The organism is Flavobacterium sp. 25HG05S-40 (genome assembly GCF_052654735.1).
In genome coordinates, this window is record NZ_CP199750.1 from 57,672 (window position 1) to 519,044 (window position 461,373).

At 36.8% G+C, this 461,373-nt stretch carries 372 protein-coding genes, 7 tRNA genes and 2 pseudogenes (1 of these 381 cut by a window edge); 191 read left to right on the forward strand and 190 right to left on the reverse strand.

The features are described 5' to 3' along the window. From ACULEU_RS00280 to nadD, 3 genes are all read left to right on the forward strand, one after another. On the forward strand, positions 1–396 hold the final stretch of the coding sequence (locus ACULEU_RS00280; protein ID WP_445453464.1) for a YicC/YloC family endoribonuclease. Its footprint begins 465 nt before the window's first position; the window shows 396 of its 861 coding nt (coding positions 466–861); its start codon lies beyond the left edge, outside the window; it ends in the stop codon at positions 394–396. An 88-nt stretch (positions 397–484) separates the two neighbouring features. Next, positions 485–1,051: a guanylate kinase gene (gene gmk / locus ACULEU_RS00285; protein WP_445453465.1), complete on the forward strand. Its 567-nt coding sequence runs from the start codon at positions 485–487 to the stop codon at positions 1,049–1,051. Positions 1,052–1,128: 77 nt separating this feature from the next. After that, positions 1,129–1,710 carry a nicotinate (nicotinamide) nucleotide adenylyltransferase gene (gene nadD, locus ACULEU_RS00290; protein ID WP_445453466.1) on the forward strand — a complete coding sequence of 194 codons (582 nt, stop codon included), beginning with the start codon at positions 1,129–1,131 and terminating at the stop codon, positions 1,708–1,710. Position 1,711: 1 nt separating this feature from the next. Here the strand turns inward: nadD and ACULEU_RS00295 are convergent, their stop codons facing one another. Then, complete coding sequence (locus tag ACULEU_RS00295; RefSeq protein ID WP_445453467.1) at positions 1,712–3,256, reverse strand: T9SS type A sorting domain-containing protein; 1,545 nt, start codon at positions 3,254–3,256, stop codon at positions 1,712–1,714. Between the two features lie 143 nt (positions 3,257–3,399). Here ACULEU_RS00295 and ACULEU_RS00300 point away from each other — a divergent pair, with 143 nt between their 5' ends. Both ACULEU_RS00300 and ACULEU_RS00305 read left to right on the forward strand, forming a co-directional pair. After that, positions 3,400–4,395 carry an NAD(P)H-dependent glycerol-3-phosphate dehydrogenase gene (locus ACULEU_RS00300; protein ID WP_445453468.1) on the forward strand — a complete coding sequence of 332 codons (996 nt, stop codon included), beginning with the start codon at positions 3,400–3,402 and terminating at the stop codon, positions 4,393–4,395. A 1-nt stretch (position 4,396) separates the two neighbouring features. Further along, complete coding sequence (locus tag ACULEU_RS00305) at positions 4,397–4,624, forward strand: hypothetical protein (protein ID WP_445453469.1); 228 nt, start codon at positions 4,397–4,399, stop codon at positions 4,622–4,624. Between the two features lie 4 nt (positions 4,625–4,628). Here the strand turns inward: ACULEU_RS00305 and ACULEU_RS00310 are convergent, their stop codons facing one another. The 11 genes from ACULEU_RS00310 to ACULEU_RS00360 all read right to left on the reverse strand — a co-directional run bounded on the left by ACULEU_RS00310 (position 4,629) and on the right by ACULEU_RS00360 (position 15,818). Continuing rightward, complete coding sequence (locus ACULEU_RS00310) at positions 4,629–5,036, reverse strand: hypothetical protein (RefSeq protein WP_445453470.1); 408 nt, start codon at positions 5,034–5,036, stop codon at positions 4,629–4,631. Between the two features lie 75 nt (positions 5,037–5,111). Further along, positions 5,112–6,131 (reverse strand): phenylalanine--tRNA ligase subunit alpha, encoded by a 1,020-nt coding sequence (gene pheS / locus ACULEU_RS00315; RefSeq protein WP_445453471.1) that lies wholly within the window; start codon positions 6,129–6,131, stop codon positions 5,112–5,114. 110 nt (positions 6,132–6,241) lie between these two features. Beyond that, on the reverse strand, positions 6,242–6,598 hold the full coding sequence (locus tag ACULEU_RS00320) for a hypothetical protein (RefSeq protein ID WP_445453472.1): 357 nt from the start codon (positions 6,596–6,598) through the stop codon (positions 6,242–6,244). 140 nt (positions 6,599–6,738) lie between these two features. Continuing rightward, positions 6,739–7,485 (reverse strand): tetratricopeptide repeat protein, encoded by a 747-nt coding sequence (locus ACULEU_RS00325; RefSeq protein ID WP_445453473.1) that lies wholly within the window; start codon positions 7,483–7,485, stop codon positions 6,739–6,741. A gap of 7 nt (positions 7,486–7,492) precedes the next feature. Then, entirely contained in the window at positions 7,493–9,259 is a 1,767-nt protein-coding gene (locus tag ACULEU_RS00330; protein ID WP_445453474.1) for a BatD family protein, read from the reverse strand. A 29-nt stretch (positions 9,260–9,288) separates the two neighbouring features. Continuing rightward, on the reverse strand, positions 9,289–10,050 hold the full coding sequence (locus tag ACULEU_RS00335) for a tetratricopeptide repeat protein (protein ID WP_445453475.1): 762 nt from the start codon (positions 10,048–10,050) through the stop codon (positions 9,289–9,291). After that, positions 10,051–11,088: a vWA domain-containing protein gene (locus ACULEU_RS00340; protein WP_445453476.1), complete on the reverse strand. Its 1,038-nt coding sequence runs from the start codon at positions 11,086–11,088 to the stop codon at positions 10,051–10,053. It abuts the gene before it with no gap. Between the two features lie 118 nt (positions 11,089–11,206). Next, positions 11,207–12,208: a vWA domain-containing protein gene (locus tag ACULEU_RS00345; RefSeq protein WP_445453477.1), complete on the reverse strand. Its 1,002-nt coding sequence runs from the start codon at positions 12,206–12,208 to the stop codon at positions 11,207–11,209. Further along, on the reverse strand, positions 12,205–13,839 hold the full coding sequence (locus tag ACULEU_RS00350) for a BatD family protein (protein ID WP_445453478.1): 1,635 nt from the start codon (positions 13,837–13,839) through the stop codon (positions 12,205–12,207). The genes ACULEU_RS00345 and ACULEU_RS00350 overlap by 4 nt, the downstream gene beginning before the upstream one ends. Before the next feature lie 28 nt (positions 13,840–13,867). Beyond that, positions 13,868–14,734 (reverse strand): DUF58 domain-containing protein, encoded by an 867-nt coding sequence (locus ACULEU_RS00355; protein WP_445453479.1) that lies wholly within the window; start codon positions 14,732–14,734, stop codon positions 13,868–13,870. Positions 14,735–14,813: 79 nt separating this feature from the next. Continuing rightward, positions 14,814–15,818: an AAA family ATPase gene (locus ACULEU_RS00360; RefSeq protein ID WP_445453480.1), complete on the reverse strand. Its 1,005-nt coding sequence runs from the start codon at positions 15,816–15,818 to the stop codon at positions 14,814–14,816. A 234-nt stretch (positions 15,819–16,052) separates the two neighbouring features. On the opposite strand from ACULEU_RS00360, the gene ACULEU_RS00365 reads away from it, so the two are divergent. The 5 genes from ACULEU_RS00365 to ACULEU_RS00385 all read left to right on the forward strand — a co-directional run bounded on the left by ACULEU_RS00365 (position 16,053) and on the right by ACULEU_RS00385 (position 20,013). After that, a complete protein-coding gene (locus ACULEU_RS00365; protein ID WP_445453481.1) occupies positions 16,053–16,919 on the forward strand; it encodes an aldo/keto reductase in 867 nt (288 codons plus the stop codon). Positions 16,920–16,973: 54 nt separating this feature from the next. After that, entirely contained in the window at positions 16,974–18,125 is a 1,152-nt protein-coding gene (locus tag ACULEU_RS00370; RefSeq protein ID WP_445453482.1) for an ATP-binding protein, read from the forward strand. Continuing rightward, positions 18,118–18,855 (forward strand): metallophosphoesterase family protein, encoded by a 738-nt coding sequence (locus ACULEU_RS00375; protein WP_445453483.1) that lies wholly within the window; start codon positions 18,118–18,120, stop codon positions 18,853–18,855. The genes ACULEU_RS00370 and ACULEU_RS00375 overlap by 8 nt, the downstream gene beginning before the upstream one ends. A gap of 80 nt (positions 18,856–18,935) precedes the next feature. Further along, positions 18,936–19,430 carry a DUF6646 family protein gene (locus tag ACULEU_RS00380; RefSeq protein WP_445453484.1) on the forward strand — a complete coding sequence of 165 codons (495 nt, stop codon included), beginning with the start codon at positions 18,936–18,938 and terminating at the stop codon, positions 19,428–19,430. A 1-nt stretch (position 19,431) separates the two neighbouring features. Beyond that, entirely contained in the window at positions 19,432–20,013 is a 582-nt protein-coding gene (locus tag ACULEU_RS00385; RefSeq protein WP_445453485.1) for a PhnA domain-containing protein, read from the forward strand. A gap of 76 nt (positions 20,014–20,089) precedes the next feature. Here the strand turns inward: ACULEU_RS00385 and ACULEU_RS00390 are convergent, their stop codons facing one another. From ACULEU_RS00390 to ACULEU_RS00405, 4 genes and pseudogenes are all read right to left on the reverse strand, one after another. Then, entirely contained in the window at positions 20,090–22,498 is a 2,409-nt protein-coding gene (locus ACULEU_RS00390; RefSeq protein WP_445453486.1) for a delta-60 repeat domain-containing protein, read from the reverse strand. 3 nt (positions 22,499–22,501) lie between these two features. Then, positions 22,502–24,007 carry a T9SS type A sorting domain-containing protein gene (locus tag ACULEU_RS00395; protein ID WP_445453487.1) on the reverse strand — a complete coding sequence of 502 codons (1,506 nt, stop codon included), beginning with the start codon at positions 24,005–24,007 and terminating at the stop codon, positions 22,502–22,504. 121 nt (positions 24,008–24,128) lie between these two features. Then, positions 24,129–24,554, reverse strand: coding sequence for a carboxypeptidase-like regulatory domain-containing protein (locus ACULEU_RS00400; protein WP_445453488.1), 426 nt, complete (start codon positions 24,552–24,554; stop codon positions 24,129–24,131). Positions 24,555–24,748: 194 nt separating this feature from the next. Then, a pseudogene (locus ACULEU_RS00405) lies at positions 24,749–24,913 on the reverse strand (aldehyde dehydrogenase family protein); the annotation flags it as partial. A 112-nt stretch (positions 24,914–25,025) separates the two neighbouring features. Here ACULEU_RS00405 and ACULEU_RS00410 point away from each other — a divergent pair. Then, positions 25,026–25,847: a hypothetical protein gene (locus tag ACULEU_RS00410; RefSeq protein ID WP_445453489.1), complete on the forward strand. Its 822-nt coding sequence runs from the start codon at positions 25,026–25,028 to the stop codon at positions 25,845–25,847. An 83-nt stretch (positions 25,848–25,930) separates the two neighbouring features. Here the strand turns inward: ACULEU_RS00410 and amaB are convergent, their stop codons facing one another. The 3 genes from amaB to ACULEU_RS00425 form a co-directional block, all read right to left on the reverse strand. After that, the gene (gene amaB, locus ACULEU_RS00415; protein WP_445453490.1) at positions 25,931–27,484 is read right to left on the reverse strand and encodes an L-piperidine-6-carboxylate dehydrogenase; all 1,554 of its coding nucleotides are present in this window, start codon (positions 27,482–27,484) and stop codon (positions 25,931–25,933) included. 225 nt (positions 27,485–27,709) lie between these two features. Further along, positions 27,710–28,246 (reverse strand): 3-hydroxyanthranilate 3,4-dioxygenase, encoded by a 537-nt coding sequence (locus ACULEU_RS00420; RefSeq protein ID WP_445453491.1) that lies wholly within the window; start codon positions 28,244–28,246, stop codon positions 27,710–27,712. Between the two features lie 111 nt (positions 28,247–28,357). Next, positions 28,358–29,467 (reverse strand): endonuclease/exonuclease/phosphatase family protein, encoded by a 1,110-nt coding sequence (locus ACULEU_RS00425; protein ID WP_445453492.1) that lies wholly within the window; start codon positions 29,465–29,467, stop codon positions 28,358–28,360. A gap of 140 nt (positions 29,468–29,607) precedes the next feature. On the opposite strand from ACULEU_RS00425, the gene ACULEU_RS00430 reads away from it, so the two are divergent. The 3 genes from ACULEU_RS00430 to ACULEU_RS00440 are packed head-to-tail and all read left to right on the forward strand — an operon-like array spanning position 29,608 to position 34,429. Continuing rightward, positions 29,608–32,418 carry a carboxypeptidase-like regulatory domain-containing protein gene (locus ACULEU_RS00430; protein WP_445453493.1) on the forward strand — a complete coding sequence of 937 codons (2,811 nt, stop codon included), beginning with the start codon at positions 29,608–29,610 and terminating at the stop codon, positions 32,416–32,418. An 11-nt stretch (positions 32,419–32,429) separates the two neighbouring features. Beyond that, complete coding sequence (locus ACULEU_RS00435) at positions 32,430–33,050, forward strand: choice-of-anchor J domain-containing protein (RefSeq protein ID WP_445453494.1); 621 nt, start codon at positions 32,430–32,432, stop codon at positions 33,048–33,050. 5 nt (positions 33,051–33,055) lie between these two features. Further along, positions 33,056–34,429: a DUF5689 domain-containing protein gene (locus tag ACULEU_RS00440; protein ID WP_445453495.1), complete on the forward strand. Its 1,374-nt coding sequence runs from the start codon at positions 33,056–33,058 to the stop codon at positions 34,427–34,429. A gap of 76 nt (positions 34,430–34,505) precedes the next feature. On the opposite strand, the gene hppD is transcribed toward ACULEU_RS00440, so the two are convergent. The 5 genes from hppD to uvrC all read right to left on the reverse strand — a co-directional run bounded on the left by hppD (position 34,506) and on the right by uvrC (position 42,894). Further along, positions 34,506–35,666 (reverse strand): 4-hydroxyphenylpyruvate dioxygenase, encoded by a 1,161-nt coding sequence (gene hppD / locus ACULEU_RS00445; protein ID WP_445453496.1) that lies wholly within the window; start codon positions 35,664–35,666, stop codon positions 34,506–34,508. 127 nt (positions 35,667–35,793) lie between these two features. Beyond that, positions 35,794–36,951 carry a homogentisate 1,2-dioxygenase gene (locus ACULEU_RS00450; protein WP_445453497.1) on the reverse strand — a complete coding sequence of 386 codons (1,158 nt, stop codon included), beginning with the start codon at positions 36,949–36,951 and terminating at the stop codon, positions 35,794–35,796. A 299-nt stretch (positions 36,952–37,250) separates the two neighbouring features. Beyond that, the gene (locus ACULEU_RS00455) at positions 37,251–38,723 is read right to left on the reverse strand and encodes an amino acid permease (RefSeq protein ID WP_445453498.1); all 1,473 of its coding nucleotides are present in this window, start codon (positions 38,721–38,723) and stop codon (positions 37,251–37,253) included. A gap of 71 nt (positions 38,724–38,794) precedes the next feature. Next, a complete protein-coding gene (locus ACULEU_RS00460) occupies positions 38,795–40,969 on the reverse strand; it encodes a patatin-like phospholipase family protein (protein WP_445454867.1) in 2,175 nt (724 codons plus the stop codon). 131 nt (positions 40,970–41,100) lie between these two features. Then, complete coding sequence (gene uvrC, locus ACULEU_RS00465) at positions 41,101–42,894, reverse strand: excinuclease ABC subunit UvrC (protein WP_445453499.1); 1,794 nt, start codon at positions 42,892–42,894, stop codon at positions 41,101–41,103. 105 nt (positions 42,895–42,999) lie between these two features. Here uvrC and ACULEU_RS00470 point away from each other — a divergent pair, with 105 nt between their 5' ends. Beyond that, positions 43,000–44,238 (forward strand): pyridoxal-dependent decarboxylase, encoded by a 1,239-nt coding sequence (locus tag ACULEU_RS00470; protein ID WP_445453500.1) that lies wholly within the window; start codon positions 43,000–43,002, stop codon positions 44,236–44,238. Beyond that, on the forward strand, positions 44,231–44,809 hold the full coding sequence (locus ACULEU_RS00475; RefSeq protein ID WP_445453501.1) for a 5-formyltetrahydrofolate cyclo-ligase: 579 nt from the start codon (positions 44,231–44,233) through the stop codon (positions 44,807–44,809). Before ACULEU_RS00470 ends, ACULEU_RS00475 begins: the two co-directional genes overlap by 8 nt. Here ACULEU_RS00475 and ACULEU_RS00480 read toward each other — a convergent pair. After that, positions 44,778–45,395, reverse strand: a complete 618-nt coding sequence (locus ACULEU_RS00480) for a lipoprotein signal peptidase (protein ID WP_445453502.1) — start codon at positions 45,393–45,395, stop codon at positions 44,778–44,780. The genes ACULEU_RS00475 and ACULEU_RS00480 overlap by 32 nt on opposite strands. A gap of 184 nt (positions 45,396–45,579) precedes the next feature. On the opposite strand from ACULEU_RS00480, the gene ACULEU_RS00485 reads away from it, so the two are divergent. After that, entirely contained in the window at positions 45,580–46,827 is a 1,248-nt protein-coding gene (locus ACULEU_RS00485) for an LVIVD repeat-containing protein (protein ID WP_445453503.1), read from the forward strand. A gap of 52 nt (positions 46,828–46,879) precedes the next feature. Here the strand turns inward: ACULEU_RS00485 and ACULEU_RS00490 are convergent, their stop codons facing one another. The 5 genes from ACULEU_RS00490 to gdhA all read right to left on the reverse strand — a co-directional run bounded on the left by ACULEU_RS00490 (position 46,880) and on the right by gdhA (position 55,387). Beyond that, positions 46,880–47,260: a TraR/DksA family transcriptional regulator gene (locus tag ACULEU_RS00490; protein ID WP_445453504.1), complete on the reverse strand. Its 381-nt coding sequence runs from the start codon at positions 47,258–47,260 to the stop codon at positions 46,880–46,882. 6 nt (positions 47,261–47,266) lie between these two features. Next, a complete protein-coding gene (ileS, locus tag ACULEU_RS00495) occupies positions 47,267–50,668 on the reverse strand; it encodes an isoleucine--tRNA ligase (RefSeq protein WP_445453505.1) in 3,402 nt (1,133 codons plus the stop codon). A 122-nt stretch (positions 50,669–50,790) separates the two neighbouring features. Continuing rightward, positions 50,791–51,504: a DNA repair protein RecO gene (gene recO, locus ACULEU_RS00500; protein ID WP_445453506.1), complete on the reverse strand. Its 714-nt coding sequence runs from the start codon at positions 51,502–51,504 to the stop codon at positions 50,791–50,793. 89 nt (positions 51,505–51,593) lie between these two features. Beyond that, positions 51,594–53,879: a type IX secretion system anionic LPS delivery protein PorZ gene (porZ, locus tag ACULEU_RS00505; RefSeq protein ID WP_445453507.1), complete on the reverse strand. Its 2,286-nt coding sequence runs from the start codon at positions 53,877–53,879 to the stop codon at positions 51,594–51,596. Between the two features lie 164 nt (positions 53,880–54,043). After that, positions 54,044–55,387, reverse strand: coding sequence for an NADP-specific glutamate dehydrogenase (gdhA, locus tag ACULEU_RS00510; protein ID WP_445453508.1), 1,344 nt, complete (start codon positions 55,385–55,387; stop codon positions 54,044–54,046). Positions 55,388–55,845: 458 nt separating this feature from the next. Here gdhA and ACULEU_RS00515 point away from each other — a divergent pair, with 458 nt between their 5' ends. Further along, positions 55,846–56,634, forward strand: a complete 789-nt coding sequence (locus tag ACULEU_RS00515; RefSeq protein WP_445453509.1) for a THC0290_0291 family protein — start codon at positions 55,846–55,848, stop codon at positions 56,632–56,634. 14 nt (positions 56,635–56,648) lie between these two features. Here ACULEU_RS00515 and hflX read toward each other — a convergent pair whose 3' ends face one another. After that, on the reverse strand, positions 56,649–57,878 hold the full coding sequence (gene hflX, locus ACULEU_RS00520; RefSeq protein WP_445453510.1) for a GTPase HflX: 1,230 nt from the start codon (positions 57,876–57,878) through the stop codon (positions 56,649–56,651). A 190-nt stretch (positions 57,879–58,068) separates the two neighbouring features. On the opposite strand from hflX, the gene ACULEU_RS00525 reads away from it, so the two are divergent. The 9 genes from ACULEU_RS00525 (at position 58,069) to ACULEU_RS00565 (ending at position 76,092) form a co-directional block, all read left to right on the forward strand. Next, positions 58,069–67,029 carry a fibronectin type III domain-containing protein gene (locus tag ACULEU_RS00525; RefSeq protein WP_445453511.1) on the forward strand — a complete coding sequence of 2,987 codons (8,961 nt, stop codon included), beginning with the start codon at positions 58,069–58,071 and terminating at the stop codon, positions 67,027–67,029. A 38-nt stretch (positions 67,030–67,067) separates the two neighbouring features. Further along, the gene (locus ACULEU_RS00530; RefSeq protein WP_445453512.1) at positions 67,068–67,988 is read left to right on the forward strand and encodes a PorP/SprF family type IX secretion system membrane protein; all 921 of its coding nucleotides are present in this window, start codon (positions 67,068–67,070) and stop codon (positions 67,986–67,988) included. 20 nt (positions 67,989–68,008) lie between these two features. After that, positions 68,009–69,877 (forward strand): OmpA family protein, encoded by a 1,869-nt coding sequence (locus ACULEU_RS00535; RefSeq protein ID WP_445453513.1) that lies wholly within the window; start codon positions 68,009–68,011, stop codon positions 69,875–69,877. Positions 69,878–70,277: 400 nt separating this feature from the next. Then, positions 70,278–71,051, forward strand: a complete 774-nt coding sequence (locus ACULEU_RS00540) for a DUF3108 domain-containing protein (RefSeq protein ID WP_445453514.1) — start codon at positions 70,278–70,280, stop codon at positions 71,049–71,051. A gap of 3 nt (positions 71,052–71,054) precedes the next feature. Next, complete coding sequence (locus ACULEU_RS00545; protein WP_445453515.1) at positions 71,055–71,987, forward strand: tryptophan 2,3-dioxygenase family protein; 933 nt, start codon at positions 71,055–71,057, stop codon at positions 71,985–71,987. 7 nt (positions 71,988–71,994) lie between these two features. Beyond that, positions 71,995–73,236, forward strand: a complete 1,242-nt coding sequence (locus ACULEU_RS00550; protein WP_445453516.1) for a peptidoglycan DD-metalloendopeptidase family protein — start codon at positions 71,995–71,997, stop codon at positions 73,234–73,236. Positions 73,237–73,327: 91 nt separating this feature from the next. Then, positions 73,328–74,971: a glucose-6-phosphate isomerase gene (pgi, locus tag ACULEU_RS00555; RefSeq protein WP_445453517.1), complete on the forward strand. Its 1,644-nt coding sequence runs from the start codon at positions 73,328–73,330 to the stop codon at positions 74,969–74,971. A 75-nt stretch (positions 74,972–75,046) separates the two neighbouring features. After that, positions 75,047–75,469, forward strand: a complete 423-nt coding sequence (locus ACULEU_RS00560) for a hypothetical protein (protein ID WP_445453518.1) — start codon at positions 75,047–75,049, stop codon at positions 75,467–75,469. 83 nt (positions 75,470–75,552) lie between these two features. Then, complete coding sequence (locus ACULEU_RS00565; RefSeq protein WP_445453519.1) at positions 75,553–76,092, forward strand: septal ring lytic transglycosylase RlpA family protein; 540 nt, start codon at positions 75,553–75,555, stop codon at positions 76,090–76,092. Here the strand turns inward: ACULEU_RS00565 and ACULEU_RS00570 are convergent, their stop codons facing one another. Next, on the reverse strand, positions 76,093–76,560 hold the full coding sequence (locus tag ACULEU_RS00570) for a CYTH domain-containing protein (protein ID WP_445453520.1): 468 nt from the start codon (positions 76,558–76,560) through the stop codon (positions 76,093–76,095). It lies immediately after the preceding gene. A gap of 185 nt (positions 76,561–76,745) precedes the next feature. Between ACULEU_RS00570 and dinB the strand changes: the two genes are divergently transcribed. Continuing rightward, positions 76,746–77,828, forward strand: coding sequence for a DNA polymerase IV (gene dinB / locus ACULEU_RS00575; protein WP_445453521.1), 1,083 nt, complete (start codon positions 76,746–76,748; stop codon positions 77,826–77,828). 54 nt (positions 77,829–77,882) lie between these two features. On the opposite strand, the gene ACULEU_RS00580 is transcribed toward dinB, so the two are convergent. The 6 genes from ACULEU_RS00580 to ACULEU_RS00605 form a co-directional block, all read right to left on the reverse strand. Then, positions 77,883–78,644 (reverse strand): Bax inhibitor-1/YccA family protein, encoded by a 762-nt coding sequence (locus tag ACULEU_RS00580; RefSeq protein WP_445454868.1) that lies wholly within the window; start codon positions 78,642–78,644, stop codon positions 77,883–77,885. 24 nt (positions 78,645–78,668) lie between these two features. After that, positions 78,669–80,099, reverse strand: coding sequence for a pyruvate kinase (pyk, locus tag ACULEU_RS00585; RefSeq protein ID WP_445453522.1), 1,431 nt, complete (start codon positions 80,097–80,099; stop codon positions 78,669–78,671). A 5-nt stretch (positions 80,100–80,104) separates the two neighbouring features. Further along, on the reverse strand, positions 80,105–80,590 hold the full coding sequence (locus ACULEU_RS00590; protein ID WP_445453523.1) for an IPExxxVDY family protein: 486 nt from the start codon (positions 80,588–80,590) through the stop codon (positions 80,105–80,107). A gap of 112 nt (positions 80,591–80,702) precedes the next feature. Next, positions 80,703–81,443 carry a ribonuclease III gene (rnc, locus tag ACULEU_RS00595; protein WP_445453524.1) on the reverse strand — a complete coding sequence of 247 codons (741 nt, stop codon included), beginning with the start codon at positions 81,441–81,443 and terminating at the stop codon, positions 80,703–80,705. A 7-nt stretch (positions 81,444–81,450) separates the two neighbouring features. Next, positions 81,451–82,704 carry a beta-ketoacyl-ACP synthase II gene (gene fabF, locus ACULEU_RS00600; RefSeq protein WP_445453525.1) on the reverse strand — a complete coding sequence of 418 codons (1,254 nt, stop codon included), beginning with the start codon at positions 82,702–82,704 and terminating at the stop codon, positions 81,451–81,453. Between the two features lie 177 nt (positions 82,705–82,881). After that, positions 82,882–83,118 carry an acyl carrier protein gene (locus ACULEU_RS00605; RefSeq protein ID WP_007137004.1) on the reverse strand — a complete coding sequence of 79 codons (237 nt, stop codon included), beginning with the start codon at positions 83,116–83,118 and terminating at the stop codon, positions 82,882–82,884. Between the two features lie 250 nt (positions 83,119–83,368). On the opposite strand from ACULEU_RS00605, the gene purN reads away from it, so the two are divergent. The 8 genes from purN to ACULEU_RS00645 all read left to right on the forward strand — a co-directional run bounded on the left by purN (position 83,369) and on the right by ACULEU_RS00645 (position 94,464). Continuing rightward, positions 83,369–83,932, forward strand: coding sequence for a phosphoribosylglycinamide formyltransferase (purN, locus tag ACULEU_RS00610; RefSeq protein WP_445453526.1), 564 nt, complete (start codon positions 83,369–83,371; stop codon positions 83,930–83,932). A gap of 194 nt (positions 83,933–84,126) precedes the next feature. Beyond that, positions 84,127–84,606, forward strand: coding sequence for a ribonuclease HI (gene rnhA / locus ACULEU_RS00615; protein WP_445453527.1), 480 nt, complete (start codon positions 84,127–84,129; stop codon positions 84,604–84,606). Positions 84,607–85,273: 667 nt separating this feature from the next. After that, the gene (locus ACULEU_RS00620) at positions 85,274–86,287 is read left to right on the forward strand and encodes a nucleoid-associated protein (protein ID WP_445453528.1); all 1,014 of its coding nucleotides are present in this window, start codon (positions 85,274–85,276) and stop codon (positions 86,285–86,287) included. Then, positions 86,287–87,564 (forward strand): hypothetical protein, encoded by a 1,278-nt coding sequence (locus ACULEU_RS00625; RefSeq protein ID WP_445453529.1) that lies wholly within the window; start codon positions 86,287–86,289, stop codon positions 87,562–87,564. Before ACULEU_RS00620 ends, ACULEU_RS00625 begins: the two co-directional genes overlap by 1 nt. A 52-nt stretch (positions 87,565–87,616) precedes the next feature. Further along, positions 87,617–90,862 carry an NACHT domain-containing protein gene (locus tag ACULEU_RS00630; protein WP_445453530.1) on the forward strand — a complete coding sequence of 1,082 codons (3,246 nt, stop codon included), beginning with the start codon at positions 87,617–87,619 and terminating at the stop codon, positions 90,860–90,862. Between the two features lie 127 nt (positions 90,863–90,989). Then, positions 90,990–91,367 (forward strand): hypothetical protein, encoded by a 378-nt coding sequence (locus ACULEU_RS00635; protein WP_445453531.1) that lies wholly within the window; start codon positions 90,990–90,992, stop codon positions 91,365–91,367. 93 nt (positions 91,368–91,460) lie between these two features. Further along, complete coding sequence (locus tag ACULEU_RS00640; protein ID WP_445453532.1) at positions 91,461–92,387, forward strand: PfkB family carbohydrate kinase; 927 nt, start codon at positions 91,461–91,463, stop codon at positions 92,385–92,387. Positions 92,388–92,565: 178 nt separating this feature from the next. Then, on the forward strand, positions 92,566–94,464 hold the full coding sequence (locus tag ACULEU_RS00645; RefSeq protein WP_445453533.1) for an amidophosphoribosyltransferase: 1,899 nt from the start codon (positions 92,566–92,568) through the stop codon (positions 94,462–94,464). Positions 94,465–95,113: 649 nt separating this feature from the next. On the opposite strand, the gene ACULEU_RS00650 is transcribed toward ACULEU_RS00645, so the two are convergent. Both ACULEU_RS00650 and ACULEU_RS00655 read right to left on the reverse strand, forming a co-directional pair. Then, a complete protein-coding gene (locus tag ACULEU_RS00650) occupies positions 95,114–95,719 on the reverse strand; it encodes a superoxide dismutase (protein ID WP_445453534.1) in 606 nt (201 codons plus the stop codon). 83 nt (positions 95,720–95,802) lie between these two features. Further along, positions 95,803–97,008, reverse strand: a complete 1,206-nt coding sequence (locus ACULEU_RS00655) for an MFS transporter (protein ID WP_445453535.1) — start codon at positions 97,006–97,008, stop codon at positions 95,803–95,805. A 104-nt stretch (positions 97,009–97,112) separates the two neighbouring features. Between ACULEU_RS00655 and ACULEU_RS00660 the strand changes: the two genes are divergently transcribed. From ACULEU_RS00660 to ACULEU_RS00685, 6 genes are all read left to right on the forward strand, one after another. Continuing rightward, on the forward strand, positions 97,113–97,637 hold the full coding sequence (locus ACULEU_RS00660; protein WP_445453536.1) for a GNAT family N-acetyltransferase: 525 nt from the start codon (positions 97,113–97,115) through the stop codon (positions 97,635–97,637). 67 nt (positions 97,638–97,704) lie between these two features. Next, positions 97,705–98,301: a hypothetical protein gene (locus ACULEU_RS00665; protein WP_445453537.1), complete on the forward strand. Its 597-nt coding sequence runs from the start codon at positions 97,705–97,707 to the stop codon at positions 98,299–98,301. Next, positions 98,302–101,484 carry a UvrD-helicase domain-containing protein gene (locus ACULEU_RS00670; RefSeq protein ID WP_445453538.1) on the forward strand — a complete coding sequence of 1,061 codons (3,183 nt, stop codon included), beginning with the start codon at positions 98,302–98,304 and terminating at the stop codon, positions 101,482–101,484. A gap of 102 nt (positions 101,485–101,586) precedes the next feature. Continuing rightward, entirely contained in the window at positions 101,587–102,786 is a 1,200-nt protein-coding gene (gene kbl / locus ACULEU_RS00675; RefSeq protein WP_445453539.1) for a glycine C-acetyltransferase, read from the forward strand. A gap of 123 nt (positions 102,787–102,909) precedes the next feature. Continuing rightward, positions 102,910–104,301, forward strand: a complete 1,392-nt coding sequence (locus ACULEU_RS00680; protein WP_445453540.1) for an OmpA family protein — start codon at positions 102,910–102,912, stop codon at positions 104,299–104,301. 63 nt (positions 104,302–104,364) lie between these two features. Next, a complete protein-coding gene (locus ACULEU_RS00685) occupies positions 104,365–107,127 on the forward strand; it encodes a PD-(D/E)XK nuclease family protein (RefSeq protein WP_445453541.1) in 2,763 nt (920 codons plus the stop codon). A gap of 44 nt (positions 107,128–107,171) precedes the next feature. Here ACULEU_RS00685 and ACULEU_RS00690 read toward each other — a convergent pair whose 3' ends face one another. The 3 genes from ACULEU_RS00690 to ACULEU_RS00700 form a co-directional block, all read right to left on the reverse strand. Next, the gene (locus tag ACULEU_RS00690) at positions 107,172–107,954 is read right to left on the reverse strand and encodes an alpha/beta fold hydrolase (RefSeq protein ID WP_445453542.1); all 783 of its coding nucleotides are present in this window, start codon (positions 107,952–107,954) and stop codon (positions 107,172–107,174) included. Positions 107,955–108,291: 337 nt separating this feature from the next. After that, on the reverse strand, positions 108,292–109,584 hold the full coding sequence (locus tag ACULEU_RS00695) for an aminopeptidase P family protein (RefSeq protein WP_445453543.1): 1,293 nt from the start codon (positions 109,582–109,584) through the stop codon (positions 108,292–108,294). Positions 109,585–109,680: 96 nt separating this feature from the next. Continuing rightward, on the reverse strand, positions 109,681–110,277 hold the full coding sequence (locus ACULEU_RS00700; RefSeq protein ID WP_445453544.1) for a Crp/Fnr family transcriptional regulator: 597 nt from the start codon (positions 110,275–110,277) through the stop codon (positions 109,681–109,683). A gap of 84 nt (positions 110,278–110,361) precedes the next feature. Between ACULEU_RS00700 and ACULEU_RS00705 the strand changes: the two genes are divergently transcribed. From ACULEU_RS00705 to ACULEU_RS00750, 10 genes are all read left to right on the forward strand, one after another. Then, a complete protein-coding gene (locus tag ACULEU_RS00705) occupies positions 110,362–111,213 on the forward strand; it encodes a ChaN family lipoprotein (RefSeq protein WP_445453545.1) in 852 nt (283 codons plus the stop codon). A gap of 30 nt (positions 111,214–111,243) precedes the next feature. Further along, on the forward strand, positions 111,244–112,116 hold the full coding sequence (locus tag ACULEU_RS00710) for a hypothetical protein (RefSeq protein WP_445453546.1): 873 nt from the start codon (positions 111,244–111,246) through the stop codon (positions 112,114–112,116). 158 nt (positions 112,117–112,274) lie between these two features. Continuing rightward, the gene (locus ACULEU_RS00715; protein ID WP_445453547.1) at positions 112,275–112,940 is read left to right on the forward strand and encodes a succinate dehydrogenase cytochrome b subunit; all 666 of its coding nucleotides are present in this window, start codon (positions 112,275–112,277) and stop codon (positions 112,938–112,940) included. A gap of 13 nt (positions 112,941–112,953) precedes the next feature. Further along, positions 112,954–114,963, forward strand: a complete 2,010-nt coding sequence (locus ACULEU_RS00720) for a fumarate reductase/succinate dehydrogenase flavoprotein subunit (RefSeq protein ID WP_445453548.1) — start codon at positions 112,954–112,956, stop codon at positions 114,961–114,963. 28 nt (positions 114,964–114,991) lie between these two features. Then, positions 114,992–115,105, forward strand: a complete 114-nt coding sequence (locus ACULEU_RS00725) for a four helix bundle protein (protein ID WP_445453549.1) — start codon at positions 114,992–114,994, stop codon at positions 115,103–115,105. A 42-nt stretch (positions 115,106–115,147) separates the two neighbouring features. Continuing rightward, entirely contained in the window at positions 115,148–115,366 is a 219-nt protein-coding gene (locus ACULEU_RS00730; RefSeq protein WP_445454869.1) for a four helix bundle protein, read from the forward strand. Positions 115,367–115,412: 46 nt separating this feature from the next. Then, a complete protein-coding gene (locus ACULEU_RS00735) occupies positions 115,413–116,174 on the forward strand; it encodes a succinate dehydrogenase/fumarate reductase iron-sulfur subunit (protein WP_445453550.1) in 762 nt (253 codons plus the stop codon). Between the two features lie 199 nt (positions 116,175–116,373). Further along, on the forward strand, positions 116,374–117,210 hold the full coding sequence (locus ACULEU_RS00740) for an endonuclease/exonuclease/phosphatase family protein (protein ID WP_445453551.1): 837 nt from the start codon (positions 116,374–116,376) through the stop codon (positions 117,208–117,210). Between the two features lie 29 nt (positions 117,211–117,239). Next, entirely contained in the window at positions 117,240–120,059 is a 2,820-nt protein-coding gene (locus tag ACULEU_RS00745; protein WP_445453552.1) for a GH92 family glycosyl hydrolase, read from the forward strand. Between the two features lie 12 nt (positions 120,060–120,071). Then, on the forward strand, positions 120,072–120,839 hold the full coding sequence (locus ACULEU_RS00750) for an amidohydrolase (RefSeq protein WP_445453553.1): 768 nt from the start codon (positions 120,072–120,074) through the stop codon (positions 120,837–120,839). Between the two features lie 10 nt (positions 120,840–120,849). Here ACULEU_RS00750 and ACULEU_RS00755 read toward each other — a convergent pair whose 3' ends face one another. Then, positions 120,850–122,451: an Ig-like domain-containing protein gene (locus ACULEU_RS00755; protein ID WP_445453554.1), complete on the reverse strand. Its 1,602-nt coding sequence runs from the start codon at positions 122,449–122,451 to the stop codon at positions 120,850–120,852. 75 nt (positions 122,452–122,526) lie between these two features. After that, positions 122,527–123,210: a ComF family protein gene (locus tag ACULEU_RS00760; RefSeq protein ID WP_445453555.1), complete on the reverse strand. Its 684-nt coding sequence runs from the start codon at positions 123,208–123,210 to the stop codon at positions 122,527–122,529. A gap of 98 nt (positions 123,211–123,308) precedes the next feature. On the opposite strand from ACULEU_RS00760, the gene ACULEU_RS00765 reads away from it, so the two are divergent. From ACULEU_RS00765 to ACULEU_RS00800, 8 genes are all read left to right on the forward strand, one after another. Continuing rightward, entirely contained in the window at positions 123,309–124,850 is a 1,542-nt protein-coding gene (locus tag ACULEU_RS00765) for a glycine--tRNA ligase (RefSeq protein ID WP_445453556.1), read from the forward strand. Positions 124,851–125,160: 310 nt separating this feature from the next. Then, positions 125,161–126,063, forward strand: coding sequence for a LytR/AlgR family response regulator transcription factor (locus ACULEU_RS00770; RefSeq protein ID WP_445453557.1), 903 nt, complete (start codon positions 125,161–125,163; stop codon positions 126,061–126,063). 38 nt (positions 126,064–126,101) lie between these two features. Next, the gene (locus tag ACULEU_RS00775) at positions 126,102–126,758 is read left to right on the forward strand and encodes a response regulator (protein WP_445453558.1); all 657 of its coding nucleotides are present in this window, start codon (positions 126,102–126,104) and stop codon (positions 126,756–126,758) included. Positions 126,759–126,890: 132 nt separating this feature from the next. Continuing rightward, positions 126,891–127,274 carry a hypothetical protein gene (locus ACULEU_RS00780; protein WP_445453559.1) on the forward strand — a complete coding sequence of 128 codons (384 nt, stop codon included), beginning with the start codon at positions 126,891–126,893 and terminating at the stop codon, positions 127,272–127,274. 110 nt (positions 127,275–127,384) lie between these two features. After that, positions 127,385–129,385 carry an ATP-binding protein gene (locus ACULEU_RS00785; protein WP_445453560.1) on the forward strand — a complete coding sequence of 667 codons (2,001 nt, stop codon included), beginning with the start codon at positions 127,385–127,387 and terminating at the stop codon, positions 129,383–129,385. 364 nt (positions 129,386–129,749) lie between these two features. Further along, positions 129,750–130,016 (forward strand): hypothetical protein, encoded by a 267-nt coding sequence (locus ACULEU_RS00790; RefSeq protein WP_445453561.1) that lies wholly within the window; start codon positions 129,750–129,752, stop codon positions 130,014–130,016. 161 nt (positions 130,017–130,177) lie between these two features. Further along, positions 130,178–132,160 (forward strand): tetratricopeptide repeat-containing sensor histidine kinase, encoded by a 1,983-nt coding sequence (locus tag ACULEU_RS00795; protein ID WP_445453562.1) that lies wholly within the window; start codon positions 130,178–130,180, stop codon positions 132,158–132,160. Beyond that, positions 132,157–132,822 carry a response regulator gene (locus ACULEU_RS00800; RefSeq protein ID WP_445453563.1) on the forward strand — a complete coding sequence of 222 codons (666 nt, stop codon included), beginning with the start codon at positions 132,157–132,159 and terminating at the stop codon, positions 132,820–132,822. The genes ACULEU_RS00795 and ACULEU_RS00800 overlap by 4 nt, the downstream gene beginning before the upstream one ends. 164 nt (positions 132,823–132,986) lie before the next feature. Here ACULEU_RS00800 and thiL read toward each other — a convergent pair whose 3' ends face one another. Then, a complete protein-coding gene (gene thiL, locus ACULEU_RS00805; protein WP_445453564.1) occupies positions 132,987–134,033 on the reverse strand; it encodes a thiamine-phosphate kinase in 1,047 nt (348 codons plus the stop codon). Between the two features lie 99 nt (positions 134,034–134,132). Between thiL and ACULEU_RS00810 the strand changes: the two genes are divergently transcribed. Further along, positions 134,133–135,062: a 1-phosphofructokinase family hexose kinase gene (locus ACULEU_RS00810; protein ID WP_445453565.1), complete on the forward strand. Its 930-nt coding sequence runs from the start codon at positions 134,133–134,135 to the stop codon at positions 135,060–135,062. Between the two features lie 72 nt (positions 135,063–135,134). Here the strand turns inward: ACULEU_RS00810 and lepA are convergent, their stop codons facing one another. Both lepA and ACULEU_RS00820 read right to left on the reverse strand, forming a co-directional pair. Continuing rightward, on the reverse strand, positions 135,135–136,931 hold the full coding sequence (gene lepA, locus ACULEU_RS00815; protein ID WP_445453566.1) for a translation elongation factor 4: 1,797 nt from the start codon (positions 136,929–136,931) through the stop codon (positions 135,135–135,137). 225 nt (positions 136,932–137,156) lie between these two features. Beyond that, complete coding sequence (locus ACULEU_RS00820) at positions 137,157–138,152, reverse strand: YihY/virulence factor BrkB family protein (RefSeq protein WP_445453567.1); 996 nt, start codon at positions 138,150–138,152, stop codon at positions 137,157–137,159. 139 nt (positions 138,153–138,291) lie between these two features. Between ACULEU_RS00820 and dusB the strand changes: the two genes are divergently transcribed. After that, positions 138,292–139,284: a tRNA dihydrouridine synthase DusB gene (dusB, locus tag ACULEU_RS00825; RefSeq protein WP_445453568.1), complete on the forward strand. Its 993-nt coding sequence runs from the start codon at positions 138,292–138,294 to the stop codon at positions 139,282–139,284. Here the strand turns inward: dusB and ACULEU_RS00830 are convergent. Next, a complete protein-coding gene (locus ACULEU_RS00830; RefSeq protein WP_445453569.1) occupies positions 139,281–140,480 on the reverse strand; it encodes an ABC transporter permease in 1,200 nt (399 codons plus the stop codon). The genes dusB and ACULEU_RS00830 overlap by 4 nt on opposite strands. 9 nt (positions 140,481–140,489) lie before the next feature. After that, positions 140,490–140,882, reverse strand: coding sequence for a 30S ribosome-binding factor RbfA (gene rbfA / locus ACULEU_RS00835; protein WP_445453570.1), 393 nt, complete (start codon positions 140,880–140,882; stop codon positions 140,490–140,492). 235 nt (positions 140,883–141,117) lie between these two features. Between rbfA and mce the strand changes: the two genes are divergently transcribed. From mce to ACULEU_RS00850, 3 genes are all read left to right on the forward strand, one after another. Beyond that, complete coding sequence (gene mce / locus ACULEU_RS00840; RefSeq protein ID WP_445453571.1) at positions 141,118–141,519, forward strand: methylmalonyl-CoA epimerase; 402 nt, start codon at positions 141,118–141,120, stop codon at positions 141,517–141,519. A 54-nt stretch (positions 141,520–141,573) separates the two neighbouring features. Next, a tRNA-Ile gene (locus ACULEU_RS00845) sits at positions 141,574–141,647 on the forward strand. Between the two features lie 228 nt (positions 141,648–141,875). Further along, complete coding sequence (locus ACULEU_RS00850) at positions 141,876–142,061, forward strand: PID-CTERM protein-sorting domain-containing protein (RefSeq protein WP_445454870.1); 186 nt, start codon at positions 141,876–141,878, stop codon at positions 142,059–142,061. 32 nt (positions 142,062–142,093) lie between these two features. On the opposite strand, the gene ACULEU_RS00855 is transcribed toward ACULEU_RS00850, so the two are convergent. Then, the gene (locus tag ACULEU_RS00855; RefSeq protein ID WP_445453572.1) at positions 142,094–142,684 is read right to left on the reverse strand and encodes a riboflavin synthase; all 591 of its coding nucleotides are present in this window, start codon (positions 142,682–142,684) and stop codon (positions 142,094–142,096) included. A gap of 60 nt (positions 142,685–142,744) precedes the next feature. On the opposite strand from ACULEU_RS00855, the gene pdxA reads away from it, so the two are divergent. From pdxA to ACULEU_RS00890, 7 genes are all read left to right on the forward strand, one after another. After that, positions 142,745–143,791, forward strand: coding sequence for a 4-hydroxythreonine-4-phosphate dehydrogenase PdxA (pdxA, locus tag ACULEU_RS00860; RefSeq protein ID WP_445453573.1), 1,047 nt, complete (start codon positions 142,745–142,747; stop codon positions 143,789–143,791). 84 nt (positions 143,792–143,875) lie between these two features. Beyond that, positions 143,876–144,442, forward strand: a complete 567-nt coding sequence (locus ACULEU_RS00865) for a YceD family protein (RefSeq protein WP_445453574.1) — start codon at positions 143,876–143,878, stop codon at positions 144,440–144,442. A gap of 9 nt (positions 144,443–144,451) precedes the next feature. Beyond that, the gene (gene rpmF / locus ACULEU_RS00870; protein WP_007137315.1) at positions 144,452–144,646 is read left to right on the forward strand and encodes a 50S ribosomal protein L32; all 195 of its coding nucleotides are present in this window, start codon (positions 144,452–144,454) and stop codon (positions 144,644–144,646) included. A gap of 159 nt (positions 144,647–144,805) precedes the next feature. Then, the gene (locus tag ACULEU_RS00875; protein WP_445453575.1) at positions 144,806–145,804 is read left to right on the forward strand and encodes a beta-ketoacyl-ACP synthase III; all 999 of its coding nucleotides are present in this window, start codon (positions 144,806–144,808) and stop codon (positions 145,802–145,804) included. Between the two features lie 22 nt (positions 145,805–145,826). Next, entirely contained in the window at positions 145,827–146,306 is a 480-nt protein-coding gene (gene accB / locus ACULEU_RS00880; RefSeq protein ID WP_445453576.1) for an acetyl-CoA carboxylase biotin carboxyl carrier protein, read from the forward strand. 95 nt (positions 146,307–146,401) lie between these two features. Further along, entirely contained in the window at positions 146,402–147,748 is a 1,347-nt protein-coding gene (gene accC / locus ACULEU_RS00885; protein WP_445454871.1) for an acetyl-CoA carboxylase biotin carboxylase subunit, read from the forward strand. 210 nt (positions 147,749–147,958) lie between these two features. Continuing rightward, positions 147,959–148,531, forward strand: coding sequence for a porin family protein (locus ACULEU_RS00890; protein ID WP_445453577.1), 573 nt, complete (start codon positions 147,959–147,961; stop codon positions 148,529–148,531). Between the two features lie 109 nt (positions 148,532–148,640). Here ACULEU_RS00890 and ACULEU_RS00895 read toward each other — a convergent pair whose 3' ends face one another. Together ACULEU_RS00895 and ACULEU_RS00900 are read right to left on the reverse strand one after the other, a co-directional pair. After that, positions 148,641–150,551 carry a S9 family peptidase gene (locus ACULEU_RS00895; protein ID WP_445453578.1) on the reverse strand — a complete coding sequence of 637 codons (1,911 nt, stop codon included), beginning with the start codon at positions 150,549–150,551 and terminating at the stop codon, positions 148,641–148,643. A gap of 95 nt (positions 150,552–150,646) precedes the next feature. Then, positions 150,647–154,096, reverse strand: coding sequence for a reprolysin-like metallopeptidase (locus ACULEU_RS00900; RefSeq protein ID WP_445453579.1), 3,450 nt, complete (start codon positions 154,094–154,096; stop codon positions 150,647–150,649). A gap of 213 nt (positions 154,097–154,309) precedes the next feature. Here ACULEU_RS00900 and ACULEU_RS00905 point away from each other — a divergent pair, with 213 nt between their 5' ends. The 3 genes from ACULEU_RS00905 to ACULEU_RS00915 are packed head-to-tail and all read left to right on the forward strand — an operon-like array spanning position 154,310 to position 157,030. After that, complete coding sequence (locus tag ACULEU_RS00905; protein ID WP_445453580.1) at positions 154,310–155,425, forward strand: NAD(P)/FAD-dependent oxidoreductase; 1,116 nt, start codon at positions 154,310–154,312, stop codon at positions 155,423–155,425. A 1-nt stretch (position 155,426) separates the two neighbouring features. Beyond that, positions 155,427–156,107 carry a monofunctional biosynthetic peptidoglycan transglycosylase gene (gene mtgA / locus ACULEU_RS00910; RefSeq protein WP_445453581.1) on the forward strand — a complete coding sequence of 227 codons (681 nt, stop codon included), beginning with the start codon at positions 155,427–155,429 and terminating at the stop codon, positions 156,105–156,107. Then, positions 156,107–157,030, forward strand: coding sequence for a lipid A-modifier LpxR family protein (locus tag ACULEU_RS00915; RefSeq protein ID WP_445453582.1), 924 nt, complete (start codon positions 156,107–156,109; stop codon positions 157,028–157,030). Before mtgA ends, ACULEU_RS00915 begins: the two co-directional genes overlap by 1 nt. 38 nt (positions 157,031–157,068) lie before the next feature. Here ACULEU_RS00915 and ACULEU_RS00920 read toward each other — a convergent pair whose 3' ends face one another. The 8 genes from ACULEU_RS00920 to ACULEU_RS00955 all read right to left on the reverse strand — a co-directional run bounded on the left by ACULEU_RS00920 (position 157,069) and on the right by ACULEU_RS00955 (position 165,972). Continuing rightward, on the reverse strand, positions 157,069–157,443 hold the full coding sequence (locus ACULEU_RS00920) for a DoxX protein (protein ID WP_445453583.1): 375 nt from the start codon (positions 157,441–157,443) through the stop codon (positions 157,069–157,071). A 147-nt stretch (positions 157,444–157,590) separates the two neighbouring features. Continuing rightward, a complete protein-coding gene (locus ACULEU_RS00925) occupies positions 157,591–158,157 on the reverse strand; it encodes a type 1 periplasmic binding fold superfamily protein (RefSeq protein WP_445453584.1) in 567 nt (188 codons plus the stop codon). Positions 158,158–158,168: 11 nt separating this feature from the next. Continuing rightward, positions 158,169–160,547, reverse strand: coding sequence for a TonB-dependent receptor (locus ACULEU_RS00930; RefSeq protein ID WP_445453585.1), 2,379 nt, complete (start codon positions 160,545–160,547; stop codon positions 158,169–158,171). A 40-nt stretch (positions 160,548–160,587) separates the two neighbouring features. Then, the gene (locus ACULEU_RS00935; RefSeq protein ID WP_445453586.1) at positions 160,588–160,935 is read right to left on the reverse strand and encodes a hypothetical protein; all 348 of its coding nucleotides are present in this window, start codon (positions 160,933–160,935) and stop codon (positions 160,588–160,590) included. Between the two features lie 109 nt (positions 160,936–161,044). Next, on the reverse strand, positions 161,045–162,034 hold the full coding sequence (locus tag ACULEU_RS00940) for an aspartate-semialdehyde dehydrogenase (protein ID WP_445453587.1): 990 nt from the start codon (positions 162,032–162,034) through the stop codon (positions 161,045–161,047). A 384-nt stretch (positions 162,035–162,418) separates the two neighbouring features. Continuing rightward, positions 162,419–162,796 (reverse strand): large conductance mechanosensitive channel protein MscL, encoded by a 378-nt coding sequence (gene mscL, locus ACULEU_RS00945; protein WP_445453588.1) that lies wholly within the window; start codon positions 162,794–162,796, stop codon positions 162,419–162,421. A 71-nt stretch (positions 162,797–162,867) separates the two neighbouring features. Continuing rightward, a complete protein-coding gene (locus ACULEU_RS00950; RefSeq protein ID WP_445453589.1) occupies positions 162,868–165,312 on the reverse strand; it encodes a bifunctional UDP-N-acetylmuramoyl-tripeptide:D-alanyl-D-alanine ligase/alanine racemase in 2,445 nt (814 codons plus the stop codon). A gap of 24 nt (positions 165,313–165,336) precedes the next feature. Then, positions 165,337–165,972, reverse strand: coding sequence for a thymidine kinase (locus tag ACULEU_RS00955; protein WP_445453590.1), 636 nt, complete (start codon positions 165,970–165,972; stop codon positions 165,337–165,339). Between the two features lie 188 nt (positions 165,973–166,160). Here ACULEU_RS00955 and ACULEU_RS00960 point away from each other — a divergent pair, with 188 nt between their 5' ends. After that, entirely contained in the window at positions 166,161–167,102 is a 942-nt protein-coding gene (locus ACULEU_RS00960) for a hypothetical protein (protein ID WP_445453591.1), read from the forward strand. After that, a complete protein-coding gene (gene rsmI / locus ACULEU_RS00965; protein ID WP_445453592.1) occupies positions 167,103–167,813 on the forward strand; it encodes a 16S rRNA (cytidine(1402)-2'-O)-methyltransferase in 711 nt (236 codons plus the stop codon). Positions 167,814–167,870: 57 nt separating this feature from the next. Here the strand turns inward: rsmI and ade are convergent, their stop codons facing one another. Beyond that, on the reverse strand, positions 167,871–169,493 hold the full coding sequence (ade, locus tag ACULEU_RS00970) for an adenine deaminase (protein ID WP_445454872.1): 1,623 nt from the start codon (positions 169,491–169,493) through the stop codon (positions 167,871–167,873). Positions 169,494–169,645: 152 nt separating this feature from the next. Here ade and recJ point away from each other — a divergent pair, with 152 nt between their 5' ends. Continuing rightward, positions 169,646–171,334: a single-stranded-DNA-specific exonuclease RecJ gene (recJ, locus tag ACULEU_RS00975; protein ID WP_445453593.1), complete on the forward strand. Its 1,689-nt coding sequence runs from the start codon at positions 169,646–169,648 to the stop codon at positions 171,332–171,334. A gap of 2 nt (positions 171,335–171,336) precedes the next feature. On the opposite strand, the gene ACULEU_RS00980 is transcribed toward recJ, so the two are convergent. From ACULEU_RS00980 to ACULEU_RS01000, 5 genes are all read right to left on the reverse strand, one after another. Next, on the reverse strand, positions 171,337–172,089 hold the full coding sequence (locus tag ACULEU_RS00980; RefSeq protein WP_445453594.1) for a UDP-2,3-diacylglucosamine diphosphatase: 753 nt from the start codon (positions 172,087–172,089) through the stop codon (positions 171,337–171,339). Between the two features lie 12 nt (positions 172,090–172,101). Then, on the reverse strand, positions 172,102–172,554 hold the full coding sequence (locus ACULEU_RS00985) for a 6-pyruvoyl trahydropterin synthase family protein (protein WP_445453595.1): 453 nt from the start codon (positions 172,552–172,554) through the stop codon (positions 172,102–172,104). A gap of 39 nt (positions 172,555–172,593) precedes the next feature. After that, the gene (locus tag ACULEU_RS00990) at positions 172,594–172,767 is read right to left on the reverse strand and encodes a hypothetical protein (RefSeq protein WP_445453596.1); all 174 of its coding nucleotides are present in this window, start codon (positions 172,765–172,767) and stop codon (positions 172,594–172,596) included. Between the two features lie 3 nt (positions 172,768–172,770). Further along, the gene (locus tag ACULEU_RS00995; RefSeq protein ID WP_445453597.1) at positions 172,771–173,532 is read right to left on the reverse strand and encodes an enoyl-CoA hydratase/isomerase family protein; all 762 of its coding nucleotides are present in this window, start codon (positions 173,530–173,532) and stop codon (positions 172,771–172,773) included. Between the two features lie 86 nt (positions 173,533–173,618). Then, positions 173,619–174,449 (reverse strand): Omp28-related outer membrane protein, encoded by an 831-nt coding sequence (locus ACULEU_RS01000; protein ID WP_445453598.1) that lies wholly within the window; start codon positions 174,447–174,449, stop codon positions 173,619–173,621. 100 nt (positions 174,450–174,549) lie between these two features. Here ACULEU_RS01000 and ACULEU_RS01005 point away from each other — a divergent pair, with 100 nt between their 5' ends. Genes ACULEU_RS01005 through ACULEU_RS01015 form a run of 3 tightly spaced genes read left to right on the forward strand, consistent with a single transcriptional unit; the run spans position 174,550 to position 177,795 of the window. Then, a complete protein-coding gene (locus tag ACULEU_RS01005) occupies positions 174,550–175,029 on the forward strand; it encodes a TlpA family protein disulfide reductase (RefSeq protein WP_445453599.1) in 480 nt (159 codons plus the stop codon). Further along, on the forward strand, positions 175,029–176,708 hold the full coding sequence (locus tag ACULEU_RS01010; protein ID WP_445453600.1) for a DUF6029 family protein: 1,680 nt from the start codon (positions 175,029–175,031) through the stop codon (positions 176,706–176,708). The genes ACULEU_RS01005 and ACULEU_RS01010 overlap by 1 nt, the downstream gene beginning before the upstream one ends. A 10-nt stretch (positions 176,709–176,718) precedes the next feature. Then, a complete protein-coding gene (locus ACULEU_RS01015; protein ID WP_445453601.1) occupies positions 176,719–177,795 on the forward strand; it encodes a hypothetical protein in 1,077 nt (358 codons plus the stop codon). A 49-nt stretch (positions 177,796–177,844) separates the two neighbouring features. Here ACULEU_RS01015 and ACULEU_RS01020 read toward each other — a convergent pair whose 3' ends face one another. Both ACULEU_RS01020 and ACULEU_RS01025 read right to left on the reverse strand, forming a co-directional pair. Then, the gene (locus tag ACULEU_RS01020) at positions 177,845–178,573 is read right to left on the reverse strand and encodes a T9SS type A sorting domain-containing protein (RefSeq protein WP_445453602.1); all 729 of its coding nucleotides are present in this window, start codon (positions 178,571–178,573) and stop codon (positions 177,845–177,847) included. Between the two features lie 52 nt (positions 178,574–178,625). After that, on the reverse strand, positions 178,626–180,431 hold the full coding sequence (locus tag ACULEU_RS01025) for a T9SS type A sorting domain-containing protein (protein WP_445453603.1): 1,806 nt from the start codon (positions 180,429–180,431) through the stop codon (positions 178,626–178,628). A 144-nt stretch (positions 180,432–180,575) separates the two neighbouring features. Between ACULEU_RS01025 and ACULEU_RS01030 the strand changes: the two genes are divergently transcribed. Then, a tRNA-Ala gene (locus ACULEU_RS01030) sits at positions 180,576–180,649 on the forward strand. Positions 180,650–180,766: 117 nt separating this feature from the next. Here ACULEU_RS01030 and ACULEU_RS01035 read toward each other — a convergent pair. Further along, on the reverse strand, positions 180,767–181,339 hold the full coding sequence (locus tag ACULEU_RS01035) for a DUF3109 family protein (RefSeq protein WP_445453604.1): 573 nt from the start codon (positions 181,337–181,339) through the stop codon (positions 180,767–180,769). Between the two features lie 98 nt (positions 181,340–181,437). Here ACULEU_RS01035 and ACULEU_RS01040 point away from each other — a divergent pair, with 98 nt between their 5' ends. From ACULEU_RS01040 to ACULEU_RS01080, 9 genes are all read left to right on the forward strand, one after another. Further along, a complete protein-coding gene (locus ACULEU_RS01040; protein ID WP_445453605.1) occupies positions 181,438–182,013 on the forward strand; it encodes a MarC family protein in 576 nt (191 codons plus the stop codon). Between the two features lie 38 nt (positions 182,014–182,051). Then, positions 182,052–182,249, forward strand: coding sequence for a hypothetical protein (locus ACULEU_RS01045; protein ID WP_445453606.1), 198 nt, complete (start codon positions 182,052–182,054; stop codon positions 182,247–182,249). 4 nt (positions 182,250–182,253) lie between these two features. After that, on the forward strand, positions 182,254–182,862 hold the full coding sequence (locus tag ACULEU_RS01050; protein ID WP_445453607.1) for an FAD-dependent oxidoreductase: 609 nt from the start codon (positions 182,254–182,256) through the stop codon (positions 182,860–182,862). Between the two features lie 96 nt (positions 182,863–182,958). Then, the gene (locus tag ACULEU_RS01055; RefSeq protein ID WP_445453608.1) at positions 182,959–184,245 is read left to right on the forward strand and encodes an alpha/beta hydrolase-fold protein; all 1,287 of its coding nucleotides are present in this window, start codon (positions 182,959–182,961) and stop codon (positions 184,243–184,245) included. A 22-nt stretch (positions 184,246–184,267) separates the two neighbouring features. Next, entirely contained in the window at positions 184,268–185,629 is a 1,362-nt protein-coding gene (gene radA, locus ACULEU_RS01060) for a DNA repair protein RadA (protein WP_445453609.1), read from the forward strand. Positions 185,630–185,762: 133 nt separating this feature from the next. After that, positions 185,763–186,224, forward strand: a complete 462-nt coding sequence (locus ACULEU_RS01065) for a hypothetical protein (RefSeq protein WP_445453610.1) — start codon at positions 185,763–185,765, stop codon at positions 186,222–186,224. After that, a complete protein-coding gene (locus ACULEU_RS01070; RefSeq protein WP_445453611.1) occupies positions 186,225–188,174 on the forward strand; it encodes a transglycosylase domain-containing protein in 1,950 nt (649 codons plus the stop codon). Continuing rightward, positions 188,175–188,699 (forward strand): hypothetical protein, encoded by a 525-nt coding sequence (locus tag ACULEU_RS01075; protein ID WP_445453612.1) that lies wholly within the window; start codon positions 188,175–188,177, stop codon positions 188,697–188,699. Between the two features lie 74 nt (positions 188,700–188,773). Further along, positions 188,774–190,144 (forward strand): PQQ-dependent sugar dehydrogenase, encoded by a 1,371-nt coding sequence (locus ACULEU_RS01080; protein ID WP_445453613.1) that lies wholly within the window; start codon positions 188,774–188,776, stop codon positions 190,142–190,144. A gap of 62 nt (positions 190,145–190,206) precedes the next feature. Here the strand turns inward: ACULEU_RS01080 and ACULEU_RS01085 are convergent, their stop codons facing one another. The 17 genes from ACULEU_RS01085 to aspS form a co-directional block, all read right to left on the reverse strand. Beyond that, on the reverse strand, positions 190,207–191,241 hold the full coding sequence (locus ACULEU_RS01085) for an aldo/keto reductase (RefSeq protein WP_445453614.1): 1,035 nt from the start codon (positions 191,239–191,241) through the stop codon (positions 190,207–190,209). A 41-nt stretch (positions 191,242–191,282) separates the two neighbouring features. Then, entirely contained in the window at positions 191,283–192,650 is a 1,368-nt protein-coding gene (locus ACULEU_RS01090) for an NADH-quinone oxidoreductase subunit N (RefSeq protein ID WP_445453615.1), read from the reverse strand. A 10-nt stretch (positions 192,651–192,660) separates the two neighbouring features. Beyond that, positions 192,661–194,097, reverse strand: a complete 1,437-nt coding sequence (locus tag ACULEU_RS01095; protein ID WP_445453616.1) for a complex I subunit 4 family protein — start codon at positions 194,095–194,097, stop codon at positions 192,661–192,663. Positions 194,098–194,107: 10 nt separating this feature from the next. Beyond that, on the reverse strand, positions 194,108–195,997 hold the full coding sequence (gene nuoL, locus ACULEU_RS01100; RefSeq protein WP_445453617.1) for an NADH-quinone oxidoreductase subunit L: 1,890 nt from the start codon (positions 195,995–195,997) through the stop codon (positions 194,108–194,110). 6 nt (positions 195,998–196,003) lie between these two features. After that, positions 196,004–196,324, reverse strand: coding sequence for an NADH-quinone oxidoreductase subunit NuoK (gene nuoK, locus ACULEU_RS01105; protein ID WP_445453618.1), 321 nt, complete (start codon positions 196,322–196,324; stop codon positions 196,004–196,006). Next, on the reverse strand, positions 196,324–196,839 hold the full coding sequence (locus ACULEU_RS01110; protein ID WP_445453619.1) for an NADH-quinone oxidoreductase subunit J family protein: 516 nt from the start codon (positions 196,837–196,839) through the stop codon (positions 196,324–196,326). The genes nuoK and ACULEU_RS01110 overlap by 1 nt, the downstream gene beginning before the upstream one ends. Further along, the gene (locus tag ACULEU_RS01115) at positions 196,839–197,390 is read right to left on the reverse strand and encodes a NuoI/complex I 23 kDa subunit family protein (protein ID WP_445453620.1); all 552 of its coding nucleotides are present in this window, start codon (positions 197,388–197,390) and stop codon (positions 196,839–196,841) included. Before ACULEU_RS01115 ends, ACULEU_RS01110 begins: the two co-directional genes overlap by 1 nt. Before the next feature lie 11 nt (positions 197,391–197,401). Further along, the gene (gene nuoH / locus ACULEU_RS01120) at positions 197,402–198,433 is read right to left on the reverse strand and encodes an NADH-quinone oxidoreductase subunit NuoH (protein ID WP_445453621.1); all 1,032 of its coding nucleotides are present in this window, start codon (positions 198,431–198,433) and stop codon (positions 197,402–197,404) included. After that, entirely contained in the window at positions 198,426–199,481 is a 1,056-nt protein-coding gene (locus tag ACULEU_RS01125) for a 2Fe-2S iron-sulfur cluster-binding protein (protein ID WP_445453622.1), read from the reverse strand. Before ACULEU_RS01125 ends, nuoH begins: the two co-directional genes overlap by 8 nt. An 84-nt stretch (positions 199,482–199,565) precedes the next feature. Beyond that, positions 199,566–200,933 (reverse strand): NADH-quinone oxidoreductase subunit NuoF, encoded by a 1,368-nt coding sequence (gene nuoF / locus ACULEU_RS01130; protein ID WP_445453623.1) that lies wholly within the window; start codon positions 200,931–200,933, stop codon positions 199,566–199,568. Between the two features lie 4 nt (positions 200,934–200,937). Continuing rightward, entirely contained in the window at positions 200,938–201,468 is a 531-nt protein-coding gene (locus ACULEU_RS01135) for a complex I 24 kDa subunit family protein (RefSeq protein ID WP_445453624.1), read from the reverse strand. 73 nt (positions 201,469–201,541) lie between these two features. Further along, complete coding sequence (locus ACULEU_RS01140) at positions 201,542–202,777, reverse strand: NADH-quinone oxidoreductase subunit D (protein ID WP_445453625.1); 1,236 nt, start codon at positions 202,775–202,777, stop codon at positions 201,542–201,544. 2 nt (positions 202,778–202,779) lie between these two features. Then, complete coding sequence (locus ACULEU_RS01145; RefSeq protein ID WP_445453626.1) at positions 202,780–203,307, reverse strand: NADH-quinone oxidoreductase subunit C; 528 nt, start codon at positions 203,305–203,307, stop codon at positions 202,780–202,782. A 1-nt stretch (position 203,308) separates the two neighbouring features. Further along, complete coding sequence (locus tag ACULEU_RS01150; protein ID WP_445453627.1) at positions 203,309–203,851, reverse strand: NADH-quinone oxidoreductase subunit B; 543 nt, start codon at positions 203,849–203,851, stop codon at positions 203,309–203,311. Between the two features lie 72 nt (positions 203,852–203,923). Then, positions 203,924–204,289, reverse strand: a complete 366-nt coding sequence (locus tag ACULEU_RS01155) for an NADH-quinone oxidoreductase subunit A (protein WP_445453628.1) — start codon at positions 204,287–204,289, stop codon at positions 203,924–203,926. 198 nt (positions 204,290–204,487) lie between these two features. After that, positions 204,488–204,688: a cold-shock protein gene (locus ACULEU_RS01160; protein ID WP_445453629.1), complete on the reverse strand. Its 201-nt coding sequence runs from the start codon at positions 204,686–204,688 to the stop codon at positions 204,488–204,490. 220 nt (positions 204,689–204,908) lie between these two features. Then, on the reverse strand, positions 204,909–206,660 hold the full coding sequence (gene aspS, locus ACULEU_RS01165) for an aspartate--tRNA ligase (RefSeq protein WP_445453630.1): 1,752 nt from the start codon (positions 206,658–206,660) through the stop codon (positions 204,909–204,911). 135 nt (positions 206,661–206,795) lie between these two features. On the opposite strand from aspS, the gene ACULEU_RS01170 reads away from it, so the two are divergent. After that, positions 206,796–207,788 (forward strand): TlpA family protein disulfide reductase, encoded by a 993-nt coding sequence (locus ACULEU_RS01170; protein WP_445453631.1) that lies wholly within the window; start codon positions 206,796–206,798, stop codon positions 207,786–207,788. Positions 207,789–207,952: 164 nt separating this feature from the next. After that, positions 207,953–208,297: a toxin-antitoxin system YwqK family antitoxin gene (locus ACULEU_RS01175; RefSeq protein WP_445453632.1), complete on the forward strand. Its 345-nt coding sequence runs from the start codon at positions 207,953–207,955 to the stop codon at positions 208,295–208,297. 309 nt (positions 208,298–208,606) lie between these two features. Here the strand turns inward: ACULEU_RS01175 and ACULEU_RS01180 are convergent, their stop codons facing one another. The 4 genes from ACULEU_RS01180 to ACULEU_RS01195 form a co-directional block, all read right to left on the reverse strand. Then, complete coding sequence (locus tag ACULEU_RS01180) at positions 208,607–212,056, reverse strand: efflux RND transporter permease subunit (RefSeq protein WP_445453633.1); 3,450 nt, start codon at positions 212,054–212,056, stop codon at positions 208,607–208,609. A gap of 61 nt (positions 212,057–212,117) precedes the next feature. After that, a complete protein-coding gene (locus ACULEU_RS01185) occupies positions 212,118–213,257 on the reverse strand; it encodes an efflux RND transporter periplasmic adaptor subunit (protein ID WP_445453634.1) in 1,140 nt (379 codons plus the stop codon). A gap of 10 nt (positions 213,258–213,267) precedes the next feature. Continuing rightward, positions 213,268–214,578 carry a TolC family protein gene (locus tag ACULEU_RS01190; protein WP_445453635.1) on the reverse strand — a complete coding sequence of 437 codons (1,311 nt, stop codon included), beginning with the start codon at positions 214,576–214,578 and terminating at the stop codon, positions 213,268–213,270. A 10-nt stretch (positions 214,579–214,588) separates the two neighbouring features. Continuing rightward, positions 214,589–215,185, reverse strand: coding sequence for a TetR/AcrR family transcriptional regulator (locus ACULEU_RS01195; RefSeq protein WP_445453636.1), 597 nt, complete (start codon positions 215,183–215,185; stop codon positions 214,589–214,591). 147 nt (positions 215,186–215,332) lie between these two features. Between ACULEU_RS01195 and ACULEU_RS01200 the strand changes: the two genes are divergently transcribed. From ACULEU_RS01200 to ACULEU_RS01210, 3 genes are read left to right on the forward strand one after another with little or no spacing between them, the layout of a single operon-like run. Beyond that, on the forward strand, positions 215,333–216,307 hold the full coding sequence (locus tag ACULEU_RS01200) for a polyprenyl synthetase family protein (RefSeq protein WP_445453637.1): 975 nt from the start codon (positions 215,333–215,335) through the stop codon (positions 216,305–216,307). Between the two features lie 14 nt (positions 216,308–216,321). Next, positions 216,322–217,056 carry a hypothetical protein gene (locus ACULEU_RS01205; RefSeq protein ID WP_445453638.1) on the forward strand — a complete coding sequence of 245 codons (735 nt, stop codon included), beginning with the start codon at positions 216,322–216,324 and terminating at the stop codon, positions 217,054–217,056. Beyond that, positions 217,053–217,406: a hypothetical protein gene (locus ACULEU_RS01210; protein WP_445453639.1), complete on the forward strand. Its 354-nt coding sequence runs from the start codon at positions 217,053–217,055 to the stop codon at positions 217,404–217,406. The genes ACULEU_RS01205 and ACULEU_RS01210 overlap by 4 nt, the downstream gene beginning before the upstream one ends. Here ACULEU_RS01210 and ACULEU_RS01215 read toward each other — a convergent pair. Beyond that, the gene (locus tag ACULEU_RS01215; protein ID WP_445453640.1) at positions 217,403–217,945 is read right to left on the reverse strand and encodes a hypothetical protein; all 543 of its coding nucleotides are present in this window, start codon (positions 217,943–217,945) and stop codon (positions 217,403–217,405) included. The genes ACULEU_RS01210 and ACULEU_RS01215 overlap by 4 nt on opposite strands. Positions 217,946–218,067: 122 nt before the next feature. Between ACULEU_RS01215 and ACULEU_RS01220 the strand changes: the two genes are divergently transcribed. Next, positions 218,068–220,851 carry a 2-oxoglutarate dehydrogenase E1 component gene (locus ACULEU_RS01220; protein WP_445453641.1) on the forward strand — a complete coding sequence of 928 codons (2,784 nt, stop codon included), beginning with the start codon at positions 218,068–218,070 and terminating at the stop codon, positions 220,849–220,851. Between the two features lie 107 nt (positions 220,852–220,958). Then, a complete protein-coding gene (gene odhB / locus ACULEU_RS01225) occupies positions 220,959–222,188 on the forward strand; it encodes a 2-oxoglutarate dehydrogenase complex dihydrolipoyllysine-residue succinyltransferase (RefSeq protein ID WP_445453642.1) in 1,230 nt (409 codons plus the stop codon). Positions 222,189–222,276: 88 nt separating this feature from the next. Here the strand turns inward: odhB and ACULEU_RS01230 are convergent, their stop codons facing one another. Then, positions 222,277–222,708, reverse strand: coding sequence for a hypothetical protein (locus tag ACULEU_RS01230; protein WP_445453643.1), 432 nt, complete (start codon positions 222,706–222,708; stop codon positions 222,277–222,279). A gap of 275 nt (positions 222,709–222,983) precedes the next feature. Between ACULEU_RS01230 and ACULEU_RS01235 the strand changes: the two genes are divergently transcribed. After that, on the forward strand, positions 222,984–224,219 hold the full coding sequence (locus ACULEU_RS01235) for a TCR/Tet family MFS transporter (protein ID WP_445453644.1): 1,236 nt from the start codon (positions 222,984–222,986) through the stop codon (positions 224,217–224,219). Positions 224,220–224,280: 61 nt separating this feature from the next. Here ACULEU_RS01235 and ACULEU_RS01240 read toward each other — a convergent pair whose 3' ends face one another. After that, positions 224,281–226,647 (reverse strand): DUF7619 domain-containing protein, encoded by a 2,367-nt coding sequence (locus ACULEU_RS01240; protein ID WP_445453645.1) that lies wholly within the window; start codon positions 226,645–226,647, stop codon positions 224,281–224,283. Positions 226,648–226,720: 73 nt separating this feature from the next. Continuing rightward, the gene (locus ACULEU_RS01245) at positions 226,721–227,158 is read right to left on the reverse strand and encodes a retropepsin-like aspartic protease (protein WP_445453646.1); all 438 of its coding nucleotides are present in this window, start codon (positions 227,156–227,158) and stop codon (positions 226,721–226,723) included. A gap of 104 nt (positions 227,159–227,262) precedes the next feature. Here ACULEU_RS01245 and ACULEU_RS01250 point away from each other — a divergent pair, with 104 nt between their 5' ends. The 5 genes from ACULEU_RS01250 to ACULEU_RS01270 all read left to right on the forward strand — a co-directional run bounded on the left by ACULEU_RS01250 (position 227,263) and on the right by ACULEU_RS01270 (position 231,325). Then, positions 227,263–228,033: a TatD family hydrolase gene (locus ACULEU_RS01250; protein ID WP_445453647.1), complete on the forward strand. Its 771-nt coding sequence runs from the start codon at positions 227,263–227,265 to the stop codon at positions 228,031–228,033. Between the two features lie 63 nt (positions 228,034–228,096). Then, on the forward strand, positions 228,097–229,233 hold the full coding sequence (locus ACULEU_RS01255) for a 1-acyl-sn-glycerol-3-phosphate acyltransferase (RefSeq protein WP_445453648.1): 1,137 nt from the start codon (positions 228,097–228,099) through the stop codon (positions 229,231–229,233). Continuing rightward, entirely contained in the window at positions 229,223–230,251 is a 1,029-nt protein-coding gene (locus tag ACULEU_RS01260; protein WP_445453649.1) for an asparaginase, read from the forward strand. Before ACULEU_RS01255 ends, ACULEU_RS01260 begins: the two co-directional genes overlap by 11 nt. 58 nt (positions 230,252–230,309) lie before the next feature. Continuing rightward, positions 230,310–230,396, forward strand: a tRNA-Ser gene (locus ACULEU_RS01265). Between the two features lie 86 nt (positions 230,397–230,482). Further along, on the forward strand, positions 230,483–231,325 hold the full coding sequence (locus tag ACULEU_RS01270; RefSeq protein ID WP_445453650.1) for a porin family protein: 843 nt from the start codon (positions 230,483–230,485) through the stop codon (positions 231,323–231,325). Here ACULEU_RS01270 and ACULEU_RS01275 read toward each other — a convergent pair. From ACULEU_RS01275 to ACULEU_RS01290, 4 genes are all read right to left on the reverse strand, one after another. Then, a complete protein-coding gene (locus ACULEU_RS01275) occupies positions 231,320–231,925 on the reverse strand; it encodes a hypothetical protein (protein WP_445453651.1) in 606 nt (201 codons plus the stop codon). The two genes, ACULEU_RS01270 and ACULEU_RS01275, sit on opposite strands and share 6 nt — an antisense overlap. Before the next feature lie 60 nt (positions 231,926–231,985). After that, a complete protein-coding gene (rpoN, locus tag ACULEU_RS01280; protein ID WP_445453652.1) occupies positions 231,986–233,452 on the reverse strand; it encodes an RNA polymerase factor sigma-54 in 1,467 nt (488 codons plus the stop codon). 79 nt (positions 233,453–233,531) lie between these two features. Then, entirely contained in the window at positions 233,532–234,965 is a 1,434-nt protein-coding gene (asnS, locus tag ACULEU_RS01285) for an asparagine--tRNA ligase (RefSeq protein ID WP_445453653.1), read from the reverse strand. 83 nt (positions 234,966–235,048) lie between these two features. After that, positions 235,049–237,469 (reverse strand): efflux RND transporter permease subunit, encoded by a 2,421-nt coding sequence (locus ACULEU_RS01290; RefSeq protein ID WP_445453654.1) that lies wholly within the window; start codon positions 237,467–237,469, stop codon positions 235,049–235,051. Between the two features lie 183 nt (positions 237,470–237,652). On the opposite strand from ACULEU_RS01290, the gene ACULEU_RS01295 reads away from it, so the two are divergent. Next, a complete protein-coding gene (locus ACULEU_RS01295; RefSeq protein WP_445453655.1) occupies positions 237,653–239,923 on the forward strand; it encodes a cation:proton antiporter domain-containing protein in 2,271 nt (756 codons plus the stop codon). A gap of 1 nt (position 239,924) precedes the next feature. Here ACULEU_RS01295 and ACULEU_RS01300 read toward each other — a convergent pair whose 3' ends face one another. From ACULEU_RS01300 to pyrH, 3 genes are all read right to left on the reverse strand, one after another. Continuing rightward, entirely contained in the window at positions 239,925–242,399 is a 2,475-nt protein-coding gene (locus ACULEU_RS01300; protein WP_445453656.1) for a DUF5686 family protein, read from the reverse strand. A 95-nt stretch (positions 242,400–242,494) separates the two neighbouring features. Beyond that, positions 242,495–243,055, reverse strand: coding sequence for a ribosome recycling factor (frr, locus tag ACULEU_RS01305; protein ID WP_445453657.1), 561 nt, complete (start codon positions 243,053–243,055; stop codon positions 242,495–242,497). 83 nt (positions 243,056–243,138) lie between these two features. After that, positions 243,139–243,846, reverse strand: coding sequence for a UMP kinase (gene pyrH / locus ACULEU_RS01310; RefSeq protein WP_445453658.1), 708 nt, complete (start codon positions 243,844–243,846; stop codon positions 243,139–243,141). A 260-nt stretch (positions 243,847–244,106) separates the two neighbouring features. Here pyrH and ACULEU_RS01315 point away from each other — a divergent pair, with 260 nt between their 5' ends. After that, positions 244,107–244,739, forward strand: coding sequence for a thioredoxin family protein (locus tag ACULEU_RS01315; protein WP_445453659.1), 633 nt, complete (start codon positions 244,107–244,109; stop codon positions 244,737–244,739). On the opposite strand, the gene truB is transcribed toward ACULEU_RS01315, so the two are convergent. The 4 genes from truB to ACULEU_RS01335 are packed head-to-tail and all read right to left on the reverse strand — an operon-like array spanning position 244,681 to position 247,381. Then, a complete protein-coding gene (gene truB, locus ACULEU_RS01320; protein WP_445453660.1) occupies positions 244,681–245,394 on the reverse strand; it encodes a tRNA pseudouridine(55) synthase TruB in 714 nt (237 codons plus the stop codon). The genes ACULEU_RS01315 and truB overlap by 59 nt on opposite strands. 2 nt (positions 245,395–245,396) lie before the next feature. Next, positions 245,397–246,206: an undecaprenyl-diphosphate phosphatase gene (locus ACULEU_RS01325; RefSeq protein WP_445453661.1), complete on the reverse strand. Its 810-nt coding sequence runs from the start codon at positions 246,204–246,206 to the stop codon at positions 245,397–245,399. After that, positions 246,206–246,448, reverse strand: coding sequence for a DUF3098 domain-containing protein (locus ACULEU_RS01330; protein WP_445453662.1), 243 nt, complete (start codon positions 246,446–246,448; stop codon positions 246,206–246,208). Before ACULEU_RS01330 ends, ACULEU_RS01325 begins: the two co-directional genes overlap by 1 nt. A gap of 57 nt (positions 246,449–246,505) precedes the next feature. Then, entirely contained in the window at positions 246,506–247,381 is an 876-nt protein-coding gene (locus ACULEU_RS01335) for a cell division protein FtsX (RefSeq protein WP_445453663.1), read from the reverse strand. Positions 247,382–247,772: 391 nt separating this feature from the next. Here ACULEU_RS01335 and ACULEU_RS01340 point away from each other — a divergent pair, with 391 nt between their 5' ends. The 3 genes from ACULEU_RS01340 (at position 247,773) to ACULEU_RS01350 (ending at position 252,066) form a co-directional block, all read left to right on the forward strand. Next, a complete protein-coding gene (locus ACULEU_RS01340) occupies positions 247,773–250,823 on the forward strand; it encodes a leucine--tRNA ligase (RefSeq protein WP_445453664.1) in 3,051 nt (1,016 codons plus the stop codon). A gap of 274 nt (positions 250,824–251,097) precedes the next feature. Next, complete coding sequence (locus tag ACULEU_RS01345) at positions 251,098–251,283, forward strand: hypothetical protein (protein ID WP_445453665.1); 186 nt, start codon at positions 251,098–251,100, stop codon at positions 251,281–251,283. An 81-nt stretch (positions 251,284–251,364) separates the two neighbouring features. Then, on the forward strand, positions 251,365–252,066 hold the full coding sequence (locus tag ACULEU_RS01350) for a zinc metallopeptidase (RefSeq protein ID WP_445453666.1): 702 nt from the start codon (positions 251,365–251,367) through the stop codon (positions 252,064–252,066). A 33-nt stretch (positions 252,067–252,099) separates the two neighbouring features. On the opposite strand, the gene ACULEU_RS01355 is transcribed toward ACULEU_RS01350, so the two are convergent. Beyond that, entirely contained in the window at positions 252,100–252,453 is a 354-nt protein-coding gene (locus tag ACULEU_RS01355) for a winged helix-turn-helix transcriptional regulator (protein ID WP_445453667.1), read from the reverse strand. Between the two features lie 75 nt (positions 252,454–252,528). Between ACULEU_RS01355 and ACULEU_RS01360 the strand changes: the two genes are divergently transcribed. Further along, positions 252,529–253,419 carry an NAD(P)H-binding protein gene (locus tag ACULEU_RS01360; protein ID WP_445453668.1) on the forward strand — a complete coding sequence of 297 codons (891 nt, stop codon included), beginning with the start codon at positions 252,529–252,531 and terminating at the stop codon, positions 253,417–253,419. Positions 253,420–253,585: 166 nt separating this feature from the next. Continuing rightward, positions 253,586–254,164, forward strand: coding sequence for an NUMOD4 domain-containing protein (locus ACULEU_RS01365; protein WP_445453669.1), 579 nt, complete (start codon positions 253,586–253,588; stop codon positions 254,162–254,164). Between the two features lies 1 nt (position 254,165). On the opposite strand, the gene ACULEU_RS01370 is transcribed toward ACULEU_RS01365, so the two are convergent. The 4 genes from ACULEU_RS01370 to ACULEU_RS01385 all read right to left on the reverse strand — a co-directional run bounded on the left by ACULEU_RS01370 (position 254,166) and on the right by ACULEU_RS01385 (position 257,285). Further along, complete coding sequence (locus ACULEU_RS01370; protein WP_445453670.1) at positions 254,166–254,636, reverse strand: Lrp/AsnC family transcriptional regulator; 471 nt, start codon at positions 254,634–254,636, stop codon at positions 254,166–254,168. Positions 254,637–254,807: 171 nt separating this feature from the next. Beyond that, on the reverse strand, positions 254,808–256,181 hold the full coding sequence (locus tag ACULEU_RS01375) for a saccharopine dehydrogenase family protein (RefSeq protein ID WP_445453671.1): 1,374 nt from the start codon (positions 256,179–256,181) through the stop codon (positions 254,808–254,810). Positions 256,182–256,193: 12 nt separating this feature from the next. After that, entirely contained in the window at positions 256,194–256,520 is a 327-nt protein-coding gene (locus ACULEU_RS01380) for a hypothetical protein (protein WP_445453672.1), read from the reverse strand. 12 nt (positions 256,521–256,532) lie between these two features. Beyond that, entirely contained in the window at positions 256,533–257,285 is a 753-nt protein-coding gene (locus ACULEU_RS01385; protein WP_445453673.1) for a DUF3108 domain-containing protein, read from the reverse strand. Positions 257,286–257,421: 136 nt separating this feature from the next. On the opposite strand from ACULEU_RS01385, the gene ACULEU_RS01390 reads away from it, so the two are divergent. Together ACULEU_RS01390 and pckA are read left to right on the forward strand one after the other, a co-directional pair. Then, complete coding sequence (locus ACULEU_RS01390; RefSeq protein ID WP_445453674.1) at positions 257,422–257,808, forward strand: DUF423 domain-containing protein; 387 nt, start codon at positions 257,422–257,424, stop codon at positions 257,806–257,808. 81 nt (positions 257,809–257,889) lie between these two features. Beyond that, a complete protein-coding gene (gene pckA / locus ACULEU_RS01395) occupies positions 257,890–259,515 on the forward strand; it encodes a phosphoenolpyruvate carboxykinase (ATP) (protein WP_445454873.1) in 1,626 nt (541 codons plus the stop codon). Between the two features lie 59 nt (positions 259,516–259,574). Here the strand turns inward: pckA and ACULEU_RS01400 are convergent, their stop codons facing one another. From ACULEU_RS01400 to ACULEU_RS01410, 3 genes are all read right to left on the reverse strand, one after another. Continuing rightward, a complete protein-coding gene (locus ACULEU_RS01400) occupies positions 259,575–261,560 on the reverse strand; it encodes an O-antigen ligase family protein (RefSeq protein ID WP_445453675.1) in 1,986 nt (661 codons plus the stop codon). Between the two features lie 98 nt (positions 261,561–261,658). Then, complete coding sequence (locus tag ACULEU_RS01405; protein ID WP_445453676.1) at positions 261,659–262,408, reverse strand: uroporphyrinogen-III synthase; 750 nt, start codon at positions 262,406–262,408, stop codon at positions 261,659–261,661. Positions 262,409–262,418: 10 nt separating this feature from the next. Continuing rightward, positions 262,419–263,093: a DUF4271 domain-containing protein gene (locus ACULEU_RS01410; RefSeq protein ID WP_445453677.1), complete on the reverse strand. Its 675-nt coding sequence runs from the start codon at positions 263,091–263,093 to the stop codon at positions 262,419–262,421. A gap of 106 nt (positions 263,094–263,199) precedes the next feature. Between ACULEU_RS01410 and ACULEU_RS01415 the strand changes: the two genes are divergently transcribed. The 3 genes from ACULEU_RS01415 to ACULEU_RS01425 are packed head-to-tail and all read left to right on the forward strand — an operon-like array spanning position 263,200 to position 265,693. After that, a complete protein-coding gene (locus ACULEU_RS01415) occupies positions 263,200–263,925 on the forward strand; it encodes a polyprenol monophosphomannose synthase (protein WP_445454874.1) in 726 nt (241 codons plus the stop codon). 8 nt (positions 263,926–263,933) lie between these two features. Further along, positions 263,934–265,274, forward strand: coding sequence for a dihydroorotase (locus ACULEU_RS01420; RefSeq protein WP_445453678.1), 1,341 nt, complete (start codon positions 263,934–263,936; stop codon positions 265,272–265,274). An 11-nt stretch (positions 265,275–265,285) separates the two neighbouring features. Then, positions 265,286–265,693 carry a DUF4296 domain-containing protein gene (locus tag ACULEU_RS01425; protein WP_445453679.1) on the forward strand — a complete coding sequence of 136 codons (408 nt, stop codon included), beginning with the start codon at positions 265,286–265,288 and terminating at the stop codon, positions 265,691–265,693. On the opposite strand, the gene ACULEU_RS01430 is transcribed toward ACULEU_RS01425, so the two are convergent. Next, the gene (locus ACULEU_RS01430; protein WP_445453680.1) at positions 265,694–266,716 is read right to left on the reverse strand and encodes an NAD-dependent epimerase/dehydratase family protein; all 1,023 of its coding nucleotides are present in this window, start codon (positions 266,714–266,716) and stop codon (positions 265,694–265,696) included. Positions 266,717–266,907: 191 nt separating this feature from the next. On the opposite strand from ACULEU_RS01430, the gene tyrS reads away from it, so the two are divergent. Further along, positions 266,908–268,209 carry a tyrosine--tRNA ligase gene (tyrS, locus tag ACULEU_RS01435; RefSeq protein ID WP_445453681.1) on the forward strand — a complete coding sequence of 434 codons (1,302 nt, stop codon included), beginning with the start codon at positions 266,908–266,910 and terminating at the stop codon, positions 268,207–268,209. A 25-nt stretch (positions 268,210–268,234) separates the two neighbouring features. Here the strand turns inward: tyrS and ACULEU_RS01440 are convergent, their stop codons facing one another. The 6 genes from ACULEU_RS01440 to ACULEU_RS01465 all read right to left on the reverse strand — a co-directional run bounded on the left by ACULEU_RS01440 (position 268,235) and on the right by ACULEU_RS01465 (position 276,501). Continuing rightward, the gene (locus tag ACULEU_RS01440; RefSeq protein ID WP_445453682.1) at positions 268,235–268,903 is read right to left on the reverse strand and encodes a hypothetical protein; all 669 of its coding nucleotides are present in this window, start codon (positions 268,901–268,903) and stop codon (positions 268,235–268,237) included. 40 nt (positions 268,904–268,943) lie between these two features. Continuing rightward, positions 268,944–269,924 (reverse strand): LuxE/PaaK family acyltransferase, encoded by a 981-nt coding sequence (locus tag ACULEU_RS01445; RefSeq protein ID WP_445454875.1) that lies wholly within the window; start codon positions 269,922–269,924, stop codon positions 268,944–268,946. Positions 269,925–270,010: 86 nt separating this feature from the next. Further along, on the reverse strand, positions 270,011–271,873 hold the full coding sequence (locus ACULEU_RS01450) for a T9SS type A sorting domain-containing protein (RefSeq protein ID WP_445453683.1): 1,863 nt from the start codon (positions 271,871–271,873) through the stop codon (positions 270,011–270,013). Positions 271,874–271,977: 104 nt separating this feature from the next. Next, positions 271,978–272,289: a T9SS type A sorting domain-containing protein gene (locus ACULEU_RS01455; RefSeq protein ID WP_445453684.1), complete on the reverse strand. Its 312-nt coding sequence runs from the start codon at positions 272,287–272,289 to the stop codon at positions 271,978–271,980. Between the two features lie 107 nt (positions 272,290–272,396). Next, on the reverse strand, positions 272,397–273,575 hold the full coding sequence (locus tag ACULEU_RS01460; protein WP_445453685.1) for a hypothetical protein: 1,179 nt from the start codon (positions 273,573–273,575) through the stop codon (positions 272,397–272,399). Between the two features lie 184 nt (positions 273,576–273,759). Continuing rightward, positions 273,760–276,501 carry a TonB-dependent receptor domain-containing protein gene (locus tag ACULEU_RS01465; RefSeq protein WP_445453686.1) on the reverse strand — a complete coding sequence of 914 codons (2,742 nt, stop codon included), beginning with the start codon at positions 276,499–276,501 and terminating at the stop codon, positions 273,760–273,762. A gap of 193 nt (positions 276,502–276,694) precedes the next feature. Between ACULEU_RS01465 and ACULEU_RS01470 the strand changes: the two genes are divergently transcribed. After that, on the forward strand, positions 276,695–277,378 hold the full coding sequence (locus ACULEU_RS01470) for a response regulator transcription factor (protein ID WP_445453687.1): 684 nt from the start codon (positions 276,695–276,697) through the stop codon (positions 277,376–277,378). Next, positions 277,379–278,422 (forward strand): sensor histidine kinase, encoded by a 1,044-nt coding sequence (locus tag ACULEU_RS01475; RefSeq protein ID WP_445453688.1) that lies wholly within the window; start codon positions 277,379–277,381, stop codon positions 278,420–278,422. It begins immediately after the preceding gene. On the opposite strand, the gene ACULEU_RS01480 is transcribed toward ACULEU_RS01475, so the two are convergent. Further along, on the reverse strand, positions 278,396–279,460 hold the full coding sequence (locus tag ACULEU_RS01480; RefSeq protein ID WP_445453689.1) for a glycosyltransferase: 1,065 nt from the start codon (positions 279,458–279,460) through the stop codon (positions 278,396–278,398). The genes ACULEU_RS01475 and ACULEU_RS01480 overlap by 27 nt on opposite strands. Before the next feature lie 86 nt (positions 279,461–279,546). Between ACULEU_RS01480 and trmB the strand changes: the two genes are divergently transcribed. From trmB to ACULEU_RS01495, 3 genes are all read left to right on the forward strand, one after another. Next, a complete protein-coding gene (gene trmB, locus ACULEU_RS01485) occupies positions 279,547–280,221 on the forward strand; it encodes a tRNA (guanosine(46)-N7)-methyltransferase TrmB (protein WP_445453690.1) in 675 nt (224 codons plus the stop codon). Positions 280,222–280,296: 75 nt separating this feature from the next. Next, complete coding sequence (locus tag ACULEU_RS01490; RefSeq protein ID WP_445453691.1) at positions 280,297–280,848, forward strand: lysine transporter LysE; 552 nt, start codon at positions 280,297–280,299, stop codon at positions 280,846–280,848. Next, complete coding sequence (locus tag ACULEU_RS01495; RefSeq protein ID WP_445453692.1) at positions 280,848–281,186, forward strand: MGMT family protein; 339 nt, start codon at positions 280,848–280,850, stop codon at positions 281,184–281,186. The genes ACULEU_RS01490 and ACULEU_RS01495 overlap by 1 nt, the downstream gene beginning before the upstream one ends. On the opposite strand, the gene ACULEU_RS01500 is transcribed toward ACULEU_RS01495, so the two are convergent. Both ACULEU_RS01500 and ACULEU_RS01505 read right to left on the reverse strand, forming a co-directional pair. Next, positions 281,164–282,318, reverse strand: coding sequence for a sensor histidine kinase (locus tag ACULEU_RS01500; RefSeq protein ID WP_445453693.1), 1,155 nt, complete (start codon positions 282,316–282,318; stop codon positions 281,164–281,166). The two genes, ACULEU_RS01495 and ACULEU_RS01500, sit on opposite strands and share 23 nt — an antisense overlap. A 177-nt stretch (positions 282,319–282,495) precedes the next feature. Then, on the reverse strand, positions 282,496–283,842 hold the full coding sequence (locus tag ACULEU_RS01505; protein ID WP_445453694.1) for a sigma-54-dependent transcriptional regulator: 1,347 nt from the start codon (positions 283,840–283,842) through the stop codon (positions 282,496–282,498). Positions 283,843–283,983: 141 nt separating this feature from the next. Between ACULEU_RS01505 and ACULEU_RS01510 the strand changes: the two genes are divergently transcribed. The 11 genes from ACULEU_RS01510 to ACULEU_RS01560 all read left to right on the forward strand — a co-directional run bounded on the left by ACULEU_RS01510 (position 283,984) and on the right by ACULEU_RS01560 (position 296,247). Further along, positions 283,984–285,222 (forward strand): efflux RND transporter periplasmic adaptor subunit, encoded by a 1,239-nt coding sequence (locus ACULEU_RS01510; protein WP_445453695.1) that lies wholly within the window; start codon positions 283,984–283,986, stop codon positions 285,220–285,222. Between the two features lie 21 nt (positions 285,223–285,243). After that, positions 285,244–285,945: an ABC transporter ATP-binding protein gene (locus ACULEU_RS01515; RefSeq protein WP_445453696.1), complete on the forward strand. Its 702-nt coding sequence runs from the start codon at positions 285,244–285,246 to the stop codon at positions 285,943–285,945. Positions 285,946–285,966: 21 nt separating this feature from the next. After that, the gene (locus ACULEU_RS01520) at positions 285,967–286,752 is read left to right on the forward strand and encodes a head GIN domain-containing protein (protein ID WP_445453697.1); all 786 of its coding nucleotides are present in this window, start codon (positions 285,967–285,969) and stop codon (positions 286,750–286,752) included. A gap of 8 nt (positions 286,753–286,760) precedes the next feature. Further along, the gene (locus ACULEU_RS01525) at positions 286,761–288,161 is read left to right on the forward strand and encodes a hypothetical protein (protein WP_445453698.1); all 1,401 of its coding nucleotides are present in this window, start codon (positions 286,761–286,763) and stop codon (positions 288,159–288,161) included. 38 nt (positions 288,162–288,199) lie between these two features. Next, positions 288,200–290,635: an ABC transporter permease gene (locus ACULEU_RS01530; protein ID WP_445453699.1), complete on the forward strand. Its 2,436-nt coding sequence runs from the start codon at positions 288,200–288,202 to the stop codon at positions 290,633–290,635. Continuing rightward, positions 290,628–291,929 (forward strand): TolC family protein, encoded by a 1,302-nt coding sequence (locus tag ACULEU_RS01535; RefSeq protein WP_445453700.1) that lies wholly within the window; start codon positions 290,628–290,630, stop codon positions 291,927–291,929. The genes ACULEU_RS01530 and ACULEU_RS01535 overlap by 8 nt, the downstream gene beginning before the upstream one ends. A gap of 133 nt (positions 291,930–292,062) precedes the next feature. Further along, positions 292,063–293,199, forward strand: a complete 1,137-nt coding sequence (locus ACULEU_RS01540; protein WP_445453701.1) for an Mrp/NBP35 family ATP-binding protein — start codon at positions 292,063–292,065, stop codon at positions 293,197–293,199. Positions 293,200–293,317: 118 nt separating this feature from the next. Further along, positions 293,318–293,557 carry a NifU family protein gene (locus tag ACULEU_RS01545; protein ID WP_445453702.1) on the forward strand — a complete coding sequence of 80 codons (240 nt, stop codon included), beginning with the start codon at positions 293,318–293,320 and terminating at the stop codon, positions 293,555–293,557. Between the two features lie 20 nt (positions 293,558–293,577). Beyond that, the gene (locus tag ACULEU_RS01550; protein ID WP_445453703.1) at positions 293,578–294,759 is read left to right on the forward strand and encodes a hypothetical protein; all 1,182 of its coding nucleotides are present in this window, start codon (positions 293,578–293,580) and stop codon (positions 294,757–294,759) included. A gap of 95 nt (positions 294,760–294,854) precedes the next feature. After that, positions 294,855–295,913: an NAD(P)/FAD-dependent oxidoreductase gene (locus tag ACULEU_RS01555; RefSeq protein WP_445453704.1), complete on the forward strand. Its 1,059-nt coding sequence runs from the start codon at positions 294,855–294,857 to the stop codon at positions 295,911–295,913. Between the two features lies 1 nt (position 295,914). Beyond that, on the forward strand, positions 295,915–296,247 hold the full coding sequence (locus tag ACULEU_RS01560; RefSeq protein ID WP_445453705.1) for a ferredoxin: 333 nt from the start codon (positions 295,915–295,917) through the stop codon (positions 296,245–296,247). A 66-nt stretch (positions 296,248–296,313) separates the two neighbouring features. Here the strand turns inward: ACULEU_RS01560 and ACULEU_RS01565 are convergent, their stop codons facing one another. The 7 genes from ACULEU_RS01565 to ACULEU_RS01595 form a co-directional block, all read right to left on the reverse strand. Further along, positions 296,314–298,086, reverse strand: a complete 1,773-nt coding sequence (locus ACULEU_RS01565) for an ELWxxDGT repeat protein (protein WP_445453706.1) — start codon at positions 298,084–298,086, stop codon at positions 296,314–296,316. 12 nt (positions 298,087–298,098) lie between these two features. Next, positions 298,099–298,482 carry a hypothetical protein gene (locus tag ACULEU_RS01570; RefSeq protein ID WP_445453707.1) on the reverse strand — a complete coding sequence of 128 codons (384 nt, stop codon included), beginning with the start codon at positions 298,480–298,482 and terminating at the stop codon, positions 298,099–298,101. Between the two features lie 134 nt (positions 298,483–298,616). Beyond that, positions 298,617–299,744, reverse strand: a complete 1,128-nt coding sequence (locus tag ACULEU_RS01575; protein ID WP_445453708.1) for a helix-turn-helix domain-containing protein — start codon at positions 299,742–299,744, stop codon at positions 298,617–298,619. Between the two features lie 83 nt (positions 299,745–299,827). Beyond that, the gene (locus ACULEU_RS01580; protein ID WP_445453709.1) at positions 299,828–300,520 is read right to left on the reverse strand and encodes an SGNH/GDSL hydrolase family protein; all 693 of its coding nucleotides are present in this window, start codon (positions 300,518–300,520) and stop codon (positions 299,828–299,830) included. A 50-nt stretch (positions 300,521–300,570) separates the two neighbouring features. Further along, positions 300,571–301,353: a DUF3050 domain-containing protein gene (locus tag ACULEU_RS01585; RefSeq protein ID WP_445453710.1), complete on the reverse strand. Its 783-nt coding sequence runs from the start codon at positions 301,351–301,353 to the stop codon at positions 300,571–300,573. A gap of 114 nt (positions 301,354–301,467) precedes the next feature. Beyond that, positions 301,468–302,646 (reverse strand): acyl-CoA dehydrogenase family protein, encoded by a 1,179-nt coding sequence (locus ACULEU_RS01590; protein ID WP_445453711.1) that lies wholly within the window; start codon positions 302,644–302,646, stop codon positions 301,468–301,470. A 240-nt stretch (positions 302,647–302,886) separates the two neighbouring features. Next, a complete protein-coding gene (locus ACULEU_RS01595; RefSeq protein ID WP_445453712.1) occupies positions 302,887–303,606 on the reverse strand; it encodes a hypothetical protein in 720 nt (239 codons plus the stop codon). A 151-nt stretch (positions 303,607–303,757) separates the two neighbouring features. On the opposite strand from ACULEU_RS01595, the gene ACULEU_RS01600 reads away from it, so the two are divergent. The 3 genes from ACULEU_RS01600 to ACULEU_RS01610 all read left to right on the forward strand — a co-directional run bounded on the left by ACULEU_RS01600 (position 303,758) and on the right by ACULEU_RS01610 (position 309,885). Next, entirely contained in the window at positions 303,758–304,384 is a 627-nt protein-coding gene (locus ACULEU_RS01600; RefSeq protein WP_445453713.1) for a response regulator transcription factor, read from the forward strand. Further along, the gene (locus tag ACULEU_RS01605) at positions 304,381–306,144 is read left to right on the forward strand and encodes an ATP-binding protein (RefSeq protein ID WP_445453714.1); all 1,764 of its coding nucleotides are present in this window, start codon (positions 304,381–304,383) and stop codon (positions 306,142–306,144) included. The genes ACULEU_RS01600 and ACULEU_RS01605 overlap by 4 nt, the downstream gene beginning before the upstream one ends. Positions 306,145–306,303: 159 nt before the next feature. After that, positions 306,304–309,885 (forward strand): tail fiber domain-containing protein, encoded by a 3,582-nt coding sequence (locus tag ACULEU_RS01610; RefSeq protein ID WP_445453715.1) that lies wholly within the window; start codon positions 306,304–306,306, stop codon positions 309,883–309,885. Between the two features lies 1 nt (position 309,886). On the opposite strand, the gene ACULEU_RS01615 is transcribed toward ACULEU_RS01610, so the two are convergent. The 3 genes from ACULEU_RS01615 to ACULEU_RS01625 form a co-directional block, all read right to left on the reverse strand. Continuing rightward, positions 309,887–310,594: a tRNA1(Val) (adenine(37)-N6)-methyltransferase gene (locus ACULEU_RS01615; RefSeq protein WP_445454876.1), complete on the reverse strand. Its 708-nt coding sequence runs from the start codon at positions 310,592–310,594 to the stop codon at positions 309,887–309,889. 119 nt (positions 310,595–310,713) lie between these two features. Next, positions 310,714–311,238, reverse strand: coding sequence for a ribosome maturation factor RimM (gene rimM / locus ACULEU_RS01620; RefSeq protein ID WP_445453716.1), 525 nt, complete (start codon positions 311,236–311,238; stop codon positions 310,714–310,716). Positions 311,239–311,252: 14 nt separating this feature from the next. Continuing rightward, positions 311,253–311,933, reverse strand: coding sequence for a 30S ribosomal protein S16 (locus ACULEU_RS01625; protein ID WP_445453717.1), 681 nt, complete (start codon positions 311,931–311,933; stop codon positions 311,253–311,255). Positions 311,934–312,133: 200 nt separating this feature from the next. Between ACULEU_RS01625 and ACULEU_RS01630 the strand changes: the two genes are divergently transcribed. The 3 genes from ACULEU_RS01630 (at position 312,134) to dnaE (ending at position 318,032) form a co-directional block, all read left to right on the forward strand. Beyond that, positions 312,134–312,853 (forward strand): DUF6252 family protein, encoded by a 720-nt coding sequence (locus tag ACULEU_RS01630; RefSeq protein WP_445453718.1) that lies wholly within the window; start codon positions 312,134–312,136, stop codon positions 312,851–312,853. A 132-nt stretch (positions 312,854–312,985) separates the two neighbouring features. Next, positions 312,986–313,327 (forward strand): RNA recognition motif domain-containing protein, encoded by a 342-nt coding sequence (locus ACULEU_RS01635; RefSeq protein WP_445453719.1) that lies wholly within the window; start codon positions 312,986–312,988, stop codon positions 313,325–313,327. A 190-nt stretch (positions 313,328–313,517) separates the two neighbouring features. Next, positions 313,518–318,032, forward strand: a complete 4,515-nt coding sequence (gene dnaE, locus ACULEU_RS01640) for a DNA polymerase III subunit alpha (protein WP_445453720.1) — start codon at positions 313,518–313,520, stop codon at positions 318,030–318,032. Here the strand turns inward: dnaE and ACULEU_RS01645 are convergent. Continuing rightward, on the reverse strand, positions 318,019–319,341 hold the full coding sequence (locus ACULEU_RS01645) for an O-antigen ligase family protein (protein WP_445453721.1): 1,323 nt from the start codon (positions 319,339–319,341) through the stop codon (positions 318,019–318,021). The genes dnaE and ACULEU_RS01645 overlap by 14 nt on opposite strands. A gap of 185 nt (positions 319,342–319,526) precedes the next feature. On the opposite strand from ACULEU_RS01645, the gene trxA reads away from it, so the two are divergent. Further along, a complete protein-coding gene (gene trxA, locus ACULEU_RS01650; RefSeq protein ID WP_445453722.1) occupies positions 319,527–319,844 on the forward strand; it encodes a thioredoxin in 318 nt (105 codons plus the stop codon). A gap of 151 nt (positions 319,845–319,995) precedes the next feature. Here the strand turns inward: trxA and ACULEU_RS01655 are convergent, their stop codons facing one another. Further along, positions 319,996–321,987, reverse strand: a complete 1,992-nt coding sequence (locus ACULEU_RS01655) for a tetratricopeptide repeat-containing sensor histidine kinase (protein ID WP_445453723.1) — start codon at positions 321,985–321,987, stop codon at positions 319,996–319,998. 6 nt (positions 321,988–321,993) lie between these two features. Beyond that, positions 321,994–322,692 (reverse strand): LytR/AlgR family response regulator transcription factor, encoded by a 699-nt coding sequence (locus ACULEU_RS01660; protein WP_445453724.1) that lies wholly within the window; start codon positions 322,690–322,692, stop codon positions 321,994–321,996. Between the two features lie 137 nt (positions 322,693–322,829). Here ACULEU_RS01660 and ACULEU_RS01665 point away from each other — a divergent pair, with 137 nt between their 5' ends. The 3 genes from ACULEU_RS01665 (at position 322,830) to ACULEU_RS01675 (ending at position 326,576) form a co-directional block, all read left to right on the forward strand. Beyond that, positions 322,830–324,437 carry an ELWxxDGT repeat protein gene (locus ACULEU_RS01665; protein WP_445453725.1) on the forward strand — a complete coding sequence of 536 codons (1,608 nt, stop codon included), beginning with the start codon at positions 322,830–322,832 and terminating at the stop codon, positions 324,435–324,437. Positions 324,438–324,644: 207 nt separating this feature from the next. Continuing rightward, positions 324,645–325,868: a DUF4215 domain-containing protein gene (locus ACULEU_RS01670; protein ID WP_445453726.1), complete on the forward strand. Its 1,224-nt coding sequence runs from the start codon at positions 324,645–324,647 to the stop codon at positions 325,866–325,868. A 9-nt stretch (positions 325,869–325,877) separates the two neighbouring features. Further along, positions 325,878–326,576 (forward strand): hypothetical protein, encoded by a 699-nt coding sequence (locus ACULEU_RS01675; protein ID WP_445453727.1) that lies wholly within the window; start codon positions 325,878–325,880, stop codon positions 326,574–326,576. Positions 326,577–326,653: 77 nt separating this feature from the next. On the opposite strand, the gene ACULEU_RS01680 is transcribed toward ACULEU_RS01675, so the two are convergent. Then, positions 326,654–328,651 (reverse strand): sensor histidine kinase, encoded by a 1,998-nt coding sequence (locus ACULEU_RS01680; RefSeq protein ID WP_445453728.1) that lies wholly within the window; start codon positions 328,649–328,651, stop codon positions 326,654–326,656. Further along, the gene (locus ACULEU_RS01685) at positions 328,648–329,352 is read right to left on the reverse strand and encodes a LytR/AlgR family response regulator transcription factor (protein WP_445453729.1); all 705 of its coding nucleotides are present in this window, start codon (positions 329,350–329,352) and stop codon (positions 328,648–328,650) included. The genes ACULEU_RS01680 and ACULEU_RS01685 overlap by 4 nt, the downstream gene beginning before the upstream one ends. A gap of 144 nt (positions 329,353–329,496) precedes the next feature. Between ACULEU_RS01685 and ACULEU_RS01690 the strand changes: the two genes are divergently transcribed. The 8 genes from ACULEU_RS01690 (at position 329,497) to ACULEU_RS01725 (ending at position 339,484) form a co-directional block, all read left to right on the forward strand. Beyond that, positions 329,497–332,910 carry a tail fiber domain-containing protein gene (locus ACULEU_RS01690; RefSeq protein ID WP_445453730.1) on the forward strand — a complete coding sequence of 1,138 codons (3,414 nt, stop codon included), beginning with the start codon at positions 329,497–329,499 and terminating at the stop codon, positions 332,908–332,910. Positions 332,911–332,914: 4 nt separating this feature from the next. Next, the gene (locus ACULEU_RS01695) at positions 332,915–333,385 is read left to right on the forward strand and encodes a T9SS type A sorting domain-containing protein (RefSeq protein WP_445453731.1); all 471 of its coding nucleotides are present in this window, start codon (positions 332,915–332,917) and stop codon (positions 333,383–333,385) included. Between the two features lie 5 nt (positions 333,386–333,390). Beyond that, positions 333,391–336,078 carry a tail fiber domain-containing protein gene (locus tag ACULEU_RS01700; protein WP_445453732.1) on the forward strand — a complete coding sequence of 896 codons (2,688 nt, stop codon included), beginning with the start codon at positions 333,391–333,393 and terminating at the stop codon, positions 336,076–336,078. A 226-nt stretch (positions 336,079–336,304) separates the two neighbouring features. After that, positions 336,305–337,231 carry a DUF58 domain-containing protein gene (locus ACULEU_RS01705; protein ID WP_445453733.1) on the forward strand — a complete coding sequence of 309 codons (927 nt, stop codon included), beginning with the start codon at positions 336,305–336,307 and terminating at the stop codon, positions 337,229–337,231. A gap of 85 nt (positions 337,232–337,316) precedes the next feature. After that, a tRNA-Asp gene (locus ACULEU_RS01710) sits at positions 337,317–337,390 on the forward strand. Positions 337,391–337,993: 603 nt separating this feature from the next. Further along, complete coding sequence (locus ACULEU_RS01715; RefSeq protein ID WP_445453734.1) at positions 337,994–338,509, forward strand: hypothetical protein; 516 nt, start codon at positions 337,994–337,996, stop codon at positions 338,507–338,509. A 133-nt stretch (positions 338,510–338,642) separates the two neighbouring features. Then, positions 338,643–339,002: a hypothetical protein gene (locus ACULEU_RS01720; protein WP_445453735.1), complete on the forward strand. Its 360-nt coding sequence runs from the start codon at positions 338,643–338,645 to the stop codon at positions 339,000–339,002. Between the two features lie 5 nt (positions 339,003–339,007). Beyond that, positions 339,008–339,484: a hypothetical protein gene (locus tag ACULEU_RS01725; protein ID WP_445453736.1), complete on the forward strand. Its 477-nt coding sequence runs from the start codon at positions 339,008–339,010 to the stop codon at positions 339,482–339,484. Positions 339,485–339,576: 92 nt separating this feature from the next. On the opposite strand, the gene ACULEU_RS01730 is transcribed toward ACULEU_RS01725, so the two are convergent. Together ACULEU_RS01730 and ACULEU_RS01735 are read right to left on the reverse strand one after the other, a co-directional pair. After that, on the reverse strand, positions 339,577–340,710 hold the full coding sequence (locus tag ACULEU_RS01730; RefSeq protein ID WP_445453737.1) for a glycosyltransferase family 2 protein: 1,134 nt from the start codon (positions 340,708–340,710) through the stop codon (positions 339,577–339,579). After that, positions 340,701–341,624, reverse strand: a complete 924-nt coding sequence (locus ACULEU_RS01735; RefSeq protein WP_445453738.1) for a hypothetical protein — start codon at positions 341,622–341,624, stop codon at positions 340,701–340,703. The genes ACULEU_RS01730 and ACULEU_RS01735 overlap by 10 nt, the downstream gene beginning before the upstream one ends. 83 nt (positions 341,625–341,707) lie before the next feature. Here ACULEU_RS01735 and ruvC point away from each other — a divergent pair, with 83 nt between their 5' ends. The 7 genes and pseudogenes from ruvC (at position 341,708) to ACULEU_RS01770 (ending at position 346,308) form a co-directional block, all read left to right on the forward strand. After that, on the forward strand, positions 341,708–342,262 hold the full coding sequence (ruvC, locus tag ACULEU_RS01740) for a crossover junction endodeoxyribonuclease RuvC (protein WP_445453739.1): 555 nt from the start codon (positions 341,708–341,710) through the stop codon (positions 342,260–342,262). Between the two features lie 60 nt (positions 342,263–342,322). After that, positions 342,323–343,489: a radical SAM family heme chaperone HemW gene (gene hemW, locus ACULEU_RS01745; RefSeq protein ID WP_445453740.1), complete on the forward strand. Its 1,167-nt coding sequence runs from the start codon at positions 342,323–342,325 to the stop codon at positions 343,487–343,489. Positions 343,490–343,534: 45 nt separating this feature from the next. Continuing rightward, positions 343,535–343,912 (forward strand): annotated as a pseudogene (locus ACULEU_RS01750) (GxxExxY protein). A 48-nt stretch (positions 343,913–343,960) separates the two neighbouring features. Beyond that, positions 343,961–344,731, forward strand: a complete 771-nt coding sequence (locus ACULEU_RS01755; protein WP_445453741.1) for a cyclase family protein — start codon at positions 343,961–343,963, stop codon at positions 344,729–344,731. A 29-nt stretch (positions 344,732–344,760) separates the two neighbouring features. Continuing rightward, positions 344,761–345,162 (forward strand): GNAT family N-acetyltransferase, encoded by a 402-nt coding sequence (locus ACULEU_RS01760; protein ID WP_445453742.1) that lies wholly within the window; start codon positions 344,761–344,763, stop codon positions 345,160–345,162. A 4-nt stretch (positions 345,163–345,166) separates the two neighbouring features. Further along, the gene (locus tag ACULEU_RS01765; RefSeq protein WP_445453743.1) at positions 345,167–345,538 is read left to right on the forward strand and encodes an MmcQ/YjbR family DNA-binding protein; all 372 of its coding nucleotides are present in this window, start codon (positions 345,167–345,169) and stop codon (positions 345,536–345,538) included. Between the two features lie 44 nt (positions 345,539–345,582). Continuing rightward, entirely contained in the window at positions 345,583–346,308 is a 726-nt protein-coding gene (locus ACULEU_RS01770) for a PH domain-containing protein (RefSeq protein ID WP_445453744.1), read from the forward strand. A gap of 79 nt (positions 346,309–346,387) precedes the next feature. Here the strand turns inward: ACULEU_RS01770 and ACULEU_RS01775 are convergent, their stop codons facing one another. Then, positions 346,388–347,488: a DUF4407 domain-containing protein gene (locus ACULEU_RS01775; RefSeq protein WP_445453745.1), complete on the reverse strand. Its 1,101-nt coding sequence runs from the start codon at positions 347,486–347,488 to the stop codon at positions 346,388–346,390. A 131-nt stretch (positions 347,489–347,619) separates the two neighbouring features. Between ACULEU_RS01775 and ACULEU_RS01780 the strand changes: the two genes are divergently transcribed. Further along, positions 347,620–349,182, forward strand: coding sequence for a T9SS type A sorting domain-containing protein (locus ACULEU_RS01780; protein ID WP_445453746.1), 1,563 nt, complete (start codon positions 347,620–347,622; stop codon positions 349,180–349,182). Positions 349,183–349,323: 141 nt separating this feature from the next. Next, positions 349,324–350,625 (forward strand): T9SS type A sorting domain-containing protein, encoded by a 1,302-nt coding sequence (locus ACULEU_RS01785; RefSeq protein ID WP_445453747.1) that lies wholly within the window; start codon positions 349,324–349,326, stop codon positions 350,623–350,625. A 2-nt stretch (positions 350,626–350,627) separates the two neighbouring features. On the opposite strand, the gene ACULEU_RS01790 is transcribed toward ACULEU_RS01785, so the two are convergent. The 4 genes from ACULEU_RS01790 to ACULEU_RS01805 form a co-directional block, all read right to left on the reverse strand. Further along, positions 350,628–351,038: a hypothetical protein gene (locus ACULEU_RS01790; RefSeq protein WP_445453748.1), complete on the reverse strand. Its 411-nt coding sequence runs from the start codon at positions 351,036–351,038 to the stop codon at positions 350,628–350,630. Next, positions 351,038–352,855 (reverse strand): M56 family metallopeptidase, encoded by a 1,818-nt coding sequence (locus ACULEU_RS01795; protein WP_445453749.1) that lies wholly within the window; start codon positions 352,853–352,855, stop codon positions 351,038–351,040. Before ACULEU_RS01795 ends, ACULEU_RS01790 begins: the two co-directional genes overlap by 1 nt. Further along, positions 352,852–353,223 (reverse strand): BlaI/MecI/CopY family transcriptional regulator, encoded by a 372-nt coding sequence (locus ACULEU_RS01800; protein ID WP_445453750.1) that lies wholly within the window; start codon positions 353,221–353,223, stop codon positions 352,852–352,854. Before ACULEU_RS01800 ends, ACULEU_RS01795 begins: the two co-directional genes overlap by 4 nt. Before the next feature lie 321 nt (positions 353,224–353,544). Next, positions 353,545–354,933, reverse strand: coding sequence for a dipeptidase (locus tag ACULEU_RS01805; RefSeq protein ID WP_445453751.1), 1,389 nt, complete (start codon positions 354,931–354,933; stop codon positions 353,545–353,547). Between the two features lie 108 nt (positions 354,934–355,041). Here ACULEU_RS01805 and ACULEU_RS01810 point away from each other — a divergent pair. The 9 genes from ACULEU_RS01810 to ACULEU_RS01850 all read left to right on the forward strand — a co-directional run bounded on the left by ACULEU_RS01810 (position 355,042) and on the right by ACULEU_RS01850 (position 364,939). Continuing rightward, positions 355,042–355,123: transfer RNA gene (locus tag ACULEU_RS01810), tRNA-Leu, on the forward strand. A 468-nt stretch (positions 355,124–355,591) separates the two neighbouring features. Beyond that, positions 355,592–356,005 carry a response regulator gene (locus ACULEU_RS01815; RefSeq protein WP_445453752.1) on the forward strand — a complete coding sequence of 138 codons (414 nt, stop codon included), beginning with the start codon at positions 355,592–355,594 and terminating at the stop codon, positions 356,003–356,005. Positions 356,006–356,011: 6 nt separating this feature from the next. Continuing rightward, the gene (locus ACULEU_RS01820; RefSeq protein WP_445453753.1) at positions 356,012–356,554 is read left to right on the forward strand and encodes a heme NO-binding domain-containing protein; all 543 of its coding nucleotides are present in this window, start codon (positions 356,012–356,014) and stop codon (positions 356,552–356,554) included. Between the two features lie 2 nt (positions 356,555–356,556). After that, positions 356,557–359,166, forward strand: coding sequence for a PAS domain S-box protein (locus tag ACULEU_RS01825; RefSeq protein WP_445453754.1), 2,610 nt, complete (start codon positions 356,557–356,559; stop codon positions 359,164–359,166). An 11-nt stretch (positions 359,167–359,177) separates the two neighbouring features. Next, positions 359,178–360,311 (forward strand): FIST signal transduction protein, encoded by a 1,134-nt coding sequence (locus tag ACULEU_RS01830; RefSeq protein WP_445453755.1) that lies wholly within the window; start codon positions 359,178–359,180, stop codon positions 360,309–360,311. Beyond that, positions 360,311–361,336: a sensor histidine kinase gene (locus ACULEU_RS01835; RefSeq protein WP_445453756.1), complete on the forward strand. Its 1,026-nt coding sequence runs from the start codon at positions 360,311–360,313 to the stop codon at positions 361,334–361,336. Before ACULEU_RS01830 ends, ACULEU_RS01835 begins: the two co-directional genes overlap by 1 nt. Further along, positions 361,336–361,653: an Hpt domain-containing protein gene (locus tag ACULEU_RS01840; protein ID WP_445453757.1), complete on the forward strand. Its 318-nt coding sequence runs from the start codon at positions 361,336–361,338 to the stop codon at positions 361,651–361,653. Before ACULEU_RS01835 ends, ACULEU_RS01840 begins: the two co-directional genes overlap by 1 nt. Before the next feature lie 14 nt (positions 361,654–361,667). After that, positions 361,668–362,384 carry a LytR/AlgR family response regulator transcription factor gene (locus ACULEU_RS01845; protein WP_445453758.1) on the forward strand — a complete coding sequence of 239 codons (717 nt, stop codon included), beginning with the start codon at positions 361,668–361,670 and terminating at the stop codon, positions 362,382–362,384. A 116-nt stretch (positions 362,385–362,500) separates the two neighbouring features. Next, positions 362,501–364,939 carry a DUF4114 domain-containing protein gene (locus ACULEU_RS01850; RefSeq protein ID WP_445453759.1) on the forward strand — a complete coding sequence of 813 codons (2,439 nt, stop codon included), beginning with the start codon at positions 362,501–362,503 and terminating at the stop codon, positions 364,937–364,939. Positions 364,940–365,596: 657 nt separating this feature from the next. On the opposite strand, the gene ACULEU_RS01855 is transcribed toward ACULEU_RS01850, so the two are convergent. Then, positions 365,597–367,663 carry a tetratricopeptide repeat protein gene (locus tag ACULEU_RS01855; RefSeq protein ID WP_445453760.1) on the reverse strand — a complete coding sequence of 689 codons (2,067 nt, stop codon included), beginning with the start codon at positions 367,661–367,663 and terminating at the stop codon, positions 365,597–365,599. Positions 367,664–367,824: 161 nt separating this feature from the next. On the opposite strand from ACULEU_RS01855, the gene ACULEU_RS01860 reads away from it, so the two are divergent. From ACULEU_RS01860 to ACULEU_RS01870, 3 genes are all read left to right on the forward strand, one after another. Beyond that, positions 367,825–368,127, forward strand: a complete 303-nt coding sequence (locus ACULEU_RS01860; RefSeq protein WP_445453761.1) for an STAS domain-containing protein — start codon at positions 367,825–367,827, stop codon at positions 368,125–368,127. Between the two features lie 47 nt (positions 368,128–368,174). Beyond that, positions 368,175–369,398: a sugar isomerase gene (locus tag ACULEU_RS01865; RefSeq protein WP_445453762.1), complete on the forward strand. Its 1,224-nt coding sequence runs from the start codon at positions 368,175–368,177 to the stop codon at positions 369,396–369,398. Between the two features lie 102 nt (positions 369,399–369,500). After that, positions 369,501–370,703: a glycosyltransferase gene (locus ACULEU_RS01870; RefSeq protein ID WP_445453763.1), complete on the forward strand. Its 1,203-nt coding sequence runs from the start codon at positions 369,501–369,503 to the stop codon at positions 370,701–370,703. Here the strand turns inward: ACULEU_RS01870 and ACULEU_RS01875 are convergent. From ACULEU_RS01875 to ACULEU_RS01885, 3 genes are read right to left on the reverse strand one after another with little or no spacing between them, the layout of a single operon-like run. Next, the gene (locus ACULEU_RS01875) at positions 370,686–372,236 is read right to left on the reverse strand and encodes a glycoside hydrolase family 2 TIM barrel-domain containing protein (RefSeq protein ID WP_445453764.1); all 1,551 of its coding nucleotides are present in this window, start codon (positions 372,234–372,236) and stop codon (positions 370,686–370,688) included. The two genes, ACULEU_RS01870 and ACULEU_RS01875, sit on opposite strands and share 18 nt — an antisense overlap. Further along, positions 372,226–373,458, reverse strand: coding sequence for a hypothetical protein (locus ACULEU_RS01880; protein ID WP_445453765.1), 1,233 nt, complete (start codon positions 373,456–373,458; stop codon positions 372,226–372,228). The genes ACULEU_RS01875 and ACULEU_RS01880 overlap by 11 nt, the downstream gene beginning before the upstream one ends. Then, the gene (locus tag ACULEU_RS01885; RefSeq protein ID WP_445453766.1) at positions 373,458–376,547 is read right to left on the reverse strand and encodes a hypothetical protein; all 3,090 of its coding nucleotides are present in this window, start codon (positions 376,545–376,547) and stop codon (positions 373,458–373,460) included. The genes ACULEU_RS01880 and ACULEU_RS01885 overlap by 1 nt, the downstream gene beginning before the upstream one ends. A 183-nt stretch (positions 376,548–376,730) precedes the next feature. Between ACULEU_RS01885 and ACULEU_RS01890 the strand changes: the two genes are divergently transcribed. After that, positions 376,731–377,915: a glycosyltransferase gene (locus ACULEU_RS01890; RefSeq protein WP_445453767.1), complete on the forward strand. Its 1,185-nt coding sequence runs from the start codon at positions 376,731–376,733 to the stop codon at positions 377,913–377,915. Positions 377,916–378,261: 346 nt separating this feature from the next. Next, a complete protein-coding gene (locus tag ACULEU_RS01895; protein WP_445453768.1) occupies positions 378,262–379,029 on the forward strand; it encodes a hypothetical protein in 768 nt (255 codons plus the stop codon). A gap of 37 nt (positions 379,030–379,066) precedes the next feature. On the opposite strand, the gene ACULEU_RS01900 is transcribed toward ACULEU_RS01895, so the two are convergent. The 6 genes from ACULEU_RS01900 to ACULEU_RS01925 all read right to left on the reverse strand — a co-directional run bounded on the left by ACULEU_RS01900 (position 379,067) and on the right by ACULEU_RS01925 (position 385,609). Beyond that, entirely contained in the window at positions 379,067–380,833 is a 1,767-nt protein-coding gene (locus ACULEU_RS01900) for a DUF885 domain-containing protein (protein WP_445453769.1), read from the reverse strand. A gap of 67 nt (positions 380,834–380,900) precedes the next feature. Then, entirely contained in the window at positions 380,901–381,263 is a 363-nt protein-coding gene (locus ACULEU_RS01905; RefSeq protein ID WP_445453770.1) for a nuclear transport factor 2 family protein, read from the reverse strand. A 113-nt stretch (positions 381,264–381,376) separates the two neighbouring features. After that, positions 381,377–382,291: a pseudouridine synthase gene (locus tag ACULEU_RS01910; protein WP_445453771.1), complete on the reverse strand. Its 915-nt coding sequence runs from the start codon at positions 382,289–382,291 to the stop codon at positions 381,377–381,379. A gap of 331 nt (positions 382,292–382,622) precedes the next feature. Further along, entirely contained in the window at positions 382,623–383,540 is a 918-nt protein-coding gene (locus ACULEU_RS01915; protein ID WP_445453772.1) for a geranylgeranylglycerol-phosphate geranylgeranyltransferase, read from the reverse strand. Positions 383,541–383,594: 54 nt separating this feature from the next. After that, complete coding sequence (locus ACULEU_RS01920) at positions 383,595–384,533, reverse strand: mevalonate kinase family protein (protein ID WP_445453773.1); 939 nt, start codon at positions 384,531–384,533, stop codon at positions 383,595–383,597. Further along, positions 384,530–385,609 (reverse strand): diphosphomevalonate/mevalonate 3,5-bisphosphate decarboxylase family protein, encoded by a 1,080-nt coding sequence (locus ACULEU_RS01925; protein ID WP_445453774.1) that lies wholly within the window; start codon positions 385,607–385,609, stop codon positions 384,530–384,532. Before ACULEU_RS01925 ends, ACULEU_RS01920 begins: the two co-directional genes overlap by 4 nt. Positions 385,610–385,744: 135 nt before the next feature. Here ACULEU_RS01925 and ACULEU_RS01930 point away from each other — a divergent pair, with 135 nt between their 5' ends. Then, complete coding sequence (locus tag ACULEU_RS01930) at positions 385,745–386,218, forward strand: TspO/MBR family protein (protein ID WP_445453775.1); 474 nt, start codon at positions 385,745–385,747, stop codon at positions 386,216–386,218. 31 nt (positions 386,219–386,249) lie between these two features. On the opposite strand, the gene ACULEU_RS01935 is transcribed toward ACULEU_RS01930, so the two are convergent. The 11 genes from ACULEU_RS01935 to ACULEU_RS01985 form a co-directional block, all read right to left on the reverse strand. Then, positions 386,250–389,882: a DUF7619 domain-containing protein gene (locus ACULEU_RS01935; protein WP_445453776.1), complete on the reverse strand. Its 3,633-nt coding sequence runs from the start codon at positions 389,880–389,882 to the stop codon at positions 386,250–386,252. Between the two features lie 26 nt (positions 389,883–389,908). Continuing rightward, positions 389,909–393,619 carry a DUF7619 domain-containing protein gene (locus ACULEU_RS01940; protein ID WP_445453777.1) on the reverse strand — a complete coding sequence of 1,237 codons (3,711 nt, stop codon included), beginning with the start codon at positions 393,617–393,619 and terminating at the stop codon, positions 389,909–389,911. A 58-nt stretch (positions 393,620–393,677) separates the two neighbouring features. Then, positions 393,678–394,901 carry an NAD(P)/FAD-dependent oxidoreductase gene (locus ACULEU_RS01945; protein WP_445453778.1) on the reverse strand — a complete coding sequence of 408 codons (1,224 nt, stop codon included), beginning with the start codon at positions 394,899–394,901 and terminating at the stop codon, positions 393,678–393,680. Then, positions 394,898–395,557, reverse strand: a complete 660-nt coding sequence (locus ACULEU_RS01950) for a glycerophosphodiester phosphodiesterase (RefSeq protein ID WP_445453779.1) — start codon at positions 395,555–395,557, stop codon at positions 394,898–394,900. Before ACULEU_RS01950 ends, ACULEU_RS01945 begins: the two co-directional genes overlap by 4 nt. Position 395,558: 1 nt before the next feature. Next, positions 395,559–397,208, reverse strand: coding sequence for an alpha-amylase family glycosyl hydrolase (locus tag ACULEU_RS01955; RefSeq protein WP_445453780.1), 1,650 nt, complete (start codon positions 397,206–397,208; stop codon positions 395,559–395,561). A 4-nt stretch (positions 397,209–397,212) separates the two neighbouring features. Further along, a complete protein-coding gene (locus ACULEU_RS01960; RefSeq protein ID WP_445453781.1) occupies positions 397,213–399,585 on the reverse strand; it encodes a TIM-barrel domain-containing protein in 2,373 nt (790 codons plus the stop codon). Between the two features lie 7 nt (positions 399,586–399,592). Further along, positions 399,593–401,425: a glycoside hydrolase family 13 protein gene (locus tag ACULEU_RS01965; RefSeq protein ID WP_445453782.1), complete on the reverse strand. Its 1,833-nt coding sequence runs from the start codon at positions 401,423–401,425 to the stop codon at positions 399,593–399,595. A 59-nt stretch (positions 401,426–401,484) separates the two neighbouring features. Continuing rightward, positions 401,485–403,791 (reverse strand): glycoside hydrolase family 65 protein, encoded by a 2,307-nt coding sequence (locus ACULEU_RS01970; protein WP_445453783.1) that lies wholly within the window; start codon positions 403,789–403,791, stop codon positions 401,485–401,487. Positions 403,792–403,816: 25 nt separating this feature from the next. Further along, complete coding sequence (gene pgmB, locus ACULEU_RS01975) at positions 403,817–404,470, reverse strand: beta-phosphoglucomutase (RefSeq protein WP_445453784.1); 654 nt, start codon at positions 404,468–404,470, stop codon at positions 403,817–403,819. After that, entirely contained in the window at positions 404,463–405,992 is a 1,530-nt protein-coding gene (locus ACULEU_RS01980) for an MFS transporter (RefSeq protein WP_445453785.1), read from the reverse strand. Before ACULEU_RS01980 ends, pgmB begins: the two co-directional genes overlap by 8 nt. A gap of 313 nt (positions 405,993–406,305) precedes the next feature. Beyond that, positions 406,306–407,325, reverse strand: a complete 1,020-nt coding sequence (locus ACULEU_RS01985; protein WP_445454877.1) for a LacI family DNA-binding transcriptional regulator — start codon at positions 407,323–407,325, stop codon at positions 406,306–406,308. A gap of 227 nt (positions 407,326–407,552) precedes the next feature. Between ACULEU_RS01985 and ACULEU_RS01990 the strand changes: the two genes are divergently transcribed. The 9 genes from ACULEU_RS01990 to ACULEU_RS02030 all read left to right on the forward strand — a co-directional run bounded on the left by ACULEU_RS01990 (position 407,553) and on the right by ACULEU_RS02030 (position 424,914). Continuing rightward, positions 407,553–410,504 (forward strand): SusC/RagA family TonB-linked outer membrane protein, encoded by a 2,952-nt coding sequence (locus ACULEU_RS01990; RefSeq protein ID WP_445453786.1) that lies wholly within the window; start codon positions 407,553–407,555, stop codon positions 410,502–410,504. Positions 410,505–410,513: 9 nt separating this feature from the next. Further along, positions 410,514–412,136, forward strand: a complete 1,623-nt coding sequence (locus ACULEU_RS01995; protein WP_445453787.1) for a RagB/SusD family nutrient uptake outer membrane protein — start codon at positions 410,514–410,516, stop codon at positions 412,134–412,136. 17 nt (positions 412,137–412,153) lie between these two features. After that, positions 412,154–413,239, forward strand: a complete 1,086-nt coding sequence (locus ACULEU_RS02000) for a SusE domain-containing protein (protein ID WP_445453788.1) — start codon at positions 412,154–412,156, stop codon at positions 413,237–413,239. Positions 413,240–413,257: 18 nt separating this feature from the next. Further along, the gene (locus ACULEU_RS02005; protein ID WP_445453789.1) at positions 413,258–414,724 is read left to right on the forward strand and encodes a SusE domain-containing protein; all 1,467 of its coding nucleotides are present in this window, start codon (positions 413,258–413,260) and stop codon (positions 414,722–414,724) included. 71 nt (positions 414,725–414,795) lie between these two features. Further along, entirely contained in the window at positions 414,796–417,690 is a 2,895-nt protein-coding gene (locus ACULEU_RS02010; protein WP_445453790.1) for an alpha-amylase family glycosyl hydrolase, read from the forward strand. A 122-nt stretch (positions 417,691–417,812) separates the two neighbouring features. Then, positions 417,813–420,590, forward strand: a complete 2,778-nt coding sequence (locus ACULEU_RS02015; protein WP_445453791.1) for a hypothetical protein — start codon at positions 417,813–417,815, stop codon at positions 420,588–420,590. Positions 420,591–420,831: 241 nt separating this feature from the next. Then, the gene (locus ACULEU_RS02020; RefSeq protein ID WP_445453792.1) at positions 420,832–422,523 is read left to right on the forward strand and encodes a DUF4397 domain-containing protein; all 1,692 of its coding nucleotides are present in this window, start codon (positions 420,832–420,834) and stop codon (positions 422,521–422,523) included. Between the two features lie 100 nt (positions 422,524–422,623). After that, positions 422,624–423,940 (forward strand): hydroxymethylglutaryl-CoA reductase, degradative, encoded by a 1,317-nt coding sequence (locus ACULEU_RS02025; protein ID WP_445453793.1) that lies wholly within the window; start codon positions 422,624–422,626, stop codon positions 423,938–423,940. A gap of 47 nt (positions 423,941–423,987) precedes the next feature. Further along, a complete protein-coding gene (locus tag ACULEU_RS02030; protein ID WP_445453794.1) occupies positions 423,988–424,914 on the forward strand; it encodes a GYDIA family GHMP kinase in 927 nt (308 codons plus the stop codon). A 206-nt stretch (positions 424,915–425,120) separates the two neighbouring features. Here the strand turns inward: ACULEU_RS02030 and ACULEU_RS02035 are convergent, their stop codons facing one another. From ACULEU_RS02035 to ACULEU_RS02065, 7 genes are all read right to left on the reverse strand, one after another. Beyond that, positions 425,121–427,238 carry a gliding motility protein RemB gene (locus ACULEU_RS02035; RefSeq protein WP_445453795.1) on the reverse strand — a complete coding sequence of 706 codons (2,118 nt, stop codon included), beginning with the start codon at positions 427,236–427,238 and terminating at the stop codon, positions 425,121–425,123. A 101-nt stretch (positions 427,239–427,339) separates the two neighbouring features. Next, on the reverse strand, positions 427,340–427,717 hold the full coding sequence (locus ACULEU_RS02040; protein WP_445453796.1) for a VanZ family protein: 378 nt from the start codon (positions 427,715–427,717) through the stop codon (positions 427,340–427,342). Beyond that, the gene (gene gcvH, locus ACULEU_RS02045; protein WP_445453797.1) at positions 427,710–428,090 is read right to left on the reverse strand and encodes a glycine cleavage system protein GcvH; all 381 of its coding nucleotides are present in this window, start codon (positions 428,088–428,090) and stop codon (positions 427,710–427,712) included. Before gcvH ends, ACULEU_RS02040 begins: the two co-directional genes overlap by 8 nt. Before the next feature lie 63 nt (positions 428,091–428,153). Further along, positions 428,154–435,461 (reverse strand): T9SS outer membrane translocon Sov/SprA, encoded by a 7,308-nt coding sequence (sov, locus tag ACULEU_RS02050; protein WP_445454878.1) that lies wholly within the window; start codon positions 435,459–435,461, stop codon positions 428,154–428,156. 39 nt (positions 435,462–435,500) lie between these two features. Then, positions 435,501–436,082 carry a Holliday junction branch migration protein RuvA gene (ruvA, locus tag ACULEU_RS02055; protein WP_445453798.1) on the reverse strand — a complete coding sequence of 194 codons (582 nt, stop codon included), beginning with the start codon at positions 436,080–436,082 and terminating at the stop codon, positions 435,501–435,503. 85 nt (positions 436,083–436,167) lie between these two features. Then, positions 436,168–438,462 (reverse strand): NADP-dependent malic enzyme, encoded by a 2,295-nt coding sequence (locus ACULEU_RS02060; protein WP_445453799.1) that lies wholly within the window; start codon positions 438,460–438,462, stop codon positions 436,168–436,170. A gap of 747 nt (positions 438,463–439,209) precedes the next feature. Further along, positions 439,210–441,828: an AsmA family protein gene (locus ACULEU_RS02065; protein ID WP_445453800.1), complete on the reverse strand. Its 2,619-nt coding sequence runs from the start codon at positions 441,826–441,828 to the stop codon at positions 439,210–439,212. 167 nt (positions 441,829–441,995) lie between these two features. Here ACULEU_RS02065 and folK point away from each other — a divergent pair, with 167 nt between their 5' ends. Further along, on the forward strand, positions 441,996–443,132 hold the full coding sequence (gene folK, locus ACULEU_RS02070) for a 2-amino-4-hydroxy-6-hydroxymethyldihydropteridine diphosphokinase (protein WP_445453801.1): 1,137 nt from the start codon (positions 441,996–441,998) through the stop codon (positions 443,130–443,132). Position 443,133: 1 nt separating this feature from the next. Here the strand turns inward: folK and ACULEU_RS02075 are convergent, their stop codons facing one another. The 3 genes from ACULEU_RS02075 to ACULEU_RS02085 all read right to left on the reverse strand — a co-directional run bounded on the left by ACULEU_RS02075 (position 443,134) and on the right by ACULEU_RS02085 (position 446,377). Continuing rightward, on the reverse strand, positions 443,134–445,212 hold the full coding sequence (locus ACULEU_RS02075) for an Ig-like domain-containing protein (protein ID WP_445453802.1): 2,079 nt from the start codon (positions 445,210–445,212) through the stop codon (positions 443,134–443,136). A gap of 62 nt (positions 445,213–445,274) precedes the next feature. Beyond that, positions 445,275–445,805, reverse strand: coding sequence for an RNA methyltransferase (locus ACULEU_RS02080; protein ID WP_445453803.1), 531 nt, complete (start codon positions 445,803–445,805; stop codon positions 445,275–445,277). Positions 445,806–445,906: 101 nt separating this feature from the next. Beyond that, the gene (locus ACULEU_RS02085; RefSeq protein ID WP_445453804.1) at positions 445,907–446,377 is read right to left on the reverse strand and encodes a DUF1573 domain-containing protein; all 471 of its coding nucleotides are present in this window, start codon (positions 446,375–446,377) and stop codon (positions 445,907–445,909) included. Positions 446,378–446,530: 153 nt separating this feature from the next. Here ACULEU_RS02085 and mutS point away from each other — a divergent pair, with 153 nt between their 5' ends. From mutS to ACULEU_RS02105, 4 genes are all read left to right on the forward strand, one after another. Then, positions 446,531–449,137, forward strand: coding sequence for a DNA mismatch repair protein MutS (mutS, locus tag ACULEU_RS02090; RefSeq protein WP_445453805.1), 2,607 nt, complete (start codon positions 446,531–446,533; stop codon positions 449,135–449,137). Between the two features lie 144 nt (positions 449,138–449,281). Further along, a tRNA-Gly gene (locus ACULEU_RS02095) sits at positions 449,282–449,354 on the forward strand. 12 nt (positions 449,355–449,366) lie between these two features. Beyond that, positions 449,367–449,452, forward strand: a tRNA-Leu gene (locus tag ACULEU_RS02100). A gap of 57 nt (positions 449,453–449,509) precedes the next feature. Continuing rightward, on the forward strand, positions 449,510–449,860 hold the full coding sequence (locus ACULEU_RS02105; RefSeq protein WP_445454879.1) for a DUF1508 domain-containing protein: 351 nt from the start codon (positions 449,510–449,512) through the stop codon (positions 449,858–449,860). A gap of 68 nt (positions 449,861–449,928) precedes the next feature. Here the strand turns inward: ACULEU_RS02105 and ACULEU_RS02110 are convergent, their stop codons facing one another. The 3 genes from ACULEU_RS02110 to ACULEU_RS02120 all read right to left on the reverse strand — a co-directional run bounded on the left by ACULEU_RS02110 (position 449,929) and on the right by ACULEU_RS02120 (position 453,729). Next, positions 449,929–450,156, reverse strand: coding sequence for a PG1828 family lipoprotein (locus ACULEU_RS02110; protein WP_445453806.1), 228 nt, complete (start codon positions 450,154–450,156; stop codon positions 449,929–449,931). Positions 450,157–450,314: 158 nt separating this feature from the next. Continuing rightward, a complete protein-coding gene (locus ACULEU_RS02115) occupies positions 450,315–452,456 on the reverse strand; it encodes a S46 family peptidase (RefSeq protein ID WP_445453807.1) in 2,142 nt (713 codons plus the stop codon). Between the two features lie 37 nt (positions 452,457–452,493). After that, complete coding sequence (locus ACULEU_RS02120; protein ID WP_445453808.1) at positions 452,494–453,729, reverse strand: 3-deoxy-D-manno-octulosonic acid transferase; 1,236 nt, start codon at positions 453,727–453,729, stop codon at positions 452,494–452,496. A 94-nt stretch (positions 453,730–453,823) separates the two neighbouring features. Between ACULEU_RS02120 and ACULEU_RS02125 the strand changes: the two genes are divergently transcribed. Both ACULEU_RS02125 and galE read left to right on the forward strand, forming a co-directional pair. After that, entirely contained in the window at positions 453,824–454,954 is a 1,131-nt protein-coding gene (locus tag ACULEU_RS02125) for a DegT/DnrJ/EryC1/StrS family aminotransferase (protein ID WP_445453809.1), read from the forward strand. Between the two features lie 90 nt (positions 454,955–455,044). After that, entirely contained in the window at positions 455,045–456,058 is a 1,014-nt protein-coding gene (gene galE / locus ACULEU_RS02130) for a UDP-glucose 4-epimerase GalE (RefSeq protein WP_445453810.1), read from the forward strand. A gap of 49 nt (positions 456,059–456,107) precedes the next feature. Here the strand turns inward: galE and ACULEU_RS02135 are convergent, their stop codons facing one another. The 10 genes from ACULEU_RS02135 to ACULEU_RS02180 all read right to left on the reverse strand — a co-directional run bounded on the left by ACULEU_RS02135 (position 456,108) and on the right by ACULEU_RS02180 (position 461,350). Continuing rightward, entirely contained in the window at positions 456,108–456,368 is a 261-nt protein-coding gene (locus tag ACULEU_RS02135) for a hypothetical protein (protein WP_445453811.1), read from the reverse strand. Between the two features lie 5 nt (positions 456,369–456,373). Beyond that, a complete protein-coding gene (locus ACULEU_RS02140; RefSeq protein WP_445453812.1) occupies positions 456,374–457,054 on the reverse strand; it encodes a peptidoglycan DD-metalloendopeptidase family protein in 681 nt (226 codons plus the stop codon). Further along, positions 457,054–457,923, reverse strand: a complete 870-nt coding sequence (gene fabD, locus ACULEU_RS02145) for an ACP S-malonyltransferase (RefSeq protein ID WP_445453813.1) — start codon at positions 457,921–457,923, stop codon at positions 457,054–457,056. The genes ACULEU_RS02140 and fabD overlap by 1 nt, the downstream gene beginning before the upstream one ends. 47 nt (positions 457,924–457,970) lie before the next feature. Further along, positions 457,971–458,366 (reverse strand): hypothetical protein, encoded by a 396-nt coding sequence (locus tag ACULEU_RS02150; protein WP_445453814.1) that lies wholly within the window; start codon positions 458,364–458,366, stop codon positions 457,971–457,973. Positions 458,367–458,466: 100 nt separating this feature from the next. Next, positions 458,467–458,997, reverse strand: a complete 531-nt coding sequence (locus ACULEU_RS02155; RefSeq protein ID WP_445453815.1) for an NADPH-dependent FMN reductase — start codon at positions 458,995–458,997, stop codon at positions 458,467–458,469. Further along, a complete protein-coding gene (locus ACULEU_RS02160) occupies positions 458,997–459,224 on the reverse strand; it encodes a (4Fe-4S)-binding protein (protein ID WP_445453816.1) in 228 nt (75 codons plus the stop codon). The genes ACULEU_RS02155 and ACULEU_RS02160 overlap by 1 nt, the downstream gene beginning before the upstream one ends. A gap of 1 nt (position 459,225) precedes the next feature. After that, positions 459,226–459,633, reverse strand: a complete 408-nt coding sequence (locus ACULEU_RS02165; protein WP_445453817.1) for an OsmC family protein — start codon at positions 459,631–459,633, stop codon at positions 459,226–459,228. A gap of 53 nt (positions 459,634–459,686) precedes the next feature. Beyond that, positions 459,687–459,968 (reverse strand): GNAT family N-acetyltransferase, encoded by a 282-nt coding sequence (locus ACULEU_RS02170; protein WP_445453818.1) that lies wholly within the window; start codon positions 459,966–459,968, stop codon positions 459,687–459,689. A gap of 11 nt (positions 459,969–459,979) precedes the next feature. Continuing rightward, positions 459,980–460,696, reverse strand: coding sequence for a pirin family protein (locus tag ACULEU_RS02175; protein ID WP_445453819.1), 717 nt, complete (start codon positions 460,694–460,696; stop codon positions 459,980–459,982). 78 nt (positions 460,697–460,774) lie between these two features. Then, positions 460,775–461,350: a Crp/Fnr family transcriptional regulator gene (locus ACULEU_RS02180; RefSeq protein ID WP_445453820.1), complete on the reverse strand. Its 576-nt coding sequence runs from the start codon at positions 461,348–461,350 to the stop codon at positions 460,775–460,777. Positions 461,351–461,373: the final 23 nt, after the last annotated feature.

Below are 461,373 nucleotides of genomic sequence, written 5' to 3' on the forward strand. Positions count from 1 at the left end.
CTGCACCGCATTGCCAACATCATGACATTGATGAACAATGCCGTTGCCTATGATGCCGAAAGAGTAGAAACTGTAAAAACCCGTCTAAGAACCGCTCTTGATGAGTTAAAAGAAAATGTTGACGAGACTCGTTTTGAGCAAGAATTGATTTTTTATCTAGAAAAATACGACATCACTGAAGAAAAAGTGCGTTTGGAAAATCATCTGAATTATTTCATCGAAACGCTTGCCGGAACAGAAGCTAATGGCAGAAAATTAGGATTCATCACACAAGAAATGGGAAGAGAGATCAATACGATGGGCTCTAAATCGAACCATACCGAAATGCAAAAATTAGTCGTGATGATGAAAGATGAATTGGAGAAAATCAAGGAGCAGGTTTTAAATGTTTTATAAAGGCAATAGGCTTTAAGCAATAAGCTTTAGGCAAAATAATAGTAAACAAAGCTTACAGCATAATGGCTTATAGCTTAAAGCATCAAAAATGAAAGGAAAATTATTAGTATTCTCAGCGCCATCTGGTTCCGGAAAAACCACCATAGTAAGGCATTTATTGGCGCAACCCGATTTGAACCTCGAGTTTTCGATTTCGGCAGCAACACGCGAACTTCGTGGCGAAGAAGTCGATGGAAAGGATTATTACTTTATGTCGATAGCCGAGTTCAAAAAACATATCAAAGCGGATGATTTTATTGAATGGGAAGAAGTGTACCGTGATAACTTTTACGGAACACTGAAGAGTGAAGTCGAGAGAATCTGGGCGAAAGGGAAAAACGTGATTTTTGATATTGATGTTTCCGGTGGCTTGCGCATCAAATCTAAGTTTCCCCAGGAAACCTTAGCGGTTTTTGTAAAACCACCTAGCGTAGATGAGCTCAAACGACGTTTAAAAGAACGTTCTACCGAAAGCGAAGAAAAAATCAATATGCGTATCGCTAAAGCACATGTTGAATTGGCAACAGCACCGCAGTTTGATACTATTATCAAAAATTATGATTTGGATGTGGCCAAGCAGGAAGCGTATGAGTTAGTGAAAGAGTTTGTAAAATGAGCCATTAGCCACTAGTAAAAAGGCAATAGAAAATATGATTGCCTAATGCCTAATGCCTAATGCTTAATTCCTAATTTATGAAAATCGGACTATACTTCGGAACCTTTAACCCTATTCATATTGGGCATATGATTATAGCCAATCACATGGCCGAACATTCCGATTTGGACCAGATTTGGTTGGTTGTAACGCCACACAATCCGCATAAGCAAAAAAGCACCTTGCTTGACGATTATCAGCGTTTGCACATGGTTACTTTGGCAACTGAAGATTATACCAAAATCAAGCCTTCAGATATCGAGTTTAAACTACCGCAACCCAATTATACCGTAAATACATTAGCGCATTTGGAAGAGAAATATCCCCATCATAAGTTTGCCTTAATTATGGGAGAAGACAACCTCAATTCGCTGCATAAATGGAAAAACTACGAAATAATTCTACAAAACCATGATATTTATGTGTATCCCAGACTCCATTCAGGTGAAATGGATCATCAGTTTGCCAATCATCCTAAAATTCATAGAGTTGGTGCACCAGTCATAGAACTCTCTTCGACATTCATCCGCGAAAGCATCAAAAATAAAAAAAATGTGGCCCCAATGCTCCCACAGAAAGTTTGGGATTATATAGATAGTGGGTCTTTTTACAGAAAGTAATTTATTGCTTCAAAAACCTAGTTGTTTTTACTAAGTCGCCAACAGTGATTTGAATCAAATACCATCCTTTTTCTAGGCCGGAAACATGGAGCTTTTCTTCTGAAGAAGTACTCGTTTTTGATAGTATTTTTTGCCCTAAAAGATTGAATACTTTAATTTCAGAAATACTATTTGAAGCCGAAACCGTCAAAATATCCGCTACCGGATTGGGATAAACCCTGAAGTCGACAATAGGATTATTGGTTATGTCTAGTGCAGTATCAACTTTTACACTGATTACAAAAGAACTCTCTCCATCCAGATTTGAAGCCGTAACGGTATAATCTGTGGCTGGAGAAATTAGGGTAGGAGTTCCGCTGATGGTTCCTGTAGCAGTATCAAAACTTAGTCCTGCTGGTAAGTTTGGATGTATAGTATAGCCATAGGTTTTTATTTTTCGGATTTTATTATTGCCATAATCACATACAAAAACGGTATTATTTTGATCAACAGCAACACCTGTTGAAGCATTAAATTGTGCTACTGTAGAAACGCCGTCAGTAGCGCCAACCACGCCCGTTCCTGCATACGTTGAAACCATTCCGTCGGGTGTAATTTTTCGAATTTTGTGGTTTCCTCCATCCGTTATGTATAAGTTATCATTGGAGTCAATCGCTACAATGGCAGGATAAAAAAAAGTGGCCGCAGTTCCAAGTCCATCTGCAGCTCCAATAGTGCCACTACCGGCAATCGTAGAAACATCACCCGAAGTATTGATTTTTCGAATTTTATTGCTGTAATAATCGGCTACAAAAATATTTCCGAGACGATCTACACATACTCCAGTTGCTCCGTTAAACTGAGCTGTTAAAACAGATCCATCGGTTGAGCCCGCAAGCCCGGTTCCGGCTAATGTTGAAACTGCCCCATCAGGAGTAATTTTTCGAATTTTATTATTGCCAAAATCAGCCACCAAAATAGTATCATCAGCATCAACTGCCATTCCGGCCGGGTAATAAAAACGAGCGGTATTTCCGGGGCCATCTGTTGCTCCGATTACTCCGGTTCCGGCAAAGGTTGAAACAGTGCCATCGGGCGTAATTTTCCTAATTTTATGATTGCTTTGGTCGGATATGTAAAGATTGTTGTGTGAGTCAAAAACAGCACCATCAGGATATCTAAAAGTAGCAACCGTTGCAACTCCATCATCAGCGCCTATAGCTCCAGAACCAGCAAAAGTCGTCACATCTCCAGTTACCGTAATTTTCCGGATCTTGTGATTGTTACGATCAACTACAAAAATATTCCCAAAATTGTCAATAGTAACAACGGTGGGAAGATTAAAGCTTGCGGCAATTCCGTTACCGTCAGCCGAACCAATACTTCCTGAACCTGCAAAAGTTGAAACTAAAGTCTGAGCAAGGATATTTCCGCCTGTATTTATCGGTTCTAAGTTGGTTATAGTTTGATTAACAGTAAAAGTATTGGGTGTAGTATAACTGATATTTGGAGCCTGCGAATGAATAAGATTGAACGTAAACAACAAACCTATAGTAATTTTTTTCATGTTTGGGAAGGGTTTATTCTGATACAAATGTAATTTAAAAATTGGAACTGATTGATTTATAACGGCTAATAGATTTTGTGCTTTAAAAAGATATTGAGTTGTTTAAAAAACAGTATTTTTGATAGATATAAAGGTTTATCTACATGAATAAATATCCAAAATTTGCCGTTATTGGCGGCGGAAGCTGGGCAACAGCCATTGCAAAAATGCTTTGCGTCAATCTGGACGAAATTGCCTGGTATATGCGAAATGAATCGGCCATAGATCATATAAAAACTCAAAAACACAATCCCAATTATTTAAGTTCGGTGGAGTTTGACATCAGTAAATTAAAGCTGACTTCAGACATCAACGAAGCAGTGGCCTATGCCGATTATATCATTTTTGCAATTCCTTCGGCTTTTTTGAGCGCTGAATTGGCAAAGTTGACGGTAAGTTTAAAAGACAAAGTTATCTTTTCTGCTATTAAGGGTATTGTTCCCGAAACGTCTTTGATTGTTGGCGAACATTTCAATAAAGAATTCGACATTCCGTTTGAAAATATTGGCGTTATTACCGGTCCATGTCATGCCGAAGAAGTAGCGCTGGAACGACTTTCCTATCTGACCATTGCCTGTGGTGATGCAAGTAAAGCGAAAGTAGTTGCTAAAGTATTAGCAGGGAATTACATCAAAACCAAAATTTCGGACGACATCATCGGAACTGAATATGCGGCCATGCTCAAAAATATTTATGCCATTGCAGCCGGAATTGCCCATGGTTTAGGTTATGGCGATAACTTTCAGTCGGTCATTATGAGTAATGCGATTCGTGAGATGAAAAAGTTCATCCGCAAAGTGCATAAAATGAAGCGAAACATCAATAATTCCGCCTATTTGGGTGATTTGTTGGTTACGGGATATTCCGTTTTTTCCCGAAACCGAATGTTCGGAAACATGATTGGAAAAGGCTATACCGTAAAATCCGCCATGATGGAAATGTCTATGGTGGCCGAAGGCTATTATGCCGTCAAAAGTGCCTACAAACTCAATCAGGAATACAAAGCCAAAACGCCTATTATTGATGCGGTTTATGAAATTTTGTACGAAGGGAAAGATGCCAAGAAAGTCTTTAAAAAACTAACGGAAAAATTGGATTAGCATGAGCGATAGGTGGAAATATCAACTAAAGACAGGTTTGCCTTTCGGACTTTTATTACCTGTTTTTATCACAGCTATGGATTGGTACGGCACTTCTTTCGAAGAAGCCTTTTTAACGAAAAAATTTCTGATTAATCTTATAGTGTACCTCTTTGGAGGCGTATTTGTAATAGGGTATTTCAACTGGAGAGAAAAGAAAAAGAACGAAGAATACAATAAACAGAAGTAAATGACTATCGCACAATTACGCCATCTACAAACAAAATAGGAACTTCTTCTACATAGTCCGGAGTGATGGATTGCGCCTTGAAGATAAATTTCTTGTCGTATAAAGTGCTTCCGATAAAGTAAGTCACCATAAACTCATTGTTCAGTCGAAGTACACTTTTCTCAACCATTTCGATCTTGACAACCGAAACCGCTGGAACCTGCATAAAAGCATGACGCAGTAACGACGTTTTTTTCATTTCCCCATCAAGAGTGCCAAAAGCTTTAGAAACGACCATTACGGAGTCTAAATCGAAGTCAGAATCATTGACCAGATACACATACCAAACTTTTTCCATAAAGTCATCGCTCCATTCTTGAACAGCCGCCAGAAACACGTTTTCAACTTTTGGGATGGTAATGTCTTTTTTCAATGATAAAAAATTAGGAGCCATTTCCCGCTTTCCGCGCTACATGGTAGCTTGCTGCAATCGGGGCTAGGGTTTCGTTTATATACTCGACTTAAATTGCTCTAAGAAACGCACATCGTTTTCATAAAACATTCGGATATCGCCAATTTGGTACAGCAACATCGCAATACGCTCAATACCCATTCCAAAGGCAAAACCATTATATTCCTCAGGATTGATGCCACAGTTTTTCAAAACATTAGGATCTACCATACCACAGCCCATAATTTCCAACCAACCGGTTCCTTTGGTAATGCGGTAATCGGTTTCGGTTTTCAATCCCCAGTAAATATCCACTTCGGCACTAGGCTCAGTAAACGGAAAATAACTAGGTCTCAAACGTATTTTCGACTTCCCAAACATTTCCTTGGTGAAATATAAAAGCGTCTGCTTTAAGTCGGCAAATGAAACCTCTTTATCAATATACAAACCTTCCACTTGATGGAAAATACAATGTGAACGCGAAGAAACAGCTTCGTTTCTGAAAACTCTACCTGGAGAAATAGTTCTAATCGGCGGTTTGTTGTTTTCCATATAACGCACCTGTACCGATGAGGTATGCGTTCTCAGCAATACATCAGGGTTAGTCTGAATGAAAAAAGTATCCTGCATGTCTCTTGCCGGATGGTATTCGGGTAAATTTAAAGCGGTAAAATTATGCCAATCGTCTTCAATTTCAGGCCCATCAGAAACATTAAATCCTATTGTAGAAAAAATATCGATAATCTGATTTTTTACCAGAGAAATAGGATGACGAGAGCCAATGATAGCCGGTTCTGCAGGACGGGTTAAATCGCCATAAAAACCTTTAACTTCTTCCTTACTTTCCAATTCTTCTTGAATGGCTTTTACTTTTTCTTCAGCAACTGCCTTTAGGGTATTGATCACTTGACCAAAATCTTTTTTCTGATCGTTTGGTATATTCTTGAATTCGGTAAAAAGCTCTTTCAACAAGCCTTTGCTTCCTAAATATTTGATACGGAAATGTTCTAAAGCTTCCTTGTTTTTGGTGTTGAATGCTTTAGCTTCTTCAATGTGTTCTTTAATCTTGTCTATCATCGGTCATTTTGGTAAAGGTGCAAATTTAGGTTTTTTAGTTGAAAGTAAGCAGTCACAGTCGCAGTTTTCAGTTATCAAAATACTGTTTACTGCGACTGCGACTTTAAACGTTACTCAATAACCTCTTTTTCTAGAAAATAATTCACAATCGCTTCTTTCATCAAAACCGATTGTTCTCCGGCTTTTAGCGCAGGCAATTCTTCCTTTATTTTGTAATGAGGCCAACCGTCTTTGTCTACAAAATCAAATTCGTAGTATCCATAAGGCTCGAGTAAGCGACAAATGGCGATATGCATCAGGTTAAGCTTTTCGTCTTTTTTAAACGTTTGGTGTACTTTTCCGAGTTCTTGTACTCCGATTAGATATATAATGGCGTCTAAGTCGAGTACGTCTCCTTCCGCAAATTGATTGGAAAGGATTTGCACGACATTGTCCCAGCGGTTTTTTAATTGTTCGTCTCTTGACATTTTTTAAATTTAGAGAATAGAGAATAGATGATAGATAATAGACTTTTTGCCTCAATATCAATTTCTAAATTCTAAGTTTGGATTGCAAAGATAACTATTGAAAACTAATAAAACTGCCAACTGTTACTGTGAACTGAACACTAATTCTTGATTTCTTTAATCGCAGCCTCATCAATCCAACCGGTAGTTTCGTCGGTGAGTTCGACTTTTTTCCAATTGGCGATGCTTTCGAGGATGTATACTTTTGTGCCTTCGTGAAGCAATGTTGCGTCTGGACTGCTAAGTTTAGGTTCGGTTTTTAGTGGCGTGCTTTCGGCAAAAATGATGGCCGGTCTTTCGTTGTCGTTACGGTTTTTTTCATAAAATCCGGAGGCGGCACTGAGTACAATACCTAGTAACCAAAAGAACATTCCCATAAAGAAAATGCGTTTTAAAATCGTTTTCTCTGAAAAATAATATCCCACAAAAAACAATAAAAACAGGAACGCAAAACTCACAGCAATCCAAGCCCAAGTGTCATAATAGTATTTCGAAGTAAAATCGGAAAGCAATTTGTGGAATCCTACTTTTGGAATTACTTTGACGTCATCAATGGCCATTTTTCGGGCAAATTCTAAGTTGGTTTTGATTTCAGAATCACTTGGTTTCAGCAATAAAGCCTTTTCGTAATTGTATATTGCCGGAGCCACTTTATGCAGTTTGTAATAAGCGTTTCCGAGATTAAAATACAATTCCGCTGATTGTTTGCCGGAATTCACAACGCTTTCGTAACTTGAAATAGCAGCTTCATACTGCTCTTTTTCGTAGTGTTTGTTTCCTGTTTCAAAAGTATTTTGAGCCCAAAATGTTTGGGAAAGGAGTAGCAATAAAAAAAGTAATCTCTTCATTATCATTTTATTTTAATTGCTTTTCTAGTTCAGATATAATGACCACAGCCTTATCATAATCCTGTTGAATGGCCGATTCTGAAGAAAAGGCATAACGCGCCAATTCACAGTTTTCGGTTAACTGAATGAAATCACCAACGGTCTCCGGATTGGCTTTTCGAGAGAGCAGTAATTCCGTTATCTTCTCCTTACTCATTTCCGAAGTTTCGATGTGTAATTTGGCTTTCAGGAAGTTGTGCATGGCTTTTTCCAATGCGATGTAGAACGGTTCTTTGTTGCCCAGATGTTTTTTGGCTTCGCCCAAATATTTCTTCGCCAATGCATTCGATTTCTTGATTTTATTCCCAACCACATCGTTGTCTGACGCGTCTTTTCTTCGTTTGCCCACAATCAAAAACGGAATCGCCAAAAACGGTAAAAAGACCAAAGAATAGAACAATCCTGAACCCAAGAAATCTTCTTTTTGCGTCGGCTGCAAAGCGGTTTTTTGTTTGATGTAAGCGAAGGACTTAGCCACTTCTAATTTGGTTTTAGCCACATCATTCGGATTCGTTTTTTCGGAACTGGCTGCGCTTGGACCATCCAAAACAGAAATAGTAATGGGTTGAGAGGTAATGGTTTTGTAGCTTGACGAACCCAAATCGAAATACGTAAAACGCAGCGGCTTGATTTGGTAGCTTCCTTTGTATTGAGGAATGATGGTGTATTTGTCGGAAATTTTACCAGACATTCCAGTTAATGGTGTGTTGACGTTTTCATCGTGTACCGGATCGTACATTTCCAATGCCGAAGGGACAATTGGTTTGGGCAATGTAAACAATTTGAGATTTCCGACTCCAACGACACTGACATCCAAATCCATAGATTCGCCGTTTTTCAATAGTGTTTTGGAAGGTTTTACTTTGAAATCAAAGCGACCAACAGCACCTGAAAAATCTTCCGGTTTTCCCTTCTCTGGTAACGGACGCACATTGATTATTTTGCTTCCGGCGGAAACCCGTTTGCTGTCATCGGTCATCATTGCTTGTCCCCAAAAATTTCTTCGGTTCGTAGGTACTTGGCAATCGATATCTAATGATAAGGGTTCGATTTCAAGTTTCCCGGATTTTTGCGGATACAAGACTGTTTTTCTCAAAACCACATAACGATAACGCTCTCCTTTAAAAGTTCCGTCTTCGGCCACCAATTGTTTGATATCGATATTCTGACTCCAGAAATCATTGTATTTTGGTTTGTTGAGCTCGCGCCAATTGGTTATCCCGATGTTGTAGCTGAAATACAATTTGTAAACCACTGTTATCGGTTCGTTGAGATAAGGATTGGCTTTAGAAATGTCGGCCACTAAATAAATATTATCGTCAGCACTTATAGTTGGAGCTTCGTTAGGATCTTTCGGAATCTGAACGGCATTTGTCACGTTGATTTTTACAGGCGATGTTTTATAAATCTGACCGTTGATTTCGATGGAAGCCTGTTTGAGCGTCAAGGAACCTTTTTGCGTAGGCAATAATATGTAGATATACGATTTGTTAAAGGAACTTCTTCCGTTGATCCAAGATTGGCTTACCGACTGACTTGGACCAGCAACCACCTTAAATCCAGAAGCTTCGAAGTTGGGCGGGACAAAATTGTCGCCATCAGCATTCATCGTAAAATCAACGCGAACGCGTTCGTTTAAACCTAGAGAATTCTTGCTCACTTTTGCCTCAAACTGAACTTGGGCGAAAAGCGAGTAACTTATTAGTAAAACCGTTAAAATTAATATCTTTTTCATTTTCAAATTGACTAATTTCCAAATCTATTTTACCAGTCTTTTTCTGCTTTTTTAGGGTTGAGCTGTACTTTTTGTTTATTTACCTTATCCTGAACTTTTTTCTCTTCGTTGTTTACCGCATCCAATAAATTCTCAACACGTTGTTTTCCCATGCCACCAGGCTGTGGTTTTGGTTTGCCGTCATTTTGATTTTTATCGTCTTTCTTATCTTTATCCTTGTCGCCTTCTTTTTTATCTTTATCCTCGTCTTTTCCGTCTTTCTTATCGTCTTTTTTGTCTTTGTCTTTGTCTTTATCCTTATCCTGATTTTTATCTTTCTTATCGTCTTTTTTGTCCTGATTTTTGTCGCCGTCTTTTTTAGGAGGATTGTTTTTCAGATATTCTTTTGCCAAGGCATAATTATAGCGGGTTTCTTCATCAGCCGGATTGTTTCGCAAGGCGTTTTTATAGGCCTCCACTGCGTTGGCATAATCTTTAGCTTTCATAAAAGTATTGCCTAAATTATGAGAAGCCTGATGTTTTTCTGCTCTAGTTTTGGCCGTTTTTAAGGCTTTAGCATAATGATATTTGGCTTCAGCCGCTTGGTTTTGTTTGTAAATAGCATTTCCCAAATTATAGGATGCAATTGCTTTTTTTGGATTTTTAGATTCGGAAACTCTGTAATCTGCTTCGGCATCAGCGTATTTTTTTTCGACGAATGAGTCGTTTCCTTTAGGCAAATCGGTATCCTTCTCTTGAGCTTGAAAAGCTAAAGAAATCAGTAGGAAGCTATATAAAAATATCTTTTTCATTTAATCCTTTTCGTTAAAGAGATTCATTTTTTCAACCCATTTAGTCTTTTTCTCCAACAGAAACACATCCAAAAGCAGTAGGAAAAACCCAAAACCTAAAAACCATTGGAACTGCGATTTAAAATCGGCCATTTGTGTACTTTCAAATTCGGTTTTCTGAATGTTATCTAGAGCATTTTTCACATAATCCAAAACCGCTTTGGTAGAATTTCCGTCGACATATCCGCCACCAGAACTTTTGGCTATGGTTTTCAATACATCGGCATTTCGTTTGGTAATGACTACTTCACCTTGTTGGTCTCGTTGAAAACTTTCGACAACACCATTGCGCTTTAACGGAATCGTACCACCTTTTTCAGTTCCGACACCAATGGTCAATATTTTCAACCCTAATTTTTTGGCTTCCTCGGCGGCATCTTGAGCGCTATCAGAATGATCTTCACCATCGGTAATAATGATTAAAAGCTTATTGGTTTTATCTTTTTTATCGATGTAGGTTGTGGCCAGATTAATTGCTTGGTCAATGGACGTTCCCTGAGCTGAAATCATTCCGGGATTCATGCTTTGCAGAAACATTTTGGCGACACTGTAGTCACTTGTAATAGGCAACATTGGAAAGGCACTTCCCGAATAAGCAATAATACCGATGCGGTCGCTTCCCAGATTATTGATGATTTGGGAAACCAACTGCTTGCTTTTTTCCAATCGGCTTGGTGCAACATCTTCGGCTAACATACTTTTTGAGACATCCACAGCAAAAATAACATCAATACCTTCGCGTTTTACGGTTTCTAATTTGGTGCCAATTTTTGGGTTCACTAAACCAAGAATCAGACAGGTTAATCCCAATAAGATCACAACTAATTTCAAAACAGGTTTGAAAGCCGATTTTTCAGGGCTCAGTTTTTTAATCAATTCCAAATCGCCAAATTCGCGTTGTTTTTTTCTTTTCCAGAATTGAATGTACAAGAAAAGCACCGCCATTATGGGGATGACTATCAGGAAATACAAATACCATTTTTCTTCTAACTCGTACATAATTAATTATGAATTATGAATTTTAAATTATGAATTAAATTCGTTCTCACTTTGTTCATTCGTCTTTCGTAGTTTCTAATCAACTTCGTTCAGTTCTGCTTTTAGTCTCAATTCGTAATTATATAAAACTTCTATAAACGGTGTTACGCAAACCAAATTCGATTAAAACCAAAATACAGGCAATCCATACAAAAGGTCTGTATTTTTCATCGTAATCGTAGAATTTCAGTTCCTGAATCTCGGTGGTTTCCAATTTATTAATTTCGTTATAAATCGATTCCAATTTGCTATTGCTGCTGGCTCTGAAATACTTTCCACCAGTATTTTTGGCAATGGTCTGTAACAAACTCACGTCAATTTCAACAGGCATCATTCGGAATAAAAAGCCGCCATTTGGAGCATACGCATAAGGGAACATCGCATTTCCATTGGTTCCAATTCCGATGGTATAGACTTTAATTCCGTATTCTTTGGCAATTTGGGATGCGGTTTCGGGCTCTATAAATCCTGCATTGTTGACACCATCCGTCAAAAGAATAATTACTTTGCTTTTCGCTTTACTATCTTTCAAACGATTAACAGCAGTGGTCAATCCCATTCCGATTCCGGTTCCGTCTTGCAAAACATTATTGTATTCGATACTTTTAATGGCTTCTTGTACGATGGGTTTATCGCTTGTTACCGGTGTTTTTGTATAGGCTTCTGCAGCATACACTACAATTCCGATGCGGTCATTGGGTCTTCCTTGAACAAAATTTTCGGCCACTTTTTTTAAGGCTTCCATTCGGTTAGGCTTTAAATCCTTGGCAAGCATACTTCCAGAAACGTCAATGGCCATTACAATATCGATACCTTTTGTCGATTTGGTTTGACTGCTGATGTCTACTTTTCGTGGACGCGCCATGGCAATAATCAACGAGCTTAATGCCACTACTCGCAATACTATTAAGAACGGCTTCAATTGTGCCAACAATGATTTCTGAGCTTTGAACCCTTTAACCGAACTTATTTTCAAGGTTACCGATTGCTGTTTTCTTTTCCAAAAGTGCCACACAATAGCTGCCGGAAGCAATAAAAACAACCAGAAAAATTCAGGATTTAAAAAACTTATCTCTTTCATTCTTGCGTAGTTGTTTGTAATTCTACCGAGTTCAACATTCTTTCGGCAATCTGTTGTCCGTATTTATCTTCTTCACGATGCATCACTAATAGGGTCTGTAAGCCACCGTTTTGACTGAACAGCAATAACTCGTAATACATTTTAGTGGATTTACCCTTTACTTTATCTAAAACACTCATTGTGCCATAAGCTTTCTTGCCGGCAATCCCTTTTTGAGTATCAAAATCTTCTGTTTTTACAATGATGTTTTGAGCGCCTTGCGCTTCCATTATTTTCAGATAACCTTCGGCTGTTTTATCTAAATCTATTTGAGTTTCTTGTTTGTAAGTTACTGTAGACACTGTGATGTAGAAGTCCTCCAATAAACTTCCGTAACCAAAAGTCTGCATTTCCTTAATCATTGCCATGGCGTCTTTTGGAAGTGAAGTAGCAACATCAATACGCTTTAGAACTTTTGGAGTTTCCACGCGTACGCCTGGATTTCCGTATTCGCTGTAAATCCATTTTCCTTCCACTAAATCTTTAGTGGGATGACCTAAGAAATTATCTTTTACATAGTCAAAGCCTTTGAAATAAATTAAACCTAAAACAGAAAGCATCAGCATGCCTAATACAATTCCAATGGTCGAAATAATGCGAACACGTTTTTGTTTTTTGAGTTTTTGCAAACGCGCCAACTCTTTCTGTTGTTCGTTCCATTGTAGTAATTCGTCATCTTCCTCTACTACTTCAGGAATCGATTTGTGTATGGTTACTATCGAATTAGAAATACGTTTTTTATCTTCTTCAATTTCAAAATCAAGCGGTTTTACTTTCGCAAATTTTACCAAGTCGGCTTGTTTTAAAACTTTTTCCAGATTTTCAACGGTTTCGTTGGACAGTTTTAATTTCTTTTGTTTGGATGCTTTTCGAAGCCCTTCAATCAATTCAGATGTGGTGCTTTCCATAGCCGGAATGTGAATTTCTTCTTCGATATAGTTACGTGCAATATCTGTTAACTCAGAATAGTAATGTTTGATTTCACCTTTTTGCCAAAGCTCTTTTTTCTCTAATTGTTGCAATAAGGTTGTGGCTTTTTCTATAGGTGATTTGTAAACCACTTCTTCCACTTTAGGTTCGCTTTGTCTTTTTTTGATGTATTTGTAAATGAAGAACCCTAAAACGGCAATAGCTAACAGTATCAAAAGATAAATCCACCAGTTGCCTAACGGACTTTCCACTAGCGCAATATCTTTGATGTCGTACATTTTTTGTTTTAAGGTGTCGACTTTCACAGCGTTCACTTCAACCTTAATGCTGTCTGAAAAAATAGGTTTTCCATTGATTACAACCGGAATTCTTGGAATAACATATTGGCCAGAATCAAATTGGGTTAAGCCATATTTCTTGATTAATTGGTAGCGGCCTCCGTTTTTTACCGTATCCATTTTATAGGATTGAATCACTTCTAAGGCTCCAAAATTCTTCGCTTCGGGGAATTTTACTTTTGATAAAGTATCGACATCAGTTTTCAGTGTCAGTTTAAATTCGGCTCCGATTTTGTTTTTGGTTACGTCAATAGCAGTTGTCACTTTTTGGGCAAAAAGCGAAGTTGATATCAGAAAAAATAATATATATAATTTAATTTTCATTTGTTTAAATCTTAAACCTTACAGGTTTCTAACGGGATTTAAAATACCCTAATAATTTCGTCACATAACTTTCGTCAACACGCGTGTTTACAGTTCCGGAACCACATTTCGAGAAAATATCTTTAAAATAATTCACTTTATCTCGGTATTGTTGTTCGTAACTCAAACGCGCTTTCTTTGAACCTGTATTCACTACTAAAATCTCTCCGGTTTCGGCATCTTCCATCGTTACCATTCCGATGTTGGGCATTTTTTCCTCACGGATGTCGTACACACGAACTCCGGTAATATCGTGTTTCTTCCCGGCAATCTTGAGCGTTTTTTCGTAATCATCCTCTACCATAAAATCCGAAATCACGAAAACAATCGCTTTCTTTTTTTGCGTGCCGGATAAAAATTTCAACGCTTGTGATAAATCGGTTTTTTTGCTCTTAGGCTTGAATTCGATGAGTTCGCGGATGATTCGTAAGACGTGAGATTTTCCTTTTTTGGGCGGAATGTATAATTCGATTTGATCCGAAAATAAAATCAGACCAATCTTGTCGTTGTTTTGTGTAGCCGAAAAGGCCATGGTTGCTGCAATTTCGGTGACGATTTCGCTTTTCAGTTGGTTTTTGGTACCAAAACTTTCCGAACCGGAAATGTCTACCATCAGCATCATGGTCAGTTCGCGTTCTTCTTCAAAGACTTTTACGTAAGGTTCGTTGTAACGCGCCGTAACATTCCAATCAATCGCACGAATATCATCGCCATATTGGTATTGACGCACTTCCGAAAACGTCATACCTCGACCTTTGAAAGACGTGTGGTATTCTCCCGAAAAGATATGATCGCTCAATCTTCGGGTTTTGATTTCGATTTTACGAACTTTTTTGAGTAGGTCTTTTGTTTCCATTTTTAAGGCAATAGGCAATAGGCAATAGGCAATAGGCAGAAGTTTTACTAATGGCTAATGGCTTTTGACTAACTACTTTTTAAGGGACTTCAATTTCGTTAACAATTTTGTTGATGATGTCAACAGAAGTGATGTTTTCAGCTTCAGCTTCATACGTAACGCCAATTCTGTGACGCAATACATCATGTACAACAGCACGAACATCTTCTGGAATTACATAGCCACGACGTTTGATAAACGCATAACATTTGGCTGCATTTGCCAGATTAATACTTCCACGAGGTGAAGCTCCAAAACCGATAAGTGGTTTTAGACTTTCTAATTTATATTTCTCCGGATAACGTGTCGCGAAGATGATATCCAAAATGTATTTTTCGATTTTTTCATCCATATACACCTCACGAACCGCTTCTTGCGCTTTTAGGATTTGCTCGATGGAAACCACAGGATTCACTTTTTCATAAGCTCCTTTTAAATTCTGACGAATCACCAAACGTTCTTCATCTATTTTTGGATAATCGATAACGGTTTTTAGCATAAAACGGTCGACTTGAGCTTCGGGTAAAGGATACGTTCCTTCCTGTTCAATAGGATTTTGAGTAGCTAAAACTAAGAATGGTCTGTCCAATTTAAAAGTGGTATCGCCAATGGTCACTTGTTTTTCCTGCATCGCTTCCAGCAAAGCAGACTGCACTTTTGCAGGTGCACGATTAATCTCATCCGCCAAAACGAAATTGGCAAAAATGGGTCCTTTTTTTATAGAAAATTCATTGGCTTTAATGTTGTAAATCATGGTTCCAACAACGTCTGCCGGTAATAAATCCGGCGTGAACTGAATTCGGCTGAAACTTCCTTGAACTGCTTGTGACAACGTGTTTATTGCTAAGGTTTTTGCCAGCCCTGGAACACCTTCTAAAAGAATATGACCTTGACCTAAAAGTCCGATTAACAATCGTTCCACCATGTGCTTTTGACCTACGATAACTTTATTCATTTCCATAGTCAGCAAATCAATAAAAGCACTTTCTCTTTCTATTTTTTCATTAATCGCTCTAATGTCTAAAGCAGTACCAGTTTCTTCCATAGTTAGTCTATTTGTTCTAAAATGTGACGGTTATAATTTTAACATTTCAAAAGTGAAAATTTAATCCCTTACCAGATGTTAACGATGCGTTAAAACTTTAGAAAACATCCCTATTTTAAGGATGATTTATGATTTTCTTTTTATAATTTTAAGACCGAATCTATTTTTCGAAATTTTCGACAGCAAAATAATAAAATTTTCGAAATTCAAAAACAAACATCAATTTTACACAACATGAAAACAAAACTATCGCCTATCGTTGCCGGAACCATGAATTGGGGCATTTGGGATAAAAATTTAACTACTTCAGAAATGGAACATTTGATGCACGTTTGTATCGAAAACCAGATCACCAGTTTTGACCATGCGGACATTTATGGAAATTATACTACTGAAGCTGATTTTGGAAAAGCGTTTGCGCAAAGCAAGATCGACAGAAACAGAATGCAATTGATTTCAAAATGCGGTATTCAACATATCAATGGAAGAAATAATACCATTAAACACTATGATTACTCCAAGGAATACATCGTTTGGTCGGTCGAAAATTCACTGAAAAATTTGCAAACTGATTATTTGGACGTATTGTTGTTGCATCGGCCAAGTCCGTTAATGGTGGCTGATGAAATTGCGGAGGCGGTTTCCAAATTGAAGAGCGAAGGTAAAATCATTGATTTTGGTCTCTCCAATTTCACAGCATCGCAATCCGAATTAATCAGACAAAAAACAGCAATCAATTACAATCAGATACAATTTTCGACCACACATCATGAAGCCATGTTGGACGGAAGCCTAGATTATATGCAGTTGCACAACATTCGTCCAATGTCATGGAATCCGTTGGGAACTGTTTTTCGCGAAGATATTGAACAAACCCGACGTCTTAAAAAACTTTTGGTACAATTAGTAGAAAAGTATCATTTGGGTTCCGATTCGATATTGTTAGCATGGGTTTTAAAACATCCGGCCCATGTTATTCCGGTAGCCGGAACCGTAAATATTGCCCGAATTCAAGCCTTGATGAAAGCCGTAGCTTTGGATTTAGACAAGCTCGATTGGTTTGCCATTTGGTCAGAAAGTATGGGAAATAAGGTTCCGTAAAAAGTTTACAGTCTCAGTTTTCAGAAACTGCGACTGCGACTGAAAACTACTGTAATGATTAATAAACGTTTACTTATCAAGAATCTCTTAGCTCACAATGATGAGAGTAGTTTTTATGATAAAAAACGTCAGTTGAATTTGCATACCAAAGAGGGAAAAGCCAAGTTTCTAAAGCATATCTGCGCGCTTTCTAATTCCAATCCATCCAATAATTCTTATATAGTTGTGGGTGTTGAAGACCACGATAACGAAATAGTAGGCGATGATTTTTTTGATGACAGCCGAATCCAGAATCTGGTCAATGCGTATTTGGAAAATCCGCCTAAGATTCAGTATGAAAATGTACCGTTTCCCAACTTGCCTAAAGACCGCGTGGTTGGTCTGGTAACCATAAAACCCAAACATAAAACGTCGTTTTTTAAGAAAAACATTCACACTATTTTGGCCAATACGGTGTTTGTAAGGGTTGGAAGCAATTCGATGCCTACAGAAGAAAAAATCCCGCATTCTAAGCAAAACATCGAAACCGTTATCAGTATTGAAAATAGTTCTCGAAACAGTATTGCACATACGCTTGATGGCGTTATTGATTTTATGAATTTCAGACATGGCGATATGCTTTCCCAATACAAGGTTTTCAAGGAATTGTTCGTTATTTGCTGGGCAGGAAATCCCAAAAAAATTAGAGATACTACCTATCTTTCAAGGGTGGACATCGAATTAATCAACGAGCAGGTGAAACTTTTTTATTCGGCACTCGATGTCGTTTCTATTCAATACGATGAACAAAGCTTTACCATTATTGAACACGTTCCGCTTGGGTTAAATGATAAAACCAGTTTTTATCCGTTGGAGCAGCAAAAAATCTCTTTTTTTGATAATGGTTATTACAAAATAGAAAATCAGATGCTTTTTGAACCGCCCGAATTCAATAAAAAAATGCTGCATCATATATACAATTCGAATGTAGCTTTGCTGAACAAAATGCAAAAAGGAATAGCCATCTCGGCACGGGAAGAAAAGGATTTAGAAAACCTCTCATCAACGTTGATGCTCTGCTATCTGAATGGTTTTGATGATGCTAAGCAGCGACTTATCGATGCGAAACCACTATTTAAAGCACAAAAAAACCCGACGGTTTATCTTAGTTTTAAGGAAGCGATGCGCATTTTAAGAAAAATGAAATATAACTATAAAAATGAGTAGAACACTAGTAATTGGCGACATTCACGGCGGATTAAAAGCCTTGATTCAGGTAATGGAAAGAGCCAATGTAACACCAAATGATACCTTAATTTTTCTTGGTGATTATGTTGATGGTTGGAGTGAATCGCCACAAGTTTTAGATTTTTTAATCCAACTCAAAACTTCCAATACCTGTGTTTTTCTTCGTGGAAATCACGATGAATTGTTATTGGATTGGTTTATCAACCACAGCGAAAACATCGACGAAGGAATGTGGTTTATGCATGGCGGTGAAGCTACAGTTTTGGCCTATCGAAATGTTTCCGAAAGTCAAAAACAACTTCACATAGCTTTTTTAAAATCGCTTCAAGATTTTTATTTAGATGAAAAAAATAGGCTGTTCATACATGCTGGATTTACGAATATGAATGGCATTCAGCACGAATATTTTCCGAAATTATTTTATTGGGACAGAACACTATGGGAAACGGCCTTGTCTCTAGATGAATCGATTACAAAAGACAATCCTAAATACCCAAAACGACTTACCTTATATGACGAAATATATATTGGTCATACGCCGGTGACCCGAATCGGAAAAACAGTTCCAATACAAAAAGCTTGTGTTTGGAATATAGATACTGGAGCCGCATTTAAAGGACCATTAACTATCATGGATATTGATACCAAGGAGTTTTGGCAGAGCGATTTTTTGAATGATTTGTATTTGAATGAAAAAGGAAGAAACTAGATTTTTGACGCTTGAGGTAAGATTTTTGCTTCCAGCCATTTGGAATTTCTATATTTGCAGCAAAATAAACCGAAATTAATATGAAAAAAATAATCACAATAGCTGCCATTCTTTTGGTGAGCTTTGCAAATGCTCAAGCCTACAAAGGCAAAGGAGATATTAAGGCGCAAGTGGGAATGAACATCCAAGATCATGGAACTGGTATCAATGTTTCTGCCGATTTCGGAATTGGTGAAAACATGTCCTACGGATTTGTAGCCTCCTACCTGCTTTCTGTTGAAAAACCGGGTGGTATTAAACCGGATTTCAGTGACAGAGCAGATGCAAAAGTTCGTTTTAACGCCAACCTTGGAAATGTATTCAAACTTGATAAGTCTATGGATGTTTATCCTGGATTGAATTTAGGTACACGAAACTTTGGAGCACATTTGGGCTTTAGATATTTCTTTACCGAAGGATTTGGTATTTATACAGAAGCCGGAGTTCCGCTAGCACGGTACGATTCAGATGTTCAAGGATTTGACGAATACAACAATCAATTTGTGTTTCAGATTGGAGCATCATTTAATTTATAATATGAGTGCTGTAGATAAAAAATTAAACGACAGAAGTGGTTCCAAATGTGAAATGTGCGGTTCAGCCGAAGATTTAAGAATACATTTAACCAAAGAAGAAGCGATATCTTTAGACAATTCTGTTTTAGTTTGTTCGACATGTAAAAACCAAATAGAGCATATCACAACAACCGATCCTAATCATTGGAGATGTCTTAGCGACAGTATGTGGAATGAAAACAAACCAGTACAGGTAGTTGCATGGCGTATGCTGAACAGATTACGCGGGGAAGGTTGGCCACAAGATTTACTAGACATGATGTATCTTGATGAAGAAACCTTAGTTTGGGCAGGAGCTACTGGAGAAGGAGAAGATGAAGACGGCAAAATTGTCCATAAGGATGGTAATGGAAACATTCTAAAAGATGGCGATTCTGTGGTTTTAATCAAAGATTTGGATGTAAAAGGAGCTAATTTCACAGCAAAAAGAGGTGCTGCGGTTCACAATATCAAATTGGTTTGGGACAATGTCGATCAAATTGAAGGAAGAGTCGAAGGGCAGCATATTGTAATTTTGACGCAATACGTTAAGAAGACCAAATAGCAGCTCTAGAGCCAGTTTAAAATAAATAAAAAATCCCTGTAATGCTTTATTACAGGGATTTTTTATTTAAGATGGATTAGTTTATTTTCTTGATACCATTCAGATAAAAATAAATTGAATTAGCATCGAGGAACATGTCTTTTGCCTGCACATAGCTTGGATTGTTTAGAGGTGTTTCCTGATAGTAGCCGGCATTAGTGCCAAAGGAAGTATCCAAAATCCCTGAACTGTTTATTTTAATGATATTCGAATTGCCATTGGAAACACCATTGCCACCAATAAAATAATCAGATCCTTTAACCAAAACCCTGCTAATTCCAAAATCGGTCAACAATAAGTTTGTGTTATAAATACCATTGACTCCAAAACCAGCATCTGTGGTGCCATTTAAATTCAACTGCATTAGGATGTTTTTGTTGTAAACAAGAAGTTTTCCATTGGTATTATTAATGGCAATGTTTATTCTATAACTTGAGTTTAAGGGGATAGCAGTGACATCGATAAATCCGCTTGTTCCATAGTTAGCATCAATAGTTCCATTCGGAAGGATTTTAAGGACTTTGATGAAACTGGGGCCGTTACCACCAGCATTATGGTAAATCAATGCGTAATAATTTCCTGCAGTATCTTTTACTATATCTTCAGCAGCAAAAAGCTGGGAGTAACTACTAGAAATAATTGGAATAGTATACAAATCTAGCACTCCATTCGTGCCAAAACCTGTATCTGGCTGACCCGAGTTCGTCAATTTAGAAAGGGATAATTTTGTGTTTCCAGACTCGGCATAGGTTTTGGCAACAAGATATTCATTTTGCGATGTAACCGTAATACCATTAATCCACAATAAAGGTGTGGTTGGAACAGTACCATAAAAGCCAAATGTATTATCTGGTTTACCATCGGTTTTATATCTCGTTATTAAAAATTTGGTACTTCCGCTATTACCTTCACCTAAATTACAGATGATTTTATCATGTGAATCCACATTAAAATTCATTACATCTGAAATATAGCCATTGTTTGCAAATGATGTATCTAAGATAAAATTACTGTCCATTTTGAACAAATTTTTAGTGCTGTCTAAGCCATAAAATCCGGTACTTGTTTTTACTATTTTTTTGAATAATATGGAATTTTCTGAACTGGAAAGACAGGTTGTGGGAAAATTGTTTGAGGGCATTTTTACAAATGGAGTTTTACCCACTGTACAATTATCATACTGGTTAACCGAATAAAAAGTATTATCACTTGGTCTTATTTCAAGCGAAATTGGATTCACATTAAAGCTATTCGAGTTGGGGAACGTCCAGCCAAAGGAACGGCTGGTATATGGAGACTCAACATTCAACTGAAACTGTATTCCGCGCACGTAAGGAGAATTAAAGGTTTCTTGATAGCCAACGCCATAAATATAACCCTCTTTATAGATAATGCTATTGTATTCGCTTTCCAAAGCAATTCTGTCGGTACCCCAAACATAGCACCCTGGTGCAATATAGGCTCCAGGGATATTGCCATTGCCAAAAGAAGTTACAGACTGTCCGTTAGTATCATACTTAAAAACACTCGCATTATAACCATATAATCCAGGGCAAAGAAAGGTATCCGTGATTGTGAAAGCCTTCCCTGCTAAATAAAGCGAACCATCGGCACCAATAACCATACTATTTACGTTGTTGTCCTGATTGTTGACGTCTTTAACGACTACGCCATTGGTTCCAAAACCAGTATCTAAAGTACCGTCGTTATTGACACGGGTGAGGAACAAATCGGTATCAGCCCCATTGAAACTATTTCCCGCCACGACTACTTTCCCATCCGATTGAACCACCATGGCAGTTGGCTTGCTTCTGGCACCTATTTGAAAAGTATAAAAACCGCATTGGTTGAATGTTTTGTCTAAAAACCCTTCCGAAGTGTATCTCGCGATAATCCCTTTATCACCCGAATAGCCTGTTATAACGCATTTGCCGTTAGCAGCGAGTTTAATTGCTGTAGCTTCTTCATCGGTTTCTTGCGTATCAAAAACCAACTTACCATCGATGTTAAAACCTGTGTCCATCGCCCATCTTGAGCTATTTGAACCTGTTCCTCGTTTTAGCCTTGCTGCAAAAAAAGCTTTATTGTTATCTTCTTTTACCGTATGACCCGTAATATAAATTAACTGATTGGTATCAAATACGGCGTCGTTAAAACGTGTCAAATCCCATCCTGAAACATAGTCCGGAAATGTAAAGGATCCATTAGCACTACCAGAGAGTCTAATTGCTCTGGTCTTTCTATCATTAGTCAGGTAAACGATTTCAGTGGTGCTACCAAAAATTACTTTATCTGCAGAAGGCGGATTGGGCGTTGAGGAATATCCATATAAATTGGTGATGACCTTTTTCATGCCATTCGTCCCAAAACTAGAGTCTACCTGCCCATTTTGTGCAAAAAAGGACTGACCCATTAAAAACAATAAAAAAGTATAAATAGTTCTCATGGTTTAGCTTTTTATGACCTTTATTGTTTTAGTTCTTGTTCCGCTTGTTATTTTAAAAAAATAAATTCCTGCTGTAAAGCGACTTATGTTTTCATAAAAGACCTGATTGCTGTTTTCGAATCTTTTTTTGTTATAAACGGTAATTAATGAACCGGTTAAACTATATACTTCAATTGTAGTATCCTCATCTGTAATCGATTCAAGTGAAATGGTAACAAAATCCTTTACAGGGTTTGGAGATAGTGAAAGACTTAACTCGTCTGCGGGATTATTCGATAAAGTATTATCAATGATATATCCATTGATGCGGTAATCTCCGTCACTATATCCAATATATTGATAGTTGTTAAAGACCAGAGAGGTAAAACTACTAACTTGATTTACCGGAGCACTTTGTGAAACTAAACCGCCATTGGGAGTAAGAATGGTATTTCTGACACCACTGGTATTTGTATCACTGGTTATAAGAATGTTTTGGTTGCTAAGTATAGTAATAAACCCGTCATACATCTCATAAAAAGGGACATTGGTAAACGAGGGAACAGTAACACCGTTTAAATCAATTTTATAAAGTCGGGAATTGTAAAAGTTGGTAAAATTAGCATTGTAATAGGCGCCATTAGTTAAAACCAACATGCTTGAGTCGGGAAGGACTTCAAACTGAACCATGTCATAGTCGTTTTCATACTGACCATTGACAATTCTCTTAATGCCGAAGCCGGAGTCGTAAGTACCTGTTGCTGAAAATTTAAAAAAGACCACAGTATCAGCAAAACTGTTGTTGGATGAATCCCCAAAACAAAGTATGGAACCATCGCTTAAAGCCTTTCCTTTTCTTATGATAAGCCTTGAGCCATTATCATCAAGCAATGTAGCACCTAAGATTCCAAAAGTAGGATCAAAAAAACCGTTTGTATTCAGCCGTTCGATACAGCCATCCTGATTTTTTTCGCCTACGGCAATAATTTTATTGTTGGCATCAATAAAGAGGTCATATATGTTTTCCGACTCTAAAGCAATGGAGCCGTTTACACCAAAACCAGAGTCTAATTTACCATCAGGAAGAAAACGCAAAAGAACAGTACGTTCGCTTAAAAGGCCATTAGATCTGCCTCCCACTATTACTTTTCCGTCGTTTTGAGCAACGCTGCAGGAAGGCGTAAAATTTTGGTAGGTATCTACACTGTAATAGACTTTACCATTCAACCCAAAAGAGGTGTCCAGACTACCATCGGTATTGTACTTCACCATCGCCAGCACTAATGATACGTTTGTGCCCGAGGCATTACTGTTACCAAACTGGACAATTCCAGAAATTTTGCTAGAGCCAAACAAAATAATCTTGCCGTCCGGCAATGTCGCCATGGTGCCAAAACTATCTGCATCATTTGCAAAATCTGTAGTTACAAAGCCATTGCTGCCAAAGTTTGTGTCTATCGTTTGGGCAGAAAGGATGCTTTTTGATACCACACAAAAACAATAGGTTAATAGTCTGATTTTAAATTTCATAGTCTATTTTTTGTTAAAAGTAGCATTTATATTCAATTAATCAAACTATCTTAAAAAAGCTTCCCAACTTTCAAAAAAACGATATAAAAAAGCGCCCTAATTTTAGGACGCTTTTTAGTTTCTAATTCGATTGTAAATTGACCGTCAGCGATTGTGTAATCACATGGCAAACATTACGATTCACAACAATTGGTGGAGAAGTATAGGTTTGATAGCCGGGTTTGGTAATAGTTAGGGTATATATACCAGCTCTTTCATCTGCTCCGGAGAATGAATATTCTAATCCCGGAAGTAACTCCAAAGTTTCCTGATACGATTCATCCACAGCTCTAACTTCAACATTATCTACCAAAGGTTGTCCGTTAGCAGCATCAAGGACAGCAACCCTTAGTCCGGGCACCACTTCCTGAGTACAAAAAATAGGGTTGTCACTACTATCACAAGAAGAAGTTATTAGTAATGATGTAAACAATACCAATAAGAATAATTTTTTGCTTACAAGTGAACGATTTGTTTTTAATAAGACTGCGGTAATTTTTGATTTCATAGCTTTTGATTTTTTGGTTTTTGAAATAGATAGCAATTTGGTAAAACAGTTGCGTTGCTTGATAAAATAAAAAGGGATATGTAAGTTTATATAAAAAGAAAAAGCGTCCAAAATATCAGGACGCTTTTTTTTATTCTTGCAGCGAAGCGATCTTGCTTCTTGCTTCTTTTCTCTTAAAGATCAAACTTAATTCCCTACGCCAATGGTAAACTGTTAGTATAATTGATGCTATTGGTTTATCTTCTCATGTACACTTTTCAGGCATCAGAACCTGATTCACGACCACCAACGGTTTCTTTTTCGCCACCAAAAACACCCCCAATTTCAGCTACTAAAGTACCTCGGTTTACTTTGCTAATAGAAATTAATGCCCTAAAATCCATTTTTTAATCAAATTTCTATATACTTGTATTAATTTGGTGTTAAGACATACCAATAAATGCAAATTAATTAAACTTATAATTAAATATTATGATACAAAGACTAAGCCTTATGTTGTTGCTACTATCTTCCTATTGCTACAGCCAGGAAGTAAATACCGATATTAGAGAGTATGCAACTTTCAAAGAAGGGACGACTTATTTTATAATGTCGAGTGATAAAAAATACAATAAGATTGTCAATGATATTTTAGTGAAATATTGGAAAGTCAATAAATTTGAAATGATTCCTTCCAAGCAAATTGAAAAGTTAAAGGGAGAGGGTTCCTTTTTTGTGGATCAGGTTGAGTACAGTTTTTCGAGAACCGCAGGTACAACTGGAGCACTGAATATGAATTACGGAGTGACTAAGTTAGCCATGTTTAAAGACTTTAAAAAGAATACCCCGAAAGATATTCTGTCCTTAGTACAGCTCGATAAAATATCTCCTGTGGAAATGCTTTTTTCAATACAGATGATGCAGAGCGAAATTAATTTTGTTTTTGATTTAAATAAAAAAAAGGATCTTGACCTAAAAGACTATCTGGAAGAGGTAAATGAAAAAAATAAGAAAAGGATACAAAGCAAAACACTTTATGTAACCCGTAATGGCATGAAAGATGATATTGACCACGAAGAGGGTTTAAAAAAAGTATATGATCATAAATTTATTTTCACCACTCGTGAAAACATAGAAAAAGCCATCGAAGATCAAAATGAGGACGCCGTATTCCTTAAAGTGATTAATTATAAAAATTTAAAGTTTGTACTTTTTATCGCTGCAAAAAACAGTGAACTGCTCTATGGAAGGGTAATGACTGGATTCAATCAGGCAGAAATAGGGCCTAAATTTTTCAAGGATGTTAATGAATAACCAATAGTATTAAACATAAAAAAGTCCCGAGTTATCGGGACTTTTTCGTCTATTTTCTTTTCTCTTTGTTCTATTTTCTTCGGCTACAAGTCAAATTTAATTCCTTGTGCTAATGGTAAACTGGTAGTATAATTGATGGTATTGGTTTGTCTTCTCATGTACACTTTCCAGGCATCTGAACCTGATTCACGTCCGCCTCCTGTTTCTTTTTCGCCACCAAAAGCACCTCCAATTTCAGCTCCAGAAGTTCCGATGTTTACATTAGCAATTCCACAATCGGAACCCGCTACTGATAAAAAGGCTTCTGCTTCGCGAAGATTGTTGGTCATTATTGCAGATGATAATCCTTGAGCCACGCCATTTTGAATAGCAATAGCATCATGTACATCGCCTGAATATTTTAATAAATATAAAACGGGAGCAAAGGTTTCGTGTTGAACGATTTCGAACGAGTTGTTGGCTTCAGCGATAGCAGGTTTAACGTAGCAGCCACTTTCATAACCTTCACCAGTTAAAACACCACCTTCAACAAGGATCTTTCCGCCTTCTTCCACTACTTTGGACAAGGCTTTGTTATACATTTCAACAGCATGTTTATCAATAAGTGGACCAACGTGATTGTTTTGGTCTAATGGATTTCCTATTCTTAATTGACCGTAAGCACCAACGATAGCGTCTCTTACTTTGTCATAAATACTTTCATGGATGATTAATCTTCGGGTTGAGGTACAACGTTGACCAGCAGTTCCCACAGCACCAAATACCGCTCCGATAACCGTCATTTTAATATCGGCATCCGGAGTAACGATGATGGCGTTATTGCCACCTAATTCTAATAAGGAGTTTCCTAAACGAGCCGCACAAGCTTGCGCTACGATTTTACCCATTCGTGTTGAACCAGTGGCCGAAACCAAAGGAACACGTTTGTCATGCGTCATCAATTCGCCAACTTTATAGTCACCATTGATTAGGCAGGAGATTCCTTCAGGAAGATTATTTTCTTTTAAAACTTCTGCAATAATATTTTGACAAGCTATTCCGCATAAAGGTGTTTTTTCGGATGGTTTCCAAACGCAAACGTCGCCACAAATCCAGGCTAATGCTGTGTTCCAAGCCCAAACGGCTACCGGGAAGTTAAATGCCGAAATGATTCCGACTACGCCAAGTGGATGGTATTGCTCGTACATACGGTGTCCTGGGCGTTCTGAGTGCATGGTTAAACCGTGAAGCTGACGCGATAACCCTACAGCAAAATCGCAGATATCAATCATTTCTTGAACTTCGCCGTAACCTTCTTGTAATGATTTCCCCATTTCATAGGAAACCAATTTTCCAAGAGGCTCTTTATAGTGTCTTAGTTTTTCACCAAATTGACGCACGATTTCACCACGTTTTGGTGCTGGCATCAGGCGGAAAGTTTTGAAGGCTTCGGTGGCTGATTGCATTACTTTTTCGTAATCGGCAGCAGTTGATGCTTTTACTTTTGCGATAAGTTGGCCGTCTACAGGCGAATGTGATTCGAAAGTGTCTCCGTTAGAAAACCATATGTTTCCTGTTGAGGTTCCTTCGTTTATAGCTTTTACTCCGAGAATTTCCAGAGCTTCGGTCATGCCGAATTGTTGTGCAATTGTTGACATTGTATGTTCTTTAAATAGTTTGTTTGTATAATTTATGACTGCAAAAGTATGTAGAAAAAATATTTTAAATTTTAAATTTTGAATTTTAAATGATACGCTTGATTCAAAATATATACTTCAGAATTCAAAATAGGCTTATTAGCCCCGATAGGAGCGAGCTACCATGTAGCGCGGATAGCGGGAGGATTCGTCTTAAATGGCAGACGAGTGCCGCTTCTAATACATTTATTTGGCCGTAAAACGAGAATCCGTTTCCATAACAGTGCCGCATTTTTCGCAGGTTCTCAATGCTTCCGAATTGTAATACTGTTTGAAATGATGTAGAAAATCGGTTTCGATATCAGTAAGTGGGAAATAGACTTCGTAGAGTTTGTGATTGCAATTGTCACAGAACCAAAGTAGGCCATCTTTAGCATCGGAACCAAAACGTTTTCTTTCGATTACCAAACCAATGGAACCTTCTGTTCTGCTTGGAGAATGCGGCGTTTTAGCAGGATGGAGGTACATGTCGCCAGCAGAAAGTTTCATAGCTTTTTTTTCTCCGTTATCCTGAACATAGACGGTGATTTCGCCTTCAAGCTGATAGAAAAGTTCTTCGGTTTCGTTGTAATGGTAGTCTTTTCGGGCATTTGGGCCGGCTACAACCATTACGATGTAATCTTCGGAATCGATGTATAGATTTTTGTTGCCAACAGGGGGTTTGAGTAAATGGCGGTTTTCTTTGAGCCAAGTAGTGAGGTTGAAGGGTTTTGCAATAGCCATGGGAAAATATTTTTACGAAATTACAAAATAAAAAAGGTTAGTGTTACCTAACCTTTAAATTGTTTTTTTTGGGAAGTTAGTGCTAACTAACTTAGTTTGAGCTCAACGAAATTATTTAATTTCTTTAATCAAATAGATGAAAGACGGAAAGTGATCACTATAACCAATCTCGGTGTTTCCGTGTCGGAGCGGATAGCCTTTGTACTGACCGGCTGTTGTAATCATGTATGGTTTATTGTAGATTCCGGCTTTCCAGTAACGGAAAGAAGAATAGTCTTTTTTGATTAAGGTTTCTGATACCATGATTTGGTCAAAAATATCTCCAGCGTCTCTATAGAAAAGGGTAGCGTTTCCTTTGTAGAACATTTCCTCGAAAGGATTGTATATGCCAAATTCTTTTACCTCTTCTTTTTTACGTTTGGCACCAATGCCTTCTTTTACACTTTTATTGTAAGTTCCATCATTCAAATCGCCCATGGTTATGATTTTGGCATTTGGGTTTATTTTGTAGATAGAGTCCATTATTTTTCGGTTTAGTCTTCCAGCAGCTTCACGAAAAGGAGAACTTTTTTTCTCACCTCCGGAACGCGATGGCCAGTGATTTACCATAATGTTGATTTCTTCACCATCAAGGAAACCTGTAACTAACAAGATATCTCTAGTATAAACGCGATCCAAATTTTTATCTATTTCTGATTTGTCATCTGAAACATCATCTGATTCGTGTTTTCTTTTGGCACTTTCGTTCAATTGATTTTTGTAAATCAACAAAGGAATGTTTTTGTAACTGGTAGGTTTGAAGTGTTTTTTTTGATATAAAAAACCTACATCAATACCTCTTTTATCGGGAGACTCAAAATGGACAACGCCATAGTCTTTATTAATTAACAAAGGTTCCTTGACTAAATCTTCCAAAACACCTCTATTTTCAATTTCGCAGCAGCCAATTAGTGTAGGAGAATTGCTGGTGTTTTCGCCAGTTCCGATTTCAGAAAGCACTCGAGCTAAATTTTGTAGTTTTTGCTTGTATTTGGCTTTAGTCCAACTTTGTGCGCCATTTGGCAACCATTCTTCATCATTGTTTGGACCATTGATGGTGTCAAATAGATTCTCCAAATTGTAGAAAGCTACAGTATGAATATTATACTTTTTTGCCTGTGCATTAGCTCCTGAAATTGCGAATAAAACAACAAAAACAGCGATTAGCTTTTTAATTCTCATAAATATCAATATTAATTTAATGTCAAGTTTTTTACAAACTTCGGGCCAAAAGTAGATAATATTATTAAAAGATGTACATTTGTCGGCTGTTAAGTTTATATTAAGCTTACAGTTACAGAAAAATTAACTTTATTTTATTTATGAAAAAACTTGTTATTAGTACATTGTTTGTAATGCAAGTGTTTTTTGTTTTTGCACAAACTACAACAGGAATTACTGGAAAAGTAGTAGACTCTAAAGCACAAAAACCATTACAAAATGTCGTAGCTTCTATTCAAAACACAGTCTTAACAACTTTAACAGACGGGACAGGAGCTTTTGTTTTTAAGGACGTTCCAAAGGGAAGTCAATTGGTACAGATTAAAAGCAATGGTTACAAAGATCAACTATTGGTTGTTGAAGTTGAAACTGGAAAAATGCTAGATTTAGGGATTATTGTTTTTGAAGAAGACATTACTTCCGAGCAACAGTTGAGTTTGGTTACCATCACAGAAAATGATTTGGGTGATGATAACAGTGGTTCTGAAAGTACTTCTGGACTTTTACAAGCTACCAGAGATGTTTATCAACAGGCGGCAGCGTTTAACTGGGGACAATCTCGATTTAGAATCAGAGGTTTAGATAACGAGTATGGTGTTACCATGATTAATGGTATTTCCATGAATAAATTATATGACGGAAGACCACAGTGGAGTAACTGGGGAGGTTTAAATGATGCCACACGTAACCAAGAGTTTACTATGGGTTCTGCACCTTCTGACTACACTTTTGGTAATGCGTTAGGGACACAAGAGATTAATGCCAGAGCCTCTATTTACCGTCCAGGTTCCAGAATTTCGATGTCGGGAACTAATACCAACTATAGCTGGAGAATGATGGGTACTGTGGCTTCAGGGTTAAGCAAAGATGGTTGGGCTTATGTTATTTCTGCTTCAAGAAGATGGGCACAAGAAGGTTACTTTGAAGGAACAGATTACAGTGCTAATTCATTATTTGCTAGTGTTGAGAAAAAATTCAACGAAAAACACAGCTTAAACTTTACTTCTATATACGCTGAAAACAGCAGAGGGAAATCGTCACCAAACACTAAAGAAGTTACGGATTTAATGGGTATTAAATACAATTCGTATTGGGGATGGCAAGATGGTAAAAAGCGTAATTCCAGAGATAAAGATGTTGAAGAGCCGATGGTAATCTTATCTCACTATTGGAAATTAACAAAAAATACCAACTTAAATACCAATATTTCCTATCAAACTGGGCGTATTTCAAATTCAAGATTAGAGAATCCATTAGGAAATAATCCAGATCCTACTTATTACAGAAAACTACCAAGTTACTATTTAAATGATCCGGATAGTTATGTTACTATAACTAACCCTGACGGTACAACAACTGAGACAAATCCGAATGCTGTAAGAGCAAGAGAAGAATTTCTTAGCAATAGCCAAATCAATTGGAATGCTATGTACGCTGCCAACCAAAATACTGCAGAGCAAGGACGAGCAGCCTATGCGTTGACCGAACAACGTAATGATGACACTACTGTAGCAGCTAATATGTTGTTGAATAGTACCTTGTCTAATAACATTAGTTTTAATGCTGGAGTAAACTTTAAAAATTTAAGATCTCATAATTATGCCGTTATTACGGATTTACTAGGGGCAGAATATTTCTTGAATGCAGACCCCTTCTTTTTAGGTGATAACGCTCAATTTGATTTGAACAATCCTAACCAAAGAATAGGAGACAATGGTACCGTTGGATACAATTATAACTTGTTTGCTAATGTTGTTGATGGTTTTACACAATTCAAATTTAACTACAGCAAATTTGACTTCTATTTAGCACAAACATTTTCTAGAACAGAATACAAAAGAGAAGGTTTGTACAGAAGTGGTAATTATGCTGAGAATTCTTTTGGTAAATCAGAATCTAAAGTGTTTGAAAACTTCGGATTTAAAGGAGGCTTAACATACAAAGCATCGGGTCAGCACTACTTCGATTTCAATGGGATGTATATGACCAAAGCACCTAATTTGAGAAACAGTTTTTATAACGCAAGAAGAAGTAATGAGTATACCGAAAACTTAACAAGTGAAAATATTGTTAGTGCTGATGCAAGTTACATCTTAAGAATGCCAAAATTCAAAGCTAGATTGACAGGTTTCTTCTCTAGAGTTAAAGACGCTACAGAAATTGCCTTTTTCTATGCCGAGAATGTGAGTGATAATGAAGGTGATGAAGATTCATTCATTACTGAAATCGCAACAGGAATTCAAAAACAAAATTTGGGAGCGGAACTTGGTTTAGAATATCAAATCACTTCTACAATTAAAGCAACAGCAGCGGCTTCATATGGCCAATACATTTACTCCGGTAACGCTAACTTGCAAACAAGTGATGATGCCTTAGCAGCACAAGGATTGAGTCCGTTGACTGATTTTGGAACCATTTATATGAAAAACTACCACCAACCAGGAATGCCACAACAAGCGTATTCTTTCGGATTGGAATATAGAGATCCAAACTTCTGGTGGATTGGTGCTAACGTGAATTATTTATCAGACAGTTACATAAGCATCTCTAAAATCATGCGTACTGATAATTTCAGTATTGATGGTGCAACTGGAGATAATTACGCTGGAGCAACTCCAGAAACTGTTAGAGACATTTTGCGTCAAGAAAAATTCGATAGCTTTACCTTAGTAAATCTAACTGGAGGAAAATCATGGAGAATCAGCAAGAAAACAAGAGACACTTTTGGTGTATTTGCATCGGTGAATAACGTTTTTGATATCGATTATAAAACAGGCGGATTTGAGCAATCTAGAAAAGCAACATTCCCTGATTTAACTGCAGATAATGCTAATGGAACACCATCATTTGGCCCTAAGTATTTCTATGGTTACGGAAGAACATATTTTGTTAATTTCTACATTAACTTCTAAAAAAATACACTATGAAAATTAAATTTTTAAAAACAATGTTCTTGTTGGTGCTTGCTTCTAGTATGCTAACAAGTTGTGTAGGCGAGGATGATTATGCTATTCCTACCGTGTACGATTATTATTTTAGCGAAGGGTTTTCGGAATCGCCTCTTGGAAGTGGTTCCAATGAAGTGCCTATTGCCTTAGAAGGATGGGTAAATTATAATGCTACAGCGACACGTTTATGGCATGCAAGAGCCTTTTCAAACAACAGTTATGCTGAGTTCTCTTCATTCTATTCCGCTACAGGAACTAATGACGTGGCTTGGTTAATTACACCTGCAATCGATTTGACTACAACGACAGGTGAAATTTTATCGTTTGTTACTAAAACAAGATTTGAAAACGGATATCCGTTAACGGCGTTCATCTCCACAGATTATGATGGAACCACAGCAGGGATAGCTACAGCAAATTGGACACCAATCACATTTACCGCTCCTACTGCAGATGACGTATTTGTAAACAGTGGTAATATTGATTTAAGTACGGTTAACAGTACGAATGTTAGAATTGCTTTCAAATATACTGGAAGTAAATCAGGAGTAACGACTACGCTACAATTGGATAATATTAAGATTTCTAAAAACTAATAGCTATGAAAAATTTAAAATTACTAGTAACAGCAGCTCTTTTCGCTACTTTAGCGGGTTGCGTTAATGATGATGAATACGGTATTCCGGATTTATCAGGAGAATGTGTAAGCATCGCAAAAACAAAAGAAGTATCTGATATAACTAATGTAGCTACTTCGGGAGCCGTTCAGTATACTACAAGTGATACGGTAATTGAATATATCGAAGCTTATGTTACTTCAAGTGACGAAGGTGGTAACTTCTACAAATCCATCTCCATGATGTCCTTAGATGGATTAAAAGGATTTAGTATGCCTGTGGACAATTACAACTTGTTTAATGAGTTTGAACCAGGAAGAAAAGTTACTATCAAACTTGACAAAAACAGATATTTCAACAAGCAAAACGGCTCAACTGTTATTGGATCTTCGTATAATGGAGGTGTAGGAAGAGTGTCTGGAGTAGAATACAAAGATGTAATTTTTAGATCTTGTGATGATGTTAATGAAGATGACATTGTTAAAAATTTGACTATTACTCAAGCAAGAAACGATCAGTATTTGAATATGTTGATTGAGTTTGATGCGGTACAGTTCACCGATCCATCCTTAGGGAAAACATATTACGATGCTTCATTAAACAGTATTGGCGGGGCTACTAATCATCAAATTTCGGATCAATTTGGAAATAAAGTAATTGTTAGAGTTAGTGAGTTTGCCAAATTCGCAGGGGAAAAAATTCCTAGTGGTAACGGTAAACTTCGTGGCGTAATGACGAAATTCGGTAGTGATTACCAATTCATGATTCGAACACTAGTGGATGTTAAAGTTCCGGAGGATGGAAGATTGGACATTGATTTAGCGCCGCCAATTGTTGGTACGGCTCTAGTTTATGGTGCAACGATGAATGAAAATTTCACTTCGTATGCTACTAATCTTCAAATATTCCCTAAATATGTTAATGATGCTGCTACTGGAAACAGATATTGGCAGGTTAAAACATTTGGTGGTAACAAGTACATCCAAATGAGTTCTTTTGGAGGAACACCGGAAGCTAACAGATCGTTATTCTTTGTTCCTGTTGATATGACTGCAGCAAGTACTTTTACCTTCAAAACGTTATCAGGATTTGATAATGGTTCTGTTTTGAAAGTATATTACACGACTAATTATACTCCAGGAGCACAAATATCTACAGCTACGTTAACGAATATTACTTCTAGCTTTACAATACCATCAGGACCTTCAGGAGCTTATGCTACTGCTTTTACACCAAGCGGAGTATATAATATTCCAGCTGGAGTTACCGGAAATGGATTTTTTGTATTTGAATATGTTGGCAATGGAAGCGGTGGACCATCAACCACTATCCAAGTTGACGATATTATCATAAACTAATATCTTAGCGTTATAGTACAAAAAAGAGTCCCGAATATTCGGGACTCTTTTTTGTTTAAATGTATTTAGTTAAGAATTATAAAGTACCTCTTAACATCTGCTCTCTTTCGATAGATTCGAATAAAGCTTTGAAGTTACCGGCACCAAATCCTTTAGCACCCATTCTTTGAATGATTTCGAAGAACAAAGTTGGTCGGTCTTCTACGGGTCTGGTGAAAATTTGAAGTAAATAGCCTTCCTCATCAGCATCAATCATAATACCCAGTTTCTGAAGCTCATTAATATCTTCCTTAAACTTATTCATGTGATCTTTCAATCGTTCGGGAATCGCGTCGTAATAGGCTTGTGGTGGTGTTGTTAAGAACTCGATTCCTCTGGCACGCATTTCAGCAACGGTTTTGATAATATCATCGGTGGCCACAGCAATGTGTTGTACCCCTGAACCTTCATAGAAATCTAAATATTCTTCAATTTGCGATTTTTTCTTTCCTTCTGCTGGTTCGTTGATTGGGAATTTGATTCTTCCGTTACCATTACTCATTACTTTTGACATCAATGCCGAATATTCGGTAGTGATTTGTTTGTCATCGAACGAAAGGAAATTCACAAATCCCATAACATCTTCGTACCATTTTACCCAAGTGTTCATTTCGTTCCAGCCAACATTTCCGACCATATGATCCACATATTTCAGACCTACAGAAGTCGGATTGTAATCGGATTTCCATTCTTTATAGCCTGGTAAAAAGTCACCGGTGTAGTTTTTACGTTCTACAAACATGTGAACGGTTTCGCCATACGTGTAAATTCCGGCGCGCACTACTTCTCCGTGTTCGTCTTTTTCGACAGTGGGTTCCATGTACACTTTGGCACCACGTTTCGTAGTTTCTTCAAAGGCAGCACGGGCATCTTCCACCCATAAAGCAATGATTTTTACACCATCTCCGTGTTTTTTAACGTGTTCTCCAATAGGAGAATTGCTGTTTAATGCCGTAGTTAATACCAAACGGATTTTATCTTGTTTTAAAACATAAGAGGCTCTGTCTCTCATTCCGGTTTCTAATCCGGCATAGGCATGCGATTGAAATCCAAATGCGGTTTTATAAAAATGGGCTGCTTGTTTGGCATTCCCAACGTAAAATTCTACGTAATCTGTTCCTAATAGCGGAAGGAAATCTTGTGCTCCTTCGAATATTTTTTCTAAGCCGTATTCAACGGATTTTATTTCTTTACTCATGATATTTATTTTTTCGCCACGAATACATCAATGATTTTTTAATCGTGAAGTTGTTGTTTGTTATGTTTTTTTAGCCCCGATTGCAGCTAGCTACCGTGTAGCGCGGAAAGCGGGAAATAGCTCCTGATTACTCTAACCAAGATTGGAAATATTTGTCGTCAGCAATTTTCATGGCTTCTTCGGTGACCATCAGAGGTTTGAAAGTATCGACCATAACGGCTAATTCTTGCGTATCTTTTTTGCCAATACTTCTTTCTGCTGCTCCTGGGTGCGGACCGTGTGGAATTCCGGCAGGATGCAACGAAATGTGTCCGGCTTCGATATCGTTTCTACTCATAAAATCCCCATCGACGTAATACAATACTTCATCAGAATCGATGTTGCTGTGGTTGTATGGCGCTGGAATCGCATTCGGATGGTAATCGTATAAACGCGGTACAAATGAGCACACTACGAAAGCGTCTGTTTCAAAGGTTTGGTGCACCGGTGGCGGTTGATGCACTCTTCCTGTTATGGGTTCAAAGTCATGGATTGAAAAGGCATACGGGAAATTGTATCCGTCATATCCCACTACATCAAAAGGATGTGTAGCGTAAACCATATCAAATATTTCGTCTTTCTTTTTTACCTTGATTATAAATTCTCCTTTTTCGTCATGGGTTTCTAATTCATAAGGGCGACGAATATCGCGTTCACAGAAAGGCGAATGTTCTAAAAGTTGGCCAAACCAATTTCGATAGCGTTTTGGAGTATAAATTGGGCGGTGTGACTCTACGATAAACAATCGATTGTCTTCGGTGTCAAAATCGATTTTATAAATGATTCCACGAGGGATAATCAAGTAATCGCCGTATTTGAAATCGATGTTGCCCAACATGGTTCTCAATTTTCCCGAACCTTTATGGATGAAAATCATTTCATCAGAATCGGTGTTTTTATAGAAATAGTCGGTGGTTGACTTTTTAGGTGCTGCCAAAACAATATGGCAATCGGAATTGGTCAATACAATTTTTCGGCTTTCCAGAAAATCATCTTCAGGATTTACCTGAAATCCTCGTAGTCTGTAGGATTGGATGTTATTGCTTTTTGCAATTTTTGGAGCAACACTGTATTGGTTTCGTATTTCTTTAACCTGCGTTGGTCTGTGTTCGTGGTACGAGTTGGTCGACATTCCGTCGAAACCTACGGTACCGAACAATTGTTCGTAATACAAATCGCCGTTAGGTTTGCGAAAGATGGTATGTCTTTTGGGTGGAATATTTCCTAATTTGTGATATAATGGCATAGTCTTTAATTTAGCTTCGCTCAGTTCGGGTATTGCCCTCGAGTGAAAATTTGAAAATGTGACAATTTGAAAATTAATTCAAATCACTAATTATTCAGATACAAAGAATCAAACTCATTCAGGATTTCTCTTGATGAGGAATTTTAGGTGTGCTAATAAATTATCCCATTTTTTCATCTAACAAATATCGGGAAAATATAAATTCTAAAAATGATAATTATCAATTTTTTATAAAAAGGAAAAGGATTAAAAAGTTCGAAAACCGTTTAATCCTTTTCTGTTATACTTGAATAATTAAATTATTTTTTATTGTTTAAGGTGCTGTTTTTCTTGCTGTATACAAAATAGAACACCAATCCTAATGCCAACCAGCCAATAAGTCTTGCCCAATTGGTCCAGCCTAAACCATAGATCATGGCAAGACAAACAATTATTCCTAATATGGGTACAAAAGGCACAAAAGGGGTTTTGAATTGACGCGGCATATCAGGCTCTGTTTTGCGTAATACAATTACTGAAATACAAACCAAGATGAAGGCAAACAAGGTTCCGATACTGGTCATATCACCTACAATATCTCCCGGAACAAATGCGGCAAAAAGGCCAACAATTACCAAGATTGCTAAATTAGCTTTATAAGGCGTTTTGAATTTTGGGTGTACTTCGCTAAACGCTTTTGGTAACAAACCGTCTTTCCCCATGGAATAAAATACTCTGGATTGCCCCAATAACATCACCAAAATAACAGAAGAGAATCCAGCTAAAATAGCTACGGTTACAAATTGTGCTAACCATTCATATCCAGGCATTCCTGAAGTAATGGCGTTAGCAACAGAGGCTTCTTTTCCGCCAGTTCTGAAAAACTCAACAGACTCTAAGCCTGTTAAAACGTGCGCAAAAAGAATATATAAAACGGTACAAACAGCTAACGAACCCAAAATTCCAATCGGCATATTGCGTTTAGGATTAATGGTTTCTTGAGCAGCGGTACTTACAGCATCAAATCCGATGAAAGCAAAGAAAACGGTTCCTGCCGCACCCAATATTCCCATAATGCCACCAAAGTTATGGCCAACGCCGTGCTCATCTGTAAAAATGGAACTTGGCGGAATGTATGGTGTATGATTTTCTGGTCGGATAAAACTCCATCCAAAAATGATAATCATTACAACGATAGCTACTTTAGCTACAACGATAATTCCGTTTACAAAAGCAGATTCCTGTGTTCCTTTTATCAATAATAAACTAATAACAGCCACAATAAAGAAAGCAGGTAAATTTATCATACCACTAACACCATCAGCAGAGGTCTGAAAAGGGGAATGGCACCATTCATAAGGGATTGGATTTAAATGAAGCACATTGACCAGCAGATTATTGAGATATTCACTCCACGCAATTCCCACTGTTGCTGCTCCTACAGCATATTCTAAGATTAAATCCCAACCAATAATCCAGGCTAATAACTCGCCCATAGTGGCATAAGTATACGTATAAGCACTTCCAGATATTGGAATGGATGAAGATAATTCAGCGTAACACAAACCTGCTAATGCGCAACCAATAGCGGCTACAATAAATCCAATTGTAACAGATGGTCCAGCATTTTGAGCTGCTGCGGTTGCTGTTCTTACAAAAAGTCCGGCACCAATAATTGCTCCAATTCCTAAGGCGACAAGTGACCAAGCAGTCAATGTTCTTTTTAATCCTTTTTCAGATTCTGAGGCTTCTTCCAATAAGATCGCCATTGGTTTTCTTTTCCAAATAGACATAGGATGGTTTTTTAGTTAAATTAATAGCTTCAAATATAGTTTTTTATTTTAATAATGATAAATAGTACGGTTTAAAACGAGAAACCAACGGTGAAATAAGCATAGCCTTTTCGGAGTTCTGGCGACCAAGAATATTTGATTTCTACAGGACCAACAATCGACTCCAAGGCATATCCAATGGCGTATCCGTTAAAAGTGGGTTTGGAAAGCCAGTTTCCGTTTTCAAATAATTTGTTTTCAGCGTTGGCGTAGTTGGCCGCAAAATTGACATGATTTTTTTTGTAGAATTCGTAATCCAAAGTAAAGCACGATTTGATGTAACTATCGGCAGCAATGCTCAAGAAATCATAGCCGTAAAAATGTTTGAAGTTATTGATGGTATTAAAGCCATAACCTCCCAAAACAAAATCAAAAAAATGCACACTGTCTTCTCCAATGGTAAATCCGGCTTCGGACTGAATCTTTAAAGTGAGTTTTTTGCTGAACGATTTTACTACGGATACTTCTCCTTTGGCTATCGAAAAACGGCTAAATTGATTGGTGTAATCTGTAGAGTGTAGATAAGACTGAATATCACCCGAAATGAGCCATCCTTTTTTTGGGAATAATTTATTGTCAAAGGAATCATAATTCAGATATCCAAAAACACTCAGATAACTGCTTTTTTCGAAAGTGGGATTTATACCGACTAAGTTTTCTGATTTTATCTTTAAATATTTATGTTCAATTCCGGCACCAATTTGGAACTTCTGAATAAAAACGGTCTGAACATAGGCCTGATTGGTCAAATCTTCAAAGTCAATATTGATGCTGTTCAACCCAAGTAAGGCTAACAATTGGCCGTTCCTAAAATCGGTCGTTACATTTCTGTTGAAGGTGTTGAAGCGCGATTTAATGCCGAAACTCCAATAAAAACCATTATCGATGTAGTAATCCAAATTGTAACGAATATTGTCGCCAAGTCCTAAATCAAAAGACACAACGTCGTTTTTAAACAAGGATTTCTTTTGAGTGATGTTGGCCAAAACAGCACTTTTGTACAAGCCATCATAATGCAACCCGAATTTCAAAAAGGTAGTTGTTGGATTTTCAGTCAAGCTCAATCGCAACTCATCTCCGTTCGGATTACCTTCGATGGTATAGCTTATTCTGCTAAAGTTTTGTGTAGCATTGATGTTATTGATACCTGTTTTCAGGTCGTCATAACTTATTTTCGCCCCATTTTTAAAACGTAGTTTTCCCAACACATAGGCACGGGTATAATTGTCTAATTTGTTTAAGGTGATGCTTTTTATTTGCAAAGTATCTTTGCTGATTTTTAAGTTGTTTTGCTGATAGGTTACCGTTGAATCTGCCAACTTTTTAATTTGTTCATAAACGGCAAACGAAGCTTCTTCTCCCTTTTTTATAATCTCTTTTCCAGCATCAAAGGAAATGACGCCATACTCGGAAACATCAGGTTTGATATAAATATCGGTTTGTTTTTGCTTTTCTTTCATCACCTTAATCATATCCAAATTGGTAATCTGAACCAAAATACGGGTAGCATCTTTAAGCGATTTTCGGTCTTTTAAATCATCCTGAACATCCACACCAATGACGATATCAGCACCCATTTTTCGAATTTCCTCGATGGGATAATTATTTACAACACCACCATCAATCAATACTTTACCGTCAATTTCTACGGGTGAAAATAAAGATGGAAAAGCCGAACTGGCCAACATGGCTTGAGCCAAATAACCTTCATCCAGAATGACTTGTTCTCCTTTTTCAATATCTGTGGCAATGCATAAAAAAGGAATAGGAAGCTTGTTGAAATCACGAACGTGTCTTACTTTGTGGGTTAGTTTTGACAGTAGGTTGTAGTTGTACATTCCTTTTGAATAAGCAATCGGAATTCCAAATTTAAAATTATTGAAGGGCAGTGTTAAGGCATACATCTGGTCGTTGCGTTTTTCATAAAAACTCTTAGAAGAACGCGGAATATAATCCTGAAGCAACTCGTCAAAATTAGTATTGTAAAAAATAGAATCAATTTGAGTCGCACTGTAACCGCTAGCATACAAACCGCCAACCACCGCACCCATGCTGGTTCCCGTAATATAATCGATTTTTACTCCGGCTTGTTCCAATACTTTCAAAACCCCAATATGTGCAAATCCTTTGGCACCACCACCACTGAGTACTAATCCTACTTTTGGACCTTTGGGTTTTTCCTGAGCTGTTGCAGGAATTGAAAACATCAAAAAGGCAATTGGCAAGAGGCAATAGGCAAAAGGGAAGTATTTTTTAAAGACAGTGTTTTTTTTAGCAAATGGCTTTTGGCTTTTGGCTAATGGCTTTGGACAAATGGCGATTGGCTTTCTTAGCATTACTATTCTTTTTGGTAAAAGTCGGAAATTTTTTTTGCTTTTGATACTCCGACAACCTCTGAAATTTCTTTTTCGGTGGCTAATTTTAATCTTTTAACACTTTTGAAATGTTTTAATAACGTAAGCATTGTTTTTTCTCCAATACCTGGAATGAGTTCTATGGTCGAATTTAAGGCCGATTTGCTTCGTTTGTCCCTATGATGTGTAATGCCGAAGCGATGCGCCTCGTTCCGTAAATGCTGTATGATTTTGAGTGTTTCCGATTTTTTATCGAGATACAACGGCACAGAATCACCCGGATAAAACAATTCTTCCAATCGTTTGGCAATTCCGATAATGGCTATTTTGCCTCGTAAACCTAAATCATCAATGCTTTTCAATGCCGATGATAATTGTCCTTTTCCACCATCAATGATAATCAATTGAGGCAACGGTTGATGCTCCTCCAAAAGGCGTTTGTATCTTCTATAAACCACTTCTTCCATCGAGGCAAAATCGTTTGGTCCTTCGACGGTTTTGATATTGAAATGACGGTAGTCTTTTTTGCTCGGCTTTCCATCCTTAAATACGACACAAGCGGAAACGGGATTGGTTCCCTGAATATTCGAATTATCAAAGCATTCAATATGTCTTGGCTCTACAGAAAGGCGTAAGTCTTTTTGCATTTGCGCCATAATTCGGTTAGTGTGCCGTTCTGGATCTACAATCTGAATTTGTTTTAGCTGTTCTAATCGCTGGTATTTGGCGTTTCTTTGGGAAAGCTGCAGGATTTCCTTTTTGTCGCCCAATTGTGGTACGGTCACTTTTAGGGTATCTCCAAAATCTAATAAAAAAGGCAAAATAATTTCTTTGGAAGTCAAATGAAAACGTTCCCGAAGCTCCACTACAGCAAGTTCCAAAAGTTCTTCATCGGTTTCATCCAGTTTCTTTTTGAGTTCCAACGTAAACGAACGGATGATGGCTCCGTGTGCTATCTGTAAAAAGTTGACATACGCCATAGCTTCATCAGAAACAATCGAGAACACATCAATATTGGAAATTTTAGGATTCAAAATCGTAGAACGCGATTGGTAATGCTCCAAAACATCCATCTTTTCTTTGATTTTCTGAGCTTCTTCAAATTTCATTTCGAGGGCAAAATCGGTCATCATTTTTTTGAAATCGCGCAAACTTTCTTTAAAATTTCCTTTAAGTATTTGACGGATGGCCTCTACTTGTTTCTGATAATCTTCAGAAGTTTCCAGCCCTTCACACGGCCCTTTGCAATTCCCGATATGGTATTCCAGACACACTTTGAATTTATGCGATTGAATATTGCTTTGACTCAAATCATAATTACAAGTTCGCAGTGGGTACAATTCTTTTATCAAATCCATGATAGTATGCACGGTCTTGAAATTAGTATAGGGGCCAAAATATTCCGAGCCATCTTTAATCATTCTTCGGGTTGGAAAGATTCTGGGAAAAGGTTCTTTTTTGATGCAAATCCACGGATACGTCTTGTCATCCCGAAGCAACACATTGTAGCGAGGTTGCAGTTTTTTAATAAGATTGTTCTCGAGCAACAGCGCATCTTGTTCCGAAGAAACGACGATGTGTTTGATGGTTACAATTTTCCGAACCAGCACATTGGTTTTGGCATTGTCATGTTGCTTGTTGAAATAGGAAGAGACTCTTTTTTTTAAGTTTTTCGCCTTGCCTACGTACAGAATTTTATCTTCTTTATCGTAATACTGATACACTCCGGGATTGTCCGGTAGCGTTTGTATCTGAAGTTCGAGAGAAGGACTATTCATAAAACAAAGTTACTCTAAAACTCTGTAAATGCAAGATGATGCTTAACTAACATTTATCATGTTTTTTTGGTTTAACAAGGGTTAGTTTTGGCAAAAATTTCACGTATGAACTATTGGAAAAAGCTCTCACAAGAAGAACGAGGCAACCGAATTCAACAAGCATTGACGGAAAATGTAAATTTTTCAACAGATATTTCATTGGGTTATCCTGCTTCTCATTTGGATGGAAAAGTATTCAATGATGATGCGCCCTTTTTGAAAGATGCGCCAATTTTACAAACCTATGTGGCCAATCCGAACAACATTGGTTGTCATACTTTTGGTACTTCTGAAAAAGCGTTTAGCGGAACACATCAGATTGAACGGGAAGTATTGCAAGTTATTGCAGTAGATATTTTTAAGGCTGAGCCAAAGTCAATTGATGGATACATTTCACCAGGCGGAACAGAGGCTAACATTCAGGCTATTTGGATGTTTCGAAATTATTTCATAAATAATTTTGATGCTTTAGTTGATGAAATTGCTATCGTCGCTTCAGAAGACACTCATTATTCTATTCCCAAAGCAGCTAATTTACTGCAATTGGATTGGTTGAGGGTTGCAGTTGATTTTGATACTCGAGCTATCGATAAAAGGAAGCTGGAAGAGTCTGTTGTAAAAGCTCAGGCAAATGGGAAAAGGTATTTTATAGTTGTTTCTAATTTGGGCACAACAATGTTTGGTTCGGTAGACAATCCGGAGGATTATATTTCGGTTTTTGAAAAATACCATCTGCCTTATAAAATGCATATTGACGGAGCTTATGGCGGATTTGTATATCCGTTCAGCAATCAGCTTTCGACAATCAACTTTAGCAATCCTAAGATCAGTTCTATTACTATTGATGCGCACAAAATGCTACAGGCTCCTTATGGAACCGGAGTTTTTATTTGTCGAAAAGGGTATATTGAAAATGTATTGACCAAGGAAGCCGAGTATGTAGAAGGAATGGATTTAACACTCTGTGGAAGCCGCAGTGGCGCGAATGCTGTCGCTGTTTGGATGATTTTGTTTACGTATGGTCCGAATGGTTGGTTTGAAAAAGTAAGTGTTTTACAGATGCGGACACAGTTTTTGTGTAACGAGCTAGATGCTTTAAATATTCCATATTTTAGAGAGTCCTTTATGAATATAGTTACTATTAGAGCAGCCAATGTACCGCTCGCTGTTGCTGCAAAATATGATTTAGTACCACAGAAACACAGTTCGGATAATCAATGGTACAAAATTGTCTTGATGGATCACGTAGAAGTGGAACATTTGACTACTTTTATACAAGATTTGAAAGAGAAAGTCTATGCTTAAAAAAGACCTTAGAGCCAAATACAAAGCGCTCCGACAACAATTGTCATCAGACGAAATTGACAATCTTAGTTTGGCTATTGCTAATAGAATACTACAACTTAACATTTGGGACAAAACCTATTTTCATTTGTTTCTGACCATCGAAGAGCACAAGGAAGTAGCAACCGAATTCATTCTTCAGATACTTGCAGGAAAAGACAAAGAAATTGTAGTGTCTAAAAGCAATTTTGAAACCCTAGAAATGACGCATTATCTTATGACAGATAATACGAAATTTCAAAAAAATAAGCATCATATTTATGAACCAGTAGACGGAATTGAAGTACCTAATACTAAAATAGAGGTTGTTTTTGTACCGCTTTTGGCTTTTGATAAACAAGGTAACAGAGTAGGGTATGGCAAAGGATTTTACGATCTCTTTTTATCTAAATGTTCTGAAGATGTGATCAAGGTAGGACTATCGTTCTTTGAAGCTGAAGACTCTATAGAGGATGTTTTTGAAAACGATATTCGATTGGATTTTTGTAGTACGCCAACAACTAACTATGCGTTCCCAAAGAAGTCTTCTTAGCAAAAGCTTTTTTGTTGAATACAATCAGAATACCAACTCCGGTTGAAATGGCCATATCTGCCACGTTGAAAATAGCATTGAAGAATTTAAACGGCTCACCACCATATACAGGTAACCATTTTGGAAAAGTACCTTCGCAAATTGGGAAATACAGCATATCGACTACTTTTCCATGAAACCAGGTTCCATAAGGAGTATCCGTAAATATTGTCGCTACTTGGTTATAGCTGTGGTCAAAATATACGCCGTAAAAAACAGAATCAATAATGTTTCCGGCGGCACCAGCAAATATTAAGGCAATAGCAACCATTAAATAATTAGAACTGTGCTTTGTGCTGGCGTCATACAACCAATATCCAATACCAAAAATGGCTAAGATTCGGAAAATCGTCAAAATTAATTTACCATGCATTCCGGGAATCTTAGCTCCCCAAGCCATTCCTTCGTTTTCAATCAGCATAATCTTAAACCAACCAGTCACATCAACGGTTTCATTGTACATGAAATTAGTTTTAATGTATATCTTAGTAAATTGATCAATCAATAAAATGATGGCGATGATTAGAATAGAATTTCTTAAAGACATTTTCTGAATTTTGTTGGCGCAAAAATAACAATATTATGATACAAAAAACAGATTATTTTTTAAGTTATAAATCTCATTACATACTATTTAGGAAACTTGTTAAAAGAATTAGTAATTTTAACATCAAAAGCAACCAATTCTCTTTTTTTACATCCAAAGAAAACTAACCCATTAAAAAATTGATATGAAAAGAATTTATTTATGCACCGTTTTAGTTTTATCGCTTTTTGTTTTGTCTTGTGATTCCGATGATACTTCGCAAGAGCAGGCCAAATTTGCAGTACCAACGTATAAATCTTTGGCAGAAATTAGAGGGAATGTGGCTGTTAGTTCCGCCAGAGAAACCCATTCCGATGGTAAAATTTATGTGGCAGAACACTACCTTTTTTATATTGCTAAAGAGCGAGGCGTACATGTGTATGACAACTCCAATCCTTCAGCACCAGTTAATATTGCCTTCATCACTATTGAAGGAGTGCACGATATCGCGGTAAAAGGGAATTATCTGTATGCTGATAATTTTGTTGATTTATTGGTTTTCGATATTTCAAATATCCAAACAATCTCTTTAGTAAGAATCGTGCAAAACACTATTGGTTTTAGTCCGGTTTTTCCAGATGATGCCGAGTTTTATGATTACACGGTAACACAAACAGAAGGTCAAATACTTACCGGATTTACTGTTGAAACCAGAGACCGACCTGAAGGGCAGGAAGTGGTTTGGTCAGATAATGCGCTAGCATCATTTGAGAGCGCTGCCGGAAATGCTATCGGAACGGGAGGTTCTTATGCTCGTTTTCAAATAAGAAACAATGCATTATATACGATTGACTCTTATAAATTGAATGTCTTTAATATCACAAATCCTAACGACACTTTCTTTGATAAAGAAATTTATATGACACAATGGTTTGGTGGTGGTGAATTTGAAACCTTGTTTATTCAGAAAGATGTCTTGTTTGTGGGCTCTACAACCGGAATGTACACTGTAAATGCTAGCGATGAGTTCAACCCTTATTTTGTCTCCGGATTTTCGCATGCAACGGCTTGTGATCCTGTGGTGGTTTTTGGCAATACCGCTTATATTACTGTTCGAGGAGGTTCTAGCTGTGGCGCTATAGAAGACCAGATTAATGTTATTGATGTAACCGATATTTCCAATCCAACGTTACTATCAACGTATTTTGTTGGTCAACCCTATGGTTTGGGAATCAAGGATGACGTTTTGTATGTTGCCTGTGGCAGCAATGGATTAAAAGTATTCAATGCGGTAAATAGCGCCAACATTACTTTAGAAAACACTTACACAGGTCATGTAAAGGATATCATTCCGTTAGAGGATCATTTAATTGTTGTAGGTGATAATACGATTACCCAATACAGTTACGGGTCAAATTTCACCCTGACACAACTTAGTCAAATCGAATTATAAATAAAAAAAGCCTCTCGTTTAACGAGAGGCTTTTTTTATGTTTGATAGTTTATTATCGTTGCAAATTTTTAGCTTCGATACTCATCGTCGCGTGAGGAACGATTTTTAGTCTTTCTCTACCAATAAGTTTTCCAGTAACTTTACAAACGCCGTACGTTTTGTTTTCAACACGGAAAAGGGCGTTTTTCAAATCGCGGATAAATTTTTCCTGACGAATGGCCAATTGCGAGTTTGCCTCTTTAGACATTGTTTCGCTGCCTTCTTCAAACGCTTTAAACGTAGGTGATGTGTCATCAGTACCATTGTTTAAGTCATTCATGTAAGCACTTTTTATCAATTCTAAGTCGGCTTTTGCCTTCTCCATTTTTTGTAAAATAATTTCTTTGAACTCTGCTAAATCTGCATCTGAGTATCTCATTTTTTCTTCTACCATCTTTATCTATTTTGAGATTAATATTTTTGTTTTTATTGTGTCAAATTCTATTTCTATTCCGTTGTTCAACGTAGTAACAAAGTCTAATGTTTCTGTCAATGTTTCCGATTTGATATAAGCTTCATTCGCACTTACTGCTTTTTCTAAATCGTCATTGTGTTGTAACTGAACTTTAATCTTATCGGTTACTTCAAAACCACTATCTTTTCTGATGTTCTGAATTCGGTTTACCAATTCCCTTGCAATTCCTTCGTTTATCAATTCGTCTGTTAGCGTAATGTCTAGAGCAACAGTTATGCCATTTGCATTGGCCACCAACCAACCCGGAATATCCTGTGAAGAAATTTCAACGTCATCGGTTGTTAAAATTATGGTATTTCCTGAAATAACAAGCATCAGCTCACCCTTTCTTTCTAATTCAGATATTTGTTCCGGCGAAAAATTTTGTATCTCTTTGGCAATCAATCCCATGTCTTTTCCGAAACGCGGACCAAGCGCCTTAAAATTAGGCTTAATTTGTTTCACCAATACACCCGAAGCATCGTCTAAAAGTTCGATTTCTTTTACGTTAACTTCGGCTTTTATTAGGTCAGAAACGGCATTGATTTCCGCTTTGAAATTAGCGTCAAATGCAGGAATGATAACCTTTTGCAGCGGTTGACGTACCTTAATCATTTCCTTTTTTCGAAGCGATAAAACTAAGGACGAAACCGTCTGTGCTTTCATCATTTTGCTCTCCAATGATTTATCAACAAAGTTTTCAACCGAAATCGGGAATTGTGCCAAGTGAACACTGGTAAACCCCTCAGAATTAGTAGTGTTCACTAAATCGCGGTAAAGCTTGTCCATAAAGAACGGAGCGATTGGTGCTGAGAGCTTGGCTACATTTAGTAAACAAGTATACAACGTTTGGTAAGCTGCAATTTTATCTTTTTCGTATTCGCCTTTCCAAAATCTTCTTCGGCATAAGCGAACGTACCAGTTGCTAAGGTTTTCCTGAACGAAATCAGATATCGCGCGAGCCGCTTTTGTGGGTTCGTAATCGGCGTAAGCTTCATCCACTACTTTTATTAAGGTATGCAATTCGGATAAAATCCAACGGTCAATTTCGGGTCTTTCGTTTAACGGAATTTCCGCTTCCGCGTATTGAAATCCGTCAATATTAGCATATAACGCAAAAAACGAATAGGTATTGTAAAGTGTTCCGAAGAATTTACGACGTACTTCGGCAACGCCTTCGATATCAAACTTTAAGTTGTCCCAAGGATTGGCATTGGCAATCATGTACCAACGTGTTGCATCCGGACCGTATTCTGCCAAAGTAGTAAAAGGGTCAACAGCATTACCTAAACGTTTGGACATTTTTTGTCCATTCTTATCTAAAACCAAACCGTTAGAGACTACATTTTTATAGGCAATTTTATCAAAAACCAAAGTTCCGATAGCATGTAGTGTGTAGAACCAACCTCGAGTCTGATCGACACCTTCGGCAATAAAGTCGGCTGGGAAATCTTTATTTTGGTCGATTTTATCTTTATTTTCAAATGGGTAATGCCACTGTGCATAAGGCATTGCACCACTATCGAACCAAACATCAATCAAATCAGTTTCCCGTGTCATTGGTTTTCCAGATGGAGAAACTAAAGTAATAGCATCTACAACATTTTTGTGCAAATCCACCAAATCATAGTTGGTTTCGTTCATGTTTCCAATTTCGAAGCCTTGAAACGGATTTGAAGTTGTTACTCCGGCTTGTATTGCTTTTACGATTTCAATGTACAGTTCTTCTACCGAACCTATGCATATTTCTTCCTGTTTGTCTTCTGTTCTCCAGATGGGCAATGGAATTCCCCAATAACGAGAACGCGATAAATTCCAGTCGTTGGCATTTTTAAGCCAGTTTCCGAAACGGCCTTCACCGGTTGCTTTGGGTTTCCAGTTGATGGTGTCATTAAGGTCAAACATTCGGTCTTTGACGTCAGTTACCTTGATAAACCAAGAATCTAATGGATAATATAATAAGGGCTCATCGGTTCTCCAACTGTGCGGGTAACTGTGAACGTATTTTTCTACTTTGAAGGCTTTGTTTTCTTCTTTTAATTGAATGGCAATTTCAACATCGGCAGAACGCTCTGGTGCTGTTCCTGCATCATAGTATTCGTTCTTCACATACTTTCCGGACAAATCGCCTAGACCTTGAATAAATTTACCTTGTAAATCGACCAAAGGGACAGGCGTTCCAAAAGCATCTAAAACCAACATGGGTGGAACTTCCGGTTTCGCTTCTTTGGCTACTTTAGCATCATCGGCACCAAAAGTCGGCGCCGTATGTACAATTCCGGTTCCATCTTCCGTAGTCACAAAATCTCCCGAAATCACTCTAAAAGCATTTTCCGGATTTTGATAAGGCAATGCCAATGGCATCAATTGTTCGTAACGGATTCCGACTAAGTCTTTTCCTTTAAACTCGGCTAAAACTTTGAATGGAATTGTTTTGTCTCCGCCTTTATAATGGTTAAAATCTTCCTCACTTTCACTAGCAGCAAACCCTTTCCCGAATTGTTTTCCGACTAAGTTTTTCGCCAAAACCACATTAACCGCTTCGAAAGTATATTGATTGAAGGTCTTCACCAAAACATAGTCAATCTTTGGTCCAACAGTCAATGCGGTGTTACTTGGCAATGTCCATGGCGTTGTGGTCCAAGCTAAAATGTGAACTGTTCCGAAGCCTTGTAAAAAGCTTGGTAAGGTTTCGGGTTTTGTTTTGAATTGTGCTACAACCGTGGTATCCGTCACATCTCGGTAACTTCCGGGTTGGTTGACTTCGTGGGAAGATAATCCTGTTCCGGCTTTGGGAGAATAGGGCTGAATGGTGTAGCCTTTGTATAGTAAATCCTTGTTATAAATCTGTTTTAATAACCACCAAACCGACTCCATGTATTTGGATTTGTAAGTTACATACGGATCTTCCATATCGACCCAATACCCCATTTTTTCGGTCAAATCATTCCAGACGTCTGTGTAACGCATCACAGTTCGTTTACACGCTTCGTTGTATTCTTCAATAGATATGGTTTTCCCGATATCTTCTTTGGTGATGCCTAATTCTTTTTCGGTGCCTAATTCAACAGGCAAACCATGAGTGTCCCAACCTGCTTTGCGCTTAACTTGAAAACCTTTTTGGGTTTTGTAACGACAAAAAATATCTTTAATCGCACGAGCCATGACGTGATGAATTCCAGGCAAACCATTCGCTGATGGTGGTCCTTCAAAAAACACATACGGTGTGGCGCCTTCACGAGACGAAACGCTTTGTTCAAAGACATTATTTTTTTTCCAGAAATCAAGAACTTCTGATGCCACCGTTGGCAGGTCAAGTCCTTTGTATTCAGTAAACTTAGTACTCATTTTTGTCGGTTTCTTAAATCAGTTTGCGAAAGTAAGGAATTTTGAGAAAAGAGAATAGAAAATAGACAAAAGAGAATAGACTTTTGCTTAAAATTAAAAAACAAGAATACTTTTTTGAATAATTAAGCAAAAACCTCTTTTAAAACGTCGAGAGATTTTGGTTTTTTGAAGCCATCGAGATGAATAGTGTAATAGTGTAATAAGATTTTGAGCAATATTTGGCGTTCTGTGCCTGCGAATACTTTTTGGTCGGAGTCGAATTTTAAGTCGATTAGTTTTTTGAATAGAAAAGTTTCATGTTCTGAAAGACACTCTGTGCCCTGATACTGAGAAAAAGTACCTTCTTTACAGTCAAAATAATGAAATTCTATTTCCGAAGTGTCTGGGTAGAATCCGAGGAATTTTGTCATTTCGAGCATCAGTATTAAATGAAAATTAGCCATGTCATTGTGTGCATCAAGCCAAAGCAATGCCGATTCGAGAAAGTCAAATAAGGTTTCATTTTTTTCTTCTTCGTGGATGCTGTGATGGATGACTTCTGAAAGGAACATTACAATCGTACTTTTGACGATATCGATCGAAATGGTCTGATAGGCGTGGGCTAACTTGATTTCTTTGAAATGTTCGAGCGTACCTTTGTTTTTATGATTAGCTTCAATTTCAAGCAGTGACAAAGGTTGGAAATAGGCTATTTTTTGGTTGGATTTTTTAGCCGCAAAAGCATTAGGCACAAAGTATGTTTTCAAACCATCGGAATGCGTAAGACATTTAACTATCAAGCTTTTTTCCTGATATTTTAAAGACGAAATTACAATGGCTTTGGTTTTGACCAACATTTGAATTGTGAATTGTGAATTGTGAATTGTGAATTATGAATTAGGAATTATAAAATTTTCATTTACGATTCACCATTTACGATTCACAATTATCTTATAATCATTACTTTTTTAACAGCAGTTTCGGTGGCGTCTTCTGCGGCAATGAAAATCATGTAAACACCGGAAGCCACTTTGTGTTTTCCAAAAGCAGTGGTGTCCCATTCTATAGTTCCACCTTCAGAAGTGGTTTCATGCACAAGATTTCCTTCTATGTCGGTGATTTTGATATTGGCTTTAGAAACTAAACCGGCTACTTTTACGGTACCATCAAAGTTAGGGCGCACCGGATTTGGATACACATAGACATTGTCCAAACTATCGGCGGGTCTTGTGGAGACACCTTGGAAAGACACTAAACCTTTGTTAGTAGCAAAGAAAACTTCTCCTGTAGCAGCATTAATTTCTATGTCGGTAACCGTATCGCTTGGCAATGGAGAATTATCTTTAGTAAAATGATAAATGGTTTCTTGACCGTTTGCAGAAAAGAAAAACACACCAGAATCAGCGGTTGAAATCCATTTTTGGTTAGAACCATTTACAGCAATATCGGTTATCGATTGTTCTTGTAGTAATTCTTTTGCGACACCATCTTCAATAAATATAATTGCATTGGCTTTCATTTGATCATCGCTATTATAACTTCCTGTACTCGATAAGACTCTTAAGCCACGCGATGTGCCAATCCAAACTTGACTGCGGTTGTCAATTGCAAGAGCGCGGACATCAGTCGAAGGGAGATTTCCAAGGTCTACACCTTCTGATAACTTTTTGAATACATTAGTATTCTCGTTGAAAGCAATTACACCATTTTTAAAAGAGGCTATCCATTTTGTACCGCTACGGTCAATGGCTATTCTACAGAAATCATTGCTGGCAAAGTTGTCTAAAATGCCTTCCATATTATAAGACTGCCATTGTCCGTCGGACTTCAGTACGTTTAAAGCTTTTTTCACACGACTGTCGGTCATCCATAAATTCCCTGATCTGTCAAATGTTGTGCTGTTCACCCAAATTTCACTACCGACACTTATTTCCAAAGAACTATTAGTATTGTCAAATAGTGTTGTAGGAATGTCATTTTCGACTTTTAATAATCCGTTGTGATAAGAGCCAATGTAAACTAGATTTTCATCATTAGGGTCTACGGCAATTCTAACTAAAGCTTTGGCATCGAGAACATCGCTATAAGGAATATTAAGCCAACCGTCGGTTTCATTATATTTACTAATACCATACTGACCTAGGCCAAAACCAATGAATGTGTATGGATTATAGTCATTACTATATCCCCCATATACAGCCCATAGATTGGAAGAGGTGTAGTTTATGGAAAACATATTATTTCGTTGTGGACCTACGGGCATGATGAATTCGAAAGTAGAAGGAGCAGTGAGCGTGGAGTTGAGGATGCCATTTTCATTGGTTCCGATATAGATTCCGCCATTGATTACGGTGGCACAAGTAAATGTTACTGGGATAGTAGTTACTTGTGAGTTGAGAATTACAGCAGATTGATTCAGCGATTGGTTGAAAATCAAAACTTTATTGGCCGAGGTTACAATCAGATTATTAGCGGAAACTCTGATGTCGAGACAATTTTGGCCCAAGTTAGCCACTTGTGAAAAGAAAGTCCCATTGTGTCTATAGATATTGGTATCGAGATTGGCACAAATCAGTTGATTGTTAAACGTTACTATTCCGTTCCAATTACCAGCATCAAAAACTTGCCATTGCGCAAAGTCAATTAAATTAGGGTTGTTTACAGCAGCTTTTCGAATGCCAAAAAATTGGGTAACAGCGTAGATTTCGTTATTGAAGACTGTGGTTTGAAATACTTTTATTTCTTGACCTCCAGGACCAATAAAATAAGTGTCGCCAAACTCTAAAGTGTTTAGTCGATATTGCACAATTCCAAAGTCGCATGAAACATAAAGTATACCATTATATTCCATAAAATGATTCACTTTTTTGATATTGGCTGGAATATTTTTATTAATAATGTCTACAACATTAAGCATGGTGCCATCAGCATCATTTATTACTATCATCAAGCCATTTTCATATCCAACAACTGTTTTGTTGAAGGTTTCACTGTGATATAATGCGGATATTGTTTGACCTGATAAGCCATCTATTGTATTGATGGTTTTAAGTTCATTACTGGCCAAGTTTTTAGTAAACAAGGCATTTTCAGCAGCAGCATAGAGTCGAGTACTTGATTCAGAAACATCTTTAATAGTGTTGTAGGAGTAATACCCTTTCCAGTTTAGATTTTGTTGGCTAAAACCTATTTGGAAAAGGAGTACTATAAACCATGAAAGGTGCTTTGTCATCTGAAAGGGAATTAGTTTACAAATATAGTATAAACGCAAAAACAATCCATTTGTTATATTGTAAACAAAAAATGCTGTCAGTACTGACAGCATTTTGAGGGTTTTTATTCCGCTGTCGCTCCATACAGTTCGGCAGCGGCATCGGGTGGTTGGTTTAATTTTTATTATACGATTCCTTGAGCTAACATAGCATCGGCAACTTTAACGAAACCAGCAATGTTGGCGCCTTTTACGTAATCTGTATAACCATTGGCGTCAGTGCCATATTTTACACAAGCTTCGTGAATGTTAGCCATAATGTTTTTCAATCTTTGGTCAACTTCTTCAGAAGTCCAACTCAAGCGTAAAGAATTTTGAGACATCTCAAGACCTGAAGTTGCTACACCACCGGCATTAGAAGCTTTTCCTGGTGCGAAAAGGATTTTAGCCTTTAAGAACTCAGTAACGGCTTCAGGAGTGGAAGGCATATTCGCACCTTCGGCAACACAAATACATCCGTTAGCAATTAATGTTTTAGCTTCGTCACCGTTTAATTCGTTTTGGGTTGCACATGGTAAAGCGACATCACATTTCACTTCCCAAGGACGTTTTCCAGCTACGAATTTAGCAGATGGGTATTTTTTTATGTAATCAGAAATCCTGCTGTAGTTTACGTTTTTGATTTCCATTACGTGCGCTAGTTTCTCCGCGTCAATTCCATCAGCATCATGAATGTATCCTGAAGAATCAGATAAAGTCACTACTTTTCCTCCTAATTGAGTTGCTTTTTCACAAGCGTATTGTGCTACATTTCCGGAACCAGAAATTACCACTGTTTTACCTTCAAAACTTTGTCCTTTGGTTGCCAACATACTTTGTGCAAAGTATACATCGCCATAACCTGTAGCTTCCGGACGAATTAATGATCCACCAAAGGTGATTCCTTTTCCGGTTAATACTCCGGTAAACTCGTTTCTTATTCTTTTGTATTGTCCGAACATATAACCTACTTCTCTTCCTCCAACACCAATGTCACCAGCAGGAACGTCAGTGTCAGCACCGATGTGTTTTGCTAATTCGGTCATAAATGCTTGACAGAACTTCATGATTTCGATGTCTGATTTTCCTTTAGGATCAAAATCGGCTCCACCTTTTCCACCACCCATTGGCAATGTAGTTAAGCTGTTTTTGAACGTTTGTTCGAAAGCTAGGAATTTCAAAATGCTTAAATTTACAGAAGGATGGAAACGAATTCCTCCTTTGTAAGGTCCAATAGCAGAGTTCATCTGAATTCTGTAACCACGATTTACCTGAGTAGCACCTGCATCGTCAATCCAAGTAACTCGGAACATGATGACTCTTTCCGGTTCTACCATTCTTTCCAAAAGCATTTTGTTTTGGTATTTTTTATTTTGTTCGATAAACGGAATTACTGTTTCAGCAACTTCCATAACAGCTTGCATAAATTCTGGTTCATGACCATTTCTTTGTGCAACCACATCCATAAATGCGTTAATACTTTGTGACATAAAATTATCTATTTACTATTTTTAAGAAATCGATTTCGTAAAATCGGACAAATATACATTTTATTCAAAAATAGAGGAAGATATTTTCTTTAATTCTCAAGAACTTTAAAGATTTAAAATATTGGGCATACCAATTGGAATTACTTATGGTTTTACTCTTGTTTTATTTAGTATTTGTGCTATGATAACAATAGTTTTATCAAATAAAAACAAAATATGATTTGCTTTAACGAGAATTACCCAGGCTTAAAAGTTTAAATTTTTCTAAATTACTTGTTGATGAACTGTTAAACTTAAAATGAAAGCAATATTAATAAAGCAATGAAAGCTTATTTATGGGATTATTATTGAAACCAAATATTAATTTTTTCGTATATGAAGCAACTATTTTTTATTTTATTTTATAACTGATTGATGTTTTTATATATTTGTCGAGATTTGAACTAATTAGTATGCAAATGCCCAAGAAATTTATTCTATCCCTGATATTGTTATTTGCGTTGTCAAATAGCACTAATGCTCAATTTGGTTTTTCTCATGAAATTGGAGCAATCCTTGGTCCTGTTGCTTTTCAGTCGGATTATGGACAGCGTCACGATTTCTCAACGAATGTTGGTAATACTGGTTACGGAATTGGAATTATTCATTACTTGAATTTTTCATACCGAGCTGAGTGTAACTGTTATACTCCGGAAACGTATTTCAACGACCACTTCAAATTAAGAAGTGAGTTGTCTTACAACAAAACAGAGTTACAGCATTTTGGCAAATGGGTTGATCCAGACAGAACCTCACAAATTGCTAATCAATTAAGAGCGATGAGAGGAAGCACAGCGGTTACCAATGTAGGTATGCAGCTTGAGTTTTTCCCGCTTAGTATTAGAGAGTTTACAGCAACTAAAGGGTCTTTAGCGCCATTTATCAGTTTAGGTGGACAGTTTAGTTTTTTCGATCCAGAGGCATATTCTTTACTGGGAGATGGAAGTTTAGATAATCCAACTACAACACCTATTAAATATTTAGGAGCAACTACAAATAGCGGTGGTACAGTATGGTCCATTGTATCAAGTTTGGGGTGTAGATATAGACTTAATGATGTAGGCGATTTAATGGTAGACATGAGATTGCAATATTATTTCTCAAATTGGGTCGACGGGTTAAATCCTGATGAGACTATTTACAAAGAGAACAAAGCAAACGATTGGAATGTTTGGTTTAACTTCGGGTATATCTACTATCTAAACTAGAAGTTAGTTTAGTTTTATTCATTTTCTTTTTCAACAGCATCTTTATAATCCGGATACAAAAATTTATTGTACGGAAATCTTGTGATGTGGATGCTTCTTACCAATTCGTATACTTTTTCCCTAAATTCTTCAAAGTTTTCTTTATTTGTTGCTGAAATAAATAAGGCATTTTTAGCTCCAACATTACTCATCCACGTTGCTTTCCATTCATTCAGAGTATAATGCTTCGTGGTTCTCTCGGTTATCAAATCATCCTCTTCAATCACTTCATTTTTATAGGCATCAATTTTATTGAAAACCATTATGGTTGGTTTGTCTTGACTTTTAATATCTTGTAGAATTTGATTTACTGACGCAATGTGCTCTTCAAAATCAGGATGAGAAATATCCACCACATGCAACAATAAATCGGCTTCACGAACTTCATCTAGGGTGCTTTTAAAAGATTCGATTAGCTGCGTTGGCAGTTTTCGGATGAACCCAACGGTGTCCGATAATAAGAAAGGCAAATTCTTGATAACTACTTTGCGGACTGTTGTGTCAAGCGTTGCAAATAATTTATTTTCAACAAAAACCTCACTTTTACTGATGACATTCATCAGAGTGGACTTGCCAACGTTGGTATATCCTACCAAAGCAACCCTCACCATTGCACCACGATTCCCGCGTTGTACCGACATCTGTTTGTCTATAGTTTTTATTTTTTCTTTTAGTAATGCAATACGATCTCGAACAATCCTTCTATCAGTTTCTATTTCGGTTTCCCCAGGTCCACGAAGACCAATACCTCCCTTTTGACGCTCTAAGTGAGTCCACATTCCGGAAAGTCTTGGTAACAAATACTGACATTGAGCTAATTCAACTTGAGTTCGAGCATATGAGGTTTCTGCTCTTTGCGCAAAAATATCAAGAATCAGATTCGTTCTATCCAACACTTTGCAATCGAGTATTTTTGAGATGTTTTTTTGCTGGGAAGGGGATAACTCGTCATCAAAAATTACTGTTGAAATGTTCTTCTCTTTGATGAATATGCTGATTTCATCCATCTTACCCGTTCCTAAAAAGGTTTTTGGATTTGGACGTTCCAATTTCTGTGAAAAGCGCTTAATGACTTCACCGCCAGCAGTAAAGGTTAAAAATTCTAGCTCATCGAGATATTCCGCTAGTTTTTCTTCATTTTGTTGTTGTGTAACTATTCCAACAATAACAGTGCGCTCAAAATTTATAACTTCTTTTTCTAACATTTTTGTTTTTATTCAGGTACAAAAATACTCATTTGAAAATTAAAAAAACGCATAAATACTTGAGGAATACTGAATAATAATGCACTTTGTTTAGTTAAAAAATTAATAATCTTAATTATTTCATAATTTTTACTAAATTTGGACTTCAAAATTCTAAAACTTTTATCCAACAACTCAAAATTTTCATTTCATGAAAAAAATTACATTACTACTATTACTTCTTTTCGTTTCTGTAAGTGGTTATTCCCAGTTGTATAACCAAACAGAAGGTTTTGAAGGTTCTCCAAGTCCGGCAGGACCACTTCCTGCTATTTGGACACTGAACACAGGTAACTGGGCTATTTTTGAAAGAAATATACCAAACACAGTCGGGTCCGGAGAAAGCTGGGGAATCAATCCCTTTGCGGCAAGTCTTCAATATGAGGGCTTAGAATGTGCTTCAGTAAGCCGCGAACAAATAGGTTTAGGAGGCGTTTCCGAAGACTATTTGGCCACCTCACAAGTTGACGTTCCTGCTACAGGAATTACAGAATTACATTTCTGGACTAGAAACTTCGTAAGTGGTAATCAGGGAACAATCTTTAAAGTCATGATTGCGCCTGCGATAGACCCTTCTTTTCAGACAGATCCTGATGCCTATACCGATTTGGCACAATGGTCAGAATTGGATTTAATTGTTCCCACAAGCAATTTCAATGTTTGGACCGAAAAAACGGTTACTCTTCCTGATTTTACACAAGGGCAAAGTATCTATATAGCTTTTGTAAAAGTATACACACAGCCAACCGCAGACCTTGATGGTGATTTTTGGTTGATTGACAAGGTAGGAGTTAATACACAATGTATACCTCCAGTACCCGGAACTACAACGCTTATTACTTCATCAAATGCAGCATTGAATTGGGCTAACCCAGGTGGGGCTACAACATGGGAAATAGAAGTTGTTCTTACTACTGCTTCATTTACCGGCGCAGTGACCTACACACACTCTGGACCACCACCATTTACAATTCCATCAGGAGATTTACAGTCAAATACAACTTATAAATACCGAATCAGGGGAGTTTGTTCTTCCGGATTTACCAGTGACTGGTCTGTAGCTTCCGCCAACTTTACCACTCTAGTGGCACCACCAGTCTGTGGGGGTAACTTGATCGATTCAGGTGGAATTGCCGGAAACTATGCCAATAACGAAAATGTTACAACAACAGTAACTCCAGCTGCCGGACAAGTTGTTACAGTAACATTTACAGCGTTCAATACACAGGCTAATACAGACATTTTAAGAATATACGATGGTCCAAATGCTACTTTTCCATTGATAGCTAGTCTTTCAGGAACAGCATTACCGCCATCTTTTACTTCAACCGCCCCTAATGGGGAATTAACATTTGTGTTCACTTCAAATGGCACAACTGTAGCAGCAGGTTATGCAGCTAATATTACATGTGGTCCAGCACCAGCGTGTAGAATCCCAAACACTTTAACGGCTAGTGGTATTACTACAACCACAGTCACTTTAGACTGGTTGCAACCAATTAATCCTGATACAAGTGTTGCCACTGTTTGGGATATTATTGCTTTACCATGTGGTTCGGCTGCACCAACAGCATCATCGATACCAAATTTTAACGGTAACGATACTACAGCACCACCTTTTACACTAACTGGTTTAACTCCAGCTACTTGTTACGATATTTATGTAAGAGCTGTCTGCGGTACTGCTAACAGTGGTTGGAACACAGTACCAGTAACAGTCAATATGCTGGTTGCACCACCAATATGTGGAGGTAATTTCGTAGATACTGGAGGTACAACTGGTAACTATGGTAATAATGAAAATCTTACCACTGTTATTTGTCCAGATACCGTTGGCGATGCTGTAACAATTACATTCACGGCATTTAATATAGCCGCTGGTGATACTTTAACGGTATATGACGGTAATAACACTAGTGCTACATTGTTAGCTACTTTAACCGGAACCACATTACCACCATCATTTGTTTCTTCTGCACCATCCGGATGTTTGACGTTCGTATTTACATCAAACGGGACAGGCGCAGCTGCAGGTTGGTTGGCAAATGTAACATGTGCTCCACAACCAGGTTGTGCGGCACCAACAGTATTTACAACTGGAGCTGTATTGCATAACACTGTTTCGCTTGATTGGGTGCAACCTGCAAATCCAGATACAAGTGTTTCTACAACATGGAATGTATATGCTTTACCTTGCGGTTCAGCGGCACCTACGGCTTCCTCTACACCAACTCAAACATTTAATGCGCCACCAAATCCACCATACATCTTAACCGGATTAACACCACTTACGTGTTATGATATCTATGTGAGAGCAGTATGTGGCAGTGAAGGTAGTATTATAGTTGGACCAAGAACAATAACAACTTTAGCAGCTCCGCCAGAGTGTGGAGGAAACTTTGTTGATGCAGGAGGAACAACGGGTCCTTATGCTGCTACTTCAGATGTTACTACAGTAATTTGTCCACAAATTCTAGGTGATGTTGTTACAGTAACTTTTACAGCCTTCAATACAGAAGCAACTTTTGATGCTCTATATGTTTTTGACGGAAATTCAATAGCTGCTACACAAATTTCTAGTGCCAATGGTGCTGGAACTGTACCTGGAGGTTTAGCCGGAGGGTATTGGGGTGCAGTTATTCCTGGGCCATTTACATCTACAGCTGCAAACGGATGTTTGACTTTCCGTTTCAGAAGTGATGGCTCGGTTCAAAACCCAGGTTGGTTAGCCAATGTAACTTGTGGGCCACCACCAACTTGTAGAAGACCAACTGCTATAACCACTAGCGTTGTAACGAGTAATTCAGTTACACTAAACTGGACACAACCTGCAAACCCAGACACTACAGTTGCTTCAGCATGGGAAGTTCTAGCTTTACCTTGTGGTTCACCTATTCCAACTGCAACTTCAACAGGATTTGTTCCAGCTACTACCAACGTCAACTTTGTACTTAATACAGGATTATCATCAGCAACTTGTTATGATATCTATGTAAGAGCAGTATGTAGTGCCACGGATAGTAGTTCATGGGCTGGACCAGCGACAATAACTACACAAGTAGCTCCACCAGTTTGTGGAGGAAATTTTGTAGATAATGGCGGAGCAACTGCCAATTATACAGCAAATGCTAACGTTACAACAACTATTTGTCCAACAACTGCTGGTGATGTAGTTACAGTAACCTTTACTTCTTTCAATACCGAAGCTACATTTGATGCTTTGTATGTTTATGATGGTAACTCCATAACTGCAACACAAATTGCTAGTGCGAATGGTGGTGGAAACGTACCGGGAGGTGTTCCTGGAGGATATTGGGGAGCAGTTATTCCTGGCCCTTTTACCTCATCAAGTGTTGATGGGTGTTTGACTTTTGTTTTTAGAAGTGATGGTTCTGTCCAGAATCCTGGTTTTATAGCCAATGTAACTTGTGCACCACCACCAACTTGTAGAAGACCAACTGCTATAACAACAAGCTTAATAACGCATAATTCCGTTACTCTAAACTGGAATCAACCAGTAAATCCTGATAACAGTACAGCTTCTTCATGGCAGGTTTTAGCATTACCATGCGGATCACCTCTTCCGGGAGCGAATCCAACTACAGGTATCTTAGTTACAGCTAATACCAATACGAATTTCTTGTTAACAGGTTTATCACCAACGACTTGTTACGATATTTATATCAGAGCCGTTTGTAGTGATACAGATAGCAGTGCATGGGGTGGTCCTGCAAGCATTACAACTTTAGTAGCTCCCCCAGTTTGTGGAGGTCAGTTTGTTGATGCCGGAGGTGCAGGAGCAAATTATGCTAATGGTTCAAATATTACCACTATTATATGTCCAACAAACCCAGGAGAAATTGTTACAGTAACTTTTACATCTTTCAATACCGAGGCAACATGGGATGGACTTTATGTTTACGATGGAAATGCGGTGGTACCGGCAAACCAAATTGCTAGTACTAACCCTGCAGGAAACGTTCCAGGAGGATTAGCAGGTTCATGGTGGGGTAATTTAGCAGGAGCTAACCTTCCTGGCCCATTTACATCAACTACACCAGACGGATGTTTGACTTTTGTGTTTAGAAGTGATGGAACTGCAAATAATCCAGGATGGGTTGCTGATGTAACTTGTGCTGCTGCACCAACATGTGCTAGACCAGTTTTATTAAATGCTAACCCAATTACGCAAACAACGGCTACGTTGAACTGGACTCAGTTGAATAATCCAGACGGTTCTACAGCAACGAATTGGGAAGTATTAGTTTTACCTTTTGGATCGCCAATTCCTATTGGTGGTGGTATTCCTGTTGCAGGAGCTTCTACTTATTTTGCTGCTGGTTTAACACCAGGGACTGCTTATGTATTTTATGTAAGAGCTATTTGTGATGGAACCAATGGTCAGAGTACATGGTCTGCTTTAAATTTTGCTACTAAACCAGTTAATGATGAGTGTGACGCAGCAACTTTTGCCATTGTAAATCAAAACTTAAACTGTGTTCAGACTACTCCGGGAACCTTAGCAGGTGCTACAGGTTCAGCTCCTCCTACAACTTGTGGTGGAGCAGGTGCCGCAAATGATGATGTTTGGTTTACTTTTACAGCTACAACAATAACACATGTAATTTCATTTAACAATGTTGTTCCAGCTAATGCCGATTTGAGCTATGCTATTTACCAAGGAACTTGTAATGGCTTAACCGAGGTTGGCTGTAATACAGGAGCTGGTTTAACAGCGGGGACTACTTATTATATAAGAGTATTCTCGGATTCATTACAACCTCAATTTACAGACTTCGATTTGTGTATTGGAACATTACCTTGTACTGAGGCACCAGCATTCTGTACTGGTCAAACCGTTACTTATGCTAACTCGACCAACGTTCCAAGTTTAGGACAAATTGGATGTTTATTTACATCACCTAACCCAGCATTCTTCTTCTTACAAGTAAATCAGGCAGGACCTTTGAGTTACTTAATTTCTCAGGTTGATAATGGTGGAATCGGAAGAGACGTTGATTACGTTGCTTGGGGACCATTTACAGATTTAAATTCTGCTTGTACTGGTGTTCCAGCAAACCCACTTGGACAAACAGTTCCAATTCCGACTCCAACTACTGGATGTCCTGGAACTTTACACGCTTGTAGTTATTCTACAGCACCACAAGAGATTATGTGTATTCCTAATGCTCAGTTGTGTGAGGTTTATGTAATTATGATTACTAACTTCTCTAACCAAGCAGGAACAGTAACGTTTACTCAAACCAACTCTGGTGGAGGAACAACAGCTTGTTTCCCAATTAATACTTTTAATTATGCGCAAACATACTACTGCCAGAATCAACCGAATCCAACTCCGGTCTTATCACCTGGAGCGTCAGCAGGAGTTTATTCTTCTACGCCTGGATTAGTTATAGATCCTGTAACTGGAACTATTGACTTATTAGCTAGTATTCCTGGTAATTATATTGTAACAAGTACTTCTGCTACTACAATTGGTGGAACTTGTAACACTATTCCATTTATAACAACAACTAGGACAGTCATTATTACTGCTCCAGCAAGTGCAACAATTGCATACGCTGAAGCAACTTACTGTAATAGCATTACTGCAACAGAGCCAGTTATTCTTACAGGTACTGTTGGAGGAACCTATTCTGCTACACCAGCTGGTTTATTGCTTAATGTTAACACTGGAGAAATTATTCCTGTTGCAAGTACACCTGGACTATATACAGTAACTTACACAATTCCAGCGACAGGAGGTTGTGCACCTTTTACGACCACAACTCAAGTAGAGATATTGGCATCACCGGTACTTACTCAAAATTCGGTGACAGTATGTGATTCGTTTACACTACCAACTTTAACAGAAGGTGGTTACTTTACTAGCACAGGTGGAGTTGGACCAATTGATGCAAGTGTTCCAATTATAGCTACCCAGACAATATTTATTTATGCTGAAGGCGCTAATGGTTGTATTACAGAAAGACAATTTACTGTAACAATAAACAGAGTTCCTACTCCAATTGAGACTCAGGTTACACAATCTTCTTGTACAGCTTCTACAGGATCTATATTAGTTACAAACCCATTTTCTGCTGGTGGAGCACTTCCTAATGATTTATTTATTTCTGAAGTTACTGATGCAGACACAGGTTCTTTAACTTATGTTGAGTTATACAACGCTACAGGAGCACCGGTTAATCTCGCCAATTATAAATTGAAATTCTATACTTGGGGAGCACCTCCAACATCTGAAAACTTACAATGTGATTTACAGTTGGCAGGAACTATTCCTAATAATGCTACAAATGTTATCAAAGTGAGCAACAATGCTAATATAGCCGGTGTTACTCCAAATCAAACTTTTGCATCATGTGCTGGAGTGAACAATAATGATAATATTAGATTGACTACAGTTTCAGGAACTGAAATCGATGTTTTTGGAACAATAGATGGATCCATTTATTCACCTGCGGGTCAAACAGGTTTTACATATAGAAGACTAAATACTTCTACTATTCCAAGTCCAACATGGGTTTCTGCAGATTGGACTGCGATTGATCCAGAGGATTATACTAATATTGGTATATATGCTATGACAGTATCTACCTATCAATATGCCCTTGACGGAGGAACTTTTACATCTGATCCACTATTTAGCAATCTTGCTCCAGGACCACATACAGTGGTAGTGAGAGATACCACAACAGGCTGTTTATCTGCGCCAGTTACGGTAGTTGTTGGTGCACAAAATGCGATACCTTCGGTTACTACATTTACTTACACTACTCCTGTTTGTCAAAATGCTACAGTTAATCCATTGCCAGATACTTCTGCTGCCGGATTTACAACTGGAGGTGTATTCACATCAAGTCCTTCAACTGGAATTGATTTGAACCCAGCTACGGGAGAAATTAATTTAGCAGCTACAACAGGTGGTTCTTATGATATTACGTATACTATTGCTTTTGATCCTGTTACGTGTCAATCATTCAGTACTACTACATTTACTGTAGTTATTACAGATGTTGTCGTACCGGTGGTTGGATTCAGTTATACCACTCCAATTTGTCAGAATGCACAAGCCACCTTGAGCCCAACTTTAAATGCAGGATTCACTACTGGTGGTGTATTTAGTTCGACAACAGGTTTAGTTATTGATGCTGCAACTGGGGTTATTGATTTAGCTGCTAGTACTGCTGGTCCGTATACTATAACATATACAGTGGCGGGTGATAGTTGTCAAAATGCTAGTGTTGCTACTTTTGATATCGTTATCAATCCTGTAATTACTCCTGTAACAACCTTTACATATACAACTCCTATTTGTCAAACGGCAACGGTCAATCCTTTACCAGATACTTCTGCTACAGGATTTACATCTGGAGGTGTATTCACATCAAATCCTGCAACCGGAATAGATATTAATCCTTCAACAGGAGAAATTAATTTAGCTGGTTCAACAGGCGGAACTTATGATATTACCTACACAGTAGCCGCGGATCTAAGCACTTGTCAAGTGTTCAGTTCAACAACATTCACTGTTGTTATTACTAATGTTATTGTCCCAGTAACAGGATTTAGTTATACAACTCCAATATGTCAAGATGCTCAAGCCATATTAACGCCAACTTTGGACGCAGGATTTACTACTGGTGGGACATTTAGCTCAACTACTGGTTTAGTTATTGATGCTTCAACTGGAGTGATAGACGTGACTTCAAGTACAGCAGGGCCTTATACAATTTCATATACATTGGCAGGTACTAGTTGTCTTGCCGCAACAGTTGCCACTTTTAATATTGTTATTAATCCTGTAATTACGCCGGTAACTTCATTTACCTATACTACTCCAGTGTGTTTGAATGCTTCAGCTAATCCAACACCAACTTTTGGAACTGGATTTACTAATGGAGGTGTCTTTACATCAAATCCAGCTACTGGAATTGACTTAAATTCTAGTACGGGTCAGATTAATTTAGCAGGTTCGGCGGACGGAACTTATGTAATAACTTATGCTGTGGCAGCTGATCCAGCATCATGTCAAGTTGCAAGCTCAACAGACTTTACAATAGTTTTAAGTCCTGTAGTGACACCAATTGTTGGATTTAACTACACTACACCGATTTGTAAAAATGCACAAGCAACTTTGACTCCAACTTTAGATGCAGGCTTTACTTTAGGAGGGATATTTAGCTCAACCACAGGTTTATCAATAAATGCTTCTACGGGAGTAATTGATTTAGCTAATAGTACGGCAGGTTCTTATACAATTACTTATGATGTAGCGGCAAACACAACAACATGTCAAGTTGCCAATAGTGCTACATTTAATATTGTGATTGATCCAATTGTAACACCAGTGACAAACTTTAGTTATGCTACTCCGTTCTGTTACTCTGTTACTTCGAGTACAGAATTGCCAACCTTAGGTGCTGGATTTACTTCAGGAGGAACTTTTAGTTCAACATCAGGATTGATTATTAATGCAACAACTGGTGCAATTGATTTAATCAGTACACCTGGTACTTATACAATTACCTACACAGTCAATGCTGATCCATCTATTTGTCAGGTTGCTTCAACTGGAACAGCTCAGATTACTATAGTGCCACCAGTACTTGTCGATATAAGTGGAGGATGTCAAAACGTATATGTTTTAAATGTTAGTCCAGTTAATGGGTCATTTAATCCTGAAACTGCTACTTTCCTTTGGGAGAATGAATTAGGTGTTGATGTGGGAAGCACACAAAGTATAAATTTAACGGCTCCAGGAACTTATACTGTGACTGTTACTTTTAATGGTTGCTCAACTACATCTGATCCTTTTGTTGTAGCATCAGTGGCTTGTCAGATACAAAAAGGTATTTCTGTAAATAATGATGGTTTCAACGACACATTTGATTTAACAGGATTCGATGTTAAAAAACTAACTATTTTTAACAGATACGGAACGCAGGTTTATTCCCGTGCAAATTATGTTAATGAATGGGGTGGAAAATCTGATGATGGGGACGAACTTCCAGACGGAACATATTTTTATGTTCTGGATAAAAATACTGGAGATTCAGTTACAGGATGGATTTACATCAATAGAGCACAATAACAACTTAATAATTTGCATTCAAAATAAAACAAAACAAAATGAAGAAAATATATTTCATTGCGATATTGGCTTTAGCGATTAACGAGTTAAAAGCGCAACAAGATCCACATTACACTCAATATATGTATAATATGAGTGTAATGAATCCGGCGTATGCCGGTTCAAAAGAAAGTTTGTCCGGAGGATTACTTTATAGAGCACAATGGGTTGGTTTAGACGGAGCTCCTACAACGGGAACGTTCTTTTTACACAGTCCTGTGGGGAGAAATGTTGGTTTAGGACTTTCTGTAGTATCCGATAAAATCGGACCAGTGGAAGAAAACAACATTTATGGTGATTTCTCGTACACATTAAGTTTAGGTGGTGAACACAAATTGGCTTTTGGTTTAAAAGCAGGATTGACTTTACACAAAGTTGATTTCGAGCAAATTTTCCCAACGTTGCCCAGTCCCATCCCTAGTGATCCATTTTCTGGATCTAATCCAAACAATACCTTCTTGAATATTGGATCTGGGGTTTTCTATTATACCGATAAATATTATGTTGCTTTTTCGGTTCCGAATATGCTTAAATCAAAATATTTGGATTTTAATGGTACAGAATATGGAACAGATGTTATTCATTACTTCTTAACTGGAGGTTATGTATTTGATATCAATCCTAATTTGAAATTTAAACCGTTTGCGATGATAAAATCGTCGGTAAATGCACCTACATCAGTTGATCTTTCTACCAATTTCCTAATACAGGACAGATTGGAGTTAGGAGCAACATATAGATTGGAAGATTCATTTGGAGCGATGGTAAACTTTGCCATCACTCCAAATCTAAGAATTGGATATGCTTACGACCATATAGTTTCAGATTTAAAGGTAGATACACCAGCATCGCATGAGGTAATGGTGTTATTTGATTTGAACTTCCCGAAAAAAGTATCACGTTCGCCTAGATATTTCTAACCTATAAAGCAATCCTAAAAATGAAAAATCTATATATTATATTAAGTTTTGTAGCATTCAGTTATACTGTTACAGCACAAAACAAAGACACCAAGGCAGCTGATAAATTGTTCAGCAGATTTGAATATGTTGATGCTGCAAAAGAGTATCTTAAGTTGGTTGAAAATGGTAAGGCAGATGGCTATGTTTACAAACAATTAGCAGATGCGAATTACAATATGTTTAATACCAAAGAATCTGCGAAATGGTATGCTAAAGCTACAGAAACCAATCAGGATGCAGAAACCTACTACCGTTATGCACAAATGCTAAAAGCAGAAGGTAAATATGAAGACGCTAATAAGCAGATGAAAAAGTTTGCGTCGGCATCTCCAAGCGACATGCGTGCTAAAGCGTTTAATGAAAATCCAAATTATATTCCGAGATTGTTGGATAAGACCAGATTGTTTAATGTCAATCCTTCGGATGCATCTAGTGATAAGTCTGATTTTGGTGCGGTTCTTTATGACAATGCTGTTTATTTTGCCAGCGCTAGAAATGGAGCTCGTAAAACCTACGGATGGACTGATGAACCTTATTTAGATATCTACAAAGCGGATTACAATACTGATGGTACTGTTACAAATGCAGTTCCTTTAAGAGACTTAAATTCAAAATGGCATGATGGTCCGATTACTATAACTGCAGATGGCAATACAGCTTATTTTGCAAGTGAAAGTTATAAGGAAAAAGAATCTGAAAAAGATAAAAAAGCCAATGCAAGATTTAGTCAGGTTTATTTATTTAAAGCTACTAAAACAGGAGATAAATGGGGTAATATTAACGAAGTGTCTTTTAATGACAAAACGTTTTCAAATAGTAATCCTAGTTTAAGTCGTGATGGTAAAACTCTTTATTTTTCTTCTAATAGACCAGGAAGTATGGGAGGTACAGATATCTGGAAAGTAGCTATCAATGATGATGGAACTTACGGAGAACCACAAAACTTAGGTAATAAAGTGAATACCGAAGGTAATGAAAGTTTTCCTTTTATTGCAGATGATAATAAAACACTATACTTCGCCTCAAGTGGAAAACAAGGCTTAGGTGGTTTAGATGTTTATCAAATCGATTTGTCTAATGGCTCAGAAGCAAGTAACTTAGGAAAACCAGTAAATACCGAAAAAGATGATTTTGCATTTACTTTTAACGGAGTAAAAGGTGCTGGGTTTTTATCTAGTAATAGAAATGGAAACGATGACATCTTTGCGGTAAGTCCAATTTGTGGCGTTGATGTGATGATTGTTGTTACCAATGCTAAAACGGGAGAAATTCTATCTAATGCAAGCGTGTCAATACTTGACGACAAGAAAAATGTTATTGCTACTGAAATGTCAAATGCTAAAGGTGAAGTAAAATATCGTGTAGAATGCGACAAACCTTATGTGGTTCAAGCCTCAAAAGATGGATATGAAGGAAATACTTTTGCTGTAAACAAGAGTAAAGGACCAACAGCTAAAATTGATGCTGCGTTACAGCCAATAGATGTTATTGTAACGGAAACGGAAATCGTTCTGAAACCCATTTATTTTGAGTTTAATAAAAGCAACATCACACAAGAAGGTGCTTTTGAGCTAGACAAACTGGTTCAGGTTATGAAAAATAATGATAAAATGGTTATCATGGCTAAATCTCATACAGATAATCGCGGAACCGATAACTACAATTTATCACTGTCAGACAGAAGAGCAAAATCAACAGTGCAATACGTAATTTCAAGAGGAATTGCTGCCAGCAGAATTTCTGGAAAAGGAATGGGTGAGTTAGAACCTAAAGTAGATTGCGGTAAAGATTGTACAGAAGAACAACACGCGCTTAACCGTCGTTCTGAATTCCTAATAGTAAAATAATTTAAAATATTTATTATAGTAAAAACCGAGCTGAAAGCTCGGTTTTTTTTGTTTTATACAACTAACCCATTGAATTCACCTAAAGATGACAATAATTATAGCAAGGAAGCTCTTTTGTTAAACATAATGTAAAAAAAGCATCTAAAACGAAACATATTTTATTAATTAACTGTTAAAGTTGATATTTTACTTGCAATTACGCAACGTTTTGAAGTACATTTGTAGCATCAAAAAAAACAAGGAGTGGTTTCCTTAGATTTTTTGGATAAATTTTCATAATTTATAGTTTTTTTGGTTGGTTAATAGCGTAAAAACTCAGTCATTAATTTGATTGGGTTTTTTTGTTTTGGTACATTTGGAACAGATATTGTACATACAGTATAAAAAGCACATGAAAAACATGAAAAAATATTTTTTAGTACTGTTGGTTTTTATCACTGTAAGTTTCGATACTCAAAAGCCCGATGCCTATGATGCAGGAGAGTGGTTTAAGTTCAGGATCCATTATGGATTCGTTAATGCGGGTTATGCAACTCTCGAAATAAAGGAAGCCATCCGAGATAATAAAAAAGTATATCATGCTATTGGTAAGGGGTATACTGTCGGGATGTCACGTTTCTTTTTCAAGGTTAACGACAATTATGAGAGTTATTTTGACAAAGTAACGAATAAGCCGTATCAATTTGTTAGAAAGATTGATGAAGGTGGATATACCAAAAATCAAGAAGGTTTTTTTAACCAAGACATTAATAAGGTCTTGATTAAAGATTATAAGAAGAACACCGAGAAAACATTTTCTGTCACTGAGAACGTTCAGGACATCATCTCCACGTTTTATTTTTTAAGAAATCATCCTAATATTGATAAATTAAAGGTAGGCGAATCCATAATAGTGGATATGTTTTTTGACGATGAGATTTTTAAGTTTAAGTTAAAATTCATAGGAAGGGAAGATTTAAAAACTAAATTTGGAACCGCTCCAACAATGATTTTTAGACCCATCGTTCAATCTGGAAGAGTTTTCAAAGAGGAAGAAAGCCTAACCGTTTGGATTTCTGATGATGAAAATAAAATTCCGTTAAGAATAAAAGCCAGTCTCGCAGTGGGCTCTATAAAAGCCGATATCGATGGTTTCAAAGGATTGAAGAACCCTTTTATGGTTAAAATGAAATAAATAATGACAACTAAGACAAATTCAGACACATTATTAGAAGCTTTAGAACAAAAGTTTGATGCCATCAATCAAAAAACGGAAACACATCTTGAAGGATTGCTTTGGTCAAAACCGATTACTTATTGGGATTATATTCAAACTGATGCTTTGCTGAATTTGCAGACTCAAAGAACCTTATTGCCCGATGAGATGGTATTTATTATGTACCATCAAGTAAATGAGTTGTTGTTTAAAATGATATTATGGGAAATCAATCAGCTTTGTCATAACGAAAAACCAACAACGGACTTTTTTACTGAGAAATTGAGAAGAATTAGCCGCTATTTTGATATGCTAACGACTTCTTTTGATATCATGGGTGACGGAATGGAAGTCGATCAATACATGAAATTCAGAAATACATTAACACCAGCAAGTGGTTTTCAAAGCGCTCAATACCGTTTAATTGAGTTCTCCTCAACAGATTTAATAAATCTTATAGATTATCGCTTCAGAGCGACCATCGATAGAAATACGCCTTATTCTCATGCTTTTGAACATTTGTATTGGCAAGCCGCAGGAAAAGATTATCATACAGGCGAAAAATCCTATCTGATTTTAGAATTCGAAAGAAAGTACCGAGAGGAATTTCTTCGCTATATGGAAGAATACAACACTATTAATATCTGGCAAAAATTTAAACAGTTACCAAAAGATGACCAAAAGAATACTGAACTTATAAAAGCAATGCGTCACTATGACCACACAGTCAATATAACTTGGGTTATGGGGCACTTAAATGCCGCTAAAAAATATATTGAAAGTGGCAAAGGCTCCGGTGAAGCAACTGGAGGAAGTGATTGGAAGAAATACATGCATCCAAAATACCAACGCAGAATATTTTTCCCGGAACTTTGGTCGGAAGAAGAATTAAAAAATTGGGGAGAAGGATATTAAGAATAGCATGATGTCAAAAATCTTTCAAAAAATAATTTTAATCCTCTTTTTAGCTGCGTTCACTTTATCTTGTAATAAAACTAAAGAAGAAGAAATCATTGTCACTAAGACCAAACCTAAATTGGTCGAATTTGGTTTCAATCTGCACGATTTCAACATTGTACATGATACTATTCAATCAGGAGACACCTTTGGAAGTATTTTAGAAAGTCAAAATCTTAACGGAAATCAGGTCTACGACATTGTTGCCAAAGTCAAAGACACCTTTGACGTCAGAAGTATCAGAAAAGGGAAACCCTTTACCATTCTTCGCAGTAAAGACAAAACCAATAAAATACAGATTTTCATCTATCAGCCGGACCGATTGAATTATTATGTAGTAGACTTCAGAGATTCAATTACTGCACACAAAAAAGCAAGACCGCTAACTTTTAAAACCAGAACGATAGCAGGAGCATTAAATGGTTCTTTGTCTGAAACTCTTCAGAATATGAAAGTGGACCCATCTTTAGCGCCAAAGATTGCTAAAATATATGCGTGGTCCATCGACTTCTTCAAACTAAAGAAAGGCGATAAATTTGGATTGAAATTTACCGAAAGATATATTAATGATACTATTTACGACGGTGTTGACAGTCTTAAAGCAGCATTTTTTGAATACAAAGGTAAAAACATCTACGCTTTTTCATTTGCTCCTGATGAAAACACCAAAAAGCAACAATATTTTGATGAAGAAGGTAAAACACTCAAGAGTTTTTTCTTAAAAGCGCCTTTAAAGTTCATCAACATTACTTCACGCTACGCCAAAAACAGATTTCATCCAGTACAACTTATTTGGAAAGCGCACAAAGGAACCGATTATGCCGCGCCAACGGGTACCCCAATTATGTCTACTGCCGCCGGAATAGTAGAACAAGCCGGATTTACGACCGGAAATGGCAACTTTGTCAAAGTAAAACACGACAAGACGTATGCTACACAGTACTTACACATGTCCAAAATATTGGTTAAACGTGGGCAAAGGGTTACTCAAGGTCAAGTAATCGGGAAAGTAGGAAGCACTGGATTAGCGACAGGACCTCACGTTTGTTACCGATTTTGGAAAAATGGCGTTCAAGTTGATGCGCTGAAGTTGAAATTACCAACCGCAACACCTATGGATTCTAGGTATAAACAAAAATATTTGGAATACATCACGCCAATCAAAAGAGAGCTAGACAGTGTTGCTGCTATCAGCATAAAAAAATAACTACTATTTTTTTCAACTACAACGTTAGCGTAAAATTTTACCTGATTTTATACCAATCATATTTGTAGATTTGTCTTTCAAAATATAAAAAATGGCTTTACCAACGATAAACCCAACAACTACAGTTGCTTGGAAAAAACTAAACGATCACTTTCTTCAAATGCAACATGTTTCCATGAAGGAAATGTTTGCTAATGACTCCAATAGAGCCCAAAAGTTTAACATTCAATGGAAGGAATTTTTAATCGATTATTCTAAAAATAGAATCAACGAACAAACCTTCTTATTGCTTCAGGATTTAGCGAAAGAAGTCAATTTAAAGTCTGCCATCCAAAGTTATTTCTCGGGAGAAAACATCAATCAAACAGAAGATAGAGCTGTACTTCATACTGCTTTACGCGCTCCAGAAAATACAACGGTTATTGTTGATGGAGAAAACATTATTCCAGCAGTTTTTGAAGTAAAGAATAAAATGAAAGTCTTTTGTCATGAAGTCATTTCCGGACAAAGAAAAGGCTTCACCGGAAAGTCGTTTACAGATGTTGTTAATATCGGAATTGGTGGTTCAGACCTCGGCCCAGCGATGGTTGTGGAAGCATTGCAATTCTATAAAAATCACCTGAATGTCCATTTTGTTTCCAATGTAGATGGCGATCACGTAAACGAAATCATCAAAAAACTCAATCCGGAAACGACCCTTTTTGTAGTGGCTTCAAAAACATTTACCACACAAGAAACCTTGTCAAATGCCGAAACTATTCGAGCTTGGTTTTTACAATCGGCACAACAGGAAGATGTTGCTAAGCATTTCGTTGCGGTTTCCACAAATATTCAAAAAGTTACTGAATTCGGAATCAATCCTGATAATATTTTCCCCATGTGGGATTGGGTTGGTGGACGGTTTTCACTTTGGAGTGCCGTTGGTTTAACCATTAGTCTTGCGGTCGGATTTGATAATTTTGACGATTTACTAAATGGAGCAAACGAAATGGACGAGCATTTCAAAACCGCCGAGTTTGATAAAAATATTCCGGTTGTGCTAGCCTTATTAAGTGTTTGGTACAATAATTTCTTTGGTGCCGAAAGCGAAGCTTTGATTCCGTATACGCAATATCTTCAAAAATTAGCGCCTTACTTGCAACAGGGAATCATGGAAAGCAACGGAAAAAGTATCGGACGCGATGGGAATTCGGTAAATTATCAAACGGGAACTATTATTTGGGGTGAACCCGGAACCAATTCACAACACGCCTTTTTTCAATTGATTCATCAAGGTACCAAAGTAATCCCAACTGATTTTATTGGATTTGTAAAACCTTTGTACGGAAACCAAGACCATCACGATAAACTGATGTCAAATTTCTTTGCGCAAACAGAAGCGCTGCTAAACGGAAAAACAGAAGCTCAAGTCCAATCCGAATTCGAAAAGCAAAACCTCACTTCAGAAAAAGCAGATTTTCTCCTGCCATTTAAGGTTTTCACGGGCAACAAACCAACAAACACCTTTTTAATAGACAAACTTACTCCAAAAAATTTAGGCTCCTTAATTGCGCTCTACGAGCATAAAATATTTGTTCAGGGAATTATCTGGAATATTTTCAGCTATGACCAATGGGGCGTAGAACTCGGAAAACAGTTAGCCAACTCTATTTTGGACGAAATTAATTCAGGTGAAGTTAAACAACACGATAGTTCAACAGACTTCCTACTCAGACACTTTTTAAAACAGAAATAAATAACAGAAACCTCAACTTAGTTTGAGGTTTTTTTATGCCTTTTTCGTTATATTTGTTATTCTAAAAAAATAAACATGTACACTTTTATACAAAAATTCCATTCAGGCTGGGCATACTTAGCGTTATTGTTATTGGTTTTCGCAGTGGTTAATGCATTATTGGGAATGTCGTCTAAAAAAGAATTTACCGCCAAAGACCGAAAAATTGCTTTGTTCGGATTAATAGCCACGCATATCCAACTCGTAGTAGGTTTCATCCTTTACTTTATTTCTCCTCTCGGATCTGCCTCTTTTGGTCAAATGAAAGATGCCGCCTTGCGTTTAACGTCACTAGAACATCCACTTACCAATATTATCGCTATTGCTTTAATCACCATAGGTTGGTCCAAGCATAAAAAAGCAGCAACTAGTGAGGCAAAATTTAAAGCTTTGACAATTTTTTATGGCTTAGGTTTGGTTTTGATATTAATCAGAATCCCATGGAAGCTATGGTTCTAGCAAACAATAACTAAAGTCCTGACAAGGGCTTTTTTTATCAGGCACATTTTTTGTTATGTAGCCATCATCTAAAAACAAGCATCATGAATAACAAGATTCTTATACTTTTTTTGACTATAGCAACTACCTTCTTTGGTAGTTTCTTGGTTACTAACAAACCGCAACAAAAGGAAAAAAATAAAGACAAGGCCACCAAGATTTCCGAAACAAAAGAAAAGGAAAAAACCATCGCCATTACCAAAGTTGATACGGTTCAAAACAAACCTAAAACAGGTTTAGAGGTTGATACTTTTGACTTGGCCAATGTAAAATTAAAGTTCCTTAAAAAAAATGCGCACGCTTCGTACTACCACAACAAATTCAACGGAAGAAGGACAGCTAGCGGGAAAAAATTCGACAATAACGCTTACACGGCTGCCCATAAAAAATTACCCTTCGGAAGTATGGTTAAAGTAACCAATGAAGCGAACGGAAAATTCGTAATCGTAGAAATTACAGACCGCGGACCATTCTCAAAAGTACGTGAAATTGATTTGAGCCGAAGAGCCTTTATGGATATCGCTTCTAATAAGAATTCCGGTGTGGTCATTGTAACCTTGGAAGTCCTCGAAACTAAAAAGTAGCTACCAACTTTTAAAAGGTTTTTTGCTCAAATACGCATTGTAAAACCGCTTGTCATTAGTCACTTCCTGACCCAACCAAAAGGGTTTTTCAAAGGATTCAGATTCATCTTCTAATTCGATTTCCGCCATGATTAATCCTTCGTTTGCTCCGGTAAAAACATCAACTTCATAAACGTGTTGCCCTACTTTGATTTCGTGCCTTATTTTATCAATAACGCCTTCTTCACAAATGAGTAATAGTTTTTCTGCATCAGCAACCGGAATTTCGGTTTCCCATTCCATTCGCGTCGTTCCGGACGAATTCCCCTTTCCTTTAATGGTCAAATAAGCCTTGTCTTCTTTTATTCTGACGCGCACTGCACGCTCCGGATTGGAGTTTAAATAGGCTTGTACAATCCTTTTCGACGAAAAGGATTCTTTTATAAAATCATTCGAAAGCACTAAAAATTTACGTTCTATTTCTATCATTTTTGAGGGTTTATGCTGAGTTAATTTTTAGAAGCTTTTTCCAGCTTTCCACTGTATCTTTTTTGGTTTAAAAACCAAAAAAGGATGCCGTTGCAATCTGGGCTAGTGGTTTACATCTGACGTATTCATCAAACACCAACAACAAATAAACACTTGGAAAAGTAAATATATTATAAATTTGTGAAATGACGGATTCCATGACATACAGAAAGATTATCCATATCGATATGGACGCCTTTTATGCTTCTGTAGAGCAAATGGACAATCCTGAACTAAAAGGAAAACCTTTGGCCGTCGGAGGAAGCGAAATTCGTGGCGTAGTTTCGGCAGCAAGTTATGAAGCCCGAAAATTTGGTGTGCGTTCCGCCATGAGCGGTATTCAAGCCAAAAGGAATTGCCCCGATTTGATTTTTGTCCGACCTCGATTTGATCGCTACAAAGAAATCTCCAAAAAAATCAGAGCCATATTTCACGACTATACCGACTTAGTAGAACCTTTATCACTCGACGAAGCCTATCTCGATGTTACGCAGAATAAAAAAGGAAATCCAAGTGCCACCTTATTAGCGCGGGAAATCCGTCAACGAATTTTTGATGAAGTAGGCTTAACAGCATCAGCCGGAATATCCGTCAATAAATTTGTGGCCAAAGTCGCCAGCGATTACAACAAACCCAACGGCCAAAAAACGGTCAACCCGGAAGAAGTCGAAGATTTTTTAGAAAAATTGGACATTCGCAAATTCTACGGAATCGGGAAAGTTACTGCGGATAAGATGTACCATTTAGGCATTTTTACCGGCAAAGACTTAAAGTCCAAAACCAGTGAATTCCTAGAGGAGCATTTCAGCAAAAGTGGCCTCTATTTTTATAACATCGTTCGAGGCATCCATAACAGTCAGGTTAAACCCAACAGAACAGCAAAATCGGTTGCCGCAGAACACACCTTCAATGAAAATTTGACCTCTGAAATTTTTATGATAGCCAAACTGGAACGCATTGCATCCGAATTGGAAAATCGTTTAAAGAAATACAACATTTCAGGAAAAACGGTAACGCTCAAAATCAAATACAGCGATTTTACGACGCAAACACGGAGCAAGACATTGCCATACTTCATATCCGACAAAGGATTGCTTCTGGAGACCGCAAAAGAGCTTCTTTTTCAAGAACGGATGAAAGATTCTGTCAGGCTGCTCGGCATCTCTTTAAATAATTTAAATACCGAAATCAAGAAAACGGTGGTCGTGCAGCTGAAGTTTGAGTTTTAGACATAAAAAAACCTGCAAATTTTGCAGGTTTTATATTTTTAGTAGCATCAGTAATTAATCTCTACTAGATAATTTCGATAACAATCTTAGGAATTCGATATACAACCACACTAACGTAATCATTAATCCCATCGCACCGTACCATTCCATGTATTTTGGCATTTTTTGTTGTACGCCTTTTTCAATCTGATCAAAGTCTAGGAATAAATTCAAGGCAGCAATTACAATTACAAAAACGCTGATACCAATACTCATCAAGGAATTACCATGATGCACCGGTTGGAAGCTGGTAAACATCGACAACAACCAAGAAATTAAATAATACGTAGCAATAGCCAATGTTGCCGCAACAACAACCGATTTAAAGCGCTCCGTAACTTTTACAATTTGGTATTTATACAATCCGAAGCACACCATAAACGTTACAAAAGTGCAACTTACAGCCTGAATCACAATGCCAGGATACATCACTTCAAAAATAGCCGAAATCCCACCAATGAATAGTCCTTCAAAAATAGCGTAACCTGGAGCTAAAAACCCCGAATATTGTGGTTTGAATGTCGCAATCAAAACCAAGATTAGCGCTACAATGGCACCACCAATAGTGAATATCATTGGATTCTGTCCGCTATAGGCCATAGTCCACGTTACTGCCGCACTGGCAACTAACAAGATTAACATCAGGAAACTTTTATTGATAGTTCCTGAAACCGTCATGGTTTGATTGTAATCAATGACAACCGCATCATGCGTTACTTCGTTGTTTTCCTTAAACGATTTTGTTTTAAAAAACGGATTGTTTGAGTTCATAATAATGTATTTTTAAAAAAGTAAAAGTAATTATTCTATTTCAGATACACGCAATGTGTTTACCATTCCTTTATCGGCAACCGGCATAGCGGCAAGATTGATAAGCATATCTCCTTTTTTAACGTATTCTTTTTCTTTAGCAATATCGTTTACATCGCCAACGGTATCATCGGTACTTACAAACTTGTCATAAAAGAACGCATTAACACCCCAAAGTAAGCTCAGTTGTGTAAGGATTCTTCTGTTAGAAGTATAGACTAAAATATGTGCTTTTGGTCGCCAAGCTGAAATTTGGAAAGCCGTATACCCACTATTGGTCAAGGTAGAAATCGCTTTTGCTTTGATTTCATTCGCCATAATGGCTGCGTGATAACAAATCGATTTTGTAATGAAACGTTTGGTTCTAACGTGAGGTGGATTTTGAGGCACCATGATCAGTGGTGAATCTTCCACAGCTTCAATAATTTGAGTCATTTTTTCGATTACTTCTACAGGATAATTTCCAACAGAAGTTTCACCTGATAGCATAACAGCATCTGCACCGTCCATAACCGAATTCGCAACGTCATTTACTTCGGCACGAGTTGGTGTTAAGCTGGTAATCATCGTTTCCATCATTTGTGTGGCAACGATTACCGGAATACGTGCTGTTTTTGCTCGGTGAATTAATTTCTTTTGAATAAGCGGTACTTCGTGAGCCGGAATTTCAACACCCAAATCGCCTCGAGCTACCATCAATCCATCACAGAAAGCAACAATTTTATCGATATTTTCTACCGCTTCAGGCTTTTCTATTTTGGCTACAATCGGGATTTTATACGCCGAATGTTTTGCAATCAAATCTTGTAATTCTTCTAAATCGGCCGGAGTTCTTACAAAGGAAAGTGCTATCCAATCTACTTCTTGCTCAATAGCAAACAAAGCATCTTTAATGTCTTTTTTAGTCAGCGCCGGAAGCGAAACTTTGGTATTAGGAAGGTTCACTCCTTTTTTAGATTTTAAAGGACCACCTTGAATTACTTTACAAACCACTTCGGTAGTTCCGTTGGTTTCCAAAGCTTCAAACATCAGTTTACCATCATCTAAAAGAATTTTTTCTCCAGGATTGACATCTCTTGGGAATTCAATATAGTTCATGTAAACACGATCTTTGGTTCCGGGAACGTCTTCTGCCGTTTGAAAGGTGATAATGTCTCCTGGATTTACCACGACATCTTCTTTCATAACACCTACTCGAAGTTTTGGTCCTTGTAGGTCGGCTAAAATGGCGGTATTGTATCCAAACTCATCATTCAAACCTCGGATGATATCTATTCTTTCTTTTACGTCGGTATAATCGGCATGGGAAAAATTGATTCGGAATACGTTTACTCCAGCGTCAATCATTTTCTTAATGACTTCTTTCGAACTACACGCAGGACCAAGTGTCGCTACAATTTTAGTCTTTTTTCTTGTTGGCATTATCTTTAAAAAATTAAATTATTTTTTGATTTTATCTTTTCTACTTCAACCGAATACACGGCGCTAATTCGTTCTATTTTTTTTAGTTGATTAGTGATTTGAGTCATATCAATAGCTACTTCATCATTTTCTATTTTTAAAAAGTAATCTACTTTTTTAAATTCCGGAATCAGATATATTTTCGTTGACATGGTATCTTCGCTATTACTAAATAAGCCCTGACTAACGGTCATATTAGAAACCACTGCTTTATTCTGATTTTGAACCAAGCTCCACAAAATATCCTTCTCATCTTCAAAAACAAATCGGGTAAACTGGGTTTCTCCCTCTTTATTGCTGACCTGAAGATCACACTTGCTTTTTTTGAGATTGATGGGTAAATTCTGGTTGATGTAATAGGCTAGTCGAAAATCCTCTAAGGTGCAATGAATAGCTATTAGTTGATAATCTATCTCATCATATTCTTCTATATGCAATTTGTGAACTGTCATATACAGCAAAATTAGTGGTAAATATAGTTTATCTGTTACAGACTTTTACAAACTAGGTTTTAGGTTAACGTTATTTTATGAACGAAAACGATGTAGTTTTTGAGAAATTGTATTATTTACTGTTAATTTTTTCCTGAAGTGCAAAAAATGCGCGTTGAGATGCTTTTTCTTCTGCCTTTTTTTTGGAGGTTGCTCGAGCTTTGCCAATCACTTTTCCGTCGATGCTGAGTTTTACGCCAAAGTATTTTTGACCGTCAATGCCATTGTCATCAAAAACATCAAAATGGAAGTTTTTTTTCTCTTTTTGGCACCATTCAATCAGTAAACTCTTGTAGCTGATTACTTTTCCCTCAAGCTTTGCGATGTCCACATACGGAATCACCACACTTTTCTGGATGAACTTTTCGCAAAACGTATAACCTTTATCAAGAAAAATAGCGCCAACGAGTGCTTCAAAGATGTTCCCGTGAATGTTTTCACCAAAATGCTGTGTAGGGACTTTGCTGTCTACAAACCGAATTAAATCTAAATCGCGACCCAGTTCGTTTAAGTGTTCGCGACTAACAATTTTTGACCGCATTTTGGTCAGATATCCTTCGTCGCCTGTGGGGACTTCGTTGTATAAATGAGCTGCGATGACAGCGCTTAGCATAGCATCTCCTAAAAATTCCAAACGCTCATAATTCATAGCATTTCCTTGCGCATCCGTTCGGTTGGTCGAACGATGGGTAAAGGCCTTTTGGTAATAAAAAAGGGTATGGGGCGGAAAACCTATGATGGTCTGAATTTCTTTAAAAAAAATCCCGTCCTCAGTTGAACGGGAATTTTTAAATATATTTTTTAAAATTTTCATTCTAAAATTACTCAACTACTTTTTTGAATAAAACACAAGCGTTGTGTCCACCAAACCCAAAAGTATTGCTCATAGCCACATTGATGTCTCTTTTCTGAGCTTTATTCAACGTTAAATTCAAGCTTGGATCAATATTTTCATCCACCACAGTATGATTTATCGTTGGAGGAACAATACCATGTTTCATAGCTAAAATAGAAGCAATAGCTTCGATAGCACCGGCAGCGCCCAATAAATGGCCTGTCATCGATTTGGTCGAATTGATGTTGATGTTCTTAGCATGTGCTCCAAAAACAGCGCTAATCGCTTTCAATTCGGCTACATCGCCAAGCGGCGTTGAGGTTCCGTGCGTATTGATATGGTCTACTTGTTCAGGAGTCATACCCGCATCACGCAACGTATTTTCCATTACTGCAATGACCCCAATTCCTTCCGGATGTGGCGCGGTTAAATGATACGCGTCTGAAGACATACCACCACCGCCAATTTCACAGTAAATCTTGGCGCCACGGGCTTTCGCATGTTCGTATTCTTCTAATACTAAAGCACCAGCGCCTTCACCAAGAACAAAGCCATCACGGGTAGCGTCAAAGGGTCTTGAAGCTGTTTCCGGACTTTCATTTCTGGTGGATAAGGCCTGCATCGAATTGAATCCGCCCATTCCGGCAATCGTTACGGCTGCTTCAGATCCGCCTGAAATAATGACATCACACATTCCTAAACGAATGTAGTTAAAGGCATCAATCAAGGCGTTGGCTGAAGAAGCACAAGCAGAAACCGTGGTATAATTAGGCCCCATAAATCCGTTACGCATCGAAATGTGTGCAGGAGCAATATCGGCAATCATTTTCGGGATAAAGAACGGGTTGAATCGTGGCGTTCCATCGCCTTGCGCGTAGCTGATTACTTCTTCTTGAAAAGTTTCTAATCCGCCAATTCCGGCACCCCAAATCACACCCACTCGGTGTTTGTTTACATTAGACTCCGTGATTCCGGCATCTTTAATAGCTTCTTCACTAGCTGCAATGGCGTACTGAGCAAATTTATCCATACGGCGCGCTTCCTTGCGGTCCATGTAATTTTCGATGTTGAAGCCTTTCACTTCACAAGCAAATTTTGTTTTATGCTTTTCGGTATCGTAATAGGTTATTGGAGCAGCACCGCTTTTGCCATTTACCAGGGCATCCCAATATTCTTCAATGGAATTCCCAATAGGTGTCAATGCACCCAAACCTGTTACCACTACTCGCTTTAACGCCATAATTTATTTTTTACAATTGTATTTAAACAAATAATACCCATGTTTTCTTCAAATATAATCATTAAAGAGACAAGGGTATTTCAATATTTTGAGATTGAATATCAATCAGTGTTTTCTTTTAATAAAAATAATAAAAAAATCCGTGAAACTAGTTCAAGTCTCACGGATTTATACTTATTATTTTTTTGCTTCTTCGATGTAAGAAATAGCTTGACCTACAGTAGCGATGTTTTCTGCTTGGTCGTCTGGAATCTGAATATCAAATTCTTTTTCGAATTCCATAATCAACTCAACAGTGTCTAATGAATCAGCGCCTAAATCATTTGTGAAGCTTGCTTCTGTTACAACTTCGTTTTCATCAACGCCTAATTTGTCTACAATAATCGCTTTAACTCTTGATGCAATGTCTGACATAATTTCTAATTTTTAATTTTAATTTGTTGGCAAAAATAAAAAACTTTATTTTAAAACAACCTTTTTGTTAGTAAATGTGACCACGAAAATAAAAAATTTATTTGAGAATCTCCTATAATCATGGTTTTAATTCGGGTATTTATTCTTTTTTTTGTGCTGTAATTTTTTTACATATGAAATCGCCATAGCCAGTGGACAATAATTAAGGCGACGATTCCATATTCCATTGAAAAATCAATAGTATCATCGTATGAAAAAGATTTTGTTTTTTGCTTCGGGCACGGGTTCCAATGTGGAAAATAGTATCCAATACTTCAAAAATCACCATGATATTGTCGTAGTTGGTGTCTTCACTAACAATCCACACGCCAAAGTTTTAGAAAAAGCCCAAAAGCATCATGTACCTACACTCGTCTTCGACAGAACAGTACTTACCGAAGGTTTTGTATTGGATAAAATAAACGAACTGCAACCTGATTTAATTGTATTGGCAGGCTTTCTTTGGAAAATGCCCGAAGCCATTGTGGCAGCTTATCCTAATAAAATCATCAACATTCATCCGGCCTTATTACCCAAATATGGCGGAAAAGGTATGTACGGCATGAAAGTCCATCAAACGGTCTTAGACAATAAGGAAAAAGAAACCGGCATTACCATTCATTATGTCAACGAGCACTATGACGAAGGTGAATTCATTTTGCAGCAGAAAGTGGCCATTGAAGATTGCGCTTCCGCAGAGGAAATCGCGAGTAAAGTACAGCAATTAGAACATGAATTTTTTCCAAGAGCAATTGAGAGATTACTAGATTATTAGACTTCTTAGACTTCTTAGACTAACTTAGACTTCTTAGACTATCTTAGACTTCTTAGAAGAACTTTTATCTTTACAAAATCTAACAATCTAACAAACTAATAATCTAAGCAGTCTAACAATCTAAGTAGTCTAACAATCCAACAATCTAAGCAGTCTAAAAATCTAAGTAGTCTAAAAATCTAAGTAGTCTAACAATGTCTCACCAAATCCACATATACACTGACGGCGCTGCCAAAGGAAATCCCGGAAACGGCGGTTATGGCATTGTAATGGAATTGGTCGGAACAACCTATAAAAAGGAATTCTACGAAGGGTTCAGACATACCACGAACAACCGCATGGAGCTGTTGGCTGTAATTGTAGGTTTGGAAAAGATAAAAAATCCAAATGCCAAAGTTTTAGTGGTTTCTGATTCTAAATATGTAGTAGATGCTGTTGAAAAGAAATGGGTTTTCGGCTGGGAGAAGAAAGGCTTTAAAGACAAGAAAAACCCAGACCTCTGGATGCGCTTCCTTAAAATTTACCGCCAACATCAAGTCGACTTCAAATGGATCAAAGGCCATAACAACCACCCTCAAAACGAGCGCTGCGACGAACTAGCCGTATACGCTTCGGGTTTACCCAATTTATCCATTGATGCCTTTTATGAAAGGGAAGAAGCGAAATTGTTGTAATGACACTTGTAATGAGTCTCAGTCTCAGTCTCAGTTTTCAGTTGGTTCCCTATTGACGGATAGGTAAGGCAAGAAGTAGTACTCCATAAAGTGAACGTCAGTTCGAGTGATTCTCACAAAGTGAGAATTATATCGAGAACCCTCGCATAACGAAAGCTTCTCGATAAATCCGCTAAGGCGGACACTAGAAGAGACGGTCAAAAAGCGCTAAAAAAAGTAAAAACCAACGCTCGTTTCCTCAAAATCAATTCCACCACTATGATGGTTGCGAAACAGCTTCCTTATCAATCCACAATGCTATCATACTGCTTCCATAGTCAGTCCATAATTTTTAACAGTTTTTATGGACTCATCATGGACTCATTATGGACTCATCATGGACTCATTGCCCATCTACTATAGCATTACTACCAATTAATCCCCGCGAAAAGTAAAAGTTTTCAGCAATACCACCCCACCTAAAAGATATTTTCTTACTTTAGCACTATTCTATAACAAATACCACACAATTTTATCGGAAGGAATACCTATGCTTTTTCTTGAGTTCAGGGAGGAGAATTAGGTTTATGCTGTTTTTGGGAAACCGGATAGTGGGGGGATTGCTTTTGGTAATTGCAACGTTATTCAATACTTTTCGAGAAAGAAAAGATAAACAACAATTAAAATTATGATACTAAACAAAATTATTATCCATGAATTAAAGAAGGAAAGCGAAAGCAATCAAGTAGATTTAATATTTTCCGAAGAATTAATACCAAATAATCTAGAATCAACAGCATTAATCACTGCTCTTTCAGATAGTTATAAAAGTGATAGAATTTTATATGCAGTATTTGATAATTCAGAAGGAAAATATTTTCCTGAAAAATTTTATGAATATCGAGAAACGGATAGAAATAATTCTGACTTTATTACGTTTACAAGATTAGTTATGGGTAATTTAGTTGGATTAATACAGCCTATAACTTTTGCAACTGGTGGTTATTTTGTTTTTGCAGAATATGTGGATAATGGTTATAATTTTGTTTCTGTTTATCTAATTCGTGATGTTGAAGGAAAGATTTTAAGAAAAACTGCTAACTCTTTTTCTATACAAACCGTTGAATATGTTGACACCAAAAATTTGGCAATGGCTTGTCGTATAAATGAAAACAGAATTGATTTAGAGGAAATAAATTATTTATCATTTACACAATTACGACAACAAGAAGTTTCCGAATATTTTAAAAATTGGATTTCTATTCAGCAACTTGAATCAAGCAGTGACTATACAAAATCTCTTTACGAAATTATTACGCAAATTGAACCCCCAATAAATACTGACACAAATACACCTTATGAAATAGAAACTTTTAGAAATTTAGTTTATAATTATACATCGAGCAGCCCAACTGATACAGTAAATATAAGGGATTTAAGTATGCATTTTTATCAAAATGAAGATATAATTTCAGACTTTGCAAACAACAATAATATTTCTATCGACACAGAATTTAGATTTAACAAAAGACAATTAAAAAAGTTTATTAAACTTGAAGTAAATAGAGATGGTATCAATTTAAAATTTTCTCGTGGAGTTTTGAATGAAAAAATAAGATTATCGGCCGATAACCCAAATGTAGTAATAATTGAATCACAAAGTTTTGCGACTGCTTTAAGAAATGAAATTGGAAACAACTAATGTTAGAAACTCAAAAAAAAATATTTGAACTTTTTAATAATCCTGGCTTTGAAATTAAGGCAGATAAGATTGATTTTCTATTTTCGGAGAATGTTGAAAATCAGCTAAAAGCTTTAAATATAGTTTATGAAAAAATTAGAAACCAAATATTAAGTGTTGAAAAAGAGGATCTGCAATTAAAAATTTATAATGATTTTGCATCATATTTAAAACTCACGGAAGTAAATAATAACTTGAATGTTTTGATTTTAAATCAGACAGGTAAGCCTTATTCTCTTATTGCCGGGACAACCTACATTGATTTTAAAGAAAAGCCAGAAAATTACTTTTTTAAAAATGCCATTTCATTTTACAACTTTATAGATTTCTTAAAAACTCAAGAAATTGACAGTGAAGAAGCTTTTCATTTTGTAGACTATTTAAATGATGTGGCTAGAAAAATTGTTTTTACAAGTTTAACTGATAAGGGAAGATTAATAATTAAGTATCATAATGAAATATATCATTTCAACGAAAACTTTAATCTTAACAATTCTCTAGAAAATTTTATCACTTGTTTTGCTGAGCAAAACAACCATTTGCCTAAATTTTTAAAAAGCTCTATTATAGAATATGCATCAAGATATGATATTGAGAATAGAATTTTTAAAGTTTTTGAAGAATTAAATGATATTACAAACAGTGCAAGAATAAACTTTGAAATTTATTTAAATAACTTATCAATTGATCAGATAAGAAAAGAATATGATGAGTACAAATCAAAATACTTCAAAGAAGTCTCTGAAATTCTTAGTAATATAACCCAAAAAATTATTGGATTTCCAATACTTATAGCGAGTACTCTATTTGCAATTGAGAAAGTTAAAGAAAATCCATTATTTCTTATACTTTTAATTATTGTTATTTTAATTACTAATATATATATGATTTTATTACTTAAAATTAATTTTAATGATTTAACATATATTGATACAATATCAAATCAAGATTTTAAAACATTAAAGGAGAATAATTTCTTTACAAAGTATCCAGCTGAATTAGAAATTTTTACAAAAATAAAATCACGAATAATATCAAGAATTAAATATTTAACGATAATTACTGAATCATATTTCTGGATCTTAGGAGTAACAAATGTTGCGACAATTGGATTCGTGTTATTGTACCTTAATTTAAACTACACACAAATTTTTTTGATATCAATAATATTACTTTTCATTTTAGCAATGTCTAGAAATTATATTTTAAACGATATAGAAAACAAAAGCCTTGCATAACTTTAATCTGACAGAAACTTTTATATCTAATTTAATTTTTAATTAAAAAACTGTGGACAAAAAAAATACTATTGAAAATAAAATAAAAGGGGATCTTTTTGAAAAACAAGTTGGAGAAATATATGAAGGACTTGGATATAAGATTGAATCAAATAGAATTGTCGAGGGACAACAAGTTGATTTAATTGCAACCAAAACAGTCAAAGGTGCAGGTCAAGTCATTCTCATGATTGAATGCAAATATCTTACTAAAGGATCTGTTTCAAATCAAAACGTAATGGATTTCAAAAATTTTATAGAATCAAACAGATCTATACAACGAATTTCATCTGGTGTTTTAATTACTAATACATCTTTTAGCTCTACCTCACATTTGGCAAAAGGTCCTTATCTTAATCTTCTAACCATAAATGAACTAGAAACAACTTTATTTGATATTAAAGATTCTTTACGCACTATAGTATCTGACTATGAAAGAGATCCAATGTTTTATGATTTTATAACTTTAAGTGGATCAAAAGAAAGTGATAAAATTCTTGATGTTAAAGAGCATTTGTTAAAATCCATTGAATATGAAGCAAATACAACAAGCTTTGTCTCTGTTTTAGCTGACTATGGATCTGGAAAAACGACATTAATGCAAAGGATAAGATATGAACTAGCTAATAAATATTTATTAGAAAAAACCACAATAAAACCATTTTACTTAGAACTCAAGAATTTTCATAAATATTCAGATTTACAAACATTTATATCAATTACATTTTGTAAACAATTTAATCTCGATATATCTCAAGAAAAAATTTGGAAAGAAATTGACCGAGGTGGTTTCGTTTTTTTGTTAGATGGATTTGATGAAATGTCTCTACAAGTGAATAATAAAGTTAAACTTGATAATTTTATGATTCTGTATAGAATATTACTTAGCAATTCTTTTTCAATTATCACTTGCAGACCATCATATTTTGTTTCAAATAAAGAATACAATGATCTTATAAAAGCTATTCAGCATAAAGTAAACCCAACAAAAATAATACTTCCAAGCAATACTAGCGATTATATAAGAAGAAAATCAGATTTTAAAATATTAGAAACACAGTTGTCAACTAAATATATTAGTTCAAAAAATAGTCATAATGAAACAAATTCTAATAAATCATATATGACAATAACTCTCGATAGCTTTTCAGAGGAAAAAATTGATTTATTTCTCAAGAATTTTGAAGGTAAATTTCAAGAAGTTTGTAATTCTTCATGGCAAGAAGTGAAAGATTTTCTTTTATCAGTATATGATTTAAAAGATTTAATGAAAAAGCCCATTTTGCTGTCTATGATAAAGGACACAATTTTACTAGAAAAAGGGAATTACAAAAAAAGTAATATTAATTATGGTTCCTCAGCCTTATATGAATTATATACTAATTTAAATCTTGAATTAGAATGGAGTAAAGGAACAACAAGACAATTAATTGACAAAGAACAAAGAAGAGAGTTTGCACAAGCAATTGCAATTTTGATATACAAAAGTGATAAACCAGATATCGCCTATAACGACATTATTGATATAATTAAACAATATAAAAACAACCTTGAAAATATAAATAAATCGATTAGCAATTATGCAATAAAGGATATAGCTTCAGATATTCAAATATGCACATTTATTACAAGAGTGGGAGAAGATAAATTTAAATTTATCCACAGATCGTTTATGGAGTTTTTTGTTGCGAGATTTATCAAAGATAATCTTGATGATGAAAATATTTTAGACCTTATCAGCAGTAATAAAGTTCCAAAAGAAATATTATATTTCTTGGGTGGGTTTGGTGTTATCGAAAAGAAAACCAAATCAATGTTACTTAATTTAAGTAAAAGAAAATTAATGAATGATTCAAACTTTAAGAGAAATATATGTGTAGCAATAATTTTTTCCTCTCTTAAACATGATGAATTAAAAATTAATGAAACATTTATTGACAAAATAGATATAAAAAAAATTAATTTTTTAAATACAACATTTCAAAACCTAACAATAAAAGAGGTTAATTGGGGTTTTCAAACAATTAATTTATCAAAATTTATAAATGTTAAGATTGACAATTCCAATTTTGAGGATACAACTTTTGAGGATACAACTTTTGAAAATTGCGAATTAGAAAAATCGGAATTAATTAATCCAAATGGATACATATCATTAGTAAATTCAAGTTTTAATAATTTTCAACTTACTTCTACAAAAAAAACAAGTTTAGCTATAAATGGAAAAAAAATAGAATCTGAACTTAAAAATGGAAAAATTGAAATAGATAATTTAATACTAAAAGGTTTGTTAGAAATTAGACATGTAAAGTTCAAAAATTGTAAAATTTTAATAAATGAGAAAACTGAACTTAATGAAGAATTTATAAAATTCTCAAACTGTCAATTTGAAGACTGCCAATTAGAAATTTTATTAAACGACATTAACAAACTTAATTTCGAGTTATGTGAGTTTAGTGATTGTCAATTTTTAGGCTATTCGCTTCCTATAAATTTTAAACAAGTTAATTCCATTTATAATTCATATGGTTTCTTTTTCTCAGAAAATTTATTCTTTAATATAAAAAAGAATCAATATGCCTATGTCGCGAATGATGCAATTTTAAAATATGATGATGGTATTTTTGTTGTAAATCAAAACAATATTAGCAAAATAAAAATAAACAAAAACATTTTAGAACCGTTTTCAGATCTTAAAAGAGAAAATGATATAATTAAATTTAAAAGAGTTACATCCCATTTCATAAAAAAACACTTTCCTAAAGATCAAATAATTAATGAATTATTTTCAAACCTTATATTCAACTATTCATTAATAAATTTAATCAATAATTATCAATCATTTTGTGAAAAGAAATTGATGCCATTAGAAAATGTAAAAGAAATTGATCTTATTATTTCAAAAAACAAACTAAGTCAAAATTTGAAATTTGAAAATTTATTTAATGTTGAAATAGAGTCAACAGAAGTGATATATTTAATAAATGTAGCAGTTATAAAAAACAAACACTTATTCTTATGGATTTTAATGTTTTATTCTTCAAATAAAAATAAATACACTTTCCCCAGAAAAATATTTGAATTAGCCGAAAAAATTGTGGAGGATGCAATAATAAATTTAGATAAAATTGATAAAGAAAAAATTCTGACTAGTAAAGAAATGAAAATAATTGATAGACCGTTTACTAAATTATTAATTGATATTGAAACTAAACTAACTCAAGTAATAGTTAAACATTTAAAAGATTACTTAGACTAAAAATCACCCCCTCTCCCGCCCGAATCTTTCGTGTGGTACCTATCCCAATAGCACTAATTTTACCCAGAAATTGCTAAATTAGCAGTAGCAGTAATGCGATGACCAACACTGTAAAACATAGATAAAAATGGAAACACTAGTAGTTATTTGTGGGCTTTATAATTTGGCGTTTGCCCTTTTCCACTTTGGGTTTTGGAAAATGTTTCGGTGGGACAGCCAATTGAAAAAATTGAGTTTTGCCAATAGAGGAATCATGCAAATTTTAAATATTCAAATCAGCTACTATTTTATTTGGAGTGCCATTATTTGTTTCGTTTTTCCAACAGAACTTTTGACCACTGCATTAGGGAATTGGTTTTTACTTGGGAATTCCTTGTTTTGGTTACTTCGGACACTACAACAGTTCATTTTCTTACGAGCGAATCATTATAAAATACATTTGTTGACTTTTATTTTTTTGATAGGCACTGTTTTATTTTTAGTACCAACATTATCGAGAAGTTAAATATTCCGCGCGTTCCATTTTTCTTTATGCCTTTTGACTTTGCCACTTTCTGACTAATGATTATCTTTGCGCCTTTAATTTGAAACTCAGATAATGAACAAACTTTTAATAGTAGGAACGGTTGCTTTTGACGCTATCGAAACCCCTTTCGGAAAAACAGACAAAATTTTAGGAGGCGCAGGAACCTTTATCGGACTTTCGGCTTCGCATTTTAACCTGCAGTCAGCGATTGTTTCGGTCGTAGGTGATGATTTTCCACAAGAATATCTAGATTTATTAACTTCGAGAAACATCGATATTTCAGGACTTGAAGTAGTGAAAGGCGGCAAAACCTTCTTTTGGAGCGGTCGTTACCACAACGATATGAACTCAAGAGATACTTTGGCTACAGAACTTAATGTCTTGGCTGATTTCAATCCGGTGGTTCCCGAAAACTTTAAAGATGCCGATGTCGTGATGTTAGGAAACTTACATCCAATTGTACAAACCGGTGTGTTGAATCAAATGGCACAAAAACCAAAATTGGTAGTATTAGATACGATGAACTTTTGGATGGATTGTGCGTTGCCGGAATTATTAGACGTCATCAAACGTGTTGACGTGATTACTATTAATGATGAAGAAGCCCGTCAGTTGTCCGGAGAATATTCGTTGGTAAAAGCAGCCGCTAAGATTCACACTATGGGTCCAAAATATGTAGTGATTAAAAAAGGAGAACACGGTGCGTTGATTTTCCATGACGAACATATTTTCTTTGCGCCGGCTTTACCTTTAGCCGATGTATTTGATCCGACTGGAGCAGGAGATACTTTTGCAGGCGGATTTGCCGGATTCATTACCCAACAAGGAGACATTTCTTTTGAAACAATGAAAACCGCGATTATTCAGGGTTCCAACTTGGCTTCGTTCTGCGTGGAGAAATTCGGAACCGAAAGAATGGTGGAACTGAAAAAAGAAGAAGTGAACCAACGCCTAAAACAATTCAAAGCGTTAACACAATTTGAAATAGAATTAGCTTAATTTTATGCCTCGAATTTTCGGGGCATTTTTTTTTCAGTCAAAAGTCGAAAGTCATAAAGACAGCAGACTGAAAAATTAAATAGTAAACAACAACACAATGAAAAATCAAAACGGAAATACGATTGCTAAGCGTCTTTCGACTTTCTAACTTTTGACATTCGACTAAATAACTACTACAATGAGCGACGCGATAAAACACGAATGTGGAATTGCACTTTTACGATTAAAAAAACCATTAGAATTCTACAAAGAAAAATACGGTTCGGCTTTCTACGGCATACAAAAAATGTACTTGCTAATGGAAAAGCAGCACAATCGCGGACAAGACGGTGCCGGATTTGCCTCTATAAAGTTGGATGTCGATCCGGGAGAACGTTATATCAGCAGGGTTCGTTCCAATAAAGCACAAGCCATTCAGGATATTTTTGCTCAGATTAATGAGCGTATTAATGAAGAGCTGACGTTGCATCCGGAATACCAAGATAATGTCGCGCTGCAAAAAGAGAACATTCCCTATATCGGCGAATTGTTTTTGGGCCATGTCCGTTACGGTACTTATGGCAAAAACAGCATCGAAAGCGTACACCCTTTTTTACGTCAGAACAACTGGATGCACCGGAACCTGATTTTGGCCGGAAATTTCAATATGACGAATGTTACCGAGCTCTTTAATAGTTTGGTGGAGTTGGGTCAGCACCCGAAAGAAATGACAGATACGGTAACAGTGATGGAGAAAATAGGTCACTTCTTGGATGATGCGGTAACCGATTTGTATCAGGAATGTAAAAACAACGGCTTGTCCAAACGTGAAGCGTCTCCGGTAATAGCTGAAAAATTAGACATTACCAAAATATTAAAACGCGCTTCCAAAGGATGGGACGGAGGTTTTGCTATGGCTGGACTGCTGGGGCATGGCGATGCTTTTGTGTTGCGTGATCCGGCCGGAATTCGTCCAGCGTATTTTTATCAGGATGATGAAATTGCCGTAGTCGCTTCAGAAAGACCTGTGATACAGACGGTTTTTAATGTTCCTTTTGAAAAAGTACAGGAATTGCAACCGGGACATGCATTAATCATCAAGAAAAACGGCACGATCACCGAAGAAGAAATTATTGAGCCTACCGTTAAAAAGGCGTGTTCGTTTGAACGTATTTATTTTTCCAGAGGCAGTGATGCCGAAATTTATCAGGAACGAAAAGAATTGGGTAAGTTAATTCTTCCGGCAGTGCTGGAGGCTATAGAGGACGATACCGACAATACGGTGTTCTCGTATATCCCGAATACCGCAGAAACCTCTTTTTACGGTATGGTGGAAGCGGCCAATGATTTCTTAAACCAAAGGAAGAACCATTTTATTCTGAACAACCGAAAAACCTTGACCAAAGAAAAATTGGAAGAAATCCTTTCGGTAAAAATCAGAACCGAGAAAATAGCCATTAAAGATGCTAAATTGCGAACCTTTATTACGGAAGATAGCAGTCGGGATGACTTGGTTGCCCATGTATACGACGTTACGTACGGCGTCATTAAAACCGAGGATAATTTGGTAATCATTGACGATAGTATCGTGCGAGGAACGACCTTAAAAATGTCGATTCTCAAAATGATGGACCGACTGCATCCTAAACGCATTGTCATTGTTTCCTCGGCGCCGCAAATCCGTTTTCCGGACTGTTATGGCATCGATATGGCCAAGTTAGAAGGATTGGTGGCTTTTCAAGCTACTATGGAATTGCTCAAAGAGCGCAATTTATACCATATTGTAGATGAGGTCTATGCCAAATGTAAAGCACAGGCTAATTTTAAAGACAGTGAGGTGGTCAATTACGTAACCGAAATCTACAAACCGTTTACGGATCAAGAAATTTCAGATAAGATAGCGCAATTGTTAACCTCTGAAGAGATCAAAGCCGAAGTAAAAATCATTTTTCAAACGGTAGACGATTTGCATAAGGCCTGCCCGAAAAATTTAGGCGATTGGTACTTCACAGGAGACTATCCTACTCCAGGTGGAAATCGTGTCGCCAACAAAGCCTTTATGAACTTTTATGAAGGAAAAAATGCCCGTGCGTATTAAAATTTTAACATTTTTTGTCTTTTAACGATTATTGCGGTAGTTCATCTAAATTATTTGTACTAAGCATTCTATCGCCTATATATTTGTTGAACCATAGCATTAGTAGGTTAAGTTTATGGTAGATTTGGGGCAAAAAGGGTGAAAAGAAATTTTCACCTTTTTTATTTTCTAACCCCGTCATTTTTCCTCCAATTTCAGTATTTAACAACGCGATTTTCCTTTCTCAAAGCAACTTTGTTAATTTTAACGATTATTGATGCTTTTCATCTAAAATATTTGTTGCAACCTAACATCACCTATACATTTGTTGAACCATAGCATTAGTAGGTTAAGTTTATGGTAGATTTGGGGCAAAAAGGGTGAAAAGAAATTTTCACCTTTTTTATTTTATAAAACCCTGAAAATCATTAAGAAATAGGGTATTTCACTCGCATTTGCCTATCATCCCAATATATTTTTAACAAAAAACCTTGTTTTTTAACAAGTTATCTCTAGTTTTGTCGTACCATAGTATTTAGTAGGTTAAGTTTATGGTAGATTTGGGGCAAACAGGTGGAAGAAATTCCGCCTGTTTATTTTTTATCCTAATCCCAAATAAAAAAACCGACTGCTTTCACAATCGGTTTCTCAAAGATAACAAGATTCTTTCTTATTTTTCTATAGCGTATAGTCGCGCCACTTCGGTCCAGTTCACCACATTGAAAAATGCCTCAATATAATCAGGACGACGGTTTTGATAATTCAAATAATACGCGTGTTCCCAAACGTCCATACCTAGGATAGGCGTTCCGCCACAACCAACACCAGGCATTAGGGGATTATCCTGATTTGGAGTTCCGCATACTTCTAGTTTTCCTTCTTTTACACAAAGCCAAGCCCAACCAGAGCCAAACTGTGTAGCACCTGCTTTGGAGAAGCGCGCTTTAAATTCATCAAAATTTCCAAAAGAAGCATCGATAGCATCTGCTAAATCGCCTGTTGGTAATCCGCCTCCTGTAGGTGACAGCACTCGCCAAAACAAGTTGTGATTGTAAAAACCGCCACCATTATTTCTAACGGCTGCGTTTTTCATATCCAGATTGATTAAAATGTTTTCAATGGTCAATCCTTCCAAATCGGTTCCTGCTACAGCAGCGTTTAAATTTGTAGTGTAAGCATTATGATGTTTCGTATGGTGGATTTCCATAGTTCGGGCATCAATATGAGGCTCTAATGCGTCGTAAGCATACGGTAATGATGGTAGTTCAAAAGCCATGATTCAATTTTTTAAAGATTAGTATATGATTGTCAAATTTAAGAATTATTAATCGTTTTAAGTTATAAAATTATGAAAGTGTTTTATAGTTCTACTTGCTGCAATTTTCGTTCTAATTGAAACGAAATAAATACGCACAATAGAATTAGAGTTACACTGATATAGCCCAAATAATTGTAATTGTGTATCGCAAACTTCGCATCACTATAGGTAATCCAGCCACTTAATAAGGATGCAAAACCGGTTCCAAGCGATTGCACGCAAGAGTTTAAACTCATAAAACTGCCGCGGGTTTTAGCATTTACAGCTTGTGTAATCATGGCTTGTCCAGGAACGGTTCTTCCGGTGGAGGAGCTAAACCAAAATCCGAAAATCCCTAAAACCACAAACAGCTGCCAATGGGGCATATTGGTAATCAAAACCACAAAAATGATAGAGATCAAGGCAGCCCATACAAAGACGTTTCGTTTGCCATAACTATCCGCCAATTTACCTATAATTTGCGCAGAAATCAAAGAACAAATGCCACCCACCAAATAAATCAAAGGCGTATATTCTTGCGGCACACCAACATTATACACTAAATAAGGATTAATTAACGGGACAATGATAAAATGTCCGGTTATCAGTAAAAAGCTAAACACTAACGCGGTAACTTGGGCTTTATTACTAAAAATGTCATAGAAATTGGAAATGCGTTCTTTCAATTTTATGGGATTTTCCAAATGCGCATTCACTTTAGGAACAAATTTGAAAAGAAACGGCAACAATAAAACTCCGAAAATAGCAACTACCAAAAACGGATAGTACCAATCATAGGTGTTGGCTAAATACAATCCAAACGGCACCCCAATAACCGATGCTAAAGCAAATCCACCCATCAACATTCCCATCGCTCGACCACGGCGCTCATACGGAATAACATCGGCAATAATACTTAAAATCTGAGCACTGATTAAGCCGCCGAAAACTCCGGTTAACGTACGAGCAATGATCATCGAATACGTTCCTAAAGCAAACGCACAAGCAAACGTTCCTAGCAAAAATCCGGAATAAGCAAACAATAAAAGTTTTTTTCGGTCAAATTTATCCGCAAAGAAAATAGCACAAAAACTACTAGCAAAAGCAGCCAAAGAATAACTCGAAACAATAATGGCAAATTCGGATGTAGTTAAATTCCATTTCGGCATCAAGATGTTTCCCAAGGGCATCAAGATCATAAAATCGAGAATATGCGTAAAGTTGAGTAGCGCCATCAGCGCTACCAGTATAATTTCATTTCTTTTCAAGGCGCTTTTTTTATATGGTGTAAAATTACACATTGCATAATTCCTTTTTCTTAATAAAGAATTAATTAATTACATTAGTACCATCAATAAAACCTATCGCTAGCATGTTTGATATACAGCCCAATCATTTGAAAAACAGTTTACTGGTACTTTCGCCTTTGCAGGAAAATGATTTTGAGGAATTGTATGCCGTTGCTAATGACGAACTCCTTTGGGAACAGCATCCCAACAAACTTCGGTATCAGCGTGATGTTTTTAAGAATTTTTTTGAAGGGGCGATGCTATCTGGCGGAGCGTTTCTCATTAGGGATAAGGTAACTAACGAAGTTGTGGGCAGCAGTCGTTTTTATGATTACAAGGAAACAGAACAATCCATTTTAATTGGTTACACGTTCATCGGACGTAAATTTTGGGGCAAGAACTACAACCAATCGTTGAAGAAACTAATGTTAGACTATGCTTTTGAACATGTGGACAATGTCTATTTTCATATTGGTGCTTTCAACATCCGTTCCCAAAAAGCTATCGAAAAAATTGGCGCCCTCAAAGTGGATGAATTTGAAGTAGAATATTATGGTGAAGATAGTAAGTTGAATTTTGTTTATGTGATCAACAAAAGCAATTTTTAAATGATTACAAAAAAACCTATAAAACAAATGCGTGGAGGATATCATGTCTACTAAATTTAAATAACAGATGACAACTATCTTTGATTTTTGCTTGGATGTAATTCGGGTTGATCTGATTATAGGATTTGGATGGTATTCTATTTTCTTCTTTATTTTTAGATTATTCAAATATCAAAAAGAACGTCTTGTTGAGTTTGATTCGTATGCTTGTAAAACAGTGGTCTTTTTAGGAATCACATTTGGTATTGTTTGGTGTTTAGCTTCAGGCTTTAATTATCTTTATGTACTGAATGACGACCAAAAAACCCGCTTATTTCAAAGGGCTACAGGGCCTTATTGGTTCGGCTACTGGTTGCAGCCATTATTTTTCATTGCTTGGACACAATTAGTAAGAATTCGGTTTGTTAGAAGGTTTTTGCTTTTCAGGATAATCATCTGCTTCCTGTTTGTTCTTTCTTTTGAACAATTCGTTATTATAGTTACCATGATCCATAGGGATTACCTTCCGGTTAGCTGGGGTTTCTATAATGTAGACTTAGGATTTGAATGGGGGGTATTTTTACTATCCATCTTGGGAAAGATGACCGAATTTATAATTGTCGTTTTCACTTGTAAATTTTTACAACAATCAATAGGGAAACCTAAAACAATTAAAGCAAACTAAATGCAAAAACCAGCTTTCTCCATATATGATGCTTCTGCAGGCTCTGGGAAAACCTATACTTTGGTCAAAGAATACCTAAAAATCATACTGCTTTCCAAAAAACCCGATGCTTATCGCAACATACTTGCCATTACCTTCACCAACAAAGCGGTTCATGAAATGAAAAGTCGAGTGGTAGACAGCTTGTCCGAATTCGCTAAAGAAAACCCATCGGATAAAGCCTTACAGTTGATGCAGGATATTCATCAGGAAACGGGATTGAGTCTGAATGCGATTACTGAAAAAGCCAAAAGCATTATCAAAAACCTCATTCACAATTACGCCGCGTTTGATATCTCCACTATTGATAAGTTTACCCATAAGGTAATCCGCGCCTTTGCACACGATTTGAATTTGCCCATCACTTTTGAAGTTTCACTGGATACCGAAAATTTATTGACAGAAGCCGTAGATGCCATCATTGCAGAGGCTGGCAACAATCCCGAATTGACAAAATTATTGGTTGATTTTACTATGGAAAAAACTGACGACGACAAATCGTGGGATGTTTCACGTGATATCATGGAAACTGGGAAGTTGATTCTGAATGAAAACAACCGAGAGGAAATCACCCATTTTCAAAACAAAAACATAGAAGATTTTATTCTGATTAAAAATAAATTAGTCACGCTTTGTGAAGGTTTAAAGGCACAGAGTGTCGATTTGGCACAGAGTGCTTTAGCTTTAATGCAGCATAACGGCATTGATGAAAAATCATTTTCGGCAGGCCACTTTCCGAATCATTTGAGAAGTATTGCTTCGGGTAAATTCAATCCGAAAAACAAAACCTATCACGAATTTGAGGATATCAAAATCAATAAAACAGCCGCGGACAAAGCCGTTATTGAGGGTATTATTCCTGAGTTGCTGTCAATTTTAGCGTCGATTTATAAGATACACCAGCAGCTCGATTTTTACGAAGCGTTTTTAAAGAATATTACGCCGCTTTCCTTACTGAACACGGTGAGCAACGAATTGATTAAAATTCAGAAAGAACAAGGCATTCTCTCCATATCCGAATTCAATAAATTGATATATAACGAAATTCAGAATCAGCCTGCACCTTTTATTTATGAGCGATTGGGCGAGAAATACAAGCACTTTTTTATTGATGAATTTCAGGATACATCAGAAATGCAGTGGCACAATCTGATTCCGTTAATTGACAACGCCCTTTCTAGTGAAGACTTATTGGGCGAAAGAGGCTCATTGATGTTGGTGGGCGATCCCAAACAGTCTATTTACCGATGGCGAGGCGGAAAAGCAGAGCAGTTTATCGCTCTTAGTAAAGACAAAAACCCATTTGTGAATCCGGATAAAAAACTGTTTTCGTTGGGAACCAACTGGAGAAGTTATTCTGAAATAATTGATTTTAATAACGATTTCTTCGGCTTTATGGCATCAGAATTTGACCATGAAGATTATAAAGATTTGTACAAAAACCATAGTCACCAGCAGCAAAATGATAAAAAAGGTGGTTATGTGAACCTCTCTTTTATACCCAAAGCGGAAAAGATGGACTCGAGCACAAGCGAACTGGGAATTCCATTTGGCGAAGCCGAAAGTCCGGACAAAACCGAATTGTACCTAGAAGCCACTTTACAAACGATTGCAAAAGCAAAATCAAAAGGTTTCCGCAATAAAGATATTGTCATTTTGACCCGAAAAAAAGCACACGGAACCCAAGTGGCCAACTATCTTACAGAGCACGGAATTCCAATAGTATCAACCGAAAGTTTGTTGCTGGGCGCCTCTTCAGAAGTGCAAAGTATACTTTCAGTATTGTCCTATTTGAATAATAATAACGATTTGTTGTCCAAAGCAGCTTTTCTGTATTATTTGGCTTTACAACAAGCCAGCATGGGCATACACGATTTTATCGCAGCCGGAATGATGCCGTCAAGTGAAACCGATTTTCAGCAATGGTTAACCAAATTTGAGATTGATTTTTCTTTTGCCAATATTCGTAAAAAGTCCTTGTATGAGGCAACGGAAGTGATTATTGCTACAATGATTCCCGAAGAAAAACGGAATGCCTACGTGCAGTTCTTTTTGGATTTAGTTTTGGAACATGATTTGAAGAAACAGTCCGGAATTGCTGATTTTTTGCAGTATTGGAATACCAATTCGGAAAAATTGAGCATTCCTTCGCCCGAAGGGAATGACGCCGTAAGGATTATGACCATTCATAAATCTAAAGGATTGGAGTTTCCTGTTGTGATTTTTCCTTTTGCCGATGAAGACTACAGTAAAGGGCCTAAAGAAAAAATATGGTTGAACGCTGAGGAAGAAACTTTTGGCTTACAAAAGGTTTTAGTAGACAAAAGCAGCAGTGTTTCGGGTTACGGAGAAGCTGCGGCTCTAGTTTACAACCAAAAAAAACAAGAAGAATTGCTCGATGATGTGAATGTATTGTACGTGGCCTTGACTCGAGCAGAAGAGCAATTGTATATTGTTTCGGCAATGCAAAGCACTAATAGTAAAGGCGTTTATCCGAATACTATGGCCGCTTTTTTTATTAAGTTTTTGACTTCAAAAGGACTTTTTACAGAGGAGCAATACGAATATTCTTTTGGAAGCTCTGAGAAACTTTCGCCAACCAAAGAAGTCACAACGGAAACGCTCACTATACCCCAATTATCTACTACTTTACATCCTAAAAACATCAAAATAGCCCAGCGCGAAAGTCTGATGTGGAATACCAAACAGCAAAAGGCTATTGAATATGGAAATGTCATCCACGAAATTTTATCTTTTATCAAAACGAAAGAGGATATTGATGTGGCACTGACCAAAGCCATCGAAAATGGACTGATTGTTTCGGGTCAAAAAGATGTAGTTCAGAAAACCATTCAAAGTATTGTTTTGCATCAAGACTTGACAATGTACTTCTCTAGTCAGCATAAAATAATCAATGAAAAAAGTATCATTCAAAAAGAAGGTAATATAGTTAAGCCCGATAGAATGGTGCTTACAAAGCAAAACGAAATTTATCTGCTGGATTATAAAACAGGTTCGCATCAATCCAAATACACGTTGCAACTTGAAAATTATCAAAGTGCTATTGAAAAAATGGGATTTAAAGTCACTAAAAAAGCCTTGGTTTATATTGGAGAAACCTTGGAAGTGGTAAATTTGCATTAGATTTGATAGTAAGAGGAGGACTGCCACTGGCAGTCAGGTAAAAAACTTTTGGTGTCTTACTATAAATACAAACTAAAAACGATAAATCTACAAACGCTAATCATGTACGGAAAAATTCAACAACACTTACAAAACGAGTTAAATACTATTGAAAACAATGGGCTTTTCAAAAAGGAGCGCATTATTACATCGCCACAAGGAGCAGAGATCACAGTTAATGGGGAAACGGTTTTAAACTTTTGTGCCAATAATTATTTGGGATTATCATCTCATCCCGAAGTGGTTCAGGCTGCGAAAGACACCTTAGACTCTCATGGTTTCGGAATGTCATCCGTGCGTTTTATCTGCGGTACTCAGGATATTCACAAAACACTAGAGCAAAAAATAGCGGCTTTTTATGGTACAGAAGATACTATTTTATATGCTGCTGCTTTTGATGCCAATGGTGGCGTTTTTGAACCCTTATTGGGAGAGGAAGATTGTATTATTTCGGATAGTTTAAATCATGCTTCTATAATTGATGGGGTTCGTTTGTGTAAAGCTGCGCGATATCGTTATGAAAATTCCAATATGGAAGATCTGGAAGCGCAGTTGAAAAAAGCGGTCGAAGCCGGTCATCGTTTTAAACTTATTGTAACTGATGGTGTTTTTTCGATGGACGGTTTGGTGGCGCCTTTGGATAAAATTTGTGATTTAGCAGATCAATACGATGCGCTGGTGATGGTTGACGAGTGTCACGCCGCTGGATTTATCGGCGCCACAGGTAAAGGTACGCTCGAAGCCAAAGGCGTGATGGGAAGAGTGGATATTATCACTGGAACACTCGGAAAAGCGCTTGGAGGTGCGATGGGAGGTTATACAACGGCAAAGAAAGAGATCATCGAAATATTGCGTCAGCGCTCGAGACCTTATCTGTTTTCCAATTCACTTGCTCCGGCCATAGTAGGCGCTTCTATTAAGGTTTTTGAACTCTTAGAGAAAGACACAACACTGCGAGATAAAGTGGAATGGAATACAAACTATTTCAAAGCAGGGTTGCGAAAAGCAGGGATTGATTTTATTGATGGTGATTCAGCCATCGTCCCTGTCATGTTGTATGATGCCAAACTCTCTCAAGTCATGGCCGATGAGTTACTCAAAAAAGGCATTTATGTGATTGGTTTCTTCTTTCCTGTAGTGCCAAAAGATAAGGCGCGTATTCGTGTTCAGCTCTCGGCTGCGCACACCCAATCACATTTAGATCAGGCAATTAATGCATTTGCGGAAGTTCACGAAAGACTAAACGTTGTCAAAAAACAATGATTTTTTCATAATTGATGTCAAATCCTTATATAATTCACATATTTTAACATTTTGATTTTGATATTAGAATTATAGGTATTACTTTTGTCCCATTATAATTATTATAATCTAATCAAATTAAGTATGAAACATCTTAACAAATTATTCGTTGCTTTGGTAATGTTAGCTGGACTCAGCTCGCAAGCTCAAGACAGTAACAATCCTTGGGCGATATCGTTTGGGGTTAATGCAGTAGATACAAGAGTTAGTGCTGCTTCTAAATTAGAAGACCAACTTTCTCAGTATTTTAATGCAAGAGACAACTGGAATATTCTTCCTGCGGTGTCTTATGTAAACGTATCTAAATACGTTGGAAGTAATTTCTCTTTTGGAGTTACAGGATCTGTTAACAAAATCAAAAGGTATGTATTGCCTAGAGTTGGTGAAGGTCCATATACAGTTGTTAACCCAGGAGATCTAAACTATTATGCGGCTGATGCAGTTATTAACTACAGCTTAATGAGTTTGATTAAATCTAAAAAAATTGACCCTTCTATTCATCTTGGTGGAGGTTATACGTGGTTAGGAGATAGCTCTGCAGGTACTTTAAACGGAGGTTTAGGATTAACGTATTGGTTCTCTGAAATGGTAGGTTTGTCAGTTCGTTCAACTTACAAACAATCTTTCGAAGATGTACGTGAAGATATGCCATCTCACATGCAACATTTTGCAGGTCTTACTTTCAAATTTGGAGGTAAAGATACAGACGGAGACGGAATCTATGATAAAGACGATGCTTGTCCAGAAGTTGCTGGTTTAAAACAATTTAATGGTTGTCCTGATACAGATGCTGACGGAATTGCTGATAAAGATGACGCTTGTCCAGAAGTTGCTGGTCCAGCTGAATTCCAAGGTTGTCCTGATACTGACGGAGACGGAATTGCTGATAAAGATGACGCTTGTCCAGATGTTGCTGGTTTAAAATCTTTAGGCGGTTGTCCTGATACTGACGGTGACGGTGTTACTGATAAATCAGACAAATGTCCAGATGTTAAAGGTCCAAAAGAAAACGCAGGTTGTCCTTGGCCAGATAGAGATGGAGATAAAGTATTTGATAAAGATGACAGATGTCCAGATGTAGCTGGTACAGTTGCTAACAATGGTTGTCCAGAAGTATCTGATGAAGTTATCAAAAGATTGAATGATTATGCTAAAACTATCTTATTTGATTCTGCAAAAGCAACATTCAAACAACAAACTTACCCAGTATTACAAGCTATGGTTGCTATCTTAAAAGAATATCCAAATTCTAACTTCTCTTTAGAAGGACACACGGATAGCGATGGTAAAGATGCAGCTAACCAAAAATTATCTGAAGACAGAGCTGGTGCAGTTAAAAATTATTTAATTGAAAACGGTATTGCTTCTGACAGATTATCTTCAGTTGGTTTCGGTGAATCTAAACCAATCGATTCTAACAAAACTAAAGCTGGTAAAGCTAACAACAGAAGAGTAGAAGTGAAATTAGTAAAATAATTTCCTCTAAAATATTTTCAAGAAAACGCTCCGAATTTCGGGGCGTTTTTCTATTTTTATAGAATGTCAAAACCAACCTTTCTTCATCAACTGGCTCAGGAAATACTAAAATCATATTCTGATACTTTATCAGAGCTAACCATAGTTTTACCCAACAAGAGAGCTAAAGTCTTTTTACTGGAGGAATTAAAGACACTGGTTACTACAACAATCTTTGCTCCTGAAATCATTAGCATTGAGGACTTCGTTCAGGATGTTGCCGGTATTCGTTCTATTGATAGTATTGAGCTTCTTTTTGAGTTCTATGAAGTATATCTTTCCACTACAACTAATGAAAAGGCAGAACCTTTCGACAGCTTTGCCAATTGGGCTAAAACCTTACTTCAGGATTTTAATGAAATTGACCGCTATCTTCTGGATCCTAACGCCATTCTGAATTATCTTGAAAACATAAAGGAAATCGAACATTGGTCCGTTGATCTTGACAAGCGAACCGAATTGATTGAAAAACACCTATTGTTCTGGAAAAAATTACCACTTTATTATCATTCCTTATATCAATATCTCTTGGATAAAGGAGTAGGTTATCAAGGATTAATTTATCGCGAAGCCGTATCAAATCTAAACCACTTTTCTGAAAACAATCAACAGAAGTTTTTTGTTTTTGCCGGATTTAATGCGCTCAATCAAGCCGAAGAAAAAATTATACAGCATCTTTTGGCACTTGATGCGGCCAAAATATATTGGGATATCGACGAAACCTTGCTGCACGATTCGTTTCATGATGCCGGACTTTTTCAACGTCGCTTCAAATCAGAATGGATTTATTATAAAACACATCCGTATGAGTGGATTTTCAACGATTTTAAGGAAGAAAAGAACATTCAGCTTATTGCTACATCAAAATTGATTGGACAAGCTAAAATAGCGGGAAATATTATCAAAAACCATATTGATCAGAGCGCCTCAGGGTTGCACCATGTGGCTTTAGTTTTGGGTGAAGAGAATTTGTTGCTTCCCATTTTGCATTCACTGCCCGCAAGCGTTGATGCACTGAACATCACGATGGGGTTTTCGAGCAAAAATAATCCTGCTCAGTTACTGATAGCTAAATTGTTCAAATTACACAGCAACGCTTTGACCCGAAATGCCTCGAGTTATGTAATGTATTATAAAGACCTGCTCGATATTTTGACGCATCCACTTATCGAACCTTTTGTTATGGCTCATGAATTGGTTGGTAAAATCAACAAAAATAATTTTACGTTCATTCCCCATAAGAAACTAGAGGAATTACATCCGCAAGGCAATATTCTTTTTGGGCTTTTATTTCAAAAATGGGATAAAAGTAGTGTTGCTATTTTAGAAAACATGTCTCAGATTTTACTTCAAATCAAAGCGAATCTGAGCTACGAAAACGAGGAGGAAAAGGTGGTGAATGCCTTTGTCTATTCTGTTTTTAAGGTCATCAACAAAATGATTTCCTATTTTTCAGAACATCCTCAAGTAGACGATATCAAAACCTTACAGGCTATTTATAAACAAGTAATTGATGTTGCTGAGGTTTCTTTTGAAGGCGAACCTTTAAACGGTTTGCAGATTATGGGCGTATTGGAAAGCCGTGTGCTCGATTTTGAGACGGTTATCATCACCTCAGTAAACGAAGGCAAATTTCCCGCAGGAAAAAGCACCAATTCTTTTATTCCGTATGATGTGAAAAGAGAATATGGTTTGCCCACTTTTAAAGAAAAAGACGCTATTTATACCTATCATTTTTACCATTTACTACAAAGAGCTAAAAACATTTATTTGATATACAATTCGGATAGTGAAGGATTTGATGCCGGCGAGAAAAGTCGCTTTATCACGCAGTTGGAAGTGGAAAAAAAACCCAAACACCAATTGACTTTTCAGCATTACAATCCGAATGTGCCGAGTATTGCTCATCAGCCGGTAGTTGTGCCTAAAACAGAAAGTGTCTTGACTCGTTTACGCGAAATCGCAGAAAATGGGTTTTCTCCTTCCTCTTTAACAACCTATATCCGCAATCCAATACAATTTTACTTTCAAAGGGTTTTGCGCATTTCGGAAACGGATGAGGTGGAAGAAAACATTGCTGTGAATACACTGGGAACCATTATTCATGGCGCTTTAGAAGAATTATATAAGCCTTTTGTGGGACGTATTCTACTGATAGAAGACCTCAAAAGTTGTTTGAGTAAGATAGATTCTGAAGTGTTGCTTCAGTTTAAAAAAGTCTACAAAGAAGGCGAAATCAATAAAGGAAGAAACCTTTTAGCGTTTGAAGTCGCGAAGCGTAATGTACTCAATTTCTTGAAATTAGAAATCGAATCGATAGAAAAGGAAGGAGATGAAATTCAGATTTTAGCCTTAGAAACTACTTTAGATAGGACGCTTACAGATTCTCGTTTGCCCTTTCCGGTCTTGATAAAAGGGAATGTAGACCGAATTGAACTTCGCAACGGAAAAATCAGAATTGTGGATTATAAAACCGGAAAAGTAGAGCAGCGTAATGTAACCTTAAAAGACTGGAATGGTCTGACAAATGATATCAAAAACGAGAAGATTATTCAGGTTTTAGTTTATGCTTTTATGTATGAACCTCATTCCAATGGAAGAGCAATGGAAGCCGGAATCCTATCATTCAAGAACTTAAAATCTGGATTTTTACCCTTTGAATTCAAACCCGAAAAAGAACCGTTTTCAGTAATTTCACCCGAAATCATGGAAAGCTATTTGGATCAGATAGTCCTATTACTTTTGGAAATATTGGACGTTACCATTCCTTTTGAAGAGAAGCTTTAAGAGGGTTAACCACAAAAGACACAAAGGCTCTTGGGGTTGAAAAACTAAATCTTCTTTAAAAATTCAACCAATACTGTTTTTAATTCCTTTTCGTTTTCGATAGAAGACATGTGTCCGTCGTTAAATGTAGTAAGGGCTACTTTAGTGCCTTCAATTTGATCTATAGTTTCATCATAAGGCAAGACGGGATCTTTTTTCCCCAACACTAAATGAATAGGATAAGGCGCAAAATGCAGCAGTACTTCGCGGTCTTTTCGTATTTTCATGCCTTCGAGAGCCGCTACGATTCCTTGTAAAGGCGTTTTCAAGGCTTCTTTTTTTACTTTTTCAATTTCTTTAGCCAGTTTTTCTCGATTATCTTCGCTAAACAGATTGGCGATAGACATTCGGACAAAGTTGGTATAATCTTGTTTCACGCATACAATCGCGCGTTCCCGGTTGGTTTTTCGTTCGGCGCTGTCAGCACGCGTAGTCGAATTTAAAAGGAAGATACCCTTGACATAATCGGGATATAATTCGGCGAAAGCCAAAGCCACATAACCTCCCATAGAATGTCCTACTAAAATCACTTTGCGCAGTCGGAGATAGATTAAAACCGCATACAGCATATCGGCTTGGTCCTCCATTGCATGCACATATCCCAGACATTCTGTTGCACCATGGCCAAGTAAATCAATAGTAATTACCCGATGGTTTTTAGACAAGAGACTGTTATACTTGTCCCACATCGTTTTGTTTTCCAAAAAACCATGTAGTAAAACCACAGCCGTGCCTTTACCTTCATCGGTATAAGAGATTTTAGTGTTTTTGTAGACAAGCGTTTTCATAGTTCAAAAATAGGGTTTTCAGAAGCAAGAGGCAAGAGAAAAGAAGCAAGAAACAATTGATGAGATAAAGAATTGTCAACAAAACCTTTTGTCAGCCTTTGCCACAAATACAATTGCCTAAAAAAGAAGCATAAGCCATAACTTGTCATTTCGAACGCAGAGAGAAATCTCATCATGTGATTCCTCCTTTGTTGGAATGACAATTTTTTAGAAGAAAAACAACCAAGCATCGTAATCCGTCTATCATCTATTCTCTATTTTCTATCATCTAAAAAAAACAAAAACGACCCACTTCCGTGAGCCGTCTATTATCTATTCTCTATATTCTTTTCTCTAATCAAGAATTCATTATCGATTCAATTTCCTCCACTTCAATCGGAATATTGCGCATAAGGTTGAACGGTTCGCCTTGTTCCTGGATTACGACATCATCTTCAATTCGGATTCCGAAACCTTCAGCCGGAATATAAATCCCTGGTTCCACCGTAAAAACCATATTGGCTTTCATAGGTTCGTATAACAAGCCATAATCGTGCGTGTCTAATCCCATATGGTGTGAGGTTCCGTGCATGAAGTATTTTTTATAAGCTGGCCAATCCGGATTTTCGTTTTGCACATCAGCTTTGTCGATTAGACCCAAAGCAAGGAGTTCCGAAGTCATGATTTTCCCGACTTCAACATGGTATTGTTTCCATAAATTACCCACCGTCAGCATTTGGGTTGCTTCATTTTTTACTCTTAAAACGGCATTGTACACTTCTTTCTGTCTGTCGCTAAAACGACCCGAAACCGGAACCATACGCGTCATATCGCTCGAATAATTGGCATATTCAGCACCAACATCTAACAAAATCAAATCGCCTGCCTTACATTGCTGGTTGTTTTCGATGTAATGGAGAACGTTGGCATTGTTTCCCGAGGCAATGATTGGCGTGTAGGCGAATCCTTTAGAACGATTTCTTAGAAATTCATGCGCAAATTCGGCTTCAATTTCATACTCGGTAACGTTTGGTTTTACAAATTGTAACACTCTGCGATAGCCTTTTTCGGTAATGTCGCAGGCTTTTTGGATTAAATCCAATTCTTCGCTTTCTTTTACAGAGCGCAATCTTTGCAAAATCGGATTCGATTTTTCTACTTTATGCGCCGGATAATTTTCTTTCCACCATTTTACAAAACGCGCTTCACGAGTTTCGGTTTCAATCACTGCACGATAATGCTCGTTGGTATTGATATACATTGTTTCGGCATATGCCATCACTTCTTTCAAAGTCTTATGAAAATCTTGCAACCATATCACCGATTTGATTCCGGCCACTTCAAAAGCACGGTCTTTGGTTAGTTTTTCACCTTCCCAAATGGCAATATGTTCGTTGGTTTCTTTTAAGAATAAAATCTCCTTCAAATGTTCGTATGGAGCATCTGGAAACAACAGTAAAATGCTTTCTTCCTGATCAACTCCGGACAAGTAAAAGATATCGCGGTGTTGCGCAAACGGCAAAGTGCTATCGGCAGAAACCGGATAAATATCGTTAGAATTGAAAACAGCTACACTGTTGGGCTTCATTTGTGCCGTAAATTTTGCTCTATTTTTGATGAACAACTGACGGTCTATTTGATGGTATTTCATGATTAGAATTTTAGACTTCTTAGAAAGTTAGATTATTAGATATAATGTTTTACCAAAATTACGCATTACTTCAAACTAGCTTGTAGCCATTTGGCTTTATTTTATGTTTTTTCGGATGCGACTCATATGTCGGGTAGAAATTCCGAGGAAGGATGCGAGGTAATGCAGCGGTACTTCCTGTAATAATTTTGGTTCGGTTTGAAGCAGCTTTGTATAGCGTTCTTCCGGAGTAAGGGTCAGTAAGTCGATGCGGTACTCGTCAATGAGGATAATTTGTTTTTCAATAAGATTATAATAAAATTGGCGGAAAGCTTCGTTATTGGCAAGTAAATCTTTAAACCCCTTTAGATTGATTACCCAGAGTTGGCAATCGACCAGTGCTTTGATGCTTTTTCGTGACGGAACCTTATTCAAAAAACTATTCAATGAGGAAGTAACCGAGTTGCGCAAAGCCAAATAGGTTGTTTTCTCATCATCATCTACCAAAATAGCATGCTGTAAAACACCACTTTCAATAAATCCAAAGTAAGGGCACACTTGGTTTTCATCTACAAGAAGCTGGTTCTTTTTTAAGGTCAAAACGCTGAATTTAGCAATGATTTCTAAAAACTCTTGTTCCAAATATGTAGCATTGCCTTCGACATACTGATGCAGATACTTTAAAAAAATGGTGCTGTTGTTTTGATTTTTCATGATACTAACCACAAAAATATTCTTTTTCAGTGATATTTTTTTATTCAGCGATTAATGAATAATTTTAAGCAAAATTATCTGAATATGAAAAAGATCCTAGTACTTCTCGCTTTTATAATTGGTTTTGGGGTTGAAGCTCAGGACAAAAAAGCATACCAACTTTTTGATAAAAAGGGCAAAAAGGCGGATTACGGTCAATTGCTCAAAGCTGCTCGAACTGCTCAAGTAGTTTTGTTTGGCGAATACCATAACAATCCAATTTCGCATTGGCTGCAACTAGAACTGACTAAAGATTTGGCTGAAAAGAAAGCAGTAATTCTTGGGGCAGAAATGATAGAAGCCGACAACCAGAAGCAACTCAATCAGTATCTAAAGGATGAAATCAATCAGAAACAAATGGATACAACAGCGCGACTTTGGCCCAATTATAAAACAGATTACAAGCCTTTAGTGGATTTTGCCAAAGAAAATAAACTGCCTTTTATCGCCACCAATATTCCCAGAAGGTATGCGTCTTTGGTTTCCAAAAAAGGATTTGAAGCATTGGAAAGTCTGACTTCAGAAGAAAAATCATGGATAGCGCCGTTACCGATTCTTTATGACGCCAATTTGCCGGGCTATGTTAATATGATGAAGATGATGGGCGAACATGCGAGTCCGAATATGCCGAAAGCGCAGGCGATAAAAGATGCGACTATGGCCTATTTTATCCAAAAGAATTTAAAAGAGGATTCGATTTTCATCCACTATAACGGAACCTATCATTCTGATAACTTTGAAGGTATTTATTGGTATTTAAAAAAAGGGAATCCTACCCTACAAATAATTACCATTGCGACATTAGAACAAGCCGATTTAAAAAAAATAAATGAGGAAGATTATACTAAAGCAGACTATATTCTCGTTATAGATGAAGACGTTACCAAAACGCATTGATGTCGTTTGATTTTAATTTAAAACCACCCAATGAAAAAGAGATATATAACCTTGTTGTTTTTAGTAGTAACTATTCCATTTCTTTCTTGCTCAGAGGACAAGGAACAGGAACCGATGCTTATAGTAAAGTTTAAATTTGACCCAACTCAGGAACGCTTGAATAATTTGGGACAACCGTCATCGGTTGCTGCCGGAAATGCAGCTCAGTCTCCCATTTTTAATACTATTTCATCCCATTATGTTGAGTTAGCTCCGAATGCGACTACGCAGTTGGGCTTTGGGGAAATTCTCTATCATGCTCCCGAGACGACAAGTGGTGGGGCGACGGCAATTGATTTTAGCCAAGCTAAAACTGTAGCTCAAGGTGAAACCTTTTTAAAAATTCCGCTACGTGAAGTTGCAGCAGGAAGCTATCAATGGATGCGGGTTTCATTATCGTATCAAAATTATCAAATCAATGTTCGCAACGCCGGAATGGATTATGCCGGAACTTTAGCAAGCTTTGTGGGATTCAACACCTACATTTCATCGTTTAACATTGGCAATAATATTTTTAATGTGAATGGGAACAGAGCACAAGGATATTGGGCTTTTGGACTAAACGATCATCCATATTCTACTTCGGGGCAAGCACCAGCCGGAGCGACCACAGTTCCCAACCCAATAGAAGCGACTTCTCCAATCCCACGCGCTAACAATACCTGTGTAGTAACGGGGAAATTTGCCACGAACTTGGTCATAGATGGAACAGAAACAAATGATGTAGTAATCACGCTGTCACTCTCAACCAATAAAAGTTTTGAATGGCAGGAAGTAACGGCAGACGGCAAATACGAACCGAGCATTGGAGAGAATGTGGTTGATATGGGATTACGTGGCTTAGTTCCGTCCTATGTGAAGTAGTTTTGTTTAACTTTTTCAAGCTTTAAAACGTCTATAAGCACTTGATAATCAACAAGTGTTAAACTCAAATTAAATTGATTATAAATTACAGCGAAAAGGTTGTAGTTAATGGCAAATAGCTGTATTTTTGTGTTGTTTTTTAAAAAATCTACACAATTATGGCAAAATCCTCTGTTTTGAGTTCGTCCATTGCAAGAAAGGTAGCGATGGCACTTTCGGGACTATTCTTAATTTCATTTTTAGCACTTCACTTTTTTATTAATTCCATATCTGTTTTCAGTGCAGAGACTTTCAACTCCTTTTCGCATTTCATGGGATACAATCCTTTGATTCAGTATGTAATGCAGCCTATTTTAGTTGCAGGTGTTATTTTTCACTTTGTAATGGGATTTGTTTTGGAAATTCAAAACCGAAATGCACGCCCTATCGCTTATGCAAAAAACAATGGTTCCGCCAATTCGTCTTGGGCCTCTAGAAACATGATTATTTCGGGTTTGGTGGTATTAGCATTTCTTGGATTGCATTTTTACGATTTCTGGTTTCCGGAAATGGTTTACAAATATGTAGAAGTAAATCCAATAGATGAAACCAGATACTTCACCGAATTAGTTCATAAATTCGAAAGTCCGGTTCGCACCGGATTGTATTGTTTGTCATTTGTATTGTTGTCTTTGCACTTATGGCACGGTTTCAACTCTTCGATGCAATCAGTAGGGTTTAACAATAAATTTTCGAGAGCACTTCATAAATTAGGATATGCATTCGCAGTAATAGTTCCCTTTGGATTCATCTTTATTGCATTGTTTCATCATTTTAATCATTAATTTCAAATTATAAATGAAACTAGATTCAAAAATACCAGAAGGTCCAATTTCGGACAAATGGACCAATTATAAAGATCATTTAAAATTAGTAGCGCCCAACAACCGACCGAAGATTGATATTATCGTGGTAGGAACAGGATTGGCCGGAGCATCTGCGGCTGCGTCTTTGGGAGAAATGGGTTATAATGTAAAAGCATTTTGCTTTCAAGATTCTCCAAGAAGAGCACACTCGATTGCGGCTCAGGGCGGAATCAATGCTGCCAAGAATTACCAAAATGATGGTGATAGTACGTACAGATTATTCTACGACACGATAAAAGGAGGCGATTACAGAGCACGTGAAGCTAATGTTCACCGTTTGGCCGAGGTATCAGCTAATATTATTGACCAGTGTGTGGCTCAAGGTGTTCCTTTTGCTCGTGATTATGGTGGAATGTTAGACAACCGTTCGTTTGGAGGAACCCAATTGCAACGTACATTTTATGCGGCAGGACAAACCGGACAACAGTTGTTATTAGGAGCTTACTCAGCCTTATCAAGACAAATTGGTTTGGGTCGTGTTAAGATGTACAACCGTCACGAAATGCTGGATTTAGTGAAAGTAGACGGAAAAGCAAGAGGTATTATTGCCCGTAACTTGGTTACCGGCGAATTAGAAAGACATTCGGCTCATGCTGTGGTAATTGCTTCTGGAGGTTATGGAAACGTATATTTCCTCTCTACAAATGCTATGGGAAGTAATGTGACCGCGGGTTGGAAAGTTCACAAAAGAGGTGCTTTATTCGCCAATCCTTGTTTTGTACAAATTCACCCAACTTGCATTCCTGTTCATGGTACCAATCAAGCAAAATTGACTTTGATGTCAGAATCATTGCGAAACTCAGGAAGAATTTGGGTTCCAAAAAAGAAAGAAGATGCAGAAGCGATTCGCGCCGGAAAATTAAAACCAACACAATTATCGGAAGAAAATAGAGATTACTTCTTAGAAAGAAAATATCCAGCCTTTGGTAATCTTGTTCCTCGTGATGTAGCTTCAAGAGCTGCCAAAGAGTTATGCGACCAAGGATTCGGAATTGAAGCCAATGATACCAACGAAGGGGTTTATTTAGATTTCTCTACAGAAATTCAAACCAAAGGTAGACAAACTGCTTATGCTCAAGGAAATCACAATCCATCTGCAGAAGAAGTGACTCGTTTAGGAAAAAAATGGCTCGAAGAAAAATACGGGAACCTTTTCGCGATGTATGAAAAAATCACCGACGAGAACCCATACGAAACACCAATGAAGATTTATCCGGCCGTACACTATACTATGGGTGGAGTTTGGGTAGATTATAATTTGCAATCCACAATTCCAGGATGTTTCGTTGCTGGAGAAGCTAATTTCTCTGATCATGGAGCAAACAGATTAGGTGCTTCTGCCTTGATGCAAGGTTTGGCCGATGGTTATTTTGTATTGCCTTACACGGTTTCCAATTATTTGGCAGATGAAATCAGAACCGGAAAAATTTCAACAGATTTGCCGGAGTTTGCAGAAGCCGAAAACAACGTAAAAGAAACGATTGCTAAGTTTCTCAATAACAACGGTTCGAAATCGGTTGACCATTTCCATAAAAGATTAGGTTTGATTATGTGGAACAAGGTTGGCATGGGAAGAAACGAAAAAGGCTTAAAAGAAGCTATTGCTGAAATTGCCGCTTTAAAAGAAGAATTCTACAAAGATGTTTACGTTCCGGGAAGTGCAGACGAATTGAATCCTGAATTAGAAAAAGCACTTCGTGTAGCCGACTTCATTGATTTAGGCCAATTAATGGCCATGGATGCGTTGCAACGTAACGAATCTTGTGGTGGTCACTTCCGTGAAGAGTATCAGGATTCAGAAGGAGAAACGCTTCGCGATGATGAGAACTTCTCCTTTGTTGCCGCATGGGAATACATGGGTTACGATATCAGCAAAGAAATCCTGAATAAGGAAGAATTAAAATACGAGTTTATTAAAATCGCAGCTAGAAATTATAAGTAATTAGGCATCAGCCAATAGGCAATAGTTGATGAGTGAAATAAAATCATATAAAGATTTAATAATTTGGCAGAAAGGAATTGAGATTGCCATTAATTTATATGAATTAGTTGAAGATTTTCCAAAAGAAGAACTTTACGCTTAAACAAGCCAAATAAAAAGAGCTTGTGTTTCAATTTCTTCAAATATAGCTGAAGGTTATGGCAGAAGTTCAACTCAAAGTTATATTCATTTTGTAAGTATTTCAAGAGGTTCTTTGTTTGAGTTAGAAACCCAACTGATCGTTGCCAAAAGATTAAAATTTATTAAAAATGAAACTTTATTTTCTGAATTAATGAATCAAATTACAGAAGAAAGTAAAATGCTAAATTCTTTTATAAACAAATTAGAGTCAAGTAAACAATAACTACTAATGCCTACTGCCTTTTGGCTAATGGCTAAAAATAAACATTATGAGTGCAGCAAAAAACATCAACATAAACCTTAAAATTTGGCGTCAGAAAGATGCGAAATCCAAAGGAAGCATGGAAACTTATAAATTAGATAATGTCTCGACTGCTAGTTCGTTTTTGGAAATGTTAGACCAATTAAACGAGCAGTTAATTAACGATAAAAAATCGCCAGTTGCTTTTGATCACGATTGTCGTGAAGGAATTTGCGGTATGTGCTCACTATACATCAATGGTCGTGCTCACGGTCCGGAAACCGGAACCACAACCTGCCAGTTGCACATGCGTAAATTCAACGATGGCGATACGATTTATATCGAGCCTTGGAGAAGTAAAGCCTTCCCAGTAATCAAAGATTTAGTCGTGGACAGAAGTTCGTTCGACAGAATCCAACAAGCTGGTGGATTTGTATCAGTGAACACCTCAGGAAGAACCATTGACGCAAACGCTACTCCAATTCCAAAACACGATGCTGACCGCGCTTTTGAAGCTGCTGCTTGTATCGGTTGTGGTGCCTGTGTAGCTACTTGTAAAAACGGTTCCGCAATGCTATTCGTGGGAGCCAAAGTTTCACAGTATGCTTTATTACCACAAGGGAAAGTAGAAGCCACGGCACGTGTGTTAAACATGGTGCGCCAAATGGACGAAGAAGGATTCGGAAACTGTACTAACACTGGTGCTTGTGAAGTGGAATGTCCAAAAGGAATTTCGCTAGAAAACATCGCTCGTATGAATAGAGAATATTTGTCAGCAAGTTTGAAATAATTCACTTTTGCAAAATTATATATAGCGCACTCATTTTGGGTGCGTTTTTTTTTGGGTGTGTCCCTTCGGGTCGGGCTTTCCGTTATATCTTTTAGACCTGTCAGGTTTGAAAAACCTGACAGGTCTAAAAGGATGCCACTGCAATCCCTCACACAAACGCTGCTCAAAAAATGTATATTTGATATATAATTCAATTATAATGAAAACTCATTTTACTTACTTGCTTTTGCTGACTTCATTTTTTTCTACTTTATCAGCACAAAATCTAAAACTGATGACCTACAATATTCGCCTCGATGTAGCTTCTGACGGCGAAAATGCTTGGGCGAACCGAAAAGAATATTGGGCTTCACAAGTGTCCTTTTACGAACCCGATATTTTCGGAATTCAGGAAGCTTTGCCCAGTCAGGTTTCGGATATCTCGACTTTATTACCAAAATACAGTTATGTTGGCATTGGAAGAGATGGCATTGGAAAAGGCGAGTCATCTAATATTTTTTTCAAAAAAGTACGTTTCAACGTGGTACAGCAAAACACCTTTTGGCTTTCCGAAACTCCGGATAAAATCTCTAAAGGTTGGGATGCAGCGCTGAATCGGGTTTGTACGTATGCGTTGCTTAAAGACAGAAAGACCAAACAGACTTTTTGGGTTTTTAATACCCATTTAGATCATATGGGCGAATTGGCCAGAACCAATTCCATTCAGTTGATATTAGCCAAAATAAAAGCACTCAATGCGCAAAAGTATCCGGTGTTTTTTATGGGTGATTTCAATTCGGAACCTACAGAGCAACGTATTATCAACCTCAAAAAAGAAATGAATGACAGTCGCGATATTTCAGAAGAGAAACCTTTCGGACCAATTGGGACTTTCAATGGTTTCCGTCACCAAGAAGCGGTTACGAAACGAATTGATTACATCTTTTTATCTAAAGACAATCCCTTTAAAGTCAATAAATACGCCGTTTTAAGTGATTCCAAAGACTTGAAATACCCATCAGATCATTTGCCGGTTTATGTTGAACTTCGATTTTAAGTATCTTTGAAGGGTAAACGTCCAACACCATGAAACTACAATTTTCAACCTTACTCTTACTGCTTTCCCTTACTGTTTTCAGTCAAAACTACCATCAATACATCAATCCAATGATTGGGACTGGTGGTCATGGTCATACCTATCCCGGAGCAACAGTGCCTTTCGGAATGGTTCAATTATCTCCCGACACCAGAATAGACGGAAGTTGGGACGGCTGTTCGGGTTATCATTATGATGATGCCACTATTTACGGATTTTCTCATACGCATTTAAACGGAACTGGCTGTACCGATTATGGCGATATTATGCTGATGCCAACCATGGGCGAACCATCCTTGAATCCGAAAGAATACAGCTCAACCTTCTCTCATGCTAATGAAAAAGCGACAGCAGGATATTATTCGGTTAAACTAGACAAACATACTATTGATGTAAAAGTGACTGCCTCAACACGTGTTGGTTTTCACGAATACACATTCCATAAAGCCGGAAATGCCAATATCATCCTCGACTTAAATCACCGTGATAAATTACTTCAAGGCGAAGTCAAAATCATTGACAGCAAAACCATCGAAATTCTACGCAGAAGCGAAGCTTGGGCCAAAGATCAATATGTCTATGCCCGAATAGCATTTAACGTTCCGATGAAGATCAACAATGTTAGGAATAACGGCTTTGCTTTGGTTAAAAATACCGATACTTTTTTTGCTGGAACCCAATTGGCTTTGAGTTTTACAAAATCAGTTAAAAAAGGAGAAAAAATCTTAGTAAAAGTCGCTTTGTCACCAACAAGTTCCCAAGGAGCAAAGCATAACATGAGCGAAGTCAACCACTGGAATTTCGAAAAAGTAAAAAAAGAAGCCGAAGCACTTTGGGACAAACAACTTTCTAAAATTGCAATTACAGAAAGCAATAAAGATAAATTAAGCGTTTTTTACACCGCTTTATATCATACGATGGTTCAACCGAATATCGCTCAGGATATCGACGGAAAATATCGCGGAAGGGATAATCAGATTCATAAGGCTGAAGGTTTTGATTACTATTCGGTGTTTTCGCTTTGGGACACGTTCAGAGGTGCACATCCGCTATATACCTTAATCGAAAAGAAACGCACGGCCGATTTCATCAATACGTTTTTAAAACAATACGAACAAGGCGGAAGATTACCAGTCTGGGAATTAGCTTCCAACGAAACCGATTGTATGATTGGCTATCATTCGGTTTCCGTAATGGCAGACGCGATGGCGAAAGGAATTAAAGGTTTTGATTATGAAAAAGCGTTTCAAGCGGCAAAACATTCGGCAATGCTGGATCATTTAGGTTTAGAAGCCTACAAAAGACAGGGCTTCATTTCTATGGATGACGAACACGAAAGTGTATCCAAAACAGTGGAATATGCTTATGACGATTGGTGTATTGCACAAATGGCTCAAATTTTAAACAAACAGGAAGATTACAACTATTTCATGAAACGTTCCCAAAGCTGGAAAAATGTTTTCGACTGGAATACAGGATTTATGCGACCAAAGAAAAACGGAGGTTGGGACAAACCTTTTGATCCGCGTGAAATCAATAACAACTTTACCGAAGGCAATTCGTGGCAGTATTCCTTCTTCGTTCCACAAGATATTCCCGGAATGATTGAAGCGTATGGTGGCAACGAAAAATTTGAAGTCAAATTAGACGAAATGTTCAACAGCGAGAGCAAAACAACAGGCAGAGAACAAGTAGATGTGACCGGATTAATCGGGCAATACGCACACGGCAATGAACCAAGTCATCACATGGCTTATTTGTACAATTATGTGGGAAAGCCTGAGAAAACAACTGAAAAAGTGCGTTTCGTTTTAGATAATTTCTACAAAAACACACCCGATGGTTTGATAGGCAATGAGGATTGTGGTCAAATGAGCGCTTGGTATGTGCTGAGTTCGATGGGAATTTATAATGTTACTCCGGGAACAGCTAAATGGGATACAACGAAGCCCTATTTCGAAAGAATTAGACTCAATTTAAATGGTGAAAAAACACAAGAGATTAGTGAGAATTCAACAGCAGACGAATTAAAGAATATCGGTAGATTTTATAAAAAAACCATAATGAGCAGTAATGCTTTTTTCTATACTAATATTGTTCCTGTTCCGGTAATCCAGTCGGAAAGTAAGGCGTTTAAGGATAAAATGACAATCGAAATAAAATCTAAGGATGGAAATGATCAATTATATTATCACGTCTTTTCTAAAGATACAAGTATGATATTCATACCTTATAAAAAGTACAAAAAAGCATTTGTAATAGATAAAAGTTCGACTATACTAGCCTATTCTGAAAAAGACGGTTTAAAGAGCGGAATCGTGTCAGCATCGTTCTTTAAAAAGCCCAACAACTATACCATCAACATCAAATCAACTTATAATCCGCAGTATCATGCCGGTGGTTCTGAAGGGTTGTTAGATGGAATTTTCGGCACAGAGAATTGGCGCAAAGGCGATTGGCAAGGCTATCAAGGACAGGATTTTGAAGCGGTTGTTGATTTACAAAAAGAAATAACGATTCATTCTATTGATGCCACATTCTTACAAGATTCCCGTTCGTGGATTTTAATGCCTACCAAGGTGGAATACTATGTTTCGAATGATAATAGCAACTACACTTTAGCAGGAACAATCGATAACAGTATCGATCCAAAAGAAACCGAAAACAAAATAAAAAGCTTTAATCTGGACAAAGAACTTAAAGCAAAATACGTCAAAATAAAAGCCTATAATTTTGGAAAATTACCCGAATGGCATCAAGGTGCTGGTGGTGATGCTTTTATTTTTATTGATGAGATTACTATTCACTAATCACTTAAAAAAATGAAAATAGCCTTAATCCAAACTTCATTATCATGGGAAAACCCTATCGAAAACAGAAGCCATCTTGCCCAGAAAATCACTGGTTTTATGGAAGATGTTGATTTGATTGTGTTACCCGAAATGTTTTCTTCAGGCTTTACTATGAATCCACAAGCTGTTGCTGAAAACATGCAAGGCGAAACGGTTTCGTGGCTACAACATCTGGCGAAAGCCAAAAACTGCGCTATTACCGGAAGTTTGGTTATTCAGGAAGAGGGAAAGTATTACAACCGCTTAGTCTTTGTTTTTCCAACGGGTGTCATCAAAACCTACGATAAAAGACATTTATTCACATTGACTGGCGAAGACCAATACTACACAGCAGGCACAGAAAAACTAATTATCGAATACAAAGGATACAAAATCTGTCCGCTAGTATGTTATGACTTGCGTTTTCCTGTTTTTTCCAGAAATGTTGAAGATTATGACGTTTTGCTGTATGTTGCCAATTGGCCCAAACCAAGAATTAACGCTTGGGATATTTTGTTAAAGGCAAGAGCAGTAGAAAATATGTGTTATACTATTGGCGTGAATAGAATCGGGACGGATGAGAACCATCACGAGTATGTTGGACATTCTCAGGTAGTTGATTATCTGGGGAATTATTTGCTAGAGCCACAAGAAGCCGATTCTGTTTTTATAGTGACTTTGAATAAAGCCAATTTATTAGAAACCCGAAGCCGATTGCCATTTTTAAATGATAGAGATTCTTTTGAAATAACTTCGTAAATGATAGTTTCTAGTTTGTGCTTCCCACATTAAAGGGCTGCTCCCAATCCCAATTGGCACGAAGATCGATTTCTTTCGGTAAATAAATGACTTCTTCGGTTTGTCGTTTTTCCATGAAACTTCCAGTGTCCCAAACTTTGTTCTTATTATCATCATAGATGATTCTCAAGGTATATTTAGCTGGTTCCAATGCTAAGAACTCTACGGTAGGACTATTTTCTGAGTATGCAGTCGCTTTTACTTTTCCGTCTTTGTCGGTGAGTTCGAGGATTAGAGGATATCGTTTGACATTCTCTAAAACCACTTTCAAATTACCATAATCTGTAGTTTTTTTGGTAGCAATAGCGTAGTTTAAGGTATCGTTGGATCTGTCATAAAAATCAGTTAAAGCTCCGGGCATAAGCTGAATTTTATACTTTTCCTGTTCTTCTTTTTTAAAGTCGAAAAAAAGTTTTTGTTCAAATTCATCGTATTCGGTAGTAAAATCAACCGCTACTGAATCTTTGTTTCGGATGCTGATTTTCGATTTGTCAAATTTTACTAAAGGAATTGTACTCGTTAAGTTAAAACGCTCACGAAACGGAAGCGTACCATTGAATTCCGAAGTTATAGTAAGCGAATCCACTTTTTGCTTTTTTATTTTAACCATGAAATCCTTTAAAAACGGCTCTTTTTCAACTACAACTTTTAAGGAATCAGCTTTTATCGGTTGGAACCAAATGTTCAAAGAATCCTTTTTGGGGAATTGTGTAACGATAGTAGGAAGAAGTTCAGCGCCATTTTTAACCGAAACTTTTACCTGTTTAGGATTTCCTTCGTAAGCCATAATCATTCGATTTCCTGAAGCTTGTATTGGTTTTTGGGCATTGAAAGGAAGTTTTTCTTTAAATAATTCTACTTCAAAGAGGGTATCGTTTGGAATCGTAATGTACTGCTTTTGAAAACCTATTTTATCTGATTTTGGATTGTATTTGTTGTTCCCGTTATCTTTCAGCGCAACCAAAAGATATTTTCCGGCTTTGATGTTTTCAAGAGTAACGACTTTCAGACTGTCTAAGGTGTTCGTAATGTATCTTGGAGTTTCTTTATAAATAGTGGAGTCATTGAATTTTTCATTGATCTCATAAAGCATTACGGATACAAAATTATCCGTCTTTTTTTCCAAAGCATCTTTGACTTTGACATTAATTTTTAACGAATCGATATAAGCTCCAGTAGAAAAAACATATTTGAATTGCGAATACGGATTGCCTTCGTTGTTATCTTCAATACTTTGCCCGAAGTTCAAACTGTAGGTTGTGTTGGGTTGCAACGTGTCTTTTAGCTTGATGGTAATGACTTTGCTAGCATTAGTAGGCAAAATTTCTGGCTGATTTTTCATTGGTGGCGAAATAATCAGTTGTTTGTTGATGTTTTTCAACTTTACATATTCATCAAAAACCAATTTAATTTCCTTTCCATTAAAATTAGTCGAAAGATTTTTTGGGAAACTAGATTTCAAAATCGGAGACAACGTGTCTTTTAAACCGCCCGTAATATTGCCACGCTTGGCGCAACTCGACATCACGACTATAAAAAGTAAACAAATAAACTTAAAAATAGATTTTGGCATACTGCGGTTGTTTCAAAGCACAAAATAACAATTATATTTAGTGTGAATGAAATGTTTTTGGGTAAAACTTAACAATTAACTGTGTGACATCGCCATACATACAATACTAATTTTAGCGTCGGGAATTTTGAGTAAAGCACGGCTACAAGCTTCCAGTGTGGAACCTGTTGTAAGTACGTCATCAATCAAAAGAAAATGTTTGCCTTGATGGCTTTCAGTAAAATTCACATCAAAAACAGTAGCAATGACATCGGCTCTGCCCAATAGGTCTTTCTTGGTTTGTGTTTTTGTATATAATTTTCGGAACAACAAGGTGTCATTATAGGGAATTTTAAGATTTGCAGATAAGACTTTGCCAAAACCTTCTACCTGATTGTAACCGCGTTCTCGCAATCTTTTTTTGTGTAATGGCACCGGAATGATATAATCGATATTTTGTAGTTGTTCCAGATAACGCAATTCCTCACTGTACCAGTTTCCTATAGTTTCGCCAATTTCATACTGACCTTTGTATTTCAACTGATGCACCATCTCCTGAACAATCCCTTTTTTATGGAAATAAAACAAGGCCGAACCGTATTCTAATGGAATGCGACCGTAAAATTTTTGAAAGATTTCATTGTGCTCTATTTTATGATGGTTCGTTAACGGAATTTCATGTCTGCACTGGGTACAAATCACATTTTCATTACCTAATAAAAGTGACTTACAACCGGCACAGGACTTTGGAAAAAACAGATTTAGCAAATGCTTCCACATAAAAAAGGATTTTTTCTTACATAAAAGTATAAAAAAATTCTATTCTAATTGATTTTTAAGGCTTTTTTTATAATCGCTTTTTATATTTTTGCAGCATTATGGCAAAACAAGAAGATTTATTTAAGAACGTAGTTTCGCATGCAAAGGAATACGGATTCATTTTTCCGTCGAGCGAAATTTATGATGGTTTGAGCGCAGTCTATGACTATGCGCAAAACGGTGTTGAATTAAAAAAGAATATTAGAGAATATTGGTGGAAAGCCATGGTTCAGATGCATGATAATATTGTGGGGCTTGATGCTGCCATTTTGATGCATCCAACAACTTGGAAAGCTTCCGGTCACGTTGATGCGTTTAACGACCCGTTGATTGACAACAAAGACTCTAAAAAAAGATATAGAGCAGATGTTCTCATTGAAGATTATGCTGAAAAATTAAACCTGAAAGCCAAAAAAGAAATCGAAAAAGCACGTGAACGTTTCGGAGATTCTTTTGATGAAGAGCAATACAAAACTACCAATCCACGCGTAATGGAATACCTTTCCAAAGAGAGAGAGATTCTGGAGCGCATGGGTCGTTCGTTAGGTAATGGCGATTTAGAAGATGTAAAAAATCTTATTGAAGAACTAGAAATAGCAGATCCTGAAACAGGTTCCCGCAATTGGACCGATGTAAAACAGTTCAACTTGATGTTTGGTACCAAACTAGGTGCTTCTGCCGAAAACGCGATGGATTTATACCTGCGTCCTGAAACGGCACAGGGAATTTTCGTTAACTTCCTCAACGTGCAAAAGACCGGAAGAATGAAGATTCCGTTTGGTATTGCACAAACTGGGAAAGCCTTCAGGAACGAGATTGTTGCAAGACAGTTTATTTTCCGTATGCGTGAATTTGAACAAATGGAAATGCAATTTTTTGTAAAACCAGGCGAAGAAATGAAATGGTATGAGTACTGGAAAACTACCCGTTTGAACTGGCATTTGTCCTTGGGATTAGGAAAACAGAACTACCGTTTTCACGACCACGAAAAATTAGCTCATTACGCTAATGCCGCTGCGGATATTGAGTTCAATTTCCCTTTCGGATTCAAAGAATTAGAAGGAATCCATTCAAGAACCGACTTTGATTTAAAAGCACATGAAGAATATTCCGGAAAAAAATTACAGTATTTTGATCCTGAAACCAATTCAAATTACGTTCCTTATGTAGTGGAGACATCGGTTGGATTGGATCGCATGTTTTTAGCCGTTTTTGCTACCTCGTTACAAGAAGAAACCTTAGAAGATGGTTCTACTCGTACAGTCTTAAGATTACCATCAGTATTGGCGCCAACAAAGGCTGCAGTATTGCCATTAGTTAAGAAAGATGGTTTGCCTGAAGTAGCTCAAAAAATTATCGAAGACTTAAAGTGGGATTTCAATGTGGCTTATGATGAAAAAGATGCTGTGGGCCGTCGTTACCGTAGACAAGATGCTTTAGGAACTCCTTTCTGCATCACGGTGGATCATCAAACTCTCGAAGATCAAACAGTAACTATTCGCCATAGAGATTCGATGCAACAAGATCGTGTTAAAATCACAGATTTAAGAAACATTATCAATGATGAGGTTTCGGTGAGAAACTGGTTAATGAAGATGTAATTGTATACGATTTCTAGCAACCATAATTTAAAAAACTTAAATCCAAATTCTAATTTGAATTTGGATTTTTTGTTTTGTAGCCTTTTCTTCGGTTATGTAACTATATATTAACAACTTTACCATTAATATTAACATTTTTAGTAAAGTAAACCTCAAATTTATACATTCGCTATAACGAAAATAAAGACGTTTAAACGATTATATTTTCAAGACTGGATATTTATCATAATATTAGCTGAACAGTTTTTAGTTGTCCCCAAACTACGCATACAACCACTAATGTTTTCCCTAAATCAATGGAAAAACATTAATGAGTCACACTTTTATAATTATTGATGACAATCAGGACGATGTCACGAAAACTCAGGCTATTGCTGAGCGTTTTCGCAATTTGTCATTTTTGGCTTCCGCTAATAATTATGATGATGGTGTTAATTTGATTTTGGAACATCAGCCACATTTGGTGTTTTTGGAAATTGATCCTTCAGACAAAAAAAGCAATCTTTCCCTTAGTTTAATCAACGAATTGTACCGCTATTTAAAGGTGGTTCCCAAGATAATTGTCACTACTTCTAAAAAAGATTTAGCCTACGATGCTTTACAGTATGAAGTTGTGGATTATTTATTGAAACCAATAAACATAAATGATTTTAGAAAAGCAATTCTGAAATTCGACCGCGCCATTCAATCGGATTTACCGCATATGGAAGTCAAAAATCCAGTGGCAACCTATGAAGTGTTGGATGAAACCGAGGCGATTACTCTTGAAGAAGAACTTATTGATGAAAATGTAAATGATATAGAGGTTAAGGTTACACCAATGGCTTTAGAAAAACCAACGGTAGTTATGCAACCTGACCAATCTTTGGTGATTTGTGTCAAATCTTATGGCGATTACCGTTATATTGATTCAGCAGATATTCTCTATTTTGAAGCCGATAATAACTCGACCGATATCCATCTAAATAATGGAGAAATGATTACGGCTTTTAAAACCTTAAAACATTTTGAAACCGTTTTGCCAACACACCAGTTTCTTAGAATTCACAACAGTTACATCATCAACGTAAACCAAGTTTCCCGTATTCACACCGGAAACACAGTGTGTTACATCAAAAATTCAACCACGAAACTACCGTTCTCAAAATCCTATAAAGAGAATGTGGATTTAATTATAAGTCGAATAGCCTCAGGAAATTATTTGGAGATTTAGAAGAAAAATAATACATTTACTTTTATAAAAGCTATTTTATGGAAGTAAAAGTGTTAATGGTTGACGATCATCCACCAATAATTGAAGGATATAAATCGATTTTATCATTCAATACTTATGGATATAAACTAAGTACAACGGCCGCTTACAGTTGTGAAGCCGCCTTCGATGCTATTGTAAATTCAAATACCACTTTTGACATAGTCTTTTTAGATTTGACTTTACCACCATACTTAGAAAAAGGGATTAATTCTGGTGAAGATTTAATTCCGATAGTTAGAAAATTTCAACCCGATGCCAAAGTAATTGTACTTACATCACATTCCGAATCTATTGTGCTTTTCAAATTACTAAACGAGCAAAAACCAGATGGATTATTGGTAAAGAGTGATTTTCAGGCAGATGAGTTATTAATTGCTTTTCATACCATCGTGCAAGGAGAAACTTATTACAGTCAAACTATTATTAGACATCAAAAAAATTGGGAAGAAAAAAATAAAGTGATGGACAATTATAACCGTCAGATTTTGTTATTGCTTTCTCAAGGAATTCAAACTAAAAGTTTACCGGATTTATTACATCTTTCGAAAAGCGCTATTGACAAAAGGAAAGCCATTATTAAACAAATTTTCGGAATTGATAAAGGCACAGACGAAGACATACTGCGTGAAGCCAGAAAGCAAGGTTTAATTTAGTGTAAAATAACTATTTCAAAAATGTACACTTTTTGTGTACCAAAGTTTAAAATCAACCCTATAATTTTACAACATCAAATAACAGGAATTTTAATTGGTTTTAGACAGTTGAAATAATTAAAATTGAAAAGCATGAAAAGTAGATGGTACAGCTTGGTTGCTTTAATTTTAGTTGTGTTCATTGGCAAAGCTCAGGAGAAGAAGGATTTAGAGGAAAAGCATTATTTTAAAAACGCCTCAATTAAAACGTCATTTAATAAAGAAGTTATAGAATATAAGTTTGCCTCTTTAGATGACTTAAGAGAACAGATAGAACAAACTATTAAAGAGTTGCACTTTAATGATTCAGAAAATAAAAAAGACCTCTGTGAAGTACTCATAGAACTCAAACTTGAAATAGGGATTGGAGCCACTAAAGTACTAATATCAGAAACAATAACCACCAATTGTGAATCCGATACAGCAGTAATGGCTGTTGAAAAGTTTAAAGCTATGATAACAGCGGCAATTGGGTAAGAAATTGTAAAGTCAGATGGAAAAATGAATGCATATAATTCATTTAATTGTGGGAAATTGGGTTTCGACTATTTGTCGGAGCCCAATTTATTTTATAATATATTGATATTATGATTAGACTTTTATGTTATACCCTATTAGCGGGCTTTTTTTTAAGCAGTTGTACCCAAAAGAGCAGTAATGAAGTGCACTCTGCCACCAATGATTCTGTAAAGAAATATTTGGATTTGGCAGGGGATAAGACAATTGCATTTGATAAAAGAATTAAGTATAATGATAAGGCATTGTCATATGTGAATTTAGATAAGAATGATTCTTTATCCTTAATGTACATATATAAAATAAATATTAATTTAAGTAGGCTCGGAAAAATAGACAAATTAAAAGAGCTTTCCAAAGTGTTAATTAATAACTCAATTATTGCTAAAGATTCAATCTCCCTTTTTAGAGGTTATCATTGTTTAGGTTATGTATACATGAGAGACTCGAAAAATGAATTGGCAATTAAATATTTTTTTAAAGCAAAAAAAGGATTTTCTTCAAAAGGATTAATTGAAGAAGAACTAAAAGTTATGGACAAAATAGCTACTACACAATCGTATGCTAATGATTTTTCAGGAAGTATAAAAACTTCATTCGAACTTATAAAAAAAGCAAAAAAGCTTAGCAGGATTTGTGAAATTAATGATGCATACATGAATATTGGTAATAACTTTTCTTATCTCAAAAATGAAAGAAAATCAATTAATTACTATAATAAGATAAAATACGAAAAAGACAATATTGATTTAATTCTGTCATTAAAAGCTAATATTGCAAGTTCGTATATTAATTTAGGAGAATATGAAAAAGCTTTTTCCAAAATTAAAGATGTAGTTAATAAGCCTGAATATATGAGGCAAAAGAGAAAAGGTATAGGGGTTATAAATAGTTTGTTGGGATTATATTATCTTAAAACTAAAAGACCATTAAATTCATTGCTTTATTTAAAAAGAGCCAACAATATTTTTAAATCAATTGATGCGTCAAATGGGGAAAATTATAATCAAATATATTTTTCGGAATATTATGCTCAGATAAATGACACTTTAAATGCAATTAAAACTGCCCAGAGAGCAATTGATTTGTCCCGTAATTATAAAAATCCAGCAGATATTTTATTGTCAATTGAACAAATTATTAAAGTTGACAAAAAAAATGCTCTTCAACACGCAATGGAGTATATAAGAATTAATGACAGTATGCAGATATCAGAAAGAAATTTTAGAGATAAGTTTGCCGAAATAATATATGAAAAGGATGAAATCAATAAGGAAAAAGACAAGGCAATAAGCCAAAAATGGATTGTTATTGGTGTTTCGGGTTTTATCATATTGATTATTGTATTGCTTTTGATAATAACAAGACAACGCACAAAGCAGAAAGAATTACAATTACTACAATCCCAGCAAAAAGCTAATGAAGAAATTTATGATTTAATGCTCTCTCAAAAAAACAAAGAACAGGAAGCAAGGCAGAACGAGAAGAAAAGAATCGCTTTGGAATTGCATGACGGCGTGATGAATAAATTGGCTAGTGCCAGACTTAATTTAGATGTGCTTCATCATAAAAGAGATGAGCAAACCATTGAAGAATGTTTGGGTCATATTAATGAAATCTATAAAATAGAACAAGAGATTAGAAATATTTCTCACGATTTATCCATAGATGGTTTTAAAAGAAACAATAGCTTCAAAGGATTGATAGACGATTTTCTGAATACTCAAAACAAGACTTACGTCACCCATTTTAAATTAGAAATGGAAGATACCATAAAGTGGGAAAACATTTCCAGTAGCATTAAAATGAATCTTTTCCGAATTATACAGGAAGCAAGTCATAATATCAACAAGTTTGCCAATGCAAAGAATGCTGTAATTACGTTTATTATAGATGCCAATAATCTTTGCCTTTCTGTTACGGATGACGGACAAGGATTTGATGTTGAAAATCAAACCGAGGGCATTGGATTAAAAAACATAAAACAACGAGTGGCGTCACTCAAAGGGAAATGTATTATTCAATCTATACACAATCACTCTACTTCAATCAATATTGCAATTCCGATGTAGTTTACTGAGCTTTTTCATTAAAATTAAAATCCATAAATATAATGTGTTTTATGGATGCAATTAGCCTTTAATTTTAACACATCCACCCAGATTTACCATTTTGCATAAAAAAGTATTGGTCGCCGAAGTCACTATTGGTAAGCATTTAAGCAAAAAACCACCAAAACCCAAAAATCATCCACTAGCATTTGCCTATCATTCACTATCAAACGAAGTCATTCCACCATAAACACCAAGAATCATAAGTGTTGACAGAGACATCCTTTTTAGTTTTACATCGTGAAAGTGTCAGAGCCTCAAATCAAACAAAAGGCACACACCACAAAAAACGAAGCAAAAACAAAAAAATAAAAAGTCTCAAATTATGAAAAAATTAACAACAACATTTGGACTATTGGCATTAATGTTAATAGTTACGTCATTTACAACTCCTGAAATTGGAGGAACACAAGGTACTCCAAGAGGAGGAGGAGGTAAAGATCTAGGAACTCCTACTACCATTTATGAAATTGGAGGTACACAAGGTACCCCAAGAGGAGGAAAAAATGTAGGAACTCCTAGTAATGTTTATGAAATTGGAGGAACTCAAGGTGCCCCAAGAGGAGATAAAGGAGTGGGTACAGGCAACTAGAATAAAATATTCTTAAATATATTACATTAAACTATCTATAATTTATAGGTAGTTTTTTTTTTAAAAGAATAATAGTACTTTTGAAATCAAATATTTTTTTGTTGAGAAAAATTACTATTATAATTGCAATCCTGTTTCTGGCTTGTTCAAAAAACAAGAAGATGAACGATGTTAGTAAGACATCAGATAGTATAGATTTTTATTTTGCTAATGTAGAAAATCCTAAAATAGTACCTAAAGAAAAAGATGTAATTTTATTAAAGGCTGAAGCTGTTCTTAAAAATCAACCAAATACTTTACAAAATAGATCATCTCTATATAAGTTAGCTGAAAAAAGTTATGAATTAGGAAAATCTGATATTGCTTTTTCAGTATCGCAAACACTTCTTAATAGAGCGACAGAAAAAAAAGACACAATTAATATAGCAAATAGTAGTTACTTGTTAGGAAACTATTATTTAGATATATATAAAAATGACAGTTCGTTTTACTATTTTGTTAAGGCTGAAAAATTATATAAAAAAATAAAAAGCTTAGAGAAAATTGATGAAATTTATTTAAATAAAGCATTCATTTATATTTACGAAAGCGACTATGCAAATTGTGAATCATCAGCTTCAAAAGTGCTTCTCAGTATCAATCCTAATGATGCGGGTAGTCAGAGAATGAAATATGACTCTTATAATTTAATTGCGGTAAGCTCAAATGAGTTAAAAAATTATACAAGAGCAATTGAGTATCATCAGAAAGCACTCTTGGTAGCTCAAAATTTTTTGGCAAATAATAAATCCAATTTAGTGGCAAACTCTCAAAATAATATAGGAGTAGTTTATCAGAATATAAACAATCACACTAAAGCAATACAGTATTTTAAGAGTGCATTGTCACAAAAGGATTTAAGTCAATCCCCAAGTTTGTTCGCAATGTTAGTTGATAATCTAGCATATTCACAATTCAAAATTGGCGATAATAAAGATTTGCCGGAATTATTTTACACTTCCTTAAAGATAAGGGAAGAAAATAATCTTAGTTCAGGAGTTATTGCTAACAAGATACATCTCTCAGAGTATTATTCGGAAAATAATGACACAATAAATTCAAAAAAATTCGCGTTTGAAGCCTTAAACTTGGCAAAATCTACAAAAATAAGTGGTGATATTTTAGTTTCATTGAATCAGTTATCAATTGTTGATAAAGCTAAATCTTCAACTTATTCAAAAGAATATATAAGAATTAATGATAGCCTTCAAGTAGAAGAGAGAAATTCTAAAGATAAGTTTGCTCGAATTCAATTCGAAACCGACGAAATCATCCAAGAAAAAGACGTCCTCGAAAACAGAAACAGAACTCTTCTCTATGTCTTTGTAGTAACCTTTATTTTAGTCGCGTTGTTATTTGTTGTTAGAGCGCAACGTGCAAGAACACGGGAGTTACTATTTAAGCAGACACAGCAAAAAGCCAACGAAGAGATCTTCAATCTGATGATGTCGCAACAATCTATTATTGATGAAAGCCGGAATAAAGAAAAGAAACGTCTTGCTCAAGATTTGCACGACGGTATTCTAGGAAGAATGTTTGGATTGCGACTCAATTTAGACAGCTTAAATTCCAGTACAGATTCTGATGCGGTTCAAAAACGACATGAGTTACTAAATGAATTAAAAACCATCGAACAAGATATTCGTGAAATTTCTCATGACCTTAATAGAGAGAAAATGGTTTTAATTAATAACTTTGTTTCCATCGTTCATAATTTATTGGAAGAGCAAAAGACTTCTCATGAAGCGAATGTGGTTTATCATATTGACACCAAAATTGATTGGGATAAAATAGGAAATGCTATCAAAATTAACTTATATCGTATCTTGCAAGAAGGTTTACAAAACATCAATAAGTACGCCAATGCTAAGAATATTAAGGTTGACATCAGCGGAAATGTGGAAAATGTGTATTTAAAAATTAAAGACGACGGAATAGGTTTTGATGTCAACAAAAAAAGCAAAGGAATCGGAATGCAAAACATGATTTCAAGAACACATGATTGTCAAGGAATAATCGATATCAATTCTAAAAAAGGCCAAGGAACCAAAATAATTATTACAGTCCCACTAGAGACGAAACAACAAATAGTAGAAAACGCATGACAAATCCCATCAATATACTCATTGTCGACGATCATCCTTTCATAATTCAGGCCTACAGAAATGCATTAGACAAATACAGTCAACAAGGTTATGAATTTGTAGTAACTCAGGCCAGTAATTGTAAAACAGGTTATGAAAGTATAACTGACGCCAAAGTTCCCTTCAATGTAGCGTTTTTTGATATCAGTATGCCCGAATATGCCGAAAAAGGGATTTATTCAGGAGAAGATTTAGCTGCGTTAATGAAAACCGAAATGCCTGATTGCAAAATCATACTGTTGACAATGCACACCGAATTGTTGAAGATCAATAACATCATTAAAAACATCAATCCAAGCGGACTGATTATCAAAAATGATTTAACCTTTGATGAATTGATTTTTGCGTTTGATAAAATCATTAACAGTGAAAGTTATTATAGCCAAACTGTCATCAAATTAGTGGGTCAGGCTCAGTATAATAACATCGAATTAGATGCCTTTGACAAACAAATTCTATTTCACTTATCCAAGGGTGTTAAAACAAAAGATTTGCCACAATATATTCCGCTATCGCTCAGTGCCATTGAAAAACGAAAACTTAACATCAGAGAAATTTTGGAAGTAAAAGGCAGTACCGACGTCGATTTAATTAACGAAGCCAAAACAAAAGGTGTCATTTAACGATTTTACGGGAAACCGTAACAGTCATTCAAAATACTAGACCTAAATTTGCTATAGATTTTAGGGTTTTTAGATAAATTATTGCAGTATTTATGGATACTACTAGATTTATGTAAATTTAAATTCAGGGGAAAAAGCGATACTTTTAAGTATCGCTTTTTATTTTATTCTGAGAGCGCATCCCAACCTCTAGCTTTCAAAGGGATTTTGGTATTGGCTCTCGTAATAAGATGTATACCTTCGCTTTCTTGAGTTAAATGTCCAATTACCGTAAAATTGGGATTCGCTTTTATTTTATCAAAGTCTTCCAAAGCTATGGTAAATAATAATTCGTAATCTTCACCACCATTAATTGCCACCGTTGTACTGTCAATATTAAATTCCTCACAAACATTGATAAACTGTGGATCAACCGGAATTTTTTCTTCGTATAAATTACAGCCAACGTTACTTTGTTTACAAATATGAATTATTTCAGAGGATAAGCCGTCGGAAATATCAATCATAGAGGTCGGTTTAACTTCCAATTTAGATAATAGTTCCCGGATGTCATGTCTAGCTTCAGGCTTTAATTGACGCTCTATTAAATACGAATAATTGTCCAAATCGGGTTGGTTGTTTGGATTTACCTGGAAAACCTGTTTCTCACGCTCTAAAACCTGCAAACCCATATAAGCCGAACCCAAATCGCCGGAAACCACCAATAAATCGCCATTTTTAGCACCGTTTCTATAGATAATATTTTCGGCATCAGCTTCGCCGATAGCTGTAACAGAAATGATCAATCCTTTTTGGGATGAGGTCGTATCGCCACCAATGACATCAACATTATAAAATTTGGCCGCTAATGCAATTCCATCAAACAGCTCTTCCAAAGCTTCCAATGGAAAACGATTCGATACGGCAATAGAAACTGTAATTTGTGTTGGCTTGGCGTTCATCGCGCAAATATCAGAAACATTCACCACTACGGCTTTGTAACCCAAATGACGTAAAGGCATATAAGACAAATCAAAATGAACGCCTTCAATCAGTAAGTCGGTGGAAACCACTACTTTTTTATCTTTAAAATCTAAAACGGCAGCATCGTCCCCGATACTCTTCAAAGTTGAGGGCTGTTTTACATCGAAGTTTTTTGTCAAATGTTCAATCAAACCAAATTCTCCCAATTGAGATAATGGTGTACGTTGCGGAGATTTATCCTCTAACATAATGCTATTTTTTAGGTTGCAAAGTTACAAAGTTTTTTATCCATACTTTGGAAAGAGTTTCAACGATTATTCGCAACTTTATAGGAATAAATTTTCATCATGAAATTACATCAGATTGCAACGGTAACTATAAATCCATCATTGGACAAAAGCACTCATTTTAAAGAATTGGTAGCCGAACAGAAAATGCGTTGCGAAAAACCTCGTTACGATGCGGGTGGCGGAGGTATAAACGTTTCAAAAGCTATTGCGGAATTAGGAGGAAACGCTCTTTGCCTATTTACCTCAGGAGGATCATCCGGAGAAATGTTAGAAGAATTGCTGCAAAAAAAGAATATGCAAACTAAAGTGATTCGAACTAAAAGTTGGACAAGAGAAAATTTTATTGCTTTTGAAAACAAAACCAAAGCGCAATATCGATTTGGTTTTCCTGGAAACGAATTATCTGAAGCCGAACAAAAATCCATAATAGAAACTATAAAAGAAATTAAAACCAATTTTTTAGTTCTTAGCGGAAGTTTGAATGAAGGTTTACCAACGAATTTCTATCAAATCATTGCCGAAAAAGCAAAAGATTCAGGAATAAAAGTTATTGTAGACACATCGGGTGATTCTCTCAAGAAAGTCATTGAAACAGGAGTATACCTTATAAAACCAAATGTCGGTGAATTAGCCAAATTAATGGGCGTGGAATATCTAGAAAAAAAGGATGTAGAAAAAGCCGCCAAAACATTAATTGATAATAAATGTTCGGAAATCGTAGTCGTTTCTCTAGGTGCTGAAGGTGCCTTTTTAGTAACAAATGATCAAACCGAATTTGTAACAGCTCCAAAAATTGAAAAGAAAAGTACCGTTGGTGCCGGAGATAGTATGGTTGGCGGCATGGTTTGGGCTTTATCCCAAAACAAAACACTAAAAGAAGTCATACAATGGGGCGTTGCCTGCGGAACGGCAGCCACAATGAACGAAGGAACACAACTTTTTAAAAAAGAAGATGCGGAAAGATTGTTTCAAGAACTTCAAAAATAAAACCCAACAACTTTCGTCATTGGGTTTCTCTATATTTCTTGTCTCTTGCTTCTTGTTTCTTTTCTCTGAAAATTAATCATTCAACTTCAATACCGCCATAAACGCCTCTTGCGGAATTTCTACATTCCCCACCAAACGCATACGTTTCTTTCCTTTTTTCTGTTTTTCCAATAATTTACGTTTACGGGAAATATCTCCTCCGTAACATTTTGCGGTAACATCTTTACGTAAGGCTTTGATGGTTTCACGAGCAATGATTTTCGCACCAATCGCTGCTTGAATTGGAATATCAAACTGCTGTCTCGGAATCAATTCGCGTAGTTTCTCGCACATTTTTTTACCAATGTGATAGGCATTGCTTTCGTGGATTAAAGCTGAAAGTGCATCAACGGATTGCGCATTCAAAAGAACATCTAACTTCACTAGTTTGGATTCCCGCATTCCAATAGGAGAGTAGTCAAACGACGCATATCCTTTCGAAACGGTTTTTAATCGGTCATAAAAATCGAATACGATTTCAGCTAAAGGCATATCAAAATTTAATTCTACTCTTTCAGTAGTCAAATAAGTTTGATTGGTAATTACGCCACGTTTTTCAATACACAAACTCATTACATTTCCAACATAATCAGCTTTGGTTATAATGGTTGCTTTGATATAAGGTTCTTCGACTCTGTCTAATCTTGAAGGTTCGGGTAAGTCAGAAGGATTGTTAACTACAAAAGGAGTTTCCGGATCTTTTTTGGTATAAGCCATGTACGAAACGTTGGGAACAGTAGTAATTACCGACATATCGAATTCGCGTTCCAAACGTTCCTGAATGATTTCCATGTGTAGCATTCCTAAGAATCCACAACGAAAACCAAAACCTAAAGCCGCAGAACTTTCTGGTAAAAATACTAACGAAGCATCGTTCAGTTGCAGTTTTTCCATTGAGGAGCGCAAATCTTCGTAATCTTCTGTATCTACAGGATAAATTCCGGCAAAAACCATGGGTTTTACATCCTCAAATCCCGTAATCATGTTGGTGGTTGGCGTTTTTGCATCCGTTAAGGTGTCCCCAACTTTCACTTCTTTGGCTTCTTTTATTCCCGATATCAGATAACCAACATCGCCAGTAGAAATTACATCTTTGGGCACTTGGTTTAACTTTAAGGTTCCCACTTCATCGGCAAAATACTCATTGCCCGTTGCCATAAACTTAATTTTTTGGCCTTTTCGGATTTCGCCATTTTTCACACGGAAAATAACTTCAATACCACGAAAGGGATTGTAATGAGAGTCAAATATCAAGGCCTGTAATGGCTCGTCTTTGATGCCTTTTGGAGCTGGTATTTTTTCAATAATGGCAGCTAAAATATTTTCAACCCCAAATCCGGTTTTCCCCGAAGCATGAATAATATCTTCCAGTTTACAGCCTAATAAATCTATAATATCGTCGCTTACTTCTTCCGGATTAGCACTTGGCAAATCCACTTTGTTAAGAACCGGAATAATTTCCAGATCATTTTCTAAAGCCAAATATAAGTTCGATATCGTTTGTGCCTGAATACTTTGCGCCGCATCTACAATCAAAAGTGCCCCTTCACAAGCGGCTATGGATCGCGAAACTTCATACGAAAAATCAACGTGTCCCGGAGTGTCAATAAGATTCAGAATATAATCTTCCCCTTTATACTTATACTCCATTTGAATCGCGTGACTTTTTATCGTAATACCGCGCTCACGCTCCAAGTCCATGTTGTCCAACAACTGTGCTTTTTCTTCACGTGCTGTTACGGTTTGTGTTGCGCCAAGAAGTCGGTCCGCCAACGTACTTTTTCCATGGTCAATATGGGCAATAATGCAAAAATTTCTAATGTGTTTCATGTAAAATGAATATTGTTTTTATCGGAAACAGGCAATATCTCGCATGTCCTCTTCGTAAATCTGTCCGTTTTGTTGGGCGTTACCCTCATCTCGTTGGTTCAACGAGACAGGGTCAGGCTTTCCGCAGTACACGGTACTTGCTCTAATCCTTAACGCATTTAATCGGCAAATATAGGGCAAAGTTTTGATTTAAAATAAAAGCAAACAAAGCAAATAAATACAAAGCTATTTCTGCTTCTTTATTTTGGGAGTGACCTCAGGCTGAACAATTACAGCCTCGTTTGGTTTAGCGGTTTGCGGAAGAATGGTAACTTCTCTTTCTTTTTCGTGTTGTTCCACATAAACGGCATAATCGGCGGGTTCAATTCGGGCACCAGTATATTCGGCGTAAACCCTTGTAAATTCGGCACCAAAATATAAAATAGCCGCAGTATAATACACCCAAACCAAAATTACTATTAACGATCCGGCAGCACCATATGGAGAACCAGTATTAGTATAATCGATATAAATTCCAATAAGGAATCGGCCCAACATAAACAGACAAGCCGTGAAAAAAGCTCCGGCACGAACGTCCTTCCAAGCAATTTTGGCATCGGGCAATACTTTAAATATTACGCCAAACAATGTCATGATTACGGAAAAGCTAATCAGGAAGTTTGCAATCTGGAAAATAATCAAGGTGACTTCCGGAAAATAATTTTTCAACCATTCACTTAAAGCCAGCATTGCGCCATTGACAACCAATGATACAATCAATAAAAATCCCAATCCTGCAATTAACGAAGATGAAAGGAGTCGGTCTGTAATTAATTTGACCCAGCCTCGTTTCGGTTTAGCCTTCACTCTCCAAATGCTATTAATAGAATCTTGAATTTCACTAAAAACACTTGTGGCGCCAATAAATAAGGTAACCGCTCCAATAATTACGGCAAAAGAGGTTTCTCCGGAAAGTTCCATGTTTTTGATAACATTTTGAATCTGTAAAGCGGCTTCATTGCCAATAAGTCCGTTAATTTTACCAAAAATCTTTCCTTGGATAGCTTCCTTACCAAAAAAAACGCCCGCTAATGAAATCAACAATAATAAAAGAGGCGCTAAAGAGAAAACAGTGTAATACGAAAGAGAAGCACTAAACTTCAGTGCGCGGTCATCGATAAAGCTTTCGAAAGTATCTTTCAATATTCGTAAAGCAGTTTTTATAGTAATTTTAATTTTCATCTTTTGGTCAGCCATAATGCTACAAAGGTCTTTTATTTATGCTGAAGAAAATTATAAAATTTCTTTCTTTTGTTGTAGCATTGAAAGGCAATTGTACTTAACTTAAAAAGTGTAATTTTGCACTATTAAAACTCAAGTTATGCCCAAAATAGGCAACATTTTATTACCTGACTTTCCACTTTTACTTGCGCCTATGGAAGATGTGAGCGATCCGCCTTTCCGTCGTTTGTGCAAGTTGCATGGTGCTGATTTGATGTACTCGGAGTTTATTTCTTCAGAAGGACTGATTCGCGATGCGATAAAAAGCAAAATGAAGTTAGATATTTTCGATTACGAAAGACCGGTCGGTATTCAGATTTTTGGAGGAGACGAAGAAGCCATGGAAATGTCATCAAGGATTGTTGATGCCGTTCGCCCTGATTTGGTAGACATTAATTTTGGATGTCCGGTGAAAAAAGTAGTTTGTAAAGGTGCTGGAGCCGGAGTTTTGAAAGATGTTGATCTGATGGTGCGTTTGACCAAAGCGGTTATTAAGGGAACCAATCTTCCGGTGACGGTAAAAACCCGTTTGGGTTGGGATGAAAATTCGATTAATATTGATGAGGTAGCCGAAAGGCTTCAGGATATTGGAGTGCAAGCTTTGACAGTTCACGCCCGAACGCGAGCCCAAATGTATAAAGGCCATTCGGATTGGTCGCATATTGCCCGAGTGAAAAACAATCCGCGAATTACGATGCCCATTTTCGGAAACGGTGATATCGATTCTCCCGAAAAAGCCTTAGAATACAAAAATAAATACGGCTTAGATGGCATGATGATTGGTCGTGCGGCCATTGGATATCCATGGATTTTTAACGAAATCAAACATTATTTCAAAACAGGAGACCATTTGCCTCAGCCAACCATTGCCGATAGAGTTGAAGCAGCTCGGAATCATTTAACCTGGTCAATGGATTGGAAAGGCGAACGTGTTGGCATTGTTGAAATGCGTCGTCATTATACAAATTATTTCAAAGGAATTTCCAATTTTAAGGAGCACCGTTTAAAACTGGTAACGCTGGAAAGTGCTGAGAGTTTATTCAGAGCTTTAGATGAGATTCAGGAAGTTTACGCTAAGTATCAGTTTGTTTAATCCAACAACTTTTTTGTTACGCGACTACTTGCAATTAGGCTCGAGATAAAGCCAAGCGCAATAATGGTTCCCATTACAATCACTACATTTTGAATCGAGAAAACGACCGGATACGCTAAAGATTCGGTAATCATAATCAGCTGGAATTGCTGTTGTAGCACAACAATAATAATTCCTATAATCAAGCCTATTATTCCGCCAATAACGGTCAACAAGCTTCCTTGTAACAAAAATATTTTCTTCAAATCGCTGACTTCAGCACCTAAGTTATAGAGCGTTTTTAGGTTGCTTTTTTTGTCCAAAACCATCATGATCAGAGCACCAATCAAATTGAAAAGCGCAATGATAATGACTAACGTGAAAATCAGGTACACCGCAATATTTTCGGTATTCAGCATCTTATAAAGTGTAGCATTAAGCTGTGCCCGAGTTTTTATTTCAGCCTTATTCTGGAAAACAGTATTCAGTTTTTCTATAACATCGCTTTCGTTAGCATCGGGTTTTAGTTTTAGTTCTACTGCCGAAATCTGATTCGGTTGGTATTCTAATAATTCCTGCGCCAATCGTAAATCGGAAAAAACATACTTGGAATCCAAATCTTCACTTATCGCATATATTCCTACCGGAATTAGTGCGGTTTTATTGAAAGCTTCCGCTTCGCTCTCGATTACCGCTTTGCCTTTTCGGGGGACATATACTTCAAAAGCATTATTAAAATCGAATAATCCCATGGATAATTTCTGAGTGATTCCATAGCCCACTACAACTTCTGCCGTATTATATCGCAACCATTTTCCATTGTAAATACTTTTGGATACTGCATTGATTTTGGTATAATTGGTATCAACACCTTTTAAATAGGTGACTTGCTCTTTTCCGTCAAAAAAGAAAAGTACGCGTTCTTCGACAATTTTACTGTAGGACGCAACACCTGCTATCGCAGCAATTTGTTTTTCTTGGGCTGAATTAATGAAGAGACTTTTTCCCTTGAGTGGATTTACTTTTAAATCGGGATCAATGGTATTCGTAAACGACAGACTAAAAACTCTAAGGCCGCTAAAAACCGAAAGCACTACAAACAGCGCAAGCGTTCCCACGATGATTCCCATAGAGGCAATGCCAGTAATGATGTTGATAGCATTGTTTTTGCTTTTGCTAAAGACGTATCGTTTGGCTATGTATAGCGGGAAATTCAACGTTGAAAATTAAAATTTCTTGCGTTTGTCTAAAAGATCGCGGTTTTCAATAGGATTCTCTTTCCCGGAAAGGGCATTGTCAATCTTTTCGATATAATCTAAAGAATCATCAATATAAAAAGAAAGATTAGGCACTTTACGCAATTGTAGTTTTACACGTTGCGACAAATCATGCTTAATTAAAGGAGCATTGGTTTTTACAGCTTCTAATAATTCGGCTGCTCTGTTCTGCGGGAAAACGCTTAAATAGACTTTAGCAATAGATAAATCAGTAGTTACACTTACTTTAGAAACGGATATTACTAAATTTGAAATCCCGTTTTTTCGTACCTCGCCCTGCAAAATATCTACTAAATCCTTTTGCAATACGCTGCCAATTTTTTTCTGTCTGTTCGTTTCCATGCCGCAAAAATACAATTTTTAAGTGGCAAAGTTACAAAGTTTATGCAAGCATCTTTGCTACAAAGGGCTAGGATGTAATTAGCAAAGTTTTTTTAGAAGCTGTTTCCCGCTGTCCGTTATATCTTTTCCCTGCGAAACCGCAGGAAAAAGGATGCCACTTCCATCGGGGCTAATTTTTGAAATGCTTATCTTTGATTTTTTAACGAACTCACATAATGAATTAGCAACTTTAGCCATGAGAAAAATAGAACACATCGGAATAGCCGTTAATGACCTAGCAGTTTCCAATCAACTTTTTGAAAAATTATTTGGGCAACCACCATACAAACAAGAAGAAGTAGCCAGCGAAGGTGTAAAAACTTCTTTTTTTATGAACGGTCCTAATAAAATAGAATTACTAGAAGCCACCAACACTGATAGTCCTATAGCTAAATTCCTAGAAAAAAAAGGAGAAGGTATTCATCATATCGCTTTTGATGTGGAAAACATTGTAGCAGAAATAGAAAGGTTACAAAAAGAAGGATTCGTTGTGCTCAATGAAACACCTAAAAAAGGGGCTGATAATAAATTAGTTTCTTTTTTACATCCTAAAGGAACTAACGGAGTTTTGATTGAACTTTGTCAAGAAATACCATAAAAACACTTGCATCGAACAAAAATTAATAGTAATATTGCAACCGCTAATACAGCAGGTCCTATAGCTCAGTTGGTTAGAGCACCTGACTCATAATCAGGTGGTCCTTGGTTCGAGCCCAAGTGGGACCACATTATTTTAAGACCTCAAATCGAGGTCTTTTTTGTGTAATTTAAAACCAAAAAATCAAATACAACGTTAATTAGTGTAAGTTGTCGATTTTTTAAGCAGAAGATTGAATACCATTTGCGGAACATTAATTTTCTATTAACTTTACCGATTAAACAATAATTTATTTTGGTAAATAAATTTTTTTTATACTTTTACGCACTATGAAAATTGTCCCGAATAGAATTGTAATGTTTTTGGTTGTGTTTTTGCTGCAGCAAACAAGTGTTTTTGCTGACACACCGCCACCGCCGCCATCACCTCCTGGGCCTTTGCCACCGGGACTGCCTTTGGACGGAGGTTTGTTTCTATTGGTTGCAATTTCAATTTCTTACGGTATCTATAAATTGAATAAAATAAAAAAAGCTTCAAATTAACTTTGAAGCTTTTTTATTTCCTTTTTTGTAGTTTATTGTTTCAAAGCATGCAATCGGGCGACATATTTTCCTACAACGTCAAACTCTAGATTTATTTTTGTACCAATTTCAAAAGTTTTAAAATTAGTATTGTCGTATGTGTAAGGTATTATGGCTACCTTAAATTCGTTTTCTTTCGAATCTACTACTGTTAAACTGACACCATTAACTGTAATAGAACCCTTTTCGATAGTGATGTTGTTAAAGCTACTGTCATACTCGAATGCATAATACCAACTTCCGTTTACCTCTTTAATCGATTTGCAAACGCCTATTTGGTCAACATGTCCCTGAACAATATGTCCGTCAAGTCGATCTCCCAATTTCATCGCACGCTCTAAATTGATAAGGTCTCCGATCTTCCAATCGCTTAAATTTGTTTTAAGGATAGTTTCTTTGATGGCGGTAACAGTGAAAGTGTCATCATCAATAGCAATTACAGTAAGACAAACGCCATTATGTGCCACGCTTTGATCGATTTTTAGCTCGTTAGTTATTGTGGATGAAACGGTAATATGAAGATTATCATTTTCTCTTTTCAAATCTTTGATAATTCCAAGGGTTTCGATTATTCCTGTAAACATTGTGGTTTTATTTTACTAAATTTGCACTTCAAAATTAGCAATAAATAACTTGTTCTTCTTATGAAAAAAGCAGAAAATATCATCGTTGGAATTTCTATCGGTGATTTGAACGGAATCGGAAGTGAAGTCATACTTAAGACTTTCGATGATTCAAGAATGTTAGAACTTTGTACTCCAGTTATTTTTGCCAATGTAAAGGTGTTGTCTTTCATAAAGAAGACACTAGGTCTAGAGACACAGCTTCATGGAATTGACCAAATCAATCAAATTGTGATTGGTAAAATTAACGTGCTTAACATTTGGAAAGAAAGCGTTGATTTAAATTTTGGCACTAATGATGAAAATATTGGAAAATATGCCATAAAATCGTTTACTGAAGCTACAAAAGCATTAAAGGAAAATCAGATAGATGTTTTAGTTACAGCGCCAATTAATAAATATAACATTCAGTCGGAAGAATTTAAATTTCCTGGACATACAGATTATCTAGACAAAGAGTTAGAAGGGAATGCGCTAATGCTTATGGTTCAGGATACTTTGAGAGTTGGCTTGCTTACAGATCATATTCCAGTAAATGAAGTAGCAAAACATTTAACGGAAAAACTCATAATTCAGAAAATAGAAACCATTAAACATTCTCTTATTCAAGATTTTGGTATTAACAAGCCAAAAATAGCTATGCTGGCTTTGAATCCGCATGCGGGAGATAATGGAGTTATTGGTAAAGAGGACGATGAAATACTGAAGCCCGTAGTAAAAAAATTATTTGAAAAAGGAACACTTGTTTTTGGCCCTTTTGCTGCAGATGGTTTTTTTGGAAGTAGTCAATATGAAAAATACGATGCTGTTATCGCTACCTATCACGATCAGGGCTTAATCCCTTTTAAAACGTTGTCTTTTGGTAATGGCGTAAATTATACTGCAGGTTTACATAAAATCAGAACTTCACCAGATCATGGGACAGCTTTTGAAATCGCTGGTAAAGGAGTTGCTGATTACAATTCCTTTAAAGAAGCTGTTTATATGGCTATCGATATCTATAATTCTAGAAATCAGTACCAAGAAATCAGTAAAAACCCACTGAAAACCAAGGAAAAACAGTTATAAACAAAAAAATGTTTATAAGGCTTTTGGAATTGCAATAATTTTATATCTTTGCACTCCCGATTTAGGGCTCAAATTGTTGTTTAGATGAAAAGTACGAATGAATATTTAATTCCTTTTATAGGATTAAAATTAGGAAAGCATCAGTTTGAATTTAAAATAAGCAAAAAGTTCTTTGACGATTTTAGTTTTGATGAATTCGACAATTGCGATATAAGCGTAGATGTTGTCCTTGAAAAAAAGGCAACTATGCTTGAAATTAGCTTCAAACATAAAGGGACTGTGAATGTTCCCTGTGATTTAACCGGAGAGCAATTTGATTTGCCAATTAAAGGGAAAATCAAGCTAGTAGTTCAGTTTGGAGAAGAATTTAATAATGACAATGATGAATTGTTGATTTTGCCTCACGGAGAACATCAAATAGATTTAGCACAATATATTTATGAAATGATTGTATTGTCTGTTCCTCATAAAAGAGTTCATCCAGGAGTAAAAGATGGAAGTTTGGAAACCGAAGCATTGAAAAAACTAAAAGAATTACAGGTTAATGGCCCTAGCGCAAGCGAACAGTCAAAGAAAATAAAAGAAGAAAAAAAAGAAGAAGAAATTGACCCGCGTTGGGATAAATTAAAACAACTATTAACGGATAAATAATACAGTAAAATGGCACATCCTAAAAGAAAAATCTCGAAAACAAGAAGAGATAAGAGAAGAACTCACTATAAAGCAACTGTTGCTCAAATTGCAACTTGCCCAATAACTGGAGAGGCACATTTATACCACAGAGCTTACTGGCATGAAGGTAAAATGTACTACAGAGGACAAGTAGTTATTGATAAATCAGTAGCTGTAGCATAATTAAAGTTTTTTTACAAAACTAACTCTCACTTTGTGGGAGTTTTTTGTTTTAAAGAAATTTAACAAATAACCAGCCCTAAAACTCTATAGGTATAAATTTTTTTTGTAATTTCCACAACTTTTCGCAATCAAAAAAGCGAGAAGAAAAACTTCTTATTTATGAATACAATTACAGCCGCAATCACAGCAGTTGGAGCTTATGTCCCAGACTTTGTACTCTCAAATCAAGTACTGGAATCTATGGTTGACACCAATGATGAATGGATTACTACTCGAACCGGAATCAAGGAAAGAAGACTGTTGAAAGAGAAGGGTAAAGGCACTTCGTTCATGGCTATAAAAGCCGCTCAGAATTTAATTGAAAAAGCCAATATAAATCCAGCCGAAATTGATTTGGTAATTATGGCAACCGCTACTCCAGATATGCCTGTTGCCTCAACAGGTGTTTATGTTGCTACTCAAATTGGTGCGGTCAATGCTTTTGCTTTTGATTTACAAGCCGCTTGTTCCAGCTTTTTATACGGAATGTCAACTGCAGCGGCCTACATACAATCCGGCAGATATAAAAAAGTACTTTTAATAGGTGCTGATAAAATGTCCTCTATCATCGATTATACAGATAGAGCCACATGCATTATTTTTGGGGATGGAGCTGGCGCGGTATTATTTGAACCGAATCAGGAAGGCTTAGGTTTACAAGATGAATTTTTAAGAAGTGATGGCATTGGAAGGGAGTATCTAAAAATTGATGCTGGTGGTTCTATTCTTCCTCCGTCAAAAGAAACGGTTGAAAATGGTCAACATTTTGTTTTTCAAGATGGGAAAACTGTTTTTAAATATGCTGTTTCCGGCATGGCGGATGTGAGCGAGAAAATTATGGAGCGTAATAATTTGACTAAAGAGGACGTCAATTGGTTAATTGCTCATCAGGCAAACAAACGAATTATTGATGCTACAGCAAGTAGAATGGGACTTGATGAAGAAAAAGTGTTAGTAAATATCCATAGATATGGCAACACAACTTCAGCAACGCTACCTTTATTATTGAGTGATTTTGAGGATAAACTAAAAAAAGGAGATAATTTAATTTTTGCCGCATTTGGCGGTGGATTCACATGGGGTTCCATCTATTTAAAATGGGCCTATAACAAACAATAAACTAACTAAAACAAAACTTATCATGGATTTAAAAGAAATTCAAAACCTAATCAAATTTGTATCCAATTCTGGAGTTGCAGAGGTGAAGTTAGAAACAGGAGATATAAAAATTACCATCAGAACCACTCTTGAAGGGAATACACCTGACATTACTTATGTGCAGCAAGCACCAATGCAACAACTTGCCGCTGCTCCGGCTCCGGCACAAACCGCTGCTCCAGTAGCCGCAACTCCAACAGCTGCCACTGAAGATAACTCAAAATACATTACTATAAAGTCGCCAATGATTGGAACGTTCTATCGTAAACCAGCACCAGACAAACCAGTTTTTGTGGAAGTGGGAACTACCATTGGGAAAGGCGATGTGCTTTGTGTTGTAGAAGCAATGAAGTTATTTAACGAAATAGAAGCTGAAGTTACCGGTAAAATCGTTAAGATTCTAGTTGACGATATGTCACCAGTAGAGTTTGACCAACCTTTATTCTTAGTTGACCCATCTTAATTTGAAAATTTGAAGATGTGTTAATTTGAAAACAATTATCACATTCTTTGCCAATTTTCAAATTTTCAAATTGTTTAATTTTCAAATTAAGAATGATGTTTAAAAAAATATTAATAGCCAATAGAGGAGAAATTGCACTTCGTGTAATTCGGACCTGTAAAGAAATGGGGATAAAGACGGTGGCTGTATATTCTACTGCCGATGCGGAAAGTTTGCACGTAAAATTTGCAGATGAAGCTGTTTGTATTGGTCCTCCACCAAGTAATTTGTCTTATTTAAAAATGTCCAATATTATTGCTGCGGCTGAAATTACAAACGCAGATGCCATTCACCCTGGGTATGGTTTCCTTTCTGAAAATGCTAAATTTTCAAAAATCTGTCAGGAGCATGGTATAAAATTTATAGGTGCCTCTCCAGAAATGATTGACAGAATGGGAGATAAAGCTTCAGCGAAAGCTACTATGAAAGCAGCCGGAGTTCCTTGTGTTCCCGGTTCCGAAGGACTTTTAGAATCGTATGAACAAGCTTTGGAGTTATCTAAAGGAATGGGATTCCCAGTCATGTTAAAAGCAACTGCTGGTGGTGGTGGAAAAGGAATGCGTGCCGTATGGAAAGAAGAGGATCTTTTAAAAGCTTGGGAAAGTGCCCGTCAGGAATCTGCTGCGGCTTTTGGAAATGACGGAATGTATTTGGAAAAGTTAATCGAAGAACCTCGTCATATAGAAATACAAGTTGTAGGTGATTCTTATGGAAAAGCCTGTCACTTATCAGAAAGAGATTGTTCTGTGCAACGTCGTCATCAAAAATTAACTGAAGAAACACCTTCGCCTTTTATGACTGATGAATTGCGTCATAAAATGGGAGAAGCAGCCGTTAAAGCAGCCGAATTCATAAAATATGAAGGTGCCGGTACGGTTGAGTTCTTAGTGGATAAGCATAGAAATTTCTATTTTATGGAAATGAATACGAGAATACAGGTAGAGCACCCAATTACGGAGCAGGTTATTGATTATGATTTGATTCGGGAGCAGATTTTAGTTGCTGCTGGAGTGCCAATTTCTGGTAAAAATTATTTGCCTCAATTACATTCTATTGAGTGCCGAATTAATGCTGAAGACCCTTATAATGATTTCCGTCCTTCGCCAGGAAAAATCACCGTTTTACATTCGCCAGGTGGACACGGAGTACGTTTAGATACGCACGTTTATGCAGGATATACCATTCCGCCAAATTATGACTCGATGATTGCTAAGTTGATTACAACGGCTCAAACAAGGGAAGAAGCTATCAATAAAATGAAGCGTGCTTTGGATGAGTTTTATATTGAAGGAATCAAAACTACCATTCCTTTCCACAGACAATTGATGGATGAGCCGGATTATGTATCCGGAAATTATACTACCAAGTTTATGGAGAGTTTTAAAATGAACGATCCGGAATAGATAAAAAGCCCCACTGAAAGTGGGGCTTTTTTTTCAGTTTGTTGATTGTTTAATAAGTTTCTTATCCTCAGAGTTTACTGCGTTTTGATTGTAGAATTCAACTATTTTTTTGTTTTTTTTAACGCCTTATCGAAAAGTTAATTAACATTTTGTAAGGAATATCATGTTTTGATAATTATAGATTTGTCCTCTAATCATAAATATATAAACATGAAAAAAATTATTTTGGTAATGACAATTCTTTGTGTTGGAATCATTCAGGCGCAGCAAAGAGAAAAAGGAACAATTGAAATTTTTCCTCATATTGGCTTTACGATTTCCGATTTTTCTGGAAGTGATGCTGGTAATGATGGAGAAGTTTCTTCTTTAAATATTGGCGTTGGGACTGATTATTATTTGAATAGTCGTTGGAGTATTCGATCAGGATTGCATTATCAAACGATGGGATCAGATATTGATGATACTATTCTTGGGTTGAGCTATCTTACTCTTCCGTTAAATGCTAACTGGCATTTTGGCAAAACAAGAAAGTGGAACCTGAATTTTGGGCCAAGTGTTGGGTTTCTAACGTATGCTAAATTAGGGGATGTTGATGTCAAAGATAATTTCAACAAGTTTCAGGTAGGTTTGAATGTTGGAATTGGTTATAAGTTTGAGTTAACTAAAAAAGTAAGCCTTTTAATAGATTATCAGGGAATGGCTGGATTAAGCAATGCTGAAAAGGATTTGAATGTTAAAAACAATTACGGCTCTTTAAATGTTGGAGCCGTTTTCAAATTATAATAATTTCAATGCGAAATTGTTACTTATAAATGGATTTTAATTTCCTCTCAAAATGAAACAAAAAAGCCTTGAAGATTCAAGGCTTTTTTTATTGAAAACAATTTTGGTTTTACAATGTCTCTTTCAACCATCTATAGAATTCACGTTGCCAAACCATTCCGTTTTGCGGTTTTAATACCCAGTGATTTTCTTCAGGTAAGTATAGAAAACGGCTTTTGATTCCGCGAAGCTGAGCAGCTTGAAAGGCTTCCTGGGCCTGTCCAATAGGAACACGAAAATCTTTTCCACCTTGTACAATTAAAATAGGCGTATTCCATTGGTCAACAAAGTTGATAGGATTGAATTCGTTGTAAGCTTTTTGAGCGATAGCATTATTTTTTTCCCAATAAGCGCCACCAAAATCCCAGTTGTTAAAAAATACTTCTTCAGTAGTTCCAAACATACTTTGGGTATTAAAGACGCCATCGTGAGCTATGAAAGACTTGAAGCGATTTTTATGGATTCCGGCCAAATAGAAGACAGAATATCCTCCGTAGCTTGCACCAACACAACCTAATCGGGCTTTATCTACATAACTTTCTTTGGCAACATCATCAATAGCAGAAAGATAATCATCCATTACCTGACCACCCCAATCTTTTGAAATTTGTTCGTTCCAAGCTTGTCCGTGACCATACATCCCTCTTCTGTTTGGCGCCACAACAATATATCCTTGCGAAGCCATCAGCGAGAAATTCCATCGGAAAGAATAGAATTGTGTCAATGGCGATTGTGGTCCACCTTGACAATATAATAGCGTAGGATATTTTTTGTTTTTATCAAAATTTGGAGGAAGAATCACCCAAACCAACATTTTTTTACCATCGGTAGTCGTTACATATCTTCGCTCGTACTTTGGCAACGCTAATTTTGAATAAGCTTCGTTATTGGTTTTGGTAAGTTGCGTAAATGTTTTTTTCTTGTAGTTGAAGGAATATAGTTCTGCGGCATGATTCATATCGGTTCGTGTTACAATGATATGATCTCCATTAAAACCAACGATGTCATGAACATCAAAATCTCCTCTAGAAATTTGCTTTACGCTGATGGCAATTCGTTTTACACCCGGGAAGTTTACTTCAAATAACTGTAAAGTTCCATCAACGGCAGCAATAAAAAAGACCTTAGTGCCGTCAGCACTCCATTTAAAACTCTCCACCGAACCATCCCAATTGATAGTCAGATTATAATCAATGTCTCTGAAACGAACGATAATGTCGTTTTTATCTGCTTCATAACCGTCGCGTTTCATTTGTAACCAACTCAAATAACCTTCAGGAGAAAACGTTGGGTTGGTGTCATAACCCGGATTGTTTTCGGTTAGATTTTTAGTCGATTTTGATTCGATGTTGTATTCATACAAATCAGTATTGGTAGAAACGGCATAGGCTGTTCCTGCTTTTTTCTTGCATACATAGAGGATACTTTTGCTATCGGGCGACCAAATAAAATCTTCATCGCCACCGAAGGGTTTTTGAGGAGCATCATAAGGTTCGTCTTTCATAATGTCAATCGGACGCGCTTTTGCTCCTTTATTGACCGCATAAAACACATGATTGTGAGTTCCGCTATTCCAAGTGTCCCAATGGCGATAATCTAATCCGTCATAAATTTGGGCTTCTGATTTTTCTAATTCCGGATAAAAATCTTTACCTAAAACTTTTTCGATTTTGACTTCTTCGGTTGATAAAATATACTTTCCATCTGGCGATACATTTTTATCGTTTAGCAACTCTTTTATCTGCGTTTCCTGAATTTCTACAACAGTACCACCATTTACTGGAATGGTATAAAATTTTGAATTGGATTTGTTTTCTTCAACAGATGGTGTGGCTACTTTATAAACTATAGATTTTCCGTCTTTTGAAATTCCAAGAGCAGTTAACCGACCTAATTTCCATAAACTTTCAGGAGATAAAACTTCTTGCGCAGCTGCAGTGATGCTCATTGTGCTAAGGATTAAAATAAGTAATTGTTTCATTTTTAATGATTTTTTAATGGCTTAAAAGTAGCAAAATTAATTCATAAAAAAAGCCACACTTTTCAGTATGGCTTTTACACTTTAATAAACTAAAATTATTCTTTGATAAAACGTTTTGTAGTTGTTGAAGTTCCGTTTGACACTTCAATTAAGAAAGTACCCGAATTTAAGGAGCCAACAAAAACAGCATCATTTTCAATTGTACCACTTCCTAATTCTTGTCCCATCATATTGAAAATTCTATACGTTGATGCAGTTTCAAGATTTGAAATGTTCAACACGTCACCTTTTACTGGGTTTGGATATAAATTGAAAGCAACTTTTGCAACACTGGTTTCATCAAATCTGGCAGTAGATGTAATGTTTACAGTATAATCTTCTACTTCGCCAAAAGAGAATGCCTCGCAAGATGTTGGAGATGCGTTGTACTTCATCGAAACACGCATTCTAGTGGTTCCTAATGAAGCAGTAGCAGGAACAGTGAAGCTTCCTGTGATAGGAGTTGCAGTGGTTCTGTTTCTGTTGAAAACTTGTTCGCCAGCGTCCAAGAAATCGCCATCTTTATTATAGTCAATCCAAACTCTGTAGGCTTCGCTATATACTGTTCCTGTCCATGCAGGTGTGATGGTAACTGAATTGCTTGTTCCGCGAACTAAATTAGTAGATAGTGCTGTAAAGTCACCATAACCACTATTGTTTCCAGAAGTGTTGTTTATTGCTCCTAATTGAACTCTGTTGATATACTCATCTGCCGTACTATTTCCTCTAGAAGTACAGTAAGTTACACTATTAGCAAGAGTAGTAACACTCACAGTATTACTATTTACAGAAGCATTTCCAGCAGCATCTTTAGCTCTTACATTGAAAGTATAGGCTGTAGAAGCTGTCAGACCTGTCGCTGCAAAAGTTGTGGCAGTTGTTGTTGAACCAATTAATGCGCCATTTCTATAAACATCATAACCAGTTACTGCAACGTTGTCTGTTGCGCCAGTCCAAGATAAATTCGTAGAAGACGAAGTAGTTCCAGAAGCTGATAATGTTGGTGCTGTTGGCGCAGTCGTATCTGGAGTTAACGTAGTAACATTTACAGTATTACTTGCAACAGAACTATTTCCGGCAGCATCTTTAGCCTGAACATAAAATGCATAAGAAGTTGAAGATAGTAAGCCTGTAGCAGCGTAGCTAGTTGAAGCTGTTGAGGCAAGGAATACACCGTCTTTATAAATATCATAACCGGTTACAGCTACATTATCAGTAGCGCCAGACCAAGATAAGTTTGTGGAGTTCAAAGTAGTTCCCGAAGCCGATAACGTTGGCGCTGTTGGCGCTGTAGTATCTGGAGCAGGCGTTAAAGTAGTTACGTTTACCGTATTACTATTTACAGAAGCATTTCCGGCAGCATCTTTAGCTGTAACATTAAATGTATAAGAAGTTGAAGCGGTCAAACCAGTTGCTGCATAAGTTGTAGCAGTTGTTGTTGAACCAATTAAAGCACCATTTCTATAAACATCATAACCAGTTACAGCAATATTATCTGTGGCGCCAGACCATGATAAATTGGTTGTTGTTTCAGTTGTGCCAGAAGCAGTCAAAGTTGGTGCCGTTGGAGCAATAGTATCTGGAGCAGAACCCGCAGTAATTGTGAAGTTAGTGTTGGAAACATCAAAGAAAACATGATTGGTTCCTTTTACCATTATTCGGTTCGTTGTTCCTGGGGTATTCGGAATAGTTACAGCCTGAGTTCCATCATTTGGAGTAGCCGCCAACAAAGTAGCCCACGAATTTCCTCCATCAGTGGATAAAAGAATATCCACATTAGCACAATTAACGCCATTTGCTGTGGTTCCGGCTACGGCCCAAGTTACTGTTTGAGTACTTCCACCAACATAGGAAACAGCAGTGTTTGGTGCACTTACTGTAAATGGTCCTGCTGTTGCATTAACCGTAATAACCATATCATCACTGTTGTTTGCTGAGCCACCAGCTCTGTTATCACGAACTGTAACTCTGAAATTTTGTGTTCTGGCAACAGAAGACAAGGCTTCTACTGTAAGTTCAGTTCCTGCTGTAGTTGTTGCACCTGTTAAAACAGAAGCCATTCTAGGGAAATATCTTGTTGGAGATGTTGTAGAGTTGTACGATCTGTAATTCACACCACTAGTTTTAGTAGCGCTAGGAGCTGCAGAAGTGCTTTGAGAATCCATTTGTTCCCAATTGTATGTTAGTGCATCGCCATTTGCATCAGTTCCAACTGCCGTTAACATAAATGGTGTGCTTTTTGGAATAGTATAATCCAAACCTGCACTTACAGTAGGAACTGCATTTCCTGTAGCAGTATTGGTTTGACACGTTTTCGCTTTGATATTATTAGTTACCTGTTGGATACTAACCGCATGAAAATAAGCATCTGAATGAGGCTGAACATCTAAAGAAGTAATCCCAGCATAACCCATAATTGTAGATCCAGATCCTGGTTCCATTTGTACACCAGTACCTTCATTACTATGTGTAAAAGTATGATTGCCTCCAAACTGATGACCAATTTCGTGAGCAACATAATCGATATCAAAATTATCTCCAGTTGGTATTGTGCTTGATGTAAAGCCACTACCTTTTGAACCATTAACACATACACAACCAATGCAACCTGCATTTCCATTGTTAGAGGCTTGAACAAAAACATGACCTACATCGTAATTCGCTTCTCCTATCACTGAAGTTAATGTACTTTGAAGTTGACTGTTGTAACTTGTAGTGTAAGGATCTGTTGAGGCACTTGTATAAATTACTAAATCATTATTGGCAATTAAAACCATTCGAGCTGCAAAATCTTTTTCAAATACCCCGTTAACTCGAGTCATCGAATTATTCATCGCTGCTAAAGCTAAAGCTTTGGTCCCTCCAAAATAAGTTGCATATTCCCCTGTACAAGACAAAGCTAGTCGGAACGTCCTTAAAGTGGCATCATCCGCATTTGGTCGGGCATCAGCGCCAGCAACTTGTGGAGTTACTTCATCAATTACGCTACACTCAAAAGGAGTTAGGGATTGTTTTTTGTCCGCTTTTCTGTAAACGCTATACGTTCCTAGATCAGCAGAAATAGGCTCAATGAAAACGGCAGATTTATCTGGCGCAAGAACCATCGATTTGAATCCTAACGGGGAAACACTGAAATAGGCAGTTGCCGTTGGATTGTCGATACCAATTCCGATATATGATTTAATTTCTGGATATCTTGCCGCTAAGGACGGATCCATAATCGAATTTTCAAAAATGGTGTATCGCTCTAAAACACCTTCGGCATTAGGAATAGATAGGATAGTTGTTGATTTTACATTGGCCATTCTTGCCGGTGCTGTCCTCAAATTTGAACGAAGGCTTGTAAGATTTAAATCGAAAAGATTGTTTTCTGGAAGCTGCATTCGAGCTTCTAAAGCAACCATGTTACTTTTTTTAGTGGTCGAGTTCCACAACGTACTTTTGTTTTGTGCAAAAGAGAAACTGGATGCTGCCAACAAGGCAACAATGAGTAGTTTACGCTTCATAATTTGGTTTGGTTAAAATTAGTGTACCAAAAATAAAATTATTTTCAAGAAACAACTCAACTATTTAATAAAACTATTAACAAATCGATAAACTACCTATCTTTTAATTGTCAGATGCTTATTAATTAAGAAAAATAGGTAAGAAAATAATAATTTTGAGAACAATCATAGCTCCATTTCCTCAAAAAAACTATTTTTAAAAAAAATAACCAAATGAATCTTAGCTATTGGGAACTTAAAAATTGGTTTACAGATGTCGATTTTACCATTGTAGGTAGCGGAATCGTGGGACTTCATTGCGCTTTGAGACTACGAGAAAAATTTCCAAATAGTAAAATTCTAGTTTTAGAAAAAGGCGTTTTACCTCAAGGGGCAAGCACTAAAAATGCCGGTTTTGCCTGTTTTGGTAGTATTTCGGAAATTATAGATGATTTAAAATCGCATACCGAAGAAGAAGTAGTACAGCTCATTCAAAAACGGTGGAATGGCTTACAATTGCTCCGAAAAAACCTTGGTGATGACGTAATTGACTTTAAACCTTATGGTGGTTATGAATTATTTTTGAAGGATGATGAGAGTTCTTATGCCGAATGTCTGCAAAAGTTACCTTTTATTAACGATTTACTGAAGACCTTGTTTAGAAATGATGTTTTTGCTAGAGAAGTAGATCGTTTTGCTTTTCAAGGGATACAGGAATACTTAATTTTCAATCCGTTAGAAGCACAGCTGGATACCGGAAAGATGATGAACGCTTTACTTCAAAAAGCGATTGGGAACGGCATTTTAATCCTAAATCAAGTCGAAGTTGCTTCGTATCAGGAAAAAAGTAATGGAGTGGATGTGAGGTTGTCCGATTTTAGTTTCTTTTCCAAAAAAGTAATGTTTGCGACCAATGGTTTTGCTGGAAACCTTACCAATAATCAAGTCAAGCCCGCAAGGGCTCAAGTTTTGATTACCGAACCGATTCCGAATCTGGATATCAAAGGAACGTTTCACCTGGACAAAGGATACTATTATTTCCGAAACATAGACGATAGGATATTGTTTGGAGGTGGAAGAAATTTAGCGTTTGAAGAAGAAACCACCACGTCATTAGGACAAACCGAATTAATACAAAATCGTTTGGAGGAATTATTAAAAGAAGTAATTTTACCCCATACTGATTTTAAAATCGCTCATCGATGGAGTGGTATTATGGGGTTGGGCTCAACCAAAAAACCAATGGTAGAGCAATTGTCAGAACACGTGTATTGCGGCGTGCGATTAGGCGGAATGGGAGTTGCGATTGGAAGTAAAATAGGTCAAGAATTAGCAGATTTAGTTCAATAAGATGATAAAAAAAATTTTTCGCTGGATTTGGAAAGCCATGCTATGGTTCTTCGGACTTTCTATCCTATCGGTTATTCTGTTCAAATGGGTACCCATTCCGTTCACGCCTTTAATGGTAACGAGAATCATTGAGTTTAAAATGGATGGTGAAGATGCTATTTATAGCCACAAATGGGTGCCTTTGGAAAAAATTTCACCAAATCTTCAGAAAGCGGTAATTGCTAGTGAAGACGGTAATTTCTTAAAACACAATGGTTTTGATTTTAAAGCCATGCAAAAAGCGTTCAAGAACAACAGTAAAGGAAAAAGACTTAAAGGAGGAAGCACAATATCGCAGCAAACGGCTAAGAATGTTTTTCTATGGCAGGGCAGAAGCTATGTTCGTAAAGGTTTGGAAGCCTATTTTACCGTTTTGATAGAACTTATTTGGGGTAAGGAACGCATCATGGAAGTGTATCTCAATAGTATCGAAATGGGCAACGGTGTTTATGGAGCTCAGGAAGCAGCCAGACATTGGTATCGTAAAACAGCAGATGATTTGACGCCAAGAGAAGCTGCCGGAATTGCCGCCATTTTACCGAATCCGCGAAAATATAAGGCTTCCAATTCATCGGCTTATATCGAAAGAAGAAAAGGCAAAATCATGAGAGTAATGCGCCACATTGGAAAGATTGACTATTAATGCGCCATCCAATTTTATTAGTACTTCTAGTGCCAATGTTACTTTGTGCTCAGGAAAACCCCAATTTTGAAATTGGTTTACAATTGGATAATGATTCTTTTGTTTCTACTTACAATGATTTTTATTATACCAGCGGTTTGCTTGCTTTTGCTAATTATAAAGCGGCTAAGTCTAGTGCTGAAAAAATAATCATCCACAGTTTTGCATTAAAACAGCAGATTTACAACCCGAGAGAGGTGAAATCGCCTTTCCCGGAAGACCATAACCGCCCTTATGCCGGATACTTTTCTGCCGAATATAAAAACACAAAGCTGTATTCGTCCAATAGTGTTTTGAGTTGGTCGTTTGGACTCGGCATCATTGGGCCTGATTCGAAAGCCGAGGCTTTTCAAAATTGGATGCACCGTTCTTTTAGTTTTGGAGACATTATTGGCTGGGAACAACAAATTCGGAATTTGCCGGTAGTCCAATTGGGATGTACTTATTCTATACCCGTTTTCTCTAAAATTTCTTCAGATAAAATCGATTTTCATTGGTATTCACAATCAGAAATCGGAACCGCTTTTGTGGGGGCTTCTACTGGAACTTTAGGTAGAATCAGTCTGTTAAAACAACTTACACCGATGCAAAACTCCAATTTTTATACTGGTTTGGGTAGTGCTCAAAAGGAGCTCTATTTTTTTGTTTTGCCCAAAATCAATATTCAACTTTATGACGCTACTATTCAGGGAAGTATGTTTACAGATGGTAGTCCAGTAACGTTCGATTTAAAACAAGTGCGCTTTAAGGGGGAAGCCGGATTTAAATACAAATACCATCACTACAATCTTTCTTGTGTTTTTCACTATACCACAGATGAAATTCGGAACAGTTCGGCGAAAGGCTACTATTATGGTTCGTTAGGCTTTTCCTGTTCTTTTTAAAAAGAAAAACGCTTCGATAAGAAGCGTTTTTTGAAGTTTTAATAAAACAAAGGCTTGTATTGTTGCCAATGTTTGAATATAAGAATGGTATTGAAAATTAAAATCAATAAGGCAAAGGGCGATCCAGGAATGTCTAAAAACAAATGGAATAGAACAATATTGATGGAAATTGGAGCTAATAATATTAAAGCAAAAGCAACCCATTTTTTCATTAAAAGCAGTATTCCAATCATTACTTCTAAAACACCTACAATAGGAAAAACATAACCTGTTGCGCCAAGAGAATTCATAAAATCACCCGCAGAGCCTGTTGGTGCTTCCATGGGTATGAAATGTAAAAATTTATTGGCTCCAAAAACAACTAGCGCCACACCTAAAACTATTCTAACGATTTTAGTAAACATAGAATTCATACCTAAAGATTTTAAATTAGTGATATGGTAAAAATAATATTAATTATTTAAAGTTATGCTAATTTATTGGCTATATTTTTAACGATGTGTCTATTGTAAAGCAAAAGAGCTGTCAGAAGACAGCTCTTTAAAATTGTAAAGCGAGTGTTATTGTACTACGATCGGATAAGTAACCTGTGCATCAGTGGCACCTCCTGCGTTGGTAATATCTCCCGTCGCGACACCTGAAGCTGATTTATTAGGTAAATGTCTTAGTGTGATGGTTAGATTACCAGAAGAAGCATTTCCTGTCAAAAGCGAAAATTGTAGTCCAATTGGTTTTCCGTTAGCATCTGTATCGCTATAAGTAAACGTACCTAAACTGCTTGGAGCTTGAAAAAATAATTGATGGTCAGCACCTTCTTCCAAAACTTCTGTAGTAATATTGTCAACCGGATCTGAAGTTTCGTTTAAGAAAGAAACGGCACCCGTATAGGTAGTGTTAGCGGCTAAAATACCGGAAACCGTTACCACAGGATCATTAGGTCCGTCTCCGTCTAAATCTCTGGAGCTAAGCGTAATGATATTGGATCCGTTGGTTAAAGTAGCAGTAACCGTAGTGATGACTTCTTCCTCATTTACAGGATCATCATCATTGCTACAAGATGAAAAAGTTAGTGCAGTAATAGCTATAATAAAGAATTTTGATTTGTTTACAAATGGTACTGTTTTCATTTTTTTAAATTTTAATAATTAATTTTTAATTGAATTTGAAAGTTTCTACCCATTTCATCAGAATAGAAACGTTGTCTGTTTAAATAATCTCGGTATTTTGCATTAAAAAGGTTAAATACAGAAAAACCTAATGTTGCCACTGCGTGTTCGGAAGTTTTAAATTGTACATCAGATGAAAAGTGTATAAGATGATAGGCTGGTGGCGTTTCACTGATGTTAACTTCTACAGGGGTTAACTCATTGTTGACAATAATATTGGTTGTAAAATTGTTGTTGGGAAACTGCGTTTGCTTGAAAACCATTTCACTTTGCAATTCAAGTGTCAAATTGTTCCAATTCTTTTGGTGGAACTGTATTCGGTTGTTAATGTTCAACGGCGGCATATCAATTATAACGTCGTCATTAGTTTTATCTTTTCCGTTAACATACGATAACAGCAATTGGTGTTGCCAATGTTCACTGATTTGCCACTCTGAATTCAAATCAAATCCGGTCAACAAGGCATTGTTTTGCTCATATTCCCAAACGGGAAAAGCGCCTCGGATAGTAGTTTCAAAACCGGTTGGTTTTAAATACATGAAATCTTCAACAAAGTTTAGAAACGGATTGATGTTGATCTTCAAATTTCTCCATTTTTTTTGCAACGAAGTTCCAATCTTATTTGACTTTTCTTGTTGTAATCGCAAGTCCCCCAATTCAATCATACCCGTGGAATGATGCAGTCCATCACTAAAAAATTCAGAAGGATTTGGGTTTCTGACGGCACGACTGATATTAAAATACCACTCATAATCAGTTCCAAACGAATATTGTGTTCCGACACTAGCCGAAAAGTTATGAAATGTAAATTGTGGTTTTGTTAGCCATTGTGTTCCAAAGTCACCATCAATAAACGAATCAAATTCCGGACTATAATTGCGTTCGTTCCATCGTGATTTCAAGTAATATTTAGTCGCTTCAATAGTTGAAAAATCATATCGAATTCCAGCTTCTACCGAAAAATCCGTTGTAAAGTGTTTGTCAACAATAGCGTATACGCCAGCATCTACTCTATTATAACTGGGGATTAAAGGACGAACACCTGTATTGGGGTTAGCCGTATTATTCTGGTAAGAACTCGAAATACCTGCTTTATAATCCCAAAAGTCTTTACTCAATTTGTAATCGGCATTCAAAGTGTGAGTCATTAAGTTTAAATCTAATGCTGGTCTGGAATTAGCAATTCCGGTTCGTAAATCAAATTCCTTTCGGTTATTGAATTGAAAAGCATATTGTAAACTAATAGACTCTCGGTCTTTGATGTAATAATTATAATTGAGTTTGGCCAAATGATGTTGCATTTTTTGTTTTGGATTGTTAATCGAATAGGTAAAATCGCCATCACCGAAAGGAGCTTGATTGTTTATAGCATTGTATAAATCATTTACATTTCCGATATGTGAGGCGCTTAAAATGGCTATTGTAGCAGTATACAAACTGTAGTACGCAGAAAAATCATATTTTTTCCCGATATACTTCAAATCTCCCGAAAAATTCACTTCTCGATTTCCGGTATTTGAAAAAACATAGTCAGGAGATTCGCGATCACCATAGTATTTAAGACTCGCTTGAGCATTCCAACTCCAATCGCAAAAATTACCTTTGTGCAAACTCGAAGAAATGGTACCGCCACGGCCGTTGGACTCCGCTGTCATAATAGTTTTTCCAAAAAGAGTATCTTTCTTAACAACCAATGGCTCAACGATTACAATGCCTCCAATGGCATCTCCACTATATTGCAAACCGGATGCGCCTTTAAGAACGGTTATTTTACCGGCAGAATTGACGTCAAAGTTGGGTGCATGTTCCATACCCCATTGCTGGTCTTCTAATTTGACATTGTTGTTGTAAATCGGAACACGACTGCTGTGTAAACCATTGATTACAGGTTTTACAATAGTATTACCGCTCTTTAAAATAGAGACTCCGGATACTTCTTTGAGCACATTTCCTAAGGACTGACTACTGTACTTTTCAATGGTTTTCTCATTGATTTTTTGCTCTGAAACCGAGTGATTGTAATAGTTGTTTTTGTGTTTTACAACAACTTCTTCCAATGCTTCTTTTTGGGGTTTCATAACAAAGTTGATCTCGAGATTTCCGGTAACGGTAATCAAGGTGTCAATAGATTTATATCCTAGATACGTGATTAAGACTTTAGCCGGACCATTTGCGATATTACGAATCTCATAATAACCGTCTTTGTTACTATTGTCAGATTTGGAACCTATGTGGACATGACATTTCTCTAACGTTTCATTAGTATCTCCCGTGATTCTTCCGCTTATTGTATTTTGACTATAGTTTATACCAAAACACAACAAGCAAAAAAACAAACTGATTTTTTGCATTTTTATTTTTATTTGTTTACTACCAAGTTAGGTCGGACTTTTAAACAAATGGAGGTCCACGAAGAGAGAACAAAGCTCCTTTAAAAGTTTGCTTTGCTTCTTTTAAGTCAAGAAGAGGTGTCTTAGAGTTAATCTCAATTTTTTCAAATGAGAATACTTTGAATGTAGGTTTCGTGTAGTTACTGAAGGCAAATTCGCAAACAAAACATTTTTCTAAACCATCATGTCCATGGTGGAGCTCGGTGTGATGGTGCTGGTAAACGTGATGGCATTTTTTCTCCGAAAACTGTTCTGCTAAGTGTTCAATAGCATGAATAGATTGTGATACTATTGCGAATAATATCATCAATCCCATCAAAGCGTTGGATAAAAGCAGTTTTCTTTTCATCGCTACAAATGTAAAACATTGTCAAAGAAAAACCGTCTCATTTTAACAAACTTTAATATTTGTAAAACAAGACGGATTTATAGATTGGGAATCCTTGTATAAAAGGAGACTATACTAATTTATGCGCTACCAAGTATTCGGCAATTTGAATGGTATTGGTGGCCGCTCCTTTTCTTAAATTGTCGGCTACTATCCACATATTTAAAGAGTTGGGCTGACTTTCGTCTCTACGGATTCGGCCTACAAAAACCTCGTCTTTTCCCTGAGCGTATAGAGGCATTGGATACGTGTACGTATCATTATTGTCTTGCACAACAACGCCGCCGGTATGGTGTAAAATTGTACGGATTTCATTTATATCAAAATCATTCGAAAACTCTACGTTTACGGCTTCGCTATGACCTCCAACAACCGGAATTCTGATGGCTGTTGCTGTTACGGCAATCGATTTATCACCGATAATCTTTTGGGTTTCGCGAACCAATTTCATTTCTTCTTTGGTATATCCGTTGTCTTCAAAACTGTCGCATTGCGGAATGGCATTGCGATGAATTTGATATTTATAGGCCATTTCTCCCTGAACTCCGGCATATTCATTTTCCAACTGCTGTACCGCTTTTACTCCGGTTCCGGTAATCGACTGATAAGTAGAGACAATGACGCGTTTAATTTTGTATTTTTTATGCAAAGGTGCTAAAACCATGACCATTTGAATGGTAGAACAGTTAGGGTTGGCGATGATTTTATCTTCTTTAGTCAATTCAGAAGCGTTGATTTCAGGAACAATTAGTTTTTTGGTTGGATCCATTCTCCATGCAGAAGAATTGTCAATTACTGTGGTTCCGGCTTCCGCAAATTTGGGAGCCCAAGCTAAAGAAGTTTCTCCACCGGCCGAAAACAAAGCGATATCGGCTTTCATATCGACTGCGGTTTGCAAGCCAACAACTTTATATTTTTTTCCTTTGAATTCGATTTCCTTACCTACTGATTTTTCGGAAGCCACAGGAATTAATTCTGTAACCGGGAAATTTCTTTCGGCTAAAACTTTCAGCATGACTTCGCCAACCATTCCGGTTGCGCCAACAACAGCAACTTTCATATTTATATGTTTATCGGGTTATAATTTTTTGATGTACAAAAGTATGAAAGAAGTTAGAAGCAAGAAGCAAGAGGCAAGATGTTTTTAGCATTATTTTTAAAAAATAGGAGTGAAAATTTTAAAACGTGAATTTTAGCCCCGATAATTTGTTAGTAAGAGTAGGACTGCCAGTGGCAGTAAGGTATTTTTATTTTCCCAATGAAAAACAATTCCTGAATTTAGCCCCGATTCCTTCGGCAGTCGCTTCGCTCGTGTGTAGCAAGCTACCATGTAGCGCGGATAGCGGGAGGATTTGCCCTAAGGAAGATAAATGTTGTGCTCAAAAAAAAGAAAAACCGCCTCCATTAAGAAGCGGTTTAGTTAAGAATATGTATTGTAGCGGTATTATTTTTTCAATAAATCTCTGATTTGAGTCAGCAATTCTTCTTGAGATGGTCCGGCTGGAGCCGCAGGAGCTGCTTCTTCTTTTTTCTTCATGCTGTTCAGGGCTTTTACCATGATGAAGATTACAAAAGCAATAACAAGGAAACTGATTACAGCTGCCAAGAATTTTCCATAAAGTATTCCGCCTTCCGTTTTTAAATCCGCTAAGTTTTCAACTTGAGCCGCTTTTAGGGCCGGATTTAATAATGCTGGAGTAATCACATCTGCTACTAATGAATTTACAATAGCGCCAAATGCTGCTCCGATAATTACTCCGACTGCTAAATCCATTGCATTCCCTTTCGCAATGAACTCCTTAAATTCTGAAATCATTCCCATAATTGTTTTAATTTATTTGGTTAGTAGTACTAAAGTAATTAAAATTTTAACATTTAAAAAAAAAAATCATTTTATTCTCGGAAAAAGACTCTTTTGACTCTTTGTGAGATGCTGGTCAGGATTTCATATGGAATGGTATTGAGCTGTTTAGCTATGTAATTCACACTCGGGTTTTCACCAAATATGATCACGGTAGCGCCTTCTTTGCAGTCGATGTGAGAAACATTTACCATGAGCATGTCCATACAGACACTTCCTACAATTTTGGCAGGTTTACCATTAATTAGAACATGACCTACGCCATGTCCCCAATTTCTGCTGATGCCATCAGCGTAGCCTATAGGAATGGTAGCAATTTTCGTAGTTTCGGTAGCTATAAATCGTCTGCCGTAGCCCACACTTTCGCCGGCATCGATGGTTCTGATTTGAGAAATAACCGATTTCAGGGTACCCACTATTTCCAATTCTTTCTGTTCTTCGGAATCGTTGGAAATCCCGTAAAGGCCGATGCCAAGGCGAACCATGTCGTATTGTGCTTCGCCATAATTGGAAATTCCGGACGTGTTTAAGAGATGTCGGATAGGTTTTATGTGGAGTTCGGACATCAGTTTTGAAGACAATTTTTCGAATAAGGCAATTTGTTCATTGGCAAAGGCATCATGGTGTAAGTCATCACTAGTGGCCATGTGCGATAAAATACTTTTGATTTGAACGGTTTCGGTGCCTTTTAGAATCTGAATTACCTCTGCCAGATTTTCTTCCTCAAAGCCCAAGCGGTGCATGCCGGTATCGATTTTGATATGAATAGGGAAGTGTTTTAACTTCTTTTGTTCGGCTATTTTCAGAAAGGCTTTTAATCCTTTAACTGAGTAAATTTCGGGTTCCAATTGATGCTGAATGATAGCCGAAAAACTTGTAGACTCCGGATTCAGCACCATAATCGGGACAGAAATTCCGGCATTTTGAAGGGAAATCCCTTCATCGGCGAAAGCCACACCCAAATAGTCTACTTTATGATGTTCGAGTAATTTCGCAATTTCAAACCCACCGTTTCCATAGCCAAAGGCTTTAACCATGACCATCATCTTGGTTTTGGGTTTCAGCTTCGATTTGAAGAAGTTCAGGTTATGACTAATGGCGTTGAGGTTGATTTCGAGAACGGTTTCATGCGTTTTTTCTTCGAGCATCGATACAATCTCTTCAAAATGAAAGTCGCGCGCACCTTTGATTAAAATGGTTTCATTTTCAAAACTTAGACTCTCAAAAGCTTTGGAAAATTCGGCTACATTGTTGAAAGTCAAACTGTTGATGAATTTGCTTTTATATAGAGAAATTGTAGTTCCAATACCAATAACACGGGTAATTTTATTCGAAATAACCAACTGGGATACTTGCGAATACAACTCATCATTGCTCAGACCACTCTGAAAAATATCCGATAAAATCAGTGTTTTCTTTTTATGTTGCTTTTGATTTTCTAAAAAGTCCAAGGCAATTTTCAGCGATTGAAAATCGGAACTGTAACTATCGTCAATCAGTGTGGAATTGTTGATGCCGTTCTTGACTTTAAGCCGCATTTCTACAGGATACAATTGCGCCATTCGGTTTTGAATAACGGCATGGTTATAGCCAAAATAGAGCATTACCATCATACAGTGTATGGCATTTTCAACCGAAGCCTGATCCTGAAACGGAATCGTAATTGGGAAGGTGTCTTCGCGGTAAGTTATGTTGAGTTCCGTTAGTTCGCCTACATTCTTTTTCGTAACATACACATCGGCACTTTTATCGTCAGAGCACCAACTGAAGGTTTTAATCTTAGAATTGATAAAGGCAATGATGGTTTTATTTTTTTGTAAAATCAGCACATTGACCAAGACAAAGAGCTTTAATTTTTCTTTAATTTTCTCCGCAGCACTTGAAAATCCTTCGTCGTGAGCAGAACCGATATTGGAAAGGATTCCTATTGTTGGCTGAATGATTTTCTGGAGCTTTTCCATTTCGTGGATTTGCGAAATTCCAGCCTCAAAAATACCGAGATTGTGTTTTTCGTTGATGCCCAAAATAGATAAGGGTACACCCACTTGAGAGTTATAGCTTTTGGGGCTTCGAATGATATTAAAATCGGGACTTAACAAAAAATTCAGCCATTCTTTGATGATGGTTTTTCCGTTACTTCCTGTAATTCCGATAACGGGAAAATCAAATTGACTTCGGTAAAATGCGGCACATTTCTGAAAAGCATCAAGGGTATTATCGACAAACAAAAAGTTCGCTTTATCTGCAATACCTTCAGGAATATGGGTTACTACAAAATGGTATACTCCTTTTTGAATGAGTTCTTCAATATAAGTATGACCATCATGATTAGGTCCGGAAATAGCAAAAAACAAGGTGTTTTTGCCATTTTGCAGCGAGCGACTGTCAATAGAAATGGAGTCGATTACTGTGGTATCATCATTCCCAAACCATTTGGCTTTGATGATTGGAATGATATTTTTGATGGGTAGTTTCAATTTTTTGGTGGAATTAGTACTGCGTCAGTTCGCTGCGCTCGGGTCTTCTTTAGACAAATGTTCCGGTTCGTTCACGATCATGTTTTGTCGCATCGCATTGAAATAAGCTGCCCGGCTGAGAGGTTCGTATTCTTCTGTTTCACCCAGCATGACTAATTTATCATTATCATTTTTTCGGAAACTGTAGTGCGCCAGATTCCCGGTTCGGGTACACACGGCGTGTACTTTGGTAACATATTCTGCAGTTGCCATCAGGGCCGGCATCGGGCCAAAAGGATTGCCTTTAAAATCCATGTCTAATCCGGCCACAATTACGCGAATTCCGGAGTTGGCCAAATCATTACAAACCGCAACAATTTCATCGTCAAAAAACTGCGCTTCATCAATACCAACTACATCACAACCTTGCGCTAAGATTCGGATATTGGCGGCCGCAGGAACCGGAGTGGAACGAATTTCATTTTTGTTGTGCGAAACCACCATTGCTTCATCATATCGAGTATCGATTGACGGCTTGAAAATTTCCACTTTTTGTTTGGCAAACTGAGCTCTTTTCAATCGACGTATCAGCTCTTCGGTTTTGCCCGAAAACATGGAACCGCAGATCACTTCAATCCACCCAAATTGTTCTTTATGATTTACAGTATTTTCGAGAAACATTTTGTATTTTTCTTGCGCTAAAAATGAATAGTTTTTATTACTTTGTAACGATTACAAATCGACTTAAAATTTTCTTAGTTTTACGTCGATTCAAATGTAGAAAAATTTTAATTAAGGTAACTTCTTCCCATGATTAAATAAATGGATACGAAGAAAATTAACTGAAGCACCAGCAATTTCAAATTAATATGAAAAAAAGATTAGAAGCCGAATTAATCAGCATTGCACACCGAATTTTAAAGCTTAAAAACAAGTCGGAAGTAGACCAATTGTATAAGGAAACCCAAAAATTATACGAAACGTTGTCGGTTTTAAAGTTTTATCAGGACAATTTTGAATCGGTAAAATCAGATTTGAAACTAGATGCTTTAGAAGAAAAACTAGCGCAGGCTCATGAGCAGGAATCAGTGGTAGTGGCTGAAGTTAAGGAAACCAATGTTGAGGTAGTGCCGGAAACAGATACCGTTATTGAAGAAACACAGTCAGAAACTGAAGCCGATGATGTAGAAGAGCAAATTCAACCCGAAACTGAGGAAGAAATTGAAGAAGCACTAGCTGAAGAAGCGTTGGTTTCAGAAGAACCTGAAGCAAGTTTAGAAGAAGAAACGCCACTTGAAGAGCCTACTGTTGTAGAGGAAGAAGAGACTGTTGTTGATCCAAAACCTGCATTTGAGCCTATTTTTCAATTGGACGTAGAGGAAGAGGAAGAAGCCGAAATAGCAGTAGCCGAAACAGCTTCAGAGGTACAACCTAAGGAAAAATTAGAGGATATGATTGGCAATTACGCTGATCCAGTTTTTGTGAAGCCCAATGAAGTAACTTTATTTCCAACAGAAATCAAAGAAGAAGAAACTACAAAAGAGGAAGCGCCAAAATCAGCTATTGTAAATGATACGCATTCAAAATCAATTGCGATTGGACTGAACGACAGAATTGGTTTTGTACAACATCTTTTTAACGATAGCAATGAAGATTTCAATCGAGTGATTTCTCAATTAAACACCTTTGATACTTTTGAAGAAGCCAAAGCATTTATTAATGATATGGTTATACCGGATTACAACTATTGGGTTGGAGAGGAAGACTACATCGAACGCTTTATGGAAATTGTGGAGAAAAAATTCCAGTAAATGGCAAAATTATACCTAGTTCCAACGCCTATTGGCAATCTTGATGACATGACTTTCAGAGCCATTAAAGTGCTGAAAGAAGTAGATTTGATTTTGGCCGAAGACACACGAACCAGTGGTAAACTCCTGAAGCATTTTGACATTGCCACACACATGCACAGTCATCACATGCACAACGAACACAAAACCGTTGAAAATCTGATTAAGCGATTACAGGCTGGTGAAAGTATTGCCTTAATTTCTGATGCCGGAACTCCGGCCATTTCTGACCCTGGGTTTTTACTGACCAGAGCTTGTGTAGAAAACGGTATTGAAGTCGATTGTTTACCTGGTGCTACCGCATTTGTACCAGCTTTGGTGAACAGTGGTCTACCTAATGACCGTTTTATTTTTGAAGGTTTTTTACCTGAAAAGAAAGGAAGACAAACCCGATTTTTGGCTTTAGCCGAAGAAACCCGAACGATGATTTTTTATGTTTCACCGCATAAATTAGTAAAGACTTTGGCCGAATTTGTACAGTATTTTGGCGCCGACAGATCCGTTTCGGTTTCCAGAGAATTATCAAAACTGCATGAAGAAACCATCCGCGGAACAGCTGAAGAAGTTTTAAAACATTTCGAAGCCAAGCCACCTAAAGGTGAGATTGTACTGGTTGTTGGAGGGAAGATTATAGAAGCAAGAAGCAAGAGGCAAGAAGCAAGAGAAGAATAAAATCTTTTTTTCTTGCAGCGTAGCGGTCTTGCATTTTTCAGCGAAGCGTTCTTTCGTCTAATTCACTTCCAAATCCACAAACGAAAACGAATTCCCGCTGAACAATCCTTTGTCAGACAATTTTAAATCAGGAATTACCAATAAAGCCATAAACGAAAGCGTCATAAAAGGGGCTTTTAAATTACTTCCTAATTGTTTTGACATCGCATCAATTTCCTGATATAAACGTCCGGCTTCCCAACCGTTCTGGTCGCTCATGATTCCGGCCACTGGCAAGGCTAATGATTTGCTTTCTAAACCATTCACGGCGCAAACGCCACCTTTATTTTCGATTAGAATATTCACGGCTTTACAGATTTCCTCATCAGAAGTTCCCACTACTACTATGTTATGACAATCGTGTGCTACCGAACTCGCAATCGCACCTGTTTTCAATCCAAAGTTTTTGATAAAAGCAATGGCCGGTTGTGCGTCTTCATATCGGTTGACAACTGCCATTTTGAGAATGTCATTTTCGACATCGGAAACAAGCATTCCATTTTTGATTTTTGGTTGGCAATGGATTTCGTTAGTGATTAATTGTCCTTCCAAAGCTTCGATTACCCTTATTTTTTCGGCTGCACCTGAAATTTCAAAATCGGTGACTTCCTTTTTCGATGTATTGAAATTATTCGGCTTTTCGAAATCGACATGTTTTACAAAAGATTGTCCTTTATCGGCAACCAATTCGCCATTGATGTAGGTTTGTAACACGTTAAAATCGATTAAATCTTCTACAACTATAAAATCGGCGGCATCATTTTTTTGCAACAATCCAACCTCCATTTTATAATGTTTTACTGGATTGATACACGCCATTTGTAGGACTTTGAAAACATCAAAACCTTTGGCAACCGCTCTTTGGCATAGCAAGTTGATATGACCGATAATCAAATCGTCAGGATGTTTGTCATCGGAGCAGAACATCATATTTTGATAGTTTTCGGGCAACAAATCAATTAAAGCGTTAAAATTCTTGGCAGCACTTCCTTCCCGAATCAGCACTTTCATTCCAAGCGATAATTTTTCGGCAGCTTCATCATAGGTAAAACACTCGTGATCGGTCGAAATTCCGGCCGAAATGTATTTTTTAATAGGTCCACCTCGCAATCCAGGCGCATGACCATCTACAGGTTTATTGTAGTGTTTGGCCCATGCTATTTTTTTCAGTACTTCTTCGTCATCAGACAACACTCCAGGATAATTCATCATTTCAGACAAATAGTAAATATCGGGAGACGCCATCAATTCCTTGATTTGCTCGGAATCAATTATGGCTCCGGCTGTTTCAAAAAAAGTTGCCGGAACACAGGATGGAGCTCCAAAGTGAAATTTCAACGACACTTTTTTGCCGTTATCAATCATGTAATCCACGCCGTCTTTTCCGAGTACATTCGCAATTTCATGCGGGTCAGAAATCGTTCCGATGGTTCCGTGCAGCACCGCTAGTTTTGCAAATTCAGAAGGCACCAGCATCGAACTTTCGATGTGAATATGAGCATCAATAAAACCGGGAAGAATAAAGGTTTTAACGTTATGTTCTTTTTCAATTATGGAACTGATTCTACCATTTTCTACTTTAATTTCACCCGAATAAATTCGTCTGTTTTCGATGTCTACGATTTGACCTTGGATCTGCATTTGGAATGGATTTAGTCCTCCAAAAGTAGCAATATTAATTTGGTTTGGAGTTAACAAAATATATACAAAAACTACCTCTTTCTTTATAGCCATTCGTGTATTTTTGTTAAAAATAATTTAGAATTCAAAATTCAAAATTTACAATTCAAAAAATGCGCTGGACACTTAAACCCAAACCTTCCCATAAAAAAGTAACTTCATTAGCTTCTGAACTAAATGTCAGTGAGTTGATTGCGTCCTTGTTAGTACAAAGAGGTATTGAAACGTATGAAGAAGCGCGACAATTTTTCCGACCTAGTTTGAGCGATTTGCACGATCCTTATCTGATGAAAGATATGGATAAGGCGGTTTCTCGAATAGAAAAAGCGATTGCTAGTGGAGAAAACATTTTGGTTTTTGGAGATTATGATGTCGATGGAACAACAGCCGTTTCCCTGATGTCAAGCTATTTGAGAAGTTATTGTGAGAATGTAGCAACGTATATTCCCGATCGTTATGACGAAGGTTACGGAATATCCTTCAAAGGGATTGATTTTGCAGATGACAATGGTTTTACGTTGATTATTGCGTTGGATTGTGGCATCAAATCGATTGACCATGTGGCTTATGCGAAAGAAAGAGCTATTGATTTTATTATTTGTGACCACCATCGTCCGGGCGACACATTGCCCGAGGCTGCTGCAGTTCTAGACCCGAAGCGGGAAGATTGCCATTATCCTTATGACGAATTGTGTGGTTGTGGAGTTGGTTTTAAACTCGTTCAGGCATTGGCACAGAATAGAAATCAAGGGATTGAAGATTTGCTTCCGTATCTCGATTTGGTGGCTACAGCTATTGGTGCCGATATTGTTCCGATTACGGGAGAAAATAGGGTTTTGGCTAAATTCGGATTAGGTGTTATCAATACCTCTCCGCGTCCCGGAATCAAAGCTTTAGTTCAGAATGTCAAGAAAAAAGTATTGACCATTACCGATGTTGTATTTATTATTGCACCCCGAATCAACGCAGCGGGCAGAATCAAACACGGCAATGAAGCGGTGGCTTTACTGACCGAATTCAATTTGGAACAGGCTGAAATTTTTGCCTCAGAAATTGAAAAACACAACGCAGACCGAAAAGATTTAGACAAACAAATTACTTATGAAGCACTTAGACAAATTGAAAAAAATAATGAGCAGCAAGACTTTTCTACTGTTGTTTATAGCGAAAATTGGCATAAAGGTGTTATTGGTATTGTGGCTTCTCGATTGACAGAAACCTATTATCGACCAACGATAGTTTTTACCAAAAGCGGTGATAAATTGGCTGCATCAGCACGATCTGTAAAGGATTTTGATATCTATAATGCCTTAGAAAATGTTTCAGAACATTTAGAGCAGTTTGGCGGACACATGTATGCTGCAGGAATGACCCTCAAAGAAGAAAATTATCCAGCTTTTAAAGAGGCGTTTAATAAAACGGTCGAAGCAACGATACACCCTGACTTATTAATTCCGGAAATTGCCATCGATGCTGAAATTGATTTAGAAGATATCAACGAAAAATTAGTGCGTCTGTTGCATCAATTTGAGCCTTTTGGACCACAGAATATGGCGCCTGTTTTCTTGACAAAAGATGTTAAAGATACGGGTTACGCAAAAGCTATTGGAACCGAAGAAGAGCATTTGAAATTGTATGTAAAACAAAGAAACTCCACTGGGTTTGGTGCCATTGGATTTCGCTTAGGCAGCAAATTAGAATTAGCAAAAGATAAAAAATCTATTGCTATCGTGTATCACATTGATGAAAATGAGTTTAACGGAAATGTGTCGGTGCAGTTGCGCTTGAAGGATTTGAGATGAAATTAATACTCCTTCAATTCAAAAGAGGTTCCGTCAAAAACACCATACGTAAAATACCCAATCCAATCGCCAAGATTGACGTATTCAGCGTTTTCGCCAACTTTTATAATCATTGGTAAATGACGGTGGCCAAAAACAAGGTAATTATAGTGTTTGGTTTCGAGTTTTCGTTTGGAATATTGTACCAGCCATTCGTTATCTTCTCCAAGAAATTTCACATCAGCTTCGCCCGAAATCAGCTTGTTTTTTATCGATAAATATTGTGCCAGTTTCATCCCAATATCCGGATGTAGCCAACGGTAGAGCCATTTTGAAAATGGATTGGTGAACACTTTTTTCATGCGTTTGTATCCTTTATCGCCTGGACCTTTTCCGTCTCCGTGACCAATCAAAAACCTTTTGCCGTTGAATTCATATTCCTGATTGTCTCGATAGACTGGGATATTAAGTTCCTTTTCAAAATAATCACTCATCCACAAATCGTGATTGCCTACAAAGAAATAAATCGGAATACCACTGTCGCGGATTTCAGCCAGCTTGCCTAAGACTCTCACGAAACCTTTCGGTACAACGGTTTTGTATTCAAACCAAAAATCAAACAAATCGCCCAAAAGAAAAATACACTCGGCATCTTTTTTTACTTCATCCAACCAGGCAACAAATTTTTGTTCCCGCGGAAAACTGGCTTCCGGTGTAGGAGCACCAAAATGTTGGTCGGAGGCAAAATATATTTTTTTGTTGAGAGAAATAGTCATTAATACTTTAGGTTATTCGTTATCGGAAGCATACCATTCGGCAAAAGAGGTGTCGGTTTCCTGTAGTTTAAGCGAATGTAATTGAATGCCAGCAGGCAAACGATTCTTTATCTTTTGTGCAAAATCGGTTACCATATTTTCGCTTGTGGGCTGATAATCTACTAATATCACATGATGTCCACGGTTTTTCAATTCGGCAGCCAGTTCAACATGAGGCGTATTTTGATTAAAAACGGTAGCGTGGTCAAAAATATCTACAATTTCCTCTTTTACAATTTTTTTCAAATCAGAAAAGTCGATTACCATTCCAAACTTTACATTGGTGTTGTCCGAAATGGGTTTCCCAATAACCGTCACAGATAGTTTATAGCTGTGTCCGTGTACGTTTTTACATTTGCCGTCATAACCGTAAAGGGCATGTCCGGTTTCGAAAGAAAATTGTTTGGTAATTCGGATGTTACTCATTAGAGAAGTTTTTTACGCTGCAAATTTACTAAAATAAAGCTATTGGTCGTTTCGTCTTTTTTTGGCGCGATGATAAAGAAAATAGGCAACTCCTGCTAAAACGGCAAAAGGTAAAATATAGCCTATCCAAACTCCGATTAAATAGCCATCATCAGGAGCACTTTTTATTTTCTCATCAATGTTGACTTGTTGGAAAAGCAAAATCAGACTCATATGCTATTTTTTGAATTCGTTTAAGGCATTTTTGGTAAAATCAGAAAGCACCAATTTACCCGAAATAGCGGCTCTTTCGTATAATAATTGGTCCCAATGTTCCGTATCTTCCCAAAAGACTTTCTTCATTTTAGACAACGCTTCTGGGTTATACGAAGCCAATCGGGTTGCAAGATGTTCGACCGCTTCATTAACTTCGGCCTGACTATCGAAAATGTCTGCATATAAACCTTTTGAAAGAGCCCAATCTGCAGTTTGCCATACGTTAGGTTGTAAAGTCATTTCGCTCATCGCGATTTTACCCATTTTTCTCGACACAACCGGTTCAATCACAAACGGACCGATGCCTATAGCTATTTCGGATAATTTAATAGCAGCATCCTGATAAGCAAAGGCAATATCACAGGCCGAAATTAATCCAACGCCACCACCAACAGCTTTTCCCTGTACTTTTCCGATGATGATTTTAGAACATTTTCGCATAGCGTTGATAACATCGGCGAAGCCAGAAAAGAATTTTTTACCGGCTTCAAAATCGGTCACCGAAAGTAATTCGTCAAAAGAGGCGCCAGCGCAAAAGGTTTTTCCTTCGCTTTGTAGGACTACTACGTTCACATCTGCATTATTTGAAATCTTATGCAATTCGGAGGTTAATTTTTGCAATAAATCACTTGGAAATGAATTGCTCGCAGGATGACTAAAAGTTATTGTTGCGATTTTATTTTGAATACCAATGGAGATGTCTCCGGCTGTAGCTATGCCCATTTTTTAAAAGAATTTTAGCAAATTTAAGCAAAAAAAAGAAGGTTGCTTTTTTGAGCAACCTTTTATTTATCTATAGCAATACCGTATTATGGATTCTCTTCAAATTCCTGATCTTCATTGGCATGAGAAGCTCTGGTATTTATAGCAACATTGTCGCTACCCACCAAAAAAGCTACAAAATTAAGATTCGAAGCGTTTTCTATATTTGCTGGAACAGGTATTGAAAAGTTTCTAGTAATGGTGCTTCCAGCTTCGGTATTTTCGGTGATGGCATCTCCAAGAATGTTCGTCATAGCAGCTCTTAACACATGATTATGTGTGTAGGCTGGAATTGGATTCACATTGTCATAATACGTAGTGTAATTACGTTGTAGATATACTAAGTCATCTTCTAAAAGATATACCACCAGTTTTAAATCGGTGAAGTTTAGTGCAAATTTGATGTTAACATCAAGATTAATCATGCCGTTTTCAACAGTAGAATTCATGGCGATTCCTAATCCAGAGTTATTTCCTGTTAGGTTAATGGCTTCTTGTGTGTTTGTTGGTTCTGGGAAAGTCCAAACATTCATTCGATTTAGTCGTGAAACGGGTAAAGCCAAAGGGCTATTTGGTAAAATTAAATTTTTTAGAGGCGCAATTCCATCAAAATGATAAGGATCATTTCCGTTATGAATGGCAACAGTTACTGCTTTGTCAGTCTCTGTATTAACTTGGTCAATCGCATAGGCTACTCGGGTACAATTTCCACACCATGTTCCGGTATAATCTTCGATTAAAACTCTCTTTTTGAAATAACCAGAAATAGGGGGTGTATCTACACTCCCATCAGGAATGTTTTCAACCACATTGGTTTCTCCACAAGAAATGAAAAGAACAGATAGGAAAAGCAAACTTAAAAAAGATGATTTTTTCATGATTAATTATTGAGTAATGAACATTATAGTACAAAAAAATAAAAAAAAATTCAATATTTTATAACTTAATTCAGTTATTTGCGATAAAATTAATCAAACCATGAAGAACTTTATTTTTTGCTTATTATTTATAGGAATAAATTTAAATGCCCAAAGTAATTTACCCAATGTACCTCTTACTAATCTTGAAGGAAAAAAAGTATCCTCAACAGCTGATTTTTCGGAGAAAGACCAATTATATGTGTTCTCGTTTTGGGCTACTTGGTGTACACCTTGTATAAGCGAATTAGACGAAATCAACGATTTAATGCCTCAATGGAAAAAAGAAGTAGATTTTAAAATGGTAGCCGTTTCTATAGATGATTCGAGAACGCAAAAAAGAGTAAAACCCTTGATTAATGGTAAAGGATGGGAATTTGATATTCTGTTAGATTCCAATCAGGATTTTAAAAGAGCGCTATCCATAGTAAATGTTCCTTACACGATTGTCGTAAAAAACAATAAAATCGTACACGTTCAAAACGGATATGTGCCAGGTAACGAAGTAGAATTATTAGAAAAATTGAAATCTCTTAAATAATGAAGAAAGTAGTTCGCTTAATTTGCCTTTCCTTATTACCCGTTTTATCCTTTTCACAACAAAACAACAGCGTTTTTTCCGGAGGTTTTGAATCGAATGCTCAATGGTATTTGAATGATAAAGGCTTGAAAGATGAGTTTAATAATCCGACTTCACATCCTGAAGATCCGCTTCGATCGAACAATTATCTTTTTGTGAATTATGCCTATAAAAATTGGTCGTTTGGTATTCAAGGAGAAAGTTATGTGCAAAATGCCTTGTTGAATATGAATCCAAAATACAATGAAACAAACGTCGCTACCTATTTTGCTCGATATAAAACAGAGAAAATTGACATTACGGCGGGTTACTATTACGAACAATTTGGTAGCGGTTTATTATTGAGGTCATGGGAAGACAGAGCTTTGGGAATCAACAATGCGTTGCGTGGCGTGAGAATCATTTTCAAACCATTAGATTTTATTACGTTAAAATCAGTTTATGGTCAACAAAGAACAGGTTTTGATGTAACCGATAGTAAAATTTATGGTCTTGATTTGGAGTTTGATTTAAAAACGGCTTTTAAATTCCAAACTTCTGATTTGACGGTTGGATTTAGTTATGTAGGTCGAGACGAAGAAGTAGATCTTCCTGTTCAGGATTTTGAAGATTTAACCAATGCTTTTGCCGGAAGAGTCAGCTTTTCTCACAATGCTTTTTACATCAGTTCAGAAATGAATTATAAAGCTAAAGATGCTGTTGTTCAGGTAAACAATCAAGTGAATAACAGACTGGTAAAACAGGGAAGTGCTTTATTGTTAAATACAGGCTATTCTAAAAAAGGATTTGGTATTGATGCCACCTTCAGAAGATTAGAAAACATGAGCTTTTTTTCGGAAAGAGGCGCGAAAGGAAATGATTTTAATGACCGACTTATGAATTTCATTCCGAGTTTAACCAAGCAACAGCACTACAATCTGGCAAATATTTATGTTTATCAGGCACAACCTGGTGTGTTTTTAGCGGATGAAGATTTAGTTAAAGCTGGAGAAATTGGAGGACAATTGGATTTGTTTTATGATTTCAAAAAAGGAACAGCTTTAGGAGGTAAAAACGGAATGAAAATCGCTTTGAACATGTCTAGTTGGAATGCTTTAAGCGGTACATTCTATATTTTCAATCCACAAGATTACCAAACAGACTTTTTCAGTTTCGGTAAAAGATATTACACCGATTTTAATGTTGAAGTCACCAAAAAATGGAATAATAAGTGGCAGTCAGCATTCAGTTACATCAATCAGTATTACAACAAACAGATGGTGGAAGGAACGGATGGCGTCGTGTATTCGGATATTGTCGCAGCAGAAGCTACGTATAAATTTACAGCTACTAAATCCATCCGAGTGGTCGGTGAACACATGTGGGCGAATTATGAAAAAAAGAATTGGGCAAGTGCTACAGTCGAATTCAACCTAAATTCTAAATTCTCTTTTTACGCGGTGGATTTGTACAATTATGGCAACGAATTGGAATACCAACGAAATCATTATTACAATTTTGGAGGTTCTTTCAGAAAAAAAGCTACCAGAATTGCTTTAAGCTATGGTAGACAACGTGGAGGATTGGTTTGTGTAGGCGGTGTTTGTAGAAATGTTCCTGAAAGCTCCGGAATATCGTTATCATTAAATACATCATTTTAAAAAGTATCACTTGAAAAAAACAGGAAGTAGAATAGTTGTTTTAGTAATGATGCTATCTTTTTATACTTCTTGTACTAAAGAAGAATATACTAGAATAGAGGAATCTCCTGTTGTGGTTGATTTAACTCAGGTTCCGTATCCTAAACTTTCGGATTATAAGTTTTTTGAGGGTGATTTAAAAAATCAAAAACCTTCGTTCGGTGTACTACCTTATCAACCCATAAGCGAACTTTTTACCGATTATGCTCAAAAAAAGCGCTTTGTTTGGTTGCCCAGTGGGACAAAAGCTATTTATAATGGCGATGGTAATGTTCTAAACTTACCCGTGGGAGCAGCACTTATAAAGAACTTTTATTACACGAAGGTACAGCCTAATAATTCCACGAGGATTATTGAAACCCGGATTATGATTCGCAAAAGTAATGAATGGATTTTTGCAGAATATGTTTGGAATGAAGATCAATCGGAAGCTTTTCTTACTACTCAAAGAGCAGTAACAACTATTTCCTGGCGAGATGAAACCAATGTCATCAGAACTATTAATTACAAAATCCCATCAGTAACATTAGATTGTATCCGATGCCACGGATTATTGAATGGAGAGCGAGAACCGATTGGTATTAAACCTCAAAATATCAATAGTAATTTTAGCTACAGTACTGGTGCCAAAAATCAATTGCAAAAACTAATAGAACTCGGTTATCTGGAAGATAATTTACCAAACGCTATCACAACGGTTGTGGATTATAAAGATACCACAAAATCAATTGATTTAAGAGCTCGTTCTTATTTTGATAGTAATTGTGCCCATTGCCATAAAGATGGTGGAGAAGCGGAACATTTTTCATTACGTTTTGCTTTCAATCAAACTACTGATATTGAAAATATGGGTGTAAGTATGCCTGCAGAACATTCTTTGGCGGGATACAACGGAAGAATTGTATATCCTAACAATGTAAACCAATCTATTTTACACTACCGAGTAAATACCGAAACAGATAACTTTTATATGATGCCACCATTAGGCCGAACCATAAAACATGACGAAGGTGTTCATCTGTTAGAAGACTGGATAAATTCATTATAACAAAAAAGGCTCCAAATTTTGGAGCCTTTTTAATAATAAATAGAATGTCTTATTTTTTTAAGATTTTTTTAGTCGAAACTCTTCCTTCTTCTGAAGTGAATTTCAAAATAAACACTCCAGAACTTAGATTCGAAACATCAACTGTTTGGACTCCATATTCAAGTTTTTTGCTGTAAACTAATTTACCGGTGATATCATACAATGTCATTTGGCTTGGCTTTAGAACATCTAAAGAAAGTTCATTATTAACCAAAGTAGACTTAACAATCACACCAGAAGTTTCTAACTGATTGATGTCGTCAATAGACAATGTCGAATCATATCTATAAGTCATAGTAATCGAATTGCTAACTTCATTCCCTGTCCCATTAATTTGGTAAAATCTAAACACAAAATCTTTTGGTAAATTACCTGTTCCGGCATTGGTGTTTAATAAATGGTCAAAATTTCCATTTCTTCCGTTAGGACCTAATATTACAGGGATACTCGGGTAGATTTCTCCTTGTTCCACATTAGGAAGACATTCATTGCCAAAGCAAAGTTCAAATCCTGTCCCATCGTTATTTATTAGTGCCTCACAAGCTATTTTTACATTAGTACTTGTGGTTGAGGATAAATTGGTAACATAAAAATCCATTTCACAAGCAGGGTAAACGACCGTATTAAACGCCACCACCTGACCATCTACAATAGGACTTCCGTTACGTCTAGATAAAGCTATTTGTGCTTGCATGGCACTTACAAAGAAGACAAAAACTAAAAGTAAAATTTTTTTCATAGTGATAATTTAAAAATAAGTAGGGAATTGTAACAACTCCCTACTTATGGTGTTAGTTCAAAATAATTTTTTCTGTTTTAATGGCGTTTTCTCCACTAATTTTAGCAAAATACACTCCATTTTGAATGGATGATAAATTGATTTGAGTTTCATTTGTTGCCTGAGAAACACTGTAAACGCTCTTTCCAGTAATATCAAAAATTTCGATGTCTACTGGAATTTCTGTTGCGATTCTGACAATGCCTTTTGAAGGGTTTGGATATAGTTTCACAGATGAAAGAACATCAAACTGCCCAGTTCCTAAAGTTGAATCAACTGCATAACCAGCTTGCATGATTGCTTTACCAGAAGGGTTTTGTATAAATACTACAACTTCTAAATCTGACAATTCTTCTACAAACGTACTGCCTAAGTCAACTTGTAAATTAGTAGTTGAAGCAACGTCATGAACTAGATTAAGAGTAGTTCCGCTTGCATCAGGCATCATTTTCATCATAACATTATGGAATTCTACTTCACCATTACTGTCAGCATTATTGTAGGTGTTTTTTTCAACAACAGCGGCATATAATTTATAAGTTCCTGTAACAAATGGAGTAACATCAACCTGAACACTCATAGTGCTTCCCACTAAAGTTTTAGTTGCTGTCATATTGAAGTAAGCTGGAACTCCCATTTGCTGATTTAATTTAACACCTAATTCAGAAGTTGTATTAAAAGCACCAGTTACTTCATTATTTGTACCATCTTTAGAGTCTACCAATAATGTTGGCGCACCGCTAATTCCATAGTAACCTACTCTAGAACCTGTTTCAAGTGTATAATATGGATCTCCAGTTCCAGGCCAGTTTACCTGATAACTAATAAGCGCAAAATCTTCTTCACGATTACTCAAGAAGCTGTTAAAACTATTGGTATTAAAAGAATAACAAGGTGGACATGTTGAACTTGAGAATTTTTCGTAAAGCGGGAAACGTGTGGATGTATTGCTATATACAGAAATTGGTCTAGTGATTATGTCATTGGTTGTATCAGCATCAGCTCCGTTGTTATTAACGTTACTAATAGATAATTTTAAACTGTAATATCCTGGAGTCGTAGCCCAAGTATTAGTGTGATTAAACGCATAGCTTTGTCCTGGAGCAATGCTCAATCCTGTAAAAGATTGTGTGTAGATTGTACCTGAATCAACTTGCCAATTTGCGTCAAAAGAAGTTACCGTTGTAGAACCTGAATTCTTAAACGTTCCAGCTACAGTTGTATTTCCAACCGGGACGTATGAATTTACACTTAATAAACGTAATTCTCCATCCATGGCAGGAATTTGCTCAATAGTAACTTCATCAATAAATATGTTGTTACCATATTGTGAAGTTCCTAAGAAGTGAATAAATCCTGTTCCACTGATAGTTCCCGGAATATCCATTGAATAAGAATACCATCCATCTTCAGTTTCCGTTGGAGCTAATGAACGGGAACGATTTACGGTTCCTAATAGCGTTCCACCTGCAGCATTTGTTGTGTTGTAGTAAAGTTTAACGTTGTCAGCATCACCTGCATAAGCATTGTCTCTGAACATTTTAAATTTAACTCTATAACTAGCACCTGCGAATGTAATTGCCGGAGAAGTTAAACGAGCAGTTGTACCTGCTGGCAAGTTATACGAATAAAACCGTGCCATACCAGCACCTGCAAAAGGGGAACATGCTGGTGCACCACCAGTAGTTCTTCTTGACCAAGCGGTTGTTGAAGAGGCAGTCCAACCAAGAGCAGCATCAAAATTTTGTGAAGCTATAATTTGAGCTTCTGAAAGAACGGACATTAAAAGAAATGTCAAAAGTAAAGTAGTTTTTTTCATAAATAATTGAAGTAGTGTTAGTTTAATGTTAATAAAATTGCACAAGTATACTAAAAAAAAGTATATAAATTTTAAATAAATTTATATGCAAGATGTTTTTGTTTAAATATAACTAAAATAAGTATATTTGCTCACTTAAATTTTGGGGATGTAGCTCAGCTGGTTAGAGTGCTTGCCTGGCAGGCAAGAAGTCGTGGGTTCGAGTCCCATCTTCTCCACAAATAAAAAGCCGAAGGACAATACTTCGGCTTTTTGTTTTAAACTTTTTTAAAAGACTTGTCAAAAGAATCTGAGTCTTTTGTTGTTCTCAAAAATCGAAAGTCTCTTTTTTAGCTTTATTTTCCGTTCTTTAAATCTTCGGCTACTTTTTCAAGTTCTGCATACCATTCTTCTCCAAAGCGGCGAACCAAAGCTTCTTTTACAAATTTATAAACAGGAACTTCCAGCTCTTTCCCCAACGAACAAGCAGGACTACAAATATCCCATCGATCATAATTCACCGCGGCAAATTCAGTAAAATCTTTTACACGAATAGGGTACAAGTGACAGGAAACAGGCTTTTTCCAAGCAATAATTCCTTGATTATAGGCTTGTTCAATACCACAAAGGGCTGTTTTTCCATCAAAAATCACATAAGCACAATCCTTATTGTCAATCAGAGGTGTTTCTAAATCCTGATCGGTTCCAACCACCCAAGTGCCCAATCTTTCAATAACCTCAATGCCTTCTTTGCGCAGAAATGGTTTTACTTTAGGATAAATCTCTTCTAAAATTTTTGTTTCTGCTTCTGTTAAAGGTGCGCCAGCATCACCATCTACACAACAGGCACCGTGACAGGCCGAAAGATTACAAACAAAATCTTTTTCAAGAATGTCTTCAGAAACGATGGTTTTTCCTAATTGAAACATGATGTTTTAGAAATTAAATTTCGTGCAAAAGTAAGTATTTTGATGTTGGATTTCAGGGTTTACATTTTGATATTTGCTACATTTGAAAAAAGAAATCTATGAACTTTGATTTTAGAGAAATAGCAACAACAACAATGGTACTTTTTGCGGTGATAGATATCGTGGGAAGTATTCCTGTAATTATCGGGTTGAGGTCAAAATTTGGACACATCCAGTCGGGTAAAGCCTCGTTAGTATCCGCGGGAATCATGATCGCGTTTTTGTTTGTTGGAGAAGAAATCTTAAAATTAATCGGAATTGATGCCAATTCGTTTGCTGTAGCAGGTTCGTTTGTGTTGTTCTTTATGGCTTTAGAAATGATACTCGGAATCCGATTGTATAAAGATGATCATGCCACTTCAGCTTCGGTAGTTCCGATTGCTTTTCCATTAATTGCCGGAGCTGGAACGATGACGACTTTACTTTCGTTGCGCGCCGAATTTCAATCGATTAATATTATCGTAGCCATAATTTTGAATATTATTTTGGTGTATTTGGTTTTGAAATCTTCGGCTAAAATTGAAAAAATGTTGGGTGAAAACGGGCTAAGTATCATTAGAAAAGTGTTTGGCGTGGTGCTTTTAGCTATTGCTGTTAAATTATTTGCTGCTAATGTTAAAGGGCTGTTTGCATAATCTTAAATTTTAGTATTTTTGTTGTCTAAATATACTTCATGAAAATTTTCACCGCGATATTAATTGTTATTGCCATTGGGCTTGTTATTTTCAATTTGACTTTGTTAGATTTTGAAAAACCTCTAGAAGGTAATAGTATGGCTGCGCTTATCGGAATTGCCGCATCGCTTTGTGCTATTCTTATTCTTCTGATTTTCAGAATGTCCAAAAACATAGAAGAAAAACTAAAAAACTAATGAGATGTTTGATGTGCTAATCATTGGCGGAGGCGTTTCTGGAATGTCTTGTGCTCTAGTTTTAGGCTCTGCTCATAAAAAAGTTTTTGTTCAGGATAAAAAAATCGGAATCATAACCCATCAAAAAACATCAAGTCTTCAGGAGGCTTTGTTCAATAATGCTTATGGCATTCCTGCCGGAAAATTAGGGTCTGAATTGTTGACCGAAAGTGTGCAGCATTTACAAGAATTGTATCCTCATGTTACCCAAATTGATGGCGAAAAAGTACTAAAAGTATCCGGTGAATTCCCTAATTTTACTGTTACTACCAATAAAAATTCATATCAAACCAAAGCATTAGTTCTTGCCCTTGGGTATTCCAATACTTTCGATATCGACGGTTTGATGCACTATGTGGAACCGCACAAAAAAGCGGCTGTAGAGAAACAGCGCATCCAATTACAAAATGAAGATCATAAAGTAGCTGATGGTATTTATGTGGCCGGAACTTTAGCAGGTTGGCGCAGTCAGTTGGCCATTGCTGCCGGAAGCGGTGCTGCCGTCGCAACCGATATTCTAACGTTTTGGAATAACGGAATTGCAGCTCAAAGCCACGATTCTATCAAAAAGTAGTTTCCTTTTTTCAAGGTTTAAACTTTCCCACAATAATAATTTTATTATCTTGCTAATCCATTTGGCACTAGTGCTGTTTAAACCAAACCAATTGTTATGAAAAAATTACTCTTGCTTGCGATAATCCTTAGTTCTACTACTATTTTTTCACAAAAAATTACAGATACCATTTTCTCTAAAAGACTCAACGAAGAAAGAGAAATCAAGATAGGTTTGCCACCATCATACGACAAGCATCCCAATCAAAAATTTCCCATTTTGCTATTGCTGGATGGAGATTTTTTGTTTGATCCCTTTCAAGGAGCATTAAGCTATGGCTATTATTGGGATGATTTGCCGGAAGTCATTATCGTTGGAATTACACAAAACAAAAATAATGAGCGTGAGACGGATTGTATGGTAGATGAAACTACAGGTTTGCCATTAGATAAAGGGGAAGATTTCTTTGAATTTATCGGAATGGAATTGTTGCCCTATATTGAAAAGAGTTATAGAACCGCACCTTTCAAAATGATTGCAGGTTTGGACATTACCGCAGGGTTTTTAAATTTATATTTATACAAAGACAATCCAGTCTTTGATGCCTATATCTCGATGAGTCCGGAACTTCCTGCCGGCATGGAAGAGCAAATTCCGGAGCGATTGAATGCTATTCAAAAACCACTTTTTTATTACCACTCTTCTGCTGATGGAGATGTTAAAAAAATGCGTAATCGAATTATTGCTCTGGATGAAGTCGCCAAAAACATTAAAAAAGAGACACTCAATTATCGGTTTGATGACTTTAAAGGCGCCTCACATTATTCGTTAGTATTGAATTCAATACCAAGTGCTTTGTACCAAATATTTTCGGTGTATCAGCCGATTTCCATCACCGAATTCAATGAAAAAATTGCAACACTGACTTCAGGATATGCGGATTATTTGATTAAAAAATATGACGTAATCGAAAAATCGTTTGCTTTAAAATTACCCATTCGTTTGAATGATTTTAAAGCTATTGAAGCCGCAATTCTTAAAAATAAAGCGTATGAAGAGTTTGATAAATTGGCTCAATTAGCTCGAAAAAATTATCCAAAAGCAATGCTTGCGGACTATGAACTAGCTCAGATGTACGAGAAGAAAGGAGATAATGCCAGAGCCGTTAAATCGTATTTGAGTGCCTTTCAACGCGAAGAAATTGGTGACTTGACCAAAGACATGATGATTGAAAGAGCCGATGAATTGAAAAAATCATTACCTAAAAAAGGAGATAAAGGTAAAAAAGTAGCCGAAGAACCAGTAGTGGAAGAACCAGCACCAACCGAAGGAACTCCAACTGAAGGAACTCCAACTGAAAATCCACCAAGCGAAGCACCAACCGAAGAAAAAAAGCAGGAATAATACTCGAATAAATTCAGCCTTAATGTCAAAAGTTAAAACAACTTTTTTTTGTCAAAACTGTGGTGCGCAATATGCCAAATGGCAGGGACAGTGTAATTCATGCAAAGAATGGAATACCATTGCGGAAGAAATTATTCAAAAGGAAGAAAAAGCAAGTTGGAAGCCTTCTAGTACCGACTCAAAAAGAGTTTCCAAACCTTTAAAAATCAAAGAAATTGATTCGACTCAGGAAGTGCGTATGGATACTACTGACGGCGAATTAAACCGAGTGCTTGGTGGCGGAATTGTCCCTGGTTCTTTAATCCTTTTAGGTGGTGAACCCGGAATAGGAAAAAGTACGCTACTGTTGCAAATTTCTTTAAAATTGCCCTACAAAACTTTATATGTTTCTGGTGAGGAAAGTCAGAAACAAATCAAAATGCGCGCAGAAAGGATTAATCCCGATAGTGATAACTGCTATATTTTAACAGAAACGAAAACGCAAAACATCTTCCGTCATATTGTCGAAACCGAACCTGATATTGTTATTATTGATTCGATTCAAACCTTGCATACAGATTATATAGAATCGACAGCAGGAAGTATTTCACAAATCAGGGAAACTACGGCCGAATTGATAAAATTTGCCAAAGAAACTAATATTCCTGTGATTTTAATCGGTCATATCACCAAAGATGGAAACATAGCTGGACCTAAGATTTTGGAACATATGGTGGATACGGTTTTGCAGTTTGAAGGCGATAGAAATCATGTATACCGAATTTTACGTTCGCTCAAAAACCGTTTTGGATCAACCGCTGAGTTAGGTATTTATGAAATGCAGGGTTCGGGTTTAAGAGAAGTCTCCAATCCATCAGAAATATTGATTTCTCATCGTGAAGAAGAGCTTTCTGGAACTGCAATTGCCTCGACTTTGGAAGGAATGCGACCGTTAATGATTGAAATTCAAGCCTTGGTTTCTACCGCAGTATACGGAACGCCACAACGAAGCACCACAGGTTATAATGCCAAAAGACTGAATATGATTCTAGCTGTCTTGGAAAAACGCGCCGGCTTCCGATTGGGAACCAAAGATGTATTTCTGAACGTAACAGGCGGAATTTCAGTAGATGATCCGGCAATTGACTTGGCTGTGGTCGCAGCTATATTATCTTCCAACGAAGATATTGCTGTGGGCAAAGACGTTTGTTTTGCAGGCGAAGTAGGTCTTTCGGGCGAAATTCGTCCGGTAAATAGAGTGGAACAACGGATTCAAGAAGCGGAAAAACTAGGGTTTTCAACTATTTTTGTTTCTAAATATAATAAGATTGCTACTAAGTTTCCAGGTATAAAAGTGGTTCTAGTTTCCAAAATTGAGGAAGTTGTAGAGCAGCTATTTGGATAAAAACCAAAGCTTTAAATTGTGTAAACAATTCTTGAAATTGTATAAAAGCAAATCATTTTACAATGACTACTTTTCGTTACAAAAACAATAAAAGTCTGAGAAAAACGTTTCCTATTTACTAAATCGATTCTTTATGAAAACAAAAGGACTTTGCTTGATCTTTATTTTTACACTCTTGATTTCGTGCTCTGATAACCATTTTAGACGCTTCGATATTTTACCCGAAGACCAGCGTTGGCAAGCATCTGATGCAAAAGTATACGAATTTGACATTGAAAACGATTCTCAATTCTACACTATTGAATTCCAATTTAGTCATGTCTATGGTTATCAGTTTAGTACTATTCCGATAAACTTCACACTTAAAAGTCCGGATGGCAAAACGGAGGTGATTGATATAGATCTTGCTATTGCAGATGATTCGGGGAAACAGCTAGGAGACTGTTCCGGAGATGTTTGTGATTTGTTTTATACCATCAAGGAAAGAACTAAACTGCAAAAAGGGAAGTACAAAGTGACCGTCTCTCATAGTTTTACAGGACCCTTTCTTCCTAATGTCATCGGTATTGGGCTGGCAGTTCAAAATGAAAAATAAATGACCCAAAAAAAACAAAGAGGTTTACTTATTCTGAAAGTATGCGGTGGATTGTTGCTGCTCGGAATGGTACTGCTTTTTGCTTTTCGAAATACCATTTTAAACAAAGTCATTCAAAGAGTTGATGCCAAATTTGAAAAAGAGTATCAATGCGATTTTGCCATTCAAAAAGCCGAATTTCACGGGTTAACCAACATCGAATTGCAGCATATTACATTAGTTCCGAAACAGGCAGACACGCTACTGCGGATTGATGGACTTAAAACCAGTGTTAGTTTTTGGAAACTTTTAAAGGGTGATATTCAATTGGGTAAATTAGAAATCAATAAAGGATTTATTCAATTGGTAAAAAAAGGAAAAAAAGGCAATTACGATGCTTTTTTACGTTCCAAAAAAGACAAAAAAGACGCAGGGGAAGTCAATTATGCGACATTCCTGAACCGAATAACTTCTCGATTAATGGATTTGGTTCCGACGGATATGCAGGTGAAAGGATTTGCCTTCAGGATCAATGACAATGGCAACAAAGTATTATTTGATTTTAACGAATTGGTATTGGCCGATAAGCAATTGAAAACCATTATTGATGTTACATCGGATGACTTTTCACAGCAATGGAGCATCAAAGGATTTGCCGATCCAAGAGACCGAAAAGCCGATTTGACTTTTGCCAATACCCAAAATGACACTATAAAGATTCCGTATCTGGATAAAAAATTCCATCTAAAGACAGGTTTTAAATCGATTCATTTCAATTTGGAAAAACTTGCTATGGAAAGTGGCACATTGCATATTGACGGTTATTCGTCTATTGATAATTTGATAGTCAACAACCCCAAAATAGCGAGCAAAGATGTGATTATCACAAAAGCGCGCTTTGATTACCGTTGGATAGTCGGTTCCCGATTCATTGCTTTAGACAGTACTTCGATGATGCAATTGAATGCCATCAAATGTCAACCCTATGTTGCTTATACCAATGAAGAAGCAAAGGTTTATGAACTTCGCCTGAAGATTCCGAAAATGAAAGCGCAGGATTTTATTTCATCCCTACCCACAGGATTATTCCATCATTTTGAAGGTATGGAAGCTCAAGGGAATTTCAGTTACGCACTAAATTTCAAATACAACGATAAGCAACCTAACAATATTGTTTTTGAAAGCAGTATGAAGCCTGATGGTTTGAAAATTACCAAATACGGAGCAGCGGATCTCAATAAAATTAACGGACAGTTTACGTATCGCGCTATTGATAAGGGCGTGGCTCAAAGGCCCATTTTAGTAGGTGCTGCCAATGCGAATTATACGTCTTTGACTGAAATGTCTCCTTATTTGACCAAATGTGTGTTGACCAGTGAAGATCCTTCTTTTATGAATCATCGCGGATTTATCAATGAGGCTTTCAAAGAATCCATATCTAAAAACATCCGCACCAAAAAGTTTGCTCGTGGTGCCAGTACAATAAGCATGCAGTTGGTCAAAAATGTATTTCTGACCCGTGAAAAAACCTTATCGAGAAAGCTGGAGGAAATCTTATTGGTTTATATTTTGGAAAACAATCGGATTAGCTCGAAACAACGCATGCTTGAAGTCTATTTTAATATTATCGAATGGGGACCTAATATTTATGGGATTGCCGAAGCCTCTGAGTTTTATTTTCAAAAAAGGCCAATCGATTTGAATATCAATCAGTGCTTGTTTTTGGCGACTATCATTCCGAATCCGAAAGGCTTTATGTGGCGATTTGACTCCCATAACAGATTAAAACCAGCACACCAACAACAGGAAAAATTCCTAACCAATCTAATGTTCAAACGCAATTTGATTACTCCAAATGATACTATTGGTAATTTTCCGCTCTTTATTTCGGGAGCAGCCAAATATTATCTAAAACAACCACCAACAGTGACAGAATCTGATATTAATACTATTGAAGAATTCGAATTCTAGATGAAGCCCACAGCAGCCATCATACAAAAGATAGAAACCTACCACGAGTTGGGCGAAACCATTGCGGCAGCGGAATATCTGATCGAGGTTTATGCTATAAAACATCCTAATTTTAAAGGCTTTGAACTGCGCGAAAAGGCCAAACCCGAGTATGTACTGATGACTACAGAAGGTACATTTGGGCAACCGCAAATCATTAGAATTCCGGAAAATACTTTTGAATTTGAATTGGTTTTGATGCTTAATCTTATTGCGCACGAAATGATCCATGTGGCTCAAAAAGTAGTTCCCAATCAATATCCGGACAGAAATGAAAGAGAATGGCAGGCGTATTATGAAATGCTGTTTCATAAGACCTATCCTCAAGTTCCGAATGTAAAAGAGCATCACATACTTTTTTTTGGAAACAAAGCTTTTGAATATTACAATCGAATGGAGAACGGCGGTGCACTGCAACAAAAATATGCCGAGCAGAAAGCCGAGGTGGAAAAATTACTGGCTACTTTGAAAAAAAAGCAATCCTAACCGATTGCGTTTTTTTATAACAATTTGATTCTAAAGTTTTTATTTTTAACTTTACGCAAATTAAATAACCTACTATGAAAAAGATAATACTTATTTTGTCATTTTTTGCCCTTACGGCAAATGCTCAAACAGTCGCTTTACAAAGTTTTGCTACCGGATTTACTACACCGGTTGAAATAGCGCATCCCGTTGGAGACTCACGCCTTTTTGTAGTACAAAAAGGAGGTTTAATCCGAATTTTAAATTCAAATGGAACTATTAATGCAACACCCTTTTTAACGATTACAGGATTAGGTAACGCAAGTGAACAAGGTTTGCTTGGCTTGGCATTTCATCCCAACTATACTACTAACGGTTATTTTTATGTGAATTATACCCGTGCCAGCGATGGCGCAACGGTAATAGCTCGTTATACGGTTTCTGCCGATCCAAATATTGCGAATGCTGCAAGCGCCAACACATTGCTGACGATTGCACAACCTGCAAGTAATCACAATGGTGGAACTATAAAGTTTGGTCCTGATGGTTTTTTGTATATCGGAATGGGAGACGGTGGTTTTGGTGGAGATCCAGACAACCGCTCGCAAAACATCAATGATAATTTAGGGAAAATGCTCAGATTAGATGTGGATTCTGCCTCTCCTTATGGTATTCCGCCAACCAATCCGTATGTGGGTGTCGCAGGAAACGATGAGATTTGGGCCATTGGCGTACGTAATCCATGGAAATTTTCTTTTAACCGATTGAATGGCGATTTATGGATCGCCGATGTAGGTCAGAATCTTGCTGAAGAAATCAATAAAATTGCAAGTCCATTACCGAATAGCGGTTTGAATTTCGGTTGGCGTTGTTTTGAAGGAAGTCTTGTTTATGATAACTCTGGCGGGAACTGTCCAAACTATCTTTCAACAGTAGCTCCAATAACACAATACGGACATGGATCCAGCAGATGTTCCATTACAGGAGGTTATTTCTATACAGGTTCAATGTATCCTAATTTTGCTAATAAATATTTTTTCGCGGACTATTGCACCGCCGAAATTGGTTATATCTCGGGAACATCAAGTACAATAACTTGGGCAATAAATCCTACCGGAAGCATTACTACTTTTGGCGAGGATGTGAATGGCGAGCTTTATGCCGCAGTTAGTGGCACAATTTACAAGATTATCGATTCGTCTTTGAGCAATTCTGATTTTGAAAAGAATGGATTTTCTATCTATCCTAATCCAGCTAAAGACAAAGTTTACATAAAGAATACTTCCGATATTGTCTTGACCAAAGTAGAATTATTTGATATTACGGGTAAATTACTTTTATCAGAAACAGCAGCCGCAAATCCGGAAGCGAGTCTTCAAGTTGCAGATTTAGCCAAAGGGATGTATGTTGTGATTATTGAAACACAATCAGGAAACCGATACAATACAAAACTTGTTATACAGTAGATAGTGAAATAACTAATAAAAAGAGTGCTAAGATTTTTTTCTTAGTGTTCTTTTTGTTTTAATTAAGGTGCTGGATTCGGTATTATTTCCTGAATAGTATTAATCTCTGAAAGTAGTTGAGGTGTTACTACAGTTTCAAATGCTGCGATGTTTTCCTGAAGTTGCGCTATTGAGGTTGCTCCGATAATTGTTGCTGTAACAAAGTCCTGTTGATTTACAAAAGCCAATGCCATTTGGGTTAAAGTCATTCCGTTTGATTCGGCTAGTTCTTTGTAAAGTTTTGTCGCCTTGTGACAGTTGTCATTGGAGTATCTGGTGAACTGCGGAAATAATCCCAAACGCGAACCCGATAAAGTACCGTTTAAGTGTTTTCCAGTTAAAAAACTAAATGCTAAAGGTGAATAGGCTAAAAGACCAACATTTTCGCGCATTCCGATCTCAGATAAACCAACTTCGTATAAGCGATTTAGTAGTGAAAAGGGATTTTGTATTGTTACTATTCGGGGTAAGTTATGTTTCTCGCTTTCGCTGATGAATTTCATTACACCATACGGATTTTCATTTGAAACTCCGATGTGTTTTATTTTACCTTCTTTTATCAATCCGTCATATACACTTAGCACTTCAAAGAAGTTTTCTTGCCAATTAGGGTCTATTTTGGAAACGCCGCGTTGTCCAAACATATTCATAACGCGTTCTGGCCAATGCATTTGATACAAATCGATATACTCCGTTTGAAGGTTTTTTAAGCTAAGGTTTACGGCTTCGTGGATGTTTTTCTTGGAGAAATTTAAGGGCTTTCGGATGTAATCCATGCCACGGTTAGGCCCGGCGATTTTAGTTGCGATAACTAAATCATCTCTTTTCCCCGATTTCTTTAACCAATTTCCAATATATCTTTCAGTGTGTCCGAGTGTTGCTTCACGGGCTGCAATCGGATACATTTCGGCCGTGTCAATGAAATTTATTCCTTTTTCAATGGCAAAGTCCAATTGGGAATGGGCATCGCTTTCAGAATTTTGTTCTCCAAAAGTCATAGTGCCAAGACAAACTTTACTGACTTTTAAATCAGTATTCGGTAAAAAAGTGTATTTCATTTCTTGGTTTCAATTAGATTTTGAATCTAATGCGAATGGAATTAATTCAATAAATTGGTCACAAAGGAAGGCCAAACGCCAATGATGATGTTGAGTAAAATCGCCAAAACTGCTACTGTGTAATACACAAAAGGAACAGCAACTTTCTCTTCAGTAGCTTCTTTAGTATACATGGCCAAAATCAATTTGAAATAATAGCCAACGCTAATAATGGAATTAATTACCCCTGCAATGACTAGCACCAAATAGCCTTCTTTTATGGTTTGTGCAAACAACATAAACTTAGCAAAGAATCCCGAAAAAATAGGGATACCAGCCATGGATAAAAGCGACGCTGTCAATACAGCAGCCATTAAAGGATTTGTTTTTCCGAGACCGTTAAAGTTAAAGATATCTTCGTTGTCTTTGTCTTTGGTTACATAGATGATTACGGCAAACGATGCAATTCCGGCCAAAGCATAAGCAGCAGTGTAATACAGTAAAGTGGAAGCGGCTGTTGTTAAACTCAACAACGCCATAAGCATAAATCCGGCATGAGAAATCCCCGAAAAGGCTAACATTCGTTTTACATTCTTTTGACGCAATGCCATGATGTTCCCTACCGTCATCGATAAGATGGAGATAATTACAATCAGTATTTCTACTTTTTCAGATAATTCGGTTAAGCCACTTAACAATTTATAGAGTGTTGCCATAGCTACTACTTTCGCCAAAGTACTCATAGTTGCTGTAGTCATCGATGGAGAACCTTCGTACACATCTGGAGCCCAAAAATGGAAAGGAGCTGCTGCAATTTTGAATAGCATACCAATAACTATTAGCGTGATTCCAATAGGAAACCAAACCGGCAAACCTGCACCTTGTGATAAATCGTAGATTTCTGCCATGTCAAAATAGCCTGTAGCACCATAAACCAGACAGATTCCGAATAGAATTATTCCAGAGGCAAAGGAGCCCATTAAAAAGTATTTCATTCCGGCTTCGTTACTTTTAAGATCGAGTCTTCGGCTAGCTGCCAAGACATATAACGAGATGGATAGCACTTCAATACCTAGGAAAAACATCGCTAAGTTTCCGAAAGAAACCATAGCAACGGCTCCAGCTAAAAGGAAAATTTTTATGGCAATAAAATCCGAAATTTTGGTCGGATGCTCTTTATAAAAATCGCCACTTAACGCTACCAAGAAAATCGTTAGTATGATAAACAAACTGGAGAAAGCCACCGAAAATTTATCGACTACAATCATATTATTGTAGAAGGAAGCAGGTGTGTTGAATTCAGAAACGGTAAGTCCAAGAATGGCTAATAGTCCCAATATAGCTACAGGAACTAATAGTTTTCTTAAATTGAAGATTTCAGCGATAAGGCAAAAAACACCTAAACCTGATATGGCAATTAATGTATTCATTGTTGAACTTTTATCTATTTATTGTTTCTAAAATTTCATTTAAACTCGGCGTTACCAGATCTACGATAGGTTTTGGATATAATCCGAAGAATAATAGAAAGGCAATTATGAAAACCAAAGTTATGGCTTCATTGACAGTTACATCAGCAAAGATTTTGGTATTGGTTTCTCCAAGCATCGTATTTTGGAACATTTTCAGCATATAATAGGCTCCTAAAATAATCGTTGTTCCTCCTAAGATGGCAAACCAAATATTGACTTGACTTAAGCTATATAATACGGTAAACTCTCCAACAAAGTTGAAGGTTCCTGGTAAAGCTACAGAGGCTAAAACCAAGATCATAAACATCGAAGTAAATTTTGGGGTTTGCGAACGAATTCCACCCATTTCAGCAATTTTGTTGGTTGCATATCTTCTGAAAATAATTTCGGCAGCAAAGAATAAACCTACTATAACAAAACCGTGCGCTATCATTTGGGAAACCGCTCCACTTAATCCGTCAAGAGTTAGTGTGTAACAACCTGCCGCAATTAGACCAACGTGAGCCAACGAAGAATAGGCCAACAATTTTTTCAAATCCTTTTGACGTAAAGCCACAATGGAACCATAAATGACTCCGGCAATGCTCAATCCAATTAAAACAGGCATATACGTTTTGGCAGCTTGTGGTGCAATTGGTAACTGCCAACGAATGACGCTATACAATCCCATTTTCAACATGATACCTGATAAAAGCATTGTTCCAACTGTTGGTGCTTTTTGGTACACTTTTGCCTGCCAAGTGTGGAAAGGAATAATAGGAATCTTAATAGCATACGCTAAAAAGAAAGCAAAGAAAATGTAGCATTGTTCCGTTGCGGATAAGTCTACTTTATATAAATCTTCCAAAAGGAAACTATCAGCTTTGGAATATAAGTAGGCGAAAGCAATTAACATAAATAGCGAACCTCCTAAAGTATAGATAAAGAATTTCAGGACTGCTTTTTTACGCTCATCGGCATCGCCATTACCCCAAATAAGTGCTATAAAGTATATCGGAATTAATGCCAACTCCCAGAAAATATAATACAATAGTCCGTCAGCTGCCAAGAATGTTCCCACCATTGCAAAGGACATAAACAGCACTAAAGCGTAGAAATTTTTACTGTTGTTGAAAGTGTTTCCGAAAGATGAAAAGATAATCAGTGGAGTCAAAGCCGTAGTCAGTAAAACCATTGCCATGGAAAGTCCATCAGCTTTGAAGGTTAGGGCTACTTTTGGCATATCTATCCAATTTGCAGTGAAGCTGATGTTTCCACCATTGCAGTAAGTAGAAAGCAAATTGAGTGCTACACCAAGTGCTCCTAAACTGAAAACAAGCGCGACTTTTGAAGCCAATTTATCTCCAGAAAAATAGGTGACAAGTGCACCAGCGAGAAGTAATAATAATATAGTAGTTACATCCATTATGTAAAAATTATTGAGCGATAAATAAATAAGATACGATGGCAACAACACCAATTACAAAGGCAAATAAGTATAAACCAATACTTCCAGTTTGTAATTTTTTACCCTGTGTTCCAATTCCATTAGCTACAGTTCCAAATCCGTAAACTACTTTCCCTAATGCCGGTTCTAAAGTAGTTCGGAAGAAATTAGACAAACTATTTAGTGGCTTCACAATCAGGAAGGTATAAAATTCGTCAACGTAATATTTGTTGTAAATTGTTTTTGGGAAACCCGTAATTGTAGCGTCTTCTTTTGGTACAAATCCTTGTTTGATATATTTGGAATAAGCCCAAAGAATCCCAAATACAGCACCAGCCAAAGCGATTCCCATCAGCATAAATTCCTGACTTCCTAAATGATGAGCTTCGTGTTTTGCAGATAAAATCGGTTCGAGGAAATGGTTTAACCACATGCTTCCCGGTAAATTGATAGCACCTCCAACTAAGGCCAAAATAGAAAGTATTACTAATGGAATAGTAATCAGGCTTGGACTTTCGTGTAAATGGTGTTTTTGTTCTTCGGTTCCGCGGAACTCTCTGAAGAATGTCAGATACATCAATCGGAACATATAGAAAGCGGTCATTATCGAGGCTATAGAAGCCACAATCCATAGTACTTTGTTGTGTTCAAAGGCTACCATCAAAATTTCATCTTTAGACCAAAAACCAGCGAAAGGGAAAATTCCCGCAATCGCCAATGTTGAAATCATCATCGTCCAAAAAGTGATAGGCATTGCTTTACGCAATCCACCCATATTACGCATATCTTGTTCTCCGTGTAAAGCGTGGATAACAGAACCTGAACCTAAGAATAGACAGGCTTTGAAGAAGGCGTGCGTTATTACGTGAAAAACAGCAACATTATAAGCTCCTAATCCTAAAGCAAGGAACATTAATCCTAATTGAGAAACGGTAGAATAAGCTAATACTTTTTTGATGTCATTCTGCAATAACCCGATAGAAGCTGCAACTAAAGCAGTGGCTACACCAACAATAGCTATTATTTCCTGTACATAAGGAGTCAAATCGAATAAGAAATTCATTCGGGTAACCATAAAAATACCAGCCGTTACCATCGTGGCAGCGTGAATTAAAGCCGAAACCGGAGTAGGTCCAGCCATGGCATCGGGTAACCAAGTGTAAAGTGGCAACTGTGCTGATTTTCCACAAGCTCCGATGAATAAGCATAATGCAGCCAAACCAGTTAAAAATACATTTTGAGGGGTATTGATGTAAATAGAAAGAAAATGTGTTTTCATCGTTGTGAAATCTAACGAGCCGCACATACTCGCCAATATAAAAATCCCGATTAAGAATCCTAAATCACCGATACGGTTCATAATGAACGCTTTCTTTGCTGCATCATTATAAGATTGATTTTTATACCAAAATCCGATAAGCAAATACGAACACAATCCAACGCCTTCCCAACCGATAAACATCACCAATAAGTTGTTTCCGATGACTAGCGTTATCATGAAGAATACAAATAGATTTAAATACGCAAAAAACTTATGCATATTTTCATCATCGTGCATGTAGCTGATGGAGTAGAGGTGAATCAAAGAACCTATTCCGGTAACGAATAATAACCAAAGTAGGGACAATTGGTCTAATAAAATTCCGAAATCTAATTTGAAGTTGTGGACCGAAATCCAGTCAAATAATGAAATTTCGAAAGGTTTTCCGTTTTGGTTCAGTTGGGCAAAAAAGCAAATGCTCAATAAGAATGAAGTAACCACCGTTAACGTTCCGATAGCGCCAGAAATTCCTTTGCTTACTTTTTTTCCGAAGAAAATATTGAAAAGAAATCCAACAAATGGAGATAAGAGTAATAGTAAAGCTAAGTTTGTTTCCATTCCAGATTATCCTTTTAAGTTCTTTAAATTAGCGATATCAATCGAGCCTACATTTCTAAATACAGAAACCAGAATGGCGAGACCTACAGCAACTTCTGCTGCCGCAACGGCCATCGAGAAGAATACAAATACTTGTCCTTCGGCATCTTGATGATAGGTAGAAAAAGCTACAAATAATAAGTTTACGGCATTCAGCATAATCTCAATCGACATGAATACAATAATGGCGTTTCTTCTATACAACACTCCAAAAACTCCGATACAGAATAGGAGTACCGAAAGGAATATGTAGTTTTCTATACCAATTTGATTTAAAATATTATTCATTATTTCTTTTCTGTTTTTTCTTTTTTAGACAATAAAACAACACCCATCATGGCTACCAATAATAATATAGAGGCAAACTCAAAAGGCACCATATATTCGTTCAGCAAAATTTTTCCAAGCGCTTTAATCGATTGAAAATCTTCACCAGTAACGTCATATTCGCCCATAATTGTTTTAGAATTGATGAATACCGTCACAAGAACCACACTCATCAAAATAAAAACTACGATAGCGCCAAGTCTAGTTATTCTAGGTTTGTGCACTTCATCTTCTTTATTTAAATTCATTAACATGATGGTAAAAAGGAACAGTACCATGATGGCACCAGCATAAACTATAAGTTGCACTAAAGCCAAAAACTGCGCATTGAACATTAAATAATGTCCCACGATAGACATCATGCAAATCACAAGATAAATAGCACTGTGAATAGGGTTTCTACTGTAAATAGTTAAAAACGCCGAAGCTAGAGTAATAGCGGATAAAAAGTAAAATATAATCGTTATCGTCGACATTAGTTAGCGTTTTTAAGTTGAGTATTTTTGAGTGCCATTTCTAAAGGCATTACCAATTTATCTTTTCCAAAAATAAAATCTTCTCTGTTGTATTGCGATGGAACCAATTCTTTGGAAAGCGTCAAATAAATAGCATCTTTTGGACAAGCTTCTTCACATAAACCGCAGAAAATACAGCGCAACATATTGATTTCATATATTGATGCATATTTTTCCTCACGATACAAATGTTCTTCGCCCGGTTTGCGTTCTTCAGCTTTCATTGTGATGGCTTCTGCAGGACAAGATAAAGCGCACAGACCACAAGCTGTACAATTTTCACGACCTTGTTCATCGCGTTTCAACATGTGTCTTCCACGATATACGGGGCTAAATTCACGCACTTGTTCCGGATAATGAATGGTTGCTTTTTTTCTAAAAAAGTGTTTGATAGTAATAGCTAGTCCTTTTACGATTGCCACTAGATATAATCTTTCCCAAAAAGTCATTTCCTTGTTGGAAACTTGCTTTTTTCTACCAGAAAGCGATATACTCTGAATTGATGTAGACATAAGTTCTTTTCTTAATTAAAAGCCAGAATGCAAATTCCTGTTATAATAATATTGATGATAGAAAGTGGAATCAAAATCTTCCATCCCAAATTCATCAATTGATCGTATCTGAAACGTGGAATGGTCCAACGAATCCACATATAGAAGAAAATGAAGAAACATATTTTTACAAATAAAACTCCGATTCCTATAAGGTTTGCTGTATTTACACCTACATTCTCCACCATCCATTGCATTCCGGGATAATTATAACCTCCAAAATATAAGATGGCTAAAATAGCTGATGAAATAAACATATTGGCATACTCGGCAAATAAATAGAACCCCATTTTCATGGATGAATATTCGGTGTGATAGCCACCAATAAGCTCTGATTCACATTCTGCCAAATCAAAAGGCGTTCTGTTCGTTTCGGCAAAAGCACAGATTAAGAAGATTAAGAATCCGACCGGTTGGTAGAAAATATTCCAATTCATTCCGGCTTGTTGTTCGGATATTTCTTTTAAGCTCAGAGTTCCGGTCATCATTACCAAAGCGATAATAGACAATCCCATAGCCACTTCATACGAAACCATCTGTGAAGCAGCTCGAACGGCTCCCATTAACGAGAATTTATTATTAGAGGCCCAACCACCAATCATAATTCCGTAAACACCTATTGATACGATTCCGAAAATGTACAATAAGGAAACATCAATATCTGTAGCCTGTAAAATAACCGTTCTTCCAAAAATTTCCAATCGGTCACCCCATGGAATTACAGCGCTGGTCATTAAGGCAGTACTCATTGCTACGGCCGGACCAACAAAGAATAAAAATTTATTTTTGGTATTGGGTTCAAATTCTTCTTTGGCGAATAATTTCATTCCGTCTGCAAGTGGCTGTAATAATCCACCCCAACCTGCACGGTTTGGTCCAACACGATCTTGTAAAAAAGCGGCGACTTTACGCTCAGCCCAAGTAGAATACATGGCCATAATCATTGTTATAGCAAAAATGGCTACAATGAAAACACTTTTTTCTATAATAAAGGCATTATCCATTATGCTTTGAATTTACTGGGTTACCATCTATTTTTTCGTTGTAATCAATCTCAGTCATACTGATTTTTTTACGGTCGATATCTCTTCCTTGTAGAATTCCTTTTTCGGTATTGATAATGACTTTGTCTAATTTTCTGGTGTAATTATTTTGATTGATAACCGAATCTTTTTCGAATCTTCTTGGTCCTTCAATAACCCAATCCGCAACGTCTTTTTTGTCAAAACGACAGGTATTACAAATAAAATCTTCTACTTCATGGTAGATGTCTTTACGTGCTGTGACACGCTGGATTTCATTACCAAACATCCAAAGTGTAGTTTTTCCACAACAACCCGGAGTAGTACATTCTCTGTGCGCATTAAACGGTTTGTTAAACCAAACTCTTGATTTGAATCGGAAAGTCTTATCGGTTAAAGCACCAACTGGACAAACATCAATCATATTTCCTGAAAATTCATTGTCAATGGCAGCCGAAACGCAAGTCGAAATTTGAGAATGATCACCACGATTTAAAACGCCGTGCACACGACCATCGGTTAATTGATCGGCCACTTCCACACAACGTTGGCAAACGATGCAACGGTTCATGTGTAATTGAATATACGGACCAATATTTTCGGGTTCGAAAGTTCGTTTCTCTTCAATAAATCGCGTTTCCGATTTTCCGTGTTCGAAGCTTAAATTCTGTAAATCACATTCGCCTGCCTGATCACAAACCGGACAATCTAAAGGGTGATTGATAAGTAAAAATTCGGTTACTGCTTTACGAGCGTCGGTAACTCTTTCCGAAGATTTACTGGCTACTTCCATTCCGTCTTGACAACCCGTTACACAAGAGGCTACCAATTTTGGCATTGGTCTTGGATCAGCTTCGCTACCTTTCGTAACGTCCACCAAACAGCAACGGCATTTTCCGCCAGTTCCTTTTAGTTTAGAATAATAACACATGGCTGGCGGAACGGATTCTCCACCAATCATACGAGCAGCTTGTAGGATGGTTGTTCCTGCTTCTACTTCTATTTCTTGACCGTCTATGGTTACTTTCATTATTTTGTCTTAATGTCGAAAGTCGAAAGTCGAAAGAATTTTTATTCGTTGACTTTATAACTTTATGACTTTTATACGATTGACTTATATTTCTTGCTTTGCAACTAAATGCTTTACTTTTTCAAAAGGCTCATTCACAAAGTGATCTCTGTTTTTAATTTTTTCGGGGAAACGAATATGGTATTCAAACTCGTCTCTGAAATGTCGAATTGCTGCTGCGACAGGCCATGAAGCCGCATCACCCAGAGGACAAATGGTATTTCCTTCAATTTTGGATTGGATACTCCATAACAATTCGATGTCTTCTTCGCGTCCTTGTCCGTTTTCGATTCTCCACAATACTTTTTCTAACCAACCTGTTCCTTCGCGGCATGGTGTACATTGACCGCAGGATTCATGGTGATAAAATCTTGAAAAATTCCAAGTATTTCTAACGATACAAGCTCTATCATCATAAACGATAAATCCGCCTGAACCTAACATAGAGCCTGTTGCGAATCCACCATCGGATAAGCTTTCGTAGGACATTAATCGGTCTTCACCAGCGGCCGTTTTGTAAATTAAATCCGCAGGTAAAATTGGCACCGAAGAACCTCCGGGAACCAATGCTTTCAAAGGTCTGTCGGTTTGCATTCCGCCACAATATTCATCAGAATTCATGAATTCGTATACAGAAACGCCTAGTTCAATTTCGAAAACACCTTGATTTTTAATATTGCCTGAAGCTGAAATTAATTTGGTTCCAGTTGAACGCCCGATTCCGATTCCAGCATAATCAGCACCTGAATTATTGATAATCCATGGCACCGCTGAAATGGTTTCTACATTATTTACAACGGTAGGATTTTGCCAAAGTCCTTTTACAGCAGGGAAAGGCGGTTTCAATCTAGGATTGCCACGATTTCCTTCCAAACTTTCGATCAGTGCCGTTTCTTCTCCACAGATGTAAGCTCCTCCACCAATTTGAACGTATAATTCCAAATCGTATCCTGAACCTAGTATGTTTTTACCCAACCAACCGGCAGCTTTTGCTTCAGCGATGGCTCTTTCTAAAATTTTGTAAACCCACATATATTCTCCACGAATGTAGATATAAGATAGGTTAGCACCCAAAGCATAACTTGAGGTTATCATTCCTTCTATTAAAAGGTGTGGAATGTATTCCATTAAGTATCGGTCTTTAAAAGTACCCGGTTCCGACTCATCAGCATTGCATACCAAGTGTCTTGGATTGCCCGATTTTTTGTCTATAAAACTCCATTTCATTCCGGCAGGAAATCCAGCGCCACCACGACCGCGTAATCCTGAAGTTTTTACTTCTTCGACTACTTCATCAGGAGTCATTTTTTTCAACGCTTTTTCTACTGAAGCATAACCGCCTTCTCGACGATATACTTCATAGGTTTTAATACCCGGAACGTTGATTTTGTCTAATAATATTTTTCTTCCCATGATATTATTTATCGTGTAAAGTGATTTTTCCGTCTTTACAATCTGCGATTAGCTGGTCTACTTTTTCTTTGGTCAAATGTTCTTGGTAGAAATCACCCAACTGCATCATTGGTGCATAACCACATGCTCCTAAACATTCTACGCCACGTATTTCAAACATCCCGTCAGCCGTTGGTTGTCCTATACCTACTCCTAATTTAGAACAAGTGTAATCCATCAAATCTTCTACGCCGTTTTGACAACAAGCGGCGGTTTGACAGAATTCGAACATATATTTTCCGATGGGACGTTGATTGAACATGGTATAAAAAGTGACTACTTCGTATACTTCAATCGGTTGGATTTCTAAAATCTCGGCTACTTTGTTTTGTAATTCGATGCTCAACCAGTCGTCGTGAGCGTCTTGTACTTCATGTAAAACAGGCAGTAAAGCCGATTTCTTTTTATCTTCAGGATAATGACTGAGCAATTCATTGATGCGAGCCATCAACGGTTCAGTAATGTTTATCTCTTGTTTGATATGTGATCTTTCCATTTTTAATTTTAGATTTTAGATTTTAGATTTCAGATTTTCTAACCTGCATTCTAAAATCTGCATTCTTAATTTATTAAGCGTCTAATTCGCCTGCAATTACATTTAAACTTGATAAAATAACGATAGCATCAGAGAGCATTGCTCCTTTTATCATTTCAGGATAAGCTTGATAATAGATGTAACAAGGTCTTCTGAATTTTAATCGGTAAGGTGTTCTACTTCCGTCTGTTACTAAATAAAAACCTAATTCGCCGTTTCCGCCTTCTACAGCATGATAGATTTCATCTACAGGAACCGGAACTTCGCCCATCACAATTTTGAAGTGATAAATTAAGCTCTCCATATTGTGGTAAACGTCTTCTTTTGGGGGCAAATAGTAATCAGGAACGTCAGCGTGAATTGGTCCTTCCGGTAATTTGGCTAAAGCTTGTCTGATGATGCTTAAACTTTCCCATACTTCAGCATTACGTACGCAGAAACGATCGTAAGTATCACCTGATTTACCCACAGGAACAATAAATTCAAAATCTTCATAAGAAGAATAGGGTTGGGCTACTCGAACGTCGTAATCAACGCCAGCAGCACGCAAATTTGGGCCTGTAAATCCGTAAGCCATAGCTTTTTCGGCTGTTATTCCACCAACGTTTACAGTTCTATCAATAAATATTCTGTTTCTTTCGAATAGGTTTTCAAATTCTTTCCAAGCTACTGGAAAATCTTGAAGGAATGTATTAAGTAATTCAAATGCTTTTGGAGACCATTCTCTCTCAAAACCACCAATTCTACCCATATTAGTTGTTAAACGAGCACCACAGATTTCTTCGTAGATTTCGTAAACTTTTTCTCGGAACTGAAATACATAAAGGAAACCAGTGTAAGCTCCAGTATCCACACCAAGTATCGAATTGCAGATTAAGTGGTCTGTTATACGCGCTAATTCCATTACAATAACCCTCAAATACTGAGCGCGCTTAGGTACTTCAACATTTAAAAGTTTTTCAACAGTCATCCACCAAGCCATGTTATTGATAGGCGATGAACAGTAATTCATACGGTCTGTCAGTACGTTAATTTGGTAAAAAGGACGGTTTTCGGCAATTTTTTCAAAAGCACGATGAATGTATCCAATAGTTGGTTCAGCTTCTAAGATTCTTTCACCATCCATCAAAAGGATATTTTGAAAGATTCCGTGTGTTGCTGGATGTGTTGGGCCTAAATTTAGAATGGAATACTCGCTGCCATCTTCATTTCGCTTTTCCTCAATTATCTTAGCATATCGATGCTCTGGTGGTAATAATAGTTCTGACATTTTTATAATGTTGACTTATTTGACACTGTTCTTCCAAAAAATCTATCGTCTTTATCGGTTCTTCCGCTGTCTTCCATTGGAAACTCTTTTCTCATGGGAAAAGAAACCATTTCATCCATATTAAGAATTCTTTTTAGCTGGGGATGTCCAATAAAATGGATTCCGAAGAAATCCCAAGCTTCTCTTTCCATCCAGTTTGCACACTGAAATAAGTCTGTTATCGTTTTGAGTTCTGGATTTTCAGGCAAATAGGTTTTAACTCGGATTCTAATGTTTTCCATCCAATTGTGTAGCTGATATACAACGGCAAACTGATGTTCATCGTCATTATCCGGAAAATGAATTCCAGTTAAATCAGTGAGAAAATGGAAGTTTAAATCTTCTTGTACTTTTAGAAATCGAATCACTTCATGTATTGTGGCTGGTGTTGCTTCAAAAGTGAAAATATCTCTTTTCATTTCAAAATTCAACACATTGTTGCCGAATTGGTGTGATAATTTTTCTTGTATAAAAACTGTTTCTAATGCCATATTAAAGGTTGTAAGAAGCTAGTAATTCTTTATATTCTGGTGAATTTCTTCGTCTAACAGATTCGTTTCTCACCAATTCTTGCAATTGCATAACACCATCTACGATTTGCTCTGGTCTTGGAGGACAACCCGGAACATATACATCTACAGGGATTACTTTATCGATTCCTTGTAAAACAGAATAAGTATCAAAAACACCTCCTGAACAAGCGCAAGCACCCACAGAAATAACCCAGCGAGGCTCTGACATTTGTTCGTATACCTGACGTAAAATAGGGGCCATTTTTTTGGAAATAGTACCCATTACCATTAGCATATCGGCCTGACGTGGAGAAAAACTTACTCTCTCAGAACCAAAACGCGCTAAATCGTAATGAGAAGCCATAGTTGCCATGAACTCGATTCCGCAACATGAAGTGGCAAAAGGCAAGGGCCAAAGCGAATTCGCTCGGGCTAATCCAACAACATCGTTCAGTTTTGTAGCGAAGAAACCTTCACCTACAACTCCTTCTGGCGGAGCAACCATATTTGGTTTTGTATCCATTTTTATTTTGAATTGTAAATTTTAAATGAAAACTAATTTAAAATTCAATAGTTATAATTTAAAATAATTTGATTATTCCCACTCTAGAGCTTTCTTCTTAATGATGTAGAAAAAGCCTACTAAAAGTAACATCATAAAAATGACCATTTTAATCATGCCTTCTACACCCAATTCTTTGAAGTTTACTGCCCAAGGATATAAGAAAATCACTTCGACGTCAAACAATACAAATAAAATAGCTACTAGAAAATATTTAACTGAGAAAGGAATTCTGGCATTACCAACGGATTCAATACCACACTCGAAGTTTTTGTCTTTATTTTTAGAGTGTCTTTTTGGGCCTAAAAAATTCGAACCAATAATAGTCATAACCACAAATCCTACAGCTAATCCCGCTTGCATAAGAATTGGTAAATAATCTGATTGAGTAGACTGCATAGTGCTTAAAGTTAGTCGTAATTTAAATAGCCACAAATATACATCGCATTATTTAATTCGCAAAAGTCAAGCAATAAACGTTTGTTATTAAATACTTAAAATTAGTTATTTAAATTGATTCTAAACAATAAAACAAAGCATAAAAAAACGCCCCGGTTTCGGGACGTGATTTCTTAGGTAATCAAAAAATAATATATATTAGTCTTCGATAGCTACTACTTGAGCTGCTACTTTACCTTTTCTTCCTTCTTCTTCTTCGTAAGATACTTTGTCACCTTCGTTTAAGTTTTCTGTCTTAATTCCAGTTGCATGTACGAAAATGTCTTTTCCAGTTTCATCATCTGTGATAAAACCGTAACCTTTAGACTCGTTGAAAAATTTTACTGTTCCTGTGCGCATTTTGTATTGTAAAAATAATTAATAATGTTCAAAGATATATTTTATTGCGACATAACAAGCATTTCTGCCTTAAATAATTAATATTTTGTTAAAATTTAATTCTTTCTTTAAATTATTGATAGAGAAATACTTGCAACATTTCAAATTTAGACTTAAAAAACGCAACTGATTTTGTGTAATTCATCGATAGCTTCTTAAAATTCTGTGAATTTGATAGAAATTACTTCAAATCTAATTTAATATACAATTCTTTCAATTGTGCTTCGTCAATTGCTGATGGTGCATCTATCATAACATCTCTACCGGAATTGTTTTTCGGGAATGCAATAAAGTCTCTGATAGTTTCCTGTCCGCCAAGAATTGCCACTAATCGATCCAATCCAAAAGCCAATCCACCATGAGGAGGTGCCCCAAATTGGAAGGCATTCATTAGGAATCCAAACTGTTCTTCTGCTTGTTCAGGAGAAAAGCCTAAAAGCGATAACATTCTGCTTTGCAATCCTTTATCATGAATACGAATCGAACCGCCTCCAATTTCATTACCATTCAATACCATATCATAAGCATTGGCTCTAACATTTCCGGGTTCGGTATCAATTAATTTCATGTCTTCCGGTTTTGGAGAGGTAAAGGGATGGTGCATCGCATGAAAGCGCTCATTTTCTTCATCCCATTCTAACAAAGGAAAATCCACAACCCATAACGGAGCAAATTCATTTGGATTTCGCAATCCTAAACGGGTTGCTAATTCCATACGAAGCGCCGATAGTTGTGCACGAGTCTTGTTTGCCGGACCAGAAAGGACAAAAATCATATCGCCCGCTTTTGCTTTGGTACATTCTGCCCATTTTTTCAAATCCTCTTGGTCATAAAACTTGTCTACAGAGGATTTAAATGTTCCGTCTTCTTCACATTTTACGTATACCATGCCGCTCGCTCCAACTTGTGGGCGTTTTACCCAATCAATTAGAGCATCTATTTCTTTTCTGGTTAGCGAAGCGCAATTGGGTGCTGCAATTCCGACTACTAATTCGGCTGAATTGAAAACGCTAAAGTCTTTGTGTTGTGCTACCGAATTCAACTCGCCAAATTTCATTTCGAAACGAATATCCGGTTTGTCGTTACCATAAGTTTTCATCGCGTAATCGTAGGTAATTCTTGGGAATTCTGCTACATCAATACCTTTTAATTCTTTGAGTAAATGACGCGTTAATCCTTCGAAAACATTTAAAATATCTTCTTGTTCCACAAAGGCCATTTCACAGTCAATCTGCGTAAATTCTGGCTGTCTGTCGGCTCTTAAGTCTTCATCTCGGAAGCATTTTACAATTTGGAAATATTTGTCCATTCCGCCTACCATCAATAACTGTTTGAACGTTTGTGGTGATTGCGGTAAGGCATAAAATTGTCCTTCGTTCATGCGGCTTGGCACGACAAAATCTCTAGCGCCTTCTGGAGTAGATTTGATTAAATACGGTGTTTCTACCTCACAAAAATCTAAATCAGACAAATATTTACGAACCTCCATAGCTACTTTGTGTCGGAAAAGCAGTGAGTTTTTCACGGGATTTCTTCGAATGTCCAAATAGCGGTATTTCATGCGGATATCTTCACCACCATCGGTTTCGTCTTCAATAGTGAAGGGTGGCACTAAGGCTGCGTTGAGAATGGTCAGTTCTGAAACCAGAATTTCAATATCTCCTGTAGTCATATTGGCGTTTTTCGACTCGCGTTCAATAACAGTCCCTTTTACCTGAATGACAAATTCTCTTCCCAATGATTTGGCTTTATCAAAAACTAATTTATCCGTACGTTGTTCGTCAAAAATTAATTGCGTGATTCCATAACGGTCGCGTAAATCTACCCAAATCATAAATCCTTTATCGCGTGATTTTTGAACCCAGCCTGCAAGTGTTACTTCTTTGTTTATATGTGTAGTGTTTAATTCACCACAATTATGACTTCTGTACATTTAGAATATTTTTTTTGCAAAAGTAAAAAACTAAATCTATAAACAGCGCTAAACTTAGTGTCAAGTTTAACAAATCGTTTATGAATGCGATAAAAAAAACTACTACATTTGAGTTTTAAAATTAAACGATTACTTATGAAAAATCTATTTACTTTCCTTACTCTAATTTTGATTTCTTCCTTATGTTTTGCACAAGATGCTGTACAATTTGAGGCTAAGATTGACAATAAAAATGGAGATGTTTTATACATCAAAGACAACAACATCATCGTTAAAGAGATTAAAATTGATGACAAAGGACTTTTTAAAGCGTCATTTTCGGTAAAAGAAGGGATGTATCAAATGTTTGACGGAGCGGAGTATGCGCAGTTGTATCTGAAAAACGGATTTGATTTAAAAATGACCATGAATGCGGCTGAGTTTGATGAGACCATAAAGTTTGAAGGAAAAGGGTCGAAAGAAAATAATTATTTGGCACAAGAAGCTTTAGCAGAGGAGAAGTTTGGGTATGATAAATTGTTGGGATTAGACGAGCCCAATTTCAACAAAGCCATTGAGCAAAAAAAGAACGCTGATGCTGAGAAATTGAAGCAAGCCGGATTGGACGCTAAATTTGTCGAATTGCACAAAGCCGGATTAGACATGAATATGCTCGGGTTACAGCAATATTATGCTCAAATTAGTGCCAATAGAAAACTGAATAACTCCAAAGCACCTAATTTTGATTATGAAAATCATGCCGGCGGAAAGACAAGTTTAGAAAGTTTGAAAGGCAAATACGTTTATATCGATGTTTGGGCAACTTGGTGCGGACCTTGTCGTGCTGAGATTCCGTCTTTAAAGAAAGTGGAAGAGCAATTTCACGGTAAAAACATAGCCTTTGTCAGTATTTCGGTAGATGTTGATAAAGACCACGAAAAATGGAAAGCATTTGTGAAAGAAAAAGATTTAGGTGGAATTCAATTATTTGCTGATAAAAATTGGTTGTCCGATTTTATTAAAGCATTTAACATTAACTCCATTCCAAGATTTCTTCTAATTGATCCTAATGGAATTGTTGTAGATGCTGATGCTGCAAGACCTTCAGACCCAAGATTACAGGCGCAATTGAGCCGTTTGTTACCATAAGATTGTTAAAATGCTGATTTACAAAGCCTCGATTTTTCGAGGCTTTTTTATTTTCCAATGTTAAATTTTCATCCAATGTTACCAAATTGTTAAGCAAAAGTTTTTTTAATGTAAAATAATTGATACATTTGTTATGTAATTATGAATATTTAAAACCTACAACTATGAAAAAGATAATGATTTTAGGAGCATTAGTAATCTCAGGATTCACTTTTGCACAGGCAAAAAAACCAATGTTGGAGCAAGAAGGTAACCTTGTTAAGGCTACTTATTATTATGATAACGGACAAATTCAACAACAAGGATATTTCAAAGAAGGAAAGCTTGAAGGAAGTTGGGTTGCTTTTGATGAAAAAGGAAATAAAAAATCAATTGGAGAATATACTAATGGTGAGAAAACCGGGAAATGGTTTTTTTGGAATGATAAATCGCTAAGCGAAGTAGATTATAGCAACAGCAGAGTTGCTAATGTTAAGTCTTGGAAGCAAGATGCACTTGCCAAAAACTAAAAGTTAATTATTTATATTGTAAAAAGGGAACTCCATCGAGTTCCCTTTTTTATTGGAATTACTTTTCTATTACTCTTGTTTGACAGAAAGAGAAAATAAAAAGAGTCAGATATAATTTCTTAAAAACGATAGGTGATCTCAATAGCCCCGATAGAAGCTAGCTACCCTGCCTGACGGGAGACAGGTATGTAGCGCGGATAGCGGGAGGATGTTTGACAGAAAGACATGCGAACTGCTCCTGAGAGAAAAATAGAGAGCATAAAAAAAGGGAACTCATTAGAGTTCCCTTTTTTTATGAAAGCGTTTGTTTTATAAAGCTTTTCTATCTCTAATCCAATATTTGGTTCTTTTCACTAAGTAGAACATTACCGGAACCATGACCAAGGTTAAGACAGTGGCATAGGTCAATCCGAAAATGATGGTCCAGGCCAAAGGTCCCCAGAAGATTACGTTATCACCACCCAAATACAAGTGCGGATTCAAATCGGTAATCAGTCCGAAGAAGTCAAAGTTTAATCCGATAGCTAACGGAATCAATCCTAAAACCGCAGTCAAAGCAGTTAATAAAACCGGGCGCAGACGCGATTTTCCACTTTCGATAATTACTTCTTTAATTTCGTCCAAAGTCAAATCGTTGTGCGATTCTACTCCTTTATCGGCTACTTTTTTATCCAAAAGCAATACGAAGAAGTCCATTAATACAATACCGTTCTTTACTACAATTCCCGCCAGCGATATGATTCCCATCATGGTCATCAGGATTACGAAATCCATATTGGCAATGACGTAGCCATAGAAGACACCACTGAAACTTAGGATTACCGTGAACAAAATTACTACTGTTTTTGAAACCGAGTTAAATTGCAGCACGATAATGATTGTAATTCCGGCCAATGCTAAGAATAAAGCATACATCAAGAAGCTTTGATTTTTGCCTTGCTCTTCTTGAACTCCAGAGAACGAATAGGTTACGTCTTTCGGCATTTTATAACCATTCAGCTCCGTAGCGATTTGTTTGGTAATTTCGTCGCCATTAAAACCAGTCAATACATTGGAATATACCGTTAGAATACGTTTGTAGTTCTTTCTTTTGATTTGATTGTACGTATTGGTTTTCTCGGTTTGTGATACTGCCGAAATCGGAATCTGCATCATTTGACCATTAGCTTGATTTCGGAATGTAAGCGACTGGTTGAAAAGAATGTTTTCATTTTTACGCTGGTCTTCCTGCATACGTACCACAATATTGTAATCGTCATCGCCTTCTTTATAAGTCGAAATTTCCTGACCGTATACAGAACGACGTAAATTAAACCCCAATTGTCCAGTAGAAACACCAACACTTCCGGCATTTACACGGTCTACTTTAACTTCCAGTTCCGGACTTTCTTTGTTGACATCAACATTCAGTTTTTCGATTCCAGGAATGTTTTTCTTGTCGATAAAGGCAATGAGTTTATCGGCTTCTTTCAACATCAAATCATAATCACTTCCGGTTAATTGGATACTGATTGGATAACCGGCTGGTGGGCCATTGGCATCTTTTTCGACCGTTACATTGGCTCCGGCAATTCCTTTTACTTTCGCTCTAATTTCTTCTAGAACATCGGCAGTGCTGTAGCCTCTTCTGAATTTAAATTCGGAAAAGTTAACCGTTACCTTTCCTTTGAAGGGAGTTTCCGATGCGTTTCCGGCATCCACATTGGGGTTTCCGGCACCGATACCCACCTGAGAAACGATACTTTCCGCTAAGAAATTTTCTTTAGTGGTTTCATCAACATATTTACTCAAAATACCGATGACCTGTTTTTCAACAAAAGTGGTCGCTTTGTTCGTTTTTTCGATGTCTGTTCCCTGAGGATACTCGATGTAAACAATCGCTTGATTCGGAATATTATCCGGGAAAAACAATACTTTTCTTGGGAAGATTCCCAATAGCACGAAAGAGAAAATCAACATTCCGATAATGGTTCCCAATCCAATCCAAGCATTTTTTCCGGTAAGTATTTTGGCTAAAAAGTTTTGATATTTAACCTCCATTTTCGGGAAGAAATTATGTTGAAAATCTTGCGTCCATTGGTACAATTTCAATCGGTACAACCACATTAATACTAGTGAAATTATCGCTAAATGTCCGATTGCTTTCGCAAATTTTGAATCGTAAATATTTCCAAGGAGTACAAATATCACGGCGATAATCGTAAATACAATGGAATATGTTTTGGCTGATTTTTTAGTTACATTTTTATCTTCAATATCCATAGAACCTCCTGTCATAGCCGCATTGACTACCATGGCGACGAATAATGAAGCGGTCAAGGTAATGGTTAATGTGATGGGGAAATATTTCATGAATTTACCCATTGTTCCAGGCCAAAGTGCAAAAGGCAAGAACGCCATCAAGGTTGTTGCTGTAGAGGAAATAACCGGCCAAGCAATTTCACCAATACCAATTTTAGAAGCCTGAATTCGGGGCATTCCTTTTTTCATATTGGCAAAAACGTTATCAACAACAACTATTCCATCGTCAACCAACATTCCCAATCCCATGACCAATCCGAACAACACCATAGTGTTCAGCGTTAAGCCAAAGGCAGACAGAATGGTAAATGCCATCATCATGGATAACGGAATTGCCGCACCAACGAACAAGGAGTTTCGTAGTCCCATGGTAAACATCAGTACAATCATTACCAATACGATTCCGAAGATGATGTGGTTGGACAACTCATCAACCTGATGCTCTACTCGTGAAGATTGATCGTTGGTCAATTTAAGCTTTAAATCTTTTGGCAGATAGCGCTCTTGCGCCGATTTGATTTTTTCTTTTACCTGTTCAATGGCAGAAATCATGTTTTGATTCGAACGTTTTTTAACGTTCAACATTACTACTTCCTCACCTTTTTCACGAGCATAGGTCGTTTTCTCTTTTTCTTTGAAGGCAATTACAGCGATGTCTTTCAGATAAACTGTTCCACCGTTGTGTTTTACAATTACGTTTTCAAGCTCTTTAGGGTCTTTGATTTCCCCAACAATTCTGATGTTGTTTCTAGAACCTTGTGATGTTAAATTTCCGCCCGAAAGCGTCATGTTTTCATATTTCACCGCATTCTGAATATCATCAAAAGAAACTTGTGCGGCAGTCATCTTGAAGATATCGACAGCAATTTCTACTTCTTTGTCATCCACACCCAAAATATCTACTTCTTTAACTTCTGGAATTTCTTCGATATCGTCCTGAAGTTTTTTACCGTAGTCTTTCAACTGTTGCGTGGTATAATTTCCTTGCATATTGATGTTCAAAATCGGCACTTCTTCCGAAATATTCAACTCAAATACACTGGGTTCTACTTTACTTCCGTTGTCTAAGTTAGGCCAATCGGTATCAGCTTTTACAATATCAACCTTGTCTTTTATTTTGGTTTTTGCTTCTTCGATTCCGATTTTGTCGGCAAACTCGACTACAATCATTCCGTAATCTTGGAATGAACTGGCGGTAACTTTATCAACACCGCTAATGTTCTTGATTTCTTTTTCTAAGGGCTTGACAATCAATTTTTCTACATCTTCCGCTGAGTTCCCAGGGAAAACAGACGAGATGTACACTTTATTTTCGATGATTTCCGGGAAATCTTCACGAGGCATGGTTACATAGGCCATAACACCTGTGACTACAATTAATAGGGTCAAGATATACACTGTGACACGATTGTCTACAGCCCAACTTGATATACCGAATTCTTTACTTTGATGGCTCATTTAATTTTAGATTTTAGATTTCAGATATTAGATTTTGATATTTAATATCTAAAATTTGATATTAGAAATTTAATTTCATTCCGTCAGAAATGGTGTTCACACCTTCCGTTACGATAACATCATTGGCAGATAATCCGCTTAGGATTTCAGTAACATTATCCGAAGATTTTCCAGTTGAAACCACTACTTTTTTGGCTTTTCCGGTTTTTCCATTGCTGTTTTCAACGGTATACACATATTTTTCGCCTTTACCGTCTTCCTGAATTACATTTGTTGGCACTACCACAGCATCTTTACTTACATAATCGATGATTTTTAGTTTAGCCACCTGATTAGGACGTAATAAATTATCCGGATTGGGAACACTGACTTCAATACCAAAGCTTCGATTATTCGGATTGATAAAATTACCAACTTGACGTACTTTTCCTTTATAGGTTTTGCCTAAGGAAGTCAAGTAAACATCTACTTGATCACCTACTTTTAATTTTCCGATATACGTTTCAGGAACAGAGGTAGAAACATACATATTTGATAAGTTTACGATGCGCATCAAACCTTGGACACTTGGCGCTACAACCTGACCTTTTTCGGCAAACACTTCATCGATAGAACCGGTGAAAGGTGCACGAATCACTGTTTTTGATAACTGAGCTTTTATTTGTGCTACGGCTTTTTGAGCCGAAATCATCTGAGTTTGTGCTTGTAAATATTGAATTTCAGAACCAATTTTTTTGTCCCAAAGATTTTTTTGTCTTTCAAAAGTAGTTTTGGCCAAGTTGTATTGATTTTCGGCACTTGCTAATTGAGAGCTCATTCCGGCATCATCAACACGCGCTAAAATTTGTCCTTTAGCAACGCGGTCTCCGGCTTTAACGGTTAACGAAGTCAAGGTTCCGCTATATTCCGGTTGAATCAAAATATTTTCTTTGGTGTCTACATTTCCTTGAATGTCCAGGTAATGATTGAAAAGTGTATCTTTTAATGTCAAAACAGAAACTAATGCTTCTTCATTTTTTACATCCAATGTGGCTAAACCAGCTTCTATTTGCGCAATTTCAGCCTGAAGTGCTGTTTTTCGTTCATTCAACGCTTTCACGTTTTTGGTTTTGACTAAATCTTCTATGTTTGCTGTCTTTGTTCCGTTAGAGCAGGCAAAAAGAACTAAGGAAAGTACTGAGAGTATGATTATTTTCTTCATTTGTAATAGATTAGTTTTTGTTGATAATTTTTTCTAAAGCAGCTTTTTTATTGATAATATTTACCATTGATTGTAGGTAGTTTTGTTGCGCAGTGTACAATTGTCTTTGCGCTTCACTGAAGTCAAAGCTTGATGATAAACCTTCGGTGAATTTAATTTCTTGTTTACGCTCGATACGATCCGCCAGATTCAGATTGCTTTTGGATGTCGCATATTCTTCTACGGCAAATTCATACTCGCTTTTTGCTTTTTCGTACTGCAATTTCAACTGTTGTTCCGTTTCTGTAAGCTGCGTTTTGGCTTGCTCCAAAGCAATTTTAGCTTGTTGTGTTCGAGCATGTCTACCGAAACTACTGAAAATAGGCACATTCAAACTTGCACCTACATAAGAATAGTTTAACCATTTTTGATCTTGTGAAAAGAATCTGAATTCATCGCCAAAGGCATTGTATCCAAAATTAACATTCGCAGCCAATGATGGTAATGCTTTGCTTCTTTCTAATTTCAATTCTAACGAACGTTGTTCTTGGAAGTTTTGTGCAATCTGATAGTTGACATTATTGTCAACAGTGAATTCTCCCGAACTAAAAGCCAAATCCAAGTTGGATAGCGTTAAACTATCTAATTTGTCCGTAAGTTTTAAGTCGGCGTTGATATCAATTCCGAGGGTCAATTTTAGCATTTTGGTAGCCACATCCAATAATCGTTTAGTATTGTTAAGATTACTATTGATAATGGCTAAAGTGATTTGCAATTGCTCCACGTTTTCTTCTTCTATCAAACCATTTTTGAAGGTTTCTTGCGTATCGCCCAATGTTTTTGATAAGGTCGTTTTGTTTTTTTCAAGAATAGCAATGCTTTCTTCTGCTAATAAGACATTTCCATAAGCATTGATGACCATTTCCCTGATTTCAGTATTGGTTTTCTGCTTGGCATTTTCATAATATTTCAAATAGGTTTTAGAAGCTTGAAGGGCAACAATATAGGAACCATCAAAGATTAATTGGCTCAATGTAGTTCGAGCGGTCATCGAGTGATTGGCACCTAACGGAATCTCCTGTCCATTAAAAAAAGCTTTCTGAATTTCGAAGTTTTTTTGATAATCTAGACCAGCGCTTATTTGAGGTAATCCGGTTGCCGTGGTTTCCCATTTTTTCTGTTTGGCCGATTCAATATCTCTGCCGGCATTGATAGCAGTATAGTTATGCTCCAAAGCGTGATTGATGGCTTGTTGCAAACTAAAAGAATAACTTTCCGTTTTGTCCTGAGCTTGTGACAAACCCACAAACAATAGAAAGATTATTGATAGATTCTTTTTCATAGATTGATGTTTAAGTATTAAGATTGTGTAATTGTTTTTCAAGTTCTGTGATTCCGGCTGGTGTAGCTATGGCTCTGGTGTGATATTCTAATGCTTTAGCTTCGAGCTCATAAGCGTCTTTTTCCAACTGGGTGTTTTCATTGATGGAAAAAATCAGAGTGTAGTAAAAATTAACGGCAGCTTCAATATCGGTTTCTTTTCGATACAAGCCTTCTGCAATTCCTTTAATGATGTTTTGACGGAACATATGACTACAGTCTTCGATTTCGTTTGCCATCATTTTGGCATATATTTCTGGGTAATGCTTTTTTAGTTGATAGGCTGGAGATTGGTCAAAAGACTGAAACATTTGTTTGAACATTTCGCGTATTTCAAAGTTTTCGGCAATAGCATTGTAATTTTTGGCCACTACGTCATCCATCAAAGCATGGATTTTTTGATGTACTGCTTCCGTACCTTCTTCAATAAGCATTTCTTTATTGCTGAAATATTTGTAGATTGTTTTTTTTGAAATACACATTTCACACGCAATATCATCCATAGTAACACTCTTAAAACCAAGTCTTAAGAACATGTCGGTTGCTTTTTTGATGATTTTCTCTTTCATGATATGTTAAAAATTATAGGGCAAAAATAAGATGGAAACTTTTAACACTAAAATAGTTTCCAAAGTATTAACGTAAATTTAACATTAGCAGAAAAAGACACTTTTGTATTACGGTCATAATATCTTAAATTAGCCGAAAATATTTTCATGCGCGCAATTTCCCACTATCAGGAACTGATTTCAAAGCATTTCGATTCTTTAATCTTGCAAAAAGAGCCTACTAATTTGTACGAGCCTATTCAGTATATTCTTGCGCTGGGCGGAAAAAGACTGCGCCCGGTTTTAACCTTGATGGCTACTGAGGTTTTTGATGCTGATGCCGAAAAAGCACTTGCTGCTGCTACTGCAGTTGAAGTTTTTCATAACTTTTCGTTGATTCATGATGATATCATGGATGATGCTCCGTTGCGAAGAGGAAAAGAGACCGTTCATGAAAAATGGAACATCAATACCGGAATACTTTCAGGCGATGCGATGCTTATTTTGGCCTACCAATATTTTGAAGAGTACGAGTCTAAAATATTTAGAGCGTTGGCCCAACTTTTTAGTAAAACCGCTTTAGAAGTTTGTGAAGGACAGCAATACGACGTCGATTTTGAAACGCGTGATGATGTAACCATTCCGGAATACTTGAAAATGATTGAGTATAAAACGGCAGTTTTGGTTGGAGCCGCGATGAAAATGGGCGCAATTGTGGCCGAAACGTCTACAGAAAATGCTAATGCTATTTATGATTTCGGACTCAATTTAGGAATTGCTTTCCAGTTACAAGATGATTACTTAGACGCTTTTGGGAATCCGGAGACTTTTGGAAAGCAAGTTGGTGGCGATATTATCGAAAATAAGAAAACTTATTTGTATCTTAAGGCAATGGAGTTTGCTTCCGAAGCTCAAAAAGAACAATTATTACATTTGTTTTCGATTCAACCTAATGATAATACTGATAAAATCAATTCGGTTAAAGAAATCTTCAATGAAACTGGAGCTTCAGCGGCCACACAAAAAGCGATTGAATCGTATACTTTAAAAGCGCTAAAAACGTTGGATGAAGTACAAATAAGTGTCGATAAAAAAAATATTTTAGAGGCATTTGCACAAAAATTAATGAGCAGAAATGTTTAGGCTTATATTCAAATATGAGTGATTCTTATTTGTTTTATAACCCAAAAGAAAATCCGAAGGCACAAATTATATTGGCCTTATTTTTCCCAGTTTTCACCATAATAGCACTCGGATTGGACAGCGTTTATTTTAAAGATGCTTATTTTGATGGTCGAATGCTTACGAATTTCTTGGCCGTTATTTACTTTTCAATACTTTTTTACTTTTCTGAAAGTGAGTTGCGAAAGTTGATGTTTGTGATGGTGTTCTTATCCTACATCGGTGAACTTATTTTTTGCAGCCTACTGGGAATGTATCAGTATAAGGGCATTCAAATTCCGTTTTATGTTCCTTTTGGTCATGCCATTGTATATGCTTCCGGATTTATTTTTGCCCATACTTTGTGGTCTATTCAAAATACTGTTTTTTTAAAAAAAGGGTTTATTGTCTTTTTTGTGTCTCTTTTTTGTGCCGTAGGCTTTCTTTTGAAGGATTGGTTTACCTTGATTTTTGGACCTATATTTATCATGTTACTTCTCAGAAAAAAAGGACATAACTTATACAGTTTTATCGCATTATGTGTTATTTTTATAGAATTGGTAGGAACTTATTTCCAATGTTGGACATGGTCTCCGAAAATATTTGACAGTATCCCTACAATAAATCCACCTATGGGAGCCGTTTTCTTTTATGCTGGTGGTGACGTTTTGTTGGCTAAGATTGTATCACGTTGGAATTCACAAATTACTAAAAAACAAGCAAAAACATGAATTTTGTTGCGCCTTTAAACACAATCCAATTACTTTCGGAAGCCGAAAAAGAAAATTTATATTCAAAATTAATAGACCAAATCAACAAGGATTTTAATTTTGCCAACGAAGCGATTGATTTTCCTCAAAGCACTTCGCCTGATGAATTGAAAGTACAGCTACACGAAAAAGTGTATCGTTTAATTCAGTATAAGTACACCGAATTATTAAACTTACTCTACATTATCGATGTTCCCGAAGATACTGTCAAACAGTTAGATGGTTCAGACACCGTCGAGCTTTCGGAACAGATAGCATTTCTCATTTTAAAAAGGGAATGGATGAAAGTTTGGTTTCGAAACCGCTATTAAAAAAACACCCTTACAAATGGCATAAAAGCACTGCCGTAAATATCCTTGTCTTTATCGTACAATACGTTAATTCTTCCACCAATAATTACATTTTCTTGACGATATCCACCGCCTAAAAACAAACCGGTATTCCAAAAACTCCTACTATAATTGCCGCCCAAATCTACATACTTATTATTGACATTTACTTCTTCTAGTTCCAACGAAAGCTGTACTTCTTCAATAGGATTGAAGAAACCCATGATGCTTCCGCCAAAAACGTTGGAGGAATAATAATTTTTTTGTTTTAAATAACTGTATTGTAGGCCACTTCCCAAGGCAAAATAGTCGTTAAAATTGTAGATAGCACTTGGTGCAACAGTAATGTTAGTATATCCACTACTGATTCCGAGTCCCAAACCGCCACCAAAATCAACACGCTCCCAAAATGCACCTGTTTTTGCTTTTGGCAATGGTTTTTCCTGAGCCGAAATGACAGAACTAATTCCTAAAATTACAGTCAGTAGAACCAATTCCGCAAAAGTTGTAACGCTCTTCATTCGCATGGCATAATATATATTTAATTAGCGATATAAATGTATTAAAAACATTGAAAGATTATCACAAATATCATACTTTTGCATTTGATTTTTCTAATACAAAGACTATTTACCAATAAGCTATGGATAGGTTTTCCTTTTTAAACGCAGCACATACCGAGTTTTTTGCCCTTTTATACGAACAATACCTTCAAAATCCTGATAGCGTAGAGCCAAGTTGGAGAGCCTTTTTTCAGGGTTTTGACTTTGGAATGACGACCTATAATGAAGAGCATGTTGCCGAAGCTTCGGTTCAGCAATTGGCCAATTATGCCACAAATGTTCCGGCAAATGTTCCGGTTTCTGATAAACTTCAGAAAGAGTTTAATGTTCTGAAACTAATTGACGGATATCGTTCACGAGGTCACTTGTTTACCGAAACCAACCCAGTTCGCGATAGAAGAGTGTATACTCCCACTTTAGATCTAGAAAACTTCGACTTGTCATCGGCAGATTTAGATACCGTTTTTGATGCTGCTAAAATATTAGGACATCAGCCAAAGACACTAAAGGAAATTATAGCACACCTTAAAAATGTATACTGCCAACACATTGGGATTGAGTATATGTACATGAGAAAGCCTGAAGTGATTCAGTGGATTCAAGACCGAATCAACATCAACGATAATCTTCCGAATTTCGATAACGACCAAAAGAAACACATCTTAGGAAAACTAAACGAAGCGGTTTCTTTTGAAAGCTTCCTGCACACCAAATATGTAGGTCAAAAACGTTTCTCCCTCGAAGGTGGTGAGAGTTTAATTCCGGCCTTGGATGCTGTAATTGAATCCGCAGCCGAAAAAGGAGTGGAGCATTTTGTCATGGGAATGGCGCATCGTGGTCGTTTAAATATATTGGCCAATATCTTCGGAAAAGCCACTCAGGATATTTTCTCTGAATTTGACGGAAAAGATTATGATAAAGAATATTTCGACGGCGATGTGAAGTACCACTTAGGACTAACATCGGAACGAAAAACAAAATCGGGTAAAAAAATCAACCTTAATTTGGCGCCAAATCCGTCGCACTTAGAAACGGTTGGTGCTGTTATAGAGGGAATTACTCGTGCGAAACAAGACAAATATTTTCCGGACGATTTCTCTAAAGTTTTACCCATAGCCGTTCATGGTGATGCAGCGGTAGCCGGACAAGGAATTGTGTACGAAATTGTTCAAATGTCGCAATTAGATGGCTATAAAACAGGTGGAACCATTCACATTGTGATTAATAATCAAGTCGGATTTACTACAAATTACCAAGACGCACGTTCGTCGACGTATTGTACCGATGTTGCCAAAGTAACCTTATCTCCTGTACTTCACGTAAATGCAGACGATGCTGAAGCGGTGGTACATGCGATGCTTTTCGCCCTAGATTTCCGAATGGAGTTTGGTCGCGATGTGTTCATCGATTTGTTAGGCTACAGAAAATATGGTCATAACGAAGGTGACGAACCTCGCTTTACACAACCGGTTTTGTACAAATTGATAGCGCGTCATAAAAACCCAAGAGAGATTTATGCCGAAAAATTAATCACAGCAGGTATTGTTGATGCGGCCTATTTGACTAAGATAGAAAACGAATACAAAGAGAAGTTAGATGAGAATCTAACGGCTTCTCGTAAAAAGGATTTAACCATCATCACGCCTTTTATGCATGATGAATGGGAAGGTTTCGTTCAGGTTTCAGATGACGAAATGCTGAAAAAAGTAGACACTAAGTTTGATAAAAAGAAACTGGACGAAATCATCGTTTCGGTTTCGACTTTACCTTCTGATAAAAAATTCATTAGCAAAATTTCCAAAATTGTTACCGACAGAAAAACTATGTATGACAATGACGTCATCGATTGGGGAACAGCGGAAACGTTGGCTTACGGTTCTCTTTTGACCGAAGGCTACGATGTTCGTATCTCGGGTCAGGATGTAGAAAGAGGTACTTTTTCGCACCGTCATGCCGTGGTAAAAGTGGAAGACAGCGAAGAAGAAGTGATTCTTTTAAATACAGTCAAAGATATAAAAGGCAAGTTCAATGTTTTTAATTCCTTCCTTTCAGAATACGGAGTGCTTGGTTTTGATTACGGATACGCTTTGGCAAATCCGAATGCTTTAACCATTTGGGAAGCCCAGTTTGGAGATTTCTCTAACGGAGCCCAAATCATGATCGACCAGTACATTTCGTGCGGTGAAGACAAATGGAACAACCAAAACGGAATCGTTTTATTGTTGCCTCACGGTTATGAAGGACAAGGAGCAGAACACTCTTCAGCTCGTATGGAACGCTACTTGCAGCTTTGTGCCCGTCACAATATGTATGTTGCCGATTGTACCACGCCAGCCAATTTCTTCCACTTGTTGAGAAGACAGATGAAAACCAAATTCCGCAAACCGTTGGTGGTATTTTCGCCAAAAAGTTTGTTGCGTCATCCCTCATGCGTTTCCACTCGAGAGGAATTGTACAAAGGAAGTTTCCAAGAAACCATCGACGATGCATCAGTAGACAAGAAAAAAGTAAAAACAGTAGTGTTCGTCACCGGAAAATTCTACTACGATATTTTGGCCGAAAGAGAAAATTTAGGCAGAAATGATGTAGCTTTGGTACGTATCGAGCAGTTATTCCCGTTACCGGTAGCTCAATTGCAAGACATTATCAAAAGTTATCCTAATGCCGACGATTTCGTTTGGGCACAGGAAGAACCCAAAAATATGGGCGCTTATGGCTATATGTTAATGAATTTCGATTTAGTAAAATGGCGATTAGCATCATTAAAAGCCTACGCCGCACCTGCAGCAGGAAGTCATACTAGAGATAGAAGACGTCACGCCGATGCCATCCGAATGGTTTTTGATAAGAATTTATTCCAATAATTAGGAGCTATTACCCGCTTTCCGCGCTACATGGTAGCCAGCTGCAATCGGGGCTAAAAAGAAAAAACATTTAAAATTTAAAATTCATAATTTAAAATATATTTAGGATGATTTTAGAAATGAAAGTCCCTTCACCGGGAGAATCGATTAAAGAAGTAGAAATTGCTACATGGTTAGTGAAAGACGGCGATTACGTAGAAAAAGACCAAGCTATTGCTGAGGTAGATTCTGATAAAGCTACTCTGGAATTACCAGCTGAAGCTGCTGGAATCATTACGCTAAAAGCGGAAGAAGGCGATGCGGTTGCCGTTGGTGCTGTTGTTTGCCTAATTGATACTAGCGCTGCTAAACCAACATCAGTCGAAAGTCAAAAGTCGGAAAGTCCCAAAGAGGAAGCGCCAAAAGTAGAAGAAAAGAAAGCCGAAGCTCCAAAAGCAGCTCCAGCTTCAGCAGCATCGTATGCCGCACAAACACCTTCTCCGGCAGCTAAGAAAATATTAGACGAAAAAAACATACAACCTTCAGAGGTAGTTGGAAGTGGAAAAGGCGGTAGAATTACAAAAGATGACGCTGTAAACGCAGTGCCTTCTATGGGAACACCAACAGGAGGGAACCGTGGTTCAGAAAGAACAAAATTATCCATGTTGCGTCGTAAAGTGGCAGAAAGATTAGTATCTGCCAAAAATGAAACAGCGATGTTAACTACGTTCAATGAAGTGGACATGACAGCCATTTATGCTTTACGTGAACAATACAAAGAAGAATTTAAAGCCAAACACGGATTAGGATTAGGATTCATGTCATTCTTCACCAAAGCCGTTACAAGAGCCTTACAACTGTATCCAGATGTAAACTCAATGATTGACGGCCAAGAGAAAATCTCATACAATTTCTGTGATATTTCTGTTGCGGTTTCAGGTCCAAAGGGATTAATGGTTCCGGTAATGAGAAGCGCTGAAACATTGTCTTTCCGTGGTGTTGAAGCTGAAATCAAACGTTTAGCGTTGCGTGCTCGTGACGGACAGATTACGGTGGATGAAATGACAGGAGGAACGTTCACGATTTCAAACGGAGGCGTTTTTGGAAGTATGTTGAGTACACCGATTATCAATCCACCACAGTCTGGAATTTTAGGAATGCACAATGTGGTTGAAAGACCTATCGTTAGAGATGGCCAAATCGTAATTGCACCAGTTATGTTTGTGGCTCTATCGTATGATCACCGAATTATAGATGGTCGTGAATCTGTGGGATTCTTAGTTGCTGTCAAAGAAGCCTTAGAAAAGCCTGTTGAAATTTTGATGGATAACAATGCGAAGAAAGCTTTAGAACTATAGTTTTTTCCGCCTCGGATGAGGCGCCTATATATATGTAAAATCCCGCTTCTTTATAGGAAGCGGGATTTTTTTTAATTTTTGTATTTATTTAGTTTTCGTCAACCGTTACTTTACCTGAAAATGTACCTTCCGTAATAACTAGGTCAGCACCTGCTCCAAAGGGCTCTACAGTTCCTGAAAAAGTTCCTTTTGCTGAATTGGCATCGTTTGTGGTAACATTGGAAGTCAAAGCTACTGGAATGTAATCGTTTGTAGCGGTGTAATAATTAAAATTAGCGACTTTATCGGCACCAGTACCAGTTGCAAGATCAAATTCTACTTCTTCAGTCGGATTGTCAATATTGCCAGTATATCCATAAACAGATGTGGTTCCGCCAAAGGAGTAGATTACTGTCTTAAAGTTTTTTTTAACTCCGTCAACTTTCATACTCATAGAACTTCCTCCACCGCCATCGCTTGAACAAGAGTTTAAAGAAACGCTTAATGCAACTGCAGACACGAATAGAAATAATTTTTTCATTTTGTTTTGTTTTTAAGTGATTAGCCACAAAACTAGACGTTTATTTTAGTTTTGCAAATTATTTCGGATTTTTTTACTTGAAAAAGTAGAAAAAAATTTGTTAAAAATAGCATAAAGCTATTTAGGCAAACTTCACCTATTGAAATGTAAAGCATAGTAAGATTATAGAATTGTTTTCGTTTATTTGTATTCCGCGTGAGCGATGGGAGCAAGTATCGTGTACTGCGGACAGCGCGGTCTCGTCTTTAGACGAGAACACGCCTAAAAAACATTCTATGAAAAAAAGCAAAAAGGAAGCGGCCATCGGATTTATTTTTATCACGATGCTTATTGACATTACAGGCTGGGGAATCATTATTCCGGTCATTCCGAAACTTATTTCGGAACTGATTAACGGTGATATTAGTGAGGCCTCTAAATATGGAGGTTGGCTGACTTTTGCGTATGCGATAACGCAGTTTTTGTGTGCTCCTCTGATTGGGAATCTCAGTGATAAATACGGTCGACGGCCTATTATTCTGATTTCGCTTTTTGCCTTTGCTTTGGATTATCTTTTACTGGCTTTTTCGCCCACTATAGTTTGGTTGTTTATTGGACGTATTATTGCCGGTTTAACAGGAGCCAGTATTACGACCGCTTCTGCTTATATTGCTGATGTGAGCACACCCGAGACTAGAGCTAAGAATTTCGGAATGATTGGAGCGGCTTTTGGATTGGGCTTTATAATTGGTCCTGTGATAGGTGGATTGTTGGGACAATTTGGTTCGAGAGTTCCGTTTTATGCCGCGGCTATTTTGTGTATGTTGAATTTTCTGTATGGTTATTTCATCTTACCCGAATCGTTGTCTAAAGAAAACAGAAGAGCTTTTGAATGGAAGCGCGCCAATCCGATAACGGCATTTATTCGTTTGAAAAAGTATCCTACCTTAATTGGTTTAATTACAGCCGTTTTTCTTTTGTATGTGGGCTCACATGCGGTGCATAGCAATTGGAGTTTCTTTACGATGTACCGTTTTAACTGGGATGAAAAAATGGTTGGGATTTCGTTGGGTGTAGTTGGTTTATTAGTAGGTTTGGTGCAAGGAGGCTTGGTTCGTTGGACCGGTCCAAAACTCGGAAATCAAAAGAGTATTTATATAGGTTTGGCTTTGTATAGTGTGGGGATGTTGCTTTTTGCAGTGGCAACAGAGAGTTGGATGATGTTTGTATTTTTGATTCCGTATTGCCTTGGTGGCATTGCCGGACCTGCTTTGCAAGCGGAGATATCGGGGCAAGTGCCAGCCAATGAGCAGGGAGAGATTCAGGGAACTCTAGCTAGTTTGATGAGTGCTTCGGCCATAATTGGACCACCGATGATGACGAATACTTTTTACTTTTTCACCCATAAAGAAGCACCGTTTCAATTGCCAGGTGCACCTTTTATTTTAGGAGGATTTTTGATGTTGTTGAGCACCTTTATAGCGTTTTATTCAATGAAGAAACATTTTGCTCCTAAACCCAAAACGGAATAATAGGATATAAAAAAACCCAAGCAATTATTGCTTGGGTTTTTTGTTTTATCAAGAGCTATAATTACTCTTTTAAAATCTTAACGGTTTTTTCTTGTCCGTTGCTGGTTACTTTCACAAAGTACATTCCTCGTGTCAATCCAGACAAATCGATTTCGGTTTGTAGGTCGTTAACTTTTATAGATTGAATTCGTTGTCCTAAAACAGATATGATTTCAACAGTATCGATAGTTGATGTATTGGAGAGCGTCAAATTATGTTTCACCGGATTTGGATACAATCTAAAATTATCAAAAACAAAATCAGAGGTTCCTAATAGTGGAACAAAAGTACTTGTCCAAGTGTTGGTAACAATAGCCGGATTGAAATCGAAGTAAATGTTGGCTGTATTTGCTATAACATCGCCAATTACATAGCCAGGTTTTGGTTTTACTTGAAACACTATATAACCATGACCAATGATAGGATTACCCGGAATTGATGGCTCTAAGTTCACACCATTAAAACGCCAAGTTAAATTGCGACCTATACGATCTAAAACATAAGCATGACTTGACGCTACCATTTTAACGGAAGTTTCATCAAGTTTGGTGTCCAGAACATCCTCAACTCTGATGTTGATAGCTTCAGCTGTTCCCGTGTTTTCAAAACGTATAGTATATGTTAAATAATCATTCGAGGTGAAGCTAGAAAACAATACTTGTGGGCCATGACTTTCGGCTTTGTCATTAGGGTCATAGGAACCAACGATAATTCGCGTTTCTGTGCTGCTATTGTTACTAGTATTGATGTCGTTAGCTGGTACAGTAATAGTAGCAGTATTTGTAACCCAATCTCCTAATTGAACTGTCGGTATTGTTGGTACTTGTAAGCTTACCGTAAGGGAAGCAGATTGACCTGGAAACAAGTTGGTAAAGCTGTAGGTAAATCCAGTTGCAGTTGGAGTTGCTCCCGAAGGATAAGTAGTAATGCTTACATTGTTATCATGTGTGTAAGTGATGGTTCCGGAAGCAATTGTTTGATTACCATTGTTTACATAAGTAATAGAGTTATTGTGAATAAACCCTGGTCTTGGCGGAGCACTACTGAAAAGATATACCCCTAAATCATTATAAGGATTTAAAGCAGATAAAGCAAAATTGTAAGTTACTACACCAGATCCATTAGCCACTGTGACGTTCGGATAAGCCGCAGGAGTTACCGTATATCGAACTGCAAATTGCGGGTCGATAGTATACCCTAAATCATAACTATTGGCAGGATTGGTTTCATACAAATAATGCATCCCATCGGAAGAGGTTATGTTGTGTATAATTCCATTATTGTTTAATTCATATTGGAATGAACCATAGTTTACACTTGGCTCACCGTTTTGCTGTGTTCCATTAGAATTGTAATCAATAAAAGCGTTTAGCTTAATTCCGTTAGTAATATTCAAACTTCTTGTGTTTGTGGTAGTAATGCTTATAGGATTCCCTGAACGAGTTCCGTTAGTTTGAATGGAAACAATTACGGAGCCACTATTAATATCTGCTTGCGTAATGGCATGGATTCCGGTATAAGTTGAATTATTGTTGGCACTAGGATTTAAAAGCGGAATCGGTGGTCCACCATTAATATTAACCTCTGAACTGGTAATCGAAATATTAGTAACGGCAATGCTACCTAAATTCGTGATAGAATACGTGTAATTAATAACGTCGCCTACATTGGTAATGCCATCGCCATTAAAATCTTGATAAGTAGCCGTAATAGCTGTTGATAATGAATTCACTACAGTTATGTTTACCGTAGAGGTCACACAATTATTAGGGTCGCTGTTTACACAATAAAAATACGTTAGCGGATAAGTGCCAGGTGGTGGGCTTCCTATTAATACTACATTGGCAGTTGCAGGATTAATCGTGAAATACGGCGAAGCCGTGGAAGAAACCTGATTGATAGTTACCTCGCTGACCGTTATCGGAATTCCTCCGTAAGTATCATTGGAAAGTACATTTTCCAATATAATCTGAGGTGCAATCAAACCAGTAGAAATTGTTACAGATTCCGCTACAGGGATAACTGGCACTGGAGTGACCTGCACATAAACTTCGGCAACAGTACAATTATTTGGATTTGAAATTTGGCATATTTCATAGGCAATGGCATAGAATCCAGATGGGGATCCAGCATTTAATACAACAGAACCATTAGGCTCTAATGAAATATTGTTTGAAGCTGAAATTTGGGTAAGATTAACTTGAGACAGTGTAACCGGAATACTGTTTAGCGTATCATTCCCTAAAACATTTTGGATGACAATTTGCACTGAGTTAGAGCGCGTAACTGTAACTTGATCATTGTTAGCAATAAGTTGCGCTTGTAAATTTGTGCTGAAGAACAAACCAAAACCTAGAACTAGTAGTAAAGCGAAGTAATTTTTTTTCATAGTATAAGACTTTATAAATCAAATGTATGAAAAAAAGATGTAGGAAACTTTAAATTAAAATTATCTTAATAAATTATTTTAAATACAAACAATGATTGTAATAATCTATAATCGCTTTGCCTTCCAATAATATATCTGCGCCGATAATTCCGTGTACAGGTTTCGCTTTATACTGCAACAGTGCCTGATTGACATGGGTCATGTCAAAAATAATCAGGTGAAATTCAGTTGCGTTCCATCGGCCAATTTTTAGTGCATTGTTCTTTGCCAATTGGGTAAACATCCCTGTTGCACCGGCTCCTGAAGCTTTTGTTTTGGATTTTCCTGCTTTTAATCCGAACTTTTCGATACCTTCAAATCCCACACAACTGTTGCTAGCACCGGTATCTAAGATAAAATTTCCCGAAACGCCATTAACCGTAGCTTTGATCAGCAAATGCTGGGTTTTGGAAACCTTAAAGTTGATTTTCTTATATTTTTCTTTTTTGAGTAAATCCTGAAGATGTTTCATAAATGCAAAATGATGTCAAATGTAATTCAAAAAAGAATAGCAAACTTTGACCCGAGGCTTGCCGAACGGATTTTTTTTATAAACTTTACCACTTTAAAAACAGTATGATTTTAACCGATACGCACACACATCTTTATTCCGAAGAATTTGATCAGGACAGAACCGAAATGATTCAGCGTGCCATTGATGCCGGAGTTTCGCGCTTCTTTGTCCCATCGATAGATTCGGGATACACTCAAAAAATGTACGATTTACAAGCGCAGTTTCCGGAAAATATTTTTCTGATGATGGGATTGCATCCATGCTATGTAAAACCGGAAACCTATCAGCAGGAACTAGCTCACGTGGAGTCCGAACTAGCCAAGAAGAAATTCTATGCCATCGGTGAAATTGGCGTCGATATGTTTTGGGACAAAACCACTTTGAAGATTCAGCAGAAAGCTTTTCAGCACCAAATACAGTTGGCTAAAAAATATAAGCTTGGAATCAACATCCATTGTCGAGAGGCTTTTGATGAGGTTTTTGAAGTATTAGATAACGAGAAATCAGAGGACTTGTTCGGGATTTTTCATTGCTTTGCGGGCGATTTAGATCAGGCCAAAAGAGCCATCAATTTAAACATGAAGCTCGGAATAGGTGGCGTGGCTACTTTTAAAAACGGAAAGATAGATCAGTTTCTAAACGAAATTGATTTAAAAAATATTGTACTCGAAACCGATGCTCCTTATTTGGCTCCAGCGCCTTTTCGGGGCAAACGAAATGAAAGCAGTTATACTAAATTAGTAGCAGAAAAACTGGCGCAAATTTATCAAGTACCCGTTGAAGAAATTGCCCAAATCACCACAGAAAACGCCAAGAATGTTTTTGGGATTTAATGTTTTAATCACCTTTCATTGAGTTTTTTTTTGTTCTTTTGTGTTTCAAAAAGGGAAGCCAAGATGCAGCAATTTGATAAAATCCGTCCGTATTATGATGCCGAAGTAAATGAAGCCATTCAGGCAGCAGTCAATCATCCAATGATGAAGGCATTAATGGGTTTTACATTTCCGGATGTTGCCGAAGAAGTTTGGAAAGAGCAACTCAAAAGAACGCACTCCATCCGCGACTTTCAATGCAATTTCATCTACAAATCGGTTCAAAAAGTCCTTGAAAAAAGCTCAGAAGGATTGACAACTTCGGGTTTTGAAAAACTGCAGCCTAACACGTCTTATCTTTTTATTTCCAATCACAGAGACATTATTTTGGATACGTCATTGCTGAATGTTTCGCTGTTCGACCACGGATTAGTAATGACTGCCTCAGCTATTGGGGACAATCTGGTTAAAAAATCTTTTTTGAAAACCTTGTCTAAACTCAACCGAAATTTCCTCGTGCAACGAGGTTTGCCTCCAAGGGAATTGTTGGAAAGTTCCAAATTGATGTCGGAATACATAGGACAATTATTGCTTCGAGAAAACCGTTCGGTTTGGATTGCACAACGCGAAGGAAGAACCAAAGATGGCAATGACGCGACACATTCAGGCGTTCTGAAAATGCTCGCTATGGGTGCCACAGATAAAAATTTAATGGCCTATTTTAAGAAGATACAAATCGTTCCGGTTTCTATTTCATATGAATACGACCCAACGGATGCCCTAAAAATGCCACAGTTGATTGCTGAAGCCAACGACGAAATTTACATCAAAGAAAAAAATGAAGATTTCATTACTCTATTAAGCGGCATCATCGGTCAAAAGAAACGCATACACATTAGTGTTGGAGATGTTTTAAGCACCGAATTAGATACCATTGCTCAGGAGTTTGACAACAATAACAAGCAAATTCAGGCTTTGGCTCTGGCTATCGATGATTCCATTTTACAAAGCTATAAGTTGTGGCCCACGAATTATATCGCCTATGATTTATTGCATAAATCCAATACCTACAGTCATTTGTACACCGACAATGAAAAGTCATTGTTTGAAAGAAGATTGGAGATGCGAATAGACGAAAATAATCCGCAAATGCTGGAAAGTTTTCTGGCGATGTATGCCAATCCGGTAGTAAACAAATCGAAATATCAGAATGCAGTCTAAACCCAACATACTTTTAATTTATACCGGAGGAACGATTGGTATGATTAAAGATTTTGAAACGGGAGTTTTGAAAGCCTTCAACTTTAAAAAATTGTTGCAAAAAATTCCGGAACTTCAACTTTTAGATTGCAACATCGAAACGATTTCGTTTAAAAAGCCAATTGATTCTTCCAATATCAATCCAGAAAAGTGGATCGAAATTGCCGAAATCATTGAAGAACGATACGCTGATTTTGACGGATTTGTGGTGCTTCATGGTTCTGATACGATGTCGTATTCAGCCTCAGCTTTGAGTTTTATGCTCGAAAACCTTAACAAGCCAGTGGTGTTTACGGGTTCTCAATTGCCTATAGGAGATTTACGCACTGACGCTAAGGAAAATCTCATCACAGCCATCCAAATTGCATCGTTAGTACAAAAAGGGAAATCAGTAATTCACGAAGTCTGTCTGTATTTTGAATACAAATTATACCGTGGTAACCGAACCACTAAAATAAATGCCGAACATTTTAATGCTTTTGCATCACCTAATTACGTCCATTTAGCAGAGTCCGGAGTACATCTTAATGTGAATTCAAATATGATTCTACAAAGAATATCCACTAAAAAGTTACTGGTTCATAAACAGTTAGACAATAATGTAGTCGTCGTAAAAATGTTTCCCGGAATCAATGAATCGGTATTGTCAGCTATTATCGCCATTCCTAATTTGAAAGGAATTATTTTGGAAACCTATGGTTCCGGAAATGCACCAACCGATGATTGGTTTGTCTCACTTCTGAAAAAAGCGATAAAAAGTGGTTTGCATGTTGTCAATGTAACGCAATGTTCCGGGGGAAGTGTTAATATGGGGCAGTATGAAACCAGCTCACAACTCAAGAAAATCGGAGTAATTTCTGGAAAAGACATCACAACTGAAGCCGCGGTAACCAAGCTCATGTACTTGTTAGGACAAAATGTAGCACCCTCAGTTTTCAAGACCATTTTTGAAACCGCCTTGAGAGGAGAAATGCAGTAATAATTTGTCGAAGTAACTTTTTTTACTGAAAAAATTTGTTGTTCTTTGCACCACCATTAGAGAGGTGTCCGAGTGGTTGAAGGAGCAAGCCTGGAAAGTTTGTATATGGGTAACTGTATCGTGGGTTCGAATCCCATCCTCTCTGCAAAAAAAGAATCAGCTTCCAATGGAAGCTCTTTTTATTTTCAAAGCTTGGCACGTTTTATTTGTTGAAGCTTTGAAAATTAAAAAATGAAAAGAGGTATAGTATCTGCATTTTCTTTGACAGCATCCCTTTTCGTGATCACAGCAGGTAATCCAATGGTACTACTAGTTTTGTTTATTCCATTGAAAAGTGTACTTTCGCTTAAAGGATTTACGTTTCTTTTTAACACTTGCAGTATGCGATTTTATCTATTCATCATAACATTTTTTATCACATTGGGCATTTTTGCGCAGGAGCAGGAAATCGATTTTGATGCTGTGGATTCTTTGTATCGGGAAGACCAATTTTATCTGAACATTACCTATAATGCACTGCAAAAACGTCCGGACGGAATTGCTCAAAACAAACTTTCTCCCGGTTTTGCGTTTGGGTTTTTAAGGGATATGCCCATCAACAAGAAACGAACCTTTGCCATTGCTGCTGGTTTGGGCTATTCTCTAGGTATTTACAATCAGAATTTAGGAATACGAGATGCTGGCGGAACGAATTCCTATCAAGTATTGGATTCCGAAGTTTCCTTTTCTAAAAACAAACTTTCATTACATTACATCGACTTGCCGATAGAGTTCCGATGGCGCGATTCTACTCCCGAAAGCCATGTTTTTTGGAGAGTGTATACCGGAGTCAAATTGAGTTATCTCTTATACGACCAATATAAATCAGTGGCATCGATAGGCGACTTTAAGCAAACGGGCAACAAAGATTTTAATCAGTTTCATTACGGAATATACGTAGCAGTGGGTTGGAACACCTGGAATTTCTACGCGTATTATGGACTCAATCCGTTGTTAAAGTCTTCAGCACAAATTGATAATAAAGCGATTGATATGAACACCACCAATTTTGGTCTGATGTTCTATATTCTATAGCCAAAAGTAAAGTAAAACGGCTTGTGGTATGGCTCCACATAAAAACCCAATCAACAATTCCTTGTTAGAATGTGCCTGCATCACCAAGCGCGATGAGGCTACAAAACCATTCATAATCACAAAAAAAGCAACCGTATTGATGGTATTGATTTCATTAGCGATACTCAAACCAATGATAAAAACGGTAAGCGAACTGATGCCTATCATATGAATGCTGGCTTTGAATTTAAAAAACAAAAGCAAAAATGCCAATAAAGTGCTGATAATCCCACCAACAAAGAAGAAATAAAGACTTGTAAAGCGTTCGTAAGTGATGCCTTTTTCTATTAAAACTACAAAAAGCATGAGCTGTAATAGTAACGGAATTTTACGTTGAGAAATCTCCGAAAGCATGACGCTATCTACTTTCCCAACGGTTCGGAGCAAAAAAAAGAAAACTACCGGTAACAACACCGTTATGATGATAATCTGTAAAAATAGAATGAGGCATTGTGGTAAGGTGAAATGCCGATTGTCTAGCAGCACATAAAAAATAGTCCCTAAAAGCGGAATGAATAAAGGATGGAAAAAATATGAAAAAAAAGGAAGTATTTTTTTCAAGCTAGCTTTTGTTTATTAATTATAAGACGTCTTAAAATCCTTAGTCCCGAATCTGATACTTTAAATCTTCTTCCTCATTCGTGCCACAGGAATATCAAGCAAATCACGATATTTTGCGATGGTTCTTCTCGCAATGGGATACCCTTTTTCTTTTAAAAGCTCTGCCAACTGGTCGTCGGGCAACGGTTTGCTTTTGTCTTCTTCCTCAATGATGTTTTTGAGGATTTTTTTGATTTCTAAAGTAGAAACATCTTCGCCTTGATCGTTTTTCATCGATTCTGAGAAGAATTCCTTGATTAGTTTTGTACCATAAGGCGTATCTACATATTTGCTGTTAGCCACACGGGAAACCGTAGAAATATCCAAGCCAACCATATCGGCAACATCTTTCAAAATCATTGGTTTTAGTTTGGTTTCTTCACCGTCTAGGAAATATTCGCGCTGAAAATGCATGATAGCATTCATCGTAACATACAGCGTTTCCTGGCGTTGTCGAATGGCATCAATAAACCATTTGGCAGAATCCAGTTTTTGTTTGATAAACTGCACGGCATCTTTTTGCTGATTCGATTTATCTCTGGAATCCTTATAGGTTTGCAACATCTCCTGATAATCTTTGGAAACATGGAGCGTTGGCGCATTTCTTCCGTTCAACGTAAGTTCCAATTCACCATCTACAATTCTAATGGCAAAATCGGGAACAATTTGTTCTACAATCCGATTGTTGCTGTCATAAGCACCTCCGGGTTTTGGGTTCAGTCTTTCGATTTCCTCAATCGCTTTCTTGAGTTGTTCTTTTGAAATTTCGTAGTGTAATAACAGTTTTTCGTAATGCTTTTTGGTAAAGGCATCAAATTCATTCTGAATGATATTAATCGCCAAATCAACCGATTCTGAGGGTGTTTTGTGTCGGAGCTGCAACAACAAGCATTCATGCAGATTTCGAGCACCAACGCCTACCGGATCCAAATCGTGAATGATATGCAGCATTTTTTCTACGGTTTTTTCATCTGTATAAATGCCTTGTGTAAAGGCCATATCATCTACAATATCCTGAATATCGCGACGCAAATAACCGTCATCATCAATACTTCCGACTAAAAATTCTGCGATTTCGCGCTCTTCATCTGTCAAAAGAAAGGTGTTCAACTGATTGATTAAATCTTGATGGAAGCTGGTTGCTGCGGCAAACGGAATTTCACGATCTTCATCGTCATCACTGTAGTTGTTGGACTGTAGCTTATAATCGGGAGTTTCGTCGTTGCTTAAATATTCATCAATGTTGATTTCACCTGCCTCAATGTTTTCACTTCCTTCGTAATCATCATATTCGTCATTATTGTCAAACTCGTCCTTTTCGTAAAGCTCTTCTTCTTCTTTACCACTTTCCAAAGCCGGATTTTCTACCAATTCTTCCTTGAGACGTTGTTCAAAAGCCTGCGTAGGCAGTTGTATCAACTTCATCAACTGGATTTGCTGAGGTGATAGTTTTTGCGATAATTTTAGATTTAGGAACTGCTTTAACATTTTTTGAGTTTATAAAGTTTATGATGTTTATGAGGTTTATATAAACGTTTTAACCCTCATAACCTTAATAAACATTTTTTTAAAATTCTGCGTTTTGTGGCGTTCTTGGAAACGGAATTACATCACGAATATTGGTCATTCCGGTTACGAATAATACCAAACGTTCAAATCCTAAACCAAAACCGGAATGCACAGCCGAACCGAATCTGCGCGTATCCAAGTACCACCATAATTCTTCTTCGTCGATGCCAAGTGCCTTCATTTTTTCGACCAAAACATCGTAACGTTCCTCACGTTGTGAGCCACCAACGATTTCACCAATTCCAGGAAATAAGATATCCATCGCACGAACTGTTTTTCCGTCTTCGTTCAATCGCATGTAAAACGCTTTGATGTTAGCCGGATAATCAAACAAAATCACCGGACATTTAAAGTGTTTTTCCACCAAATAACGCTCGTGCTCGCTTTGTAAATCTGCGCCCCATTCGTTGATTATGTATTGGAATTTTTTCTTTTTATTTGGAGTAGAATCTCTTAAAATGTCAACAGCTTCCGTGTATGAAACACGTTTGAAGTTATTTTCTAACACGAAGTTTAATTTCTCTAACAGTGCCATTTCGCTGCGTTCAGCTTGTGGTTTTGATTTTTCTTCTTCTAATAAACGGCCTTCCAGAAACTTTAAATCGTCCTGACATTTATCCATCGTATATTTAATGACGTATTGTATAAAATCTTCCGCCAAATCCATGTTGTCATTCAAATCATTGAACGCTACTTCAGGCTCAATCATCCAGAATTCCGCCAAGTGACGTGAGGTATTTGAATTCTCTGCTCTAAAGGTTGGTCCAAAAGTATAAATCTGTCCCAAAGCCATCGCAAAGGTTTCCCCTTCCAATTGACCCGAAACGGTTAAATTAGTATGTTTTCCGAAGAAATCTTTTTTGTAATCGATGTTGCCTTCTTCGTTTTTTGGCAAATTATCTAAGGGTAATGAAGTCACCTGAAACATTTCTCCGGCACCTTCCGCATCAGCACCTGTAATTACAGGCGTATTTACGTATACAAATCCTTTTTCCTGAAAATAGGTATGAACCGCATGCGCCAAAACAGAACGCACTCGCATAATCGCTCCAAACGCATTGGTTCGAACACGTAAATGAGCATTTTCTCTAAGGAATTCCAAGGAGTGTTTCTTGGGTTGCATTGGAAATTTCTCCGCATCAGAGTCTCCTAAAATTTCTAATGTAGAAACTTGGATTTCATATTTCTGTCCGGCACCTTGACTTTCCACCAAAGCTCCGGTCACTGAAATGGCTGCTCCGGTAGTAATTCTTTTTAAGGTTTCCTCAGGCGTGTTTTCAAAATCGACTACACACTGAATATTGTTAATGGTCGAACCATCGTTCAATGCAATAAATTGATTGTTTCTAAAAGTTCTTACCCAACCTTTTGCATTTACTTCTGAAATCGTTGTTTCACTGCTTAGTAAGCTTTTAACTTTGGTATGTTTCATTTTAATATGAGATTTTAAATTTCAGATATCAAATATTTAAAATCTAAAATTTGATATTTAATATCATGAGTTGCAAATATAATTTATTTATTGTTTTTTTCTAACTCGTCTATTTCTTCATCAGTGCGCTCCAAAATATCGATGGTGGGTTCCGGTAATTCCTGTTGGTTTGCCAGCGTTTTGTTTAATGTTAAAACCAACGAAGGCAATAAAACTAAATTGGATAACATTCCGAAACACAAGGTCAGGGCAACCAATCCTCCTAGTGCTACCGTTCCGCCAAAACTAGACAGCATAAATACCGAAAATCCAAAGAACAACACAATGGAAGTGTAAAACATACTGATGCCCGCATCTTCAAAAGTGGCAAACACTGATTTTTTGATCCTCCAATCATTCCGTGAAAGTTCTAATCGGTATTGTGCTAAGAATCGTAGTGTATCATCAACCGACATTCCGAAGGCAATTCCGAAGACCAACAACGTGGAAGGTTTTAGTGGAATTCCCAAAAACCCCATCAATCCTGCTGTCATCAGTAACGGTAATAAATTTGGAATAATCGAAACCAAAACCATTTTGAATGAACGGAACATAATGGCCACCAAACCTCCCGTTAGAAAAAATGCAAAAAGTAATGACGAAAGCAGATTGTCCAGCAAATATTTGGTCCCTTTTTGAAAGACCGATGGTTTTCCGGTAATAATTACTTCATATCTTGGCGATGGGAAGAGTTTATCGGCTTTGTTTCGGATATGCGATTCTATGGCTTCCATGCGCTCTCCATTTTCATCTTTAATAAAAGTGGTGATTCTGACCACACTTCCATCCGCAGAAATATAGCTTTTAAGCTGATTGTCTTTCGAATTTTTTAGAGAATTCTTGATATACGGAATCAGCGCAAACTCTTCATTGGGCGAGGGCAACGTATAAAAATCGGGATTGCCGTTATAATAAGCTTGGTTGAAACTTTTGGCAATATTTACGATCGATAACGGTTTGGAAAGCTCTGGAATATCCGTTATGGTGTGTTCCAATTCTTCCATTCTTCTGAGGTTGGATAGTTTCATGGCACCATTTTTCCGTTTGGTATCAATCATAATTTCCAAAGGCATGACTCCGTCAAATTCTTTTTCGAAGAAACGGATGTCTTTATAAAAACCAGTGTTTTTGGGCATATCTTCTATAATACTTCCCGAAACCTTAATTTTTCCGATGCCGATAATTCCGAAAACCAATAAACAAATTGCCGTGATGTATACGCCCAAACGATTGTATTTAACCGTATTGACAATCCATGCTAAAAATTTTGTCAGCGATTCGCGTTCCAAATGGCCCAAATGTCTCGGAATTGGAGAAGGAATATAACTGAAGAAAATCGGAATCAATAACAAACTCAATAAATAGATGGCCAAAATATTGATGGTGGTTACCACGCCAAACTCTCTTAACAAAACATTATTGGTAGCAATAAACGTTGCAAAGCCAACAGCTGTAGTGATATTGGTCATCAGTGTTGCTGTTCCGGTTTTGGTAATTACGCGTTGTAAGGCTTTGGCTTTATTGGAATGTTTGTGGTATTCCTGATGGTATTTGTTGATAAAGAAAATACAATTGGGTATTCCGATTACAATGACTAAAGTGGGAACTAAAGCGGTCAGTACGGTAATTTCATAGCCCAAAGCGCCCATAATTCCGAACGACCACATAACCCCAATAATCACCACAATCAGCGAAATCATTGTGGCACGGAACGAGCGGAAAAAGTAAAAGAAAATTAAGGACGTAATCAACAAAGCAGCACCAATAAACAAACCAATTTCGTCAATAATCGTTTTGGCATTTAGGGTTCGGATATAAGGCATTCCCGAAGTATGTACTTCCACTCCGGAAGTCTTCTGAAATTTTTCTATGGCCGGAATTAAATCGTTCAGAACGTACTCTTTTCTGGCTTTCGTATTGACGATTTTTTTATCTAAATAAATGGCAGAACGTATGGCGCCTGTTTTTTTATTAAATAACAATCCTTCGTAAAACGGAAGTTTGGTAAATAATTCGGTTTGAATTTGTTTCAGATAACGCTCGTCTTGAATCTTGCTTTCATTCACCAACGGTTTCAGTTCAAAGGTTTCAAGCGAATCGTTTTTAGTCAGTTTTTGAAGGTTATCAACAGAAACGACCAGACTAACCTCTTTGTGTGACTTGATTTCCTGCATCAAAGCACTCCAGGCTTTGTAGACTTTTGGGGTAAAAAGCTTTTTGTCTTTGGTGGCAATTACAATAAGATTTCCTTCTTCGCCAAAATGATTTAGAAACTTTTGATAATCGACATTGACTTTATCGTCGGCTGGAATTAGATTGGCTTCGGTTTGGGTAAATCGGATGTTTTTCCATTGTAAGGCTAGTACAATTGTAATCAAAACAATACCTGCTAAAATGACAATTCTACTTCTCAGGATAATTCGGGCAATTATTTCCCAAAAACCAATACCTAACAACTTTTTCATAAAACCTTAAATGGGTTGCAAAGGTAATCAAAACCCTAAAAAATTTGGGTTCAATACAGCAAAGTTTTCTTTAATTTAATCAGGATTTAGGATTACGCTTTAAATAATCATTAATAGCCTTAAAAAAATAAAAAAAATAGACAGTTTTTTGCCATATTTGTACACAGAACTACACACTATTGGATGAGAAATTTAAAAAACACATTATTCTATTTGACCATTACTGGAGGCTTTACCTGGTTGATGTATTGGATAGTGGAACAAGGAAAATTATTAGAAGTTGGCCGAAAAATTGTTTCTCCTTCTTCAACCGACAGTCAGTGGGTTCAGTTTTTATCTTCGCTGTTTCATAATGTAAAACATCCTTTGGCGTTGCTGCTTTTTCAAATTATTACCATTGTTTTAGTAGCTAGAATTTTTGGGTGGATTTTCAGAAAGATAGGCCAGCCCTCGGTTATCGGTGAAATTATAGCCGGAATTGCTCTTGGACCATCGCTGTTTGGGTTATATTTTCCCGATATGAAAGAAGCTTTATTTCCTGTTGCTTCTTTAGGAAATCTTCAAATGTTAAGTCAAGTAGGCTTAATCCTTTTCATGTTTGTTATCGGAATGGAGTTAGACCTAAAAGTCCTCAAAAATAAGGCTAATGATGCCGTTGTAATCAGTCATGCCAGTATTGTTATTCCGTTTGCCCTTGGAATCGGATTGTCGTATTATATCTATCATCAGTTTGCTCCGCCTGGAGTCGAGTTTTTGTCTTTTGGGTTGTTTATGGGAATTGCGATGAGTATTACCGCTTTTCCGGTCTTGGCGCGGATTGTTCAGGAAAGAGGGATTCACAAAACCCGTTTAGGAACTATTGTGATCACTTGTGCCGCCGCCGACGATATTACCGCTTGGTGCTTACTTGCTGTCGTTATTGCTATCGTAAAAGCCGGAAGTTTTGTGAGCTCTTTATATGTCATAGGATTGGCTTTAGTATATGTTTTAGCGATGTTGTTTATAGTCAAACCATTTTTAAAACGTGTGGGAGACTTATACGCCAAAAAAGACAACCTTAAAAAATCGGTGGTAGCTATTTTTCTACTGACTTTGATGGTTTCGGCCTATTTGTCTGAAGTTATCGGAATTCATGCTTTATTTGGCGCCTTCCTGATGGGAGCTATAATGCCTGATATTGCTAGGTTTAGAAATATTTTTATCGAAAAAGTAGAAGATCTTTCGGTGATTTTACTACTGCCTTTATTCTTTGTATTTACAGGATTACGAACAGAAATTGGTCTGATTGATGAGCCGTATTTATGGAAAATCACGGGATATATTATCTTGGTTGCCGTTGTCGGGAAATTCTTCGGAAGCGCTTTGGCTGCCCGTTTTGTGGGTCAAAATTGGCGCGATAGTTTTACTATTGGTGCTTTGATGAACACCCGAGGATTAATGGAATTAGTCGTATTAAATATTGGATACGAATTGGGAGTCCTTTCGCCAAAAGTGTTTACGATGATGGTTATCATGGCGCTGGTTACTACTTTCATGACCGGACCGGCCTTGGATATCATCAATTTTATTTTTAAAACAAAAGACGCTATCATTCCACCGGAAGTCAAAAAGATTTCTGATTATAACATCTTGATTTCGTTCGGAAATAACGAAAAAGGGAAATCATTATTGCGTTTGGCCAACAGCCTGATCCGAAAACAACCCGAATCGTCTAATGTCACAGCCATGCACTTGACCATAAGCGATGAAATGCACGCGTACAATCTGGAAGAATACGAAAAGGAAACCTTTGAACCCATCAATAGAGAATCCAAAAAAATAAATCAAAAAATTACGACCATTTTTAAAGCAACAGGTGACATTGAAAGTGATATTGCTGATATTGCTCACGAAGGGAAATATGATTTGGTTTTAGTAGGTTTGGGGAAATCTATTTTTGAAGGTACGATTTTGGGTAAAGTGCTCGGATTTACTTCCCGAATCATCAATCCAGATCGTTTATTAGACAAGTTTAAAGGGAAAGAAGGCTTGTTTGAAAATTCTCCTTTTGATGACAGAACGCGTTTAATCATCTCTAAAACGAAAACGCCACTCGGAATTTTAATTGATAAAGAACTACAAAATATCGACAAAGTTTTTCTTGGAATCTTTAGTGCCGGGGATGTTTTTCTGGTAGATTACGCCCAAAAACTGATTTACAACAATGACGCTCATATCACGATTCTTGACAATAACAAGCACACCAAAAATAATTTTATTGTGGAGAAATCTTTATTGGCTTTGGAGCAGAACTATAAGGATAATGTGGAGGTTTTTCAACCGGATCAGGTTAATAAACCATTTCTCTTAGAGCAGGATTTGGTCATCTTTAGTTTAGAAACCTGGAAAAAATTAATCGATGATGAGGTGGCATGGCTTACCGATATTCCTTCAGTTTTGATTATCAAGCCTTAAGTTACAGTCCGAAATCAAAAACAAAGCTCAACTTCACCGCTACATTGTCTTCAAAACGAGGTAGTTGATTTGGTCCGTATCGGTAAAACCCGGTCAATCCAAATCCTTTAAAAATCTGATTGAGTTCTATTCCCGATTCAAAAAAACCTTCGTTCAGGGTTTTGTAAACAATTCCGATATGTCGCTCTGAATGCTGTAGATCGCCCCAAGCCATTCGGGTCACTAAAATGAGTGATGGTTTAATATTCCTGAACAATTCCACTCTTTTAAAACCGTGTTTCAGTTGTAGCATTACAAATTCACTCGAAAAGAATTCATTGAAATACATGGTTTCAAAACTGTTTTTACCCGCAATGGTAATCCTTTGCAACAAATTGTCTTTGGTTAAATTGTTGGGAGAAGTGTTGTATAAATGGGTTAATGGCAAAGCACCAAAAGAAAAACCAGCTTGTACTAACACAGCCGATTTTTGTCCGTTTAAATATTTTTTTTCATATTCTATTCGGGTATCTATTTTACCGAAATCAAAATCATTGGCTAAAATATTAGGCAACGATTTGGTAAACTGAAAAGAGAATTTCGGAAAACGTTTTTCATATTCTATTTTACCATTTGGTGTTTGCATATAATCGCTGAAAGGGTTCCACTGCATCGAGAACAGGGCTGTCGTCATCGTGAAATCGCGATATAAGTGGTTGTCATACGCAAAAGTATAATTGAACAAAGGTGCTATTTCACTATAAGATAACTGCCAGAGGGTTTCGGTTTTCGGAATGATTTTAGTCTCAATATACCCACGCCAAGTTTTATGATTATAAAACGTACTGATGTTAATCGGACGCGGATCATAAATTTTGAAAACCCTTTTGTCTGTGGCAAAGGTCGTACTCGCAATCTCGCGAACATCATCAGTATAAGCACCGCCAACCCAAGTATTCGAAAAATTCCCAATACGAACAGCAGTTCCGATATTGTATTTGATGGTTTCATCCTTGATACCGTAAGCCGTGTAACCTTCCAAACGCAATTTCTTCGAAAAGGTATCGTTGGTAATACCACCAATTCCGATGCGGAAGCCTTCAAAATTATTATAACTTAACAGATAACGTAAGTCAAAATCAAACGGACCTAAAGGAACATAGCCATTAAAAACTTTCCGTCCAAACCTGATTTTCTTTTCGATGTTTTCTTTAGAAACAACACTATCCAAAACAACATAGGTTCGTTTACCGCGCAAGTCTAAACTGTCTGTTCTGTTTTGTTTCCAGAACTTCTCGTCGCGGTTTATGGCATTGTTTTTAACTTCAATAGCAACAGACGTTTTCTTGATTTTCAGATCGGTATTTAGTACTAAATCAAATACCTGCATTTCCGAGGAGAGATAGGTAAAATCGGAGGCATCTTTTTTAGAAGGTGATTCTTCATCGTCTTCGGCAGAAAACTCTATACGACCACCTAAAATGGTTGTAGGTTCCTTGCTTTTTCCTTTAACAATTCTAAAATCCTTACTTATTGGAAACCACACTTTCTCTTCTGCTAAATAGATGAATTCATGAATTCCCGTAATGTCTAAAACACCGCGAACGCGCATTACAGCTCTAGCTACAGCAAAGTTTTCAGTATCGATATACAATAATCCTTCTAGACCTTTTTTGTTTCTGTTTTTGAAATAAATAACAAGTACCTCACGCTTTTCTACCGAAGTAGTATCCAAAATTTTAAATCGATATTCCTTTAGGGCCTTAGCAGCAATCGGACTTTTGTATTTGGTTTCAAACAATTCATATTGGTCATCGTACACCGAAAACGACTGCATGGCAAAGCCCAGAAATTCATAAATAGGTTCTTTGAAACCCGCCATTTTAGTGCCAATAATCGTTTCTTTCAAAAGGGGTTTTTCAAATTGAAACTGCGAGACTTTTTCGGTAAGAAACAAATGCTGTTTGTCAATGATTTTCTTGAATTTGTAATCCGTTGAATCCATTTTGACCACTTTATTCTTGATAGATAAGGTATCGATTTTGCCCACAATAGAATCTGGATTGGCGGTTACCAGAAGCTTGTTGTAAGATTTGAATTGGAAGGTGCGTAATTTCTGTTGTGGATTGTTAGCATTTTTTTGCTGAATGACTTTGGCAATAATAGCGTTGGCCGGATTGGTATTTGAAATCGTAACTTCTTGTAGGGCATCCGTTTTTCTTAGAACATAAAGCGTGTAAAAAGGTTTTATATCCAGTAACGGAATGCTTCGGGTTTCGTAGCCAACATAAGAAATAGTTAAGCTTTGAGGCTGTGCATACAGTTTAAAATGAAATTTCCCATCCACATCGGAGATGGTGGAAAAGCCATTTTCGATAGTAATGGTGGCAAACGGAAGTGCTTTCTTGGTTTCCGAATCTTTGATTACGCCATGGAGCTGGATTTGTGCCTGAAGCGACAGCGTAAAAAAGAAACACAATAGAAATAATTGCTTCATTTGAAAGGAATTGGCACAAAAGATTGGACAAAAATAGGAATAAAAAAACCCGTCCCGAAACATCGAAACGGATTTTAATACTGAATTAACAAAAGTTACACTTTCATGATTTCGGCTTCTTTCGTAGCCAGATGTTCATCCACTTTTCGGATGAAACTATCGGTTAATTTCTGGATGTCGTCTTCTGCTTTTTTACACAAATCTTCAGAAGTACCGTCTTTTTCCAGTTTTTTAATATCGGTGTTGGCATCTTTACGCGCATTTCGGATACTGATTTTAGCATCTTCAGCTTCACCTTTAGCCTGTTTTACCAAGTCACGTCTGCGTTCTTCCGTTAATGGCGGCACACTGATGATGATGTTTTCCCCGTTATTCATCGGATTAAAACCAAGATTGGCAATCATAATCGCTTTTTCAATGGTTTGCAACATACTTTTTTCGTAAGGCTGAATCGTAATCGTTCGAGCATCAGGAATGCTGACGTTAGCCACTTGTGAAAGTGGCGTTTGTGAACCATAATAGTCTACAAAAACACTTCCCAACATTTGTGGTGTTGCTTTTCCGGCGCGGATGTTTAAAAATTCTTTTTCTAAATGCGCAATAGAACCCGCCATGGATTCTTTTGTACTGTCTAAAATAAATTCTATATCTTCCATTTCTTTTTAGATTGTTAGATGGTTAGCTTTTTAGACTTCTTAGATTTTAAGTTGGTCTAAGAGGTCTGAGCAGTCTAAAATTTCTATATTTTCACAACGGTTCCGATTTCTTCACCGTTACATATTTTTAATAAATTTCCTTTTTTATTCATATCAAAAACAACGATGGGTAAGGCGTTTTCCTGACTCAAAGTGAAGGCTGTGGAATCCATTACATTCAATCCTTTTTTAATAACATCTTCAAAAGTAATGCTGTTGAATTTTACGGCATTGGCGTTCTTTTCAGGATCAGAATCATAAATGCCGTCCACGCGTGTTCCTTTTAAAATCACATCAGCATGCACTTCAACACCTCGAAGTACCGCGGCTGTATCTGTAGTGAAATACGGATTTCCGGTTCCGGCTCCAAAAATAACAATTCTTCCTTTTTCCAAGTGACGCACGGCTCTTCTTTTGATATACGGTTCGGCAATCGCCTCAATTTTCAAAGCGGTTTGCAAACGAGTCAGCATTCCTTTATCTTCTAAAGCACCTTGTAATGCCATTCCATTGATAACAGTAGCAAGCATTCCCATATAATCTCCCTGAACTCTGTCCATTCCGTTACTGGCTCCTGCAATGCCTCTAAAAATATTGCCACCACCAATAACAATGGCAATTTCTACGCCTTTGCTGTGGATTTCTTTGATTTCATCAGCATATTCGGCTAAACGTTTTGGGTCGATGCCGTATTGTCGGTCACCCATTAAAGCTTCACCACTTAGTTTAAGAAGAATTCTTTTGTATTTCATTCCGATTGTATTTTTCCTAGAAGTTGCTTGATGCTTCGGTTCTAGTAAATTTAGTTAGTATTGTTTAGTTGTACTTCTGTAAATTTGAATCCGCAGCATAACCCAATATCCAAAGGGAAGGCTTCTTTGCTGTCAAATTTGATGCAAATATAAACATATTCTGTTTTTTTTGGATAGGGAATAAAAATAATGTTTTCGTAACAATTATCACAGTAGGTAAGGTTAGTGTTTCGTAATTTTGTAGTATAAATTTAAGAAGAATGGAAGCTATCATAAAAGAAAGTTTAGTAAAAAGTGTTGGTTATAAAGACTATAGAGCCCATGTTACGGCATTATTAAAAGAAGGCAAATCAACAGGAAACGAACAAAGCGAAGCTTTAACGCATTATTCCGAACTGAATGAAGTGCGCATGAACCGTTTAGACAAAACCATAAAAGTTGCAACCGAGTTCGATCAGGAATTAAAACAACTGCAGTGCGAATACATTTGGCTGGTGATTTCTGAGGGATGGTGTGGCGATGCGGCTCAAATTTTACCTATACTATACAAAATGGCAGCGCTTTCAGAAAAAATAGATCTGAAAATTGTTTTTCGTGATGAAAACGAAGAGTTGATGAATCTCTTTTTAACGAATGGCACCAAGTCGATTCCGAAACTAATTGTCATTGACAAAAATACTTTAAAAGTAGTAGGCGATTTTGGACCCCGACCTCAAGAGGCTAAAAAGTTAATACTGGATTACAAAGCCAAATACGGCGTAGTAGATGAAACCGCAAAAACCAATTTACAATTGTGGTACCTGCACGATAAAGGATTGTCAGTCCAAAAAGAAATTATGAATCTGATGACTCGGATTGATGTAGTTGTTGCTCAAACTGTATCGGCGAAATAGCATTATCAACTGCATAGTTTCCAATTTTTGTTCGGCGCAAAACCGATAAGTAGGCACCCGAATTTAAAGCGTTACCAAAGTCAAATGCCAACGAACGAATATAAGTTCCCTTACTGCATACAACCCTAAAGTCTATTTCAGGAAGTGCTATTCGTGTAATTTCAAATTCGTGTATCGTTGTTTTTCTAAAGGAAATTTCTACTTCTTCTCCGGCTCTGGCGTGTTCGTACAACCGTTTGCCGTCTTTTTTGATGGCCGAAAACACAGGCGGTTTTTGATCGATTTCTCCTAAAAACTGCTTCGTGGTTTCCAAAATCATTTCGGAAGTAATGTGTTCGGTTGGAAAAGTCGCATTTATTTCGGTTTCTAAATCGTAGGATGGCGTCGTGGCTCCAATAGTAAACGTTCCGTTGTATTCCTTTGCCTGTCCTTGAATTTCGGTAATCCGTTTTGTGAATTTTCCAGTGCAGATGATTAAAAGTCCCGAAGCTAATGGATCTAGAGTTCCGGCGTGGCCAATCTTAAATTTCTTAGGTAGATTGTAATGGTTTTTTAAAACATATTTCAGTTTGTTCACCGCCTGAAAAGACGACCATTGTAGCGGTTTGTCAATCAACAAAACCTGTCCTTCTAAATAATCTTCAGCAGTCTTCACTTTTATTTGTTTAAGGAAAAGTAGGTCAGTAAAAGAACTCCGGCAATGATTCGGTAATAGCCCCAAGGTTTGAAACCATATTTCTTAATGATGCCAATGAAGAATTTGATAGCAATTACTGCAACAATAAAAGCAACCACATTACCCACCAAAAATAGTTTAAGATTTTCGGACGATTGGGTTAATAATTCGTAGCCTTTTAGTTGTGAGACTTCATATGTTTTTAAAAACAGCGAATACGTTGTTACAGCAAGCATTGTCGGAACAGCCAAAAAGAAAGAGAATTCGGCTGCCGTTTCACGAGTCAGGCCTTGTTGCATACCACCAATAATGGATGCCGCAGAACGACTGGTGCCTGGCATCATGGCCAAACATTGCCAAAATCCGATAGTGACCGCTTTTTTGACCGTAATATCTTCTTCATGCGCTATGGTAGGATGATGAAAACGGCCGTCAATAAACAACAACACAACCCCGCCCAGAATCAATACAATAGCTATCGGAATAGGATTGCCTAATACGGCATCAATTTTATCATCAAAGAGTTTTCCGAGTATTAGTGCCGGAATGACAGCACAAGCTAATTTGATGTAAAAGGAAATGCGACTAAAGTCGAAAAACTTCCTCCAGTACAAAACAACCACAGCCAATATCGCTCCAAATTGTATAGAAACCTGAAACAATTTCACAAAATCATCTTCCTGAATGCCAAAAAAGGAACTGGTAAAAATCATGTGTGCCGTAGAAGAAACAGGTAAATATTCTGTTAATCCTTCCACGATAGCTATAAGGACTGCCTGTAAATAGTCCATTATTCCGCTTTAGATTTCTTAAAAATGGAAAAGATAGTGATTCCAAAACCAATCAAAACGATGGTTGGAGCCAAACGGATTCTGCGGAAGTTAAAAACATCTTCGTTAAAAACCTTTTGGTCATCGCTGCCGCCACCACTCATCAAAATAAAACCTAAGACAATCACTGCAATCCCAATCATAAGGGTTTTGTAGTTTGCTTTTTCAAAAAGAAAATCCGGTTTTTGCTCGTTGTTTTTCATAATATCTTGTATCAATCAATTAGTCTATTATCTATTAGTCTATCATCTATTATCTTTCTAATAAAGATCATCCGTTCTCAAATTCAAAAAGCGCTGTGTAGCAACGTAAGTGCTAATCCACGAAATCACAATCCCCAGCACCAAAACACCGACAAGGACAATGGTGATAGCCATTTTATCTTCTAGAATTCCTAAACTTGGGAACGTAGTTTCAATATAAACCAAAACGCCAATCAAGGCAAAAATAGCCAAAGCAGAACCAATTAAGCCTAAAAAAATACTGCGCTGAATAAAAGGTTTTCGGATAAACGATTTCGTGGCACCTACCATTTGCATCGTTTTGATGATAAAGCGATTCGCAAAAATAGACAAGCGTAACGAGCTGTTAATCAGCAATACCGAAACAAACGCAAAAACACAGCTGATGATCAAAATCCATTTACTGATGACCTTAATATTGTCGTTCACCAAGGTTACAAGTTGTTTGCTATACACAATATCGGCAATCATTTCATTTTTACGCAAACGGGTTTCGATTTTAGAAATCTCCTCATTAGTCACATAGTCTGCCTTCAAGTGAATATCAAACGAATTATAAAGCGGATTGGCTCCTAAATATTCAACAAAATTTTCGCCTAAGGTTTTTTGGTGTTCAATAGCGGCTTCTTCTTTAGAAACATACTTGAAATCCTTCACAAATTTTGCCGTTTTCAATTCTTCGTTAAAAGCAGTTCTAACCGAGTCATTGGCTTCATTTTTCAAGAAAACCGTCATCGCAATACCTTCCTTAAAGTTATCGGACAATTGCTTCGAATTAATGACGAAAAGTCCCAAAAGACCCAATAAAAAAAGGACCAAAAAGATACTCAATACGACCGAAAAATAAGAGGTAATTACCCTGCGTTTCTGAAACTTTTCAAATGATGATGACATACATGGTTTTTTGATGTGGTAAAAATAATAAAGAAAATTGTTTTTCCCCTTTATAACGTACAAACTTTTAACTTTATTATAATAAACGTAAATTTGTTGCTTAAATTTTTTTAGGAGCGAATGGTTTGGGCATTTTCAGTCGACCATATTCCCGCTTTCCGTTGCAATCTGTCATTGCGAGGAACGAAGCAATCTCATCATAATTGTCTTCGCAATGACAGGATTTTCACTGCAATCGGGGCTAGAGGACAAACGAAAAAATAACAATATAAAATGACTCGAGCTCGCAGAGCGACAGCATTGCACATATAAAAAAACACTAGAAGCGAGCAAATGACTCGAGCTCACAGAGCGACAGCATGAGACCGATAAAAAACAATACAAGCGACGAATGAAATACCATCACGAAAAAGTAGAAGCCAAATGGCAACAATATTGGGCAGAAAATCAAACATTCAAAGCCTCTAATACTTCCGATAAACCCAAATATTATGTGCTCGATATGTTTCCTTATCCTTCGGGAGCAGGCTTACACGTTGGGCATCCTCTTGGGTACATCGCTTCGGATATCGTGGCGCGTTTCAAACGTCATAAAGGGTTCAATGTACTGCATCCACAAGGTTACGATTCGTTCGGATTGCCGGCCGAGCAATACGCCATTCAAACCGGCCAACATCCCGAAAAAACTACCCGCGAAAACATTGCCCGTTACCGCGAACAATTGGACAAAATTGGATTCTCTTTTGATTGGAGCAGGGAAGTACGCACTTCTAATCCTGATTATTACAAGCACACGCAGTGGATTTTCATCCAATTATTCAATTCTTGGTACAACAAAGACACCGATAAAGCCGAAGACATTTCGACCTTAATTGCGCTTTTCGAAAAGAGTGGTAATGCCACAGTAAATGCTGTTTGTGATGACCATGTAGCGGTTTTTTTCCCGTCGGAGTGGAATGAATTTTCTGAAGAAGAAAAACAAAAAATACTCTTGCAGTACCGACTAACCTATTTGGCAGAAACCGAAGTCAACTGGTGTCCGGCACTCGGAACCGTTTTGGCGAATGATGAAATCGTTAATGGCGTATCCGAACGCGGTGGTCATCCGGTGATTCGTAAAAAAATGACCCAATGGTCAATGCGCATCTCTGCCTATGCCGAAAGATTACTAAAAGGTTTGGAAACCATCGATTGGAGCGAATCCATCAAAGAATCCCAACGCAATTGGATTGGCAAGTCAGTCGGTGCGACAGTAAAGTTTAAAGTCAAAAGTCAAAAGTCAGAAGAAGACGAGCTTTCAGACTTTCGACCTTCGACTTTCGACATAGAAGTTTTCACCACAAGACCTGACACCATCTTCGGAGTAACGTTTATGACTTTAGCTCCGGAACACGAATTGGTAGCCCAAATAACGACTCCCGAACAAAAATCTGCCGTCGAAAGTTATATCGAAGCCACCGCCAAACGTTCGGAACGCGAAAGAATGGCAGATGTCAAAACCATATCCGGAGTATTTACCGGAGCTTTTGTCGAGCATCCTTTTACCAAAGAACCTATTCCGGTTTGGATAGGCGATTATGTATTGGCAGGATACGGAACAGGTGCAGTTATGGCGGTTCCTGCCGGAGATGAAAGAGATTATGCTTTTGCGAATTTCTTCAAAGGTCAAAACGGCATGCCCGAAATCAAAAATATTTTCAACAAAGATATTTCGGAAGCAGCGTATGGAGAAAAAGACGGATTCGTTTTAGAGAACTCCGATTTCTTAAACGGATTGGGTTACAAAGAAGCGACTACCAAAATAATTGAGCAGTTAGAAGCCATTAGTCACGGAAAAGGGAAAACCAACTACCGCTTGCGCGATGCCGTGTTTTCTCGACAAAGATATTGGGGCGAACCATTCCCGGTATACTACGTAAACGGCTTACCGCAAATGATTGATGCGAAACACTTACCCATCATCTTGCCTGAAGTGGAAAAATACCTCCCCACAGAAGACGGACAACCGCCATTAGGCAATGCCACCGATTGGGCTTGGGATGTTGAAAAGTTGTCGGTTGTCAGTTGTCAGTTGATTGATAATGTGACCGTTTTTCCTTTAGAATTGAACACCATGCCGGGTTGGGCAGGAAGCTCGTGGTACTGGATGCGCTATATGGATGCGCACAATGAAAGCGAATTTGCCTCTGCCGACGCCTTGAAATATTGGGAAAACGTCGATTTATACATAGGCGGTAGCGAACACGCCACAGGCCATTTGTTATACTCGCGTTTTTGGAACAAATTCCTAAAAGACAAAGGTTTTGCGCCGACCGAAGAACCGTTCAAAAAACTGATTAATCAGGGAATGATTTTGGGAGAAAGTGCTTTTATTTTTATTGTATTGTTACGTTCAAAAACAATAGTAAGTGATTCTTTTAATAGTAGTTACGAATTAAATGATGAAAATATTGAAAATTTTTTAACAGCAGCTTTAGCACCGAAATCTCTTGTAGTAAGCGAAGAGATTTATGAAGATATAAAATTAAATGGCAATAATGATTTAGTTAATGAATGGATTAAAGAAAATACTTCTGGACTGAAAAATGTTCAGATTAATTATTCTTCTGAAGGTATTATTAAAACAAGTGTAGATATTTCTTTGCTGATTGGAACCTCTAATGTAATTGATAAAGAAAAACTTAGAAATTGGAGACCAGAATACAATGATATTCGATTTTTAAACATAGAGGAAGACTACATAGTAAGAAGAGAAGTCGAAAAAATGTCCAAATCGAAATACAATGTGGTCAATCCGGATGACATCTGTAACGATTATGGCGCGGACACGCTTCGTTTATACGAAATGTTCCTTGGCCCATTAGAACAAGCCAAACCTTGGAATACTGCTGGTATTACCGGAGTTTCAGGCTTTCTAAAAAAACTATGGCGTTTGTATTTTGATGATAACGGTTTGATTGTGACTAACGACGAACCAACAGCTGATATGTACAAAACCTTGCACAAAACCATCAAAAAAGTGACCGAGGACATAGAGAACTTCTCGTTCAATACTTCGGTATCGCAATTTATGATTTGTGTCAATGAATTGGCATCTATGAAATGTAACCATCGTAAAATTTTAGAACCATTAGCTATTGTAATTTCACCTTATGCACCGCATATCGCTGAGGAACTTTGGGCACAATTGGGTCACGAAGGTTCAATCTCAACGGTAGCATTTCCAATGTACGAAGAGAAATACTTAGTAGAATCTGAAAAAGAATACCCGGTTTCGTTTAACGGGAAAATGCGTTTTACCATCAAATTGCCATTAGATTTAACTCCAAAACAAATCGAAGACATCGTCATGGCAGATGAAAGAACCATCAAACAATTAGACGGCAAAACGCCAAACAAAGTAATCATCGTTCCCGGAAAAGTGATTAATCTGGTAGGATAAACAAATGCTATTGGCTGGTTTTAAGCAGAGGCAATCCTCACCAGACCTAAATACCCAAAAACAAAACCCCAAGTGCCCCGCATTTGGGGTTTTCTGTTAGCATCAGGTAGCTTTCCTATAGCTGGTAATTTCCCTGTAAATTTATATATATACCGTATATATGTCGTATATATGTCGTAACATAGCCCTATTTGATTGCTTATCTATTTATACCAAAGTTATACTCTAGTGTAACCTTTTTTATTTTTTACGTATAAGAATCAAAAACATAATCATGAAAAGACACGAAATCCACACCATTGTAGAAAAAGCAGGTTTTAGCAGTATGAAAGAAAAGCTAACCGACAGAGTAGAACAGTTCCTTAACGAAAAGGTCAATGCTGGTTACGAAGTTGTAAGCGTGAACTTCACGTATTACGAAGCTGCCGAACTTATAGCGTTTATCACCATTTCCAAATAATGTCAAGTTGTCATTGAAATTCCCCAATTTTGGGATTGGCTTACAATTTGATGCTTTGTGTAAAAACAAAATTTAAAAGTCATGATAGGATATTATATTTTAATCGGTTTAATTGCCTTAGTCAGTTTTGCCGTAAGCTCTAAACTCAAGAGCAAATTTGCTGAGTACTCACACATCCATTTGCGCAACGGTATGAGCGGTGCCGAGATTGCGACTCAAATGTTACAAGACAACGGCATCTATGATGTAAAAGTTATTTCAACACCCGGACAATTGACGGATCATTACAATCCGACCGATAAAACGGTCAACCTGAGCGAAGGCGTGTACAATCAAAGAAATGCAGCTGCGGCGGCGGTGGCGGCTCACGAATGTGGTCATGCGGTGCAACACGCAACAGCTTACAACATGCTGCAGTTACGTTCGCAATTGGTGCCTATTGTCAATATTGCTTCAGGTATGTCGCAGTGGTTGATTATTGGCGGACTAATTTTAGGTGCTGCTGCCGGTTTAGGTTTCGGATTCTACATTGCCGTGGCCGGATTGCTTTTAATGTCCATTGCTACTGCCTTTAGTTTTATTACCTTACCGGTTGAATACGACGCCAGTAACCGTGCCTTGGCCTGGTTGAAAAATAAAAACATGTTGAGCCAACAGGAATATGCAGGCGCTGAAGATGCTCTGAAATGGGCAGCTCGAACGTATGTAGTGGCTGCTATTGGAGCGCTGGCATCCTTATTATATTGGGCATTGCAAGTCTTTGGAGGTTCCAGAGAGGAATAAACAGAAAATCCGTTACGAAAGTAGCGGATTTTTTTAAACAGTGCTATTGCGAACACCCCAATCGGCCAAAGCGGTTAATGCCGGAAGCAATTCGGCTGCCGAGTCAGAAAGACGGTATTCTACGTGTGGCGGCATCACTTCTATAACAGTCCGTACTACTAAATGATCGGTTTCCAATTGTTTTAAATGCTGAATCAACATTTTTTCAGTTATCGGTGGAATCGCTTTTCGGAGTTCGCTGTAACGCAAATTACCGTTTCGGAGGTTCCATAGAATCAGTGGTTTCCAACGTCCTCCTACTTTTTCTAAAGTAAAACTAACCGGACAAACCGCACTAATGGTTTTCCGATTTTCATTATTGGTCGATGCTTCTTTTATAGTTTTCATTACATACTTTTTGGTAGGTACTTGTACAAAAGTAAGTATAAAAATACCTTTGTCAAAACATCTAAAAATAAAAATATGAAATACGTTTTGACAGGTTCTACAGGAAATATTACCAAACCATTAGCGGCAACATTACTTGCAGCCGGACATGAAGTAACAATCATTACCAGCAGTCCTTCAAGAAAAGAGGCCATAGAAAGTCTTGGAGCCAAAGCAGCCATTGGGAGTTTGTTAGAGGCATCGTTTGTAACCGATGCTTTTTCGGGAGCGGATGCTGTTTATTTGATGATTCCGCCCACCTTTGCGGTGAGTGATTGGTTGGGATATCAAAAACAAATCGGTGAAAATTTTGTAACCGCTATTAAGGAAAGTGGTGTGAAATACGTTGTACAACTCAGCAGTATAGGAGCACACATGGGCCAAGGTGCAGGACCAATTGATGGTTTGGCATATTTGGAAAAAAGACTCGAGACGATGGACGGAATCAATGTGCTGAAATTACGTCCTTCTTATTTTTACACCAATTTTTACAACTCGATTAATTTGATAAAGCACGCCGGAATTCTGGGGTCCAATATGGGTAATGGAGATCAGCAATTAGTGTTGACGCATCCAAATGATATTGCCGCTGTTGCTGTCAAGTATCTTGTAGCATTAGATTTTAAAGCGCAAAGTGTGGTTTATATCTCCAGTGATATTCGTTCGCTTTCAGAAATTGCAAAGGTTTTGGGAGATGCTATAGGCAGACTAGATTTGCCTTGGATTGGCTTTTCAGATGCAGATGCATTGCAAGGGATGCGCCAATCCGGACTTCCTGAAGTTAATGCAAAAGAATATGTACAAATGGGAAAATCCATCAGAGAGGGACTGATTCAGGAAGATTATTTCAATAGTAATGAACAACCACAGGGCACCATAAAGCTCGAAGATTTTGCCAAAGAATTTGCTCAGGCTTATAACAGCTAAAGAAATAAAAACCCGTTACACTGTAGCGGGTTTTTTATTAAATGCCCTTCCAAATAATCATTTTATAATCTATTTCGCTCATGCCAAAGCATAGGGGAGTTTATTCCGAATATTTGAATCTAAAAAAAGATATTTTTCGTAGATTTGGAAATCAAATACCACCACAATGATTAGAATGTATGCCAACGAAGTCTTTCGGGAAATCGAAATAGGAGTTACGTTAAAATATAGATATGCTGTTTCCAACAGAGGTCGTCTGATTAGCTTTACAGAAAATTTTAATGATGGAACCTTATTAAAAGGAGCCTACTGCGATGGTTACAAAACCTTTCGTTTCAGAAAAACTATAGAGGGAAAGGTACTAAGAAAAACCTTTTTTATCTATAAACTGGTAGCCGAACTTTTTATTCCGAAAACATCCGAAGACCAACAGTTTGTGCTGCATTTGGATTATGTGCGGGATAATGATCTTGTTGCCAACTTAAAATGGGCTACACTTGAGGAAAAGAAAGAGCACCATAGGAAAAGTCCGCATGTTATTAATTCGATGAAAAAGCTCTTGGAGCACAATTTAAAGTCGGATGGTAGAAAGCTGACCATTACCAAAGTAATGCATTTAAAAATATTACTAAAGCAACCCAACAATAAAACCCGTATCAAAATGCTGGCCAAGCAATTTGGTATCAGTGAAATGCAGGTTCATCGCATTAAAACAGGTGAAAATTGGGGCTATATAAAGGTGTAATTTACAGCTGAATTTGTCGTTCAATCTGCTGTTCCAAAGAAATAAAGGTTTCTGTTCGGGAAACGCCCTCAATCGGCTGGATTTTCTTGTTTAACAACTGCATCAGATGCTCGTTATCTCGACAAATGATTTTGATTAAAATACTCCAGTTTCCGGTGGTATAATGACATTCTAACACTTCAGGAATCTTTTTTAACTCGCGCACAGCATCGGAATTACTCGAAGCTTTATCTAAATAAATTCCGATAAAAGCCATTGTTTTATATCCCAAAACCTTGTTGTCGATAATAAATTTGGAACCCGAGATGACTCCGGCTTCTTCCAATTTACGCAAACGTTGGTGAATTGCAGCACCAGAGATTCCGATTTTGTTGGCAATCTGCAATATGGGTTTTCGGGCATCTTCCATCAGGCTGCGAAGGATTTCTTTGTCGATCCCGTCGATCTCAATTTGTAATTGATTTATCTTCATGGGTTTTGAATTTAAAACAAAAATAGAAATTTAGTTTGAAGTTGAAACTAAAAAAAGAATATTGCGACTGATTTGAAAAGGACCATAGCTCACTAGCCCTGATTGCAGCAACTACCTTGTAGTGCGGAAAGCAGGAATAAGGAATCCAAGAAAACCCGAACCATTCGCTGCTTAATTCCCAATCAATTTATCCGGATTATAGCCTATGTAGGGCATTTCGGTTTCGTTGAAGATTACGCCTAACTCCTCCAATTCTTTTAGGATGGGTTCGTACACTTCTTTGTGAATCGGTAGTTGTACACCAGGTGTCTTTATCTTGCCGTTCAAAATTTGAATAGCAGCCATAGCAACTGGTAATCCAACGGTTTTGGCCATTGCCGTATAGGTTTGGTCGTCACCAATGCAGACCATTTTGGAATCGATTTGTTTTCTTTCGCCGTTGATTTCGTACCCGAATTTGTGGTACATGACGATCATGTCTTTGTCTTCGGGTTGCAACGCCCAGCTGGCATTTAAGATGTGTTCGAGGATTTGTGCCGGAGAGGCATTTTTGAGACCGACTTTTTTGTTGGAGTTGAATAAATCCAGTTCCAAAAGCTTGTCCCACATGATGTCGTCTTGTTCAATGCCGAGTTGCAGACGGGTTTTGATTTCTACAGAATCTGTTGGAGAATACGGAAGAAACAGATTGATAAAATCGCGGTAACTTAAATTTTCAGAATCGTCCAAAATATAAGTGTCGTCGGTCATGCCTAACTGTACAAACATATTCCATGCTTTCGAAAAACCAACCCGACGAATGGTTCCGCGATACACCGTCAGAGCATCATCTAAACCATACACACTGCGGTATTTCAGCGAATCGCGATTGGCGTAGCCTTCAAACTTTCCATAGCCTTCCACATATAAAAATTCCGTTCTTCGGAATAATTTGTGGTACGGAATGTATTTGTATTTTCCTTCCTGTATGAATTTGGCAGCGCCACCTTGTCCGGCTAAAACGACGTTTCTTGGAGCCCAAGTAAATTTGTAATTCCACAGATTATTGTCGGATTCGGGTGCTACTAATCCGCCACAAAACGATTCGAACAGAATCATTTTTCCCCCTTTGGCTTCAATTTCATGAATGACTTTCATTGCACTCATGTGGTCAATGCCAGGGTCGAGCCCGATTTCGTTCATAAAAACCAAATCATTGGCTTTCACATCGGCATCCAAAGCTTGCATAGCATCGGAAACATACGAAGCCGTAACCATATTTTTTTTGAAGGTAATGCAGTCTTTAGCAACCTCTATATGCATGTGAGCAGGCAACATCGAGATCACAATATCCGCTTTTTGAATTTCGGATTGACGTTGTGTTATGTTGTGAATGTCCAATGCAATGGCGGTGGCGTTGGGATGGTTTTGTGTCTTGCGTTGCGCTAGTTCCAATGACAAGTCGCCAATGGTCAAATGCAGATTTTCCTGATTAGATTTGTTTAATAAGTAGTGTATCAGGGAAGATGCGGAGCGACCGGCACCAATGATTAAGATGTTTCTCATTAGGGTAATTTTTTATTCCAAATCCTTTTCCAGGTCTTCCAATTCTTGTTTGGCTTCCTGTTGGGTTTCTACCTTTTGTTGTTCGAATTGTTTGTCTTTTACCACTTCATCTTTTATGATAAGCGTTTTGCCCAATACAAATACAGAACAAAGAACACTTACAAATAATAGAATATTGGGGAGTTTTTTTTGATTCTCATCAGATTTTTTAAGTAATAGAAGTCCAAAAAGGATAGCCAAACCAATAGGTAAAAAAGCAAGGGTGTCCAAAGGCATCACCGAAAAAACAATAGCTAAAACAGTAAAAACACTTCCTAAAACTAAAAATAATTTTCTCATGAGTTTTGATGATTAAAGTCCGCTTGCCGAGGTCAGTGCTAACTGTCCTGTTCCTACGGGGATACTAAATTTAATCAACGCCGGAATTTTTTTAGTATCGGCAGTAAGCCAAATCAAGTTTTTGTCTTTCCCTTTTAGAGCATCAGTCTTGGCGCCAATAGATAATTTATAGCATTCTTTTTTGCCCAAGTTTCCGGCATTCACGGTTTCTTTTCCCATAAATTTCAGCGTAACCGGAATCTGTTTTTCATCAAAAACAATCATCATAGACTGCGTTTGTCCTACTTTTAATTTAGACAAATCCATGGATCGAACTTTATATAAAAGGGTTACAACATCTACGGTTGAACCACCAATAGTAAACGTTTTTTGTGATTCGGGATACGTTCTTTTTTTAACGGTACTGGTAATAGTATTGGCTTTGAAAACGTATTTTTCTTTCTTTTTATAACCTCCTTCGTCGATACTTCTTTTGTAAAGGCTTGGTTTAAGATTGGTCGGATTGACATACGATTCGTAAATATCCCTGATTTTGAAAAACGAATCCCATTTACTGTAGGTAGATAATTCACAATTCAAATGCAGATACGTGTTTTTGGCAGTAGTTACGTTTTCGGTAGTCATGGTAACCTGAGCCAATTGGGTCATCAAACCACTCATGTTATAGGAACCGGCATACACCAGTTTTTCTCCGGGTTTAACGGCCTGACTATTGGCGGTTGTTAAGGCAAGAATGCAGCTAAGTATAAAAAAGGTCTTCTTCATAATTCAAAATTAATGGTGCAAATATAAAATTTTTAAAATGGTTCGTCTTGAAATTTAAGGACAAAAGAAATGTTGAATTTCTCTTAAGTTTAGTTAATAACGAATAAATTTGTGTTTTAGTATAGACTTAAAAAATATGGAGAAAAGAATTATCAGCGTAGCTGCGTTTATGGGAATGACCGCAATTATTTTGGGTGCTTTTGGGGCTCATGCGTTAAAAAAACAGTTGTCGGTAGACCAATTGGCTTCGTTTGAAACGGGCGTTAAATACCAAATTTATCATGCCCTATTTTTATTGTTTGTTGGGATGAATACTCAAATGGCTGAAAAAGCAAAAAAAATAGTGTTGCGATTAGTGGTTTTTGGGATAATTTTCTTCTCAGGGTCAATTTATCTTTTAACAACCCAACTGATAAGTGGCATCGATTTTAAATTTATTGGAATCATTACGCCAATTGGTGGAGCCTTGTTAATATTGGTCTGGGGCTTGGTTTTTTGGGATTTTTGGAAATCTAAAAGATAATAATTCGATAAAAAAAATAGTTTCTGAAATTTAATTTTTACCTTTGCGGTCTAATTTATAATGCAACACAAACTAATTTCTATGGAGAACTACGCTCAAACAACGAAATCGATTTCGTTAGAGAAATATGGGATTACAAATGTTCCGGAAATCATTCACAATCCTTCCTTTGAAAAATTATACAATGATGAGTTAGATGTGACTTTAACCGGATATGAAAAAGGTCAGGTAAGCGAACTTGGAGCTGTAAATGTTATGACGGGTATTTTTACCGGACGCTCACCCAAAGATAAATACATCGTTAAAGATAGCATCACCGAAAATACTATTTGGTGGAACTCTGACAAAGCGGCAAATGACAATAAGCCTATCACACAAAATACTTGGAATGCCTTAAAAGATACTACTACAGAGCAATTATCTGGAAAGAAATTGTATGTGGTTGATGCCTTTTGTGGTGCTAATGAAAATACAAGATTAAAAGTTCGTTTCATTATGGAAGTTGCCTGGCAGGCACACTTTGTAACAAATATGTTTATTCGTCCAACGGAAGCCGAATTGGAACACTTTGGAGAGCCCGATTTTATTGTAATGAACGGTTCTAAAACTTCTTTCAAAGACTATGCAGCTCACGGATTAAACTCGGAGGTATACGTTGCCTTTAACTTGACTGAAAAAGTTCAGATTATTGGGGGAACTTGGTATGGTGGTGAGATGAAAAAAGGGATGTTCTCGATGATGAACTACTATTTGCCATTACAAGGAATTGCCTCTATGCACTGCTCAGCCAATAAAGGAAAAGATGGTGATGTAGCGGTATTCTTTGGTCTTTCAGGAACAGGAAAAACAACCTTGTCTACGGACCCAAAGAGAGAACTAATTGGTGACGACGAACACGGTTGGGATAACGATGGTGTTTTCAATTTTGAAGGCGGATGCTATGCTAAAACAATAGATTTAAGTAAAGAAAATGAACCCGATATTTATGCTGCTATTAAAAGAGATGCGCTTTTAGAAAATGTGACTCTTGCTGCCGATGGTTCTATCGATTTTAAGGATGGTTCTGTGACGCAGAATACCAGAGTATCCTATCCGATTTACCACATCCATAATATTGTAAAACCCGTTTCAAAAGCTGGTCATGCTACTAAAGTAATTTTCCTTACCGCTGATGCTTTTGGAGTAATGCCACCCGTTTCTAAATTAACTCCTGAGCAAACAAAGTACTATTTTCTTTCCGGGTTTACAGCTAAGTTAGCCGGAACAGAAAGAGGTGTAACGCAGCCTGAGCCAACCTTCTCAGCGTGTTTCGGAAAAGCATTCTTAAGTTTGCATCCAACCAAATACGGTGAAGAATTGGTAAAGAAAATGGAACAACACAATGCTTCTGCTTATATGGTAAACACAGGCTGGAACGGAACCGGAAAACGTATTTCTATAAAAGACACTCGTGCCATCATAGATGCGATTTTAGATGGTTCTATAGAAAAAGCAGCAACCAAAACAATTCCGATATTTAATTTTGAAGTTCCAACAAGTTTACATGATGTTAATTCGGATATTTTAGATCCAAGAGATACTTATGCAGATGTTGCAGAATGGAACGCAAAAGCCACCGATTTAGCTTCTCGCTTTATCAAAAATTTTGCACAATATACCGACAATGCAGAAGGTCAGAATTTAGTGAAGGCCGGACCACAATTATAAAAAACAAAACCTAACCAAAATTGAAATCCCGTCCTGTTTCCATAACTAGACGGGTTTTTTTATTGGGAGAATTGAGCTCGTCCCAAATAGGTCTCGAAATCCGTATGCTGCTTCCTTGCCTCAAAAAATAATCGCAATAAGGCTTCTTTGGTAGTTATGTTTTTAACTAAATTGGCAATAACTGCTTTGTCGGTTGCGGTTTTTAAGTAGGCATTGATTTTTTGATTTAAAATCGGAACCAAGTAGGTTTGGTATTTTGGGTTTTTAGAGGTTACGGCTACTTCATTGATGGTTACATAGGCCTTATCATACTCTTTTTGGTTGAAATACAAAGCCGCTAAATTGAGTTTGGCCTCATCAAATCTGTTAGATATTTTCAAAGCTTTCTTAAATAATGCCTCGGCTTCTTCTGTTTTTCCGTTTATCTGATAAGTGCTGGCTAAATTAGTCATTACTTGAATGTTGTAAGGTGTCAACTGATAGGCTTTTGTAAAACAGGCTTCACTCTCTTCGGGACGGTTTTCATTAAAATGACCAATGCCTTCATACCAGCTTAATGACATCGAAGTATTGTCTAAAGGATAAAAGTAATTAGCCGCTTTTTTTGATTCGAATATGGTTTCAGACCAGTTTTTATTGTTTTTGGCTGCATACATTTTTACCGCATGTTGTTCGCCCGAAAATCGGTTAAAGGAGACCAAAAAGGAATATCCTATCGGAATCAATAAGAGATATACCAACCAACTACGATGCTTCTCTTGTGTTTGAATTGATTTAGAATAGGTAGAAGCAACAAGAGCAAATAATAACATTAGCAAGACTTGATGCTCTATCCTTTCATACGGAAAATCAAAAAAAGAAATAATTATATAGCCAATCAAACCGCATAAAATAAAGTAGAATTTCCATTTTTCTTGTAAAGAAGGTGCTTTTCGTATCAAGTGATATAATTGATAAAAAACAACTCCAAATAAAATCAAATAAGCCAATAAGCCGAATATTCCCGTTTCAGATAGTATCCAAATAAAATCATTATGTGGTCTTTGCAGAGTGCTTTCTCCATTGATGATGTCAACCTCTGTAAACTCATTTAAACCATATTTAGGGAACTGGACCTGCCAATTGCCTAGACCAACACCGGCTACACTATGTTCTTTAGCCATTTTTAGCGAGTTTTTCCAAAATAAAACCCGACTTTCCAGTGTTTTTGAACTGAATAATCTAGCAATATAATGTTCAGTTACATTGGTGTGAGAAGTCTGATATTGGGTTATTTTACTTTTAAAGAAGAGTGTATAAGATAAAAATAGCAGCAATATAAAGATGAAACCACTTCCAATAACATACCTTTTTTTAATAGCAAATCGGCGTTTTATTTTATACAAAACCAATAACATGAAGAATATAAAACACGCAATCAATACAACTCTAGTTCTAATGGTTGCTAATACAAATAAGGTTAAAACGATACCAACAACCGATACGAGTTTTATTTTTTTTCCTAATTGTAGTCCAATGCAATAAAAAGGAAGCGTTAGAAATAAAATAGAAGACAATAGATTCTTATTGCCGGATGTGCCACTTATTAAAGCAATTTGTCTAAGTAAATGCTGGCCTTCTAGCGTTTTTTCATAAATATCATAAAGCGGAAAGAGGAGGGTTATTAAACCAAAAAATACCACTGCTGTAACCAATTGATTTTCCTTTAAAACATTATGATACAATAAAAGAGTAGTAATTACGAAGAAAGAAAATAATAATAGTAATTTGGAGAATGGAGCATGACTTTCTCCTGCAATGTATGACTGATACATCGAAATATAATTCAACACTATAAAACTTCCAAAAGCATAAAAAAGAGGATTTCTAAAATTATAGGACAATGCTATTTTTTTAGCTATCACGACAATAACGATAACTAACATAAAAGTAGTAAGAAGAATTTGTCTCGGAATTAAAACAGGGTCAATAGTTGTGCTGCAGAAGACTAGTGGCAATAGCAATAAAAATCCAAAATATAATTTTTCTATCCATGTATCGCTCATAGCTTTTTATTTTAGCATATCAAATGTACACATTAATTGGAATAAAAAAAGTCCTGCTAAATAACTTAGCAGGACTTTGGTGAATTTATTGGGTGAATTTATTTTCCTTTATTGGCGTCGGCTATATATCTTTCAAGTGCCATTGTCATTGATGGTGTTTCCGGTGTTGGAGCCAAAATATCAATACGCAATCCGTGCTCTAAAGCTTCTTTTTGCGTGGTGCTTCCAAAAACGGCAATACGGGTATTGTTCTGCTGAAAATCGGGGAAATTCTTGAACAATGATTTGATTCCAGTTGGGCTAAAGAAAGCCAAAACATCATAATAAACATCTGCCAAATCAGACAAATCACTCATTACCGTTTTGTAAAAAGTAGCTTGAGTCCAATCAACTTTTAAATTATTTAGCGTTTGTGGTACGTCAAAATTCAATTGGTCAGAAGCCGGTAAAAGGAATTTCTCTTCTTTGTATTTTTTAATCAACGGAGACAAATCAACAAAGTCTTTTTGACCCACATATATCTTACGTTTCCTGTAAACTACATATTTCTGTAAATAAAAAGCAACGGCTTCTGACTGACAAAAATATTTTAAATCTTCAGGAACTTTGTATCGCATTTCTTCGGCTACCCTAAAAAAATGGTCTACAGAGTTTTTGCTCGTTAAAATGATTGCGGAAAAAGTATTGAGATCAATTTTTTGAGCTCTAACATCTTTTGCACTTACACCTTCTACATGTATAAAAGGGCGGAAATCAATTTTTACCTTATGCTTTTGCTGTAATTCAAAATAAGGCGAATTCTCTACTTTTGGCTCTGGTTGTGACACCAAAATTGTTTTCACTTTCAAGTTGGACATTCTAATGTGCTAAATTTGTTGTAATCAAATAATAAATGAAATAGTAGGGCGCTATTTCGAGTGCGCAAAGATACAAAATAAAATAAAACAACTTGCCGATGAGTAAGTTTTGATAAATCTTCAGTGAAATAAGGTAAGAATATAAATTTATTGCCAAAATCACACCGATAATGCAATAAATCAAAACATTTGATAGTGTATTATTATAAAATAAGTAGATGTTAATCGGTAACAAAATCATTCCGATAAAGGTTCGATAACTCACTTTTTGTAAATTGAATTGCTCAGCGAATTCCTCTATGTTAAAAATAGCAGCTATAATCTTCTCAATCAAAAACTTGGAAAGTACAAAGACACCAAAAAAAGTAAAAATCCGTAAAAAAGTAACCCAATCTGTTTTTGAGGTATAGCCAAAATAATTAAGTAGTATTTGTATAAAAAACGAAAAAGAAAGCACTTGAACAATAAACATTAATATGGTAAAACCACTCATCAAGTGGGAAGTGTCTTTGTATACTTTTATATATTTATCCGAAACCAAAATCCTCAGGAATTCACTAAATCTTCCTTCAAAAGCCGTTCGGGTAATGGCAATCAATACAAACGACAAAATAAAAAGATAAGTAGCCCAGTCTTTGGGTTCTATAATTCGTGGCTGTAAAACAGTTTCTATCATAATCCTGACAAAAATACTATTTTTAATTGTTAAATTATTATAGAATTATTAAGATACTGCTCTAATAAAAAGTTTATTTTTGCAACTAAGTTTGACCACAGTTACTATGAATGACGGTATTGTAATTATTCCAACCTATAACGAAATTGAAAACATTGAAAGCATCATCAGAGCGGTGTTTTCATTACGTAAAAACTTTCATATTCTTATAGTAGACGATAATTCACCCGATAAAACAGCTGACAAAGTACAAGAATTACAAAAGGAGTTTCCCGACAACTTGTTTTTGTCGGTTAGGAAGAAAAAATCCGGATTAGGAACGGCCTATGTGCACGGATTCAAATGGGCGCTGAATAATCAATATCAATACATTTTTGAGATGGATGCCGATTTCTCACACAACCCAAACGACTTAGAACGATTGTACGAAGCGTGTCATTTTAATGGCGCCGATTTAGCGATTGGTTCACGGTATGTTACAGGTGTAAATGTGGTGAATTGGCCCTTGAGTCGTGTCTTGTTGTCCTACTTCGCCTCAGTTTATGTACGCATGATTACCGGAATGAAAATCATGGATGCCACAGCAGGTTTTATCTGTTACAACAGAGAAGTTTTAGAAAAAATAAATTTAGATAAGATACAGTTCATTGGCTATGCGTTTCAAATCGAAATGAAATATAGAGCTTTTGCCAAGAATTTTAACATACAAGAAGTTCCGGTCATCTTTACCGACAGAACCAAAGGACAATCCAAAATGAGCGGTTCTATAATCAAGGAAGCTATTTTTGGAGTGATTGCCTTGCGTTTCAAAAAGTTTTTTAACCAATTATAGATGCAAAAATGAATACTGTTTTAATTAAAAATGCCAAAATTGTTAACGAAGGGGTTGTTTTTGAAGGCGATGTTTTGATTGAAAACGAATTTATTGTCGAAATAGCCGAAAGTATCAGTCCGAAATCTTCTAGCTGCAAAATAATAGATGCTGAAGGAAACTATTTGATTCCCGGTGCTATTGACGATCAAGTCCATTTTAGAGAACCAGGATTAACTCATAAAGGCGATATTGCCTCCGAAAGCGCAGCGGCTGTAGCTGGCGGAATAACGTCATTTATAGAACAACCCAACACGGTTCCGAATGCCGTTACCCAAGAAATTTTAGAAGAAAAATATCAAATTGCGGCAGAGAAATCCCATGCGAACTACTCGTTTATGATGGGCGGGACCAACGATAATTTGGAAGAAATTCTAAAGACCAATCCTAAAAACGTAGCTGGAATCAAATTGTTTCTCGGTTCGTCAACCGGAAATATGTTGGTTGATAATGAAGAAGCGCTGGAAAAAATATTCTCCTCTACCAAGATGCTGATTGCAGTGCATTGTGAAGATGAAGCAACCATTAAAGCAAATTTGGAGCGTTACAAGTTACAGTTTGGTGACGATATTCCGGTGGAAGTACATCACTTAATCAGAAGTACTGAGGCTTGTTACCTTTCTTCTTCAAAAACGATTGCTTTAGCTCAAAAAACCGGTGCACGATTGCATGTTTTTCATTTGTCAACAGCACGGGAAATGGAATTGTTCACCAATAAGATTCCGATAGAAGACAAACAAATCACAGCCGAAGTTTGTATTCATCATCTTTGGTTTTCGAATGAAGATTATAAAACGAAAGGTAATTTCATCAAATGGAATCCGGCCGTAAAAACCGCTGAAGACCGAACGGCTTTATGGGAAGCCTTACTAGATGACCGAATCGATGTTATTGCTACCGATCATGCGCCTCACACTTTAGAAGAAAAACAACAAGTTTATACTAAAGCACCTTCAGGTGGGCCGTTGGTTCAACACGCTGTTGTGGCTATGTTTGAAGCCCATCTTCAAGGTAAGATTTCTGTAGAGAAAATAGTAGAAAAGATGTGTCATAATCCGGCCAAGATTTTTAAAATTGAGAAGCGCGGTTTTATTAAAGAAGGATTCTATGCCGATTTGGCGATTGTAAATCCTACTTCGCCATGGAATGTCAAAAAGGAAAATATTTTGGCAAAGTGCGGTTGGTCGCCGTTTGAAGGGTATAATTTTAAATCCAGAATAACCCATACTTTTGTCAATGGGAATTTAGTATATCAGAATTTTAAGGTCAAAGATATGCGCGCTGGAATGCGTTTGCTGTTTGACCGATAAATAATAGAAAAATGAAAAAAAGTATAGTTGTAATCTTTAGCTTATTTGCTGTTCTGGCTTGTAATAAAACTGCTGTTGACAAACCAGACAATTTAATTGATAAGGATAAAATGATTGGTATTTTATACGACATTTCTGTTTTAGAAGCGGTTAAAACTCAAAGTATAAACGGAGGAATAAGCAGTAAAACAAGTGCTGAGTATATTTATAAAAAATACAAAATCGATAGTCTGCAGTTGGTTAAAAGCACTAAATATTATGCTTCCAATATAGAAGAATACAAAAAAATGGTAGATCAGGTAAAAGACAGACTCGCTGTAGAAACAAAAAAGATTGAAACGCGAATGAAGAAAAACGGGCAAGAAGTACCGCCCACTTCGGTTACTCCAGTCAACCCTGACGTACCTCAAATTCAATAATCAACGGTGTAAATCGGTTACTTCCTGAATCACCTTATCAATGCTTTGAAACTCAAAATTCAGAGCATTTTTTATTTTCTCATTGGAAATGTATTCTGAGGAAGTAAGCGAGAGCGCGCTGTATTTGGATAGTTTTCTTTTGGTTCTAAAGAGTAAAGAAATCAGCCAATCCAATCGCCAGCCCAAGTTTAATAGCCACGGTTGTGCCTCTATTTTTGGTTTTTTGACTTGCAGTTTTTCGGCAATTTGAAAGATGATATCTTTGAAAGAACAATTTTCAGCAATCACGATAAAACGTTCACCGACTATCTTGCTTTTCATGAGTTGTATCATGATTTTGACCACGTCGGCAACGCCTACGTATGCTGTGGAACCGTTGGTGTAAAATGGGAATCCTTTCTTTATGGCGGAGAAAAAGGTAGTGCTTCCCTGATTCCAGAAACCGGTTCCAAAAATAACTCCCGGGTTTACAATGACAACATGGAGTCCTTCTTGCTGACCGCGCCAAATCTCCATTTCGGCTCCATATTTGGATATCGCATAGTCACTGTGCGCGATTTCCGGATTCCATTCGCATTCTTCAGTAATCTCCGTTGTTGATTTCCCAGATGCTGTATCGTTTTCAGTTGCCAATCTACTTCCCAAAGCGGCAATAGAACTAACGTGACAAAGTTTTTTGATGTTGTAGTCGATGCAAAAATTGACAATGTTGGCGGTGCCTTCTATATTTACTTTTCGGATGGCGTTTTCGTCGTTGGGGTCAAATGAGATGAACCCAGCACAATGATAGACATACGTTATGTTTTGGAAAGCGATTTCGAGCGACGGAACATCGATAATGTCGGCCTGAATCCATTCGATTTTGGAGAATAATGCTTCTTTTTGATAGAGTTGGAACAGCGATTTAGTTTTTTCGATGCCACTACGGTTTCTATAAATAGCCCGAACGGAATCTTCATTTTCCACTAAATGAAGAAGCAAATGCGCTCCGACTAAACCTGTTCCGCCTGTGACTAAAATCATTTGGTAAAGATACTTAGATTTTAGATTTTTGGATAATTTGATTGGTGAAAAGTAGGCAAAAGCGTCATTTCTAGCCCCGATGGGAGCAAGCTACCGTGTAGCGCAGACAGCGGGAGGGATTTTCTTAATTATCGAAAACTTCCGCTTCAAAAAATCGCAATTCTGCTTATATTTGCGCAAATTATTTTAGGATGAAGAATTTAGTTGAAGAATTAAAATGGCGTGGTTTGTACCACGATAGCATGCCCGGAACCGAAGAACAACTGTTGAAGGAAGCGACGACTGCTTACATTGGTTTTGATCCGACGGCCGATTCGTTGCATATTGGCAGTATGGTGCAGATTATTTTATTGCTTCATTTGAAAAATTTTGGTCACAAACCGATTGCTTTGGTTGGTGGTGCGACGGGAATGATTGGCGATCCTTCGGGAAAATCGGATGAGCGTAATTTGCTGAACGAAGAACAATTGTCGAAGAATGTGGCCGGCATAAAAAGTGTGCTTTCACGATTCCTGGACTTCAATGCTGCTGGAGCTAATGCGCCGATTATGGTGAATAATTACGACTGGATGAAGGATTTTTCGTTTATCAATTTTGCGCGTGATGTGGGGAAAAGAATCACCGTTAATTATATGATGGCAAAGGATTCGGTTAAGAAACGTTTGTCGGGCGAAGCCGGAGACGGGATGAGTTTTACGGAGTTTACGTATCAGTTGATTCAGGGTTACGATTTTTATCATTTGCACAAACATTACCATTGTGTATTGCAGATGGGAGGTTCCGATCAATGGGGAAATATTACCACAGGAACCGAATTGGTTAGAAGAATGAATCCACATACAGAAGCAAAAGCTTTTGCGTTGACTACGCCATTAATTACGAAGGCAGATGGTTCGAAATTCGGAAAATCGGAAGGTGGCAATATTTGGTTGGATGCTGATAAGACATCAGTGTATAAATTTTACCAGTTTTGGTTGAATACTTCGGATGAAGATTCGGAGAAATACATTAAGATTTTTACCTTTTTGGATAAAGAAGTAATTGATACTTTGATTGCGGAACATAATGAAGCGAAGCATTTGCGTGTTTTGCAAAGAAGATTGGCCGAAGAAGTAACAATTTTAGTGCATGGTAAAGTCGAGTTGGATAAAGCGATACAAGCTTCAAATATTTTATTTGGCAATGCTACTGCTGATGATTTGAAGCAATTGGATGAAGCCACCTTTTTGGAGGTTTTTGATGGTGTGCCGCAAGCGGAAATTTCAAGAAGTGACATCGATGCCGGAATTCCTATAGTAGAAGTGTTGAACGAAAAATCAGGATTTTTAAAATCGAATGGTGAGGCCAGAAGAGCTTTGACCGAAAATTCGATTTCAGTAAACAAGGAAAAAGTAACCGAAGAGTTTCAGTTATCTTCCAAAGATTTGATTAATAATCAGTTTGTCTTACTGCAACGCGGGAAAAAGAATTATTTTGTTATAAGAGTTATATAAAAAAAGGAACCGAAAGGTTCCTTTTTTATTCATTAAAATCAATGGGGACTTTATTGGAAGTAAACCAACCTTTGGTTAAATTTTGGTCTTTTAGGATGTCTTTTCGTTCATCTTCCGAAGAATTTAGCAGTAGTTCTTCTTTCATTAAGTTGATGTGAAGTTCTAAAAAGTGGGGTTCGTTTTCTTGGATGTAGTGCTCGTAGAAGTCATTTTTATGGTAACGTTGTTTGTTCCAAAAAAGAATTGCCGTGAAGTTTTTAGTTTCATTGGGCCTCATTTTTTGAATGTTTTCGATGAAGTTGGCTCTTTTAAGTTGTACTAGTTCTTCGGGTGTTCTGTTTTTGATGTAATTGGTCAGCGAGTCTCTGTAACTGTTGTACTCTTTTTCACTTTTGAAAATACGGCTTTTTTGCTCGCCAGTAAAAATCCCGCTTAAATCTATCGAGGTTTTGTTTTCGTACAATTTATAATAGGGCTTTGGTCTTAAGGAACCACCGCCAATTGGGATTATGGTTGCCGTATCTAAAACAAAAGTAATGGGTTTATCTGTCAGATTGGTAAGGTGATACTTTATTGTAAACTTTCTGCGATTGTCCTCTGTATTGGATGTTATTATGGTGTCGATTTTTAGTTCGATGGGTTTTGACTGAGAAAAAGCAGTAATGGCAAAGAGTAGGCAAATAATAAATCTCATGGCATCTATTTTTTATAATAACGCAGAAAAATACGTTTTATTATAGCACCATCAAATTGCAGCCACGGATATCAGAGTTATCAAAACGTCCCAATATTTCGAAGGAATTGTTGGGGTATTTTTTGCCCAAATCCTGTGTGGCAATAAACGAACACGAATTGATATTGGCTAAATCAATTACGTTAACACCACCGGTTTTCCCCGAACTTACATACGTTAACGCATCTTCAGTATCGCGGATAAGGATTTGCATCCAAGCCGGACATTCGAATACACCGTTGCCAAGAGAATAGGCTTGAGATAACAACTCAGTCATGCCGTATTCCGAATGAATGCTTTGCACTCCGAAGCCATTGCATAGGATTTCATGAAGTTCTTCCCGAATCATTTCCTTGCGCTTGCCTTTCATCCCGCCGGTTTCCATTATGATGGTATTCTTTAACTGGAATTTCTGTTGTTCCACTAAATCTAATAAAGCATACGTTACGCCAATCAGAATTACATTTTGTCCTACATGATCAAGCTCGGTTAGTTTGGTAGTAAGTTCTTCGTAGTTATGCAGATAAAAGCCGCTGTTTTCATTGTTGGAAAGCTCGATTAAATCCTTGACCATATAAATCAAAGAAGAACCACTGCGTTCTAAATAGGAAGGAAGCAAAGCTAAAACCACATAGTCTTCGATGTTTCCATAAAACTCGGAAAAGGCATTGCGATAGCTTTGTTCGTATAACGAAACATCAGAAACCAAATGTTTACTGGTAATCATTCCGGTCGTGCCACTACTGGTGAAGGTTTCTTCAACAGCATTAGTGGTAGCAACAACTTCATGGCTTTTAAAAAACTGAATCGGTAAAAACGGAATTTGTTCTAAGGACTTCACTTTCTGAACATCGGTGTTTAGGAAGTCACAAAATTCCCGATAGACTGCATTGTTTTCATATTGAAAACGAAAAACTTTCAAGGCAATTTTTTCAAATTGCTTGTGAGAAGAAATAGTAAAGAGGTTTTGTGGCTGAATCACTTTGAAACGTTCTGAATGGTGCAAAAGTAGTGAAAATAAAAAAGCTCTAACTTTCGTTAGAGCTTTTGATATACTTAAAAAATTAATTATCTGATCACTAATTTTTTTGAAGCTGTTTTTCCTTCTTCCGTAATGTTTACAATGTAAACACCAGCGTGTAAGCTAGCCACATTGACTGCATTGTCAGAAGAGGTAGTATTTAAAACTAATTTACCTAAAACGTCGTACACTTTAATTGCTTTTTCAGCGTTAGCAGCAGTTTCGATAAATAAAGTTCCGTTAGAAACTGGGTTTGGATACATTTTTAAACCAGTGATTTCATTTTGTGCCACGCCTAAAGTCAATCCTAATTCTGCTAATGAAGTAACTACTCTTAATTCATCAAAAGTAATTGATGGTGTAGTAGTATCAGTGTCTTGTCTCAAAGTAACACCTCCGATGGCAGTGATTGGAGCCGTTGGGTTGATACCAAAAGTAGAAACATTTCCGTTAACTGGATTGATCCAAGCATTAAGTGAATTTGATGTAAAATCGTATCCAATAACAATATAAACAACATCACCTACATTTCTTAAAGTAGCATCGTAATTTGTTGTTGATGCGGTGGTATCAAAACCAATTTGGTATTGAGTACCTGATTTTTTAAGAAATAATCTTGCTTTATAGTCAGAGTTTGATGTTCCTGTCAATCCAACAAAATATGTTTCTGGTGTAGCACCTGTCAAACCTGCCATGTCAGTTACGCTGAATAAAAATGCAGCATAAATTGTTCCAGAAGTAGTACTTGTAAAAGGAGTAGCAGCTTCTTTTCCAACACCAGTAAATGAAATAGCGTTACCTGTTGAAGTTACACCTGGGTGCGTTAAACTTCCTGAAACGGCAAGCATGTCATCTCCAGTATTGACGTTTGTCCATTTTTGTTGCGTTCCTAAAGCACTTCCGGCAGTATATGGGAATGGTTCGCTGTAAGGTAGCGTATTAATCGGTTTACATTCAGGAGCTATGATTGTTTTTGTAAATCCACAAGAACCAGTTACTGTTAATACTACATTAGTTCCTTCAGGCACACCTGATATAATAATGTCACCTTCTGCAGCAGTTGATGGATTAGCACCACTAATGGTACCTGCATTTGATGATAAATTATAAGTTCCAGTATTACCTCCTGTAAATGGAATGTTGATTTCGTATGTATCGATACTTAAAGTTACAGCATCGCAAGCAGTTGCTTCTGCCCCTAAAGATAAGGCACAAGCAGCAGCACCAAACCAAGTAGTATATACTTTTATTTCGTCAACTGTTATATTTTGTGCGGCATTAAATTGGCGTAAAGCGACCCCTGAAACAGTTGCACTTCCTGAACCCGAAGCAGTAGCATCCGGAGCTCCTGCAGCAGCCTCAGTAGCTGGAACACCAGAAGTTTCAACCCATAAGCTTACAGCACCAGCAGCTGAAACTTCATATTTTAAGATGATTAAATAGGTGGTATCTAAGTCAAAATCTGAAGTGCCCCAAGTAGCGGTATTTGAATTGGCTACACCAAAGTTAATTTTACCAGCAGTTGTAGATGGTCTAACAAAAACTTTAGAAAAAAACGTGGTTGTTCCTGTAATTAAGTGAGCAAAGTATCCATCAGAAGCAGCTGTTACTTTGACAAGAAAGGAATAGTAAAGAGTTGATCCTGCAGTTACAGGAGCAGCAAATGCTTTGTTAACATCTTGACCATTATTGTCTAATCGAGCAGCATTACCAGCAGTAGTGTTATAACCTGTATAAAGCAGGCCGTTTGCTGTACCAACATCAATAGGTTCTACTACAGAAGTTCCTGTTAATGCCCATCCGTTGTCTGTTAAAAGTGAATTGTCAGCATAGTTAAAACTGTCTGTCAACACCTGTCCAAATGACACAGAAGAAATTACTAAAAGTAATAAAGAGTAAATTTTTTTCATTTTTTTAAATTTAATTAGCCCACAAATATAAGCACAAATTTCCTTTACAGAAAATAAGAATGTAAAAAAATGATGAATTAAACGTTAATTAACAGAAGGTTAAACTATCTGACAATTAGTTTTCTAGTGGCGGTAGTATCGCCTTCAGTGATTTTGATAATATAAACTCCGGGAGGAATTGAAGCAATGTTTAACTCTCGAGAAGAGAGCGTGGTTTGTAGTACTTTTTTACCCAAAACATCAAATATCAAAACTTCTTTATCTAAACTGGTTTTAGAAGTAATGTAGATTTTACCATTACTAACCGGATTTGGATAAAAACCTAAGGTTTCTCCTTGCTGTTTTCCATCTTGGGCAAACCCAGAGAAAGAAAAAGCAACAGCGAATAAAAAGATATAAAAGTAGTTTTTAGCCATGACAACAATTTGGTTGTTACAAATATATAAAAAACATTTCAAATACTGTACCAAAAAAAACTCCTTCTTTTTGAGAAGGAGTTTTTTAACTAACTGTAAAAAAAATATTATAGTCCAGTTGTCCAGCCTGTTGCCCAAGTTGGCGTAGCTGTACCATTTCCAGCTCCTGTTGCAGATGTAGTTTCCGTGAAAACAGATGATACATCTACAGTTGTTCCAGCTGTATTTTTACCTTTTGATTTATTGGTAAAATCAGTAATCGTAACATTGGTTGCTTTTAAAGAAGTACCAACACCAGCGATAGTTTCGTCATGCTCTACATCAAAAGCATCAGCCCATCCGCTAATCACAACATTGTTCATGATACCTCTGGTTCCTCTTCTTAATTTTAATCCGTCATTTTCAGGATAGGTAGCTGAACTTGCAGTGCTTCCAGGGCCAACTAAAGTCATATTGTTGATTGTTGGGTTTGATAATGGTGTATTAGCAAATCCTAATTCAAAGTTATCGGCTTCAATTCCTCTGTTTCCTTTTCCGAAAGAAACTTTACCATACCAATTTGTATTGGTTCCAATCCAACCTTCTGTCCAGTCAAATTGATCATCTTCGTTTCCGAAAGCTACTAAATTAGAAGTGTTTACAGTACCACCAAAAAACTCGAATCCATCATCAGCACCATGAAATGCTTGAACAAACTCAACAGTAGTTCCTGAACCAACTCCAAATAATGATAAACCATTAAATTCTTTTTCGCTATTAAAGGCGGCACCACAATACTCAAGTCTCAAATAACGAATAGTACCAGAATTATCTGCGGCTGTTGTTCCGCCATAAGTTAATTCAGCTACTTCTGATTGTGCAGTAGAGGCACCACCAGTAACTCTGTTAATTGGAGCTTTTCCACAAATTACTAATCCACCCCAATCACCAGGAGCTTTTACAGCTAAACCACTAGTCATTACCACAGGATTTGAAACCGTTCCATTGATGTTAATTTTTCCACCTTGTGCTACAGCAATAAAAGAGGCTGTTCCTCCAACACCTTCTATTCTAGTTCCTGCAGGAATAGTTAAAGTTGCACCTGTATTAACTTGTAGTCTTCCTGTTAACTTGTAAACAGTTCCAGCATTTAAAATAACTTCTCCATCATTAATTTGCCCTTTAAAGTCAAGTGGATTTACCTCAAATGTAGAGCTTGGACTATTGTCATCATCACTTGAACAGCTTGTTAAGAAACTAGCAGAAATTGCTAAAATTCCAAAAAGTCTTAAAATTGAATTTTTCATTTTATTTGTTGTTTTTTTATAATTTTCTAATGCAAATATCTATTCTAATTTTACAATTAAAGTTAACTAAACATCAAAGTTAGATTAACAAATGTTTTACTTAGTATTACTTAAATGTTAACTATGTTATTCTACAAAAAAGCGGTCATATAGACCGCTTTTTTGTATTATTAATTGAAAATGTTTAAAACTGATAGTTAATATTTAAACTAAATGTCATACCCTTTTTATAAGACAACATTTTTACATCGCCATTCGAGTTTTCTTGAGTTCTTTCAATTTTAGGGTCTAATAAATTTCTTGCGATTAGAGAAAGTCCAAGATTTTTATTTATTTTAAACCTATTAATCCAATCCAATGTGCCTACTGCTTTGTCAACAAGATTACCATTTCCATTGGTTCCAATAGCATTAATTCTATCAGAGAAATAGGTGAAAGCTAAAGTTGATGTTAACGAAGTGTTTTTATCATTCCATTCTTTAAAATAAGTAACATCAGCATTGACCAACAAGTCTGATGCTCCTGTGAAGGCACTTTTGGTTTCAGTAAAAGCAACATTATAATTTGTTTCTTTCTGAATTTTTTCAGCATCAAGGTCTTGCGAAGTATACAAGTAAGAGATATTTAAACCTGAAGATATTTTCGCTCCATTTTCTTGACTAAAAATATTTTTTCTAATTTCAAGTTCAGCTCCAGTGGCATAACCTGTATCTCCGGTGTTTACAAAGGAAACATCATTAGTTGAAGAAGCAATTGTAATTTCGTTGATTGGATTTTGAATGTATTTTCCAAAGGCAGTAACTGAGAGCACTTCGTCAGATTTTGGAAAAAACTCCCATTTTAAATCTAAATTGTAATTATCTGATTCGTATAAGTCAGGATTACCAATTTTTACTTGAAGTACTTCTTCATAAAGAAATAAAGCTCTTTCTTTAAACTGTGGCAAGGTATATGTTTTACTTAATCCCAATCTAAGATTTTGTTTGTCGTTTAATTCATACTTCATTATTACACTTGGTAAGAATGCAGTTTTCTCTAGTTTGTCTTTCCCAACATCTCCTAATTGAGTGTCCCAATTTACGTCTTGACTAATTTGCTCTGTCCTAAACCCTAAAACGGTAGTTAATTTTTTAAATTTATATTCCGCATTAATATAGCCGGCATTAATTAATAATTCTCCATCATAAGATTGAGGTTTAGTAGCGTTTGGAACCTGAGAGTTTCCTCTAAAGGTTGTAATTTCAAAAGCGCCGTTAGCAAAGTTTTGTGGGTTGTAAAACAAGTCAAGATTGTTTGGGTCAACAACCGTAGTTTCAAATCCATTATTCACTCTAAAGTTAAACTGATTGGCGAGTAATTCTCTGTTTTTTACTCTTAAATTGTAACCTGCAGTAATTTTACCTAAATAATCTCCTTCACTATTTTTGTTAAATTTATAATCAACACTAGCTTTTGCTGCGATTTCATCTTCGGTTATGTTTTGAAAATATCGGTGATTATCGGGTCTTGAAATATTAGAAAGGATAAAACCAGCAGCTTCTTCTCGAAATGTATTTTGAACTCTATCGGGCTGATCACTTTCTACTTTGTTGTATGAAACACCCCAATTTGCAGTGTATTTTTCACCAAATTTATGTTCTCCTAACAATTGATTAATCATCAACTGATTTCTTTCATAAAAGAAACGACGAAGTAAACCATTTCCATCATTAGCAATATCAACAATAAAACCTTCGTATTCTTCTTTTGATTGGTTTGAGGTATTGATAAATATCGTATTAAAGTTGATTTTATTATTACTATTAATTTTATAAGCTGCATTACCCATTATTGTAGTATTTGTGGCAAAGCTATTTTGTCTAAACTCTCTAAAATCTTTGTTGGCTACTCCAAGACCATTGACACTGCCTTTAGCAGAACCATCGGTTATAGCATTAAACTCATTACTGTAATTTGCCGTTCCAAAAAGACTTAGTTTCCCGTCATTACCAATTGAATAGGATGAACCAGCTGAAATTCCCAGACTTCCTGCATAAGGTGTTTTATTTTCTAACTTTAGAGTTTCAAAGTTATAGGCTTCAAGCGGATTATTGGGTTGAGAGGTGGTACTAAAACCAGACATGTTTTGACCTTTTTGTAAAGAGAAATCATCTAAACCAAGAGCATTAGTATTTGCTTTTGATCCGATGTCTATTTTCACAAACCCTTTTCCTTTATAGTCTTTGGAAACTACATCTACGTTTCCTCCAGCAAAATCTCCATAAAGTTTGCTGCCGTACACCTTATCTATTCCGACTGACTCTACAATATCAGTACTAAAAATATCCAAATTGATATTCTTTTTTTCAGGATTATTTGATGGAACAGGTAGACCATTGATAGTAGTCGCATTGTATCGGTCACCTAAACCACGAACAAAAATATTTCCAGTTCCTTCTTGTTTGGTAATACCAGTAGTTTTAGTTACAGCACCAGCAACATCACTCACCCCTTTACGGGACATTTCTTGAGCACCAATACTTTGTTTAATTTCAACTGCTTTTTTTTGTTCAGCTAATAGAGCGGTTTCCTTTTCTCTACTCACAGTATTCTGAATGACAACATCTTTCAATTGGTAGCTTCCAGAACCAAGCGCTTTGTTAATTGTAACGGTTTCTCCTGCTTTTACTTCTACTTTTTCTTCGATGGTTTCGTATCCCAAAAAGCTAAACTGAATAGTATATACGCCTGCTTCAGCACTAATAGTATATTTACCTGCTTCGTCTGTTGTTACTCCAATAGTAGTGCCTTTTAAGATGACATTGGCAAAAGGTAACGACTCATTATTGAGGTCTTTATCCGTTAAAGTTCCTGTGATTGTTCCTTTGGTTTGGGCAAATCCCAAAACCGTTATAAGTAAAAAAGTAACAATTAGTTTAAGTCTCATTTTTGTTGCGTTTTATTTTGGTGCAAAGAAACCATCGCAATGTAAAGGACGTGTTACTTCATTATTACCATTTTGTTCTTTAACTATTACCAAATTGTTAACAGATTAAATTACGGTTAACTCCATTTCCGTTTATCAAATCATTTTGTATTATCTTTACATTTACATCCACAAAAACATTTGTGTCCACACTATGAAAAAGAAAGACATTAAAATTTTACTGGTAGATGACGAGCAGGATATCTTAGAGATTGTAGGTTACAATCTTTCTCAGGAAGGATATCAAATTGTAACGGCAACCAATGGAAAAGAAGCCATTGTCAAAGCCAAAAAAGAACTGCCACAACTTATCATCATGGATGTTATGATGCCCGAAATGGATGGTATGGAAGCTTGCGAGAACATTCGGAAATTACCCGAATTAAGTAATGTTATCATTACCTTTCTAACAGCAAGAAGCGAGGATTATTCGCAAGTAGCCGGATTTGACGCCGGAGCCGACGATTACATTACAAAACCCATCAAGCCAAAATTATTGGTGAGTAAAGTGAAAGCATTGCTTCGCCGTTTAAAAAATGATGAGCACGCCTCGGAAACACTTAATGTTGGTGGCATCGAAATCAATAGAGAAGAGTACAAAATTGTAAAAGACGGTAAAGAAATAATTTTGCCTCGTAAAGAATTTGAATTGTTTTATCTGTTAGCTTCCAAACCCGGAAAAGTTTTCAAAAGGGAAGAAATATTAGATAAGGTTTGGGGTAACGAAGTCATTGTAGGCGGAAGAACCATCGATGTTCATATTAGAAAACTTCGCGAAAAAATTGGTGACGATTTATTCAAAACCATCAAAGGAGTTGGCTATAAATTAGAAGTATAAATGAAAATAAAATTCAAGAAAACATATAGGTTTGCTCTTGTATCCACTACTTATATAACCCTTTTTTCTACTGGTTTTCTTGCAATTTTATTATGGTTTTCTGACGAATTTTCATTATCAATTCTCTCATTATTTGCGGTTTCTATCGCTACGTTTTCTTTTTTTGTAATCCAATATCGAGTTGAAAGGTTTATCTACCGTAGAGTTAAAAAAATCTATGACGATGTCTCTCTGTTAGAATCTACCTCTTTCCGAAGTCAACCCATTACTACCGATATGGAAACTTTGACCAAACAGGTTAAAAAGTTTGCCACCGATAAAAAACTCGAAATCGAAACCCTCAAAGTTCGTGAAGAATACCGTCGTGAATTTTTGGGGAATGTTTCTCACGAACTCAAAACGCCTTTGTTTACCGTACAAGGTTATCTGTCCACACTAATTGACGGTGCTATCAATGATAAAAGTGTCCGAAAAAAATATTTAGAACGTGCCGAAAAAGGGGTCGAAAGACTAATTTACATCGTAGAAGATTTAGACATGATCTCTAAACTCGAAATGGGCGATGTTAACTTGGAGTTGTCCCGATTCAATATCGTTGAATTAGTACAAAGTGTTTTCGATTTACTCGAAATGACTGCCGATAAAAAGAACATTATTTTAATGTTTGATAGTAGATACAGTCGACCCATTAATGTATTTGCCGATCAGGAAAAAATTCAGCAAGTCTTGTCCAACCTAATCATGAATTCGATTAAGTACGGAAAACAAGACGGTACCACTGAAGTTACTATTGAAGATTTAGTCGATGACAAAATCATAGTCAGAATCAGAGATAATGGCGAAGGAATTGAAAAGCACAACATTCCCCGTTTGTTTGAGCGCTTTTTCAGAGTTGACAAAAGTGGCGCACGAAGTGAAGGTGGTTCAGGTCTCGGACTTTCTATAGTAAAGCATATCATCGAAGCGCACGGCGAAAAAATCTATGTAGAAAGCGAGTTCGGCAAAGGTTCGGAGTTCTCATTCACCCTCGAAAAGGATCAATAATTGCTTCCAGTGAATTTGTTTTTCCAGTTTGGGTAAGCCTTGGTATAATTTTACATCTTTCAAATCTTCAATCATAAAATCGTCCTGTTTGGCATAAGGCGCTTGACCATTTCGCTTGAATCTTTTGGCCAAATATTCCTGTTCAAATTGTCCTGGAGTCGGAATAAAAAAAGCTTTTTTCCCTAGCTTGGCCAAATCCATTACAGTAGTATATCCCGAGCGACACAAGACCATGGCACTTTCGTTAAAAGCCGTCTCAATCTCCTCCGAAGTCATGAAGTTGTAATAGGTAACATGTTCTTCCGTCTCTATTTTTTGTTCCGGTTCAACAACACCTTTGATAAAAATTACTTTGCCTCCAAAATGGTGCACTTCTTTTTTTAGTTTTTGTTCCAAATACGTACGCTGCGGTTCAGGACCGGAAAGAATTACCATCAAATCATATTGAATAGGCAACTCTTTTTTCTCTAGTCGGCTTAACGGACCTATATACTGTAAATTGAGTTTGTTCTTCTTTAAATGCCCTAATTTCCCCGTTAGATTGGGTAGCCTTTCAATATCTGGAACCCAACATTCGGCAAATTTTTTGATAAAATGCTGATGCAGTTTACTGGAAATCCAAGTGGTTTTTCCCGACAACACATTCAACTGATGGGTAATGAAGACACTCGGAATCTTTTTGCTGTAAACTCCCAAACGGTTATCCGAAATAATGCCATGGAGGTTGTATTCTTTAATCCATTTTTTGACCACTTTTTTTTCTGTAAAGATGGCATCAATCATTTTTGGACTGTTTTTAATCAGTTTCCACTTAAAATCTCCGCCGTTCTTGGCATACTCAATTTCATAGGAAGGTAATTTCAAGGTCTGTAGATGCGGAAATTCCTTTTCAAGCAGTTGTAACGCTATGCCATCCGAAGCAATAATCGGAGTATAACCATTTATCTCTAATGCACGAATAATAGGAATACAGCGCGTGGCATGTCCTAAGCCCCAATTTAACGGAGCCACAAGAATATTTTTTGTTGAATTTTCCAAGGAGTGAAATTACGATTTAAACATTGCAAAGTAAAAAAGATTTCGGATAGTTTATATTTCCTTAATTTTACCAAAAAATTAAGTTTGTGGGAAGCAAGAATAAATTAAAGCGGTTTAAGGAAAACGAAACGTTTGAAAACGTTTTTCAGCCAACAAGAGAAGAAGTAGTAGGTGGCGATTTTCCACTAAAAGGAAAATGGAATAAGGATTTTTTCAAAAATGATAACCCTATTGTAATCGAATTAGGTTGCGGAAAAGGCGAATATTCTGTAGGATTGGCCGAACGTTATCCGGAGAAAAATTTTGTCGGAATTGACATCAAAGGTGCCCGTTTCTGGCGTGGCGCTAAAACAGCTGTAGACGAAGGAATGCGCAACGTAGCTTTTGTCCGCACGCAAATCGAACTCATTAATTGCATCTTTGCCGAAAATGAAGTAGACGAAATTTGGATTACGTTTCCGGATCCACAAATAAAATACAAACGCACCAAACACCGAATGACCAATTCGGAATTCCTGCAATTGTATAAAAAAATACTAAAACCAAACGGCATTGTAAACCTGAAAACCGACAGCGAGTTCATGCATGGTTACACCTTGGGATTATTGCACGGTGAAGGTCATGAAGTGTTGTATGCCAATCACAATGTCTATAAAAATGAAGGCGCGCCAACCGAAGTTACTACTATTCAGACATTTTACGAAAAGCAATATTTGGAAATCAACAAAGCAATTACGTATATTCGTTTTAAAATCAAATAGATGCTTCTTTTTCTGCCCCTTGTCATAGGTTTTTTGATAGCTTTTTTGGCGGTTATTCCTCCGGGCTTAATCAATATGACAGCAGCAAGGATCAGTACCCAAGACAACAGAAACGCAGCAGTTAGCTTTGCCCTTGGCGCTTCAACCATTATATTTTTTCAAACTTTTATCGCAGTTCTTTTTGCAAGATTTATCAACAATCATAAGGAAATTGTGACTACGCTTCAGGAAATAGGCATTTTTGTTTTCTCGCTGTTGAGTGTTTATTTTTTCTGGATAGCCAAAAAGCCTAAGAAAATCAAAACAGATCGGACAGTGAAAGGAAAATCCAGCCGTTTCTTTTTTGGAATGTTGTTGTCTACGCTGAATTTATTACCGATTCCGTTTTATGTCTTTGCCAGTATGAGTTTGTATGCATCGGGCTATTTCAGTTTTGATAAGATTCCGGTTTCCTCTTTTGTTATCGGAGTGGTTTTAGGTTCGTTTACAGTATTTTACATTTATATAGCAGCTTTTAAAAAAATTGAAAAGAAAACGGAGTTTCTGATGCGAAACATCAATACTATTATCGGTTCGGTAACCACTTTTATGGCGATTGTTACTCTCATAAAATTACTATACGATTAATGGAAGCTACTTTTTTTGAAAGGGTTTACGAAATTGTACGTCAAATTCCTGAAGGAAAAGTAACTTCCTATGGCGCTATTGCTAAAGCTCTCGGAGCAGCACGTTCAGCCCGAATGGTCGGCTGGGCTATGAATGCGAGTCATAATTTAGAAGATGTTCCTGCGCATAGAGTTGTGAATAGAAACGGATTGCTTTCGGGCAAGCACCATTTTGACGGCACCAATCTTATGCAACAATTGTTGGAAAACGAAGGTCTCGAAGTAGTCAACAATCAAATTGTCGATTTTGAAAAGCATTTTTGGATTCCGAAAATGACTACTCCATCAAGCACACCGTAAACTTCGTCTGGTTTTCTCCATTTTCGAAAGCCAAATAACCACCATGAGCTTCAATGATATTTTTGGATAAGGTCAACCCAATTCCAGCGCCGTCTTTACGTGTTGTGAAAAACGGAAGGAATATTTTATCTTCAATTTCAGGTTCAATTCCAGTTCCAGTATCGGTTATGATGAGGTAAACACGCTTTTCTTTCAATTCAGCAGTTATTGAAATGGCTTTAATTTCTCTATCTTCCAAAGCATACATGCTATTGGTCAGCAAATTGATTAGCACTTGTTCCATTTGGTTTTTGTCAACGAATATCCAACGTTTAAAAGCAATGTCATTGGTTACTATAATGCCTTCTTTTTTAAACAAAGGCTGCATAATCTGAAGGCAGTTTTCTACCAATTCAGATAACTCGTTTTTTTCTTTTTTAGGCGATGGAAGCATGGCTAATTTTCGATAGCTTTCGACAAACTCCTGTAAATGGTTGCTTCGGTTGTGAATAGTGGATACACTTTGCTTGATGTCGTCTAAATCTTCGGCTGAAATATCTTCCTGTTGGACTAATTCGTTTAAATTTTGTGACAACGATCGAATAGGCGTAAGCGAATTCAACAGCTCGTGGGAGATCACTTTCATCAAATTAATCCAAGCTTCTTTTTCCTTTTTTTCCACTACTTTTTGAATACTCTCCAACAAAATAATGTAGTATTCCTCATTGAAGGTTTTAGTTGCAGAGGTTTGAAGAATAAAGGTTTGTGTGTCTTCTTTGTTTACCCGTATTTGCAACGAACTTTTAATCTCTTCAAAATTTTGTTCCTCAATCAGTTCACAAAGTGACGGCAATTGATTTTTAAGATAGTGCCATTTGCTAACCTTTGGAACCATAAAATGTTTTGAAAAATAATCGTTCATCAAAAAAATAGTCCAATCCGTTGCTTCTTTTTGCAAAATAATAATTCCGGTTTCCATACTGTTTAAAATAGACCGGTAAATGAGGTCTTTGGAAACTTGTTCGTGTTGCTTTTCTTTAAGTTTTCCGTACAATTGAAATAAACTTTTATAATGCAATTGTGATTTGTGTTTGGAAAAATCGGAGGAAAAATCACCTTGTAAAATCGACGCAATGGTTCGGTCGTAAAACAAAAAAGCATTTCTGATAAAAAGAAATATTTCAGCTAATAGTAAAAGAGCAACAAATCCGAGGAAAAAGCTAGAATATAACAGACCACGTGAAAAAAGAAAAACACTCAGGCTCACACTGAAAAGGATCAGCAGCAATCTGAAAAAAAGGTGATGGTATAGTTTTATATTTTTAAACATTTAGGAATGGCTGATGTTGTATTTTTCCATGCGACGGTACAAAGCGGCTCTCGATAAGCCAAGCTCTTCAGCCGATTTACTGATGTTGTATTGGTGTTTTGAAAGGACTTTTTCAATGGTGTTTTTCTCGATATCTGAAAGCGGAATGTCTTCACGGTTTTCGTAAGTTGTAACGTATTCTAAATCTAAATCCGAAGCAGAAATGGTTTGGTCTTCACAGAGAATTACGGCACGCTCGATGCGGTTTTCCATCTCTCTAATGTTGCCGTTCCAGGCGTGTTTCTCAATTTGTTCCAATGCTTTTCTGCTGAAAACAATAGCATTACGATCGTATTTATGGATGATTTTTTCTAAAAGGAAATGGGCTAACGGAATCTTGTCTTCCTGACGGTTTCGTAGTGAAGGTAACGTAATTTCCATCGTATTGATGCGATAATATAAATCTTCACGAAAGTTTTTTAGCCTCACTTCTTCTTTTAGATTCTGATTTGTTGCTGCAACAATCCTCACATTCAAAGTACGAGGCTTGGATTCGCCCAAACGTGTAACAGCCTTGGTTTGGATAACCTGCAATAATTTGGATTGCAAATGCAGTGGTACATTTCCGATTTCATCTAAAAAAATAGTGCCGTTTTGTGCGTTTTCAAAGCGTCCTGCAGTGTCATTTTTAGCATCGGTAAATGCCCCTTTTACATAACCAAAAAGCTCGCTTTCAAAAATAGTATCATGCAACGAACCTAAATCGACATGAACAAAAGCATTATTTTTCCGACGGGATTGTTGGTGAATGTATTGTGCCATTACATATTTTCCGGTTCCGTTTTCACCCAAAATCAATACATTGGCATCGGTTTTACCTACTTTTTCGCCCAAACTATAAGCCTTTTTGATAACTTCAGAAGCACCAATAAAAAACGAATCAATGTTGGTGTTCTTATCTGTTTTCTTGGTAAGCTTTCTCGATTCCTCTACTGCTTGTTTTACGGTGTGAATCAATTTTTCATTTTCCCATGGCTTCAAAACATAATCAAAAGCACCGTTTTTCAACCCTTCAACAGCAGTTTCTACTTTGCCAAATGCCGTCATCAGAATCACCACCGTTTTTGGGGAAAGCGTTTTAATCTCTTTGAGGAAATACAATCCTTCACGACCATCTTCAAAACCGATGCGGTAATTCATATCCAACAAAACAACATCAATATCGTTTTCAGTCAATAACTGAAGCACATTTTTGGGATTATTCAGTGTAAAAATGGTTTCGAAATGTTTCTTCAAAAGCATTTTTGCAGCAAAAAGAATATCTTCTTGATCATCGATGACTAAAATATTGGAATTCGTCTTTTTCATTTACTGTTCGGTTTCGCACAAAGGGTGTTCGATAATGAACACTTGATTTTTCAAATTGTTTTTAAATAGTACATTATCAGTGGTTTATCAGTTTTAAAACTTTGGCACAAAATTGTATTTATAGGTATCAAAGAAAGTATAATGGACACTATCATCAATCGTAAAAATAACAAAAAAAAGTATCTGACCATAGCTGTTGTGGCAATTCTGGTTTTGGGTTTTGCTGCCTTTTCAATGATAACTAAAAAGCGCAGTTATAACGTTAAGAAGTCTGAAATTACTATCAAATCAGTGGAAGTGGATTTCTTTGAAGATTTTATGACTTTTCAGGCAAGAGTAGAACCTATGAATTCGATGTTAGTCAATATCGTTGAAGGCGGTTCGGTGCAGGAAATATTTGTTAGTAATGGCGATAGGGTTATCCAAGGACAGCCTTTGGCCCGATTGTATAATCCGAACACGGAACTCAATTATATGCAGCAAGAAACGGCCATCATCGAGCAAATCAATAATCTCAATAAAGCGAAGTTGGATTTGCGCAATCAGGAATTGAATCTGGCTAAGGATCTAATCGCTATTGAACACGATTTTCAAGATGCCAAAAATCTATATGATTTAAATCAGAAATTATTCGCTCAGGAAATTTTGGCCAAAAACGAATGGGAGAAAACGCAGGAGAATTTTCGCTTTCAAAAGGAACGCATGAACATTATCAAGCAAAGCGTCACCAAAGAAAAGCAGGCAAATCAAATTCAGATTGGCCAACTGAATCAGTCCATCAGTATTATGGATAAAAGTTTGGGTGTTTTGAGAGTCAATAAAAAGAATTTCTTAATTGTGGCGCCACTTTCGGGAAGATTGTCATCATTTGAACCGGTTTTGGGACAAACCTATCAGCAAGGAGAAACGTTAGGTAAAATTGATGTGATGAAAGGCTACAAACTGATGGCTGATGTAGATGAATTCTATTTGCCAAAGGTAACTCAGGGTCAAAAAGGAACGGTTGATTTCAACGGAAAAGATATTGCAGTGGTCATTGCTAAAGTTATTCCCGAAATAAAGGGTGGAAGGTTTCAAGTGGAACTGAATTTTATAAGTAAAGAGAATTTAGATTTGCGACAAGGCTTAAGCTTTAGTGTACGATTGACGTTGTCTGAAAAAACAAAATCTACCGTACTCTCCAAAGGCAGTTTCTATCAGGAAACATCGGGCAAATGGATTTTTGTAGTACACGGCAACAAAGCCGAAAGACGCGCTATTGAAATTAGTAGAGAAAATCCGCTGTATTATGAAATTGCCAAAGGCTTAAAACCTGGCGAGAAAGTAGTAACTTCATCTTATAAAGATTATCAGGATGTCGAAATTTTAAATTTAGAATAATCATCAATAAAAACGAACACTATGATACAAATCAAAGCACTTTCTAAAGTTTACAGAACCGAAGAAGTAGAAACCAAAGCACTTAGCGGCGTTTCAATCACAATCAATCAAGGCGAATTTGTTACCATCATGGGCGCATCGGGAAGTGGGAAATCGACACTTCTGAATATCGTGGGACTTTTGGATAGCGCATCAGAAGGAAGTTACCAGTTGCTCAATCAGGAAATGGTAGGAATGAAGGAACCTGAAAAATCAAAAATCAGAAAGCAAAATATTGGCTTCATCTTCCAAAATTTTAATCTGATCGACGAACTTTCGGTATTCGACAACATCGAACTTCCCTTAATTTACAATGATGTTCCGGCATCAGAGCGAAAGAAAAAAGTAGAAGCCATTGCCGAACGACTCGGAATTTCTCATCGATTACGCCATTATCCACAGCAGCTTTCAGGTGGTCAGCAGCAGAGAGTTGCGGTTGCCAGAGCCTTAATTAACGAACCTAAGGTCATTTTGGCTGATGAGCCCACTGGGAATTTGGATAGTAAAAACGGGAATGAGGTGATGGAATTACTCACTGATTTACACGCCAACGGTGCAACAATTCTGATGGTTACACATTCAGACTATGATGCCTCTTTTTCACAAAAAACTATTTTTATGAAAGACGGAATGATTCTTTCTGAAAAGCTAAATAACAGAAACGTTGATGTTTTTGTATCTTAAAACAAATTTAAAAACAGTATTATGTCAAAAGTAATCACAACAACTGCCGCCGTTTTAATGAGTTTCATCGCTTTTTCTCAAGTTTCGGAAAACCGAACGGTTGGCCAATTTTCGAAGTTAAAAGCCTCTAATGGAATCCAGGTTTTTTACACAGTATCCAATACAACAAATCTCCGAGTAGAAACCGATAACAACGAAAAAATCCAATTCATCAAGACAGAAGTAGAAGGGGAAACCTTGAACGTGTATGTCGACACTGGAAGTGAACATTATAAAAGTTCCAAGAATCGAAAAGGCAGGAATATCAATGGCGTTAACTTTCAAATTCTTAAAGTATTCATCACTGGCGAGGCTTTGAGAGGTATTAAAGCCAGTTCCTCAGCCGATATTAAAATCGAAAATCTAAATGCTGCGGACGAGATTGCGCTAGCCGTTAGTTCTTCCGGCAGTATTTCAGGAAAATTTGATGGTGATGATATTGCTATTGATGCCTCTTCCAGTGGTGATTTCGAGGGTACTATTAACGCTAAAAATATTGAAGTTGAAACCAGCAGTTCCGCCGATGTTGACCTCAATGGAAAAACGATAAAACTTACCATTAAAGCGAGCAGTTCGTCAAGTTGTGATGCGGATAAATTATTGGCAGAAGATGTAACCGCCACCGCGAGTAGTTCTGCGGATATTGAGGTTTATGCCTCCAAATCAATCGATGCCAAAGCTTCTTCGAGTGCTGATATCAACTATTATGGCAATCCGGCACAAGTAGTAGCTGATAAAAGTTCTTCAGGTTCTGTTACTAAAAAATAAAATATATTATGAAGATTTTCAAGAGCATACCAGTCTTACTTTTAGTTCTTTTCATCACAAAGGCAAAAGCGCAGGATGACATCCCAACACTTTCGGGCAAAGTCACTATTTCTATAAAAGAAGGAACTTTTGATTGCGATGTGACTCTAAGCAATATTCCACCTTTGAAAGACTATTTTTTACGATTGAATTCGGGGATGAATGTATTGCATTTTCACAGTCTGAAACCCAAAGATTTTTTGATAGGTTATGATAGATCATTAAAAGATACGACAGCAACCGGTGAAGCTAATGCCTATTTTTTTCCGGATAATACCGGAAAAGGCAAGTATTTGCCGAAAGAAATCCGGATGAAATACACCGGTAAATTTCCGGTAGCGACCGATACCATTGAAAATTACAGCCGATCCGACTGGAAAGGAAATATAGCATTCAATGGATATTCTGTTCGAACTGATGGAAGTCAAACTGCATGGTATCCTGTATTGTATGATATTGAAAAAGATAAGGCTTACAGCGAAATAAAATATGATATTGAAGTAGCTTGTAGCGACTGTACCACTTTGTATGTCAACGGAAATCTTCCGGTAAAAGCAACTCAGTCAAGATTTAAAAGCGATGTACCTAAAGAACTCAGCTTGTATTGTGGCAATTTTGATTTTAAAAATCGTGGCGGAACTTATATCCTCAACCCAAATTTGACCGATGAACAGTTTAGCGAGTTTTGTAATCTCACCAATTCCTATCAGAATTACTACGAGAAAAAACTCGGAATTCCTTTTGGAGGCGCAGTGACTTTTGTAAATACGACACCAACTTCAATCAGGAATTCGTGGCTCTTTGTAACCTATCCGACTATTTTTAGTATTGGTCATGGTGAAAATGGACTGAAAAGCCTGTTTAATCCTAAAATACAAAATTGGTACCGCCCTTTTATAGCACATGAATTAGGACATTATTATTTTGGCACATACAAAGTCTTCAATTCGGAACTTGGTGATATGATGAGCGAAGGGTTTACAGAATACCTTTCACTTCAGGTCACGCGGGATATTTTGGGGGAAGAAGTTTACCAAAAGAAAATAAACGAAAAACTGAAAGACCTCGAAGGTTTTGAACCAACGGCATTTTCCAAGGTGAATTCTAAAGACGATTATAAAGACCGAGAGCTTTACGTTTACTATTATGCACCACTATTATTTACGGCCATCGAAAAAGAAATCGGACCATCAAAAATGTGGCAATGGCTCGGAACACTTCTCAAAGAAAAAACAGATTTTACCAATTATGCTTTTCTCATCAAATCGCTAGAGACCACACTTCAAAATAAATCAAAACTAGAGAACATCAAGTCAAAATATTTCGAATCAGAGGTGTCTCTAAAAAACATACAATCGGCACTTAAATAAGGCCTAATCATCAATCATCATCAAAAATCGAATACATCATGATAAAAAATTGGTTGCATATATTTTTATTTCAAATCAAAAACAACAAACTGTTTACAACGCTCAATATCTTGGGACTAAGTATTGGTATGGCGGGTTTGATTTTTGCCATTCTGTATTGGAATGATGAGCAAAGCTACAACGAGTGGAATCCCGGAAAAGAAACTGTTTTTCAGTCGATAAACAAAATAAGCGCGACCGATTATTGGGCCAGTAATGTAGCGCCTTTAGAAGCTAATTTAAAAACGGACTTCAAAGAAATTGAGTCGTATTGTTATATGGATAATTGGTATTACGAAGAAATTATTCAATATCAAAACAAGAAAGAAATCGTTAAGATTACCGATGCTCAAAAAACATTCTTCGAAATCTTTCCGTTCAAATTTCTTCAAGGGAACGGTAAAACTGCTTTAAAAGACAATACCAGCATCGCCATTTCAAAAGAGACCGCCGAAAAATTGTTTGGAACTGAAGTGGCTTTTGGAAAAATTGTAACCTATTCCGGAAGAAAATTAGTGGTTAGAGGGGTTTATGAAATTCCGGGAAAATCATCGATGCAACCCCAAGCCGTGACCAATTTAATTGATAACCGACTCTTGGCGGAAAAGGACAATTGGGGTAATTTTAGTTTTGGATTGCTATTGAAGTTTAAAAACCCAAATGACAAAGACAAAGTGATTAAAAAAATAGAGCATTTAATGTTCGAAAATCGCATTGTTAGGTGGGCAAAATCAGAAGGGATAACTGTAGATGAATGGCTGAAAAAAAACGGAGGAGATGAGTTAAAAGTAATCTTAGAACCTTTGAAGGATGCCCGACTACATTCCATCACCGAGGGTTATGCTGAAGGAAGAGGGAATTATCAGTTTTTGATGATCATGGTAGGCTTGTCAATCTTGATTTTAGTACTATCTATTGTAAATTACATCAATCTAGCAACCGCAAATGCTATAAAAAGAGCCAAAGAGGTTGGTGTTCGAAAAATTCTGGGAGCGTCAAAATCCAATATTGTGAAGCAATTTATTTTTGAAACCATTTTAATTACCTCATTATCCATTTTACTGGCTTTAGTAATTGTCGAATTGTCATTACCCTATTACAATGAGTTTTTAGGAAAGAAATTACTCATTTTTGGCCAACAATTCTACCTGCAATTGGTCTTTGTTTTTCTAGTTACTATTGTTGTTGCTGGAATTTTTCCTGCGGTTTATGTTGCTAATTTTGAGACCTTAAAAGTACTTAAAGGGAACTTTGGCCGAAGTAAAAGCGGTGTATGGTTGCGCAACGGAATGTTGATTCTTCAGTTTGCCATAGCTACTTTTTTTATCATTGGATCTTATATTGTTTATCAGCAAATACAATATATTGCTACAAAAGATCTCGGGTTTAAAGGCGATCAAGTGCTTTCCATTTCTTACCGAAATATTTACGATTGGAAAGAGGATGGTTACAAACAAAAAGTCTACAACCGATATAATAGAATTAAAGCCGAAGTTTCCAAAATCAATGGAGTGGAGCAAGTGGCAACTGGAGCTTTTAGTTTTGGTTCTGGAAGCGGTTCTACTTCTGGTTTTTCGTATAAAAATAGCGACAACATTCAAGGAAGAAATATGGGAGTCGATTTTGGAATGTTGGAAATGATGCAAATCAAAATCAAAGAAGGACGCAGTCTGTCTGAAAAATATGCTTCAGATACCATAAGTTCCATGCTTGTTAACGAAACGGCTTTGAAAATGATGGGAGAGAAAAATCCAATCGGTAAAGACGTGGCTTGGAATGGTAAAAACCTTAAAATTATTGGTGTTGTACAAGATTTTAATTTGTTTGGACCTCAAGAGAAAGTGCCTCCAATGGTCTTTTTTCACTTCAAAACGGTAGATTGGATGCTGCAAAATGCCAATAAAATTCACGTTAAGGTAAACTCAAAAAATCTCGAAAAAACCATAGCGGACATTGAAAGTTTTTGGGTCAAAAATGTAGAAACAGATTACCCTTTTAGTTACGATTTTGTAGATAAGGAATATGCCAGAACCTATGAAACGTATGTCAAACAGAGAAATCTATTTTCACTTTTAAATGTGATCGTAATCTTAATTGCCCTTTTCGGATTGTTTGCCTTGGCGTCTTATTCTATTCAAAGACGAATGAAGGAAATTGCCATCCGCAAAACATTAGGGGCAGAAACGAATGTGTTACTTAAGGAACTTTCGAAACAGTATGTGGTTTTCTGTATTGTCGGGTTTTTAATCGCGTTGTTTCCTGTGTATTATCTCTTAAACAAATGGTTAGAAAATTTTGCATTCCGAATCGAGATTAGTGCAGTACCGTTCGTGGTTGGGTTCGTTGTTTTGCTGATTTTGACCTTAGTAGTTGTGCTTTCCAGAGCGTATCAAGCCACAAGACTAGATGTTTTGAAATATTTGAAGTATGAATAAATCTATTTTGATAATAGTTTGCGTTGCGATATTTTGTCCTTCTGTTTGGGGTCAGGATAATTCCTGGTCCTTACAGAAATGTATCCATGAAGGGATGAAAAATGCTATCGAAATCAAGATGCAGCAACTCAGCGTTAAAAAATCGCAAAAAGAACACAATTCGATTGCCAATCAAGTATTGCCTGTCATTTCTTTTACCGGAACTCAAAGTTATAACTTCGGCTCCACCATCGATCCTGCAACCAACGGAAGGGTAAGTTCAAATATTCAAAATGATAATTTTTTCCTTAACGCTCAAATGAATCTGATCGATTTTAAGGCTTTCGCCAATGCCCAAAGGACAAGAATCAACATCGAAAAAACAAAAGCGGAATTGGCGGTTATCGAAAATGAATACCAACTGCAGTTGCTCGAAAGCTACTTCCAAGCATTATTTACGCAGGAATTGCTCAAAATTCAAAAAGAACAGTTTCAAAATTCACGTTTCAATTTAAACCGAGTACTGAAAGAAGTCGAGATAGGCAGCAAACCCAAAAGCGATTTGTACGATATGCAGCTTAGTTTTGCGCAGGAAGAAATCAAAATACTGGAAACTGAACAATTGTCGGTACTACAGAAGAAGCAACTTTTTCAGTTGATGAATGTAGAGAACAAAGGTGTTGCTGAGGTTGTTTTGGAATATGCAATCGAGCCTTTCGAAAGCAAAGAATCAGCTGCAATTTCAAATCCAAAAGTCCGATTTGCTGAGCTAAATCATCTAGGCAATCAGAAAGAAACGCTATGGGAACGCGCCAACAATTTACCTAGTCTGACCACCTTTTACGGATTTTCAACCTTTTATTACAAACCTCTAAACCAGTCCGCTACCGTGGTGGATAATTTTAATACGCAAATCAGTGACAACAAAAATCATCAGCTCGGAATTCAGTTAAATCTCCCTATTTTCAATGGTTTTAGAAACAACAAACGCATTGCAGCCGCCAAATTGGAAACTGAAAAATCAAAATTCGGTATCGAACAAGAAAAGCTCAAAGTCAAAAATCAACTCGATATCGAAAGCCAAAACAAAGCCAACTATGTTCAGTTATCGTCCAAGTTAAAGGAGATGAAGACCTATGCAGAGGCTTCTTTCAGGACTTCTCAAGCCAAGTTTAGCTCAGGAAGCATTGACGCTGTGGTCTTTTCATCCGTTAAAAATCAATTGCTTTCAACCGAGTACGATTTGCTTAAAAACACCTTACAGCAACAATACATTACGCTCAAAATCAGCCTAATTCAGGGCAATACTTTGTAAAGAGTTATTCCTTATTTTTTCATAAACATTTTCAATTCTTTAGCGATTGTTTCAGTACAATTCGTATTATCTTTGCAGTCTGTATTCAGTCTTAATAAAAAAAGAATGGAAACAGCTAATAGCAAGCAAACCAATGAAATTAGATAGAAAAGAAATCCTTGCTGCACTGGAAACCATAACCATTGCAGGTGAAGGGAAGAATATGGTAGAAAGCGGTGCGGTAAAAAACGTACTGACTTTTGGCAACGAAGTTGTGGTTGAATTAGTAATTGCCACTCCGGCCATGCACATAAAAAAACGTGCCGAAGACGATATTAAAAAACTAATCCACGAAAAATTTTCACCCGAAGCGGTAGTGAAAGTAAACATCAAAGTGGAAACGCCAACTCAAAATCCAAACGAGATTAAAGGAAAAGCCATTCCGGGAATCAGTAATATTATAGCCGTAGCTTCCGGAAAAGGTGGTGTTGGAAAATCAACCGTAACAGCCAATTTAGCAGTGACTTTAGCCAAAATGGGCTTCAAAGTAGGGGTGTTAGATGCTGATATTTACGGACCATCCATGCCGATTATGTTTGATGTAGAAAACGAAAAACCAATTTCGATAGAAGTGGATGGCAAGTCTAAAATGAAACCTATCGAAAGCTATGAAATTAAATTACTTTCCATCGGATTCTTCACATCACCAAGTCAGGCCGTTATCTGGCGTGGACCAATGGCTTCCAAAGCATTGAATCAAATGATTTTTGATGCTGATTGGGGACAGTTGGATTTTATGCTTATCGATTTGCCTCCAGGAACTGGCGACATCCATTTGTCCATCATGCAATCGCTACCCATCACCGGTGCTGTTGTGGTGAGTACGCCACAAGCTGTGGCCTTAGCAGATGCCAAAAAAGGAGTATCCATGTTTTTATCAGAAGCTATCAACGTTCCAGTTTTAGGAATCATAGAAAACATGGCTTACTTCACACCGGAAGAATTGCCCAACAACAAATATTATATCTTCGGAAAAGAAGGCGCTAAAAACCTGGCTGCCGACTTACAAGTACCCTTTTTAGGAGAAGTACCCTTGGTACAAAGCATACGCGAAGCCGGCGATTATGGCAGACCTGCAGCTTTGCAAACCGCATCTGTCATTGAAGGCGTTTTTGAAGAAATCACCCGTAATGTAGTCCAAGAAACAGTGAATCGCAACGAAAGTTTACCGCCCACAGAAGCAATTAAAATAACAACGATGGCGGGCTGTTCTGCCGTAAATAAAAAATAGATATTCAGACCTTTTAGACTACTTAGAAAACTAGACACTTTAGAAAAAAAATCTAAGAAGTCCAAAATCTAAGAATTCTAAGCGGTCTAATAATCTAATAATCTAAAATGTCTAAATTATGACACAAGAAGAATTGACCTTAAACATCGAAAAAGCATTAGATGAAATCAGACCTTTTCTGAATTCAGATGGTGGTGATATTAGTTTGGTTTCTGTAGAGGATCAAAAGCATGTCAAAGTTCGTTTGATGGGAGCCTGTACTTCGTGTAGTTTGAGTATCAGCACGATGAAAGCTGGTGTTGAAACTACCATCAAGAAGTATGCGCCACAAATAGAAACAGTAGAAAACATTGCCTAACGCTAATAAACCATAATAGTATGAAAACAAAGTTGATACTAATAGCTTTAACAATACTTTGTTTTGCTAATTTACATTCTCAAAGAAATGGATTTGAAAAAGGATATTTTATTGATAATAACAATAGTAAAATAGAAGGTTTCATAAAAAATGAAGAATGGAGTTATAATCCAACTGAAATTTTGTTCAAAGCAGACGAGAATTCAAAGTCACAGCTCATCTCAATAACAGACTTCAAAGAATTTGTTGTTGGTGAGGAGTATAAGTTTAAAAAAGCATCGGTTAAAATTGATAAATCGCATGATAGTTTTGAACAAGCTACCGGAGTAAAAGCGTTAAGTTTTGTCGATGATTATTTATTGCTTAGAATTCGAGTTGAGGGAAAAGCTACTTTGTACAGTTATAGATCTGAAACCTACACCCGTTTTTTCTTTAGTATAGATCCATCAGAGATAACACCATTGTCCTACAAAGTATATTATGATGATCAAGAAAAAGGTTATCGTAAAAATGAAACTTATAAGCAGGAACTTTTGAATAATTTAAAGTGTGATAATATTACACAAAATGATGTAGATAGATTAGAATATAACATAAGCAAATTATCAGATTTTTTTTCCAAATATAATCTTTGTTCAGGTTCGACCAATAATGAAATTAAGATTAAAAAAAACGTCAATACTTTTGAAATTTATGTAAAAGCTGGAGTGGGAATTACGAGTTTTACATATGATGATAGAGGTGATATCGAGTTTGATGATAAAACTAAATTCAAATTTGCGGTTGAGGCTGAGATCAATTTGTCAAATAAAGCAAAAAATTGGTCGTTCTTAATTGAGCCAGCATATCAATCATACAGCAATACAGGTCAATATCCAACCAGCGGGACAAAAATTGCTGTTGATTATAAGTCTATCGATTTATCCTTAGGTTTAAGAAAGTACTTTTCTTTAACTACAAAATCCTCCCTTTTTTTAAATGGTTACATGACTTATGGTATTACAACAAAATCCAAGATTAGTTCAAGCTTTTTAGAAATATCAAAAACGCTTAATCCCTCATTGGGTTTTGGTTATTCCTATAACCAAAAATATAACATAGAATTACGCTATGAATTTAGCAGAAATTTATTCAGAAGATATGCTACTATTGATTCCAGTTTCAGTACTGTTGGAGTAGTAGTTGGATATAAATTTTTATAGTTTTAAACTTGATAATGATAAAAATCATATAATTTAAAACGGAGTTTCTCAATCTTTGCAGCAAAAGAAACTTCGATAGTATGCCAAGAAAAAAGATGATAGAAACAGATATACTGATAATCGGTGCAGGACCAACTGGACTTTTTGCTGTTTTTGAAGCCGGATTATTAAAACTTAAATGCCATATTATAGACGCCTTACCTCAAATAGGCGGACAATTAGCCGAATTATATCCTAAAAAACCCATCTACGATATTCCTGGCTATCCCGAAGTATTGGCGGGCGATTTGGTGTCTAATTTGATGGAACAAATCAAGCAATTCCAACCCGGATTTACCTTGGGCGAAACGGCACAAACCATCGAAAAATTAGAAGACGGTACTTTTATAGTGACTACTAACGAAGGAACCAAACATCACGCCAAAGCCATTGCTATTGCTGGAGGTTTAGGAACTTTCGAACCTAGAAAACCGATTCTGAAAGATTTGGAATTTTACGAAAAAGAAGATAGAGGTGTAGATTATTTTGTCAAAGACCCTGAAAAATATCGAGGTAAAAATGTAGTTATTTCCGGTGGCGGTGATTCTGCTTTAGACTGGAGTGTTTTTCTTTCAGATGTTGCAGCTTCAGTGACCTTAGTGCACAGAAGGAATGAATTCCGTGGCGCTTTAGATTCTGTTGAAAAAGTTCAAGAGTTAAAATCGTCTGGTAAAATCAAATTAATCACACCTGCAGAAGTGGTCGGTTTTAAAGGCTCAGAACGCCTTGAATCGGTAGATATCGAAGTCAATGGAGCCCGAATGAATGTAGTAACCGATTATTTCATTCCACTTTTTGGCTTGACTCCAAAACTCGGTCCAATAGCCAATTGGGGATTGGAAATAGAGAAAAACGCTATCAAAGTAAACAATGCTTTAGACTACCAAACCAATATAGATGGTATTTACGCCATCGGTGATGTCAATATTTATCCGGGAAAACTAAAATTGATTTTGTGCGGTTTCCACGAAGCCACTTTAATGTGTCAAAGTGTTTATAATCGTATCAATCCAGGTAAAAAGTACGTGCTAAAATATACCACCGTTTCGGGAGTAGACGGATTTGACGGAACGAGAAAAGAAGCCGAAAAAGCTGTAGTAAAATCGATTGACTAAAATGCCACAAGACATTACCATAAAAATCACCGACCGTGACGGGGTACTTCATGAAGTACAGGCGCCAACAGATATGAACATGAATATCATGGAACTTATACGTGCCTACGAATTGGCTCCCGAAGGAACCGTTGGTATTTGTGGTGGCATGGCGATGTGTGCCTCTTGCCAATGCTATATATTAAACGATGTGATTTCTCTTGAAAGAAATCCCGATGAGGAAGCCATGCTCTGGGAAGCCTATCATGTCAAAGAAAATTCGCGTTTAGGTTGTCAAATTCCAATTACCGAAGCCATTGATGGTCTCGCAATTGAGATTGCTCCGGAACAGTAACTTCATAAAAAAGCTTGGTACTAATTTACTACCAAGCTTTCCTGCTTAACTACTTATAAACCATTCTTATTCTATTATTATTTTATGGGTTGTTTTGAAACCGTTATTTTCAATGGTAATAAAATAAATTCCAGATAATTGCTCAGTTACATCAATTTGGATTTCGTTGTTGTAGAGATTTTCTTTTTTAAGAATAGTTTGCCCATAGATAGTTGAAAGTGTGATAGAAGCATTATTAAAAAAATGGTCCTCAACTTGAATCGTTACTAGGTCCTTAACTGGATTTGGATAAATTTTAAACTGTTTTTTTGTTTGAGTTACAATACTCAAATTTAGGGGTAGTCCATAGCGAAATAATTTATAGTTAGGATTTGATCCTTCAAAATATAAAGCGTCGTTGTATTTGAACAAATTGCCATAACTATTCATTGAGCCAACATCAATCAAAGTAATATTTTCTGCGCTATCACAACTCCAGAAGCGCCCATTGATGGTGCCAAAATTACTTAAATTGGGAACAATAATTAACTTTCCATTGATGTCAGTAAAAGGCTGTACGCTGGTAAATGAAGTGTTAGGTAATTCCGGGAATGAGGTTGTTCCTGCTGGAGTTCCATCAGATGACCACAATAAATAATCACTTCCAAAGTACAGTTTGTTATTAAAAACAACCATTTTGGTAGTAGCTGCATCTATAGACAAATTCCCTTTGACCAACAATGTTCCCGATGAGGTTCCGTCTGTTCTCCAAAGCTGATCAGGAGTCATAAAATACAAAACCGAGTTCAACATCGTTTGATTGTGCATATACAAAATGCCTGAAGCGCCAAGTTGTGTGTCTTTTACCAAAGAGGTAATTCCGGTGGTGGAATTATGAACCCAAAGTTCATTTCCTACGCTACCATTATTGGCTAAGAAAAATAGTTTATCATTAACAACAAACAAACCAGAAGGATTGCTGCTTAATCCTCCCGGATTAATATCGCTTACTATGCTAGTGCCATTGGTTGTTCCGTCAGAGCTCCACAATTCGGTTCCATGAGTGCCATCGTTGGCAGTGAAATATAGCTTATTGTTGAATGGGGTTAAATTTTGTGGTTGAGAAGAATTATTGCCTAGATTAATATCTTTTGTCATAAAAGTGCCTGAAGGAGTACCATCAGTTACCCATAATTCACGATTGAGCGCAGTGTTGGTCAGAGCCGTAAAAAACAACTTATTTCCTGCAGCCGTAAAATTTTGAATGAAATTGATATTCCCATTGAACATGCTACTTGGATCGATTTGTTTGAGTAAAACCGTTCCTGTTGTTGTTCCGTCCGAAATCCAAAGTTGTTCCCCATTATTGGTAAAACCTTCAAAAATTAGTTTATTATTCAGAACACCATAGTTTTTCGAATCGTTGAAAACAGGTCCGGAAGATTGACAATTATAATTTAACATTCCTGCACTTGCTCCAGTATTGATGTCTTTTACCAATTGAGTTCCTGCAACTGTTCCATCGGTTATCCAAAGTTCCAATCCATGGGTTCCATCATCGGCTGAAAAAAACAATTTACTGTTGATGGTTGCAATAAAATAAGGATTAGAAGAATTAAATCCACTATTGATATTTTGAAATAATGACGTTGAACCTGTTGCTGGATTGCACGACCATGGCTCAATACCGTTTGTTAATCCCGAACCAGCATCAAAAAAGATAATGTTGTTTAGCACTTTAAAAGTAGGGGAACAATGTTGACTACTCGAATTAATAATGCCTAATTCTTGAAGAATTTCTTGTGATGACACGAATTGAAATAACAAGCAAGAAATAGCAATGTACATTTTCTTATTCATTATTTTGTTGAATTAATCTTTAGACATAGATACAGTTCCGGTTGCGCCTTCAAAACCCAAAAAAGAACCCGAACAGCTGTTGTAATTATTGGAAAATTTTAATTTCCATTTCGTACCGTTGTTGTAATTGATTTTTAAGGAATCATTGGTGTAGGTGTAAGTTCCCGGAAACTCTTGACTGCCAAAAGCGATGTCAATGTTTTTAACAGTATTGTTAGTATAAGCAATCAAATCAAAGGGATAAAGATCTGAAAGGCCGTCGAACTGCAAGTTTCCTGACCAATTTCCTACTATACGACTTTTTACATCGATTTGAGATGAATTATCATCGTCTTTGTTGCACGAGATAAGAAAGAATAAGGCAATAAATGCCATGATTTTTGGTAAACTTTTCATGATAAAAATGGTTTTGTTAGAAATTCATTTTGTAACAAAGCAGGAAATTTTGAATAAGTAAACAAGTAGTTGGGTAGGTCAAAACTAGAGAAGTGGTAGTATTGACAGTAGCAAATAATGATAAATGGCAATTATCAGGACAAATTAGCAGTTTCTTTTTTGAACTCAGACGGAGTCAATCCTGTGATTTTTTTGAAAGAAGAATAGAAAGCAGATTTCGAATTAAATCCAGCTTCGAGACCGATTGCTTCAAGGGTATAGTTAGAAAAATCGGGATTTAACAAGTGATTTTTAGCTTCTTGTACACGAAGGCTATTGACATAATCTGTGAATCCAATTTGCAATTCGGAGTTGATGATTCGCGACAAATGACTTTTACTCAAATGCAGTTCGTCTGCAATTTTATCTAAGGTTAAATTAGTGTCCAAAAACCTTTTTTGATCAACAATCAAATGTTCGAAAGAAACAATATGTTCGTTTTTTTGCCTGTCAGATATTGTAAAAGAATTGTTACTTTCCAAAGATGTTTTCTTGATTTTTTTACGCTCTTCTATAACGCCATACTTGTAGATTCCAACATAACCTGACCAATAGGTTATGATAGATAAGCCAATCCAAACGGGATAAAAATTAACCTTTGTAGCTGTTGAAAGAATCAGAATCATCAAATAAAGCCATACTAAAGTCAGAATAAACAAATAGAATAGGATTTGCTTTAACCAATTTAATTTTATCTGAAGACCATCAGTGCTAAAGCTGCTGTTTTGTTTTTCAAAGGCTATGATTTTTAGAAACAAAGCAGTCAAGATGAACAACGTTAGTGAAATGGCTATCAACTCAAACAATGTAGGGCAATAATAAATTATTCCATAAAAAGTATCATTTTCATAATCAAAAGCTCTCAGAATTTTATAGGATGTACTGACGAATAGACCCACTAAAAAGGGCAAAAAAAGTAGTTTCTGTTGGAACGCAATCTTTTTTTCAGGATAAAGTGAGTTATAATTGTACAAGTAAATAAAAACCGGAATTATTAAACACCAAGGATTGTAGATGTATCTATAAAAGGCATCGTTTGATACAAAGCCTACATCACTAATATAATACTGTAAATTGTTTAAGGAAAAGCTAATAATCAACGCTGCCAAGTAATACGTACTTCTTTTTTTATATTTCTTATTGGTCAGCACAATAAAAGCAAAAATAAACCCCTGAAGGATTCCTGCAAAAAGAATGCTGTTAAACAAATTGAAATTTAGCACGTTACTGTTTTTCGAATTATGTATAAAAGTAAATTATTTTGAAAAACAAACAAGAAAACAACTAGATTTCTATGGTGATTATTTTAATTTCTGATTTTATTTCTGGCTTCAGGTAAAATTCGCTCTACAAATTTGGTGTACGCTAATGTTGAAGGATGTAAACCATCACTCGCTACCAAATTAGGTTGTAGGAATCCCATTTGTGTAATATCTGTAATATTTACGAAGGTGATATTGTTAGCGAAACAATAGTTTTTGGCAAACTCATTATATCTTGCAATACCTTCTGAAATGGTAGTGTTTCCATTGCCAAAAGGCGTGAAAGCATAATCGGGAATCGAAACGACAATCAAATTGTTTTTATCTCCTTTGGCTCTTTGAATAGCCGTATTTACAAGCTCTGGGAATTCTTGTTCGTATACACTGAACGATTGGTTTCGGTATTGATTGTTAACGCCAATAAGCAATGTGACCAAGTCGTAATTATTTCCGGAAGTATCAGCTGCAACAGCACTTTTTAATTCGGCAGTTGTCCAACCGGTTACGGCAATTATTTTTTCCCGAAACGTATCGTTTGGATTCAGATATTTTCCAATACTGTCTTTCAATTGCGCTGGGAATCGACAGGTGGCACAAACACTTTCACCAATAGTATAACTGTCGCCAAGTGCCAAATAAGTGTAGTTTTTCGGAGTAGTAACGGCATTCTCGGAACTGCAACTTTGAAGCAACAGCATTACCACAAAGGCAAAAAATATTTTTTTGAAGAATTTCATAGACTGTCTTTTTGCCGAAGCGTTTGTTATACTATTTTTTTTGAAAAGTGTTATACTAATGCGACGCTGGTTTCAATTTTTTCTTCAATAGCATCCCAAAGTCCGATACGTTTTTCCAGAGCCAAAATCGAAACTTCTTCTACGTCTTTCCACTTTTGAGCATCATCCTGACATAGTTCTGTAATCATCTGCATGGCCATCGGACCGTGTTCATCTGCATCAAGTTCGATATGTCTTTCGAAATAATAAATCAATTTTGACAAATCGGTTTCCGGGAAATTTTGTTGGAAATTCTTAAGGATTTCGGTAAACATGGCCGGAATCAAATCTTCTCTCCCAAAGGTAAAGGCCGCCGCAATTTTATGCGTTTTCCCTTCTTCAATAACGCGGAACGTAAAGTCCAAAAAGGCTTTAATGTTAGGATGTAAACGGCTCTGCTTTATGGCGATAAATACATTTTTAGTATCGACTACATTTTGTAAAAAAGCTTCTAATTCCAATGTTTCGGCACCACAAGCTTTCATTGCATCTACATACATTTCAAAATGGCTTAAGCGTTTTCCGTCCCAAGTCAAATCACTTTCTTCAGCCAAAACAATTTCGTTAATCAAATAACGCGTTTCCGGATTTTGAGATGCGAACCATGGCGTAGTAGTACAGGTCAACTTGCTTTGCAATGCTTTTAAAAGCGACATAAAGTCCCAAACCGCATACACATGGCTTTCTAAAAACTGCTGTAAATCTTCAATAGTTTTTACTTTTTCATAAAGCGAGTGTTGCAATAATTGCTCTTTTTGTTCTTGTATTTTCTGATTGATATTAGAAATGGTCATAGCTTTTTTAAGTATATACGATTACAATAATCGAAAGGATTTTAGTAATGTAAAAATAAAAATGCTTCCCGAAAAAGAGAAGCATTTTGTATAATTTTTATCTATTGTTTAATCTTATTTGAACGCCGGAATTCCAGTAATATCAGCACCTGTTATCAACAAGTGAATGTCGTGCGTTCCTTCATAAGTAATAACAGATTCTAAGTTCATACTGTGACGCATAATCGAATATTCGCCAGTGATTCCCATTCCACCTAACATCTGACGTGCTTCACGAGCAATATGAATCGCCATATCGACATTGTTTCTTTTTGCCATCGAAATTTGAGCTGTCGTAGCTTTTCCTTCGTTACGCAAAACACCTAATCTCCAAGTCAATAATTGTGCTTTGGTGATTTCGGTAATCATTTCGGCTAATTTCTTTTGTTGTAATTGGAATCCGCCAATCGGTTTGCCAAATTGTATTCTTTCTTTAGAATAACGCAATGCAGTATCGTAACAATCCATCGCAGCTCCAATAGCGCCCCAAGCGATTCCATATCTGGCCGAATCCAAGCATTGCATTGGTGCACCCAATCCTGATTTACCAGGCATCAGATTTTCTTTTGGCACTTTTACATTATCAAAAATCAATTCACCCGTTGCCGAAGCGCGAAGCGACCATTTATTATGAGTTTCTGGAGTAGTAAAACCTTCCATACCTCGTTCTACAATAAGTCCGTGTATTCTTCCTTCTTCATTTTTAGCCCAAACTACTGCAACATCTGCAAAAGGAGCGTTGGATATCCACATTTTGGCTCCGTTCAATAAATAATGGTCTCCCATATCTTTAAAGTTGGTTACCATGCCACTCGGATTCGAACCAAAATCAGGCTCTGTTAATCCGAAACAGCCCATGAATTCTCCTGTAGCCAGTTTTGGTAAATATTTTTGACGTTGTTCTTCTGTTCCGAATTTCCAAATAGGATACATCACCAAAGAAGATTGTACTGATGAAGTCGAACGTACTCCCGAGTCCCCTCTTTCAATTTCTTGCATGATTAAACCATACGAAATTTGGTCCAAACCAGCACCGCCATATTCTTCCGGAATATAAGGTCCAAAGCCACCAATTTCTCCCAAACCTTTAATGATTTGTTTCGGAAATTCAGCACGTTGTGCATAGTCTTCAATAATCGGAGAAACTTCACGCTTCACCCAAGCACGTGCAGAATCACGCACTAATTTATGCTCTTCGGTCAATAAATCATCTAGCAAATAGTAATCCGGAGCTTGAAATAAATCTGGTTTCATAGTTTAGTCATTGCGAGTTGGCGAAGCAATCTCATTATTTTTTAGTTTACGAAAACGTTTGCAAAGCTAAAGAATCTTAACCAAAATTCCGATGAACAATTGTTATAATTTTTAGAAGCTTTTTCCAGCTGTCCGCTATATCTTTTTAAAGTATTGATGTGCCTTCGCTTCGCTCAGGCCAATCCTTTAAAAAGGATGTCGCTACCATCTGGGCTAAAAGAATTTTCGTTAATCAATACACTACTTTAGTTGTTCAAATTCTCCCTTCTTTACCAACAAAAATTCCAAAATCGCCAGTTCGTCATTCGTTTCAATAACTGATTTCGACTTCGGATCAGCTTGACAGTATTCAAGAAAACGAGAGGCGTCATCAGCTTTGATTTTCAACGTTTTAGTGAAAAAGGATTCATTGAAATTGGCTTTGGCATACTCCTTAAAAGGTAAAATGGGCTCGGTTGTGGTTTTGGACTTTTTACTTTTGAAGAGCTTTCCAATCATTTTGCCAATCTGTATAAAGTCGACACCGTTCTCGATTTCGCCAGTGTAAACATCCCTGTTTTTAGGTCGTGAAGCATCTTTCTGAACTTTAGCCATCTTCATGTCATTATACGAAACCGCAGCCATTTTCAATGCTTTAACCTGAGCAATTTCTACTTCCTCAAGTGGAATCGGTTTTTCAATCAAGGCAATGGTCAAGGTGCCTTTTTCAAAATCTTCGGCAGTTAGCTTGTACTTTTGGTCGGCAAAGCTTTCAGACATAAAAATAAGCACATCGCCAGTCTTGGCCTCAATAGTAAAATCACCAGCATAATTGGTCTGAGTTTGGTATCTGTTATTGAAGTTGATAATGTCGATATTTTTCTGATAGGTGTTCTGGTAAGAAACCTTTCCACGGATGAATTTCTGTGAAAAAACGTTGCAGCAAAACAGTAAGCATAAAAAGGTAGTAATTTTTGACATAAGAGAAAGGTTTGTATTGTAAGATTTAAAAGTAAGTAAATCAGATTACTTAAATTGAGAAGGGTTTGTTAAATCTTTGGTAGCCTACGCGCAATAACGTATTTCACAATTTAAATAGTATCTTTAACATTGTACTTTAAATCGTTTAAGAATGAGAAGAAGAGTCAGCATTGTGGAAGACGACCGTGATTTGCGGGAAGCGATGAGCCTCATGATACAGTTTACAGATAATTATGAATTGGTCAGCACGTTCCAAAACGCTGAGGAAGCCATAGAAAAACTAGGAACTTTAGATGTTGAAGCGGTCCTTATGGATATCAACCTTCCAGGCGATAGTGGTATCGAATGCGTAAAGAAACTTAAAGCACTTTTTCCGAAAATGCTTTTCCTAATGTGTACTTCCTATGAAGACGACGACAAAATCTTTCAAAGCTTAAAAGCTGGTGCCAGCGGCTATATTCTTAAAACCGATGGTCCAGTTAAAATCATCAATGCCCTTGACGAACTATTTGACGGTGGAAGCCCCATGAGCAGCAGTATTGCGCGTAAAGTTGTGGTAAGTTTTTCGAAAGTAAATGTAAATGATGCCAATGTAGCAACATTGACGCTTCGGGAAAAAGAAATTTTGGATTCGCTGGCCAGAGGCAGAATGAACAAAGAAGTAGCCAATGAACTCGAGATTAGCATTGGAACCGTTAGAAAGCATATCCAACATATATATGAAAAACTCCATGTAAATACGCGTGTTGAAGCGGTTAATCTTTATTTAAAGCGATGAAATTTCAGGTGTTGGGATGGTTTCTTTTTTGTTTTCAGGTAGTCATAGCGCAATCTGTTCCCAAACCTTTATCGGAAACAAAATTTTTTGCTTCTAAAACTTCCCAAGCTAAGATTCTGAATGCCTTTGTTACGGCCGAATACTATTTAGATAATGATGCTATTGATGCTTCTCAAGTATGGCTGAATACGACCAAAGACCTTTTAAATCCAGCCATTACCGATTCGACAGATTGTTTTGTACATAGTTTGCAGTCGGAGTTGTTTTACTATAATGGGCTGTTCCAATTTGGTAAAGACGAAGCGCGAAAAGAAATTGATGTTGCCCAAAAAATCAAAGACAGTTTGCTTATGGCTGACGGCTATTTTTTTGTCAGTATTAATCAAATCGAGTTAGCAGACTATCACAATGCACAGCAATCTTTGTGGTCTTCCAAGAATTTTTTTCCAAGACGAAAATCAAGCAAAAGAATCAGAGCGGTCATTCAAAACGAACATATTTACAATAATCTGGCACAGGTAAAAATGAAGCTGCAACAATCAGATTCGGCTTTCTGGTACAACAAAAAAGCGTATGAATTTGCCCTTAAAGCCAATAGTCGTAGAGGCATTCCGAACACGGAGCAGACCTTTGGTGAAATATATTTATCGAAGAAAAAGCATGACAGTGCGGCCTTTTACTTTCAGAAAAGTTTGGAATCGGCATTCAAAAGTCAGTATTACGACATCGCCTTGTTAGACCACGGATTTTTGATGGAATGTTATAAGGAGGACACTCGTTTAGCTGAGCACTATTACCATTTAGGATTGCATTTGATGGAGAAACATATTGTAAATGCCGCTTACAGAAAGTTATTTTTCACAAAAGCGCTTCAGATTCTAAAGAATACAGAGAAGAAAAATATAATTTACATTCAGCAAGAAATCATTAAAATTGATGCTAATGCTCAGGCAAAAGGGAATTTATATTTCCAAAACTTTACAGATCAATACATCAAAAACGAAAAGAAACTACTCTCATTAGAGGTGCTGAAATTGAAAAGACAAAAGGATATTGTTATTTTTCAGTTACTGATTGCTATTCTTCTGGTTATTCTTTTGGCCTTGGCCGTGATGTATATCCGCAAAAAAAGCAAAATCAATTCGACTTTGCTCAACCAAAAAAACGAAATCAGCAAAGACCTTCATGACGACATTGGTAGTGGTATTTCGAGTATTTTGATTCATTCTGATTTATTGCAAAAAAGTGAAGGAACTGATGAAAAACAAAAGTTTCTTCTCCATAAAATCAGTCTCACTGCCAAAGAAGTTTCCCAGCGCATCAATACGTTTATTTGGTCGCTCGATGCCGAAAATAATACCCTTCGGGATTTTATGGAATACCTGAAATTGTATGCCGAAAATTTGTTTGAAGGTACGGAGTTGGAGTTACAATTTATAGAAGAAGCATCAACTAGTAAACAATTTTTGATTGATGGGAAAACACGAAAAAATCTATTTTTCAGCATCAAGGAAATTTTTAACAATGCCCTTAAACACTCCAAGGCGGATACGATTACCATAACCGTAAAAATCCTCGAAAAGAAACATCTTTTTATTGAAATTACAGACAATGGCATCGGAATCTCGAATCAAAATTACTACGGCAACGGATTGAAAAATCTGCAAAAAAGAGTCGAAGAAATGCAAGGAAGCATTAGCATCGAAACCGAAAACGGACTGACTACCAAGATCGCGATTCCGTTATCAGAATACATTTGATATACGCGCTTTAGCGTATGTTTTCCGATATTCTAGTTGAAAGCCCCTTTTTGACTGCTAAAAAACAAGAGCCATACCCGCAATGTCGTATTGCATAAGGCTAAGATAAGGCTGAATTTTACATTTAATTATCTGTAAAACAGTTAAATGTATCGAGAAATGAAAAAGGCTTACTTATTTTTTATGTTGTTTTGCACTACTGCTTTTTGGGCACAAGTCGGCATCAATACAACTAATCCTAATGCTCAGTTGGATATTCGTTCCAGCAATCAGGCAGCACCCACTAATGCTGATGGAATTCTGATTCCGAAAATAGATGTCTTTCCAGCTACAAATCCAACAACAGCGCAGCAGGGCATGTTGGTATATTTAACGACAGCGACAACCTTTTCTGGAAATCCGAAACCTTCAGGGTTTTATTATTGGAATGAAACTCCTGCCGATTGGATTGCTGTTACAGGAACTGATGGAGGAACGTTAGACCAAGCATATGATTTTGGAGGAGCAGGAGCAGGTAAAACAATTACAGCAGATGCAGGAGCCGTTTTAATTAACGGAACAGATGGATTGGTTTCAACGGGAACCTCAGGAAGTGGTGCTCTAGCTCCTTCGGGTGCAGGTACTAGAATGGTTTGGAATCCTAGGAAAGCAGCTTTTAGAGCAGGAACAGTTTCGGGAACTCATTGGGATGATATCAACATAGGTTTGGGATCAGTTGCTATGGGTAATGGTTGTGTTGCTTCAGGAGTAGCTTCTTTAGCTGTAGGGAATGCTGTAATAGCTTCTGGATTTAGTTCAACAGCATTTGGTACTGCCTCAACAGCTTCCGGACAAGCAGCTACAGTTTTTGGAAGATCCAATTTTGCAGTTTCTAGTGAGTCAACAGCATTTGGTTTTAGCAATAGAACAACTAGTTACGGGGAAGCAGTATTTGGAATTGGCGGAACTACGTATACACCTTCTACCAACGGAGCACTATTATTTGGCGCAGCCAATGCTAACGATAGGTTAGTGACAATAGGCAATGCCATTGATAGCAATAATAATGGTGTTGTTGATAATATCGAAAGGAGTGATGCTATGGTTATTCTAAAAAATGGTGCCACCGGAATAGGAACTTCACTACCCAATGCCCTTCTTGATATTGATGCCACCAATAACGGGATTTTAATTCCAAGAGTGGCTTTGACGAGTGTACTGGCTCAAGCACCAGTGGTAAACCCTAGAGGAGGCGTTTTGCCAGTAAGCACGATGATTTATAATACAGCTACAGCTGGCGTTAGTCCGAACACTGTTTTTCCCGGGTTTTACTATTGGAACGGGACACGATGGATTCGGTTTGATGCGAATGGAGAAAACAATCCTACGTATTACACAGCTGTTGGAACTTTAAATGCTTTTACTTCAACGGTATTTACTTCACTTAGTCAAATGAGTATCACCTTCACGCCAAAAGACGATATAGCTTTGGTGAATTTTTCTGCAGCAGGACATCGTTTTGATGATAATTGTGAAGATAATGCAATTTTTTTTCAAATAGTACTTAATGGAATTCCGGTTACAGGATGGCAGATATCTTCCCATCAATCTGTGGTTAATTTTGGAGGATTTGGGAATGATGATATCGTAACATGGGATACCAATATTTCTTATCCTGTTACAGTGCCGATAGGCATCTCACAGACGATACAAATCCAATGGTACTCGCCGGATTGCACGTCGTTTAATAGTGTAGCTTCGCCTTTTACCGCATTTGGGGCTGTGTTTAAATCGTATAGAAGTTTAACCGTTATCGATCCGAATGGCGGAGGTGGAATTGTTGGTTCGCCACCTGTTACGACAAACTTATGGGCGCATAATGGAAATTCAGGGACCAATTCGCTACTTAATTTTGTTGGAACTTCTGATGCTCAGCCACTAGTATTGAAAAGTAATAATACGGAAGGGATGCGAATCGCAACTAACGGAAATGTGGGTATCGGTACGGCATCACCGTTAGATAAAATTCATGTAAATGGCAATATCCGAATGGTTGATGGGAATCAGGCTGCCGGCAAAGTCATGACCAGTGATGCCAACGGAACGGCCACCTGGCAGAATGCCTCTGCCAATTCATGGGACTTACTTGGAAATTTAGGGACTAACCCCGCTACCAACTTTATCGGTACTACAGATAATAATGATTTGGTCTTTAAGCGTAATAATGTGTTATCCGGAAGGTTAGGAGCTACCAATACCTCATTTGGAGTTAACGCCTTGGCCGGAACACCACTAAATGACAACACGGCTTTTGGATTTAATGCTTTGAGCACTAGTACGGTGGGTAATACGGTGGCATTAGGGAGCAGAGCGCTTCAGGCTAACACAACGGGAAGTCTTAATACAGCTGTTGGTACGGGTGCTTTGTTGTCCAATATTGGCGGAAACAATAACATTGCACTAGGCTTTGATGCCATGGTGTTCAACAGATATGCAGGCGATAACATCGCCATAGGAAATATGGCATTAGCTGGACAGTCATTTAGCAATGGTAATGTTTCTTGGAGTACAAATAATTTAGCTATAGGTCATTTGGCTTTGAACGCTAATCAGCCAACAAATACTACTAACGGAATTAATAATGTTGCCGTTGGGAATAGTGCTTTAGAAGGTAATACTATAGGTGTTAATAATGTGGCTTTGGGAGTTAATTCTTTGGAAAATAGCACTATAGGGAGTAATAATACGGCCAATGGGTACAACGCCTTAAACAATGTAACCACCGGAAGTAATAATACCGCTTTAGGAACTAATGCGTTCCAAGGAATCAATTCCGGCAGTAATAATACCGCACTTGGCGCTGATGCGGCTACAACATCTACTTTATTAGACAATGCAACTGCTATAGGTTATAGAGCTACTGTAGGTAGTAGCAATGCGTTAGTATTGGGAAGCGTAAATGGTTTTAACGGAGCTACAAACTCTGTCAATGTGGGTATTGGAACGATTTCTCCCACTACAACTCTTGAAGTTGTAGATACTAATACTGTCACTAGTGCAACGACTGAAGGAACAGTTAATGTAATGACCAATGGACCCCAAACTATTGATAGTGGCGGTTCAATTACATTGGGCGGAACTTTTACAGATGCAGGAACAATATTTAGAACTTTTGGTTCTATCGAAGCTCGAAAAGCAAACGCCACAACAAATAGCAGTTCAGGATATTTAATTCTTAAAACTAATAATAATGGTACTTTAACAGAGAGAATGCGAATCACCAACTTAGGCGATGTAGGTCTTGGAACCGCTGCTCCAGGTGGACAATTGGAACTGTCTTTAAACGAAGGTAGAAAACCAACGTCAAACACTTGGACGATTCCGTCGGATTCTCGATTAAAAAATGTGAACGGAGTATACGAAAAAGGGTTGGCAGAGATACTGCAACTAAAACCTATTCGATATCATTATAAAAACACTGACAAAAAAACTTTTGACCCTAAGGTTTTAGATAAAGAAGCGTTTGGATTTTTAGCACAGGAAGTACAACCGTTATTTCCGGAAGCAGTAGGAACGGACGCTGATGGCTATTTAAACTTTGATTTGCATCCGATTTTGATTGCCTCTGTAAATGCACTGAAAGAATTACATGCTAAAAATGTAGTATTGGAACAAGAGAAAGAAAACTTGAAACTTTCTTTACAACAATTAAATGAAAAAGTGGCAATGATAATGGCTGAGGTAGAAAAACTTAAAAAGTAGGTTACATTTTCAGATAAAAATCTTTCGTCAAATGGATGTAGTCGTTCGTATACTCATGACGATTGATTTCAATTACCAATTCATCAGCTTTTAAAACGGAGAGTTCGTAGCGTTTAAAGGCTAATAGACTTCGCACTATTGGAGTCGTGTGTGACCCTTTGACCCGTGTTACTTTTATTGGATACAGCTCGGCTTCTGCACACAAATCGATAAAGCGCTCTTCTTCTTTAAAGGGAATAATCACGGCAAAAATGCCGTTTTCTGACAATAGTAAACTTGCGGCCTCCACTAAATTCTCGAAAGGCAAAGCATCTTGAAATCGGGCTAAATCGCGTTGTTCGTTAGTTGTTTTATAGTCTTCGGAATAAAAGGGAGGATTGGAAATGATAATATCATATTCATCATCAGGTTCGTCTACAAATTCATCCAAACCGGCATGGTAGCAAAACAAGCGATCCCTCCATGAAGAGTTTTCAAAATTCTCCACACATTGTTCGTAAGCCTCTTCATCAATTTCAATAGCATCAATCTGCTCAGCAAAGGTTCTTTGTGCCAGCATTAACGATAAGATTCCGGTTCCGGCTCCAATATCCAAAACAGAAAAGGGATTGTTGTCCACAGGGCACCATGCGCCAAGCAATACACCATCAGTACCTACTTTCATGGCACAGCGATCTTGTTGGATAGTAAATTGTTTGAATTGGAACATCATAGTCGAAAGGTGAAAGTCATAAAGTCGAAAGTAAAAAATAACCCTAGCCCCGATAGTAGTGGCATCCTTTTGTCCGCTTGCGGGCAAAAGATATAACGGATAGCGGGAAACAGCTCCTAAAGGTACATTTCAATCAAACCTTCTGGTAAATCCATGATGACTTTTTTGTTTTCTCGGTCGATTTTTACCAAGAACTTGTCAATCATAGGGATGAGCATTTCCACTTCGCCATTCAACACTTCAAATAGCGGTTGCGCGGTGCTATCATTTATCGAAACAATTTTTCCGAAAACACCCAAACGTTGGTCTTCGATTTCAAATCCGATAACTTCGTGAAAATAGAATTTATTGCCCTCCAATTTTGGCAACATATTTAAGGGAAGATAGATGTCGCAACCCAATAAAGTGTCGGCTTCTGCTTCGGTATCAACATCTTCAAATTGCACTCGAAGAAAATCATTTTTATGCAGTGAACTGTTTTCAATAAAAAATGGAACCAGATTTTTGTTGAATTCAACAAATACTGATTCCATGTTTTCATATAGTTCGGGCTCGTCGGTATCTAAATAGATAAGAACTTCCCCTTTGAAACTAAATTTTTTTGCAATTTTACCTAAATAGAAACACTCTTCTTTACGCATAATTGCTTGAAGTATTAAGCTTCTTTTTCTTCGTTAGTTTCCTCAGCAGCAGGAGCTTCTGGGGCTTCTTCAACAGCTGGAGTTTCTGCTTCAGCAACTACTTCTTCAGCTGCAGGAGCTTCTTCTGTAGCAACTTCGGCAACTGTTTCTTCAACAGCTACTTCAGCAACAACCTCTGGAGCTTCTGTTTCTTCAACAGCTACTTCTGGTGCTTCTTCAACAGCTACTTCTTCTTCTACTTTTGCAGCTTCAACAGCGGCGGCAGCACGTTTGTCATTTGCAGCTTTTTCTGCTTTTAAAGCTTTAGCTTTAGCATCAGATTGTGCTTTTGTCAAACCTTCTTTTTTAGCAGTAACTTTACCTGCTTTGTCTTCTAACCATTTAGCCAATTTTGCATCAGCTTGCTCTTGCGTTAAAGCTCCTTTGCGAACGCCTCCATCAAGGTGGTGTTTCATTAGGGCACCTTTATAAGAAAGGATAGCTCTTGCTGTATCGGTTGGTTGTGCTCCATTGTGTAACCATTGAACCGCTTGGTCAAGGTTTAATTCAATAGTGGCAGGATTGGTGTTTGGATTGTAAGTTCCTAATTTTTCAAGGTATCTACCATCTCTTTTTGATCTAGCATCCGCTGCTACGATCCAGTAAAAAGGTTTTTGTTTTTTACCGTGTCTTTGTAATCTAATTTTTACTGACATAATCTTTTTGATTAATTTGAGGTACTCGACCTCAGTTATTTTTAAGGATGCAAAGATAGCCTTTTTTTGAAAACAAACTAATTAAGACAAAAGTTTTTGAGTAGTAGTACCTTTGATAGTATAACATTAACATTATTTTTTCAAAAATAAATTGCCTTATTGTATTAAAAAGTTATTTTTGTGAACAAATACACTATAAAATGAAAAGATTATTGCCCCTTTTTATAATTGCTTTGTCTTTTTCTTCTTGTCAAGAAGATGTTCAGTTTAGCAATCCCGGTTTTCAAGCGCTTAAAGATGATGTGTTTTGGAGAGGTAACGATGTTAGAGCTTATATTTCTCCAACTGGAAAACTCACTATTGAAGCTTACACGGAATATGAGTTGTTGACTTTAAATACAATTCGAGCTACAGCTGGAAAATATATTTTAGGTACTACTAACAGTAATAATTCAGCAACGTACAGCTCCACTTTTGATGGTATAGAATTAGAGTATGCCACTTTGACTGTCCCAGGTCCAGTTGGAACGGTAGCCATGGTAGCTGGAGGTACTGGATACACCAATACCACTTCTGCAGTGGCAACAACAGGTGGAAGCGGAAGCGGTTTAACCGTTAATGTTGATGCCAATGCTTCAGGTGCCGTAACGAAAGTTACACCTTCTGCAAGGGGAAATGGCTATGTTGCTGGCGACTTAATTACTATAAGTGGTGGAAACGTAAATGCTACCTTCAGAATTCTTAACGTTCAAATCAGTAATGGTGAAATAGAAATTACGGAATACGACACTGAAAATGGGACAGTTTCAGGTTTGTTCAAATTTAATGCAACACCTGCCAATGCGAATCCTTTAGCAAGTCCAATTTTGAATTTCCAAAACGGAGAATTTTATAAGATTCCAATTTTTCCATCAAATTAATTGCTAGATTTTTAAAAGTTATACAAGCCCTCTTTTAGAGGGCTTTTTGTTAATTATATAATAAAGTCCAAATTTATAACGGTTTACATTTTATTTAACTTACATTTGTATTCGAATTTATAAATAAATAATATGAACATTTTTGTTGGAAGCCTTCCGTTTAGTATAGACGAAGCAGATTTAAGAGAGTCTTTTGAGGCTTATGGAACAGTTGACTCTGTTAAAATTATTACCGATAAATTTACTGGAAGAAGTAAAGGGTTTGGTTTTGTTGAAATGTCTAATGACGCAGAAGCTCAAAAAGCTATTGACGAATTAAACGGCGCAACTGTTGAAGGACGTACTATCGTGGTTAACAAATCAGAACCAAAACCAGAAGGAGAAAGAAGAACCTTCAACAACAACCGTTCAGGCGGTGGTGGTTATGGTGGTGGAGGAAACTCACGCGGTGGTGGAGATAGAGGAAGATACTAGTCTACATTCTAAAATAAACATAAAAAAGCCATCTCATTTGAGATGGCTTTTTTGCTTTTGTTAATAACTAAAATTGATAACTAAAACGGGAAAATGTAAATTTGTTTCTACCATAACCCAAAGCTTTTAGCACATACCTTTTAGCTTCGCTCCGTTCGGCTATGCCTCGGGTGCCTAATTACTACAACAGATGTACTTAATATTTGATACTGAAACTACTGGTTTACCAAGAAATTGGTCCGCTCCAATTACCGATACTGATAATTGGCCAAGATGTATTCAAATTGCATGGCAACTGCACGATGAACTGGGAAATCTTATAGAACATCAGGATTATTTGGTAAAGCCTAAAGGTTTTAATATTCCGTATGACGCCGAAAGGATTCACGGAATTTCAACCGAATTAGCACAAGAACAAGGGATTGATTTAAAGGACGTTCTTGAAAAGTTCAATGCCGCCTTGTCAAAATCAAAATTTATCGTCGGGCAAAACGTAGGCTTCGATGTCAATATTATGGGATGCGAATTCCATCGTATGGGAGTAGTGTCGCCAATGACTTCCATGCCGGTTTTAGATACCTGTACCGAAGTTACCGCCTCACTTTTAAAATTGCCCGGTGGTCGTGGGGGAAAATTTAAACTACCAACATTAACCGAATTACACCAATACCTTTTTGGACAACCCTTTTCGGAAGCCCATAATGCTACTGCTGATGTGGAAGCAACAACCCGTTGTTTTCTCGAACTCATCAACAGACAGATTTTTACTAAAGAAGAATTAGATGTTCCGGCTGATTATTTTGATAAATTTCACGAAAATAATCCACAGCAGATTAAGCTTATTGGACTGAAACACATCAATCTGAAACAAGCTTCTGAGGCCATTAGAAATCAGTTTCAAAAAAAGGAAGAAGCTAGTGTTCCCACAGATTCTGAAAAAGCAATTCATCATAATTTAGCGGATGTCGACTTCGTGCATTTGCACAATCATACCCAATTTTCCGTTTTGCAGTCTACTATCAGTGTAGCCGATTTGGTAAAAGCTGCAGTGGCTAACAAAATGCCCGCTGTAGCCATGACCGATCACGCCAATCTCATGGGAGCTTTTCAATTTGTGCGCGATATTTTAAATTATAATAAGTCGGCACAAGCCAAAAACAAACAAGCGGAAGAAGCAGGTGACAATCCAACAGAAAGCATCATCAAACCGATTGTCGGCTGTGAGTTTTTTGTATGTGATGATTTGAAGGACAAGTCCCGAAAAGACAATGGCTACCAAATAGTGTTTCTGGCAAAAAATAAAAAAGGCTATCATAATTTGGCCAAATTATCTTCGATTGCTTACACCGAAGGCTTTTACTACGTTCCCAGAATAGACCGAAAAGCGATTCAGCAATACAAAGAAGACATCATTGTATTGTCCGGAAATTTATATGGAGAAATTCCGAGTAAGATTTTAAATATAGGTGAAAACCAAGCCGAAGAAGCTCTAATCTGGTGGAAACAAGAGTTTGGTGATGATTTCTATCTCGAACTCATGCGCCACCATCAGGAAGATGAGAACCGAGTAAACGCATCACTAATGACTTTGGCTAAAAAGCATCAGATAAAGACTGTTGCTACCAATAATGTTTTTTATATCAATAAAGAAGATGCTAATGCACACGATATTTTGTTGTGTGTTCGCGATGGGGAAAAACAATCAACTCCCATTGGTCGCGGTCGCGGTTATCGCTACGGATTAAATAATCAGGAGTATTATTTCAAATCGGGTGAGGCTATGAAGAAGCTTTTCCACGATGTACCCGAAGCTATTGTCACTACTGAAGAAATTGTCAGTAAAATAGAAATTTATGATTTAGCTCGCGAGGTTTTACTACCCAAATTTGAGATTCCAACCGATTTTTTAGTTAATGAAGATGAAGCTGACGGCGGAAAACGTGGCGAAAATAAATTTTTACATCATCTAACATATGAAGGCGCTAAAAGACGATACGCCGAAATTACGCCTGAAATCAAGGAACGAATTGATTTCGAATTGCTTACCATTGAAAATTCAGGATACCCAGGATACTTTTTAATTGTTCAGGATTTCATTGCCGAAGCCCGAAAAATGGGAGTTTCCGTTGGTCCTGGACGTGGTTCTGCAGCGGGTTCGGTGGTAGCCTATTGCCTCGGAATTACCAATATTGATCCACTTTTGTATAACCTGCTTTTTGAGCGTTTCCTTAATCCGGATAGGGTTTCCCTTCCCGATATCGATATTGATTTTGATGATGAAGGGCGTAGTAAAGTAATGGATTATGTGATTCAAAAATACGGCTCCAAACAAGTAGCGCAAATTATCACTTATGGAACCATGGCTACCAAATCGAGTATTCGTGATACCGCAAGGGTTATGGATTTACCGCTTTTTGAAGCCGATAAAGTAGCGAAGTTGATACCAGGAATGATGCCTTCCAAGTGGAATCTATCGCGACTCTTATCCGAAGACGAAGCTACAATCAAAAAAGTACTCCGTCCGGAAGAGTTTGATAAAATAAAAGAATTGATTTCGCTTTCGAAAGAAAATACGCTTTGTTCCGAAACCATCAATCAGGCAAAATTTTTAGAGGGAAATCTAAGAAATACCGGAATTCACGCCTGTGGTGTTATCATTACGCCTAGCGATATTACGAATTTCGTTCCTGTGGCAACCGCCAAAGATTCGGATTTGTATGTGACGCAATTTGATAACTCAGTTGTAGAAAGTGCCGGATTGTTAAAGATGGATTTCTTGGGGTTGAAAACACTAACCCTGATAAAAGATACTGTAAAACTTGTAAAATACAGAACAGGAATCGACCTTAATCCGGATGAATTTCCTATTGATGATGTCAAGACGTATGAGCTTTTTCAACGAGGAGAAACGGTTGGTATTTTTCAGTATGAAAGTGCGGGAATGCAGAAATACATGAAGGAATTAAAACCTACTGTTTTTGGTGACTTGATTGCAATGAATGCTTTATACCGACCTGGGCCAATTGCGTATATTCCGAGTTTTATCAAGCGTAAAAATGGGGAAGAGCCTATAGAATATGACCTGGATGCCTGCGAAGAATTATTGAGTGATACCTACGGAATTACTGTGTATCAGGAGCAGGTAATGCTTTTGTCCCAAAAACTCGCCAATTTCTCTAAAGGTGATGCCGATGTTTTGCGTAAAGCCATGGGGAAAAAGCAAAAGGATGTCTTGGATAAAATGAAACCCAAGTTTATAGCGCAAGCAGAATCTAATGGACATCCGGCCGAAAAGCTGGAAAAAATTTGGAAAGACTGGGAAGCATTTGCAGAATATGCCTTCAATAAATCACATTCCACCTGTTATGCTTGGATTGCCTATCAAACCGCTTATTTGAAAGCCAATTATCCAGCAGAATATATGGCGGCTGTTTTATCTAATAATATGAACGACATCAAACAGGTTTCGTTTTTTATGGAAGAATGTAAACGTATGGGATTGCAAGTACTCGGACCAGATGTGAACGAGTCGTTTTATAAGTTTACTGTAAACGATAAGTATGCCGTTCGATTCGGAATGGGAGCTGTGAAAGGAGTGGGTGCGAATGCTGTGGATACGATTGTTCAAAACAGAAAAGAAGAGACGTACAAATCAATATTTGATTTAGCCAAAAAAATAGATTTGCGTGCAGCCAATAAAAAAGCTTTCGAAAGTTTGGCTTTAGCAGGAGGATTTGACTGCTTCCAAAATACTCATCGGGCACAATATTTTCATATCGAAGGTGAAGGAATCAGTTTTTTAGAGAAAGCGATTCGTTATGGTTCGAAGTTTCAGGAAAATGAAAATTCTTCCCAAGTAAGTCTGTTTGGTGAAGCCAGTGAAGTGCAAATAGCCGAACCTATTGTCCCGCCCTGCGAGGAATGGAGCACTATGGAAAAACTGGCTAAAGAAAAAGAGGTTGTCGGAATTTACATTTCAGGGCATCCTTTAGACGATTACCGCTTTGAAATGAAATATTTCTGTAATAGTAAACTAGAAAACCTCAAGAGTCTGGAGAATTACATTGGAAAAACATTAACGTTTGCCGGAATTGTAACCAATGTTCAGTACAGAACCGCTAAAAACGGGAAAGATTGGGCCATGTTTACCCTAGAAGGTTATGATGAAAGTCATGAGTTTCGAATATTTGATGAAGAATACTTGAAGTTCCGACATTTTTTGGTCAATAATCAGTTTGTGTATTTTAAAGTGACCGTTAAAGAGGGTTGGGTAAACAGAGAAACTGGGAAAAAATCAGAGCCAAGACTACAGTTTACAGACGTAAAACAATTGCAGGATGTAATGGCGCAGTTTGCAAAAAAGCTAAGTATCCAAATGGATATTGCCGATTTACAACAAAATGCAATTCAGCATTTGAACACCATATTTCAATCTTATAAAGGAGAAAATACGGTTGCTTTTGAAATCATCGAACAGGAAAAAATAAAAAAAATTACAGAAATCGTGCCTAAAGTTGAGGTTGATGAAGAGGTGACTTTTGATGCTGAAAATCTGGAAAACATTGATATAGAAATTCCGGCTATTGAGATAGAAAATCAAATTATAACCAAGGTTACCCTACCAAGTCGTAAATTGAAAATCAAGATATCCAATGAATTGCTTCAGGAATTAGAAAAAATGGAACTGAATTTCAGACTGAATTAGTTTCTTTCGTTTTTTCGAGGTACAATAGCATCAAAGCATAAATAAATGCGGATGCAGCCACTCTCATAGCGGAGTGATTAATGGTAAGGATCCAATAGGCAAAAAAACAAATAAGATAGATATTCTTGTTGTTTTTCAAAAAAAGAAAAAGGGGAACCAACAATAGGATAAGTATTGAGGCTAATCCCAAAAAACCATGTTCTGCAAGTAATCGGGTAAATTCACTGTGGGTGATTATAGTATGACCACCTGAATCGGTTTTTCGTATTTCTTTACCTTCACCAACACCGACACCTAATAGCGGATTTTTTTCAAAAATGTCAATTTCTTTCAGAGCAATTTGCTTGCGTCCAAATCTTTCTTCTCTTTTTTGATTTCCATTTGGATTTTGATCCGCATAGCGATGCCACAAAAGACCATCGGTTTGTAAAGAAGTCAACCCAAAAAGTAAGGGGAAAAGCAATGCGAAACCACCAATTTTCATTTTTTGAACGCTTTCTTTGGGATTTCGAACCCATAAAATTAGGAGGAGCAAAAATATTACAGCAATTGCGACAAATGTTCCTCCTCTGGAAAAAGTCAATAATGTTCTGTAATAAAGGTAGACAAAGAGTAGTAGGTTTATGAGTTGCATGCTTCTCGATGTTGAAGCCAAAAAAAAGCGTGCAGCAAACACAATCATTCCCAAGCCTAGAATGGTAGCCACTTGGTTTGGTGCATAACCTCCCGATAACAAATAATTGGATTCCGTCGAACCAATTTCGAAATCACTTAATGGACTTTTTAGAAAAATATAGGTAACAAAAGAGATAATCGGCAGTCCCAAACACAACAAAATAGTATTCATTTCATTTAAAGAACTTTTTCGCTGATACGTATACAAAGCGCAAATCCCTAAACAAATAGGTCCGGTGATGTTAAATAAGATATTGGTTCTAACATCCAGTTTTAAGACGCCAAGCGCTACAATAATGCTCGGAATCAACAGCAATAGATACCACCAAAATGGATTCGCTTTTCTGGGAATACCATTATAAATAAAGCCTAATACAACAAACAGTATTACGGAATACTTTCCGTATTCGTATATAAGACTGCCCTGAGTTGCTCTTAAAAAAACCTCGCTTCCTACGGCATAAGCGGCAGCCAACAATACTTCGTTATTTTTGTTTTTATTCTTGATTATGTAATAGAGTCCGACAATAACTATTACAACAGCATATAATTTTGCTAAAAAGGGAAATAGAAAAAGGAGCGCTCCAAGGATAATATGGCCTAGCAGTAATTTTAAATAATTTTTGTCGCTCATTGAATACGGTATTGGAAACAAATATAATTGAATTATAAGGGAATAATGGTAGCTCTAGAAATTTTAATAAACAATTAGATTTCCAAATGTCTTCATAGTCAAATCTGATTTTTTAACATCATCTTCTGAAATTAAATCCCTAATTTTGTGATGTTATAAATACAATAATTTAAAAAAATATAAATATGGCTTTAGCAATAACAGATGCTACTTTTGATGAAGTAGTATTACAATCAAGTAAACCAGTAGTAGTAGATTTTTGGGCAGCTTGGTGTGGACCATGTAGAATGGTTGGACCAGTAATTGACGAAATCGCAACAGAATACGAAGGCAAAGCAACGGTAGGAAAAGTGGATGTAGATGCTAATCAGGAATTTGCTGCCAAATATGGCGTGCGTAATATTCCAACAGTTCTGGTATTTCAAAACGGAGAAGTGGTTGGACGTCAAGTTGGAGTAGCACCAAAGAAAACGTATACCGATGCTATTGATGCATTATTGTAATCAATACATAAATGACTGAAAGCTCAACGAAAGTTGGGCTTTTTTTATGATATGCTTGTAACTTTTTTTTTGTAACATTTTAAAATGTTACAGTTTTTTTGTTACAAAATTTCCATAGTACCATTTTAGTCAAAATGTAGCTAAAAGTACTTCAAAGCGTTAATGTAATCGTTGTTCCCGAATTGATTTTAGTTTCCACCGAAATTTCGCAGTCAATGGCTTTAGCCAGATCACGGATCAAATGCAGACCCAATCCGCTTTTTATACCCGATATTTCTTTGTCGTCGTAAAGTGCTCTAAACTGTTCTTTAGTTGCTCCCGGACCGTTGTCTGTAATTGTTATCACAATGTCATGGTTTCCCTTCCATGCTTTCCAGATTATCGTTGGATTTTCGGTTTCCTTTAGCGCTTTTACGGCATTTCCGGTTAAATTTCTAATGATGGTTTTTAGGTAATTTTCATCCGTATTCATTTCAATGTTGTCAGGATTCTCAAATCTGATTTTGACCTTTTCCTCACTGAAGAAGTGCTTCTCCGTATCTTCAAAAATAGCGTTTACCGATACCTTTTTAAGCTGTGGTTTGAATTGCTGCATCTGGCCTTTACTCCACAAAAGCATGTCCTCCATAGAAGTTAAAAGATTTTCAGCGCCCAGAATTGTTTTGTTTTGCAGCCGGTTTTTACTTTCGGCGTCCAACAGTTCCGGATTGTTTTTCTGAAGGTGTAAAAAGTGGATTAAGTTGGAAACCGGACCTCTTAAATCGTGGTTCAGAATACTTAAGAAACGGGTTTTGGTGTTATTGGCCTCATCCAATTCCGTATTCAAGATCTGAAGTTTTTCATTGATTTTCTTTCGGTTTCGATTTTGATAAAATAGCAGTCCTCCGACAATTACTAAAAAACCGATTCCAAGCAGATAAAACCATTTTTGTTTTTCTTTGGATTCTAACTGCAGTTTGTTCAACTGAAGCTCCTTATTTTTAATAGTAATCTCTTTTTCAGATTCGAGCTTGGCAATGGCATTTTTATTTTCCTGAGAAAACAGGGAGTCATTTTTCTGCTGAAATTCCGACTGGCATTCATAGGCTTTTCTATAATCGCCCTTCAGACCATAAACTTTAGATAAAATTCTTAAAAACTCTAAATAATTGGTAAGATTATCCGAGTTTAATGAAATAGCAATGGATTTTTTCAGATTTGCTTCTGCTTTATTGAGTAATCCGGTTCGATTAGCATCAGAAGGCTTCAACAATAACGCTTTTTCATAATAGGTAGTCCCTAAATTTCCCAAATTATTGGCAGACATGATATTGTCGGGACTAATTTCATCCCAAATGGCTTGGGCTTCAACACGCATTTGTATTTCTTCATCATCATTGGTTTTCAGATTGGCCCAATTGGTTAATGACCACGCTATCGCAAGATCATGTTTGGCTTTTCGCGATTCGTTTAAGGCCATCTTGAAATATTTCTCTGCCTTTTCGCCATCCCTCATCATATTGTATGTTTCTGCTAAAGCAGCTAAAGCAATACCTATCCGTTTTGGCGTATTAATCTGTCTGGCATATTTAACCGAAAGCAAGCTTTTTTCCAAAGCTTTAGGATAATTTCTCTGGTCTAAATAGAGCATCGCCAGGTTGCGGTTGTTGTATTCCAAAAGCGAAGTATCTTTTACTTTTTCGGCAATAGCAATGGATTTAAAGGAATAATCGGCCTGTTTTACAAAATCTGCCTTATACTGATAGATCTGAGCCAAATAAAAATAGCATTTGCCTATTTCGTTAGAATCGTTTTTCTTTTTTAAAAGTGGTAAAGCTTTATTGACGAAAAGAAACGCCGAATCTATTTCAGCTAAAGCAATATAAGCTTTACTCATGGTACTGTAGGTAGTTCCCAATTCAATAATTGATTGGTTTTTGGAGAGTTTCAGATTTTCTTTTAATTGTTGCAGGGCTTCTTCAAATTGACTGTTAGCAATATAATTACTGGCAATTTTAGTGTTGAGGTTAATTTTTTTGAGTACGTTTTTCTCGTTCTTCAAAAGGTGCAATAAAGATTCATTCTCCTCTTCCGACTGAGCCTGAACACCGATACAACATCCGAATACAAAAAACAAAACGACAAAAAGTCTATGAGACACCATCACGATCTAAAAATTTAAATTGTCTTTATAAGCTCTGCCAATCGGAATCACAACACCGTTATTCAAAACCACATCATGAACCAATTTCTTTTCAATATATTGTTTTTGTACTGCAAAACTTCGATGTACCCGTATAAACGATTCGAAATGGGATTCTTTCAATAAGTTTCCGATACTCGTCAATACACAATGTTTTTTGGCAGATGTTACTATTTTGGTATAATCTTTCAAAGCTTCCAGATAAAGGATGTCGTGCAGCTTTATTTTGGTTTGTTCATGGCCTTCCTTGATATAGATTACGTCACCGCCTATACTCGATTCAAACAACTGAGCCTTTAGTTTAAGCTCCAGGTAATCCTCAATTTTGGCGATGGTTGCGGTAAAACGATCCAGCTTTATGGGTTTTACAATAAAATCCAAAGTGTCCAGCTCAAAACTCTCCACAGCGTGTTCGGGATGCGCAGTTATGTAGATGCAAACGGGAACTTCGATAGCTCTTTTCCTAAACTCAAAACCGTTTAGATTAGGCATGTCAATATCCAGAAATAAAACATCAATAGTTTCTTTTTCCAGCAAGGATATTGCTTCCGCAGCATTCTCAAATACGCCGCGAATGTTTAGCTGCGGAAATTTTTTGGCATAAGAAACCACCGTCAAGCGGTCAATTTCATCGTCATCTACGATAATACACGTGTAAGGCTTCATTGAATTCCAAAAGGTTTCTCAAATATAGAAATGTTTTAGTACAAATGGTAGTCTGTCTATTCAAAATGTCGTTGGTCTATTGGTCGTTTTTTATACCAGAGCTTTTGATGAAGTTTACAACATCAATAAAATAAATCATGAAAAAAACACTACTTATATTCCTGTTTGCCCTGATTTCAATCCAGTCAATGGCCCAGACGCTGTCGTTGGTTAAAGATGTTAATATTGGAATGGACAGCTCCAATCCGCACTATTTGACCGAATTTAATGGGAAAATTTACTTTGTGGCCGGAAACGGAACGAATTTTAAACTTTATTCTTCAGACGGAACAACCGCCGGAACGCAGCTTGTTGGACCCACTGCAGGCAATGGTGTGGTTTGGGATTTGACCGTTTACAACAACAATTTGTATTTCACTTATGACGATGGTGTTCACGGTCTTGAACTTTGGAAAAGTAATGGTACTACAGCCGGAACGGCAATGCTTAAAGACATCTATACTGGAACGACCGGTGGCGGAATACCTTACAGCAGCCTTCCAAGGTATTTTACGGTTTGCAATGGATTATTGTTTTTTCAGGCATCAACGGCAGCAAGAGCTCAGGGGCTTTGGGTTACCAACGGAACCGAAGCCGGAACCCAGATGCTTGGCAACCAATATTCCGATCCCTTCGCATCGGTATCAAGTTTTGTAGTGCTGAACAACAAAATTTACTTTGAAGGAAATGCAGGAAGCGGCTACGGAATGTGGAGCAGCGACGGAACTACAGCCGGAACACAATTGGTAAAGCCAGGAATTATAGGTTCACCAAGCATAAACCACGTTGTTTTTAACAATAGGTTTTATTTTCAAAACGACAGCAACGGACTTGGTGGTGAACTTTGGGCCAGTGACGGAACCGATTTCGGAACAGTTATGATTAAAGATATTAATACCGTTTCCTATAGTTCTGATCCGCAAAACTTTTTTGCCGACGGAACCAAAGTGTATTTTGTAGCCAATGACGGTACTACTGGAAGGGAGCTTTGGAGTACTGATGGCACAACGGCAGGAACACAATTGGTTAAAGATATCAATCCGGGAACTCCCAATTCGGTTACTTACTCTAGTACACCAAACGGAATGGTTGCCTTTAATAATGAAGCCTATACTTTCGGTTACAACGGAACAGCGGTAGAAATGGTAAAGACTAATGGTACTTTAGCTGGAACTACTTTGATTAAAACACTTCCTGGCATTATTGGGGTTTCCTATAGTTATGTTTTCAACGGCAAAATCTATTTTGTAGGCTATGCCTCCGTTGGGGGTTCCGAATATTTGTATGAAAGTGATGGCACCGCATCGGGAACCATTCAAATTAACCCCATTGTCGCTACTTACTCCACATCGCCTAACGGTTTTAATTTGCTTGGTTTTGCTGGGAATATTTATTTACCGGCCAGTTTTGGATCGCAGGGATTCGAGTTTTGTAGACTGACGCCATCTTTGGCTAATGAGGAATTTGCAGCTGTTTCTTTAAATGTTTATCCTAATCCCGCGCAAGACAATCTGTTTGTTACTGTGGTTGATGAATTAGTGAGTGGAGAACTTTATCTCACAAATTTGCAGGGTCAGATTCTGCGTCAATGGAAATCAGATGCAGTTCATGAAATTTTTGATGTCTCTGATTTGGCAGCCGGAATCTATATTCTATCTATTCAAAAAGAAAATCAGAGATATTCTCAAAAGATAATAAAAAAATAGTCAGCGAAAAGGAGGGTTTTGATTGTTCAATCCCAATCGATAAGTAATGATGCTCTTTATGAAAAGTATTTTCTGGCGAAGAACCGCACTTGTTTTTTGAAGAAATCGAAATAAACAGTTGTTGGTCTATTTAAAATGTCGTTGGTATAGTGCCTGTTTTTTAGGGTGCATAATTGTTCAATATTTGCAGTATTAATAGTATTATTTATGAAAAAAATTACATTCATCATCGCATTGGTTCTTTGTTTTACGTCTGAATTATGGGCTCAGAAACCATTTTTCAATGACTTGGAATCAAACGTATTTCAAAAAGAGCATTCGCTTTTAATCTTTTACAAGCCTGATTGTCCCTATTGCATACACTTGAGAAATGACTTTAATTCCAATCCGCTGTTTCAAAAAAGCCTACTCGAAAAATATAACGTTAAGCTGATTGATGTCACAACAATTGACGGGCAGCAATTGGCAATAAAGCACAAAGTGCAGTCTATCCCTTTTATGATTAGCTATAGCACAAAAACCTCAGAAGAGAAAAGAATTAAAGGATACAATTCAGTGCAAAAAACAGCTTTGTTTTTAAATTTAAACTACACCACTTCTTTAAACTCTAGAGGGTCAAATGCAATTTGTGGTAACGGAATTTTAGAATCCGGTGAAGCTTGTGATGATGGCAATGTTGCCAACAACGACGGTTGCGAATCTGATTGCACAGTAACACCAGTAATTTCAATCTGTGGTAACGGAATTTTAGAATCGGGTGAAGCTTGTGATGATGGTAATATTGCCAATAACGACGGTTGCGAATCTGATTGTACAGTAACACCAGTAATTTCAATCTGTGGTAATGGAATTTTAGAATCCGGTGAAGCTTGTGATGATGGCAATGTTGCCAACAACGACGGTTGCGAATCTGATTGTACAGTAACACCAGTAATTTCAATCTGTGGTAATGGAATTTTAGAATCGGGTGAAGCTTGTGATGATGGCAATGTTGCCAACAACGACGGTTGCGAATCTGACTGTACAGTAACACCAGCAATTTCAATCTGTGGTAATGGAATTTTAGAATCGGGTGAAGCTTGTGATGATGGCAATGTTGCCAACAACGACGGTTGCCAAAGTGATTGTACGTTAGCTCCATTGTCTTTAGAAAAGCCAAACGACTTCCTGAATAGTATTGTAATGTTTCCAATGCCATTTAGAGATTCTATTGCGATTAAATTTTTAATAGATATACCATCAGATAGTGTTATTACTGTTTGCAACATGACAGGTCAATCTTTAAAAAGACAGACTGTTTCAAATGGAAATGATAAAAATAAGGAAATGGAGATAAGTGGTTTGGAGAGCCTTTCAGCGGGAATATATTTACTAAAAATAGAAAGTAGTACCGGGAATTTCAGCCAAGTAAAAAAAATTATCAAACAATAAAAAAGCAATATGAAAAAATCAATAGTACTATCGTTCTTGTTTTTAGTAATTACTTACAAAGCAAATGCCCAAAAAAACTGGTTCACAACCTACACGGATTCGGTTGCTTTAGTAAAAGACGCAAATCAAGTATCCTCTCAATTTACAAAAGACATCAAAAAAATATATCCCGATATGGCTTTTGAGGTCAAAACGATACTCCATACGACACCTTATTTAATTTACTTTTATAAAGACACCGCAAATTTACCGCTTTGGGAACAGGTAATTGCGCCACAAAAGAGTTTCTTCTCTGAAGTTGCCGGTGGAGAGGCTGAAGGTAAAAAAGCTTTTGGACTGTTTTTTAACGGATTTTATCTGCCGCACGAACTAGGACACGCATTTGAATATTTTACAAAAGGCAACATAGAGGGTTCCTATGAAAGCGAATATTTTGCCAACACTGTCGCTATGCTCTGGTGGAAAAAGCAAAACAGAAATAAAGAGTTAAAGGAATGCTACGACTACGCCAAAAAAATGTGGGCAAAATTGCCAAATCCAGTTCCGGAGGGGATGACCATTGAGGCCTATTTCGCCAAAAATTATGAGCAGGCATCGCAGGATCCTTATGTTTATGGTTACATGCAGTTCAGGCAGTTTATCCTGATATATGAAGATAAGTCATTGCCCGACTTCGATACCTTTATCCAACAAAATTCCAAAAAATAAAGTAGTAAAAAGGTAATAGATTTTTAGTTAGTAGAAGAGATTCGGCGAAAGCCGGGTCTTTTCCTTTTTGGCAAAAACTATAACTTTAGTGTAATCGTAGTTCCTGAATCAATTTTTGAATCTACTGTAATCTCACAATCGATGGCTTTTGCCAGATCGCGAATTAAATGCAAACCCAATCCCGTTTTGATTCCCACGACTTCTTTAACGTCGTACAACGCTTTGAATTCCTCCTCAGAAGCTCCTTTTCCGTTATCCGTAATCGATAAAATTGTAGTGCCATTTTCATGAATGGCTTTCCAAACAATAGACGGGTTTTGAACGTTTACGAGTGCTTTTACAGCATTTCCGGTCAAATTCCTGACAATGGTTTTTAAGTAATTCTCATCGGTTACTAGAGATAAATCTTGTGGATTTTCAAAAACAAACTGTATATTTTCCGTACTGGAAAAATGCTTTTGAACATCGTCAAAAAGTGTAGCAATTAGGAATTGTTGTGGTTGTGGTTTAAAGTTTTCCATCTGGCTTTTGCTCCATTGTAAAATATCTTCCATCGAATTAAGTAAGTTTTCGGCACCTTTCATTGTTTTATCCTGCATCCGTTTGGTGCTTTCTTCATCCAGCATTTCCGGACTCTCTTTTTGCAATTGTAAGAAGAAAATAAGGTTGGCAACTGGACCACGTAAGTCGTGATTCAAAATACTAAAAAAACGGGTTTTGGCTTTGTTGGCTTGGTCGAGTTCAGCATTTAAAAGTTGCAGTTTTTCGTTGTTTTTTTTACGGTTACGACTTTGATAAAAAAGCAAACCTCCAATAATAAAAAGCGATAAAATTCCTCCAATCAAATACCATTTCTGTTTTTCTTTTGTAGCAATCTTTAAATGGTTTAGTTGTATTTCTTTATTCTTAACATCAATAGTTTTAGCAACTTCAAGTTCCGCAATTTTATTTTTATTCTTTTGAGAATAAATAGAGTCTCTAAGAGCATAATATTTCTCAGTATTCTCAGAATAAGCCTCGATTTCGTTTCTTACATAGTATACTATAGATATTGCTGCATAACAATTCATAATCCAAGTTTTGTTATTATTGGTCTTAGCAATAGTTTGGCTTGTTTTAAAATATTTCTCTGCATTATTAATAAGTGATATTGCTTCTGGATCGGTTTTGGAATGGGTTTTTACATATCTTTCGTGCAAGTAAAGGTAGGTATAGCCGATGTTAAACTGATTGGCAAGTGACATGAAGTTATTAGGAGAAATAGAATTCCAAATTTTCTGTGCTTCCATTTCCATTTCAAAGCATTTGTCTAAATTGGAATCGTAAAGAATAGACCAATTCGTTAAAACCCATGCTTTTCCATAGTAATTGTTGTTGTTTTTAAAATAGGTGTGCGATATTTTAAAAAATTTTTCAGAAAGGGTAAACTCTTTTTTTAATCTATAAATTTCGCCTAAAATTCCATTACAAAAAGCCACTTCATCATAATCTTTAATTTTATTGCTGATGGCTCTCGCTTGAAATCCAAACTTGAGTGCCTTCGCAAAATTTTGTTGGTCCAAAAATAAAAAGGATAAGTTTTTATAAATCCAAATTTGAGTTTCTAAATCATTGGTTGCTACTGCTAGTTTTTCGGCTTCGAAATAATTTTTGCTCGCATTTACAAAATCAGATTGCAATTGGTAAATTCTTCCTGTTAAAGAATAATTGAACCCTATACCACTTGGGTTGTTTATGGATTTATTCAGATGTAAAGAAAGGGCATTAATTTTTTGGGATTGTCTGGGATTGTTTTTTTCTATGTTATAAATTACTAAACTAGTTAATGCTTTTGCCTCTAGTTTTTTTAGATGATTTTTTCTAGCAAGAAATATAGCTTTTGCTCCGTAATAGTATGTGCTGTCTAAATTGTAGAATCGGTATGTAAGACTTAGGTCAATATAATTTCCTATTTTTAGAGAAATATCCTTAGATTTTGCCAGTTGTTTTTTTAAATGCTCTATTTTATCAATTTTTATATTTTGAGCATTGACAAAAGTGGTTAAGAGTAAAAAACACAAATAGTATAATTTCATAGCAAAGGATTTAAGTTATTTTTATAACTTCTTCCCACAGAAATACACTTTCCGTTATTAAGTACGATTTCCTGACTTCCAATTTTTTGAATATACTGCTTCTGTACAGCGTAACTTCGATGTATTCTTATGAAGGACTGGAACCTTTCTTCTTGTAATAATTCGCCAAGATTCGACAAAACACAATGTCTCTTATTTTCAGTAACTAATATGGTATAGTTTTTCAAGGCTTCCAGATACAGTATCTCATGCAGTTTCACCTTCATCTGGTCATGGCCTGTTTTTACATAAACAGTATCGCCACCTATCGTAGCTTCAAACAAACTCGCCTTTGTTCGTACTTCCATAAACTCTTCCAATCGGTTCATCATTTGCTCAAATCTTGGAAACTTAAACGGTTTTACAATAAAATCTAAAGTTTGCAATTCAAAAGTTGCTGCAGCACTTTCGGAGTGTGAAGAAATAAAGACACAAGCCGGTATATCTATGGCTCGTCGGCGTAATTCTAATCCGGATGCACCCGGCATTTCAATATCTAAAAAAGCCACTTCAACAAGATTTTTATCAATAAAGGAAAGCGCTTTTTCTGCCGAATCAAATACACCAACAATATTTAGGATGGAAAACCTTTTGGCATACGAAAGCACAACCAGGCGATCCATTTCATCATCGTCCACAATTATACAGTCAAAAGGCTTCATTTATTAGAGGTGATTTGATTCAAATATAAAGATTTTTCGCTAAAGAATGTCGTTGGTGTATTTAAAATGTCGTTCGTCCTTTTTGGGTTTTATGGTTCCTGTCAATGAAGCAACTTTGTCGGCAACTACTTATTAACTACTACGATGAAAAAGATTGTACTCCTTTTAGCTTGGATTGGGATGTTCCAAGTTAGCTTCTCACAAGTCGGCATTAATACCACTTCGCCCAATGCCCAGCTTGACATAAAATCGAGCAATCAGACAACACCATCCAACACAGACGGTATCCTGATTCCAAAAATCGATGCCTTTCCGGTAACCAATCCCACGGCGGCACAACAAGGGATGATGGTTTATCTGACCACAGTGTCTTCTGGAAAGCAACCGGGTTTCTATTATTGGGATAATACGGGAACACCGCAATGGAAAGGGTTTGGAAGCGATTTTGGTTGGGGCTTGACAGGAAATACGGGCACCAATCCTACTACAAACTTTATCGGGACTATTGATAGTGTTGATGTAGTATTTAAAAGAAATGCTACAGTTTCAGGAAAAATAGGAGGTACTAGTACTTCATTCGGATTTGAGTCCTTATCGGATTTGAGTGTTGGTAATAACAATACTGCATTTGGAAGCCAATCGATGTATTACAATACGGTTGGTGTTGAAAATGTTGCAGTAGGCAGAGAATCATTATTCGCAAACAACTCTGGAAATTTAAATACCGCAATTGGTTTCAGGGCATTAAGTAATTCAAATGCGGCTGATAATACAGCCATTGGCGGAAACGCTTTGATAACTAATATGACCGGAACATCTAATGTTGCTGTTGGTGTAGAGTCATTATTCAATAATTTTGATGGTAATAACAACACTGCAATAGGTAGAGAAGCGCTACAGCAAAATTCAGATGGACAAAATAATACAGCTTTAGGATATGCTTCTGGAAGTCAAATTATTTCGGGTTCTAATAATACTTCGCTAGGAGCCAATGCCCAGGTACCCATACCTTCCTCCAGCAATCAGCTTTCTATAGCCAATACCATTTATGGAACGGGGACCAATTCAGGAGTAACTTCCAAAATTGGAATCAACGAACCCGCACCGAGTGCCAAACTTCAAATTAATGCTTCAAGTCAGGCCAATCCGAATAATACCGATGGCCTCATAATTCCTAAAGTAGATACTTTTCCGATTATCAATCCAACTGCGGCACAACAAGGGATGATGCTGTATTTAACCACAGTTTCAGCAGGTAAACAACCTGGATTTTATTATTGGGATAATACGGGAACACCACAATGGAAAAGTTTTGGTGGATCAACATCAAACTGGACTTTAACGGGTTCAAATTTAGCCAATAATAATGCTGGAAATGTTGGAATAGGAACAGGAATAAGCATTCCATCATCATTATTAACCGTAAAAAAAGACGGAATAGGTTTTACACAAGAAGATGCTTCTGGAGTTTCTAAAATTGGATTTTTTACAAATGGAGGTGGTGCTTGGCTTCAAACGCATAGTGATACTGATTTAAGATTTGCAACAAATGATGGAGCAACCCAAATGACTTTGCAGAAAGCAACAGGAAATTTAGGTATAAATGTTATCAACCCAACTGAAAAACTGGAAGTAATGGGTAAGACAAAAACAACGGATTTACAAGTGACAAACGGTGCGGCCACTGGTAGAATTCTCACTTCAGATGCTCTAGGAAATGGAACCTGGACGTTACCGTCAACAATTGCCAGTGGTACGTTGGATCAAGCGTATGATTTTGGCGGAGCTGGCCTAGGACGCACCATTACTGCCGATGCGGGTGCGGTAACTATTAATGGTACGGATGGATTGGTGTCTACTGGAACTTTTGGTTCAGGTGTTTTGGTGCCTTCAGGTGCCGGAACCAGAATGGTTTGGAATCCAAGAAAGGCGGCTTTTAGAATGGGAAGGACTGTGGGAACAGAGTGGGACGATGCCAATGTGGGCACCTATTCAATAGCTCTTGGCAATTATGTCCAAGCAAGCGGTAATTCTTCTATAGCTGTTGGCTCTGGTTCGTTTGCAAGCGGAAACATTTCAACGGCTTTTGGCTCCTATTCATCTGCAAGTGGTTCTTACGCAACCGCTATGGGTAGTTCTGCGGTTGCAAGCGGGGATATTTCAACCGCTATGGGTAGTGATGTCCTTGCAAGCGGGTATATTTCAACCGCTTTTGGAGAAGAGACAATTGCAAGCGGAGAAAATACGACTGCTTTTGGAGAAGAAACAAATGCCGTCGGACCTAATTCAACTAGTTTTGGATGGCGTACATACGCCAACGGATCATATTCAACTGCTTCAGGATATCGTTCCATAGCAAATGGATACGCTTCAACTGCTATGGGATATGAATCATTGGCAAGCGGTGATTATTCAATCTCGTTTGGACATAGTACAACAGCGAGCGGAGGTACTTCAACTGCTTTTGGGCAATCGTCAATTGCGAGTGGATATGGTTCAACAGCCTTTGGACAGTTTACTAACGCAGGTGGATTCAATTCCTCTGCTTTTGGAAGAAATAATTCAGCACCAAGTTTTGGAGAAACGGTATTAGGAATTGGCGCCACAATCTATACGCCAAGTGCCAACGGCGCAACTCAATTTGGAGCCGCTAATGCCTCAGACAGATTGCTTGTGGTAGGAAATGCTATTGATATTGATAATAACGCAAATGTTTCCCCAGCAGAAAGATCCGATGCACTGGTTATTCTTAAAAATGGCAACACAGGTATTGGTAATTCTGCTCCAGCTATAGCAAGACTGCAAGTTCAAGGGGCGGTTGGAAATACGGTAGCAATGTTTAGCGGAAGTGCAAACTCTCAAGGCGTATCTGTAGTTTCTGATTGGCCCGGAGTTTATTTTAACTCCTATTATAATGGTGGCGTTCGTTCAATGTCTGGTACAGGATTCACTTCAATCCTCAACACCAATCAAAGTACTGGTGGATTTATTTTTCAAACCACGAATGTTGCAAATCCTGCTGCAGGTTCAATTCTTGGGACAATTCCAACAAGAATGACTATTCTAGGTAATGGAAATGTCGGTATTGGTGCTATTGTTCCTAATGGGCAATTTGAACTTTCATTAGACCAAGGCAGAAAACCGGGAACCAGCACTTGGACCATTACGTCTGATGAACGGTTGAAAACCATCCATGGCAATTATTCAAAAGGACTTGAAGAGATTTTAAAGCTTCAGCCTATTACTTACAACTATGTAAATTCGGGTAAACGGACTTTTGAAGAAAAGATGCTTCAAAAGGAGTTTTCGGGGTTTTCAGCTCAGTCCGTTCAAAAAATTTTTCCGGAAGCGGTGGATGTGGATGATGATGGATTTTTAAACTTTAATATGCATCCAATCCTGGTAGCGTCAGTAAATGCGTTTAAAGAATTGGATTTAAAAAACAAGGAACTTCAAATCAAGGTCGAACAAATAAAAACACAACAGGAAGAAATAAATTCCCTTAAGGCAATCAATGCCGAAATTTTAAAACGATTGGAAAAATTAGAAAATAAATAAAACTATGAAAAAACTACTACTAACATTGATGCTTTGCAGTCTGCCTAAATTAGTGGCCCAACAAGCAACACTCGCTTCGGGTGGAAACGCTACCGGAACAGGAGGAACAGTAAGTTATTCCATCGGTCAGGTTGCCGATAAAACCCAAAGCGGAACCACGGGAACCATCACTCAGGGCGTTCAACAGCCTTTTGAAATTGTAACATTGAGTGGGTCAGAGTTTGTGAACATCAATCTTGAAGCAGTCGTATTTCCAAACCCAACGGTTTTAAATGTAACCTTAAAAATAACCAATTCCGACTTTGAAAACCTAAATTATCAACTATTCGATCTTCTCGGAAAATTAATCAATGAAGGCAAAGTGACAAACGAAGAAACAATCATCGACATGGAAAGGCATCCCACATCAACCTTTATCTTAAAGGTCAACGCTGGCGCAAAACAGCTAAAAACTTTCAAAATCATTAAAAACTAAATACTATGAAAACAACAATACACAAAATAACAAAGGCAATCTTTCTTGTTTCTTGCTTCTTGTCTCTTGCTTGTGCTTCAGCACAAGCTCCTCAAAAAATGAGCTATCAGGCAGTGGTCAGAAATGCATCCAATACTTTGATAACCAATGCTAATATCCGAATGCGAATCAGCGTGTTACAAGGAACAGCAACGGGAACAGCGGTTTACGTAGAAACACAAACTGCTACAACAAACACCAACGGATTGGTAACTTTGGAAATTGGATCCGGAACAGTAGTCAGCGGAACATTTGCCTCGATTAACTGGGGAACCAATGCCTATTTCATCAAAACCGAAACCGATCCAACAGGAGGGACAAATTACACCATTGTTGGAACGTCACCATTTTTAAGCGTGCCTTACGCTCTGTTTGCCTCTTCTGGAAATACTGGTCCGGCTGGACCGACAGGTGCAACTGGACCAGCAGGACCACAAGGTATCCAAGGAGCTCAAGGACCAATCGGTCTGACTGGCGCAACTGGACCACAAGGAATCCCAGGAGCTAACGGAACCAATGGCGCAACAGGTCCGCAAGGCCCACAAGGTTCTCAAGGATTACCGGGAGCAAATGGTGCTCAAGGCCCGATTGGTGTAACTGGTGCAACGGGTCCTCAAGGAATACAGGGAATTCCGGGCGCAGCCAATATCTCCGGGAGCGCTAATAAAATTATAAAATTCGGAACAGCGACCACAGGGGTCGATTCGCAGATTTCAGATGATGGAACGTATGTCAAAATCAAACCCAACGGATACACCGGATTTGACGAGGATTTAAGCATGGTGCAAATCGCCGGAAATAACAACACCCTTCGATTAATAGGAACCGGTCCCGATTATGGTGAATTTTCCAAGTTAAGTTTCGGAGACGTTGACCGCGTTTACATTACAGAGGATATAGATGACAACCTAAGGATTAATTCCTATGGTAGGCTCGCAATCATGGGAGAAAATGTGGGTCTTGGAACGCTGACACCAGCCGAAAAGCTCGATGTCAACGGTAAAACCAAAACCACCAACCTTCAGGTAACCAATGGTGCTGGAGTGGGAAAGGTATTAACTTCAGACGCGGCAGGAAATGCAATCTGGCAGTCAGCCGGAGGAGGAACAGCATGGTCTTTGACTGGAAATTCGGGAACGACTCCAGGAACAAACTTCGTCGGAACCACAGATGATAAGGATATCCTTTTCAACAGGAACAATACAAAGGCAGGGCGAATTGGCGCTGATAATATTTCGTTCGGAGACCGTGCCTTAAATGCATTGACTTCTGGTTTGTATAATGTTGCCTTTGGGCGTGTTGCCTCCTTTTCAAACACTACAGCGAGTTACAATGTGGCTATTGGTGCCTCTTCCTTATTTGCAAATAGTGGTGGAGATGCCAATACTGTTGTAGGCTACAATGCTCTGAGTGCTGGTACAAGTGTTTCCAAAAATGTTGCTGTTGGAACAGAAGCCTTGAAAAGTGCAACAGTTCCCGGTCAGGTTGCTGTTGGGTATATGGCATTGACATCCAATACTAACGGACAGGGAAATACGGCAGTCGGATTTGAATCGCTCAAAACGAATACCAGCGGTACTTTCAATACTGCCAATGGTGATTCATCTTTAAAACTGAATACCACAGGAAACTCAAATACTGCAATGGGTTGTCAAACATTGCTTTCTAATACCACCGGAAGGCTTAATACGGCAATAGGATTCAATTCTTTGCTTAGCAATACAGACGGAATTGTAAATACTGCTATAGGATCAGAATCACTTTATGCAAATGTCAGTGGTGAATCCAATACGGCAATTGGAAGCGGTACATTGCGTTCTAATGTTAACGGTGATCAAAATGTTGCAGTAGGAATAGCTGCACTGTTCAACAACAGCAGTGGCTATCTGAATACTGCCGTTGGTTCCAACGCAATGACTACTACCACCAATGGTTATGGCAATACAGCTCTTGGATATAATGCAATGGAAGTGAATACTGGGGGAATCAACAATACGGCCATTGGTGGAGACTCACTACCTAAAAATACTACCGGAATAGGCAATACAGCCTTGGGTTTTAATGCCATTGCTAACAATACTACCGGAACTTACAATATTGGTGTAGGGTATTCAAGCCTGCGATTGGCGTCAGCCACCAATTACAGTATCGCTATAGGCTATTCTGCACTCGGAACACAACTCTCAGGCGATAACAATATCGGAATAGGAAGGAACGCTGAAGTGCCTTTGAATAGTGTAGGCAATCAAATCCGTATGGGAAATTCACTTGTGACTTACGCCGGAATTCAGGTAGGCTGGTCCATCACATCCGATAAAAGATGGAAAGACAACATCGTGAAATCGACACTTGGACTGGATTTCATCAATAAATTGAATCCCGTTACCTACACCCGTAAAAACGATGAAAGGAAAAAAACAGAATTCGGCTTCATCGCACAGGAAATAGAGGAGTCTCTAATCAGATCGGGCGCCAAAGATAACGGAATTATTACAGTTGGAGATGACGGCATGTACAGCGTCCGCTACAACGACTTAATCTCTATTTCTGTAAAAGCGATACAGGAACAACAGCAAATCATCGATTCTCAGAACGACAAAATAAAATCACTCGAAGAAAGGTTAAAATCACTCGAAGAAAAATTAAGTAAGTAGTTTAGTTAGCTGAAAGAGGTTCGATGCAAGTCGGGCCTTTTTTTTATTTTAGAAGCAAGACGTATTGTCGTTTTTAGGAAATCTTCTCCCGCTGTCCGCTATACTTCGGTACCGCTCCCATCGGGGCTATACGACGGCTATAGGTATCTTTCGACTTTTACACCTCTTCACTGTATAAACCTCATAAACCATAATAAACCTTATAAACTTTCCTTATCTTTGACTTATGAAGATTGAAGAACAAAAAGAACTCGTTTCCGGATTCAAACATCTCGAACTCCTCGCCAATCAAGTGGTAGAGGGCTTTATTTCGGGGATGCACAAATCCCCTTTTCATGGATTTTCGGCCGAATTTGCCGAGCATAAAGTCTACAACGCCGGCGAAAGCACCAAGCATATCGATTGGAAACTCTTTGCCAAAACCGATAGACTGTACACCAAAAAGTATGAGGAAGAAACCAATCTACGCTGCCATATCATTGTAGACAATTCGTCGTCTATGCATTATCCCAAGCTGAAAAACGACGAGCCTTTTTATCATAGTAAAATTGGGTTCTCTGTCTTGGCTTCAGCTGTTTTGATGAATTTATTGAAGAAACAACGAGACGCTATCGGTCTAAGCGTGTATTCTGACACCTACGAATACTATGCGCCCGAAAAAGGCAGTGACCGACATCATCGCATGATTCTCAACAAACTCGAAGAAGTGCTCGAGAATCCCAAAGTGTCCAAAAATACCGATACGGTTACCTTCTTGCATCAGATAGCCGAAAAAATTCACCGACGCTCCATGATTGTCCTCTTCACCGATATGTTTCAGACGGCCAACAACGAGGCATTGATGAACGCCTTACAGCATCTAAAACACAACAAGCATAAAGTGGTAGTTTTTCACGTTATCGATAAAAAAACCGAAGTCAATTTCAATTTTGACAACGCGCCAAGAAAATTCATCGATATGGAAACCGGTGAAGAAATCAACATTTTTGCCGATTCTATTAAAGATGTTTATGAAGAAAAAGTAAATGACTATTTCAAAACCCTCGCCATGACTTGTGCACAAAACCGAATTAAGTATGTTCCCGTCGCGGTAGAGGAAAGTTTCGAAAAGATTTTGACTACATATTTAGTTGAAAAACAAATGTTTGGATAATTTTTTTTGGAACCGCTATTTTTTTAGTAAAAAACACTTGCAGATTTCAAAAACCATTGTATATTTGCAACCGCAATAACGCAGAGGTTTGGTAGTTCAGTTGGTTAGAATACATGCCTGTCACGCATGGGGTCGCGGGTTCGAGTCCCGTCCAGACCGCGAAATTGGGAAAAGGTTTTCAGAAATGAAAACCTTTTTTGCCCAAAATACAATTCTAAAAAGAGTGTATTTAGGTTTCCCAAAAAGCAAATGAAATGCACTCAATGTTTTAAGTGAGTCATTCAAAAGTAGTTGTGTTGTTTTGCTACGACTTTGTAACTCGTAGCACGGTTTAGTAGTTAGACCAATGAAAAGCTTTCTCGTTTTACAACGAGATGGCTTTTTTGCTTTAGATGACTTTCCATAACTAGATATAGGACTATTTTTCACCCCTCATACCCGAAAATTTTAACAATGTTGTGACAAAATTCTCAAAAACAGAAATGTTGTCACAACAACCATGACAAACTTTTTAATTTGCAAAAATGTGTCACAGAAATGTTAAAGTTTTTCGCCATAAATAAGAAGAACTAGAAAGAGACCCTTTCCGCCTGGTCCTTAATACTGTAATACGCACTTTATAAGTCTGCTTTTTATTTGAAATAAATTCTTATATTTAATTAAAAGATTTAGCGATTCATGTTCGAAACTTCAAACAATCTTATGGATTCGCATATGAATGCAGGCAAGTGACTTTATACGATAACTACAAACAAAACTAAAATGAAAGGATCCATCAAAACCACAAGAACCATTGCATTTTTTATTTTCTTGGCTTTCACAACGCTGAGATTATCAGGGCAAGTGCCGCCGCCAGGTAAGTACGATACCACGAATTATCCCGAAGACAGAGCATTCATCAATTCTATTTCAAACATTTTCGACCCATCCTTATCCTTGAATGACAATTCTATCAGCATAGGTGCAGATGGAACCATAGCGTATGGTCTTCAGGAAGAATTTCAAAAATTTGAAAGAAACGGCATGACTTTTAAATCAGTAGTGTCGGTTCCCGGAACTGAGTTGTTGCGAATTTTTAACGGCACTACAGCCATCAAAACTAAAGTCGCTGATGTTGTATTTGCAACGCCTGATGGAGATTTACATTTTAAAGTTATCCGTGCCGAGACCTATATTAAACAAGAGGGTAAATGGTATTTTGTTTTAGGACAAGGCACCAACTTCCTGACGCAGGAGGAGTTTAATGAGTATAAAAAAGCCCACACCACCAAAAACTAAACAATAATTAAAATTGAATTGGACAGCTCCTATGATTACTGAAAAATTTATTCTCTACTTATTTCCTAAATCCTAAATCCTAATTCCCAAATCCTAAATCATCATTTCCCTTTTTTTTACTACTTTTGGAATTATGAACAAAAGATTACCATTACTGCTTTTCACATTGCTGTTTTTGACGGTAAGTCCGCTGGTTTGGGCACAAGACAAAGAAGACGCTGTTCTCAAAGAGGAACTCTATAAAAAATATAAGAAAGAAGTACAGGGCTATGACAAGAATGATTTTGATGCTTTGTTTTTCGAGTTCTTCAAAAAGCAAAAAGACAAAACGCTGACATTAACCAAAGAAGAGTTTTATACCTATACCATCAAGATTGCCATTTATTCTGAAAAACTCGGCCTCTTGTACAAAGACCAAAAAGAATCCTCACAGCGCACCAAACAAGAATGGTTTGACAAAAGTTATTCCGATTATCTCAACGCCAAAAAGTAAAGCCATTGAAAAAACTTTTGCCATTATTGCTATTAGCTTTGCTGCAATCCTGCCAGTATTTGGAGAAAAAAGTTCCGGATGAACAGGAATTACTCGACAAAGAACTTAAAGAAATCAATTGGAACGAAGTTGACGAATACCCTTCGGTCGCTACTTGCGAAAAACTAACGGATGCAGCCCAACGTAAACAATGCTTTTTCGAGTATCTCACTGCCGAAATCCAGCAGAAACTCGACGTCGACACGCTCTCAATCCTGTTCCCAAAGCTGGATACCATCGAGGTAAAAGTCACCGTGTTTCCCAATGCATCAATGGCATTCGAACCCCAATTTCCAAAAGATTCCGTAGCCTACGACACCATCAAAATCGACAGCATTTTGCACGCGCGTCTCATCGATTTTCCCAAAGTCAACCCAGCCATCAAAAGAGGGATTCCGGTCAAAACACAATTCGTCCTACCGGTGATTATTAAATCGGAATAAATTTTTAGAATTTTTTAGGAGCTGTTTCCAGCTGTCCACTATATCTTTTTCCCGTTTGAAAAACGAGAAAAAGGATGCCGTTCCCATCTGGGCTAGTTAGAAAACCTTCTTCCTTTCCAGGTAAAGCTGCCAAAAAGCGAATAAAGCCCCACCAAACTACAGAAAAAAGGATAGAGAATACTACTCGCCATCGGTACAAAAAACTTCCCTTTGCGCAAATACGCATTCGATTGGTAAAGCAGGATATAATCGACACTATATTTTACGGCAAAAAAGGCGAGTGTAGTACTCCAATCTAATTTTCCGACAACCGATAACCCACAACCCACAACCAATCCAAGATTCATAAACAGCACCACAACAGCTAGCATTTTGGCATAACTACTGTCGTACCCCGTTGTTTTACCCGCCCAGCGAACCCGCTGCATAAAGAGTTTGAACAAGTCATTCTCGGGCTTTGTTTTTACAATAACATCTGGATTTTTTAGATAATGTACTTTGTCTTTATTAACGTTGACGGCTTTTTGCAAGAGTAAAACATCATCGCCACTCGCTTTATCACTGATGCCGCCAAAACCACCAATGGCGTTAAAGAAGTTTTTGGTATAGGCAAAATTAGCACCATTACACATAAAAGGTTTTTCCATTCCAAAACTGCCAATGGTCGTGCCTTGTAAACTCATCAAATCCAATTGCTGAAAATGATGGAACCAGTTGTTCTTTACTTTATACATCACCGAGCCCACAATCATTTCAGGCTGGTTTTCTTGGATATAACGGTCTAAAGTTAGCAGCCAGTTTTTGGGAACGATACAATCGGCATCGGTTGTCACAATCCACTCATGTTTGGCAATCGGAATTGCTCTTGTAAGGGCATCTTTCTTGGGCGAATAGGAGAGTTGCAGGTTTTCTAAAAGCGTGGTATCTACTGCTTCATGAGCCATACGCCATTGGTTGTAGATCTTCACCGACTGGTCTTTAGAAAAGTCATCCACCATTACAATCTGCAATAAAGAAATGGGGTAATTCAGCCTCGAAATCGATTCTAAAAGTGCCTTCAGATTCTTTTCCTCATTGCGGAACGGAACTACAATTGTAAAAGCCGTTTTCGGAGGAGCATTGGTAGGTTCAAAGGTTTTGACTTTGGTAAACCCTAAAATAAGCTGCACTATAAAAACTACATAAAGCACTGTAATGATGGCTAAAACAAGCGTAATTATTTCCATTTTGGTTTGAATTTAAGTACATAATAACTTCCGATAACGACAGGCAAAACCACATTAAGAAACCACATCAGCGTAGCTATAAACACTACAATCCACTCATTCACCCCCAATTTCCCGAAGAAAAAAACAGCAACACTTCCTTTTACAGCAAAGTCCAAAAATTGAAAACTCGGTAACGAAGACGCCAAAAAATAAACGGTCGCTATGGATGCCATCATTGTTAGATAGGGTAAATCTACATCAAAAGCGAGAAATAAAAAATAGTACTGATGTGAAAAAACCAAATACCGGCAAAGCGCCAAGACGATGTTTTTTTGATGAATAGGTTTCGGAATTTCATTGATTTTGGCCAGTAGTTTTTCAATCGAATAGCCTTTAATTTTGATGGTTTTGGAGAGGAAAGAAGCAAGAAGCAAGAAGCAAGAAGCAGCAAGTATCGCCAAAGCCCATTGCCAATAACCAATAAGAAACAACCCAATCGTTCCGAAGATAATAGTCAGAATCATTTGAATTCCGTTGCAGATCAGGTTTAGGAATATGATTTTCTTGGTTTTCTTTTTGTCAAAGTACAAGGCCTTTCCGGCGTATTCACCAAGACCGTTAGGGGTAAAGATTCCTGCTGTCAGTGCGCCCAAAACCTGTTTGGTCGATTCGCCCACAGTAATCGGTTTGATAAACGAAACCAGGTTCTGCCATTTCAGTATTTCCAAGAAACGATTAGCGACACTAAAACTCAGCAGTAACAAAATTCCCAAAACAGATTGCTTTTCCTCGAGCAACTTTAGGAACTTCGGCCAGTCCAATTGGTCATTGTTTGCCAGTTGGTCATAAATAAAATAAAAAGCCCCGCTTACTATCAAAAGTTTGATTAGAAAAACAAGGAATTGCTTAGCTTTGTCTGGAATTGTTATCATTGCCTCAAAAGTAGTCAATTTGAAGATTTGAAAATTTGGAAATTTGAAAATGAAACACAATCTTCACCAAAACAGCAACCACAATGTCCAATGAACGCATCATATTAGGAATTGACCCCGGAACAACCATTATGGGTTTTGGACTGATAAAAGTCGTGAACAAAAAAATGGAATTCCTTCAGTTGAACGAATTGATTCTGAGTAAATACGACGATCATTACACCAAACTGAAAGTCATTTTTGAGCGTACCATCGAACTCATAGAAACCCATCATCCGGACGAAATTGCCATTGAAGCACCCTTTTTTGGTAAAAATGTCCAATCGATGCTGAAACTCGGAAGAGCCCAAGGTGTGGCCATGGCGGCAGGACTATCGCGACAAATTCCGATAACCGAATACGAACCCAAAAAAATAAAAATGGCCATCACCGGAAACGGAAATGCCAGCAAAGAGCAAGTTGCGAAAATGCTCCAACAGCTTTTAGGGTTGAAGGAATTACCCAAAAACCTCGATTCTACCGATGGGTTAGCGGCGGCTGTCTGTCATTTCTTTAATTCGGGAAAAGTAGTTGGCACTAAAAGCTATACCGGCTGGGATGCCTTTGTTAAACAGAATGAAGAACGAATTAAAAAATAGTTTTCAGTCGCAGTCGCAGTTTTCAATTCTGCAGGCTGAGACTGAGACTGCAAACTAATAATGAGCGGTATCTATATTCATATCCCTTTCTGCAAACAAGCGTGTCATTACTGTGACTTTCATTTTTCGACTTCGTTAAAGAAGAAAGAGGAAATGGTTTTGGCTTTAGCCAATGAAATAGTGTTGCGCAAAGCCGAGTTTAAAGAGGAGGTTGTCGAAACGATTTATTTTGGCGGCGGGACACCTTCGATATTGGAAATTGCCGATTTGCGATTTTTGATTGATACAGTTTATGAAAATTATAAAGTAGTCGATAACCCTGAAATCACTGTTGAAGCCAATCCTGATGATTTAACGGAACAACGCATTATCGAATTTTCCAACAACCGAATCAACCGTTTGTCTATCGGAATCCAGTCGTTCTTTGAAGATGATTTAAAGCTGATGAATCGAGCCCACAATTCGGAGGAAGCCCAAAAATGTTTGGAAATAGCCACCCTATATTTTGACAATATTTCTATCGATTTGATTTACGGAATTCCCGGAATGACCAATGAAAAATGGCTTCAGAATATAGCAAAAGCCTTGTCCTATAACATTCCGCATATCTCTAGTTATGCCTTGACGGTTGAACCCAAAACGGCTTTGCATAGCTTTATTCAAAAGGGAATCATCGTACAACCTGATGATGAAGCGGCTCAGGAACATTTTCACCTTCTGGTGGATACACTCGAGGAAAACGGATTTATTCATTATGAGTTGTCCAATTTTGGCAAAGAAGCGTATTTTTCCAAAAACAATTCGAGTTATTGGCTCGGGAAAAAGTACCTAGGAATCGGACCTTCGGCACATAGTTATAACGGAATATCCAGAAGCTGGAATGTGTCAAATAATACACTTTATATCAAAGCATTAGGAGAAAATCATCGACCTTTCGAAACCGAAACCTTAACCCTAACTGACCGTTATAACGAATACGTAATGACTGGTTTGCGAACGATTTGGGGCGTTTCCTTAGACCGAATTGAAACGGAGTTCGGCAAAAAACACCTTGACTATTTAAATCAACAAGCAGCAAAATATATCGAAGAGCAATTGTTAGAAATCGTCACTTCGAGTGATTTTGAGTATCAAAATCGTATCGAGAAGGTTTTACGCACGACCAAATCCGGGAAGTTTTTGAGCGATGGAATTGCGTCAGACTTATTTTTGCTAAATTTGGATTAGTTAACCGCAATGTTCGCAAAGAAGAAAGCAAAGAACGCTAAGTTTATGACAGAAAATGAATTGTCTAAAATTGTTTTTGACAGTGCTTTAAAGGTACATCAAACATTGGGACCAGGACTTTTAGAAAGTGCTTATGAAGAATGATTGTTTTATGAATTAAAGAAAAGTGGATTAGACGTTCAGAAGCAGAAAGCTCTTCCACTTATTTATGAAGAGGTAAAACTTGATGTTGGTTAAAGGATTGATATTATCATCGAGAATAAAATAATCCTAGAAATTAAATCAGTTGATGCTTTAAATGATGTTCATTTTGCTCAATTGCTAACATATCTAAAACTGACAGATTGTAAGTTAGGATTGTTAATCAACTTTAATGTAACACTGATAAAAAACGGAATAAAAAGAATAGTTAATAATCTTTAAAACCATTGCGAACCTAGCGTAATCCTTTGCGCTCTTTGCGGTTAAACTATGATAGCAAATATCCAAAACTTCCAAATTGATTTATCAAAACCTCTTGATATTTCCCTCCCACTAAGCAATACCGATGCGAATCCGATTGCGTGGTATATCGAAAAACCCACTATTGAACCCGTTCGTTTTGGTGATTGGATCGGAAAAGTATCAGAAGGAAGCTCGACCAATTTCAACAACATTTTCTTCAATCCACACGGACACGGCACGCACACCGAATGCCTCGGACACATCACACGTGACTTTTACAGCATCAATCAATGTCTGAAACAGTTTTTCTTTTTGGCCGAATTGGTTTCAGTCCATCCTAAAACCATTGGAGAAGATTTAGTCCTAACCAAAGAGCAACTTGAACAAGCTTTAGTTGGTAAAACAACGGAAGCTTTAATCATAAGAACACTACCCAATCTGCAAAGCAAAAAGCACCAAAACTATTCGAAAACCAATCCGCCATACCTAGAGGAAGAAGCAGCGATTTTCATCCGCGAAAGCGGCATTAAACACCTACTAATCGATTTGCCAAGCGTGGACAGAGAAGAAGACGAAGGGAAATTAGTGGCACACAAAGCCTTTTGGAAAGTAAAAGATGTCAATAATCTCAACGAAGATGCACGCTTAGACTGTACCATTACCGAAATGATTTTTGTAGAAGATTTTATAAAAGACGGAAGCTATGTACTGAATTTACAAATAGCTTCGTTTGAAAATGACGCCAGTCCGAGTAAACCGATTCTATATGCTATTTTAAATGATTTAGATAATTCATAATTTAGAATTTATAATTTAAAATAATTTCTATGATTACTATTTCCACAGATAAAAACAAGTTAGACGTTCCGTTTGTCCAAAACTTCCTCAAGGATATTTATTGGGCTGCAGGAAGAACCATTGACGAAGTCCAAACAACAATTGATGCTTCGTTTTGTTTCGGAATTTATTTAGATGATGAACAAATTGGCTTTGCACGAGTCGTTACAGATTATGTGGTTTTTGCTTATTTAATGGATGTTTTTATTGATGAGAAGCAGCGTGGTAAAGGATATTCGTCCATATTGATTGATTCTATGATGAAAGAACCACAACTGAAAGAGGTAAAAATTTGGCGATTAGCAACATCTGATGCGCATTTTTTATATGAAAAATTTGGATTTAAACCTTTGGCACATCCCGAAAAGATGATGGAAAAAGTTATAAAATAGGGTTATGAATATTCAACAGTTATACGAATTTTGCCTTTCTAAAAAAGCAGTAACCGAGCATTTCCCGTTTGACGAAGACACTTTGGTGTTTAAAGTAGGTGGCAAAATGTTTTGCTTAACGTCTTTAAAAGAATGGGAAAAAGGCAGTCCGTCTTTAAATTTAAAATGTGTTCCGGAATATGCAGAAGAACTGCGTGCTGAATATGAAGCCATAAATCCCGGCTATCACATGAGCAAGGTACATTGGAATACTGTCGATTTTAACAGCGATGTTTCCGATAAAATGATGTGCGAACTCATTATTCATTCCTATGATTTGGTTTTCAAAAGTTTGACTAAAAAAATTCAAAATGAAATTCTACAAAGTGAGAATTAGGCATTACTTTTGCAAAGCATTTTCAGCACATTAAAATTAAAATCATGTTAGATAATTTAAAGAAAATACTCAACGAAGACCAAGACCCTAAAGCGATTGAGAAAATCACCGCCAAACTGGATAATCTTTTGATGTCCAACGAAGAAGTTGGTTATATAGCGGTTCAGAAAAAGCCGGCAGTAACTATTTTCCCCGACAGTATTGTGGTTACTAACAAAAGAATTATTCTTTGCAAACCTAAGAATTTAGGCTTGTCCATGGAGTTTGTAGATTATGATTGGGATGATATTGAAGCAAGTTTTGTAAAAGAAGGTATTTTAGGTTCCGATTTCACCTTCTCCACCAAATCCGATTTGACGCATACCGTAGAGTATTTGCCAAAAAATCAAGCTCGAAAACTATACACTTATGCCAAAGAACAATTGGAATTATTAAAAACGCCTAAATCAGCCACGATAGTGCCCGAACAATCTCAAGCTTTAGACGCAGAAATTATTCAAGAACCCGAAGTTATAGAAGAAATTCCAACCGAAGAAACTTCTCATTTTACGGTTCCGAGTTTCAACGAATTGGCACAGCAGGTTATTCCGGTTGCGCAATCGGGCTATCGTGATGAAAAACAGTTTCCCGATGATAAGTCCGGTTTAGGAGATTTGTCGCAGGATGAATTATTCGAAAAACTTCAGAATTATAAAAAATTGCTAGACAACGGACTAATTCTACAAGGCGAATACGACGCTTTGAAAAAAGAAATCTTAAGTTTTATGTAATTTAAGTCAATAGTAATAAGCCAAAAGGCAATAGTTAAAATTATAACTATTGCCTTTTTACTTTTGCCTAATGCCTAGTTTACATTGATTTCTTCTGCTTTTCTACAAAACCATCAGCTTGGAGTTTCAGCAAATCTAGGGCTCCTTTTTTCTTGTAGTTGTATAATTCTTTATCGTCTTTGATGTCGGCGTATACTTTGTCATAAATCTCCGCGTCGGTTTTCTTTTGCAATTCGCTTTGGTAGCGGTTTTGCGAAATCACATTTTTGATGCCCATTTCTAAATCTTCCTGCTTCAAATCATATTCGCCTTTAGGCGATAACAGTTTGGCAATAATTGGCGAAGTTTCAATGGCTAAAAACAGCAGCATAATAAAGAATGAAGGCAACCATGGTAATTTTCCCAGCGCATTGATGCGAGCCATTAAACCATCAAAGCCGTCAATTATAGGTTGGGTTTCGGACACTTTTTTGTCCAAATCGGTTTGCAGTGTTTTAGCTCGGAGTTCTTTATCAGCAATGATTTTGGCGCTGTTGATTTTGAGCGAATCCAACTGTTTGACTGCTAAGTCGTGCGCCATTCTTTTTTCTTTATAAATTGGGCCTTTCCCCATTTTCTTCGTTCCGGCAGAACCTTCGGCTTCGGTGATATACGAATCGTATAAGCCCGCCACTTCTTTTTCTTTTTTGCTAATCGAGGATTTCAGGCTATCCATTTCCGCTTTATTTTTATCAACATCGGTTTTGAAATAATTGGAAACCTGATTTTTATTGGCAATGGCCATTTCATTTTTTTGCTTTAAGATTACAGCATTGATTTCTTTTTCAAAAATCTTAATTTCTAGAGGTTTTGAAATGACAATAGCGATGATTATGGCTAATACAATTCGGGGTGAGGCTTGAATAAATTCGTCCAAGAAGCTGTCTCTTTTTTTGATGGTAGCCACAATAAACCGATCAAGATTGAAGATTAAAAGTCCCCAAACCAAACCGAAAGCTAGGGCAATGTAAGGATTGTCAAAAACAGTGTAGAGTGCATAACTACCGGCAATAAAGGCCATAACTGCTGTAAAGAAAACGGTGGCGCCAATTCCGGCATACTTATTTTGTTCGCCGTTGGAACACGAGTTCACAATGTCGCTGTCGACACCTGAACACAGGAGGAAAAAACGTTTTAACATGATGATTGATTTTAGATTTCCAAACAAGTTGGAACGATTGATGATGATTGCTATACAAATTTAACGCCAAAAAATATTTTTTATTATGTATGATGATTTTTTATTTAAATTTATACAAAAAAAAAGAGGCTATGACTTCAAAATTACTCAAATCAGGCATAATCTTATTGCTGAGTTTTTTCAATTTAAATGCTCAAGAAATTGATAGTTCATTTAATAATGGTAGTATTGTAGTGCCTACTATTTCTGTATTGTCTTCACAAAATGAGAAAAGCAGACAAGTTCTGATTCAAGATGATAATAAAATAATCATAATAAGTCATATTTCAAATTTCACCGATTCTTCTTATGGAACGTTACGTGGAAGTATCATCGAACGATATAATTCTGATGGAACATTAGATGTAACGTATGGCACTAATGGAAGAATTCAAATACCTCATGTTTCGATAAAAGGAAAAATTTTAAGTGATGGAAAATTAATTATCGGTTCCATTGTCTACAGACCACAATCAAATTTTCAATACTATGTGGGCTTTGTTAAATTAGATAACAATGGTAGTTATGATGCTTCTTTTGGTACAAATGGAGTTATAGCTACACAAACCTTTGTTTTTGATGGGTTTGGAGATAATTTTACCGAATTTGAGTTTTCTAATTCTGGGAATATCTATTTGCTGTCTTGGAATTCCATTGTTTCTGGTGGACAACCCAATATACAATATAACACTTCATTATATAAATTTAATAGTAACTGTGAAATAGATACTGCCTTTGGGAATAATGGATTGTTTTTCCTTAGATCAACTGCTGCTCAATTATATGTGAATCGCCCTTCGGATGTTTTAGAAGATAATTCAGGGAATGTTTTTTTGTCAATGGGTAGAAATGAAAAAATAATAAAACTGTCAAGTTCCGGAGTTTTAGATGCAAGTTTTGGAAATTCTGGGATAATGAATGTATCAAATGGAGGGGTTTTAAAGTTTATTCAAGTTCCAGGTTCAAAATTTCTTTGTAGTACAGAAAATAGTTTAGTGAGGTATAATGCCGATTTTAGCTTGGACAATACTTTTGGAAACAATGGAATTTTAAACGATAATAACAAAAGTTTTGAACAATTTCAACTCGATGCTACTAATAGGATTTTGGCTATTGGTAAATTAAACACTACTGTTAGAACGTTGTCAAGGTATACAGAAAATGGGGTTTTAGATACTAGTAGTTCAGATGAAGGGGTTACCAATATTTCTTATACTTCCTTAGGATATCGTTATAATTTTATAAGTGATTTTAAAATCCAAGCAGACAATAAGATTGTTCTTTTTGGGTCATATGATTTGTATAATAATGGTGTTAATTATCAGTTTCAGCGCTTTTTGACAAGATTAAATCCAAATCTGTTTTTTACTCTTGATGATAATGAATTTGAAACGGAGGTATTGGATTCAAAAGTTTATCCAAATCCTTTTCAGGATTATTTTAATATAGCTATCACATCAAGTGATGCTGTTAGTGCTGACCTCTACGACAGTAATGGAAGGTTGCTACAAAATATTTTTCAAGACAAGTTGTTTACAGGTACTTATGACTACGAAAAAGTTGCTCTATCCTACAACTTATCGAAAGGAATCTATTTTGTTAAACTTAAAAATAGTCTAGGGGTTACCAAAACAATTAAAATTTGTAAAGATTAAATCGTTTTAATCATTTCATAACGATGATTATAAAAATATAACGCCAAAACTTTTTGATTATTGTAAAGCGTTGAAAATTAATACACTCTTCTTCTTTTGTCCAGAATGTATTAGTACATTTATGAAATAAATCTTTCATTTATGAAAAAATTCTACGCTTTAACTCTGCTAGTGTTTACTTTATTTACTAATGGTCAGATAATCAACTTTCCTGATCCTAATTTTAAAGCGAAGTTATTGCAACCAGACGTTGCATTTGATAATTATTATATGTCAATAAATTTAGATGCCAATAGTAATGGTGAGATTGAAGTTAGTGAAGTTCAGAATGTTATTTTTCTAAATGTCTCCAATAGTTCTATTTCGGATTTAACAGGAATTAGTTTTTTTCTCAATTTATGGTCATTAGATTGTAGTTATAATTCGCTGACAAGCATTAGTATCGATAATTCCATAACCCTCATGAGTTTGTTTGCCAGTCACAATCAATTGACTTCCATCAATGTTAATTTTGGAAATTTTGACCCCGATTTCGATCCTAGATTAGATTTAAGCTTTAATAATTTCACGACTTTTTCCATCAGTGATGTTATTTTTAATGATGGTTTTATAATAAGTAATAATCAGCTTACTACTCTCAACATCCATAATTGTGTTTTTAGCTCATTATATGTAGATTCAAACCGATTGACGAATATAAACTTCAGCGGAAACAATACTATCTACGCTAATGCTAGTTTTATAAACAACCAATTTACCGTACTGGATTTAGCTGGTGCCGGTATTTCTTATGAGTGTCATGTTTTTTTAGGCAACAATATTGAGGATAGGGTTCAAAATTTGTTTTGGGGAGATATTTATTACAGCTCAATCAATACTTTTTTTGATTTGGGAGATTATAGAGCAACTACATCCTGTGATCCAGTAGACGGAGGAAATGTATATATTGAATCTTGTCCTAATTTGCAAAACATCAATTTCAAGAATGGTTATGATCACATGTTTATTACCTGTGATGAAGGAGGAGATATTTTTCAGAATCCCTCAATTAACCTTCGAATTAGCGATTGTCCAAATTTAACACAGATCTGCACGGATGAATTGGAGCAGCCTACCTTCCAAGTTCAGTTGGATTGGCAGGGTCTTCAAAATCAAGTTCAGGTTAATACCAATTGTACTTCTTTGGGTATAGACTCAGAAGCAATTATAGCAGAAGAGCCATTTACTATTGCTCCGGTTCCGACTTACAGTATCTTACAAATACAAGCACGAGAAGGTTTTTCCATTAATAGCCTTGAAATATTTAACAGCTTAGGGCAAATCGTTCAAAAGGAAGTTGGCAATCAACAGAATATCGATGTTTCAAGATTGTCATCTGGAATTTACTATTTGAAAATCAAATCAAGCGAATCAAGTTATACAAAACGATTTATCAAAGAATAGTGCTATAGTTCAACTTCAGAAACTAAAGCGCCTTTTTCATATTTTTTAATACCGATAAGCGTTCCTTTGTTATCATAGAATAACCAATCTCCGGTTAAATACCAATGTGTTCCGTCTTTTTCTTCCAGGATTATAGATTTCCCTTTTGAAGTTACTTTGCCCTTCGCATCAAAAGTAGTGATGTAACAAAGCGTATCCTGATACTGCTCGGTTTTAACCAATTTTCGGTTTTCAAAATGCTTCCAAATCTTAATTTCACGACTTTTAGAATAACGTCCTTTTGATTTGTATAGGATGCCATTGACAGTGTCTTTGAATACCCATTTTCCTTCCCGATGATGATCGATAGTTCGGTTGATTTTACAGCTGCTAAGCACTATAACGAAACAGAACAGAATAATCCTTGGATACATTAGTTAGGCGATACTGATATTGGCAGCGCATACAAAGTTCGCACGGTAGTTTGATTCATTTTCCCAGGTTTCCATTTGGGCGAATTTTTCAAAACTCGTTCTGCTTCTTCTCTGGTGCCATAACCCATGTCCTTTATGATTTTGATGTCGCTCAAGCTACCGTCTTTCTCCACAACGAAAGTGGCTATCACTCTACCTTTCAGTTTCTTTTTAGCTACTTCTTCCGGGATTTTAAAATTGGCGCCAACGTATTTGTAGAACTCCGAAATGCCGCCTTCAAATTCCGGTTTTTCGGTTAGACCAGAGACGTCATAAATTTCATTTCCGGGAGATGGTTTTGAAGGTTTCTTATTTTTGACAGTATCTTGAAGGTATAGATTGTTCTCCTCTTTTCCGGGAGAATACCATAATAATGTATCCGCTTTAATTTTTTTAAGAGTTTTTACATTTTTTGATGGATCATAATTAGAGATTCCCATTTTCAAGGTATCGTTGCTGAATTTTAGATGATGATTTTTTAAATTTTTATCAAAATAAGCTTTGGTGTACAAATGATACTGATAGTTTTGCGGGAATTTTTTAGACCTCGCATTTTTATGAACGAATGATGCTGTATAGTGCTTAAAATCGGACGATTGGTATTTTTTTAATTCGGAATTAGCAACGACTCTTTCATCAATCCAAACAGCATTCTTGTTTGTAGCGGCTAATGTTGCCAAAAGCTTTTCTGTGATTCTGTTTTCCTTCATTGGACTAGGAACCCAGTTCAAATAGGCTCTTTTTTGCTCCAGTGTCAAGTCTTCATACATTTCGTTGATTTCGATGCCATATCGGTGATCTTTTAGCATAATACGAACGCCTGAGTAATAAGCATCTCTTCTTTTATCGTCTGTTTCCGATGTGCCAAGTTCAACACTACTAACTGCAACAGCTGTTGCGGCTTTTTGGTCGATTTTTTCTTGGGCAACTACTTTAAAGCAGATAAAGAAAATCAAACCCGCCAGAATCGGGACAATGGCAATTTTCTTTACTAACGCTATTTTTTTCGAAGTGTTTTTGGTCATCATAAGTAATCGTTTTTTAGTTACTAAATAGTTTAAATTACTAGCTAAGGATATTGTTGGGTTTCCGATTCCTTTTTGCAACAGCAGGCTTTGGTAAAACGGAACATTGTTATAGGAATGCACCACTTTTTCGTCTGCAAGGAATTCATGGTTGAGTTGAATGGCTTTTTTATAGAAAATAAATAGAGGATTGAACCAAAAAAGAACCTTTAAAAACTCAATAAATAAGATGTCAATAGTGTGTTTTTGGGTAACATGAACCAATTCGTGGGTATACAATTCGGCTTCAATATTCCGTTCTTTATAATCTTCAGCATTGATGAAAATGGAATTCCAAAACGTATGCGGAAGTGTTGCTTCTTCTAGTAAAATCAGGGTCGCATTTTTGTATTTCACTGCTGGATTTGAAGTTGTTTTTGAAACTAATTTCCAGATGTTTTTTCCGAATCTAATGGCTAAAACAAAAGTGATTAAACCATACAAACTCCACAATACTATCGGAAGATAGTCTGTGGTTTCCGGAGTTACTTCGACAGCAACCGGAAGTAAAGGAACAGTGGTGTTAACTTCTGCGACAGCGGGAATAATTTTTACAATCTCAAAAGTAATCAACGGAAGTACTAATGCTATTACAATGGACAACAATAAATACAACCGATTGAACTGGTGCATTTTTTCTCGTTCTAAAACCAAATGGTAAAAGCCCAGAAAAAAGGTTAAACTGATGGTTGATTGGATGAGGAAGTCGATCATTTTTTCTTTTTTTGAAGTTCAACATCGATGATTTTTTTTAAATCTTCCAGTTCTTTTTCGGTCAAATTGGTAGAGGTTGTAAAGAAGGAAGCAAATTGCGAAGCTGAATCGTTAAAGAAGTTTTTAATCAATCCGTTCACATGCTTTGAAAAATAATCCGATTTTTTTACCAACGGATAGTATTCTCTGGAGTTGCCGAATTCTTTGTAAGCTACAAAGTTTTTGTCGATCATCCTTTTTAAAAGAGTGGCCACGGTGGTGGTTGCTGGTTTGGGTTCGGGAAAGGCTTCCAATAAATCTTTCATGAACGCTTTTTCAAGTTTCCACAAATGTTCCATTAACTGTTCTTCCGAATTGGATAATTGCATTGCTCTACGTTTTAAGAATTAACTCTACAAATGTAGAATAAAAATTCATTTCTACAACTGTAGAGACAAAATTTAACATTTGGTTCTAGTGATTATGGTTTGCGTTAGGGATTGTAGAGGAAATCCTGTCTTTGCGTCATCAATAATTGTATCAGATTGCTTTGCTCCTCGCAAGGACAGATTGCAGCGGAAAGCCCGACCTTGTTGCTTGCTGAAATTACTTTTTTACTATAAGTTTCCGCAACAAGGTAACGCCCTAATAAAAAATCCGTTACTTCAATAGAAATAACGGATTGGTTTAATGCGTATTGGAGGCTGAACTTATTTACTCAATTCCACAAAATACTTATAAAACAACGGAATGGTTTCAATACCTTTCAGGTAATTAAAGATCCCGAAATGTTCGTTTGGCGAGTGAATGGCATCGCTGTCTAAACCAAATCCCATGAGGATTGTTTTCGATTTTAATTCTTTTTCAAACAAGGCAACAATCGGAATACTACCACCGGAACGCACAGGAATTGCCGGAACGCCAAATGTTTCCGTATACGCTTTGTTAGCTGCTTTATATCCAATGCTATCAATAGGAGTCACATATCCTTGTCCGCCATGATGTGGTGTTACTTTCACTTTTACCGCTTTTGGGGCGATGCTTTCAAAGTGTTTCTTGAACAATTCGGTGATTTCTTCCCAATCCTGATTCGGAACCAAACGCATCGAGATTTTGGCAAATGCTTTACTCGCAATGACTGTTTTCGCACCTTCTCCGGTATAGCCGCCCCAAATTCCATTGACGTCTAAAGTAGGACGAATGGAGTTTCTTTCGTTGGTCACATAACCGGTTTCGCCATAAATATCTTCAATATCTAGAGCTTTTTTATAATGATCCAAACTAAAAGGCGCTTTGGCCATTTCGGTTCTTTCGGCGGCAGTCAGTTCTTCTACTTTATCGTAAAATCCGGGAATGGTAATGTGATTGTTTTCGTCGTGAAGGGATGCAATCATTTTGGTTAAAACGTTAATTGGATTGGCCACAGCACCACCATACAATCCGGAGTGCAGGTCGCGATTAGGACCGGTAACTTCTACTTCAACATAGCTTAAACCGCGTAATCCTGTTGTAATACTAGGTTGTTGATTGGAAATCATTCCGGTATCCGAAATCAAAATCACATCGCAACTTAATTTTTCCTGATTTCTTTCGACAAACCAACTCAAGCTTTTGGAGCCTACTTCTTCTTCACCTTCAATCATGAATTTCACGTTGCACGGTAGATTATTATTGGCAATCATATATTCGAAAGCCTTTACGTGCATGTACATTTGCCCTTTGTCATCGCAAGAACCACGGGCAAAAATGGCGCCTTCCGGATGGATTTCAGTAACTTTAATTACGGGTTCAAATGGAGGAGAAGTCCACAATTCCATAGGATCTGGTGGTTGTACATCATAATGACCATACACCAAAACGGTGGGTAAACTTTTGTCGATGATGTGCTCTCCAAAAACGATAGGATATCCCGGTGTTTCGCAAATTTCTACGTGTTGGCAACCTGCTTTTTCTAAGGAAGCTTTTACCGCATCAGCAGTGGCTATTACGTCGTGGGCATAAGCGCTGTCAGCACTTACAGAAGGTATTTTTAATAATTCGATTAATTCATTGATAAAACGTTCTTTGTTTTGTTGAACGTAGTTTTTTATGTTGTCCATGGATGTAAGTTTGATAAGAATCAAAAGTACAAAAAATGCTTCTGATTTTTTTTAAATATTTTCCTTTGAATGTTTGAAGTTATGTTTATATTTGCACTCACAATTTACGCGGGTATGGTGAAATTGGTAGACATGCCAGACTTAGGATCTGGTGCCGCAAGGCGTGTAGGTTCGAGTCCTATTACCCGCACTTTTAGAAACGCAAATCTTTACTTTATAAAGGTTTGCGTTTTTTGATTTTTAAAGTTAACCAACTATTGCCTAACCATTTGAAATTCTTTTAATTAATTTAATAAGAAATAGAAAAAAGCTAATTATTTAGTTTTGTTAAAAGTAAGAAGTTCTCCTAATCTTTGAGGGGAGAACATTAGCGGCTGGCTAAGCAATCTTGTGCAATTATAGCCAAAGCACTCCTTTTAAGAATTCTTTTTTTTCTCAAAAGAGTTTTGTCTTTCTACAATTAATATCCGTTGTACTAGTTAAATTTTCAATCTTCATAAATTTTTTACATCATTGACAAAATTGAATAGGCAATTTCAATCAACCCATCGACACTTTTCTACCATTCGTCTACACTATAATGAAACTTAACGAAAAGAATTGAGTCTAGAACCCATTTTAATCTAGTTTTGAAATTGGATAATTATACTTATGTAAAATGGTTAGGTCATTAAATATATTATTGATAGAAGACGACGCAATTGAGGTAATGAAGTTCAACAGAGTGCTTGCAACGTTGAAAATGAACCACAAAATTATCGAAGCCAATAATGGGGAAGAAGCGTTGACAATTTTAAAAGAAAAAGAAATCATTCCGGATATCATTATCTTAGATTTGAATATGCCGCGTATTAATGGCATCGAGTTTTTGAAAATTTTAAAGAACGACGACTATTTAAAATACATACCATCCATTATTTTGACTACTTCGAATAATCATAAAGATGTTATGGAATGTTATAAAATTGGAATAGCCGGATATGTATTAAAGCCTTTAAAATACGAAGATTATGTAGAACGTATCCGAAAAATGTTGGAATATTGGAGCACTAATGAATTAATTTCTCAATAAAATCATATGTACGGAATTGTAAACAAAGCCATTGAAGACTTAGTGATTGCAAACTTCGGAGAGGAAAAATGGGAAGCCATTAAAGAAAGAAGCGGCATCGATATCGACTTTTTTATCAGTAGCGAACCCTATGATGATGATGTGACTTTCAAATTGGCAGTGGCAGTTTCAGAAGAAATGAACATGACTGTTGGTGATGTGCTAATTGCCTTCGGCGAATGGTGGGTCATCAAAACAACTTCTGAGAAATATACCGGATTAATGCAATCCGGAGGGAATAATCTTAAAGAATTTTTATTAAATTTACCCAACTTCCACAATCGGGTGATGTTGATTTATCCTAAACTAACTCCTCCTGAATTTAAAGTAAGTGATGTGTCTGAAAACAGTATTCAGTTGCATTATTTCTCTAAACGTCAAGGCTTACAAGAATTTGTGAGAGGTTTAATTCAAGGACTCGGAAAAATGTACGACACACCGGTCACTATCGAATTAATGCAAACCCGAAACGAAGGAAGTACTCACGAAATATTCAAAATAAGCTGGTGAAAATGGATGGATTAGAATTTAAGTTTCAAGAAGAATCTTTCAATAAATTATTCCCCTATTTTATTCTAATCGACTCCGCTTTTCAAATCGTTGGATTTGGAAAAAGTATTGCTAAGATTTGCCCAAATTTAAAAGGGAATGTCTCCTTTAACGATTTTTTCGCACTTAAACGACCACATGCAGAAACCAATACATTTGGTGAATTATTACATTTCAGTAATCAATTGGTGGTTATTGAAAGTAAACTTGATGGCGTAGCACTTAGAGGACAATTTGAACTTCTTAATGGACAATTATTGTTTGTGGGTTCACCTTGGTTCAACTCTATGAATGAAGTAGTTGATAAGAATTTGACTATCAATGATTTTGCTATTCACGACCCGCTACTAGATTTATTACACGTTTTAAAGAATCAGGAGATTTCTGCTCAAGAGTTAAAAGAAACCCTTATAACAATTAACAAGCAAAGAAATGACTTAAAAAAAGCCAACAAAGAAATTCATGATATTGCTTTGTTTCCCACTCAAAATCCGGATCCTTTAATTCGATTAGATTTTGAGGGTAATTTGCTTAAAAGAAATCCAGCGGCTGAAATTCTCTCGTCATTTATTCATAATGAAAAAGAATATGATGCTGAAGCCTTTTTTAAACTCATTATTAACCAAATTGATGTAGACCAAGAACGTTATTTTTTTGAAACCAAATCAGGGTCTAAAGATTACTCCTTCGTTTGTAAAAGTCTCAAAGAGGAAAAATACATCAATATTTATGGGCGAGATATCACTGAACAAAAAAAGAACAGAGCAGAACTAGAACGGTTGTCATTAGTAGCCAGTTCAAATGAAAACGGAATCGTATTTACCAATCCTAATGGGAGAATTTTTTGGTGTAATGAAGCCTACACGACATTGACGGGTTATCCTAAAGAGTTTATTCTAGGTAAAACCCCAATAGAAATCGGGAAATGTGAACACACCAATACTGATGATTTTTCAAAAATGCTAACCCCATTCTTTAAAGGTGAGCCTTTTGAAGTAGAACTCATTCACGGCAAAAAAGACGGAAGTCATTTTTGGTCCCGAACCAAAGGCCAACCCATTTTTGACGAACAAGGTCATGTGGAGCAGTATTTTGCAATGCTTGAGGATATTTCTCTTAAAAAGCGCTATGATGAAAGTCTGGAAATAGAAAAAAGCAAATACCAGAATATTATTGCCAACATGAATTTAGGCTTGCTTGAAGTTGATCTGAACGATGAGATTACTTTATCAAACAATAGCTTTAATGAAATGAGTGGCTATTCCTCTGAAGAGTTAATAGGTAAAAAAGCAGCAAAGTTATTAATGCCAAGAGAAAGCCAAGAAATCATTCGTGCCAAAAATGATTCGCGAGAAAAAGGCATCACCGATTCCTACGAAATAAAAGTATTCAACAAAAAAGGGGAAAAAAGAAACTGGTTAATTAGTGGTGCTCCCAATTATGATCTTAACGGAAATGTTATAGGTTCTATTGGTATACATCTCGATATTACCGAACAAAAAGCTCAAGAAGAACAATTATTAATGTTATCGCTTATTGCGGAAAAGAATATTAATGCTGTAGTTATCGCTGACAAACATGGTGCTATTGAATGGGCCAATACTAGTTTTTTACACATGTCTGGCTTTTCAATGGAGGAAATTTTAGGGAAAAAGCCAGGTCATTTATTACAAGGACCAGAAACCAATCCGGAAACAGTGAATTACCTGAAAGACCGCATCCAAAAAGGATTGCCTTTCAATTGTGAGATCATCAATTATTCAAAAACAGGTGAAAAATATTGGATTAGTATTCAAGGACAGGCGCTGTATAACTCTAAAAACGAAATCATCAAATTTTTTGCCATTGAGGAGAATATTACCAAGAAAAAAGAGTTTGAACAACAACGAGAGTTTCTAGTTGATAGCTTAGCGAAAAGTAATAAAGAACTAGAAGATTACGCCGCTATAGTATCCCATGATTTAAAATCACCATTGCGAAGCATTCATTCTTTAATCACTTGGATTAAGGAAGATAATGACAAAGAGTTTAACCCACAAACTTTGCAGTATTTGGGAATGATAGAAAATAAAGTAGAAAAAATGGATCACCTTATTGAAGGCATCCTTACCTACGCCAAAATTGACAAAGCCGATGTGGCAATGGAAAATGTCAACACTCAGGAAATTGTTCAAAACATCATCAATATCATTCATATTCCGTCACACATTTCTGTTACCATCAAAAATACTTTGCCAGTCATCAATGCGGATCGATTCAGAATCCAGCAATTGTTTCAAAACATTATAAGCAATGCTGTGAATTATATAGATAAACCCACCGGATTTGTTGAAGTAGATTGCCAGTCGTTGCCAAAGCATTACGTTTTTACAATAAAAGATAATGGGCCAGGAATCGCTAAAGAAAATCAAGAAAAAATATTTAAAATATTCCAGTCCTTGGGATCTAGTGATAAATCAACCGGATTAGGACTTTCAATAGTAAAAAAAATAATCGATTTGTATCAAGGTAAAATCTGGATAGAAAGCGAATTAGGACAAGGCGCCACCTTTTTTATTAAACTAAACAAATAAATGTTTCATCAATGAAAATAGTTCAAGCATCAAAATTAGAAAACCAACCTTGGAAATTCCTTCAAGACAATATAGCCTTAGAAAATCCATTAGTATTGGTTTTTGCCAATCGCTTTTTATTAGAACAAGAAGAAGTCATTACAGATATCCGTATGCAATTTCCTTACGAACATCTTGTTTTTGGCTCTACCTCGGGAGAAATTATGCGTTGTAATGTTAATGATAATTCTATTACGGTAACCGCAATCGAATTTGAGAAAAGTAATTTTGAAATTGTTACCGAAAACATTTTAAATTTCGACAAAAAAGCAAAACCACTCGGAGAAGCTTTATATGCTAAAATACCTAAAACCAATTTAAAGCACTTATTTGTTTTATCGGAAGGAAGTTTTGTGAATGGCAGTTCGTTGATTGAAGGTATTGAAGATAAACTAACTGATGCAGTTTCGATTACAGGCGGTATGTGTGGTGATGATGCTCGATTTTTAAAAACACTTGCTTCTTATAAAGAAAATCCAAAAGAAGGGGAAGTCGTTTTAATTGGTTTTTATGGAGCATCACTTGAAATCACTTTTGCGAGTTTTGGCGGTTGGGTTCCATTTGGTCCCGAACGTAAAATTACCAGTTCCAAAGCCAATATCCTTTTCGAAATTGACGATCAACCGGCACTAGACCTATACAAAAACTACTTGGGTGATAAAGCTAGCGAATTGCCACAAGCTTCCCTATTATATCCTTTGAATGTAACTCCCGAAGGCAAAAATGAACCAGTCGTACGCACGATTCTAAGTATCAATGAAGATAATAATTCGATGGTACTTGCCGGTGATGTTCCAGTAAATTCAAGAGTACAACTCATGATGGCATCCGTAGACGGAATTGCAACTGGAGCTCAACATGCTGCTGAAATAGCCATGAGAAATAGAAAATCATCACCGCAAGTTGCCTTGTTGGTGAGTTGTATCGGAAGAAAATTAGTCATGAACCAAAGAGTCGAAGAAGAAATAGAACAAGTCCAAGAAATCATTGGAAAACAAACCGCCATCACAGGTTTTTATTCGTATGGCGAAATGGCACCTTTTAATGGTCAAATGGCATGTGAATTACACAATCAAACCATGACATTAACATTAATCAGCGAATAATGAATTCCTTATTAAAAAGACAAATTGCCAAGCATTTAGATACAGGTCTCAATAATATTGACTTGTTTTTTAAAGCCGTAGACAATTCCTATGAAAATTATGAGGAGCAAATAGCAATGTTGCAACGCGCTATGAAGATTAGCTCAGATGAACTTTATACTGCTAACCAAAAATTGAGAGAAGAATCAGAAAGTTTGAAAGATATTAATCGGAATTTAGAGTCTATTCTAAATTCTATGAATCTCGACGCTTCTAAATTTTCGAATACTGATACGCTTAAATCTTCTGAATATATCAAACAACAAGCCGTTGAAATTATAAAAATCAACAAGCAACGAGAAGAATTGTTGGCCAACCTTGAAAAACAAAACCAAGCGTTGAATGAATACGCTCATATGGTATCCCACGATTTAAAAGCACCGTTGCGAAGTATTGATACCCTAATCAATTGGTTTATGGAAGACAATGCCACTATGATGACAGACGAAAATAAAAAATCGATGCTCACTATTTTATCAAATGTTGAAAAAATGGATTTGCTGATTAAAGGCATTTTGGTGTATTCATCAGTAGAAAAACAAGAAGTAGAAGACCGAACCATCGATTTAAATATTTTGATTGATGAAGTCGTTCGTACGATTCATGTGCCCAATCACATTACTTTGACCGTAAACAATACCCTACCTAAAGTATTTGGCAATCAATACCGATTCAATCAGTTGTTTCAAAATCTGATTCAGAATGCCATAAAATACAATGATAAACCCGCTGGAACTATTGAAATTGGGAGCACTGAAACCGAAACCGAAATACAGTTTTTCATTAAAGACAATGGTATTGGTATCGCAGAGAAATACCAAGGCAAAATCTTTGATGTATTTTCAAAGCTGCATAGCAATGATCCTTCTTCCGGAATTGGACTTTCCATCGTAAAGAAAATTATCGATATATATCATGGTAAAATTTGGCTGCAAAGCCAAGAAAATATAGGTACTACTTTTTATTTCACCCTACCCAAAAACTAATGGAACAACCCAATAACAATTATATCGACCAACTCTCGGGCGATAATCTCAAATTTAAAGCTAAAATGATTGCCATTTTGAAACGGGAGTTGCCTGAAGAGATTGTTATTTATCAAAACCAAATGCTAAATAATGATTTGGGAGAAGCGGCACAATGTGTGCACAAATTGAAACACAAAATTTCTATACTTGGTCTTGAAAAAAGTTATTATATTGCTGAACAATTTGAAGAGCATTTGAAAAATAAAAGTACTGTATTGCAATCCGACTTTGAAGCTATTCTAAAAGTGATGCAGCAGTTTGTTCAGGAATTATAATTTTGATTTAAGATATGAATTGCATTGTTATCGACGACGAAGAAATGGCAAGAGCCATTATTGGACAAATGATTGAGAATTCCACTCAATTGAATTTAGTTCAAGAGTTTTCGAACGCGATGCAAGCCATCAAATATTTGAATCAAAACGAAGTCGATTTAATTTTCCTCGATATTCACATGCCTGATTTTACCGGTTTCGATTTTATTCAAACCATAAAAAATCCACCAAAAGTTATATTAGTTACTTCTGATAAAAATTTTGCTATAGAAGCTTTTGAGTATGAATGTATCGTCGACTATTTAGTAAAACCAATCACGGAAGACAGATTTCAAAAAGCCGTCCAAAAAGCAGCAAGTGCCTCTGTTCCTTCAGCTACTGTAAAATTGGATTCAAAAAATGCAGAGCCACAAGACACTACTAATGAATTCTACGTAAACATCGACCGAAGGTTAATAAAGATTGAGTTTGCTTCTGTAAATGTCGTAGAGGCCAAAGGAGATTATATCCATATTAAAACAGAGGGAAAAAACTATGTTGTTCACTCAACTCTAAAAAAAATTGAAGACAAATTGCCTAAAGATTTGTTTTTAAAAGTGCATCGTTCGTTTATAATCAATACTAAAAAGATTGTAGACATTGAAGACAATAGCGTCTTAATTGCCAAAGAAGTCATACCGGTTAGTCGTTCCAATAGACCCGAATTAATGAAGCGATTGAATCTGCTTTAAATCATTCATCTATACTTTTTTCTATTTCGTCTACACTTCTTTATAGTATAAACTAAAATTCACTTTCTCTCTATTTCATACTGCTAGTTTTGTATCATAATTAATAAATCAAAATTATGAAACGACTACTATTTTTATTTGCAATTTTATCCAGTACAGCTTTCTATGCGCAAGGGTATCAATTTCTAGGGAGTTATACGGCTGATGGAACACCACTTTATTTTGTTCAAAGTGATGTCATCAGTACATCAACAATGACTTTAGTTAATAATTCATTACCTGAGAATTATCCGGTGCCAACATACAATCCGCAATACATTTCTTCAGGATATGACACTGATGTTATCATAGATAGTTTGGCTGATGTTTGGGTAACCTTTGTTAAAGAAGGCGCAGGATACAAAAATGTGCTTGGTTTTTATACGTATGACTTAAACAACCCACCAACTACGGCTCCAACAGCAAGTCAAATAACTATTGTTTTCCCAAATGTTTCTGCGCAAGGAAGTGGTGGTTCATTGGTTGCTGGTAACAAGGTTAAAATAGGAACTTTCCCCGCAGGAACGGGAATTGGGTGGGTTTTACTAGCTAACGGTTGGAATGGCACTGCTGTTACTAATGGTTTGTGGAGATTGTTTTCAAACCCGAATTTTAATCCAGAGAGCGATCCTAACTTAAGACAACATAACGTATTGTTAAATGATCCTGATAATCAAAGAATCATCTTAGGATTTGAAGATATCCGTAGAGATAATAGTAACTGTGATAATGATTTTAACGATGCTGTTTTTTATGTTTCAGCCAATCCTTATGAAGCTTTGCGTATAACGAATACTGCAGATATTAGTTCAGCTACCGATGTAACTTCAGCCAATAATGGAGGCTTAGAGAGTAAAGGTGATTTAGCTACTTTAATTGCAAAGCGAAATTTTAATCGAATCAAGACGAATAGTTTTGCCGATACTAAAGCTAAGCAATCAGCATTTTTACACAATTCAACGGCACAATTAAGAACTAATTCTGCAGTAAATTTTTCAACATTATTACCACAAACTGGAATGTTTGGTACTGAAACTACTTTTGTGTCAAGTCCAACCGATTTAGTGGGAATAACAAACGCGGTACAAGTTTATTCTGTAGATTATTATCAAGGAAATACAAGAGTTGCTGCTGTTTTGGCAACGCAAACTAAAGATGGAATTTATGGGCATTCGAAAGCAATTTGTGATCGATTAAACAATTCAAACCTTGAAGATGTGAGAACTATTACGCTAAACGGATATGAAATTGTAATGGTAAAAATAAAAAGAGCTAATGGCGCCATTGAATTTGCTCTAAACTTTTCGGTACAACAGTTAACAAGTGAAAATAAATTACATAGTTATTGGAATATTAATCAATATCCAACAGGAGACTATACTAATTTCCAGGTTTGGGGTTCTTCGATGGGTCAAGTATGCAGCATCACCAATTATATTGTAACTCAATTTCAAAATCAAGGTGCTTTTACAGAGGATACTGTAACTAATAGAATCCCATCAGTGTTTGTTAAAAGTGGCTATTATAGAAATGGTGAATTGCATTTAAAAATGATTAATAAATCGGGCGATTTACAAATGTCATTCACAGCCAATAAAAAACAAACCGAGCTTTCTTCATTGGAACCGATAAACCAAATTATTCCATTAACAGGAGCCTTTGAACAAAATCTAACTATCAATACCGGAGGTTTGTTTGATATCGGACTGGCAATACAAGGAAATAACTCTACGCAATCGGATGCCTTATATATGGCAGATGGTCCATGGGGATTAGATTATGTTGCATCAGAAAACAACATCAATGGTTATGAAATTTCAAATAATGATATCCAAGTTGCTTCAGATGAATATAAAATTGAACGTAATGTAAATGTAGTTGGAGAAGTTTACGGGACAGTTAATTTATTTAGAAATATTTTGCCTGGAGAGTTGACTTTTAATGCGGACGCGTATAGTTCTGTTAGCTTTACCTTACAAAATTCTTTACCAGTTGAAGTTGTTTTGGTAACGGAAGGTTTATCAGATTGGAACAACAGATTTCGAATTGCATTGCCAGCGCATAACGTAAACACGACTGTAACACTTTCTTTATCCGATTTTGTGAATGCAACCGGAGAATCTTTTAATCAAGAAAACGTAAAAGGTTTTGTATTTTCAACTTCAGGAAATTACACTACTCAACAGCCTTTCGCTATAAGTGTTTCTAATCTTAAGCTAGGAAATACGACAGCTTTAGGATTGCCAACGAACGAATCTCTTTCATCGAAAGCATTATATAATTATCCAAATCCATGTCATGCTTCAACAACATTGGTTTTACCAAATCCATCAGCTTCTGTTTCTATTAAAATAATAGACCAAAGGGGTAGAGTTGTTGCATTTGAAAAGAAAGAGGTTAACCAATTCAACCATGAAGTTTCCATCAGTACTGAAGATTTAAATTTGGGGATTTATATTCTTGAAGTTACTACTGATGAAAACAAAAAGTTGTTTGCCAAATTCCTTAAGAACTAAATACCACAATTACTAGGAATTTGAAAAAAGGCTGTCAATTGACAGCCTTTTTGTTTTTGAATACCTGTGTAAGCTTTATATAAAATATTCTTATATAGTTTTGTTTTAATCGAAATTAACATCGCTTCCAGTTATTTTTATCTCTATGAAGATTGATAAACAATCGATTATAGCGTTTGTATTCCAATCAAAATTATAATTGATTCGATGAATTTTAGTGATTTGAAAGAATATAAGCAATACAGATAGCATCATTTATATACTCAAAAAGTGTTTTTTAATTCACTTGTTTTTTTAGCTAAAGATAAATCAATAAAAATCACAAAGGCGTTATATTTCTCTAGACTAAAATAAACAGTTGACTTTTGTTTTTAATCGTAACGAATTGATAGATTAATCTATCTTCAAAACCTGATTTTGGAAGTAAAGAATAATATAAATAACAGAATAAAAAGCTTTTAAAGTTAGTGTCCGTTTGAGCGGTATAAAAATATTTTGTATCCCAACATAAGATTTATGTTTGGGGATTTGTCCTTTTTAATTTGTTGCCAGTACAAGAAAAAGGTTCTTTATCAAATTTCTTAAGAACCAAAGGCCTAAACTATTAGGAGTTAGGAATTTAACAAAAAGGCTGTCATTTGACAGCCTTTTTGTTTTTTAATTACTTTCCGAAGTTTTAAATAGAGGTTGGTTGAATAGGTTCCATTTTAAGCGAAACCCAATTTCAGTATAGGTAAATCCAGCTACAGAAGCGGAAGCAATGTTACTCTTTCCGCCATAAAGATTGGTTAGCAATCTATCAGAAAACTTGTATCCCAAACGCAATTGAAAGCGATATGTTGACTGTTTGTCATTCGATTCAATATATTGATAACCAAAAGCCGCATTTACATTATAAAAAAAGTGTTTTGCTAGTGTAGTTTTTTCATCTTTTAATAAATCAACAAAAATTTCATAGGCATTAAATTCCTCTGGACTAAAATAAACCGTTGGCACTTGATCTTTAAAAGTAATAAACTGATAATTTAACCCCGCTTTTAACCCCGCCTTTGGGAGTATGGTATAATACAATGAGGTAAATAAAAGATTTCTTGTGTTATTGTCGGTTTGTGAAGTATAGAAATATTGAGTAAACCAACCTAAGTTGATATTAGTTCCCAAATTATAATTAAAATAATAGTTGTTTGCCGCTATTTGTTTGTCGATCAAATCGGTATTAAAATTTTGCAATTCGCGTTTGTAACCAATTTCTAAATCCTGTAATTTATATGGTTTTATTTTAAAGTAAGCGTTAAATAATCCCTCAGTATAGTTGCTGTTATTGGTATTGGCCGAAGTGATACCAGCATCAAAATTAAAACTTATTTTTGTGTGGAATTTATATCCAAAACCAATTAAAAAATCATTGGATTCTGCTTTTATATCGGTAATTTTATTACCTGTTTTCCGAAATTGATATGAACTGTTCACCGTCCATTTTGTAGAAAGAGGAAACGTCAACAAAGTTTTCGATGCATAGGCCGTATTATTCCCATTATCAAAAGAGTAACTGATTTTTTCTTCCAAAGAAGGAGTATGTTCTTCTTTTAATTTCTTTAAAAAGTTTGTAGCATCGTTTTGATTTTCAAAAATAGTTAACGTGGTTTTGACTGCTGAATAAGCTTTATCAATTTCACCCCAAGCATAATAGGCATTGGCAATTCCTAAATTTCCATCAAAAGATTTAGAATCGTTTACTAAAATAGCGCTATAATATCCGATGCTATTTTTGAAATCACTTTTATAGATAGATAAGGTAGCAGATAGTGCAAGCAACCAATTTTCATTAATATATTGACTATTCAATTCTTTAATTTTTGCATCGGCTTCTTTGAATTTTTTATTCCAAATTAATGCCTGAACATAGCGTTCGTATGTTTGTTTTTTTAGTGTTTCATCCGTGCTTCCTTTTGCTAAATCAATAGCTTTCATGGAAGTTTGTAAGGCTTGTTTTTCTTTACCGTCAATATGTTCAATTAAAGCCAATCCATTCATAGCTATAATTGGGTCTTTTTCAGACAACAATGCATAGATGGATTTTCCTTTGGCAATGTCTTTAATAATAAGATATAAATTAGCTTTGTTTAGTAATGTTTCTTTGTCATTTGGGAAATCTGCTAATATTTCATTATAAAAAACTTCTGCTTCTGCATATTTTTTTTCTTTTACTTTATCATTGGCATAACCTAATTTGATATACTTTCTAGAAACCAATGCACCTGAATTACCCGGAGACAATACTAAAGCTTTATTGACGTTCAATAATGCTTCCGGGAACTCTTTTAAGTTAGAAAGTGTGTTTGCAAATCCTAAATGAGCTACAAAGTTTGTTGGATTGTTTGCGACCAAGTTGCTGTAAAAGACTTTTGCTTCAGCGAATTTTTTATTCCATAACAAAGCTTCTGCATAATTTAGTTCTATTTCTAAATCACCTGGATATTCTTTTTTTAAAGTGACAAACAATTGCAACGCTTGTTCTGGTTGCTTATTTAATCCAACAGCTCTAGCATAACACAAGCGGGCAGTTTTATTTTGAGGATAATCTTTTAAAATGGCTGCAAAGAAAACTTCAGCTTTGCTAAATTCTCCTTTTTCAAGATTATTAAAACCGGCATCCATATTTTGAGCGCTAACTATACCTGTTACTAAAAGGAAAAACAGGATTGTTTGATGTGCTAATTTCATTCGTCGATGATGTATTTATTTAAGAGTGCAAGTTAGGGACAAACCTATTATATTTCAACTAAAGTAAACCGTCATTCGTCGAATAAAATCAATGTCTCGCGGCTAAACGCTAGATATTTGCATCAGAAATTATAAATACTATTAATTAAAAACAATATGTCATGGCTTTAGAAATTACAAATAACGCTGGAATTTATGAAATCAAAGGAGATCTAAATTCTCAAAATGTATTATCCTTAAACAATCATTTCGAGACTTTGTTAGAACGTTCAAAAATGATTACGCTTTCTTTAAACAAACTTATAGATATTGATACAAGTGCCGTTTCAGCTCTTGCTTCACTTTATAAAAAAGCAATGTCTCACAATAAAGTGTTTTATATTATTGGGCAAGAGAACTCTAAAATTAATGCGGAATTTCATACTCAAAAATTGAGCTACATTTTACGCAGCGACGTTCTTTAACGTATTGAATATAACAATTAATCAAAATAATCACTAACACTCTTGCAATGATTTCTAAGCGTCTCAGTCCGGAACAATTTTTTATGGCAACTATGTTGGTCGTCAATGCAGGAAACTATTTTTATAATCTAATTTTAGGGAGATTATTATCACCAGCTGCCTTTTCTGATGCGGCACTATTAATTACCTTTTTATTAGTGCTTTCGTTTCTCGGTATGACGTTTCAAATAGTTACTTCAAAGTATGCTGTTCTATATGATTCCATAAAATTAGAGGCTTTTATAAAGTTAATAACTAGAGCAGCTACTGGATTTAGTGTTGTTACAGGTTTGCTGATCGTGCTGTCTGCTGAATCGCTTCAGGAACTTTTTAAAACTGAAACCAGTGAAATGTTTTATGTTTTCGGATTTGGTATTCCATTGTATTTTATTATTAGTGTTAATAGAGGATTGTATCAAGGAAAGCATGACCTAAATGGCATGTCCATTACGTATCAAATAGAAATGATTGTTCGTTTGGTTGCTACAATCATTTTTATCTTTCTACTGCCAAATGTGCCAACTTCAATAGCTATTGCTGCGGGTATACTGGTTTCATTTATTTTTGGATTATTTCCTTTCCAGAAAAGGATTTTCAAGGTTTCGAAAGTTGTTATTACGGATAACATAAATGTTAAAAGTATAGCCATCTTTTTTGGACTAACGGCCTTTTATGAACTTACCCAAATCATTATAAATAATAGCGATATTTTATTAGTAAAACATTATTTCACAAATGATGAGGCAGGATTGTACGCATCTTTAGCATTAATTGGCAGAGTGGTTTATTTTGTAGCATGGATGTTTGTAATGATGTTGTTACCCAAAGTAATTCAACTGCATAAAGAAGGAAATGATACTAAACCTGTTTTAATGAAATATGTGGGTTATATTGTCCTTTTGTCGGCAGTAGTAGTAACTGGAAGTTTTTTGTTTCCTAAACTAGTTGTCTCTTTAATGTTTGGTCAAAAATACCTTTCCATTGCCCCGTTACTATGGAAATATGCCTTAGCTACTTCGGTTTTTGCTGTTGCTAATATCTTTGCTTATTATTTTTTATCTATCGGAAAATACCTTCCGGTAATTATCTCGGCAATTCTTGGTTTAACTCAAATAATCTTGATTGTTCTATTCCATAATTCATTAGAACAGGTTGTTGAAATGCAAATCATTTCGATGGTAATCCTATTGATTTTTCAATTGATCTTTTTCTTTCATCATCAGAAAAAATAGGTTCGTCTAAAGTAAATTTCCATTCATCGAAAATGACACTATTTCTTCTGGATTAGTTGGACTTTTGTCATGAAAGAAATAAAAACCTTAAAGTATAACACAATGAAAATAGCAGTTGTAACGGCGTTCCCGCCAAGTAAAGTAACCTTAAACGAATATGGTTATCATTTAGTAAAGAACTTTGCTCAAAAAGAAGAAGTGAGCGAATTGGTTTTAATCACCGATAAAACTTCTGAACCAAAACAATTGGATTTTGAGAACAGTCAAAAAGTATCTGTAAACGAATGCTGGGAATTCAATAGTTATGCTAATATCTTCACAATTGTAAAAGCAATTTTAAAAGAAAAGCCAGATGCTGTTTTGTTTAATTTACAATTTGTAAAATTTGGAGATAAAAAAATCCCTGCGGCTTTAGGATTATTGTTGCCAATGATTTTAAAAATGTTAGGATGCAACACCGTAGTTTTATTGCACAATATCATGGAACAAGTTGATTTAGCAAATGCTGGATTCACATCCAATAAGTTAGCTCAAAAAATTTATAATTTTATTGGAACAACACTTACGAGTTGCATATTAAAAGCCGATACTGTTGCAGTAACCATCAATAAATATGTTGAGGTTTTAAATGCAAAATATAAAACTAATAATGTGGCTATAATTCCTCATGGTTCTTTTGAAACGCCTCAATCTGTTAGTTTTGATTTACCTACAGGACCTAAAAAAGTGATGGCTTTCGGTAAGTTTGGGACTTATAAAAAAGTAGAAATTCTAATCGATGCGGTTGAATTAATCAGACAAACCAACAAAGAACCTATTGAAATAGTTATTGCTGGAACCGATAGCCCAAATACTCCTGGTTATTTGAAATCGGTTAAAGAAAAATATGCTCATGTTGAGGGATTAACTTTTACAGGTTATGTCGAAGAAAATGACGTAGAAAGAATTTTTACAGAAAGTACGATTGTAGCTTTTCCTTATACGTCTACTACCGGAAGCTCTGGTGTATTACATCAAGCCGGAAGTTATGGAAAGGCTGTGGTAATGCCTGATTTAGGGGATTTAGCATTGTTAGTAGAAGATGAAGGGTATAAAGGGGAATTTTTTAATCCGGAAAGCGCTTCATCGTTAGCAAAAGCAATAAGTACTATTCTTGAAGATGATACTTACAGAAGACGTATTGCGCAAACTAACTATAATGCAGCTTGTGCCCTTTCAATGGATAGAATTGTTGACATGTATTTGCAAAAATTCGAAGAAATTCAAATGCATAAAATGCAACATACTTTAGTAGGTAATATGTAAAAATGCTGGTTTCTTTTTTCCATTTTCATCAATAAAACCGAATTTTTTCTGTCTGTTTTTTTGCCAAGGCCATTTTCCAGCAACTTGATTGGGAACATTAGGGAAATCATATAACGTCCACGACATAAATGCAAGATTGTTCTTTTTGAATAAGGCTTGCATTTTTTTGTGGTATTCGGCTTGACCATCGTTGTTTGCTCCAAACCAACTCCAAAGCCCTCGATAAGAAGGAATGCCAAATTCCTGAATTACCAGTGGTTTTTTACTAGCTAAATCTAATGTTCCATATTCTGTTTCAAAATCATCTATAGCATTATAAAAATGATAGGAAACAAAATCTACTTTCTCTTCTAAATTAGTCGCTTCATACGAATTAGACCAACCAATGGTAACCAAATGATTCGGGTCGTTTTCTTTGACAACAGTGATCATTTGTTGCAACCATTGAAGCACATTGTTTTTGTCTCGGCTTTCAAAATCTAAATTGGGTTCGTTTTTAATATCCCAAGCAATTATGGCTTTGTGGTTTTTAAATTCAGAAACAATTTTTTCTGCATGTCGACTTGTTAATGTCCAGCTCTCTATGGTATAATCACTATAAAAGTCGAATAAGGTTATGATAACCTTTAAATCTTTAGCTTCAGCTATGTCTAAAAGGGTTCTAAGTTTTTTTAGTTTTTCTGTTTTGATATCAGCCCTGCCAAAATCGTCATATTGTATGAAAATCCGAATAGAATTGAGTTTTACCTTTTTTATGATATCAAAATCTTTAGCAATGGTATCTTTATTAAAGGAATCTCCAAAAGTATCCCAAGCTGAATTTTTAGGATAATAATTAATCCCCTTTATAGTAAAATCGGCATTATTAAATTTGATTTTTTTACCCACTACTTTAAATTCAGGACTTGTTTTCAAAGTGTCTTTTGCAACTGGTTCTTGTTTCATTCTCTGCATGTGACGAATACGCCAGAAACCATCTTCTAGCAACATTAATACCTTGTAAGTAGCCGTGTCTTGAATTTCGGTTACTAATTTTTTGTCTTTATAAACTTTTTGAAATTCGATTACATTTTTATCTGTAAATACAACTTGTTGACCGTCTTCACTGTAAAATTCTAATTTAGGATGATGTTTTAAAGTGGTACTTTCTATTGAAATGTTGTTTTTTAAATTGTAATCTATGGTATGGTATAAATTTACTCGGGCATTTTGGGTATAAAAGTCTTCAACACCTTGTTTTTTATTATTCTCTAGCGATTTGTTTTTGATATACCAAGAAAACAAATAGTCTTTTTCAATCATTTTCAAGGTAGTTGGTTCCATTTTTCGACCTTCATTTTTTAATTCCTCCCAGCTTACTTTTGGCAAATACGTATTAACGGTCTCTTTTTCTAAATGCAACATCGAACTTCTGTCGGCGCCCGTATTTAAATAATCTAAAATGCTACTCAATCCAAACAGCAAAAGAACATTTAGCAAAATAAATGAGCTTATCAACACTATTCGAATCGTTTTTTTATTGTTAATGGTCATAGTTTAAAGTTGTGGTTTTTTGAGTAATTCCCAACGTGGTAATTTCAAAGTGATAGCTGTTTGCTTTATAAAAATCTTCGGCAAGTTCAAAAGTTGCCATTCCTTTTGAGGTTTCTGCTTGTAAAGATGTCACTTGTTTATTTTGATTAAAAACTTTTACAACTACTTTAATTCCGTCGGGAACCAATTGATTCATAAAGCTTTTTATTGGGCCAATAATTAGTGTTCTATTTTTGTTTGAGAAAGAATAATTAAAAGATGAAATAATCGGTTTGTAATTGATAACAATCGAATTACTTTCAGCAATTCCGGTTACATAGCCTTTTACCAAATATATATCTTGATGATCTGGGTGTAGTATTTGAGCCGAAGCAATGCCATTTATAGTTGTGCCAAACGTTTTTAAAACCATATTGGTTTTTGTTTTAATAATGTAGGAAACCATGGTTCCGTCGCTAACCGTGTTGCCAAATTGGTCTTTGATGATTGATGTTGAAAAATGAGTTACTTGATTTCCGTCAGCATACTCATGATTTCTCGTATAATTGATGGTGAAATTGGTTGCGATGTTGGGGTACACTTCGGTTTCAATTTCTTTGGACATAATAGTGTTACTTTCAGTGGAAACTAGCATTTTTCCAGATTTTGAAGGCGAATAGATTTCATACCACGCAATAAAATCTTTAGTTTTTAAATCGAGGCTCGTTACATTTTGCAAAAACTGGTATTTCAAACCAACGCTTGTATTGTCTGTTTTTGGATTGTCAAAGCTATCAGTTGGCACTGTAACCATCATTGTGAATTCTTTGCCTCCCGCTAAAATAGTTCGCGGACCAAGATAATTTTCGATAACCGTTTTCGTTTTATCATTTGGAATTATTTCAAAGGTTCCGGAATTTGTAGTATTATTATTATTATTGACTAAAAACCACGAAATAGTACCCGTTTTTTGACAATAATTCTCTGGCATTTTAAAAACATAATTTCCTTTTTCAAAAGTGGCATCAAGTAACGTTTTTCCATAGGAATGGATGAGGTAAAGTTGTGGTTTTTCTTTTTCAGATTTTGAATAAAATCCTAATTCAATTGTATTGCCAGCAATATAAGTATTGGACTTTGAAACTAATTTAAACGATTGTTCTTTGTCAGAAACCATAGTGGTGCCGAATGCCAAAAGAAGCAAAGCACTTAATAAAAACAATATGTTTCTAGTCTTTATCATTATCGTGGGTTTCCAATGTAATTATTGATTTCAATTTTGATATAATCAAATCCGTTGCCTTTTATTTTTTGCAACTGTTCTTCATTTTGTACCGATTTTCTATTAGGAACCACCGCCTTTGAAATAGAAGCGTTGTTCAAACCATTTACAAAGCAATTTTCTAAAGAAGATTTTAGCGTTTTACATTGAGTTAAGTTTAATAATTTATAATCAAAATAATTTTTTCGTTGCACACGAACGCCTTCTCGCATAAAGAAATGATCTACATAAATCAGTTCCTTTTTAGCATTATAATAGGAAACTAAAATTTCCGGAATCGTACTTTCTTGAATTCCATAATTAAACAGTGTTCCTTTGATGTGGTTGTTTTCAATGATAAAATCAGAAAGGGCAACCTGTGTATACAAATCGGTTATCGCAACATTCCCAGCACATTGTATGTCAAAGGTTATTGGTGTTCCTTTGATATCTAAAGGTGTAAATTCATTTGGATTAAAGGTCTTTGGCTTTACATCGGTATTTTTTACCCAGGCAATGTCTTCAAAATTAACTTTAAAACTCGTAATTTCCATCGGCATCAATTTGTGTTTGATTTCATATTTTGAGTTGAATGAGGCTAACTTATTATTGTCTTTGTCATATAATGTGGCTTTCAAAACTACATCCGCAGGTACATCTTCTACATTTTGCACTTCGCCAATGATGAGGTATTGCTTATTGAATTGAATTAGTTTGGCTGATAAAATCTCCAAAACTGGCTGTTTCAAAACATCATCATGATAGGTTTGTTGTGTTGAGACCGCTCTTCTTCCGTGTTTGAAAAACTCCGTGCCGTTATTTGAAACAAATTGATCCGGCGGAATATCCAAATCAATTTTATTGGGAACAATATACCATTTCCCGTTTTCTTTTATAACCTCATGAGTATAGTCTTTTTGAATAATTTCCAATGGAGTGACCCATTTGGTTTTGGCAATGATTTTGGCAGCGTTTTCCGTTTGATTCAAAACTTGAATATCGATGGCATCCATTTTAGCATATGAATTCAAAATCCCATCTTGCACTGCAGTTTCCAACATGAATTGTGACAAGGTTTTATTTGCTTTTGGATCTAAAAAGGAATGGGCTTTTTCAAATTCTTTAAAGTCGATGGCATCATAATACGATTTTACTACATTCTTCGGACTTAACTGCGATGAATTGTTAATGTAAAACTGATAAGTAAAATAAAAGATGATTAGCATTAAAAATCCAGCCCAAAGATGAAGCAGCGTAACCATTTTTCTTGGAAAAGCTTTATAGTCGACCGCAAATTTGAAAAAATCAGGTTGTGTTATGGGTTTTAACTTTAGTGCTTGATATAAGATCATTTGTACATTCAACACAAAAGCAACGACCACAGTCAATAAAGGAATAATGCCCCACATCAATTTTTGATATAAAGGAACATCTTCAAAAGGAAGAATTTTTGGTAATGGCGCTACGTTTAGTTTTTCCCATACCATAATGCCATTTTCCAATTGTGTCAACCGGTGCCATCCACAGAAATACAAAATAGGATCGTAGAATTTGTCGTTAGAAAAAACATATTTCAAGTTGTATTTTTCGGGAACCGTTAAAAATTGTTGTAAGGAACCAATGCCTTCTAAACCTCGAAACTTTGAATTTTCTAATCGTTCCACTGCACGAGAGGTTAATTCAGGAAGTCGTCGCGCCGAATGATAATTTCCATCTACCGTTAAGGCTTTCGTTTGAAAGGAAAGCGTTGCCATTTGGTCGCCAAAACCTAACGGCAAATAACGCCATTGATCGTGTTGGTCTTGGTTTAGGAAATTAATAATAGGCAGTGTGTTTATTTTTTGCGGTTGAAACGGGCGGAAATACCCTAAGGTAATGGTGAAAATTGCCATAAACAAAAACGAACCAGCAAATAATCCTGAAAGGATTTTATAATATACTGAGCCAAACCGTTCTTCCAGATTGGCTCTTAAATCACCTTCAACTAATCGATATACAAATTCACCAAATAGAGGCAAACTCATGATGGCAGCCCAAAGCGTAAATCGGTCTAGCGTTAAAATATTGAAAGCATTGGCTCCTAGTATTTTTAACGGAATTGAAGTAGTTCCTCCGGTGCCTAAAATAGTTAACAATGTAATAGACAAACCAAAGAACAAATACCGTTTGTTGTAATATCGATAAAAAACATAAGGTAATAAGAATACTAAAATGCCCCATGGAATCACGAAGAACATCAGTCCAGAGGAAGTAACTTCTAGAAAATTATCACGACTTCCATGTGGTATGGGAACTTGAGTAATTGGATTGTTTTTAGAATTAATCCAATAGGGAAGTATGCAAAATACAATTAGAAAAACAGCGGTTACTCCAAAAGCTATGATTCGTTTTAATAAGGAGAATAAGGTTTGAACAAATAATTTCAGTTTAATTTCTTTATGAGAATTAACTTTTTCTCTTGCTGCATCCATTACTGTCATTCCTATTAATGGGAAAATGAAGAAAATCATTCCAAACAAAGGCGTTACATGATGCGAACAAACTGTAACTGCAATTAATGATATAGAAGTAAAAAAATACTTTTTGACGCCAGTTTTTATCCAAAGATAAATTTCGGGTAAGGCATGCATCAAGACGGATATTCCAATAATACTAGGTAATTGACCAAATATGTGTAACGTTTCTATAAAAGAAGAGGAAAAGACAGCCACTAAAGCAGCATAACCTGCAACATTCCGATTGCCTGTAATTAGAAGTGAAAATCGGAAAACACCTGTAATGAAAAGAATAATAGCAATTATGGCTACCGTAAACAATCCGAATTTTAAGCCACCGATAAATGATAATAATCCAATGGATTGATGCACTAATGGAGGATACCCCATAACCGTGAAGCCTGTATACCAACTGTAATTCCATGGTTCAAACCAGCTTTGCGCGTAGTGATTTCCAAAAAACATATGAATTAAGGCATCATATGAGTTTTCTAAAGTGAAAAATATAGCACTCGAATGGAAAACCAATCCAATTAATAAAGCGGCTAATAAATATTTATTTGATTTTTCTCTCACAAAGAGTTACTTGTTGTATGATTGATGTAAATATACTAATAATGAATAAATAGATGAATTAAACGGAACTACATATAATTCCCATTCATCGAAAGGAAACCTTCATTGGTCTAAAAACCAAAAAATGAAATCGCTAACGAATCTATATTTGCCATGAAAATAACAATAAAAAACACCAACGATATGAAAATTTTAATTGTAGACGACCAAGAATTAGTATTGCTTTCTTTGAATAAGTGCTTAACCGACTTAGGTTATGATGTAATAAGTTCAAATAATGTTTTTGATGCCATTAAAAAGTACGATCAATATGAACCAAACTTGGTTATTGCCGACATCAATATGCCGGTTTTAGAAATCGAAAGTCAAAAAAATGACACCACCAATATCAATGAAAAAGCTTCGGGTTTAGAAATTGTTAAGTACATTAAAAAAATCAAAAAGCATGACACACCAGTTATGATTTTGTCTGGAAATAATGAGGAAGAAATCATAGTGAAGGGTTTCGAATTAGGCGCTGCAGATTATATGAAAAAACCGTTGAGTTTAAGTGAGATTGGAGCCCGAGTTAGAAGATTGATTGGTTCGGAAAATGCCATTCCTTTAGTCGATGTGAATAAAAATAGAAGTATTCAAAGTACCTGTACTGGAGTTGTAATTCCTTGTTATAATGAAGAAACCAGATTGTCAAGCGATGAGTTCAAAGCGTTTGTTCATAGAAATTTAGGCTATCATTTATGCTTTGTAAATGACGGAAGTAAAGACAATACTTTGGGCGTTTTACAAGAATTGCGTAAAGGTAATGAGGATAGAATTAGTATTTATGATTGTGAAAAAAATGGTGGAAAAGCAGAAGCGGTTCGTTTAGGAATGTTGCATCTAGCGAAAGACAATCAGTTTGATTATATTGGCTTTTTAGATGCGGATTTATCAACTAATTTTGAAGATTTTGATGATTTGGTGCAAACAATAAGTAATTCTAATTATAAAATTGTAAGCGGTTCTCGCATCAACAGAATGGGTGCCGATATCGCTAAAGAATCAGCTCGAAAAATTATCAGCCAAGGTATTAATTTGATCATCAGAAAAACGTTGGGAATGGATTTCAAAGATACTCAATGCGGTGCGAAAGTCATGACCAAAGAAATTGTTGATAAAACTTTTCAAAAGAAATTTTTGACGAAATGGTTGTTTGATGTTGAAATTTTTATGCGGATGAAAAAAGTATACGGAAGTGAACAAGCAAAAGAATTAATTTGTGAGAAACCATTAAACCGTTGGGTACATATGGATGGTTCTAAGTTATCATTTAAAGATTCATTCAAGATTGTTGGACAAATAGGACAAATTGCTGTTCATTATAGATAGTGTGTTAGGGAGTTTTTATTTTTTTTCTTTAAAAGAGGTTGCTAATGCTACCTCTTTTTTATTGTTTATATGACTATTTATAGACTACTAGTTTATCGTTTAAATAATTCTTAGATATTTTTATGCTAAAGTATGAATGTTTCAGTTTTATGACCAGTAATCTTCATAATTGTAATGGTGATTTCCATTGCCCGAAAAAAAAGGCTTCAACAACCTTTGGGTTTTTTTTATTCCATAATTAGTTGATAATAATGTTTACAGTTTCTTAATATGGCGTGTGTTAAATTTTGAAAATTCGTTTATTTTTACCACATCAAAATCAAATTGATTTAAATTTAAAATTCTAATGAAAGGGAATAAGCTTATGATGACTGCAGTTTTGGCATTTTTTGGGTTTGTTTTGCTAGCTTTTTCTGTTTACCTGCTTTATAAAAACACCTCTTCTTCGGTTTCTAGTGATAAGCAAAAAGAATTAGATGAAGCCATTAAGCAAATTGAAGTTCTTAACGCCGAAATCGTTCAGAAAGATAGATTCGTTGAAGAAGCAGAGCAGAAAATCAAAAGCTTAAAATCGGATTCTTTTAGCCAGTCTGTGGGACAGAATTTACCTTTAATAGAAATTGTAGACCACGATTTGAGCGATGGTAGTTCTTCAGCCGAAGACGGTAAGAAAGTGCATAAACTCATGTACCATCATCAACTTCGGTTTTATTTGCTGAATATCGGGAAGAACTCGTTGAAGGATGTTATCTTTTCTATAAAGGATGATTATAATGATAATAAGGAAAAGAAAAAGAAAAGCAAAGCCTCAGCAACCAATGTGGATTATATGGGTAAAAAGGTGAACAATGACGAATTGGGAACCTATGAAAATATTGAAGTCAATACCTTAAATTTAAAATCCAAAAAGCTAATTTACACTAGTAATTTACCCGGAAGTTTTGGTGTTGGAGATTTTCAATATCACATTATAGTCGAGTGGAGCCAGGGCTTTTATCAGATGAAGATAAAAATTGATGAGCTGAACGGCAAGTTGAGTTACCGCTATGAATTTTTTGATGTTGATGGCAATCCTATCGATTTTAAAAGTTTGGAAAGCAAAATAGCCAACTAAAAAAAGTCCTCTAGTTATTGACTAAAGGACTTTTTTATTATTTCCCGGATGCTATCCAGTTGTTGATGTTCTTTTCTAAAAGCGCCAGTGGCACTACACCGGAAACTAATACTTTTTGATGGAAAACCTTAATGTCAAATTTGTCTTTCATCTGGTTTTGCGCTTTTTTACGCAGTTCCATAATTTTTAATTGTCCCATTTTATAGGATAAAGCCTGTCCAGGAATGGCCATATAGCGCTCAATTTCGGCAATAATTGCGGCTTCGCTTTCGGCTTCATTATCTAAAGAATATTGTACTGCTTGTTCTCTTGTCCAGCCTTTGGTATGGATTCCGGTATCAACTACCAATCTTACGGCTCTGTGCATTTCGTTACCTAACATTCCGAAGTACTGATAAGGATCTTTATACAATCCTAATTCTTTTCCTAAACTTTCCGTATATAAAGCCCAGCCTTCGCCATAAGCGCCAAACCAATTGTATTTTCTGAAGTCGGGCAACTCTTTGTTTTCTTGTTGTAGGGATATTTGAAAATGATGTCCCGGAATGGCTTCATGCAAAAATAAATCTTCGTCACCATAGCAATTATAGGTCTTTACATCCGGAATTGGAACGTAGAAAACTCCGGGTCTAGAGCCATCGGCAGCACCTTGATTGTATTCAGCGCTGGCGGTTTTTTCTCTGAAAGCTTCCGTTCTTCTGATTTCGAAAGGGCATTTTGGTTGTAAAGAGAATAATTTGTCTACATTAGGTTTAATCACGCTGTAGATTCTCTCAAAGTTGGTAATTACTTCTTCCGGTTTTTTAAAGGACATCAGTTCCGGTTTGGTTCGAACGTGTTCAAAGAATTCATTGATGGTTCCTTTAAAACCAACTTCTTCTTTTACTTTTTCCATTTCAGCCTTGATACGAGCTACTTCTTTTAAGCCTAATTCGTGAATTTCAGCCGGACTTTTATCTGTTGTGGTCCATTGCTTTACATATACATTATACAATGCGGCTCCGTTTGGTAAACTACTAATACCACTAGTAGTTCTGGAAGCAGGAAGGTATTCATTTTTCAAAAAGGCACTCATTTTTTGGAATTGAGGCTCTAATTTTTCTTTGATAACTGCGGTGTACTCTTTTTTCAGTTGGTCTTTTTGCGTTTCCGTGAAATCCTTTGGAAACGATTTTATCGTGGTGTAAAACAGATTGTCTTCCACATTAGGAGTTACCATACTTTCAAACTGCGGGATGACTTTTACAGTAAGTGCTTTTGGTAAAACCACACCTTTATCGATTCCTTTTTTCATATAGACCATAGCCGAATCCATCCAAACAGCAAACAAATCCATTCTTTTCAGGAAATTTCTATAGTCTTTTTCGGTTTTGAAAGGCTGAGCACTGCTTCCGCCGGCAAATTGTCCTAACGTAAGATTGGTTCCCCAAAATTGTTGTATCGGCATTAAATTTGTCTCGTATTGCAATAAATCTTTACCAACGGCAACTTCCCATTTGATAATGTCATAACTATTTTTTTCCTCATCAGACAACGAAGTGGTATCAACAGAAGCTAATTCATTTTCATATTTATCATAAAAAGCCGCTTGCTTTTTGCGATGGGAATCGGTCATTTCAAAGACGAGCTTGTCGTTGTATTCGCTTTGTCCGTTTTGAGTAGCATCTAGTGGGCTGAGTTCATTTTTATCATCAAAATATGCTTTGGTAATGGCTTTAAAATCGGTTGTCGCCTTTTCCGATTTACAGTTTATAACTAATAATGAGAACAAAAATAGGGTTGCTACTGTCTTTAAGTTTTTCATAGTTAAGGGTTTATTTTGGTAAAACTATTGGTTTCTGATGGATTGATTTGTTAATGAAAAGATAAAATTAGCCGTGATACACTCTCGAGGCGATGATTCGACTGTCCTTAATTTCCAGTACTTCAGCGACTAACATAGTATCTTCATTTTCGACGGAACGAACATATTCCATAAAAACTCTGTCGGCGTTTGAGGTTAGTGAAGTCACTTTGTAATGCAAGCTTGGCAGTCGATCAAAAGCATCCTTCCACCACTCGCGTAAAGCTTCTTTTCCGGTAACGAGACCCATAGTTTCGGGATGACGGATTTTTAGTTTCGGACTAAAATGCGCGGCTTCGTCATCATATAACGACAATAATTTTTCAAGGTTGTGGGCGTTAAAGGCTTCAAACCAAAGCATTGCGATAGATAAATTTTTTTCTGCTGACATAGTTGTTAAATGAAAAAGCCCAGTATTTCATGGGGCTTCAATGATTGTTTTATAAATGGCCAGGAATGCACGAATACCATTTTATAGTCATTCGTGTATTCTTGGATTTGCATTTATACGTTTTTCAAATTGATAATTTCTTGTTCCGTCAGGAAACGCCAATTACCTCGTGGTAAGTTCTTTTTGGTCAAACCGGCAAAAGCGACACGGTCAATTTTGATTACATCATATTTAAAGCTTTCGAAAATAGCTCGTACTACTTTTACGTTGGGTGTTCTCAGTTTTAAACCGATTTCAGTTTTGGGTTCGTTTTCTACATAGCTTATTTCATCCACGTATAATTTATGTCCGTCTAGAGTAACTCCATTCGAAATTTTTTCTAAATCTTCAAATTTTAGGTTTTTGTCTAAGGAAACCTGATAGATTTTGGTCGATTTTTGATTGGGTAAGCTGAACTTCCGAATCATATCAGTATCATTGGTAAACAATAATAATCCGGTAGTGTTTTTATCCATTCGGCCTACGGGCTGAATATTGGCTTTGGTAGCTGCACGAACTAATTCCAACACATTTCTGTGATCGGCATCGTCTTCGTTAGAAGTGGTAAAGTTTTTCGGTTTATTTAAAACAAGATATTCTTTACGTTCCGGCGTTAAGGTGGCACCGTCAAAGTTGACCACATCTCCCGGTTTTACGCGATGTCCCATTTCTGTAATGACTATACCATTAACTTTTACGTTCCCTGACTGTATGTAGATATCGGCATCACGACGGGAGCAAACACCCGAATTGGAGATGTATTTATTCAAACGGATATCGTCTGATTTCAATGGTTTTGCAACATTGTTTTGTACTGGCTTTGCAGGTTTTGCTGCTCTTTTTGGAGCATCAGCATCCGTCGTCGGCTTTACTTTTTTTGGCCCTTGGGCACGTTTTGGCATTCCGCCTGGGGTTGGCTTTTTGGAACTTGGTCGAGCGCTGTTAGGTCTTGAACTTCCTTTTTTGTTGTTGCCTTCCTTGTTATTCATAATTCTTAAAATTTGACTGCAAAGATACGTTTTTAAATTTACTTCGTCAGTTCGCTTTATGGGTTCCTATTATGAGCAGAGTCGCCATTGGAAGTGTGGTGTTTATTACACAAAAACAGGCTTGCGTCTCTTTAGCCCCGATTGCAGTGTAAATCCTCGTAGAGATTGCAACGAAAAGCGGGAGGAGGGTTGACAAAATGCAGTTACGACTGCTCCTAAATTTACAAGCGCAATAGTCTTTTTCCGTATTTGATATTAAGAGGAGCAAGCCCTGTGGGCTTGAGGTATACATGCTTTAGCTCGTTTTAGATATTTTTAGAGCTGGTAAACTTTATAGACGAAGCAGTCTTTTTCCGTGGATTAGTACTTCGGGATTTATGAGAACGATGCAGAAAACGCCTGAAACTACTAGGAATTTCAGGATGTTGTGTAGTAAAAGATAGTCGGGTTTGGAGTTGGATTTCCAGAGTTTTTGCAGGAAGAAAATCAGGACAATCATGCTTACGTAAAAGTAAATGTCCATATAACCCACTTCGAAAATTTCGATAAGATAATAGATGGGAATTACGGTCAAAAGCGTGAGCAATGTGATGATTTTTTTGGAAAAGTTGTCTCCGTACATGACCGGAATCGTTCTGTAATCGTTGGCAATATCACCTTTGATGTTTTCTAAATCCTTAATCATTTCACGGATTAGCAGTAAGAGGAATAGGAATGTCGCATGGGCAAATATTTGAGGGTACAGATTTTTGTAATACAATAAAATGGCAAAAAAGGGAAGCACCGCCAAGAAGGAAGCGGTCAGATTGCCGATTACACTCATTTTCTTAAGCTTGTGTGAGTAAAACCAAATTAGAAAAATATAGGTAGAAAAAAACAATACAGCTCTGAAGGAGACAAAAAAGGCCAGCAGAAAAACAATAAAGTTTACGGTGAAATACACCTGAAGTTTTGTTTTTTGACTCACCAATCGGTCGAGTTTGGATTTGTTGGGACGATTGATTAAGTCTTTTTTGCTGTCGTAAAAGTTGTTGATGATGTAACCTGAAGCAATAGTCAAGCTCGAAGCTATAACAATGATGAACAAATTAAAGTCGAGCAACACATCAAGGGCTCTTTTTTCGGGAGCTAAAATAAAAATGGCAGATAAGTATTGGGCTAGTGCAATTATGGGAATGTTGTAGCCGCGCACTACAGAAAACATGCTGACGATTTTCAGCACTAAATGTTTGGATTTACGGCTTAACATTTGCAGAAAATTAGCCCTTCGACTTCGCTTAGGGTGACAAAAGGGGAATTCATTTTAAAATTGGTAAACCACTTCCAATTTATAATCCTTTAGAGACTGTTTTGCCTTTTCCAAATCCTCGGTGAAGCCTAAAATATAGCCGCCACCACCAGAACCACAAAGTTTTAAGTAATAGTCATTTGTGTCAATTCCGCGTTGCCATATCCCATGAAATTGTTCCGGAATCATTGGCTTGAAGTTGTTCAATACTACTTTAGATAACTGTTTGGTGTTTTTGAAAAGGGATTTCATATCACCACCAAGGAAGTTTTCCACGCAGGCATCGGTATATTTTACGAATTGGGTTTTTAGCATTTTACGGAAGCCTTGGTCTTTAAGATTTTCCATAAAAATATTGACCATTGGAGCGGTTTCACCTACTATACCTGAGTCTAATAAGAACACAGCACCTTTTCCGGTAGCACTTTGAGATGGAATTCCCGTAGCTTCAATATTATCTTTGGAATTGATAAGAATAGGAATGCTTAAATAACTGTTTAGCGGGTCAAGACCGGAACTTTTTCCGTGAAAGAACGATTCCATTTGAGAGAATATCGTTTTCAACTGTAATAATTTCTCTCTAGTCAAGTTTTCTAGAACAGTGATTTTGTTGTTGGCGTATTTGTCATAGATGGCAGCAACCAAAGCACCGCTACTTCCGACACCATAACCTTGCGGAATACTAGAGTCGAAGTACATTCCTCTTTCAACATCAGCTTTTAAAAGCTCGATATTAAAAGTGACCAAATCAGATTGGTCTTTTTGTAATTGCTCCAAATACACTACAAAACGTTGCAGACTTTGATTGGATTTTATCGCTTCCTGAGAAGGATTTTCATCCACTTTCAAGGCACCGTTGTAAAAATTATAGGGAATGGATAAACCTTTAGAATCTTTTATAATTCCGTATTCTCCGAAGAGAAGAATTTTTGAGTAAAATAAGGGTCCTTTCATAGAATTTTAATTGCTCCTGTTCCAATTGCATCACAAATATACTGACCATTTTGACAATAGCCAAGTAATTCGTCCTTAATAAATTGCAAAACGGTTTCTCTAACGTTTTCGGGATACAAAACATGTACGTTTGCTCCTGCATCTAAGGTAAAACAAACCGGAATTTGGGTTGTATTTCTATATTTCCAAATGCGGTTGATGATTTCCAAAGTGTTGGGTTTCATCAAAATAAAATAGGGCATCGAAGTCATCATCATGGCGTGTAACGTCAGCGCTTCGCTTTCGGTTATTTTGATGAATGCTTCGAGATTACCAGTTTCCAAAATGGTTTTTAGGGATGATATATTGTGGTGTGCCTGTGCAAATCGTTGTTCCGAAAAAGGATGGTTATGCATCAGGTCATGTCCAACGGTACTAGATACTTGTTTTTCGCCTTTGTCAACTAAAAGAATAGTATCCTGGTAGTTGCTAAAGTTCTCATGAATTGGTGATGGAAATTCGACTCCAAATAAATCAGAACTGTCTTCGATTTCGGCATGATTCCCCCAAACTACAACACTTCCTTTTATACTTCTGCAAGCACTACCCGAACCTAATCGGGCTAGAAAAGAAGCTTTTTGGTAAAAATACGCATCGCTCATGGCAGGATTCAGCGCTTTTTCCAAACTCATAATATTCATAGATAGCGCCGCCATTCCTGAGGCTGAAGAGGCGATTCCGGAACTGTGTGGAAAGGTGTTTTCGGTATCTATGGTAAAATGATATTGTTTTAAATAGGAACAATACGTATCAATACGCTCGAAAAATTTTTGAATTTTAGGCTTGAAATCTTCTTTGGGTTGACCTTCAAATAATAAATCGAAGGAAAAACTATCTTTATTATCTTTTTTAACAAAAGCAAGTTTGGTAATCGTTTTGCAAGTATTTAAAGTAAAACTGATGGATGGATTTGCCGGAATTTGCTTTTCTTTTTTGCCCCAATATTTTACTAAAGCAATATTGCTTGGAGCACTCCACTGAAAATTTCCACTTTCAATGCTAGCCTGATGATGGGCTATAAAATCCTTTTCGGACATAGGTTTTTAGTTTGCTTTTTGGTTTGACCCAAAATTTTGAATGACAAAGATACTTTTTTTATAAAAATCAGCAGAAGTTTTATAAAAACAAACTGCTTTGGTTTAGTATCTTTGAGAGTATAAAAATTAATCGTTATGCAAAAGACTTTAAAAATAGTGTTACTTGTCATGCTCTGCGTTACTTTGGGTTATTTGTCAGGTATGGTTACTCGAGACAGCATTACCACTTGGTATCCTACTTTAGAAAAACCTTTTTTCAATCCACCCAACTGGATTTTTGGTCCTGTGTGGACATTGCTCTATATCATGATGGGAGTTGCAGCAGGTTTGGTTTGGACAAGTGGTGCTGAACAGAAAAAAGTGAATAGAGCACTTGGCTTTTTTGCGATTCAGTTTGGACTTAATGCACTGTGGTCGTATTTATTTTTTGGATTGCAAAATCCTTTACTAGCGTTAGTTGAAGTTGTTTTGCTTTGGCTGATGATTTTTGAAACGTACAATCAGTTTAAAAGAATTAATAAAACAGCAGGCTTTTTAATGATTCCTTATTTGGCATGGGTTAGTTTTGCTACTATTCTTAATGCGAGCATTTGGTGGTTAAACAAATAAAAAAAGTCCCGAATTATTCGGGACTTTTTTATTATTGAACAATCAGTTTCTTGATTTGTTTCAAATTATTTTGGGTGGTGACTTCTATCAAATAAATTCCTTTGGACAATTGACTCACATCTATCGCTGATTCATTGGAATCCAAATTTAAAACTTGATTTATAGTCTTTCCTAATACGTCATAAATAGCAATATTTTCTATGATTTCTGTACTGTTCTGCAAAGCTATAAATACATTGCTATTCGCAGGATTTGGATAAATCATAATAGAATTCTCTGTAAACAAATCATTTCCTAAAGCCGAAACGAATTCCGTATTAAATGTATTCGTAACAATGGCTGGATTTGTATCAAAATAGATTTCTGCTGTGTTTGGGATGATGTCTCCTACCGCATAACCTGGTTTTGGTTTCACCTTAAATTTGATAAATCCTTTTCCGGTATCGGTATCTGGGATAGATACAGGAAGTTGAATATTAGTAAATTTCCAGACTAGGTTATTATCAACGCGATCTAGAAAATAGTTATGACTTGCGGCAAGCATTTCTATAGTATTGGCATCTAATTGGCTGTCCAATACGTCATTTATTCTAATGTCTAAAGCACTTGCTGTTCCATTATTCTCAAAGCGAATAGTATATTCTAAATAATCATTGGCAGTAAACGACGAGAACAAGATTTTTTCCCCATGTCCTTCCACTTTGTCATTCGGATCATAAGATGCAACAATGGCTTGTGTACTACTACTAATGTTGTTAGTTGCAACGATATCGCCAGAAGGTGGAATTACGGAAGCTGAATTGGTTAACAGTTGTCCTAAAAACACGGTTGGAATCGGAGGCACTTCAATGGTGATTAAAATTATTCGACTTTCAAAAGGCAATAAATTACTAAAGTCATAAGTGAAGCCATTAGTTGTTGGGTTTGTTCCGGTTTGCGAGATACTTGTAATTGTTGTTCCTGCAGTGTTGCTGAAAGTTACAGTTCCGGTAGCAAGGGTTTGGTTACCATTGTTTGTATAAACCAATTTAACACTATAGGTCGAACCAGCACGTGGTGAACCCTGAGGGACAAGGGTGATTCCTAAATCAGTATAGTTCTGTAAAACCGTAAGTGGGAAATTGTAAGTTGCCAATCCTCCTGAGGATACGCTTACATTGGTATATCCAGTAGGAGTATTATATAGACTGTTATAATCGGAATTAACGGTATACGACAAACTATAAAGGTTACTGACGATATCATCATAAATCACATAGGTTCCTGATGGTGCTACTATTGCATGTGGATTTCCATCGTTATTGACCTCATAATGAAACTGACCTAACGGAAAATTAGCTTCATCATTTTCTTGAGTACCGTTTGAATTAGAATCGATAAAGGCATTCAATCGTATTCCCGAACAATCAATGCTTCCTGCACCTGCCTCATTTGCGTTCGATTGGGATACATTAATATAACCCACTCTATTACTAAAATTCGTAATCAAGATGATATAGTATTCTCCAGCCTGAGCATTTGCGATTTCTAGAATTTCTGTAGGTGCTGCAGAATAACTACAGCCAGTTGTTGTTGTTACAGGAACTCCAATTCCTGGAGCTTGTCCGCTACTGATGACATTACAAGCATCAGTAGGTGAGGTAAAGGGTCCCCATGCAGCGTAATCTACATCAAGATTTGGAAGTGTGGATCCAATCTCTGATTGCGTCAACAATAAATTTACAGGACCTGTACTCGCTATTTTAAGTTTAAAATAAGTGGCATTAGGACTAGTAAACAAGCATCCAATAGTGCCTAAGCTTTGAACTTCAGTGGAGTTGATGTAATTATTTACACCACAAATGGACTCGCTTTCGGAACAATTAGACGGAGTAGAAATACACACCCCAAAGGATACTGTTTGTGGAGTAGCCGCATTGGAATAAACTCTAAGGTAATAGGTTGAACCCACGGTCAAATTGTTGACTAAACCACTAATTGAGCCTGCAACACTACAATAAAATGGGGTTAACGCACTACAAGTTCCGGAGTAAATAGCAAAATTTAATTCAAAAGTGGTACCAATTGTGTTGGCAAATGAAACTAAATGTGTTGATTTAGTTGCCACAAACGTAAACCAAGCATCATCATCAGCCGCGCCTATACAGCTTGGATCAAGTACATTAGAAGATGCAGTAGCACCAGTCAAACTTCCGGCAGTTGGTTGACTACAATTACGACCACTAATCGGAACAACTATTGCTGTCGAACATTCATCATTTGCAATGAAAGTAGTACCATCAACACTTTGAGACCAAGAGCTAGTATCACCAGCATTACAAATGGCTCTAACATAAAAACTATATCGAGTTCCAGAGGTTAATCCGGTTACAACTGCTGGATTCGTAGTCACGGTCTGTCCACTAGCCGTTGAAGAAGGAGGTGCAGAGCCAAAGGGGATAGGGATAATTTCCCATGAGCTTACTGTATTAGTGTCTGTCCATCCTATAACAGCACTATTTGAAGTTATAGAATTTACGGTAACATTAACTGGTCTAGAACAACTTGGTGCTGGTACACAAACAATATTAGCTACCCAACCAGCATTTTGAACTGATGCATCACTTCTGAATCTAAAAGTTAAACAACCGTCAGTGCTTGATGAGGTAAACGGACCAGGAATGGTAGTGCCCCAAAAACCACCAGCTAAGCCGCCTATAACATTACCTGGTGGATTAGAACTCATTATTTGCGGTGCTGCTGTAGAATTACCGTCAAATACATACAATGCATCATAATTCGCTTCAGTACTGAATGTGTTGAAAGAGACTGAGACAGCTTCTCCCGGATTTGTAGGGCAAATAGTTGTTGTGACGTCAGAATTACTAGCATAATTAGCACTAGCTCCACCATTATCTAAAAATTGTCCACCACAAACGGGAGGCGCAATAGCAGTACAAAAATTAAATCCGCCAACCCATTCGCTTTTATCCGTTTCAGAACATACTGCCCTAACATAAAAAGCGTAACAAGTATTTGAAGCAAGTCCATTATAGATAAATGGATTTGTTGTAGCACTTTCAAATCCAGTTGTAAAGGCATTTGGAGCAGGACTTCCTGCTGGAAGCACAAGACATTCCCAAGCTGTTGCAAAACTAGCATTAGGATTCATGGGTTGCATCCAATTCAAGGTAGCAGAATTGAAGGTTACAGCACTAGTAGAAAGACCCACTGGCGATGTACATGACGGTACTGGTGCACAGGTAACATTGGCTACCCAACCAAGATTAGTACCTGAACTATCACTTCTAAACCTAAAAGTTAATGCGCCATCAACACTGGTAGAGGTAATGGGCCCCGGAATTGTATTCCCCCAAAATCCCCCAGCTAATCCACCGGGAACAAAACCCGCTGTATTGGTACTGGCAATTTGTGGTGCCGTAATCGTACTTCCGTTAAAAACATAAAGGGCATCAAACTGTGCCTCTGTATTAAATGCAGTGAATGTTACAGTTACCCTATCACCTGGATTAGAAGGTGAAATCGTCACCGTGTAATCACTATTATTAGCATAATTAGCTGTAGCTCCAGCGGGGTCAGTAAAGGTGCCGCCACAAACCTGAGAATGGACTACAGAGGGTAATCCTAGTAAAAAGGCGAGGCTCAAAAATAAAATGTTTTTCATGGTTGAGATTTTTCGTTGTTTATAAATTAGTTTATTTGGAGTTTCTTAGTTGTTTTTAGATGGGTGTCTGTAACTATTTCTATCAAATATAATCCTTTTGACAAATCAGACACATCAATAGTCAAGCTTTCTGTTGCTACTGATGGAATTGTTTTTACCGCTTTACCAAGTAGGTCATAAAATACAATCTTGCTGAGTTGTTCATTGCTGTTTATTAAGTCAATTTGTACTGAGTTACTAGCCGGATTTGGATATAAAACTAAACTGTTTTCGTCAAATCCGATTACACTTAAAGGCACAGTAAATTTGCTGTTAAATGTAGCTGTAACAATAGCCGGATTGGTATCAAAATAAATCGATGCGTTGTTTGGAATAATATCTCCTGCTTCAAATCCTGGTTTCAGTTTAACTTTAAATTGAACATATCCTTTACTGCTGTTTTCATTCAGGCTAGATGGTGTTAAAAAGATATTTTTGAAATCCCAAACTAATTGGTTATTGATTCTCTTCATCGTGTAGTTATGACTGGAGCTAACCATTAAAACCGACGTCTCGTCTATTTGTGCATTTAATACATCTTCTATTCTAACGTCGATGGCATTGGCCGTTCCATTGTTTTGGAATCTGATAGTATAAAAGAAATAATCATCCTGCGTAAAGGTGTTAAAAGGAATGGTCTTTCCACGAGACTCCATTTTATCATTTGGATCCCAAGAATTCACAACAATCTGAGAATTGCTACTCGAATTATTTTCCAAATTAATGTCTCCGGCTGGTGCAGTAATTGAAGCAGTCGAAGCTAGTAATTCGTTGATGTTTACAAGAGGAACTGCAGGAACGGTCATGGTTACAGTGAATGTTCGGGTCTCATTTGGTAAAAGATTGGTAAAGTTATAGGTAAAACCAGTTGTGTTTATGGTGGCTCCTGTTTGACTTACTACGACATTAGCAGTTACCTGAGTTGGTTTAACAAAAGTTATCGTACCTCCGGTTACTGCAACACCGACATTTTTGTATGTAATTCTGTTGGTATAGGTAAACCCTGGTCTTGGAGCGTTTATGGGCGCAATCGAAATTGTTACATCATTATAAGCCTGAGTCAAGGTAACCGGAAAGTATAAAAATTGTGATCCGCTTCCAACAGCAATACTGATATTGTTGTATGTGGTAGTCCCCGAATTGTAATAAGCGGCATATCCCGAATGCACCTGATAACTGAAAGAATAGGTGTTCGCAGGATTAGCATCATACAAGGCAAATTGACCCGTTGGAGCAAAACCATTTATTGAAGTTCCATTATTGTTTTGCTGATAGACAAAATTGCCATGCGGAAATAATGGTTCTCCAACATCTTTGGTGCCATTACTGTTCTGGTCTACATAAGCAAGCAATACTATTTTATCGGAATCTGGCGCACAAATAACATTAGCTGTCCAGCCTGCTCTTACTGCTGTATTGTCACTTCTAAATCGGAACGTCAAACAGCCATCCGGACTTGTTGAAGTAAATGGTCCCGGAATTGTAGTTCCCCAAAATCCACCGGCTAATCCACCAGGAACATTTCCAGCAGGATTGGTACTTGCGATTTGTGGCGCCGCAATTGAGTTTCCATCAAAAACATATAAAGCGTCCCATGTAGCCTCGGTGTCAAAAGTATTGAACACTACTGTTACAATTTCACCGATATTTGTTGGACAAATAGTATACGTGTTGTCTGAGTTATTTATGTAACTGGCGTTGGGACCACCATTATCGTTAAATTGTCCACCACAAACTGGTGGTCCAAGTAGCGTGCAGAAGTTAATTCCTCCTGCCCAAGTACTTTTATCGGTATCAGAGCATAGAGCTCTTACATAAAACGTATAGCAGGTATTAGAGGCTAGTGTAGTGATACTTGTTGAAGGGTTGTCTGATATTATAGTCCCCACAGTATTGGCATTCGGTATAGGAGAGCCTACAGGTAAAACTACAATTTCCCATTGATCAGCAAAACCTGACTCTACCCAATTAAAGGTTGCAGAATTAGTAGTTACATTGATAGCAGATTGTGTGATAGGTCTTGGGCAAGTTGGAGCTGGTGCACAAGTTATGTTGGCAATCCATCCGGCTCTATTGATAGTGGTGTCACTTCTGAATCGAAACGTTAAACATCCATTTGAACTTGAAGAGGTAAAGGGGCCGGGAATAATCGTTCCCCAATACCCACCGGCTATTCCGCCAGGAACATTGCCCGGACCATTGGTACTTGCGATTAGTGGTGCTGCTATTGAGTTTCCGTCAAAAACATACAAAGCATCAAAATTAGCTTCTGTATTAAATGATGTAAATGTGACAGTTACAATATCCCCTGGAATTGTTCCGCATATAGTATTAGTGGTATCGGCACTGTCTGAATAGTTAGCGCTTGCGCCACCATTATCAACAAACTGTCCGCCACAAGCAGGTGGCGGCGCAAGTGTCGTAACATTTCCAAAGCAATTCCATAGTGAGCGTTCGTTTAGTGAACATACTGCCCTAACACAAAAAGAATAACAGGTTCCGGGAACTAAATCTGAAAACAAATATGTAGTAGTAGAAGAAACCAATCCTGTAGAAACAGCTGTAGGTGCCGGTGACCCACAAGGTAAAGCAATAACTTCCCAAGCTGAAGCTACCGTATTATTAGCATTAGCTAGCTGTGTCCAGTTTAATGTTACAGATGTTGTTGTAATATTTGAAATAGTAAGTGATGTTGGTAAACTGCATGAAGGAGGAACGCTACAAGTAACATTAGCAATCCAACCGGCGGCGGTTCCCGAATTGTCACTTCTGAATCTAAAAGTCAAACTACCATCGGGACTTGAGGATGTAAAAGGACCTGGAATTGTATTTCCCCAAAAGCCACCAGCTAAACCTCCCGGAACATTACCAGGGCCATTCCCGCTTGAAATTTGCGGCGCTGTTGTCGAGTTTCCATTAAAGACATATAAGGCATCCCAATTAACTTCTGTATTGAAAGCACTAAAAGTTACTGTAACTACTTCGCCAGGAGTAGTGGGAAGAATAGTTACCGTGTAATCAGTATTGTTAGCATAATTGGCGTTAGCTCCTGCTAGATCTGTAAAGAGTCCACCGCAAACCACTTGAGGGTTACATGGACTTAGTGTAACTGTTGCCACACTTCTATCATTCGGACACGATTGATTAGCGCTCATCGTGTATACAAAGGTACTGGTTGTTGCGCCAATGCCAGGGGTAAAAATACCGCTAATGACATCCAATGTTCCTCCAGTTCCTGTTGTTCTTGTCCATGTTCCACCAGGTTGCTCTCCAGTTATAATACTAAATAAGTCTATTGGAGTTGTACTATTATCACAAGCAGTAAGACTTCCGTCTAATCCGGCATAGGTTGACGCATTAAGCACTAAATCTATAGTTGAAAAGTAAACTTCGCTCGAAGTGGTGTCTAAAACTCGAATGTAAAGGGTCTGAACTTGCGGGGTTATATTATTGTACGAAGTTATTGCTGTAATGGCGTTGCTGCCTATTTGAGAATCTGTAAGTGTCTCATAAAAACTGACTTCTGAGGTGTTAGGATTAAGACCATTTAGGATAGCTGGAATTTGAGAACTTAAATCAAAGGTCTCAAACCCATCATTATTGAAATCACAAACATAATAAGGAGGCATGGCACTTGGCGGTTGCGCATTGATGCTGATACTAAGAAAAAAGCATAAAAGGAGTAACAGTTTTTTCATATTGGTTTGGTTTTAGGTAACCAAATGTAACTGATTTTGAGTAAACTACAATATCAATTTAAAAGAAATCTTCGGTTAGGGCCTGAGCCACAATAAATCCTGATGTCCAGGCATTCTGAAAGTTAAATCCGCCGGTAATAGCGTCAATATTTACAATTTCTCCTGCAAAAAATAAGTTGTTACACAACTTACTTTCCATTGTTTTAAAGTTAATTTCTTTTAAATCGATACCGCCAGCAGTGACGAATTCTTCTTTAAAAGTGCTTTTCCCATTTACTTGAAACTCGGCATTAGTAAGTTCGTTGGCTAAATCAGTTAATTGTTTTTTGGAAAGATCGGCCCATTTCGTTTCAGCCTCAATATGGGAGGCCAAAACCAAACTTTCCCACAATCGGTTAGGGAATTCAAAGGGGGATTTTTTTGAAACCGCTTTCTTGGCATGCTCGTGTTTGAGTTCTTTTAAAGTCTCTAAAGCTTCATCAAAAGTGACTTCATTGAGCCAGTTGACCTGAAGTGTGAATTGGTAATTTTTATCAAAGAGTTCGCGGGCACCCCAAGCCGATAATCGCAGTATTCCCGGGCCAGACATTCCCCAATGTGTAATTAATAATGGCCCGTCAGCATCGAGTTTGCTATTTTTTACTTTGACTTTTGCAAAGGCCGAAAGCCCCATCAAATCCTTAATTCGCGCATCTTTTATATTAAATGTGAATAGGGAAGGGACTGGGGAAACAATACGATGTCCAAGTCCGGTAAGCATGTCCCAAATTTTAGGATTGCTGCCCGTAGTCAGAACCAGTTTTTGGCAAAGGAAGGTTTCATTGTTAGTTTCCACTTTCCAGAAATCATCCGAAGCAAAGAGCGATTGCACACTTTGTCCGGTCAGAATTGGAATGCGTAATTTTTGTGTGGCCGATAAAAAGCAATCGATTATCGTTTGTGAACTGTCGGAAATAGGGAACATCCGTCCGTCTTCTTCTATCTTGAGTTCGACGCCATGTCTTTCAAACCAATCGATAGTATCTCCAGAACAAAACTGATGAAATGGTCCGCGTAATTCTTTTTCGCCACGCGGATAAAATTTGACTAAATCATTCGGAACGAAACAGGCATGCGTCACATTACAGCGTCCACCACCAGAAATGCGCACTTTTTCCAAAACGGTTTTACCGCGTTCTAGAATAGCCACTTTTAGTTTAGGATTCTTTTCAACGATATTGATTGCCGTAAAAAATCCGGCCGCGCCGCCACCAACAATAATTATGTCGAAGTTTGAGTTCATAGTCTGTCTGGAAAATCTGTAATGATACCGTCAACCCCTAACGATTGGACAAAGGTAATATCTTCCGGCTCATTAATGGTCCAAGGATAAACTTTAAAATTTTTGGATTGTATTTGGGCTACATTCTCAACGGTCAATAAATGATAATAAGGATGAACGGAATAGGCTTTGATGAATTTCGCGAAAGCCATTGCCAATGATACATCAGTACTTGTTAAAACTCCAATTTGGATGTTATCGTTTAAAAAACGAACTTGTTGCAAAGCATTCCAATCAAAGCTTGACACAATGAAATCAGTATAATTCCAATGTTTTTCCAAAACAAAATGTTTGATAAGTTCGACGACTTTATCAGCAGATTCATAGGTTTTGAGTTCCACATTGATAAAACAGCTTCGGTTTACCAAATCAAAAACGCTTTCAAGAGATGGAATTCCTAAGACGCTTAATTCTTTTGCGGTGTAGTCTTTTACAAAACCACTTCCCGAAGTTGTTCGGTCGATAGTTTCATCGTGAATAACAACAAGCTTTCCGTCTAAACTTAAATGGACATCCAGCTCAATCCCATCAACGTTTAATTCTGTCGCTTTCTGAAAAGAAGCCAAAGTGTTTTCGGCAACATGACCTTTTGCTCCGCGATGGCCTATCGTTTGCACTTTACAGTTTTTCCAATAAAACAATGCCGTAATCCGTGTCAAGAGAAACCATCCCTTTAACAACCATTGCCGTTTTACCGGAATATAAGTCTCTGACTTTAGTTCCGTTGGCGAAAATAGTCCCTACAGTTACGCTTTTCTCTCCTTTGTCCAAATCAAGACCAACCACTACTTTGTCCGAGTATTTTCCTTTGGTAAAGGTTCTGCTGAATACATAAGGAGCAGCAGAGATTTGTGTATGCAATCCGGCACCAACCGCAGCATGTTTTTTTCGGAACTTGCCTAATTTTTGCCAATGTGCCATTACCTCTTTGGTGGTAGCATTGTTGGTAATGTCTTCCCAATTCATAAACGAACGCAAAGTAGCGTCGCCTTGAGTTCCTTCAATGTCTAACGGACGCGCACTTTCATCACCATAATACACTTGTGAAATTCCGGGAGCCAATAACAATTTGGTACCACTTTCAAATGTTTTTTCCCTTTTTTTGTCAAAAGGATACCCATCATCGTGAGATGAAACATAGTTCATTACGGTGTTTCCTTTTAGGTCGTTTTGCAGAATGTTATTGTATTTAGAAAACAATTCTTCGTAGTTCATTTTGGCTTCATTTCTGAAATCGAAGTTGATCAAGCCAGTAAACCCGTTATCGTAATAGTTGACTTTTTTATCGCCAAAATCATAAAGCTTTTTATTGCCAATGTTGTAGCCATACACTTCGCCGACGGTAAAAAACGGATTGGCATCCAATACTTTTTTCGGATTGTTTTTCTTAAACTCAGCAAAAGTCCTGTCACACACTTTTTTGAAATCGGCCCAAACATCTTCAGTGGTGTGCTTTGCCGTGTCAACACGATAACCATCAATTCCGAATTCGGTAATATAATCCGCCAACCATTTCATGATGTAATATTTAGGCGCTCTTGGATACCCTGTTTTTTTAAAAAAAGCATCCAGCGAAGCCATCTCTTTGTCATACCGTCCTTCTTTTTTCCATTTGTTGGCTAAAAATAAAGGCAATTCGACATTTTCATTGCTTTCTGTTTTTACATCTGGTAGGTTTTCTACCAAGGTGCAATTGATGTAGGTGTCATACGAATTGTAAACGCATTTAGGACTTGTACGAACCCAGTCACTTGGATACACTGAATCTTCAGCAGTAACAGGCCCAGTGTGATTAATCACCGCATCTAACATGATTCGGATTCCTTTTGCATGTGCTTTCTGAACCAACTCTGCCAAATCTTTTTTGGTTCCATAACTGGGATCAAGTGCGGTCCAATCTCGAGTCCAATACCCGTGAAAGCCATAAGTATATCCGGTTCCTTCGTCAACACCGCTGTGAATTTGCTCCACAACAGGTGTCATCCATATCACATTGATTCCAAGATTGGTGAAATAACCTTCGTCTAATTTTTGAATAATACCGCGAATATCGCCTCCTTCAAAACCTCTTAATTTTCCCGTTGGTTTATTTCTGTGGTAATTTTCATCGTTCGTTTTGTCACCATTATTAAACCTGTCGGTAACGATAAAGTAGACATTTGCTGCTTCCCAAACGAAAGGTGTTTTGGGTGTTGTAGTCGTTTTCTTTTGTGCGAAAGTTGTTGCACTTAAGAGAAGTACAATCAATAGGAAACTTATTTTTTTCATGACTTTAGTATTCGATTTTAATTTCTGAAGATGTTCCTTTGGTTATCGTAACATTGACCTGCAAAGGCTCTTGAAAGGTTTTATATACTTGTTCCTTTCCGTTTACAAAAATGCTTTTAGCTTTGTTTTTGATGTTGTGAATTAAAACGGAAACTTCTTTGTTGGTTGAAGTATAATTTTTTCCAACTGTAGCGGCAAGTTTTATCACTAATGTTTTGTTGGTATTGCTACTGGTAAAGTTTAGCATTTCGTATTGCCCTTTTTCAAAAGCATTGGGCGTTGTACCGTCATCGTTGTATAGTTTGCCTGAAGAATTCGCAACACTTTCATCAAAATAATAATGTAGGTTGAAGTTTTCCAACGAATAGTTTGTAGTATTTTGAATCGTTGCTATCATTGGGATAAAGCTTCCGCCACGAACAAAGGTTGGTATATAATCTTCATTGACTTTTATCGTTTCGGTGGTTCCGGCGTTATGCTTTTCATTAGTATAAAAATCATACCAATTACTGCTTTTAGGAAAATATATTTCGGTAGCGGTTGTTCCCGATTTTGTAATCGGTGTAATTAAAAAGTCATTGCCCCAAAAATAAGTACCTGCAACGGTAGATAAGGTTTTATTATCAGTTTCTTCAAAGAATAAAGGACGCATTAATGGAGTTCCTTTCTGATTGTTGTCGAAAGACAAAGTATAATTGTAAGGAAGTAATTGATATCTTAGTTCCACTGATTTCTTGGCTTTTTCCATCGTGATGATGTCTTTTCGTGCCACTTCCGAAGCTACTTCTTCCTGCGCATGAGGTCGGAATATCGGATTGAAAACGCCGTATTGCAACCAGCGCAAGTACAATTGATTATCAAAATAATCGCCTGCAAATCCACCTAAATCGGAGTGCATATAGCCTAAACCTTGCATACCCATTTGTAGTGCAATTTCTGTTTGACTTTGCAATCCGCCCCAACTTCTGCTCACGTCGCCACTCCAAGGTACCATTCCAAAACGCTGTGAACCTGAATAGCCAGCACGCATCAAAATAAATGGTCGTTGTGTTGGAAAGTCTTTTCTGTAACCATCTGCAATTAATTTGGCCCAATGGTGTCCGTAGATATTATGAACTTCATCGGCTTTGCCCGCAACTGTCATTACTTTTGATGGAAAAACTTCGGGTTCCCCCAAATCGCCCCACATGCCCCCAACGCCCTGATTGATTAATCTTTTATAGACATTCCAAAACCAGTCTTTTCCTTCAGGCTTGAAAATATCTACAACACTGGTGTTCCCAAAATAAAAATCCCAAGTCGCCGGTTTTCCAAATTTGTCGGTTACCAATACTTTTTTATCTACAGTTTCCTGCCATTTGGATGAGGTCGTCAGGATAAACGGTTCGGTAATTAGGATAGTCTTTATTCCTTTTGCATTCAAATCGGAAATCATTTTATTGGGATTGGCAAAATTGTCTTTATCCCAATCTAAGTTGCCCATAGTCCCTTTGATTCTTTTTCCAAACCAATACAAATCCAGAATGATAGCATCCACTGGAATGTTGTTTTGTTCAAATTTCTTAATGGTGTTTTCTACTTCTTCCTGTGAGTGATAACCAAATCGGCTGGAAAAATTGCCTAAAGCCCAACGTGGTAATAAAGGTTGTTTTCCGGTAAGGTCGGTATAATTGGATACTAAATCCGTCCATGTATCACCCACAATAACCTGATAGGTCTTTCTTCCCGAAATGGTTTCATAGGTTAGGGTATTGTCATTTTTACTATCCAAATCCAAATACCCGATAGCGGCATTATCAAAATGAACTGCATATAATTTGGAAGACAACACCATAGGAATGCAGAAATTCATTAACTCTGCTTTAGTTTCATAACCATAATGCGCACGGTTATACAACTTTAAACGATTGCCACGACGGTTCATACCCAATGCTCTTGCTCCACCACCGTAAAGGGATTCCGTTTTGTCAAGGTTGAAGGACAAAGTTTGGGTAGAATCATTGACTTTATTGAATCCAGATTTTTCGGAAAGCAGGAAGTTTCCATTTTTTATGTATGAAATTTTAAATGGCGATTTATCAACAAGCACGATAAGACCAGCCAAACGCAACAGTAACGCTTTGTCTGATTTGGCGAATTTTATTTTTAAATTTTCCGGTGCTTTTACAACGGCCTCTGATTTTGGATTAAACGTTTCTCCATTTGGAATAAACGAAGTCTCGACAATCTTATCAGAATACGGTTTTATCAGGTAAGCGCCATCCGAAGTTTTGATTTCCAGAATGTTGTTTTTCCAGGTATGCGAAAGGTATTTTCTGTTTGCATTTTGGGCAAATGATAGTGTCGAGATTAAAAGTAAAAGCAGCAGTTTTTTCATTTTTAAATTATTTTAATTCTAAAATCAATACCGATTTCCCTTCTATCGTGATATCGTTTTTCAAATCGATGGTCTTGTTAGATAAAATATCTTTTCCGGCTTGACGGCTTTGAATGCTTTCGGCGAAGCGATTAGTTTTGAACGTTTTCGTTTCGGTGCTGTTATTGATGATGACCATGACACTATCAGTTTCATTATATCTGAAATAAACATAAACATTGTCCACAGGAATATAATGCTTCATTTTTCCGAAGTGAATGACATCCTTAGATTTTCTCCATGTGAATAATTTCGAAGTAAAACCAAAGAATTGTTGCTGTTCAGCGGTTCGTCCCGATGTGGTAAAAGCATTATTGGTATCGCCATTCCAGCCTCCCGGAAAATCATGACGAATATCGCCATCGCCTTTGCCTTTGTCTCCGTCCATACCAATTTCTGAGCCGTAATATAATTGGGGAATTCCACGTACGGTTGCCAAAAGCGTCATAGCCATTTGGTACTTTTTAAAATCTTTTTTGTACGCCTGATTGAAACGATTAGTATCATGATTCTCAGCAAAAATCAATAGGTTATTGATGTTAGGATATAGAAAGTCGTTCGTGAAATTGTCATAGACTTTTATCATTCCTTTGTCCCATTCCCCTTTGTCTTCATTGAAAACGTTTCCAAAAGCATCGTGTAACGTAAAATCCATCACACTAGGTAAGTGGGAATTGTAACTTTGGATAGCGCCAATTTTACTATCTTTTTGCCAAAACGCCATTTGTGCCTGGTCGTGCATCCAAACTTCCCCTACAATATTGAAATTAGGATATTCATCGGTGATGGCTTTGGTCCATTTTGCAATACCGTCTTTATCGTTATACGAATAGGTATCCACTCGAAATCCATCCAAATCGGCATATTCAATCCACCAAATAGCATTCTGAATCAAATAATTCAATACTAAAGGATTGGATTGATTTAAGTCGGGCATCGAAGGCACGAACCATCCATCCATACAATTTTTGGCATCAATGGCTGAGGCGTTAGGATCAAACTGCGTGGTCATTCGGTAGTTCGAGTTGGTAAACTGTGGAAATTGATGTACCCAATCATGTGTTGGTAAATCTTTGTACATCCAATGCTGCCAACCCCAATGATTGGTTACATAATCCATAATGTTTTTCATGCCGCGTTGGTGTAATTCGGCACTTAATCGCACATAGTCTTCGTTGGTTCCGAAGCGAGGATCAATTTTGTAGACGTCCGACTGTCCGTAAGTATGATACGAACCTCGAGCGTCATTATCTTCACAAAGAGGCGTTGGCCAAACGGCTGTTGCTCCTAATTCTTTCAAATAATCCAGGTTTTTAATGATGCCTTCAATATCGCCACCATGTCTGCCATTGGGATTGTTTCTGTCTGCTTTTTCGGTCAGCGACTTGTCACTATCATTGTTGGGGTTTCCATTGGCAAAGCGATCCGACATAATTAGATAAATCATATCGGAACTGTCGTAGCTTTTTCTGAATTTGGAATTGGCTCTTCTTTTTTTGAGTTCATACTTTTTGGTAAAAGCCACTTTGTCTTTGTTTTTGAAGCTGAACGTCAATTCAGATACTGATGCATTTTTGGTGTCTACTGTTACAAATACATAGTTGGGATTTTCGGTTTTTTTGATGTTTTCAATAGAAATGTTATTGGAAACCGAAACATTATACTGTGCTATATTTTTGCCATAGAACATAATTTGCACTTTTGACAGGTTCATATCAGCATACCAAAAGGGAGGTTCAACACGTTCAATCTGGGCAAATGCTGAAACAGAAATCAGGAATAGAAAGAGTGCTTTTTTCATTTGTGTATAAATAAAAAACCCTTTCAGAGTTATTCCGAAAGGGTTAGAGTTGATTTTTTTTAGACAGTAACCAAACTATTTGGTTCAACCGAAACGGCAGTTCCGTTGACATAAACCGTAATTGGATTGTCGCCTTCTAGGACAAATTTAGTTTCGTTTTGATGTACTGAGACTTTTAGTATTTGGTTTCTGAAATTGATTTTGAACGAGTAGCCCTTCCATTCTTTTGGAATTCGAGGTTCAAAATGTAAGGCATTATCTTTAACACGCATACCGCCAAAACCTTCCACAATACTCATCCAAGTTCCAGCCATAGAAGTGATGTGCAATCCTTCTTCAACTTCTTTGTTATAATCATCCAAATCCAAACGAGAGGTTCTTAAATAGAACGTGTACGCTTGCTCCATTCTTCCCAGAGTTGCCGCTTGAATCGAGTGTACACATGGCGAAAGCGAACTTTCGTGTACGGTAAAAGGCTCGTAGAAATCAAAGTGTTTTTCTAATTGTTCCCTGCTGAAATGGTCTTCAAAGAAATAAAATCCTTGTAAAGTATCTGCTTGTTTGATATAGGGAGAGCGCAGGATTCTGTCCCAAGACCATTTTTGATTAATAGGTCGCTGCGATTTATCTAAATCATGCACTTTTACCAATTCTTTGTCCAAGAAACCATCTTGTTGCAGGTACACATCATGTTCTTCCGAGAAGGGGAAATACATGTGGTCTGCTACTTTTTTCCAATGTATGATTTCTGATGCGTCTAAATTGACTTTGCTCATGATTCGAGCAAAATCGGAAGGATATTCTTTTTCTACGCGGTTGATTTGCTCCATAGTGTAATCGATACACCATTTGGCCAAATAATTAGTGTAAAAATTATTATTGACGTTGTTTTCGTATTCGTTTGGACCGGTAACCCCTAAAATAACATATTGATTTTTGTGGGTAGAAAATGTTGCTCTCTGATGCCAAAAACGCGCAATTCCAATCAATACTTCCAATCCTTTTTCTGGAATATAAGAGTAATCGCCTGTGAATCGGTAATAATTGAAAATCGCGAAGGCAATCGCACCGTTTCTGTGGATTTCTTCGAAGGTGATTTCCCATTCGTTATGGCATTCTTCTCCATTCATGGTTACCATCGGGTAGAGTGCAGCGCCATTTTTAAAACCTAAGTTTTTCTCTGCGTTTTCAATGGCTTTATCCAATTGATTGTAACGGTAGGCTAAAAGATTTCGGGCGACTTGCTGGTCTTTGGTAGCCATATAAAACGGAATGCAATAGGCTTCGGTGTCCCAATAAGTAGAACCGCCGTATTTTTCGCCTGTAAATCCTTTTGGACCAATGTTTAAACGCGAGTCTTTACCCAAATAGGTTTGATTTAAATGGAAGATATTGAAACGAATTCCTTGTTGTGCTTTGACATCGCCATCAATAGTGATATCGCTCATTTCCCAGATTTTAGCCCAAGCTGCTATTTGATCATTTACAAGTTGATCATAGCCAATAGTCAACGCTTTGGCGATAACATCTTGTGCAGCAGTTTGCGTATTTTCGTGATTCATCGAAACAGTATAACCTCCTAATTTTTGGATTGTGGCTGCTTGTCCTTTAGCCACTTGTACTTCATAGGTAAATTGAACCTTTTCGGCAGAAGTTGCTACATTTGAAGGAACACTGTTTTGGTTTTTACCCTCTATCAAAATACTGTTTTGCATGAAGGTAGTAGCAGTAAAATGTGTTTTAAACGTACGCGCTGTTACGAAAGCTTCGTTTTCAGTGTTTTTAACGTGTAAAGGTTCCCAGAATTTTTCTTCCCAGTTGGCATCTTCGTTGTGAACTCCGGCATCAACATAAGGTTTGAAAATGATTTTGGCATCATTGTTTACTGCTTTAATTTCATAATTGATGACGCCCACTTCATCTATATCCAAAGAGAGAAAGCGACTAACGTTTACCGAAATCTGAGTTCCGTTTTGCAAAGTAGCTTCGAAAGAACGGTAGTAAATTCCTTCTTTCATGTTCAATTCGCGACGGAAGTTTTTTACTTCTTTGCAGGCAGCTAGATCAAGATTTTCGCCATTGATTTCAATATCGATTCCAATCCAACTAGGAGCGTTTAGTACTTTGGCAAAATATTCGGGATAGCCGTTTTTCCACCAACCCACTTTGGTTTTGTCAGGATAGTAAATTCCGGCAATATAACTTCCTTGGAATGTGGCTCCGGAATAGTGTTCTTCAAAATTGGCGCGTTGACCCATGGCACCGTTGCCAATGCTAAATAAGCTTTCAGATGATTTAACCTGATCTTGGTCAAAGCCTTCTTCTATGATTGACCAGTTATCTGGTTTGATATAATCTTGATTCATGGTATGTTCCTTTTATCATTCAATTTTAGTTTATAAACGCTTCAATAAAGGAAGTATCCATAAAGGTAAAATCTTTAAAATTGTATTTTGCTTCGTGTAAAATCTTTTCATCTCCAATTCCGATACTTGTCATATGGGCGATGTTAGCCGCTTGTATTCCGGCTACGGAGTCTTCAAATACCATCGCATTCTCGTTCGTGGTGTTTAGCAGTCTTGCAGCTCGTACAAAAACTTCCGGATCTGGTTTGGCATTGGTTACATCGTTTCCATCTACAATGGCATCGAACAAATGCAAAATTTTTACTTTTTCTAAGATGGGACGCGCATTTTTACTGGCAGAGCCCAATCCGATTAATTGTTTTTTTTCTTTAATAAATTCTAATATATTGAGCACTCCAGGTAGAATTTCAGTTTCATCCATATGCTCAATATAGGAGAGGTAATCTTCATTTTTTTGGGTAAGCCATTTGTTTTTATTTTCTTCAGAAGCTTCAATATTTCCAAGCTTCAAAATAATTTCTAACGAACGTACGCGGCTAACTCCCTTTAATTCTTCGTTGTGTTCTGGTGTAAATTCGATTCCGAGTTCGGCTGCTATTTTCTGCCATGCCAAAAAATGGTATTTAGCGGTGTCTACAATAACGCCATCTAGGTCGAAGATGAATGCTTTTTTAGTCATTGATATCAATCTTTTTGTTGGTAGTTACTGTCAGGGTTAATAATCCTGCCAATATCATTGAAAGTCCTCCGATAATAAGGGCGTAAATGGGTTCGTCATTAAAAAAAGTGTTTACTAGAAAGCCTAAAATAGTTCCGGCGACAATTTGCGGAATTACGATAAAGAAGTTGAAAACACCCATGTAATAGCCCATTTTGCTTGAAGGCAGTGAGCCGGAAAGCATGGCATACGGAATGGATAAAATACTGGCCCATGCAATTCCAACGCCAATCATGGCTAGCAATAATCCCACTTTGTCAGAAAGGAAATACACGGAGATTAGTCCTACTCCTCCGGCAATTAAAGCCAACATGTGGGTAAACTTGTTGCTGGTTCTTCTGGCCAATACGGGTAATAAAAAGGCCACTGCTGCTGCTACTCCGTTGTAAACGGTAAACATTACAGAAACCCAATCGGCAGCATCGTTATAAACTTTTGATGTGGTATCATTGGTGCCAAAAACATGGCCTGTAACGGCTTTGGTCGTGTATATCCACATGGCAAATAATGCAAACCAAGAAAAAAACTGTACCCAAGCCAATTGCTTCATGGTTTTGGGCATGTTTAATAAATCAGTAATGATAATGGTAAAACCGTTGCGCACTTTTCTTTTTCTCAATTGTGAGACTAAAGCAAATAAAACGCCAGTGATAAGGATTCCGACCGAAAGAATGTATAATTCTTTATGGCTGTTCTCACTTTTCGTGTTGATGTCATGAACAAAATACGATAGAATCAATCCGATAATTGATAGTATTAAACCAATGGTAAACTGTCTTTTTTCGGTACAACCATCTTCAATACTGTTGTCGGAAGTTTTTAGCTTCTCGTTTTTGGAATTTTCAAAAGCCTCTAATTCTTCTGGAGAATACTCTTTTGATTTCACAACTGTCCAGATTACGGCCAATACAAATACCAAGCCACCAACATAAAAGGACCATTTTACTGATGGAGGAACAATTCCTTCGGGAGCGGTGTTTTCAATGTTGAACCAATTGGTAAAAACATACGGTAAAGCAGAGCCTACAACAGCGCCTAGTCCGATAAAAAAACTTTGCATGGCAAATCCAAGGGTTCGCTGTTTTTCCGATAAATTATCTCCAACAAAAGCTCTGAAAGGTTCCATCGAAATGTTAATCGAGGAATCCATAATCCATAAGGTTCCGATAGCGATCCATAAGGTTGGGGAATTCGGCATAAAAATCAAGGCGATAGAAGATAAAATGGCACCTGCTAAAAAATACGGCCTTCTTCGTCCTAATTTAGTCCAAGTACGGTCTGAAAAGTAACCTACAATCGGCTGAATAATAAGTCCGGTTAATGGAGCGGCCAGCCAATAAAGTCCAATTTTATCAACTTCTGCGCCTAATGTGTCAAAAATCCTTGAAGTGTTTGCGTTTTGCAGGGCAAAACCAAATTGTATCCCCAAGAAACCGAAACTCATGTTCCAAATTTCCCAGAAACCTAATTTACGCTTTTCCATTATCGTAATTTAATGATTTATAATACGATAAGCTATTTGCTTATCAAAACTTTAATCTATTTTCGAAGTAAAGTATAAGCTTTGATAATTGTGGTAAAGATAATAAAGAATTTAAGTTGTGTTAATTTTGCGTAAAAAAAATAATAGCACTCCATTACGCAAACGTTTTTTGTTGATAAAATGCACTACGAATCCAATGTAATTTGAGCGTGTAAAGCTTATTGCAGGTTTATTGCACTTATGTTGGGCTTATATTGGGCTTTAATAGGACGTTAATAGGGCGCGTCAACTTTTTTATAATCAACATTATGTTTTAGATTGTAGACTCTCGCTCTACTAATTCTGTTTCGATTACTTCGGTTTTGTATTGCTCTTCAGATTCTTCTTCCGACTCTAGTCTTTCAATAAGCATTTTGGCTGCTTTACCGCCCATTTTGATGCCGTTTTGAGTCACGGTGGATATGCTTGGAGTAGAATATTTTGAAATAATTCCGTCTGTAAAGCCAACAATTGAGAGTTCTTCGGGCACTTTAATGTTGTGTTTTCGAGCTAATTTTATGGCAGTTACAGCAAAAAGTTCGTTGACTGCAAAAATGGCGTCAAGTTCATTGTTAAGTAAAAGGTTTTCTATAGAGGATTCAAAATTTTCTGTATCTTCAATTCGGAGAATTAAATTTTCGTCAACCTTTAAGTCATTGTTTTTTAAAGCTTTGACATAGCCTTCGGTTCTCAATTTTCCAACACTCACATAGTCTACTGTTGTTATTAGAGCAATTTTTTTGAAGCCTTTGTTGATGAGAAATTGGGTAGCGTCAAAGGCCGCCAGATTATCATCAATAATTACCTTGTCGCATAAAATATCATTAGTAACTCGGTCAAACATTACGACCGGCATTCCTTGGTTGATGACTTCTACAATGTGGTGAAAGTCCTTTTTTTGTTGGGTTTCCTTGGAGAGAGACATAATAAAACCATCGATACTTCCGTTGGCTAACATTTCCATATTGATGACTTCTTTATCAAACGATTCGTCAGAAAGGCAAACGAGAACATTATAACCGTTTTCATTAGCAACATTTTCAACACCACTGATCACAGTAGCGAAAAAATGATGAATAATTTCAGGAATAATAATACAAATTGTCTTGGTTTTTTTATTTTTTAAACTAAGGGCAATATTATTGGGTTTATAGTTGTAAAGTTTGGCAAAAGCTTGTACTTTTTGTCGGGTATCTTCGCTAATTTCTAAGCTGTTTTTCAATGATTTTGAAACGGTAGATATGGATACGTCTAGTTCTTTGGCAATTTGTTTTAAAGTAACTTTTTTTCTCATCATTGGGAATTTGTTAAATACTAATTTCTGAATAAAGGTAGGGGTTATTTTTTATTCCGTCAATTTTAGCGTTAATTAATTGTGTAATACAAAAAGTTTTCAACACGAAAACGTTTTCGAAGCATATTATAAAGGAGAATATTAGCTAACTTCAATTTTTTACATAAATTTAACATTCGAAGTCAAAGTATAAGCACAAAATTATTTTTTTAACCTAAACAAAATGTATGAAAACAATTTACAAAAAGTTGTTATTTTTATTCCTTTTACTGCCTTTTGGTGCACTAGCTCAGAGTACCTTAAGCGGAACTGTAGTTGATAGTAAATCCAATCAACCTTTACCGGGAGTAAATGTAATTGTTCAAGGTGCGCAGAGCAGCACCACAACCGATTTTGATGGAAAATTCCAATTGGGAGGACTTAAAAGTGGAGACAAAGTAGTCTTTTCTTTTATTGGTTATGACTCAAAAACAGTCAGTTTTACGGGTCAAAAGTCGGTTTCAATAAGCTTAGACGAAAGTGCCAACCAACTACAAGAAGTTGTAGTTCAGGTAGGTTACGGAACCGTTAAGAAAAAAGATGCTACGGGTTCAGTTACTACCATTAGTACAAAAGAATTTAACAAAGGTTCCAACGTAACTGCTGAAAACTTATTAAATGGTCGTGTTGCCGGTTTAACGGTTAATACTAGTGGTGCTCCAGGTTCTGGTTCTGAAATCAGAATTAGAGGAGGTGCGTCTTTATTTGCTTCCAATGATCCTTTAATTGTTATTGATGGTCTACCTATCGAAAACAATGCCGATAATAATAGAGGGACAACTTCTGTTTTGGCTGCTTTGAATCCGAATGACATTGAAAGCTTTACAGTGTTAAAAGATGCCTCAGCTACAGCTATTTTTGGTTCTAGAGCTTCGAACGGAGTTATAATAATCACCACAAAAAGAGGTGGAAAAAAGTTGTCTGTAGATTACAATTTTCAATATGGTTCAGGGAAATTGGTTGATAAAATTGACGTTTTTAGCGGGGATGAGTTCAGAGCTCTAATTGCACAACAAAGACCTGCAGATTTAGGAAAGTTAGGAACAGCTAACACAGATTGGCAAGATGAAATCTATAGAAGAACTGATTTTGTTGATAATAACATCTCTATTAAAGGTAACTTATTTAACAGAATTCCGGCGCGTTTGTCTTTTGGAAACACCTATCAAGAAGGTTTGCGTTTAACCAATACCTTTAACAGAAATACTATTTCTACAGCGCTTAATCCAACTTTTTTTAACGACCACTTAAAAATTAGATTGAATGCTACATATACCAATGAAAAAAACAGGTTTGCTGATGGTGTTGAAGGTTCGGCCTTAAGATTTGATCCAACACAGCCTGTATATGATGAGACATTGCCTGATGGATTCTTTGAATATTATAATACTGATGGTTCACCGCAGCAAATCGCAACCAGAAATCCAGTGGCACAATTAGAACAAACTTTTGATAAAGGTATCAATGACAGAATTTTTGGAAATTTTGAAGTGGACTACAAATTTCATTTTTTACCGGAACTTCGTGCGGTTGTTAACTTAGGTTTTGATCAGGCTAAAGGACAAAGAACAAAGAGAATGTCTGCCATTGCAGCGTCAGCTCCAAGGAATCTTAGTGCGAATCCACAAACTGCATATGCTGGAAAAAATGAGTTTGAGGACAGTATAGCCTTAAGTAGACTTTTCGATGCTTACTTGGTGTATAACAAAACTTTTGGAAAAATAGATTTTGAGTTACAAGGTGGCTATTCTTATCAAATTCGCAAGAACAGAACTTATGCGACAGGTAATTTAGTTGACCCAGCTTTGGGAGATAATTTCCCTGAAACCCAAACTTTCACGGATAATGTGTTATTGTCTTATTTTGGAAGAACAAGACTATCTTATGATGATACTTATCTTTTAACATTATCGGTGAGAAGAGATGGGTCTTCTCGATTTATTGATGGCGAGAAGTATGGATACTTCCCTGCAGCAGCGTTTGCTTGGAAACTAAAAAATGTAGCCTTTAAAAATTCAAAAGTTATTTCTGACCTTAAATTAAGATTGGGTTACGGTATTACAGGACAACAAGAGTTTGGTGGATTTGCTGAAAGAAATTATTATTTACAACAGTATACCACAGGAAGTGGAACTAGCCAATATATTTTTGGTAACACTCCAACTCCGATAGCTATATCTAATCCTGTAAACCCTTTATTAAAATGGGAGCAAACTACTACTTATAATGTTGGTTTAGATTACGGTTTGTTCAACGATAGACTTACAGGAGGGATTGATTTGTTTTATAAAGTATCGGATGATTTAATTGTAAATGCTGCTTTTGCCGATGGAACAAACTTCTCCAATAGAGGTTTTCAAAATATTGGTAGTTTCTCAACCAAAGGTGTTGAGTTTACTCTGAATGCTGCGGTTGTTAAAAACGATAATTTCGATTGGAATATCAATTTCAATGCTACTGCTTTCAAAAGAAGAATAGATGAATTGGCTTATGGATCTGATATTTTACTAGGCGATACTGGTGCAGGAACAGGAGGAACAGCCCAAATTTTGAGAGAAGGTTATGCACCTTATTCATTCTTTGTGTACAAACAATTATATGATGCTTCAGGAGCTCCAATTGAAGGGGCTTATGCTGATTTGAATGGCGATGGTGTCATTAATGATAGTGATAAATACCTGTACAAAAACGCTGATCCAAAAGCTACTTTTGGTTTTGCTTCCACTATGAATTACAAGAATTTCGATTTTTCATTTAATGCAAGAGCGAGCTATGGAGCCCGAATTTATAATGCAGTAAATGCAGGTAGAGCTCAATACAATTCATTACTAAATGGAGTTTTGGAAAATGTTCCAACTTCAGTACTTAATACAGGTTTTAATGCTACATCTGATGTAGTGCTCTCTGATATCTATGTTGAGAATGGTTCATTCATTAGATTGGACAATGTGACTTTAGGCTATACTTTCCCAAAATGGTTAGAAGGGAAAGCTTCCTTGAGATTTTTTACAGGAGTACAAAATGCCCTTTTAATTACGGATTATTCAGGACTTGATCCTGAAATTACAAATAACGGTAGAGATAATACTATTTATCCAAGACAAAGAAGTTTCTTATTTGGAGCAAATGTTAAATTTTAAAAAAAAACTATGAAAAAATTAAAAATTAATGCGTATTACTTTCTTGGTCTTTTCTTTGTACTGAATTCCTGTACAGATGACTTGAATGTAGTACCAACAGATGATGATGTATTTTTGTCAGAACAGTTTTTTGCACAGCCAGGTGCATACAAATCTGGTTTGGCAGGAGTGTATGGTAATTTAGCACTTACAGGTGCTGGAGATGCAGGTTCTTCTTTCCTTCAAGGAATTGATGCTGGAACCAGTCAGTTTACGAGATGTTTGTGGTACATGCAGACCATGACCACAGATGAGGTTATTTGGAGTTATGAAAATGACCCAGGAACAAGAGAATTACAACGAAATATTTGGACAGCAGAAAATCCAATTATCTTAGGAATGTTCAGTAGAACGATGGCTGAAGTTGCTTTGGCTAACGAGTATTTGCGTCAAACAACTCCAGCTAAATTAAGTTCAAGAGGTGTTACCGATGCGGCTTTGTTGAGTGATATTGAAGATTACCGTAATGAAGTAAAAGTATTGAGAGCTTATGCTTATTACAATCTTATGGATCTTTACGGAAAAGCTCCTTTTGTTACAGAAGCAGATCCAATCAATACAGCAGGACCTGAATACAACAGACAACAGTTATTTACTTTTATCGAAAATGAATTAAATGCGGTATTGCCTGATTTGAAAGCTGCAAGAACAAACGAGAGTGGTAGATTGGATGAAGCATTCGCCAGAATGGTTTTAGCAAAAATGTATTTGAATGCTGAAGTGTATTTAGGGACCAATAGATATGCTGATTGTATGACGCAGTGTACAGCCATCATCAATGGTGGATTTACCTTAAAACCTAATTACCTGGATAATTTTAAAGCCGATAATAATACTTCCGAAGAAATGATTTTTACCATTCAATCAGATGGACAGGTAACTCAAAGTTACGGAGCTACTACTGTAATGGTTAATGGTTCAGTAGGTTCATTAGAGTTAAATGGTGTTTCTCTAGGAGTTGGTTCTGGAGGATGGGGAGGTGCTTTACGATTGAGAAAGCAGTTCGTTCAGAAGTTTGATGGCTCAGCCTATGATTTCGATGCCAGAAAAACACTTATTGGTGGTGGAGATAGATCTTTAGAAATAAGTGATATTTCTAACAAAGACCAAGGCTATATTTTAGCTAAGTTCTCAAACATTAGTTCAACAGGTACACCAGGACAAAGCTCAACATTTGTTAACACCGATTTCCCATTATTCCGACTTGCAGACATTTACTTAATGTATGCTGAAGCACAAATGAGAAATGACGGAGCTACTAATGGAAGCAGCACCGCTAATGCGAGTTCGCAATCCTTAACGTACATCAATTCATTAAGAGAGAGAGCTAATGATGGCAATTTTGCCAATGTTACTGCATCAGATGTTACTTTAGGTTTTATCATTGATGAAAGAGCAAGAGAATTACACTGGGAAGGACATAGAAGACAAGATCTTATCAGATTTGGAGCGTACACAGGTGGGACATACAACTGGGCTTGGAAAGGAAATGGAGTAAACGGAATAGCAATTTCTAATAACCTTAAATTATTCCCACTTCCTGCACAGTCTTTAGCGGCCAATCCTAATTTAACTCAAAATACGGGATATTAATTTACAATAGAAAAATTATGAAAAAAATATCAATTTTAATACAAATGTGCTGTGCTATTTTGGTAATGAGCTCTTGTACAGATGACAATGCAGATTTTAAAGTTTCTGAAACAACACCAGTTGTATTGTCCGATGTAGCTATAACCAATATAGAGCTTGATCAAGCTAATCCTAACAATCCTGCCGTTACCTTTAACTGGTCTTCAGCGGATTATGGACAACAAGCGGCCGTGTTCTATAATGTTCAAGTAAGTAAAGATGCAGCATTTACAAACCCAGTTTCGGTTACAAATGTTAACACTAATAGCACAACACTTTCAATGAATCAATTAAATTCTGCTGTTGGAAGTGCTGGTTTGCCACCTTTTCAGTGGAATGCTGCCTATGTAAGAGTGGTTACTACTATTGGAACAACGGCTAGTTTGCCAGTAGCATCTAATACCATCACCTTTAATGTGTATCCGTATTTTAATTACCCATTTAAAGATTATTACTTAGTTGGTGATGCAACGCAACCAGGATGGAATAACAATAACAATAATCCACCGTTGTTTAGAGATGGTTCAAACCCAAATTTATATAAATATTCGGGTTATTTTTCTGCCGGACAATTTAAAGTTTTAGAAGTTAAAGGACTTTGGCAGCCACAATGGGGAACTAATGGTGGTACAGCAATTAATGTTAATCCTGGTGGTGGTTCTGATCCGGGGACTTTTCCTAACAATAATTCTGCCATAGCTGCTGCTGGGTATTACACTTTTACAATTAACTACAGTGATAATTCATTTTCATTTGTACCATTGTCAACTACAGGAGCGACAACTTTTACTTCTATGACCATTCAAGGAACGTCGGCAACGGCAAGTACTCCAATGACGCAATCAACATTTGATAGTCATATTTGGTATGTAAATGCTTTGCCTTTAACGCCTGGTGATTTGAAATTTGTAACGAACACAAGTTCGGTTTGGGGAGGATCAACATCTTTTTCAGGAACGGCAACATTAAATGGTGCAAACATTCCGGTAATTGTTCAAGATGAATATGATGTTTGGTTTAATGATTTAACAGGTCATTACATTTTAATACCATTAAATTTATAACCTTTAAAAAAAAGAAAAATGAAATTTCACATAAAAAAAATCAGTAGTATTCTATTACTATCCTTGATGTTTGTTTTAAATTCTTGTGGTACGGATGAAGATTTAAACATTACTTCTCCGGAAGCAACATTTAAAATAACGGAGCCTGAGATTAATTCCGTTTATTTAAACTTTGGACTTCCACAAAATCCAGCACTAACCGTTGTTTGGAAAGATGATTTAACAGGAAGTTCTAATTATACTGTTGAAATGTCGTTGGATGGAGAGTTTACCAATGTTTCAACTTTAGGTAGTACTAGTAATAAAGAATTTACAATTTCTGTAGCAGATTTAAATGGAGCAATTCGTGCGGCAGGGGTTACAAATTTTAAAGATATCTCAATCTATTTAAGAATAAATTCAGGTAGTGTTTTAAGTAATTCAGTACTTTATTTCGTTACAACCTATCCAACTAATCCTCCGGTTATTTCTAGCCCGACAAGTGGAACTCCTTTTGTTTTGTCCATTAGTAATGCTGGTAATACGGCACTTACAGTGAATTGGTCGGATGTTGTGTTAACTTCAGATTTAAATATTGATGTAGTTTACACTGTTGAAGCTGCTCTTGCGGGTTCTAATTTTGCCGCACCAGTTTCTTTAGGGACGCTTACTAATGGTACTACTTTATCAGTAACTCATGCTGATTTAAATTCTGTAGCATTAGGAATCGGATTATCTCCAGGTGTTTCTGGAAATGTTGATTTAAGAATAAAAGCAAGAAATACAAATGAAAGTTTAGATGTTTTAGTTAGAACGTCAGATACTTTAACTATTGCTGTTACGCCATACAATGTTTCTTTTCCAAATCTATTTTTTGTAGGAGATGCAACTTCACCAGGATGGAATAATAACAATAACAACACACCTGTTTTTAGAAACCAAAACGTTCCAAATAACTATGTTTACACAGGGTATTTTAACGCTGGAGCATTCAAATTATTAGAAGTTAAAGGTCAGTGGCAACCACAATGGGGAACCAATGATAATAGTACTTTAGCTGTGAATACAGGAAGCGGATCAGATCCTGGAACCTTTAATGTTGCCACTGCAGGATATTATACTTATAGTTTCACAACTGCTGGTCAAGGTGGAAGCTTTACAGTAACTCCATTTACTGGTTCAGTAAGTACTACTTATTCAACTATGGGAATTATTGGAGCTGCAGTAGGCGGTTGGGGAGATGCTGATGAAGTTAATTTCACACAAGATGCTAACAATCCACATTTATGGTATGCATTAGGCGTAAACTTTATTTCTGGAAACGAGTTTTTGATTAGAGCTAATGATGCTTGGTCAAGTGTATGGAGATATAATGGTTCACAACAGCTTTATGGAACTTCTATACTAGCTAGCGGAGGAAATAATTTCCCATTTAATGCAGCATCTGGGAATTATGATGTTTGGTTTAATGATTTAGACGGAACTTATATTTTATTGCCACAATAAAAAAAATACATAAAATAGAAAAAAGGCTATCATTTTTTATTGATAGCCTTTTATATAAATAAAAAATTGACATGAAAAAGAATTATTTTATAATGGCATTGCTGATGATGTTTTCTCATTTGTCTTTTGGGCAGGTAACAACATCACCAACTACTGTTTTGGCAGATCAATCGGCAACATTAACGTTTAACAAAACAGGAACTGAATTAGCTTCTTATACAGGAATAATTTATGCTTACATTGGTGTAACTGTAAATGGAGTTCGATTTCAAAACATTAAAGGCAGTCCAAGTTTTACCAGTCCGCTTCACCCTCAAATGACCCAAGTGGGCTCCTCTTCAAATTACACATTAACAATAGCACCAGATTTATACACTTATTTCGGAGTATCCACTAGTAGTTCTATAACAGAGATTTGTGTTGTTTTCCGATCTGCAGATGCTACTTTGCAATCTAGACCAGATTATTTTGTTCCTGTAGGTGCTTTTCAATATACGTTGACAGCGCCAGTTTTAAATAGTAGTAATATTATAGCGAGTGGTTCTAATGTGGCAGTTACGGCCAATAATACCAATGGTGCCGCAAGTTATACTCTTTTTGCCAATGGTGTTAGCATTAACACAGCAACAACGGCCTCATATTCTTACACAGATTCTAATGTAACTGTAAACAAGAATTACGAATTACGAATTACGCAAGGGACTACAACTTTTACCGCAAGATTTGCTGTGGTTATTAATCCGGGAACTAATTCGGCTGCGATGCCATCAGGTTTGATCGATGGAATTAATTACAATCCAACAGACCCTACTAAAGCAACCCTAGTAGTAAATGCTCCAACAAAAAGTTTTGTTTATGTAGCAGGGAGCTTCAATAACTGGCAACCTAATGCCACTTACGCCATGAAAAGAGATTCGGCGAGTGGTTCTACAAAGTATTGGTTAGAGTTAACAGGATTAACCCCAGGACAAATGTATGCTTATCAGTATTGGGTTTGTGATGTGGTTAATGTACCAGTAGGCTCACCAGCAATTGTGAAGACTGCAGACCCGTATTCAAAATTAGTTTTATCTCCTTTTGATGATCCCGAAATTATATCTTTAGGAGTATATCCGGGCTTACCGGCTTTTAACGACATTGCGCCAGGGCAGCAAAGAGAAGTGTCCGTTTTGCAAACAGGTCCGACAGCATGGTGGAATTACACATGGAGTTCAGCCACTACAAACTTTGTGAAGCCTAAGAAAAAAGACATGACAATTTATGAGGTTTTGATACGTGACTTCGACGCTAACAGAACCTATCAGGATTTGATTAACAAAATGGACTATTTCAGAAACTTAAAAATAAATGCTATTCAGTTAATGCCTGTAATGGAGTTTGAAGGAAATATGAGTTGGGGTTACAACTCGGTTTATCATATGGCTCCGGACAAAAGATACGGTTCTCCAGCTAAATTAAAAGAGTTTATCGATTTGTGCCATCAAAATGGTATAGCGGTAATTTTGGATATTGCCTTGAACCACGTTTTTGGTCGTTCTCCTCTAGAAAGAATGTGGATGTTAGATTCTGACAATGATGGTTGGGCTAATGGTACAGGTTTCAGAACGTCAACCGAAAACCCATACATCAATCAAGAAGCAAGACATTCTTATAATGTTGGAAGTGATATCAATCATTTTAGAACAACTGGTCCAGGAGGAGATGTGATTACTCCTTATGTGAGAGAAACTATCAGAACTTGGATTCAGGATTATAAAATTGACGGTTTCCGTTGGGATTTAACGAAAGGTTTTACAAATGACTGTTCAGGTAGTGATGAAGGATGTACAAACTCGTATTTACCTAATAGAGTAGCAAAATTGAAACAGTATGCGGATATGCAATGGAGCTATGACCCTAATTTTTTAGTGATTTTTGAGCATTTAGGTACTGGAGGTTCAGCAACAGAAGAAGCAGAATGGGCAAACTATTTACGTTCAGGTGATACTAAAGGAATCATGCAATGGCGTAAAATGACCGATCCTTATGCTAATTTACTAAAAGGAAATTATGCTGATATTTCTGGTGTTGCAGACAATACAACCAATAGATATATTGGTTATGCCGAGAGTCATGACGAGGAGAGAGTGGGTTATAAAGCCTTTACTGAGGCTGGTCAAACCCAAGGAAACCTTGCTAAAATTTTACAGAGATTCCCAGCTCTAGGAGCAGTACACTTATTGGTTCCCGGACCAAAGATGATCTGGCATTTTGGAGAATTAGGAAATACAGCATCATTGTGGACCTGTAACAACGGAAACGTTTCTTTTTCAAGTCCTGATTGTAAATTAGATACAAAACCACAATTACAATGGACCAATAACTGGTTAGGAGATCCTGCAAGAGCTGCTATTTACAATGCTTGGGCCAAAATGATTGACTTAAAGAAAAACGAAGATGTTTTTGAAAACGGACAGTATGGATGGAATCTTTCGGCTACTGGTAGTCCAAGGTTAGATGTTTACACCACTACAAGCCCGTCAGCATCTTTAAGTTATGTTTTCGTAAGAACCAACTTTTCGGATAATACATTAAATGTACCAGCCTTCTTCCCTTATGCTGGAACTTGGTATAATCTTATGGACAATTCCATCATAAATGTTACGGATACGGCAATGAATATCAGTATTGAAAGTGGAGGCTTTAGAGTATACGGGAATCAACCTTCTGCACTTGGAAATAGTGAAATCAATCCTTTAAGTACAATTAATTTATATCCAAATCCAACTTCTGGGGTATTCACCATTAGCGGACAAGTTTCCAAAGTAGAAGTCTATTCTATAACAGGTCAATTGGTTCGGTCTTTTACTACAATAACGTCAGAAAATTATCAGTTTGATGTAAATGATTTGACCAATGGCGTGTACCTTGTAAAAGCTATCGACGCAAATAATGCCTCGAAAACCATGAAATTAATAAAACAATAATTAGGTTAGAGTTAGTAATAATTAAGTTTGTTTGAAAGCCACATTTTAAAATGTGGCTTTTTTTATATTAAAATAACAGCGAAATCATTTGCTATAAAATTTTAGAATAGTAGTTTTGTACCATGAAAAAACCGTCAAAGTCAATTGTCGTTAGAATCCTAAAAATCAGCGGAATCACCATTGGTTCTATTCTGTTATTAATGTTTCTGATTCCGATACTTTTTCCCGGTAAAATTGCCGAAGAAGTAAAGTCATTCGCCAACCAAAAACTCAATGGCGAACTTAATTTTAAAGAAGCAAATCTGTCTTTCTTTAACCATTTTCCGTCCTTAACACTTACACTTACCGATTTTTCCCTAAATGGATCAGCGCCATATAAAAATGAAACTTTAATTTCTGCTCAAGAGGTTGCCTTCGGAATAGATGTAAAATCACTTTTATTTGATAAGAAAGTAACTATTGATAAAATCTACCTTTCTGATGCCTTGGTGAATGTAAAAGTAAATGCCAAAGGTGAGGCGAATTACAATGTCTATAATTCAGGAGCTAAGACAGAAGAAAAAGAAACATCAGACTCTTCGTTGCGACTGGAAAAGATTGCTATTCAAAACACGCATATTGTTTACAATGACAAATCAACCAAAATCCTCATTGACGCTAAAGGGTTTAACTATGTTGGTAATGGCGACTTAGATAAGGCTATTTTTGATTTATATACTGAAGCGGATATCGATGACTTTAATTTTACTTATGATGGCGAACCTTATCTTAAAAATAAAAAAGTCAACGCCGATCTGATTACTAAAATCAATACCAATTCCTTAGCTTTTATTTTCGAAGAAAATAATCTTAAAATCAACAAACTTCCCGTTGAATTCAAAGGTAAATTTGACTTTATGAGCAATGGTTATGATATGGATTTCAATATCAAATCGGAAGACAGCAAGCTGAAAGATTTCTTTACCGCTTTACCACCTCATTATGTGAAATGGCTCGATAAATCGAAAGTCAAAGGGAAAACGGATTTATTGTTAACCTTAAAAGGTAAATACATAGCTTCTAAAAACCAAAAACCCGATTTGGCCTTTAATATGAAAATCCGTGAAGGTTTTATCAATTACAACGATGCGCCTTTTCCGGCATCCAATATCTTTCTGAATTTTGACACCAAATTGCCTTCGCTTGATACCGAAAAGTTACAGGTAAACCTTGACTCTATTTTCTTTAATGTAGATAAAGATTACTTTAAAGCCATCGTTAAAACTACAGGTTTATCTAAACCAAACATAGATGCCCGAATCCAATCCAAAATAAATTTGGCCAAAATGGATAGAGCACTCGGAATTGAAAATATGGATTTGCGTGGCGTCTTAAATCTGGAATTAAAATCCAAAGGAATCTATGACAAGAAAAACAATAAAATTCCGGTAACGAATGGTCAGATTTCTTTAATAACGGGTTATGTGAAAAGCATCTACTATCCTGAACCAATCAAGAACATTAACGTACTCGCCACTATTTCGGACAAAACAGGAACAGTTCAAGATCTTAAAGTAAACATTCATAAAGCATCATTGGACTTTGAAGGCAAGCCTATTTATCTAAAAGCTAAATTGGAGAATTTTGATAATATCAATTACGACATTAAAGCTAAAGGAGAATTGCATTTGGCTCGAATTTATAAAGTTTTCGCCAGAAAAGGGTTAGATTTAGAAGGATATATTTATGCTGACGTAGCTTTCAAAGGATCACAACTCGATGCCATGAAAGGCAATTATAAAAACCTGGAAAATAGTGGAACGCTTAGACTGAGAAACATTCGAACTACTTCTGAATATTTACCAAAACCTTTCCTCATAAATCAAGGTACTTTTATCTTTAATCAAGACAAAATGAACTTCCATTTCTTTTCGGCTTCGTATGGGAAATCGGATTTTAAAATGTCGGGTTATTTGCAAAATGTAATCGATTATGCTTTAACGGATAAAGCTGTTCTAAAAGGGAATTTCAAATTGCAATCGGATTATATTAATGTAGATGAATTTATGTCGAATGCCAATGCAGTTACTACTGCCGAAACTACAACTGTGCCTACAGCAACTCCGATAGAGTCTGGTGTGGTAGTGATCCCACCGAATCTGGATTTGGAATTTGACGCGGCGGCTGGTAAAGTGAATTTTGAAGATTTGCTTTTGGAAAGGTTAAGCGGCAATATGGTATTAAATCAAGGACAATTAACTCTGAAAAACAGTAGTCTGGATATTATTGGCTGTAATGTAAAAACCAATGTGGTTTATGCCAGTGAAACGCCTAACAGAGCCAATTTTGATTTCAAGATTACTGCTAAAGACTTTGATGTTAAACGAGCCTACAAAGAGGTTAAAATGTTCCGAGAAATGGCATCAGCTGCCGAAAACGCCGAAGGAATTATTTCTTTAGATTATAAAGTTGCCGGAAAATTAGACGGTAATATGCAACCGATTTATCCATCTCTGGTTGGTGGAGGAACACTATCTGTGAAAAAGGTAAAAATGAAAGGCTTCAAGATGTTTGGAGCAGTAAGTAAAAAAACAGGAAGAGACGCTTTAAACGACCCAGATTTGTCTAAAGTAGACATTAAAACAACCATCAAAAACAACATCATTAACATCGAGCGATTTAAATTCAAGGTGGCAGGATTCCGCCCAAGAATTGAAGGACAAACCAGTTTTGATGGTGCTTTAAATATAAAAATGCGTTTGGGTTTACCACCATTGGGTATCATTGGCATTCCAATGAAAATAACAGGAACCAAGGACGATCCTAAAGTTAGCCTCGGAAGGGAAAATGCCGATTTGAAGGAAGTAGAATACGAAGAAGGCACAGTTCCAGTAGCTAAAACAAACCCTTTACTTCAATAATAACTAGATTTCTTTACTAAATTTAACTCTTGTTTGATTATTTGTCGAATTAGATAAACACTTTTTTATTTCCATTTCGATAATTTACTCCTATTGCCTCTAAATAGGATTGTAACTGACTGTTTTACAAACGTTAACAATCGTTAAATTATTCTTAAGGCTTTGTTGATTTATCAATTTGTTAACATTTTAACAATTGATTGATGTTATCTTTATAACGTTAAACAAAAAATAATCAACTATGAAAAATTTTACCACACTTACAAAGTTCTTGCTCTTTTTAGTGAGTTTTATGGCTCATTCGCAGACCGCACGTTTACAAGTAATTCACAATTCACCAGATGCTGCGGCTCAAACGGTAGATGTCTATGTGAACGGCGATTTGTTTATTGACAATTTCCAATTCAGAAAAGCTACTGAATTCAGAACGGTACCGGCTGGAGTTGCGCTTCGCATTGACATTGCTCCTGGCAGTAGTGCTTCGGCAGCCGAGAGTATTTATGACGTAACTACAACGCTTGCTGCCAATCAAACGTATATTGCTATTGCCAACGGAATTGTAAGTCCAACAGGATATAGCGTGGCCCCTAATTTTGCATTGAGTGTTTTTGCACAAGGAAGAGAAGCCGCTTCTGATCCAGCTGAGACGGATGTTTTAGTAAATCATGGTTCACCGGATGCTCCAACTGTTGATGTTGTTGAGACAGGTGTTGGAGCCGGAACTATTGTTAATGATATTTCGTATCCACAATTTGCGGGCTATTTAGAATTACCAAACTTAGATTTCATTCTTGATGTAAGAGACGCCACAGGAACAACAACAGTGGCTAGATATTCAGCGCCTCTTCAAACTTTAAACCTTGATGGTGCTGCATTGACTGTAGTTGCAAGCGGATTTTTGAATCCATCAGCCAATAGCGATGGTCCAGCTTTTGGACTTTGGGTTGCAACTGCTGATGGTGGTAGTTTAATTCAATTGCCTCCTTATGTTGAGCCAACCGCACGTTTACAAGTAATTCACAATTCACCAGATGCTGCGGCTCAAACAGTAGATGTATATGTGAACGGCGATTTGTTTATTGACAATTTCCAATTCAGAAAAGCTACTGAATTTAGAACGGTACCGGCTGGAGTTGCACTTCGCATTGACATTGCTCCTGGCAGTAGTACTTCGGCAGCCGAGAGTATTTATGACGTAACTACAACGCTTGCTGCCAATCAAACGTATATTGCTATTGCCAACGGAATTGTAAGTCCAACAGGATATAGCGTGGCCCCTAATTTTGCATTGAGTGTTTTTGCACAAGGAAGAGAAGCTGCTTCTGATCCAGCTGAGACGGATGTTTTAGTAAATCATGGTTCACCTGATGCTCCAACTGTTGATGTTGTTGAGACAGGTGTTGGAGCCGGAACTATTGTTAATGATATTTCGTATCCACAATTTGCGGGCTATTTAGAATTACCAAACTTAGATTTCATTCTTGATGTAAGAGACGCCACAGGAACAACAACAGTGGCTAGATATTCAGCGCCTCTTCAAACTTTAAACCTTGATGGTGCTGCATTGACTGTAGTTGCAAGCGGATTTTTGAATCCATCAGCCAATAGCGATGGTCCAGCTTTTGGACTTTGGGTTGCAACTGCTGATGGTGGTAGTTTAATTCAATTGCCAGCGGTTCCACTTAGTATTACTGATATTGATGCTGAAAAAATCAGCATTTACCCAAATCCAGTGCAATCCATTGTAAATATTGCTATGCCTTATGATTTTGATCAAACAAGAATTACGGTATTTGATTTAAATGGAAGAAAAGTAAGAGAAGCTTCTTCTGTAAATTATGTTGATGTTTCCGGAATTGATGGAGGAGTTTATATGCTATCTCTTGAAATAGACAATAAAGTAATTACCAAGAAAATTGTGATTACCAATTAAGTTTAAAAGTTAAGTTAATTGAAAAGGTCGTTTTTTATAGACGACCTTTTTTTATATAGAGTAAAGAGTATCTTTGTATTTCATTTTAGCAGCATCAATAATGGATAACGCCGTTTCAGGTTTTTCAAAACTTACCAAAGAAGAAAAAATCAATTGGATTGCCAATACCTATTTTATCAATCCGGCAGAGGCAATTGCGACCTTAAAGCAATATTGGAATAACGATGCCCAATTGCAGCAATTGCACGATGATTTCATAGAAAACACCATTTCCAATTTCTACCTTCCGATGGGAATTGCGCCTAATTTTCTAATCAACGGCAACTACTATTCGGTTCCGATGGTGATTGAAGAAAGCTCGGTGGTGGCTGCGGCCGCAAAATCGGCTAAATTTTGGTCTACGCGAGGCGGATTCAAAGCAGCCGTTTTAAACACTGAAAAAATAGGTCAGGTACATTTTCTTTTTCAAGGAGATTCGGGTAGCCTACAGTCGTTTTTTGAAGCTATTAAACCTAATCTACTTGCTTCTACAGAAAGCATTACAGCCAATATGCAAAAGCGCGGCGGTGGTATAACTTCTTTGGAACTTCGAAATAAAACAACCGAATTAGAGAATTACTTTCAGCTTCATGTCACTTTTGAAACTAAAGATAGTATGGGGGCGAATTTTATCAATTCGTGTCTCGAACAATTGGCCAAAACTTTAAAGGAAGAAGCGTTAAACTATGCTGGTTTTAATGAAGCCGAAAAGAATATCAGCGTGGTCATGAGCATCCTTTCCAACTATGTTCCGAATTGCATCGTTCGTGCTGAAGTTTCGTGTCAGGTAACAGATTTGGCCGAAAAGAAAATAGAAAACCCTCAAGAGTTTGCCGAAAAATTCGTTCAGGCTGTCCGCATCGCCGAAGTAGAGCCTTTTAGAGCCGTGACGCATAACAAAGGGATTATGAATGGGGTTGATGCTGTGATTCTAGCTACTGGAAACGATTTTCGCGCCGTAGAAGCCGGAGTCCATGCTTATGCCTCGCGAAATGGTCAATATAGCAGTTTATCTCACGCCAAAATCGAAAACGGAGTCTTTACTTTTTGGATGGAAATTCCTTTGGCTGTAGGAACCGTTGGCGGATTGACATCTTTACATCCCTTAGTTAAAATAGCCTTAGAAATTCTCGGAAAACCATCTGCTTCCCAGTTGATGGAGATTGTAGCCGTGACTGGTTTGGCTCAAAACTTTGCAGCTTTACGTTCGCTTACTACAACTGGAATTCAGGAAGGACATATGAAAATGCACATCAACAACATCTTAAATCAATACCAAACGACTCCCGAAGAACGAAAAATGATTAAAAGCCATTTTGAAAACAATACCATTTCCCATGCAGCAGTGGTTTCCTATATTGACAGTTTAAGGAAATAAGAAGTAATTTTACAATATCAAAAGCAACCCTAAATATTCGTGCATTCGTGGCTGATTCTCTAAAAAAAACGTATTACAGCAATGGCAAATTGCTCATTACCGGAGAATATCTGGTGCTAGATGGTGCCAAAGCCTTTGCGCTTCCTACTAAGTTTGGACAAAACCTGATTGTTGAAGAAGCTGAGGGAGAAAGCATCCATTGGAAAAGTTATGATAGCGACGGAAGTATTTGGTTTGAAGACACGATTCCGTTTGCCTCCATTATCCGAAATGAGCGTTTTGATGATGCTAAGAGTATCAAGAATACCCTAATGGAGATACTGCACGAAGCCTATCGGATGAATCCAGATTTTATAACCAACGCCAAAGGATATACCATTACAACCGAATTGACTTTTCCTAAATTTTGGGGTTTAGGAACTTCTTCTACCTTAATCAATAATATTGGGCAATGGCTTCAAATTGATGCTTTCGAGCTGCTTAAAAACAGTTTTGGAGGTAGTGGCTATGATATTGCTTGTGCGCAAAACTGCGGACCGATTCTATATCAATTGGTCAACGAAAAGCCAGTCGTAGAAACGGTACTTTTTAATCCTGATTTCACTACTAAAATTTTCTTTATTTACCTAAACCAAAAGCAAAACAGCAAGGCAGCTATCGCTTCGTATTATGGAAAAAGTGCCCATAATCCCAAAAGCATAGCCAAAATCAATACCCTTGCTAAAGCTGTAATTTCAGCTACAACGGTCAACGACTTTGCGCTAGCACTCCAAAACCACGAAATTGAAATGAGCAATATCCTGGAACTGCCAACGGTAAAGGAAGCCTTGTTTCCCGATTTTGATGGTGTAATCAAAAGTTTAGGCGCTTGGGGTGGCGATTTTGTAATGGCAGTTTCCAAGGAAAATCCTGCAGCCTATTTCAATTCCAAAGGCTATGACGTGGTGATTCCTTATTCGGAGATGATTTTGTGATTTTTAGGAGCAGCACCCAAGGGTTACGATCATGTATCCTCCCGCTATCCGCACTACAGGGTAGTTCGCTGCTATCGGGGCTATAAAGATGTTTGGCTATTTTATCTTAAAAACAAAAAAGGTTTAGTGCAAATCTGAGTTCAGCTTAAGTTACTCATATAGGAATATCGATTCGCAGTATTTCTTTTCTTCCCAAAGTCTAGCTATTAATAATCAAAATACCAATTGAAGATATCACAACGCAATCCTACCGAAAACCAAGTCGTACTTTCTTTAACGGCTGTAGCGGTTTCGGTGTTTGGACTAAAGTTTCTGTAAATAAAACTTCCGAAGAGTTTCATGTTGGTTGACGGATTGATTAAATAACCGGCTTGAATATCCGCAAAGAAAATGCTGGTTTTATTCCCTTGTCCAATAGCAACACCTGTATCAAAAGGACGGTTGTCATTATAACTCAAATAGATATTACTTCCGTAGTTGAAGGTGTCTCCGGTTGTGTTAAAATCAAGACCACGTTCTCCAAAAGTAATTTTAGCATCGGCAAAATATCTTCCTTTATGATAGCGAGCAATGGCAATAAACTCCTTGAAGTTTCCGCCCCATTGATGCCCCAAACTTTGGTTGTTATGACCATAATTGGTAATCGCTTCGCTGTGCGCATATACATAAGGACGCACATGATTGTATTCGACCTGTAACAATAAATTTTTGATGTTGAAGGCATTGTAATATTTAGCTCCTAATTGATATCCATATTTGTTCTTCCAACTTTTATTGCCTGCTTTTACAGCATCCAATGAAAACTCATCTAGTAAGAACTGTCCGTAAACATTGATTTGGTTGGTAAATTTGAATTTAGAGGTCAAACCCAACAATGCATTCCCACTTCTGGATGAAGAGCCGAACTCAACCGTACGATAAAATATAATCGGATTTACAAAACTCATATCAAAGCCACGATTGTTTTGATTGGTCCAAATCACCGATTCAAATAACCCCACATTCCAACGGTTCGTAACATTTAAACTCAAATAATGGCTGGCTGCAAACTTAGTAGCATAGGTTCGGTCTACCGTAACATCTGGTCGGACATCTTTGAGCCAAGTGTAAATGTTGGTATATTTTATTTTCCAAAAAGTAGTATTCAGTTTGAAAAAAGGATACGGACTAGCACCGTCTCCTAACAATAAAGAACGGTATCCATCACCAATAAAGTTCTTACCATAACCCAAATTCAGATTGATAAATTTACTTGGCGTATACGACAAATTGGCTTCAGCCATCGGGAAATCGTATGCGTCGCTTTTGAATTCCTTAGCAATTCCGATTCCAGGAATTATGGCCGGGTTTCCACCATCAGGTTTTATGGATTCGGCATAACTATTGAAATAATCTGCAAATCGTCCCTGACTTTCATAGATGGTCGTCGTAAAATTAAGTTCCTTTCCCAAACCACCATTAAATTGAATTCCACGGGTATTGATGTAGGTATATTTGGCCACACTTGGATCACTTTTCCCCAACTGAACATCTAGAATAGGGTTGAGGGTAAACCAATAATCTTCGCCTTGTATTTCTACAAAATTCTCATTCCATAATTTTCTTCCCCACCATTCGGTTTTGTTTTTGGCTAATGCTTTATTGGCATCTTTTAAATTGTAATATTTATTGACATCGGCATAGGCAAACGGTTTGGATCCTGTATGATTGTTGGCGCCAATTTGGTTCATGGCAGCATCAAATCGGGAGTAAAAACTATGAGAAAGAGGGATATTGATATGACTTTCCAATTGTGGATTGTCGAATTTTTTGAACTTCATACTGTCCAATTCCGTTAAAGCCTTATTGTTAGGTTTGTATGTTGCTGAATTTTTTTCGGCTACTGCTTTGGCTTCCTTTTCGGCTTGTATTTGAGCAACACTTTGTAACGGAATAGCAATTTTGATAGTATATTTAATGTAGGTTGGATTTCCGTTGTAGGTTGCCGGACTAATCTTTGGTAATTCTCCAAATACTCTTTTGCTTTCTGATATTAAGGCTTCATCAACAGCATCAACGTACAAAACCTTAAAGCTTCCTTTATCATTCACCTCAAATAGGACAAGTATACTTCCTTTAAAATTTTGCTCTTTCAATTTTTCGGGAACCTTAAAATTAGTATATACAAAATCTTGAACCTGATTGTAAAAACAAGTTTCTAGTGTCTGCGACTGCATTCTTTCGCATGATGGAAAAACCGGAAATTTTTCAGTATCGTTTTGGGAGCTCTGAGCATTAGCGAGAACCGCCACAAAAAGGAGAAGTATTGGAAGAATCTTTTTCATTTTTAAAAATATCGTTTCGGGATATTGACTTTTATTATTGGGATAAAAATAGAAAAAAAATCCCGTCTAGTCATATAAACAAGACGGGAGAATTTTATTATTTACTGGTTAATTGCTTTTCGTCTTTTGATAAAAACAAATAAGAGTAACGCTACTAATGCTCCGATAGTATTTGCCAGCACATCAAGTATATCTGCTTGTCTTGTTTTGGTGAATTGTTGTTGTAAAACCTCAATCAATGTTCCGTAGCAAACAGAAACAAAAACAAGCCTGAAGATTGGTGGTAACTTTAGTTCATTTTGCTTTAGAGAAACATAAATTCCCCAAAGGATTGTAAAGACAAAATGAAATATACTATGAACATATTTATCAGCACCAGAAACATTTAAGCTTGGTAAATCACTAAATGTTATCAAGCATAAAAAAGCAATCAGAACAGTCCAGCCAATTGCCAGACCTAAAAATGTTTTTTTAAGCACCAATCAGTTCTTTGTAAGCTTCGCTCGAAAGTAATTCTTCAATTTCTGAAGCATTGGCGATTTTTACTTTAACCATCCAACCTTTTCCATAAGGATCGGTATTCACGGCTTCAGGGTTTTGCTCTAAAGCATCATTGAATTCCACAATTTCACCAGATAAAGGCAAGAACAAATCAGAAACCGTTTTCACTGCTTCAACTGTTCCGAAAACTTCATCTTTATCTAGGGTTTGATCTAAAGTTTCCACTTCTACATAAACGATGTCGCCTAATTCTTTTTGCGCGAAATCAGTGATGCCAACTGTTGCAGTGTCTCCTTCTATTAAAACCCATTCGTGGTCTTTAGTATATTTTAAATTGCTTGGTATGTTCATTTGGTATAAATTTTAGACTGTAAAGATACTATTTGCTATTGAAATTTTTATTGAAAATAAAGCTTAGTTTCCGAAATTATATCGCATAGTAAATCCGGCTCTGATATTGGTCAGCGGGAACGATGTGGATATTACCGGTTTTGAAAATGAATGGTCATAGAAGAAAATAGCCGTTAAGTTTTTACTGAAAGAATAATCGGCAGTTAATTTTGCTGACCAAATATTTTGTCCTCCACCTAGTTGATTATTGTCATAATCGAGATAACGTACAATGGTTTTGTTATTTCTGTATGAGAAGTCGATTTTCAGATTAATATCACTTTTGATAATTCCGGTTGGATTGTCCGCCAATTGCGAGGAGAAAATAACGTCTTTGAAACGGTATCCAAATCCTACAATATATTCTCTTCCTTGAACTTCGGTCAGTAAATTGTTGTCAAAACTCAACGATAAACTACGGTCTTTTTTGATTTCGGCCAAGATTTTGAAAGCATTTTTCATTTCAAAGTCTAAACGAACCAACGGATTAAATTGCTCCACTAAGTTGATGTTACCGATGATTGTCTTGTTGAAGAAATTTCCAAAACCACCATTATCTTGCTGTGGAGTTGCGCTGTTTTGATTATAATCAAGATTAGATCGGAAAGAGTTTATGGTATAAGAGGCTCGGTAAGCATGTTGGATAGAGAAACGTTTGAAACGCTCTTTAAAGAAGCTATAACGCATTAGTCCACTGTACTTGATCGTCCAATTAGGAATAGGGAAGTTTCGGAATGCATCCAAAGAAACTCCTAATCCCGCTTCGCCACCACGAGAATTTGTAATACCTAATCCCGTATACGCTGCTAAGAAAGACGGAATTAATACCGACTGGTTGTTTTTTCCAAATCCAATTGGATATCCGGCATTGGCAGTATAAAAATTGTATTTTGGATCATTAGTATCTGTCGGAATAGGGTTTGCGGCATCACCATATCTTGGAATAGCACCACCATTATAATACTGTTCTGCTAATCGGTTGGCAATAATAACTCTGTTTTCTCTAAAATCTTGGAATGTTGAGGATGCGTTTTCATCACTAGTCTTAAATGATGTTTTTAGCATCACTGTAGATATAGAGAAGTTCCCAAAATTGTATGGAGATTGTGGCGTGTAATCATCACCATTTAAAACTACATATTGCTCGGAGAAGTTATTGGCATACGTTCTATTACCCGTTAAATCAATTTTGAAATCTGGAAATAAATCGATGTTGGCTGTATAATCTAATTGTTTTGTAATGGTATGCGTATAACTTTGGTTAAAATCTTGATAACCGGTCAACCATCCTCTTTTCGCAGCTTCATAACGAACATCATCTTGAGATCCCAAAACGAATCCTAAAGTTGGTTTAGAAGTTCCGAAAAACCCTAAGCCTGGTAAATAGCCAGGAAGTAATGTTCCTTCGTTTCTGGTGTAATTAATCTGAATGTTTTTGATGCTGGTCAAAACGCCTTTTAACCCGTCCAAAAAGACACTGTTGGTTTTGGCAGGTTGGGCTTTTACACCTGTTATTTTTTCTCCAGGTTTTGGCAAGGTTGGTTGTTTTGCGGCTGGAGTTGCAGGTTTTTTTCCTAATCCAATATACTTATAGAACGTTTCCATATTCAAAGCCGTATTCAAACGATGAGAGGCCGCATTTTGAATGGTATTCCCTAAATTAGTGAAACCTGTTGGGCTGCTAGGATCTGGTGCATTAGCAAATCCAAGAGGTGCTCTTTGCCAGTTGTAATCGCCAGTGTACGAGTACGTCGATTTTACAAAGGCCAAGAAAGGAAGTTTGTTAACAGGTAATTCATAATTCACAACAATTTGTTGATTGTGTTGGTCTGGCAAACCAATATTCCAGAAGTCAGTCCAAATAGTATTGCTGTTATCAGGTACATTATTTTCATCCATATACGTTCGAACGATATTATTCGATGCAGCAGTAAAGTTTATTTTTAATGCTTTAGTAAGATTATAATTAAAACCGTACTGATAATTAAACATATAATTTCTTCTAAACAAAGGATCTAATGGAATTCCGGCCACCTCCACTTGTCGGAACTGTTGTTTGTTATATTGTCTGATAATATTACTGCTAAACGAGATGCTGGCAGGAAGATAATTAAAGTTGAAATCGCTTAATAATTTCCAATACGAACTCTTCTTCATGAATTTCGTTTTCTTGAACGGTTCAATGGCTTTATTTTGAAACGAATAGGTGTAATCTACAGTAGTATTTACTTGTTGATCTATAAAATTTTCGATTTCGTAATTGTGTTTTTCCACCTGATTGTACGAATAGGACAAGGTCAAATTCTCTGGGTCGTAGATATGTGGTTTTTGATCCGGAGATCTTTCTTTTTTAACCCCTATGAAATTGATACTTTTTCTTTTAGTGAAATCGATTGCTCTGTTCTTCAGGTTTTTTCTTTCATCGGCATCAGTGGTATTCGCCAGCAATTGGTCTAAACGAATATCCTGATTGAAAGGATCGTATTCCGGAGTTATAGTTTCCTCTCCAACGGCATAATTGAAAGGTAAATTGATACCCCATTTTTTGGGCAATAATTTCCCTAAACTTAGGTTGGTTACAATGTTATACTGTTGCACATCTTCACGACTTCTCTCTTGCGGTGCTTGTTCTAAAGCACCAAAGCCAATGGTACTCATTCTTCCGGTAGCAGAAATTGTAGCAAAATCAGCCAAGTTGGTATCCATGTTTAAGACTGCGGCCATTCCACCTTTATTATCCATATCGGAAAGACGCAATTCGTTAAACCAAACTTCACCGCGTACTCGGTCATTATGGTTGTTTTTTATACCTACCATAAGGGTTCTTACTAAACCAAAGTTAGGGGTACCTTTTATTCCTAATCGTAATGTTGGATCACCATCACCGTCAGGAAGGCTAGCATCATCATCTGGGTAATAGACTCCATCGGGAAATGCAGAAAAATCAACGCTCAAAGACTTCACTTTCATCGCTGTTAAAAGCGACATGGATAAGTTGATTTCATTTTCTTCCGGCCAAACTTCTTCGGCTGTAGTAGCGCCAGGAGCAGTAACTTTTAACGGAATTTCTACCTGATAGAAATTGTTGGTAAAGTCATTTCCAAAACGAATAAAGGCTTTCATTTGATCGTCTTGTAATTGAGAATCAGTTGGCAATGCTTCAGCGTGTAAAAACATTTTCATCTTTTTGTACTGACGCATGTCCACTTCTACATTTTTAAATACGGCTCTTGAATCGCCAACCTCAAGTCCTAAACCAGCAGCTCTTAAAGAAAGTGATTGTTCATTTTGATTTAAGAGTTGATTGTTTTGTCCCACAACCTCTCTAACTACACCTGGAGGTGAGATGTATCTTATAGGCAATCGCTGTGCATTTTCTTCGATGTTTACCGCGAGAACATCAAAGTTAGTTCCGTCATCATCAGGGTCCGTATCGGCTGGTAATTGGAACGAATTTTCATAGCGTCTCCATTCCCCTCGAACCAAATCTAAGGCACCAAAACGAAGTGTTATTGGGTCTTTAAACCCAGTCATGAACATCCTCATAAATCGTATAGAACGAAAATCGGATATACTTCCAACTACGTTTTTAAATTGTGTAACCGGAATTTTAAATTGTATCCATCTTGCTTCAGTCTCATTTCCATTTGGGACATCATCCTCTTGTATTGTTGTAGGAACAATATCTGTAATGAAATTTGAACCAACAGTCATACCTTTCATTAAATCAATTTCATACTCATAGTAAGCATTTGCCTCATTCATCGTGTTATCCCGATTGATATCCTCTACATCTGGAAGTGTCGTTGATCCTCGGTTCGTATCAGTAACGCTTATAGGGGAGTTACCTTCTGTTCCATTATATTTACTATATCTCTCAAATAAGGTTGTCCCCGATGAACTCAAGAAATATTCATAATTATCTGCTGCGGGGTCATCAAGGGCAGCAAAACCAGGATCGATGTTAGCAAGAGCTCTTTCACCAACATCATTAGCGCCATCAAAACCAACATCCTGAGCACTTCTATTAGCGCCATCAACATCAAAAGCATAGATTAGAGATTGTGAAGAAGGAACTCTTCCCCATATTGTTGGATTGGTGGTATTTACAGTAGTGTTGGTGGCTGGTAACCCATTTTCGTATTGTTTACGAGAATCTTTAAGCACGTCTTCTGATATTTCACCAAGATTGATGTATAATTTTCCTGTATTTGTGATAGATGCTTCTGAAGCTGGGTTTCCTGGATCATGATAAGGATCTAACATCCAAAATTGGATATATTCTACGTTGCTTTGCTCAAAGTTAGTTGAGTTAATCGCGCGTGTAATTCCACCAAAGTTTTTGGGTGCATCGGTATCGTTAAATCCACCTGGTGCAAGTGCTAATGGGTTGTAATTGTAGGGACCTCTTTCTTTTGGATTATAAGTTAAATCGAAAGTGTTGATGACTTGTTGTTGTCCCACTGCTATCGAAGTTAATGGGAATAATTCATTGATGAATATTCTTCTTGTGCTGTTTGTTGAAATACCATCAGGACCAATACTCCCTGGCGATTGAAAAATGGTGGGGTCAATACTGTACCAATTCAATTTGGCTCTTTTATAGCCATAGCTTAAGTCAATAGCAGCGGATCCAAAATCTTCATAACTTGGTACAGGTCCGGTGGTGGGGATTTTTGGTGTAGAAGATAAACTCCAAGACTGAGCAGAGCGCATATCTATGGTAGTTTGAGAACCTTCAAAATCATCCACATATACGGTAGACTCTCCTTCAAATTGATCATTTTTAGAGGCATCCGGTTTTAAGAATGCCATTTCTCCACGTAATGAAAAGTTAGACGGAACATCGGTATCAATATTCGGCAATTTATTCACCAATCGGGTTAGGAATGGTACTTCAGTAGCATAATTGGCATTAAATCCGAAAATGCTATTGTTTACCGATTCTTGTCCGTAGTTCGATTTTGTGGTAAGCGGTCTTTCGGTCATTTTTAAAAATGTAGCTCCAACCAATAATTTATCGGAAAATTTGTGCTCGACATTAATTCCCATAAATCTTCTGGTTTGCTGACCGAACGTAGCATTGTTTTCTACAGAAACCTGAATAGGAGTGTTAGAAGCTTGTAAAGAAGGGTCTAAGATTTGCACTCTACCAGCTTGATAGTTAACGCTATAGTCAATACCTTCTTGTAAAACTCTTCCTCCAGCGGTTACCACAACAGAACCTCTAGGAACATTGTAGGCACCAATCGGAATTCCGTCACCTCCCGAAGATTTGTATCTTCCTTTTAATTGAAACTTATTTTTTTCAGCATCCTGCAAAGCCGAGGCTGGCGTTCCGATATACATATTTCTAAATACGTATTTCGCCTGATTGGCGTTGTAATCTGCTATGTTTGTTGGGTCACCATAATAATTTTGCGTTGGTGAAGTTCTTAATTTTTCAAACAAATGCAATCCAAAAGGTTCAACAGTGGTAAAAATCAAACGTCCATTTTGCTGATCTACCGTTATTCCCGGTAAAAAATCGAAAAAACCATCACCACCTAATTGTGGATCGTTGTTATAGTTAAGTTTGTCAACATTGAATACTTTCAGCAAGGGTGTTTCTGCCACATCCGAAGGTAGCTGACTGCTAGGGCTGTTGTTTGCTGGTGTGATGTAGTTTAACGGAGAAGGGTCAGTATATAAAATGTTGAATCTGAAATCTTCCTGCTGTAACTGATAACCACCTTGAATTTGGTAGATGTTTTTCATCATCAAGTTCCAAATTGGTTTTTGAACGTTGGTCAAATTACTTTTCAGCATTTTCAAAATCAAACTTTGAGTAGAGATGTTTTGAGAAGCAGTTCCGCTGCCTGAAATTACAGTCGAATCCACACCATCAGTACCAAATTCTCCCACCTGATACACTTGATCTCCGATGGTATATTGATAAGCAACCGCTAAAACCTCGTCGTTGGACAGTCTTTGTTGTAAAGAGATGTAACCCAATTGTGGGTGAAAAGTAAACTCGTTTGGTGCTAACTTTCGGGCATTTTCCAGTTTAGAGTAATCGGTTCCTTCATCAACAGGTACTGTATTATTAAAACCGCCACTTGCCGTTACAACATCTCTAACATTGCCGTTTAATAAACCTCCGCCAGCTGAAATTAGTCCTGGGTCATATCTATTATTTTTGTTATCAGACGGCAAATCTATTGCTGTTGGTGACAAGAAAAAGTTGTTGGCATTATATTCTATCGGATCAACTGCAACTACACGGCTTTCGGCTATGTTTGTTAATCTGGATTCTCCCAAATCCTGGAGTGCAATTATATTTCTAAGATTGTTACTTGTTGTGCTGACACGATTTTGTCTGTTGGTTACCCAAACCTCAATTCTAGTAATTTGAACACGGCTTTGAATGATGGGATAGTTCGCCAAGGCTTCATCGTACTTATTTCTGAAATACTGCGACAGGAAAAAGTGTCTGTCATTGTCGTAGTCTAAACCAAATATTTCGAAATCTTGTATCGTTCCGCCACCTTGGGCAATAACCGATTTGGTTTGTGATTTTTGTTCCGAAAAGACTCCCGTTACGGTAGTTCTTCCAAATTGTAATTGCGCTTTGACTCCAAATAAACTTTGTGCGCCACGGATTAAGGAATTCGATAGTGGCATGCTGACGTTTCCGACCTCAATTTTCTGAATGATATCGTCTTCGGTTGGAGCGTATTCTAATTTGATTAGATTTTGAAAAGCAAAGGTCGATTCGGTATCGTAATTGGCATTAACACTTAGTCTCGTTCCTACTTTTCCGTTTAAACTCATGCTGATTCTTTGATCAAAATCGAACGAAAACTGAGAGCGGTTTCTAGGTGAAAATGAAGGGTTGTCTTGTTTAGTATAACGCACACCCAAATCCATTTCTACAGACCCTGTGGGTTTTACATCAATAGTATTGGAACCAAAAATGGTTTCAAAGAAACCGGAATTGACGTAGTATCTCGGTAATAAATCTTTTTTGGCAGCTTCACTTCCCTCTTTTTTTCCATCAATAGCATCCGATTTTTGTTTGAAATACTCGCGCATCGATTCGCGAAGTACCAGTTCTTCGTATTCTTTTGGCGTCAAGATTATGGGATAATTGATGTTAAATCCATCAAAAGTGCTCGTATAAATGTATCTGTTGGTAGCAGGGTCATACGTGTACGCATTGACAATGCTGTTTGGATTTTTAATTTCAACACGTCCTGTGGAATAGCCGGTACTGTCTACAACAGTGGGGTTAACTTGAGAAAAAACAGTAGTGCTGAGCAGCAAAACTAATCCGAGGAGTAGCTTTTTTATATGTAAAAATGGTTTGGTATCGTAAATTGTTTTCAAGTATTATAAATTTTTTAACGCTTGTTTGATTATTGTTTCTACTCCGGCTTCGGGATTTTCTTTGATGATTTTGTCCACCACTTTTTCTGCATTTTTCCTAACATAACCCAAAACCTCTAAGGCAGATAACGATTCTTCCCGCGAAATATTGTGTTGTGTCATAGAAATTTCCTCTAAATCATAAATCTTTAACACTTTTTCCTTTAAATCTAGTATGACACGTTGAGCCGTTTTGCTTCCAATCCCTTTGATAGATTGAATAGTTCCCAAATCGCCGCTGCCAATGGCATGAATAATTTGTTTCGGGTCTAAAGAAGATAACATCGTTCTTGCAATGCTGGCTCCAATTCCGGAAACCGATAGTAAAAGCTTAAACAATTCTCTTTCTGATTTTTCTACAAAACCAAACAAAGAATGCGCATCTTCCTTAATTTGGAGATGCGTATATAATTTTACGAAATCAGTATTCGGAAGCAAGGAAAAAGTATGCAGTGAAATATTAATGTGATAACCAACTCCATTGCAGTCTATAACAACTTCAGTAGGGGATTTTTCAACTAATTTTCCTTGAATGTGTGCAATCATTTTTTATTAAAATCTATCTCCAAATATAACAAAATTCTCTAATTGGTATAATTTGAGTGCAATAAGTGTACAATAATACAAAAACTTATTTGGCAGTCATCTTTTTTCTCTTCTCTTTTTCTTGCGCATCCACCACCGAAACAGCTACCATATTTACCATTTCTTCGACACTGGCACCCAATTGGAAAATGTGCACTGCTTTTTCCATTCCGAGCATGATGGGTCCAATAGAGTCTACTTTATACAATTCTTTTAAGAGTTTATAGGTGATATTTGCTGCTTCTAAATTAGGGAATATCAAAGTGTTTACTTTTTTTCCAGCCAATTTCGAGAACGGAAACTTAGCTTTGAGCATTTCGGCATTCAACGCAAAATCGGTTTGGATTTCGCCATCAACTATCAAATCGGGATAATATTTGTGTAAATACGCAACAGCTTCTCTCACTTTATTGGCACTTTCGTGCGCTGAGGAACCGAAATTTGAAAAAGAAACCATTGCTATGACAGGCTCCATTCCGAACATTCGAGCTGTTTTAGCCGTCATCAATGCAATTTTTGCTAGTTCTTCTGCCGAAGGATTTGGGTTGATGGCGGTATCTGATAAGAACATTGGGCCTCGGTTAGTCATCATCATGTTGGTCGTTGCAATCAACGTAATACCCGGAGCTTTCCCAATCAATTGCATCAGAGGTTTTACGGTAGAAGGATAACTTCTGGAATAACCCGAAACCATGGCGTCAGCATCACCTTCATTAACCATCATGGCGGCAAAATAATTTCGTTCGCGCATCCATTTTTGAGCATCAAGTAATGAAATACCTCTTCGTTGTCTTGATTTCCAATAGATGTCAGCATATTTCAAGCGGCGTTTGTCCTCCTCAGTAGTTTTTGGATCAAAAATCGGAACATCAGCATCAAATCCTAATTCTTCTTTTAATTCCAAAATCAATTCTTTGTTTCCTAAAAGGATTGGATGGGCAATGCCTTCTTCATAAGCAATTTGGGCTGCTTTTAGTACATCTAAATGATCCGCTTCGGCAAAAACAACACGTTTAGGATCTGTTTTGGCTCTGTTGGTCAGCAAGCGTACCATTTTATTGTCAGAACCCAAACGTTCTAATAATTCTTCTTCATATTTTTCCCAATCAGTTATCGGATGTAATGCAACACCTGATTCCATTGCGGCTCTTGCTACAGCTGGTGGCACTTTTGCAATCAATCGTGGGTCAAACGGTTTCGGAATGATATAGTCTCTTCCAAAAACCAACTTCGTTTCGCCGTAAGCAATGTTTACTTGTTCTGGTACTGATTCTTTGGCTAATTCTGCTAAAGCAACTACGGCTGCTTTTTTCATGTCTTCATTAATCTTGGTGGCTCTAATGTCAAGCGCACCGCGGAAAATATAAGGAAACCCCAAAACATTATTTACTTGGTTCGGATGGTCAGAACGACCGGTTGCCATGATAATATCTTTTCTGGTTTTGATAGCGATATCGTATTTTATTTCCGGATTGGGATTTGCCATTGCAAAAACGATTGGATTTTTTGCCATTCCCAAAAGCATCTCTGGAGTAACAATATCACCTGTTGATAGTCCGACGAAAACATCGCTTCCAACCATGGCTTCTTGCAACGATGGGGAAACGGCTTTGTCTGTACCGTATTTTTTTTGGTTTTCCGAAATCTTTGGATCGTCTTTACGAAGGGCACCTTTGCTGTTAAACATCAAAATATTTTCTTCTTTAACGCCAAAAGAAACATACAAATTGGCGCAGGCAATCGCTGCTGAACCAGCTCCGGATATTATGATTTTTACATTGTCCATCTTTTTCCCCGCCAATTCTACTGCATTTAATAATGCTGCTGCTGAGATGATTGCGGTTCCATGTTGGTCATCGTGCATGACCGGAATATTCAGTTCTTCTACCAAACGTCTTTCAATTTCGAAAGACTCTGGAGCTTTGATATCTTCCAGATTGATTCCGCCAAAAGTCGGCGCAATATTTTTTACAGTTTCAATAAACGCATCGACATCTTTAGTATCGACTTCAATATCAAAAACATCAATGTCAGCAAAGATTTTGAAGAGCAATGCTTTTCCTTCCATAACCGGTTTTGAAGCTTCGGGACCAATATCGCCTAAACCTAAAACGGCTGTACCATTACTGATTACGGCTACCAGATTTCCTTTGGAAGTATATTTATAGACATTGTTTACATCTTTGGCAATTTCCAAACAGGGCTCAGCAACACCGGGCGAGTAGGCCAATGATAAATCTCTTTGCGTGGCGTATTTTTTGGTAGGCACGACTTGAATTTTTCCCGGAGTGGGTTTGGCGTGGTATAAAAGGGCTTCTCTGCGTTTACTATCTTTGTGCATGGTCTTTATTTTGATAACACAAAGGTAGAAGACTGAATGTAAAAAGGAAATTTTTGAGGGTTTTCTTTTTGAAGATTTGTAGTTTAGACTGTTACTAAAAAACCCTTTCAATTTGAAAGGGTTTTTTGTTAAAAATTATACTTGCTGAATATTTTAAAAGTATGAAAAATTATAAACACACATCCAATTATAACAAGATTTCGTCTCACTTTGAGCATAGGCATTAGATTTTTAAAACAGAAATAAAGAATAATCCATAATGCTAAACGTATAGGTAAATACCAAAGAATTTTATTTAAATCATACCAAGGTTTGAGACATGATTTATCATATAACGCTCCGCTAACTTCAAATATTACAGGGCTTACAACTATTATCAACAAAAATAGTTTGTCAAGTTCAAAATATTTTGAGATTAATTTAAATATAAAAAAAAGACAAAATATCACTAATAAAAAAAATATACTTTCAAAAATAACGGCTGTTTTTACATTAGAAACACTTTTGTTTTTTAATAAAGTTGTATTTACTAATGACTCGTAAATACGCAGCCCTTTACTAACAGAAAGCAATTTAAAGTAATAAAGAATAAATGAGCTTATTGCTATTATTGAGATGTTTTTAATCAAGTTCATCCAATACCTGTGCTTTAGTTTTTTTTCAATTGTATTTCAATCATTTTCAATGCATTTCCCATTCTGATGTAAATATCAAAAAAAACCCTTTCAATCTGAAAGGGTTTTTATCTTATTTTGTCGGAGCTGGCGTTGTTTCTGTTTTCTTCGGTTCTTCTTTTTTCTTTTTGTTAAACAAACCGTTGAGTAAATCTTTCGCTCTGTCTTTTACATCAGTTTTCACGTTGGTTTTAGTGGTATCCGTTTTGGGTTTGGTCGCATTAGAAATAATGCCGCTCAATGCATCTCTTCCGCCACTGATTAATTTTTCTTTTTGTTGTTTTACCAAATTCGTAACCAAATTCGTTGTGGCTTGTTTGATGTCGGTTGTTATTTTTGGACTGCTGAAGTTTCCACCCAATATAGCATTAATAGGAATGGTTTCAAACTTTTTAGCATCAGCCGGAGTTAGTTTCCCTATTAAATTGTTGATTTCTGTTCCTAAATATTTTGCCGGAACATCAAGCTTAATGTTGTAATTCATCAATTGGTCAAAACCATGAGTTCCGCCAACGGTTGCTTTAATGTCCTGATACTTGATGTCGAAAGGTTTTACATTTACTTTCCCGTCTTTAAAGGTTAACGCAGCTTTTAAATCATTCAGATTTAATTTTTTCAAATCGACAAAACCCAACTGATTGTCTAGGGCACTAAGCAAAGTTGAGTTGCTTGAATTTACAGTTGTTGAAAGCAATTGTCCCAATAGATCTCCGGAAATGGTGTTCAAATCAGGAGCCATTTGCTTGTCTTTAAGATTTCCGGAAAGTTTGATTTTCGAATTCAGTTTTCCATTGATTACTCCGGCAATCGGAGCAATTTTCTTCATCATGTCTAATTGCGTAAAAGTTTGAGCAATGTCGACACCTGTCAAGCCCAAGTCCATATTGAATTTAGATACTTTTTCCTTGGTAGAAACATCACCGTTAAAGGCAATAGAACCACCGAAAATATCGGTTTTACCATTTTGTAAAGTAGCTTTTTGGTCTTTAATGATGATTTTCCCGGATACATTTTTCAGCACCAGATTGTCGTATAAAACAGTATTGGCTTTTGCGGTTAACGTACAGTTCAGGAACGCCGGAATCTTCATGGCTTCAGCTGGTTTATCGGCTTCTTTTTTAGTATCTGCTTCAGAAGTCATAAAATCGCTTACCGCCAATTGATTCGAGTTCAGGTTGAAATTTCCTTTCAGTTCCTGATTTTTAAATACAAATCCGTAGAAGTTTTCTAAAACACCATTTACGGCCAAATCTGTTTTTCCAGTAGTTGCATTGAACTGTTTCAGATTTACACGGCTTGGGTCAAACGAAACCAACGCACGACTGATTTTCATCGTTTTTCCACCATCGTCTGTATAATTAAATCCGGTCAAATCCAATGTTCCTGCATTTTTGATTCGGGCATAATCACTTTTTTCTACGGACTGCATGTCAAATTCGGTAGTGACATCTGCTTTTAAAATTCCGCTTAATGGTTTATCCAATTTTACAGGATATGCTTTGGTAAGGTTTCCCAGATTGATGGTGCCTTTCAGCGCTGCGTTTACCAGAGCATTTTCGGAAATGTTTCTAATATTGGCTTTGGCGTTAAAAACATCTTGGTCAATTTGAAATGATAATTTATCCAAATTCACATACGTATCATTCATTACACCCGTTTCGTTGATGATTTTGGTATCGATGACAATTTTTTGAACTGATTTTGGCAAGTTTGGATATTGAAATGAAGCGTTATTTGAAGCAATTTCGATATTGAATTTAGGCACCGTAGTATCCGAAAGCAATCCTTTGGCAAAGCCGCCAACGGTGAAATCACCACTGGTTTTTACGTCTTTAAGATTGCTTGAATATTGTGCCGGAATCAATCCTAAAAAGTTTTTAAAGGATGAGGTTGGTGTTTTGAATTTCAGGTCATATTGTTGTCCCGCTTCGACAATCTGTATAAAACCGTCAAATTCTAAAGGCAGTTCGTTGATTTTTGCTTTGTTTTCTTTGAAGGTATATTTGCTATTGTCCAAATCAATTCCAAGAGTAGCATCCAACGAAAGCTTTACATTTTTCATGTAATTGGCCTTGTCCATATCTAAGGAAACAGTTGTTGTGGTTTTGGTAACCAAATCTAATTTAGAGGAAGCAAAGTCGCCTGTTCCTTCATGATTAATACTGTCTAAAACCATTCGAAGTTTCGATTTTTCGTCGGTGTATTTGAACCTAAAATTTTCAACCGAATATTCTTTTATCTTCAACGAAAGCGGTTTGCTTTTTCCATCGTCTCCTTTTTTATCCTCTTTGAGGGCAATGTCAAAATTACCGACACCATTTTTATCAATAATAATATTGACCAAACCATTTTTTGAAGAAATCCCGTCAATATTCATAGGCTCATTTTCGCCGTTAAACAATTCTTTGATGGACATTTTTAGATTGAGCTCTTCAAAAGCTACCAAAGTATCTCCTTCAAATGGCGCTTTATTAATGATAGTAAGCTTATCTATGGATACACTTGCATTGGGAAAATTTCTGAACAAACTCAGATCGGCATCGGCGAAAGCCACTTTGGCGTCGACCTTTTCATTGATGGCAGTCAAAATTCGGGCTTTGATTTGATCTTTAAAGAAATAGGGAATGGCAAAGGCTGAAATGACTAACAGCAACAAAAATATTCCGACTATTTTTAAGATTTTCTTTAACATGGTATGGCAGATTTAGTTACGCTTTATTTTAACAAAAATAATGCCTTTTAGTGAGAAGAGGGTTATTAATTAGGGAAGTTTTATGATTTAATTGTTGAGAAAATGTTATCAACACTTGGCTGTTTTTTGTAATTATTCTAAAATACTTTTAGTTAATTTGTGCTTCCATGAAAAAGCAGCATCAGGTCATTTTATCGCTAGGCACGAATCAGGGCAATCGTCTCGAAAACATTGAGCGTTGCATAGAAAGTCTGCACAATGAAATAGGGACTATTATCAAAATTTCTAAGCTATATGAGACGCCGTCATGGGGTTTTGAGAGTGCGAAATTTTATAATTGTGCTGTGATTATGAATACGCATAAATCGGCGCATCAAATTTTGGAGGAATGTTTGCTTTTGGAAGAAGCTTTGGGAAGAATCCGCACCGCATCGGAAGGATATCAGGCTCGTATCATTGATATTGATGTTATTGCTTTTGATGAGGAAATTATAGCTTCCGACAAATTGCAAGTGCCTCATCCGGAAATGCAAAACCGATTGTTTGTTTTGTTGCCGATGCGCGATTTAAATCTCGATTGGCGTCACCCGATTTTACAGAAATATTTGCATGAGTTGTTAGTCCTTTCGGAAGATAAAAGCAATTGCATATTGATTCAAAACCTTGAAATTCCGATCGCCAAATTGAAGTTGGATCATTTCAATTATATTGCGATCGAAGGAAATATTGGTGCCGGAAAAACGACGTTAACCAATAAACTAGCGGAAGATTTCAATGCGAAATCCGTTTTGGAACGTTTTGCGGACAATCCTTTTTTGCCTAAGTTTTATGAAGATCAAAGTCGGTACGCTTTTCCGTTAGAAATGTCCTTTTTAGCGGATAGATACCAGCAGATATCCGATGATTTAGCACAGTTTGATTTGTTTAAGGATTTTATTGTTGCCGATTATCATATTTTTAAGTCGTTGATTTTTGCAAAAGTTACCCTTGCTGAAGATGAATTCCGTTTGTATAAAACGATGTTCGACATTATCTATAAAGAGATGCCCAAGCCTGATTTGTATATTTATTTGTACCAAAGTACCGAAAGGCTTTTGAGTAACATCAAGGAACGAGGGAGAAGCTACGAGCAGGAAATTCCGGCTGAATATCTTGAAAAAATCAATAATGGTTATCTAGATTATATCAAATCGCAAACCAATTTGAATGTTTTGATTATCGATGTAACGAACAGGGATTTTCAGAATAATCAGGAAGATTATGTCTTTGTTTTAAATGAAATTCAGAAAAAGATTTCCGGATAAATTATCTTTTTAAAGTAAAATGTCCTCTAGTTTCGGGGAACGTCTCGTTTATTTTCGCTACAAACCAATAATCATTCCCAGGCAATAGTTTTCCGTTAAAAGTACCATCCCAAGAAGGATTAAAAGTATTCAAAACAGTAATTAACTTACCAAAGCGATCAAATATTTTAACTTCTGTAGCAGCGAAATTGGAACCTCCTTTTATATACCAATTGTCATTTATACCGTCTCCATTTGGACTAAAAAATTCCGGATAAGAAATCACTACAAAAGGTCGTTGATCATTGCCACAGTTATTTTTTTCTCTTACATAAGCCCTATACATTCCGCCTTCAAAAAAAGTAAAGATATTCGAGTCTTGATAGGTTTCTCCATCTAAAGAATATTCAAAATCACCACTTTGTGTAGTGTTTATAGTTGCGGTTAAACCTTGAATAACAACTTCCGAAATCAAGGGTTTCGTATTGTAAGCAATGTTGAAGTTTTTGATTTTGGTGCAATTTCCTGGCGATGGTGTAGTGACTTCTACACTATAAGTTGTTAGTCCGTTGGATAGTATTGTTGGCGTAGTTTCTCCTGTTGACCACAAGTACGTCATGTTCGGATTTCCGGCATCCAGCGTAATTTGATCCCCTTGACATAAAACTATAGTTTCATCGGTCAATATCGGAATGGGGTAAACATTTACTTGAACTGTGGCCCGGTCAGAAAGACAATTGTCATTGTTGGCTTCGGCATAAAAAACGGTGTCCTGATGAATATTGGGAACCACAAAATGTGTTCCTAAAAAAATAGGATTGGGGCTAGTTGGACTGTCAAACCAAAACATTACTCCAGTTGATGTTTGAACATCGATCACGGTATAACTTTCGTCGCACATGTAATAAGGAGAATTGACCGTCAATATGGGTTTGGGAGTTACATTAGCATTCACCGGCGTTCTAGAAATATCAGGGCATCCATTGTAGTTCGCGGCCGCATAAAATGGAGTTGTAGAAGCTACATTAGGAGTTGTAAAACTACTTCCTGTCGCGATAAGAGTTCCTCCGGTAGGAACATCGTACCAATTTACTGTGCCTGTATTTGAGACTGCATTGAGTGTAACTGCTCCGTTACCACAGCGCGTTGCTGAAGTGGTGGCCGTTATGGCAGCAATAGTTAACGAAGTACTTGCTGAAATATTTAATGTTGGATCGCCCGGAGTGCCCCCATATTCAACGATATATCCTTTAGGTTGATAATCGCCACCTGATTCGCCTACATTAGACAAATCATTCCAACCACCAACAATTCCAACACCAGAGGCATTGATATGGGCGTAATCTTCATCGAAAGTATTGTTTGGCTCTCCCGTATTCCATTGGGCAAATGTTGAAGTAAATCCTGTAAAGTTACCCGTCCAAAAGGTAATACCAATTTCTGGACCGGTCATCCATTTCCAAATTCCTTCAGTAGCTTCATCGCTGCCTCCAATCCAACCTGCTCCCGTTGTTTGTTCTCCTGCAATTTGTGCTTCTTCGGCTGAAGTTATTGTCGCTAAATACCCTTGCAACCCATAGTAAGTACTGTTTTGTGCAGCTGTTTTTGCGGCCGACCAACTGATGCCTATGTTTGGAATGTATAAATAATAGTGACCGTTTGACGGTAAATAATTGGCTTGACCCACCGAGATGGAAAAATTTCGTATTCCTGACGGATTTGTTGAAGAGGATGAAAATTCGATGTCTTCAATAGCAGCCTCAAGTTCGGTGTAAGTAGGTTGAATAGATATTCCAGCTAGGGTTAATGTTGCCGTAGTTGGATTCCAGTTCGTTACGATGTTAGGGTGAATTCCTGTCAAGTTTAATAAGTCTTCACCTCTTTGGTATCCGGATGATATTTGAATATAAATAGCATCTATTCCTGGGTCATCAGGATCAGTGATATTCATATTCGAAACTATTTTGACGGTACTGCCCGGACAATAGATTTGATTTCCGGTAGCCGTTAGGTAGGGTGCAATATTTTGTTGACTCCAACCGTTATGAAAGCCAAGTATATTTATAAGTAACAATAAAAAACAACCCAATTTCTTTTTCATGCGCTAAAGTTAAAGAAAATGAAATTTGAAGAATTAAAAAAAATGCTAAATTCTATGATAAATTAACACAACATCTTTTTAAAAAAATCCCAAACTACAATACCTGCACTGACCGAAATGTTGAGGGAGTGTTTAGTTCCTAATTGCGGAATTTCGATGGTTCCATCACAAAGTTCAATCGCTTTCTGTGAAACTCCGTACACTTCGTTACCAAAAACCAAAGCATATTTTTTATTATTCTCTGTTTTAAAGTCTTGCAGAAATATAGAGTTTTCAACCTGTTCAACAGCAAACACCGCTACATTCTCTTTTTTTAGACTTTCAATTACATTTAGAATATTTTCGTTGTATTCCCAAGCTACTGTATCGGTAGCTCCTAGAGCAGTTTTATGAATTTCTTTATTTGGTGGAACGGCAGTTATGCCGCAGAGATATATTTTTTCAACCAAAAAGGCATCTGAGGTTCTGAAAACTGAGCCGATATTGTTCAAGCTTCTAATATCATCAAGAATAATTATTAAAGGAGTTTTTGCGGCTTCTTTAAAATCTTCTACCGATTTCCTTTCTAATTCGCTATTTTCAAGTTTACGCATATTTTAATCTTATATTAGAAACCATGATTCTTGGAAGGCAAAGATATTCAAAAAAAAAGTCCCGAAAAATCGAGACTTTCATGAATTATAATTAAGGGATATTAGCTTTTAGTTGGAGCAGCAGCATCAGCTGGAGCAGCAGGTAATACAGTTCCTTTAATAGTAAGAACTTTAGTTTCCTGTCCTGTAGCGTTAGATTTTACGGTAACTGTTTTAGTGAATGGACCTGGTCTGTTAGTGTCGTACTTTACACCAATTGCACCTTTTGCTCCAGGAGCAATCTCTCCTTCTGGTTTAGAAGGTACTGTACAACCACAAGAACCTTGTGTGCTTTCAATTGTAAGTGGTTTAGTCCCGTTGTTTACAAATACAAATTCTCTTTTCCCATCTGCGTTGTGAGGAATTGTACCATAATCGATTGTTTCATTTTCGAAAACCATTCCAACACCATCAACTTTAGGAGTTTCAGATTTTGCTGGAGTATCGGCTTTCTTAGTAGCTTTTTTTGCTTGAGCATTGCTAGTTGCGATACCGAATACAGTAATGGCAGCTAATAAAATAATTTTTTTCATTTTTATATAGTATTTAAGTTTCTGAGACAAATCTATTCAAAATTCAGAAAGTGGTTCTTTTTTTTGTCTTAAGGTTAAATTAATTTTTTTTAAGGCATTCTAATCAGTCTAAAATATTTAAATTCGCTTCCATTACAATCAATTCCAAATCCATTGGCAGCCAAAGAAACATCACCGAAAGAGACTCCGTTAATGAAACAATACAACGAGATAAAAAGAAAATATCCCGATGCGTGTTTGTTGTTTAGAGTGGGTGACTTTTACGAGACTTTTGGGGAAGATGCTATTCGTGCTTCCAAAATCCTGGGGATTGTTTTGACGAAACGCGGTGCGGGAAGTGAAACAGAAACCGCATTGGCTGGTTTTCCGCATCATTCTTTAAATACTTATTTACCCAAATTAGTTAAAGCGGGACTTCGGGTTGCCATTTGCGACCAATTAGAAGATCCTAAAATGACCAAAACTATAGTAAAGCGCGGTGTTACTGAATTGGTTACTCCTGGGGTATCGATGAATGATGAGGTTTTGCAGGCTCAATCTAACAATTTTTTAGCTTCAATTTATTTTGGGAAAAAGCAACTTGGTGTGTCTTTTTTAGATGTTTCTACTGGGGAGTTTCTAACGGCTCAGGGCAATGAAGAATATATTGATAAACTTTTGCAAAACTTCAATCCAAGTGAAGTGTTAATTCAAAAAAACAATAAAAATCAGTTTAAAGAGATTTTTGGTGAAAAGTTTAATGTTTTTTATTTAGAAGATTGGGTGTATAAAGAAGATTATGCTCAGGAAACGTTGAAAAATCATTTTCAAACCAATTCATTGAAAGGTTTTGGTGTCGAAGAATTGTTGGAGGGAATTATAGCATCGGGAGCAATTCTTTATTATTTATCCGAAACACAGCATAACAAAGTTCAGCACATAACCAACATTCAACGGATAGCCGAAGACGCATACATTTGGATGGATCGCTTTACTATTCGCAATCTCGAATTGTACCACAGTACTTCTCAAAATGCCGTTACACTTTTAGATGTTATTGATAAGACTCTTTCGCCAATGGGTTCTCGTTTGTTAAAACGCTGGTTGGCCTTGCCTCTAAAAGATATTCATAAAATCAGAAGCCGTCATGAAGTGGTTTCTTATTTGAAAGATAATGAAGCAATTTTTCAAAAGATACAATACCAGATTAAACAAATATCTGATTTAGAGCGTTTAATTTCTAAAGTGGCCACTGGTAAAATTGCTCCTCGCGAAGTTATCTATCTAAAAGAATCATTGGATGCCATAATTCCGATTAAGACCATTGCTTTAGAGAGCAAACAGGAAGCGGTTCGAATCATCGGCGATAGTTTACATGCGTGTGATTTGCTTCGCGAAAAAATAAAAACTACTTTAAATCAAGATGCACCGGTAGCTATCTCCAAAGGAAATGCTATTGCAGTTGGAGTTCATGCCGAATTAGATGAGTTGCGCAACATAGCCTTTTCAGGAAAGGAATTTTTAGAAGGTATTGAAAAACGGGAATCAGAAGCGACCGGAATCTCCTCCTTGAAGATTTCTTTCAATAATGTTTTTGGATATTACATAGAGGTTCGGAATACGCACAAAGATAAAGTTCCGGCAGAATGGATTAGAAAGCAAACCTTGGTAAATGCGGAAAGATATATTACCGAAGAACTCAAAGTATACGAGACCAAAATTCTAGGTGCTGAGGAAAAGATACATCAGATAGAAAGTCAGTTGTTTGAGCAATTGGTAAGCTGGATTTCTACGTATATAAAGCAAGTACAATTAAATGCTAGTTTGATAGCGCAACTGGATTGTCTAATATCTTTTGCACAATTGGCCATAGAAAACAATTATGTGTGTCCAATACTAGATGAAACCTTTGAACTGGAAATCATTAATGGGCGTCATCCGGTTATCGAAAAACAATTGCCTGTTGGTGTTCCGTATGTGCCTAATGATGTTTATCTCGATAGAGAAACGCAACAGCTTATTATGATTACTGGTCCTAATATGTCTGGTAAATCGGCAATATTGAGACAAACTGCCTTAATTGTTTTATTGGCGCAAATGGGAAGTTTTGTTCCGGCTGAAAAAGTGAGGATGGGTATTGTGGACAAAATTTTCACCAGAGTAGGTGCGAGCGATAATATTTCTATGGGCGAATCTACTTTTATGGTAGAGATGAACGAAACGGCCTCGATTTTAAATAATTTATCTGATAGAAGTTTGGTTTTACTAGATGAAATAGGACGAGGAACGAGTACTTATGACGGAATTTCAATTGCTTGGGCTATTGCTGAGTTTTTGCATGAAAATCCGGCTAGAGCAAAGACTTTGTTCGCCACACACTATCACGAACTTAATGAAATGACGGAGTTGTTACCGAGAATAAAAAACTATAATGTTTCTGTAAAAGAATTAAAAGATACCGTGCTTTTTATTAGAAAATTAGTGGCTGGAGGAAGTGCTCACAGCTTTGGTATTCATGTGGCTAAAATGGCGGGAATGCCGCAAACGGTAGTTCAGAAGGCGCAAAAGCTTTTGAAAAAACTCGAAAAGAATCATTCAAGCGAATCTCTAAGCGGTGTTAAATTAGCTAAGGACGAAATGCAATTGAATATCTTTAATCTTGACGATCCTTTATTAGAGGAAATCAGAGAGGATATTGTCAATTTAGACATCAATACTTTGACGCCAATAGAGGCTTTAATGAAATTAAATGAACTAAAAAGAATGCTTCAAAAAAAATAAATGTGTTAAATGAAATTTGGGTATCAGTTGGTTAAGGGTATTCAAATTTTTTTTCAAAAAAAACGTTTGTAATATTCAATTTTAATATTACATTTGCATCCGCAATACAGTAGATGTGTTGCAGTTCTGACAAATAATGATAATGCGAAAATAGCTCAGTTGGTAGAGCGCGACCTTGCCAAGGTCGAGGTCGCGGGTTCGAGCCCCGTTTTTCGCTCAACATCTATACGCTCGGATGGTGAAATTGGTAGACACGCTGGACTTAAAATCCAGTGAACAGCAATGTTCGTGCGGGTTCAAGTCCCGCTCTGAGTACAAAAGCTTCAAACTATGTTTGGGGCTTTTTTTGTTTTAATCGCCTTTACAATTTATATGGGAACTTTTGTTATCAGTAAACGATTGCATGATTGCTACAAGTTTGAGTTCGTTTCCCGTAAAGGGAAAACTATTTTTACGAGTAATAGTTATGAATTGAAATTTGAATGTGAGGAGGAAATTGAATTGCTAAAACAATCTGCTGAAAATTTCAACTTTATGAAGTTTAAAACCTCGCGAGGAAATTTTTTTTTCAAAATCATTTTGGAAGAGAAAAGTTTTGCCACAAGCAGAAAATATTCGACTGAACTAATGATGCTCAAGGGAATGGATGAAATAAGAAAGTATATTTCTAAAGCTGAAATCTTGGATTTCTCAAGTAGTGATGCGATCTTTGGAGATGCTTAACTGTATAAACGAAGAAAGCCACGCATGGCGTGGCTTTAAATCTTTAAAAAATTATTAGTGTTAACTAATTATTTTTTTACTTCTTCTTTAGCAGCTTCTACAGCTTCTCCAGCAGCTTCAACAGCAGCAGCAGCAGTATCAACAGCAGCAGCAGCAGTATCAACAGCAGCAGCAGCAGTGTCAATAGCTTCAACAGCAGTTGTGTCAGCAGCAGCAGCGTCAGTAGCCTCAGCTTGTTTACAAGATACTACAGTTAATGCAGCGATAACAGCTAAACTTAAAAATACTTTTTTCATCTTACTTAATTATAAAAGGTTAATTATTAATTCGAGGCAAAGATATAAATTTTTTAATAGGTTAAAATAAATTTTCAACTTTTTTTAAAAAACTAACATTTTACTTCGCTTTTTATTCTACAAAAATTGTGCCAAAAGCTAAATTAAAGTTAAAATAATTACTTTTTATTCTTAGGAGCAATGATTTTTAACTCTTTAATCAAATTTTCAGCTCCAGCAAACTTATCGATAATGAATAAAACATAACGAATATCTACCATAATATTCCTGCAAATTTCAGGAGAATAATAAATATCGCTCATGGTTCCTTCCCAAACTCTATCAAAATTCAAGCCAATCAGATTTCCGTCAGCATCTAGCGCTGGACTTCCAGAATTTCCTCCGGTTGTATGATTGGTTGCTATGAAATCTAAAGGCATTCTGCCATTGACTCCATATGGGCCATAGTCTTTTTTATTGTATAGGTCAATCAGTTTTTTAGAAACATCATATTCATAATCTCCAGGAATATATTTTTCAATGACACCGTCTAAATAGGAGAAAGGCTCATAGATTACGGCATCACTTGGTTTGTATCCTTTTATTTTGCCATACGTTACACGAAGGGTGCTGTTTGCATCAGGAAAAATTCTGCTTTTCGGAAACAATTCTAAAATAGCTTTCATGTAAGTTCGTTGTGTCGCAGCAATTTTTAAATTGATTTCATCGTGCTTTGGCGCTACATTTTTAAAGTGAGCATCCGCCATAGCTTTTGCTATTTGAAATCCTTTGTCGTTGTTTAATTTTTCCAATACAGATTTAGCATCGCCGGACAACAATTCTTTTACTTTTTCAAAACTTACTAAGCGCGAATTGGTGAAAACATCATTTGCCAAAGCTTCTGCATTACTATTTTCCAAAGATTTTGGTAGAAACTGTTTTGGGTATTTCTTGTTGTAAATGCCTATTAACTGCTCAAAAACTTTTTGATCTACGAGCGGATTGAATTCCTGATAAAACTCGCCCCAACCTGAAACCAAAACATTTCTTCTGTCGTTGAAAGCCTGTTCGCCTTTACTATTGTACAATTGTTCTAATTGATACAGTTTGTAACCTATAGATAGGATTTCGCCATTTCGTATAACCGTTTCATCCCAAAAAGCTTTAGCAAGAGCATAGTCTTTAATTTCTGCATAGTTTTTTTCGAAATCAGATAATAAGTTTCCGTATTCGGCTTGTTTTCCGGTTGCAGTCACTTTTTCTTGAAATTCTTTTTCGAATTTTTGTTTGGCCGCCACTGCATTAGCTCTTTTGAGTCCTTTCACCTCTCCCATCCATTTTTTCCAGGCATTAGCTATAGTGGCATTTTTTGCAGCGTACTGAATTTTGATAGAATTGTCTTTACGCATAAAGCCGTCCTGAACTTTTAAAGTCACATCGCGAAGTTCAATTTTAGTGGGGTCGATAAGGGTTACAATTTGATCTACCGCATAAGAGGGAAGGTATTCCTGAGTTGTTCCTGGATAACCCATAACCATTGTGAAGTCGTTTTCTTTTAGTCCTTTTATAGAAATTGGGAAAAAATATTTGGGTTTGTAAGGTACATTTTCCGTGGAATATTCAGCCGGACGGTTGTTTTTGTCGGCATAAATTCGGAACAATGAAAAATCACCAGTGTGTCTTGGCCAAACCCAGTTATCAGTAACATCGCCAAACTTTCCAATAGAACTTGGCGGCGCACCAACCAAACGGATGTCTTTGTAAGTTTCCATCACAAAAAGCAAGTATTGGTTGCCGTAATAAAAGGCTCTGATAAGATTATCTTGCCATGCTTCTTTGGGAGATGTTTTGCTAAGATTGATTATGTTTTCCTGAATTTTCTTTTGTTTTTCTGCTTCCGTCAGAGAAGTAGTTCCGTCTAAAATGGTAGAAGTCACATCTTCAATGCGCACTACAAACGAAACAACCATGCCTTTATTAAGTAATTCGTCTTCCATTTTATAAGCCCAAAAACCATCAGTGATATAGTCGTGTTCTACGCTAGAATGGTTTTGTATGGCATCAAATCCGCAATGGTGATTGGTTAAAATCAATCCGTTAGGCGAAATCACTTCAGAAGTACAGCCGCCGTTAAAATGAGGAACAGCATCTTTTAAACTTGATTTGTTAATCGAGTAAATTTCTTCGGCAGTAATTTTCATGCCAAGGCTTTTCATTTCGCTCTCATTCATGCCCTTTAATAGCGAAGGAATCCACATGCCACCTTGCTGGGCAGTAACTTGTACAAAAACAAATAAGAATAGGAATTTAAAAAATTTCATAGGATTATTATTTAAGGATGTAGGTATTCTTTTTATACTAATTGTTACTAATATGTTTCAAAATAACAGCTGTCGCACCTTTATTCATTTGTACAAATGTCGAGCAGATATGCCCTTTTTCATGGCGGATGTCTTCATTCAAAATTAAATTCGAAAAGGCATCATTTAGTTCCGTTTGATTGGCAATGGAGATGCAACCTTCTTGATGCACCAAAGCCACAGCTTCGGCAAAATGAGAAAAATTTGGGCCAACGATAATTGGAATTCCGAACGTTGATGGTTCCAAAATATTGTGAACGCCGGGATTTCCAAATCCGCCACCAACATAAGCGATATCGGCATAACTATAGATTTTGGTCAAAATCCCAATAATGTCAACAATTAAAACATCATAAAAAGACAAATCCTTTTCTCCCTTCTCAGAAAACAAAATGGTTTTCTTTGAAATGGATTTTTTTAATTCCTGAATTTGTTCCGATTTTATGTTGTGCGGTGCGATGATGAATTTTACTTTTTCGGTGGTCTGATTGATATAATTAACCAATAAACTCTCGTCTTTTGGCCAAGAACTTCCGATGACAATGGTAGTGGTATTGTTTTTAAATTGATGAATAAAATCCAAAGAGTTATCCCGTTCCAAAATAGCTACCACTCGGTCAAAACGCGTATCTCCTGAAATTTTTACGTTGTCGAAGCCCAGTTGTTGCAACAATACTTTGGAACTTTCGTTTTGCACAAAAAAGTAATCGAAAGATTGCAATGCTTTCCTGTAAAAACCGCCATACCATTTGAAAAAGGCCTGGTCTTTCCTGAAAATTCCTGAAATTAGATAGGTTTTGATGTTGCCAATGCTCAATTCGTTAAGGTAATGGGGCCAATATTCGTATTTGATAAAGAAAACTAAATCAGGATGCGTGAGTTTTAAAAATTGTTTTGCATTTGATTTGGTGTCCAAGGGCAAATATACCGTAACATCAGCAATGGTATTGTTTTTACGAACTTCATAACCTGATGGTGAAAAGAATGTCAAGATGATTTTATGACTCGGATATTGTAGTTTGATTTGCTCCATCACCGGCAAACCTTGCTCAAACTCGCCCAAAGAAGCTGCATGAAACCAAATCGTCTTATCGTCAGTGGTAATTGTATGGGCTAAAGTTTCAAAAACCGTTTTTCTTCCTTCGACAAACAGCTTTATTTTGGGACTGAAAAAAGCCAACAATTTCACAACCTGCGAAGCTAAAATCATCAAAATGTTATACAGAAAAAGCATCCTCAAAAATTTGTTGCGCTAAAATACGTTTCTTTTATCGAACATCGAATTCTACTTCAGAATTTCTTACTTTTGTGACTCAAATTTCAGAAAGATGAAAAAAATTCAAATGGTTGACCTTAAAAGTCAATACGAAAAAATAAAAACCACAGTAGATGCTTCTATTCAGGAAGTTTTAGATACTACAACGTATATTAACGGTCCAAAAGTACACGAGTTTCAAAAAAATCTAGAGCAGTATTTAGATGTCAAACACGTCATTCCATGTGCTAACGGAACAGATGCTTTACAAATTGCGATGATGGGGTTGGGTTTGCAACCTGGAGACGAAGTGATCACAGCCGATTTTACGTTTGCGGCAACGGTTGAAGTCATCGCTTTACTTCAGCTTACACCGGTTTTGGTTGACGTTGATGTTGTCAATATGAATATTTCTATTGATGCAATAAAAAAAGCCATTACTCCAAAAACAAAAGCCATCGTTCCTGTTCATTTGTTCGGAAGAGCTGCGAATATGGAAGCCATTATGCGAATCGCCAAAGAACATAATCTTTATGTAATCGAAGATAATGCCCAGGCAATCGGAGCCAATTGTAAATTTTCTGATGGTACTAAAAAGAAGGCCGGAACCATTGGACATGTATCCTCGACATCATTTTTCCCTTCTAAAAATTTAGGATGTTATGGTGACGGTGGTGCGATTTTTACCAATGATGATGCTTTGGCGCATACCATTCGAGGAATCGTGAATCACGGAATGTATGTTCGTTATCATCACGATGTGGTTGGTGTGAATTCAAGATTAGATAGTATTCAGGCAGCGGTTCTTGATGCAAAATTGCCATTATTGGATAGTTATAATAAAGCAAGACAAAATGCAGCGCGCAAATATTCGTCCGCTTTCGAAGGTCACAAAAACATTATTGCACCTTCTATTTGTGACATCTGTGATTGCCACGTTTTTCATCAATATACACTCCGAATTATTGATGCCGATAGAGATGCGTTGATGCAGCATTTGTTAGATAAAGGAATTCCATGTGCCATTTATTACCCAATTCCGTTGCATTCACAAAAAGCTTATGCTGATTCAAGATACAAAGAAGAAGATTTTCCGGTAACCAATCAATTAGTGAAAGAAGTGATTTCATTGCCAATGCATACGGAATTAGACGATGAACAAATACAATTTATAACAGATAGCGTTTTAGAATTTTTAAAATAAAGAGAGTAGAGTATAGAAAATAGAATAAAGACTTTCTGGAGTTGCAGTTTCTTTTTTCTTTGCTCTTTTTTCTGTTTTCTCCAAAATATTATGAAGATAGTAGTAACTGGTGGTTTAGGATTTATTGGTTCACATACGGTTGTTGAACTACAAAATGAAGGTTTTGAAGTTATCGCTATTGACAATCTTTCTAATTCATCCATCGAGGTTCTTGACGGAATTGAAAGAATAACAGGGAAAAAGCCATTATTTGAGCATATTGATTTAAGAGAAAAAGCTGCGGTACAAGATTTCTTTAAAAAAAATAATGACATTGCTGGTGTAATTCATTTTGCAGCTTCTAAAGCAGTTGGCGAAAGTGTAGAAAACCCGCTGTTGTATTACGAAAACAACCTTAATTCGTTGGTTTATATTTTACAGGAATTGACTAATCTGCCAACGGCGAACCTTATTTTTAGTTCTTCATGTACCGTTTATGGTCAAGCCGAAAAAATGCCGATTACCGAAGATGCTACAATTCAACCTGCCATGTCTCCGTATGGAAATACGAAGCAAATTGGTGAAGAAATCATTTTTGATGTTGCTCAAGTGACCAACCTTAATTCGGTTTTGCTGCGTTATTTCAATCCGATAGGAGCCCATCCAAGTGCCGAAATAGGAGAGTTACCACTCGGAGTTCCACAGAACTTAGTTCCTTTTATTACACAAACAGCTTTTGGATTACGAAAGGAATTAGCCGTTTTCGGAAATGATTATCCCACAAATGACGGAACGTGTATTCGTGATTATATCCATGTAGTTGATTTAGCCAAAGCTCACGTAATTGCTTTACAACGTTTGCTACAAAAACAAAATCAGGAAAAAGTAGAAATCTTCAATTTGGGAACCGGAACCGGAAGTTCGGTTTTGGAAGTCATAACTGCTTTTGAAAAAGTTTCCGGACGAAAAGTACCCTATAAAGTTGTACCCAGACGAAGCGGTGATGTAATTACTGCATATGCCAATACGGATAAGGCCAACAATGTTTTAGGATGGAAAGCTCAATTTACACTTGAAGACGCATTGGGTTCGGCTTGGAAATGGGAGCAGAAAGTTAGAAGCTAAACTCTAAGTATACCACATAAAAAAGGTCTCAATTGAGACCTTTTTCTTTTTATTTCTTTACGGATTCTTTTAGTTTTTTCGCAGCTTCTTCAATTTTATCAGCACTTTTTATTTTAGCGCTATCTATTTTTGATTTGGCTTTATCTTTTAAAGTATCCAATTTTGCTTCAGCTTTTATTTTCGCCGAGTCGATGGTTGCAGTAACTTCTTCTTTAACGGCATCTTTTGCTTCGTCTAATTTTTCTTTGGTCTTGTCTTGGCAGGAGGACAGAAAAGCCATTAAGGCTAATGATAACATTACTTTTCTCATGATATTCATAATTTGATTTTTAATAACAAATTCGGATCTGGACAATTGGCCAAATAAAAAGCCAGTTTTTTTGAATTGCAGACTCCAGGATAATCACCAACTTTATTTTCCATATCAATAATGATTTGGAAATGCAAATGCGGCGCATAATCTCCATTAATTGGTGGCAAACCTAAATTGGCGATGTGTTGTCCTTTCTTTACAAAGTTACCAATTTTTTTGTCTTCTAAACTATCCAAACTCAAATGACCGTACAAAGTATGAAACGTAAAATTTTCTATTTGATGTTTCAAAATTAGTGTCGGGCCATAATCGCCAAGAGAGTCGTTGTTTTGATAGCTGTGAATCGTTCCATCCAAAGCGGCATAAATCGGAGCAGATTCGTTTATCCATAAATCCAAACCAATATGAATATTGCGTTCATCAGTGTCGTGATTCTTGAAAACGGTGCTTCTTTGGTATAAATTTCGATGTTCCTGATAACCTCCAAAAGCAATTTTTGCCTGATGATTGTCTAAATATTCCTGAATGTAATTTACGTAATCTCTCGAAGTTTCCAGTTTTTGTTTGGACAAATTTACATTCGTGACAGACAAATCCAAAGGCACATAATCCTCATAATCGATGGTGTTGGAAAGGACTTTAGCAGATTCAATTTCGCTTAAGATTTCGAGTATATCTTTCATTAAGCCGAAATCGTTTCTACCTCTTTGTCAATTTTATTTACTAATCCAACCAAAACTTTTCCTGGTCCCACTTCTGTAAAGCTTGTGGCTCCGTCTTGTATCATTTGCTGCACCGATTGTGTCCATCTTACAGGAGCAGTCAATTGAATGATTAGGTTTTTCTTGATTTCATTGGCATCAGAAACTGCATTTGCAGTTACGTTTTGATATACTGGGCACGATGGAACATTAAAATTTGTTGCTTCAATAGCCGCAGCCAATTCTTCTCTAGCGGGTTCCATCATTGGCGAATGAAAAGCGCCACCAACAGGTAAAATTAAGGCGCGTTTAGCACCAGCTTCTTTCATTTTTTCACAGGCAATTTCTACGGCTTTATATTCTCCTGAAATCACTAATTGTCCGGGGCAATTGTAGTTAGCTGCTACCACAACTCCGTCTATAGAAGCGCAAATATCTTCAACAATTTTGTCGTCTAAATTTAAAACGGCTGCCATTGTAGATGGAGTAATTTCACAGGCTTTTTGCATTGCTAAAGCACGTTGAGAGACTAATTTTAGTCCGTCCTCAAAAGACAAAGCGCCATTCACAACCAAAGCCGAAAATTCTCCTAAAGAATGTCCCGCTACCATATCGGGTTTAATGTCCAAGGTTTTTGCCAAAATAACGGAATGTAAAAAAACGGCGGGCTGAGTTACTTTCGTTTCTTTTAATTCTTCTGCAGTACCTTCAAACATGATATCAGTAATTCGGAAGCCTAAAATCTCGTTGGCTTTTTCAAAAAGTTCTTTTGCCGCAGCGGAGTTTTCATATAAATCCTTACCCATTCCGGTAAATTGTGCCCCTTGTCCTGGAAATACGTATGCTTTCATCTTAATGTTTTATTGTTTTTATGGATTTGAGTATCCTAAATACTCTTTTAGTTTGCTTCAACGGTATAGGTTACTTCTCCGGATGAACTTCCTCCGGGAGGAACATCAATAGTATAGGAAGCTTTAGGCTGATTGTCGACTAAAATTTTCAACACATATTGCTTGTTGGCACTAGTCGCATTATTTGCAGCCACTTCAAGTTTAGCGTCAAATGGCAGTAGATTAACATTCAATGTCCTTGAATCACCTCCGCCGTTACCAAAATCGCTAAGGTTCGTTACCGTTATAGAACCACCACCCACAATGTTATACTTTATTTGTGTAATTGAATTGTCAAATCCACTGATTTGATACTTCACCTTTGCTAAAGGATCATCATTTGTACATGATGAAAGCAGCATGGATAATACTAAAACAAGGAGTAGGGCTTTTAAGCTTCTCATAAATAGGATATTTAAGGTTAATCGTGTTTTGCCCAATAGGGCTGAGCAAATTTAAAAGAATAATTAAAACAATATTGTCTTGAATGCTAAAAATATCATTTTATAGCTCGATTGAATCTATAATTTCAAGGAGATTTTCTTTCAGCTCTTCATTGCTGATATTTCCTTTTTCAGTATCAAAATTTTCATTAAAACTTGGCAATGAAAAGCTGGCTTTCACTTCAGCGCCTTGAAACGGAAATCTTTTAGTCGCAATGTCTAATACACTGCTGCCACCTCGAGCTCCCGGAGATGTTGCCAAAAGTAACATAGGCTTTTGCTGAAAGGTCTTGTTGTTAATTCTTGACGCCCAATCCAAAGTGTTTTTAAAGGCTGAGGAATAGGCTCCGTTGTGTTCAGCCAACGATAGCACAATGAAATCAGCGGTTCCGATTTTGTCATAAAAGGCCTGTGCTAAATGGTGAATTCCATCTTCTTTTTCTTTGTCTACAGAAAACACCGGCATTTCATAGTCATTTAAATCTAATACTTCTACAGATGCATTGGGAAACAGACTCGCGGCATAAACAGCCAATTGTTTGTTGATGGAATTTTTGCTTGACGAACCGCCAAAAGCGATGATTTTTTTCATTATTTATTGTTCATGTAATACGTTAAAGCTCCCGAAGGACATTTTTGTATGGTTTCGATAATTTTATCTGTTGAAGAACCTTCAGGGGTTATCCAAGGTTTTTCTTTTGGTTTGAAAACATCCGGATTGTTTTTTACGCAATTGGCAGAGTGAATGCATTTCCCCGATTGCCAAACTATGGTCACTTCGCCATTGGTATATTCTTTGGTAAGGTCTTTTGGATCCATATTATAGGGTGGTGTTGATGGATATTTTGTTTTTAAGGATTTTAGAGATCGGACATTTTTCTGCAATCAACAGTAATCGTTCTTTTTGTTCCTCACTGATGTTGGAAGGGAAAGTAATAACTCTTGAAATACTAGTCTCTAAGTCCGGATTCAATTCTTGCGCGAGATTTAAAGAGATGCTAATTTCCGGAATATCCCAATCTTTCCTGTCAATATACATGCGTAGCGTAGACAAAGTGCAACCAGCCAAAGATGCCAAGAACGTTGAAAATGGGTCAGGTCCGATATTTTGTCCGCCAACATTTTCAGGTTCGTCCATCAACAAGGTACCGTTGCGCCAAGAAATAGTACATAGGTATTTTTGTTTGCCGATTTTTCCCTCTACGTTATTTTCTAAAAGATTTGCCATATTATTTTTAAATAAAACCTGCAAAATTATGCTATTCTACAGGTTAGTTATTATTATAAAACGTCTCTAAATTCGGGTACTTTGTCAAAAACACTTTTTGCAAAAGGGCAAAGAGGAATGATTTTGATGCTGATTTCTCGAGCATATTCGACAGCTTTAGTCACCATTTTTTTTCCGAAACCTTTGCCTTCATTTCCGGGTTTCACTTCCGTATGATCGATGATGATTTTGTCTTCGCCTGCAAAAACAAAGGTCATCATAGCTTCGTGTTTGCCCTCTACATCAATATAAAAAAAGCCGTTTTTATCATTGATTTTTAATTGTACTTCGGTCATAATACTACTGTTTATTGAATCATAGGAACTTCCATTAACAACACTTCAGCATCCGAAGTAGCTTCGAAAGTTAAGTGATCAAAATCAGTTATTCCCAAACCATCACGTTGTTCTAATGCTTGCCCGTCTACTTTTACGCTTCCTTTGATTACAAAAACATACAAACCGTTGCCCTCTTTTTTGCGATTGTAATTGATACTAGTTCCTTTGTCTAAATTTCCCATGTGAAACCAAGCATCTTGGTGAATCCAAACTCCGGCATCATCAGCATTTGGTGACAAAACCTGTTGGAATTTATTGTGTCTATCGGTAGTGTCTAATGTAATTTGTTGGTAACGAGGTTCCACATTTCTTGTTTTTGGAAATACCCAAATCTGCAACAGATTCGTTCTTTTATCGTGATTTGGGTTGAATTCTGAGTGTTGAATTCCGGTTCCGGCACTCATTACCTGAACGTCTCCAAACTTAATCACTTCGGTATTGCCCATACTGTCTTTATGCGCCAAATCTCCTTCTAATGGAATAGTTATAATTTCCATGTTATCGTGAGGATGTGTCCCGAATCCCATGCCTGGAGCTACAATATCATCGTTTAAAACTCGGAGTACGCCAAATTGAACCCGGTTTGGGTCATAGTAACTAGCGAAGCTAAAAGTATGATGTGCATTTAACCAACCGTGATCTGCATGTCCGCGTGTGTTTGCTTTGTGTACCACTGTATTTTTCATAATGTTTAAATTTAGTAATTATTATGATACAAATTTACAGCGACTACTTGGAGTGGGCACTTAATGTAGATTAAGATATTATTTTTTAAGCATTTTGCTTTTCATCTTACTAAAGAATTCTGGCGTTACACCAATATAGGATGCGATTTGTTTTTGAGGTACACGCTGAATAATAGTTGGGTATCGTTTACAGAATTTGTCAAAACGTTCTTCAGCGGTTAGGCTTAGGTTGTCCATCAATCGTTCCTGATGCGCTACGAGGGAGTTTTCAGTGAGAATTCTGAAAAATCGTTCCAATTTGGGGATTTCAAAGTAGAGTTGCTCCTGATTTTCTTTGGATAATAAAACGACATCAGCATCTTCTAAAACTTCGATGAAGAGATTTCCCGGTTTTTGGGATAGTAAGCTATACATGTCGCCAATCCACCAACCTTCGCAGGCAAAACTTAAAACATGTTCAACGATATTGTCGTTAATCGTAAAACTTCTGAGCAAACCCGAATTGACGAAATAGGAGTATTTACAAACTTCTCCGGCATTAAGAATTATGGTTTTGGCTTTGTAGTTTCGGGTTTCAATTTTAGAGATTAGCAACAGCTGCTCTTCTTGCGTTAATGCAATGTGTTTAGAAATGTTTTGTAGTATCATGCTCATATTTCAAAAATACAATAAAAGTT

Excerpts from the sequence above, each read along its gene's own strand:
- gmk (WP_445453465.1), top strand. The coding sequence starts at position 485 with ATGAAAGGAAAATTATTAGTATTCTCAGCGCCATCTGGTTCCGGAAAA.
- nadD (WP_445453466.1), top strand. The coding sequence starts at position 1,129 with ATGAAAATCGGACTATACTTCGGAACCTTTAACCCTATTCATATTGGG.
- ACULEU_RS00295 (WP_445453467.1), bottom strand. The coding sequence starts at position 3,256 with ATGAAAAAAATTACTATAGGTTTGTTGTTTACGTTCAATCTTATTCAT.
- ACULEU_RS00300 (WP_445453468.1), top strand. The coding sequence starts at position 3,400 with ATGAATAAATATCCAAAATTTGCCGTTATTGGCGGCGGAAGCTGGGCA.
- ACULEU_RS00305 (WP_445453469.1), top strand. The coding sequence starts at position 4,397 with ATGAGCGATAGGTGGAAATATCAACTAAAGACAGGTTTGCCTTTCGGA.
- pheS (WP_445453471.1), bottom strand. The coding sequence starts at position 6,131 with ATGATAGACAAGATTAAAGAACACATTGAAGAAGCTAAAGCATTCAAC.
- ACULEU_RS00320 (WP_445453472.1), bottom strand. The coding sequence starts at position 6,598 with ATGTCAAGAGACGAACAATTAAAAAACCGCTGGGACAATGTCGTGCAA.
- ACULEU_RS00325 (WP_445453473.1), bottom strand. The coding sequence starts at position 7,485 with ATGAAGAGATTACTTTTTTTATTGCTACTCCTTTCCCAAACATTTTGG.
- ACULEU_RS00330 (WP_445453474.1), bottom strand. The coding sequence starts at position 9,259 with ATGAAAAAGATATTAATTTTAACGGTTTTACTAATAAGTTACTCGCTT.
- ACULEU_RS00335 (WP_445453475.1), bottom strand. The coding sequence starts at position 10,050 with ATGAAAAAGATATTTTTATATAGCTTCCTACTGATTTCTTTAGCTTTT.
- ACULEU_RS00340 (WP_445453476.1), bottom strand. The coding sequence starts at position 11,088 with ATGTACGAGTTAGAAGAAAAATGGTATTTGTATTTCCTGATAGTCATC.
- ACULEU_RS00345 (WP_445453477.1), bottom strand. The coding sequence starts at position 12,208 with ATGAAAGAGATAAGTTTTTTAAATCCTGAATTTTTCTGGTTGTTTTTA.
- ACULEU_RS00350 (WP_445453478.1), bottom strand. The coding sequence starts at position 13,839 with ATGAAAATTAAATTATATATATTATTTTTTCTGATATCAACTTCGCTT.
- ACULEU_RS00355 (WP_445453479.1), bottom strand. The coding sequence starts at position 14,734 with ATGGAAACAAAAGACCTACTCAAAAAAGTTCGTAAAATCGAAATCAAA.
- ACULEU_RS00360 (WP_445453480.1), bottom strand. The coding sequence starts at position 15,818 with ATGGAAGAAACTGGTACTGCTTTAGACATTAGAGCGATTAATGAAAAA.
- ACULEU_RS00365 (WP_445453481.1), top strand. The coding sequence starts at position 16,053 with ATGAAAACAAAACTATCGCCTATCGTTGCCGGAACCATGAATTGGGGC.
- ACULEU_RS00370 (WP_445453482.1), top strand. The coding sequence starts at position 16,974 with ATGATTAATAAACGTTTACTTATCAAGAATCTCTTAGCTCACAATGAT.
- ACULEU_RS00375 (WP_445453483.1), top strand. The coding sequence starts at position 18,118 with ATGAGTAGAACACTAGTAATTGGCGACATTCACGGCGGATTAAAAGCC.
- ACULEU_RS00380 (WP_445453484.1), top strand. The coding sequence starts at position 18,936 with ATGAAAAAAATAATCACAATAGCTGCCATTCTTTTGGTGAGCTTTGCA.
- ACULEU_RS00385 (WP_445453485.1), top strand. The coding sequence starts at position 19,432 with ATGAGTGCTGTAGATAAAAAATTAAACGACAGAAGTGGTTCCAAATGT.
- ACULEU_RS00390 (WP_445453486.1), bottom strand. The coding sequence starts at position 22,498 with ATGAGAACTATTTATACTTTTTTATTGTTTTTAATGGGTCAGTCCTTT.
- ACULEU_RS00395 (WP_445453487.1), bottom strand. The coding sequence starts at position 24,007 with ATGAAATTTAAAATCAGACTATTAACCTATTGTTTTTGTGTGGTATCA.
- ACULEU_RS00400 (WP_445453488.1), bottom strand. The coding sequence starts at position 24,554 with ATGAAATCAAAAATTACCGCAGTCTTATTAAAAACAAATCGTTCACTT.
- ACULEU_RS00410 (WP_445453489.1), top strand. The coding sequence starts at position 25,026 with ATGATACAAAGACTAAGCCTTATGTTGTTGCTACTATCTTCCTATTGC.
- amaB (WP_445453490.1), bottom strand. The coding sequence starts at position 27,484 with ATGTCAACAATTGCACAACAATTCGGCATGACCGAAGCTCTGGAAATT.
- ACULEU_RS00420 (WP_445453491.1), bottom strand. The coding sequence starts at position 28,246 with ATGGCTATTGCAAAACCCTTCAACCTCACTACTTGGCTCAAAGAAAAC.
- ACULEU_RS00425 (WP_445453492.1), bottom strand. The coding sequence starts at position 29,467 with ATGAGAATTAAAAAGCTAATCGCTGTTTTTGTTGTTTTATTCGCAATT.
- ACULEU_RS00430 (WP_445453493.1), top strand. The coding sequence starts at position 29,608 with ATGAAAAAACTTGTTATTAGTACATTGTTTGTAATGCAAGTGTTTTTT.
- ACULEU_RS00435 (WP_445453494.1), top strand. The coding sequence starts at position 32,430 with ATGAAAATTAAATTTTTAAAAACAATGTTCTTGTTGGTGCTTGCTTCT.
- ACULEU_RS00440 (WP_445453495.1), top strand. The coding sequence starts at position 33,056 with ATGAAAAATTTAAAATTACTAGTAACAGCAGCTCTTTTCGCTACTTTA.
- hppD (WP_445453496.1), bottom strand. The coding sequence starts at position 35,666 with ATGAGTAAAGAAATAAAATCCGTTGAATACGGCTTAGAAAAAATATTC.
- ACULEU_RS00450 (WP_445453497.1), bottom strand. The coding sequence starts at position 36,951 with ATGCCATTATATCACAAATTAGGAAATATTCCACCCAAAAGACATACC.
- ACULEU_RS00455 (WP_445453498.1), bottom strand. The coding sequence starts at position 38,723 with ATGTCTATTTGGAAAAGAAAACCAATGGCGATCTTATTGGAAGAAGCC.
- ACULEU_RS00460 (WP_445454867.1), bottom strand. The coding sequence starts at position 40,969 with ATGTTTTCAATTCCTGCAACAGCTCAGGAAAAACCCAAAGGTCCAAAA.
- uvrC (WP_445453499.1), bottom strand. The coding sequence starts at position 42,894 with ATGAATAGTCCTTCTCTCGAACTTCAGATACAAACGCTACCGGACAAT.
- ACULEU_RS00470 (WP_445453500.1), top strand. The coding sequence starts at position 43,000 with ATGAACTATTGGAAAAAGCTCTCACAAGAAGAACGAGGCAACCGAATT.
- ACULEU_RS00475 (WP_445453501.1), top strand. The coding sequence starts at position 44,231 with ATGCTTAAAAAAGACCTTAGAGCCAAATACAAAGCGCTCCGACAACAA.
- ACULEU_RS00480 (WP_445453502.1), bottom strand. The coding sequence starts at position 45,395 with ATGTCTTTAAGAAATTCTATTCTAATCATCGCCATCATTTTATTGATT.
- ACULEU_RS00485 (WP_445453503.1), top strand. The coding sequence starts at position 45,580 with ATGAAAAGAATTTATTTATGCACCGTTTTAGTTTTATCGCTTTTTGTT.
- ACULEU_RS00490 (WP_445453504.1), bottom strand. The coding sequence starts at position 47,260 with ATGGTAGAAGAAAAAATGAGATACTCAGATGCAGATTTAGCAGAGTTC.
- ileS (WP_445453505.1), bottom strand. The coding sequence starts at position 50,668 with ATGAGTACTAAGTTTACTGAATACAAAGGACTTGACCTGCCAACGGTG.
- recO (WP_445453506.1), bottom strand. The coding sequence starts at position 51,504 with ATGTTGGTCAAAACCAAAGCCATTGTAATTTCGTCTTTAAAATATCAG.
- porZ (WP_445453507.1), bottom strand. The coding sequence starts at position 53,879 with ATGACAAAGCACCTTTCATGGTTTATAGTACTCCTTTTCCAAATAGGT.
- gdhA (WP_445453508.1), bottom strand. The coding sequence starts at position 55,387 with ATGTCACAAAGTATTAACGCATTTATGGATGTGGTTGCACAAAGAAAT.
- ACULEU_RS00515 (WP_445453509.1), top strand. The coding sequence starts at position 55,846 with ATGCCCAAGAAATTTATTCTATCCCTGATATTGTTATTTGCGTTGTCA.
- hflX (WP_445453510.1), bottom strand. The coding sequence starts at position 57,878 with ATGTTAGAAAAAGAAGTTATAAATTTTGAGCGCACTGTTATTGTTGGA.
- ACULEU_RS00525 (WP_445453511.1), top strand. The coding sequence starts at position 58,069 with ATGAAAAAAATTACATTACTACTATTACTTCTTTTCGTTTCTGTAAGT.
- ACULEU_RS00530 (WP_445453512.1), top strand. The coding sequence starts at position 67,068 with ATGAAGAAAATATATTTCATTGCGATATTGGCTTTAGCGATTAACGAG.
- ACULEU_RS00535 (WP_445453513.1), top strand. The coding sequence starts at position 68,009 with ATGAAAAATCTATATATTATATTAAGTTTTGTAGCATTCAGTTATACT.
- ACULEU_RS00540 (WP_445453514.1), top strand. The coding sequence starts at position 70,278 with ATGAAAAAATATTTTTTAGTACTGTTGGTTTTTATCACTGTAAGTTTC.
- ACULEU_RS00545 (WP_445453515.1), top strand. The coding sequence starts at position 71,055 with ATGACAACTAAGACAAATTCAGACACATTATTAGAAGCTTTAGAACAA.
- ACULEU_RS00550 (WP_445453516.1), top strand. The coding sequence starts at position 71,995 with ATGATGTCAAAAATCTTTCAAAAAATAATTTTAATCCTCTTTTTAGCT.
- pgi (WP_445453517.1), top strand. The coding sequence starts at position 73,328 with ATGGCTTTACCAACGATAAACCCAACAACTACAGTTGCTTGGAAAAAA.
- ACULEU_RS00560 (WP_445453518.1), top strand. The coding sequence starts at position 75,047 with ATGTACACTTTTATACAAAAATTCCATTCAGGCTGGGCATACTTAGCG.
- ACULEU_RS00565 (WP_445453519.1), top strand. The coding sequence starts at position 75,553 with ATGAATAACAAGATTCTTATACTTTTTTTGACTATAGCAACTACCTTC.
- ACULEU_RS00570 (WP_445453520.1), bottom strand. The coding sequence starts at position 76,560 with ATGATAGAAATAGAACGTAAATTTTTAGTGCTTTCGAATGATTTTATA.
- dinB (WP_445453521.1), top strand. The coding sequence starts at position 76,746 with ATGACGGATTCCATGACATACAGAAAGATTATCCATATCGATATGGAC.
- pyk (WP_445453522.1), bottom strand. The coding sequence starts at position 80,099 with ATGCCAACAAGAAAAAAGACTAAAATTGTAGCGACACTTGGTCCTGCG.
- ACULEU_RS00590 (WP_445453523.1), bottom strand. The coding sequence starts at position 80,590 with ATGACAGTTCACAAATTGCATATAGAAGAATATGATGAGATAGATTAT.
- rnc (WP_445453524.1), bottom strand. The coding sequence starts at position 81,443 with ATGAAAATTTTAAAAAATATATTTAAAAATTCCCGTTCAACTGAGGAC.
- fabF (WP_445453525.1), bottom strand. The coding sequence starts at position 82,704 with ATGGCGTTAAAGCGAGTAGTGGTAACAGGTTTGGGTGCATTGACACCT.
- ACULEU_RS00605 (WP_007137004.1), bottom strand. The coding sequence starts at position 83,118 with ATGTCAGACATTGCATCAAGAGTTAAAGCGATTATTGTAGACAAATTA.
- purN (WP_445453526.1), top strand. The coding sequence starts at position 83,369 with ATGAAAAAGATTTTGTTTTTTGCTTCGGGCACGGGTTCCAATGTGGAA.
- rnhA (WP_445453527.1), top strand. The coding sequence starts at position 84,127 with ATGTCTCACCAAATCCACATATACACTGACGGCGCTGCCAAAGGAAAT.
- ACULEU_RS00620 (WP_445453528.1), top strand. The coding sequence starts at position 85,274 with ATGATACTAAACAAAATTATTATCCATGAATTAAAGAAGGAAAGCGAA.
- ACULEU_RS00625 (WP_445453529.1), top strand. The coding sequence starts at position 86,287 with ATGTTAGAAACTCAAAAAAAAATATTTGAACTTTTTAATAATCCTGGC.
- ACULEU_RS00635 (WP_445453531.1), top strand. The coding sequence starts at position 90,990 with ATGGAAACACTAGTAGTTATTTGTGGGCTTTATAATTTGGCGTTTGCC.
- ACULEU_RS00640 (WP_445453532.1), top strand. The coding sequence starts at position 91,461 with ATGAACAAACTTTTAATAGTAGGAACGGTTGCTTTTGACGCTATCGAA.
- ACULEU_RS00645 (WP_445453533.1), top strand. The coding sequence starts at position 92,566 with ATGAGCGACGCGATAAAACACGAATGTGGAATTGCACTTTTACGATTA.
- ACULEU_RS00650 (WP_445453534.1), bottom strand. The coding sequence starts at position 95,719 with ATGGCTTTTGAACTACCATCATTACCGTATGCTTACGACGCATTAGAG.
- ACULEU_RS00660 (WP_445453536.1), top strand. The coding sequence starts at position 97,113 with ATGTTTGATATACAGCCCAATCATTTGAAAAACAGTTTACTGGTACTT.
- ACULEU_RS00665 (WP_445453537.1), top strand. The coding sequence starts at position 97,705 with ATGACAACTATCTTTGATTTTTGCTTGGATGTAATTCGGGTTGATCTG.
- ACULEU_RS00670 (WP_445453538.1), top strand. The coding sequence starts at position 98,302 with ATGCAAAAACCAGCTTTCTCCATATATGATGCTTCTGCAGGCTCTGGG.
- kbl (WP_445453539.1), top strand. The coding sequence starts at position 101,587 with ATGTACGGAAAAATTCAACAACACTTACAAAACGAGTTAAATACTATT.
- ACULEU_RS00680 (WP_445453540.1), top strand. The coding sequence starts at position 102,910 with ATGAAACATCTTAACAAATTATTCGTTGCTTTGGTAATGTTAGCTGGA.
- ACULEU_RS00685 (WP_445453541.1), top strand. The coding sequence starts at position 104,365 with ATGTCAAAACCAACCTTTCTTCATCAACTGGCTCAGGAAATACTAAAA.
- ACULEU_RS00690 (WP_445453542.1), bottom strand. The coding sequence starts at position 107,954 with ATGAAAACGCTTGTCTACAAAAACACTAAAATCTCTTATACCGATGAA.
- ACULEU_RS00695 (WP_445453543.1), bottom strand. The coding sequence starts at position 109,584 with ATGAAATACCATCAAATAGACCGTCAGTTGTTCATCAAAAATAGAGCA.
- ACULEU_RS00700 (WP_445453544.1), bottom strand. The coding sequence starts at position 110,277 with ATGAAAAATCAAAACAACAGCACCATTTTTTTAAAGTATCTGCATCAG.
- ACULEU_RS00705 (WP_445453545.1), top strand. The coding sequence starts at position 110,362 with ATGAAAAAGATCCTAGTACTTCTCGCTTTTATAATTGGTTTTGGGGTT.
- ACULEU_RS00710 (WP_445453546.1), top strand. The coding sequence starts at position 111,244 with ATGAAAAAGAGATATATAACCTTGTTGTTTTTAGTAGTAACTATTCCA.
- ACULEU_RS00715 (WP_445453547.1), top strand. The coding sequence starts at position 112,275 with ATGGCAAAATCCTCTGTTTTGAGTTCGTCCATTGCAAGAAAGGTAGCG.
- ACULEU_RS00720 (WP_445453548.1), top strand. The coding sequence starts at position 112,954 with ATGAAACTAGATTCAAAAATACCAGAAGGTCCAATTTCGGACAAATGG.
- ACULEU_RS00725 (WP_445453549.1), top strand. The coding sequence starts at position 114,992 with ATGAGTGAAATAAAATCATATAAAGATTTAATAATTTGGCAGAAAGGA.
- ACULEU_RS00735 (WP_445453550.1), top strand. The coding sequence starts at position 115,413 with ATGAGTGCAGCAAAAAACATCAACATAAACCTTAAAATTTGGCGTCAG.
- ACULEU_RS00740 (WP_445453551.1), top strand. The coding sequence starts at position 116,374 with ATGAAAACTCATTTTACTTACTTGCTTTTGCTGACTTCATTTTTTTCT.
- ACULEU_RS00745 (WP_445453552.1), top strand. The coding sequence starts at position 117,240 with ATGAAACTACAATTTTCAACCTTACTCTTACTGCTTTCCCTTACTGTT.
- ACULEU_RS00750 (WP_445453553.1), top strand. The coding sequence starts at position 120,072 with ATGAAAATAGCCTTAATCCAAACTTCATTATCATGGGAAAACCCTATC.
- ACULEU_RS00755 (WP_445453554.1), bottom strand. The coding sequence starts at position 122,451 with ATGCCAAAATCTATTTTTAAGTTTATTTGTTTACTTTTTATAGTCGTG.
- ACULEU_RS00760 (WP_445453555.1), bottom strand. The coding sequence starts at position 123,210 with ATGTGGAAGCATTTGCTAAATCTGTTTTTTCCAAAGTCCTGTGCCGGT.
- ACULEU_RS00765 (WP_445453556.1), top strand. The coding sequence starts at position 123,309 with ATGGCAAAACAAGAAGATTTATTTAAGAACGTAGTTTCGCATGCAAAG.
- ACULEU_RS00770 (WP_445453557.1), top strand. The coding sequence starts at position 125,161 with ATGAGTCACACTTTTATAATTATTGATGACAATCAGGACGATGTCACG.
- ACULEU_RS00775 (WP_445453558.1), top strand. The coding sequence starts at position 126,102 with ATGGAAGTAAAAGTGTTAATGGTTGACGATCATCCACCAATAATTGAA.
- ACULEU_RS00780 (WP_445453559.1), top strand. The coding sequence starts at position 126,891 with ATGAAAAGTAGATGGTACAGCTTGGTTGCTTTAATTTTAGTTGTGTTC.
- ACULEU_RS00785 (WP_445453560.1), top strand. The coding sequence starts at position 127,385 with ATGATTAGACTTTTATGTTATACCCTATTAGCGGGCTTTTTTTTAAGC.
- ACULEU_RS00790 (WP_445453561.1), top strand. The coding sequence starts at position 129,750 with ATGAAAAAATTAACAACAACATTTGGACTATTGGCATTAATGTTAATA.
- ACULEU_RS00795 (WP_445453562.1), top strand. The coding sequence starts at position 130,178 with ATGAACGATGTTAGTAAGACATCAGATAGTATAGATTTTTATTTTGCT.
- ACULEU_RS00800 (WP_445453563.1), top strand. The coding sequence starts at position 132,157 with ATGACAAATCCCATCAATATACTCATTGTCGACGATCATCCTTTCATA.
- thiL (WP_445453564.1), bottom strand. The coding sequence starts at position 134,033 with ATGTTAGAGGATAAATCTCCGCAACGTACACCATTATCTCAATTGGGA.
- ACULEU_RS00810 (WP_445453565.1), top strand. The coding sequence starts at position 134,133 with ATGAAATTACATCAGATTGCAACGGTAACTATAAATCCATCATTGGAC.
- lepA (WP_445453566.1), bottom strand. The coding sequence starts at position 136,931 with ATGAAACACATTAGAAATTTTTGCATTATTGCCCATATTGACCATGGA.
- ACULEU_RS00820 (WP_445453567.1), bottom strand. The coding sequence starts at position 138,152 with ATGAAAATTAAAATTACTATAAAAACTGCTTTACGAATATTGAAAGAT.
- dusB (WP_445453568.1), top strand. The coding sequence starts at position 138,292 with ATGCCCAAAATAGGCAACATTTTATTACCTGACTTTCCACTTTTACTT.
- rbfA (WP_445453570.1), bottom strand. The coding sequence starts at position 140,882 with ATGGAAACGAACAGACAGAAAAAAATTGGCAGCGTATTGCAAAAGGAT.
- mce (WP_445453571.1), top strand. The coding sequence starts at position 141,118 with ATGAGAAAAATAGAACACATCGGAATAGCCGTTAATGACCTAGCAGTT.
- ACULEU_RS00850 (WP_445454870.1), top strand. The coding sequence starts at position 141,876 with ATGTTTTTGGTTGTGTTTTTGCTGCAGCAAACAAGTGTTTTTGCTGAC.
- ACULEU_RS00855 (WP_445453572.1), bottom strand. The coding sequence starts at position 142,684 with ATGTTTACAGGAATAATCGAAACCCTTGGAATTATCAAAGATTTGAAA.
- pdxA (WP_445453573.1), top strand. The coding sequence starts at position 142,745 with ATGAAAAAAGCAGAAAATATCATCGTTGGAATTTCTATCGGTGATTTG.
- ACULEU_RS00865 (WP_445453574.1), top strand. The coding sequence starts at position 143,876 with ATGAAAAGTACGAATGAATATTTAATTCCTTTTATAGGATTAAAATTA.
- rpmF (WP_007137315.1), top strand. The coding sequence starts at position 144,452 with ATGGCACATCCTAAAAGAAAAATCTCGAAAACAAGAAGAGATAAGAGA.
- ACULEU_RS00875 (WP_445453575.1), top strand. The coding sequence starts at position 144,806 with ATGAATACAATTACAGCCGCAATCACAGCAGTTGGAGCTTATGTCCCA.
- accB (WP_445453576.1), top strand. The coding sequence starts at position 145,827 with ATGGATTTAAAAGAAATTCAAAACCTAATCAAATTTGTATCCAATTCT.
- accC (WP_445454871.1), top strand. The coding sequence starts at position 146,402 with ATGTTTAAAAAAATATTAATAGCCAATAGAGGAGAAATTGCACTTCGT.
- ACULEU_RS00890 (WP_445453577.1), top strand. The coding sequence starts at position 147,959 with ATGAAAAAAATTATTTTGGTAATGACAATTCTTTGTGTTGGAATCATT.
- ACULEU_RS00895 (WP_445453578.1), bottom strand. The coding sequence starts at position 150,551 with ATGAAACAATTACTTATTTTAATCCTTAGCACAATGAGCATCACTGCA.
- ACULEU_RS00900 (WP_445453579.1), bottom strand. The coding sequence starts at position 154,096 with ATGAAGCGTAAACTACTCATTGTTGCCTTGTTGGCAGCATCCAGTTTC.
- ACULEU_RS00905 (WP_445453580.1), top strand. The coding sequence starts at position 154,310 with ATGAATCTTAGCTATTGGGAACTTAAAAATTGGTTTACAGATGTCGAT.
- mtgA (WP_445453581.1), top strand. The coding sequence starts at position 155,427 with ATGATAAAAAAAATTTTTCGCTGGATTTGGAAAGCCATGCTATGGTTC.
- ACULEU_RS00915 (WP_445453582.1), top strand. The coding sequence starts at position 156,107 with ATGCGCCATCCAATTTTATTAGTACTTCTAGTGCCAATGTTACTTTGT.
- ACULEU_RS00920 (WP_445453583.1), bottom strand. The coding sequence starts at position 157,443 with ATGAATTCTATGTTTACTAAAATCGTTAGAATAGTTTTAGGTGTGGCG.
- ACULEU_RS00925 (WP_445453584.1), bottom strand. The coding sequence starts at position 158,157 with ATGAAAACAGTACCATTTGTAAACAAATCAAAATTCTTTATTATAGCT.
- ACULEU_RS00930 (WP_445453585.1), bottom strand. The coding sequence starts at position 160,547 with ATGCAAAAAATCAGTTTGTTTTTTTGCTTGTTGTGTTTTGGTATAAAC.
- ACULEU_RS00935 (WP_445453586.1), bottom strand. The coding sequence starts at position 160,935 with ATGAAAAGAAAACTGCTTTTATCCAACGCTTTGATGGGATTGATGATA.
- ACULEU_RS00940 (WP_445453587.1), bottom strand. The coding sequence starts at position 162,034 with ATGAAAGTTGCTGTTGTTGGCGCAACCGGAATGGTTGGCGAAGTCATG.
- mscL (WP_445453588.1), bottom strand. The coding sequence starts at position 162,796 with ATGGGAATGATTTCAGAATTTAAGGAGTTCATTGCGAAAGGGAATGCA.
- ACULEU_RS00955 (WP_445453590.1), bottom strand. The coding sequence starts at position 165,972 with ATGTTTCTCGAAAATACTGTAAATCATAAAGAACAATTTGGGTGGATT.
- ACULEU_RS00960 (WP_445453591.1), top strand. The coding sequence starts at position 166,161 with ATGAAAAAAAGATTAGAAGCCGAATTAATCAGCATTGCACACCGAATT.
- rsmI (WP_445453592.1), top strand. The coding sequence starts at position 167,103 with ATGGCAAAATTATACCTAGTTCCAACGCCTATTGGCAATCTTGATGAC.
- ade (WP_445454872.1), bottom strand. The coding sequence starts at position 169,493 with ATGCAGATCCAAGGTCAAATCGTAGACATCGAAAACAGACGAATTTAT.
- recJ (WP_445453593.1), top strand. The coding sequence starts at position 169,646 with ATGCGCTGGACACTTAAACCCAAACCTTCCCATAAAAAAGTAACTTCA.
- ACULEU_RS00980 (WP_445453594.1), bottom strand. The coding sequence starts at position 172,089 with ATGACTATTTCTCTCAACAAAAAAATATATTTTGCCTCCGACCAACAT.
- ACULEU_RS00985 (WP_445453595.1), bottom strand. The coding sequence starts at position 172,554 with ATGAGTAACATCCGAATTACCAAACAATTTTCTTTCGAAACCGGACAT.
- ACULEU_RS00990 (WP_445453596.1), bottom strand. The coding sequence starts at position 172,767 with ATGAGTCTGATTTTGCTTTTCCAACAAGTCAACATTGATGAGAAAATA.
- ACULEU_RS00995 (WP_445453597.1), bottom strand. The coding sequence starts at position 173,532 with ATGGGCATAGCTACAGCCGGAGACATCTCCATTGGTATTCAAAATAAA.
- ACULEU_RS01000 (WP_445453598.1), bottom strand. The coding sequence starts at position 174,449 with ATGAAAAAATCATCTTTTTTAAGTTTGCTTTTCCTATCTGTTCTTTTC.
- ACULEU_RS01005 (WP_445453599.1), top strand. The coding sequence starts at position 174,550 with ATGAAGAACTTTATTTTTTGCTTATTATTTATAGGAATAAATTTAAAT.
- ACULEU_RS01010 (WP_445453600.1), top strand. The coding sequence starts at position 175,029 with ATGAAGAAAGTAGTTCGCTTAATTTGCCTTTCCTTATTACCCGTTTTA.
- ACULEU_RS01020 (WP_445453602.1), bottom strand. The coding sequence starts at position 178,573 with ATGAAAAAAATTTTACTTTTAGTTTTTGTCTTCTTTGTAAGTGCCATG.
- ACULEU_RS01025 (WP_445453603.1), bottom strand. The coding sequence starts at position 180,431 with ATGAAAAAAACTACTTTACTTTTGACATTTCTTTTAATGTCCGTTCTT.
- ACULEU_RS01035 (WP_445453604.1), bottom strand. The coding sequence starts at position 181,339 with ATGTTTCAATTAGGAAAAACCATCGTTTCTGAAGACATTCTTGAAAAA.
- ACULEU_RS01040 (WP_445453605.1), top strand. The coding sequence starts at position 181,438 with ATGAACTTTGATTTTAGAGAAATAGCAACAACAACAATGGTACTTTTT.
- ACULEU_RS01045 (WP_445453606.1), top strand. The coding sequence starts at position 182,052 with ATGAAAATTTTCACCGCGATATTAATTGTTATTGCCATTGGGCTTGTT.
- ACULEU_RS01050 (WP_445453607.1), top strand. The coding sequence starts at position 182,254 with ATGTTTGATGTGCTAATCATTGGCGGAGGCGTTTCTGGAATGTCTTGT.
- ACULEU_RS01055 (WP_445453608.1), top strand. The coding sequence starts at position 182,959 with ATGAAAAAATTACTCTTGCTTGCGATAATCCTTAGTTCTACTACTATT.
- radA (WP_445453609.1), top strand. The coding sequence starts at position 184,268 with ATGTCAAAAGTTAAAACAACTTTTTTTTGTCAAAACTGTGGTGCGCAA.
- ACULEU_RS01065 (WP_445453610.1), top strand. The coding sequence starts at position 185,763 with ATGAAAACAAAAGGACTTTGCTTGATCTTTATTTTTACACTCTTGATT.
- ACULEU_RS01070 (WP_445453611.1), top strand. The coding sequence starts at position 186,225 with ATGACCCAAAAAAAACAAAGAGGTTTACTTATTCTGAAAGTATGCGGT.
- ACULEU_RS01075 (WP_445453612.1), top strand. The coding sequence starts at position 188,175 with ATGAAGCCCACAGCAGCCATCATACAAAAGATAGAAACCTACCACGAG.
- ACULEU_RS01080 (WP_445453613.1), top strand. The coding sequence starts at position 188,774 with ATGAAAAAGATAATACTTATTTTGTCATTTTTTGCCCTTACGGCAAAT.
- ACULEU_RS01085 (WP_445453614.1), bottom strand. The coding sequence starts at position 191,241 with ATGAAATACACTTTTTTACCGAATACTGATTTAAAAGTCAGTAAAGTT.
- ACULEU_RS01090 (WP_445453615.1), bottom strand. The coding sequence starts at position 192,650 with ATGAATACATTAATTGCCATATCAGGTTTAGGTGTTTTTTGCCTTATC.
- ACULEU_RS01095 (WP_445453616.1), bottom strand. The coding sequence starts at position 194,097 with ATGGATGTAACTACTATATTATTATTACTTCTCGCTGGTGCACTTGTC.
- nuoL (WP_445453617.1), bottom strand. The coding sequence starts at position 195,997 with ATGGAAACAAACTTAGCTTTACTATTACTCTTATCTCCATTTGTTGGA.
- nuoK (WP_445453618.1), bottom strand. The coding sequence starts at position 196,324 with ATGAATAATATTTTAAATCAAATTGGTATAGAAAACTACATATTCCTT.
- ACULEU_RS01110 (WP_445453619.1), bottom strand. The coding sequence starts at position 196,839 with ATGTCGACGATAACGATTATATTTTACTTTTTATCCGCTATTACTCTA.
- ACULEU_RS01115 (WP_445453620.1), bottom strand. The coding sequence starts at position 197,390 with ATGTCTACATCAATTCAGAGTATATCGCTTTCTGGTAGAAAAAAGCAA.
- nuoH (WP_445453621.1), bottom strand. The coding sequence starts at position 198,433 with ATGGATAATGCCTTTATTATAGAAAAAAGTGTTTTCATTGTAGCCATT.
- ACULEU_RS01125 (WP_445453622.1), bottom strand. The coding sequence starts at position 199,481 with ATGAAAGTAACCATAGACGGTCAAGAAATAGAAGTAGAAGCAGGAACA.
- nuoF (WP_445453623.1), bottom strand. The coding sequence starts at position 200,933 with ATGGGAAGAAAAATATTATTAGACAAAATCAACGTTCCGGGTATTAAA.
- ACULEU_RS01135 (WP_445453624.1), bottom strand. The coding sequence starts at position 201,468 with ATGGAAAGATCACATATCAAACAAGAGATAAACATTACTGAACCGTTG.
- ACULEU_RS01140 (WP_445453625.1), bottom strand. The coding sequence starts at position 202,777 with ATGTCAGAACTATTATTACCACCAGAGCATCGATATGCTAAGATAATT.
- ACULEU_RS01145 (WP_445453626.1), bottom strand. The coding sequence starts at position 203,307 with ATGGCATTAGAAACAGTTTTTATACAAGAAAAATTATCACACCAATTC.
- ACULEU_RS01150 (WP_445453627.1), bottom strand. The coding sequence starts at position 203,851 with ATGGATACAAAACCAAATATGGTTGCTCCGCCAGAAGGAGTTGTAGGT.
- ACULEU_RS01155 (WP_445453628.1), bottom strand. The coding sequence starts at position 204,289 with ATGCAGTCTACTCAATCAGATTATTTACCAATTCTTATGCAAGCGGGA.
- ACULEU_RS01160 (WP_445453629.1), bottom strand. The coding sequence starts at position 204,688 with ATGCGCACAGGAACAGTAAAATTTTTCAACGAGTCTAAAGGTTACGGT.
- aspS (WP_445453630.1), bottom strand. The coding sequence starts at position 206,660 with ATGTACAGAAGTCATAATTGTGGTGAATTAAACACTACACATATAAAC.
- ACULEU_RS01170 (WP_445453631.1), top strand. The coding sequence starts at position 206,796 with ATGAAAAATCTATTTACTTTCCTTACTCTAATTTTGATTTCTTCCTTA.
- ACULEU_RS01175 (WP_445453632.1), top strand. The coding sequence starts at position 207,953 with ATGAAAAAGATAATGATTTTAGGAGCATTAGTAATCTCAGGATTCACT.
- ACULEU_RS01180 (WP_445453633.1), bottom strand. The coding sequence starts at position 212,056 with ATGAGCCATCAAAGTAAAGAATTCGGTATATCAAGTTGGGCTGTAGAC.
- ACULEU_RS01185 (WP_445453634.1), bottom strand. The coding sequence starts at position 213,257 with ATGAAGAAAATAATCATACTCTCAGTACTTTCCTTAGTTCTTTTTGCC.
- ACULEU_RS01190 (WP_445453635.1), bottom strand. The coding sequence starts at position 214,578 with ATGAAAAAGAATCTATCAATAATCTTTCTATTGTTTGTGGGTTTGTCA.
- ACULEU_RS01195 (WP_445453636.1), bottom strand. The coding sequence starts at position 215,185 with ATGAAAGAGAAAATCATCAAAAAAGCAACCGACATGTTCTTAAGACTT.
- ACULEU_RS01200 (WP_445453637.1), top strand. The coding sequence starts at position 215,333 with ATGCGCGCAATTTCCCACTATCAGGAACTGATTTCAAAGCATTTCGAT.
- ACULEU_RS01205 (WP_445453638.1), top strand. The coding sequence starts at position 216,322 with ATGAGTGATTCTTATTTGTTTTATAACCCAAAAGAAAATCCGAAGGCA.
- ACULEU_RS01210 (WP_445453639.1), top strand. The coding sequence starts at position 217,053 with ATGAATTTTGTTGCGCCTTTAAACACAATCCAATTACTTTCGGAAGCC.
- ACULEU_RS01215 (WP_445453640.1), bottom strand. The coding sequence starts at position 217,945 with ATGAAGAGCGTTACAACTTTTGCGGAATTGGTTCTACTGACTGTAATT.
- ACULEU_RS01220 (WP_445453641.1), top strand. The coding sequence starts at position 218,068 with ATGGATAGGTTTTCCTTTTTAAACGCAGCACATACCGAGTTTTTTGCC.
- odhB (WP_445453642.1), top strand. The coding sequence starts at position 220,959 with ATGATTTTAGAAATGAAAGTCCCTTCACCGGGAGAATCGATTAAAGAA.
- ACULEU_RS01230 (WP_445453643.1), bottom strand. The coding sequence starts at position 222,708 with ATGAAAAAATTATTTCTATTCGTGTCTGCAGTTGCATTAAGCGTTTCT.
- ACULEU_RS01235 (WP_445453644.1), top strand. The coding sequence starts at position 222,984 with ATGAAAAAAAGCAAAAAGGAAGCGGCCATCGGATTTATTTTTATCACG.
- ACULEU_RS01240 (WP_445453645.1), bottom strand. The coding sequence starts at position 226,647 with ATGAAAAAAAATTACTTCGCTTTACTACTAGTTCTAGGTTTTGGTTTG.
- ACULEU_RS01245 (WP_445453646.1), bottom strand. The coding sequence starts at position 227,158 with ATGAAACATCTTCAGGATTTACTCAAAAAAGAAAAATATAAGAAAATC.
- ACULEU_RS01250 (WP_445453647.1), top strand. The coding sequence starts at position 227,263 with ATGATTTTAACCGATACGCACACACATCTTTATTCCGAAGAATTTGAT.
- ACULEU_RS01255 (WP_445453648.1), top strand. The coding sequence starts at position 228,097 with ATGCAGCAATTTGATAAAATCCGTCCGTATTATGATGCCGAAGTAAAT.
- ACULEU_RS01260 (WP_445453649.1), top strand. The coding sequence starts at position 229,223 with ATGCAGTCTAAACCCAACATACTTTTAATTTATACCGGAGGAACGATT.
- ACULEU_RS01270 (WP_445453650.1), top strand. The coding sequence starts at position 230,483 with ATGAAAAGAGGTATAGTATCTGCATTTTCTTTGACAGCATCCCTTTTC.
- rpoN (WP_445453652.1), bottom strand. The coding sequence starts at position 233,452 with ATGTTAAAGCAGTTCCTAAATCTAAAATTATCGCAAAAACTATCACCT.
- asnS (WP_445453653.1), bottom strand. The coding sequence starts at position 234,965 with ATGAAACATACCAAAGTTAAAAGCTTACTAAGCAGTGAAACAACGATT.
- ACULEU_RS01290 (WP_445453654.1), bottom strand. The coding sequence starts at position 237,469 with ATGAAAAAGTTGTTAGGTATTGGTTTTTGGGAAATAATTGCCCGAATT.
- ACULEU_RS01295 (WP_445453655.1), top strand. The coding sequence starts at position 237,653 with ATGAGAAATTTAAAAAACACATTATTCTATTTGACCATTACTGGAGGC.
- ACULEU_RS01300 (WP_445453656.1), bottom strand. The coding sequence starts at position 242,399 with ATGAAGCAATTATTTCTATTGTGTTTCTTTTTTACGCTGTCGCTTCAG.
- frr (WP_445453657.1), bottom strand. The coding sequence starts at position 243,055 with ATGGAAGATATAGAATTTATTTTAGACAGTACAAAAGAATCCATGGCG.
- pyrH (WP_445453658.1), bottom strand. The coding sequence starts at position 243,846 with ATGAAATACAAAAGAATTCTTCTTAAACTAAGTGGTGAAGCTTTAATG.
- ACULEU_RS01315 (WP_445453659.1), top strand. The coding sequence starts at position 244,107 with ATGGAAGCTATCATAAAAGAAAGTTTAGTAAAAAGTGTTGGTTATAAA.
- ACULEU_RS01325 (WP_445453661.1), bottom strand. The coding sequence starts at position 246,206 with ATGGACTATTTACAGGCAGTCCTTATAGCTATCGTGGAAGGATTAACA.
- ACULEU_RS01330 (WP_445453662.1), bottom strand. The coding sequence starts at position 246,448 with ATGAAAAACAACGAGCAAAAACCGGATTTTCTTTTTGAAAAAGCAAAC.
- ACULEU_RS01335 (WP_445453663.1), bottom strand. The coding sequence starts at position 247,381 with ATGTCATCATCATTTGAAAAGTTTCAGAAACGCAGGGTAATTACCTCT.
- ACULEU_RS01340 (WP_445453664.1), top strand. The coding sequence starts at position 247,773 with ATGAAATACCATCACGAAAAAGTAGAAGCCAAATGGCAACAATATTGG.
- ACULEU_RS01345 (WP_445453665.1), top strand. The coding sequence starts at position 251,098 with ATGAAAAGACACGAAATCCACACCATTGTAGAAAAAGCAGGTTTTAGC.
- ACULEU_RS01350 (WP_445453666.1), top strand. The coding sequence starts at position 251,365 with ATGATAGGATATTATATTTTAATCGGTTTAATTGCCTTAGTCAGTTTT.
- ACULEU_RS01355 (WP_445453667.1), bottom strand. The coding sequence starts at position 252,453 with ATGAAAACTATAAAAGAAGCATCGACCAATAATGAAAATCGGAAAACC.
- ACULEU_RS01360 (WP_445453668.1), top strand. The coding sequence starts at position 252,529 with ATGAAATACGTTTTGACAGGTTCTACAGGAAATATTACCAAACCATTA.
- ACULEU_RS01365 (WP_445453669.1), top strand. The coding sequence starts at position 253,586 with ATGATTAGAATGTATGCCAACGAAGTCTTTCGGGAAATCGAAATAGGA.
- ACULEU_RS01370 (WP_445453670.1), bottom strand. The coding sequence starts at position 254,636 with ATGAAGATAAATCAATTACAAATTGAGATCGACGGGATCGACAAAGAA.
- ACULEU_RS01375 (WP_445453671.1), bottom strand. The coding sequence starts at position 256,181 with ATGAGAAACATCTTAATCATTGGTGCCGGTCGCTCCGCATCTTCCCTG.
- ACULEU_RS01380 (WP_445453672.1), bottom strand. The coding sequence starts at position 256,520 with ATGAGAAAATTATTTTTAGTTTTAGGAAGTGTTTTTACTGTTTTAGCT.
- ACULEU_RS01385 (WP_445453673.1), bottom strand. The coding sequence starts at position 257,285 with ATGAAGAAGACCTTTTTTATACTTAGCTGCATTCTTGCCTTAACAACC.
- ACULEU_RS01390 (WP_445453674.1), top strand. The coding sequence starts at position 257,422 with ATGGAGAAAAGAATTATCAGCGTAGCTGCGTTTATGGGAATGACCGCA.
- pckA (WP_445454873.1), top strand. The coding sequence starts at position 257,890 with ATGGAGAACTACGCTCAAACAACGAAATCGATTTCGTTAGAGAAATAT.
- ACULEU_RS01400 (WP_445453675.1), bottom strand. The coding sequence starts at position 261,560 with ATGAGCGATACATGGATAGAAAAATTATATTTTGGATTTTTATTGCTA.
- ACULEU_RS01410 (WP_445453677.1), bottom strand. The coding sequence starts at position 263,093 with ATGATAGAAACTGTTTTACAGCCACGAATTATAGAACCCAAAGACTGG.
- ACULEU_RS01415 (WP_445454874.1), top strand. The coding sequence starts at position 263,200 with ATGAATGACGGTATTGTAATTATTCCAACCTATAACGAAATTGAAAAC.
- ACULEU_RS01420 (WP_445453678.1), top strand. The coding sequence starts at position 263,934 with ATGAATACTGTTTTAATTAAAAATGCCAAAATTGTTAACGAAGGGGTT.
- ACULEU_RS01425 (WP_445453679.1), top strand. The coding sequence starts at position 265,286 with ATGAAAAAAAGTATAGTTGTAATCTTTAGCTTATTTGCTGTTCTGGCT.
- ACULEU_RS01430 (WP_445453680.1), bottom strand. The coding sequence starts at position 266,716 with ATGATTTTAGTCACAGGCGGAACAGGTTTAGTCGGAGCGCATTTGCTT.
- tyrS (WP_445453681.1), top strand. The coding sequence starts at position 266,908 with ATGAAGAATTTAGTTGAAGAATTAAAATGGCGTGGTTTGTACCACGAT.
- ACULEU_RS01440 (WP_445453682.1), bottom strand. The coding sequence starts at position 268,903 with ATGAGATTTATTATTTGCCTACTCTTTGCCATTACTGCTTTTTCTCAG.
- ACULEU_RS01450 (WP_445453683.1), bottom strand. The coding sequence starts at position 271,873 with ATGAAAAAAATTTACTCTTTATTACTTTTAGTAATTTCTTCTGTGTCA.
- ACULEU_RS01455 (WP_445453684.1), bottom strand. The coding sequence starts at position 272,289 with ATGGCTAAAAACTACTTTTATATCTTTTTATTCGCTGTTGCTTTTTCT.
- ACULEU_RS01460 (WP_445453685.1), bottom strand. The coding sequence starts at position 273,575 with ATGAAAAATTCAATTTTAAGACTTTTTGGAATTTTAGCAATTTCTGCT.
- ACULEU_RS01465 (WP_445453686.1), bottom strand. The coding sequence starts at position 276,501 with ATGAGACTTAAACTAATTGTTACTTTTTTACTTATAACGGTTTTGGGA.
- ACULEU_RS01470 (WP_445453687.1), top strand. The coding sequence starts at position 276,695 with ATGAAAAAGAAAGACATTAAAATTTTACTGGTAGATGACGAGCAGGAT.
- ACULEU_RS01475 (WP_445453688.1), top strand. The coding sequence starts at position 277,379 with ATGAAAATAAAATTCAAGAAAACATATAGGTTTGCTCTTGTATCCACT.
- ACULEU_RS01490 (WP_445453691.1), top strand. The coding sequence starts at position 280,297 with ATGACAGCAGCAAGGATCAGTACCCAAGACAACAGAAACGCAGCAGTT.
- ACULEU_RS01495 (WP_445453692.1), top strand. The coding sequence starts at position 280,848 with ATGGAAGCTACTTTTTTTGAAAGGGTTTACGAAATTGTACGTCAAATT.
- ACULEU_RS01505 (WP_445453694.1), bottom strand. The coding sequence starts at position 283,842 with ATGAAAAAGACGAATTCCAATATTTTAGTCATCGATGATCAAGAAGAT.
- ACULEU_RS01510 (WP_445453695.1), top strand. The coding sequence starts at position 283,984 with ATGGACACTATCATCAATCGTAAAAATAACAAAAAAAAGTATCTGACC.
- ACULEU_RS01515 (WP_445453696.1), top strand. The coding sequence starts at position 285,244 with ATGATACAAATCAAAGCACTTTCTAAAGTTTACAGAACCGAAGAAGTA.
- ACULEU_RS01520 (WP_445453697.1), top strand. The coding sequence starts at position 285,967 with ATGTCAAAAGTAATCACAACAACTGCCGCCGTTTTAATGAGTTTCATC.
- ACULEU_RS01525 (WP_445453698.1), top strand. The coding sequence starts at position 286,761 with ATGAAGATTTTCAAGAGCATACCAGTCTTACTTTTAGTTCTTTTCATC.
- ACULEU_RS01530 (WP_445453699.1), top strand. The coding sequence starts at position 288,200 with ATGATAAAAAATTGGTTGCATATATTTTTATTTCAAATCAAAAACAAC.
- ACULEU_RS01535 (WP_445453700.1), top strand. The coding sequence starts at position 290,628 with ATGAATAAATCTATTTTGATAATAGTTTGCGTTGCGATATTTTGTCCT.
- ACULEU_RS01540 (WP_445453701.1), top strand. The coding sequence starts at position 292,063 with ATGAAATTAGATAGAAAAGAAATCCTTGCTGCACTGGAAACCATAACC.
- ACULEU_RS01545 (WP_445453702.1), top strand. The coding sequence starts at position 293,318 with ATGACACAAGAAGAATTGACCTTAAACATCGAAAAAGCATTAGATGAA.
- ACULEU_RS01550 (WP_445453703.1), top strand. The coding sequence starts at position 293,578 with ATGAAAACAAAGTTGATACTAATAGCTTTAACAATACTTTGTTTTGCT.
- ACULEU_RS01555 (WP_445453704.1), top strand. The coding sequence starts at position 294,855 with ATGATAGAAACAGATATACTGATAATCGGTGCAGGACCAACTGGACTT.
- ACULEU_RS01560 (WP_445453705.1), top strand. The coding sequence starts at position 295,915 with ATGCCACAAGACATTACCATAAAAATCACCGACCGTGACGGGGTACTT.
- ACULEU_RS01565 (WP_445453706.1), bottom strand. The coding sequence starts at position 298,086 with ATGAATAAGAAAATGTACATTGCTATTTCTTGCTTGTTATTTCAATTC.
- ACULEU_RS01570 (WP_445453707.1), bottom strand. The coding sequence starts at position 298,482 with ATGAAAAGTTTACCAAAAATCATGGCATTTATTGCCTTATTCTTTCTT.
- ACULEU_RS01580 (WP_445453709.1), bottom strand. The coding sequence starts at position 300,520 with ATGAAATTCTTCAAAAAAATATTTTTTGCCTTTGTGGTAATGCTGTTG.
- ACULEU_RS01585 (WP_445453710.1), bottom strand. The coding sequence starts at position 301,353 with ATGACCATTTCTAATATCAATCAGAAAATACAAGAACAAAAAGAGCAA.
- ACULEU_RS01590 (WP_445453711.1), bottom strand. The coding sequence starts at position 302,646 with ATGAAACCAGATTTATTTCAAGCTCCGGATTACTATTTGCTAGATGAT.
- ACULEU_RS01595 (WP_445453712.1), bottom strand. The coding sequence starts at position 303,606 with ATGTCAAAAATTACTACCTTTTTATGCTTACTGTTTTGCTGCAACGTT.
- ACULEU_RS01600 (WP_445453713.1), top strand. The coding sequence starts at position 303,758 with ATGAGAAGAAGAGTCAGCATTGTGGAAGACGACCGTGATTTGCGGGAA.
- ACULEU_RS01605 (WP_445453714.1), top strand. The coding sequence starts at position 304,381 with ATGAAATTTCAGGTGTTGGGATGGTTTCTTTTTTGTTTTCAGGTAGTC.
- ACULEU_RS01610 (WP_445453715.1), top strand. The coding sequence starts at position 306,304 with ATGAAAAAGGCTTACTTATTTTTTATGTTGTTTTGCACTACTGCTTTT.
- ACULEU_RS01615 (WP_445454876.1), bottom strand. The coding sequence starts at position 310,594 with ATGTTCCAATTCAAACAATTTACTATCCAACAAGATCGCTGTGCCATG.
- rimM (WP_445453716.1), bottom strand. The coding sequence starts at position 311,238 with ATGCGTAAAGAAGAGTGTTTCTATTTAGGTAAAATTGCAAAAAAATTT.
- ACULEU_RS01625 (WP_445453717.1), bottom strand. The coding sequence starts at position 311,933 with ATGTCAGTAAAAATTAGATTACAAAGACACGGTAAAAAACAAAAACCT.
- ACULEU_RS01630 (WP_445453718.1), top strand. The coding sequence starts at position 312,134 with ATGAAAAGATTATTGCCCCTTTTTATAATTGCTTTGTCTTTTTCTTCT.
- ACULEU_RS01635 (WP_445453719.1), top strand. The coding sequence starts at position 312,986 with ATGAACATTTTTGTTGGAAGCCTTCCGTTTAGTATAGACGAAGCAGAT.
- dnaE (WP_445453720.1), top strand. The coding sequence starts at position 313,518 with ATGTACTTAATATTTGATACTGAAACTACTGGTTTACCAAGAAATTGG.
- ACULEU_RS01645 (WP_445453721.1), bottom strand. The coding sequence starts at position 319,341 with ATGAGCGACAAAAATTATTTAAAATTACTGCTAGGCCATATTATCCTT.
- trxA (WP_445453722.1), top strand. The coding sequence starts at position 319,527 with ATGGCTTTAGCAATAACAGATGCTACTTTTGATGAAGTAGTATTACAA.
- ACULEU_RS01655 (WP_445453723.1), bottom strand. The coding sequence starts at position 321,987 with ATGGTGTCTCATAGACTTTTTGTCGTTTTGTTTTTTGTATTCGGATGT.
- ACULEU_RS01660 (WP_445453724.1), bottom strand. The coding sequence starts at position 322,692 with ATGAAGCCTTACACGTGTATTATCGTAGATGACGATGAAATTGACCGC.
- ACULEU_RS01665 (WP_445453725.1), top strand. The coding sequence starts at position 322,830 with ATGAAAAAAACACTACTTATATTCCTGTTTGCCCTGATTTCAATCCAG.
- ACULEU_RS01670 (WP_445453726.1), top strand. The coding sequence starts at position 324,645 with ATGAAAAAAATTACATTCATCATCGCATTGGTTCTTTGTTTTACGTCT.
- ACULEU_RS01675 (WP_445453727.1), top strand. The coding sequence starts at position 325,878 with ATGAAAAAATCAATAGTACTATCGTTCTTGTTTTTAGTAATTACTTAC.
- ACULEU_RS01680 (WP_445453728.1), bottom strand. The coding sequence starts at position 328,651 with ATGAAATTATACTATTTGTGTTTTTTACTCTTAACCACTTTTGTCAAT.
- ACULEU_RS01685 (WP_445453729.1), bottom strand. The coding sequence starts at position 329,352 with ATGAAGCCTTTTGACTGTATAATTGTGGACGATGATGAAATGGATCGC.
- ACULEU_RS01690 (WP_445453730.1), top strand. The coding sequence starts at position 329,497 with ATGAAAAAGATTGTACTCCTTTTAGCTTGGATTGGGATGTTCCAAGTT.
- ACULEU_RS01695 (WP_445453731.1), top strand. The coding sequence starts at position 332,915 with ATGAAAAAACTACTACTAACATTGATGCTTTGCAGTCTGCCTAAATTA.
- ACULEU_RS01700 (WP_445453732.1), top strand. The coding sequence starts at position 333,391 with ATGAAAACAACAATACACAAAATAACAAAGGCAATCTTTCTTGTTTCT.
- ACULEU_RS01705 (WP_445453733.1), top strand. The coding sequence starts at position 336,305 with ATGAAGATTGAAGAACAAAAAGAACTCGTTTCCGGATTCAAACATCTC.
- ACULEU_RS01715 (WP_445453734.1), top strand. The coding sequence starts at position 337,994 with ATGAAAGGATCCATCAAAACCACAAGAACCATTGCATTTTTTATTTTC.
- ACULEU_RS01720 (WP_445453735.1), top strand. The coding sequence starts at position 338,643 with ATGAACAAAAGATTACCATTACTGCTTTTCACATTGCTGTTTTTGACG.
- ACULEU_RS01730 (WP_445453737.1), bottom strand. The coding sequence starts at position 340,710 with ATGGAAATAATTACGCTTGTTTTAGCCATCATTACAGTGCTTTATGTA.
- ACULEU_RS01735 (WP_445453738.1), bottom strand. The coding sequence starts at position 341,624 with ATGATAACAATTCCAGACAAAGCTAAGCAATTCCTTGTTTTTCTAATC.
- ruvC (WP_445453739.1), top strand. The coding sequence starts at position 341,708 with ATGTCCAATGAACGCATCATATTAGGAATTGACCCCGGAACAACCATT.
- hemW (WP_445453740.1), top strand. The coding sequence starts at position 342,323 with ATGAGCGGTATCTATATTCATATCCCTTTCTGCAAACAAGCGTGTCAT.
- ACULEU_RS01755 (WP_445453741.1), top strand. The coding sequence starts at position 343,961 with ATGATAGCAAATATCCAAAACTTCCAAATTGATTTATCAAAACCTCTT.
- ACULEU_RS01760 (WP_445453742.1), top strand. The coding sequence starts at position 344,761 with ATGATTACTATTTCCACAGATAAAAACAAGTTAGACGTTCCGTTTGTC.
- ACULEU_RS01765 (WP_445453743.1), top strand. The coding sequence starts at position 345,167 with ATGAATATTCAACAGTTATACGAATTTTGCCTTTCTAAAAAAGCAGTA.
- ACULEU_RS01770 (WP_445453744.1), top strand. The coding sequence starts at position 345,583 with ATGTTAGATAATTTAAAGAAAATACTCAACGAAGACCAAGACCCTAAA.
- ACULEU_RS01775 (WP_445453745.1), bottom strand. The coding sequence starts at position 347,488 with ATGTTAAAACGTTTTTTCCTCCTGTGTTCAGGTGTCGACAGCGACATT.
- ACULEU_RS01780 (WP_445453746.1), top strand. The coding sequence starts at position 347,620 with ATGACTTCAAAATTACTCAAATCAGGCATAATCTTATTGCTGAGTTTT.
- ACULEU_RS01785 (WP_445453747.1), top strand. The coding sequence starts at position 349,324 with ATGAAAAAATTCTACGCTTTAACTCTGCTAGTGTTTACTTTATTTACT.
- ACULEU_RS01790 (WP_445453748.1), bottom strand. The coding sequence starts at position 351,038 with ATGTATCCAAGGATTATTCTGTTCTGTTTCGTTATAGTGCTTAGCAGC.
- ACULEU_RS01795 (WP_445453749.1), bottom strand. The coding sequence starts at position 352,855 with ATGATCGACTTCCTCATCCAATCAACCATCAGTTTAACCTTTTTTCTG.
- ACULEU_RS01800 (WP_445453750.1), bottom strand. The coding sequence starts at position 353,223 with ATGCAATTATCCAATTCGGAAGAACAGTTAATGGAACATTTGTGGAAA.
- ACULEU_RS01805 (WP_445453751.1), bottom strand. The coding sequence starts at position 354,933 with ATGGACAACATAAAAAACTACGTTCAACAAAACAAAGAACGTTTTATC.
- ACULEU_RS01815 (WP_445453752.1), top strand. The coding sequence starts at position 355,592 with ATGGTTAGGTCATTAAATATATTATTGATAGAAGACGACGCAATTGAG.
- ACULEU_RS01820 (WP_445453753.1), top strand. The coding sequence starts at position 356,012 with ATGTACGGAATTGTAAACAAAGCCATTGAAGACTTAGTGATTGCAAAC.
- ACULEU_RS01825 (WP_445453754.1), top strand. The coding sequence starts at position 356,557 with ATGGATGGATTAGAATTTAAGTTTCAAGAAGAATCTTTCAATAAATTA.
- ACULEU_RS01830 (WP_445453755.1), top strand. The coding sequence starts at position 359,178 with ATGAAAATAGTTCAAGCATCAAAATTAGAAAACCAACCTTGGAAATTC.
- ACULEU_RS01835 (WP_445453756.1), top strand. The coding sequence starts at position 360,311 with ATGAATTCCTTATTAAAAAGACAAATTGCCAAGCATTTAGATACAGGT.
- ACULEU_RS01840 (WP_445453757.1), top strand. The coding sequence starts at position 361,336 with ATGGAACAACCCAATAACAATTATATCGACCAACTCTCGGGCGATAAT.
- ACULEU_RS01845 (WP_445453758.1), top strand. The coding sequence starts at position 361,668 with ATGAATTGCATTGTTATCGACGACGAAGAAATGGCAAGAGCCATTATT.
- ACULEU_RS01850 (WP_445453759.1), top strand. The coding sequence starts at position 362,501 with ATGAAACGACTACTATTTTTATTTGCAATTTTATCCAGTACAGCTTTC.
- ACULEU_RS01855 (WP_445453760.1), bottom strand. The coding sequence starts at position 367,663 with ATGAAATTAGCACATCAAACAATCCTGTTTTTCCTTTTAGTAACAGGT.
- ACULEU_RS01860 (WP_445453761.1), top strand. The coding sequence starts at position 367,825 with ATGGCTTTAGAAATTACAAATAACGCTGGAATTTATGAAATCAAAGGA.
- ACULEU_RS01865 (WP_445453762.1), top strand. The coding sequence starts at position 368,175 with ATGATTTCTAAGCGTCTCAGTCCGGAACAATTTTTTATGGCAACTATG.
- ACULEU_RS01870 (WP_445453763.1), top strand. The coding sequence starts at position 369,501 with ATGAAAATAGCAGTTGTAACGGCGTTCCCGCCAAGTAAAGTAACCTTA.
- ACULEU_RS01875 (WP_445453764.1), bottom strand. The coding sequence starts at position 372,236 with ATGACCATTAACAATAAAAAAACGATTCGAATAGTGTTGATAAGCTCA.
- ACULEU_RS01880 (WP_445453765.1), bottom strand. The coding sequence starts at position 373,458 with ATGATAAAGACTAGAAACATATTGTTTTTATTAAGTGCTTTGCTTCTT.
- ACULEU_RS01890 (WP_445453767.1), top strand. The coding sequence starts at position 376,731 with ATGAAAATTTTAATTGTAGACGACCAAGAATTAGTATTGCTTTCTTTG.
- ACULEU_RS01895 (WP_445453768.1), top strand. The coding sequence starts at position 378,262 with ATGAAAGGGAATAAGCTTATGATGACTGCAGTTTTGGCATTTTTTGGG.
- ACULEU_RS01900 (WP_445453769.1), bottom strand. The coding sequence starts at position 380,833 with ATGAAAAACTTAAAGACAGTAGCAACCCTATTTTTGTTCTCATTATTA.
- ACULEU_RS01905 (WP_445453770.1), bottom strand. The coding sequence starts at position 381,263 with ATGTCAGCAGAAAAAAATTTATCTATCGCAATGCTTTGGTTTGAAGCC.
- ACULEU_RS01910 (WP_445453771.1), bottom strand. The coding sequence starts at position 382,291 with ATGAATAACAAGGAAGGCAACAACAAAAAAGGAAGTTCAAGACCTAAC.
- ACULEU_RS01915 (WP_445453772.1), bottom strand. The coding sequence starts at position 383,540 with ATGTTAAGCCGTAAATCCAAACATTTAGTGCTGAAAATCGTCAGCATG.
- ACULEU_RS01920 (WP_445453773.1), bottom strand. The coding sequence starts at position 384,533 with ATGAAAGGACCCTTATTTTACTCAAAAATTCTTCTCTTCGGAGAATAC.
- ACULEU_RS01925 (WP_445453774.1), bottom strand. The coding sequence starts at position 385,609 with ATGTCCGAAAAGGATTTTATAGCCCATCATCAGGCTAGCATTGAAAGT.
- ACULEU_RS01930 (WP_445453775.1), top strand. The coding sequence starts at position 385,745 with ATGCAAAAGACTTTAAAAATAGTGTTACTTGTCATGCTCTGCGTTACT.
- ACULEU_RS01935 (WP_445453776.1), bottom strand. The coding sequence starts at position 389,882 with ATGAAAAACATTTTATTTTTGAGCCTCGCCTTTTTACTAGGATTACCC.
- ACULEU_RS01940 (WP_445453777.1), bottom strand. The coding sequence starts at position 393,619 with ATGAAAAAACTGTTACTCCTTTTATGCTTTTTTCTTAGTATCAGCATC.
- ACULEU_RS01945 (WP_445453778.1), bottom strand. The coding sequence starts at position 394,901 with ATGAACTCAAACTTCGACATAATTATTGTTGGTGGCGGCGCGGCCGGA.
- ACULEU_RS01955 (WP_445453780.1), bottom strand. The coding sequence starts at position 397,208 with ATGAAAAAAATAAGTTTCCTATTGATTGTACTTCTCTTAAGTGCAACA.
- ACULEU_RS01960 (WP_445453781.1), bottom strand. The coding sequence starts at position 399,585 with ATGAAAAAACTGCTGCTTTTACTTTTAATCTCGACACTATCATTTGCC.
- ACULEU_RS01965 (WP_445453782.1), bottom strand. The coding sequence starts at position 401,425 with ATGAAAAAAGCACTCTTTCTATTCCTGATTTCTGTTTCAGCATTTGCC.
- ACULEU_RS01970 (WP_445453783.1), bottom strand. The coding sequence starts at position 403,791 with ATGAATCAAGATTATATCAAACCAGATAACTGGTCAATCATAGAAGAA.
- pgmB (WP_445453784.1), bottom strand. The coding sequence starts at position 404,470 with ATGACTAAAAAAGCATTCATCTTCGACCTAGATGGCGTTATTGTAGAC.
- ACULEU_RS01980 (WP_445453785.1), bottom strand. The coding sequence starts at position 405,992 with ATGGAAAAGCGTAAATTAGGTTTCTGGGAAATTTGGAACATGAGTTTC.
- ACULEU_RS01985 (WP_445454877.1), bottom strand. The coding sequence starts at position 407,325 with ATGAGAAAAAAAGTTACTTTAAAACAAATTGCCAAAGAACTAGACGTA.
- ACULEU_RS01990 (WP_445453786.1), top strand. The coding sequence starts at position 407,553 with ATGAAAACAATTTACAAAAAGTTGTTATTTTTATTCCTTTTACTGCCT.
- ACULEU_RS01995 (WP_445453787.1), top strand. The coding sequence starts at position 410,514 with ATGAAAAAATTAAAAATTAATGCGTATTACTTTCTTGGTCTTTTCTTT.
- ACULEU_RS02000 (WP_445453788.1), top strand. The coding sequence starts at position 412,154 with ATGAAAAAAATATCAATTTTAATACAAATGTGCTGTGCTATTTTGGTA.
- ACULEU_RS02005 (WP_445453789.1), top strand. The coding sequence starts at position 413,258 with ATGAAATTTCACATAAAAAAAATCAGTAGTATTCTATTACTATCCTTG.
- ACULEU_RS02010 (WP_445453790.1), top strand. The coding sequence starts at position 414,796 with ATGAAAAAGAATTATTTTATAATGGCATTGCTGATGATGTTTTCTCAT.
- ACULEU_RS02015 (WP_445453791.1), top strand. The coding sequence starts at position 417,813 with ATGAAAAAACCGTCAAAGTCAATTGTCGTTAGAATCCTAAAAATCAGC.
- ACULEU_RS02020 (WP_445453792.1), top strand. The coding sequence starts at position 420,832 with ATGAAAAATTTTACCACACTTACAAAGTTCTTGCTCTTTTTAGTGAGT.
- ACULEU_RS02025 (WP_445453793.1), top strand. The coding sequence starts at position 422,624 with ATGGATAACGCCGTTTCAGGTTTTTCAAAACTTACCAAAGAAGAAAAA.
- ACULEU_RS02035 (WP_445453795.1), bottom strand. The coding sequence starts at position 427,238 with ATGAAAAAGATTCTTCCAATACTTCTCCTTTTTGTGGCGGTTCTCGCT.
- gcvH (WP_445453797.1), bottom strand. The coding sequence starts at position 428,090 with ATGAACATACCAAGCAATTTAAAATATACTAAAGACCACGAATGGGTT.
- ruvA (WP_445453798.1), bottom strand. The coding sequence starts at position 436,082 with ATGATTGCACACATTCAAGGAAAATTAGTTGAAAAATCCCCTACTGAA.
- ACULEU_RS02060 (WP_445453799.1), bottom strand. The coding sequence starts at position 438,462 with ATGCACAAAGATAGTAAACGCAGAGAAGCCCTTTTATACCACGCCAAA.
- ACULEU_RS02065 (WP_445453800.1), bottom strand. The coding sequence starts at position 441,828 with ATGTTAAAGAAAATCTTAAAAATAGTCGGAATATTTTTGTTGCTGTTA.
- folK (WP_445453801.1), top strand. The coding sequence starts at position 441,996 with ATGAAAAAGCAGCATCAGGTCATTTTATCGCTAGGCACGAATCAGGGC.
- ACULEU_RS02075 (WP_445453802.1), bottom strand. The coding sequence starts at position 445,212 with ATGAAAAAGAAATTGGGTTGTTTTTTATTGTTACTTATAAATATACTT.
- ACULEU_RS02080 (WP_445453803.1), bottom strand. The coding sequence starts at position 445,805 with ATGCGTAAACTTGAAAATAGCGAATTAGAAAGGAAATCGGTAGAAGAT.
- ACULEU_RS02085 (WP_445453804.1), bottom strand. The coding sequence starts at position 446,377 with ATGAAAAAAATTATTTTATTAGCTGCCATTACTGTATTCGGTATCGCA.
- ACULEU_RS02105 (WP_445454879.1), top strand. The coding sequence starts at position 449,510 with ATGGGAACTTTTGTTATCAGTAAACGATTGCATGATTGCTACAAGTTT.
- ACULEU_RS02110 (WP_445453806.1), bottom strand. The coding sequence starts at position 450,156 with ATGAAAAAAGTATTTTTAAGTTTAGCTGTTATCGCTGCATTAACTGTA.
- ACULEU_RS02115 (WP_445453807.1), bottom strand. The coding sequence starts at position 452,456 with ATGAAATTTTTTAAATTCCTATTCTTATTTGTTTTTGTACAAGTTACT.
- ACULEU_RS02120 (WP_445453808.1), bottom strand. The coding sequence starts at position 453,729 with ATGCTTTTTCTGTATAACATTTTGATGATTTTAGCTTCGCAGGTTGTG.
- ACULEU_RS02125 (WP_445453809.1), top strand. The coding sequence starts at position 453,824 with ATGAAAAAAATTCAAATGGTTGACCTTAAAAGTCAATACGAAAAAATA.
- galE (WP_445453810.1), top strand. The coding sequence starts at position 455,045 with ATGAAGATAGTAGTAACTGGTGGTTTAGGATTTATTGGTTCACATACG.
- ACULEU_RS02135 (WP_445453811.1), bottom strand. The coding sequence starts at position 456,368 with ATGAGAAAAGTAATGTTATCATTAGCCTTAATGGCTTTTCTGTCCTCC.
- ACULEU_RS02140 (WP_445453812.1), bottom strand. The coding sequence starts at position 457,054 with ATGAAAGATATACTCGAAATCTTAAGCGAAATTGAATCTGCTAAAGTC.
- fabD (WP_445453813.1), bottom strand. The coding sequence starts at position 457,923 with ATGAAAGCATACGTATTTCCAGGACAAGGGGCACAATTTACCGGAATG.
- ACULEU_RS02150 (WP_445453814.1), bottom strand. The coding sequence starts at position 458,366 with ATGAGAAGCTTAAAAGCCCTACTCCTTGTTTTAGTATTATCCATGCTG.
- ACULEU_RS02155 (WP_445453815.1), bottom strand. The coding sequence starts at position 458,997 with ATGAAAAAAATCATCGCTTTTGGCGGTTCGTCAAGCAAAAATTCCATC.
- ACULEU_RS02160 (WP_445453816.1), bottom strand. The coding sequence starts at position 459,224 with ATGGATCCAAAAGACCTTACCAAAGAATATACCAATGGCGAAGTGACC.
- ACULEU_RS02165 (WP_445453817.1), bottom strand. The coding sequence starts at position 459,633 with ATGGCAAATCTTTTAGAAAATAACGTAGAGGGAAAAATCGGCAAACAA.
- ACULEU_RS02170 (WP_445453818.1), bottom strand. The coding sequence starts at position 459,968 with ATGACCGAAGTACAATTAAAAATCAATGATAAAAACGGCTTTTTTTAT.
- ACULEU_RS02175 (WP_445453819.1), bottom strand. The coding sequence starts at position 460,696 with ATGAAAAATACAGTGGTACACAAAGCAAACACACGCGGACATGCAGAT.
- ACULEU_RS02180 (WP_445453820.1), bottom strand. The coding sequence starts at position 461,350 with ATGAGCATGATACTACAAAACATTTCTAAACACATTGCATTAACGCAA.